Origin of the sequence: Kutzneria sp. CA-103260 (assembly GCF_018263855.1) — a bacterium.
Taxonomy (GTDB): domain Bacteria; phylum Actinomycetota; class Actinomycetes; order Mycobacteriales; family Pseudonocardiaceae; genus Kutzneria.
Genome location: NZ_CP073318.1, coordinates 6,991,047 through 7,452,419, shown reverse-complemented (window position 1 = coordinate 7,452,419; position 461,373 = coordinate 6,991,047). Strand labels below are relative to the sequence as shown.

At 70.2% G+C, this 461,373-nt stretch carries 389 protein-coding genes and 1 tRNA gene (2 of these 390 running past the window's edge); 214 read left to right on the top strand and 176 right to left on the bottom strand.

Annotation, left to right across the window (positions count from 1 at the left end):
* The 3 genes from JJ691_RS32615 to JJ691_RS32605 all read left to right on the top strand — a co-directional run.
* Positions 1–48: the 3' end of a hypothetical protein gene (locus tag JJ691_RS32615; protein WP_211763422.1), read on the top strand. It extends 222 nt beyond the left edge of the window; only the last 48 of its 270 coding nucleotides appear in the window; its start codon lies off the left edge, out of view; it ends in the stop codon at positions 46–48.
* Positions 45–296: a zinc finger protein gene (locus tag JJ691_RS32610; RefSeq protein WP_211763421.1), complete on the top strand. Its 252-nt coding sequence runs from the start codon at positions 45–47 to the stop codon at positions 294–296. Before JJ691_RS32615 ends, JJ691_RS32610 begins: the two co-directional genes overlap by 4 nt.
* Positions 297–854: 558 nt before the next feature.
* Positions 855–1,586 (top strand): Crp/Fnr family transcriptional regulator, encoded by a 732-nt coding sequence (locus JJ691_RS32605; RefSeq protein ID WP_211763420.1) that lies wholly within the window; start codon positions 855–857, stop codon positions 1,584–1,586.
* Between the two features lie 64 nt (positions 1,587–1,650).
* Here JJ691_RS32605 and JJ691_RS32600 read toward each other — a convergent pair whose 3' ends face one another.
* The 6 genes from JJ691_RS32600 to JJ691_RS32575 all read right to left on the bottom strand — a co-directional run bounded on the left by JJ691_RS32600 (position 1,651) and on the right by JJ691_RS32575 (position 12,073).
* Positions 1,651–2,412: a Crp/Fnr family transcriptional regulator gene (locus JJ691_RS32600; protein WP_211763419.1), complete on the bottom strand. Its 762-nt coding sequence runs from the start codon at positions 2,410–2,412 to the stop codon at positions 1,651–1,653.
* 398 nt (positions 2,413–2,810) lie between these two features.
* Positions 2,811–5,147 (bottom strand): ATP-binding protein, encoded by a 2,337-nt coding sequence (locus JJ691_RS32595; protein ID WP_211763418.1) that lies wholly within the window; start codon positions 5,145–5,147, stop codon positions 2,811–2,813.
* Positions 5,148–5,467: 320 nt separating this feature from the next.
* Complete coding sequence (locus tag JJ691_RS32590; protein WP_211763417.1) at positions 5,468–8,467, bottom strand: helix-turn-helix transcriptional regulator; 3,000 nt, start codon at positions 8,465–8,467, stop codon at positions 5,468–5,470.
* 178 nt (positions 8,468–8,645) lie between these two features.
* Positions 8,646–9,698 carry a PLP-dependent cysteine synthase family protein gene (locus JJ691_RS32585; RefSeq protein ID WP_211763416.1) on the bottom strand — a complete coding sequence of 351 codons (1,053 nt, stop codon included), beginning with the start codon at positions 9,696–9,698 and terminating at the stop codon, positions 8,646–8,648.
* A gap of 15 nt (positions 9,699–9,713) precedes the next feature.
* Positions 9,714–10,985 carry an MFS transporter gene (locus JJ691_RS32580; protein WP_211763415.1) on the bottom strand — a complete coding sequence of 424 codons (1,272 nt, stop codon included), beginning with the start codon at positions 10,983–10,985 and terminating at the stop codon, positions 9,714–9,716.
* Positions 10,979–12,073, bottom strand: coding sequence for a PLP-dependent cysteine synthase family protein (locus tag JJ691_RS32575; RefSeq protein WP_249227160.1), 1,095 nt, complete (start codon positions 12,071–12,073; stop codon positions 10,979–10,981). Before JJ691_RS32575 ends, JJ691_RS32580 begins: the two co-directional genes overlap by 7 nt.
* A 256-nt stretch (positions 12,074–12,329) precedes the next feature.
* Between JJ691_RS32575 and JJ691_RS32570 the strand changes: the two genes are divergently transcribed.
* The 11 genes from JJ691_RS32570 (at position 12,330) to JJ691_RS32525 (ending at position 32,494) form a co-directional block, all read left to right on the top strand.
* Positions 12,330–16,178, top strand: coding sequence for an nSTAND1 domain-containing NTPase (locus JJ691_RS32570; protein ID WP_211763413.1), 3,849 nt, complete (start codon positions 12,330–12,332; stop codon positions 16,176–16,178).
* Positions 16,179–16,335: 157 nt separating this feature from the next.
* Positions 16,336–18,876, top strand: a complete 2,541-nt coding sequence (locus JJ691_RS32565; RefSeq protein ID WP_249227159.1) for a Pls/PosA family non-ribosomal peptide synthetase — start codon at positions 16,336–16,338, stop codon at positions 18,874–18,876.
* Positions 18,877–18,910: 34 nt separating this feature from the next.
* Positions 18,911–21,376: a non-ribosomal peptide synthetase gene (locus JJ691_RS32560; protein ID WP_249227158.1), complete on the top strand. Its 2,466-nt coding sequence runs from the start codon at positions 18,911–18,913 to the stop codon at positions 21,374–21,376.
* A 189-nt stretch (positions 21,377–21,565) separates the two neighbouring features.
* Complete coding sequence (locus JJ691_RS32555) at positions 21,566–22,573, top strand: TauD/TfdA family dioxygenase (protein WP_211763411.1); 1,008 nt, start codon at positions 21,566–21,568, stop codon at positions 22,571–22,573.
* 35 nt (positions 22,574–22,608) lie between these two features.
* Positions 22,609–23,625, top strand: coding sequence for a 2,3-diaminopropionate biosynthesis protein SbnB (sbnB, locus tag JJ691_RS32550; protein WP_442912491.1), 1,017 nt, complete (start codon positions 22,609–22,611; stop codon positions 23,623–23,625).
* Between the two features lie 36 nt (positions 23,626–23,661).
* Entirely contained in the window at positions 23,662–24,648 is a 987-nt protein-coding gene (gene sbnA / locus JJ691_RS32545; protein ID WP_211763409.1) for a 2,3-diaminopropionate biosynthesis protein SbnA, read from the top strand.
* 120 nt (positions 24,649–24,768) lie between these two features.
* Positions 24,769–25,830, top strand: coding sequence for a threonine synthase (locus JJ691_RS32540; RefSeq protein ID WP_249227157.1), 1,062 nt, complete (start codon positions 24,769–24,771; stop codon positions 25,828–25,830).
* 1,159 nt (positions 25,831–26,989) lie between these two features.
* Complete coding sequence (locus tag JJ691_RS32535; protein ID WP_211763408.1) at positions 26,990–27,304, top strand: hypothetical protein; 315 nt, start codon at positions 26,990–26,992, stop codon at positions 27,302–27,304.
* Positions 27,305–27,330: 26 nt separating this feature from the next.
* Complete coding sequence (locus tag JJ691_RS32530) at positions 27,331–31,695, top strand: cation-translocating P-type ATPase (protein ID WP_211763407.1); 4,365 nt, start codon at positions 27,331–27,333, stop codon at positions 31,693–31,695.
* A gap of 106 nt (positions 31,696–31,801) precedes the next feature.
* Positions 31,802–31,927: a hypothetical protein gene (locus tag JJ691_RS52970; protein WP_256449311.1), complete on the top strand. Its 126-nt coding sequence runs from the start codon at positions 31,802–31,804 to the stop codon at positions 31,925–31,927.
* A gap of 120 nt (positions 31,928–32,047) precedes the next feature.
* Positions 32,048–32,494: a YkvA family protein gene (locus JJ691_RS32525; protein WP_211763406.1), complete on the top strand. Its 447-nt coding sequence runs from the start codon at positions 32,048–32,050 to the stop codon at positions 32,492–32,494.
* Positions 32,495–32,602: 108 nt separating this feature from the next.
* Here the strand turns inward: JJ691_RS32525 and JJ691_RS32520 are convergent, their stop codons facing one another.
* From JJ691_RS32520 to JJ691_RS32495, 6 genes are all read right to left on the bottom strand, one after another.
* Positions 32,603–33,565 (bottom strand): MEDS domain-containing protein, encoded by a 963-nt coding sequence (locus JJ691_RS32520; protein WP_211763405.1) that lies wholly within the window; start codon positions 33,563–33,565, stop codon positions 32,603–32,605.
* Positions 33,566–34,089: 524 nt separating this feature from the next.
* Positions 34,090–35,691, bottom strand: coding sequence for an FAD-dependent monooxygenase (locus JJ691_RS32515; RefSeq protein ID WP_211763404.1), 1,602 nt, complete (start codon positions 35,689–35,691; stop codon positions 34,090–34,092).
* Positions 35,692–35,793: 102 nt separating this feature from the next.
* Positions 35,794–36,810, bottom strand: coding sequence for an acetylserotonin O-methyltransferase (locus JJ691_RS32510; protein WP_249227156.1), 1,017 nt, complete (start codon positions 36,808–36,810; stop codon positions 35,794–35,796).
* Positions 36,803–38,032, bottom strand: a complete 1,230-nt coding sequence (locus JJ691_RS32505) for a cytochrome P450 (RefSeq protein WP_211763403.1) — start codon at positions 38,030–38,032, stop codon at positions 36,803–36,805. The genes JJ691_RS32510 and JJ691_RS32505 overlap by 8 nt, the downstream gene beginning before the upstream one ends.
* A gap of 5 nt (positions 38,033–38,037) precedes the next feature.
* The gene (locus JJ691_RS32500) at positions 38,038–41,301 is read right to left on the bottom strand and encodes a ferritin-like domain-containing protein (protein WP_211763402.1); all 3,264 of its coding nucleotides are present in this window, start codon (positions 41,299–41,301) and stop codon (positions 38,038–38,040) included.
* Positions 41,298–42,788, bottom strand: a complete 1,491-nt coding sequence (locus JJ691_RS32495) for a flavin monoamine oxidase family protein (RefSeq protein WP_249228299.1) — start codon at positions 42,786–42,788, stop codon at positions 41,298–41,300. The genes JJ691_RS32500 and JJ691_RS32495 overlap by 4 nt, the downstream gene beginning before the upstream one ends.
* A gap of 745 nt (positions 42,789–43,533) precedes the next feature.
* Between JJ691_RS32495 and JJ691_RS32490 the strand changes: the two genes are divergently transcribed.
* Positions 43,534–45,435 (top strand): multicopper oxidase family protein, encoded by a 1,902-nt coding sequence (locus tag JJ691_RS32490; protein WP_211763400.1) that lies wholly within the window; start codon positions 43,534–43,536, stop codon positions 45,433–45,435.
* A 43-nt stretch (positions 45,436–45,478) separates the two neighbouring features.
* Here JJ691_RS32490 and JJ691_RS32485 read toward each other — a convergent pair whose 3' ends face one another.
* Positions 45,479–48,370, bottom strand: coding sequence for an AfsR/SARP family transcriptional regulator (locus JJ691_RS32485; protein WP_211763399.1), 2,892 nt, complete (start codon positions 48,368–48,370; stop codon positions 45,479–45,481).
* A gap of 311 nt (positions 48,371–48,681) precedes the next feature.
* Here JJ691_RS32485 and JJ691_RS32480 point away from each other — a divergent pair, with 311 nt between their 5' ends.
* Together JJ691_RS32480 and sbnB (JJ691_RS32475) are read left to right on the top strand one after the other, a co-directional pair.
* Complete coding sequence (locus JJ691_RS32480; protein WP_211763398.1) at positions 48,682–51,147, top strand: non-ribosomal peptide synthetase; 2,466 nt, start codon at positions 48,682–48,684, stop codon at positions 51,145–51,147.
* Between the two features lie 126 nt (positions 51,148–51,273).
* Positions 51,274–52,347: a 2,3-diaminopropionate biosynthesis protein SbnB gene (gene sbnB / locus JJ691_RS32475; RefSeq protein WP_249227155.1), complete on the top strand. Its 1,074-nt coding sequence runs from the start codon at positions 51,274–51,276 to the stop codon at positions 52,345–52,347.
* A 69-nt stretch (positions 52,348–52,416) separates the two neighbouring features.
* On the opposite strand, the gene JJ691_RS32470 is transcribed toward sbnB (JJ691_RS32475), so the two are convergent.
* Positions 52,417–54,768, bottom strand: coding sequence for an ATP-binding protein (locus tag JJ691_RS32470; RefSeq protein ID WP_211763397.1), 2,352 nt, complete (start codon positions 54,766–54,768; stop codon positions 52,417–52,419).
* Between the two features lie 823 nt (positions 54,769–55,591).
* Between JJ691_RS32470 and JJ691_RS32465 the strand changes: the two genes are divergently transcribed.
* The gene (locus JJ691_RS32465) at positions 55,592–60,061 is read left to right on the top strand and encodes a type I polyketide synthase (protein ID WP_211763396.1); all 4,470 of its coding nucleotides are present in this window, start codon (positions 55,592–55,594) and stop codon (positions 60,059–60,061) included.
* Positions 60,062–60,205: 144 nt separating this feature from the next.
* Positions 60,206–62,443 carry an MMPL family transporter gene (locus tag JJ691_RS32460; protein ID WP_211763395.1) on the top strand — a complete coding sequence of 746 codons (2,238 nt, stop codon included), beginning with the start codon at positions 60,206–60,208 and terminating at the stop codon, positions 62,441–62,443.
* Between the two features lie 124 nt (positions 62,444–62,567).
* On the opposite strand, the gene JJ691_RS32455 is transcribed toward JJ691_RS32460, so the two are convergent.
* From JJ691_RS32455 to JJ691_RS32435, 5 genes are all read right to left on the bottom strand, one after another.
* Positions 62,568–63,182, bottom strand: a complete 615-nt coding sequence (locus JJ691_RS32455; protein ID WP_211763394.1) for a lamin tail domain-containing protein — start codon at positions 63,180–63,182, stop codon at positions 62,568–62,570.
* 224 nt (positions 63,183–63,406) lie between these two features.
* Entirely contained in the window at positions 63,407–63,805 is a 399-nt protein-coding gene (locus JJ691_RS32450) for a helix-turn-helix transcriptional regulator (protein ID WP_211763393.1), read from the bottom strand.
* Positions 63,806–64,192: 387 nt separating this feature from the next.
* A complete protein-coding gene (wecB, locus tag JJ691_RS32445; RefSeq protein ID WP_211763392.1) occupies positions 64,193–65,470 on the bottom strand; it encodes a non-hydrolyzing UDP-N-acetylglucosamine 2-epimerase in 1,278 nt (425 codons plus the stop codon).
* A gap of 60 nt (positions 65,471–65,530) precedes the next feature.
* Entirely contained in the window at positions 65,531–65,746 is a 216-nt protein-coding gene (locus JJ691_RS32440) for a hypothetical protein (protein ID WP_211763391.1), read from the bottom strand.
* A 23-nt stretch (positions 65,747–65,769) separates the two neighbouring features.
* A complete protein-coding gene (locus JJ691_RS32435; RefSeq protein ID WP_211763390.1) occupies positions 65,770–66,261 on the bottom strand; it encodes a hypothetical protein in 492 nt (163 codons plus the stop codon).
* A 720-nt stretch (positions 66,262–66,981) separates the two neighbouring features.
* Between JJ691_RS32435 and JJ691_RS32430 the strand changes: the two genes are divergently transcribed.
* The 7 genes from JJ691_RS32430 (at position 66,982) to JJ691_RS32400 (ending at position 75,194) form a co-directional block, all read left to right on the top strand.
* On the top strand, positions 66,982–67,836 hold the full coding sequence (locus JJ691_RS32430) for a helix-turn-helix domain-containing protein (RefSeq protein ID WP_211763389.1): 855 nt from the start codon (positions 66,982–66,984) through the stop codon (positions 67,834–67,836).
* Entirely contained in the window at positions 67,837–68,043 is a 207-nt protein-coding gene (locus JJ691_RS32425; protein ID WP_306291323.1) for a DUF397 domain-containing protein, read from the top strand.
* A gap of 126 nt (positions 68,044–68,169) precedes the next feature.
* Positions 68,170–68,946, top strand: a complete 777-nt coding sequence (locus JJ691_RS32420) for a phosphatase PAP2 family protein (RefSeq protein ID WP_211763388.1) — start codon at positions 68,170–68,172, stop codon at positions 68,944–68,946.
* A gap of 543 nt (positions 68,947–69,489) precedes the next feature.
* On the top strand, positions 69,490–71,307 hold the full coding sequence (locus JJ691_RS32415) for an asparagine synthase-related protein (protein WP_211763387.1): 1,818 nt from the start codon (positions 69,490–69,492) through the stop codon (positions 71,305–71,307).
* A 239-nt stretch (positions 71,308–71,546) separates the two neighbouring features.
* Positions 71,547–73,427, top strand: a complete 1,881-nt coding sequence (locus tag JJ691_RS32410) for an asparagine synthase-related protein (protein WP_211763386.1) — start codon at positions 71,547–71,549, stop codon at positions 73,425–73,427.
* A 7-nt stretch (positions 73,428–73,434) separates the two neighbouring features.
* On the top strand, positions 73,435–73,860 hold the full coding sequence (locus tag JJ691_RS32405; RefSeq protein WP_211763385.1) for a hypothetical protein: 426 nt from the start codon (positions 73,435–73,437) through the stop codon (positions 73,858–73,860).
* Between the two features lie 425 nt (positions 73,861–74,285).
* On the top strand, positions 74,286–75,194 hold the full coding sequence (locus JJ691_RS32400) for an NAD-dependent epimerase/dehydratase family protein (RefSeq protein ID WP_211763384.1): 909 nt from the start codon (positions 74,286–74,288) through the stop codon (positions 75,192–75,194).
* Between the two features lie 44 nt (positions 75,195–75,238).
* On the opposite strand, the gene JJ691_RS32395 is transcribed toward JJ691_RS32400, so the two are convergent.
* The 6 genes from JJ691_RS32395 to JJ691_RS32370 form a co-directional block, all read right to left on the bottom strand.
* Positions 75,239–75,715 (bottom strand): SRPBCC family protein, encoded by a 477-nt coding sequence (locus JJ691_RS32395; RefSeq protein ID WP_211763383.1) that lies wholly within the window; start codon positions 75,713–75,715, stop codon positions 75,239–75,241.
* Between the two features lie 3 nt (positions 75,716–75,718).
* Positions 75,719–75,982: an acyl carrier protein gene (locus JJ691_RS32390; RefSeq protein WP_211763382.1), complete on the bottom strand. Its 264-nt coding sequence runs from the start codon at positions 75,980–75,982 to the stop codon at positions 75,719–75,721.
* Between the two features lie 67 nt (positions 75,983–76,049).
* A complete protein-coding gene (locus JJ691_RS32385; protein WP_211763381.1) occupies positions 76,050–77,261 on the bottom strand; it encodes a beta-ketoacyl synthase N-terminal-like domain-containing protein in 1,212 nt (403 codons plus the stop codon).
* On the bottom strand, positions 77,258–78,541 hold the full coding sequence (locus JJ691_RS32380; RefSeq protein ID WP_211763380.1) for a beta-ketoacyl-[acyl-carrier-protein] synthase family protein: 1,284 nt from the start codon (positions 78,539–78,541) through the stop codon (positions 77,258–77,260). Before JJ691_RS32380 ends, JJ691_RS32385 begins: the two co-directional genes overlap by 4 nt.
* A 241-nt stretch (positions 78,542–78,782) precedes the next feature.
* Complete coding sequence (locus JJ691_RS32375) at positions 78,783–79,811, bottom strand: helix-turn-helix domain-containing protein (protein ID WP_211763379.1); 1,029 nt, start codon at positions 79,809–79,811, stop codon at positions 78,783–78,785.
* A 229-nt stretch (positions 79,812–80,040) separates the two neighbouring features.
* Entirely contained in the window at positions 80,041–80,904 is an 864-nt protein-coding gene (locus JJ691_RS32370) for an SDR family NAD(P)-dependent oxidoreductase (RefSeq protein ID WP_211763378.1), read from the bottom strand.
* An 814-nt stretch (positions 80,905–81,718) separates the two neighbouring features.
* Here JJ691_RS32370 and lanKC point away from each other — a divergent pair.
* A complete protein-coding gene (lanKC, locus tag JJ691_RS32365; RefSeq protein ID WP_211763377.1) occupies positions 81,719–84,310 on the top strand; it encodes a class III lanthionine synthetase LanKC in 2,592 nt (863 codons plus the stop codon).
* A 353-nt stretch (positions 84,311–84,663) separates the two neighbouring features.
* On the top strand, positions 84,664–85,374 hold the full coding sequence (locus JJ691_RS32360; protein ID WP_211763376.1) for a hypothetical protein: 711 nt from the start codon (positions 84,664–84,666) through the stop codon (positions 85,372–85,374).
* Here the strand turns inward: JJ691_RS32360 and JJ691_RS32355 are convergent.
* Positions 85,307–85,765: a sigma-70 family RNA polymerase sigma factor gene (locus JJ691_RS32355; RefSeq protein WP_211763375.1), complete on the bottom strand. Its 459-nt coding sequence runs from the start codon at positions 85,763–85,765 to the stop codon at positions 85,307–85,309. The genes JJ691_RS32360 and JJ691_RS32355 overlap by 68 nt on opposite strands.
* A 616-nt stretch (positions 85,766–86,381) precedes the next feature.
* Here JJ691_RS32355 and JJ691_RS32350 point away from each other — a divergent pair.
* Positions 86,382–86,753: an SSI family serine proteinase inhibitor gene (locus JJ691_RS32350; protein ID WP_211763374.1), complete on the top strand. Its 372-nt coding sequence runs from the start codon at positions 86,382–86,384 to the stop codon at positions 86,751–86,753.
* Positions 86,754–86,876: 123 nt separating this feature from the next.
* On the opposite strand, the gene JJ691_RS32345 is transcribed toward JJ691_RS32350, so the two are convergent.
* The 5 genes from JJ691_RS32345 to JJ691_RS32325 all read right to left on the bottom strand — a co-directional run bounded on the left by JJ691_RS32345 (position 86,877) and on the right by JJ691_RS32325 (position 99,568).
* Positions 86,877–90,965 carry a S8 family peptidase gene (locus JJ691_RS32345; protein ID WP_211763373.1) on the bottom strand — a complete coding sequence of 1,363 codons (4,089 nt, stop codon included), beginning with the start codon at positions 90,963–90,965 and terminating at the stop codon, positions 86,877–86,879.
* 352 nt (positions 90,966–91,317) lie between these two features.
* Complete coding sequence (locus JJ691_RS32340; protein WP_211763372.1) at positions 91,318–93,636, bottom strand: ATP-binding protein; 2,319 nt, start codon at positions 93,634–93,636, stop codon at positions 91,318–91,320.
* 72 nt (positions 93,637–93,708) lie between these two features.
* Positions 93,709–94,881 (bottom strand): rRNA adenine N-6-methyltransferase family protein, encoded by a 1,173-nt coding sequence (locus JJ691_RS32335; protein WP_211763371.1) that lies wholly within the window; start codon positions 94,879–94,881, stop codon positions 93,709–93,711.
* A gap of 1,104 nt (positions 94,882–95,985) precedes the next feature.
* Positions 95,986–96,702, bottom strand: a complete 717-nt coding sequence (locus JJ691_RS32330) for an ANTAR domain-containing protein (RefSeq protein WP_211763370.1) — start codon at positions 96,700–96,702, stop codon at positions 95,986–95,988.
* A gap of 583 nt (positions 96,703–97,285) precedes the next feature.
* Positions 97,286–99,568, bottom strand: a complete 2,283-nt coding sequence (locus tag JJ691_RS32325) for an ATP-binding protein (RefSeq protein ID WP_211763369.1) — start codon at positions 99,566–99,568, stop codon at positions 97,286–97,288.
* A gap of 508 nt (positions 99,569–100,076) precedes the next feature.
* Between JJ691_RS32325 and JJ691_RS32320 the strand changes: the two genes are divergently transcribed.
* On the top strand, positions 100,077–100,514 hold the full coding sequence (locus JJ691_RS32320) for a DUF7144 family membrane protein (RefSeq protein WP_211763368.1): 438 nt from the start codon (positions 100,077–100,079) through the stop codon (positions 100,512–100,514).
* A gap of 109 nt (positions 100,515–100,623) precedes the next feature.
* Here JJ691_RS32320 and JJ691_RS32315 read toward each other — a convergent pair whose 3' ends face one another.
* Both JJ691_RS32315 and JJ691_RS32310 read right to left on the bottom strand, forming a co-directional pair.
* On the bottom strand, positions 100,624–101,154 hold the full coding sequence (locus JJ691_RS32315) for an aegerolysin family protein (RefSeq protein WP_211763367.1): 531 nt from the start codon (positions 101,152–101,154) through the stop codon (positions 100,624–100,626).
* Positions 101,155–102,251: 1,097 nt separating this feature from the next.
* Entirely contained in the window at positions 102,252–102,632 is a 381-nt protein-coding gene (locus tag JJ691_RS32310; RefSeq protein ID WP_211763366.1) for a winged helix-turn-helix transcriptional regulator, read from the bottom strand.
* Positions 102,633–103,248: 616 nt separating this feature from the next.
* Between JJ691_RS32310 and JJ691_RS32305 the strand changes: the two genes are divergently transcribed.
* The 7 genes from JJ691_RS32305 to JJ691_RS32275 all read left to right on the top strand — a co-directional run bounded on the left by JJ691_RS32305 (position 103,249) and on the right by JJ691_RS32275 (position 113,776).
* Positions 103,249–103,506, top strand: coding sequence for a thiomuracin/GE37468 family thiazolyl RiPP peptide (locus JJ691_RS32305; RefSeq protein WP_211763365.1), 258 nt, complete (start codon positions 103,249–103,251; stop codon positions 103,504–103,506).
* Between the two features lie 121 nt (positions 103,507–103,627).
* Positions 103,628–106,315 (top strand): lantibiotic dehydratase, encoded by a 2,688-nt coding sequence (locus JJ691_RS32300; RefSeq protein WP_211763364.1) that lies wholly within the window; start codon positions 103,628–103,630, stop codon positions 106,313–106,315.
* Complete coding sequence (locus JJ691_RS32295; protein WP_211763363.1) at positions 106,316–107,296, top strand: lantibiotic dehydratase C-terminal domain-containing protein; 981 nt, start codon at positions 106,316–106,318, stop codon at positions 107,294–107,296. It abuts the gene before it with no gap.
* Positions 107,297–107,299: 3 nt separating this feature from the next.
* Entirely contained in the window at positions 107,300–108,397 is a 1,098-nt protein-coding gene (locus JJ691_RS32290; protein ID WP_211763362.1) for a thiopeptide maturation pyridine synthase, read from the top strand.
* Positions 108,394–109,779 (top strand): SagB/ThcOx family dehydrogenase, encoded by a 1,386-nt coding sequence (locus JJ691_RS32285; RefSeq protein ID WP_211763361.1) that lies wholly within the window; start codon positions 108,394–108,396, stop codon positions 109,777–109,779. The genes JJ691_RS32290 and JJ691_RS32285 overlap by 4 nt, the downstream gene beginning before the upstream one ends.
* Positions 109,779–111,794, top strand: coding sequence for a YcaO-like family protein (locus JJ691_RS32280; RefSeq protein ID WP_211763360.1), 2,016 nt, complete (start codon positions 109,779–109,781; stop codon positions 111,792–111,794). Before JJ691_RS32285 ends, JJ691_RS32280 begins: the two co-directional genes overlap by 1 nt.
* A complete protein-coding gene (locus tag JJ691_RS32275) occupies positions 111,791–113,776 on the top strand; it encodes a TOMM precursor leader peptide-binding protein (RefSeq protein WP_211763359.1) in 1,986 nt (661 codons plus the stop codon). Before JJ691_RS32280 ends, JJ691_RS32275 begins: the two co-directional genes overlap by 4 nt.
* A 61-nt stretch (positions 113,777–113,837) precedes the next feature.
* Here JJ691_RS32275 and asnB read toward each other — a convergent pair whose 3' ends face one another.
* Positions 113,838–115,670 carry an asparagine synthase (glutamine-hydrolyzing) gene (asnB, locus tag JJ691_RS32270; RefSeq protein WP_211763358.1) on the bottom strand — a complete coding sequence of 611 codons (1,833 nt, stop codon included), beginning with the start codon at positions 115,668–115,670 and terminating at the stop codon, positions 113,838–113,840.
* Positions 115,671–115,995: 325 nt separating this feature from the next.
* On the opposite strand from asnB, the gene JJ691_RS32265 reads away from it, so the two are divergent.
* The 7 genes from JJ691_RS32265 (at position 115,996) to JJ691_RS32235 (ending at position 124,024) form a co-directional block, all read left to right on the top strand.
* Complete coding sequence (locus JJ691_RS32265) at positions 115,996–116,457, top strand: phage tail protein (protein WP_211763357.1); 462 nt, start codon at positions 115,996–115,998, stop codon at positions 116,455–116,457.
* 92 nt (positions 116,458–116,549) lie between these two features.
* Complete coding sequence (locus tag JJ691_RS32260; RefSeq protein WP_249228297.1) at positions 116,550–117,332, top strand: class I SAM-dependent methyltransferase; 783 nt, start codon at positions 116,550–116,552, stop codon at positions 117,330–117,332.
* A complete protein-coding gene (locus JJ691_RS32255; protein WP_211763355.1) occupies positions 117,310–117,687 on the top strand; it encodes a hypothetical protein in 378 nt (125 codons plus the stop codon). Before JJ691_RS32260 ends, JJ691_RS32255 begins: the two co-directional genes overlap by 23 nt.
* 129 nt (positions 117,688–117,816) lie before the next feature.
* Positions 117,817–118,899 carry a Vgb family protein gene (locus tag JJ691_RS32250; RefSeq protein ID WP_249228296.1) on the top strand — a complete coding sequence of 361 codons (1,083 nt, stop codon included), beginning with the start codon at positions 117,817–117,819 and terminating at the stop codon, positions 118,897–118,899.
* Positions 118,900–119,019: 120 nt separating this feature from the next.
* Entirely contained in the window at positions 119,020–120,873 is a 1,854-nt protein-coding gene (locus JJ691_RS32245) for a glycoside hydrolase family 9 protein (protein WP_211763353.1), read from the top strand.
* Positions 120,874–121,035: 162 nt separating this feature from the next.
* Complete coding sequence (locus JJ691_RS32240; protein WP_211763352.1) at positions 121,036–122,535, top strand: PKD domain-containing protein; 1,500 nt, start codon at positions 121,036–121,038, stop codon at positions 122,533–122,535.
* Between the two features lie 13 nt (positions 122,536–122,548).
* Entirely contained in the window at positions 122,549–124,024 is a 1,476-nt protein-coding gene (locus JJ691_RS32235) for a PKD domain-containing protein (RefSeq protein ID WP_211763351.1), read from the top strand.
* A gap of 130 nt (positions 124,025–124,154) precedes the next feature.
* On the opposite strand, the gene JJ691_RS32230 is transcribed toward JJ691_RS32235, so the two are convergent.
* Positions 124,155–124,976: a helix-turn-helix transcriptional regulator gene (locus JJ691_RS32230; RefSeq protein ID WP_211763350.1), complete on the bottom strand. Its 822-nt coding sequence runs from the start codon at positions 124,974–124,976 to the stop codon at positions 124,155–124,157.
* Positions 124,977–125,064: 88 nt separating this feature from the next.
* On the opposite strand from JJ691_RS32230, the gene JJ691_RS32225 reads away from it, so the two are divergent.
* Positions 125,065–125,817, top strand: coding sequence for an SDR family oxidoreductase (locus JJ691_RS32225; RefSeq protein ID WP_211763349.1), 753 nt, complete (start codon positions 125,065–125,067; stop codon positions 125,815–125,817).
* 65 nt (positions 125,818–125,882) lie between these two features.
* On the opposite strand, the gene JJ691_RS32220 is transcribed toward JJ691_RS32225, so the two are convergent.
* Both JJ691_RS32220 and JJ691_RS32215 read right to left on the bottom strand, forming a co-directional pair.
* Positions 125,883–126,611, bottom strand: coding sequence for a MerR family transcriptional regulator (locus JJ691_RS32220; RefSeq protein WP_211763348.1), 729 nt, complete (start codon positions 126,609–126,611; stop codon positions 125,883–125,885).
* A 28-nt stretch (positions 126,612–126,639) separates the two neighbouring features.
* Positions 126,640–127,485 carry an alpha/beta fold hydrolase gene (locus JJ691_RS32215; protein WP_211763347.1) on the bottom strand — a complete coding sequence of 282 codons (846 nt, stop codon included), beginning with the start codon at positions 127,483–127,485 and terminating at the stop codon, positions 126,640–126,642.
* A gap of 305 nt (positions 127,486–127,790) precedes the next feature.
* Between JJ691_RS32215 and JJ691_RS32210 the strand changes: the two genes are divergently transcribed.
* The 6 genes from JJ691_RS32210 (at position 127,791) to JJ691_RS32185 (ending at position 130,084) form a co-directional block, all read left to right on the top strand.
* Complete coding sequence (locus JJ691_RS32210; protein ID WP_211763346.1) at positions 127,791–127,952, top strand: hypothetical protein; 162 nt, start codon at positions 127,791–127,793, stop codon at positions 127,950–127,952.
* A gap of 23 nt (positions 127,953–127,975) precedes the next feature.
* Positions 127,976–128,149, top strand: a complete 174-nt coding sequence (locus tag JJ691_RS32205; RefSeq protein ID WP_211763345.1) for a hypothetical protein — start codon at positions 127,976–127,978, stop codon at positions 128,147–128,149.
* Entirely contained in the window at positions 128,146–128,472 is a 327-nt protein-coding gene (locus JJ691_RS32200) for an Asp23/Gls24 family envelope stress response protein (protein WP_211763344.1), read from the top strand. Before JJ691_RS32205 ends, JJ691_RS32200 begins: the two co-directional genes overlap by 4 nt.
* On the top strand, positions 128,469–129,005 hold the full coding sequence (locus JJ691_RS32195) for a DUF6286 domain-containing protein (protein WP_211763343.1): 537 nt from the start codon (positions 128,469–128,471) through the stop codon (positions 129,003–129,005). Before JJ691_RS32200 ends, JJ691_RS32195 begins: the two co-directional genes overlap by 4 nt.
* Positions 129,002–129,556, top strand: a complete 555-nt coding sequence (locus JJ691_RS32190) for an alkaline shock response membrane anchor protein AmaP (protein WP_211763342.1) — start codon at positions 129,002–129,004, stop codon at positions 129,554–129,556. The genes JJ691_RS32195 and JJ691_RS32190 overlap by 4 nt, the downstream gene beginning before the upstream one ends.
* Before the next feature lie 93 nt (positions 129,557–129,649).
* Positions 129,650–130,084, top strand: coding sequence for an acyl-CoA thioesterase (locus JJ691_RS32185; protein ID WP_211763341.1), 435 nt, complete (start codon positions 129,650–129,652; stop codon positions 130,082–130,084).
* 67 nt (positions 130,085–130,151) lie between these two features.
* Here JJ691_RS32185 and JJ691_RS32180 read toward each other — a convergent pair whose 3' ends face one another.
* Positions 130,152–130,712 (bottom strand): TetR/AcrR family transcriptional regulator, encoded by a 561-nt coding sequence (locus JJ691_RS32180; protein ID WP_211763340.1) that lies wholly within the window; start codon positions 130,710–130,712, stop codon positions 130,152–130,154.
* A 90-nt stretch (positions 130,713–130,802) separates the two neighbouring features.
* Here JJ691_RS32180 and JJ691_RS32175 point away from each other — a divergent pair, with 90 nt between their 5' ends.
* On the top strand, positions 130,803–131,726 hold the full coding sequence (locus JJ691_RS32175) for an NADP-dependent oxidoreductase (RefSeq protein ID WP_211763339.1): 924 nt from the start codon (positions 130,803–130,805) through the stop codon (positions 131,724–131,726).
* A gap of 31 nt (positions 131,727–131,757) precedes the next feature.
* On the opposite strand, the gene JJ691_RS32170 is transcribed toward JJ691_RS32175, so the two are convergent.
* Positions 131,758–134,487 (bottom strand): ATP-binding protein, encoded by a 2,730-nt coding sequence (locus JJ691_RS32170; RefSeq protein WP_211763338.1) that lies wholly within the window; start codon positions 134,485–134,487, stop codon positions 131,758–131,760.
* A 123-nt stretch (positions 134,488–134,610) separates the two neighbouring features.
* Between JJ691_RS32170 and JJ691_RS32165 the strand changes: the two genes are divergently transcribed.
* Complete coding sequence (locus JJ691_RS32165; RefSeq protein ID WP_211763337.1) at positions 134,611–135,648, top strand: medium chain dehydrogenase/reductase family protein; 1,038 nt, start codon at positions 134,611–134,613, stop codon at positions 135,646–135,648.
* 51 nt (positions 135,649–135,699) lie between these two features.
* On the opposite strand, the gene JJ691_RS32160 is transcribed toward JJ691_RS32165, so the two are convergent.
* Complete coding sequence (locus JJ691_RS32160; protein ID WP_249227154.1) at positions 135,700–136,899, bottom strand: cytochrome P450; 1,200 nt, start codon at positions 136,897–136,899, stop codon at positions 135,700–135,702.
* A gap of 183 nt (positions 136,900–137,082) precedes the next feature.
* Here JJ691_RS32160 and JJ691_RS32155 point away from each other — a divergent pair, with 183 nt between their 5' ends.
* Positions 137,083–138,096 (top strand): LLM class flavin-dependent oxidoreductase, encoded by a 1,014-nt coding sequence (locus JJ691_RS32155; protein WP_249227153.1) that lies wholly within the window; start codon positions 137,083–137,085, stop codon positions 138,094–138,096.
* A 235-nt stretch (positions 138,097–138,331) separates the two neighbouring features.
* Positions 138,332–138,952 (top strand): AfsR/SARP family transcriptional regulator, encoded by a 621-nt coding sequence (locus JJ691_RS32150; RefSeq protein ID WP_249227152.1) that lies wholly within the window; start codon positions 138,332–138,334, stop codon positions 138,950–138,952.
* A 79-nt stretch (positions 138,953–139,031) separates the two neighbouring features.
* On the opposite strand, the gene JJ691_RS32145 is transcribed toward JJ691_RS32150, so the two are convergent.
* Positions 139,032–141,788: a helix-turn-helix transcriptional regulator gene (locus tag JJ691_RS32145; protein ID WP_211763334.1), complete on the bottom strand. Its 2,757-nt coding sequence runs from the start codon at positions 141,786–141,788 to the stop codon at positions 139,032–139,034.
* 165 nt (positions 141,789–141,953) lie between these two features.
* On the opposite strand from JJ691_RS32145, the gene JJ691_RS32140 reads away from it, so the two are divergent.
* Positions 141,954–142,355 carry a hypothetical protein gene (locus JJ691_RS32140; RefSeq protein WP_211763333.1) on the top strand — a complete coding sequence of 134 codons (402 nt, stop codon included), beginning with the start codon at positions 141,954–141,956 and terminating at the stop codon, positions 142,353–142,355.
* Between the two features lie 190 nt (positions 142,356–142,545).
* Positions 142,546–143,931, top strand: coding sequence for a lamin tail domain-containing protein (locus JJ691_RS53105; RefSeq protein ID WP_211763332.1), 1,386 nt, complete (start codon positions 142,546–142,548; stop codon positions 143,929–143,931).
* A 75-nt stretch (positions 143,932–144,006) separates the two neighbouring features.
* Here JJ691_RS53105 and JJ691_RS32130 read toward each other — a convergent pair whose 3' ends face one another.
* On the bottom strand, positions 144,007–148,968 hold the full coding sequence (locus tag JJ691_RS32130; protein WP_249227151.1) for a LamG-like jellyroll fold domain-containing protein: 4,962 nt from the start codon (positions 148,966–148,968) through the stop codon (positions 144,007–144,009).
* Between the two features lie 318 nt (positions 148,969–149,286).
* On the opposite strand from JJ691_RS32130, the gene JJ691_RS32125 reads away from it, so the two are divergent.
* From JJ691_RS32125 to JJ691_RS32115, 3 genes are all read left to right on the top strand, one after another.
* Complete coding sequence (locus JJ691_RS32125) at positions 149,287–156,069, top strand: RHS repeat-associated core domain-containing protein (RefSeq protein ID WP_211763331.1); 6,783 nt, start codon at positions 149,287–149,289, stop codon at positions 156,067–156,069.
* Positions 156,070–156,546: 477 nt separating this feature from the next.
* Positions 156,547–156,834 carry a hypothetical protein gene (locus JJ691_RS32120; protein ID WP_211763330.1) on the top strand — a complete coding sequence of 96 codons (288 nt, stop codon included), beginning with the start codon at positions 156,547–156,549 and terminating at the stop codon, positions 156,832–156,834.
* Between the two features lie 3 nt (positions 156,835–156,837).
* Positions 156,838–157,257 (top strand): hypothetical protein, encoded by a 420-nt coding sequence (locus JJ691_RS32115; protein WP_211763329.1) that lies wholly within the window; start codon positions 156,838–156,840, stop codon positions 157,255–157,257.
* Positions 157,258–157,313: 56 nt separating this feature from the next.
* Here JJ691_RS32115 and JJ691_RS32110 read toward each other — a convergent pair whose 3' ends face one another.
* From JJ691_RS32110 to JJ691_RS32085, 6 genes are all read right to left on the bottom strand, one after another.
* Positions 157,314–157,787: a carboxymuconolactone decarboxylase family protein gene (locus JJ691_RS32110; RefSeq protein WP_211763328.1), complete on the bottom strand. Its 474-nt coding sequence runs from the start codon at positions 157,785–157,787 to the stop codon at positions 157,314–157,316.
* Positions 157,788–157,858: 71 nt separating this feature from the next.
* Positions 157,859–158,230: a glyoxalase superfamily protein gene (locus JJ691_RS32105; protein WP_211763327.1), complete on the bottom strand. Its 372-nt coding sequence runs from the start codon at positions 158,228–158,230 to the stop codon at positions 157,859–157,861.
* Positions 158,231–158,275: 45 nt separating this feature from the next.
* Entirely contained in the window at positions 158,276–158,422 is a 147-nt protein-coding gene (locus tag JJ691_RS32100) for a hypothetical protein (RefSeq protein WP_211763326.1), read from the bottom strand.
* A gap of 80 nt (positions 158,423–158,502) precedes the next feature.
* A complete protein-coding gene (locus tag JJ691_RS32095; protein ID WP_211763325.1) occupies positions 158,503–159,246 on the bottom strand; it encodes an ABC transporter permease in 744 nt (247 codons plus the stop codon).
* A complete protein-coding gene (locus tag JJ691_RS32090) occupies positions 159,243–160,181 on the bottom strand; it encodes an ATP-binding cassette domain-containing protein (RefSeq protein ID WP_211763324.1) in 939 nt (312 codons plus the stop codon). The genes JJ691_RS32095 and JJ691_RS32090 overlap by 4 nt, the downstream gene beginning before the upstream one ends.
* A gap of 45 nt (positions 160,182–160,226) precedes the next feature.
* Positions 160,227–163,301 carry a BTAD domain-containing putative transcriptional regulator gene (locus tag JJ691_RS32085; protein ID WP_211763323.1) on the bottom strand — a complete coding sequence of 1,025 codons (3,075 nt, stop codon included), beginning with the start codon at positions 163,299–163,301 and terminating at the stop codon, positions 160,227–160,229.
* A 100-nt stretch (positions 163,302–163,401) separates the two neighbouring features.
* On the opposite strand from JJ691_RS32085, the gene JJ691_RS32080 reads away from it, so the two are divergent.
* Complete coding sequence (locus tag JJ691_RS32080; RefSeq protein ID WP_211763322.1) at positions 163,402–164,613, top strand: cytochrome P450; 1,212 nt, start codon at positions 163,402–163,404, stop codon at positions 164,611–164,613.
* 6 nt (positions 164,614–164,619) lie between these two features.
* Here the strand turns inward: JJ691_RS32080 and JJ691_RS32075 are convergent, their stop codons facing one another.
* Positions 164,620–166,101, bottom strand: a complete 1,482-nt coding sequence (locus tag JJ691_RS32075) for an AMP-binding protein (protein ID WP_211763321.1) — start codon at positions 166,099–166,101, stop codon at positions 164,620–164,622.
* Positions 166,102–166,184: 83 nt separating this feature from the next.
* On the opposite strand from JJ691_RS32075, the gene JJ691_RS32070 reads away from it, so the two are divergent.
* From JJ691_RS32070 to JJ691_RS32045, 6 genes are all read left to right on the top strand, one after another.
* On the top strand, positions 166,185–166,970 hold the full coding sequence (locus tag JJ691_RS32070) for a MerR family transcriptional regulator (RefSeq protein ID WP_211763320.1): 786 nt from the start codon (positions 166,185–166,187) through the stop codon (positions 166,968–166,970).
* A gap of 15 nt (positions 166,971–166,985) precedes the next feature.
* On the top strand, positions 166,986–167,333 hold the full coding sequence (locus JJ691_RS32065) for a VOC family protein (protein ID WP_211763319.1): 348 nt from the start codon (positions 166,986–166,988) through the stop codon (positions 167,331–167,333).
* A gap of 31 nt (positions 167,334–167,364) precedes the next feature.
* Positions 167,365–167,571 carry a helix-turn-helix domain-containing protein gene (locus JJ691_RS32060; protein WP_442912787.1) on the top strand — a complete coding sequence of 69 codons (207 nt, stop codon included), beginning with the start codon at positions 167,365–167,367 and terminating at the stop codon, positions 167,569–167,571.
* Positions 167,572–167,626: 55 nt separating this feature from the next.
* Complete coding sequence (locus JJ691_RS32055; protein ID WP_211763317.1) at positions 167,627–168,244, top strand: hypothetical protein; 618 nt, start codon at positions 167,627–167,629, stop codon at positions 168,242–168,244.
* A gap of 117 nt (positions 168,245–168,361) precedes the next feature.
* Entirely contained in the window at positions 168,362–169,006 is a 645-nt protein-coding gene (locus JJ691_RS32050) for an RNA polymerase sigma factor (RefSeq protein WP_442912490.1), read from the top strand.
* Positions 169,003–169,692, top strand: coding sequence for a hypothetical protein (locus JJ691_RS32045; RefSeq protein ID WP_211763315.1), 690 nt, complete (start codon positions 169,003–169,005; stop codon positions 169,690–169,692). The genes JJ691_RS32050 and JJ691_RS32045 overlap by 4 nt, the downstream gene beginning before the upstream one ends.
* Here the strand turns inward: JJ691_RS32045 and JJ691_RS32040 are convergent.
* Positions 169,689–170,969 carry a serine hydrolase domain-containing protein gene (locus tag JJ691_RS32040; protein ID WP_211763314.1) on the bottom strand — a complete coding sequence of 427 codons (1,281 nt, stop codon included), beginning with the start codon at positions 170,967–170,969 and terminating at the stop codon, positions 169,689–169,691. The genes JJ691_RS32045 and JJ691_RS32040 overlap by 4 nt on opposite strands.
* The gene (locus JJ691_RS32035; RefSeq protein ID WP_211763313.1) at positions 170,969–171,616 is read right to left on the bottom strand and encodes a winged helix-turn-helix transcriptional regulator; all 648 of its coding nucleotides are present in this window, start codon (positions 171,614–171,616) and stop codon (positions 170,969–170,971) included. The genes JJ691_RS32040 and JJ691_RS32035 overlap by 1 nt, the downstream gene beginning before the upstream one ends.
* 120 nt (positions 171,617–171,736) lie before the next feature.
* On the opposite strand from JJ691_RS32035, the gene JJ691_RS32030 reads away from it, so the two are divergent.
* Together JJ691_RS32030 and JJ691_RS32025 are read left to right on the top strand one after the other, a co-directional pair.
* On the top strand, positions 171,737–172,435 hold the full coding sequence (locus tag JJ691_RS32030; RefSeq protein ID WP_211763312.1) for an SDR family oxidoreductase: 699 nt from the start codon (positions 171,737–171,739) through the stop codon (positions 172,433–172,435).
* 199 nt (positions 172,436–172,634) lie between these two features.
* Positions 172,635–174,203, top strand: a complete 1,569-nt coding sequence (locus tag JJ691_RS32025) for a carboxylesterase/lipase family protein (RefSeq protein WP_211763311.1) — start codon at positions 172,635–172,637, stop codon at positions 174,201–174,203.
* Here JJ691_RS32025 and JJ691_RS32020 read toward each other — a convergent pair.
* On the bottom strand, positions 174,200–175,093 hold the full coding sequence (locus JJ691_RS32020) for a LysR substrate-binding domain-containing protein (RefSeq protein ID WP_211763310.1): 894 nt from the start codon (positions 175,091–175,093) through the stop codon (positions 174,200–174,202). The two genes, JJ691_RS32025 and JJ691_RS32020, sit on opposite strands and share 4 nt — an antisense overlap.
* 91 nt (positions 175,094–175,184) lie before the next feature.
* Here JJ691_RS32020 and JJ691_RS32015 point away from each other — a divergent pair, with 91 nt between their 5' ends.
* Genes JJ691_RS32015 through JJ691_RS32005 form a run of 3 tightly spaced genes read left to right on the top strand, consistent with a single transcriptional unit; the run spans position 175,185 to position 178,868 of the window.
* Positions 175,185–176,144 (top strand): MBL fold metallo-hydrolase, encoded by a 960-nt coding sequence (locus JJ691_RS32015; RefSeq protein WP_211763309.1) that lies wholly within the window; start codon positions 175,185–175,187, stop codon positions 176,142–176,144.
* The gene (locus tag JJ691_RS32010) at positions 176,141–177,643 is read left to right on the top strand and encodes an FAD-dependent monooxygenase (RefSeq protein ID WP_211763308.1); all 1,503 of its coding nucleotides are present in this window, start codon (positions 176,141–176,143) and stop codon (positions 177,641–177,643) included. Before JJ691_RS32015 ends, JJ691_RS32010 begins: the two co-directional genes overlap by 4 nt.
* Before the next feature lie 25 nt (positions 177,644–177,668).
* A complete protein-coding gene (locus JJ691_RS32005) occupies positions 177,669–178,868 on the top strand; it encodes a cytochrome P450 family protein (protein ID WP_211763307.1) in 1,200 nt (399 codons plus the stop codon).
* Here the strand turns inward: JJ691_RS32005 and JJ691_RS32000 are convergent.
* The 4 genes from JJ691_RS32000 to JJ691_RS31985 are packed head-to-tail and all read right to left on the bottom strand — an operon-like array spanning position 178,858 to position 183,075.
* Complete coding sequence (locus JJ691_RS32000; RefSeq protein WP_211763306.1) at positions 178,858–179,451, bottom strand: TOPRIM nucleotidyl transferase/hydrolase domain-containing protein; 594 nt, start codon at positions 179,449–179,451, stop codon at positions 178,858–178,860. The genes JJ691_RS32005 and JJ691_RS32000 overlap by 11 nt on opposite strands.
* 43 nt (positions 179,452–179,494) lie before the next feature.
* Complete coding sequence (locus tag JJ691_RS31995; RefSeq protein ID WP_211763305.1) at positions 179,495–180,940, bottom strand: flavin-containing monooxygenase; 1,446 nt, start codon at positions 180,938–180,940, stop codon at positions 179,495–179,497.
* Entirely contained in the window at positions 180,930–181,769 is an 840-nt protein-coding gene (locus tag JJ691_RS31990) for an SDR family NAD(P)-dependent oxidoreductase (RefSeq protein ID WP_211763304.1), read from the bottom strand. The genes JJ691_RS31995 and JJ691_RS31990 overlap by 11 nt, the downstream gene beginning before the upstream one ends.
* Positions 181,770–181,779: 10 nt before the next feature.
* On the bottom strand, positions 181,780–183,075 hold the full coding sequence (locus JJ691_RS31985; protein WP_211763303.1) for a cytochrome P450: 1,296 nt from the start codon (positions 183,073–183,075) through the stop codon (positions 181,780–181,782).
* Positions 183,076–183,169: 94 nt separating this feature from the next.
* On the opposite strand from JJ691_RS31985, the gene JJ691_RS31980 reads away from it, so the two are divergent.
* Positions 183,170–183,751, top strand: a complete 582-nt coding sequence (locus tag JJ691_RS31980) for a TetR/AcrR family transcriptional regulator (protein WP_249227150.1) — start codon at positions 183,170–183,172, stop codon at positions 183,749–183,751.
* A gap of 24 nt (positions 183,752–183,775) precedes the next feature.
* On the opposite strand, the gene JJ691_RS31975 is transcribed toward JJ691_RS31980, so the two are convergent.
* The gene (locus tag JJ691_RS31975; protein WP_249227149.1) at positions 183,776–184,468 is read right to left on the bottom strand and encodes a class I SAM-dependent methyltransferase; all 693 of its coding nucleotides are present in this window, start codon (positions 184,466–184,468) and stop codon (positions 183,776–183,778) included.
* Between the two features lie 89 nt (positions 184,469–184,557).
* Here JJ691_RS31975 and JJ691_RS31970 point away from each other — a divergent pair, with 89 nt between their 5' ends.
* Together JJ691_RS31970 and JJ691_RS31965 are read left to right on the top strand one after the other, a co-directional pair.
* Entirely contained in the window at positions 184,558–185,127 is a 570-nt protein-coding gene (locus tag JJ691_RS31970) for a TetR/AcrR family transcriptional regulator (protein ID WP_211763301.1), read from the top strand.
* A gap of 57 nt (positions 185,128–185,184) precedes the next feature.
* Positions 185,185–185,796 carry an FMN-binding negative transcriptional regulator gene (locus JJ691_RS31965; RefSeq protein WP_211763300.1) on the top strand — a complete coding sequence of 204 codons (612 nt, stop codon included), beginning with the start codon at positions 185,185–185,187 and terminating at the stop codon, positions 185,794–185,796.
* A gap of 6 nt (positions 185,797–185,802) precedes the next feature.
* Here the strand turns inward: JJ691_RS31965 and JJ691_RS31960 are convergent, their stop codons facing one another.
* On the bottom strand, positions 185,803–186,960 hold the full coding sequence (locus JJ691_RS31960) for an HNH endonuclease signature motif containing protein (protein WP_211763299.1): 1,158 nt from the start codon (positions 186,958–186,960) through the stop codon (positions 185,803–185,805).
* 537 nt (positions 186,961–187,497) lie between these two features.
* Between JJ691_RS31960 and JJ691_RS31955 the strand changes: the two genes are divergently transcribed.
* From JJ691_RS31955 to JJ691_RS31945, 3 genes are all read left to right on the top strand, one after another.
* Positions 187,498–189,717 (top strand): ATP-binding protein, encoded by a 2,220-nt coding sequence (locus JJ691_RS31955; RefSeq protein ID WP_211763298.1) that lies wholly within the window; start codon positions 187,498–187,500, stop codon positions 189,715–189,717.
* A gap of 129 nt (positions 189,718–189,846) precedes the next feature.
* Positions 189,847–191,304, top strand: coding sequence for a hypothetical protein (locus tag JJ691_RS31950; RefSeq protein ID WP_211763297.1), 1,458 nt, complete (start codon positions 189,847–189,849; stop codon positions 191,302–191,304).
* A gap of 81 nt (positions 191,305–191,385) precedes the next feature.
* Positions 191,386–192,231, top strand: coding sequence for a CPBP family intramembrane glutamic endopeptidase (locus JJ691_RS31945; RefSeq protein WP_211763296.1), 846 nt, complete (start codon positions 191,386–191,388; stop codon positions 192,229–192,231).
* On the opposite strand, the gene JJ691_RS31940 is transcribed toward JJ691_RS31945, so the two are convergent.
* Positions 192,228–193,466, bottom strand: a complete 1,239-nt coding sequence (locus JJ691_RS31940; RefSeq protein WP_211763295.1) for an aspartate aminotransferase family protein — start codon at positions 193,464–193,466, stop codon at positions 192,228–192,230. The two genes, JJ691_RS31945 and JJ691_RS31940, sit on opposite strands and share 4 nt — an antisense overlap.
* An 83-nt stretch (positions 193,467–193,549) precedes the next feature.
* Between JJ691_RS31940 and JJ691_RS31935 the strand changes: the two genes are divergently transcribed.
* Entirely contained in the window at positions 193,550–194,443 is an 894-nt protein-coding gene (locus JJ691_RS31935) for a LysR family transcriptional regulator (RefSeq protein WP_211763294.1), read from the top strand.
* A 22-nt stretch (positions 194,444–194,465) separates the two neighbouring features.
* Here JJ691_RS31935 and JJ691_RS31930 read toward each other — a convergent pair whose 3' ends face one another.
* Positions 194,466–195,797 (bottom strand): hypothetical protein, encoded by a 1,332-nt coding sequence (locus JJ691_RS31930; RefSeq protein WP_211763293.1) that lies wholly within the window; start codon positions 195,795–195,797, stop codon positions 194,466–194,468.
* Between the two features lie 180 nt (positions 195,798–195,977).
* On the opposite strand from JJ691_RS31930, the gene JJ691_RS31925 reads away from it, so the two are divergent.
* From JJ691_RS31925 to JJ691_RS31915, 3 genes are all read left to right on the top strand, one after another.
* On the top strand, positions 195,978–196,277 hold the full coding sequence (locus tag JJ691_RS31925) for a WXG100 family type VII secretion target (RefSeq protein WP_211763292.1): 300 nt from the start codon (positions 195,978–195,980) through the stop codon (positions 196,275–196,277).
* Positions 196,278–196,346: 69 nt separating this feature from the next.
* Positions 196,347–200,720 (top strand): FtsK/SpoIIIE domain-containing protein, encoded by a 4,374-nt coding sequence (locus JJ691_RS31920; protein ID WP_211763291.1) that lies wholly within the window; start codon positions 196,347–196,349, stop codon positions 200,718–200,720.
* A 10-nt stretch (positions 200,721–200,730) separates the two neighbouring features.
* A complete protein-coding gene (locus tag JJ691_RS31915) occupies positions 200,731–202,614 on the top strand; it encodes a hypothetical protein (protein WP_211763290.1) in 1,884 nt (627 codons plus the stop codon).
* 142 nt (positions 202,615–202,756) lie between these two features.
* Here the strand turns inward: JJ691_RS31915 and JJ691_RS31910 are convergent, their stop codons facing one another.
* From JJ691_RS31910 to JJ691_RS31890, 5 genes are all read right to left on the bottom strand, one after another.
* A complete protein-coding gene (locus JJ691_RS31910) occupies positions 202,757–203,365 on the bottom strand; it encodes a hypothetical protein (RefSeq protein WP_211763289.1) in 609 nt (202 codons plus the stop codon).
* 13 nt (positions 203,366–203,378) lie between these two features.
* Positions 203,379–203,669: a hypothetical protein gene (locus JJ691_RS31905; protein WP_211763288.1), complete on the bottom strand. Its 291-nt coding sequence runs from the start codon at positions 203,667–203,669 to the stop codon at positions 203,379–203,381.
* A gap of 15 nt (positions 203,670–203,684) precedes the next feature.
* Positions 203,685–204,635 carry a hypothetical protein gene (locus JJ691_RS31900; protein WP_249228294.1) on the bottom strand — a complete coding sequence of 317 codons (951 nt, stop codon included), beginning with the start codon at positions 204,633–204,635 and terminating at the stop codon, positions 203,685–203,687.
* A gap of 226 nt (positions 204,636–204,861) precedes the next feature.
* On the bottom strand, positions 204,862–205,320 hold the full coding sequence (locus JJ691_RS31895) for a hypothetical protein (RefSeq protein WP_211763286.1): 459 nt from the start codon (positions 205,318–205,320) through the stop codon (positions 204,862–204,864).
* Positions 205,321–205,433: 113 nt separating this feature from the next.
* Positions 205,434–205,895, bottom strand: a complete 462-nt coding sequence (locus JJ691_RS31890; protein WP_249227148.1) for a MarR family winged helix-turn-helix transcriptional regulator — start codon at positions 205,893–205,895, stop codon at positions 205,434–205,436.
* A gap of 160 nt (positions 205,896–206,055) precedes the next feature.
* On the opposite strand from JJ691_RS31890, the gene JJ691_RS31885 reads away from it, so the two are divergent.
* Positions 206,056–206,943: a phosphatase PAP2 family protein gene (locus JJ691_RS31885; RefSeq protein ID WP_211763285.1), complete on the top strand. Its 888-nt coding sequence runs from the start codon at positions 206,056–206,058 to the stop codon at positions 206,941–206,943.
* On the opposite strand, the gene JJ691_RS31880 is transcribed toward JJ691_RS31885, so the two are convergent.
* The 3 genes from JJ691_RS31880 to JJ691_RS31870 all read right to left on the bottom strand — a co-directional run bounded on the left by JJ691_RS31880 (position 206,909) and on the right by JJ691_RS31870 (position 210,414).
* Positions 206,909–208,030: a hypothetical protein gene (locus JJ691_RS31880; protein WP_211763284.1), complete on the bottom strand. Its 1,122-nt coding sequence runs from the start codon at positions 208,028–208,030 to the stop codon at positions 206,909–206,911. The genes JJ691_RS31885 and JJ691_RS31880 overlap by 35 nt on opposite strands.
* A 110-nt stretch (positions 208,031–208,140) precedes the next feature.
* The gene (gene glpK / locus JJ691_RS31875) at positions 208,141–209,655 is read right to left on the bottom strand and encodes a glycerol kinase GlpK (RefSeq protein ID WP_211763283.1); all 1,515 of its coding nucleotides are present in this window, start codon (positions 209,653–209,655) and stop codon (positions 208,141–208,143) included.
* A gap of 9 nt (positions 209,656–209,664) precedes the next feature.
* The gene (locus JJ691_RS31870) at positions 209,665–210,414 is read right to left on the bottom strand and encodes an IclR family transcriptional regulator (RefSeq protein ID WP_211763282.1); all 750 of its coding nucleotides are present in this window, start codon (positions 210,412–210,414) and stop codon (positions 209,665–209,667) included.
* 240 nt (positions 210,415–210,654) lie between these two features.
* Here JJ691_RS31870 and JJ691_RS31865 point away from each other — a divergent pair, with 240 nt between their 5' ends.
* From JJ691_RS31865 to JJ691_RS31845, 5 genes are all read left to right on the top strand, one after another.
* A complete protein-coding gene (locus JJ691_RS31865; protein ID WP_249227147.1) occupies positions 210,655–211,407 on the top strand; it encodes an MIP/aquaporin family protein in 753 nt (250 codons plus the stop codon).
* A gap of 15 nt (positions 211,408–211,422) precedes the next feature.
* Complete coding sequence (glpK, locus tag JJ691_RS31860; RefSeq protein ID WP_211763280.1) at positions 211,423–212,937, top strand: glycerol kinase GlpK; 1,515 nt, start codon at positions 211,423–211,425, stop codon at positions 212,935–212,937.
* Between the two features lie 24 nt (positions 212,938–212,961).
* Positions 212,962–214,554 (top strand): glycerol-3-phosphate dehydrogenase/oxidase, encoded by a 1,593-nt coding sequence (locus tag JJ691_RS31855; RefSeq protein WP_211763279.1) that lies wholly within the window; start codon positions 212,962–212,964, stop codon positions 214,552–214,554.
* Positions 214,551–215,684 (top strand): metal-dependent hydrolase family protein, encoded by a 1,134-nt coding sequence (locus JJ691_RS31850; RefSeq protein ID WP_211763278.1) that lies wholly within the window; start codon positions 214,551–214,553, stop codon positions 215,682–215,684. Before JJ691_RS31855 ends, JJ691_RS31850 begins: the two co-directional genes overlap by 4 nt.
* A gap of 89 nt (positions 215,685–215,773) precedes the next feature.
* Positions 215,774–217,621 (top strand): hypothetical protein, encoded by a 1,848-nt coding sequence (locus JJ691_RS31845; RefSeq protein WP_211763277.1) that lies wholly within the window; start codon positions 215,774–215,776, stop codon positions 217,619–217,621.
* Here JJ691_RS31845 and JJ691_RS31840 read toward each other — a convergent pair.
* The gene (locus JJ691_RS31840; protein ID WP_211763276.1) at positions 217,569–218,648 is read right to left on the bottom strand and encodes a winged helix DNA-binding domain-containing protein; all 1,080 of its coding nucleotides are present in this window, start codon (positions 218,646–218,648) and stop codon (positions 217,569–217,571) included. The two genes, JJ691_RS31845 and JJ691_RS31840, sit on opposite strands and share 53 nt — an antisense overlap.
* On the bottom strand, positions 218,648–219,187 hold the full coding sequence (locus JJ691_RS31835) for a DinB family protein (RefSeq protein ID WP_211763275.1): 540 nt from the start codon (positions 219,185–219,187) through the stop codon (positions 218,648–218,650). The genes JJ691_RS31840 and JJ691_RS31835 overlap by 1 nt, the downstream gene beginning before the upstream one ends.
* Positions 219,188–219,239: 52 nt before the next feature.
* Between JJ691_RS31835 and JJ691_RS31830 the strand changes: the two genes are divergently transcribed.
* Positions 219,240–220,163, top strand: a complete 924-nt coding sequence (locus tag JJ691_RS31830) for a helix-turn-helix transcriptional regulator (RefSeq protein WP_211763274.1) — start codon at positions 219,240–219,242, stop codon at positions 220,161–220,163.
* Here JJ691_RS31830 and JJ691_RS31825 read toward each other — a convergent pair.
* On the bottom strand, positions 220,152–221,024 hold the full coding sequence (locus JJ691_RS31825; RefSeq protein ID WP_211763273.1) for a trypsin-like serine peptidase: 873 nt from the start codon (positions 221,022–221,024) through the stop codon (positions 220,152–220,154). The two genes, JJ691_RS31830 and JJ691_RS31825, sit on opposite strands and share 12 nt — an antisense overlap.
* Before the next feature lie 494 nt (positions 221,025–221,518).
* Between JJ691_RS31825 and JJ691_RS31820 the strand changes: the two genes are divergently transcribed.
* From JJ691_RS31820 to JJ691_RS31800, 5 genes are all read left to right on the top strand, one after another.
* On the top strand, positions 221,519–221,665 hold the full coding sequence (locus tag JJ691_RS31820; protein ID WP_211763272.1) for a hypothetical protein: 147 nt from the start codon (positions 221,519–221,521) through the stop codon (positions 221,663–221,665).
* A gap of 222 nt (positions 221,666–221,887) precedes the next feature.
* Positions 221,888–222,484, top strand: coding sequence for a TIR domain-containing protein (locus tag JJ691_RS31815; RefSeq protein WP_211763271.1), 597 nt, complete (start codon positions 221,888–221,890; stop codon positions 222,482–222,484).
* Complete coding sequence (locus JJ691_RS31810; protein ID WP_211763270.1) at positions 222,481–224,082, top strand: tyrosine-protein kinase family protein; 1,602 nt, start codon at positions 222,481–222,483, stop codon at positions 224,080–224,082. Before JJ691_RS31815 ends, JJ691_RS31810 begins: the two co-directional genes overlap by 4 nt.
* 11 nt (positions 224,083–224,093) lie before the next feature.
* A complete protein-coding gene (locus tag JJ691_RS31805) occupies positions 224,094–224,702 on the top strand; it encodes a hypothetical protein (protein WP_211763269.1) in 609 nt (202 codons plus the stop codon).
* Positions 224,699–227,761: an ATP-binding protein gene (locus JJ691_RS31800; RefSeq protein WP_211763268.1), complete on the top strand. Its 3,063-nt coding sequence runs from the start codon at positions 224,699–224,701 to the stop codon at positions 227,759–227,761. Before JJ691_RS31805 ends, JJ691_RS31800 begins: the two co-directional genes overlap by 4 nt.
* 41 nt (positions 227,762–227,802) lie before the next feature.
* Here the strand turns inward: JJ691_RS31800 and JJ691_RS31795 are convergent, their stop codons facing one another.
* A complete protein-coding gene (locus JJ691_RS31795; RefSeq protein WP_249227146.1) occupies positions 227,803–228,666 on the bottom strand; it encodes a hypothetical protein in 864 nt (287 codons plus the stop codon).
* Positions 228,667–228,828: 162 nt separating this feature from the next.
* Between JJ691_RS31795 and JJ691_RS31790 the strand changes: the two genes are divergently transcribed.
* The 3 genes from JJ691_RS31790 to JJ691_RS31780 all read left to right on the top strand — a co-directional run bounded on the left by JJ691_RS31790 (position 228,829) and on the right by JJ691_RS31780 (position 230,824).
* A complete protein-coding gene (locus JJ691_RS31790) occupies positions 228,829–229,236 on the top strand; it encodes a hypothetical protein (RefSeq protein ID WP_211763266.1) in 408 nt (135 codons plus the stop codon).
* Between the two features lie 143 nt (positions 229,237–229,379).
* Entirely contained in the window at positions 229,380–229,556 is a 177-nt protein-coding gene (locus tag JJ691_RS31785) for a hypothetical protein (protein WP_211763265.1), read from the top strand.
* Positions 229,557–229,645: 89 nt separating this feature from the next.
* Positions 229,646–230,824, top strand: a complete 1,179-nt coding sequence (locus tag JJ691_RS31780) for a helix-turn-helix domain-containing protein (protein WP_211763264.1) — start codon at positions 229,646–229,648, stop codon at positions 230,822–230,824.
* Here JJ691_RS31780 and JJ691_RS31775 read toward each other — a convergent pair.
* Positions 230,821–233,670 (bottom strand): AfsR/SARP family transcriptional regulator, encoded by a 2,850-nt coding sequence (locus JJ691_RS31775; RefSeq protein ID WP_211763263.1) that lies wholly within the window; start codon positions 233,668–233,670, stop codon positions 230,821–230,823. The genes JJ691_RS31780 and JJ691_RS31775 overlap by 4 nt on opposite strands.
* Positions 233,671–233,802: 132 nt before the next feature.
* Here JJ691_RS31775 and JJ691_RS31770 point away from each other — a divergent pair, with 132 nt between their 5' ends.
* The 5 genes from JJ691_RS31770 to JJ691_RS31750 all read left to right on the top strand — a co-directional run bounded on the left by JJ691_RS31770 (position 233,803) and on the right by JJ691_RS31750 (position 238,018).
* Positions 233,803–234,417, top strand: coding sequence for a vWA domain-containing protein (locus tag JJ691_RS31770; RefSeq protein ID WP_211763262.1), 615 nt, complete (start codon positions 233,803–233,805; stop codon positions 234,415–234,417).
* Complete coding sequence (locus tag JJ691_RS31765) at positions 234,414–235,307, top strand: hypothetical protein (protein ID WP_211763261.1); 894 nt, start codon at positions 234,414–234,416, stop codon at positions 235,305–235,307. The genes JJ691_RS31770 and JJ691_RS31765 overlap by 4 nt, the downstream gene beginning before the upstream one ends.
* A gap of 111 nt (positions 235,308–235,418) precedes the next feature.
* Entirely contained in the window at positions 235,419–236,282 is an 864-nt protein-coding gene (locus tag JJ691_RS31760) for an exodeoxyribonuclease III (RefSeq protein WP_211763260.1), read from the top strand.
* An 87-nt stretch (positions 236,283–236,369) separates the two neighbouring features.
* The gene (locus tag JJ691_RS31755; protein ID WP_211763259.1) at positions 236,370–237,248 is read left to right on the top strand and encodes a serine/threonine-protein kinase; all 879 of its coding nucleotides are present in this window, start codon (positions 236,370–236,372) and stop codon (positions 237,246–237,248) included.
* A 263-nt stretch (positions 237,249–237,511) separates the two neighbouring features.
* Positions 237,512–238,018: a methylated-DNA--[protein]-cysteine S-methyltransferase gene (locus tag JJ691_RS31750; RefSeq protein WP_211763258.1), complete on the top strand. Its 507-nt coding sequence runs from the start codon at positions 237,512–237,514 to the stop codon at positions 238,016–238,018.
* 1 nt (position 238,019) lies between these two features.
* Here JJ691_RS31750 and JJ691_RS31745 read toward each other — a convergent pair whose 3' ends face one another.
* From JJ691_RS31745 to JJ691_RS31705, 9 genes are all read right to left on the bottom strand, one after another.
* On the bottom strand, positions 238,020–238,643 hold the full coding sequence (locus JJ691_RS31745; protein WP_211763257.1) for a maleylpyruvate isomerase family mycothiol-dependent enzyme: 624 nt from the start codon (positions 238,641–238,643) through the stop codon (positions 238,020–238,022).
* Positions 238,640–239,269, bottom strand: a complete 630-nt coding sequence (locus JJ691_RS31740; protein WP_211763256.1) for a response regulator — start codon at positions 239,267–239,269, stop codon at positions 238,640–238,642. Before JJ691_RS31740 ends, JJ691_RS31745 begins: the two co-directional genes overlap by 4 nt.
* A complete protein-coding gene (locus JJ691_RS31735) occupies positions 239,266–240,342 on the bottom strand; it encodes a sensor histidine kinase (protein WP_211763255.1) in 1,077 nt (358 codons plus the stop codon). Before JJ691_RS31735 ends, JJ691_RS31740 begins: the two co-directional genes overlap by 4 nt.
* Before the next feature lie 128 nt (positions 240,343–240,470).
* Positions 240,471–240,704 carry a hypothetical protein gene (locus JJ691_RS31730; protein ID WP_211763254.1) on the bottom strand — a complete coding sequence of 78 codons (234 nt, stop codon included), beginning with the start codon at positions 240,702–240,704 and terminating at the stop codon, positions 240,471–240,473.
* A gap of 78 nt (positions 240,705–240,782) precedes the next feature.
* Positions 240,783–241,838, bottom strand: coding sequence for a zinc-binding dehydrogenase (locus tag JJ691_RS31725; protein WP_249227145.1), 1,056 nt, complete (start codon positions 241,836–241,838; stop codon positions 240,783–240,785).
* A gap of 57 nt (positions 241,839–241,895) precedes the next feature.
* Positions 241,896–243,002, bottom strand: coding sequence for an FAD-dependent oxidoreductase (locus tag JJ691_RS31720; protein WP_211763253.1), 1,107 nt, complete (start codon positions 243,000–243,002; stop codon positions 241,896–241,898).
* A gap of 15 nt (positions 243,003–243,017) precedes the next feature.
* The gene (locus tag JJ691_RS31715) at positions 243,018–244,997 is read right to left on the bottom strand and encodes a M48 family metalloprotease (RefSeq protein ID WP_211763252.1); all 1,980 of its coding nucleotides are present in this window, start codon (positions 244,995–244,997) and stop codon (positions 243,018–243,020) included.
* On the bottom strand, positions 244,994–245,638 hold the full coding sequence (locus JJ691_RS31710; RefSeq protein ID WP_211763251.1) for an RNA polymerase sigma factor: 645 nt from the start codon (positions 245,636–245,638) through the stop codon (positions 244,994–244,996). The genes JJ691_RS31715 and JJ691_RS31710 overlap by 4 nt, the downstream gene beginning before the upstream one ends.
* Entirely contained in the window at positions 245,635–245,835 is a 201-nt protein-coding gene (locus JJ691_RS31705) for a hypothetical protein (RefSeq protein ID WP_211763250.1), read from the bottom strand. The genes JJ691_RS31710 and JJ691_RS31705 overlap by 4 nt, the downstream gene beginning before the upstream one ends.
* Positions 245,836–245,909: 74 nt before the next feature.
* Here JJ691_RS31705 and JJ691_RS31700 point away from each other — a divergent pair, with 74 nt between their 5' ends.
* Complete coding sequence (locus JJ691_RS31700) at positions 245,910–246,545, top strand: TetR/AcrR family transcriptional regulator (protein ID WP_211763249.1); 636 nt, start codon at positions 245,910–245,912, stop codon at positions 246,543–246,545.
* Between the two features lie 50 nt (positions 246,546–246,595).
* Complete coding sequence (locus JJ691_RS31695) at positions 246,596–247,270, top strand: nitroreductase family protein (RefSeq protein WP_211763248.1); 675 nt, start codon at positions 246,596–246,598, stop codon at positions 247,268–247,270.
* Positions 247,271–247,318: 48 nt separating this feature from the next.
* On the opposite strand, the gene JJ691_RS31690 is transcribed toward JJ691_RS31695, so the two are convergent.
* Together JJ691_RS31690 and JJ691_RS31685 are read right to left on the bottom strand one after the other, a co-directional pair.
* Complete coding sequence (locus tag JJ691_RS31690; RefSeq protein ID WP_211763247.1) at positions 247,319–249,073, bottom strand: IS1634 family transposase; 1,755 nt, start codon at positions 249,071–249,073, stop codon at positions 247,319–247,321.
* A gap of 207 nt (positions 249,074–249,280) precedes the next feature.
* Positions 249,281–250,216, bottom strand: coding sequence for an amidohydrolase family protein (locus tag JJ691_RS31685; RefSeq protein WP_211763246.1), 936 nt, complete (start codon positions 250,214–250,216; stop codon positions 249,281–249,283).
* Between the two features lie 86 nt (positions 250,217–250,302).
* Between JJ691_RS31685 and JJ691_RS31680 the strand changes: the two genes are divergently transcribed.
* On the top strand, positions 250,303–252,360 hold the full coding sequence (locus JJ691_RS31680) for a prolyl oligopeptidase family serine peptidase (protein ID WP_211763245.1): 2,058 nt from the start codon (positions 250,303–250,305) through the stop codon (positions 252,358–252,360).
* Here JJ691_RS31680 and JJ691_RS31675 read toward each other — a convergent pair.
* Entirely contained in the window at positions 252,355–253,197 is an 843-nt protein-coding gene (locus tag JJ691_RS31675; RefSeq protein ID WP_442912489.1) for an LLM class F420-dependent oxidoreductase, read from the bottom strand. The two genes, JJ691_RS31680 and JJ691_RS31675, sit on opposite strands and share 6 nt — an antisense overlap.
* Positions 253,194–253,541: a nuclear transport factor 2 family protein gene (locus JJ691_RS31670; protein WP_211763244.1), complete on the bottom strand. Its 348-nt coding sequence runs from the start codon at positions 253,539–253,541 to the stop codon at positions 253,194–253,196. Before JJ691_RS31670 ends, JJ691_RS31675 begins: the two co-directional genes overlap by 4 nt.
* 97 nt (positions 253,542–253,638) lie before the next feature.
* On the opposite strand from JJ691_RS31670, the gene JJ691_RS31665 reads away from it, so the two are divergent.
* Positions 253,639–254,451, top strand: coding sequence for a MerR family transcriptional regulator (locus JJ691_RS31665; protein ID WP_211763243.1), 813 nt, complete (start codon positions 253,639–253,641; stop codon positions 254,449–254,451).
* 53 nt (positions 254,452–254,504) lie between these two features.
* Here the strand turns inward: JJ691_RS31665 and JJ691_RS31660 are convergent, their stop codons facing one another.
* From JJ691_RS31660 to JJ691_RS31650, 3 genes are all read right to left on the bottom strand, one after another.
* Complete coding sequence (locus JJ691_RS31660; RefSeq protein WP_211763242.1) at positions 254,505–255,257, bottom strand: ANTAR domain-containing protein; 753 nt, start codon at positions 255,255–255,257, stop codon at positions 254,505–254,507.
* A gap of 1 nt (position 255,258) precedes the next feature.
* Positions 255,259–255,996 (bottom strand): GAF and ANTAR domain-containing protein, encoded by a 738-nt coding sequence (locus JJ691_RS31655; RefSeq protein ID WP_211763241.1) that lies wholly within the window; start codon positions 255,994–255,996, stop codon positions 255,259–255,261.
* A gap of 297 nt (positions 255,997–256,293) precedes the next feature.
* Complete coding sequence (locus JJ691_RS31650; protein WP_211763240.1) at positions 256,294–257,259, bottom strand: helix-turn-helix transcriptional regulator; 966 nt, start codon at positions 257,257–257,259, stop codon at positions 256,294–256,296.
* Positions 257,260–258,112: 853 nt separating this feature from the next.
* On the opposite strand from JJ691_RS31650, the gene JJ691_RS31645 reads away from it, so the two are divergent.
* The 6 genes from JJ691_RS31645 to JJ691_RS31620 all read left to right on the top strand — a co-directional run bounded on the left by JJ691_RS31645 (position 258,113) and on the right by JJ691_RS31620 (position 266,757).
* Positions 258,113–258,712, top strand: coding sequence for a mycothiol-dependent nitroreductase Rv2466c family protein (locus tag JJ691_RS31645; protein WP_211763239.1), 600 nt, complete (start codon positions 258,113–258,115; stop codon positions 258,710–258,712).
* Positions 258,713–258,831: 119 nt separating this feature from the next.
* The gene (locus tag JJ691_RS31640; protein WP_211763238.1) at positions 258,832–261,621 is read left to right on the top strand and encodes a PKD domain-containing protein; all 2,790 of its coding nucleotides are present in this window, start codon (positions 258,832–258,834) and stop codon (positions 261,619–261,621) included.
* A gap of 40 nt (positions 261,622–261,661) precedes the next feature.
* Positions 261,662–263,557: a Na+/H+ antiporter NhaA gene (nhaA, locus tag JJ691_RS31635; protein ID WP_211763237.1), complete on the top strand. Its 1,896-nt coding sequence runs from the start codon at positions 261,662–261,664 to the stop codon at positions 263,555–263,557.
* A gap of 10 nt (positions 263,558–263,567) precedes the next feature.
* On the top strand, positions 263,568–265,007 hold the full coding sequence (locus JJ691_RS31630) for a methionine--tRNA ligase (protein WP_211763236.1): 1,440 nt from the start codon (positions 263,568–263,570) through the stop codon (positions 265,005–265,007).
* Between the two features lie 10 nt (positions 265,008–265,017).
* On the top strand, positions 265,018–265,839 hold the full coding sequence (locus JJ691_RS31625; RefSeq protein ID WP_211763235.1) for a transglutaminase domain-containing protein: 822 nt from the start codon (positions 265,018–265,020) through the stop codon (positions 265,837–265,839).
* A 108-nt stretch (positions 265,840–265,947) separates the two neighbouring features.
* Positions 265,948–266,757, top strand: coding sequence for a hypothetical protein (locus JJ691_RS31620; protein ID WP_211763234.1), 810 nt, complete (start codon positions 265,948–265,950; stop codon positions 266,755–266,757).
* A gap of 369 nt (positions 266,758–267,126) precedes the next feature.
* Here the strand turns inward: JJ691_RS31620 and JJ691_RS31615 are convergent, their stop codons facing one another.
* Positions 267,127–267,717, bottom strand: coding sequence for a dihydrofolate reductase family protein (locus JJ691_RS31615; protein ID WP_211763233.1), 591 nt, complete (start codon positions 267,715–267,717; stop codon positions 267,127–267,129).
* 155 nt (positions 267,718–267,872) lie between these two features.
* Between JJ691_RS31615 and JJ691_RS53100 the strand changes: the two genes are divergently transcribed.
* Both JJ691_RS53100 and JJ691_RS31605 read left to right on the top strand, forming a co-directional pair.
* Entirely contained in the window at positions 267,873–270,788 is a 2,916-nt protein-coding gene (locus JJ691_RS53100; protein WP_211763232.1) for a helix-turn-helix transcriptional regulator, read from the top strand.
* 147 nt (positions 270,789–270,935) lie between these two features.
* Positions 270,936–271,559, top strand: coding sequence for a TMEM175 family protein (locus JJ691_RS31605; protein WP_211763231.1), 624 nt, complete (start codon positions 270,936–270,938; stop codon positions 271,557–271,559).
* A 3-nt stretch (positions 271,560–271,562) separates the two neighbouring features.
* On the opposite strand, the gene JJ691_RS31600 is transcribed toward JJ691_RS31605, so the two are convergent.
* Complete coding sequence (locus JJ691_RS31600; RefSeq protein WP_211763230.1) at positions 271,563–272,555, bottom strand: LacI family DNA-binding transcriptional regulator; 993 nt, start codon at positions 272,553–272,555, stop codon at positions 271,563–271,565.
* Between the two features lie 137 nt (positions 272,556–272,692).
* Here JJ691_RS31600 and paaK point away from each other — a divergent pair, with 137 nt between their 5' ends.
* Complete coding sequence (paaK, locus tag JJ691_RS31595) at positions 272,693–274,012, top strand: phenylacetate--CoA ligase PaaK (RefSeq protein WP_211763229.1); 1,320 nt, start codon at positions 272,693–272,695, stop codon at positions 274,010–274,012.
* 104 nt (positions 274,013–274,116) lie between these two features.
* Complete coding sequence (locus JJ691_RS31590; protein WP_211763228.1) at positions 274,117–274,830, top strand: GNAT family N-acetyltransferase; 714 nt, start codon at positions 274,117–274,119, stop codon at positions 274,828–274,830.
* Here the strand turns inward: JJ691_RS31590 and JJ691_RS31585 are convergent.
* The 8 genes from JJ691_RS31585 to JJ691_RS31550 are packed head-to-tail and all read right to left on the bottom strand — an operon-like array spanning position 274,817 to position 282,843.
* Positions 274,817–276,013, bottom strand: a complete 1,197-nt coding sequence (locus tag JJ691_RS31585) for a condensation domain-containing protein (protein ID WP_211763227.1) — start codon at positions 276,011–276,013, stop codon at positions 274,817–274,819. The two genes, JJ691_RS31590 and JJ691_RS31585, sit on opposite strands and share 14 nt — an antisense overlap.
* Positions 276,010–277,035, bottom strand: coding sequence for a hypothetical protein (locus tag JJ691_RS31580; RefSeq protein ID WP_211763226.1), 1,026 nt, complete (start codon positions 277,033–277,035; stop codon positions 276,010–276,012). The genes JJ691_RS31585 and JJ691_RS31580 overlap by 4 nt, the downstream gene beginning before the upstream one ends.
* Positions 277,032–278,000, bottom strand: a complete 969-nt coding sequence (locus tag JJ691_RS31575; protein WP_211763225.1) for a phosphotransferase family protein — start codon at positions 277,998–278,000, stop codon at positions 277,032–277,034. Before JJ691_RS31575 ends, JJ691_RS31580 begins: the two co-directional genes overlap by 4 nt.
* Complete coding sequence (locus tag JJ691_RS31570; protein ID WP_211763224.1) at positions 277,997–278,959, bottom strand: Gfo/Idh/MocA family protein; 963 nt, start codon at positions 278,957–278,959, stop codon at positions 277,997–277,999. The genes JJ691_RS31575 and JJ691_RS31570 overlap by 4 nt, the downstream gene beginning before the upstream one ends.
* Positions 278,949–280,157, bottom strand: coding sequence for a hypothetical protein (locus JJ691_RS31565; RefSeq protein WP_211763223.1), 1,209 nt, complete (start codon positions 280,155–280,157; stop codon positions 278,949–278,951). Before JJ691_RS31565 ends, JJ691_RS31570 begins: the two co-directional genes overlap by 11 nt.
* The gene (locus JJ691_RS31560; RefSeq protein ID WP_211763222.1) at positions 280,154–280,408 is read right to left on the bottom strand and encodes an acyl carrier protein; all 255 of its coding nucleotides are present in this window, start codon (positions 280,406–280,408) and stop codon (positions 280,154–280,156) included. The genes JJ691_RS31565 and JJ691_RS31560 overlap by 4 nt, the downstream gene beginning before the upstream one ends.
* A 1-nt stretch (position 280,409) precedes the next feature.
* Positions 280,410–281,585, bottom strand: coding sequence for a radical SAM protein (locus JJ691_RS31555; protein ID WP_211763221.1), 1,176 nt, complete (start codon positions 281,583–281,585; stop codon positions 280,410–280,412).
* A 13-nt stretch (positions 281,586–281,598) separates the two neighbouring features.
* Positions 281,599–282,843, bottom strand: coding sequence for an MFS transporter (locus JJ691_RS31550; RefSeq protein WP_211763220.1), 1,245 nt, complete (start codon positions 282,841–282,843; stop codon positions 281,599–281,601).
* Positions 282,844–283,314: 471 nt separating this feature from the next.
* Here JJ691_RS31550 and JJ691_RS31545 point away from each other — a divergent pair, with 471 nt between their 5' ends.
* The 3 genes from JJ691_RS31545 to JJ691_RS31535 all read left to right on the top strand — a co-directional run bounded on the left by JJ691_RS31545 (position 283,315) and on the right by JJ691_RS31535 (position 286,686).
* Complete coding sequence (locus JJ691_RS31545; RefSeq protein ID WP_249227144.1) at positions 283,315–283,764, top strand: MarR family winged helix-turn-helix transcriptional regulator; 450 nt, start codon at positions 283,315–283,317, stop codon at positions 283,762–283,764.
* Entirely contained in the window at positions 283,761–285,437 is a 1,677-nt protein-coding gene (locus JJ691_RS31540; RefSeq protein ID WP_442912488.1) for an MFS transporter, read from the top strand. Before JJ691_RS31545 ends, JJ691_RS31540 begins: the two co-directional genes overlap by 4 nt.
* 178 nt (positions 285,438–285,615) lie before the next feature.
* Positions 285,616–286,686 carry a glycoside hydrolase family 19 protein gene (locus JJ691_RS31535; protein ID WP_249227143.1) on the top strand — a complete coding sequence of 357 codons (1,071 nt, stop codon included), beginning with the start codon at positions 285,616–285,618 and terminating at the stop codon, positions 286,684–286,686.
* 134 nt (positions 286,687–286,820) lie between these two features.
* On the opposite strand, the gene JJ691_RS31530 is transcribed toward JJ691_RS31535, so the two are convergent.
* The gene (locus JJ691_RS31530) at positions 286,821–287,270 is read right to left on the bottom strand and encodes a DUF6542 domain-containing protein (RefSeq protein WP_211763218.1); all 450 of its coding nucleotides are present in this window, start codon (positions 287,268–287,270) and stop codon (positions 286,821–286,823) included.
* Positions 287,271–287,428: 158 nt separating this feature from the next.
* Between JJ691_RS31530 and JJ691_RS31525 the strand changes: the two genes are divergently transcribed.
* Positions 287,429–288,616, top strand: coding sequence for an LCP family protein (locus tag JJ691_RS31525; RefSeq protein WP_249227142.1), 1,188 nt, complete (start codon positions 287,429–287,431; stop codon positions 288,614–288,616).
* Here JJ691_RS31525 and JJ691_RS31520 read toward each other — a convergent pair.
* On the bottom strand, positions 288,585–290,519 hold the full coding sequence (locus JJ691_RS31520) for an acetoacetate--CoA ligase (protein ID WP_211763216.1): 1,935 nt from the start codon (positions 290,517–290,519) through the stop codon (positions 288,585–288,587). The genes JJ691_RS31525 and JJ691_RS31520 overlap by 32 nt on opposite strands.
* Before the next feature lie 36 nt (positions 290,520–290,555).
* Between JJ691_RS31520 and JJ691_RS31515 the strand changes: the two genes are divergently transcribed.
* From JJ691_RS31515 to JJ691_RS31495, 5 genes are all read left to right on the top strand, one after another.
* Complete coding sequence (locus JJ691_RS31515; RefSeq protein WP_211763215.1) at positions 290,556–291,494, top strand: pirin family protein; 939 nt, start codon at positions 290,556–290,558, stop codon at positions 291,492–291,494.
* A gap of 105 nt (positions 291,495–291,599) precedes the next feature.
* Positions 291,600–291,950, top strand: a complete 351-nt coding sequence (locus tag JJ691_RS31510; RefSeq protein WP_211763214.1) for a YciI family protein — start codon at positions 291,600–291,602, stop codon at positions 291,948–291,950.
* The gene (locus JJ691_RS31505; RefSeq protein ID WP_211763213.1) at positions 291,947–293,146 is read left to right on the top strand and encodes an RNA polymerase sigma factor; all 1,200 of its coding nucleotides are present in this window, start codon (positions 291,947–291,949) and stop codon (positions 293,144–293,146) included. Before JJ691_RS31510 ends, JJ691_RS31505 begins: the two co-directional genes overlap by 4 nt.
* A 137-nt stretch (positions 293,147–293,283) precedes the next feature.
* Positions 293,284–294,834 (top strand): ABC-F family ATP-binding cassette domain-containing protein, encoded by a 1,551-nt coding sequence (locus tag JJ691_RS31500; RefSeq protein WP_211763212.1) that lies wholly within the window; start codon positions 293,284–293,286, stop codon positions 294,832–294,834.
* A 38-nt stretch (positions 294,835–294,872) separates the two neighbouring features.
* Positions 294,873–296,444 carry an ABC-F family ATP-binding cassette domain-containing protein gene (locus JJ691_RS31495; RefSeq protein ID WP_249227141.1) on the top strand — a complete coding sequence of 524 codons (1,572 nt, stop codon included), beginning with the start codon at positions 294,873–294,875 and terminating at the stop codon, positions 296,442–296,444.
* On the opposite strand, the gene JJ691_RS31490 is transcribed toward JJ691_RS31495, so the two are convergent.
* Positions 296,423–297,466: a YncE family protein gene (locus JJ691_RS31490; protein ID WP_211763211.1), complete on the bottom strand. Its 1,044-nt coding sequence runs from the start codon at positions 297,464–297,466 to the stop codon at positions 296,423–296,425. The genes JJ691_RS31495 and JJ691_RS31490 overlap by 22 nt on opposite strands.
* Positions 297,467–297,481: 15 nt before the next feature.
* Entirely contained in the window at positions 297,482–298,357 is an 876-nt protein-coding gene (locus JJ691_RS31485; RefSeq protein WP_211763210.1) for an SDR family oxidoreductase, read from the bottom strand.
* 98 nt (positions 298,358–298,455) lie between these two features.
* Between JJ691_RS31485 and JJ691_RS31480 the strand changes: the two genes are divergently transcribed.
* Positions 298,456–299,343: a LysR family transcriptional regulator gene (locus JJ691_RS31480; RefSeq protein WP_211763209.1), complete on the top strand. Its 888-nt coding sequence runs from the start codon at positions 298,456–298,458 to the stop codon at positions 299,341–299,343.
* 102 nt (positions 299,344–299,445) lie between these two features.
* Here JJ691_RS31480 and JJ691_RS31475 read toward each other — a convergent pair whose 3' ends face one another.
* The gene (locus JJ691_RS31475) at positions 299,446–300,795 is read right to left on the bottom strand and encodes a glycosyl hydrolase family 79 C-terminal domain-containing protein (protein ID WP_211763208.1); all 1,350 of its coding nucleotides are present in this window, start codon (positions 300,793–300,795) and stop codon (positions 299,446–299,448) included.
* A gap of 112 nt (positions 300,796–300,907) precedes the next feature.
* On the opposite strand from JJ691_RS31475, the gene JJ691_RS31470 reads away from it, so the two are divergent.
* Entirely contained in the window at positions 300,908–301,540 is a 633-nt protein-coding gene (locus JJ691_RS31470) for a class I SAM-dependent methyltransferase (RefSeq protein WP_211763207.1), read from the top strand.
* Positions 301,541–301,546: 6 nt separating this feature from the next.
* On the opposite strand, the gene JJ691_RS31465 is transcribed toward JJ691_RS31470, so the two are convergent.
* Positions 301,547–302,293 (bottom strand): IclR family transcriptional regulator, encoded by a 747-nt coding sequence (locus JJ691_RS31465; RefSeq protein WP_249227140.1) that lies wholly within the window; start codon positions 302,291–302,293, stop codon positions 301,547–301,549.
* A 71-nt stretch (positions 302,294–302,364) separates the two neighbouring features.
* On the opposite strand from JJ691_RS31465, the gene JJ691_RS31460 reads away from it, so the two are divergent.
* Positions 302,365–302,946: a nuclear transport factor 2 family protein gene (locus JJ691_RS31460; protein WP_211763206.1), complete on the top strand. Its 582-nt coding sequence runs from the start codon at positions 302,365–302,367 to the stop codon at positions 302,944–302,946.
* Here the strand turns inward: JJ691_RS31460 and JJ691_RS31455 are convergent.
* Positions 302,929–304,158: a hypothetical protein gene (locus tag JJ691_RS31455; protein ID WP_211763205.1), complete on the bottom strand. Its 1,230-nt coding sequence runs from the start codon at positions 304,156–304,158 to the stop codon at positions 302,929–302,931. The genes JJ691_RS31460 and JJ691_RS31455 overlap by 18 nt on opposite strands.
* 123 nt (positions 304,159–304,281) lie before the next feature.
* Between JJ691_RS31455 and JJ691_RS31450 the strand changes: the two genes are divergently transcribed.
* The 4 genes from JJ691_RS31450 to JJ691_RS31435 are packed head-to-tail and all read left to right on the top strand — an operon-like array spanning position 304,282 to position 306,606.
* Entirely contained in the window at positions 304,282–304,881 is a 600-nt protein-coding gene (locus JJ691_RS31450; protein ID WP_211763204.1) for a hypothetical protein, read from the top strand.
* Positions 304,878–305,195, top strand: coding sequence for a transcriptional regulator (locus JJ691_RS31445; protein WP_211763203.1), 318 nt, complete (start codon positions 304,878–304,880; stop codon positions 305,193–305,195). Before JJ691_RS31450 ends, JJ691_RS31445 begins: the two co-directional genes overlap by 4 nt.
* Positions 305,192–305,890, top strand: coding sequence for an ABC transporter ATP-binding protein (locus tag JJ691_RS31440; RefSeq protein ID WP_211763202.1), 699 nt, complete (start codon positions 305,192–305,194; stop codon positions 305,888–305,890). Before JJ691_RS31445 ends, JJ691_RS31440 begins: the two co-directional genes overlap by 4 nt.
* The gene (locus JJ691_RS31435; protein WP_211763201.1) at positions 305,887–306,606 is read left to right on the top strand and encodes an ABC transporter permease; all 720 of its coding nucleotides are present in this window, start codon (positions 305,887–305,889) and stop codon (positions 306,604–306,606) included. The genes JJ691_RS31440 and JJ691_RS31435 overlap by 4 nt, the downstream gene beginning before the upstream one ends.
* 67 nt (positions 306,607–306,673) lie before the next feature.
* Here the strand turns inward: JJ691_RS31435 and JJ691_RS31430 are convergent, their stop codons facing one another.
* On the bottom strand, positions 306,674–307,603 hold the full coding sequence (locus JJ691_RS31430; RefSeq protein WP_211763200.1) for a catalase family peroxidase: 930 nt from the start codon (positions 307,601–307,603) through the stop codon (positions 306,674–306,676).
* A gap of 142 nt (positions 307,604–307,745) precedes the next feature.
* Between JJ691_RS31430 and JJ691_RS31425 the strand changes: the two genes are divergently transcribed.
* Both JJ691_RS31425 and JJ691_RS31420 read left to right on the top strand, forming a co-directional pair.
* Positions 307,746–308,678: an acyl-CoA desaturase gene (locus JJ691_RS31425; RefSeq protein WP_249227139.1), complete on the top strand. Its 933-nt coding sequence runs from the start codon at positions 307,746–307,748 to the stop codon at positions 308,676–308,678.
* A gap of 35 nt (positions 308,679–308,713) precedes the next feature.
* Complete coding sequence (locus JJ691_RS31420) at positions 308,714–309,976, top strand: sensor histidine kinase (RefSeq protein WP_211763198.1); 1,263 nt, start codon at positions 308,714–308,716, stop codon at positions 309,974–309,976.
* Here JJ691_RS31420 and JJ691_RS31415 read toward each other — a convergent pair.
* On the bottom strand, positions 309,920–310,456 hold the full coding sequence (locus JJ691_RS31415) for a DUF2165 domain-containing protein (RefSeq protein ID WP_211763197.1): 537 nt from the start codon (positions 310,454–310,456) through the stop codon (positions 309,920–309,922). The genes JJ691_RS31420 and JJ691_RS31415 overlap by 57 nt on opposite strands.
* 72 nt (positions 310,457–310,528) lie before the next feature.
* Between JJ691_RS31415 and JJ691_RS31410 the strand changes: the two genes are divergently transcribed.
* The 3 genes from JJ691_RS31410 to JJ691_RS31400 are packed head-to-tail and all read left to right on the top strand — an operon-like array spanning position 310,529 to position 312,799.
* Positions 310,529–311,281 (top strand): glycosyltransferase family 2 protein, encoded by a 753-nt coding sequence (locus JJ691_RS31410; RefSeq protein ID WP_211763196.1) that lies wholly within the window; start codon positions 310,529–310,531, stop codon positions 311,279–311,281.
* Between the two features lie 40 nt (positions 311,282–311,321).
* Entirely contained in the window at positions 311,322–312,053 is a 732-nt protein-coding gene (locus JJ691_RS31405) for a glycosyltransferase family 2 protein (protein WP_211763195.1), read from the top strand.
* Positions 312,053–312,799 (top strand): glycosyltransferase family 2 protein, encoded by a 747-nt coding sequence (locus tag JJ691_RS31400; protein WP_211763194.1) that lies wholly within the window; start codon positions 312,053–312,055, stop codon positions 312,797–312,799. The genes JJ691_RS31405 and JJ691_RS31400 overlap by 1 nt, the downstream gene beginning before the upstream one ends.
* Here the strand turns inward: JJ691_RS31400 and JJ691_RS31395 are convergent.
* From JJ691_RS31395 to JJ691_RS31385, 3 genes are all read right to left on the bottom strand, one after another.
* A complete protein-coding gene (locus tag JJ691_RS31395; protein ID WP_211763193.1) occupies positions 312,775–316,746 on the bottom strand; it encodes an nSTAND1 domain-containing NTPase in 3,972 nt (1,323 codons plus the stop codon). The two genes, JJ691_RS31400 and JJ691_RS31395, sit on opposite strands and share 25 nt — an antisense overlap.
* 441 nt (positions 316,747–317,187) lie before the next feature.
* Positions 317,188–319,926: a hypothetical protein gene (locus JJ691_RS31390; RefSeq protein ID WP_211763192.1), complete on the bottom strand. Its 2,739-nt coding sequence runs from the start codon at positions 319,924–319,926 to the stop codon at positions 317,188–317,190.
* Complete coding sequence (locus JJ691_RS31385; protein WP_211763191.1) at positions 319,923–321,692, bottom strand: HSP90 family protein; 1,770 nt, start codon at positions 321,690–321,692, stop codon at positions 319,923–319,925. Before JJ691_RS31385 ends, JJ691_RS31390 begins: the two co-directional genes overlap by 4 nt.
* 131 nt (positions 321,693–321,823) lie before the next feature.
* Between JJ691_RS31385 and JJ691_RS31380 the strand changes: the two genes are divergently transcribed.
* Complete coding sequence (locus JJ691_RS31380) at positions 321,824–322,435, top strand: pyridoxamine 5'-phosphate oxidase family protein (protein WP_249227138.1); 612 nt, start codon at positions 321,824–321,826, stop codon at positions 322,433–322,435.
* Here the strand turns inward: JJ691_RS31380 and JJ691_RS31375 are convergent.
* From JJ691_RS31375 to JJ691_RS53095, 5 genes are read right to left on the bottom strand one after another with little or no spacing between them, the layout of a single operon-like run.
* Positions 322,432–323,037 carry an HD domain-containing protein gene (locus tag JJ691_RS31375; protein ID WP_249227137.1) on the bottom strand — a complete coding sequence of 202 codons (606 nt, stop codon included), beginning with the start codon at positions 323,035–323,037 and terminating at the stop codon, positions 322,432–322,434. The two genes, JJ691_RS31380 and JJ691_RS31375, sit on opposite strands and share 4 nt — an antisense overlap.
* A complete protein-coding gene (locus JJ691_RS31370; RefSeq protein WP_211763189.1) occupies positions 323,030–323,629 on the bottom strand; it encodes a 4'-phosphopantetheinyl transferase family protein in 600 nt (199 codons plus the stop codon). The genes JJ691_RS31375 and JJ691_RS31370 overlap by 8 nt, the downstream gene beginning before the upstream one ends.
* Positions 323,626–324,453, bottom strand: coding sequence for a metallophosphoesterase family protein (locus JJ691_RS31365; RefSeq protein WP_249227136.1), 828 nt, complete (start codon positions 324,451–324,453; stop codon positions 323,626–323,628). The genes JJ691_RS31370 and JJ691_RS31365 overlap by 4 nt, the downstream gene beginning before the upstream one ends.
* A gap of 26 nt (positions 324,454–324,479) precedes the next feature.
* Complete coding sequence (locus JJ691_RS31360) at positions 324,480–325,136, bottom strand: response regulator transcription factor (protein WP_211763188.1); 657 nt, start codon at positions 325,134–325,136, stop codon at positions 324,480–324,482.
* Positions 325,088–326,809 carry a sensor histidine kinase gene (locus JJ691_RS53095; protein ID WP_211763187.1) on the bottom strand — a complete coding sequence of 574 codons (1,722 nt, stop codon included), beginning with the start codon at positions 326,807–326,809 and terminating at the stop codon, positions 325,088–325,090. Before JJ691_RS53095 ends, JJ691_RS31360 begins: the two co-directional genes overlap by 49 nt.
* 104 nt (positions 326,810–326,913) lie before the next feature.
* On the opposite strand from JJ691_RS53095, the gene JJ691_RS31350 reads away from it, so the two are divergent.
* Positions 326,914–327,390: an SMI1/KNR4 family protein gene (locus JJ691_RS31350; protein WP_211763186.1), complete on the top strand. Its 477-nt coding sequence runs from the start codon at positions 326,914–326,916 to the stop codon at positions 327,388–327,390.
* Here JJ691_RS31350 and JJ691_RS31345 read toward each other — a convergent pair.
* The 3 genes from JJ691_RS31345 to JJ691_RS31335 all read right to left on the bottom strand — a co-directional run bounded on the left by JJ691_RS31345 (position 327,377) and on the right by JJ691_RS31335 (position 330,704).
* Complete coding sequence (locus JJ691_RS31345) at positions 327,377–328,387, bottom strand: SMP-30/gluconolactonase/LRE family protein (RefSeq protein WP_306291322.1); 1,011 nt, start codon at positions 328,385–328,387, stop codon at positions 327,377–327,379. The two genes, JJ691_RS31350 and JJ691_RS31345, sit on opposite strands and share 14 nt — an antisense overlap.
* A 126-nt stretch (positions 328,388–328,513) precedes the next feature.
* Complete coding sequence (locus JJ691_RS31340) at positions 328,514–329,503, bottom strand: asparaginase (protein WP_249227135.1); 990 nt, start codon at positions 329,501–329,503, stop codon at positions 328,514–328,516.
* Between the two features lie 373 nt (positions 329,504–329,876).
* A complete protein-coding gene (locus JJ691_RS31335; protein ID WP_211763184.1) occupies positions 329,877–330,704 on the bottom strand; it encodes a phosphotransferase in 828 nt (275 codons plus the stop codon).
* Between the two features lie 326 nt (positions 330,705–331,030).
* Here JJ691_RS31335 and ctaD point away from each other — a divergent pair, with 326 nt between their 5' ends.
* The 4 genes from ctaD (at position 331,031) to JJ691_RS31315 (ending at position 335,191) form a co-directional block, all read left to right on the top strand.
* Positions 331,031–332,773, top strand: coding sequence for an aa3-type cytochrome oxidase subunit I (ctaD, locus tag JJ691_RS31330; RefSeq protein ID WP_211763183.1), 1,743 nt, complete (start codon positions 331,031–331,033; stop codon positions 332,771–332,773).
* Between the two features lie 83 nt (positions 332,774–332,856).
* The gene (serB, locus tag JJ691_RS31325; protein ID WP_442912487.1) at positions 332,857–334,083 is read left to right on the top strand and encodes a phosphoserine phosphatase SerB; all 1,227 of its coding nucleotides are present in this window, start codon (positions 332,857–332,859) and stop codon (positions 334,081–334,083) included.
* Complete coding sequence (locus JJ691_RS31320) at positions 334,080–334,838, top strand: peptidyl-tRNA hydrolase (protein ID WP_211763182.1); 759 nt, start codon at positions 334,080–334,082, stop codon at positions 334,836–334,838. Before serB ends, JJ691_RS31320 begins: the two co-directional genes overlap by 4 nt.
* Complete coding sequence (locus JJ691_RS31315; RefSeq protein WP_211763181.1) at positions 334,835–335,191, top strand: OsmC family protein; 357 nt, start codon at positions 334,835–334,837, stop codon at positions 335,189–335,191. Before JJ691_RS31320 ends, JJ691_RS31315 begins: the two co-directional genes overlap by 4 nt.
* Here the strand turns inward: JJ691_RS31315 and JJ691_RS31310 are convergent.
* Genes JJ691_RS31310 through JJ691_RS31290 form a run of 5 tightly spaced genes read right to left on the bottom strand, consistent with a single transcriptional unit; the run spans position 335,188 to position 339,595 of the window.
* Positions 335,188–337,221, bottom strand: a complete 2,034-nt coding sequence (locus tag JJ691_RS31310; protein ID WP_249227134.1) for an ATP-dependent DNA helicase — start codon at positions 337,219–337,221, stop codon at positions 335,188–335,190. The two genes, JJ691_RS31315 and JJ691_RS31310, sit on opposite strands and share 4 nt — an antisense overlap.
* 32 nt (positions 337,222–337,253) lie before the next feature.
* Positions 337,254–337,874: a lipoyl(octanoyl) transferase LipB gene (gene lipB, locus JJ691_RS31305; protein WP_211763180.1), complete on the bottom strand. Its 621-nt coding sequence runs from the start codon at positions 337,872–337,874 to the stop codon at positions 337,254–337,256.
* 2 nt (positions 337,875–337,876) lie between these two features.
* Positions 337,877–338,464, bottom strand: coding sequence for a biotin transporter BioY (locus JJ691_RS31300; protein ID WP_211763179.1), 588 nt, complete (start codon positions 338,462–338,464; stop codon positions 337,877–337,879).
* A 13-nt stretch (positions 338,465–338,477) separates the two neighbouring features.
* Positions 338,478–339,209, bottom strand: coding sequence for a glycosyltransferase (locus JJ691_RS31295; protein WP_211763178.1), 732 nt, complete (start codon positions 339,207–339,209; stop codon positions 338,478–338,480).
* A complete protein-coding gene (locus JJ691_RS31290) occupies positions 339,206–339,595 on the bottom strand; it encodes a hypothetical protein (RefSeq protein ID WP_211763177.1) in 390 nt (129 codons plus the stop codon). Before JJ691_RS31290 ends, JJ691_RS31295 begins: the two co-directional genes overlap by 4 nt.
* Before the next feature lie 297 nt (positions 339,596–339,892).
* On the opposite strand from JJ691_RS31290, the gene wecB (JJ691_RS31285) reads away from it, so the two are divergent.
* Both wecB (JJ691_RS31285) and JJ691_RS31280 read left to right on the top strand, forming a co-directional pair.
* Positions 339,893–341,056 (top strand): non-hydrolyzing UDP-N-acetylglucosamine 2-epimerase, encoded by a 1,164-nt coding sequence (gene wecB, locus JJ691_RS31285; protein WP_211763176.1) that lies wholly within the window; start codon positions 339,893–339,895, stop codon positions 341,054–341,056.
* Between the two features lie 101 nt (positions 341,057–341,157).
* On the top strand, positions 341,158–341,805 hold the full coding sequence (locus JJ691_RS31280; RefSeq protein ID WP_211763175.1) for a choice-of-anchor P family protein: 648 nt from the start codon (positions 341,158–341,160) through the stop codon (positions 341,803–341,805).
* 14 nt (positions 341,806–341,819) lie between these two features.
* Here the strand turns inward: JJ691_RS31280 and JJ691_RS31275 are convergent, their stop codons facing one another.
* Positions 341,820–342,389 (bottom strand): isochorismatase family protein, encoded by a 570-nt coding sequence (locus JJ691_RS31275; RefSeq protein ID WP_211763174.1) that lies wholly within the window; start codon positions 342,387–342,389, stop codon positions 341,820–341,822.
* 7 nt (positions 342,390–342,396) lie between these two features.
* Positions 342,397–343,680: a nicotinate phosphoribosyltransferase gene (locus JJ691_RS31270; protein WP_211763173.1), complete on the bottom strand. Its 1,284-nt coding sequence runs from the start codon at positions 343,678–343,680 to the stop codon at positions 342,397–342,399.
* Between the two features lie 43 nt (positions 343,681–343,723).
* On the opposite strand from JJ691_RS31270, the gene clpS reads away from it, so the two are divergent.
* The 9 genes from clpS to JJ691_RS31225 all read left to right on the top strand — a co-directional run bounded on the left by clpS (position 343,724) and on the right by JJ691_RS31225 (position 348,490).
* A complete protein-coding gene (gene clpS / locus JJ691_RS31265) occupies positions 343,724–344,011 on the top strand; it encodes an ATP-dependent Clp protease adapter ClpS (protein ID WP_211763172.1) in 288 nt (95 codons plus the stop codon).
* On the top strand, positions 344,008–344,565 hold the full coding sequence (locus JJ691_RS31260; RefSeq protein ID WP_211763171.1) for a DUF2017 domain-containing protein: 558 nt from the start codon (positions 344,008–344,010) through the stop codon (positions 344,563–344,565). Before clpS ends, JJ691_RS31260 begins: the two co-directional genes overlap by 4 nt.
* Positions 344,562–345,536: a P1 family peptidase gene (locus tag JJ691_RS31255; RefSeq protein WP_211763170.1), complete on the top strand. Its 975-nt coding sequence runs from the start codon at positions 344,562–344,564 to the stop codon at positions 345,534–345,536. The genes JJ691_RS31260 and JJ691_RS31255 overlap by 4 nt, the downstream gene beginning before the upstream one ends.
* Positions 345,533–345,772 (top strand): ATP-dependent Clp protease adaptor ClpS, encoded by a 240-nt coding sequence (locus tag JJ691_RS31250; protein ID WP_211763169.1) that lies wholly within the window; start codon positions 345,533–345,535, stop codon positions 345,770–345,772. The genes JJ691_RS31255 and JJ691_RS31250 overlap by 4 nt, the downstream gene beginning before the upstream one ends.
* Complete coding sequence (locus JJ691_RS31245; protein WP_211763168.1) at positions 345,769–346,287, top strand: DUF2017 family protein; 519 nt, start codon at positions 345,769–345,771, stop codon at positions 346,285–346,287. The genes JJ691_RS31250 and JJ691_RS31245 overlap by 4 nt, the downstream gene beginning before the upstream one ends.
* Before the next feature lie 37 nt (positions 346,288–346,324).
* Complete coding sequence (locus JJ691_RS31240) at positions 346,325–346,750, top strand: Mov34/MPN/PAD-1 family protein (protein ID WP_211763167.1); 426 nt, start codon at positions 346,325–346,327, stop codon at positions 346,748–346,750.
* A 60-nt stretch (positions 346,751–346,810) separates the two neighbouring features.
* Complete coding sequence (locus JJ691_RS31235) at positions 346,811–347,089, top strand: MoaD/ThiS family protein (protein WP_211763166.1); 279 nt, start codon at positions 346,811–346,813, stop codon at positions 347,087–347,089.
* Positions 347,090–347,096: 7 nt separating this feature from the next.
* On the top strand, positions 347,097–348,047 hold the full coding sequence (locus JJ691_RS31230) for a PLP-dependent cysteine synthase family protein (RefSeq protein WP_211763165.1): 951 nt from the start codon (positions 347,097–347,099) through the stop codon (positions 348,045–348,047).
* Positions 348,048–348,310: 263 nt separating this feature from the next.
* Complete coding sequence (locus JJ691_RS31225; protein ID WP_211763164.1) at positions 348,311–348,490, top strand: hypothetical protein; 180 nt, start codon at positions 348,311–348,313, stop codon at positions 348,488–348,490.
* Between the two features lie 45 nt (positions 348,491–348,535).
* Here JJ691_RS31225 and JJ691_RS31220 read toward each other — a convergent pair whose 3' ends face one another.
* The 3 genes from JJ691_RS31220 to JJ691_RS31210 are packed head-to-tail and all read right to left on the bottom strand — an operon-like array spanning position 348,536 to position 350,190.
* Positions 348,536–348,889, bottom strand: a complete 354-nt coding sequence (locus JJ691_RS31220) for a nuclear transport factor 2 family protein (RefSeq protein WP_211763163.1) — start codon at positions 348,887–348,889, stop codon at positions 348,536–348,538.
* Positions 348,886–349,254 carry a nuclear transport factor 2 family protein gene (locus JJ691_RS31215; protein WP_211763162.1) on the bottom strand — a complete coding sequence of 123 codons (369 nt, stop codon included), beginning with the start codon at positions 349,252–349,254 and terminating at the stop codon, positions 348,886–348,888. Before JJ691_RS31215 ends, JJ691_RS31220 begins: the two co-directional genes overlap by 4 nt.
* Before the next feature lie 24 nt (positions 349,255–349,278).
* Entirely contained in the window at positions 349,279–350,190 is a 912-nt protein-coding gene (locus JJ691_RS31210) for a LysR family transcriptional regulator (RefSeq protein ID WP_211763161.1), read from the bottom strand.
* 79 nt (positions 350,191–350,269) lie between these two features.
* Here JJ691_RS31210 and JJ691_RS31205 point away from each other — a divergent pair, with 79 nt between their 5' ends.
* Entirely contained in the window at positions 350,270–351,022 is a 753-nt protein-coding gene (locus tag JJ691_RS31205; protein ID WP_211763160.1) for a sulfite exporter TauE/SafE family protein, read from the top strand.
* Positions 351,023–351,085: 63 nt separating this feature from the next.
* Entirely contained in the window at positions 351,086–352,057 is a 972-nt protein-coding gene (locus JJ691_RS31200; protein WP_249227133.1) for an LLM class flavin-dependent oxidoreductase, read from the top strand.
* Here the strand turns inward: JJ691_RS31200 and JJ691_RS31195 are convergent.
* Entirely contained in the window at positions 352,054–352,920 is an 867-nt protein-coding gene (locus JJ691_RS31195; protein WP_211763159.1) for an SMP-30/gluconolactonase/LRE family protein, read from the bottom strand. The two genes, JJ691_RS31200 and JJ691_RS31195, sit on opposite strands and share 4 nt — an antisense overlap.
* Before the next feature lie 53 nt (positions 352,921–352,973).
* Between JJ691_RS31195 and JJ691_RS31190 the strand changes: the two genes are divergently transcribed.
* Genes JJ691_RS31190 through JJ691_RS31180 form a run of 3 tightly spaced genes read left to right on the top strand, consistent with a single transcriptional unit; the run spans position 352,974 to position 355,212 of the window.
* Positions 352,974–353,615 carry a rhomboid family intramembrane serine protease gene (locus tag JJ691_RS31190; protein ID WP_249227132.1) on the top strand — a complete coding sequence of 214 codons (642 nt, stop codon included), beginning with the start codon at positions 352,974–352,976 and terminating at the stop codon, positions 353,613–353,615.
* Entirely contained in the window at positions 353,612–354,445 is an 834-nt protein-coding gene (gene murI / locus JJ691_RS31185) for a glutamate racemase (protein WP_211763157.1), read from the top strand. The genes JJ691_RS31190 and murI overlap by 4 nt, the downstream gene beginning before the upstream one ends.
* Positions 354,442–355,212 (top strand): MBL fold metallo-hydrolase, encoded by a 771-nt coding sequence (locus tag JJ691_RS31180; protein ID WP_211763156.1) that lies wholly within the window; start codon positions 354,442–354,444, stop codon positions 355,210–355,212. The genes murI and JJ691_RS31180 overlap by 4 nt, the downstream gene beginning before the upstream one ends.
* Here JJ691_RS31180 and JJ691_RS31175 read toward each other — a convergent pair.
* Positions 355,209–355,835 (bottom strand): DUF2231 domain-containing protein, encoded by a 627-nt coding sequence (locus JJ691_RS31175; protein WP_211763155.1) that lies wholly within the window; start codon positions 355,833–355,835, stop codon positions 355,209–355,211. The genes JJ691_RS31180 and JJ691_RS31175 overlap by 4 nt on opposite strands.
* Positions 355,836–355,892: 57 nt before the next feature.
* Between JJ691_RS31175 and rph the strand changes: the two genes are divergently transcribed.
* Together rph and rdgB are read left to right on the top strand one after the other, a co-directional pair.
* Complete coding sequence (rph, locus tag JJ691_RS31170) at positions 355,893–356,666, top strand: ribonuclease PH (RefSeq protein ID WP_211763154.1); 774 nt, start codon at positions 355,893–355,895, stop codon at positions 356,664–356,666.
* On the top strand, positions 356,663–357,268 hold the full coding sequence (rdgB, locus tag JJ691_RS31165; RefSeq protein WP_211763153.1) for an RdgB/HAM1 family non-canonical purine NTP pyrophosphatase: 606 nt from the start codon (positions 356,663–356,665) through the stop codon (positions 357,266–357,268). The genes rph and rdgB overlap by 4 nt, the downstream gene beginning before the upstream one ends.
* A gap of 142 nt (positions 357,269–357,410) precedes the next feature.
* On the opposite strand, the gene JJ691_RS31160 is transcribed toward rdgB, so the two are convergent.
* Complete coding sequence (locus tag JJ691_RS31160) at positions 357,411–358,169, bottom strand: group II truncated hemoglobin (protein WP_211763152.1); 759 nt, start codon at positions 358,167–358,169, stop codon at positions 357,411–357,413.
* Between the two features lie 73 nt (positions 358,170–358,242).
* Here JJ691_RS31160 and JJ691_RS31155 point away from each other — a divergent pair, with 73 nt between their 5' ends.
* The gene (locus tag JJ691_RS31155; protein WP_211763151.1) at positions 358,243–358,578 is read left to right on the top strand and encodes a winged helix-turn-helix transcriptional regulator; all 336 of its coding nucleotides are present in this window, start codon (positions 358,243–358,245) and stop codon (positions 358,576–358,578) included.
* Here JJ691_RS31155 and JJ691_RS31150 read toward each other — a convergent pair.
* The 5 genes from JJ691_RS31150 to JJ691_RS31130 all read right to left on the bottom strand — a co-directional run bounded on the left by JJ691_RS31150 (position 358,569) and on the right by JJ691_RS31130 (position 364,040).
* Positions 358,569–361,754: an NACHT N-terminal Helical domain 1-containing protein gene (locus JJ691_RS31150; RefSeq protein ID WP_211763150.1), complete on the bottom strand. Its 3,186-nt coding sequence runs from the start codon at positions 361,752–361,754 to the stop codon at positions 358,569–358,571. The genes JJ691_RS31155 and JJ691_RS31150 overlap by 10 nt on opposite strands.
* Complete coding sequence (locus tag JJ691_RS31145) at positions 361,751–362,086, bottom strand: DMT family transporter (RefSeq protein ID WP_211763149.1); 336 nt, start codon at positions 362,084–362,086, stop codon at positions 361,751–361,753. Before JJ691_RS31145 ends, JJ691_RS31150 begins: the two co-directional genes overlap by 4 nt.
* Before the next feature lie 279 nt (positions 362,087–362,365).
* Positions 362,366–362,917, bottom strand: coding sequence for a hypothetical protein (locus JJ691_RS31140; RefSeq protein ID WP_211763148.1), 552 nt, complete (start codon positions 362,915–362,917; stop codon positions 362,366–362,368).
* An 86-nt stretch (positions 362,918–363,003) separates the two neighbouring features.
* Positions 363,004–363,477: a thioredoxin-dependent thiol peroxidase gene (gene bcp, locus JJ691_RS31135; protein WP_211763147.1), complete on the bottom strand. Its 474-nt coding sequence runs from the start codon at positions 363,475–363,477 to the stop codon at positions 363,004–363,006.
* Positions 363,478–363,512: 35 nt separating this feature from the next.
* Positions 363,513–364,040 carry a hypothetical protein gene (locus tag JJ691_RS31130; protein ID WP_211763146.1) on the bottom strand — a complete coding sequence of 176 codons (528 nt, stop codon included), beginning with the start codon at positions 364,038–364,040 and terminating at the stop codon, positions 363,513–363,515.
* 220 nt (positions 364,041–364,260) lie between these two features.
* Here JJ691_RS31130 and JJ691_RS31125 point away from each other — a divergent pair, with 220 nt between their 5' ends.
* Positions 364,261–364,863 (top strand): TetR/AcrR family transcriptional regulator, encoded by a 603-nt coding sequence (locus JJ691_RS31125; RefSeq protein WP_249227131.1) that lies wholly within the window; start codon positions 364,261–364,263, stop codon positions 364,861–364,863.
* Here JJ691_RS31125 and JJ691_RS31120 read toward each other — a convergent pair.
* Positions 364,835–365,452 (bottom strand): alpha-ketoglutarate-dependent dioxygenase AlkB family protein, encoded by a 618-nt coding sequence (locus JJ691_RS31120; protein WP_442912786.1) that lies wholly within the window; start codon positions 365,450–365,452, stop codon positions 364,835–364,837. The two genes, JJ691_RS31125 and JJ691_RS31120, sit on opposite strands and share 29 nt — an antisense overlap.
* 142 nt (positions 365,453–365,594) lie before the next feature.
* Positions 365,595–365,668 (bottom strand) — tRNA-Leu (locus JJ691_RS31115).
* A gap of 99 nt (positions 365,669–365,767) precedes the next feature.
* Here JJ691_RS31115 and JJ691_RS31110 point away from each other — a divergent pair.
* Positions 365,768–365,989 carry a DUF3618 domain-containing protein gene (locus JJ691_RS31110; protein WP_116179107.1) on the top strand — a complete coding sequence of 74 codons (222 nt, stop codon included), beginning with the start codon at positions 365,768–365,770 and terminating at the stop codon, positions 365,987–365,989.
* A gap of 48 nt (positions 365,990–366,037) precedes the next feature.
* On the opposite strand, the gene JJ691_RS31105 is transcribed toward JJ691_RS31110, so the two are convergent.
* The 4 genes from JJ691_RS31105 to JJ691_RS31090 all read right to left on the bottom strand — a co-directional run bounded on the left by JJ691_RS31105 (position 366,038) and on the right by JJ691_RS31090 (position 369,957).
* Positions 366,038–366,646, bottom strand: a complete 609-nt coding sequence (locus tag JJ691_RS31105) for a TetR/AcrR family transcriptional regulator (protein ID WP_211763144.1) — start codon at positions 366,644–366,646, stop codon at positions 366,038–366,040.
* Positions 366,647–366,718: 72 nt separating this feature from the next.
* Positions 366,719–367,087, bottom strand: coding sequence for a hypothetical protein (locus JJ691_RS31100; protein ID WP_211763143.1), 369 nt, complete (start codon positions 367,085–367,087; stop codon positions 366,719–366,721).
* Positions 367,088–367,206: 119 nt separating this feature from the next.
* Positions 367,207–369,240, bottom strand: coding sequence for an MDR family MFS transporter (locus JJ691_RS31095; RefSeq protein WP_211763142.1), 2,034 nt, complete (start codon positions 369,238–369,240; stop codon positions 367,207–367,209).
* A 114-nt stretch (positions 369,241–369,354) separates the two neighbouring features.
* On the bottom strand, positions 369,355–369,957 hold the full coding sequence (locus tag JJ691_RS31090) for a TetR/AcrR family transcriptional regulator (RefSeq protein ID WP_211763141.1): 603 nt from the start codon (positions 369,955–369,957) through the stop codon (positions 369,355–369,357).
* Positions 369,958–371,018: 1,061 nt separating this feature from the next.
* On the opposite strand from JJ691_RS31090, the gene JJ691_RS31085 reads away from it, so the two are divergent.
* Positions 371,019–372,200, top strand: a complete 1,182-nt coding sequence (locus JJ691_RS31085; protein WP_249227130.1) for a glycoside hydrolase family 27 protein — start codon at positions 371,019–371,021, stop codon at positions 372,198–372,200.
* 58 nt (positions 372,201–372,258) lie between these two features.
* On the opposite strand, the gene JJ691_RS31080 is transcribed toward JJ691_RS31085, so the two are convergent.
* Positions 372,259–372,858 carry a nucleotidyltransferase family protein gene (locus JJ691_RS31080; protein WP_249227129.1) on the bottom strand — a complete coding sequence of 200 codons (600 nt, stop codon included), beginning with the start codon at positions 372,856–372,858 and terminating at the stop codon, positions 372,259–372,261.
* Between the two features lie 123 nt (positions 372,859–372,981).
* On the opposite strand from JJ691_RS31080, the gene JJ691_RS31075 reads away from it, so the two are divergent.
* Together JJ691_RS31075 and JJ691_RS53205 are read left to right on the top strand one after the other, a co-directional pair.
* On the top strand, positions 372,982–373,980 hold the full coding sequence (locus tag JJ691_RS31075; RefSeq protein ID WP_249227128.1) for an alpha/beta hydrolase: 999 nt from the start codon (positions 372,982–372,984) through the stop codon (positions 373,978–373,980).
* 47 nt (positions 373,981–374,027) lie between these two features.
* Positions 374,028–375,122 carry an NADAR domain-containing protein gene (locus JJ691_RS53205; protein ID WP_306291321.1) on the top strand — a complete coding sequence of 365 codons (1,095 nt, stop codon included), beginning with the start codon at positions 374,028–374,030 and terminating at the stop codon, positions 375,120–375,122.
* Positions 375,123–375,162: 40 nt separating this feature from the next.
* Here JJ691_RS53205 and JJ691_RS31060 read toward each other — a convergent pair whose 3' ends face one another.
* Entirely contained in the window at positions 375,163–375,741 is a 579-nt protein-coding gene (locus JJ691_RS31060; RefSeq protein ID WP_211771821.1) for a TetR/AcrR family transcriptional regulator, read from the bottom strand.
* A 111-nt stretch (positions 375,742–375,852) separates the two neighbouring features.
* Between JJ691_RS31060 and JJ691_RS31055 the strand changes: the two genes are divergently transcribed.
* A complete protein-coding gene (locus JJ691_RS31055; RefSeq protein WP_211763140.1) occupies positions 375,853–377,346 on the top strand; it encodes a flavin-containing monooxygenase in 1,494 nt (497 codons plus the stop codon).
* A gap of 299 nt (positions 377,347–377,645) precedes the next feature.
* Here JJ691_RS31055 and JJ691_RS31050 read toward each other — a convergent pair whose 3' ends face one another.
* Entirely contained in the window at positions 377,646–378,119 is a 474-nt protein-coding gene (locus JJ691_RS31050; protein WP_211771820.1) for a helix-turn-helix domain-containing protein, read from the bottom strand.
* Positions 378,120–378,313: 194 nt separating this feature from the next.
* Here JJ691_RS31050 and tatA point away from each other — a divergent pair, with 194 nt between their 5' ends.
* Positions 378,314–378,577 carry a Sec-independent protein translocase subunit TatA gene (gene tatA, locus JJ691_RS31045; RefSeq protein WP_211763139.1) on the top strand — a complete coding sequence of 88 codons (264 nt, stop codon included), beginning with the start codon at positions 378,314–378,316 and terminating at the stop codon, positions 378,575–378,577.
* A gap of 22 nt (positions 378,578–378,599) precedes the next feature.
* On the opposite strand, the gene JJ691_RS31040 is transcribed toward tatA, so the two are convergent.
* Together JJ691_RS31040 and JJ691_RS31035 are read right to left on the bottom strand one after the other, a co-directional pair.
* On the bottom strand, positions 378,600–380,117 hold the full coding sequence (locus JJ691_RS31040; RefSeq protein WP_249227127.1) for an LCP family protein: 1,518 nt from the start codon (positions 380,115–380,117) through the stop codon (positions 378,600–378,602).
* A 158-nt stretch (positions 380,118–380,275) separates the two neighbouring features.
* A complete protein-coding gene (locus tag JJ691_RS31035; RefSeq protein ID WP_211763137.1) occupies positions 380,276–381,262 on the bottom strand; it encodes a hypothetical protein in 987 nt (328 codons plus the stop codon).
* A gap of 131 nt (positions 381,263–381,393) precedes the next feature.
* Here JJ691_RS31035 and JJ691_RS31030 point away from each other — a divergent pair, with 131 nt between their 5' ends.
* Positions 381,394–383,022 (top strand): S53 family peptidase, encoded by a 1,629-nt coding sequence (locus tag JJ691_RS31030; RefSeq protein WP_211763136.1) that lies wholly within the window; start codon positions 381,394–381,396, stop codon positions 383,020–383,022.
* A gap of 73 nt (positions 383,023–383,095) precedes the next feature.
* Here the strand turns inward: JJ691_RS31030 and JJ691_RS31025 are convergent, their stop codons facing one another.
* Positions 383,096–383,968, bottom strand: a complete 873-nt coding sequence (locus JJ691_RS31025) for an anti-sigma factor family protein (protein ID WP_211763135.1) — start codon at positions 383,966–383,968, stop codon at positions 383,096–383,098.
* Positions 383,965–384,510, bottom strand: a complete 546-nt coding sequence (locus JJ691_RS31020; protein WP_249227126.1) for a sigma-70 family RNA polymerase sigma factor — start codon at positions 384,508–384,510, stop codon at positions 383,965–383,967. The genes JJ691_RS31025 and JJ691_RS31020 overlap by 4 nt, the downstream gene beginning before the upstream one ends.
* A 178-nt stretch (positions 384,511–384,688) precedes the next feature.
* Here JJ691_RS31020 and JJ691_RS31015 point away from each other — a divergent pair, with 178 nt between their 5' ends.
* From JJ691_RS31015 to JJ691_RS30980, 8 genes are all read left to right on the top strand, one after another.
* A complete protein-coding gene (locus tag JJ691_RS31015; protein ID WP_249227125.1) occupies positions 384,689–385,216 on the top strand; it encodes a hypothetical protein in 528 nt (175 codons plus the stop codon).
* Entirely contained in the window at positions 385,213–385,995 is a 783-nt protein-coding gene (locus tag JJ691_RS31010; protein WP_211763133.1) for a DUF4142 domain-containing protein, read from the top strand. Before JJ691_RS31015 ends, JJ691_RS31010 begins: the two co-directional genes overlap by 4 nt.
* A 15-nt stretch (positions 385,996–386,010) precedes the next feature.
* The gene (locus JJ691_RS31005) at positions 386,011–387,498 is read left to right on the top strand and encodes a DUF1996 domain-containing protein (RefSeq protein WP_249227124.1); all 1,488 of its coding nucleotides are present in this window, start codon (positions 386,011–386,013) and stop codon (positions 387,496–387,498) included.
* Positions 387,499–388,026: 528 nt separating this feature from the next.
* Complete coding sequence (locus JJ691_RS31000) at positions 388,027–388,749, top strand: DUF998 domain-containing protein (RefSeq protein WP_211763132.1); 723 nt, start codon at positions 388,027–388,029, stop codon at positions 388,747–388,749.
* Positions 388,749–389,678 (top strand): DMT family transporter, encoded by a 930-nt coding sequence (locus tag JJ691_RS53090; RefSeq protein ID WP_211763131.1) that lies wholly within the window; start codon positions 388,749–388,751, stop codon positions 389,676–389,678. The genes JJ691_RS31000 and JJ691_RS53090 overlap by 1 nt, the downstream gene beginning before the upstream one ends.
* Positions 389,675–390,952 carry a glycosyltransferase gene (locus JJ691_RS30990; protein ID WP_211763130.1) on the top strand — a complete coding sequence of 426 codons (1,278 nt, stop codon included), beginning with the start codon at positions 389,675–389,677 and terminating at the stop codon, positions 390,950–390,952. The genes JJ691_RS53090 and JJ691_RS30990 overlap by 4 nt, the downstream gene beginning before the upstream one ends.
* 234 nt (positions 390,953–391,186) lie before the next feature.
* On the top strand, positions 391,187–393,529 hold the full coding sequence (secA2, locus tag JJ691_RS30985; protein ID WP_249227122.1) for an accessory Sec system translocase SecA2: 2,343 nt from the start codon (positions 391,187–391,189) through the stop codon (positions 393,527–393,529).
* Positions 393,530–393,539: 10 nt separating this feature from the next.
* Positions 393,540–394,217, top strand: coding sequence for a class I SAM-dependent methyltransferase (locus JJ691_RS30980; RefSeq protein ID WP_211763129.1), 678 nt, complete (start codon positions 393,540–393,542; stop codon positions 394,215–394,217).
* A 213-nt stretch (positions 394,218–394,430) separates the two neighbouring features.
* Here the strand turns inward: JJ691_RS30980 and JJ691_RS30975 are convergent, their stop codons facing one another.
* Together JJ691_RS30975 and JJ691_RS30970 are read right to left on the bottom strand one after the other, a co-directional pair.
* Complete coding sequence (locus tag JJ691_RS30975) at positions 394,431–396,653, bottom strand: helix-turn-helix domain-containing protein (RefSeq protein WP_211763128.1); 2,223 nt, start codon at positions 396,651–396,653, stop codon at positions 394,431–394,433.
* Complete coding sequence (locus JJ691_RS30970; protein ID WP_211763127.1) at positions 396,653–397,816, bottom strand: NAD(P)/FAD-dependent oxidoreductase; 1,164 nt, start codon at positions 397,814–397,816, stop codon at positions 396,653–396,655. Before JJ691_RS30970 ends, JJ691_RS30975 begins: the two co-directional genes overlap by 1 nt.
* Positions 397,817–397,834: 18 nt before the next feature.
* On the opposite strand from JJ691_RS30970, the gene JJ691_RS30965 reads away from it, so the two are divergent.
* Complete coding sequence (locus JJ691_RS30965; RefSeq protein WP_211763126.1) at positions 397,835–399,310, top strand: FGGY-family carbohydrate kinase; 1,476 nt, start codon at positions 397,835–397,837, stop codon at positions 399,308–399,310.
* Between the two features lie 15 nt (positions 399,311–399,325).
* Here JJ691_RS30965 and JJ691_RS30960 read toward each other — a convergent pair whose 3' ends face one another.
* Genes JJ691_RS30960 through JJ691_RS30950 form a run of 3 tightly spaced genes read right to left on the bottom strand, consistent with a single transcriptional unit; the run spans position 399,326 to position 402,782 of the window.
* Entirely contained in the window at positions 399,326–400,753 is a 1,428-nt protein-coding gene (locus JJ691_RS30960; RefSeq protein ID WP_211763125.1) for a benzaldehyde dehydrogenase, read from the bottom strand.
* On the bottom strand, positions 400,753–401,184 hold the full coding sequence (locus JJ691_RS30955) for a hypothetical protein (protein ID WP_211763124.1): 432 nt from the start codon (positions 401,182–401,184) through the stop codon (positions 400,753–400,755). Before JJ691_RS30955 ends, JJ691_RS30960 begins: the two co-directional genes overlap by 1 nt.
* Positions 401,181–402,782: a GMC family oxidoreductase gene (locus tag JJ691_RS30950; protein WP_249227121.1), complete on the bottom strand. Its 1,602-nt coding sequence runs from the start codon at positions 402,780–402,782 to the stop codon at positions 401,181–401,183. The genes JJ691_RS30955 and JJ691_RS30950 overlap by 4 nt, the downstream gene beginning before the upstream one ends.
* Positions 402,783–403,113: 331 nt before the next feature.
* Between JJ691_RS30950 and JJ691_RS30945 the strand changes: the two genes are divergently transcribed.
* The gene (locus JJ691_RS30945; RefSeq protein ID WP_249227120.1) at positions 403,114–404,601 is read left to right on the top strand and encodes a glycoside hydrolase family 28 protein; all 1,488 of its coding nucleotides are present in this window, start codon (positions 403,114–403,116) and stop codon (positions 404,599–404,601) included.
* A gap of 73 nt (positions 404,602–404,674) precedes the next feature.
* Here JJ691_RS30945 and JJ691_RS30940 read toward each other — a convergent pair whose 3' ends face one another.
* Entirely contained in the window at positions 404,675–405,106 is a 432-nt protein-coding gene (locus JJ691_RS30940) for a nitroreductase/quinone reductase family protein (protein ID WP_211771814.1), read from the bottom strand.
* 125 nt (positions 405,107–405,231) lie between these two features.
* Here JJ691_RS30940 and JJ691_RS30935 point away from each other — a divergent pair, with 125 nt between their 5' ends.
* From JJ691_RS30935 to JJ691_RS30885, 11 genes are all read left to right on the top strand, one after another.
* On the top strand, positions 405,232–405,933 hold the full coding sequence (locus JJ691_RS30935; RefSeq protein WP_211763123.1) for a TetR/AcrR family transcriptional regulator: 702 nt from the start codon (positions 405,232–405,234) through the stop codon (positions 405,931–405,933).
* Positions 405,930–406,325 carry a TIGR03668 family PPOX class F420-dependent oxidoreductase gene (locus tag JJ691_RS30930; protein WP_211763122.1) on the top strand — a complete coding sequence of 132 codons (396 nt, stop codon included), beginning with the start codon at positions 405,930–405,932 and terminating at the stop codon, positions 406,323–406,325. Before JJ691_RS30935 ends, JJ691_RS30930 begins: the two co-directional genes overlap by 4 nt.
* Positions 406,326–406,680: 355 nt before the next feature.
* Entirely contained in the window at positions 406,681–407,277 is a 597-nt protein-coding gene (locus JJ691_RS30925; protein WP_211763121.1) for a helix-turn-helix transcriptional regulator, read from the top strand.
* A gap of 303 nt (positions 407,278–407,580) precedes the next feature.
* Entirely contained in the window at positions 407,581–408,807 is a 1,227-nt protein-coding gene (locus JJ691_RS30920; RefSeq protein WP_211763120.1) for a class I SAM-dependent methyltransferase, read from the top strand.
* Positions 408,804–409,580, top strand: a complete 777-nt coding sequence (locus JJ691_RS30915; RefSeq protein ID WP_211763119.1) for a sugar phosphate nucleotidyltransferase — start codon at positions 408,804–408,806, stop codon at positions 409,578–409,580. Before JJ691_RS30920 ends, JJ691_RS30915 begins: the two co-directional genes overlap by 4 nt.
* Positions 409,577–410,227: a PIG-L deacetylase family protein gene (locus JJ691_RS30910; RefSeq protein WP_211763118.1), complete on the top strand. Its 651-nt coding sequence runs from the start codon at positions 409,577–409,579 to the stop codon at positions 410,225–410,227. The genes JJ691_RS30915 and JJ691_RS30910 overlap by 4 nt, the downstream gene beginning before the upstream one ends.
* 5 nt (positions 410,228–410,232) lie before the next feature.
* Positions 410,233–411,258, top strand: a complete 1,026-nt coding sequence (locus tag JJ691_RS30905; protein ID WP_211763117.1) for an NAD-dependent epimerase/dehydratase family protein — start codon at positions 410,233–410,235, stop codon at positions 411,256–411,258.
* Entirely contained in the window at positions 411,255–412,508 is a 1,254-nt protein-coding gene (locus JJ691_RS30900) for a DUF4910 domain-containing protein (RefSeq protein WP_249227119.1), read from the top strand. The genes JJ691_RS30905 and JJ691_RS30900 overlap by 4 nt, the downstream gene beginning before the upstream one ends.
* A gap of 8 nt (positions 412,509–412,516) precedes the next feature.
* Positions 412,517–413,509, top strand: a complete 993-nt coding sequence (locus JJ691_RS30895; protein ID WP_211763116.1) for a hypothetical protein — start codon at positions 412,517–412,519, stop codon at positions 413,507–413,509.
* Entirely contained in the window at positions 413,496–415,022 is a 1,527-nt protein-coding gene (locus JJ691_RS30890) for a lipopolysaccharide biosynthesis protein (protein WP_211763115.1), read from the top strand. Before JJ691_RS30895 ends, JJ691_RS30890 begins: the two co-directional genes overlap by 14 nt.
* 14 nt (positions 415,023–415,036) lie before the next feature.
* The gene (locus JJ691_RS30885) at positions 415,037–415,915 is read left to right on the top strand and encodes a glycosyltransferase family 2 protein (protein ID WP_211763114.1); all 879 of its coding nucleotides are present in this window, start codon (positions 415,037–415,039) and stop codon (positions 415,913–415,915) included.
* 119 nt (positions 415,916–416,034) lie between these two features.
* Here the strand turns inward: JJ691_RS30885 and JJ691_RS30880 are convergent, their stop codons facing one another.
* The gene (locus JJ691_RS30880; RefSeq protein WP_211763113.1) at positions 416,035–417,183 is read right to left on the bottom strand and encodes an acyltransferase family protein; all 1,149 of its coding nucleotides are present in this window, start codon (positions 417,181–417,183) and stop codon (positions 416,035–416,037) included.
* Between the two features lie 182 nt (positions 417,184–417,365).
* Between JJ691_RS30880 and JJ691_RS30875 the strand changes: the two genes are divergently transcribed.
* Genes JJ691_RS30875 through JJ691_RS30865 form a run of 3 tightly spaced genes read left to right on the top strand, consistent with a single transcriptional unit; the run spans position 417,366 to position 420,282 of the window.
* A complete protein-coding gene (locus JJ691_RS30875; protein ID WP_211763112.1) occupies positions 417,366–418,163 on the top strand; it encodes a hypothetical protein in 798 nt (265 codons plus the stop codon).
* Between the two features lie 6 nt (positions 418,164–418,169).
* A complete protein-coding gene (locus tag JJ691_RS30870) occupies positions 418,170–418,874 on the top strand; it encodes a hypothetical protein (RefSeq protein ID WP_211763111.1) in 705 nt (234 codons plus the stop codon).
* A 1-nt stretch (position 418,875) separates the two neighbouring features.
* Positions 418,876–420,282, top strand: a complete 1,407-nt coding sequence (locus JJ691_RS30865) for an O-antigen ligase family protein (RefSeq protein ID WP_211763110.1) — start codon at positions 418,876–418,878, stop codon at positions 420,280–420,282.
* Positions 420,283–420,553: 271 nt separating this feature from the next.
* On the opposite strand, the gene JJ691_RS30860 is transcribed toward JJ691_RS30865, so the two are convergent.
* From JJ691_RS30860 to JJ691_RS30810, 11 genes are all read right to left on the bottom strand, one after another.
* Positions 420,554–421,555: a hypothetical protein gene (locus JJ691_RS30860; RefSeq protein ID WP_211763109.1), complete on the bottom strand. Its 1,002-nt coding sequence runs from the start codon at positions 421,553–421,555 to the stop codon at positions 420,554–420,556.
* Positions 421,552–422,106, bottom strand: a complete 555-nt coding sequence (locus JJ691_RS30855; RefSeq protein ID WP_211763108.1) for a dTDP-4-dehydrorhamnose 3,5-epimerase family protein — start codon at positions 422,104–422,106, stop codon at positions 421,552–421,554. The genes JJ691_RS30860 and JJ691_RS30855 overlap by 4 nt, the downstream gene beginning before the upstream one ends.
* A 16-nt stretch (positions 422,107–422,122) precedes the next feature.
* A complete protein-coding gene (locus tag JJ691_RS30850) occupies positions 422,123–422,944 on the bottom strand; it encodes a glycosyltransferase (protein ID WP_211763107.1) in 822 nt (273 codons plus the stop codon).
* Positions 422,941–424,032, bottom strand: a complete 1,092-nt coding sequence (locus JJ691_RS30845; RefSeq protein ID WP_211763106.1) for an acyltransferase family protein — start codon at positions 424,030–424,032, stop codon at positions 422,941–422,943. The genes JJ691_RS30850 and JJ691_RS30845 overlap by 4 nt, the downstream gene beginning before the upstream one ends.
* Positions 424,029–425,207, bottom strand: coding sequence for a glycosyltransferase family 4 protein (locus tag JJ691_RS30840; RefSeq protein WP_211763105.1), 1,179 nt, complete (start codon positions 425,205–425,207; stop codon positions 424,029–424,031). Before JJ691_RS30840 ends, JJ691_RS30845 begins: the two co-directional genes overlap by 4 nt.
* Positions 425,197–426,513, bottom strand: a complete 1,317-nt coding sequence (locus tag JJ691_RS30835) for a nucleotide sugar dehydrogenase (RefSeq protein ID WP_211763104.1) — start codon at positions 426,511–426,513, stop codon at positions 425,197–425,199. The genes JJ691_RS30840 and JJ691_RS30835 overlap by 11 nt, the downstream gene beginning before the upstream one ends.
* A gap of 63 nt (positions 426,514–426,576) precedes the next feature.
* Positions 426,577–427,626 carry a GNAT family N-acetyltransferase gene (locus JJ691_RS30830; protein ID WP_211763103.1) on the bottom strand — a complete coding sequence of 350 codons (1,050 nt, stop codon included), beginning with the start codon at positions 427,624–427,626 and terminating at the stop codon, positions 426,577–426,579.
* A complete protein-coding gene (locus JJ691_RS30825) occupies positions 427,626–428,540 on the bottom strand; it encodes a glycosyltransferase family 2 protein (protein ID WP_211763102.1) in 915 nt (304 codons plus the stop codon). Before JJ691_RS30825 ends, JJ691_RS30830 begins: the two co-directional genes overlap by 1 nt.
* Before the next feature lie 81 nt (positions 428,541–428,621).
* Positions 428,622–429,290 (bottom strand): polysaccharide deacetylase family protein, encoded by a 669-nt coding sequence (locus JJ691_RS30820; RefSeq protein ID WP_211763101.1) that lies wholly within the window; start codon positions 429,288–429,290, stop codon positions 428,622–428,624.
* Positions 429,291–429,371: 81 nt separating this feature from the next.
* Positions 429,372–430,283, bottom strand: coding sequence for an NAD-dependent epimerase/dehydratase family protein (locus tag JJ691_RS30815; protein WP_211763100.1), 912 nt, complete (start codon positions 430,281–430,283; stop codon positions 429,372–429,374).
* Between the two features lies 1 nt (position 430,284).
* Positions 430,285–431,778: a sugar transferase gene (locus JJ691_RS30810; RefSeq protein ID WP_442912486.1), complete on the bottom strand. Its 1,494-nt coding sequence runs from the start codon at positions 431,776–431,778 to the stop codon at positions 430,285–430,287.
* A gap of 428 nt (positions 431,779–432,206) precedes the next feature.
* Here JJ691_RS30810 and JJ691_RS30805 point away from each other — a divergent pair, with 428 nt between their 5' ends.
* Positions 432,207–433,190, top strand: a complete 984-nt coding sequence (locus JJ691_RS30805) for a glycosyltransferase (protein WP_211763098.1) — start codon at positions 432,207–432,209, stop codon at positions 433,188–433,190.
* Here JJ691_RS30805 and paaI read toward each other — a convergent pair.
* From paaI to JJ691_RS30790, 3 genes are all read right to left on the bottom strand, one after another.
* Positions 433,181–433,564 carry a hydroxyphenylacetyl-CoA thioesterase PaaI gene (gene paaI, locus JJ691_RS30800; RefSeq protein WP_211763097.1) on the bottom strand — a complete coding sequence of 128 codons (384 nt, stop codon included), beginning with the start codon at positions 433,562–433,564 and terminating at the stop codon, positions 433,181–433,183. The two genes, JJ691_RS30805 and paaI, sit on opposite strands and share 10 nt — an antisense overlap.
* Positions 433,557–434,681, bottom strand: coding sequence for a helix-turn-helix domain-containing protein (locus JJ691_RS30795; protein ID WP_211763096.1), 1,125 nt, complete (start codon positions 434,679–434,681; stop codon positions 433,557–433,559). The genes paaI and JJ691_RS30795 overlap by 8 nt, the downstream gene beginning before the upstream one ends.
* Before the next feature lie 210 nt (positions 434,682–434,891).
* Positions 434,892–436,127, bottom strand: a complete 1,236-nt coding sequence (locus JJ691_RS30790) for a DUF6801 domain-containing protein (RefSeq protein ID WP_211763095.1) — start codon at positions 436,125–436,127, stop codon at positions 434,892–434,894.
* A 168-nt stretch (positions 436,128–436,295) separates the two neighbouring features.
* Here JJ691_RS30790 and JJ691_RS30785 point away from each other — a divergent pair, with 168 nt between their 5' ends.
* From JJ691_RS30785 to JJ691_RS30715, 15 genes are all read left to right on the top strand, one after another.
* Entirely contained in the window at positions 436,296–437,042 is a 747-nt protein-coding gene (locus tag JJ691_RS30785) for a DUF427 domain-containing protein (RefSeq protein WP_211763094.1), read from the top strand.
* A 50-nt stretch (positions 437,043–437,092) separates the two neighbouring features.
* Entirely contained in the window at positions 437,093–438,262 is a 1,170-nt protein-coding gene (locus JJ691_RS30780; RefSeq protein ID WP_211763093.1) for an outer membrane protein assembly factor BamB family protein, read from the top strand.
* Positions 438,263–438,346: 84 nt separating this feature from the next.
* Complete coding sequence (locus JJ691_RS30775; RefSeq protein ID WP_211763092.1) at positions 438,347–438,835, top strand: hypothetical protein; 489 nt, start codon at positions 438,347–438,349, stop codon at positions 438,833–438,835.
* Between the two features lie 272 nt (positions 438,836–439,107).
* Positions 439,108–439,797 (top strand): hypothetical protein, encoded by a 690-nt coding sequence (locus tag JJ691_RS30770; RefSeq protein WP_211763091.1) that lies wholly within the window; start codon positions 439,108–439,110, stop codon positions 439,795–439,797.
* The gene (locus JJ691_RS30765; protein WP_211763090.1) at positions 439,794–440,543 is read left to right on the top strand and encodes an MlaE family ABC transporter permease; all 750 of its coding nucleotides are present in this window, start codon (positions 439,794–439,796) and stop codon (positions 440,541–440,543) included. The genes JJ691_RS30770 and JJ691_RS30765 overlap by 4 nt, the downstream gene beginning before the upstream one ends.
* Positions 440,543–441,328, top strand: a complete 786-nt coding sequence (locus JJ691_RS30760) for an MlaE family ABC transporter permease (protein ID WP_211763089.1) — start codon at positions 440,543–440,545, stop codon at positions 441,326–441,328. Before JJ691_RS30765 ends, JJ691_RS30760 begins: the two co-directional genes overlap by 1 nt.
* The gene (locus JJ691_RS30755; RefSeq protein WP_211763088.1) at positions 441,325–442,470 is read left to right on the top strand and encodes an MCE family protein; all 1,146 of its coding nucleotides are present in this window, start codon (positions 441,325–441,327) and stop codon (positions 442,468–442,470) included. Before JJ691_RS30760 ends, JJ691_RS30755 begins: the two co-directional genes overlap by 4 nt.
* Positions 442,467–443,480 (top strand): MCE family protein, encoded by a 1,014-nt coding sequence (locus JJ691_RS30750; RefSeq protein WP_249227118.1) that lies wholly within the window; start codon positions 442,467–442,469, stop codon positions 443,478–443,480. Before JJ691_RS30755 ends, JJ691_RS30750 begins: the two co-directional genes overlap by 4 nt.
* Positions 443,477–444,463, top strand: coding sequence for an MCE family protein (locus JJ691_RS30745; RefSeq protein ID WP_211763087.1), 987 nt, complete (start codon positions 443,477–443,479; stop codon positions 444,461–444,463). Before JJ691_RS30750 ends, JJ691_RS30745 begins: the two co-directional genes overlap by 4 nt.
* A complete protein-coding gene (locus tag JJ691_RS30740; protein ID WP_211763086.1) occupies positions 444,463–445,434 on the top strand; it encodes an MCE family protein in 972 nt (323 codons plus the stop codon). The genes JJ691_RS30745 and JJ691_RS30740 overlap by 1 nt, the downstream gene beginning before the upstream one ends.
* The gene (locus JJ691_RS30735) at positions 445,434–446,357 is read left to right on the top strand and encodes an MCE family protein (RefSeq protein ID WP_211763085.1); all 924 of its coding nucleotides are present in this window, start codon (positions 445,434–445,436) and stop codon (positions 446,355–446,357) included. The genes JJ691_RS30740 and JJ691_RS30735 overlap by 1 nt, the downstream gene beginning before the upstream one ends.
* Positions 446,357–447,448 carry an MCE family protein gene (locus tag JJ691_RS30730; protein WP_211763084.1) on the top strand — a complete coding sequence of 364 codons (1,092 nt, stop codon included), beginning with the start codon at positions 446,357–446,359 and terminating at the stop codon, positions 447,446–447,448. Before JJ691_RS30735 ends, JJ691_RS30730 begins: the two co-directional genes overlap by 1 nt.
* Before the next feature lie 71 nt (positions 447,449–447,519).
* Positions 447,520–447,999, top strand: coding sequence for a hypothetical protein (locus JJ691_RS30725; RefSeq protein WP_211763083.1), 480 nt, complete (start codon positions 447,520–447,522; stop codon positions 447,997–447,999).
* Entirely contained in the window at positions 447,996–448,484 is a 489-nt protein-coding gene (locus JJ691_RS30720; protein ID WP_211763082.1) for a hypothetical protein, read from the top strand. Before JJ691_RS30725 ends, JJ691_RS30720 begins: the two co-directional genes overlap by 4 nt.
* A 43-nt stretch (positions 448,485–448,527) precedes the next feature.
* A complete protein-coding gene (locus tag JJ691_RS30715; protein ID WP_211763081.1) occupies positions 448,528–450,315 on the top strand; it encodes a long-chain-acyl-CoA synthetase in 1,788 nt (595 codons plus the stop codon).
* Here JJ691_RS30715 and JJ691_RS30710 read toward each other — a convergent pair.
* A complete protein-coding gene (locus JJ691_RS30710; protein WP_211763080.1) occupies positions 450,312–451,196 on the bottom strand; it encodes a DUF4436 family protein in 885 nt (294 codons plus the stop codon). The two genes, JJ691_RS30715 and JJ691_RS30710, sit on opposite strands and share 4 nt — an antisense overlap.
* A 268-nt stretch (positions 451,197–451,464) precedes the next feature.
* Here JJ691_RS30710 and JJ691_RS30705 point away from each other — a divergent pair, with 268 nt between their 5' ends.
* Together JJ691_RS30705 and JJ691_RS30700 are read left to right on the top strand one after the other, a co-directional pair.
* Complete coding sequence (locus JJ691_RS30705; RefSeq protein WP_211763079.1) at positions 451,465–451,728, top strand: hypothetical protein; 264 nt, start codon at positions 451,465–451,467, stop codon at positions 451,726–451,728.
* A 234-nt stretch (positions 451,729–451,962) separates the two neighbouring features.
* Positions 451,963–453,198 carry a hypothetical protein gene (locus JJ691_RS30700; protein WP_211763078.1) on the top strand — a complete coding sequence of 412 codons (1,236 nt, stop codon included), beginning with the start codon at positions 451,963–451,965 and terminating at the stop codon, positions 453,196–453,198.
* Between the two features lie 61 nt (positions 453,199–453,259).
* On the opposite strand, the gene JJ691_RS30695 is transcribed toward JJ691_RS30700, so the two are convergent.
* The 4 genes from JJ691_RS30695 to JJ691_RS30680 are packed head-to-tail and all read right to left on the bottom strand — an operon-like array spanning position 453,260 to position 459,210.
* Positions 453,260–456,067: a glycoside hydrolase family 2 TIM barrel-domain containing protein gene (locus JJ691_RS30695; RefSeq protein ID WP_211763077.1), complete on the bottom strand. Its 2,808-nt coding sequence runs from the start codon at positions 456,065–456,067 to the stop codon at positions 453,260–453,262.
* 4 nt (positions 456,068–456,071) lie between these two features.
* A complete protein-coding gene (locus JJ691_RS30690; RefSeq protein WP_211763076.1) occupies positions 456,072–456,923 on the bottom strand; it encodes a carbohydrate ABC transporter permease in 852 nt (283 codons plus the stop codon).
* Positions 456,920–457,873: a carbohydrate ABC transporter permease gene (locus JJ691_RS30685; protein WP_249227117.1), complete on the bottom strand. Its 954-nt coding sequence runs from the start codon at positions 457,871–457,873 to the stop codon at positions 456,920–456,922. The genes JJ691_RS30690 and JJ691_RS30685 overlap by 4 nt, the downstream gene beginning before the upstream one ends.
* Positions 457,870–459,210, bottom strand: a complete 1,341-nt coding sequence (locus tag JJ691_RS30680; RefSeq protein ID WP_211763075.1) for an extracellular solute-binding protein — start codon at positions 459,208–459,210, stop codon at positions 457,870–457,872. Before JJ691_RS30680 ends, JJ691_RS30685 begins: the two co-directional genes overlap by 4 nt.
* A gap of 103 nt (positions 459,211–459,313) precedes the next feature.
* On the opposite strand from JJ691_RS30680, the gene JJ691_RS30675 reads away from it, so the two are divergent.
* Together JJ691_RS30675 and JJ691_RS30670 are read left to right on the top strand one after the other, a co-directional pair.
* The gene (locus JJ691_RS30675; RefSeq protein ID WP_211763074.1) at positions 459,314–460,471 is read left to right on the top strand and encodes an FAD-dependent monooxygenase; all 1,158 of its coding nucleotides are present in this window, start codon (positions 459,314–459,316) and stop codon (positions 460,469–460,471) included.
* Between the two features lie 58 nt (positions 460,472–460,529).
* On the top strand, positions 460,530–461,373 hold the 5' portion of the coding sequence (locus JJ691_RS30670) for a purine-cytosine permease family protein (protein ID WP_211763073.1). 596 nt of this gene lie beyond the right edge of the window; only the first 844 of its 1,440 coding nucleotides appear in the window; the start codon lies at positions 460,530–460,532; its stop codon lies off the right edge, out of view.

Genomic DNA, 461,373 nt, shown 5'->3' with positions numbered 1-461,373 from the left:
GGTCCCGGCCCACTGTGCTCCTCCTGTCTGCAGCAGGTGCGGCTGTGAACCTGTGCGGACAACTGCTGCAGCCGCATTTCACCTGGCAGCCCGCCGCCCTGCGGAGGCACTGCTATCTCGCGGAACACCCGGCGGGGCCGGGCACCGAGCTGCCGGCGTTGTGCGGCGTGGTCATCGTCAGCCATCGGGCCCATCAGGACGAGTGGTACTGGCCGACGTGTTCGCACTGCTACGACGAGGCTCGGCGGATCCAGCTCCGCTGGGCGGGTGACGACCAGGCCTGGTCGCTGGAGTAACCGAGACGAAGCTCGGGATTCGTCTGAAGCACCTCGTACACCTCCTCGACGGCCACCCCCAACTGGCCGGTCAGCTCGCCGAGCCTGGACCGGGGCTCAGCTGCTGCGCCATCGTGCTCGGCCCGGCGGGGAATCCGGGCCGGGACACAGGCGAACGCGGAGGTCGACGCGGGCATCAGCGATCCTTGCGGGAGTGTGGAAAACGCGAGCGCCCGGCGAGTGTGGAAACTGCCGGGCGACGCCCAGGTTCGCCGGTCCGCGCGGCGAGATCAAGTCGCCGGACCGCTGCGGGTGAGCAGATCGTCCTCGGGACGACAGTGTCTGTTCCGACCGGGCGACTTCGCTGTGATCATGGGAATCCGGCACTCGTGCGCCAATTGTTGTTGCGCCGACAAAGTTCGCGCGCCGCGTTCGGTGTACCGAGCTGCCGCAGGGAAACACCGCGCGCGGACCTGGGGCCGGATCTTCTGGAGGACATCGGTGGACGAAGTGGTGGGGGACCGGCCGGCGAGGATGGCACCGGAGGTGCCCGGCGACCGGCGCGTTTCACCGAGAACTGTGCCGCTCACGTTTGCCAACGCGCGATTCGCCGTGCGCGCGCTCGGCGGCCGGCGACGTGAGGAGCGGGCCGTCCTGTCGACGCTCGCGGAACAGTTGTGCGCCCGGCAACTCCGCGTCGGCGAGGACCTGTGTTCGCCCGGACAGCGGCCGCCAGGTGTGTGGATCATCCAGGACGGCATCGCGGAGGTCGCCGTCGGCGTCGGCGCCGACCGGTGCGTGGTGCAGACGTTGTGCCGCGGGGAGGCGTTCGGCGTCGTGCCGCTGGTGTCGGGCCGCTGGACTCCGTGCCATGTGCAGGCCGCCACCCATGTCTCCGCGCTGTTGTGGCCGGTGCGCGAGTTTCTCGCTCAGCTGGAGCGGGATCCCGTGCTGGCGCGATTGTTGCTGGACGGTCTGGCCGACCGCGTTGTGGACAGCCGGGTTCGGCTGTCGGCCGTGCTGGCCAGCAGCTTGGAGGTGCGGGTGGCGCGCATGCTGTTGTTGGAGGAACGCGACGGCGTGGTGCCGGTCTCGCAGGCGACGTTGGCGTCGATGATCGGCGCGTCCCGGCCGGCGCTCAACCGTGTGCTCCGGGACTTCCAGCGCGACCACGCGATCGAGCTTCAGTACCGCCGGATCCAGCTGCTGGACCTGGACCGTCTCGACGACTTGGCCCAGTCCACGACGGAGCCCACACGGCACGAGCTGTCGCAGGGGCCACGGGTGCGCCAGCTGCACAGGTGCCGCTGACGCCGCGCCCGGCCGGCCGGCTCAGCCGGCCGGGCTCCTTCCTCGTGTGGGCGCGGAATGGCAGCTACCTCGGTTCCGCATGGCGAGGACTGCCGAGCGCGCTGATCGGTTCGTCCCCATAGGGCTGGGCGAGTCGGACCAGTGCGGCGCGGTCGAGGATTCGGATCGTCCGGTAGGACAGCTTGATGACGCCGACCGTCTGGAGTCCGCGCAGGATTCGGTTGAGCGCCTGCCGGGAGGCGCCGATCATCGACGCGACGACGTCCTGCGGCAACGCGACGACACCGTCCCGGGCCTCGATCAGCAGCATGCGCGCCGCACGGATCTCGAGACTGCTGACCGCCACCGAGGCGAGCCGGACCCAGCCGTTGGTCACGCGTCTGCTCAGCGTGGGCAGCAGCATCCGGGCCAGCGCGGGGCGCCGGTGCAGCGCGCCGAAGAACAGGCCGGCCGGCCATTCCAGGGCCGACACGGTGTCCACCGCCTGCGCCTGGCACGGCAGAACCTGTCCGCTGAGCAGCTGTACGATGCCGACGACCTCGCCGGCGCCGGCGGTCTGCACGACCCGGCGGCGCGCGCCCCGCCCGACGGCCACCTCGACCAGGCCGTGCTGGATGATCCAGACCGCCGACGGGAGTCGGTCCGCCTGCCACAGCTTCTCGCCGGGCCGTATCGACCGCGGCGACAACTGGGCGGCCAGCGTCGACAGCACGCCGAAGTCGACGTCGCTGGAGTTGTCGGGGGTCTCACCGCCGGACAGGCAACAAGCCGCGAATCTGGCCTTCTCCAGTCCGGCGCGGCGATGCTCGGGCCTGGCGTCGTCCATCTGTCGCTCCCTCCAGCTACTGCCGACGGGGACGGGACACCGGTCGACGAGCGCTACGACGCGATATGCAGGATGCAACTTGCCAGAAGGTACTGCGGGACAGTAGACAACGGCGGCGGACGCCACCCGATCGAGCTAGTCAGGTCTCCCCTGAACGGCGCAGCGGAGCTGATCCCTTCGTACCTGCGTGGGACGCCGCGTGCACGAGCATTTGCCACGACGGGCGGAAGGTCAACTCACGAGCCGTGCCGTCGGGGCGGGCGAGCGGCGCGGGGGTGCGTTCGTCGAACGGTGGCTCGGCGAGAACATCGCGCGCCCGGCGGGAGCAGCCTGCCCCTGGTTACCTGATTGCTTTGTCATACAACGAGATTTGATCCGCCGCTCGGGACCTGGCTGAGCTACTGATCGTCCGATGGCGGTGGGTGTTCGGTGATCCACGCGGCGAGTTGGGCGCGGTCGGTGAGGCCGAGTTTGATCAGGATGCGGTGCAGGTGCCCCTCGGCGGCGTAGGGGGCGATGAGCAGCGTGGCCGCGATGTCTTCGGTGGACAGTCCCCGGCTGCCGAGTTCGGCGACCTGCCGCTCCCGGCGCGTCAGGAGTGCCGCTCGGTGCTTGGGGGTCAGGGCGGGTGGAACCGTGCTTGCCGTTGCGGCGGGTTCGGCGAGGGCGTAGCTGACGGCATGGTCGATGCCGAACCGGGCGCCCTGCCGGAAGGCCACACCGAACTGCTTGTCCCCGAGCGCGACGCGCGCGTCCTGCTCGCACCGGTCATGCCAGGAGGTGAGGTACCTCGGGCCGGACGAAGGCGTCCCGGTCGACCGCCAGACCCCGTGGGTGGCGCCGAGCAGCCGGGCGGCACGGGTGTGCAGGCCGTCCGCTCCCGCGACCCAGGCCAGTGTCTCCAGACAGTGTGCGAGCGCCCACTCGTCGCCGAACTTCTGTGCGGCCTCGATGGTTTCCCGGATCAGCCGGCCGGCCCGGTGTCGGTCGCCGGAAAGCCACTCGCCGAGGCTGAGCCCCCACAGTGGATAGATCCGGGACGCGGACGCGCCACGGCTGTCGCACAGGGCCAACCGCTGGCGGCTGAAGCCGACCGAGAGATCCGGTTGTCCGAGGACCGCGGTGGCCAGGGCCAGGTAGCCCAGGGCGAGCCAGGCGCCGGCCGGGTGACCGAGCGCGTGGTGGTGGGCGAGTGCGTCCTCCAGGAGCGCGACCCCACGGTGCAGGTCGCGCTGGAAGAACGCCGCCGTGCCAAGACACAGCGTGGTGTAGGCGAGAGCGGACTCGTCGCCGAGTTGACGCGCCAGCACGTCGGCCTGCTTCAGCAGGGACAGCGCGGCGGTCATGTCGGCGTGTTGGAGGGTGAGCCAGCCGCTGACCCACAACGCCTTGGCCCGTTGCGGACTGGGCTGCCGGTCCAACTCCAGTGCCCGGCGCAGCCAACCGCGCCCCTCCTCCAGGCAACAGGATCGGACCCAGTAATGCAGCAGGGCAGTGGTGATCTCCAGCCCGGCCCGGGCCTGGCCGGGTTCGGTCAGGCAGAACTCCAACGCGGCCCGCAGGTTGGGGTGCTGATGCCGGAGCCAGGCGAACCACGCCACCTCGTCGGGACCCAGCCACGCCCGTTCCGCTCGGATGGCCAGGCGGTGGTAGTGGTCGCGGTGTCGGGCGCGCAGGACTGTCTGCTGGCTGGATGCGACCAACTGTTCCCTGCCGTGCTGCCGAATGGCCTCCAGCATCCGGTACCGCGCCGGGGCGCCGTAGTCGGGCCGGGTCAGGATGGACTTGTCGACCAGGGCGGCCACCAGTTCGAAGACGTCTTCCCGCACGATGGGAGCGCCGCTGCAGACCGCCTCGGCCGCCTCCAGATCGAACCCGTCGGCGAACACCGAGGCCCGAGCCCACAACTGCTGCTCCAGCGGCGAGCACAGCGCGTAGCTCCAGTCGATCGCGGCGCGCAGCGTCTGCTGGCGGGGCACCGCGACCCGGCTGCCCTCGGCCAGGAATTCCAGGTAGTCGTCCAGCCCGGTCAGGATCTGGCCGACCGGCAGCGCCCGGACCCGCAGCGCCGCCAACTCGATGGCCAGCGGGATCCCGTCCAGCCGGTGGCAGATCCGCGCGATGGTGTCCCGGTTGGTGGCATTGACGACGAAGCCGTCCCGGGCCGTCGCCGCCCGCTCGGCGAACAGCCGCACCGCCTCGTGACAGGCGATGGTGCGGGTGGTCAGCGGCTGCCCGGGATCGAGCTCGGGCACCGGCATCGGCGGCACCTCCAGCAGGTGCTCCCCAGTCACCCCCAGGGCTTGCCGGCTGGTGGTCAGGATCCGCAGGCCCCGCGCCGAGGCCAGCAGTCTGCTGGTCAGTGCCGCGCAGGAGTCCAGCAGATGCTCGCAGTTGTCCAGCACCAGCAGCAGTTGTTTGTCGGCCAGGTAGTCGGACAGCATGGCCGTGGCGCAGCAGTGGCGCTCCTGCGGGCCTCGCACGCCCAGAACGGTGGCGAGCGATTCGGCCAGCAGTGTGTCGTCGCTGACGGCGGCCAACTCGACCAGCCACACCCCGTCCGGGAAGGCATCGCGGAGTTGGCCGGCCACCCGAACCGCCAACCGGGTCTTACCGACCCCGGCCATCCCGGTCAGCGTCAGCAGCCGTGCGCGCCGCAACACCCGCTTGGCCGTGACGCTCTCGCGACGGCGGCCCACGAAGCTGGTCACCTCGCCCGGCAAGTTGCCCGCCACCCGACCCGATCCGACGCCCGCCATCACTGGCCCCGGCGTTGTCGTTGCAGTTCACAGAACTGGTGACCTCCGCGGGAAGATTGCCCCCATGCTGACGCGACCAGATGCCAGCCATCACAGGTTCTCGTCGATCTCATCCAGGCCGCGAGCCCCCCGTGTCCAGCGACGCCGATCGAGGCCACGACGCGTTCGCGGTGACCGTCCCGGGTGCACTGAGCTGGCCTCCGGACCGAACACAGCCCAGGGCAGCCGACAAATCCGACACCGAGAATGCGGCAGCGGCCCGGCATGATGGAAGGGCCGGAACTGACGCAGGCTCGTCACTGGCCACCAGACGCCGTCGGAAGCGCGAGCCTCTCCGCTGAGGTGCTCTCGGTGTGTTCGGCGGTGAGGAGCGCGGTGGCGATGCCGGCCCGGGTGGTGACGCCGACCTTGGCGCGAATGCTGGCGATGTGGTGTTCGACGGTGCGCGGACTGAGGTAGAGCTTGGTGGCGATCTGCCGGCTGGTGAGCCCCTGCATGACCCAGCGGGCTATCTCGGTTTCGCGGCGGGTGAGGGCGGCCGCGCCGAGAGCGTTGTGGGGATTGCGTTGCCCGCTAACACCTTTGGGGACCCGACGGCCGAGTTTGCGCATTTCGCGGGCGGCCCGGTGGCGCAGGCCGGTGGCGTGGCACTGGGCGAACAGGGCGTAGGCCTGTTCCAGTTCGCGCAGTGCTTCCGAACGGAGACCGGTGCGAGCCGTGGCGGTGCCGGCCAGCAGCCATGCGCAGCCCTCGTCGAAGGGATCACCGACCTGTCGGAAGGCGGCGGCGGCCGCGTGAGCGGTGTCGGCCGCGCCAACGGTGTCACCCGTGGCGTACTGGACTCGAGCACGGGCGAGTCGCGCGAAGGCGGTGCTGCCGGCCAGGCCGAGGTGGGCGGCAGTGGTTTCGGCGCGCGTGGCCCACTGTTCGGCTTCACGGCTGTCGCCGAGGGCCAGGGCGGCGGTGGTGAGGACGTCGAACCAGCCGGGGCGGGCTGGCTTGGGGATCATCGGGAGTTCCGCGCCACCACCGGCATCGACCAGGATCGAGACGCAGCCCTGGGGGTCGCCCGCCATCAGGCGGGCATGTGCGAAGAACGCCGACGCCAGCACCGACAGCCAGTCGTCGGCTGGTCCGGCCAGCTGGCACGCTTCTTCGCCCAAGCGCACGGCCTGGTCGGTGTCGCCGGTGAAAGTCGCGATGCGGCAACGCATCGCCAGCGTGGCGGCGCGCAGAGCGGGGCTGTGCACCAGTTTCCCCGATTCACGCGCTTCGGCGACGCTGTCGGCGGCCTCTCGTGACTGCCCCTGCCACCGCAGTGTGCTGCCGAGGCCGACGAGAAGATAGGTCACGAGGTGGTGTTGACCGGTGGCGCGGCACAGGGAAAGGCCGCGTTCGAGATGGCGCCGTGCCGCGTCGTAGCGTTCCAGGCACTGTTCAGCCCAGCCCAGCCAGACCACAGTGTCCAGTTGTCGGGCCAGTTCGCCGTCGGTGAGCCCGTCGACAAGCTCGGCCGCCCGGTCGCAGTGGCGCTGTGCGGCTGGAATGTCGGCCACGGCGTAGTCGGCCAGGGCCAGGACACTCGCCGCGGCAGTCGACATGAGACGGTCTCCGGTGCCGCCGACGGCACGACGGGCGGCGCTGGCCCAGGTGTGGGCCTGGGTGAAATCGCCGCACAGCAGGCTCGCGGTGGCGAGTTTCAGCTTCAGCGCGGTGACCCTGTCGTCCAGTTCGGCCCCGCCGTCGTAGTGGTGCTCGGGCAACTGGCGCAGTTCGGCGAGGAGCAAGCCGCCGGCTTCGGCGTGGCGGCCCAGGAGGTGTTCGATGGTGGCGCAGAACCCCACGGCGCGCACCCGCTGATCCACTGCGTCACGAGGCAGCAGCCGCACCACCTCGTGCAGGGCGACGCGAGCCTGCTCCAATTGGCCGCTCATGCCGAGAAAGGTCGCCATGTCGGCAAGCAACTCCAACCGCCGCTCATCGTCCTCGCCCTTGTCCGGCAACAAGTCCAGCGCGAGAGACAACCAGTGCGCGGCTTTCGCGGGTGCCCGCGCGGCGGTCATTCGCGCGGCGTCGACCAGCACGGCGATCGCTCGCTCGTCCCCGGTCCGAGCACACCGTTCCACGTGGTGCACCCGCAGGAACACCGAGGCCCCCCGCTCCTCCAACGCCGCCCAGGCCCGTGCGTGCGCCTGAATCAGCCAGCCACCGCCGCCGCTGGCGTACGCGGCCGCGCGCATCATCGGCAACCAGTAACCGAACCGGCCCCTCCCCTTCGGCCGGATGAGATCACGGGCCACCAACTCGTCCACTGCCCGGTCGGTGTCCTGTCGGTTCATCCCGGCGATCGCCGCGACCACATCGGGCTCGAACAGGTCTCCGGCCACCGCCGCCGCCTGCGCGACCACACGAACACCTGCCGTCAGGTCGGCCATCTCGGCCTGCACGCTCGCCCGGACGACAGCGGGGACATCCCGCACCGACACCACCGCGTCCCCCGACCGGGCGCCATCCGGCGGTGGGGTGGCCAGCAGTTCGGGCTGGAGCTGGTCCTCGGGAACCTGTGCCAGCGCCGCCAGGTAGAACGGGCAACCCCCACTGGCCTCGTGCAGGACCTGGCACCGTCGTGTGCTGACACCGGGACCGAGGAACTCGGCCACCGCCTCGGCATCCAGCGGACCGAGCTCGATGCGGTCCGTCCTGCCCTGTCGCGCCGCCTGCGCCAGCACCGCGGTCAACCGGCCGGGCGCCAGACTGGGACGGTACGCCACCGCGAGCACCAAGGGTCTTTCCGGCGGATGACAAACCAGATACCCCAGCAAGTCCAGCGAGGCTTCGTCCCCCCAGTGCAGATCGTCCAGCATCAGCACCAGCCCACGCCCGGGCGCCAGCTGCTCCAACAACGCGCGGACCCCGAGGCGCAGTCGCCACGGCTCAACCAGGTCGAGCGACGCGAAGTGATCACCCAGCACGTCCGCGAAGACACCGAACGGGCTGCCTCGATCCGATTCGGACGCATGGCCGGTCAGCACCGTCCACCCGTCACGGGCCGCTGCCGCACCGAACTCGCCCAACAACCGTGACTTGCCGATACCCGATTCGCCCACCACCGCCGCCACCTGAGTGGCATTCCCACGCGCGGCCGCCGCGCGGATCCTCTTCAGGCAACCCAGTTCTCGCTGCCTGCCAACCAGCGGACCAACGTCGCCGGCCACTCCTTCATTGACCTGAATGCCACCTCCTGAAGCCTCCTCATCGCGACAACTCCGCGTTCTGGTCACACAGGTCGTGGTCATGGCGGCGAGTTTTCGCCACCAGCACGACACATGGGAGGGGTTCTCCGTATTCCCGCGGGCGACGGGTCGGGATACAGGCCGCGAGCAGGGGAGACGACCACCATGAGGCACGGTCGCCCACCAGCGGCGTGGCCGGCCGTCAGGTGTTCGACGAGTGCTGACGGACCATTCCCGCCGATCACAGATCAGGGCTCGCGGGATAGTGGCGCCACGGCTTGAGTTGGTTGCCGGGGAATGGGGTGTAGTCCGCAAGCCGGTCACGAAGCTGGGCCGTGGTGGCGGCGAGAGTGAGGTCGTGATCTCGAATCCATGTGTCGTTGTAGATGGTGTCGAGGTAGCGATCGCCGCCGTCCGGCGCCACGGCTACGACGTTGTGGTGCGGACCCAGTCGTTGGGCGACCACCAGTGCGACGAAGACAGCGGCGCCGGACGAACCGCCGAGCAGCAGGCCTTCATTGCTCGCGAGCAGCCGGCAGGTGCTGAATGCCTCGGTGTCGCCGCACCAGTATGCCTCGTCGACGGTGGTGGGGTCGAAGTTGCCTGGGGTGAAAGCGGAACCGAGGCCGACCAGCAGATGCTGACCCATGGGGCCGCCGATCGCGGCCGAGCCCCGGCCGTCCACCGCCACCATCCGGCAGTCGGGGCTGGTCTGCCTGATCCATCGGCCTATTCCGGTGAGCTGGCCGCAGCTGCTGGTGGCGCACACGATGGCGTCGACGTCACCGTCGAGGTCGGCGACGATTTCCGAGGCGGTCTCGCGGTGCGCGGCCGGGTTGTCCGGGTTGTCCCACTGGTTGGGCACGTAGGCGCCCGCGACGGTTCGGCCGACCGCTTCGGCCGCCTGGATCCGCGGGATCTGGTACTTGCCGTGCTCGTCGGACTTCTCGACGAGGATCGGTGTGGCGCCATAGGCGGCGATGGTCCGCACGCTCGGCACGGGCGTGCGGGGGTCGACCATGATCTTGACCCGGATGCCGAGCGCGGAGCCGATCATCGCCAGCGCGATGCCCAGGTTTCCGGACGTGGCTTCGACGATGGTGCCGTCCTCGGTGAGCGCTCCCGAGCCCAACGCCGCACGGATCATGCCCAGGGCCGGCCGCGCCTTGACGCTCCCCCCTGGGGTGAGGCATTCGAGTTTGACCCACACCGCCGCGTCGGTCGGCTCGGTGAGCCGGTTGAGGCGCACCATCGGCGTGTTGCCGATGGCGTCGAGGATGGTGTCACAACGCATGAGCGTCCTTCCTTGTCACGAGCGGTTTCGAGACGGAAACGCCGTGCGGGCGCGCACTACGCCGATCAGGACCGTGCCGGCGAGCCCGTGACCGACGAGCAACAGCCAGGGCAGCCACGGCATGCCCAGCCGGACGCCCAGATCGGCGACCTGACCGACAGCGATGCTGCCGATCGCGGCGGCGATCCCGGCGGCCATGGTGTAGCCGCCGAGGTACGTGCCGGTCAGCGCGCTACGTCCGAATGCCGGAACGAGATCCAGGACGAACGGCTGCGCCACGACAACGCCGAGCGTCAGCACGATCGTCGCCACCACCACCGGGGAGATGGCCGGCAGGGACAGCAGCACAGCCGCCATCCCGCCGTCGTGCGGGCCGGCGGCGGTCGGCTGCACGGAGCCGGTGACCGCGAGCGGCGCGAAGGCCAGGCCGCACAACGCGAGTCCGACGCCGATGGCCGTTGTCGGCTCCCAGTGCCGCCGGCACCAGTTGGTGACCCGGACCTGGAGGCCAAGGGTGACGAGGGTGGAGGCGAGGAACAGCAGCGCGACCGTGCTGGCCACGCCGGACAGACGACTGGCCTCCAGCGGCAGTGTCAGGTAGAGCTGGCTGTACAGCACGAACATGCCGGATGTGGCGCAGATGAAGAGCAGGAAGCGCCGATCGGCGCACAGTTCCCGCCAATCCGCCAGCACCGACTGCACTGCCGGCCGCGGTGCGCGAGCGGGCAGCACGACAAGCTGAGCCATGGTCAGCAACGCGAAGACAGCCGCCGCCGTGATCGCCACGACGGGAAACGCCACGCCGAGCAGCACGCCGCCCAGCAGCGGGCCGAGCAGCGCTCCGGCCTCGCTGGCCACGTTGAGCAACGCGAAGGCCCGCAGCCGCTGGTCACCGGACTCGTGCGCCAGGTATGCCCGCGCGGCCGGGCTGAACATCGCGCCCGCGACACCGGTCAGGAGTGTCGCGGCGAACAGCCCGGGCAGGCTGTCCAGGAACGCGAACGCCGCGAATCCGACTGTTCGCAGCGCACACCCGACGATGATCACCGGTCGGCAGCCGAGGCGATCCGCCGCCGACCCACCGAACAGGGTGAGCCCCTGCTGGCTGAGACTGCGCGCGCCGAGAACCGCCCCGATGACGCCCGTCGACAGCTGCAGGTTCTCCCGTAGATGCGTGGCCAGATACGGAATCAGCAGATAGAAGCCGAGGTTGACACCGAACTGGTTGAGCAGCAACAACTGCGCGGTGCGGGACAGCGACCGGACGGATCGGATCGCGCTCAGCACCGTCTCACCTCGCCGTGCTCCGGCCGGGTGAGCGGATCCACCACACGTCGGCAGCGCGTCCAGGAGGTGACTTCGCGGGCCGACGGGTCGGGAATCTCGTCCGGCTGGGTGGCCGGCGGCGCGTCGAGCAGCCCGTGGCGCCGGCAGTAGTCGTCGTTGTAGACGGTGTCGAAGTAGCGCAGCGGGCCGTCCGGGAAGATCGCCACCACGCGCTGATCCGACGGCTGCGTACGGGCGATCCACCCCGCGACGAGGGCCACGGCGCCCACACTCCAGCCGCCACTGACGTACCGGGCCCTGGCCAACTGCCGGCACGACCACACCGCCTCGGCCGGCGCCACCCAATGGACCTCGTCGAAGCTGGCGTAGTCGACGTTGCGTGGATAGACACTCGACCCGAGACCGCGCATCAGGCGCTGCCAGGCGGGCTGACCGAAGATCGTGGATCCCACCGTGTCCACGCCGACCAGCCGCAGCTGCGGGAAGTACGTCCGAAGCACCCGAGTGACGCCGGCCGAGTGACCGCCCGTGCCGACCGAACACACCAGGACGTCGATCCAGCCGAGCTGTGCCACCAACTCCAACGCGAGGGGCGCGTAACCCGCGGCGTGGTCAGGATTGCCGTACTGGTCGGGATGGTACGCGCCCGGGCACGCAGCCAGCAGTTCCCGCACCCGGTCGCACCGAGCCTGCTGCCATCCCCCGACCGGACAGGGCTCGTGAACCATCTCCACCCGCACCCCCTGCGAACGGAGCATGCGCCGCACGATCGGCTCCATGCCGCGATCCGTCACGACAGTCACCGGGTGGCCGAAGGCGATTCCCGCCAATCCCAGGCCCAGACCGAAGGATCCGCTGCTCGACTCGACAATCATCGCGCCCGGGGCGAGTTCACCACGCTCACGCGCACGTGTGACCATGTGCAGGGCCGGTCGGTCCTTCATCCCACCGGGATTGGCCCCCTCCAGCTTCGCCCAGAATCCTCGACTCCCCGACGCGAACGGGGTGTCGATCCACAGCACCGGCGTGTTTCCCACTGTCGAAGCGAGATCCGCACACCTGCCCAAACGCCCCAGTAACCCGTTCAACGCCCGAAACCCGTGCTGGACAAGCACAAGCCCGCTTGTCCACCAGTGGACACTGTCATGAGCATGGCACACCCCTTCGGCATACGCACACGTAAGCTTCCCCGGCGGTGGATCTCCCTGGCGCCTGCCGCCGAGGTGGGATCACAACTGGATGCGCGTCAGCTTGTCTCGCACCAGCACGGAGTTTCCGTGAACGCGCCGACCGTGAGAAGAAGTTTCCCGTATCCCTGCCTGATGACTGTGGGGGATACAGGCCATGAACAGGGAAGACGGCTCAAGAAAGGCACAGGGCTTCGCGGCCGCGTTGCGGCGCCTGCGTCACGCGCAGGGACTCTCCCTGTCCCAGCTGTCCGGGCTCACCCATTACAGCCGGGGCTATCTGAGCAATGTGGAGAACGGCCACAAGCCGGCGACGCCGGACCTGGCCCGCCGGGTGGACGAGGTGCTGCAGGCCGACGGGGCACTGGCCGGTCTGGTGACGCCGGCCGAAGACGCCCCCGCGTGCCCGTATCCGGGGCTGGCGGCGTTCGGTCCCAAGGACGCCCGCTGGTTCTTCGGTCGGGCCCGCAGCACGGCGGCGTTGGTCAGCCGAGTCGCGGAGTGCGTCGACCGTGATCAGCCGCTGATCGTGTTCGGCGCGTCCGGGGTGGGCAAGTCCTCGCTGCTGTCCGCCGGACTGGTTCCCGCCCTGGCCGCCGGTTCCCTGCCGGCGGCGGGTTCGGCCGGCTGGCCGGTGCTGGTGATGACCCCGACCGCGCATCCGACGTACGCGCTGGCCGAGCACGCGGCCAAGCTGCTGGGGATCCCCGCCGAGAAGCTCCGTGACGAGATCCGCGCCGGGCGGTGGGGCGAGACGCTGCGGATGACGCTCGGGCCCGGCGGCGGCCGGCTCGTGCTGATCGTCGACCAGTTCGAGGAAGTCTTCACGCTCTGCGAGACGGACATCGAGCACCGGGCGTTCCTCGGCGCGCTGGCCGACGCGTCCCGTCCCGGTGACCTCGGTCAGGGCGCGGCCGCACTGGTGGTGCTCGGCGTCCGCGCCGACTTCTACAGCCATTGCCTGGCCCACCCCGAGTTGCTCGGCGCGGTCCAGAACAACCAGTTCGCCGTCACCGCGATGAGCCGAGGGGAACTCATCGAGGCGGTCACCGGCCCGGCCCGAGCCGCCAAGCTCGATCTCGAACCCGGGCTGGTCGAGATACTGCTGCGCGATCTCGGCATCGAGCACGGCGCCGACCAGGAACACGCCACCTACGAATCGCGTGTCCTGCCGTTGCTTTCCCATGCGCTGCTCGCCACCTGGCAGCAACGGGAGGGCACTCGCCTGACGGTGGCCGGCTACCAACTCACCGGTGGCATCCACGGCGCGGTCGCCACCACCGCCGAACGCGTCTACACCAGCCTGGACGTGACCGCCCGGCGGGAAGCCCGCCAGTTGCTGCTACGTCTGGTGCGCATCGGCGAGGACAGCGAGCACAGCGGCCGCCGCGTCGAACGTGACCGGCTGGTGGGCCAGTCGTCCAACCAGGCCGCGTCCGCCGTCGCCATGGAGGCGCTCGTCGCGGCCCGGCTGCTCACCCTGGACCGCGACTTCGTGGAGATCACCCATGAAGCCCTGTTGCGAGCCTGGCCGAGACTACGCGGCTGGATCGACAACGACCGCGCCTGGCTGCTCAGCCGGCAACGGCTCATCGACGCCGCCGAGGCCTGGGACCGCGAAGGCCGGCACCCGGCCACTCTCTACCGGGGCCCGCGCCTCGCCACCGTGCGCGAACAGGTGCAGGAGGCCGGCTCCGGCGGCGGTGTGACCCCACTGGCTCGCCAGTTCCTCGACGCCTCGATCCAGCTGGAACAGGACGAGCAGCAGTGCGCCCGCCACCACACCCGCCGCCTGCACCGACTCGTCGTCGGTCTCACCGTCCTGTCCGTTCTCGCGGCCGCGGCGACGATGTACGCGGTACGTGCCCGGGGAGACGCCATCGAGCAACGGAATCTGGCCATCTCCGGCAAGGTGGCCAGCGAGGCAACCGGCCTGCGGGCGGCCAATCCCGCTCTCGCGGGGCAGCTCAGCCTCGCCGCCTACCGCCTCACGCCCACGGTGGAGACCACGAGCAGCCTGCTGAGTTCCTGGGCCGCGCCACGGGCCACGGTCGTGACGAGCCGCGCGGATCTCACGGACGCGCTCGCGCTGAGCCCGGATGGCCGAACGCTCACCACGGCCACCCGAAGTGGCTTCAGCCTGTGGGATCTCAGTGATTCGCGGCAGCCGAGCCCGCTGGCCGCGACGACGATCGGGTCACGAGGGGCCGACGACCTCGTCGGCTCGGTGGCGTTCAGCCCGACCGGAAATGTCCTGGCCACCGGCAGCACGGACGGGACGGTTCGGCTGTGGGACGTGGCGAACCGGCACGAACCGCGCGACCTCAGCACCATTCCCGACCACACGGATGCCATGGGATCGCTGGCTTTCGCGCCGACCGGCGCCGTCCTGGCGACCGTGGGTGACGACGGCGAAGTCCAGCTGTGGGATCTCAGCGATCCGCAACAGCCCAGGCCCGCGGGCCGGACGAGCGGACATTCCGCGGCCCGAGCGCTCGTGTTCAGCCCACGGGGCGACACGATGGCGACCGTGGGCGACGACCGGACGGTGCGGCTGTGGGACGTGGCGGACCGGTCAGTCCCTCGGTTGCTCAACTCCCTGCCCGGGGGCGGAGACCTCGCCGCCCAGTTCAGTTCGGACGGACGCCTGCTGGTCACCGCCGGCGAGGACCGCACCGTCCGGCTCTGGGATGTGGCGGATCCCCATCGGGCGAGCATCGCCGCCACCCTGCCGGGATCCGATGGCTCGGTGGACGCCGTGGCGTTGAGCGGGGACGGGCACATGCTCGCCACCGCCGGCGACGATCGCACGATCCGGCTGTGGGATGTGACCAACCCTTACCAACCTGGTTCCGTCGCGGTGCTGACCGGCCACACCGGCGCGATCACGTCACTGGTGTTCAGCCATGACGGAAGCGCCCTGGTCTCGGCCAGCGCCGACAACACAGCCCGGCTGTGGGAAGTCACCGGCCCCTCCCTCGCCGACCACGCGGGCGCCGTCTACGCCGTCGCGTTCAGCCCGATCGGCCGGATGCTGGCCACCACCGGGGACGATCGCACGCTACGCCTGCGGGACGTCACGGATTCCCGTCGGCCGAGCCTGTTGTCCGCGACCCCGACCGGCCACACCGACACGGTTCGCTCGATGGCGTTCAGTCCCAACGGTCGGCTGCTGGCCACCGCGAGCTGGGACAAGACCGTCCGCCTGTGGAACGTGGCCGATCCACGCCGACCGACCTGGTCGGCGACCGTGTCCGGGCACGAAGGCAGGATCCGCTGGGTGGCGTTCAGCCCGGACGGCCAGACTCTGGCCACCGCGAGCGACGACCACACCGTCCAGCTCTGGGACGTCAGAAACCCGCACGCGCCCGCGCCGTTGAGCACCCTGAAAGGGCACACCGAAACCGTTCGCGTCGTGGCGTTCAGTCCCAACGGTCGGCTGCTGGCCACCGCGAGCTGGGACAAGACCGCTCGCCTGTGGGACGTCTCGAACCCCCGGAAACCGGTTCTCGTCGGCACGATCGGCGACGTCGACCAACCGGTGCGAACGATCGTGTTCGCACCGAGCGGTGACGTGGTCGCCACGGCCACCTGGGACGGCGTGATCCGGCTCTGGGACGTCACCGAGCCGCAGCGGCCCAGAGCCCTCTCGTCCTTGACCGGACACAGCGGCATGGTCTTCGGCGTGGCCTTCAGCCCGGACGGCGACACCCTCGCCTCGACCGGCGTCGACGGGACCGTCCGGCTGTGGGATGTCACCGACCCCGAGCAGCCCAGCGCGTCGGCGGTCCTGCTGCCCGAACACCTCGCGGCCGTTTTCGCCGTGGCGTTCAGTCCGGACGGCCACACGCTGGCCACAGTCGCCCACGACCACACGACCCGCCTGTGGGAAACCGATGCCGACCGGGTGGCCGCGCACGTCTGCGACGTCATCCGGAAGCCCATCTCGAAAGACGAGTGGGACCGCTACTTCGGCGACACCCCCTACAACCCGCCCTGCGGGTAGGTGGCACGGCCGGCCCCGTCCGTGCCGGCCACAACCTCGGAACCCGTACCGATGTAGGTAACTTCGAGGATGTTCCGCCAGGCGGCTCGGCGCACGCTTGTCTCGTTCCTTTCCGAGCATTGCGCGAATCTGCCGACTTCTGGTTCAGGGAGCTCACGTGGCGGGCAAGTCTGTCGAGACCGTGACGGCCGATCTGGCCGAACCTCCAACCACCCGGTGCGGGACCGAGGCGATCCTCGCTGAGGTGCTGGCCGACGTCGTGCGCGTCGAGCGGGTGCCGGTCGACGGCCACTTCTTCGACGACCTGGGCGCCGACTCGATGGTGATGGCCCATTTCTGCGCCCGGGTCAGGAAGCGGTCGGACCTGCCGTCGGTGTCGATGAAGGACGTCTACCAACACCCCACGATCGCCAGCCTGGCCGCGGCGCTCGTATCGCAGGGCGACCCGGCCGTCGAGCCGGCCCAGGCGTCCAACGAGGCGGCGCCGCCGGCGAGCACGCGGCAGTACGTCCTCTGCGGAACGCTGCAGGTTCTGCTTCTGCTCGGGTACGTCTATCTCGTCGCGCTCGCTTTCGAGCAAGCCGTCGAGTGGATTGCCGCGAGCGGGAACCTGCTCGACGGCTACCTGCGCACGGTGCTGGTCGGGGGCGTGACCTTCCTCAGCGCGTGCACCCTGCCGATCGCGCTGAAATGGGTGCTCATCGGTCGGTGGAAGCGCCAACGGATCCGCGTCTGGAGCCTGGCCTACGTCCGGTTCTGGCTGGTCAAGACGCTGGTCACGGTGAACCCGCTGGTCCTGTTCGCCGGTTCGCCGCTCTATGTGCTCTACCTGAGGGCACTGGGTGCGCGGATCGGTCGTGGCGTCGTGATCCTCTCCCGGCATGCGCCCGTGTGCACCGACCTGCTTTCCATCGGCGACGGCACGATCATCCGCAAGGACACCTACCTCACCGGCTACCGAGCCCGCGCCGGCTGGATCCAGACGGGCGCGGTCACCGTCGGGCGGGACGCGTTCGTCGGCGAGAAGGCGGTGCTCGACATCGAGACCTCGATCGGCGACGGGGCCCAGCTCGGTCATGTCTCCTCGCTCCACACGGGACAGAGCGTGCCCCACGGCGAACGCTGGCACGGCTCGCCCGCGCAGCCGACCGAGGCGGACTACCGAGGTGTCGAACCGGCCGCCTGCGGCATCGCCAGAAGGGCCGGCTACAGCGTCGTGCAGCTGGCGAGTGCGCTGTTGCTGTACCTGCCGTTGATGCTGGGCGCCACGGACTGGCTGTTCGACGCGGTCCCGGGGCTCACGGCACTGTCCGACTCCGATGAGCCGGCCTTCACGAGTTGGACGTTCGTCGGTGTCGCGCTGGTGGCTTCCCTGGTGCTGTTCTTCGGGTCCGTACTCCTCGGCCTCCTCGTCGTGACCACCCTGCCCCGCCTGCTCAACCTCCTTATCAAGCCGGACAAGGTCTATCGCCTGTACGGACTCCGCTACGCGGCCCACCGGGGGATCACGGGCCTGACCAACAGGAAGTTCTTCGTCGAGCTCCTCGGTGACAGCTCCTACATCGTCGGCTACCTGCGCTGCCTCGGGTATCGCCTCGCGCCCGTCGTGCAGACCGGAGCGAACTTCGGCAAGCAGGTGAAGCACGACACCCCCTACCTGGTCTCCGTCGGCAGTGGCACGGTGATCGCCGACGGGCTGTCGATCGCCAATGCCGACTACTCCAGCACTTCGTTCCGCGTGTCCGCGGCCTCGATCGGCCAGCACAACTTCCTCGGCAACGACATCGTCTATCCCGCGCGGGGACGGACGGGCGACAACTGCCTGCTCGCGACCAAGGTCCTGGTCCCGATCGACGGGGAGATCCGGGAGGATGTCGGGCTCCTGGGATCGCCCAGCTTCGAGATCCCGCGCACGGTCGAGCGAGACATCAGGTTCCACCACATGGCGAGCGGGGACGAGTTGCCCCGCCGGCTGGCGGCCAAGAACACGCACAACGCCATCACCATCGCGTGGTTCCTGCTGTCGCGGTGGGGCTATGCCTTCGTGGTCACCCTGATCGGTTTCTGGGCCTCGGGCCTGCGAGGCTCGTGGGGCGCTTCGGCGATCGCGTTGTTCGCCGTCCTCTCCCTGCTGTTCGGCGTGGTCTACTTCGCGCTGGTCGAACGCGCCGCCACGGGATTCCGGGGCACCCAGCCGTCGTACTGCTCGATCTACCAGCTCGACTGCTGGCGGCGGGAGCGTTTCCTCAAGATGAGCGGGCACGTGCACATGGCACTCAACGGAACCCCGCTCAAGAACGTGGCTTGGCGACTGCTGGGGGTCCGGCTCGGCAGAAGGCTCTTCGACGACGGCTGCACCATGGCGGAGAAGGACATGGTGACGATCGGCGACGACTGCATGCTCAACGCGGGAAGCTCGATCCAGTGCCACTCATTGGAGGACTTCGCCTTCAAGGCCGACCGCATCACGATTGGTTCCGGCTGCACCGTCGGGGTCGGCGCCCTGGTCCACTACGGCGTGACGATGGGCGACGGCGCGGTGCTCGCCCCCGACTCCTTCCTCATGAAGGGCGAGGAAGTCCCTCCGCACGCCCGGTGGGGCGGGAACCCGGCGCGCGAGATGCCCGACACCGCGGCAGATTCGCAGCTCCGCCGGGGTGACGACCACGGCGTCGCCGCTCTGATCGGCGACAAGTAGCACCGGGACGACCAAGGAGCGGAGGAGAATGCCGATGAACACGTCAGCGGAGTTCTGGCGTGGTGTGCTCAGTGCCGGCGGATTCACCGCGATCCCGCGGTGGACCCTAGACCCGGTGCCGGGCATTGCCGAGCACTGCTCGACAATCCCCGACCAACTCGTGACGGCGTTGTACGGGCTGGCGGACGGGTGGGCGGTGTCGCTGGGCTCGGTGCTGCTGGCGGCGCACGCCAAGGTGCTCGCCGCGCTGACCGGCGAGCGCGAGGTCGCGACCGGCTGGGTGCCCGCGGTGGGTGGACGGCCGCTGCCCTGCCGGCCGACGACCGAGCCCGACTCGTGGCGGGCCATGGTGCGGGACGCCCATCGCGTCACGTGGGAACTGCTGCCGCACAAGGACTTTCCGATCGACGAGCTCGGCCGCGAGTTGGGCCTGACCGGGCCGCCGTTCGAGGTGGTGTTCGATCCGGCCGGCATCGGCGGTGACCTCGCGCCGGACACCGTGCTGTGGGTGGGATTTTCGTGGCACAACGGTCAACTCGAACTGCGGCTGCGGTACCGGACCGACGTGCTCGACGCCGACTGTGCCGCCAGGATCGCCGGCTACCACCGCCGCGCGCTCGCGCTGATCGCCGCCGATCCGGACGCCGAGCACCGCCGGCAGAGCCTGCTTTCCGACGAAGAACTGCGCTGCCAGCTCGAAGGGCTTGCCGGATCTCGCCGAGAGCTGCCGGACCGCCGGGTGCACGAGCTGTTCGAGGAGCGGGTGCGGACGCACCCGGATGCGATCGCGGCCGTGCACGGCGACCGGCAGTGGACCTACCGGGAGCTCAACGCCCGTGCCAACCAACTGGGACGGGCACTGCTGGTGCGAGGCCTGCGCCGCGAGGGCGTCGTCGCGGTGGTGACCGAGCGCAACCTGGACTGGATGGCCGCCGTCCTCGGGATCTTCAAGGCCGGCGGCGTGTACCTGCCCATCGAGCCGCACTTCCCGGCCGGTCGCATCGCGACCGCACTCTCCCTTGCCGAGTGCGGTCTCGTGCTGACCGAACGCGGCAGCACCACCACGCTCGACGCCGCCCTCGACACCATGTCGGGCGTTCGGGTGCTCCGCGTCGACACGGCCTACGCGGAGTACCACGCCGACGAGGACCTCGGCGTGACCGTCGCGCCGGACCAACTCGCGTACGTCCTGTTCACCTCGGGTTCCACCGGTACGCCCAAGGGGGCGATGTGCGAGCACGCGGGCATGCTCAACCACATCTACGCCAAGATCGCCGACCTGGAGCTCGGCGAGGGGGAGGTGGTCCCGCAGACCGGACCGCAGTGCTTCGACATCTCGGTGTGGCAACTGGTCGCCGCGCTCCTGGTCGGCGGCCGGACCCTGCTGGTCGAGCAGGAGGCCATCCTGGACGTCGAACGGTTCGTCGACACGATCGTCGACGGCCAGGCCGCGGTGCTCCAGGTCGTGCCGTCCTACCTGGACGTCGTCCTGTCCTATTTGGAGCGGCACCCGCGCGAACTGCCGGACCTGCACACCGTGTCGCCCACCGGTGACTTCCTGAAGAAGGAGCTCGTGCACCGCTGGTTCGCGGCCCAGCCGAAGATCAAGCTGGTCAACACCTACGGACTGACCGAGACCTCCGACGACGCCGTGCACGAGGTCATGGACCAGGCGCCGGACCGGGAACGGGTCCCGCTCGGCCGCCCCATCGACAACGTCCACGTCTACGTCGTCGACGAACACCTGGCACCGGTGCCGCTGGGCGCGCCCGGCGTGATCGCCTTCTCCGGAGTCTGCGTCGGCCGCGGCTACGTCAACGACCCCGAGCGCACCCGCGCGGTCTTCATGGCGGATCCGCATCGCGCGGGCGAGCGGCTCTGCCGCAGCGGCGACTACGGCCGCTGGCAGCCGGAGGGCAAGCTGGAATTCCTCGGCCGCCGGGACAACCAGGTCAAGATCTCCGGCTTCCGGATCGAGATCGGCGAGATCGAGAACGCCCTGTCACGGGCGCCCGGTGTCCGCGACGGCGCGGTGGTGGTCGCCGAGCGGGCGGACCGGAGCAAGCGCCTGGTGGCCTTCTACTCCGGCCGGCGGCCGCTGGAAACCGACGTCCTGCGTGACCGGCTGGCGCAGTCGCTGCCGGGCTACATGGTCCCCGCGGCCTTCCACTGGCGGGAAAAGCTGCCGCTGACCGGCAACGGCAAGATCGACAGGAGCACGCTGACCGCACTCGCCGGAGAACTCGACGGCCGTGACGGCGCCGAGCAGACCCACCAGGCGCCGTGCACGCCGACCGAGCGGCGGCTGGCGGCCGCATGGGCGAAGGTGCTCGGCGTCCGCGCCGACCAGATCGGCCGGCGGGACCACTTCTTCGACCGCGGCGGCACGTCGCTGTCGGCGGTGCGGCTGGCGATCGCCCTGGACCGCGCGGTGTCTCCCGCCGACCTCACCCGGCACCCGATCCTGGCTGATCTGGCCGGGCTACTGGATTCCCGGTGAATACCACCCCCCCGATTCCGCGAGGCCCCGCCGGTGCCTGGACTGTCGCCGGATTTCGGCCGCCGCCACCCGACGCGCCCCACCACTTTGCTGATGCGGCGGGCTAAAACCGGCTAAGGAAGGCACCGGCCCCGAAGGGGCCGAGCCCCGCGCGGAACGCGCGGCAAGAAACACTGAAAGGAACCAGAGATGTCGTCCTCATCCCCGCCAGTGTCGCTCCTCGATGTGGACCTGCGACCCGGCAAACCGCCGATACTGCGGGCGGAGGCCACCGGCGACGCGACGAGCTGGGTGGCCGAGCACCGGGATGCGGTGCGCGCCATCGTCACCGAGCACGGCTCGGTCCTGGTCCGCGGCCTGACGCTGCGTGACGAGGCGGAGGCGAACGCCGTCTTTCGCCGCCTGGCCACCGGCCTGATGACCGAACGGGAGTCCTTCGCGCCGAGGCGGGCCTACTCCGACGGCGTGTACTCGGCCTCGAAGTGGCCGCCGAACCAGCAGATGTGCATGCATCACGAACTGAGCTACCTGCTGGAATTCCCCGGCCTGATGCTGTTCGCGTGCCTGCAGGCGCCCGCCACCGGCGGCGCGACCGTGACGGCCGACTCGCCGACCGTGCTCGACGCGCTGCCCACGGAGTTGGCCGAGCGGTTCAGATGGGAGGGCTGGCTGCTCACCCGCAACTACAACGACGAGATCGGGGCGTCCTTGGCTCAGGCGTTCGGCACCGACGACCGGGCGGCCGTCGAGAAGTACTGCCGCGCCAACGCGATTGACTTCGAGTGGCAACCCGACGGTGGACTGCGCACCCGACAGCACCGCAGCGCCATCGTGCATCATCCGGTCACCGGCAGGCGTTGCTGGTTCAACCAGATCGCGTTCCTCAGCGAGTGGACGCTGGCCCCCGAGGTGCGGGAGTACCTGGTCGACGTCTACGGCGCCGACGCGCTGCCGTTCAACACCAGCTTCGGCAACGGCGACCCCATCGGCGAAGACGTCATACAGCTGCTCAACGAGGTCTACCAGGACGACACCGTGCGCGAGCCGTGGCAGGCCGGCGACCTGATGGTCGTCGACAACATCCGCACCGCGCACGGCCGGGAGCCCTTCGAGGGACCACGGGAAGTGCTCGTCGCGATGGCCGACGCGGTGCGCCTGGCGGACTGCTCGCCGACCGTGGCGGTGACCGCCGGATGACCAGCAGTGGGGCCACAGCTGCGGGGTCCAGGGCCATGCCGTCGTTCGCGGTGATCTCCGGCGCCCAGGTCGGCAGCGCGCTGCGGGGACGCGAGAAGCAGATCGTGGAGTTGGTCGAGGACGCCTATCGGTTGCACAGCGCCGGTGATTCGGTGAACCCGCCGTCCTATTTCCTCCGCTTCCCCGACCGCCCGTCCTCCCGGATCATCGCGCTGCCCGCCTCGCTCGGCGGGCAGGCAGGGGTGGACGGCCTGAAGTGGATCTCCAGCTTTCCGGAGAACGTGCCGGCCGGCCTCCCGAGGGCCTCGGCCGTGCTGATTCTCAACGACCACGACACGGGCTACCCGTTCGCGTGCTTGGAAGGCTCGATCATCAGCGCCACCAGGACGGCCGCGTTGGCGGCGTCGGCGGCCGACTGGCTCAGCCGCGGCCGACGGCGTCCGACGCGCGTCGGGTTCTTCGGGACGGGTCTGATCGCCCGCTACATCCACACGTACCTGGCAGCCACCGGCTGGTCGTTCGACGAGATCGGCGTGCACGACCTGTCCGCCGACAGCGTGGCCGGCTTCCGCGGTCACCTGGAGCGGTCCGGCGCTGCCGGGCGGATCACCGTGCACGCCGGCGCCGAACAACTGCTCCGCGCCAGCGACCTGGTGGTCTTCGCCACCATCGCCGGTCAGCCGCATGTCGGCGACCCGTCGTGGTTCGAGCACAACCCGTTGGTGCTGCACGTGTCGCTGCGCGACCTCGCGCCGGAGATCGTGCTCGCCGCGACCAACATCGTCGACGACGTCGAACACTGCTTGAAGGCCAACACATCGCCGCACCTGGCCGAACAGCTCACCGGCAACCGGGACTTCCTGCACGGCACGTTGGGCGACGTGATGGCCGGCCGGGTGGCGGCACCGGCGGATCGGCCGCTGGTGTTCTCGCCCTTCGGTCTCGGCGTGCTCGACCTCGCGGTGGGCAGGCACGTCTACGACGAGGTGGCGCGCAGCGGCGAGTTGCACGTCGTCGACGACTTCTTCCACGAGCTGCGTCGGTATGGATGAGCGGCCGGACCACCGGCCGCGGACGAGGGGGCAAGAGTGTCGGTCATATCCGGGCCTGCGGACTTCAACGAGGAGAGCCTCTACGTCGACCTTCGGTCGATCGTCGGGCGCCCGCTGTATCTGAAGTGCGAGGGCTTCAATTTCGCCGGCTCGATCAAGTTGAAGCCGGCGATCGAGATGGTGGCGGCCGCGGAGCGGGACGGACTCCTGCGGCCCGGGTCGGTCCTGGTCGAGTCCTCGTCCGGGAACCTGGGCGTCGCGCTGAGCATGATCGCGGCGAGCAAGGGGTACGGGTTCCTGTGCGTGACCGACTCCCGGTGCAACCTGTCGACCAGACGCATGATGGAGGCACTGGGCAGCCAGGTGCACGTCATCGCCGAGCCGGATCCCGTCGGCGGTTTCCTCGGCGCGCGCATCGCCCATGTCCAGGCGCTGTGCGACTCCGACGACCGGTACGTGTGGCTCAACCAGTACGCCAATCCGGCCAACTGGCGGGCGCACTACCGCCGGACGGCGCCGGCGATCGCCCGCCAGTTCCCCGGGCTGGACGTGCTGTTCGTCGGCGCGGGCACCACGGGGACCCTGATGGGCTGCGCGCGCTACTTCCGGCAGTGGCGCCGACGGGTGCGGATCGTCGCGGTGGACAGCGTCGGCTCGGTGACCTTCGGCGGCGCGCCTCGCCGCAGAATGATTCCGGGCCTGGGCACGAGCGTCCGCCCGCCGCTGCTCGACGAGTCCTATGTGGATGATGTGGTGCACGTCGAGGAGGCGGACACCATCCGCGCCTGCCATCGCCTGGCCAGAAACGGATTCCTGTTCGGCGGTTCCACCGGCACGGTGGTCAGCGGCGCTGCGGAATGGCTGTCCCGTTACGACACGTGCGGACTCACCGCGGTGGCGGTCGCACCGGATCTCGGCGAGCGCTACCTCGACACCGTCTACCAGACCAATTGGCTGCAGGATCTCTACGGCGACGACGTGCTCGGTTCCGAGGAGCTGACCGCGGGTTCGCGCTCGGCATGACGTATGGAGGGCTGCCACATGGGTGGCGTGACTGGGTCGGTCGATCGAGCGGGTTGTGAGTGGCTGCAATATGACTACAGCTCAGCACTGATAGGGGGTCAACCCCCGCAGTCGTTCACGATGTGGCGTTACCGGAAGCTGCTGCCGATTCCCGACGGTCCGGTGCGGTACCCGATGCCGATCGGCGGCACGCCGCTGTTGTCCGTGCCGGCGCTCAGAAGGACATTGGGCACGCCGCGCCTGTGGATCAAGGACGAGACGCGGAACCCGAGTGCGTCCAACAAGGACCGTGCCACCGCCCTCGTGATCGAGGACGGGCTGCGGCGCGGGGTGGGCACGATCACGACCGCCTCCACCGGCAACGCGGCCGTGGCCACCGCCTTCGGCGCCGCGGCCGCCGGGATGCGGGCCGTCATCTTCGTGTCCACCGACTGCCAACCGGAGAAGCTCGCGCTCATGACGCAGGCCGGCGCGCGGGTCTTCCGGGTGCCCGAGGGTTACGCGGCCGCCGTCGACCTGTCTCGGGCCGCCGCGCGCGTATTCGGTTGGCTCGACCGCAACACCGGCGCCAACCCGTTCACCATCGAGGCGAAGAAGACAGTGGCGTTCGAGGTGTGGGAACAGCTCGGCCGCCGGCTCCCGGACGCGATGATCGTCCCGGTCGGCGACGGTCCCACGTTGGTGGCGCTCGACAAGGGCTTCGCCGAACTCGTCAGCTGTGGCCTCGCCACCCGGCGGCCGCGCCTGATCGGCATCCAGGCCGAGTGCTGCCAGCCGTTGGTGCGCGCCTGGTTCGGGGTGCCCGCGGGCCCGGCGGAGCTGAATCCCGCGGGAACGGTGGCCGACGGCATCGCGGTGGTGCGCCCAGCCATCGGTGACGCGGTGCTGGACGCGGTGCGCCGAAGCGGCGGTTCCATGGTGGCGGTCACCGAAAGCGCACTGCTGAACGCGGTGGCGACGTTGGCCGAGCGGGCGGGAGTAGGCGCCGAACCCGCTGGGGCGGCGGCGCTCGGCGGGCTGGCATGTGCCGTCGAACGCGGCCTGGTCGACCGCTCGGAAACCACGGTTCTGCTGGTCACCGGACGGGAGGTGAAGGCGGGCGGCGCGCCGCCCGGTGCGGGCCGAGTGGTGGTCGTCGCCGGGCTCGATGAGGTCGAACGGGCGCTGGCGGGTGACTGCTGATGGCGACGGCACGGTCCCTGACACCTGAGGGGGACATGTCAGGGACCGGCGGCCGCCGGTCCAACGGGCAGCCACACCGGTGTCGGACCACCTGCCGTGTTCGAGCACTACGCCCGGCAGTGGCGGTCTCCCGGTGAGTCGGTCATGACGTGACGGCAACGGGAGACCGCCTGCCGGTCAGACCTCCTCCTGCGCGTCCGCTGTCTACACTCGCACCGCCCGGCATCCACCGACTGCGCTGCGGGGCGGCAAACTCCAGCATGCGGCGTCCACATCGCCGACGCGAGGGGCCAAATCGCGGGATCCTCACAATATGACGTCAGTGTCGAAAACACGCCAGGCGTCGACTCGCGGCGTGCGCTCGACGCAGACCGCCAGCACGGCGTCGGCGACCTGCCGCGCCTGACAGTCCACAGTGAACAGCTGGACTGGCCTACTCGCTTCCGATCCACTGGACGTGCCAACCGTTGGCGCACGCCGTGGCAGAAGTGTCCACCTGCATCGTGATTCCATCGGTGGAGTACTGAGTCCACTGGCATGTCGCGGATCGGCCGGAGCTGATTCGAATGGTTCCCGCCGGACTCGCCACGGCGTGTGGGTTCGCGTCAGCCGGGCGGGCGACCGTGGTCTGTTCCGCGGCGGTGGCGATGGCGGTCCTGGAACCTGCCGCCGCTCCTCCGGCGGTCAGGCCGACCAGCAATCCGACGACAAGTGCCGACCATGTGCGCGCATTCACTCGTCGATTTTGCATGGGAGATACCTGCTTTCAGCGGCCGGTCTTGTCCTTGCCGTCTCCCTGGTCCTGTCGTCGGCGCCTCCGTTCTTGGACCGTAAGAGCGCGGTCGAGTTCCGTTAAGAGGCCACTTCCACGGCCCCTGACACCGCAACTCGCGGCGGTGGGAGGAGACCGTCCTGGGGTGCTGCCCCCGGGCGTGATCGCGTCAGTGGCGATGATGCGCCACAGATGGCCCCGTTGCCTTCCTGTCAACGCCTGTAGGTTTCGTATTTACCTGAAGTTTGGGAAATTCGAACGGGAGAGGCGATGTCGACAGTGGAAGCAAAGGGGGCGCGCTCTTCGAGCAAGGGGCGGGAAACCGGAGCCGCTGGTCAGGAAGTGGAAAAGCACGCGCCGGAGGGCGGGGGTCCGCGGACGGGGACCATGACCCTTCCGTTTGCCACGGTGCAGTGGCGGCAGCCTGATTTTCCCATGTCGATCGGCGGTCAGGAGATGCAGGCCACCGTGCGCAAGGTGCGCGAGGCCCTGCCACCGCCCACTCATTTGGCGTACTACGCCGGTCTCGGGGCGCTCGCTGTGTTCGCGATCGTCGAGTGGCCGGTGGTCATGATCGCGGCGGCCGGAATGATCGTGGTGCACCGGACCTTCCGGCGTAAGGACGAGCACGACAAAGAGTCGGACGCCCCGGTGCCGGAAAAGCCGGAAAAGCCGGCGAGGCCAGGAAAGTCAGCGGAATAGCCATGCCATTTCCTCAACTGTTCCGCTTGGCGTCGAAGATTGCCGGCGACACGGTCGCGACCGCTCGGGCATACCTGCCGACCGGCTTCGACCGTCGCGTCCGTGTCGTCCGCGACCGTGCCTATATCGAGATCCACGGCATTGACCGACCCGGCACGGAAGACGCGGCCCACGAACTCGTGAAGCGCCTGACCGAGTCGTACGGTGTGCGCACCGCCGAGGTCAACGCCGCGCTGGGGTGGGCGATGGTCACGTTCGACCACTACAAGGTCAAGGTCGACGACCTCGTGCGGATGATCCACGAGGTCGAGCAGACACACGCGATGCGTGCCGTCCCGCGTGCGGAACGCGAGCGGTTTCCCGGCGCCGCCGGTGGGCTGGTGACGGAGGCGGTCGCGCTCGGCGTCGATCTCGTCGGCCTGCCCTACGCGCTCGCGGGCCGACTGCTTCCGCTCCCCAGAACGCCCACGACTTTCTCCGCGCTCGTCGCCGTCGCCGACTTCTCGCCCCGCGTGCACGGCTACGTGGAAGGCGTGGTGGGCCGTCCGGCGGCCGACGCGCTGTTCGCGCTCACCGGGTCCGTGGCCAACGCCATGGCCCAGGTCCCGCTGCTATTGATCAACGACGCCTGCCATCGCGGTTCCCTGATCATGGAAGGGCTGGCCCGGCGACGCAGTTGGGAGCAGTGGCACCGAGCGCTGGCCGACCGTGAGGGCGCATACGACACCCCGCCGCTCGACCGCGCACCGCGTCCGGTGCCGCTACCGGCCGGCGCGGCCGACCGGGTCGCTGACGTCGTGACGTCGTTCGGCACGGCCGGTGCGGGCGTCACGTTCCTCGGCAACCGGCAGCGCGCGCTGGGCGTGCTGGTCGCCAGCGCACCGCGTGCGGCGCGCATGGGCAGGGAGGCGTTCGCCGGACAACTCGGTCGCGGCATAGCACGGCGACATGTCCTCGTGGTCGACCCGGATGCGCTGCGGCGGCTGGACCGCGTCGACACGGTGGTGCTCGACGCGGCGATCCTGGGGACCGGCGAGCAGATCATCGACGAGATCGTGCCGGTCGACACGAGCATCACACTGGACGAGTTGCACGCGCGTGCGCATGAAGTGGTCGACCTGTCGGCCCCGGACGTCCGTCGGGAGCGCGACGGGTGGTCAGTCGTGCCGGTCGCCGACGACGCGCTCGGCGCGGACGCCCAGGTGCGTGAATGGACGGCACGGGGCGCTCTCGCGCTGGCACTTCGGCGCGGCGCTGAGGTCGTGGCGCTGGTCAGCGTGGTCACCGAGCTCGATCCGTTGGCCGAGGCGCTGGTGTCGGCGGCGCAGGGCGCCGGCGCCGTCGTGGTCGCCGGCTCGAACGGCGCGCTGGAGAAGCGGCTCGATGTCGACGGGTGGGTGCCCGGTGACGTGGAATTGGCGTCCTCCGTGCGGACACTTCAGGCTGACGGCCACGTCGTGGCGGTCGTCTCGGCCGTCCGCCCGGACGGTCTGGCCGCCGCCGACGTGGGCATCGGGATCATCCGCGCGGACACGCCGCCGCCCTGGGGTTCCTCGGTGCTCTGCGGACCCAGTCTTGGCGAGGCGTGTCTGCTGATGCAGTCCGTGCCCTTCGCGCGAAAGGCCAGCCGACGCAGTGCCCAGATGGCCATCGCGGGCGCGACCGCCGGCGGCCTGCTCTCGATGTTGGGACCGCCGCGGAGCGCGGCCGTCCGTGCCCAGGTCGCGGTCCAGGTCGCGGCGCTGCTGGCGATGGCCGCCGGCACGTGGTGGGGCACCCGGCCGATGCGCATGCCCGCGCCTGTGCCGGTGACCCGCACCCCGTGGCACGCCATGCCGACGGACGTCGTGCTCGACCGGCTCGGGACGTCGCCCGACGGGCTGGACGCCGAGGAGGCCGCACGGCGTCGACAGGGCCGGCCGGACCAGGAGGCGGTGCAGCGGACCGGCGGTGTCGTCGAGACCTACCTGGAGGAGCTGGACAACCCGGTGACGCCGGTGCTGGCCGGCAGCGCGGCGCTGTCCTGGACCGTCGGGTCGATGATCGACACGATCCTGATCGTGGGAGTGCTGGGGGTGAACGCGCTCGTGGGCGGCACCCAGCGACTGGGAGCCGACCGCGCACTGCACCGGCTGACCGAAGCCGTGGCGATGCAGACCCGGCTGCGGCGGGGTGAACAGCGGGTGGAGCAGTCGCCGGACCAGCTCGTGGTGGGCGACGTGGTCGAGCTCGACGCGGGTGACGCCGTGCCCGCCGACTGCCGACTGCTGGTCGCGCAGGACCTGGAGGTCGACGAGTCGAGCCTGACCGGCGAGTCCCAGGTGGTCGGCAAGACCGTCGACGTCGCACCGGCCCGGGTGATCGCGGACCGGCACTGCATGCTCTACCAGGGAACGGTGGTCGCGGCCGGTTCGGCGGTCGCGGTTGTCACCGCCGTCGGCACCGACACCGAGATCGGCCGGACCACCCTGATGGGCGACGGGCCACGGTCCGGTGGCGTGCACACCAGGCTGAACTCGCTGGTGCGACTGGCACTGCCGATCTCCGTCGGCGCCGGCGCGACGCTGTTGGGCATCGACGTGCTGCGTGGCCGTCCCGTCGCCCAGGCGTTGGGACGGGCCGTGAGCCTGGCGGTGGCGGCAGTGCCGGAGGGACTGCCCTTCGTGGCCACCGTCGCGCAACTCGCCGCCGCCCGTCGGCTTTCGCGGCACGGCGCCCTCGTGCGCAATCCGTCCACAATGGAGGCTCTCGGCCGGGTCGACGTGCTGTGCTTCGACAAGACCGGGACGCTCACCGAGGGACGGATCCGGCTGCACCGCGTCAGCGACGGGTTCACCGACCGCCCGGCGGACGACCTCACGCCGGCGCTGCGCCGAGTGGTCCGCGCCGCCCTGCGGGCCAGTCCGGAGCCCGACGAGAACCGGCCGCTCGCGCATCCCACCGATCGCGCGGTCGTCGAAGGCGCGCTCGGCGCCGGGGTGAGCACGACCGAAGGAGCTGCCAGCTGGGAACTGGTCGAGTCGATGCCGTTCGAGCCGGCGCGGGGATTCCACGCCGTCCTGGGGCACGACGAGCAGGGACTGCTCGTCAGCGTCAAGGGCGCGCCGGAGATCGTGTTCGCGCGCTGCAGCCACTGGCGCCAACCCGAGGACGGCGACCGCATGCGGCCGTTCGACGACGAGGCCCATCAGCGGTTCAGCCAGGAAGTGACGCGGCTGGCCAGCAGCGGGTACCGGGTGCTCGCCGTTGCCGAGCACGCCGCGTCGGACGGCAACGGTCTCGACGACGACCGGGTGCGCGGCCTGTGCCTGACCGGTCTGCTCGCCCTGGCGGATCCGGTCCGACCGACCGCCCTGCACGCGGTCGAGCAGCTGCGGCAGGCGGGCGTGCGGGTGGTCATGATCACCGGCGACCATCCCGACACCGCGGAGGCCATCGGGACGGAACTCAACGTGGTCAACGGCGACCGGATCATGACCGGCTCGGAACTGGACGCCGTCGACGACGCCGAACTTGCCCGCCAGCTGCCGGACATCACCGTGTTCGCCCGGGTGAGCCCGGCCCAGAAGGCCCGCATCGTCCGGGTGCTGCGCACCGCGGGCCGGGTCGTCGCCGTCACCGGTGACGGGGCGAACGACGCACCGGCCATCCGATTGGCCGATGTCGGCATGGCACTGGGCCGGCACGCCACGCCGGCGGCGCGGCACGCCGCGGACGTCGTGATCACCGACGACCGGATGGAGACGATCACGGCCGCCATCGTCGAGGGCCGCGCGATGTGGGCGTCGGTCCGCGACGCGGTGGCCATTCCGCTCGGCGGCAACCTCAGCGAGATCGCCTTCACCGTCGGCACCGGCCTGATCAGCGCGGCGGAGACGCTCAACGCGCGCCAGCTGCTGTTGATCAACGTGTTGACGGACGTGTTGCCCGCCATGGCGATCGCGCTGCGACCGCCGCCCGGCGCCACCACCGAGGTGCTGCTCGCGGAGGGGCCGGACGCCTCGCTGGGACCGTCGCTCACCCGCGACATCTACCGCCGCGCCACCATCACCACGGCGGCGACCAGTGCCGCGTGGCTGCTGGGTCGATTCACCGGCACTCGCAACCAGGCCAACACGGCGGCGTTGGTCGCGCTGGTGGGAGCGCAGCTCGGACAGACGCTCGCGGCCGGCCGCCGGGACCGGCTCGTGCTCGCGGCCACCGTCCTGTCGTACGCCGTGCTGGCGGCGATCGTGCAGACACCAGGGGTCAGCCACTTCTTCGGCTCTCGTCCGCTGTGGCCGCACGGCTGGACCATCGCCGTCGGCACGTCGGTGGCGGCCGCTCTGGTCAGCCTGGCGCTGCGGTCGCCGCGCACGACGGACAGGCGTGCGATCGAGGCCGCCGGATAACCCTCTCTTAACCTGCTGGAAAGCTGTGACTCCACGGCAGTACAGCGGGGCACCCTATTCTTCGGACGTTTGACCTGGAGGATCGGGTGTAGGAGAGGAAAATCCGATGGCTGACTTCCTTGCGGTTGTCGTCGCGAAGGCGGCGATGATTCTCCTTGAGATCATCGCCGTCCGCGTGGCGCAGGTGATCTTTGCGAGGGTTTTCTCGTCGAAGGTCGCGACGGCTGGCTAGTTCCGCGCCTGCTGGCCATCACACGCCAATGGCCACAATATGCCCGACTTTGCGTGCCGAGCATTTCGTGGGCTGTTTCGGAAGATCCTGCGGAAAGTGGAAGCTCGGGGTCGGTGCGCCATGGTGGGATGGGTTCTCGGGACAGCTGTGACCGTGCTCGGGCTCGGCGTGTCCTGCCTGGTGCTCGCCCTGGTGGCGTGGTTGCTGCCACCGGGGCTGGCGAAGGAGGTCGCGCGCTTCGTGCCGTGCTGCGTGCGGGCCGTATTCGCATTGCGGCGGGACCCGCGAGTGCCCCGCCGGGCCCGATTCGTGCTGGCGTTCGCCGGCCTGTACACGCTCTCGGGGATCAACGTGATCCCGGACTTCGTGCCGGTGATCGGGTTGCTGGACAATGTCATCGTCCTTGTCGTCGCCCTGCGCTATGTCGGCCGCAGGGTCGCCCGCGAGGTTCTCTTCGCGGCGTGGTCCGGCAATCCGGCTGTGCTCGACCGGCTCCTCGGCCGTCCTCGCGGGCAGCGCGATCCGGACGGTCCCCGCTGGCGGCGGCGTCGAATTCGTGACCGCTGAGCGGAATCGGCAATGGTCATCTTCTGTTCATGCCGGAACTCGGTGGCCGTGCCCGCCGCGCGCCGCCGGGGTCATGGCTGTCCGGTGGCGCGCCGGGGCAGCCCGCCGTCAGTCGACGTGGTGCTCCTCGGCGTGGTGCGGGCCCGGCACGGCGAGTTCGATGGTGCACCCGGAGTCGTCCGAGCTGATGTCGAGCCACTCGCAGATCTGGTTGGTCAGCCACAGCCCCTCGCCGGTCTGCTCGCACAGCGCCGGAGTGCGGAAGCCGACGAACGGGGGGAGGTCGTCGAGCGGCTGCGCGCTGTGCACCGTGCACACCACCCGGCCGGCCGCCAGCCGCACCCACGCCGTCACCCACTCGATTCCCCGCTGGTGCAGGTACGCCATCGCCTCACCGACCGCGATGGAGAACATCGCCTCGCTGTCCTCTGCCTGCAGCAGTCGCGTGGCCTCGTCGAGAACGTGCCGGCGGGTCGCGGCGAGGTCGCCGTCGAACCGGACGACGTCGGCGTCGTCCCACGGGAGTCTCGGCGGCGGCGCCTGCCGCTTCGCGAACTCCGCGGGCGTGACGAACTGCGCGCTGGGCTCGGCCTGGCACCCGGCAACGCACTCGGGATGGGTGCGGAGGGCATCCTCGACGATCGCGGCGTCGACGACCCTGGTGTCGTACGGGCAGATCATCCAGATCGTGGTGTCGGCGAGCACCACGTTCAGGCCCGCCTCCATTCGCTTCCACGCGGCCACCTCGCGCCGGGACCGGCCGAACCAGATCGGCTCGGCGAGAATGCGCACGGCGCCGCGCGGCGCGGCCGGCCGGTGGCGCGTCCAGTAGCGCTGGAACGCGGTGGCTCGCTGCGGCGGCCGGCGGCCGAAGTACGCGGACTCGGCGTAGTCGACGTCGCTCGCCTGTGTGCCCAGCGCGCCCTGCAACAGGTCCAGGTTCGCCGCCGTCGTGGTGACCAGCACCGGTTCGTTCCGGCGCAGGCCGTCCTGCACGAACGGGACCGCCATCGACAGGAATTCCGCATCGCTGCCGTAGATGCAGCCCTGGTGCAGAAAGCCTGACTTCATCACACCTCCCTTGCGCCGCACAGCACCCACGTCCAGCCGGTGTCGGACGCGGTTCGTCGCCAGCCCCGGCCGGGCCGGTGAACCGGCAGCCATGTGACGGCTCCCGACGTGGCGGCTGACGGTCCCCGTATCCGGCAGGAACGCTGGATTCGTGGTGGGAAGGGAGACTACCTCCGGCCACGATGACGCGGAACCACTCCTGGAGTAGATCGTACTCCGTCGTCGGAGTTGGACAAGGACACCTTGCTGGCACTGGAAGTTGTGGGTTCGGCCCGAGTGGGCCGCGCTGTTGTGGAGGATCACTCGGGTTGGCTCGTCGGCCACTACTGTCCGGTGCGACGGGACGGAAGTGTCCGTCCTCGGCGTCCGACGCCGCGCCGGGGCGTGTCCCGGGGATGATGGCGGTGATCCACGGAACACGCCTCGGCTCTTACCCTCCTCCCGCGCCGCACGACGCGGAGGAGAACCACACCGGCGACGGGTTGGTCGCCTCCCGTGCCGGCGACGATGTCCCGGCGACGACGTCACTGCGCGGCGTGGTCCGGTCCGGGATCGCGTGGGACGAGGAACGCGGCCAGGTAGTCGCGGAGCGCGCCGACGTCGTCCAGCGGCGCGACCAGTCCGACGTGCCCGTCCGGCCGGACGAGCATGAGGTGCTGGACGCCGGCCAGGTGGCGTGCGGAGGACCGGTCCACTGAGGCGATCGGCACGATGTCGATCGCCGCCGGGTAGTCGGCGCACACCTGCTGGAGCCGCCGGACGACGGCCGGCTCCGCTCGGGCCACGGCCAGCAGCAACGTCCAGTGGTCGTACCCCAGCAGCCGATGCAGTCCCACGGGCTGCCCGCCGGCCTCGCGCGTGACGAAGACATCGGGGATTCGATCACCCGCACGGCACTGGCTCCCGATGCGCCGGCCTTTCTGCCGCGACAGCGGACTGTCGCGATGGCTCCGGCCGAAGTCGCTCATCAACCACTCCACCCGTCGCTGGAAGAGGGACCACGGCAGAGCGGCGCGCAGGACGGCGGTTCGCAGTCGGTGCAGGGGTTCCGGCAGCAGGACCTCCGTGATGTTGCGCCTCATGTCACGGATCACCGCACGGGCGAGGGCTCGCTGCTCGACGTCGTAGGAGTCGAGCAGGGCGTCGTTCGCCTGCCGGCGGTGCACCGCGGCGAGCTTCCAGGCCAGATTGTGCGCGCCGAGCATGCCGACGTTCATCCCGTGCCCGCCGACGGGCGCCCACGCGTGCGCCGCGTCGCCGGCGAGCAACACCCGGCCGCGACGGAACTCGGCGGCGACGCGGTCGGAGAAGCGCGCCCGGCTCAGCCAGCCGGACTCCGTCGGGTCGAGCCGCAGCCCTGGGATGCCGGCGGTGTCCGCGACCAGGTCGCGCAGTTCCCCCATCGTCGGCGGTTGCGTGCGGTCCGGTTCGGGGTCGTCCCGGATGCAGAAGACCCGATAACCCTGACCGGGGGTGGGAAAGGCGAGCACCGTGCACCTGGCGCCGAGGAAGATGTAGCCCTGGCCCGGCCGGTCGCGCAGCGGCCAGGCCGGCACCACGTTGCCCTGGACCACCTGCATGTTCGCGCGGCGCTTCCCGCCGAAGGGGATGCCCAGCCGGGTCCGGACGGTGCTGCCGCGGCCGTCGCAGGCGACCACCCACGGCGTCAGCGCCATCTCGGTGACGCCGGTGGGCAGTCGCAGCGTCGTGAGGGCGTGGTCGTCCCGTTGGCGCACATCGGTGACCTCGGTTCGCCATTCGACATCGACGCCGAGTCCGGTCAACTCCTCGGCGAGCAGCCGTTCGATGTCGTGCTGCTCGATCGTCATCGCGTACGGGTAGTCCGATTCGAACCGTCCGGCGGTGAAGCAGCCCAGATGTCGCCCGTCGCCGTAGAAGTTCACGCTCCGCATCTCGTAGGCGTGTCGCCGTATCGTCTCGCCGACGCCGAGCGTGCCGAGCGCCTCGCCGGCTCGGGGAAAGACCACGTCGGCCCGCGCCTCGCGATTGGGGCCCGCCGCCTGGTCCACGATCCGCACGCGCAGCAGCAAGCGCCGCAGGGCTATCGCCAGGGTCAGACCCACCGGTCCCGCGCCGATCACCAGCACGTCCACGTTCTCGTCCATGCGCCCTCCTGTGTTTTCGGCGTTGCGGCTAAGTCCCTCCAGCCCCGGAGAGCGCGAGGCGCCGGCCCCAGAGGGGCCGAGCCCCGCGCGGAACGCGCGGCATCAGCACGGCACGGCCTCAAGCACGTTCAACATCGAGGGCGGCCCGACGACACGGGCCAGCCGCAGGCCGGCCTCGGCGAGCAGCCAGGTGTGTTCGGCCTCGGTGCGTTCGCGCCCGCCGTAGACGAACAGCATCGTCAGGTCGAGGAACTTGCTGGGATGCGGCGCGTTCCCGGTGGGCACCACCCAGTCGACGAGCAGCAGCCGGCCGTGCGCGTCCATCGCCCGGCGGCAGTTGGTGAGGATGGCGCGGGCGTCGTCGTCGGACCAGTTGTGCAGAATTCCCTTCATCAGATACAGATCCGCGCCGGCCGGGACCGAGTCGAGGAAGTCGCCGGGCAGGAAGCCGCAGCGGTCGGCGAGCCCGGCGGCGGCCAACTGCCGCTCGACCTCGTCGGCGAGGTAGGGCTGGTCGTAGACCACGCCGGTCAGCTCCGGATTGGCCCGCAGGACCGCGCTGAGGAAGGCGCCGTTCCCACCGCCGACATCGACGATCTGGCGCGCCCGAGAGAAGTCGTAGTAGTGGGCGAGCGTCTCACTGATCACGTGGCTCTGCTCGGCCATCGCGGCATTGAACAGCGCGCGGTGTTCGGGGTGGCTGCGCAGGTGCTCGAACAACGGCTCGCCGAAGACTTTCGCGGTGGTGGCCGCGCCCGTCCGGATGCTGTCCGCGGCGTTCGCGTAGACGGTGTTGAGCAACCCCTGGAAGATCACCCAGGATCGCAGCGACTGCGGATGGTCCGCGCGCAGCCGCTCACCCACCGGGGTCAGTCCGAACCATCCGGGCTCGACCTCGACGAACACTCCGACGCTGGCGAGCGCGCGAAGCAGCCGGTACAGGGCGTCGGGATGGGCCGGGACCGCGGCGGCGAGATCCGCCGCCCCGCGGGGCTCGTCGGCGAGCAGGTCCGCGACCCCGAGCTCGGCGGCGAGCTGCACGGCCCGAGCCGCACCGAACCCCTCAGCCAGCTGGATGAGCCGGTAGGCGTGGTCCTCGCGCTGGTCGGTGTCATGCATCGGTACTCCCTCCACAGGTGCCGAGAACGAGGTGCTGTGGGCCGTGGAAGACCATGTCCTCGGCGTATTGAACCGGTTTGTCGGTCAGCGCAAGCCCGGGCAGGCACTCGAAGAGCACGGCGATCGCGATCTCGGCCTCCGCCAGTGCCAGCGCGGAACCCAGGCAGCGGTGGACACCGCCGCCGAATCCGCAGTGGCGACTCGAACGCCCGCGCGGCCGCAGCTCGTCGGGCTCCGGGAAGACCAGCGGATCACGGTTGGCCGAACCCAGCACCAGCACGACGGTGTCGCCCTCGTGGATGTCACGCCCGTGCAGCACATCGTCCCGGTACGCCCAGCGGGTCACCATCTGAACCGGGCTGTCGTAGCGGATGAGTTCGTCCACAGTGGACGGCAGGAGCGCCGGATCGGCGCGCAACTCGTCGAGCACGGCGGGGTTTCTGAGCAAGGCCAGCACCGCCTTGCCGATGAGGTTCGTCGTCGTCTCGTGTCCGGCGGTGAGCAGGTGCACGCACGTCGCGGTGATCTCGTCCTCCGTCACGGACCCGCACTCGCCGGCCTTGACCAGCGCCGTGATCAGGTCGTCATCGGGATCGTGCCGCCTGCGCCGTGCCTCCCAGCGGAAGAAGTCGCTGAGCTCGGTCGCCGCGTTCTCCGCCCGCCGGTAGTCGCGGGCCCGACCGGAACTGGCCTTCTGCAACGACACGGCCCGTTCCCGGAGCCACTCCCGGCTGCCCTGGCGGACCCCCAGCAGCTCCGAGATCACCAGGATCGGGAGCGGAGCGGCGAAGTCGTCTATCAGGTCGAGAGTGGACCGCTGCCCGATGTCCGCGATCAGTTCGCGCGCGATCTCCGCCACGCGGGGCCGCAGTCGGGCCACGACACGGGTCGAGAAGCTTCCGGCGAGAAGCGACCGCAGTTGGCCGTGTCGTGGCGGGTCCATGAAAACCAGCCAGTTGCCGACCAGCCGCCACAGGTTCTCGCACTCCGGCGGGATGCCGGTGAGCAACGGGGCGACGTGGTGTCCGTAGTGCGGGTGCGACAGCACCCGGGTGACGTCCTCGTAGCGGAAGACGTACCACCTCGTCCGCCCGTCGGGGCTCGACCGACCCCGGTGGACCGGGTCGATCTCCCGGTACCGGCGGTAGATCGGGTACGGGTCGGCGATGTCCTCGGGCGGCCAGTCCAGGGGATCGAAGGGGCGCGGAACTCGCTGTGTCATGGCACTCACTCGCCATTCGTGGTGTGTGGACCGAAGAAGTCGGCCAGGAAGTCCAGCGCCTCGGTCACGTCGACGGGGACGGCGGAACACGCGCGGGCGCGCGCCGCGAGGTGGCGGAAGCGCAGCGCGAGGCCGCGTCGCGCCACGTCCGGCCGGGACACGTACCCGGGCACGGACTCCAGTTCGAACGACGGCCCCGCGGTCCGGCCCCGGCGGCCGGACGGCATGGCGGTCAGCAGTTCGCCCAGCGGCCGCATGACGCAGGTCATGACGTCGATCGCCCGGTTCATCAACGCGGAACGGCGCAGGCTGGCGTCCGGGGACTCGCCGAAGTGCTGGACCATCAACTGGAGCGCCATGAAGTAGGCCCGGTCGAACAGCCGCATGACCTCCGCGGCGGCGGGATCGGTGACCAACTCCTTGGCCGCGTCGCCCGCGCGCAGTGTCGGGTTGCGCAGTGCGGGGTAGGCCGGGGTCCACGGCGCCGACCGCCCGGGCGGGCCCGACAGCTGCTCGGCCGTGAGGCACTCGTACATCCACCGGAAGGTGTCGAAGTGCGACTTCTCCCCGGCGCCGGGGCCGGTCGCGGGGAGCACGTTTCCCTCGCCCTGCTCGGTGACGACGTCGAGCGCGAACAGGGCGCTGGCGAGGTCGTCGACCTCGAGCTGGTAGTCGGGATGGACGTCGTTGACCGACCTGCGCAGGAAGAGGTGGTGTTCGCCGCCGCCCCGGCCCCGGCCCGTCAGGAACAGGTCCGGCACCCGGCGCAGGCCTTCCCGGATGTCGGCGTAGAGCTCGCTCGCCGAGCCGTAGCGTTCGTCCACATCGGACTCGGCCGACGCCGGTCCGCACCGGCCGACCTCCTCGACGAGTCGAGCCGGCTGCTCGATGGCGATGAACCTCGCGACACTGCCGACGCCCAGCGGCTCCAGCGACAGGTCCAGCGGGATCGGCAGCTGGTGGTTGATCGTGCCGAAGTCGATCAGCGGCACGTGGAACGGTTCCCCGATGGCCGTGAGGATGTTGTTGAGGGCGAGGAAGTGGATCATCTCCTCACGGGCCACGGTGAGCAGGCTGCCCCGCATGCCGCCGTCGCGGGTCTGGCCGCCGTCGCCGCAGGCGAGCGCCAGCTGCCGGGGTGACCACCGGCCGTGGCGCACGTGCTCCGTGCCGGCCGCGTGGGTGGGTATCGAGAACGCCGCGTAGAGGTACTGCGCCATCACGGCGAGTTCGAGCGTCACGGCGTCCCGCAGCGCGTGGACGAGCTCACCGCGGCTGGTGATCGCCTTGCGTGCCGGCCCGGTCGCCGCGACGAACGTGGGCACGCTCTCGACCGCGCGGCAGGCGCGGAGGAATCGCAGCAGCAGCCGCGCCTTGGGCGCGGACAGGTCCCGCGTCGGCGGCATGTGGTAGGTCTTCGTCCTGGTGCTGGGATCACACATCTGCCAGATCAGGTCGGCATACGTGCGCACCGCGAACCGGTCGGCGAGGCTGAACACCTCGGAGCGCATGAACGAGCCGGTCAGCTCGTAGAACGCGAACACCTCGCGATACACCAGGTCGTACGTCACGTCTTCCTGGGCGATGTCGTCGAGACGCCGATCGTCGGGGAGCACCCGCACGGCCAGCGAACCCGCACCGGCCCAGTAGCCGAGCAGATCGTCGTTGTCGTAGCAGGCGCTGGCGGATCCCGGCCGGGTGGTGTCGCACGGCGATTCCTCGGCGTGGGCGCGGAGCTGCACCCGGGCCGCCCCGGCCCGAGCACCTCGGATCGTCAGCCAGCCGCGGCCCTCGTCGTCGGTGCTGACGACGCAGCTGCCGGCGAAGTCTCCCGGCTCGTCCGCCCGGCCGGGACGCAGGCGCACGATCTCGATGTCCCCGGGCAGCGCGTCCGGCGACGTGGCGAGGGGATCCCGGGGGAGCGCCCGGGGATTGAAGAACTGCCGCACGTGGATCGCCTCGACCGCGTGCGGGCGGCCGCGGACCAGGGACCGGATCTGCACCTCGACATTGCCGCCGCCGTCCCCGAGGTGGTCGAGGATGAGGCCGGCGTCGTCGGCCTGCACGTTGGTCTCCCGTTCCACCAGCAGCACCGCGCGGGCGCCCGACGGATCCGTGCCCACCACGCACAGCGCCTGCTCGTCGGCCGGAGACGGCGCCTGCGCGGGAACCGTCAGCATGCCGCCGGTGAGCGCCCCGTCGGCGAGGTAGGCCGCGGCCGGCACGCGGGCGACGAGCTGATGGCCGTCGACGGTGCGCAACTCCCAGTCGCCCAGGTCGAGCAGTGGACCGCGCCGGTGGGCGGGACCGCCGTCGTCGGCGCGGCCGGTCGCCGGCACCGCATTGATCATGTTCAGCGTGACGTGGTCCGCCGTCACGTCGACGGTCATGTTGCCCAGCCCCGTCCGTCGCGGGACGAGCAGGCGTCCGGCCGGATACGTCCGTGGCTCCGGCTTCCGCCATGGCGCGATCGTTCCGCGCAGCGCCCAGTGGCCGGGCGAGTCCGGCGCCTGCGGCGCGGACATGTCGCTGACCGCGAACTGGACCACCAGGCCGTCGGCCGCGCCGGACACCACGGCGGCCCGCAGGAGGGTGACCACCGGCGAGGCCGACGCCTCGTCCAGCCACCTCAGCCCGTCGCCGGACTCGACCACGAACTGGTAGAGGGTGGACAGCTTGAGCTCCCGCGCCAGGCAGTGGTCGCTGATGTCGAGGATGTGGTCGAAGTTGTGCCATCGCGGCGGATGGATCCCGCTCACCTCGCCGGTGAGCATGTAGCCGACGTCGTGGGAACGCCCCGCGCGGCCGAAGCAGAACTGGCCGACCATCAGGCTGGTGGTCCAGTTCGAGGACGGGTCGACGTCGAATATCCGGGCTCGGTTGACGGTGGTGGCCAGATAGGGGTTGTAGTGGCCCCACATGTCGACGCTGCGTCCCACCACCGGGTCCGCGACGTCGACGTCGGCCGGCGCGACCTCGCAGCTGACGATCCGGGCGTCGATCGAGAAGTGGCCGTTCCCGCCGAAGTTCCACCCCTTCGCCGCGCTGAACACGCCGTCCTCGCGGAGGTGGCCGGCCGCGTCGAAGCGTGGTCCGAGGCGGTGCAGGTAGTCGTGGTACTCCTGGGCCGGGTGGTGCGCGGGAAACGGTCCGTCCTCCGTGAGCGCCTCGTTGGTGGCCAGGTCGACCAGGCCGTTGCGGATCCCGGTGAGCAGCCCCGCCGTCGCCGTGCCCGCGAAGTGCAGGCGCGGTGTGTCGAACACGCTCATTCGGTCACCACCTCCAGACGCGGAACGCCCACGGGCACAAGGCGTCGGGGCTGGTGGAAGTGGATCTCGTACACCGCCCGGACCGCCGATTCGATCGCCCCCTCGATCCACGCCGTGGTCGACGAGCAGTGCTCGCCGGCGAAGAACAGGCGGCGTTCGGGACGGGTGGCCCGTCTCCGTTCCCGCTCGCAGGCGTGGATGTCCTTGCCCCAGCGGACGCAGGCGGCTCCCTCGCTCCACCAGTACCGTCCCCAGGCCAGGCTCACGGCGTCCAGAACCATGCCCGGGCGCAGCAGCTCGGGGTGCATCTTGCTCAGCTCCTGGAGGACGACCGCGTGCCGGACGGCGGCGGGCAGCCGGCCGAGCGCGTCGGCGTCGGCACCGATCGTGTAGCTGGCCAGCAGCGCCGCGCCGCCCGCCGGATCCCCTTCCACGGGGCAGTAGTAGGTCTGTCTCAGGTTGCCGCCGCAGAACGACGCGCCGCCGGAGATCCCGTCGCTCTCCCAGAACGGCTCCCGGCAGTGAAAAGCGATCTTCGTGGCCGACCAGTACCTCACGTCGTGGATCACGGCCATCTTGTGCTCGCTGAGCCCGGTCAGCCGCAGCCTGGCCAACACCGAGAACGGGATGGTGCACAGCACGTAGTCGCAGCGCCGGCCGGTGATGTGGTTGCCGTCCCGAACGGCGACCGTGACGTGGTCCTCGCACGAGTCGAGGCCGACCACCTCCTGGCCGCAGCTGATGGGGCCACGGATCCGCGCCGCCAGCCGTCGGATGATCTGGTCCATCCCCCCGCTGAGGCGGACGAGGTCGGGGCCGGTCTCGCTGAGAATGTCGTCCAGGAAACGATTGAGTCGCCCGTTGTGGCTCATCCGGACCTCCGGGTGGACCGCGAAGAAGGCGTGCACGTCGACCTGGTCGTGGTCGCTGCCGCGCAGGAACGGGCTCAGATCGAACTGCTCGATCAGCTCCAACAGTTCGAGCCGGAGATCGCCGCGCAGGCTGTCGCGAAAGTCGGACGGTGCGATGGCGTCACCGATCGCCGTCAGCCACGCGCCGAAACGGATGGTGTCGTCGCTGAACCTCCCGTCGGGCAGACTCCGTGCGAAGTCCGCCGTCAGCGTTTTCGCGGCATCGCGGACACGCGTGTAACCGCCGCTGGTCGTGCAGTAGGAATCGGCGTCCGAGAACAGCGTGCTGAAGGTGCGTACCTTGTCGGCCAGACCGAGCTTGGTGACGTACTGCATCGTGCGCCGGTGCTTCACGGGAATCCGCATGGCACCGAGTTCGATGAGTGGCGCGTCCGGCCCCGAATGGAACCGGTGCGTGTAGATCCTGCCGCCGATCCGGTTGCTTCCCTCCAGGATCTCGACAAGATGCCCGCGTTTCTCCAGCTCGTACGCGGCCACCAGGCCGGCTACCCCGGCCCCGATGATGATCACTCTCTTTGTTGTCCCGTCGACGGCACCTGTCATGCCGTTCTGCATGTTCGACACCGCGACCTCCTCGCGGAAACCGGGCCGACAACCGACCAGCTGAATACCCGCCCGCCAGTACGTGAAATGGGGGCGTGTCGACTGCGGGAGTGGTGCGACTAGTAGTGCTCGGCGATTGACACTCGCCTGCGGTAAACGCCTTCGCGCATGTGCGCGATTGGCTGTGGTCACCCCCGTTCAAGCGTCACGTCGCTGAACTCTCTCAGTGTAAAACCCTGCCAGCTTCGCCACAATCTTCATGCTCGAATTGTTGCTTTTTGGCCACGGTTCGCCACTGTCGCAAATTGGCCGCGAGAAATGAATTCGAGGTTCGATTGGCCAGCGATTAGGCCGTTCGTGTCGCAAGAATGATCATGTGGAGGGCTGTCCCGCCATTCGGGTGACGGGCGATCCGCGTCGGCGGCGCCGCGGACGCGGGCCGGGTGGGTTGAGCCACACATGCGGCATGCCGGCGGCAAAACCGTCAGCAGGAAAAACGGGAATATTGGGTCACTTGGAAGGGTGAATTGTCTTCAGTGTGCGGGGCGGTGTCGCTAACCTCCGTGGAGGTTGATCATTGCTCCAACCCAGTACAAGGCTCGTTGTTCCACTGTGCTCGATCTCGTTCCACTCACGCTCGATCGTTGACCAGCCACGATCGAGCGTCGAACGGCGCGCGTCAGGAAGGCCAATGCCCGAAAATCGAATCGTCGCCAACGGACTAAGTCGGCGCTCATTACTGCGTACCGCGGTTTCCATGCCGCTGACCTCGCGCGTTCTCGCCGCTCAGGGCAGTTCCACCGTGGTTGCCGGCAGCACCCTGGATCCCCGGACGATCCCGAAGTACGTGACCCGACTGGCGGCGTTGCCCGCGATGCCGATGTGGTCGTCGTACGGCGGCGTCGACTACTACCTGATCGGTATTCGGCAGTTCTCCCAACAGGTTCTGCCGCTCAACCTGCCCAAAACCGTTGTCTGGGGCTACGGATCGCCGCGGAGTCCCGCCACGTTCCACAGCCCGGCGTGCACCATCGAGGCGCGGGTGGGTCGTCCCGTCCAGGTGATGTGGGCGAACCAACTCGTCGACGGCAGCGGCCGATTCCTGCCGCACCTGCTTCCGGTCGATCCGACCCTGCACTGGGCCAACCCGCCCGGTGGCCGGCAGGGACGGGACTCCCACCCGACGTTCGCCTCGACCCCCGGTCCCTACACCGGGCCGGTGCCCGTCGTGACCCACCTGCACGGCGCGCACGTCACCGAGGAGAGCGACGGCTATCCCGAGTCCTGGTACCTTCCGCCGGCCTGGGACATTCCCGGCGGATACGCGAGGGTGGGGTCCTCGCACGACCGCCACCGCGCCATGGCCGCCGACCAGTTCGGCGCCGAGTGGTCGCCGGGCACCGCCGTGTACCGGTACGCCAACGACCAGTCCGCGGGAACCCTGTGGTTCCACGACCACACGCTCGGCATGTCGCGGCTGAACGTCCACGCCGGCCTGGCGGGGTTCTACCTGCTCCGGGGCGGCGCGCGCGACCTGCCGCCGGGCGTGCTCCCCGGCCCCGCGCCGGGAGCCGACGACCGTCCCGGAATCCGATACCACGAGCTTTCCCTTGTGGTGCAGGACCGTTCCTTCAACCGGGACGGCTCGATCTTCTTCCCCGACGGCCGGGCGTTCAGCGGGGACGTCCCGCCGGCCGGCCCGTTCGTCCCGGCCAGTGACATCCCGCCGATCTGGAACCCGGACACGTTCGGCAACACGATGGTCGTCAACGGCCGCACCTGGCCGGTCCTGTCCGTCGAACCGCGGCGCTACCGGTTCCGGTTGCTCAACGCGTGCAACGCGCGCACCCTGCTGCTCAAGATCGTCGCCAACCCGCTGGCCCCGCGGCCCGCGCCGGCGGCGCTGCCGTGCTGGCAGATCGGCGCGGACGGCGGATTTCTGCCCCGTCCGGTGCAGACCGACCAACTGCTGTGCGCGCCGGCGGAACGCGTCGACGTCATCGTCGACTTCACCTCCCTGCCGGCCGGAACCGAACTCTTCCTCATCAACGAGGGGCCCGACGGAATGTTCATGGGCGGTTCCCCCGGCAAGGGCCTGACCCCGGCCGATCCGGCGACGACCGGGCAGGTGATGAAGTTCGTCGTCACGCAACAGTCCACACGCGACACCAGCGTGCCCCCGGCCCAGCTGTCCCTGCCGCGGCTGCCGTCGCTCGGCCAGTCCCGCCGCACGTGGCGGATCTCGCTGACCGAACGGCATTCCACCGCGAACCCGGCGGCTGCGGTGTCGTACCTGCTCGGCACGGTCGCCGCCGACGGGACGCCGAAACCGTTGACCTGGGCGGACGATGTCACGGAACGGCCGGCGCTGCGGACCACCGAGACCTGGGAGTTGGCCAACTTCACCGGGGAGGCGCATCCGATCCACCTGCACCAGGTGCAGTTCCGCGTCACCGGCCGCCAACCGCTCGCGGGCGGGGGGCCCGGCCGTGGCCCGGAGAGCGGGGAGACCGGGGTCAAGGACACAGTGATCGCTTACCCGAACGAGATCACCAGAATCGACGCGCGGTTCGACATCTCGGGCCGCTACGTCATGCACTGCCACATCCTGGATCACGAGGACAACGAGATGATGCGACCGATCCAGCCGGGCGGGTGATCGACCGACGAGTGGGCGGGGAGCCCTGGCAGGACCACCGGGGTCAGCCGCCGCACTCACGTGGCCGCGAGATCTCCGCCGCGCTGAGCGCGGCCTGCGTGTGGCGCAGGAGCGGGCATTCGCAGGGCGGCACGGGGACGCCCAGCGCCGCTCGGATCTCGGCGGCCGCGTTCAGCAGGGTGGCCGCGCGGGTCCACGCCGACCGGTCGCAGGCGAGCGCGGCCAGCGCCTCCAGCACGCTGGCCGTGCGCCACCGGTCGCCCAACTCCCGGTGCCCGGCGAGGCTGCGTTCGAGCAGCGGCTCGGCCTCGGTTGATCCGGTGGCGCGGTGGACGAGACCGAGCAGGTTGAGTGCCCAGGCGATGCCCTCCTGACACCCGATCCGCTCGGAGATCGCGCGGGCTTCGAGCAACAGCCGATACGCCAGAGTGTTGTCGCCGCGGTAGTGCGCCACGGCGGCCAGGTGTCTGAGCGCGCTTGACGTCGACTCGGCGTCGCCCAGCTTCCGGGAGCGTTGCAGGCTCTCGTAGGCCCACCGCTCAGCCGCGTCGAGATCGCCCTGCAGCCATGCCGTGAAGGCACTCAGCTGCAGGGCGTGCGCGATGCCGTGCTCGTCGTCGAGGTGCTGGAAGTTCCGCAGCGCCGACTGGTGGTAGTCGAGCGCGCGCGGGTAGTCGCCCTGTTCCCGACAGATCGAGCCGAGCAGCAAGCGGACGGAGGCGAGGCCCCGCTGGTCGCCATCGGACTCGTACAGGATCAGGCTCTGCTCGGCCAGCAATACGGCGGGGTCGTAGTCACACTGGAGAAGAGTGACGGCGGCCGCGCCGGCGAACGCCTTGGCGCGCAACGTCGCGGGCGCTTGTCCGCCGTGCTCCAGCGCGGCCGTCAGCCAGTCGCGGCAGTCCCGGTGGTGGCCGCGCAGCCGGCAGTAGCCGATCAGCGCGCTGGTCAGCCGCAGCGCCAGGGTCGGGTCGGGCTGGGCGAGGGTCCATGTCACCGCGGCCCGAAGGTTCTCGTGCTCGGCGGCGAGTCGCTCCAGCCACGGCGCCGTGCCCGCGCCGAACAGTTGCCGTTCCGCCTGCTCGGCCAGCTTCAGGTGGTACTCGGCATGCAGACGCCGGGCCTGCGCGCGTTCCTCGTGCGTGAGCTGCTCGGCCGCGAAGTGCCGGATGGTGTCCAGCAGCCGGTACCGCGCGGTGTCGATCTCCTTGGTGACCAACGACTTCTCGACCAGCCGGCCCAACAGGTCCACCGCGTTGTCGTGCGGCCACAGCGCCTCCACGGCGGGCAGCTCGAAACCTCGGGCGAACACCGCGAGATTCCGGAACAGGGCCTGCTCGTCGGGCGTGAGCAGGTCGTAGCTCCACTTGATGGTCGCATGCAGGGCTCGGTGCTGCGGGCGGGCGCCGTGGCCGCCGGAGCACAGCGCGAGGAACTGGTCGCGCAGGTGTTCGGCGATGCGGGACACCGGAAGCGCCGCCGTGCGGGCCGCCGCCAGTTCGATGGCCAGCGGCAGGCCGTCCAGACTCGCGCAGATCGTGGCCAGCGCTTGTGCCGTGGCGCGGTCCTTCTCGATGTGGGCGCCGGCCTCCTGGGCCCGGTCGACGAACAGTTGGACCGCGTCATAGGAGGCCAGGTCGTCGAAGGAATACGTGGCGTCGGGGTCGGGTGTGGGCAGCGGTCGCAGGGTGTAGACCGATTCGCCGGGCACGTGCAGCGGCTCGCGGCTGGTTGCCAGCACGCGCAGCCCCGGGCAGACGGACAGCAGAACGCGGACGAGTTGCGCGCAGGCTCTGACGAGGTGTTCGCAGTTGTCCAGGACCAGCAGCGTCGTCCGATCGCGGAAATGGTCGACCACGGTGTCGAGCACGCCGTTGCCCGCGTGCTCGGGCAGCCGGAAGGCATCGGCGACGGACCGCGGCACGAGGGTGGGATCGGTCAGCGACGTCAGATCGACGAAGCCGACCTCGTCCGTCTCGTATCCGGAGGCCACCGCGATGGCCAAGCGCGTCTTGCCGCACCCGCCCGGACCGGTCAGCGTGACCAGGCGCCGCTGGTCCAACAGCCACCGTGTCCTCGAGATGTCCGCCGCACGATCGACGAGCCGGGTCAGGGGCACCGGCACGCGGTGCTGGGAACGGCCGGCGACCGGCATGGTCGCCGCCGCCGACAGGTCAAGCGTGGGATCCGCGGCCAGCACGGCGACTTCCAACTGGCGCAGCTGCCGGCTCGGCTCGATGCCGAGCTCGTCGACCAGGGTGGCGCGCGCACGGTGGAAGGCGGCAAGCGCGTCGCCCTGCCGCCCGGATCGGTACAGGGCGAGGATCAGCAGTTCCCACAGGCGTTCCCGGAACGGGTGCTGGGTGACCAGCGATTCCAGTTCGCCGACGGCGGTGACGTGTTCGCCGAGCGCGAGCCGAGCACTGATCAGGTCCTCCGAGGCGGCGAGCCGGATCTCGCCGAGCCGGACGGCGACGGCGCGGGACCATTCGCCCGGCCGGCAGTCGGTCAGCGGCTCGCCGCGCCACAGCGTGAGCGCCGCGCGGAGCAGACCCGATGACAGCTCGTTCTTGCCCATGGCCAACGCGTTGCGCCCGGCCACGGCCAGGCTCTCGAACCGGATGGCGTCGATCTTGTCCGGCTTGGCCAGCAGCACGTAACCGGGATCCCGGGTCGCGATGGCATCGACGACACCGGCCTGCCGCAGTTGCTGGCGGAGCCGGGCCATGTGGCTGTGCAGGGTCTTGACCGCGGTCGGCGGTGGGGTCTGTGGCCACAGCGCCTTGACGAGCGCGTCCTGGGACATGGTGGTCCCGGGTTGCGTCGCGAGCCGGGCGATGAGGGTGCGCTGCCCCCTTCCGCGCAGGTCGACCCGACCGCCGGGCCCGGCCACCTCCACCGGTCCCAGGACGCCTATGTCTAGCCCCTCGGGCATCGTCCACCCCGTCTTGGCCGCCAAACGCATTGGCTCAAGTGGTGCAACTTACCCGTGCCAACCCAGGGGAAGACAGACCGTCGACACGACGAGACCACGACGATGGCGTACTTCGGCCAGCGGTGCGCCGCTTCGTGTCGGGTTGCGCCGTCCACAACCGCGATGCAACCCGATCACAAGTGGCGGGCGTTGTGGTCTGTGCTGTGACGGAGTCCGTTGGAAGCTGCCCGACCACTACCGCACTGTTGGCAACGGCACCTCGTTCAAGAACACCGTCTGGCGGCTGCTCGGCGTGACGGAAGGAAGAGGCGATGGCAACGCCAACGGAGTCCGGCCGGGAATTCTGGCGCGGCGTGCTGCTCGCCGGCGGCTCCACCACGATCCCACGCTGGACTCGCACGCCGGAGACGGGTGTCGCCGAGCATGACTCGACGATCCCCGAGGACGTCGCGACCGCGCTGGGCCGGCTGGCGGATCAGCTGGCGGTGCCGGCGAGTGCGGTGCATCTGGCGGCCCATGCCAAGGTGCTTGCCGCGCTGTGCGGGGAGCGGGAGATCGTGACCGGTTACGTGGCGGCGCCGGGCCGTCCGCCGTTGCCCTGTCGACTGGCGATCGAACGGGACACCTGGCGGGCGCTGCTGCGCGACGTCCGGCGTGTTGAGTCGGAGCTGTTGGCGCACAAGGACTTCGCGGTCGAGGAGTGGGCACGCGAGCTGGGCGTGGCCGAGCAGCCGTTCGAGGTCGTGTTCGATCCGACCGGCGACGGCGATCTCACCGGCCGGACGGCACTGCGGGTGGGCGTCGTGCGCGAGCGCGAGCAAGTCGTGCTGCGGCTGCGGTATCGGACCGATGTGCTCGACGCCGACTGCGCCGCCAGGATCGCCGGCTACCATCGCACCGCGCTCATGCTGCTCGCCGCCGATCCGGATGCCGAGCACGGGCCGCAGAGTCTGCTGTCCGCCGAGGAGCACCGCTTCCAACTGGAGGAACTCGCCGGTCCGCGCCGGACCCTGCCGAACCGCCGGTTCCATGAGCTGTTCGAGGGGCGGGTGCGGATGCACCCGGACGCCGTCGCCGTCGTGCACGGCGACCGGCGGCTGACCTATCGGGAGCTCAATGCCCGGGCCAACCGGCTGGCGCGAGCCCTGCTGGCGCGCGGGCTGCGCCGCGAGGGCGTCGTCGCGGTGGTGACCGAGCGCAACCTGGACTGGATGGCCGCCGTCATCGCGGTCTTCAAGGCCGGTGGCGTGTATCTGCCGATCGAGCCGCATCTGCCGGCCGACCGCGTCACGGCCATGCTCCGCCGCGCCGACTGCTGGTTCGTGCTGACCGAACTCGGCAGCACCTGTTCGCTCGACCACGACCTCGACACGCTGTCCCGAGTCGAACTGATCTTCATCGACGCCGCCTGCGGACAGCCGTACGCCGAGGGCGACCTCGGCGTGCATGTCGGCCCGGAGCAACTCGCCTACATCTACTTCACCGCCGGCTCCGGCGGCGAGCCCAAGGGCGCGATGTGCGAGCACGCGGGCATGCTCAACCACCTCTACGCCAAGGTCGACGATTTGCGGATCGCCGCGGGCCAGGTGGTCGCCCAGACCGCGCCCCAGTGCGTCGACATCTCGCTCTGGCAGCTGCTGTCCGCGCTACTGGTCGGCGGGCGGACCCTGCTGGTCGAGCAGGAGGCGGTCCTGGACGTCGAGCGGTTCGTGGACACCATCGTGCGCGGTCGGGTCGCCGTGCTCCAGGTCGTGCCGTTCTACCTCGACGTCGTGTTGACCTGGCTGGAGCACACCCCTCGCTCGCTGCCGGACCTGAGATTCGTGTCGGTCACCGGCGAGGAGTTGCGCACGGACCTCGCGCGGCGCTGGTTCGCCGCCCAACCCGGGATCAGTCTAGTCAACGCGTACGGGTCGACCGAGACCTCGGACGACACCCACCACGAGGTGATGACCGCGCCGCCGGCGGGGGACCGCGTCCCGCTCGGTCGGTGCGTCAACAACATTCGCACCTACGTGGTCGACGAGCACCTGTCGCCGGTGCCGCTCGGCGCCCCCGGCGCGATCGTGTTCTCCGGGGTCTGCGTCGGCCGGGGCTACGTCAACGATCCGGAGCGCACCCGGTCGGCGTTCCTGACCGATCCGCACCGGGAGGGCGAACGCCTCTACCGGGGCGGCGACTACGGCCGGTGGCTCCCCGAGGGCAAGCTGGAGTTCCTCGGTCGCCGTGACCATCAGGTCAAGATCCGTGGCTGCCGAGTCGAGATCGGCGAGATCGAGACGGTCCTGTCGCGGGCGCCCGGTGTCCGTGCGGGCGTGGTGGTCGTCGCCGGGCGCAACGACCTGAGCGACCATCTGATCGCCTACTACGACGGACCCGCGCCGGTGGATGCCGACGTGTTGCGGGGCCGGCTGGCGCAGTCGCTGCCCGAGCACATGGTTCCCGCAGCGTTCCACTGGTTGCGGAGTCTGCCGCTGACCGCCAACGGCACCATCGACCGAAGGACGTTGGCGACGCGCGCCGCGGAGCACGCCGCCGCCGAGCCGGATCGCGACTCGCCGAGCACGCCGACCGAGCGGCGGCTGGCGGTCGCGTGGGCGAAGGCGCTCGGCATGCGAGCGGACCAGATCGGCCGGCACGACCACTTCTTCGACCGGGGCGGCACGTCGCTGTCGGCGGTGCGGTTGGTGATCAGCCTCGACCGCGCGGTGTCCCTGGGTGACGTCACCCGCAACCCGGTGCTCGCCGACCTGGCCCAGCTGCTGGCTTCCCGATGAACACCAATCCCCGACCTCAGAAGGTGTGAGGCCCATGAGAACCGGTCCCCAGCCCCGCCTCGCCGCCGACACAGGAGAGCGCGGGGCCAAAGAGCACTATGGCGACCCGGTGCGGGTGAGTAACGGATGACCAGAATCCACCCCGCTGCCATGACCTGCCCGGTCTCCGCACCCGCCAGCACGCCGACGTTCGCCGTGATTTCCGGCGCACAGGTGCAGCGGGTGCTGACGGGGTGCGAGGACCAGGTCGTCGAGGTGATCGACGACGCTTATCGGCTGCACTGCTTCGGTAGCAGCACGGAGAATCCACGTTCCTGTTTCCTGCGCCTGCCCGACCGGCCGTCCTGCCGGATTACCGCGCTGCCCGCGTCGATCGGCGGCCAGGTGGGGGTGGACGGCGTGAAGTGGATCTCCAGTTTCCCCGGCAACGTGGCGGCCGGCCTCCCGCGCGCGTCGGCCGTGCTGATTCTCAACGACCACGACACCGGCTACCCGTTCGCCTGCATGGAAGGCTCGATCATCAGCGCCACCAGGACGGCGGCGTTGGCGGCACTGGCGGCCGAGTGGCTCAGCTGCGCCCGGCCGCGCCCAGCGCGCATCGGGTTCTTCGGGACGGGTCTGATCGCCCGCTACATCCACACCTACCTGGCGGCCACCGGCTGGTCGTTCGACGAGACCGGCGTGTACGACCCGGCGTCGGACAGCGTGGCCGGCTTCCGCGGCTACCTCGAGCGATCGGGCGCGGCCGGCCGGATAACCGAGCACCACAGCGCCGAGCGGCTGATCCGGACCAGCGACGTGGTGGTCTTCGCCACCGTGGCCACCAGGCCGCACGTCGGCGACCTGTCCTGGTTCGAGCACAACCCGTTGGTGCTGCACATGTCCCAGCGCGATCTCACGCCGGAGATCGTGCTCGCCTCGGTCAACATCGTCGACGACGTCGAGCACTGCCTGACGACCAACACCTCGATGGCGCTGGCCGAGCGCCGGGCGGGCAATCGGGATTTCCTGTGCGGCACGCTGGACGACGTGATGGACGGACGGGTGAGCCTGCCGGTGGACCGGCCGCTGGTGTTCTCGCCGTTCGGCCTCGGCGTGCTCGACGTGGTGCTGGGCAAGTACGTCTACGACGAGGTGGCGCGCAGCGGCGAGCTACGCGTCGTCGACGACTTCTTCCACGAGCTGAGCCGGTACACATGAGGCGATCGGTGCGCCACCCCGGATTCACCGCGCGGAACAGGAAGCTGTCGCCGCCGAGCTGACGGGCGCTCAGTGCGCGGGCCGGCACTCGTTGACCCAGGCGGCGACCTGCGCGCGGGAGGTGAAGCCCAGTTTGGTGAGGATGTGTGCGACGTGGCCCTCGGCGGTGCGCACGGCGATGAACAGGCGGCCGGCGATGTCCTTGTTGGACAGTCCGTCGGCGATGAGTCTGGCCACCTGGAACTCGCGTTTGGTCAGCGGTGTCGCCGGCGGCGCTACCGGTTGCTCGGCGTCGTCCTCGATGCTCTGCGTCGTGTCACCCAGCGCGTAGGCGACCGCCTCGTCCAGCGTGAGTTCGGTGCCCTGGCGGAAGCCAGCCTCGTACCCCGTGTCCCCGAGCGCGTTCCGGGCGAGCTCCTGGCAGGTGTCATGGCTGGCGTTGAAGTAGTTCGAGCCGAAAAGGGCAAGACCGACCGACGACCAGATGGTGCGGGCGGAGCCCTGCAACACCGCCGCTCGGTCCGCCGCACCCGTCAACGCCTCCAACAGCGCGAGCAGCTCGATGGGGAGCACGATGCCCACGAGGTCGCGGAAGATGTGGTTGATGCGGACGCACTCCCGTGCGTCACGGATCGCCTCGCTCAGGTCGCCCCTGGTGCACGCCGCGAAGGCCAACACGTACAGGGCGTAGGAGTAGGCCCACCGCTCGCCGTGCGCCAGGCAGACGCGCTGCGTCCGCAGACAGAGCTCGACCGCCCCGTCGAGGTCGCCGCGGAACGCGGAGACCATGGCCAGCTCGATCCAAGCCATGATCACATTGCTGTTCAGCTCACCGAGCGCGGCGTAGCGGCGGATCGCGTCCTCGAACAGCGCTTGGGCGCGCACGTGGTTGCCGGTCAACAGGGCGACGCAGCCGAACCGGTGCACCGCGTACGCCGCCGGCAGGTCGCTGCGAAGCACCTCCGACATGGCCAGGCACTCGCGCAGCATCGGCATCGCGGCGGCGAAGTCGCCCTGCAGGATGCACAGGTAGGCGTTGACCCACAGCGCCTTGGCCCGTGCTTGGCTCGGGCTGGTGTCCAGTGCCAGGGCCCGGTCCAGCCAGCGGCGCCCCTCGGCCAGGAAGCCGCAGCCAACCCAGTAGAAATACAGCGTGCCGGCCAGCCCCAGCCCGATCTGGGACTGGCCCCGTGCGGTGAGGCAGAACTCCAGCGCGGCCCGGAGGTTGTCCTTTTCCTCGTGCGTGCGGCGAAACGTCCGCTCCTGGTCCTGGCCGAACCAGTCCCGCTCGCAGGACCGCGCCACCTGGAGGAACCAGTCGCGGTGCCGGCGGCGCAACGTCAGTCGCTCCTCGTCCGCGGCCAGCCGGTCCGCGCCGAACTGCCGCAACGTCTCCAGCATCCGGTAGCGCCGGCCATCGGGTCCGCGCTGGCAGGTCAGCACCGACTTCTCGACCAGTCCCGCCGCCGCGTCGGAGACCTCGTCGGGGAAGATGCCGTCGCCGGAACAGATCATTTGCGCCGCCCGCAGGTCGAAGCTCCCGGCGAAGACGGATGCCCTGGCCCACAACAGTCGCTCCTGGCGGGTGCACAGGTCGTAGCTCCACTCGACGGTCGCGAGCAGCGCCCGGTGCCGGCCCGACGACCCGCCCCAGCGCCGCGTGATCAGCAACTGGTAGCGGTCCTGCATGCGGTCCAGGATCTGGCGAAGCCCCAGCACGCGTACCCGCACCGCCGCCAGCTCGATCGCCAACGGGATCCCGTCGAGTCGGTGGCACAGCAGCGCGACCTGAGCCCAGTTGGCCGAGGTGAGTTCGAAGTCCGGCGCCGCGGCTGCCGCCCGGGCCGCGAACAGTGTCATGGCCGGGTAACGGTTGTCCTGGTCCGGTCGCAACGGCCGTTCGGGGTTCGGGGTCGTCAGCGGTGGGATGGGCAGGACGTGTTCTCCGGGGGTCCGCAGCGGCTGCCGGCTGGTCACCAGCACGCGCAGTCCCGGCGCGGCCGCCAGCACTGCCTCGACGAGCCGGGCGCATGCGTCCACCAGGTGCTCGCAGCTGTCCAACACCAGCAACAGTCGGCGATCGCGCAGGTAGTCGGCGAGGACCGCGGACACCTCCCGTCCGGTGTTGTCGTATGCCTTCAGCGTCGCTGCCACCGTGTGCGCCACCAGGCCGCGATCGTGGAGCCCGGCGAGCTGGACGAGCCACACCCCATCGGTGAAGGACCGCCGCAGCTCGCGGGCGGCGCGCAGGGCGACCCTGGTCTTGCCGACGCCACCCACCCCGGTGAGCGTGACCAGCGGACGCTGCGACAACCACCGCTTGACGTCGGCGATCTCCCGCTGGCGGCCGACGAAGCTGGTGACCTCGGCCGGCATGTTGCCCGTCCGCCGCCGTGTCGACGAGTCTGCTGGTTTTGTCACGCTGCCCACCAAGGGATCCGCTGGATGAACGGCGGCGTCACCGGGGTCGACTTCCGCCATTGCCGGTTCAGCGGGTCGCCGACCGCGGCGCGCCGCCTGGTTGACTCCGGTGAATCACGGCCGAACGCTAGGGGGCAAATCCTGGCCCGTCAACGGGCGCACTTGGCCGATTCGCGTTTTCGGCGGCCGAATCACGTCATCGGCGCGGTAGCGCCGACGACGCTGATCGACACTCGGGTCCGGAGCGGTGCGCGGCTGTCTTTCCCGCACCATGGCGGAATGTGGCCACGATCGTCCCGCCGCGGCGGGGAAAGTCTTGCTACAGTCATTTGTCTTCTGGGGAAATTCGATGTTGCGTCAGGCGCGTCGGTCCGGCCGGCGCCGGCCGGCGTGTGGTCCTTTGTGGACGTTCGGTGCCATGGGGTGGCGGGCGCCGGGACGGTCGACGGCGACCGCGTCTCACCCTCGGCGGGTCCGGGGCGGCCGACGAGGTGGCCACCGGTATGGCCTCTTGGAGGGCACTGCCAACCAGTGGAACCTGGGAATCGTCGACAAGTGTGAGCAGTCGGGAGTGCGCACCCGGCGCCTCATACGAAAGGAGGTGTTCGGCTGACGGTGACACGAGGCGTCTCGGGGATACGGCCGAGAATGCGAGCACGGCTGTAGAATGAGTACGGGGCCAGATGTATGGCCCCCTTTTGCGGGCCGGTCACCGGCAACAGACTGTGGGCGTGGATCTTCATCGTGGCGAGGTCGCGCGCCGACTCGCGACTTCGGTTTGCCGGGCAGAGCAACGGATTCGGCGTCTGGGCAGGGTGGCCGCGTGAGCGACATCGCTGTCGTCGGTTTGGCGTGTAGGTTTCCGGGCGCGGCCGATGTGGGGCAGTACTGGCGGGTGATTCTCCAGGCGGAGCGGCAGTTCGACACGATTCCGCCGGACCGCTGGCGACACGAGACCTTCTACGATCCACACGATCGCCGTTCTCCGCACGCGGCCTACACCGATCAGGTCGCCTTCCTCGACGATGTCGAGCGGTTCGCGACCCTGCACTACAACATCCCGCCCCGGCGGGCCATCGCGATGGATCCTCAGCACAGGCTGTTCATCGATCTCGCGCGGGAGTCGTTGCAGGACGCCGGATGGGAGCGCCGCCCGTTCGACCGGGAGCACACCGGCGTGTTCGTCGGCCTGAACCAGTCCGACTACCAGGATCTCGCCTCGACCCGACTGCGCGCGATGCTGCTCGCCGACGGGTCGCTGCACCGCGGGCAGGACGACGAGGCATTGCTGGCCGCCGTCCAGGACGCGGCGCAGGGGGCGCTCGCGCCGATCCAGGCGTACTCGCTGCCCGGCACGATGCCGAACATGGCGGCATGCGCCGTCAGCTCGGTCTTCGACCTCGGCGGTCCCGCGTTCGCCGTTGACTCGGCGTGCTCGTCGGCGATGGTCGCGCTGCACGAGGCCGTGCACCATCTGCGGGCCGGCACCTGCACAGTCGCGTTGGTCGGTGGTGTCTTTCTCAACCTCACACCCGACGCCCTGGTCAGCTTGTGCCGCGTCGGCGCGGTGTCGGCGAACGGGGTGTGCCGTCCCTTCGACGAGCGCGCCGACGGATTCGTGCTCGGCGAGGGCGGCGCCGTCGTGGTGCTGCGGCCGTTGGCGGACGCGGTGCGCGACGGCGACCGGGTCTACGCGGTGATCAAGGGGGTCGGCACGTCGAACGACGGCGCGTCCGAGGGTCCCGTGACACCTCGGGTCGAGGGCCAGCTGACGGCGTTCCGCGCCGCCTACCGCGACGCCGGCGTCAGTGCGAACACGATCGAGTTCTTCGAGGCACACGGCACGGGCACCGTCGTGGGCGACCGGGTGGAGCTCAAGGCGCTGGGCGCGCTGCGGGCGGAGGAATCCGACCACGGCGCCGCGGAGTGCCGGGTGTCCTCGGTCAAGGCGTTGATCGGGCACACGATGGCGGCGGCCGGCATCGCCGGGCTGGTCAAGACCGTGCTGGCGCTGCACAACGCCACGATCCCGCCGCAGCCGGAGACGATTCCCGACGCCGCGCTGCTGGACGGCGCGAGGCTCACGATCGCCGAGCGGGCGCTGCCCTGGCGCAGCCGACCGCAACACCCGCGACGGGCCGGGGTCAGCGCGTTCGGCTTCGGCGGCACCAATGTCCATGTCGTGCTGGAGGAGGCGCCGGCGCGGTCCGCCGTACGCGCCGACCGGCCGGTGCCGTTCCTGCTCACCGCCGACTCGCTGGAGCTGCTCGCCGAGCATGTGACCGCGGTGCGCGAACAGATCGTGGCCGACCCCGGACTGACGCCGTCCTCCGTCGCGTACACCCTGGCGACTCGCGCACCGCTGCCGGCGCGCGTGGCCTTCGTCGCGACCGGCCGCAGCGAGCTGATCGATCTGCTCGGCGCCGCCGCGGCGGCGCTGCGCGCGGGCGAGGCCGGCGATCTCGGCCGGGGCATTCACGCCGCGGCGGCGCCGCTCGCCGAGCAGGAACGCCAGGTGGCGTTCCTCTACCCGGGGCAGGGCGTGCAGCGCGTCGGCATGCTCAGCGACCTCTACCACGGCTTCCGCAGCTTCCGCGGCGAGATCGAACGGTTGGACGACCGCGTCCACGCCTCGACCGGGACGTCGTTCGCGTCGCTGCTGTGGGGGTGGGAATCCGCCCCCGAGCTCGCGGAGACGGCTCTCACCGACACCCGCCGCTGCCAGCCGGCCCTCGGCGCGCTGGGCATCGCGACGACCGCGCTGCTCGCCGAGTTCGGCGTCCGCCCCGACATCACGATGGGCCACAGCGTCGGCGAATTCCCGGCCGCGGTCGCCGCCGGGCTGCTCGACCCGGTCGACGCCATCGACTTCCTGGTGCACCGGGGCGAGGCGATCGCCAACGGCGGCAGCCGGGGGGCGGGCGGGATGGTCGCCGTGCAGAGCACCGAGGAACGGTTCGACGAGCTCACCGCCGGGATCGAGGGCATGTGGCCCGGCTGCTTCAACCACCCGGAGCAGGTCGTCGGCAGCGGCTCGGCGGGCGCGGTGGCGATGCTCACCGAGCGCTGCGCCGAAGCGGGGGTGACGGCGGTGCCGCTGCGCGTCTCGCACGCGTTCCACTCGCCGCTGGTGGCCGACGCCGACGAGCTGGTCGCCGAGCGGATCGCCGAACTGCCGCTGCGCTCCGGCCGGGTGCTCGTCTCCACGGTCAGCGGCCGGCGCTGCACGGACCTGGACGAGTTGCGCGGCTGGTGGCAGCGATCCGTCTCGTCGCCGGTGCGGTTCGCGGCGGCCAGCCAGGCCGTGGCCGACAGCGGCGCCCGCGTCTTCGTCCAGGTCTTCGGCGGGAACGGACTGCTCGCCATGGCCCGGCGGTCGATCGCCGACGCCACTGGCTGCCACTTCGTCGCGCTGGAGTCGGAACCGGACGACGGCCGCGTCTTCCTGTCCGGGCTCGTCCGGCTGGCCGTGCTCGGGCTGCCGGTGGATCTGCTGCCGTTGTTCGGCGACGGCGAACGCGACCTGGCCACGCTGCCGTCCTCCCCGCTGGCCGCTCAGCCGTACTCGATCCGGACCGCGTCGCGTCATCGGCCGCCGCGCGGGCGCGTCCGGCCGGTCGCCTCCCCGGGCGACGTCCGTCCCACCATCGTCGACCCACCGGAGGACTATCCCGTGAACGACCTGGTCAACCTCCTCAACGAGGTGCTCACCGTGCTGCGCACCCTCACCAAGGTCGAGCACACGAACGCCTTGGCGCCCGCACGGGACGCACCACCCATCCGGGACCAGGTGCTCGCCGCGATCGCCGAGATCAGCGTGTACCCGCCGGAGCACCTGCGGGGCGAGCAGTCGCTCGGCCGTGATCTCGGGTTCGACTCGATCATGATCGCCGACCTCGGCACCGTCATCCGCAAGCTGTGGCCCGAACTGCCGATGGACGGCAAGCAGCTGTCGGCCGAGGTCACGGTGGACGATCTCGTGCGGCTGGTCGACGCGCAGCGCGACCGTCGTGAGCCAGAACTGCCGCAGGTCATCGACGTGCCGGCCGTGCGGACCGAGCCGGTCGAGGAGGCGCCGGAGCCGCCGCTGGAGAACATCGACCCGGCCGCGTTCCCCGAGATCGTCGAGTCCGCGCAGCGGGTCCAGCTCGTGGATCGCCTGGGCCTGCGCAACCCGTACTTCGTGACGCACGAGGGGATCAACGCCAGCCGCACCCGGGTCGGCGGCACCGACCTGATCTGCTTCTCCAGCTACAACTACGTGGGACTGTCCGGGCATCCGGCCGTCACCGCCGCGGCGAAGGACGCGCTCGACCGGTACGGAACGTCGGTCTCGGCGGCCCGGATGCTGTCCGGTGATCGCCCGCTGCACGCGGAGCTGGACGGCGCGATCGCCGACCTGCTGGGCACCGAGGCCGCGCTCACGCTGGTCAGCGGCCACGCCACGAACGTCACGGTGATCGGGCACCTGCTCGGGCCCGACGATCTCGTGGTGCACGACGCGCTGGCGCACGACAGCGTGCTGCAGGGCTGCCGGCTGTCGGGCGCCACCCGCCGACCCTTCCCGCACGGCGATCTGGCCGCACTGGACGAGCTGCTCGGCCGCGCGCGCCGGAAGTTCCGACGGGTGCTCATCGTCGTCGAGGGCATCTACAGCATGGACGGCGACATCGCCGACCTGCCGGAGCTCCTCCGGATCAAGAAGCGGCACGGCGCGATGCTGATGGTCGACGAGGCGCACAGCATCGGCGTGCTGGGCACCAGCGGCGGGGGGATCGGCGAACACTTCGGCGTGGACCGCGCCGGCGTCGACATCTGGATGGGCACGCTGTCCAAGGCGTTCGCGAGCTGCGGCGGATACGTGGCCGGCAGCCGCGCGCTCATCGACTACTTCCGTTACACCCTGCCGGGTTTCGTGTACAGCGTGGGCATGACACCGGCCAACGCGGCCGCCGCGCTCGCCGCGATGCGACAGCTGCGGGCCGAGCCGGACCGGCTGACCGTGCTGCGGCAGCGCTCGAAGTTGTTCGCCATGCTCGCGTCGGATGCCGGCATCAACATCGGAGCCAGCAGGGACACACCGGTGGTCCCCTGCATCGTCGGCTCCTCCATGCGCAGCTTCGTGCTGGCCAACGCGTTGTACGACCGCGGCGTCAGCGTGTGCCCGATCGTCCACCCGGCCGTCGAGGAGCAGCAGGCCCGGCTGCGGTTCTTCGTGACGGCGGAGCACACCTCCGAGGAGATCGCCTACACCGTCGGCGTGCTGGCCGACGAACTCGCACGACTTGGCTGAGCGAGCGGCCATCGCCTTGTCCCGACAACGTTCGTGCGCCCGCTGACGCACGGACGTTGTCCCATGTCGGGCTCGTTCGGCGCGCCGCCGCCGGCAGAACGAGCCCTGTTCCGGTCCTGTTCTTCCACACGACAGGTGAATGATGTGATCAACCGCACGAACAAGACCATCCCCCGGCCCGCGACGACGTCCGTGGGCGGGAACAGGCTGCTGCGCCTGATTCTCCACCAACCGAGGGCGGTCATCGCCGCTGCGGTCCTGTTTACCGTGATCGCCGGTGTGCTCGGCGTGAGCGCCGTCGAACACCTCAAGGTGGGCGGCTACGACGTCGAGCAGTCCGAGTCGATCCGCGGCCGGGAGCTGCTGGCCGAGAAGTTCCCCAACAGCAACCCGAACCTGGTCGTGCTGGTGGACAAGCCCGGCGGCCGCGTCGACGATCCCGACGTGTCGGCGGCCGGCCAGTCGCTGACCCGGCGGTTCGCGCTGGCCGCCGGGGTGGTGCTCGTCGGTTCCTACTGGGACACACCGGTGGCCGAGCTGCGCGGCGAGGACGGCCGAGCCGGGTTGATCCTGCTGCGGGTGATCGGGAACGACGACCAGATGGCCAAGCGGATCGAACAACTGCACGACACCCTGGGCGCCACCGGCGGCATCCGGGTGCGCTTCGGTGGCCTGCTGCAGGCGAACAACGACATGGACGCGCAGGCCAAGGCCGATCTCACCACGTCGGAGACCGTGGTGATCCCGCTGACGCTCGGCTTGCTGCTGCTCGTGTTCGGCACCGTCGTCGCGGCCGGTGTTCCGCTGCTGATCGGCGTCTTCGCCATCGTCGGCACACTGGCCGCGTTGCGCGTGTTGAGCTTGTTCACCGACGTCTCGGTGTTCTCCGTCAACCTGGCCACCGCGCTCGGGCTCGGCCTCGCGGTCGACTACAGCCTGCTGTTCGTCTCGCGCTACCGTGACGAACGCCGCCGGCGGCCCGACATCGCGGCCGCGCTCACCGCGACCATGCGCACCGCCGGCCGGACGATCCTGTTCAGCGCCGCGACGGTGGCCGTCGCGCTGTCCTGTCTGCTGGTGTTCGACCAGTACCTGTTGCGCTCGTTCGCCTACGCCGGCGTCGCCGTGGTCGGCGTGACGGTGCTCGGCGCCACTGTCGTCGTGCCGGCGCTGCTGGTGCTGCTCGGCGACCGCATCGACATGTGGCCGCTGCCCTGGCGTCGAATCCGCAGCGGTCACGCGGTGGGCCGGTGGGGCCGCCTGGCCGGGGTCGTGCTGCGCTATCCCATCTCGACCGCCATGCCGGTGATCATGTTCCTGCTGGTGCTCGGCGCGCCGCTGCTGCACGTCCAGTTCGGTCTCGCCGACGAGCGGGTGCTGCCGGCGCAGGCGGAGAGCAGGCAGGTCGCCGACCAGTTGCGCGAGCAGTTCCCGGCGACCAGCGACGGTTCGCTGTCGGTCGTGGCGCAGCAGTGGGGGTCGAGCCGGGAGGCGACCTACGAGCTGGCCGACTACGCGCAGCGGGTGTCCGGGGTGGCGGGGGTACGTCGGGTGGACAGCGCCGCCGGTTCTTTCGCCCACGGCGCGCAGATCGCGCCGATGGGCGCGGGCGGCACGCGGTTCCAGTACGCGGGCACGACGTGGTTGTCGGTGCTCACCGACGCCGAGCCGTACTCGGCCCGAGGCGCCGACCTCGTCCGCGCGGTCCGAGCACTGCCGGTGCCCGCCGGACGCGCGGTGCTGGTGACCGGGCAGTCCGCACAGCTCGTCGACGTCACGGCGGCGATCGCCGACCGAGCGCCCCTCGCGTTCGCGCTGATCGCGCTGTCCTCGCTGTTCCTGCTCTTCCTGCTCACCGGCAGCGTCGTGCTGCCCTTGCAGGCGCTGGTGCTGAACCTGCTGACACTCGTCTCCATGTTCGGCGCGATGGTGTGGGTGTTCCAGGACGGCCACCTGCAGACGCTGCTCGGGTTCACCCCGACCACGCAGTCCGTGGTGTTCCCGATCCTGGTCTTCTGCATCACCTTCGGACTCTCGATGGACTACGAGGTGTTCGTGCTGGCCAGGATCACCGAGCAGCACAACGCCGGGATGGCGCTGGGGCCCGCCGTGATCCAGGGGGTGTCGCACAGCGCGCGGGTGATCAGCGCGGCCGCGGCGGTGTTGTGCGTGTCGTTCCTCGGCCTGGTGATCTCGAGGGTGTCGTTCATCCAGTTCATGGGACTGGGCGCCGGCTTGGCCGTCCTGCTGGACGCGTACCTCGTGCGGCCGGTCCTGGTGCCGGCGTTCATCGGGCTGACGGGCAAATGGACCTGGTGGGCGCCCCCGCCGCTGCGCGCACTGCACCGCAGGTACGGCCTGAGCGAGAGCGGCCGGCCGTAGTAACACACTGGCGAAACGACAAGGGCCTACCGAGACATCAGTCTCGGTAGGCCCATTGTCATGACGGCGTGTCGGCTCGACCGGTGGGCCCGGCCGGGTCACCGCGCCGCGGTGGAGAAGGTTGTCAGATTCCGGTCGAGGAGAAGAGCGACACCGGGCTGGGCAGGCCCGGGGTCCGCGGCGCGATGTGGAAGTCGACCGCGTTGTTGTTGGTGTTGGTGAACCGCACGAGCGCCAGCGGCTGGTCGTTGGTCAGCGGGGAGGCCGGCGCACCCATCACGAACGGCGACGACGCGATGGTGGCCACCGAGTCGATCGTGACGTTGGACGGGGACAGCAGCGCGACGCCGACCCGGTCGGTGAGCGGGACGGTGCTGGTGAAGAACTGGTCGACCACGGGGCCGCTGTAGCCCTGCGGGTTGGCGATGACGTACACCCGGCCCGGCTGCAGGATGGTGCCCTGCGGGATCGTGGCCACCTCGAAGATCTGGGACGGGCTCGGCGCGACCGCGATCTTGAAGCCGCTCAGGTCCTGCGGGACCTGGCTGAGGTTCTTGACCTGGATGTACTGGTCGGCCGGGCCGTTGGGGCCGCGGGTGGCGAGCTGGTCGATCACGAAGGTGAAGGACTTCTGCGCGCTCGGCACCGTCTGCGGCGCCGCGGACGCGGTGGCGGCGCCGGTGACCAGCGAGAGCGCAGCGATACCCGCTGCGACGAGGGCCGAGAGAGAACGCCTCATGTTGTTTTGTCTCCTTCAAGCAAATAGTGGTGAAGCGCTTAGTTTTGTCAGGAGGGTTGCCCAATTTGGTGGGTCGCGGTGAACATCGCGAATTCCCCTCCCGGAGGATCTGCTGTTACTGGGTCTGCGGCTGCTTTCTGTGCGCTATGGCTTCGATGCGTCTGGAAGCCGGCGGACCCTGCCGCAAAGCTTGCCGGTGGTGGTGCGCCTCGGTAAGAGGCCAACTATTTGGCCCCCGGCGTGTGGAATGTGTCTCGGTCATGTTCGAGGTTTATCGTGACATCGTTCGAGGTCTGGCGCGGTATTGCGCCCGGTTCGGCGCTTCCGCCGACCATGGGAAGCACGTCCGCAACCGATTTCACCGTCCGAAATCTCCTCGAGAACGTCGCCGAGCATTCGAGACGCTCCAGCGGAACCTCGAGGACCACGGTGAGCCAGCGCAGCCAGTGCCGGGTGGGGATGCGCTTGCCGCGCTCCCACCTCGACACCTCGGAGCGGGTCACAGTGTCCTGGCCCGACACGTCGGCCAGGGACATGGCGAGGCCGGTCTGACTCAGGCCGCGCTCCGTCCTGGCGCGCTTGATCAGGTCGGAAATCAACTCAGGTATTGGCCGATCCTCCACTTCCGGTCTCCTGTCGCGATGATCCGATGATGTGCTCGCGGTGCGAGGCCGGGGATCGTGCTCGTGACTTCTGCCATGTGCCGTCGACACGCGGCAAGTGCGAAGTTCTGTATTCCGCACGAGGATGCGCCGTCCTGAGCATTCGTCATTCGCGGACAAACGGCCTCGGCGAACGCTGTGCCAGGGTAGCGTGCGGGATGCCGTTTTTCGCCTGCCGGCGGTGTGATGGGAGTAGCTAGCCCGGTTGCTCGTGATCCCTAGACTGATCGAGCGATCATGGGAATAGCGTCCACGGCCAGCGTGCGGGACGCCAGACTAGGCGCTGTGCGAACGATCGCCAAGAACCCGGCCGACCGGAGAAGCCCGCTTCGGAAATGGCCGCGGGCGTCAGGTCCTGGCCGCCGGCTGTCCCCAGACGCGCTCCGAGGGCGTGTACCGCACCGTCGAGGGAGCGGACGGCGGCAGCTGCTCCAGTCCGAGCAGCCAGGCGATGCCGTGCTCGACCCGCGGCGCGGCGTAGCCGTCCCCGAACGGGTTGGGGGCGCCGGCGCCGCGCTCGGCGGGCTCGTCGAGGATGCGCGCCGCCAGGTCCACGATCACCTGCGGATCGGAGCCCACCAGCCGGGAGTCGCCGGACTCCAGCGCTTCCAGCCGCTCGGTCAGGTCCCGCAGCACCAGCACCGGCACCCCGAACGTGGGCGCTTCCTCTTGCACGCCACCGGAATCCGACAGCACCAGGCGGGCGGTCGCGAGCAGCTGGCAGAACTCGTCATAGGGCAGCGGCGCGGTGAAGTGCACTCGGTCGACACCGAACAACCCGGTCATGAGTTGCTTGCGCGCGGCGTCGTTGGGGTGGATCGGCAACACGATCTCCACGTCCTGATAGCGCTCCAGCAGCGTGCGCAGCGCGTTCATGATCCGCGTCAGCGGCGCGCCCAGGGACTCGACGCGGTGCACGGTCACCAGCACCAGCCGGGTCTGACCGCTGCGTGCCCGCCATTCCACGGCCGCGAGACGGGGGTCGTGGTAGCTGACCGGCCGGCCGGCGACCCGCGTCAGCGCGTCGACGACGGTGTTGCCGACCACCAGCACGCCGGGACCGCTGATCCCCTCCGCGTGCAGGTTGGCGGCGGCGCCGGTGGTCGGGGCCAGGTGCAGCGAACTGACGCGGGCGACCAGGCGCCGGTTGGCCTCTTCCGGGAACGGCGCGCGCAGGTCATGGGTGCGCAGGCCGGCTTCCAGATGGACGACGCGAATCCCGCGCCAGAACGCCGCGAGCGCACCGGCCAGCGCGGTCGTGCTGTCGCCCTGGACCACGACCGCCGCCGGCCGGCGACGGGCGAAGTGCTCGTCCAGCAGCCGGATGAGCGAGCCGAGCAGTTCGGGCCGACCGCTGCGCGGTTCGACCGGCAGCCGGATGTCCGGCCGCATCGCGAACACCTCCAGCGCCTGGTCGAACACGAGCTCCTGCTCGCCGGTGGCCACCATCTGGCAGCCCATGCGGCCCCGGGCGCGGATCGCCTCGGCGACCGGCGCGAGCTTGATGGCCTCGGCCCGGGTGCCACCGATGAGGTGCACCTCGGGAAGGCAGAGACCACGGGGCAACAGCGCCGTGCTTGGCGCCCAGCCGTTGGCGGAGCCGTGGCTTCGGCTGGACTGATCCATGTACTGCCCCCACTGGGTGATCAACGTTGGTTTGAGCTGAGTCGGCTTGCCTGCGGACGACTACGGGTGATGGCGAACGCGCTTCATGCGCCGTCGGTGCACCGAACCGACGCCTTCGGGGTGGGCCAGGTCCAGCCGTCCGGCGGGTGCGCCCGGCGGGCGGCTCATGGTGCGAGCGCCTGCCGACCGGTTCGACCGCCCGGGCCAGTCCCGCACCGCCATCACGATGTCGGGCAACACGCCCACCACGGCGAGCACCAGCTCGACCGCGCACATGCAGTGAGCGCAACAGGCGCACGTCACGGTGCGCCGCCATTGGCGGCGCACCAGCGCATCGCCCCGATCACGCTGATCCACGGGGGCAGTGGACGCCCCAGGACGGGACTGGTGGACCAGCGGACCTCGCCGCCGGGCAGCCGCGACGGCGGCAGCGGGACGAACTCGTCGTGCGGCCAGAGCCGGACATCGGCGCGGCCGATGTCCGCCACCGTCTGCCGGGACAGGTTCTGCGCCGGACCGGTGAGGAACACCCAGTCCGGGAGCTGCTCCGGATCGTCCTTCGGCAGCAACAGCACGGGTCCCGCGAGCAGGCGGGCGCACAGCAGGCGCTGGGTCTGGATGCCGAGTTCGCCGCGGACCGCGATGGCGTCGACACCGGCGCGCACGGAGAGCACGAGTTCGCCCCGGTCCGGGGACACACACACCGGCCACTCGTAGAGCTGTTGGTATGCCTGCGCCCGTGCCGCCATCTGTTCGAGTGGGCGGTCCGCGGGCACGGCGACGTTGAGCATGATCGATCACCTGATTCGTTCTGCCACCGGAATCGCGGTGGATGGATGGAGGCGCGGTGGGGCCGGATGGGGAGGGGCGTACGGGTTCCGGCCCCACCGCGGTGAACCGTGCGGCGAGTAGGCGGCCTGCCAGCCACAAGGCGGGCCCTACGCCGCACGGCGTCTCGCGGGCGCCGGCCGGATCGGGCCGGCGCCGGTGGGGTGCGGTGAGGACGGGTACGGGGACAACCCGTCCCCACCGCAGCAGAGGGCCGGGTGGCGATGGGCGCCGCGGCGGAGAACTGCCGCACCGCCACCCGGCGGGGCTGGCACCGGGCGGGGGCGCGACAACGTGCTCCCAGTGCCAGTGACAGGAGCCGACAGCGCGGACGGCGCGGAGGGCGTGACCGGTGATCCGCGGCGTCGTCCGGTTGCTTCCTCGAGCATCCCGTCCCGCCGTCCGTCGGCTCCTGAAATGTTGCCCAGTGAATGAACACGGTTCACGTTCGGTCATCTCCTGGGCTGTACGTCTTGTGTGGCTAGAGCCTGCCGTGTACGTACAGAGCTGTACATCGGCCATCGAGGTTTTCCGGGCGTTACGCCGAACGGCCCCTCCACAAGAGAACACCTTCGGCGGACCCCCAAGAGTTCGATCCAGCTTGTGTACTGGCCCCGCTGCAGCCCCATACTCCTGATAAGCGGGAGACCGTGGGGGTCGTGTCGGCAATCTAAGGAGTGTCGATGGCCCTTGACTACAGTCCGACAGTCCGCCGCAGGCGCCTGGCGGCCGAGTTGCAGAGACTACGAGAGATTTCAGGCATGAAGCTCGAGGATGTCGCCGCGTACCTCGACTGCCGGCATCCGAAGATTTCTCGCATTGAGAAGGGACGGGGCGCGGTCAGCGTCGGTGACGTGCGACTCATGCTGGATTTGTATGGCGTCACCGGGGTCGAGGCCGCCCGCCTGATCCAGCTTGCGAGGGATTCCGGGAAGAAGGGGTGGTGGCACAGTTATAGTGATGTGATCCCCGACTGGTTGGCCACCTACGTCGGGTTGGAGGCCGAGGCGGCGGAATGCCGCACATACGAAGGCGAGGTGGTCAACGGACTGCTGCAAACACGCGACTACGCTACTGCTGTCACACTGGCCACAGTGGACGCGTCGTCCGTCGACGAGATCGACAGACGAGTGGAGCTTCGGCTGAAGCGGCAATGCCGGCTACACGACGAGCGGCCGCTTGAGCTGCACGTAGTGCACAGCGAGGCCGCTCTGCGGCGTCCAGTGGGCGGGCGGGCGGTGATGCGCGAGCAGCTGCGACATCTCGTCGAGCTCGCCGAGCTGCCGAACGTCACGGTGCGGGCGCTGCCGGTTTCCGCCGGAGCGCATCCGGCCATGTTTGGTCCCTTTGTCATGCTCCGGTTTCCGGAGCCGAGCGACCGGGACGTCATTTATCTCGAAACCCAGGTCGGCGGTCTCTACCTGGAGAAGTTCGATGAGATCACCGACTACTCGCGGGTGTTCGACCATCTGTGCCGCAAGGCGGTCGATCCCCGGGGAACGATCCAACTTATCCACCGAATCACTGAGGAGCTGTAGTTGCACAACCTTGATCTTGCGGACCTGGCCTGGCGCAAGAGCAGTCGGAGTGTCGGGCAGGGCGCGTGCGTTGAGCTGGCGGTACGTGTGGACCGTACCCTGGTACGCGACTCCAAGAATCCGAGCGGGCCGATCCTGGCGTTCCCTCAAGGATCGGTGGCGATGTTTCTTCGTGAGCTGAAGCAAGTCTGCCCCGAACGCGAGTGACGGTATGCGGCCACGTCGGTGGTCCGCCGCCAGCCGTATGGTCGACGTCCATCCGAGTGACGTGGCCCCGGTCACGTCCTTGTCGGCCTAGTGTGAATTGTGCTCGCTGAAAATATTCGTCGCGACATGGAGTTGTTGGTTCCGGCACGGCTGCGTTACCCCGCCACGATGCTCGTGCTGTTGTGCGTCGTCATCGTGGGTGGGCTCGGTGCGTCGTTCCATCAAAGAAGTTCGCCCGCCGGCGTGGACCGGTTCGTCGCCGACTGGGTGCACCGGCTCGCCGGACACCACGCCGGTCTGATGGAACAGGTGATCAGGATCGGCGATCCGCTGCCCGTCGCCGCCCTTGTCGTCGGCCTGGCACTGGGGAGCGCCGCGTTGGGCCGTTGGCGGACAGTGCTGTTCGCAGTCGTCGGCCCGACCGCGGCGGTGCTGCTGACCGAATTTCTGCTCAAGCCGACGGTCGGGCGGACCCGTTACGGGCAGCTGGCGTTCCCCAGCGGCCACACCACGGGCACGGCCGCCGTGGTCACGGTCGTCCTCGTGCTGTTTCTCGGCAGCGCGTGGCTGACCTCGACAGTGGTCAAGGCGATGCTGATCCTGCTCGGGCTCGGCGTGTCCGTGGCGGTCTCCGTCGCCCTCGTGGGGCGGAACTGGCACTACGCCACGGACACGCTGGGCGGGATCTGCGTCGCCGTGGCGTCGGTGCTCGTCGTCGCGCTCGTGATCGACGAACTCGGGGGCGGATCCGACGGTCCGCCGGTGCGTGGCGGTCGCGGGCTGTCCCCCGCGACGGCCGTCCGGCCGTCGCGGGGTCTCGTGCCGGCCGAGCGACACGACTCCGGCCGGCACGAGATCGCCCGCGCGGGGCGCCGGGACCGGTGGGAGCCACCTCGCCGGTGATCTGGTGACGCGCCCTCGGGCCGGCGCGTGGGCTGCGTGAATATTTCCGTGTCCGGAGCCGGATAATCGGCCGGACTGGTTCTCCATATTTTGGGTTCTCAGTTCCCAGGGCCAGTTGAATGGCCCCTTCCTGTGATGGTGACGTCGTTGTTACGGTGTTGACCGCGATCTCTTGACAGATACCGGCGCGGCGGTGTCAGGGTGCGCAGATTATGTCGATGGATTTTTTCTGCACGTGGTCGCGGAGATTCACGAGGAGTTGATTCCGTTCATGCTCATACTGCCGCGAACTCCACTCGTCGCCACCACCTCGCCGTTCCGGCGCGTCGGCGAGCGGGGCAGGAGGCCGCGTCGACCTGGGGGCGCAGGCGTGGACGACCCGCCGGAACGGGTGAACCGCGTGCGGTTGGCTGCGCGCGCCTGAGGACCACGGCGGTGGTTGCCGCTCGATTTCCGCGGTTGCGTTCTCCGCGGTTCGCGCGGCCGCCGCCGCTGTCGCGCCTCCCTACCACAAACGCAAGAATTATACGCTGCCGAGGGATAATGCGATTTCCCAACCTGACGCTCGGGACACCGTGGTTCGTCGTTCTGCCGGACGTGCCCACGCGAGCCGAGGCTGTTCTCGCACTGCTGCACCACGCGACCCGCTCGGTGGCCTATCCGTCGGGAAGACCGTGGCTGGTGGGCAGCTGGCCGGACGACCAGATCATGCTCCACGTGGCGGGCCGCTCGCGTGTCGCGCTGATCGGGCACACCGCGGTCTCGATGGACCACCTGGCCCGGCTGGTGGAACGGACGGGCGACGTGTCCGCGCTCGATACCGCGCTGGCGAGCATGCCGGGCAGCTGTCACGTGATCGCGGACCTGGGCGGCCGGCAGCGGATCCAGGGCACGGCATCGGGTGTTCGGCGGGTGTTCCACACGGAGCTGGACGGCCAGCTGATCGCGGCCGACCGCGCCGATGTGCTCGGCTGGCTCATCGGCGCCGAGCTGAACCAGCACGCGGTCGCGTTGTCGCTGCTCGATCCGATGTGCCCGCACCCACTGGACGACGTGCCGATGTGGCAGGGCGTGACGGCGCTGCCCGCCGACCGGTTCCTGCTCGTCGAGGCGAGCGGGCGCGCCAGCACGATCCGGTGGTGGCAGCCGCCGGACCCGGTGCTGCCATTGCGCGAGGGCGGCCGGCGGCTGGCGGCGGCGCTGTCGGACGCCGTGCGGTGCAGGCTGCCGGGAACGGAGACGGCCAGCTGCGATCTGTCCGGCGGGCTGGACTCCATGGCGGTGACGTTCTTGGCCGCACGAGGACAGAGCAAGCTCATCGCCTACACCGCGTGCACCCTCGACCCGGCGGATGACTACCTGTCCTGGGCCGACCGGGCGATCGTCGAACTGCCGGGCGTCGTGCACGACGTGTTGCCGCGCGACCAACTTCCCCTTCCCTACGACGGCATCGCCGGCGCCGACGACACGTTGGACGAGCCCTCCGTCGGCGTGATCGACCGGGCGAAGCTGCTGACCGGTTACCGGCGGATGGCCGCGCACGGATCGCAGGTGCACCTGACCGGTCACGGTGGCGACGAGGTGCTCGATGGCGCGCCCAGTCACCTGCACACAATGCTGCGCACCCACCCGCTGCGCGCGGTGGACATGTTCCGTGGATTCCGGGCCCGGACGCGCTGGCCCCTGCTGCCGAGCATGGTCACCGCGCTGCGCGCGCAGCCGTACTCGTCCTGGCTGAGCTCCTCGGGCGTCCAACTGGCCGGCGGCGGCTCCCGACTGCGCCTGACCGATCTGGAGTGGGACATCCCGCCGACGCTGCCGCCGTGGGTGACGCCGGATGCCCGCGCGCTGATCCGGGAGAGCTTCGCCGCCATCGCGGGCTCGGCCGCTCCGCTGGCGAGCACCCGCGGGCGACACGCCGACCTCTCGGCGATCCGGGGCCGCGCCCGGCTCGTCCGTTCGCTCAGCCAACTGGCCGCGCCCACCGGGACAGCCGTGGCCGCTCCGTTCCTCGACGACCGTGTGATCGAGGCGTGCCAGTCGGTGCGGCCGCACGAACGGGCCGCCCCCGGCCGGCGCAAGCCGCTGATCACGGAGGCGATGCGGGGCATCGTCCCGGCGCGGTTGCAGGCCAGGAACGGCAAGGTGGACCGTTCGGCCGACGAGGAGGCCGGGATCCGGGCCAACCGCGGCCACCTGCTCGTGCTGTGCGAGGGCTCGCGCCTGGCCGACCTCGGGTTCGTCGACACCGGCCAGCTGCGGGCGGCGTGCCGGTATCCGATCTCGCCGGACCGGTTGCACGAGCCGCTGCAGCAGACCGTCGCGTGCGAACTGTGGCTGCGGACGTCCACGGCGGGCTGACCTCGCCCGCCGCTCACCCGGGATCGACGTGCGTGGCGGGGGACCGGCCCGTTCGCGCGGCGTGGCCGATTCGCGTCGCCGACCGGAGGGCGTCTGGGCGATCGGCCCACCCAAGCCTTAAAGATGGCCTGAGGCGGCAGGCGCCGGGCATCGGTCGGGGATGCCCGGCGCCTGCCGGTGAGGGCGATGCGGATGGACCCCGAAGTCGTTGACGCCTTTCGATCGAAGTAGGGAAAGCGGTGTGCGCAACCAGGGACGTGCGACCGGACCGGCGCCTGCCGGCGGCGCAGCCCGGCGCGGCGTGGTTCGTCGTGCTGCCCGACACCGAACGCGCCACCGCGGCCGCGGCCGGGATTCCACCTTCGGCCACGCGGATCGACCACTGCTCGGGACGGCCGTGGCTGGTGGGTCGGTGGTCGGACGGCGAGTTCCTGCTCGCCGAGGTCGGCACGACGCGGCTGGCCGTCGTGGGGCACTGTCCGGTCGGCGCCGCCGCGCTCGCGCAGTGGGCCTCGCGGATCCGCGACGTCGCCGACGTCGACGCGGTCGCGGCCTCGCTGCCCGGGAGTTTTCACCTCATCGCGTCGGTGGACGGCCGATCGCGGGTCCAGGGCAGCGTTTCCGGACTGCGTCGGGTGTTCCACGCCCTGGTCGACGGCGTCACGGTGGCGGCGGACCGGGGCGACGTGCTGGCCCGGATGACCGGCGCCGTGGTGGCCCGGAGCCGTCTGGCCGCGCGGTTGCTCGTGCCGAACGCGCCGTACCCGTTGGCGGATGACACGCTGTGGCAAGGAGTTTTCGCGGTCGCGGGGGACAGCTATCTGTCCGTGTCGGACACCGGCGCCGGCCGGGTGGTGCGATGGTGGGAGCCACCGGAACCGAACCTCGGACTGAAACCGGGGGCGAGCGCGCTGCGGCTGGCCCTCGAGACCGCGGTGTGGGGCCGTGCCTACACGGAGCCGGCGCTCAGTTGCGATCTCGCCGGCGGCATCGAGTCGGTCGCGATCTGCTACCTGGCCGCTGGCAACGGCAGACAGCTCACCGTCCTGATCGCCGCCGGCGACGGTCGTTCGCCCGGCGTGGAGCTCGCGGCGCGGGGACTGCCGCATGTTCGGCGGTTGGCGGTGTCGCCCTGGGAGGTGTGGCCGCCGTACGCGGATGTGGCGGTGCCCGGACCTGCGGGGGACGAGCCGCTCACCGGTATCGAGAACCGGGCGAACGTGCTTGCCACGGCCCACCGACTGGCGGCGGCGGGCTGCCGGGTGCACCTGGCCGACAGCGGCGCTTCCGAGGTGCTGCAAGATGGTTCGGCCTACCTCTGCGACCTCGCGCTGACCCGACCGTTCCTCGCGTTGTCCCGTGCCCGCGGCTATCGGGAGGCGCAGCGCTGGTCGCGGAGGTCGGTGGCGCAGATCTGGACCGACCGACGCGACTACGGCAGCTGGCTGGTCGGCATGGGGCGTGCGCTCACGGCGGGCCTGTCGGCGGGCGACACCGCGCCGACCGGCTGGGGATCCCCCTTCCGGCTTCCCGCGTGGGCGACCGCTGACGCCGCGGACGCGGTGCGTGAGCTGATCGCGGATGTGGCGGCGGACGTGCGTCCACTGGCCCGGACCCGAGGCCGGCACGACGCGCTGTGGGCGGTCCGTCAGGTGGCCTACCGCATGCGCGGCCTCGCCGGCCTGGTCGCGTCGGCCGGCGTCGCGATCGCGGCTCCGTTCCTCGACGATCGAGTGGTGGAGGCGTGCCTGGCCGTCCGCCCGCACGAGCGCACGAGGCCCGGGCGCGACCGGGCGCTGCTCGTCGAGGCAGTGCGAGGCGTCGTCCCGCAGGCAACGGTGCGCCGCCCGCTCGAACCGGCGCTGGCGGTCCCGGAACCCGCCGCGCCCGACCGGCTCCGCGCCGACCTCCTCGCGCTGTGCGAGGACTCCGCGCTGGCGCGGTTGGGGCTCGTCGACAGCGGCCGGCTGCGGTCGGCGTGCGACCGGATGCCGGAGTCGGACCTGGAGCGCGTCGCGCTGTCTCGAACGTTGGGCTGCGAACGGTGGCTGCGCGATCTGGCCGAGGCGGATCTGGACAGCGTGGCGGATGCCATCGAACCATCGGAAGCGAAGGAATGACCACATCGTGTTGCATCTGAACCTGCTCGTTCCATCGGACCGGCACCGTGCCGACCACAGCGACGATGACGAGCGGGAACCGCAGCCAGAGCGCGAGCCGGACGACGCGGGCGCCCCGGCGCCCGCGGCGCGAACCGCCGACCTGGACGAATTCGACCTAATGATGCCGGCAAACGCCATGGGCAAGGTCGCGCGCGAGTGTGCGCTTCTTGTCCCGGCCCACCACATGGCCGCGGTCCGGTCCGTCGATCGCGTCGCGGTGCTTGACACCCGAAACAAGTTCGCCGATAGCCGGCGTGAGGATCTTGTGTGCGTGAATTCGCGCACGGCGGTGCTCACGATGGATCGGCTCCATTCCCGGGCTGAGCTGGGAGAAACGGACTCGGATCGTATGAGTGGTCACGAGCTCTGCTCACTTGACTACAGAGAGTGATAAACCCGGTTGGCCCTGTCCGTTGTGTCCGGTTCATCGCTTGCTGTTCGGCAAGGTTTGGCGAGCGACTACCTGTCGTCACGTTGAGATGTGCAACTTGCGACACTCGGGTGACGGTGGCTGCGCGACCGGTTGAACGGTGTCGGGTCGCTCGGCGCTACCGGCTGGCCGTGGTTATCGGATGGGTGAAGAATACCGTTCTTCGTAGGACGGATAACGAGTTGTGGCCATAATCGTCCAGCGGTAGTGAGCTTGATCGTCTTCGGTTACCCGATCTGGTCGCCGTCAACGGTTCCGGCTCGATGTCGTGCGGAGGCGGTATGACATCGAGGCCGTGCTCGTGTGCGTGGTGGTGGTTGTGGATCGCCCCTTTGCCGGCTTGTCCGGTGGTGCCGATCCGATTAGTGAAAGAGGTGCAGAACGGCATGCGACGTGTTCTGGTCCTTGGCGCCGCCGGATTCCTCGGCCGCCATGTCTTTCGGAGGCTCGCCCACGACCGGGACCTCACCGTGATCACCTTGGGCCGGTCGCCGCTGGCCGCCTCCCCCTGGCACATCTCGCTCGACCTCGGCGTGTGCGGTCCGGACGCGATCGGCTCGATGCTCCAGGCGGTGATGCCGGACGTCGTGGTCAACTGCGCCGGCGTCACCAACGGTGATCCGGCGGCGATGGTCACCGGCAACGTCACGGCCACGTCGTCCCTCGTGGAGGCGTTGCTGGACAGCGACCTGCCGATTCGCCTGGTGCACCTGGGCTGCTCGGCCGAGTACGGCATGGCCGACGTGGGAAGACCGATCAACGAGGACGCGCCGGTCCGCCCGGAAGGGGCCTACGGCGTCACCAAGCTCGCCGCCACCAGACTGGTCATGACGGCGCGGACCGCGGGGCTCGAGGCGACGGTGCTCCGGGTGTTCAGCGCCATCGGACCAGGGATGTCGGTGGACAGCGTCGTGGGACCCGTCGTGGCGGAGATCAGACGGGCGGCCGGGACGGACGGCGATGTCGTGCTCGGACCGCTGGACGTCGTTCGCGACTTCGTCGACGTCCGCGATGTCGCGGGCGCGGTCGAGGCGGCGGTCACGGCGGCCTCGCTGGAATGGCCGGTGGTGAACGTGGGCAGCGGGCGCGGCGTCCCACTGCGCACGCTCGCCGACACCATGACGCGCATAGTCGGACTTCGGGGCGAGATAAGGGAAAGCGATGCCCCGCCCGGGCCGGCTGCGGAGATTCCCTGGCAACAGGCGGATGTCACCATCGCGGAGCGGTCGTTGGGCTGGCGTCCCCGTATCGGGCTGGCGACCTCACTGGCCGATTTATGGTGCTCCACCATGTGATCCCGTCACGGGAGACCACCGCGGTCCCGCCGGCGACGCCGTCCTCACCCGCCGCCGGCCAGCCGTTCCGCGCGAGCTGCCGACTCGATCCTGCGGCGCAGCAGATCCAGCCGCGTGCTCGAACCGAAGTCGAGACGTGACATCATCGCCGAGTCGTCGATCGGGGTGTCCGGCCGCGTCGTGAAGTCCTGGATCCAGCGCAGGCGCGTCGCCATACCGCCGATCCCGGTGCAGCACCACCGGATCGACAGCTGCTCGAGCGGCCCCGGCCCGATTCTCCGGGCGTGCACCGTCCGGCGCGTGGGGTCGCTCAATTGCTCGAGAATCCACCTGAGCACCCGGCCGCGGGCGTCGGGCGGTGCGGTGAGCCGGAACCGGGACGCGGCGCCGTCGCGGTGCAGCAGGCGCACCGACGCGTACTCGCCGAACAGGTCGGGCCAGTGCCGGATGTCATTGGCGAGCCGCCAGGTGACGTCCACCGGCGCGCCGATGAGGACCTCGTTCTCGATATGCGACGTCACCGGTCACACCACGCCGCTCTGGGCCTCGCGCAGACGTGTCATGAGCTGGCGGGGGGTCGGGCAGTCCTGCGCCGCCTTCGCGCCCAGATCGACCCGCCGGCGGTGCTCCAGCTCGCGGACGACCGCGAGCATGCCGAGGGAGTCCACCCCGATGTCCGTGAACGTCGTCAGTCGGTGGCTCAACCGGTGGACGTTCACCGTGATGCCGACGTGTTTGAGGATGACCGACGCGAGTTCCTGGTAGGTCAGCTCGGGGATGGAGGACATGGTTCAACGCCTTAGCAGATGGTTGCGGGCACCGCGGGTGGACGCGACCGGTGGTCGCCAGCCGGCGTCAGCGATCCGGGCGGCGCAGGACGAGTGCGGAGTTCATGCCGCCGTACCCACGGGCGAGCACGAGCGCGGTGCGCAACTCGGCCTGGCGCGGGGCGCCGACGACGAAGTCGAGTTCGTCGATCGGCTCGGCGAGCGCCGGGATCGGCGGAATGATCCCGTGATCGAGGCTGAGCACGGCGGCCGCGGCGTCCAGCGCGGAGGCGCTGGCGTACGCCCGACCGAACCCGGCCTTGGGTGCGGTCACCGGGACCTTCGTGCCGAACAGCGACTTGATCACGGTGACCTCGGCGCGGTCGGCCGTGGGGATGGCGGTCGCGTCGGCGAAGACGACGTCGATGTCCTCCGGCTGGCAGCCGGCCGCCGCGAGGGCCTTGCGGCACGCCATCGCCAGCCCCTCGCCGGACGGGTCGAAGGCGGCGACCGCGCTGAAGGTCGCACCGTGCCCGGCGATCACGGCCCTGGGCCGACTGCCCCGCTCGGCGGCGTCGGCCGCCGACTCCACCACGAACATCGCGGCTCCCTCGGCCGGCGCGTATCCGCTTGCGCCGTGGGAGAACGGGAGATAGGCGGTGGCGGGATCGGCCGACTCGCTGAGCATTCGCGCGGAGTACTGCGGCGCCAGCGCGTAGGGGCACAGCGGCGCCTCCGCCGCGCCCGCGATCATGATCCGGGCGCCGCGTCGGATGGCGCGTCGGGCGTGCGCCAGCGCGTCGAGACCGCCGGCCTCGTCGGTGACGAGGACCCCGCACGGCCCCTTCATGCTGTCGCGGACCGACACCTGCCCGGTCGTCGCCGCGTGGAACGGCGCGATCGACTGGTAGGGGCTGACGTGGTGCGGGCCGCAGCGCCACAGGTTGCCGAGCCCACGCTGCCCGGACTCGGCGCCGCCGACACAGCTGGTGGTGATCACGCCGGCGGCGAAGGGATTGAGCGCGGGCGGCGAGAACATCGCGTCGGCCATGGCGAGGTCGGCGGCGGCGAGACCGAACTGGGTGGCCCGGTCGGTCTGCACCAGGTAGCGGTGCTCGATCAGCTCGTCGGCGTCGAAGCCGACCTCGCCGGCGACGGTGACCGGGTTGCCCTCGGGGTCGAACCGGGTGATCCGCGCCAACAGGTTGCGGCCCGCGGCGGTGGCCTGCCAGAACTCCGTGGCGCCGACGCCGCCCGGCGCGACCGGGCCGACCCCGGTGATCACGGCCGTGACAGTCACGGCCGACTCCTTTCCACGCGGCCAGAATCGGGGCGGCGCAAGGCCATCACGGACTGGAACCCGCCGAACCCGCTGGCCAGCGACAGCGCGACGCCGACGGGGTGCTCGCGGGCGGTGTCGGGAACGTAGTCCAGATCGCACTCGGGGTCCGCCACCGTCAGGTTGGCCGTCGGTGGCACCACGCCGCGTTCGATGGCCAGCGCGGCCGCGACCAGCTCGATCGCCCCGCTGGCGCCGAGCGCGTGCCCGACCATCGACTTGATCGAGCTCATGGGCACCGAGTACGCCCACTGTCCGAGCGCCAGCTTGACCGCGTTGGTCTCGTGCCGGTCGTTCTGGCGGGTTCCGGTGCCGTTCGCGCTGATGTAGTCGATCTCCGTGGGGCCCAGGCGCGCCTGGTTGAGCACCTGGGTGATGGCCACCGCGAGCACCCTGCCGTCGGTGGTCAGCCCGGTCATGTGGTGCGCGCTGCTCAGCGTGGCGTAGCCGGCGATCTCGCACAGCACGGTCGCGCCTCGCCGGACGGCGTGCCGGAGCTCCTCGAGAACCAGGACCGCGGCGCCCTCGCCGAGGACGAAGCCGTCGCGGTCCCGGTCGAACGGCCGGCAGGAGTGCTCGGGATCGTCGTTGCGCGACGACGTCACCCCGATCGCGTCGAAGCGCCCGACGGTCGCGGGTGATATCGGCGCCTCGGCGCCGCCGGTCACCACCACGTCGGCATCGCCGTCCAGGATGAGCTGGGCGGCGTAGCCGACCGCGTCGATCCCGGCCGTGCAGCCGCTCGACACCGTGTGCACCGGGCCGCGGGCGCCGCAGAGCCGGGCGATCTCCGCGCCGAGCATGCTGGGCGTCCACGCCAGGTGCAGATGCGGAGAGCCGTACTGGTGGTCCAGTTCCCACTTCGCGCCACCGTCGCTCATCACCACGTAGTTCTGCTCCAGCAAGGCCGCCGAACCCAGCGCGGTGCCCATCACCACGCCGACCCGCCACTCGTCCTCCTCGACCGCGTTGAGCCCCGAACCGCGCAGCGCCTCGGTGGTGGCGGTGGCGGCGAACTGGAGGTAGCGGTCCAGCCAGCGGGTGTCCCGGGTGTTCATGCCGTGCCCGGCCGGGTGCAGGTCGCACTCCGCCGCGATGCGTGACCGGAACCCGGTGGCGTCGAACAGAGTGATCGGCCGGGTCATCGGCCGCCCGGTGGTCAGCAGTTCCCAGAACGCGGGAATTCCGACGCCGCCGGGAGCGGTCACCCCCATGCCGGTGATCACCACTCGCCTTGTCACGCCGCATCACCTCGTGCGGCGTCCGTAGCGCGCAGGGTCAACTCGTCGTCCTGACTCATGTCGGCGTCCGGCTGAGCGTTCCAGTGCTGGGACCGGCCGGACGAGCTCTGCTGAAGAAGCGACCGCATCCCGGCCGTGGTGGATCAAGTTTGCAGCGGCGTGCCGGCCGCCACAGGTGGCCATCTGGGTGGCCCCCGGCCCCGCGGCCGATCATGAGCGATGCTCGCCACCACCGCCCTCGTCACTGCCCGGGCGAGTCGTGCGGCATCGGCTTCTGGTCGGCGTGCTCGTCCGGCGGCGGGACCAGGCCACGGAAGGACGCCTGCAGGCCGGCCTGGAAACGGGTGCGAACCCCCAATCGCTCCAGCAGGCCGCCGATCCGGCGCTGGAAGGTCCGGTAGGACAGTCCCAGCTGGCGGGCGATGATCCGATCCGGCAGGCCGGCGGTCAGCAGGGCGACCAGGCGGGCGTCCTCCTGCGGCAGCCCATGCTCCTCTTCGGCGCCCCGGCCGCCGACCGGGGGGAGCGGCAGGGCGGTGCGCCAGAGCGTCTCGAACAGCGCGTCCAGCGCCTCCAGCAGCGCGGACGGGTGCACGACCAGAACCGACTCGATCGAGTGCGGGTCGGATCGCAGCGGCAGCAGCGCGAGCCGCCGATCGGCCAGGATCAACTTGATGGGCGCCTCCGCCAGCACCCTCGCCTGCTCCCCCTGGGCGATCGCGGGTTCGATCTCGGTCTGGATGTCGCGAGTGGACAGTCCGACCGGATCGTAGAGACCGCGGTAGGGAACACCGCGGCGCAGCATCTCCGCCTCGACGGGAGCCAGCATCTCCGGGGCTATCACGTAGGGCTGCTTGTCGATGAAGCGGACCTCGGTGCTCGTGCTGCGCAGGATCTGCTCGACGCGTTGGGCGACCGCGTGCCGGCCGGAGATCACCTCGATCAGATCGGCGGGGTTGCGGCCAGCGGCCGCGCGGCGGTATCGGGCGGCCAGTTGCTCCATGTACAACCGGGTGCGCTTGATCCTCTCCTGTTGTTCCAGCAACAGCACCTCGAGCGCGACGTCGGGGGGAGTCGCGGTGACCACCTGCGAGCCCCCCTCGGTGCGCATGATCAGCCCATTGGCCTCCAACGTGTTCAACGCGTCATGGACGCATGTTCTGTCCAGAGTGGTAGCGCCGCTCACCTCTTCAACCGTCAGCGGTGGGTTGTCGACGAGTGCTTCGTACACCGCCTCGGCGGTGGCATCGAGGCCAACAATCTCGAGCATGCATTGATCCTCGGGGTACGTGTGGCCTGGCAGGGCGGTCATCGGAGGCGAAAAATCGCATCTGTCGTCCTTGCGCCACGGCACGCTATTCCCAACCGGTGGGTCATCCGACAAGGTGGGGCGTGCCGCACCCCGGTGGGACGGGTGGCAAGGACACCGTCCAGGCGGGAGTCGACCCGTCCTGTCGACTCCCGCTGGTGTGGCGGTTTCCGCCCAGGGGCTCGCCCGGTCAGCTCGCGGGTGTTTTCGCCAAGGGGCTGTAAACCATGTCGACCCAAGGCAGGTGGATGTTCAGCATGTTAGCCGTGATCCGATCGAGGTGCCGCTGCACATGCGGACTCGAGTGCTCGGTCGGAGGCTGGGTGCGCAGCTGTTGTTCGAAGTGTGAACCCTTGACGCCCGTCGACGCCGTGATGGCGTACAGCACGCAGTCCGCGGCCGCCGCGACGGGCCCGGCCGGCCAGCCGAAGGCCCGGCGGTGCAGCTTCGTGTCCGCGGTTCCGGGATCGACGGACACGGCGCTGCACGAGCTGTCGGCCAGGATGTCGGCCAGGCCGGCGGTGTGCATCGTGAGCGCCAGCTTGGACTGGGCGTAGGCCGTCACCGGGTGGTAGCGGTGTTCCATCGACATGTCGTGCCAGCGCAGCTTGACGTTGCGTTGCGGACTGCAGACCACGTTGACGATCCGGCTGTGCGCGGGGGTGGTGAGCAGGGGGAACAGTCCGGCGGTGAGCATCACCGGGGCGAGATAGTTCACCTGGAGCGCCATCTCGTGCCCGTCGGCGGACAGTGTTCTCGGGTAGATGCCGGCGGTGGCCGCGTTGTTGACGAGGATGTCGAGGCGGTCCAGGCTGCCACAGACCCGATTGATCATGTAGCGGACCTCGGTGAGGCTGGCGAGGTCGGCCTTGAGCGGGATGATCGTCGTCCCCGGGTTGGCGGGTGCGAGCGAGGCCGCCAACTCCATCAGGCTGGCCGGGTACCGACCGTGTATCAGGAGGGTGTCGACCAGGCCCGCCAGTCGGTGCGCCACGGCGCAGCCGATGCCGTCGGTGGCGCCCGTGACCAGGGCCGCCGCCCATTTCTTGTTCATGTGTGGATGCCACCTCGGCCTTCCTGCTGGCACCTCCTCGATGGCGATGTCGGGGATTGAATGGTGTGGGCTTCGAGTGTCTTTTTGCTCATGTGTTCACTTCGCCTGTCGTGTTTTCGCATGCACGGGGTTCGCCGCCGCTCGCTGTTCGGCGGGGAGCGGGCTCACCCCCGTTGTGATCGATAGAAAGACAAGACGGTGCGGCGCCGGTTGGCCTGTGGTCCTCGGCGTGGTGAATTCCGGCTGGAGGGTGATCCGGTGCCGGTGAACGCCAGGCCGTGCGGGTAGGGGGGCCAGATGGCGTCATTTGATTGCTCCGTCTGGTCGATCAAATCGAGCCCCGTTCATGTTGACGGTACTCAGGGTGTGCGGCAACGGCCGCGAGGGTGATTGGTCAACTGCTGTTCGGGTCAATGGGCGCGCAAAATCGGTCGGCTAATACGAAGATCCTTCATGTTATTCGTGAATAGTATTCATGTTGTTGCCGAATTGTGGCGGCCTGTGACGCATGTGCCGTGGTCTGGGCGTTTCCATTGATTCGTCGTCGGGTGGCGGTCGCGTCGGGGTTTACGGCGAGCGGGTGTCCCCCGTGTGGCCGCGAGCGCCGGTTCACCCGCATGGCAGGCGTGTGAAACGAATTTCATCTGCGAGAGTTGCACCCGTTGTGCTTCGTGGGGGAACGAAGGGCGCGGTTGGTCGCGGGGCATGTCCTCGCCTGCCGAGGTCGGTTGCGGCACGCGTTCTTGTGGAACTGCTCACGCGGTGGCGCCCGGGTCCTTGTCAGGGCATTCGCCGTTGAAGAGAAGGTTTTTGGATGGATATGCGCTACGAGGCTTTCTGCCTTGAGGATCCGCAGTTCTACGAAACCCCGGCGAACTGGGGGGGTGACCACGACTCGTTCGATGTGCCGGCGCGCTCGTGTCCGCCTGGATGGGAGCGTTCTCAATTCGGTGTCTGGTCCGTCCTGCGCCCCGCCGAGCACAGCGGGCCTGAGCAGGGCTGGAAGGTGCACGTCTCGGCCGTGCCGAAGAACGCGGCACGAGTGCTCGCGACGGTGGCGGACTACTGCCTGCCGCGTGGCGTGCCGTTCAAGTTCATCACCAGCGAGAAGGCTCTGGTGGCGCGGAACTCGAAGTACGCGCCGCGCGAGTCGAGCGGGAAGTTCGTCACCATCTACCCGGTCGACGAGCAGGAGCTGGCCCGGATCCTCGTCGATCTCTCGCTGGCGCTCGTCGGCGAACGCGGACCGTACATCCTGTCCGACCTGCGTTACGACGAGGGACCGTTGTACGTGCGCTACGGAGCCTTCGTCGAGATGTGGACGTCCGACGAGTGGGGTCGGCCGGTGCCGGCCCTGCGCCGGCCCGACGGCCGGCTGGTCCCCGACCGGCGAGAGCCGGTGTTCCGCCCCCCGGACTGGGTGTCGCTGCCCGCGATCCTGTTACCCCAGCTCGAAGTGCGCAAGGGAGCGGCGACGGTCGACTACCCCTACCGCGTGGACCGGGCGCTGCACTTCTCCAACGGCGGCGGGGTCTACCTGGCCCGGCCGACCGACGGCGGCGATCTGGTCGTGTTGAAGGAGGCGCGGCCACTGGCCGCCCTGGAGTGGGACGGCACGGACGCGGTGCACCGGCTCTACCACGAGGGTCGGATGCTCGATCGCCTCGCCGGCCTCGCCGGTGTGCCGGAACTGCGTGACTACCTGGCGATGTGGGAGCACGACTTCCTCGTGATGCAGCACATCCCCGGGCGGAGTTTGGCCCAGTGGCAGGCCGACGAGTACCCGTGCCACCAACGTGAGGCTTCGTCGCGCGAGCTGCACTCGTACACCCGTCGGGCGCTGCGCGTGCTGGCCGACGTCGAGAAGCTGCTGGCCGAAATCCACGACCGGGGCGTTGTCTTCGCCGATCTGCACCCGGGCAACATTCTGGTCGACGTCGACGACTCCGTCTCGCTGGTGGACTTCGAGCTCGCCTTCGACGTCGGCGCCCGGCGGCGCCGGCCGGCGTTCGGGGCGCCCGGGTTCGGCGCACCGGCCGACCGCATCGGGTTCGCGGTCGACGACTACGCGCTCGCGGCGTTGCGACTGTGGATGTTCCTGCCGATGACCACCTTGACCGCACTGGCTCCCACGAAGCTGCGAGCGCACGGTGACTTCGTCCGGCGACGGTTTCCGCTGCCCGCGGGCTACGTCGAGGACCTGCTCGCCGAACTCGACCCGCGCCAGGCCGCCCTGCTGCCCGCGGGACCGGTCGCGGACGCGTGCGGACCGGGCGAATCCGACTGCATGGTGGCCGATGTCGTGCACGGCGGCGGCGCGCTGCCCGAATTCTACTGGGTGGCACTGCGCGACTCCGTTGTCGAGGCGATCAGGGCGAGTGCGACGCCGGAGCGACAGGACCGGCTGTTCCCCGGCGACATCGAGCAGTTCTCGCTCGGCGGCACGTGCTTCGCGTATGGCGCGGCCGGCGTGCTGCACACGGTCGCGGTCAGCGGCGGCGGCCGTCATCCCCAGTACGAGCAGTGGTTGCTGGACGCGGTGCGCCGTGAACCGGTGCGGCGTCCGGGCTTCTACGACGGGGCGCACGGCATCGCCTACGTGCTGGACTTCCTCGGCCACCGGAAGGAGGCGGCGGCACTGGTGGAGGCGGCGGCGCCGCTGGTCCGCGCCAGCCGGGACCACCGGCTCGGCGGCGGCCTCGCCGGCATCGGCCTCAACCTTCTGCACCTGGGCCGGACCTGGCGGGACGCGGCGCTCACCGCGGACGCGATGGCCATCGGCGAGCGGCTGGCGGAGCGACTCGCCGAGACGAAGCCCCGCTCGAACGCCGCCGTCGGGCTGCTGCGCGGCTGGACCGGACCGGCGTTGTTCTTCCTACGCCTGTACGAGCACACGCTCGCTCGGCCCTGGCTGCGACTCGCGGAACAGGCGCTGTGCCGTGATCTCGGCAACTGCGGATACGGATCCGACGGATCGTCACCCGTGTCGGCGCGCCGGCGCACGTCGTCGAGCCTCGCCGCCGGCTCGGCCGGGTTCGCGCTCGTCGGCGACATGATCGTCGGATACCTGCCCGAGGCGGCATGCGCGCCGGACCTGCCGGTGCTGGAACGGTCGTGCCACGCCGAGTTCGTGTCCGAGGCCGGACTGTTCGCGGGACGTGCCGGCATGCTCGGCGCGTTGGCGGTTCTGCTGCGTCGTGGCGCGGACGCCGACACCGAGCGGGCCCTGCACCGTCATCGGTCTTTGCTGGTCTCCCTGCATGCCACCGACTATTTGGGCGCGCTGGCCTTTCCCGGCAGCCACTCGCTGCGCCTGTCGATGGATTTCGCGACGGGCAGCGCGGGAGTGCTGCGCGCGATGACCCTGGCCGGCGGTGGCGAAGGCACGCTGCTGCCATTCCTCTAGGCGCCCCAGTCGCTCGTCGTAGGGGCCCAACGGCTCGGCGCGGATCGCGCCGGCCCACTGACCTCCAGCGCGTGACGCTGGCGGATTTCCCATTCAAAGAAGGAGAAAACCACATGGAGAACGTGCTCGCGCTTCAGGGGATCGAGTCGGCCCCGGGTTGCTGCGGCGACCCCTGCGACCACGGGTGCGGCCATGGGTGCGACCACATCTGGGTCTCGGTGATCCTGGGCGGCGGGGTGTGCCTCTAGCAGACCACCTCACCCGAAAGCTGACGCAGTAGAGGTGGGAGCGGCGCGTACCGACCGCGCCGCTCCCACCCTGGTGATCACATGAACATTCCTTGGAGGACGACGATGTTCTGCCGACCGCTGCGCGGTCTGCTCGGTTCCTTGGCGCTGTCGGCCTGTGGCGCGCCGTTGATCGTCCGTGTCGGCGACGCGCTCCCGGCCATCGCCGCGGCGGTGTCGCCCGCGATGCTCGTCGGCGGCCTCGACGCCGCGCTCGTCGGCCGTGGCGCCGCGTTCGCGATCGTCTCGATGCTGGCCGCGGCCGTGGTGTCGCTCGCCGCCGACGCTGTTCGAGACTTCACCCGGCCACACCGCGACGGTGGCGGCCTGCCGGGGCGGGGCGGTCGCCCGTTTCGCGAGATGCTCGAACTGGGGGTCGCCGAGCAACGGCGGCTCATGCCGCCCGATCCAGGGACCTCGGCGACGATGGGGCAGACGGGCACCGCGCTGCTGCTGATCGAACTCCTGCTGGCCGTCGCCGCGTCGATGGGCGCCATGGTCAGGTTGGCGTCCCGCGGTTGGCATCTCGCCCTCATCCTGACCGTGAGCGCGCCGCTGTCGGCGTTGACCGCCACGACGTGCGTGTCCAGCCTGAGCGACCATGGAAATTCGGTGGTTGTGGCCGGAGAGCTGGCGTCGTGGTTGCTCGACGGCCTGCGCGAGCTGAGGGTTCGCCGCTCCGTCGAACCAGGCGTGGCGCCGGTGGCGCTCACCCATAACGCTCGACCATCTTCTTGCGGATTCGGTAGAGCGCGGAGTGCGTGCCCTGCGGCGTAGTGCCGAGTTCTTCGGCGATCTCCTTCCGGGTGAATCCGCTCGTCAACATCAGAACCAGTTTTCGGTCCTTCGGTGAAAATGCCTCCAGGCGGGCGGCGAGCCACTGGGCTTCCGCGTTGTCGCACACGACATCCACGAGATCGTCTGCGCTTTGCGGAATGAGTCGGGGGTGGCTGGCCATCTTCTTGACGATTGCATTGTGGCGGGCCTCGTCGACACATAGGCGGGTTACCAGTCTGGTGAGGAACTGGGGAACGCGGTCCATGTCCAGTCGATCGAACTCGGCGCCTCGGATGATCGCCTCCTGTACGATGTCTTCGGGCTCGGTGGGTGCGGTGCATCGTCGAGCCGCCACTCGGACCAGTTGTTGCCGTATCCGGATGCATTCCATCCAGTAAGCGGAGGATGGAACCTTCTGAGCGGGCGTGGTTGCATCCGCCGGCGGCCTGGGTGCTCCTGGCGCGTCCTCTCCGAGCGGTCGGCTGAGCGTTGGAGTCGTCACACAAATTAGGCTGCCCTGTTCGCGCTCCACTAACCAGGGGGCCGCCACGCGATTCGGCGTCGCGTTCGCGCGCTGAATCGATTCTACATGGGTAAATATCGGATAGTTGTGGTGGGATCGGGCATTTGTCACTGAAATGGTGTAGTGGTCGGTGTCGGCGCGTCACCGCGCTCACTTCGATTATTCATCCGTTCGGCGGCTGGTGGCCCGGGTGGTTTGCGGTGGTAGTTGTCGCGCTGTGATAGATGGCTGATGCATTCCTTGACATTTGACGCGGAAGCGCCATGCTGACCAGGTTTGGGTCGCTCGGTGGCCAGATTAGTGGACGATCGCGATCCCTGGCCGACCGTTCAGGTGAAGATGTGTGAGAGGTGCCACCCTCGGCCGAAGAGATGGTGCTCCGGTGCTCCTGGCGTGGATGCCGTAGTGACGGTGAACAGGTTTGGGGAGTTGTGGCATGGTGTGTCGAATATTGTTTGCGTCAATCGTGCTCGTGAGTGGAGTCATGGCGGAGCGGCCGGCAGTCGCGGTTCCGCACGCCGTCGGACCGGCCTATACCGAGTATGTGCAGCTGACAGCGGTCACGGGCGTCGGTGACAAGGAGCGGAGACAGACGCGCCTGCTCCGGTGCGATCCCGTCGGAGGGGATCATCCGCACGCCCAGGCGGCATGCCGCGACATCACCGCCGCGGCGGGTGACTTCGACCGACTTCCCGGCGATCCTGTGCGGGGGGTGTGCGGGGCCGGCTCCGCACTGTACGACCCGGTGACCGTCAGTGCCACCGGGACGTGGGACGGGGCGACCGTGGACTACCGGAAGACGTTCGTGAACCAGTGCAGGCTACGGCTGGCCACCGGTCTTGTCTTCGATCTGTAAACCCCTCGCGGATCGGGGACGGCAACCCCGGGCTGGTCACGGGGTGCGGACGGGTGGTGCCCGGCAGGGGTGGCACCACCCGTCACGCTCGTCGCTAGGCCCGCCATTCTCCTTCGAGACGTGTCATTCGACCGGCTTGTCGGTGAGCGCGTAGGCGCGCAGCACGGTCTGGTTCATCCGGTTGCCCGCCAGATCCGACGCCTCCAGCCGGAGCGACACGAACCCGGTCGTCCCGAGGGCGCCCAGGGCCGGATTGGTGACGTGAACGTGGTAGTGGCCCGCGCCGCCGCTCACCGCCGCCTGCTGCCAGCTGCCGCCGTCATTGGTCGAGTACCACAGTTGCAACTGGGTGACCTGGGCCGGTGGCCGAGCCTCCGAGTGGTAGCCGACGGTGACATCGAAGGTGTGCGGCCGGCCGGCCGGAGCCTGGTTGAGCAGGTCCAGGCCGAGGTCGTAGTTGACCTGGAGCAGCGGTTGGTAGGCACATGCCGACCAGTCCTGCAGGCAGCGGTAGCCCGGTGCCAGCGGGCCGGCCGGCTGTCGCGGCCGGAAGGTCCACGACGTGGTGGTCTGGGTGGCCGTGCGCTGGATCGCCGTGCTCGGCCACCCGAACGCCGGTGTCGACGGCGGGCTGTCCACGGTCTGGAGACGGTAGGTCGCGTTCCTGCTCGGCAGCGCGAACTCGGGCACGGCGATGGGCAGGCCGCCGATGGCCGGGATCTCCTTGTCGTCCTGGAACAGATGCACCGAAGGCAGGTACTGCCCGCTCTGCCAGGGGTCGACCGTGTGGCCCGGTGTCGAGTCCATCCATTGCAACGCCGGCACGAAACGCCCCGTGTCGCTGAGGCAGAGGGCGCACAGCACCGGCGCCGCGCCGTTGGCCGGCGACGCGCTCTGTTGCGCACCGCCGCCATGAATCGGCGCCTCGAACCAGTCCTCCACCGGCCGGAGGCCGGCGCCGCGGAACACGTCGTTCGAGTACAGGCTGAACATCGTCGACCGGTCCGGGTTCCCCGCGGCGTCGGGGGCGAACTCCGACACGGCCCGCTTCCAGTACACGTGGTCGTCCGCCGGCCCGATGTACTCGGTCAGCGAGGAGGGGCCACGCAGCAGCGTTCCGGTCAGTGCCATGCCGAACGGGTTGTCGGTGGGGAAGGCGAACCACTGCTTCTTGAACAGCAGGTCGGGCCGGTCGCCGTGGTACCGGGTCGGCACTTGGACCATGCTCGCGTGGTCGACCTTGCGAACCTGGTCCGCGGAGATGCCGTTGCGGTCGCGGAAGAACAGGTTGTCCATGTAGTCGGGCCGCGCCTTGGTGCGCAGTGACAGCGTGCTGCTTCCGCTCTTGGCGAGTTCGGCCAGCTGCCGTCCTTCCTTTCCGCTGAGCGACAGCACGGGGAGCGCGGCGCCGCTCAGACCGGTGATCGGCAACGCGTCCGCGGCGTCGACGTACGGCACGAGGGCGAGAGCACCCCGCTGGCTTGCCGCGCTCGCCGCCTGCTGCACCGCCTGCCACAGGTAGGTGCTCGGGTTCGCCGTGCCCGGTGGCACGGTGAGGCCCACCACGGCGAGCTTGTTCTTGACGGCGGCCGCGTCGAAGTCCGCCGCGTTCGGGGATCCGACCAACGCCGGCGAAGCGACCGCCTCCGTGGGGAGTTTGCCGGTGACACCGGCCGGGTCGTAGAGCGGATGCAGCGCCACCCGGCTCGGTGTGCGCACCTCCATGTCCACCACCGACTGGCTCAGTGTCAACCGATCCGCCGCAGAGATCGATCCGCGCCGCGTCGGGGCGGTTGGCGTCACATAGGTCTGCCATCCCATCGCGGGAGCGAGGAAGGCACTGGACGCGGGCAGCAGGTCGTTGGGCAGATCACGCTGCACCGAGACGAACTGCTCCTGCAGATCCGTCGGCTGCCCCGTCGAGGCGCCGACCGGCACGGCCTTGCGCGCGTCGAGCGAGATGGTCGTCGGTCCGTCCACAGTGGTCTCCGCGGCCACCAGGAGGTTCGCCCGCCGGATGGTCGTGTCCTGCTCCATCGTGACCGTCGATGTCGAGTACCTGCCCGCGGGCACCTGGATGGTGCCGGTGCCGTTCGTCAACGGCATCGCGAGCACCGGCGGGATGAACGGATCGTTGGCGTTGGGATGTGCCCAGTCGTAGTCGTCGCGCGTGATGGTCAGCTGTGCGCCGGACGGTGTCGTCGCAGCGCCGCGTGAGTCGGTCACGGTGGCTGTCAGCGGGAACGTGCGGGACTCGGAGTAGAAGCTGACGCCGCTGCGGATCGGCACGCCGTCGCGAGTGGTCGCGGTGATCGCGCCGCCGTAGGGACCGGTGGGGCCGGCCGCGGTGTCCACGGCCAGGTTGACAGTGGCCTGGCCGTTGGCCGGTATGGCGACGGATGTCTTGTCCAGTCGGGCGGAGCCGGCGGACGCGTGGTCGCCGTCCCATTCGTTCATGGACACGGCCACGGACAGCTCGACGGGCTTGTCGGTGAGATTGGTGTACGTCACCGCGCGCGTCGTCTTGCCGTCCTTGTTGGACAGTCGTCCCAGCGAGACCGCGGGCGGGCCGAGCGCCGCGCTGCCCATCGCGTTGGGCACGTCGACGCAGCCGGTGCCCTGCTGATACCACGGCGCGCCGGTGTCCTTCGCGCTGGAGGTGAGCAGCGCCTTCAGCTCGGCGGCGTGCCAGCTCGGATGGGACTGCGCGAACAACGCCGCCGTGCCGGCCACGTGCGGGGTGGCCATGGAGGTGCCGGACATCTTGGTGTACTTGTCATCGACAGGACTGCCCAGCGAGGTGTTGTGCGCGCGGGCGGCGATGATGCCGACGCCCGGCGCGGTCACCTCCGGCTTGACCGCCGCGTCCTGCAGGCGAGGTCCGGCGCTGGAGAAGCTCGCCATGTGGTAGGACGAGTCGACGGCGCCGACCGCCAGCGCCGAGGCCGCCGCCGCCGGCGTTTCCACCTGCATGGCCGCGCCGTCGTTGCCGGCGGCGACCACGAACAACACTCCGGTCTGTGCGGTGAGGTTGTCCAGCAACGTGCTGAGCGGGTCGGTGCCGTCCGTCACGCCGGCGCCGAGGCTCATGTTGACGATCCGCGCGCCGGCCTGGACCGCCCACTGCATGCCGGCCATCACACTGGATTCCGTGCCGTAGCCGTCATTGTCGAGCACCTTGCCGTTGAGCAGCTGCACACCGTCGGCCACACCACGGTACTGGCCGCCGGAGGCCGCCCCCGAGCCGGCGAGGATGGCGGCGACATGCGTGCCGTGGCCGAAACCGTCGCCGGTGTCGGGATCCGAGGTGAAGTTGGCGGCGTCGACGACCCGGCCGGCCAGGTCGGGATGGCTGGTGTCGATGCCGGTGTCCAGCACGGCGACCTTCACGCCGGCGCCGTCCAGTCCGGCCGCCCACGCCGCGGGCGCGCCGATCTGCTGGGTGCCTTGCTGCTGGGTGGCTTTCTGCTGGGTGGCTTGTTGCTGGGCGCCTGGCTGCTGTTGTTGGTCCGAGCTGGCTCGGACCCGGCGGTCCAGCGACACCTTGCTGATGTGGTCGGTGCTGATGTGGCTGGTCGGCGTGTGCGGGCTGAACCGCGAGTCCCCCTGCGCGCCGACGAGTGCCTGCCAGAAGCCGGTGAGACCGCCCCGGTCGACCCGGACCGCGGCCGCTTCCGCGCTGGGCAGCGGCAGCTCCTTGTCCGCCGAGGGCAGGGAATGCGCCCGGCGGGAAAGGGTGTCGCCGGACGGATGGTCCCCGTACCCGAGGATCAACGGCAGTGTCCTGACCGAGGAGTCGTCGAGTCCCTCGGCGACGAGTTCCTTGACATCGAACAGCTCGCGGTCGAGCAGCCCCGAGGCCACGTACGGGGACGCGTCGGACGGGATCACGTAGTAGCCGTTGGGTCCGGAGCCGATGGAGAACACCGGAGACGGTCCGGACCTGGGCGCCGGCTCGACCGTGGCCGAGGGCGCGGTGTCGGCGGGCGCGGTGTAGGTCACCACGTCGCCGGTCACCAGGGTGATCCGGTGGGACGGCGCCGGCCGGGCGCCGGGCACTTCGGCGCCGCTTGACGCGACGGGGGCGGCGGACGTGGTCGCCGGAACGACCGTGGTCAGCAGGGAGGCGGTCAGCACGCCGAGGGTGATCACCAGCGTGGCCCGCCAGCCGGACTGTGGCCGACTGTGGCCGCGGTGTTGTTCAGCCGTCATGATCCCTCGTCTCTACAGGATGAAACGGTGGTCTCATCGGTTGGTTGGATAGTGGTAAGCGAGATCGTGACGGGGACATGACCATCCTCGGAATGACGTTTGATGGCGGGATCGCGTCAGAGGCCATTACCCGCCAACGCTTCGCCGCCATGCCACCGACCTCGGCCAGACTGCTGTTGTCGAGTGTCAGTCGTCATGACCTCGTTCGCTGACTGCTGAATATCGAGTGAACCCGCATGCACGAGCGAGTGTGAGTGTGTCGTGCGTCGCCGGGGCGGGCTACGGGAGAACTACCTACTCGCTCGCCGGGCGTTGCCGCGCACGTGCGGCGGGGAAACGAGGGATTGTCGGATCATTCGGTTCCGGCGATCCACGCCGTGATCTCGGCCCTGGTGGTGAAGCCGAACTTGGTGAGGATGCTCTCGACGTGTGCCTCGGCCGTGCGTCGCGCGATGAGCAGGGTGGCCGCGATGTCCTTGTTCCGCATGCCCCGCGCGACCAGTTCGGCGACCTGTCGTTCCCGCTGGGTGAGCGAGCGTGCTCCGTGCGGGCGCGTCCACTCGGCGGGCGGCCGGTCGGCCGCCGGCATGCCCAGGCCGTAGCCGATCGCCTGATCGATGCCGAGTTGGGCGCCCTGGTGGTAGACGGTGGCGAACTGGTGGTCCCCCAGGCTCTGACGTGATCCGTTCTCACATCGGTGGTCGAACGCCGCGTAGTGCTGCGACTGCACCACCGCCAGTTCGGCCGGCAGCCAACGTGAGGAGCTGGCGCCGAGCAGCCGGGCCGCCTTCGTGTGCTGGTTCTGCCCGATCGCCGTCCATGCCAACAGCTTCAGCGTCAGCGCGACGGCCAGTCGATCGTTGCCCGGACGGAGCAGTCGCAGTGCGCTCTGGGCCAGGGCGGTGGCCCGCCGCAACTCGTCGCGCCGCCAGGCGGCGAACGCCGCGACCCACAGCGCGTGCGGCATGGCGCGGGCGGCCTGCCTCGTGATGCACAGCACGAGACCTTCCTCGGCCCGACCGACCGCGGTGGAGTCGCCCAGCAGCGCCGCGTCGACGGCCAGCTGCGAGAGGGCGGCGTGCGCCCCGGCGAGGTCGTCGGTGTCGCGGAATCCCGCGAGGGCCTTCTCGGCGAGGATCACGGCGCCGGCGAGGTCGCCCCGGTGGGTGGTCAGCATCGACAGACCCAGCTGCGTGTACGCCTGCGAACGCCGATCGTTCAGTCGCCGCGCCAGTTCCTCCGCCTCCGTGAGCGACGACCGGGCCTGGGGCGCGTCGCCCATCAGCGTCGTGAGTATGGCCCGTGCGGACAGGGCGTTGGCGCGCTCGGCGGTGGGGGAGGGGTCGGCCGCGATCGCCCGGTCGAGCCAGTACCGGCCCTCGTGCAGTTCGCCGGTGACAAGCCAGAAGTGCAGCAATGTCGAAGTGATCCGCAGCGCGGGCGCGGACTTGCCGCGTTCGGTCAGGCAGGAGGCGATCGCGGTCCGCAGATTGTCGCGTTCCTTGCGGAGTCGGTCGCTCCACAGCGCCTGGCGCGAACTGAACCAGTCCGTGCCGGCGACGGTCACCAGGCTCAGGTAGTGGTCGCGGTGACGGACCCTCGGATCCGGCCGCCGCGTGGGCCTGGACCGGTGCTCCAGGCCGTACTGGCGCATCGGGGCGAGCAGCTGGTAGCGGATCCCCTCGTCCGTGGTGCCGTCCTGACGGCGGTGCACGATTCCCTTGTCCAGCAGGCTCGTCACGATGCCGGCCACCTCGTCGACGCGGACGTCCTCGCCTCCGCAGACCGCCTCGGCGGCGGCGAGGTCGCAGCTGCCGGTGAAGACCGACAACCGCTTCCACACCTGGCGTTCCGCCGGCGAACACAGATCGAAGACCCAGTCGATCACCGGCTGCGGCCGCAACCGGTGCGGCGCAGCCAGTTCGACCGCCTTGGTGCGCTCGCGGAAGTGCGCGTCGAGCAGGTCGACCAACCGGCGCAACGGCATCGCGCGCAACTGCGCGGCCGCGAGCTCGACGGCCAGCGGAATTCCGTCCACCCGCCGGCAGATCCAGGCGACGTCGGCCCAGTTGCTCTCGTCGACGACGAATCCGGGCTGGGCCGCGGTCGCCCGTGCCGCGAAGAGGCGAACCGCTCCGTAGTGATTCAGCCCGGTGGCGGGCGGCAGCCGGTCCAGGTGCGGCACCGTCAAGGGCGGCACCGGGAAGACGCGCTCGCCGCCCAGCCGCAACGCGTTCCGGCTCGTGACGAGGACGTGCAGCCGCGGCGCGGCCGCGAGCAATGCTCGGATCAGCGTCGTGCACGCGGCCGGCAGCCCGTCACAGTGATCCAGCACCAGCAGAATCCTCTTGTCCGCGAGGAACGCGGACAACGTGTGCACGACGGGTGACCCGCCCCGGTGGTCCACGTCGAGATCGGCCGCGACGGTCTCGGCGAGCAGCTCGGCGTTGTCACATCCGGCCAGCTCGACCAGCCAGACGCCGTCGGGAAACGCCGGTCGCACATCCATCGCCAGGCGCAGCGCCAGCCGGGACTTGCCGATGCCCGAAACGCCCGTCATCGTGACCAGACGACTGGTCGACAGCAACTTGCGGGCGGCGGCGAGCTCTCGACGACGGCTCACGAAGTTCGTCGCGCTGCCGGGCAGCCGGCCCTGCCACTGCGGTGGCATCGGTTCCCTTCTCCAGGACGATGGTGGTGGTCGGCGGGCGAAGTCCGTGCCGCGTCACGCGTGCGGTCCCACTCAGGGCAACACCCACTGGTGATCGCTGCCGGGAGAATCCAGCCACAGCCACTGGAACTCGGTGGTGACCGTGAGCCCGAAGCGCTCGCGCGACGGCCGACCGAGGGCGCACCACTCGCGGTATATGCGTTCGACGTTGTCCCACAGGAGGCGGGGACCGTGCTGTTCGACGGTGTGGCTCCTGGTGTTGTGGCACGCCCATGAGCCGTCGGGGTGGAACAGCCAGGTCTGCGGCTCACGGGACAGCGGCCGAAGGTCCAACCGAGCCACCCCGGGCATCAGCAGTCCGGCGAGCATGACGAGGGACGCCGTCTGGTTGGGCAGCGCCAGCGCCAGTTCCGGCTCGGTCGGGCGGACCGTGCCGTGTTCGTGGATGGCGCGCCGGAAGCGCTGGCCCGGGTCGACCGGCCGGTACGACCGGGTCGGGGCGAAGCCACCCTGATACGGCAGGAAGAAGCCCCGCGCCGAGCGCTCGTCGTCGACGGTGAGGCGGACGAGCGCGTTGACGCCGAGTTCCCGGTAGATCTGCGCGAGAATCACGCCGGTGGGGCGGACCTGTCCGAGCCAGTCGGCCGGTATCGCGGGCACGCCGCAGGTGGCGATCAGACAGTCGTAGGGGTCGTTGCCCGGGTCGCTGCTGACCTGGTCGGAGATGCCGAGGGCCGGGTAGTAGCCACAGCTGTCCAGCTGGGCACGTGCCCGGTCGACCAGCGCCGGGTCGATGTCGATCGACGTCACCAGCGGAGAGCCGAGCCGGTGGCAGAGCACGGCCGTCGTGTAGCCGCTGCCGGTCCCGATCTCCAGCACGCGGTGCCCGCAGCGCAGCTCGAGCTGCTCGATCATCATCGCGGCCAGACTCGGCGATGTGCTTGTGCTGGTGGGTAAGCCCTTGATCGACCGACAGCCACGCGGAAGCTCCCACGCGCAGACGCGACCGTCGAGCTGGATGGGCCAGGCGCGGTCGCTGTACACCATGTCCAGCCATGCGGGATGCCGGAAGTCGACCGTGTCGTAGGACGTTCCGTCCAGCGCCGGCCGGAAGAAGTGGCGGAGAAAGGCTTCGCGCGGCACCTGGTCGAACGCCGCGTGCAGCTGCGGGTCCCGCAGCAGTCCTCGCTGGGTGAGGTCGTACGCGAACCGCTTGCGTGGTTCGGTCACGTTGGGGACGGTCATGTCACTGATGATCCTCGGCTGGATGAAATGCTTTGAGTAGTCGATTACCGGCGTCTCACGGTTGCCGCAGCGGATTCGCACTCCTGGCTCCACCATGATGTTTCATCGACCTGCGGTGCGACGTGGTGGTCGTCACCAGCTGAGGCCAGAATGGACCTGGCCGGAGAGGAAATGCAACTCCACGCCGTCGCCGTGCGGTCAGCATCACCCGCTCAGCCGCTTATCGCTTTCCGCTGAGCGGCCCAGCGATGGCGACACTCGTTCGGTGTAGCGGATGTGATTTACCTACGGGAAGCCGGCGGTTCGTTGCCGTGGGCGACGTTCACGCACTTCCAGCTGGACCGGGCGATCGGCGTGTGGCAAGGGGATTTCGTGGGGTGGGCCTGGACGGAGCTGGTCGAAACCATAACTCGCGCGGCCGTCTCGAGCATAGCGCCGATCGCGGCCATGAGAGCTTCGGTCATGATGAGAACCAGTAGCTTGTGACGCTTCGGCATGACATCTCCGTGTTGTCCGCTATGGTCCGGGCACACTGATATCCGCACTGATATCGGTTCGCGTTTCCCTGTCCTTGTACGCCATCGTCGGCCATGTGTGCATATGTCCATGCACTATTCACGCGCGATGTGCGATCCTGGGTCCTGGGGTCGCGACGTGGACGCGCAATCTGGTGAGGCCACCTCCTTTTCGGTACCGGTGCGACGCTAGCGGACCGGCAGCAGAAAAGAACCGAATCGGCAAGGCGTGTAGTGGTCCTTGCCGCATACTGGCCAAGGTGGATCACCGTTTCTGATAAGTCCTCATGTTCTCGACCGCCGTTGGCCGGTTCGAGCGGTGACACCCTCGAAGTCGTCGCAGCGCAAGCGATCGATGCTCGTTTGGCGGTCGTCGTCGCACGTGGGTCTTGTCCGGATGTTCCATGATCGGATGTCGGGACGGATGTGATGTTGGGACGGATGTGTTGTCGCGCAAGGCGAACTGGGTGCGGGCATGGTCTGCCCACGGGTAGATGTAGTCCACTTTGGATAGATCGTGCTCACTGAACGCGCGCTGCTCAGCCTGTCGCTGCTCGGTCAGCCTCGCCGGCGGCCACCGGCGCCACCGTCACGGGGTGAACCGCATGCGCTGCGTGAGCACGTCTTCCGCGATCTCCGACAGCGGCCGGTCGGCGGCGAAGGCGCGGGCACGCAGCCTGAGGAACGCCTCGGTCAGGCCGGATTCCAGCTGTATCGACACCACGCCGATGGCTCGGTGTATCTCTCCCCAGCGCGCGCCGACGCTGCACGCGAACTCCTCGACGTCGTCGGAGTCGGGCTCGACCAGGTCGGCCAACAACGACACCGCCACCTCGGCGAACAACAGCGCGTCGGTGATCTCGTCGCCGGACAGGTCGCCCTCGACCACGCGGTGGACCTCCAGGACGCCGACAGGGATCGCGTGCTGGACCAACGGGAACGCGAACATCGCGGACGCCCCGGCCTTGACCGCGGCCGGGGCGAACAGCGGCCAGCGGCGCTGGCTGGGAATTCCCGTCAGCTCGGGCGCCAGGACCGGACTGAGCCCGTCGAGGGCCTGGACTCCCGGTCCTTCGCCGACCGTGACCTGCATGTCCATGATCCGCTCACTGACCACGTCGGTGGCGTAGATCGGCTCGCCCGCCCACAGATCCCCGATCAGGTACAGCCCGACCCCGCCGGCGCGCACCATCGACGCGCACGCCTGGCAGACGTGTCGGACCGCGACCGGCCTGCCCTCGGCCCGGGCGAGCGCCCGGACGGCCGCCATCACCCGAGCGAGGCGGTCGTCGTCCCTCGCTGTCATCGTGTTCGGGTCCTTCATCGGACAGCCCATGCCTTCCGTCATTCCATGCCCGGCAGCCGTCGGGCCGCGCGGGTGTGGACACCTAGTGGAAGTGATGCCGCGGTGAACGCCCGGTGTGCGCCTGATCGCGTCACTGGGCGTGTCTGGTGAGCGTCGCGCGGAGTGGAGCGTGCCCGACATGACCGGGGCGACAACACGGGAGAACTACCTGTTGTCGCCGAACGGGCGGGTTCTACTACGGTGAGTGGTCGACACTGCCGATGATCCGGTGAGCGGTGGCCGACGTCGGACACGGGCGTCGCGCACTGCGCCAATCGGTCGGAGAAGGTCCAGGCCCGGCCGGAGCCGTCACGGGGGATGCCGGCGTGGACGCCACGATCGCTGCCGTGCGTCACCATGCCGCTGGTGCACGGAAAAAGGGGATCTGCCGGCCGAGTCGCCGGGGCCCATCGCTGAGCGTGTGCTGGCGGCCAGGGCCTGCACCTCGAAGGCCGATCGCGCCCACCCGCGCGGCCGCGGGATCAAGGTGACCATTCCGATGGCCGCGGTCAACGAGTGGCTCTGGCCGACTTCGACGCGGGCTCTAGTCCGGGAGGACGGGCGCCTGGTGTTCGAGGTACCAGGAAATGATCTGAATGCGCGAGGCGAACCCGAGTTTGGCCAGGATGTGCTCGACGTGGTCCTCGGCCGTGCGCTGGCTGATGATGAGCGCGCCCGCGATGTCCTCGTTGCTCGCCCCCCGGGCGATGAGCTTGGCCACCTGCCGCTCGCGCAGGGTCAGCGGTGTCGCGCCGGCGGCGGACGGCGCCGCGGTCGCGACTGGCTGCGTCTCAAGGGCACAGGCCACCATCTCGTCGAACGTGAGCCTGCCGCCCTCGCGGAAGGCGGCCTCATATTTCTTCCCGCCGAGCGCGCGACGGGCGTCCCGCTCACAGTCCAGGTGGTAGTCGAAGAAGGGCTTCAACGACGCCGCCGAGGTGCCCATCGACTGCCAGAGTGCCTCGGCGGCGCCGAGCAGCGTCGCAGCCCTGCTCTCCCGATGCTCCGCGGACGCGATGCAGGCCAGTGCTTCCAGGCAGAACGCCGTGCCCTGGACGTCGTTCAGCCCGCGCTTGAGCCGCAGGCTCTGGTGTTGCAGTTCGGTCGCCCGCCGCAGGTCGCCCTGCTGCCATGCGGACAGTCCGAACGCCCACCGCGCGTGTGACCGGTGGCGGCGTTCCCCGTTGGGCTCGGTGATCGCCATGACCTCCTGGTGGCAGGTCCGCGCGCGCCGCGCGTCGCCGGCGACGGCCACGGCCACCAGGAGCGACTGAAGGATGTCGACTCGCAGGTTCAGGTCCGGGGACCCGGCCGCCAGCGCCTTTTCGTAGGCCATGATCGCGGCCGGCACGTCGCCGCCCCACAGCGCGAGATGGCCGGTGGCGTAGCCGAGCCGGCCCAGGCTGTCGGCGTCGCCCAGCTGTTGTGCGAGCGCCTTGCCCTCGACCAGCAGCGACCGGCCGATGTCGAAGTCACCCTGAACGACGGCCAACTGGCTGTCCAGCAGCAGTGCCCGGGCGCGATACACACTCGGTTCCCTCGCCTGGGCCAGTGCCCGGTCGAGCCAGCGCCGGCCCTCGCTGAACCTGCCGGGGGACCACCAGTAGAAGCGCCAGGGACTCACCGCCATCCGCAACGCGGATTCCGCCTCACCCGGTTCGGTGAGGCAGAACCGCAGCGCGGACCGGATATTGGCGTGCACCAGGTCCAACTGGGCGAGCCAGTACTCCTGCAGCGGGCTGAGCCACTCCCGTTCGGCCTGCAGCAGCAGTTGCTCGTAGTAGTCGCGATGCCGCCGGCGCAGCCGAATCTCCTCGCCGCGGTCGCGCAGCTTCGTCAGCCCGAATTCCATGAGCGTGTCGAGCAGCCGGTAGCGCAGGTCCGACCCGTGTTTGTCGGTCACCAGGACCGACTTGTCGACCAGTCCGGTGACCAGGTCGAGCATGTCCTCCGTGCGCAGGCCCTCGCCGGCGCAGACCGCTTCCACCGCCTCCAGCTTGAAACTGCCCGCGAAGATCGACAGCCGGGCCCACAGCAGCTGCTCGTCCGACGAGCAGAGCTCGAAGCTCCATTCGATGCAGCTGCGCAACGTCTGGTGCCGTGACGCCCGGTCCCAGGTGGCGCCGGCCAGCAACGAGTAGCGGTCGGCCAGTCGGTCCAGGATCTGCTGCGGCGAGAGCACCCGCAGCCGCACCGCGGCCAGTTCTATCGCCAGCGGAATCCCGTCGAGCTGGCGGCAGATACCTGCCACCGAGAGGTAGTTGTCCTCGGTGAGACGGAACTCCGGGACCGTCGCGGCGGCGCGATCGATGAACAACGCCACGGCCTCGTATCGGCGCTCTCCCCGCTTCTCCTGCGGTTGTGTCAGGTCCGGCACGGACAGCGGCGGCACCGGCCAGACGGCCTCGCCGGAGATGCCCAGCGGTTCACGGCTGGTGGCCAGGACGCGTAGTTTCGGGCAGTCGCCGAGCAACGCGTACACCAGTTGCCCGCACGCGGCCAGCAGGTGATCGCAGTTGTCCAATAACAGCAGAAGGCGCCGATCGGCCAGACAGTCGGCCAAGGTGACCCGGAGCGGGCGCGGCGATTGGTCCCGCAAGCCGATGGCACTCGCCACCGTCTGCGGCAACAGCGCGGCGTCGCGCAGCTCGGCCAACTCGACCAGCCACACTCCGTCCGGGAAGGCACGCCGCACACCGGCGGCCGCCCGTAGGGCCAGCCGGGATTTGCCCACTCCGCCGACCCCGGTGAGCGTGACCAGTCGCGACGCCGACAACAACTGCTTGACCTGGGCAAGTTCGCGTCGGCGACCGACGAAGCCGGCCAAATCCGCGGGGATGTTCGTCGGGGACGCGCCTTCTTGGCATCGGGCCATAATGATACATACTGCCATAATTGGGCCGGTTCGGGCGAGGTATCGCGCACCACGCGAAACCCTGCTCTGGCAAGGACTTCCGATCGGTCCAACACGTTCGGCGGGGTGATGACGACGGCCTCGCTCGTTCGCCTGGTTGTGCGCGCGGTGTGCTCGTCGTTAGCGGGCTGGCGGCGTGCGGCGGGCTTCGGCGATCGCTGTGGTGATGGCGAACAACCCTCAGATTCGGATTTTGGGCACAAACCGTCGAACGTCTTGACGTTCAACGGTTCGCGAGCATCCCCGGCGCCTGGGGAATCCGTGTCGCTGGCGCGCATGCGCCAGATGGCAACGGTTTACGTGTCCTACGTTCGTTTCGGCGGCAGGCGCGGCCCGCGCCCGGACGACCGCGGGGCCGTGTCCGCACGACTGGCGCGTTCCGTGAAAACGGGCGCCTGGCGGGAAGGAAGGAGGGGTGGAGATGACCACCGAGGAGATCGGACCGGGTTGGGTCGTGTTCGCGAGTGTGCTGCTCATCGTGACCGGCGCGGTCAATGTCGTCGAAGGACTCGTGGCGCTGGGCCGGCGCGGCCGAGTGGTCGTCGTGGAGGACCGGCTCTACCTGGTCGACACCGTCATCACCTGGGGACTGGTGCTGCTGGTCTTCGGTGCGGTCCTGGTCGCCGTCGGAGTCGGCCTGCTCACGCTGTCGGAGTGGGCACGCCTGCTCGCGATCGTGATCGTGGGCCTGCACGCGATCTCGCAGGTCTTCTGGATCGGCGCGTATCCGGTCTGGGCGGTGCTGATGATCGCACTCGACACGGTGCTGTTGTTCGGGTTGACCGCGCGCTGGTCGCGGCCGAGCCGCGCGAAACGCTGGCGCGCCGCCGCCGAACCGACGCGTCCGGTCGACCCGTGACCGGATCCGGTTGACCGCGGCGGTGGCCTGGGGGTTCGATCCCGGCGAATCCCCGAGGCCACCGCGGAAGCAGTGCGGGGTCGACCTCTGCGCTACCGGGTCCGACCGACTAACTGGTGCGGGTGCTGGCGTAGTCGAGGGTGAAGATCACGCGATCGGTGTTGCTCCCCGACGCGAGCCACGACACCTGGAACTGGGGATCGGTGCCGGTCGCGTCGTAGTCGTTCTTGCCGAAGTACGGGTTCTTCCAGTGAACCTTGATCGGCTTGGCGTTGAGGGTCGGATCCGTGCAGCCCGCGGCGATGTAGCTGGCGGTCCCCTCGGTTCCCCGGAGGAACTGGTTCGACTCCGACCCCCATTCGCCGCGACTCCGCGGGTTGATGACCAGCGGCGGCTCAGTGGTCCACGTGCCGCTGTCCAGTCGCGCCTCGGTGCGCACCAGCGTGCAGTCCACGTTGCTGGTCAGGGCCACGGTGGTGGAGCGGGCCGCCGCCGGCCCGGCGGGCGGTTCCGGCGCCTGCGGCGCGGCCGATGCCTGGCCGGGCACCAGAGCCAGGCTTCCCATGGTGAGTGCCGCGACGAGCACGGACCACGTGGCGGTGGGAAGCTTGCGGCGGTGTGCCGGATGCGTTGAGTTCATGGTGGGGCTCCTCTGTGGGCGGCTTCGACGGCCGCCCTGCCATCGGCAGTTGTCGCTTGGTGTGAAACGGTGTGAAATGCGTTGTCGAGTCGCGTCGTGCGATCCAATCACCCGCACTGCCGGCCTCGTGCGCGGCGAATCGAACCGAATCGGGGAGTTGTGTGGTCGGCCACGCCGGATTCGAATGCCATTCATGGTGATTGTGATCTCACACTGTCGTCTCGCGTCGGTGATCGCAAGGGGCCGCGGGGTGATTTTCTGTCCACTCTCGGCCGATGACGCGGTCGGTTTTGTTTAGTTGTCGCGAACGATGGGTTTTTGGCCGCCGTTCGAGTCTGGCCCCTTTTGTTGGCGAGGATCGATCGCTAACCTGACTGGGAGAATGTGAGGCATTGGGTTGCGAACGCCTGTCGCCGCGGGCTGGTGCTCGTCGCAAACACGCCGGAGAATGCGTGGCGGCCTGGCGGTCATGGGGCCGAGGAGCTGGATTTGCTCGAGTCGGCGATGTCCGCCGGACGGCCGTCGTCGCGGACCGTGGCGCTCCCGTCGTGTGGGTGAACCGCGGCCGAACCGCGTGTGCTGATCGAGAAGAGATGGGAGTCGGTTCCGGACAGGGCGACCGCGTGTGCGGCCTTCCGGGGGATCTCCACGATTTCCGAGACGACGCCGTGTGTGAGAATTGCGAGACGGTCGCGGTCCGGACCCACCCGTGGGAGTCGGCGGAGAAGAGCGCCCACCGCCGCGCGGATGTGGTTCATTTCCTTTCGCCCGGCGTCGGGTGCCCCGCTTTTTGTCGTCGCACGGTGCTGAGTGTGATCGTCGCGTGAGACCGGTCGAGTCTGGTCGAACAACCTCGTGACTCCTTGTTGACAAATCACTGTCGGCGTATTTGCGATGATCAGTTTGCTGACAGGTTTTTGCCGACGGAAGGGGCCATCCGGCTGGCCCCCGGCGCACGGTGTCCGGCCAGGTGGCGCCGGGGGTGAGGGGCGGGGCGAGCTCGCGTCGACCTGCTGTTCGTCGGGGTGTGCCGCCGTGCGGTCGCGACGGGCGCGCGGCCAGTGGGCGTCGCCCCGCTGTGCCGGTGGGCATGACCGTCACCCGCGGGGGAGGCGCCAGGACTCCAGTTCGGCGAGGATCGCCATGAGGTTCTGCCCGGACGGGGTCAGGTGGTATCGGACCTGAATCGGCCTTCGTACCCCGTTCACCTCCCTGGCCACGATCTGCGCTTCCCGTAGGCGACGGAGAACCCTGCTCAGCTGCTTGTTGTCCATGTGCAGCGTGCGTGACAACTCGCTGTAGCGCACCGGCCCGTGACCCAGCGCCACCAGAACGGCCAGCGCCGACCTGAGAGCGACGATTCCGATCACCTCGGCGACTTCGGCCCAATTCACCAGGTATGTCGCCGGGACCGCGACCGTGCCCTCGTCCGGCCATTCCGAGTCCCAGTGCGCTTCGGTGGCGTTGGTCGATTTCACGGTGCTTCAGTCCTCTGCTGTCACTGTTGCGCGAGATGTCCAAGGATTGTCTTCGGCGATTTCTAGATCAACAAGAGGCCAGGCGCTTGGCCCTGCGAAGCCGGTCCATGTCGTGTCGACACGGGTTTGCGGCACCCGTGGTCACGCACCGCGGCGGTCGAGTCTGTTGTCGTGGTCGCATGGTTGCCAGCCTGCGCAATCGATGTCAGCGGCGCGTGGGATCGGTTCACGTCCGGTCGGGCCGGCGTCGGGTGGTGGTGGCCCACGCCCAGGGGCCAGCCAGTTGGCCTCTCTCTGGCCGTGCTCTTCCTCGTTACAGTCGAACCCGTTCGCTCAGTGGTCAAACGAAAGGTGTGACACGCCCTTGTCTTGACCGCTTCGCATTCCCCATCGGCATCGTGTCGCCTTGCATTCGCAAGAGATGGGATGGCCGGGTCGACAGCCGATCTGCGGTGTTGTCGGACGAGAGGGTGTACCCGGTAGGGCGCCTTGAGTTTTGATGGACTCATTCTGGGTGGACGTTGATTGTTCGTTCGCGTGTATCCGGCCCCGCGGATATTCGGGATGAACATTTGTGGTTGACCGTTGAATTTTTCACAGAGAGGAGTGGTTCTCAATGGTAACGGAAAAGGTTCAGTACGCCCTCGGTGACCTGTCGATGGACGTGTTCACGCTGACCGACCGTGGCCTGACCGTCGAGTCGCTGACGGCCGGTCACGGTATGGCCGAGAACGAGGCGTCCAGCTCGTCGCACTGTTCGGGTAGCTGCAGCTGCGGTGGCGGTAGCTGCAGCTGCGGCGGTTCCTGCAGCTGCGGGGACGGCGGCTGGGGCGGCGGCTGGGGCGGTGGCTGGGGCGGTCACGGCGGCCACTGAGGCCGGTGACTAGCACCAAGAACCGCTGATTGAACCCGCGGGTGCCGATGGGCGTGGCGCGTCGTCGGCACCCGCGGCCTTCCCGGGAATCGGGGCCACCAAGAGATGGAGGAACACAGCCGTGGTACTGGCGGCGGGACCGCTGAACGGAAAGGTCCAGGCACTAAGCCGATACCGGCTGGAGACTCCGCTTGTCGCCCGGGTCACGGGACTGCCGGCGTCAGTGCTCCAGGAACTGCGTCTCGAAGAGTCGTGGGAGCTGGTTGAGAAGATCATCGACCTCGATCGGGGGCTGGCCGCCGCGGCGGAAGTGCTCGAGCAGGCGCTGTTCGACGTCATCGGGACCCTGTCGGAGTCCCCCGTCAAGCCGCGGGTCGTGGCGTTGCGCCGGGCGATCCACCAGGTGCGGGCGCCGCGCAAGGGGGAATGGAACGAGCAGGTGACGCTGGCGCTGCCGGCTGAGCTCGTCATGGACGTCGAGCGCTGGTTGGCCCTGCTGGGGGATCGGGACCGGTGCCGCGCGAGGCTGCCGCAAGCACTTGCCGACGACGTCGAGCGCAAACAGGAGCCGCTGCGTCGCGCCTGCGCGCACCCGCTGTTCCAGAACGCGTTGCGCCGGGCCAGCCCGGCGTTGTTCGCCGAGATGCACAAGTGGCTCGCCGACGACAGTCGCAGGCTGCGGCGACGCACCCTCGTGGGGATGGCGCGCTATCTGTCCCGAGCGGCGGCCAAGACCAGTCCCTACAGCACGTTCACCACGAGCGTGCTCGGCGACTGGACCGACCGGGGGCCCGCCGTCGGCGTCGCCGGAGAGCTGACGGTGCGAGGGGTGCTCGAATTCGACCGCGCAGTGCTGGGACGACTGGTCCGTGAGTTGGTCGGCCGACCGGCCCTCGGGGGCGGCCTGCCCGTCCGCCTCAACCCGAGCGCGCTGGTCACCGACGACTCCGTGCGCTTCCTCGGGCCCCGCCCGGATGAGTCGATCATGAGGGTGCCGATGTCGCCCGCGCTCGCCGAGTGCCTGCGGATCGTCCGCCAGGAGGGCGACCGCCGGACGGCGTCCGAGCTGGTGGCGCTGCTGACCGCGCATACCGGCGCCGACCCGGCGCAACTGCGCCCGTTCCTTGACCGGCTGGTGGAAATCGGCCTGCTCGAACATCTGCTCCCGGTCCTCGACCAGTCCGAGCGGCCGCTGGCGGAACTGCTCGCCTGGCTGCGGTCGGCGGACGCCGACGACACTGTCGGCCCGGAGGTCGTCGAGCTGATGGATCAGCTGCGAGCCGAGCTGAACCGTCCGTTCGCGTTGGACGTTCAGCCGACCACCCGGGACGTGCCCGCGGAGCAGGTGAGCGCCCTCGCGACTCGCCTCGACCTGCCGGCGCCGGCGATCGAGCGGATGAGCAAAGCCCCCACCCACGAGACGTCGATGTTCCCGCACGCTCGGCTGAAGTGTGCCCTGCCGCAGTGGCGGCCGGCGTTGGACGACCTGGATGTCGTGCGGCGCTGGCTGGCGCTGCACGACTGGCTGCTGCCGACCCGGCTGTCCATCGCCAGCTATGTCGGCCACCGGTTCGGTCCGGGCGCCAGGGTGCCGTTCCTCGTTCTGCACCAGGCGATCCAGCAAGACCTTCGCCGCCCGGAGGGCGAGTGCGAGCCGTGGCTGGCCGAGCTGCGTCCCCTGATCCAGTTCGCCATACCGCTGCCGTCCTGGGTTCTGGCGCGGTCCTCGCTGCCCCGGATGGCGGAACTGCATCGGCTACGGGTCCGGTCCCTGGACTTCATCCTGTCGGCGACGGACGACTCGGGCGTGGCCCGGGTCGCTTCGCAGGGGCTGGCCCGGCTCGTCGACAGCTGGCCCTCGTGGGTGGGCACGCCGGACTCCGTCGCCTGCTACGTGCAGCCGTACCTGACCGGCGATGACCTGAGGCTCGCGCTCAACATGGTGGGCGGCGGCTACGGACGGGGCCGCAGCCGATGGTTGCGGCTGGCCGCCCAGGCGGGCGCGGCGCAGCCCGCCCCAAAACACCAGGCCTCGGCGCCGTCGCGGATGCGGGGCACGGATCCGGTGGTCGTCGAGATATCCGGCGTCTTCGACTACTCGGTGAACCTCCGGGTGCCGATGGCCCCCTACGAGATCGACTACCCGTTCACCACGAGCGACCGGCCCGACGGCGAACGGATCCCGTTGTCCGACCTGACCGTGGTGCACGACGCCGAGACCGACCTGATTCGGCTGCGCTCCACCCGGCTCGGCGTTCACGTGCTGCCGGCCCACCTGGGCATGCTCGGGGACACGTTGCTGCCCCCGGCCGCCCACCTGCTGTTGGCGGCGTTCGGACCGGCGCACCTGTTGCACGCCGCCTACTCACCCGTCTATCCGCTTGACGAGGCGGACGTTCCCCGCCACCTGCCCAGGGTCGAGGTCGGCCGAGTCACCCTCCAACGGGCCCGCTGGTTCGTTCCCGTCGCCGAGGTGCCGGCCCGAGCCGCCGGCGAGGACGACGCGGGTTACCTGCTCCGCATGGTCGCCTGGCTGCGCGCGTCCGGCATCCCCGAACGCTGCTATGTGCGCGTGATGGATCCCGACGGGGACCCGCGCAGCCAGTTCTTCTCCAAGGCCCGCAAGCCGATGTTCGTGGACTTCGCGAACTTCTTCCTCGGCGCGGCCTTCGAGCACATGCTGAAGGACCGCGGCGGGCTGGTGATCTTCGACGAGGCGTTGCCGCCACCCGAAGGTGGGTGCGGGCTCGATCCCGCCGACCCGCGCGTGACGGAATTCATCATTGAGTTGTCCGCGAGTGAGGTGTGAGTGAGCGGGCATGACTGGGTCAGCGCCCACGTGTTCTACCACGGAGATCTGGACGTTCTGGTCGGGGAGTTGATCTCCCCGCTCACCAGGGACCTGGTGCGGCGGAGACTGGCACGACAGTTCTTCTTCCTACGCTACTGGGACGGCGGCCCGCACATCCGCCTGCGGGTGCGCCCCGCGCGGGGCCGGTCCGGCGTGGAGGTGCGGGAGTTCGTCGAGCGACGCTGCGACGAGTACCTGCGACGGCGCCCGGCGCCGGACCGGCTCGACGAGAAGGAGTACGCCCGCTCCGCCGCCCAGATGGCGCAGCTGGAGGCGACGACGCCGTTGCCCCGCATGTACCCGAACAACTCGGTGGTGTTCATCCCGTACATGCGGGAGGGCCACAAGTTCGGCGACGGGAAGTCGATCCTGGCCATCGAAAGGCATTTCGGCGAGTCGAGTCAGATCGCGCTGGAGATGCTGGCCGCGCGGCCGTCACCCGATCAGCGAGCGACGCTCGCGTTCTGTCTGATCCTGCTGACGTGGTTCCTGTGCGTGCCGGGTTCGGCTGAGCTGCGGGCGTATCTGGGTCTGTCCTCCGCGGGGATGGCAATGCTGCCGCCGGGATGGGACAAGAAGACCGTGAGCGAGATGGAGGAGCGCTACCGCCGGCAGCACGAGCGGCTGCACGCGATCGCCGATCGGATGCGGGCCGCCACCGCGGCGCTGCACCTGTTGCCGCACAAGGGCACGAACACCCTCTGGGCACGGTCGGTGACGCGGGCCCGGGACGTGGTCGCGGACGAGATCGCGCTCGGCCGGTTCGTTCCCTGGCGGCCCAACCGCGGTGCGGCCGTCGACACCCAGGCCGCGGTGCTGCGGGTGCTCGACCAGTGCGCACACCTGATGTGCAACCGGATCGGCCTCTCGATCGGCGGCGAAAGCGCGCTGCGGTACCTGGCCGGCCGGACCGTTCACGACCTGACCAAGGAGAACTGAGCCGTGCGGTGGCACAGCGTGCACGTCTACTACTACGACGCCGACAAGACCGACCTGGTCCTGGACGCGGTGCGGCCCCTGTTCCAGAAGCTCCCGGCCGGCGTGCGGGCCTACTACGTGCCGCACTGGCTGAGGGGCCCGCATCTGCGGCTCAATTTCGAGGCCGACCAACGGATGTACGACGAGGGCGTGCTCCCGGCGGTGTCCGAGGTGGTGGGCGGGTTTCTCCGTGACCGACCGTCCACCGCGGTCGTCGACCCGCAGCAGTTGCACGCCCAGCACACGCGACTGGCCGAACTGGAACAGGAGCGTGGCGAACTGCTGCCGCTGCGGCCGGACAACTCCATGCACGAGGCGTACTACGACCAGCGGTTGCACGTGCTCGGCACCACGGCCACGGCCGACCTGCTCGCCGACTTCTACGTCGACACCACCCCGCTCGCCTTCGAGATGGCCGAGGCCGTGCGCAACGGCCGGCAACTGCTGCGACTGGGCTTCGACCTGATGGTGGCCACCGCGCACGCCCTGTCCGGAGTTGGCTTCGCGCGGGGGTTCGTGTCTTTCCGTTCGCACGCCGAGGCATTCCTGTCGTGGATGCCCGAGGGCGAGGGTCTGCGCCCCGCCTGGCAGCGGCACCACGAGCAGCATGCGGAGGCGCTGACCAGCAGGGTCCAGGCGGTGCTCGCCACTGTCGACGGCGCTGGACCGTGCGTGCCGTTCGTTCGGCCGTGGGTGGAGGTGATGAGGCCGTACTGGCGGCGCGGGGCGGAGCTCATCGAGTCCGACCTGCTCAGGCTGGCGCCCGCCCCGAGCCCGGACAGTGCGGAGCACGCCGAGCGAATGCGCCGCAGTCCGCTGCACCGGGCTCGCAAGGACGTGGTGGTGGACCAGGTCTGGTTCGCCAAATACCGACTGATGCTCAACTACACCTATCTGCACCTGACAAGGCTGGGACTGGCGCCGGCCGAGCGCTTCCTGCTGTGCCATCTCGCCGCCAACGCGGCGGAGGACCTCTACGGGCGGCCGGCCGCCGAAGTCGTCCTCCCGGCGCCAGGTGACGCGGCCGATCCGAGTGAGCTCGTTCTGCGTGGTACGACGTGATCGACGGCCCCACGCACATGGCGGTGTCCGAGACCGTGCGGCTGCCTCCCGGGGTGCACTGCGCGGTGGGTGACGGCGGCGAGGTGTTCCTCGTCGCCCGTCCGCGTAGCGAGTCGCTGGGACGGCTGACCGCGGAACAGCTCGCGACGCTGCGCCGGCTGGCAACCGCCTGCACCGTGGACGACCTGCTGGACGACGGGTTCACCATGCCGCTGCTGCAGCAGTTGCGGTCAGGGGGGTGGCTCACGACCACGGTCTGGGGCAACGACAACCAGCCGCTGTACACGGTGTGGCCACGCCGCCGCCGGAACAGCGCCGGGCAGGATCCGGTGCCGGACCGCGTCGCGTTGTCCCGCTTCGCCGTGCTGCGCCGCGACGGCGCGGACATGCTCGTGGAGTCGGCCGCGGCCACGTGCGACGTGCGCATCCACGATTCCCGGGTGCTGGCGTTCGTGGGTGGATCGTTGACGTCGATGTCCCGAACCGATGCCCCTGGCCAGCTTTCCGCGGAGGTCGGCCGAAGGCTGGTCGTGGACCTGTGGCGTGCGGGTTTCCTGACGCACCAGCCGGACGCCGAGACCGACGAGCTGCGACTGGCGCAGTGGAGCACGCACGAACTGTTGTTCCACCACCAGAGCAGCAAGATCGACGGCACCGGCGGCACCTACTGGGCGAAGGGCCGATTCGCCCCGCTGCCCGGACGCCACCGGCCCTTCGACGGGCCGGCCGTCCCCCTGCCGAAACCGGATCTGGCCCGGCTGCGCGCCGACGACTCCACGCTCACGACGGTGATCGAGGACCGCCGCTCGGTGCGGGAAGGCGACGAGGACAACCCGCTCACGCTCGACCAACTCGGCGAGTTCCTCTTTCGCTGCGCGCGGGTGCGCGGCGTCGGCGAGTACGGCGGCCAGGAGATCTCCGACCGGCCCTACCCGGCCGGCGGTGGCCTGCACGAACTCGAGATCTACCCGGTGGTGCGATCGGTGGCCGGGCTGCACGCCGGGCTCTACCACTACGACGCCCACGCCCACCGGCTCGTCCGCGGGTCGGCGCAGCCGGCCCCGCTGCGGGCGCTGCTGAAGTGGGCCGGCCTGCCACAGGTGCTGTTCGTGGTCAGCGCCCGGTTCGGCCGGCTGATGTGGAAGTACGAGGGCACGGGATACGCCCTCATGCTCAAGCACGTCGGTGTGCTGTACCAGAACATGTACCTCGTCGCGACCGCGATGGCGCTGGCTCCCTGCGCGATCGCGGTGGGCGGCGCCGAATTCTTCGCCGAGGCGACCGGCCTGGACCCGATGACCGAATCGAGTGTCGGCGCGTTCACGTTGGGCAGCCGGCGGCCACAGCGGTCCACCGGGGCCGACCGGGAGGGCAAGTCCTGATGAAACCCCAACTCGCGCGGGACGCGTATTTCGCGCCGGTCCCGGACGGGGTGTACTGGCTCACCAACAAGGGACCGGTCACGCTGACCGGCAAGACCATCGCCGCGTGGATCGACCGGCTGGCCCCGTTCCTCGACGGGCAGCGGTCCCTGGACGACCTCGTCGCGCACCTGCCGGCGGACCGAGGCGCCTTCGTCAGCGACGTCGTGCGCACCTTGCACGAGCGCGGGCTCGTGAAGGACGTCGCTACCCGCGGCCTGCCGCCGGACCAGGTGCTGGCGCCGCACGCGGCCGAGGTGCATTTCATCGACGACTTCGCCGACACCGCCGTCCTGCGGTTCGTCCGGTACCGCAACTGCCCGACGGTGGTGATCGGCGCCGGTCGGAGCCTGGTCGCCTGCGCGGCCGCCGGGCCGCGGTCAGGCATGGACAACGTCACGGTGATGGTGACGGACGACTGCGCGACCGATCTCGACGAGCTCAGGGGAGTGCTCGGGAGCTCTCGCTCTCGCCGCCGCGGGGTCGAACGACTGGTGGTCGGTGAGCCCGAGCCCGGCCGGTTCGAGCAGATGATCGCCGGCGCCACCGTGGTCGTGCACGTCTCGGACCGCGTCTCCCTGGCCAGGACCCGGGTGCTGACGCGAATCTGCCACCAGAGCGGGACCCGGCTGCTGCAGGTGGTCATGACCGGCGCGGAGGCGTGGATCGACCCGCTGCCGTCGATGGGCCGGGGCGATTGGGACGACGCGCGGTTGCGGCTTTCGCTGCCGGAGCAGGAGGACGACACCGAGCCGCCGACGCCGGACGCCGCCGCCGTGCTGGCCGACCATGTGGTCCACCGCGTGTTCCAGGAGGTGACCGGGCTCGCCGACACCGACGATGTCCGCCCCCGGCTGGCTCGATTCGACCTGCGGACCCTGCGCACGACGTACCACCGGGTGCTGCCGCATCCGTTCGCGGGTTCGGCCCGGCCGCAGACGGCTGACGAGTTCCGACACAACGTCAACCGGTTGAGCCGCGGACCCCGGCTGGACGAGGAGACTTTCTCGCGCCGGGCCGCCGAACTCGTCGACGACCGTCTCGGGCCGTTCCGTGCGATCGGCGAGCGGGACTTCGCCCAGCTTCCGCTGCACGTGTCCGAGGTGACCGTCGCCGACCCGGTCTGCCTGCCGGGCGAGCGGCGCGCGCTGATCCCGGTGATCGCCGCCGGCCCGGACTTCGCCGCCGCTCGCCACCGCGCGGCGGTGCGGGCTTTCGCCGTCCACGGGTCGCTGTTCGTCGATCCACGCCGACTGCTGGCCGCGGCCGGTTCCGAGGAGCCGAAAGGTGGGGGCGACCCCGCGGATCCTCTCGTCGCTCTCACCTCCGGCGCACTGCGGGGCCGGGTGTGGGGAACGCGATTGACCGACGGTGAACCGTGCGAGGTGCCCGTCGAAACCGTGTTTCCGGCGCTGCGCTCCGCCGGCGCCACCGCGGGGTACGACTGGGCCGAGGCCGTGACCGCCGGTGTCGCCGGTCGCTGTCTCGACCTGACCGTCGCCGAACTCGCCGGCGACCGGCCGCCATTGTCCGTTGTGGACATTCGATACGTGTTACTCGACGAGATCGGCCAGCGCTACCGGCAACTGCTGGCGGTGTTCGACACCCCGGTGGTGGTCTACGACGCCACCGGATCGCTCGGTGTGCCCACGTTCGCGTTCTGCCTCGGCGCCGAGACCGTGGCCTACGCCAGCGCACCCCGGGTGACTGACGCGCTGCGCGACGGCCTCGAGCAGGTCCTGCTGGCCTGCCAGGCCCGCATGCACTCCCAGCACGCCTACGCACCGCCGCCGGTGCCCCAGCTGCCGCCACGGCTACGCGGTGACGAGCCCGCTCGACAGCGGCCGGACACCGGACTGCGCAACATGGTCGAGGCGCTGTGCAGCAACGGCCGGATCCCGGTCGCGGTGCCACTCGACCACGATCCCGAGATGAGTCAGGTCATGCCCTACGCCGTACAGGTGGTGCTGCGATGAGCCCTAGGGCGCGCATCGGTCTCAGCGGTTCCGGCGCGTTGCGCACCGTGATCAGCAAACTCCTGGCCGACCAGGGCGGGCTCGTGCCGGTCACCGTGGAGGACCCGTCCGACGGACTCGACCGGTGCCGAGCACTCGTGCTGGCCAGCGACGCCTGGGACACCCGGACCCACACCGACGCGCAGACTGCCTGCGCCGCGGCGGGTATTCCCTGGCTGCCCGTCTTCACCAGGCTCGGGCACGCGGTGATCGGGCCCGTGACGCGTCCCGGCGTGGCGGGTTGCGCGAGCTGCGCCGACCTGCGTGGCACCAGGGCTCGACAGCGAGGGGCGGAAGTCGACGCGGTGTGGGAGCGCAACGCCGACGCCATCGTGAGCCGCCCGTCCTCCTGGCTCACCGCTCTCGGCTCCCATGCCGTCGCCGCGCTGGCGGTCGAGGAGGTGCGGCGGCTGGTTGACGGCTCCGCCCCACCCCGAACCGACAAGGCGGTGCTGCATCTGGACCTGGCCGACATCACCGTCACCACGCACGGGTTCCTGCCCGATCCACTGTGCCCGGCGTGCGGTTCCCTGCCCGAGGACACGGCGGAGCGAGCCGAGATCGCGCTGTCTCCGCGACTGAAGCCGGCGCCGGACTCCTACCGACTGCGGTCGGTCGCCGGCGAGCGTGACGAGCTGATCCGAACGTACGTCGACGCCGAGACGGGTCTGATCCGGACGGTGGACATGGGTGACGAGGCCGGGGTCGCGGTCGCGGTGGCCGCGATGGGCCTGCGCGGCCACCGCGGCCATGGCGTGGAGTGGAGTTGGGGGCGCAGTGACAGCTACCGGACCAGCGAGCTGACCGCCGTCCTCGAATCGCTCGAGCGCTGGGGCGGAATGCAGCCCGGGGGCAAGCGGACCACGGTGCGCGCCCGGTACTCGGAGATCCGCGCGGATGCCGTCGACCCGCGTTCGTTCGGGCTGTACCCGCCCGAGCGCTACGGGCCGTCGTTCCCGTTCGTCCGGTTCGACGACGATCTGGAGCTGGACTGGGTGTGGGGCTATTCCTTCGCCCAACGCCGTTCTGTGCTGGTGCCCGAGAGCTGCGCGTACTACGGACTGCACCAGACCAAGCCGCACGAGCCCAAGATCGCCTTCGAGACGTCCAACGGGTGCGCGCTGGGGGGTTGCCTGGAGGAGGCGATCCTGCACGGGATCCTGGAGATCGCCGAACGCGACGCCTTCCTGATGACCTGGTATGCCCGGATGGCGGTGCCCCACATCGATCTGGACTCGGCCCGTGACCGACGGATCCCGTTGCTGCGCCAGCGGATCGAGGACGAGACCGGGTGGCGGATCTTCGCCTTCGACACCACCGTCGAGCAGCGGATCCCGTCCGTGTGGCTGCTGGCGGTGAACTCGCCGGGTGGCGGCGACGTGGCCAAGACGGTGTCCACCGGTGGGGCGCACCTGGAGCCGGAACACGCGCTGCGCAATGCCCTGTTCGAGCTGGGGCCGGTCATGACCGGCCTCAACCGGACGTATCTCGACAACGTCGACCGCGTGCGGCGGATGGCCGAGGACTCGTCGCTGGTGCACCGGATGGCCGACCATTCGCTGCTGTACGCCAGCCCGGCGGTGTTCGACCGCTTCGACTTCCTGATCGCCTCGACGGGCCGGCGCACATTGGCGGAGATGGCCGCCGCCCGTCCGCCGGCCCGCAACGTCGACCTGACCAGCGACCTGATCGACATGGTGGGGCGCTACCTCGACACCGGGCTGGATGTCGTCGTCGTGGACCAGACGACGCCGGAACACCGGGTCAGTGGGTTCAGCTGCGTCAAGGTGATCATCCCCGGCACCCTGCCGATGACCTTCGGGCACGACTTCCGGCGGGTGCACGGCCTGCCCCGGCTGCACAATGTCCCGCGCGCCCTCGGCTACCGGGACACGCCGCTGCCGCCCGGGGAGGTCAACCCGTATCCGCACCCGTTCCCGTAGCGCCTGCGACAGCGTGCGAGGCGGGAGTCGTCGGTGACGGCTCCCGCCTCGGGGCGTGGGCTCAGGTGAGTTTGAGGGTGGGGTTGTGCAGGTCGAGCCAGGTGCTGACGTCGAGGAAGCGTTCCAGACCGGAGCGCTCGGCGTTGGTGATGGTGGCGACCGAGGCGGTGCAGGCGGCTAGGACGGCGTCGCGGTCGTAGAAGTCGAGGACGGCGTGGTTGGCTGACACGATGTCGCGGGCGTGGGACTGGATGGAGGCCAGATAGGCCGGGTCGTAGGAGCCTGGGTAGCCGCTCTTCTTGCGGTCGGCCACGGAGGCCGGGAGGACGTCGCGGGTGGCGCCGCGCAGGATGCTCTTCTCGCGGCCGTCGTAGGTCTTGAGGGACCACGGGGTGTTGAAGACGTACTGGACCAAACGGTGGTCGCAGAACGGCACGCGGACCTCCAGGCCGACGGCCATGGACATGCGGTCCTTGCGGTCCAGGAGGGTCTGCACCATGCGAGTGAGGTGCAGGTAGCAGACCTCGCGCATGCGGTGCTCCAGGCCGGATTCGCCGTCCTTGTGGGGGACTTCGGACAGCGCTGAGCGGTAGTGGTCGGCCCGGTACGTCTCGACGTCGAGCCGTCCGGTCAGCTCCGGGTTCATCAGCCCGCCCGGGCTGATGGGGGACTTCGTGTTGGCCAGCCAGGGGAATGTGTCGGCCTCGCGCTGCTCGTTGTGGAACCACGGGTAGCCGCCGAACACCTCGTCGGCGGACTCGCCGGACAGGGCGACGGTCGACTTCTGGCGGATCGCCTTGAAGAGCAGGTAGAGCGAGTTGTCGCGGTCGCCAAGGCCGACCGGGAAGTCGCGGGCGCCGACGGCGGCGGCGCGGACGGCCGGGTCGGCCATCGCGGAGCCGTCGAGCATGATGTCCTGGTGCTCGCAGACGATGTGCTCGGCGACCGCGTGCACGTACGGGGTGTCCTGGGTGGGGGCGACTTCCTCGGCGCGGAAGTTCTCCGCCTGGTTGGGGAAGTCCACCGCGAAACTGCGCACGACCTCACCGTTCTCCTGCAGCTGCGCGGCGGCGATGGCGGTCATCGCGGACGAGTCGAGGCCGCCGGACAGCAGTGTGCAGCGCGGGACGTCGGCGACGAGCTGGCGCCGGATGATGTCCTCCAGCAGCTCGCGCACGTGTGCGACGGTCTCCTGCCGGCTGTCGGTGTGCTCGCTGACCTCCAGCTGCCAGTAGCAGGTCTCGCGCAGGCCGGTCCGGTCGACGACGGCGAGGTGGCCGGGGCGCAGTTCGCGCATCCCGGACCAGATGGCGTGGCCGGGCGTCTTGGCGAACGCGTACAGCTCACGCAGCCCGTCCAGGGTCACGACGCGCTCGGCCAGACTGTTGGCCAGGATCGCCTTGGGCTCCGAGCCGAACAGCACGCCGTCGTCGGTTTCGGTGTAGTAGAACGGTTTGATGCCCATCCGGTCGCGGATCATCACCAGCTTCTCGGTGCGCGAGTCCCAGATGGCGAAGGCGTACATGCCGTTGAGCCGCTCGACGAGCGCCTCGCCCCACTCCAGGTAGCCGCGCAGCACGACCTCGGTGTCCGAGTCGGTGGTGAACCGCGCGCCGCGGGCCCGCAGTTCGTCCCGCAGCTCGGTGAAGTTGTAGGCCTCGCCGGAGTAGACCATCGAGACCGGGCCGTCCGGGGTGTCGACGGCCATCGGCTGCGCGCCGCCGGGCAGGTCGATGACGGCAAGCCGGCGATGCCCGAGCGCCGCGTGCGTGGCGGTCCAGGTGCCCGACGCGTCCGGCCCGCGACAGGCCATCGTCGCCGTCATCGCGTCCAGTTCCCGCCCCTCGAACGTCAGGTCACGGCGGAACGCGACCCAGCCGGTGATCCCACACATGATGTAATCACCTCGTTACGTAGAGATGTTGTATTTGAAAACTAACTATTAGGCGGTGCTCGACCCGGTGACCATCCGACAAACGAGTGGCGGTCGCCTCTGGTGCTCACTCAGCGTGGTCGCCGCAGGTCAGGTGGCATGGCGTCGACTCGCAAAGGACACGGCCGCGCCGTCCGTAAGGGGGAGCCGGCGAGGCCGGCTGACCGAGTTCCGGACCCGGGGGCTCTCAGGTCGCCCGTCTCCGCCACCGGTGCATACGCTGGGCCGACCCTCGGTGGAGGACGTCGGACTCCACCAGCCGGACGTACCCGCGGAGGAACGTGCCATGTCCTATGCCGTGGACTTCGACACCGTGTCGACCGTCGGCCTGGAGTCGTCGCCGGCCGCGGCCGCGCTGGCCGGGCTGCGGGCGAACGAGGCCCGGTACTTCAAGAACAAGTACAGCCACGTCTTCACGGTCGAGCCCGCGAGCGACGCCGGGGCGACCATCGACTGGGTGAGCCGGATCCTCGAGGAGGAACGCGGCATCGTCATCTCCTCGCGTCCGCTGGAGGCGACCGAGTTCCAGGTCGAGAACATTCGGATGGCCTACGTCTTCTACGAGAGCGGCCTGTCGATCAACGTGATGTACACCCTCGAGGACGCCGGCAAGCGGGCGGTCGGGTTCAAGCTCTCCGACGGGATGGAAGTGCCCGCGGAACTCGGCTCGTTCAAGTTCGCCCGGCAGAAGTCGAAGCTGGCCGGCACCATCCGCGGCTCGTACTTCGTCATCAAGAACGAGTACTGATCCTGATGTCGAGCTCCGACGAGATCAGAGACCTCCAGCGGACGGCGTGGGCGGGTCTGGCCGCGGGCTGGGAGAAGTGGGACTCGGTGATCATGGATCAACTGGGCCCGGTCGGCGCGGCGATCATCGACGGGCTCGACATCGCCGCGGACGACCGGCATCTCGACATCGCCTCGGGCACGGGCGAGCCGGGGTTGAGCATTGCGAAGCTGTTGCCGCAGGGGCACGTCGTGCTGACCGACCTTGTGGCGGAGATGCTCGACATCGCCACGCGACGAGCCGCGGCGCAGGGGATCGCCAACATCGAGACGATGGTGTGCAGCGCCGATGACCTGCCGTTCGACGACGCCACCTTCGACAGCGTCTCCGTGCGGTTCGGGTACATGTTCTTCCCGGACGTGGCCAGGGCGACGGCCGAGTTCGCGCGTGTGCTCAAGCCGGGCGGGCGCCTCTGCGCGTCGGTGTGGGTCAAGCCCGAGGAGAACCCGTGGACGGCGATCGCCATGCGGGCCATCGCGACCGAGGTGGCGGTGGCGCCGCCCGCTCAGGACGCGCCGACCATGTTCCGGTGCGCAGCCCCGGGCTATATCAGTGCCCTGTATGAGAATGCGGGGCTACGCGACGTCGCCGAGTGGGACGTCCCCGTCGAACTCGTGACGGAATCGCCCGCGCAGTACTGGCAGATGATCAGCGAACACGTCTCGCTGGCGGTTGCCGCGCTGCGGCAGGTCGACGAGCCGACGCGGGAGCGGATTCGGTCGCACGCCATGACAAACGTGAGCGCCTTCGAGCAGGACGGTAGGGTTCGGGTGCCAGGCCTGGCGCGGTGCGTCGTGGGCACGAAAGGATCCGATGACCGAGGACACTGCCCGTGATCGGTTCCTGCGATCGTTGGTCCTCGCCCGCCGCGACACCGACCAGATCGACACCCGCGACCGCGAGTTCGTGCGGGCTGTGCTGGACTTCGGCTCGGATACCGACGACAACACCGAGTGCGTCGAACGAGTCGGGCCGGCCCTGCTGCCGCAGCTCCACGGCAGTGGTCCGGCCGGCTTCACGTTGCGGCACAGTCGGATCCCGGTGGCGGACGTGCTCAACGCGGCTGAGGGCACGCCAGTGCCCGATCACGTCACAGCCGAGTTTCCCGAGGTGACGCAGGAGGATTGGAACGCCATCCTGCGGCTGGCCACGTTGGCCTTCGTCGCGTTCCAGACACCGCCGGACCGGTAGCGGGGCGGTGGAGACGAGATCGACCGGGGCTGGTGAGACATCGCTCGCGCGATACTGTTCGCCTCGACGTGAGTAGTCCTGAGCGAATTGGGAGCATTCATGGTTCGCCTTCAGAGGGTCGGTAGCGTGATGCTCACGGTGGCCGCGCTGCTCGCCACGGCCGTGCCGGCGGCCGCCGATGGTGTGATCACCGAGCACGGGCCGCTGCCGTCGATCCCGCTCAGCGGCGTCTGCGAGACCCACTTCGACAACAACGGCACACTGTGGGTGGAGCAGTACCTGAGCAGCCAGGTTGCCCGCTACGACACCGAAACCGGCGCGTTCACGGAGTTCGACACGCCCATGCCGCTGTCGGTCCCCGGCGGCATGGCGCTTGGTCCGGACGGCGGCATGTGGATGCCGGAGGTGACCGGGAACGCGTTGCTGCGCGTGGACACCAGTGACGGCGGCATGACCGAGTACAAGCTGCCGTGGCTCAACGCTTTCGACGCCGGGCCGCTGCACGTCGGGTTGGGGCTGTCCAACGACGTGGTGCCGGGCAGGGACGGCGCGATGTGGTTCACGCTCGGCGGCCTGAACGCGATCGGCCGCTTCGACCTGACCACCCACGAGTTCAGCCAGTACCCGGTGCCGGGGGAGATCCTGGGACAGGTGCAGTCGCTGCTGGGCATCATCAAATCCGGGCCGGGCAACACGCTCGTGATGGATGTGCCGCAGCAGAACCGGGTCGTCACCCTCGACGTCTACACCCACCGGTACGTCTCGTACCCGATGCCGACCCCGCTCTCGCTGCCGGTCGGCGTCTGGACCGACACCGACGGCACCATCTGGGTCACCGAGTCCGCCGCGATGAAGGTCGCCAGCATCAACCCGGCCACCGGTGCGATCCGGGAGTTCCCGCTGTTCGGCGTCGGCGGCCTGGTGCGCGACGTCGTGGACGACCTGCTGCACGGCTCGGTCGGCAGCCCGTTGCCGACACCCGGCCCGATCACCCAGGGCAGCGACGGCAACCTGTACTTCCTGCTGTCGTTCCCGCTGGCCACCGGCCTGGGCAACCGCATCGCCCGGATGAACCCCACCACCCACCAGGTGACGACCTGGACCACCCCGTCCTCGCTCTCGTCCCCGTGTGACCTCCAGGCCGACCGGCCGGGCTCCATCTGGTTCGGCGAACTGGTCCCGAACAAGATCGGTGAACTCCGGATCGGCTGACCTCGGGCAGTGCCGTGCCGCGCGGTGTTGACCGGCCCCTTGCCAGGCCGTAGCGTTTCCTAAATAATTAGTAAACTTTCCTAACCTATGGTCCGCCGCCAGCCCTGCACTGGAGGACCCATGCGTGTTGCGACAGTTGCGATCGCGGCGATGGCCGCGGTGGCGTCGGTGAGTTTCGCCGTGCCCGCGGCGGCGGCCACCGTCGCGCAGATCCGGGTGGACGAGGTCGGCTACGCGACCGGGGAGGCGAAGGCCGCGTACCTGATGGGCACGACGTCGAACGCCGGGGCCGCGTTCACCGTCACCGACTCGTCGGGCAAGTCGGTGCTGACCGGCAAGGTCGGCGCCAGCACCGGGAAGTGGAGCTCGGCCTATCCGGCCGTCTACCCGATCGACCTCTCCGCGCTCAGGACCGTTGGCACGTACCAGATCAAGGTGGGCGGCACGGTCTCCCCGTCCTTCCGGGTGGACAGCGCGAACGCCCTGTTCGCCCCGCTGGCCGACGACACGGTGCAGTTCTTCCAGATGCAGCGGGACGGCTCGGACGTGATCCCGGGCATCATGAACCGCAAGCCCAGCCACCTCACCGACCAGGCGGCCGCCGTCTACGACGTGCCGAAGTTCGACGGTGAGACGATCACCAGCAAGATGACGCGGACCGGGGTGACGGTCGACGCCTCGGGCGGCTGGTTCGACGCCGGCGACTTCCTCAAGTTCACCGCCACGGCCTCGTACTCGGTGGTCAACCTCCTGCTGTCGCAACGGGTTCACCCGAGCGCGGCGCTGAACGCCGAGGCGCGGTACGGCCTGGACTACCTGGGCAAGATGTGGGACGCCAAGAACGGCGTGCTCTACGCGCAGGTCGGCATCGGCATCGGCAGCACGAAGGACAACTTCGTCGGTGACCACGAGGTGTGGCGGCTGCCGGAGGCTGATGACGCGCTGAACGTGAAGCCCGGCGACAAGGACTACTACATCAAGTACCGCCCGGTGTTCGCGGCCAACAAGCCCGGCGACAAGATCAGCCCGAACCTGGCCGGGCGGATGGCGGCGGCGTTCGCGTTGGCGGCCCAGAACCTGGCTGCCACGGACCAGGCGAAGGCCATGCAGTACCTGGCTACGGCGTCGTCGATCTACGCGCTGGCCAACACCGCCGGCGGCAGCATCGTCTCCGTCTTCCCGCACGAGTACTACCCGGAGTCGTCCTATTTGGACGATCTGGAGCTGGGGGCCGCCGAGCTCGCCCTGGCCGGCCAGGCGCTCGGCGACAGCCGGGCCACCGGGTGGGCGACCGACGCCGGCAAGTACGCCAAGGCCTACATCGCCAGCAGCAACCACGATTCGCTCAACCTCTACGACACCAGCGCGCTCGGCCACGCCGACCTGGTCAAGCTGCTGCGCCGGCCTGACGCCCCCAAGCTGGCCGTCACCGAGGCCCAGCTGACCGGCGACCTGGCCCGCCAGCTGTCGACCGCCACCGCGCAGTCGGCCAAGAGCCCGTTCCACACCGGCTGGCCGCTCCAGGACGGCGACGGGGCCACTCACACCTTCGGTCTGATGACCACCGCCCTGCTGTACGGCCAGCTGACCGGCAAGCACGACTACGACGCCTTCGCCACCCAGCAACGCGACTACATCCTCGGCTCCAACGCGTGGGGCATCTCGATGTTGATCGGCGCTGGCAACTCCCCGAAGTGCGTGCACAACCAGGTGGCCAACCTCTCCGGCAGTCTCACCGGCGGCGCCAAGGTCGCCGTCGGCGGGGTGGCGAGCGGCCCGACCGACGCCCACCAGTTCGACACCATCGACCCGCTGCCCGACGGCTACCGCGAGTGCAGCGACCCCTCGTACAAGACCTACGACTCCAGCACGGTCCGGTACCTGGACAACATCCTGACCTGGGCCACCAACGAGCCGGCCGACGACTACACCTCGACCGGCACGCTCGCCCTCAGCCTGGCCGCGGCCGGCTGAGGTCGCACCCTGTCATCGGCCCTGCTGCGCTGGTGGCGGCGGGGCCGATGCGACATATGGCCCAATCCCTGCGGTATCGGTCACATCGGGCTTGGCGGAACCGATGTACTGGGCGGGGAGCCACCGCCGGAGGTGGCATGGACTTTGCGGGGGGATGACACGATGCTGCTGTCGCAGCGATTACTGACGCGTGCCCGAATCACCGCGGTCGCCGTGGTGGCGGCGGTACTGGGGGTGCTGGCGCCCGGCGTGGCCCACGCCGCGGCGGCGCCGTCCAACGACGACTTCGACCATCCGGCGCCCATCGCGGCGTTGCCGTTCAGCACGCAGGAAGACACCGGCGGGGCCACCAAGGCGACCGACGACCCGTTCGGCTGCCAGGGCTACGACCAGGGCGGCTCGGTCTGGTTCCAGTACACCGCCACCGAGGACGGGCTGCTGCGCGCGACCGCGGCCGGCAGCGACCACTCGACGATCCTGTCCGCCTACACCGGCCCGCGCGTCGAGCTGAGGAGCGTGGCCAACGCCTGCGGCATCGGGAAAGACGCCACGATGACGTTCCGGGTGACCGCCGGCACGACGTACTCCTTCATGGTCGCCGGCTACGACGTCCCCGGCGGGGCGCTGTCCTTCGCGGTGGACCGGATCGCCCCTGCCGCCAACGACAACTTCGCCAACGCCGAGCCGTTCTCCGCGCTGCCGCTGACCCGCCGGCCGGATCTGTCCATCGCCTCGATCGAGGCCGACGAGCCGCAGTCGAGCTGCGACGGCGACGCCCGGACCGCGCCGTCGGTCTGGTACGCCTACACCACACCCGGACCGGCGACCTCGGTCACCGCGAAGATCGACGGATACGGATCCACGGTCACGGTGTACGCCGGCAACTCGCTGCCGGAGCTGAAGCAGGTCGCCTGCACGTCGAACTACCGCGAGGCCACGGCATTCCGCGCGAACCCCGGCGCGACCTACTACGTCCGGGTCACCGGGCCGTACATGAGCACCCAGCCGATCACGCTGTCCCTGGCCGAGGCCCCGCCGCTGGACCCGCAGTTCAGCGTCTCGCCGTCCTCCCCGTCGGTCTACGACACCGTCTCCTTCGCGGCCTCGTCGTGGAACTCGATCGACCAGCCGATGACCGTCGCCTGGGACTTCGGCGACGGCACGTCGGCGCCGGCCACCACGGATTCCGTGCACCACAACTACACCGTCGACGGCGACTACCCGGTCACCATGCACGCCACGTCCCCGGACGGCCGCACTGTCACCAAGACCACCACGCTCACGGTGAACACCCATGACGTGGGGATCACCAAGTTCGACGTGCCCACCACGGCCCGTGAGGGCCAGCAGAAGTCGATCACTGTGCACGTCGCCAACACGCGGTACGCGGAGAAGCCGACGGTCGTGCTGTACCGCAGCGACGGCTCGTCCTGGACCCAGGTCGGCACGCTCACCCTGGACGTGCCCGCGCGGGCCAAGGGCACCGTGCAGTTCCCCTTCGCCTACACGTTCACCGCGCAGGACGCGTTGGTGGGCAAGGTGACCTTCCGCGCCGAGGTGCAGCTGCCCTATCCGGTGCAGGACGCCCGGCGGGCGGACAACGAGGTGATCGCGATCGCCACGACCGTGAAACCGCGGGCCACGACCCGGTTCGCCAGCTGAGGGGGATGACGAGATGACGCTGTCCATCAGGCGACGCCTGCGCTCGCCGATCATCGGCCTCGTGGCGGTCGCGACCGTGCTGCTGGCGCCCGGCGTCGCGAACGCCGCGCCGCCCTCCAACGACGACTTCGACACCGCGACCACCATCAGCGCCCTGCCCTTTACCTCCACAATGGACACAACGCAGGCCACCAAGGCGTCTGACGACCCGATTTCCTGCTATTACTCGGGTTCCGGAAGTGAGTGGTTCGACTACACCGCGCCCGCGGACGGAATCGTCATGGCGTCGGCGACCACCGCCGGGACCCGGCCGCTGATCTCGGCGTACACCGGCGCGCGCGGCGCGCTGACCCAGGTGCCGGGCAGCTGCACCAACGGCAACCGCAGCCCGTTGAGCACCTTCCACGTCACGGCGGGCACGACCTACCACATCATGCTGATCGACCCCTACTACGGCAGCCAGGTCACCTTCGGCCTCACCGCGGTCCCGGTGGAGCCCAATGACGCCTTCGCGACGGCGACGGTGGCCGCGTTTCCCTCGGAGCTGACCGGGGATCTGTCGCGGTCGTCGGCCGAGCCGGGCGAGACGACCCCGAGCTGTGACTCCACTGTGGACCATTCCGTCTGGTACCGGTACACACCCGAGCGCACCCGGTCGGTGAGCGTGGAGCGTGCTGCCTACAACCAGGCGCCCGCGATCAGCGTGTACCGGGGCACCCGGCTGGACGGGCTGACCGAGGTGGACTGCGTGCCCTCGCAGTCGTACCTGAACTCGGTGTTCACGGCCACCGCCGGGCAGACCTACTACATCCGGGTGGCGGCCGGCGTCGAGGACGCGGGCTGGTTCGACGTGCGAATCGGGAACGCGCCGGCGCTGAAGCCCTACGTCAGCTTCTACCCCCAACAGCCGTCGGTCTACGACACCATCACGTTCTCGCCCTGGGCCGGTGATCCGCTGGGCCGGCCGCTGGTCAGCGGTGAGGTGCGCTTCGGCGACGGCGCCGCCGCGCCCATCGACGGCAGCCCGATCCAGCATCAGTACACAAAGGACGGTCAGTATCAGGTCGAGGTGACCGGGGCGACCGGCGACGGGCGCGCCGGATCCACCGTCGACACGGTGCGGGTCGAGACCCACGACGTGGCCCTGTCCGACCTCCGCGTGCCGGCCTCGGCCCGCGTCGACCAGACGAAGTCGATCAAGGTGTCGGTCGGGAACACCCGCTACGACGAGGATGTCCGGGTCGAGCTGTTCCGGCTGTCCGAGGGCGGCTACTACACGAGCGTCGGCGTCCTCACCCAGCGGGTGGTGGCCGCTCCCGGCCACCAGGTCGATTTTCCCTTCGCCTACACCTACACCGCGGCCGACGCCGCGGCCGGCAAGGTGACGTTCAAGGTTGCGGCCACCCTGAGCAGCTGGTCCTCAGGCGATGATCACCCGCAGGACAACGAGCTGGTCGGCGTGACAACTTCGGTGCGTCCCAAGGCCTGACCCGAAGCCGCGGGGGCGGTGCCGCATCGCCCCCGCGGCTTCGGGCACGTCGACGAGTTCGCCGCGGTCGGGCTCGGCCGTCATCGCGACACGGACCACTGGCTGCCCGAACCGAGCTGACCACCGTCGGTCAGAGGTGTTCGGGGATGTTCGCGGCGAGACTGCCGAGCAGGGTCAGTTTCTCGGTGCTGGCGGCGCCTTCGGCCTGGTGCACCAGCAGCTGCTGTCCGGGCGTGCCGCGCACGTCGAAAGCCTGGTACGACAAGGTGAGCTCGCCGATCTTGGAGTGGCGCAGCGTCTTGGCGTCGCTGGTCTTGCCGCGCACCTGGTGTTGTCGCCACAGCGCGGTGAACTCGGGGCTGTGCTCGGTGAGTTCGGCGACGAGCTCCCGTAGCCGCGGGTCGCGCGGGTCGTGCCCGGCGGCCAGCCGCAGGTTCGCGACGCAGGCGTGCAGGGCCCGTTCCCAGTCCACGAAGAAGGTTCGCCCCACCGGATCGAGGATCACCATCCGGACGAGGTTGCCGGTGTCGGCGAAGTCCGAGTAGAGGGCTTCGGCCATCCGGTTGAGGGCAAGGAAGTCGTAGGTGCGGTTGAGGATGTACGCCGGCGTGTCCGGCCAGGCGTCCATCATGCGCAGCAGGTCCGGGGAGACCGACGTCGCCTCCGCCGGCGGACCGGGCAGGAGGCCGGCGAGGCGGTAGAGGTGGTCCCGGGCGTCACCGCGCAGCGCGAGGGCCCGGGTCAGGGCTTCGAGCACCTGCAACGAAGGATGCCGTTCGCGGCCCTGCTCCAGCCGTGTGTAGTAGTCGACGCTCACGTCGGCCAGTTGCGCGACTTCCTCACGTCTGAGGCCCGAAACCCGGCGGCGCAGGCCCGGGGCGAGTCCGACGTCCTCCGGGCGAACACGTGCGCGGCAGGCCTGGAGGTACGCGCTGAGTTCGGAGGCCGCCATGGGACTGATTCTAGGTTGTCCAGGGAGTGCCGCACCCAGGTTGACCGCTGCCTGGTTGCCCGTTCGACCGCTGGCCAGCATTGTGTTCATGAGCAACGACTACTCACTCAAGTCCAGGATTGCCGTCGTCACCGGGGCGTCCAGCGGCATCGGCGCGGCCACCGCGCTGCGGCTGGCCGAGGGCGGGGCGTCGGTCGCGCTGCTGGGCCGGCGAGCCGACCGGTTGACGGAGCTGGCCGAGAAGATCGGCGACCGGGCGCTGGCGGTGCCGGTGGACGTCACCGACACCGCGGCGGTGACCGAGGCGGTCCAGGTGGTGCGCCAGCGGCTGGGCCGGCCCGATCTGGTCGTGGCCAACGCGGGCGTCATGCTCGGCGCGCCCTTCGACACCGGCGAGGTGTCCGAGTGGGACACGATGCTGGACGTCAACATCGCCGGCCTGCTGGCCACCGCACGAGGTTTCGTGGACGACCTCACCTCGGCCGCCGCCGACGGCCGGGCCGACCTCGTCCTGGTCGGTTCCTCGGCCAGCAAGCTGGTCTTCCCCGGGTACGCGGTCTACAGCGCGACCAAGGCGGCGGTGAATCAGCTGGGCCGGATCCTGCGCGCCGAACTCGGTCCGCGCGGAGTCCGGGTGAGCACCATCGAACCGGGAATCACCGCCACCGAACTCGGCGCCGACATGGCCGACGCCACCACCCGCGCCGCGCTGGGCGAGATGCGCGCCGCGATCGAGATGATGCGGCCCGAGGACATCGCCGAAGCGATCGCCTTCGGCGCCTCCGCGCCGGCCCGCGTCAACCTCGCCGAGCTGCTGATCGTGCCCACCCAGATGGCCTGATCGCACATATGTTCGAGTTGCCCACAGTTGGGGACAACCCTGTGGACAACTAGCTGAAGCGCAGGTCAGCGGGCGGTTCGGCGCTGCTCGGCGCGGTGGGTCAGGACGGCGAGGACGCGCTGCCAGGCCGGGGAGGCCTCGGAGATCCGGGAGACGACCAGCTTCAGGTAGCCGGCCTGGCCGTCACCGGTCGAGTGCCTGGCCTCCCAGGCGTCCATGTCGTCGATGAGGCGGTCCAGGCGTGGATCACGGGGATCCCAGTCGACGGCCTGGTCACAGGCGAGCAGCAGGCGGGTGGTCTCCGGATCGTCGAGGCTGGCGGTTTTGTCCCGGATCCGCTGGGGCAGCAGGTGCGGGTCCACGGCCTGCATGAGGATCCACGAGTCACGCTCCAGCAGCACCCGCCGCTCGCTGACGCCGAGGCGGCGCATCCGGTCGAGGATGGCGACGACCTCGGACGGCAGCACGAGCCGTTCGCCGCTGGCCAGCTGGGCGATGCGGCCCCGGTAGTCGGCGAGCTGGTCGATCCGGCGCTGGAGGTCGGCGTCGATGTCGGTGATGGCGGCGGCGAACTCGGCCGGCCGGGCGTGCAGCAGGGCGTCGACGTGGGCCAGTGGAACGCCGGCGTCGGCGAGGGTCCTGATCCGGATGAGGTCCACCGCGGCCTGGGCGCTGTAGCGGCGGTAGCCGGAGGCGTCGCGGTCGGGCTCGGGCAGCAGGCCGACGTGGTGGTAGTGGCGGACAGTGCGCACGGTCACGCCGGCAGTCGCCGCGAGCTGGCCGATCGTGAGCACTGTCCTCCTCTGGTCCGCGGCGACGAGTCTAGGCCCGGTCGACGACGTCTCGGACGGCCTGGACCACGGCGTCGGGGCGGTCGAAGCAGAGCCGGTGGTGGACGGTGTCGGTGAGGATCCGCTGTTCCCCGTGCGAAACCGAGCCGATCAGGGCGGCGTCCATGCTCGTTCGGCCCGCCGAAGTCCGGTCGCCCGCCACGGTCAGGGCGATCACCGGGACGTCGGGGATGCCCGGCCCGGCCTGGAGCTCGCGGGCCAGTGCGACCAGGGCGGTGCGCTCGGCGATGCCGGCGCGGAGCCACTCGGCGCTCACCTTGGCGTCGATCAGCGCCCGACGAACCTGCTCCGGGTAGTCCGCGCGCAGTTCGGTGTGCGTCTCGATCAGGGTCGGGCGCATCCGTTCGAGCTGCTCCAGGTCGGGCGCCGTTCGCTCGGTCGCGGCCAGACTCAGGTCGGACGGCATGAACTCGTCCCAGTCGCGGTGGAGAGCGTCCAACCAGACCAGCCCGGCCACGTCGCGCGGGTACAACTGCGAGAACCGGTGCGCGTAGAAGCCGCCGAGGGAGTGCGCCGCCAGAACGTAGGGCGCGGCGATGTCCTGGGCCCGTAGCAGCTCACGCAGTTCCGTGGCGACCGCGGCGGCGGTGCGTGGCAGGCGGAGGGGGTCGCTGTAGCCGGTGCCGCCACGGTCATACACCACGGCGGTGGTGAACTGCGAAACCCCTTGCTGGACACCGAAATAGTCCAGCCCGACCGCGCCGGCGCCCGGCAGGAACACGACGGCCGGCCCGCCCCGCCCCGATCGGTGCACGAAAATCCGGCGGCCGTCGATCTCCTGGAACCCGCCGATCGGCGGGGCGCTGGTGGTGGTCATGCGCCCAGGCTGCAACCCTGACGCAGGGGCAAGGTCAACCGGAGCCGCCCGGCCGCCGGGGGCGATGGCCGCCGACACCGTGCCGGGCGTGCGGGCCGCGATGCCGTGTGACGCGTGTGGACGGTGGACCCGTCGATGTGTGCGTGGTGATGAGCCTGGCCGTCCGCTGTCCGGAGTTCACGGCGACGATGCTGCGCAAGATGATCGACGACGCCGCCTTCGAGTGAGACGTGGGACACAGTGCGGGTGTGCGCCCTGCCGGGTCTGAACCGATGACCGACGATGGTGAGACTTCAGGAGGCGTCATGACCAAGCCGGACACCGCTACCGACAACCGCGCCAACAACAACACCGCCGGCGAGATCGAGCGGACCAGCGTGGTCGAGGTCAACATCGCCGTGCACGACATTCACATCCCGAGCGACGACGACATCGACCGCGGCCCGGACACCACCCGCGTGCAGTGAGTCCGGCCCCGCCAGGAGGAAGCATGAACGCCACCCAACTCGGCCTGCTGACCGGCCTGACCCTGGGCCTCGCCGCCGCGTTCGGCGGCTTCGGGGCCTTCCTGGCCGTCCTGGTGCTCGGCGGGCTGGGGCTGTTCGTCGGCCGCGTCCTGGACGGCAAGATCGACGTCTCGCAGTACGTCGGTCGGGGCCGGTGACCGCGGTGCTGCCGGACGCCGAGCAGCGCGGTCGGACCACGGTGGACGATCGTGTGGTGTCCCGGCAGGCGGCGAAGGCGGTCACCGAGGTGGACGGCGTCGTCGACGGCGCGTCCGCGACCGCCGACGTCCGCGGCGCCGTGATCACGCTCGACGTGCGCCTGGCGATCGCCTATCCGGCGTCGCTCACGCAGACCACGCAGCGGGCCCGGGAGCATCTGATGGGCCGGGTCGAGGACTTCACCGGGTTGGAAGTGTCCCGTGTGGACATCACGGTGACGGCCATGCAGCCCGGTGTCACCGCCGCCCGGAGGTTGCGGTGAAGCGCCGATCCCGCCGCTCGCTCGCGGCCGCCCTGACCGCTATCGGACTGTTCGCCTTGTGCGCGTTCGCCGTGACGGTGTCGGTGCAGGTGCTGATGGACCCGCGCCGGTGGAGCGATGTCGACAACGCCATCGGCGTGCTGAATTCCGTTCGCTGGGGCGATCTCGTGGTGCTCGCGGCCGCTGTCGGGGTCGGCGTCGTAGGGCTGATCCTGTTGTTGGCCGCGCTGGTGCCGGGCCGGCTTGTTGTTGTGCCGCTTGCCTCCGACGACACCGGCATCACCGCCGGCGTCGGACGGCGCAGCCTCGGTTCGGCCCTGCGCCGCACGGCGCTCGCGGTGGACGGGGTGAGCACGGTCCGGATCAAACGCCGACGCCGCAAGGTTGTCGCCGCCGTCCGGACGACCCGCACCACCACCGACGGCTTGGCCGACGCCGAGCAGACGGCGGTCGATCGGGTGCTGGACGAGATCGACCTCCAGCGACGGCCAGTGGTGTCCGTGAAGGTCAAGTCGGTCAGGAGCTCGGCATGAACCGTCCTTCCCGACTGAACCGGACACTGCTCGCACTGCTCGGACTCGTGCTGCTGGCCGCGGGCGCTGTCGCCACCGTCGCCCACTTCGAGCGGATCGGGCCGCTCGAACCGGGTTCGCCGGTGCTGCCGGCCATCGGCCAGCCGCCGGCGTGGACGCCGACCGCGGTGGGGGCGGCCGGCGTGCTCCTCGGCCTGCTGGCGCTGCGCTGGCTGCTGGCCCAGTTCGACCGTGGCCTGAAGGCGCACACTTGGCAGCACACCGAGGATTCCGGCGCGACGCGGTACCGGCCGACCATCGCGATCACGCCCTTCGAGGACGAAGTCACCGCCCTGCCCGGTGTCCGGTCCGCCGCCGCCGATCTCGGCGGAACCCGTGACGCGCCAACGTTGTCGGTCGTGGTCACCGCCGAGCCGAACACCGACCTGCGGGAGATCCGGCAGTCCCTGGCCGCCGACGTGGTGCCCCGCCTTCGGCAGGCGCTCGACCTGGAGGTCATTGCCGCGACCGTGGAGTTCCGCTTCAGCACCACCACGGTCCGTGTGGTGTAAGAACTCCAGCTGCCCGGTGTGCACGATCCGAGCCCCGGCCGGTTCGCCACACCGGGTAACGTTTCGGTCACGGGTCGATCGAGGGGGAGACCGATGGACGGCGAGCAGCACCCACAGCCGCTGGTGCATGGAGTGCGCATCCGGCCCGGGGACACCGATATGCAGGGCATCGTGCACGCCTCGCGCTACGGCGTGTTCTTCGAGGCCGCGTTCATCGAGGCGTTCCGCACCGTCGCCGGCTCGTTCAGCTTCCTGGCCAGCACCGGCGTCGACCTGGTGATGGCCGAGATCACCATCAGCTACCGCTCCCCGGCCCGGTTCGACGACCTGTTGGAGATCACCGTCTCGCGGCGGCACATCGGCACCACCTCGCTGATCATCGGCTACCGAGGCTGCGTGGCCGGCCGTGAGGTGGTCGTCGCCTCGGCCCGGTACGTCGCCTTCACGCCCGGCGAGTTCAAGAAGACCGCCATCCCGGCCAAGCTCCGCGAGGTCTTCGAACGCATCCCGCCCGAGCCGGCTCAGTAGGACTCGACGTAACGGTGGGTCACGTCCCGGCCGGCGGGCAGCCCCTTCGGCCCGCCGGTGACCTGGATCAGCGGCGGTCGGTGGTGACGGCGACCAGGTCGGCGGCGCTGGCCGCGAGGACGTGGGCGAAGTCGGCGCGCTCGTCGGTCAGGCAGCGTTCGGCGGTCAGGCGGAGGACGGCGAGGGCGGCGTCGGTGGCCAGCCGGGCGGTCTGGGGGATGTGGCCACGGCGGACGAGGGCGGCGGTGAGGGCCTCGGACAGGGTGGCGAGCTTGATCAGCTCACGTTCCTGTAGGGGTGGGTTGGCGGCGATGACGGCGGCCCGCTCCAGGAGGAACTCGCGCGGGCGGAACACCTCGGGGGCGGTGGTGAAGGCGGCCAGCAGGGTGGGGAACGCGCCGGTGTCGGCGGGGACGGCGTCGATGGCGGCGAGCAGGTGCCGCTCCAGCTCGTCGTCGGCGAACAGCACCGCCCGCTTGTCGGCGAACCACCGGTAGAACGACCGCTCGGTGAGGTTGGCCCGCTGGGCGATCTGGGCCACGGTCGTGCCGTCGTAGCCCTGTTCCCGGAACAGGTCCAGCGCGGCTCGTTCGAGCCGGTGACGGGTGTTGCCTTCCCAGCGCGCCATGGCCCGAGCATAGCGACAGCAGATGCTGTCATCACTCTGCTACCGTCGTGAGTGACAGCAGATGCTGTCATCACTTCGGGAGGAGAGCTGATGCGCGCCCTTCGATTCCACCAGCACGGAGCCCCGCTCGACGTCCTGCGGCTCGAGGACGTCCAACCGCCGACCCCGGGACCGGGCCAGATTCGCATCGCGGTCCAGGCGTGCGGGCTGACCCCGGCGGACTGGGCCCTGTGCGAGGGACTTTTCCCCGGCGACCTGCCGCGGGGCATCGGGCTGGAGGTGTCCGGCACGGTCGACGCCATCGGCGACGGCGTGACCGGCGTCGACCTCGGCGACCCGGTGTTCGGCCCCGCGCCCTTCACCGGCCCGAGCGCCGGCGCCTCCGAGCAGGCCGTGCTCGATGTCTGGTTCCCACGCCGGCCAGGGCTCGACCCGGTCGACGCCGCCGCACTGCCGATGGCCGTGGAGACGGCATACCGAGGCTTGGACGCACTCGGTGTCGCCGCCGGCCAAACCGTGCTGGTCCACGCGGCTGGCACCACGGTGGGGTACGCCGCCGTGCAGATCGCCCTCCGGCGCGGGGCCCGCGTGATCGCCACCGCGGGCAAGACGTACGCCGAGGCCCTGCGGGATCTCGGGGCCGAGGTCACCGACTACGGCGACGGCATGGCGGATCGGGTGCGGGCCCTGGCCGGTGGCCCGGTCGACCTCGCGTTCGACACCGCGCCGCCCAGCAATGCGCTGCCCGAACTCGTCCGCGTGACCGACGATCCGAAACACGTGCTGACGGTGGTCGACTTCCCCGCGGCCAAGGAACTCGGCGTGCGTTTCAGCGGACCCGGCGGCGAAGGCGCGATCAGCACCCATGTCCTCGGCGACTACGGGCAATTGGCCGCCGAAGGCCGGTTCTCGATCCCGGTGGCTGGCAAGTTCCCGTTGGCGGACTGGCGGGCGGCCGTCGAGCTGAGCCGGTCGGGCCATGCCCGCGGCAAGCTGGTGCTGCTGATCGGCTAGCGCCGGGAGATGGCCAGGACCACGACCGCGCTCAGAGGGCGAGTTCCCGCAGCTGGCGGCGCGAGGAGATGCCCAGCTTGCGGTAGATGTTGCGGAGGTGGGCGTCGATCGTGCGGGGGCTGAGGAACAGGGCCACGGCGACTTCCTTGGACGTCGCGCCGCCGCTGACCCGACCGACGATCAGCCGCTCCTGGGCGGTGAGCAGTTCGAGCGGGTTGACGCCCTCGCGGCGTGGTCGCTGGCCGGTGGCGATGAGCTCCTGGGCGGCCCGGTTGGCGAAGGCGGTGGCGCCGATGGCGGTCAGACTCTCGTGCGCCGCCTGGAGTTCGGCCCGGGCCTCGGCGCGGCGGGCCTCGCGGCGCAGCCACTCGCCGTAGACCAGGCGGGCCCGCGCGTAGCAGGCCCGAACCTCGCTCTGGGCCAACAGATCAATGGCTTCCCGGTAGCGGGTGTCGGTGTTCTCCGCCGCCGGGTCGAGCAGGGCCTGCGCGAGCAGGAGCTTGGCCGTGGCCCAGTTGCTCCGGTCCGTGCGAGCCAGCGCCTCGATCCGGGCCACGGCCGTGGCGGCCTCCTCCGGCCGTCCGACCCGGGCGGCCGCTTCGACCAGCTCCGAGTCGATGCTCCAGGCCACGTAGGAGCCGTCCCGTTCCTGTTGCTGGGAGGCGAGTCCAAAGTCGAGCGCGGCCGGGTAGTCGGTGAGTCCGTTGCGCAGCACGGCAGTCGAGTACAGCTCGCCTACGGCCTCGTCGCGGCCGATGCGTTGGCGCATGGTGGATCGCAGCTCGCCGTGCCGGTCGGTGTCGCCGCGCCAGCCGGCGAGGATGAGCTCCGCGAACGACATGTTGACCGTGCCGGCGGCCTCGTCGATCGCCCGCGCCTCGGCCAGGCTGGCGTCCGCTTCCTCGTACCGGCCGAAGATGGTCCGGGTGATCGCGTGGATCCGCAGGGCCTGGGACAGCACGGCGAACGCGCCTTGCTCGCGGGCCAGCTGCACCTGACGGTCCGACAGCGTCGCCGCGGCTTCGTCCTCGCCCAGGTCGAGGGCCATCAGGACGGCCAGCTCCAGCCACCACGGGCTGGTGGCGGTGCGGAAGGCGTCCACCGCGCGCCGCATCGTGGGCGCGGCCTGCTCGACCGGCACCAGCATCTGGTCGAGCAGAGCCTCCAACAGCAGGTCGACCGGGCGGGGCTCGTCCTCCCACGGCGGGGCCTGCTCACGGATGCGTAGGCCGAGCTGGCGCAGCCGCCCCGGCAGCCGGTCGACGAACATCGACGAGGAGAAGGCCTCCAGATACGTCTCCCGGGCCCGCGCCGGCGGCAGGTCGGCGGCGGCGTCGACGAGCGCGGTGGTGGCCTCGGGGCTGCGGGCGACGTGGAATTCGATCAGGGCGCGCAGCAGCCGGGCCTCGGCCCGGTCCACCGGGGCCAGTGGCCGCCGTTCGGCCTGCGCGACCAGCTCACGGGCCGCCGCCGGGGCACCCGAATCCAGCTTGGCCCGGGCCGCGACGAGCAGCCGTGCGCCCTGGTCGGCGGCGTCCGGGGTCAGCAGCGCCGCGCGTTCGAGGAACGCCGCCGACGCGGCGATCCCACCCCGGCCCTGGGCCCGCCCGGCCGACCGGACCAGCTCGACGGCGACTTCCTCGTCGGTGTCGACCACGGCGTGGGCCCGGTGCCAGGCCCGGCGGTCGGGATCGGTTGACGCCTCGGTGGCTTCGGCCAACGCGCCGTGGACCTGCCGGCGCATGGCGGGCGTGGCGGAGCGGTAAGCGCCTGACCGCACGAGCGGGTGACGGAAGCGCAGCCGGGGCCCGAGGCTGAGCAGTCCCTCGTCCTCCGCGGCCGTCAGCTCCGCCGGGTTCAGCCCGAGCAGATGGGCCGCGCGGCGCACCAGGCCCAGGTCGCCGACCGGTTCCGCGGCGGCGAGCACCACCAGCGACCGGGCGTCCGACGGCAGCGCCTGCACCCGGCGGGCGAACTGCTCCTCCAGCGCGTCCACCAGATTGGCCCGCGGCCGGTCGTCCCCGGGCAGGCCCAGCGGCCCGGTCCGGTCGCTGAATTCCATGAGCGCCAAGGGATTCCCGCCGGCCTCGGCGATGATCCGCTCCAGCACCTCGTCGTCCAGGTCGGCGCGGGCGGTCGAGCTCAGCAGCGCCCGCGCGTCGGCGTCGCCGAGACCGGCCAGCAGCAGATGCGGCAGGTCGGTGAAGGCGGGATCGGCGGCCGGGCTCCGCTCGGCGATCACCACGGCGATCCGCTCGGCCGCCACCCGCCGGGCGACGAAACCCAGTACCTGCCGGGTGCCCTCGTCGATCCACTGGATGTCGTCCACCACACAGCACACCGGCTGCTCCTGGGCCAGTTCGAGCAGCAGCCCCAGCACAGCCATGCCGATGGTCAGCGGGTTCGGCGTGGTCTCGCCACCGAGGCCGAACACCGACTCCAGCGCCGACCGCTGGACTGGCGGCAGCCCGGCGCGGTGCTCGATCACCGACGTGCAGAGCTGGTGCAGCCCGGCGTAGGGCAGGTCGCGCTCGAACTCGGTGCCGCCGGCCCGCAGGACCTGCCAGCCGGCCAGCCCGCCGACCGCGGCGTCGACCAGCGCGGACTTGCCCATGCCGGCCTCGGCCGCCACGACCAGCGCGCCGCCGGTCCCGTCAGCGGCGGAGCGGAGCAGGTCCCCGAGCTCGCGCAGCTCCTCCCGCCGGGCGACGAACGACATGGCGCCGGTGTCCTTTTCGGTCGACTGATGCGGACTCGTCACTCTAACGGGGTAGTGCCCTCGGTCGCGTACCTACGCGATCTACGCAGTTCTTGCCGACGCGCCCGGGGCCGCCGCCACGGCATCGTTTGTCCCATCAGCGAACGAGAAGCCCAGGAGGCAATCATGATCGAGGCGGCAATGATCACCGAAGTCGAGCTGCCGGGAATCGTCGAGCCGAGCGGCCTGCGGCTGCGGACCCGCGAGGTCCCGACGCTCACCGCCGGGCAGGCCCTGGTGCGGATGGAGGCGACCGGGGTGTCGTTCGCCGAGCAGCAGATGCGCCGCGGCAAGTACTATGACCAGCCGCCGTTCCCGTTCGTGCCGGGCTACGACTTCGTCGGCGAGGTCGAGGCCGTCAGCGACCCGGACCGCGGGTTCGCGGTCGGCCAGCGGGTCGCCTCGCTGTCCAAGATCGGCGGCTGGGCCGACCGCGTGGTCGCGGATGTCGCCGACCTGGTCCCGGTGCCGGACGGCCTGGGCGCGGAGGAGGTCGAGGCCGTGATCGTCAACGGCGTGACGGCCCGCCGCATGCTGGACTTCGCCAAGGTCGGCAAGGGCGACACCGTGGTGGTGCTCGGCGCCAACGGCGGCGTCGGCTCGCTGCTGGTGCAGCTGGCCCGGCACCAGGGGGCCCGGGTCATCGGTGTCGTTTCCCGGCGGCACATGCCCTACGTGCGGGAACTCGGCGCGATCGCCGTCGACCGGGCCGGCGACGTCGCCGCCGAGGTCCGGGAGCTCGCCCCGAACGGCGTGGACGCGGTGTTCGACCACGTCGGCGGCTCCGGCATCAAGACCTCCTGGTCGATGCTCGGCCGTGGCGGCTCCCTGGTGTCGTACGGCACCGCCGCGACCCGTGACCAGAGCGGCAACGCCAAGCTGCCGGTGCTCGCGCTGATCGGCCGGCTGCTGCTCTGGAACGTGCTGCCCAACGGCCGGTCCACCACGTTCTTCAACATCTGGGCCGGCAGCAAGCGCAACGCCGTGAAGCACCGCGCCCAGCTGCGGGCCGATCTGGAGGCCGTGTTCGCCCAGCTCTCGGCCGGCGTGATCACCGCCCGCATCGCCCGTGTCTTCCCGCTGTCGGACATCTCCGACGCCGTTCGCTACGCCGAGTCCGGCACCGCCGCCGGCAAGGTCGTCGTCGTTCCCGACGCCGCCTGAACCTGATGTCGCTCACTCCTGACGAGGCCGAGCGAACGCGGGAATGCGGCGCTACCAGCACACCGGAAGGGCGGTCAGGCCGCGCGCCCGTGAGCCGTCCCGCCAGGTCAGCTCCTCGGGCGGCACTTCCAAGGCCAGCGTGGGAATCCTGGTGACCAGGGCCAGCAACGCGGCTCGCAGCTGCATCCGCGCCATCGAGGCGGCGACACAGAAGTGCGGTCCGTGGCCGAACGCCACGTGCGGATTCTCGGTCCGGTCGAAGTCGATGGCCTCCGGGTGGTCGAACACCGACTCGTCACGGTTGGCCGACGCCAGCGAGACCAGCACCGCCTCGCCCTCGCGGACCACCACCCCGCCCACTTCGACGTCCGCGAGGGCGATGCGCACGTAGCCGTCGCCCACGCCCAACGGAATGAACCGGAGCAGTTCCTCCACAGCGGCGGGCACCAGTCCGGGGTCATCGGCCAGCCGCCGGTACAGCTCCGGCCGGCTGAGCAGGACGTACGCGACGTCGCCGAGCTCGTTGACCATGGTCTCCTGACCGGCGATCAGCAGGCTGCGGACGAAGTTCACCAACTCGTCCTCGCTGAGCCGATTGGTGTTGTCCCGGACCGAGACCAGCGCGCTGACCAGGTCGTCGGCCGGCTCGGCCCGCCGCCGCGCCACCAGGCCGCGCAGGTAGGCGGTGAGCTGCCCGACCTGCTCGGCCACGTGGTCGGGGGACAACGCCGTGGTCGACATGACGGCGCCGACCCAGCCGCGGAACCGGCGGTGGTCCGCGAACGGCACGCCCAGCAGCTCGCAGATGATCGTGACCGGCAGCGGCACCGCGAGGCATTCGATCAGGTCGGCCGGCGGGCCGTCCGCGATCATCCGGTCCAGCAGCCCGTCGACCAGCAGCTCCACCCGTGGGCGCAGCCGTTCGACATGGCGGGGCGTGAACCCCTTGGTGATCAGCGTGCGCAGCCGGGTGTGGTCGGGCGGGTCCATCGTCATGATCGTCGGGCCGCGGCGCACCTCGTCGCGGGTCAGCCGGGGCACATCGGCCCCGAGCGTGGCGGCCCGACTGAACCGGGGATCGCCGAGCACCGCGCGGACGTCCACGTGGCGCGTGGCCAGCCAAGCCGCGCCGCCGTAGGGCAGCACGACCCGCGACATCGGCTCGTGCTCCCGTAGCCTCGCGTAGATCGGGTCCAGGTCCAGCCGGTCCGTGCGGAACGGAAAGACGCGCACCTCGGGGTCACTCGTCATGAGCATGTCTCCCTTCTGGCGACGCACCTGGTCCCCATGGTCGACCGGCGACCTGAAGTCCCGCCAAAGGCGCACGTTTCAGGCCGGCTTCAGCGGTGTCCGGCACCATGCGGGGCCCATCGGCGGGCGCCTGCGGCAGACGTTGCCGGCCGGACCCGATCGACGTCGGAAAGGATCTCTGCCGTGACCGAGTACTCGCGCGTCGCGTTGTCGGCGTTGGATGTGGCTCCGGTGTGGACCGGATCGTCCGCGACCCGGTCGCTGCGCGACACCATCGCGCTGGCCCAGCGACTGGAACAGCTGGACTACGCGCGGTTCTGGGTCGCTGAGCACCACGGCGTGCCCAGCCTGGCCACCTCGGCGACGGCGGTGCTGGTCGCCGCGGTGGCCGGGGCGACCACGACCATGCGGGTCGGCTCCGGCGGCGTGCTGCTGCCCAACCATCCGCCGCTGGTCGTGGCCGAGCAGTTCGGCACGCTGGCGGCGCTGCACCCGGACCGCATCGACCTCGGCGTGGGGCGGGCGCCGGGCAGCGCTGACCCGACGACCGCGCGGCTGCTGCGTCGGGGTGGCGAGTCCGACGCCGACTTCCTGGCCCAGATCGCCGAGCTGACCGGCTACTTCGCCGCCGGACCGGGCGAGCCGGCGCCGAGCCCGCAGTCCGGGGTGGCCGGGGAGCACCGGCCGCCGATGGTGATCCTGGGCTCCAGCCCGTCCAGCGCCCGGATGGCCGGCGCCCTCGGCCTGCCCTACGCCTACGCGCACCACATCAACGCCACGGCCACGGTCGAGTCGCTGGCCGCCTACCGCGAGTCGTTCCAGCCGTCGGCCCGGTTCCGCACCCCGTACGCCATCGTCGCCGCCCTGGTGTTCGCCGACGACACCGATGAGGCGGCCCGGGAGCTGGCCGCGCCGTTGCTGGTCGGCCAGGTGCGGATGCGCTCGGGTCGGATGGACTCGCTGTTCCCGACGCCCCGGCAGGCCGCGGACTTCTCCTTCACCGAGGCCCAGCGGGAGTGGGCGCGGGATCGGCTGGAGCGCCAGATCTGGGGTTCGCCGGAGCGGGTGCGGGAGCGCGTCACGGAGCTCGTCCGGGCCACCGGGGCCGACGAGCTGATGGCCTTGACCATGGTCTACGACCCCGAGCGCCGGATTCACTCCTACGAACTGCTGTCCGAGACCGTGGGCCGCGTCTAGGTAGGTAACTTCCCTGATTCCCTGGCGTGCCGGGATCGCGCCAGACTGAACGGGCGCAAGTCACGGTGAGAGCGAATCCGTTTCCGGGGGAGTCGTGGTCAGATATGAGATCATGGGGGCACCGCGTGTTTACGACAGAGGCGAGTATCGGACCGTCAGCGCCCATAAGATTGAGATTCTCCTGGTCGCCCTGATCGTTCGGGGTGAGCGTGGAGCCTCGGTCGAAGAATTGCTGGTGGAGATATGGGGCGGTTGTCCGCCGAGGAGCGCGCACGCGGCACTGCACGTGTACGTGTCCCAGTTGCGCAAGTTCCTCGGCCGGCGCGGCGTCCGCGGGCCGATCGTGACCAGGGCGCCCGGCTACGCGCTGGCCCTCGGCGGGGACACTCTGGACGTGCGCGCTTTCCAGGCGCTGATGGACCGGGGGCGCCGGCAGCTGCGGGCCGGGCAGCACGAGGTCGCGGCCGAGACGCTGCAGCGCGCGTTGGACCACTGGCGTGGCGGCGCGCTGTTCAGCCAGTGCGACGGGCCCATTCTGACCAGTTTCGGGGCCTGGCTGGAGGAGGCCCGGCTGGAATGCGTCGAGCTGCTGATCGAATCGAAAATGGCCATGGGTCGGTATCGGGAACTGGTCGGATTCCTCACCGGGCTCATCGACGAATACCCGCTTCGCGAGGGGTTCTACCGACTGCTGATGACCGTGCTGTGCCGGTGCGAACGGAGGGCCGACGCGGTGCGGGTCTTCCGGTCGGCCTGCCGGACGCTGAACGACGAACTCGGCCTGGAGCCGGGCCGGGCCCTGCGGGAGGCGCACCAGGTCGCGTTGGCGGCCGATGACCTCAGCACGGTGGACTGACCGGTCCGCACAGAAACACCGACTCGCGTCGACCAGGGGGCGGGGCGAGTCGGTTGCCCGCGGGGTTGGCTGACCTGGGTCAGCCAACCCCGGCGATCAGTCGGGCCAGATCGACCCGCGAGCGGACGTTGAGCTTGCGGTAGATGTTGGTCAGATGGGCGTCCACCGTGCGCGGGCTCAACGACAGCTTGGTGGCGATGCTCCGGGTGGTCAGGCCGGAGCCGGCGTTCACGGCGATCTCCCGCTCGCGGTTGGTCAGCACCGACAGCACGGTGTCGGTGGGGGCGCCGGGACCCGCCGCCGTCCACCTGCGCACCGGACCGGGCACGTCGTCGGGTCCGCCGCTCAGCCACGTCGCGCCGCACTGCCGGGCCAGGTCTCTGCTCAGCACCAGCAGCGGTTCGGCGTCGGCGGCGCGGCCGGCGGCCTCGGCGCAGCGGGCCGCGAACACCAGCGCAGTCGCCTGCGAGCCGATCGCGCCGAGGGCGGCGAAACCGTTGGCCGCGGCCAGATAGGCGTCGGCGGCGGCGTCCATGTGCTCGGCGTCGCGCAGCACGTGCGCTCGCGCCTGGGCGGCCCACGCGAGCTGGTAGGGCAGGCCCAGGGCGGTGGCGGCCTCGTCCGCCCGCCGAGCCCAGTCCGCGGCGCCGGCCGTGTCACCGGCCATCACCGCGGCGCCGGTCAGCAGCTCGTAGCACTTGGTGCGCAGGAGGACCGGCAGGGTCGGCAGGTCCGGGCCGCCGCCGGCGTCGGTGATCACCATGATGCAGCGGCGCGGGTCGCCGTCCATGCCGGCGGCCTGGGCCAGCGTCGTCGCGGCGGTCATCCCGAACCAGTGGGTCTTGTCGCCCTGCTGGCCGCCGTAGGTCTGCTCGGCGAGGACGAGCGCGTCCCGAGGGCCGTCCTGCTGGTTGAGCAACCCGCTGCTCAGCGACTCGACCGCGAGCGCCAGGTTGACGACGGGCGGGGCACCGAGCAGGGTCGCGGCGTCCCTGGCCTGCCGGGCCAGCGCGAGCGCCTCCGTGTACCGCCCCATGTGCCGGTACGAGCTGCTCAGGCCGACCAGCAGCATCGCATGGACGAACGGGGCGGCCCGCTCCCGGACCAGCGACAGGCCGCGGCGGAAGTGCCCCTCCCCGTTGGAGAACGACCCGAGCAGGGTTTCCGCCCAGGCCAACAGCAACAGGAACTCGGGGCGTGCGATCACGGCCGTGTCCGGCAACGGGTCCATCAGCGTGGCACTCTCCGCGAGCGCGTCCCTGGCCACGGTTGCGTGGCCGCGCGAGACCGCGCACAACCCCTGCACGGCCAGCGTGGCCGACAGACGCGCCGGGTCGCCGTGCTCGCGGGCCACTCGCAGCGCCTCGGCGATCTGGGCGTCATTGGGCAGCGTGCCGTCCATCAGCCCGATCATCGTCTTGACCGCGAGCAGGTCGGCGATCTCCGGCCGGTCGTGGGGATGCAGCGTGGCCAGCTCGACCCCGACCAGCGTGTTCGCGTCGGCGTAGCGGCCGAGGAAGGCATCGGCCAGCGCGGATCCAAGCACCGCCGGCAGCCGCTGCTCGCCCGGCTCCGGGACCAGCCGCAGCACCTCGGCCAGGGTGTCCCGGCCGGCGGCCAGCTGACCGCCGCGGATCAGCACCCGGGCCAGCTCCAGCAGCAGCCGCGGCCGGTCCCGACCGGTGGCCAGGGCGACCCGCAGCCAGTGCTCGGCGGTGGCCGGCGCGGAGTCGACGACCTCCTCAGCCGCGCGGACCAACACGTCCAAGTCCCCATCGGTCACGTGGACCAGTGAGTTCTCGATGTGCGGGGCCAACTCCACCGCCGGCGCGCCCCGTTCGGCGAGCACGGTGCGTGCCCGACGGTGGTCCTCGATCCGGCGCAGCGGGTCGTGGTGCTGGTAGAACAGCTGGCGTAGCACCGCGTGCCGGAAGGCGAAGGCGGCCGTGCCGTTGACCGGCCGCAGCACGTCGCGTCGGACCAACCGGGTCAGTGCCTCGCCGGTGACCGCCTCGGGCAGCTCACTGACCGCGATCACGGTGGCGAGGTCGAACCTGTCGCCCAGCAGCGCCGCCACGGTGGCCGTGTTCAGCTCGTCCTCGTCCAGCTCGGCGATCTCGCCGGCCAGCAGCGCGGCGAACTGGTGCGGAATCTCGCCGTGCCAGGGCTGTCCGTCTCGCGGCGGTCCGGTCTCGGCCAGCATCCTCAGGTACAGCGGATTGCCCTCGCCGGCGCGGTGCAGCCGGTCCAGGTCCGGGTCACCGGCCGACAGACCCAGCAGCTCGGCCGCCTGCTCGGGAGACAGCGGCCCCAGTTCGGTGCGCAGCACCGTGCCGGTCTCCACGCCGTAGGCCAGCGCGCTGCGCAGCCGCATCGACGCCTGGCGGGGCCGGTAGGCCAGCACGATCAGCGCCGGCGCCTCCAGCGGCCACCGGGCCAGCCGGTCGACCAGCTCCAGGGACGCGGTGTCGGCCCAGTGGAAGTCGTCCAGCGTGATCAGCACCCGCTGCGGCGCGTGGTCGGTGCACAGCGCGCGCAGCCGCTCGTCCAGCTCGTCCACGGTGGCCGCGCGGCGGAACTGTTGCAGCGGCAGCGATTGGTCGCGCTGCGACAGCCGACCGCCGAAGGTGACGAACCCACGGCGACGGGCCTCGCCGGCCAGCTCCGCGATCAGCCGGGTCTTGCCGCTGCCCGGGTCGCCGACCAGTTCGACGATCTGTCCGGCAGTGGCGTCGAGGGCGTGCAGCAGGCGGTGTGACTCGGCCCGGCGCACCACACCCGGACCCGGTGCGAACGAGTCCGGCACGCTGTTCCCGGTGCTCGTCCCAGTGGCCACCGACTCACCTTACTGGCCGGACAGCTGCCCAACGTGGTCGCGAGCACGCCGTTCGGTGACCGCGGCCCGTCCCTTGTGGACGATCCAGCGGGATTCAGCCGAAAGTCGTAACACGAGATCCCTTTGATCGATGCTCGCGGCGCCGTCGGCCGGGAAGCTGGCACCATGAGCGAAAACGAGACCCCGCAGGCCAAGGCCCCCTACATCGGGCAGACGGCCGACGTTCTGTCCCACAAGACCGGCGCCGACACGGGCGCTGCCATGATCAGCCAGAAGGCGCTGTTCCAGCGGCGCGGCGAGATCGCCCTTTACCAGGACAAGCTGGTCATCGGCGACTGGAACGACGACGGCGACCTGGTGCTCGGCCGCGACGACATCAAGGCGGTCCGGCTCGAGTTCACCGAGCTGTACGGCCGGTTCATCGGCGGCCTGCTCAACGCCGGGAAGCCGCTGATTCTGGAGACCACCCACGGCGAGCTCTACCTGCTGATCAACCGCAAGGAGCTCATGGAGTCCACCGACGACAAGCGCTGGGCCCAGCTGATCGAGAAGTGGATCGCCGGCTGAGCGATCGCCGCCCAGGCCTCGCTCTCGCCCACGCCGGTCGGCGTCCCCCTGGGGGTGGACGCCGACCGCGGCGAAATCGGCTGAACGGCGCAGTGCCAGTAATTCCGCGACTGTTCAACGAAAACCCACTCAACGGGATGATCATTCGGCCAGTCTCGCCAGGCCGTTTGCCTCATTCTGGGAGGGTTTCGTGAGTGAATCGCGCGCACGCCGTCGGGCCGTGGGCCTGGTCGCCATGTCGGCGCTCGCCGTCATGCTGACCGGTGGTCCGGCCCACGCCGCGGCGGGGGACACAGTGCGCATCAACGAGGTCGTGACCACCGGCGACGTCAACGACTCCATCGAGCTGTACAACACCGGCGCCGCCGCGGTGGACATCTCGGGCTGGATCCTCAAGGACAACCAGGACAGCTCCAAGTACACGATCGCCAGCGGGACCACCCTCGCCGCCGGCGGATTTCGGGCCTTCGACGTGCACAGCTCGTTCGGCTTAGGCTCCGCCGACTCGGCACGGCTCTACCACGGCAGCACCCTGGTCGACAGCTTCAGCTGGACCGAGCACTCCGACCCGTCCTGGTCCCGCTGCCCCGACGGCACCGGCGCTTTCGCCCAGGCTGCGGCCATCACCCTCGGCGGGCCGAACAGCTGCGGCGGCGCCGGCACCACGCCGGTCGCCTGGCCCGGCAGCGCCACCGTGACCACCGCCGACGGCTCCAACGTCTTCGGCGAAGACCTCAGCGGCCTGTACCAGGAGGGCAGCGTGCTGTGGGCCGCCCAGAACTCCGGCAAGCTGTGGCGGCTGGTCCGCAACGGCACCGGCTGGAAGCCCGACACCTCCTCCGGCTGGACGTCCGGCAAGACCCTGCGTTACCCCAACGGTTCCGGCACCCCCGACGACGAGGGCGTGACCCTCACCGGGGCCGGCTCCGCCGGCGGTGTGTTCGTCTCCACCGAGCGCAACGCCGACGCCTCCAACACCAGCCGCACCTCCGTGCTGCGCTATGACGTCAGCGGCACCGGCAGCACCCTCACCGCCACCAGGGAATGGAATCTCACCGCCGACCTGCCGCCGGTCGGGGCCAACCTGGGCTTCGAGGGCATCACCTGGATCCCCGACTCCGCGCTCACCGGTCTCGTCGACTCCGCCACCGGCTCCGCCTACGACCCGAGCCGCTACGGCTCCCACACCGGCGGCGTGTTCTTCGTCGGCGTCGAGGGCACCGGCATGATCTACGGCTACGTGCTCCAGGACTCCGGCGCCTTCACCCGGATCGCTTCCATCAGCAGCGGCATGGCGAGCGTCATGGAACTCCAGTGGGAGCCCCAGACCTCCCGGCTGTGGGTCGTGTGCGACGACACCTGCGACGGCCAGCACCGCACCATGCAGATCAACGCCTCCGGAGCTTTCGCCACCACCGCTGTCTACAACCGGCCCAGCGGCATGCCCAACTACAACAACGAGGGCTTCGCCATCGCCGGCGCCGACGAGTGCTCGGCCGGCTCCAAGCCCGTGTACTGGTCCGACGACAGCGACGACGGCGGCCACGCCCTGCGCCGCGGCACCATCACCTGCTGATCTGGTTGGCCCACAACACAGTCGTGGGGGCGTCCGAGGCCTCGGACGCCCCCACGGGTCGGGGTCAGGAACGGGTCACAACTGGGCCTGCGGCGGGAAGGCCTTCACCGCGTCGGCCAGCCGCTGGGCCAGTGCGTTGTAGTAGTCGTCGTTGAGGCCGCCATTGGTGAGGTACTGCGCCGCGACCTGGTTTCCGTTGCTGGTGTCGCGAACCGTGAGATCGAAGTCCACCAGGTAGTCCGCGCCGATGTCGCCGAGGGACCCGCGGATGTCGGAGTTGAGCAGTTGTCGTTGCTGCTCACGGGGATCGTCGGGGCCCAGGCCCAGCGGCGGGACGGTGGTCAGGATGACGAGCACCGGTCCGGAGCCGTCCGCCCGGTTGATCTGCTTGATGCCGTCGGCGTTGGTCGCCTTGATCAGCTTGGTCAGGTTGGCCTTGACCGTGGTGGCGCTGTCGCCGGCCAGGATGTCGTTGGCGCCGAGGCTGACGATGACCGTGCGGAGGTTGGGCTCGTCCGCGGCGGTCTGGTTGAGGGTGGTGCCGGCGTTGCGGGCGTTCGGTGCGCCGATGCCGCCCAGCGGTCCGGTCGGGGCGTCGCCGAGGTAGAGCTGACCGGCGTCGGCGGCGGTGAGCGCCTGTTGGTAGACCCGCACATCGGAGATGGACCCGTTGAAGAAGTCGCCGGACCCGCCCTGGGCGAGGGTGACCGCGCCGATGGACAGCTGCGAGGTCGCCTTCCACGGCGACGGGTTCAGCGCCGTGCCGGCCAGCGCGCCGTTGACGTACAGCTTCATCGTGCCGGACGACGCGTCGAAGACGCCGAGCAGATGCGTCCACCGGCTGAGGATCGGCGCGGTGGTGGCGTGCGCCGCGGGGTAGCTGTCCGGACTGGTCGCGTCCGAACTCGGGCTGACGAACGTCCAGGCGTGGAAGGTCGCGGAGTACTGGAGGTACGAGCTCGCCGCGTGCTGGCCGCCGTCGCCGACCGCGGTCATAAACGTGTCGGCGGTCTGGGGATTGACCCAGGCCGACACGCTGTAGCTGCCGGTCGTGTCCAGCACCGGCCCGGCCGTGGTGATCTTCCCGTCGAGCCCGTTGAAGACCGCCGAGCCGCCGTGGTCGGAGCTCCAGGTGACGCCGCCGCTGAGCGTGCCGGTGTTCGCGCCGACACTGTCCTTCGCGGTGGCGCCGGACCCCTCGTCGAGCTTCCACCGGGCCGTGGCCGGCACGCCGGCCTTGCTGTCGTTGACGATGCTGCCCGGCAGCTTGGAGCCCAGCTTGGCCGGCATCTTGTCGACCCACGTCCCGGCGCTGGCGCTCGCTGCCGACCGCTGGTCGCCCAACACCGCGACGGTGCCCCGAGAGGCGCCGACCGGCGAGATGTCGACCGCGGTGACGAAGGAAGCGGTGTTCTGCGTGGATGTGAACCCGGTGCCGTCAGTGTTGTCGCTGACATTGCCTGCAGCGGCGTAGGTCGGGGACGAACTGTCGGTGTGCACCGGGATCCAGGTGAGGGCCTGCGGCACGTGCACACTGACGGCCAGGTCACCGGTTCCCGCCGGCAGCGCGGTGGGATCGCTGTACACCTCACCGCCGGCCGGGATGGTGACCGTGCTGATGGCGCAGCCGGGATCCTTGCCCAGTGCGGCGCAGAAGGTCAGCAGCCCGGGATTCGCCGTCGCCGCACCGGTTCCGGCCTGGCGGGCCAGCACCACGTGGTCCAGCGTCGTCGGGGTCGGGACCCCGGAGTTGGACAGCCGGACTCGGGCGTTGACGCCGGTCACGGTCGGATGGACGACGATCCGCATGGTGGTGTTCACGTCCCCGCCGGCCGGGGCCGGCACGGCACGGTCGGCGGGTGCCGCCCAGGCCCCCAGCCAGTCGTTCTGGGCCGGGCGGATGCCGATGGCGAGGATGTGTAGCGCGTTGTCGCACACCCCGGAGCGGAAGCTGGTGCCGATGTTGGGCAGAGTGATCGAGGCCAGCTGCTTCGTCGGGTCGGTCGGCACGAAGATCGCGAACACCTTCGGCTTGGCCGCGCGGCCGCCGGACCAGTGGTCCAGCACGACGGCCGCGCCGTCGGCCGGACTGGCGATCCAGTCCGGCACCGACGGGAACCAGGGATTGCTGTAGGTGTGGGCGTCGTCCTTGTACGTCACCGCGCCCGGCGCCGCCGGGGTGTTGCCGCAGGTGCTCACCGCGAGCAGGCCGACCGCGCTGGCGTTGACCTGTTGCTCGGTCGGGAACGGGATGGTCTGGCCGGCGGCCACCACGTTGTCGTTGTTGGTGCTGGGGTTCGCGGCGGGCATGGTGAAGGTGACACCGCCGACGGTGGTCGACGCCCCGTGCGAGAGTCCGGCCGCGGCCAGCGACTGGCTCGAGAGCCCGGCGCCGTTGAAGTCCAGGTTCACCGCGTTGCCGTCCGGCGCGATGCCCTGGTTGTTCATCGCGTCGGTGAAGTTGTCCGAGATGACGTTGTTGAGCGGTGCGACCGTCAGGTAGTCGATGCCGACCTGGTACCGGTTGCCGGTGGTGGCGGCGTTGGTGCCGGTCAGGGTGAAGGTCAGGGTGTGCGAGCCCTTGGTGAGATGGGCGCCGTTGAGCGGCAGGTAGGCGCGGGCGACCGCCGGCGCGTAGCCGTCGAACGCCGTGGTGTCGGTGCCGGCCAGCGGTTTTCCGTCCAGCGCCACCTGGACCTGGCCGTAGTCCGGTGCCTTGGTCATCTCCGCGCCGAGCGCGTAGTCGGCCTCGACCGGGGCGTTGAAGGCCAGGTCGAAGGTCTGCTTCGCCGCATTGCCGGGGAAGAACAGCTGCCAGCCGTTGGAGTAGAACTCACCGCCCTGCTGGGTGGTCATGAGAACGTTCTGCCCGTTGGGCTGGCTGGGCGTCACGTCGGTGTTGAGCTCCGCCTCCAGCTTCGTCTTGGTGACGCCGACGTTGGGGGACACGTAGAAGGTGTACGTCGGCGACTCGGTCGACAACCGGTGCGCGTCGTCGAAGCTGCGCAGGTGCAGCGTGTGGTAGCCGACCGACAGTCCACTGGGGACGGTCAGGGTCGCGACGCCGCTCGTGGTGGCGATCCAGCCGCCGTGCGTGCCGAAGACCTTGTTGTAGTCGCAGTCCGTTGTGGACGGAATGGCCTCGGTGCCGGCGCCGTCGAAGGTGTAGGTGAAGCCGACCATGTTCGGCGCGCCGTTGGACTGTAGCCGGAACGTCGCCGGGGTGCCCTGGGGCACGCCCCAGTAGTCCTGCGGATAATCGAAACTGGTCGCGGTCGGCACCTGGTCGACCGGTCCGGTCCGGGCGATGAAGCTGAACCAGTCCGACCATCTGGACTGCAGCCAGTCGGCTCCGTCGGCCGGCTCGTTGGTGGCCTGCACCCGGTAGGCGTACTGGTTCTCGGGCAGCGCCTGCGAGGTGGTCCAGGAGCCCTCGGTGCCGTTGGCGATACCCACCAGGTTCTGGTTCGAGACGATCCACTGGGTCGCGTCCCGGTTCCAGACCTCGAACTGGAGTCCCAGCGGCAGCGGAGAGGCGTTGTTGTCCGTCGCGGAGGCGTACAGGGTCGGGTTCGCGTCCGGCGTGGTGGGCATTCCGTTGCAGTTGACCGCGTGCGCCACGTGCAGGCCGGTCGGCGAGTTCGGCGGGAAGTTGAACGTCACGTCGAGGTGCGCGCCGGTGGGGCTGAAAGTCTTCCACTGGTTGCCATCGGTCTCGTCCGGAGCCGTCAGCGCGAGAGCGATGCTGCCCCAGTCGTTAGTGGCCGCCTGGACCGCGGCGGGCCCGGCGGCGAACTGCACCGGCGCCGGCGGCGAGGTGGAACAGGTGTCGCTGGCGCTGGAGGACGAGCGACTGACGAACGCCCCGAGCGGTCCGGGAAATGTGGTGCCCTTCTGGAGCGTGGCGCCGGCCTCGTGCAGGTCGACCGGCTCCGAGACACAATGGACGTACTGGTGGTACTGGGTGGCGTAGAAGTACGCCGAGTGGATTGTCGCGGTCCACCCGTTGCGCTTGAGCAGGGGCGTGGTGTCCAGCTGGAAGTACGAGCGGGTCACGCCGATGCCGTTGCACTGCGAGGTGTCCCCGCAGTAGCCGACCTGCTGCGGGAAGTTCGACGTGTCGAAGATGCTCTCCCGGGGGCCGCTGCTGGAGACGACCAGCGTGTGCTGGGTCTGGCCGTTCATCTGCGGGTCGATGTAGAGCGGGTAGACGACACCGGGCCCGGCGAGCGCGGCGGGATCCGGGGTCAGCGTGAGATCCGAAGTGGACGGTGCTGAGGCAGGAGTCAGCGCGAGCGGGAGGTTGCTCACGTGTCCGCTGCCGGGTGAGGTCGCAGTGGGGAGCGGTCCGATGTCCGGCGCCTTGGTGGAATCCCACATGATCGGCGCCGAGCCGTGCAGCACCTCGGCGCCCCCGGCGTCGCGAGCGGACAGTCCATTATGGTCGGTGGAGAGGGTGAGGCCGCTCGTCGACGCCTTGAGCTTGATGGACTTTAGCGCCGGGTTGGCGGCGGCGGTCGCGTCGTGCACGACCAGCACTTCGCTGTAGTCATCGGCCCCGGCCGTGACCTGGAGGTCGACGCCGGGCAGGACGGACGGATACACGGCCGTCGAACCGGAGACCCGTGGTTTGGGCAGCGGCGAGGGCCAGGTGAACGACACCGACTTGCCCTGCGTGCTGATGGTCGCGAGCGGAGCGTTGCCGCCGTTGGAGAACTTCATGTCCTCGGTGCTGGCGGCCGGCGCGAGTAGACCTTCGGCGGTGGGCTTCAGCGAGGTGTCCACGGGTGTCCAGGCGTTGTCCCGCCGGACCCGGATGGGCTCGATGTGGCTGCTCATCGTGAAGGTGCCGTCGGGGTTGGCCACGACCGTGCGCGTCTCGCTGCCCTCGTCTGCGACCTCCACCGCGGCGCCGGTTCGGCGGGCCTGTGCGGCGGCGGAGGTCTCCGACGGAGTCTGGGTCGTGCTCGCGGGCGCGGCGGGCGGCGTCGACTCGGCGTGCGCGACGGGGGCCCACAGGCCTCCAGCCAGTGCCACCGCCACGACACCCATGGACCCAGTACGCTGCAGAAGCGATTTTCTTCGCAAATCGGACATCTGTCTTGACGTGCGCATGATTGTGCTGCCTCCCCCGTTGTCGCGGCCGAAGCCGTTTGAACAGCGGCTGCACCCTAACTGTGAACCCAGGTACCGGCAAGGGAATGTGCGGCCGCTGTGCCGAAAGGTCTAACGGCGCCCGGTGTGTGTCCTGTGTGTGAGATTTTTCTTCCCCGGCGAACATGTGCCGTGTAGCGTCCGCTAGCGGCGGTATAGGTATGCCGAGGGGGCAGTGTGCGCGGGTTCAATGGGTGTGTCTTGCGTGCGGTCAGACGGCCGCGCAGTGTCCTGGTCGCTTCGGCGGCGGCGGTCGCGCTGGTCGCGTCGCTGGTCAACGCGGGTGTTACGGCCCCACTGGCGCAGGCGGACGGGACCGGACAGGTGTCGGTCGAAAAACCGATCCCACACGCCGACCGGGCGCTGAAAGGCGCCGATAAAGCGGCCTTTGAATCGTCGACGCCACTGGTGAATGTGTCGTGGCCGGCGGCCGGCGACGCCGATGTGACCACGAACGGTGTTTCGCGGACCGCGAAAGCCGCGACGCCGGCGCGCGCCGGAACGCTGCCGATTTCGTTGTCGGCGGAAAACGAAAATCAGGCGACGGAAACACCGTCCTCGACATTTCATGTGCACCTCGCCGATCAGGCCGCGACGCGAAAAGCCGGCATCAGCGGCCTGCTCTTCACCGTGAAACCGGACAAGGCGCAGGACCAGCACGACACGGTCCAAGTCGACTATTCGTCCTTCCGCAACGCGGTCGGCGGCGACTTCGGGTCGCGCCTGCACCTGAGCCAGCTGCCGGCCTGCGCGTTGACCGACCCGGACCGCCCGGACTGCCGCCAGCAGACGCCGCTGGCCTCGTCCAGCAACGACGCGAAATCGGCGCGGGTCTCGGCGCAGGTGTCCTTTGCGGCGCAGAACGCCCAGACGCCAATGGTGTTGGCGGCGACAGCCGGCCCCAGCGGACCTAACGGGACATTCACCGCGTCCTCGCTCTCGCCGTCGGGAACATGGTCGGTCGGTGGCAGCACCGGCGCGTTCACCTGGTCTTATCCCATTGCCGTGCCGCCGTCCGCGGCTGCCTCCACAGTGGCCCCGACGGTCTCCCTTTCCTACAACTCCAGCGCGGTTGACGGGCAGACTTCGGGAACCAACAACCAGTCGTCGTGGATCGGCGAGGGATGGGACTACTCGCCGGGCTATATCGAGCGGTCCTATCGATCCTGCGACGAGGATCCCGCCGGCACCGCGCCGAAGGTGCACGACCTCTGCTGGGCCGGCCAGGTCGTGTCGATGGACCTGAACAACCAGTCGGTCTCCCTGGTCACCGGGGACAACGGGCAGACCTGGCACGCGTCGGCCGACACGGGGGACCGCATCGAGCTGGTCCACGGCGCGAACGGCGCGAACAACGGCGTGCACGACGGCGAGTACTGGCGGGTCACGACCCCGGACGGGACCCAGTACTTCTTCGGCCGCAACAGCGGCCCCGCCGGCGCGACCAACTCGGCGTGGACCGAGCCGGTCTACGGCGCCCACGCGGGCGACCCCTGCAACAACACGTCGGGCTTCGCCGCGTCCTCCTGCCCGCAGGCCTGGCGCTGGAACCTCGACTACGTCGAGGATCCGCACGGCAACGTCACCGCCTACTACTACACGCCGGAGACCAACTACTACGGGGCGAACGGCGGCAAGACCGGCGTCCTGTACACCCGCGACGGCTACCTGGCCCGGATCGACTACGGGCTTCGGGACGTCAACGGCACCGTGTCCAGCGGTCCGGCGCCGGACCAGATCGTGTTCACGACTGCGGAGCGCTGCCTGCCGACGGCCACGATGGACTGCGCGGCCGACAAGTTCACCAAGGACAACGCGGCGTTCTGGCCGGACACCCCGCAGGACCAGCAGTGCGTCAAGACCGACCAGAACAAGACGCCCACGTGTGACAACCCCAGCCCGTCACTGTGGACCACCAAGCGGCTGGTCAAGATCTCGACGCAGTACTACAACGGATCCGGGTACACCCCGGTCGACAGCTACGACCTCACGCACCAATTCTTCACGGCCAGCGACTCGGACCTCTGGCTGTCCTCGATCAAGCACACCGGATTCGGCGCGGACGGCGCCTCGCTCGCGATGCCGCCGGTGAGCTTCGTGGGGCAGACCTACGACAACCGTGTCCTGGGCTACAACACCCAGCCGGCCATGGCGCACCGGCGGATGACCGCCATCACCGCCGAGACCGGCCAGGTCACCAAGGTGACGTACACGCCGGCGGAGTGCACCGGCACAAACTATCCCCAGGACGTGTCCAACGACCAGATGATGTGCTTCCCGGTCTACTGGACGCCGGAGTTCAACTCGACGCCGATCCTGGACTTCTTCCACAAGTACGCCACCAAGGAGGTCGACGTCCAGGACACCAACGCCCTGTCGCCGACCAAGCGAACCACCTACGACTACCAGGGCAAGCCGGCCTGGCACTTCGACGACAACGAGCTGGTCAAGCCGGTGAACCGGACCTACGGCCAGTTCCGCGGGTTCGGCGAGGTCGACGTCCGCTCGGGCAACACCGACAACACCAGCAACGGCTCGGCCGATCGACAGACCCTGACCAAGACCACCTACTACCGCGGCATGGACGGCGACACCATGCCCAACGGCAAGACCCGGGACAACGTGAAGGTGCCCGACTCGCTCGGCGAACAGGTCAGTGACAGCAACCAGATCGCCGGCACGCCGCGAGAGGCGCAGACCTACAACGGTGACGGCGGCGGGCAGATCAGCACCGTCATCACCGACGCCTCGGTGATCGCGACGACCGGCTCGCGGGCCCGCACCGGCCTGCCCGCGCTCACCGCGGACGTGGTCGCCACGACGAAGTCCAGGACGCTGACGACGCTGGCGGCCGGCGGAGTCCGGACCGACATCGAGACCACGGCCTACGACGGCGCCGGCCGGGTCTCGCAGCAGACGTCCACAGTGGACGGATTGCCGGACCTGTGCACGACGACCAGCTACGCGGACAACACCGACAAGTGGATCCGAACCCGGGTCAAGGAAGTTGTCGTCTCGCAGCAGCAGTGCCCGGCCCCGGGGACGGCGCCCGCGCCGATCCTCAGTGACACCAGGAATTTCTACGACGGCCAGAGCGCAAACGGCGCGCTGCCCGGGCCGGGTGACGTGACGCGGACCGACAGCGCGACGACGAACACCAACGGCGCGCTCACCTTCGCCACCACGATGACCGCGACCTACGACGCCTCGGGTCGGGTCACCTCCACCACCGACGCCCGGCAGGGCGTCACGAAGACCGCCTACACGCCGCCGGACGGTGGCGTGCTCACGAAGCGTGTGGTCACCAATCCCTTGCAGCAGGCCACGACCTACACGTACGAGCCCGCGAACGGTGCGCCGACGGAGATCGTCGACGTCGCCGGCCACGTTACGGATGCGCAGTACGATCAGCTCGGCCGGCTGACCGGAGTGTGGCTGCCCGGGCACCACCGGGGCAGCGACCCGGCGTCGAGCACGTACGCCTACGCGCTCAACAGCACCGGCCCCTCGACGGTGACCACCAAAACCCTGATCGACTACGGCAGCGGCACGTTCTACACGACCAATGTCAGCCTGCTGGACAGCTTCGGGCAGGTGCTACAGACCCAGTCCAACGCCGAAGGCGGCGGGCGGATCGTGTCGGACAACTTCTACGACTCGCACGGCTGGGTCATCCGCAGCAACAACCGCTACTACACCGATGGCGATCCCGGCACGACACTCGTCTCGGTCGCCGACAAGGACGTCGAAGACCGCACGTTGAACTCCTATGACGGCTCCGGGCGCATCCTCGTCGCCGCCGACTACAACGGCGCGAATCCCAAGTGGTCCACGACCACCGTGTACGGCGGTGACCGCACGACCACGATCCCGCCGGCCGGCGGCGTGACGACGACCCAGCTGGTCGACGGCCGCGGCCGTACCAGCGAAGTACGCCAGTACACCGCGGCACCGGCGGTCAACGGCAGTGTCGTGTCCGGCGGCGCCTACCAGACGACCAGCTACCACTACACGCCGCTCGGGCTCCAGGACCAGATCACCGACGCCGACGGCGACAAGTGGTCCTACAGCTACGACCTGATGGGACGCAAGAAGTCCCAGACCGACGTCGACGCGGGCACCACCAGCTACAGCTACGACGACGCCGGACTGCTGACGTCCGAGACCGATGCGCGGGGCCAGACCCTCGCCTTCTCCTACGACCCGCTGGCCCGTAGGACCGGTGAGTTCCAGGGATCCCTGACCGGCCCGCAGCTGGCGTCCTGGACGTACGACACCGTTCAGACCGGCAAGCTCTCCTACTCGACGCGCTACACCGCCGACGGCGACTACCTGGTGGGCGTGACCGGATACGACGCCGGCGGCAACCCCACCGGCTCGATCCTGCGCGTCCCCGACGGTGAGGCCGGGCTGGCCGGGGACTACACCACGTCGATGTCCTACACCTCGACTGGGCTGCTGGACGTCACGACGCCGGCGCCCGGTGGCAAGCTGCCGGGCGAGCAGATCGTCACCGCGTACGACCAGCTGGGCAACGCGAAGAGCGTCTCGGGCTACAACACCTACGCCACCAACGCCGAGTACACCCCGTACGGCGAGCTGCACAAGTTCAGCACGGCCGGCGGCCAGGGCGCGCTGGCGGTCGAGCGGGACGCCCAGACCCGTCGCGTCACCGACGTCAAACTGACCGCGACCAAGGCGCCCGTGCAGATCGACGACACCAGCTACACCTACGACCCGGCGGGCAACCTCACGTCGAGCACGGATGTCGAAGGACCGGCCGGCTCGCCCGTGCAGCAGCAGTGCTTCACCTACGACGCGCTCGACCGCCTCGCCCAGGCGTGGACCGCCGCCAACTGCGGGGACCAGCCGTCGACGGCCGGCATCAGCGGCGCCAATCCGTACTGGACGAGCTGGGGCTTCGAACCGGCCGGGCTGCGCAAGACCCAGGTGCAGCACTCGCTCACCGCCGGCGTCAGCGACACCACCACGACGTACAACTATCCCGATCCGAGCGCCCCGCAGGCACACACCCTGTCCTCCAGCACGACTTCGGGGCCGGGCGGGAACAGCGCCGCGAGCTACACCTATGACGCGGTCGGCAACACCAAGACCAGGACACTGCCGTCCGGACAGCAGACGCTCACCTGGAACGAGGACGGCCGGCTGTCGACCGACCAGACGGATTCCGGCACGACGTCCTACGTCTACGACGCCGACGGCAACATCCTCATCCGGCGCGACCCGGGCAGCAGCACCCTCTATCTGCCCGGTGAGGAGCTGAAGTACAACACGTCGCTGAAGACCGTAGTCGGTACCCGCTATTACGCGATGACCGGCGGGACCGTCGCGATGCGTGTCGGCGGCGCCAATCCCACGGTGCTCACCAGCGACCAGCACGGCACCAGCAGCATCGCGTACCAGCCCGACACCGGAGCCGTCACCAGGCGCGCGTTCGACCCGTACGGCAACCAGTTCGGGACGCCCCAGGGCATCTGGCCCGACGATCACGGCTTTCTCAACAAGTCCGTCGACCAGTCCACCGGGCTCACCGACGTCGGCGCCCGTGAATACGATTCGACCACGGGTCGTTTCCTGTCCGTCGACCCGCAGCTCGATCCGTCCAGCCCTGGGCAGCTCAACGGCTACGCCTACAGCGCCGACAACCCGACCACATTCAGCGACCCGACCGGCACCCGAATCGCTGGCTGCGAGGAATACCACACGAACTGCATCGACGGCGGCCCGGTTGGCGAGCAGCACGGTGATGGCCCACCTTCACCGAGTCCTAATCCGTCGCCGATAGTTTTCAACTCGCCGCATGTCAAGGCGTCTTACGACTTCGCTACCGGTCATTACTATATCAACCATGTCTTGATGCCGACGGACATGAACTTCGATAGTGCGCTCAAGTTGCTCAAGGCGATGCTGGCCGACCCTGCCGAGAAAACGTGGTGGCCTCAGAGGAGTAGCTTCGAGGACCCGCTGGCTGGTGATGACGATGTGGTAATGATGTTGCAGCACGTCTGTCACATGGATGACTGCGGCAAGGGTGTCGGTAAAGAGCTGTTCACCATGCATATGGCGTTCTCTCTTCCGATTCTGGTGGCGTTCGGCGGCCTTAATGCTGGCTCTGCGGATCTGGCAGGAATGGAAGCGTCGAGAATCCTGCCCAATGGAAAGATGTACGAGCCGGGTAGTCTGGCCAGTAAATTCACGGAAATGCCGGACCGTGTTCGCAAGGCGTTGTCGTGTGCGACCGGCAACAGCTTCGCCGCCGGCACCCCTGTCCTGATGGCCGACGGCTCCGTCAAACCGATTGAGGACGTCAAGGTCGGCGACACAGTCGAGAACGCCGACGTCGACAGCGGTGTCCGTCAGCAGCACGTCGTCACCGCCGTGCACGTCACCGACACCGACACCGACTTCGTCGACCTCGCCATCGGTCCGCCCGGCAGGCAGAAGACCGTCACCGTGACCGCGCACCACCTGTTCTGGGACGCCACCACCCACCAGTGGGTCGACGCCGCCGACCTGCGCATCGGCGACCAGCTCGACACTCCCGGCGACGGCCACGTCGCGGTGGTGTCGTCGCACCGCTACACGAAGTCGATCCGCACCTACAACCTGACCGTCGACGTCGTCCACACGTACTATGTGCTCGCTGGCAACACGCCGATCCTTGTCCACAATGTCGGTGGAATGGACGGGTGTTCCGACCCGGCCTATCAAGGTGTTCTGCATATTACTGACGAAGTTGCCAAGGGAAACACGAGTCACGATCTGGGTATGAGTGAAGACGAGCTCGCGGACTATCTTGATGTGTATGCAAATAGCGGCACGGGGCAGGCGATCAAGGGTGGGGGTGTAGGATGGTACGACTCGAACCGTGGAGTTATGATTATTCAGCGCAACGAGTACTCGATGACCGCCTTTAAGACGTCGAAGGACAACTTCGAGTCCCGACTAGACCCGAACAGGTGATGTATGCAGCTCAAGCGTGATGAGGACAGCTTCATGCTCACCTTGACGGAGGTTGAGCTCGGTCGACTTCTCGTGTGCGTGGTCGAATCCGTGGAAGCGTTGTCTCGTAGTGAGTTCTTTATTCGCACCGGATGGGCTCGCGATGACGTGCGGTCAGCGATCTCTTCCTTTGGTAGGGTGTCAAATGGAGAGCTTGTCGAGATTTCGATCGATATCCCAGAACCGGAAGAAGCGGTTGAGAATCCGAGACGTCCCAGGGAGCGGCGGTAGAATACTGCGCTTTCTTGTCGGCGCTGCCGAACCCTGTGTCTGGTGTCAAGGTTGGCGACACCGTTGAGAATACCGATGTCCACAGCGGCAGCGTCACACCGTCATGGCGGTCCACGGGCACGGCGAAGTCGAGCGTCGTGCCGATCAACCCCACCTGGACTCCCTGAGAACGAGTGAGCTGTAGATCCCTCGCTGGCGCAGGAGAACATGGTCGTGCTGGAGGCGTTGCAGGCGTCCCAGGGGCTGATCTCCTCGGAAGTGAGAGGGGTGTCCGTCCAGATCGAGGCGGACAGAGTCGTTCTTCACTTCGCGCTGTGGCGGCTGACTGGGGAGGTCGAGGAGGACATCAGCGACATGGTTTTCGAACTCGATGCCCTGAGGGGCGGGCACACCGCGGTGGAGACCGTGATCCATGTCGGACCGACCGACGACAGTTGGCCGGGGCGGGGCGGGCGACTCATCTACCTGGCGAAAGATCCTGCTCCTGGCTGGTAGGCGATGACGATGGGGTTCGGTGAGGTGGACGGGCGGGATTCTCGGGCCGAGATTCTGGATCCGCGGGAACTCGTCGGCCTGAAGGCGAGTGTCGTCTCGACGATCGTGGACGACGAGGACGACGTCGCGGCACTGCAGATCGGTCTCGTCGTCGGCGCCTTCGCGGTGTTTACCGTGTGGACGGACTGGACGCTGCGGGTCGAGCGGAGAGCGGACGACGAAATCCCCGACTACCGCTGGCCGGCGGACGGCTACCGCAGGGTTCCGCTCCTGCCGGACATCCCCGAGCGTGGGGTGGAGATCGTTTCGGTCGAGGTCGAGACCGACGATTCGGGTGCACGGGTCGGGGTCAGGATCGAATTCCCCGAACAGTGGATATCAGTGAGATCATTTGGCGGGGAACTGGCGCTCGTGGTGGATTGACCTGGTGTGGTCCGGGCCCCGCGGCTCACCGGCCGCGGGGGCCTTCGCGTCGGTGCTCAGCCGAATTGGCCTACCTCGTAGCTGCCGGCCGGCTGCTGGTTGATGACGTTGACGCGGTTGTAGGTGTTGATCACCGCGATCAGGGAGACCAGCGCCGCAAGTTGGTCCTCGTCGTAGTGCTTGGCGGCGTTGGCCCAGGCGTCGTCGGTGACGCCGCCGGCGGCGTCGGCGATGCGGGTGCCCTGCTCGGTGAGCTCCAGGGCAGCCCGCTCGGCCTCGGTGAAGACGGTGGCCTCGCGCCAGGCGGCGACCAGGTTGAGGCGCACGGAGGTCTCGCCGGCGTGGGCGGCGTCCTTCGTGTGCATGTCGGTGCAGAAGCCGCAGCCGTTGATCTGGCTGGCGCGGATCTCCACCAGCCGCTGCACGGTGTGCGGCAGCGTGGAGTCGGCCAGCGCCTTGCTGGCCGCGTACAGGTGCTTGAGCACCTTGGACGAGACGGGGTTGCGGTACAGGTCCAGGCGCGGGTTCATGGGTTCCTCCCCAGCAGTGCTGACGGTCCGTACTAAAGACCGGACAGCCCGCCGGGTTGTGACACCAAGGGCTAGGACGGGCGGACGATCTGCTGGAGGGCCCAGTGGTTGCCGTCCGGGTCGTCGAACTCGGCGAAGCGGCCCCAGGCCAGGTCCTGGACCTCGCTGATCTCGACGCCCCGGCCGGCCAGCTCGGCCCGGACCTTGTCGGCGTCCTCGACCACGGCCTGCAGGCCCTTGACCGAGCCCGGGGCGGCGTCGGTCAGGCCCTTGCCGAAGGCGATCGAGCAGGCCGAGCCGGGCGGGGTCAGCTGCACGAAGCGGACCTCCTCGCTGACCGTGTGGTCGTGGTCGAGGTGGAAGCCGACCTGGTCGACGTAGAAGTCCCGAGCCCGGTCGACGTCGGTCACGGGCAGGATCACGAGCTCGATCTTGATGTCCATGAGCACCACCCTAGAAGGCATTGCGGACAGGTACGGTCCGCAATGTCACCGGCGTTTGCGCAGGCGCTGAAGCGCCTCGCGGGCCCGCTGCTGGTTGCGGGGATCGCTCGCGGCCCGCGTCACCTGCTCGGTCAGCCTGCGGCCCTGGGGACTGCGCAGGAAGTCGGTGATCCGCCGCCAGATGGACGCCATGACGCCGCTCCTCTCCGATGCTGTTCGCACCTTTTGTCCCCATTATCGCCCAGTCTGAAACCTGGCCGACGGCAGCGGCGTCAGGCCCGCTTGGCGAACTGGGCACGGGCCCAGAGGTAGCCGGCGACGGCGATGGCCAGCGACCAGGCGAGGGCGGCGATGGTCTGGCCGGGGGCGGGGACGCCGGTGAGGAAGCCGCGGACGGACTCGATGATCGCGGTGAACGGCTGGTACTGGGCGAACTCCCGGATGCCGGGGCCCATCTTGGCGGCCGGCACGATGGCGCTGCTGAAGAACGGCAGCATGATCAGGGGCACGGCGAAGAAGCCGGCGGCCTCGACCGACCGCGCGCCGAGGCCGAAGGCGACGGTGAGCCAGCTGACGGCGATGATCAACAGCAGCAGCACACCGGCGGCGGCCAGCCAGTCCACAAAGGACCCGTTGGGGTGGAAGCCGAACAGCAGGGCGATGCCGATGATCGCGGCGACGGCGAAGGCGGTTCGGGCCACGGTGGACACGACGTGCCCGGTCAGCACGGCTCCCCGGGAGACGTCCATCACCTTGAAACGGTTGATGATTCCCTTGGTCATGTCGGAGCTGACCGACACGGCGGTGGCGCTCAGGCCGTAGGTGATGGCCATCATGATCATGCCGGGGGTGGCGTAGTCGACGTAGTCACCGCCGACGTCGAACGCGCCGCCGAGGACGTACACGAACATCAGCATCATGATGATCGGCATGAAGATCGCGTTGAACAGCGTGACGGGGTTGCGCAGGGTGTGCTTCACGTTGCGGCGCAACATGATCAGGGCGTCGGTGCTCATGGCGCGGCCACCTCCGGGGCGCTGGCGTGGCCGGTCAGGGCCAGGAAGACGTCGTCGAGGTCGGGCAGGTGCACGGTGAACTCCTCGACGTCGATGGCGTACTCGTCGAGCCGGTCCAGCAGCGACCGCAGCGACTTGTTGCCGCCGTCGCTGGGCACCCGCAGCACCAGGCCGTCCTCGTCGGGAGTGGAGCCGGGCAGCACACGGGCGGCGGCGCTCAGCTGCGTGGCGCCGCCGAAGCGAAGCTGCACGTGGCCGCCGGGGATACGCCGCTTGAGCTGCTCGGGGGTGCCCTCGGCGACCAGCTTTCCCTGGTCCAGCACGGCGATCCGGTCGGCCAGCTGGTCGGCCTCCTCCAGGTACTGGGTGGTCAGGAAGATGGTCATGCCGTCGGCCACCAGCTCGCGCACGATGGTCCACATGGTGCGGCGGCTGCGCGGGTCGAGGCCGGTGGTCGGCTCGTCCAGGAAGATGATCCGCGGCCGGCCGACCAGGGTCATGGCCAGATCGAGCTTGCGCCGCATGCCGCCGGAGTACGCCACCGCGCGCATCTCGGCCGCCTCCAGCAAATCGAAGCGTCGCAACAGATCCTCGACGACCGAGCGGTCCTTGAGGTGGTGCAGGTCGGCCATCAGCCGCAGGTTCTCGCGGCCGGTCAGCAGCTCGTCCACGGCGGCGAACTGGCCGGTGACGCCGATGGCCGAACGGACCTTCCTGGTCTCGGTCACGACGTCGTGGCCGCCGACCCGCGCCGTGCCGCTGTCCATCGACAGCAACGTGGTCAGCACGTTCACGGCGGTGGTCTTGCCGGCCCCGTTCGGGCCGAGCAGCGCGAAGATCGAGCCGGTCGGCACGTCCAGGTCGATGCCGTCGAGCACGACCTTGCCGCCGTAGGACTTTCTCAGGCCTGAAGCCGTTATCGCTGAACTTGACATGCCGCCTAATCTGCGCGGCTGCCCTGACACAGCCCTGACACGGCCTCAGCCGAGCGTGACAGCGGCCAACTCGTGCCAGTCCGCCAACGCTCCCTGCTGGGTCGCGGCGGTGAACAGCGCGTCGCCGAGATGACGCCGCGCGGCCTGCTCGATCCGGGCGACGTCTGGGTGGCCGGGGGCCGGCAGGCCACGCACGCGAGCGCTGGCGGCGAGCAGGCGGACGGCCTGCTCGTGCTGTCCCTGGCGCAGGGCCAGATCCGCCACGCCGACCAGGAGCTGGGCGACCATGGGGGCGTTGCCGATCTCGTGCGCGGCCCGGAAAGCCTCGACTCGGTGCTCGCGGGCCTCGTTGACGTCGTCGGCGAGATAACCGAGCAAGTCGTGGGCCGACGTCCGGTAGTTGGCCCGCTCGGCGGCGCTGCCCAGGGTGGCCTTCGCAACGTCGAGCTGCCGCCGCGCCCGCGCCGCGTCGCCGTCCCAGCGTGCGAGCTCGGCCTCGGTCAGGGCCAACTCGGCCAGCGCGTTCGGCCACGCGACCCGGTCGGCGCACCGCCGAGCCTCGGCCACCGCCGCCGCGCTCGACTCCTTGTCGCCCATCAGCCAGTACAGTCGCGCCTGCCGCGACCGCATGCCCACGACGTCCTCGATCGCGCCGATCTCGGTCACGACGGTGACAGCCTGCTCGTAGTGCTCGCACGCCGCGGCGAGCTCGCCACGCATGGCGACCCGCTCGGCCAGCTCGATCAGGGCGAACGAGATCGCCCACCGCTCACCGACCGCGCGCAGCTCGGCCAGCGCTTTCTCCAGGTGCGCGTCGGCCTCCGGCCCGCCGTCGCCGAACAGGACGCGCTGCTTGCCCAGCTGGAGCCGGGCAATGCCACGCACCCACGGATTGTCGTCGGCCAGCAGCGGTTCGAACGCCGTCAGGGAACCTTCCGGCGAGCGCAACAGACGTTCCAGTGGGGCGGCGAACTTCACCGCTGGATGGAAGTGGTCGTCGACCCGTCGGCTGACGTCGTAGGCCGCGCGGATCCACTCGGCGGCGTCGTACTGGTCGCTGCGCCCGGAGACCACGAACTGCGCCACATAGACGTAGACCAGGGCCCGGATCTCGTCGGACACCTCGCCGGGCACGGCGGTGGCCGCCATGATCAGGTCATTGCCCTCGGCCTTGTGCCCGCCGAGCCACCAGTACCAGGTGGCGGCGGCTGCGAGGCGCATCGCGCCCTGCGCGTCCCCGGCGGTGATCGCACCGCGCATCGCGGCTGAGATGTTGTCGTGTTCGCGCGCCAGCATGGTCAGCCACTCCACCTGCTCGGTGCTGCGCAGCCGTGGCTCCGCGGTCTCGGCGAGCTCGGTGAAGTACGCGAGGTGCGCGCGGCGGGCCAGATCCGCCTCGCCGGCCTCGTCGAGGCGCTGCCGGGCGTACTCCTTGATGGTGCCGAGCATCCGGTAGCGGTCGCCCGTGGTCACCACCAACGACTTCTCGGTCAACGCCGTCAGCAGGTCCAGCGCATCCTCGGAGCAGATCCGTTCCGCCGCCTCCAGGCTCGCGCCGCCGGCGAACACCGAGAGCCGGCGCAGCACCACCCGCTCCTCCTCGGAGAGCAGGTCCCAACTCCAGTCGATCACCGCCCGCAGCGTCCGGTGCCGGGGCAGCGCGGTCCGGCTGCCGCCGGTCAGCAGCCGGAAGCGGTCGTCGAGCCGGGTGGCCAGCTGGTCCAGGGACATGGTGCGCAGCCGGGCGGCGGCCAGCTCGATGGCCAGCGGCATGCCGTCCAGCGCCCGGCAGACCCGGGCCAGCGTGGCGGCGTCGGTGGCGAGATCCGGGCGTACGGCGGCGGCTCGGTCCCGCAGCAGCTGGACGGCCGGGGCGGCCTCGATCTCCGCCGGCTCGGCGTCGTCCGCCGGCAGGACCAGCGGGGCGACGGCCCACAGCGCCTCGCCGGTGATGCCGAGGGGTTCCCGGCTGGTCGCGAGGATCCGCAGCCGCCGGCACTCGCCGAGCGCCCGGTGGGCGAACTCGGCCGCCGACTCGATCACGTGCTCGCAGTTGTCCAGGATCAGCAGCATCTCCCGGTCGCGGACGGCCGCCACGACCCGGTCGGTCGGCTCCGTGTCCGGGTCGTCGTCGAGCAGCGAATCCCGCTGGCCGAGGGCGGTCAGCGTCGCCTGGGCCACGTCGCCCTCGACGGGCGCGAGCTCCACCAGCCACGCCCCGTCCGGCAGGTCGCCGAGCAGGGTGCGCACGGTCTCGGTGGCCAGCCGGGTCTTGCCCGTGCCGCCCGGCCCGATCAGGGTGGTGAGCCGGTGCCCGGCGATGAGCTCCCGGACCGCGGCGACATCGGCGTCCTTGCCGACGTAGCTGGTCAGCTCGGCCCGCAGGTTGGTCTTGCGGGTCTCCGGCCGCCGGCCGAGTTCGCCCCGCAGCAACGCGACGTGCACGGCGGACAGCTCCGGCGAGGGGTCGACGCCCAGCGTGTCGGCCAGGGTTTCCCGGGTCCGCTGGAACACCTGCAGCGCTTCGGCGTCACGGCCGGTCGCGGCCAGCGCCCGGATCAGCGCGGCCACCAGCCGTTCCCGCATCGGATGCGCGGCCACCAGGTCGATCAGCTCCGTGACCTGCTCCGGGCCGGTTTCCGCGTCGAACCGGTCCTCCAACGCCGTCAGGCGCAGGGCTTCGAGCCGCGTGACCGCCGCGTCGAAGGCGGCGCTGTCCTGGAGGCCGATGTCCTGCATGGCCGCGCCGCGCCACAGGGTCAGGGCCTCACGCAGCCGTCGCGGATCCTCGTCGTCGCGGGCCCGGCCGACGAGGCGTTCGAACCGCACGGCGTCCACGGCGTCCGGGTCCACGGTCAGGCGGTAGCCGGTGGGCTGCCCGTCGACCAGGCCGTCCGGCAGCACCTTGCGCAGCCGGGAAACCAGGCGCTGCAAGGCATTCGCCGCGTCAGCCGGCGGGTTCTCGCCCCAGATCCAGTCGACCAGCGCCGCCTTCGGGACCACGTGCCCCGGTTCCAGCGCGAGGGCGGCCAGCAGTCCGCGCAGCCGGGCGCCCGGAACGTCGGCGAGAACGCCGTCATCCGTGCGAACCTCGAACGGTCCGAGCATCCCGATCTGCACGCGGCCGATTTTGCCACGGGCGGTGTCAGGGCCATGGCGGTTTCGTGTCAGCGCCAGCGGCCAGAGTTGTCGTTAGCACCCACCACGGAAGGAAAGTCCGATGACTCAAGCGGTTCCCGTCCCGCAGGGCCTGCCCATGAACCGCGACGCCGGCCCGTTCGACCCGCCCCGGGCGATCACCCGGCTGCGCTCGGCCCGCCCCGTCAGCCCGCTGGTGTTCCCCGACGGCCATGAGGGCTGGCTGGTCACCGGCTACGACGCCGTCCGCCAGGTGCTGGCCGACACCCGGTTCAGCTCCCGGCAGGACCTCGGGGTGCTGCACGTGCCGTGGGAGACCCCGGGCATGCCGCCCGCGACCGAGCCGTCCCCGCAGACGCCGGGCCTGTTCATCGCCATGGACGGGCTGGACCACTCCCGCCTGCGGCGCAAGCTCATCGGGGCCTTCACCGTCCGGCGGATGAAGGCCCTGGAGGAGCACATCGTCGAGGTCGTGGAGCGGCAGCTGGACCGGCTGGCCGCCATGACCGCGCCGGTCGACCTGGTCAAGGCGTTCGCGCTGCCGGTGCCGTCGCTGGTGATCTGCGAGATGCTCGGCGTGCCCTACGCGGACCGGGACACCTTCCAGGCCAACTCCGCCCAGTTCATGGTCAAGGACCAGTCGCTGGACGAGAAGATGGCCGCCTGGAACGCGCTGACCTCCTACCTGGCCCAGCTGATCGTCGGCAAGCGGACCGAGCCCGGCGAGGACCTGCTGTCCGACCTGGCCCGCGACGAGGAGTTGAGCGTCGAGGAGCTGATCGGCATCGCCTTCCTGCTGCTGCTCGCCGGCCACGAGACCACCGCCAACATGCTCGCCCTCGGCACCTTCGCCCTGCTGGAGCACCCCGATCAGCTGGCCGAGCTGCGCGCCAACCCCGAGCTGATGCCCGAGGCCGTCGAGGAGCTCATGCGCTACCTGGCCGTCGCCGACGCATTTCTGCGCTACGCCACGGAGGACATCGAGGTCGGCGGCGAGACCATCACCAAGGGCTCCACCGTCGTCGTCTCCCTGCTCGCCGCCGGGCACGACCCCCAGCGCTTCGACGACGCCGACACCCTCGACGTGCACCGCAAGGCCCGCGGCCACCTCTCCTTCGGCCACGGCCCGCACCAGTGCCTCGGCCAGCAGTTGGCCCGCATCGAGATGCGCGCCGGCTTCGACGGCCTGCTGCGTCGCTTCCCCACGTTGGCCCTCGCCATCCCGGCCGCGGAGGTGAAGCTGCGCACCGACATGAACATCTACGGCGTCCACGAGCTGCCGGTCACCTGGTGACGGGCCTCAGCCGCGCTCCGCGAGCAGCTGGCGGAGCGCGCGGCGGTCCGGCTTGTGGCTGCCGGTCTGCGGCAGCTCGTCCAGGAACGTCACCACTTCCGGCGCGTAGGCCGCGCCCCGTTCCCGCCCAACCCACCGGATCACCTCGTCCTCCGACAAGGTGCTGCCGGGAGCCGTGACCACGGCCGCGTGCACGTGCTCGTCACGGCTCCCGTCGGTGACCCCGAAGACGATCACGTCGGCGATGGCCGGGTGACGCAGCAGGACGTCCTCGATGGCCGACGGGTAGACGTGGCCGTTGGCCGCCAGGATCACGTCCTTGCTGCGCCCGACGATCGTCAGGTAGCCCTCGGCGTCCAGGTGGCCGAGGTCGCCGGTGTGGAACCAGCCGTCCCGAAGCACCTGCTCGGTGAGCTCCGGCCGGCGGTGGTAGCCGGTCATCACACCCGGGCCGCGAACCCAGATCTCCCCGGTGCCGTCGGTCGGATCGCCCGCGGCGTCGCGGATCGTCAGCTCGATGCCCGGCACCGGCCGGCCCACCGTGGAGATCAGCTCCGGCCGCTCGTGCTCCCGCGGGGTCAGCCAGGTGATCTGCGCCGCCTCGTTGGTCCCGTAGCCCTGGGCGACGATCGGGCCGAACCGCTCGATCGCCTCGGCGACCCGGTGCGGGGTGCTGGCCGAGCCGCCGAGCGCGATCGACCGCAAGCTGGCGGTGTCGGTCGTGGCCAGCGCCGGGTGGTCCAGCAGTTGGTGCAGCAGGCGGGGCGGCAGCCAGAGGAACGAGACCTGTTCCCGCTCGATGGCGGCCAGCACCTCGCCGGCGTCGAACCGCTCGTGCAGCACGACACGGCCGCCGGCGGCGAGCACGACCCCGGACAGGGTGCCACCGAGATGCCCGATCGGCGTGCACAGCAGTTGCACCGCGTCCGTCCAAGCGGCCAGGGCCGCCGGCGTGAGGTAGCCCGGCAGCTTGGCCTGACGGGGAATTCCCTTCGGGACTCCCGTGCTGCCGCCGGTGAACTGGATCGACGCCAGGTCCTCGGGCCGCGCCTGCACCGGAATCGGCTTCGCTGATTCGGCTTCGGTCGCTTCGTCCAATGAGAGTCCCGTGACGCCGGGAACTTCGGCGAGCACTTCTCGCGCTTCGCCGGTGTGGCGGTCGGCGTCGTACACCAGCGCGGCGGCCTCGGCGGTGCGCAGCATCTCCGCCAGCAGGGAGGGGGCGAGGTCGTCGTACAGCACCGTGACGCAGCAGCCGAGGGTGTTGGCCGCGTAGCGCAGGACGTAGGTCTCGGGCCGGTTCCCGGTGAGCAGCGCGACGACATCTCCCCGGCGGAGCCCGTTGGCTCGCAGCACCCGGGCCGTGCGGTAGATCCGGTCCCGAAGCTCGCCGTACGTCCACTCGCCGCCGGCGTGCCGGATGGCGACCCGGTCGCGGTGGTCGTCGAAGGCGGCGAGCAGCGCGGCGATCGTGGTGTCGTGGGCCATGACCGCCATGCTGCCCGATCGCCGGCCGGTCCGTGCGGGTTTCGAGTTGCACCTCCGGTAAGGGGAGGGGCCAGGATCGGGGCATGGCTGTGCTGCTGCCCATCGGCGACTTCTCGCGGATGACCTACCTGAGCGTCAAGGCGCTGCGTCACTACCACGACGTGGGGCTGCTGCTGCCGGCGGTGATCGACCCGGTCAGCGGGCACCGGCTGTACCGGCCGGAGCAGGCCCGGACGGCGCAGGTGATCCGGCGGTTCCGGGACCTGGGCATGCCGCTGGAGGAGGTGCGGGCGGTGCTGGCGGCCCCGGACGTGGCGGGGCGCAATGCGGTGATCGGGGCCCACCTGCGGCGGGTGGAGGAGCAGCTGGAACGCACGCAGGCGGCGGTGACCTCGTTGCGGCTGCTGCTGGAGCAGGGGCCACCGGCGATCGAGGTCGAGTACCGCTCGGTTCCGGCTATGACGGTGCTGGCCGTGCGGGATCGGATCGCCATGAGCGACTGCGAGCGGTGGTGGGGCGACGCCTTCGGCCGCCTGCACGCGGCGGTGGGGGATCACCGGGTCGGACCCGACGGCTGCCTCTACCACAGCGAGTTCTTCACTGACGACGCCGGAGACGTCCTCGCGTTCGTGCCGGTGGACGGCGAGCCGTCCGGGCGCGGTGACGTCGAGCCGTTCGAGATTCCGGCCGTGGAACTGGCGGTCACCCTGCACCAGGGGCCGTTCAGTGAGCTGGACCAGACCTATGGCGCGCTCGGCACGTACGTCGCTGAGCGCGCCATAGGTGCGGACGGCCCGATCCGCGAGCACTACCTGGCCAGCCCGACCGAGACCGAGGTGTGCTGGCCGGTCCGGCACACCACTGACTGACAACGGGAGCACCACATGGGAACCATCGTCTACGCGATCACTTTCGACTGCGCGAACGCGGCCGAGCTGGCCGAATTCTGGGCCAGGGCAACGGATCGCGCCGTCGACCCGGACGCCAGCGAGGTCTTCGCCTCCATCGACGGCAAGGACGACCGGCCGCGCATGATGTTCATCAAGGTGTCGGAAGGGAAGACGGCGAAAAACCGAGTGCACCTCGACCTGGTCTCGACCGACCTGGACGCGGAGGCGGCCCGTCTGGTGTCGCTCGGGGCTGCCCGGGGCGGCGAGTTCACCGAGGCCGGCGCGCACTGGATCACCCTCGCCGACCCGGAGGGCAACGAGTTCGACCTCATCGGGGCCTAGCCGGCGGTTACCTAAGATGACAGCCGTGGAGATCGACCGGCTGCTGACGCTCGCCAGGACCGCCGACGACGCGGATCCCATGGTCGGGCTGGCGGCGGCCGTCGAGGTGCGCCGCGAGATGGAGCACCAGGAAGCGGTCCTCGTGCGGCGGGCCCGGGACCAGGGCCGGACCTGGGCCGAGATCGCCGAGGTGCTGGGCGTCAGCAAACAGGCCGTGCACAAGAAGCACGGCAGGTGACGGGGGTCACTGCGCAAAACGCAACACTCTCGGGGCCGGTGGGAACACACCGGGCATGACGACGAAGAAGCTGACCTTGACCCTGTCCGTGGCCGCCGCGGCCGTCGCGATCGCCGCCGGCAGCGCGGTGGCGTTCGCCGCCATCCCCAGCTCGGCGCCGACCGTGAACGTGGCGGCCGGCGCCGCCGACGACCACGCCACCGGGGACGCGCTGATCGCCAAGGAGTGCGTGCGCAACACCCAGGGCATCCCCAACCCGGCCAGCTGGCGCGCGGGCGCCCGCTACGACCTGAGCGCCCAGCTGGGCTTCCTGGTGATCCGCAACGACAAGCAGGCGGCCGTCTGCGTGATCGAGAACGGCAAGGCCGGCAGCGTGATGGGCGGCGACGTGAGCACGCGCCACACCTACACCAACCTCACCTCGGCGCGGCCGTTCGACTACCTCAGCTCCTGGAACACCGACAACGAGTCCGTCCACTTCGGAATCGCCACCGACAACGTGGCCAAGGTGGCGCTGGTGGGTCCGGACGGCTCGCAGACCCCCACTGTCCTCAAGGACGGCACGTTCATCGCCAAGACCAAGTTCGCCGAGGACAGCAACCAGTCCACGAGCAACCACGTCCGAGCGACCCTCGACAACGGCCAGGTGGTGACCGGTCCGTTCCGCGGCTAGCATCCGAATCCGGCCGCGTCGCTGACCAGCGGCGCGGCCGGAGCTCGGCTGTCAGCCAGACGCAACACTGGCCAGGCGAGTGGGAACTCAATGGGTGTGACGACGGCTGGAGAATGGGTGCGGCGACCCGAGACGCGCGCCGGGCAGGACGGCGACGCGGACCCTCAGGCTCCTCCGCTGAGCGACGACCAGGCGCTCTGGGAGCAGGCCGCGCGCGGCGACCGCGGCGCGTTCGGCGAGCTGTACCGGCGGCATGCCGAGGCGGTGTGGAACTACGCCTACCGCCTGACCGGATCGTGGTCGGTGGCCGAGGACCTGACCTCCTCGACCTTCCTGGCCGCGTGGCACAAGTTGTCCGAGATGACGCTGGTCAACGCCAGCGCGCGGCCGTGGCTGTTCACCGTGGCCAGCAACCTGGCCCGGCACGAGTTCCGCCGCGCCGGCCGGTTCTCCCGGGTGCTGACCCGGATCCCGCTCAACGACACCACCCGCGACCACGCCGACGACGTGGTCGACCAGATGGACGCCGACCACCGGCTGCGGGAGGTGCTCGACGCCGTCGAACGGCTGCCCAAAGGGGAGCGGCGGGCGGTCGAGCTGTGCCTGCTCGGTGAGGTGTCCATCGCCGACGCCGCCGAGGTGCTGGGCATCGCCGAGGTGAGCGTGCGGGCCCGGATCTCGCGTGCCCGCAGTAAGCTTCGTGGCTTACTGCGCGACACCGGCCCGGGCATCGACTTGAGAGCCCTTGAGGAGGGGCCATGAACGAGACCGCCGACCTGCCGGAGCAGCGACCGATGCCCGAGGGCCTGCGGGATCGGTTGTGGGAGGAGATCGAGCCGCAGCTGGAGGTGCCGGGCAACCGGTTTCGCACCTGGCGTGCGCCGCTGACGGCCGCCGCCGCGGTGATCCTGCTGGCCGCCGGTGTGGTGTTCGCCCTGCCGCTGATTCGGGGCGGGGGCCCGGCAACCGCCGCCGCCGGCCCGGACATGCAGCTGGTCAACGACTGCATCCACACCCCCTACGCCGAGATCCCGTCGGGCAGCTGGCGGGCGGGCGCCAAGCTCGACTACGACTCGAAGCTCAGCTACGTGGTGATCCGCAGTGACGAGTACGCGGGTGTCTGCGTCCTGACCAACGGCAAGCCCACGGGCATCATGGGCGGCGTCAGCACCCGCCACACGTACGGCAATCTCACCGCCTCGCGACCGTGGGACTATCTCAGCTCCGACAACTTCGACACCGAGTCCATCCACTTCGGAATCACAGCCGGCAACGTGGCCCAGGTGGCGCTGGTGGGCCCGGACAAGGTGGCCGTTCCCACGACCCTGAAGGACGGCACGTTCATCGTGCGGACCAAGTTCGCCGAGGACAGCAACAGCTACACCAGCAACCGCGTCAAGGCCACTCTCGACACCGGGCAGGTGATCGAGGGCCCGTTCCGCTCCTAGCGGCGCTTCGCGGTCAGGACCAGATCCTGCTGGCGCAGCTCCAGAACCTGGTCCACCACAGTGAGCTCGCAGTCCAGCCCGACGGCCCGCAACCGGCCGTCGGGCTGGACCCGCAACGTGATCGGGGGCTGCCCGGGCGCGTGCAGGACAAGATCGTCGGTGATGGTGATCGAGTAGCCGTCGTGCACGTCGTACGTCCCCGCGACGCCGGTCGACGTGACCTGCGGGGTCTGTCCGTACTGGTGTTCGGCGGCGGCCAGCACCGCGCGCCGGACCTCGTCGGCCATCTCGTTGTTGGTCATCACGGCCATCGTCGTGCCGGTGGCCGGCCAGGTGAACAGCCAGCAGCCGTAGCCGGCGTTGCCGCCGGTGTGGCCGAACCTGTCGTCTCGCACGAAGGTCCCCAGGCCGATGCCGCCCGGCACCTGCGGCGTGATCATCTCGTTAGCCAGTTCCCGGGACAGCAGCTCGGATCGGCCGGCGATGGCCTGCGCCATCTCGACGCCCACCCGGGTCAGATCCGACGGCGTGGTCCACATACCGGCCCCGGCCAGCTCCGGCTGCACCCGCCAACCGCCGCGCAGCTGCGTGCCGTTCACGTGGTGGCCGGCGGCGACTTCGCCGTGGCGGTGCGGGAAATCCTGGTCGTAGCTGCTGTCGTCCATGCCCAGCGGTGCCAGCACCAGCGACTGCATCAGCTCGGCGAAGCCGGTTCTGGTGACGTCCTCCAGCAGCTGCTGCAACACGGCGTAGTGACTGCCGGAATAGCGGAAAGCACTGCCCGGCAACATGGTCGCCCGCACCGGCGGGCTCGTCGCCGGCAGCCGACCGGCCAACACGTCGACCATCTCCGGCACCGCCTCGCCCGGGCCGAATCCCCGGAACCAGTTGTAGGACAACCCGGCGGTGTGGGCCAGCAGCTGCCGGATCGTCACCACCGGCCGCCAGCCATCGGTCGCCGGCAGCCGCCACGACGTCAGGTATGCCTCGATGTTCTCGTCGAGATCCAGCACGCCGTGATCCACCAACCGGACCGTGCCGAACGCCGCCACGTGCTTGCTGATCGAGCAGGCCTGGAAGATCGAGCGGGGGCTCACCTGCTCCCCGTACGCCTGCGACCACGGCTCGGCGCCGTCCTGCCGCACCGCGAGACTCACCGCCGGCACGTCGTAGAGCCGCATCAGCTCCGGCAGTCCGACCTGGTCGGGCGAGGCCTGTAACCATTGCGACTGACGGTCCAGTCGCGTCAGCACGGACGGCCACTCCGCCGGCAGCATCAGGCCCCCTGAGCGGTGAACAGGTGGAGAAAGGTGTCCAGCAGTTCGCGCGGTCCGGCCAGCTGGACCAGGCCGCATTTCATGGCCTGCATGAGGTTCTCGTACGACGGCAGCTCGCCGGCCGGGTCGACGGTGACGACGAGGTCGGGGTCGCCCGGGGCGGGGCCGGGGCCGATGTCGGGCTTGCCGTCGGTGACGACGGCGTGCAGCACCAGGTCGGCGGCGCGGATCTCCCAGGAGGCGGTGAGGCCGGCGGCCGCCCCGTGGTTGAACGTCGCCCGCAGGGTCATGGTGACCGACTCGGGGGTGACGATGTCGCCCGGCCGGGGTTCGCCGAGCTGGGTGGCGCCCCAGCGGCCGAGGGCGAGGATGGCCGGTTCGAGCTCGTGGCCGGCGGCGGTCAGCGTGTAGACGACGCCCCGCTGCGGCGCGGGCGCGACCTGGCGCTCCACGATGCCGGCCTGTTCCAGCTCCTTGAGCCGGGTGGAGAGCACGTTGGTGGGAATGCCCGGCAGGCCTTCGAGCAGGTCGGTGTAGCGGCGCGGGCGCACCGTGAGATCCCGGACGACCAGCAGGGCCCAGCGCTCACCCACCAACTCCAGGGCCCGTGCCAGACCGCAGTGCTGGCCGAACTCGCGTCGCTTCACGCGTCTAACGTAGCAAACTTGCTCAAACGAAGCTTACTTGCAAAAACGAAGCTTGATGGTTAGCGTCGTTGCCACACCCCCGCGATGCCGAGTGGCCGCGGGCTACGGAAGGAACCGACGATGACAACCCTGAGCAACGCCACCGTGTTCGTGACCGGCGCCAACGGCGGGCTCGGCACGGCGTTGGTCGCCGGCGCGCTGGAGCGAGGCGCCCGCCGGGTCTACGCGGCGGCCCGCGCGCCCAGGGCCTGGGACGACGACCGCGTTGTGCCGGTGCGGCTGGACGTGACCGACCCGGCCTCCGTCGAGCAGGCCCTCGATCAGGCCGGCGACACCACGATCCTGGTCAACAACGCCGCCGTCTTCCCGCGGGGAGACCTGCTGACCGCCCCGTTCGACGACATCACGGACACCATCGAGACCAACCTGATCGGCGCGATCCGCCTCACCCGTGCGTTCGCGCCGGCGCTGCGGGAAGCCAAGGGCGCACTGGTCAACGTGGGCTCGGTGCTGAGCTGGTTCGCCGTCGGCAAGGCGCACAGCGTGTCCAAGGCGGGACTGTGGATGGCCACGAACGCCTTCCGGCTGGAGCTCGCGCCGGACGGGGTCCAGGTGCTCGGCGTCTACCCGGGTCCGACCGACACGCCGATGCAGGAGGGCAGCGACCGGTCCGGCATGAACAAGCCGGCCGACGTGGCCGCCGCCGTCTTCGACGCGTTGGCGGCGGGCGAGCACGAACTGCTCGTCGACGAGCTGAGCAAGAAGGTGCGCGCCGCGATCTCGCAGCCCGTCACCGCGCTGTACCCGGCCCTCGCCTGAACGGCGGCAAACACGAATAAAGCTCACCTGGATAACCACACCGCCGGCCTGGAGACAGTGGTCATGCCGGCGGTGCGGTCGAACCTGTCCGTTGGCGGCCGGGGTGGAACTTTAGTCGCATGGTGGTCCGCGAAGGTCGTCGCCGGTTCGCCACCATCGAGCGATACGGCCGACCGGCCGGTGGCCGTACCGTGAAACCATGCCCACAAAAGGTATTCGGTCCACCGCTGTCTCCCTGACCGCCGTGCTGGCCGCCACCCTGGGCTTTGTCGGGGTGTCGACCGCGTCGGGTCAGTCCACAAGGGACGTCGTGCCAACCGGAAGCGGATTTGTGCGAGGAACCCTCGATGGCCAGTCCAGAGTGTTCAGCGGGATTCCGTTCGCGGCCCCGCCGACCGGTGACCGGCGGTGGCGGCCGCCGCGGCCGGCGGCGTCCTGGTCGGGCGTGCGGGACGCGACGAAGCGGCCGGCGCCGTGCCCGCAGCTGGGCGAGGACGGGAACTCGCTGATGCCGGGCTCGTCGGAGGACTGCCTCTACCTGAACGTCACCACGCCACAGCGGGCCGACGCCAAGCCGAAGCCGGTCATGGTGTGGCTGCACGGCGGGGGCTTCTACTCCGGCGCGGCCACCTACTACGACGGCCGCCGGCTCTCCCGGGCCGGCGACGTCGTCGTGGTCACGGTCGCCTACCGGTTGGGAGCACTCGGGTTCTTCGGCTATCCGGGATTGCCCGACTCCGGCACGTTCGGCCTCGCCGACCAGCAGGCCGGGCTGCGCTGGGTGCACGACAACATCCGGGCCTTCGGCGGCGATCCCGACAACGTCACGGTGTTCGGCGAGTCGGCCGGCGGGCTGTCCACCTGCGCGCAGCTGGCCTCGCCGGGCACGACGGGCCTGATCGACCGGGCGATCGTGGAAAGTGGCGCCTGCGACACCAACTTTCCGGCCAACCTGAACTACCCGGATTCGACGGCGCAGCCGTTCTGGGTCCCGCAGGACACGATCGCGGCCCGGGGCCGGGAACTGGCCGGCCGGCTGGGCTGCGCCGACCTCGACTGCGTGCGCGAGGCCGACCTGCTGACGCTGGTCAAGGCCAACGGCGACTTCGAGCAGGTGGGCTACGGCACGCCGCTGCTGCCGCTGGATCCGCGGCTGGCGCTGCGGACGGGCGCGTTCAACCACGTCCCGGTGATGCAGGGAAACACCCGGGAGGAGCAGGGCTTCTTCGGTTGGCTGTACCAGGAGAACGGCAAGTTCGACGCGACGGCGTACCGGCACAACCTGGTCAAGAGCTTCGGCGACCAGGCCGACGTGGTGGCGCGGGAGTACCCGCTGTCGGTGCACGACTCGCCGATGCGGGCGTGGAACACCCTGGCCACGGACCGGGCCTGGATCTGCCCGGCGCTGACCGCGAACCGCCAGCTGGCGCGGCGGGTTCCGGTCTACAGCTTCTCCTTCGCCGACCGCGCCGCGCCCGACATCATCGGCTTTCCGGCCGGCTACGACCAGGGCGCCTACCACTCGTCGGAGGTGTCGTACCTGTTCGACCTGGGGGTCCGGTTCACCGAGCAGCAGGCCGAGCTGTCCCGGCAGATGGTGGGCTACTGGACCAACTTCGCCCGCACCGGCGACCCGAACGGAGCCGGCCTGCCCGCGTGGCCCCGCTTCGCTGACGGCGACACCACCCGGTCGCTGCAGCCGGTCGGCGCCACCCGGACCGACCTGAGCCGGGACCACCACTGCGACTTCTGGTCCCAGCTGTCCTAAGTGGATGATCCCAGACAGAACTCCACGAACGCCTCGGCCCGGCGGTTGAGCCGCATCGTCTTGGGCCACGCGACCAGCACGTGCGAGGGCTCGATGGGCTCGGTGATCTCCTTGACGACCACCGGGTTTCCCTCGTACGTGCGGTCGTTGACCGGCCGCTGCACGAGCAGGGCGTAGCCCATGCCCCGGCCGACCAGCGCCCGGGTGAGCTCGAAAGTGGTTGGCCGGTAACGAACATCAGGGCTCACACCGAAGCGTTCGAAGATGGACAGCGTGTTCTGCGAGCTGGGCGGCGCGTCCAGCAGCACCATGGGCTCGTCGGCCAAATCGACCAGTGACACGGCGGGCTGCCCGGCCAGGCGGTGGTCGGCCGGCAGCAGGATGTGCGGCCGGGCCGAGCCGATCACCACCCGGGTCATCTCCGGCCGCACCTGCATGTCGTACAGGATCGCCAGGTCGAGTTCGCCGACCAGCAGCCGCCGTTGCAGCACGTCCTGGGTGTCCTCGGTGAACTCGACGGTGAGATCGGGATGCAGCGCCGAGAACTCCTGCAGCAGCGGGGGAAGCACGGTCGGCGCGAGCGTCACGTAGCAGCCGAGGGACAGCACGCCGCTCAACGCCCCGCCGCCGGACGCGGCGCTCTCCAGGTCCTGGGCCCGGCGCAGCAGGTCGCGGGCGTGCCGCAGCACCTGGGCGCCGGACGGGGTGAGCGTGATGCCGTGGGCCTTGCGGCGCACCGCCAGCTGCACGCCCAGCGCCCGCTCCAGGTCGGTCAGCGACTGGGACAGGCCGGGCTGGGACACCCGCAGCCGCGCGGCCGCCTCGCTCAGGGTGCCGGCCTCGGCGACGGCCACGAAGTACTCCAGCTGGCGCAGCGAGAACCGACTCATAGGTTCCCCTTATGTGTCTCAGAATATTCCCGTCCTTTTCCAATATATGTCGCCGCTGTCACAGTGGGTGGACCCGATCGGAAGGACTGCCATGGCCAAGCCGTTCGCCTCCTCGGCCGACCTCGGCGACAAGACCGAGACCCTGGACGTCGTCGCCGACGGCGTCTATGCCCTGACCGCCGAGGGCGACCCCAACGTCGGCGCGATCGAGGGCGAGGACTTCCTGGTGGCGTTCGAGGCCCGCGCCACCCCGGTCGCCGCCCGCGGCTGGCTCGACCGGCTGCGCGAGCACACCGACAAACCGGTCCGCTACCTGGTGCTCTCGCACTACCACGCGGTCCGCGTGCTCGGCGCGTCCGCCTTCGACGCCGACGTCATCGTCACCCACGACAACACCCGCAAGCTGATCGCCGAGCGCGGCCAGCAGGACTGGGACAGCGAGTTCGCCCGGATGCCGCGCCTGTTCCGCGAACCCGCGTCGGTGCCCGGTCTCACCTGGCCGGACGTCACGTTCAGCGACTCGATGACCATCCAGCTCGGCGGCGACCGCGGCGAGCTGGTGCTCCAGTACTGCGGCCGCGGCCACACCGCCGGCGACATCGTGGCCTGGTTGCCTCGGCGGAAGGTGCTGTTCGCCGGCGACCTGGTCGAGGCGGAAGCCGCGCTGTACACCGGGGACGCCTTCCACACCGACTGGTCGACCGGAACTCTGGACCGGGTCAAGGAGTTCGGCGCGGAGGTGTTGATCGGCGGTCGCGGCGGCGTCACGCGCGGTCGTGACTCGGTGGACGCCGCCATCGAGCAGACGCGGTCGTTTCTCCTGGTCATGCGGGAGAAGGTCGGCGATGTGCACCGCCGCGGCGGCACCGTGAAGGAGGCCTTCGAGGCGACACATGCCGCGCTGGCCCCGAAGTTCGGGGCGTGGCCGATCTTCGAGCACTGCCTGCCCTTCGACGTGCAGCGCCTGTGGGACGAGTTCGACGGCGTCGACTGGCCGCGGATCTGGACCGCCGAGCGGGACCGTGAAGTCTGGGACGTGTTGCAGGGATGAGCGCGCCGGTCGCGGTCATCGGCAACGGCCCCGTCGGCCAGACCACCGCGCTGCTGCTGGCCCGCTGGGGGATTCCGGTGGTGCTGCTCGATTCCCGGCCGGCTCGCGACGAGGTCGGCTCCAAGGCGATCTGCCAGCAGCGCGACGTCCTGGACATCTGGTCGGCCGTCGGGGCCGGCCGGATCGCCGACGACGGTCTCATGTGGACGACCGCGCGCACGTTCTACCGGGACCGGGAGCTGTTCAGCCGGTCGTTCGTCGACCCCGGCTGCTCCCCGTTGCCGGCGTTCGTCAACGTCTCCCAGTCCCACACCGAACGGGTGCTGGACGAGCGGATCGCCGCCCAGCCACTGATCGATGTCCGTTGGGGCCACGAGGTTGTCGGCGTCGAGCAGTCGGCCGACGGGGTGACGTTGACCTGCCTTGGCGGCGCGGAGATTCAGGCGTCGTACGCGGTCGCCGCCGCCGGGGCCCGTGGCGACCGGGTGCGGCGGCTGCTCGGCGTCGGCTTCGACGGGCAGAGTTTCGACGACCGGTTCCTGATCTGCGACATCCGGGCCGAGCTGCCCGGCTGGGAAACCGAGCGCCGTTTCCATTTCGACCCGGCCTGGAATCCCGGCCGCCAGGTGCTGATCCATCCCTGCCCCGACTCCACCTTCCGGATCGACTGGCAGGTGCCGGCCGAGTTCGACCCGGACCCGGCGGCGCTGGACACCCGCATCCGGCAGATCATCGGCGACCGGCCGTACGAGCTGGTGTGGCAGTCGGTCTACCGCTTCCACAGCCGGTGCGTCGACCGGATGCGGGTCGGCCGGGTGCTGCTGGCCGGGGACTGCGCGCACCTGGTCGCGCCGTTCGGGGCCCGTGGCCTCAACTCCGGCGTCGCCGACGCCGAGAACGCCGCCTGGAAGCTGGCTTTTGTGCTGCACGGCTGGGCGCCCGACACCCTGCTCGACTCGTACGACACCGAACGGCTGGCCGCCGCCCGCGAGAATCTGGCGATCACCAGCGCCACCATGCGTTTTCTCGTGCCGCGGACCGAGGCCGAGCGGGCCGCACGCCGGCGCATCCTCGATGCGGCCGTCGAAACCGCCGACGCCCGGGCCCTGGTCGACAGCGGCCGGTTCGCGGAACCGTTCTGCTACGCCGATTCCCCGCTGACCACCCCGGTCGCCGACCGGCCCGTCGGCGTCCTCGTACCCGATATGCCGGTGGCCGTGCCCGGCCGCCCCGACGTGGTCCGGCTCCGTCAGTTGGTCCGTGACGGCCTGCTCGCCCTCACCACCGACGACATCGACACCGCTCCCTTCAAGGCCGCCACCACCGCCCCGACCAGGGTGCTCCGGGTCGCTGACGTCGATCCGGGCGGTGTCCTCAAGGCCCGACCAGGGGAAACCTGGCTGCTCCGCCCCGACGGCCACATCGCCGCCGTGGTGCACTCCGCCGCCGACCTCGCCGCCGCGGCCCGCCGCGCCCTGGCCGTTTCACCCACGCGATGACCGCCGGCCTGGCACTCTGGACTCCATGTCCGCGCCACTGCTGTTCGGCCCAGCGTTCGACGCCGACCCCTCGCCCGCCTACGACTGGCTGCGGGTCCATTCCCCGGTGCATCGGGTCGACTTCCCCGGTGGGGCGTGGGCTTGGCTGATCACCCGCTACGACCACGCCGTCGAGGCGCTGCGGCATCCGGCGCTGGCCAAGAACCCGGCGCTGGCCGACGAGCGGTGGCAGCGCTCGGAGATGGGTCTGCCGCTGGACCACCGCCCCAGCCTGGTCGCCAGCGTGATCAACCGGGACGGCGCGGACCACGCCCGGCTGCGCAAGTCCGTGACCGGCGCGTTCACCCCACGGCGGATCCGCCCGCTGCGCGAGCACGCCGAGCGGCTGACCGTCGAGTTCCTGGACCGGATCGCCGATCGGGGACACGGCGACCTGGTGACCGAGCTGGCCTACCCGCTGCCGATGGCCGTCATCTGCGACCTGCTCGGCGTGCCGGAATCCGACCGCGAGGAGCTGCACCGCTGGGCCCTGGTGATCGACAGCAGCGACGACACCGAAGGCGACAACGTCCGTGCGGCCACCGACGCCCTCGACGGCCTGGTCGCCGCCCTGGTCGAGCGCAAGCGGCGGGAGCCGGGGCCGGACCTGGTCAGCGACCTCATCGCCCAGCAGGAGCGGGGCGAGCTCACCGCCGACGAGGTCACCTCCACGGCGTTCCTGATCCTCATCGGCGGCCACGAGACGACCGTCGGTCTCATCGGCAGCGCAGCCCTGGCCCTGCTCACCCATCCCGAGCACGCCGATCGAGCCCGTACCGATCCGGCTGTGCTGGAGGAGGTCGTCGAGGAAACCCTCCGCCTACACAGCCCGCTGCAGAACGCCACCTGGCGTTTTCCCACCGAGCAGGTCGAGATCGGCGGCCAGCGGATCAACCCCGGCGACCCCGTTCTGGTCTCGGTGCTCGCCGCCAACCGCGATCCCGAACGGTTCGAGCACCCCACCCAGTTCCGGCTGGGCCGCGAGGAGCGCCACATCGCCTTCGGTGTCGGCCCGCACATCTGCCTGGGGGCCGCGCTGGCCCGGCTCCAGGGCGAGATCGCCATCGGGACCATGCTGCACCGCTGTCCCGGCCTGGAACTGGCCGAGGATCCGGCCACCCTGCGCTGGTGGCCCAGCCCGATCACCCGTGGCCTGTACAACCTTCCGGTGTGGATCAGTCCTTAGTGGACACCCGGTCGAGCAGGGCGGCCAGCGGCCGGGGCATGCGGTCGAGCGGGATGGCCTCGGTGAGCAGGCGGGCGTAGCGGAGCTTGCGCTGAGAGCCGGCGGCCAGGAAGCGGCGCAGCTGCGCGGGTTCGGGTTTGCCCCGCCAAGCGGGTTGGCGCTGGATGATGCGGAACGCGGCGAGATCACCGTGGGCGGCAAGGACTTCCTGGACGAGGTCAGTGCCGGCGGCGCGGATGAGCTCGTCCTCCAGGTCGTGGTCGCAGATGAAGACCCCGAGCTGGGCCAAGCCGTGCTCGACGAGGTGGGCCTCGCCGGCATCGCAGAGAACGGCCAGGCGCGCGGTGGGGAAGCGCCGGAGATAGCGGCCGATGCCGTGGGCGCCGCCGGTGGGCAGCACAGCGATGTCGGCGGCGGCCAGGTCGAGACCGAGGCGGGGAGCGAGGGTCTCGACGGCGATCTGGTCGCTGATTCCCTCGACCAGCACGACAATCCGGGCCTGCGAGGCCCGTGTCAGGGCGACGGCGGTCGCCTCGGTGGCAGCCGCCGGCCCGCGCACATAACCGGCGAGGGGATCCCGCATGGGGTCACTGTGGTCCAGGGCCCCATGCGGGCGCCAGCGGGTTTCAGCCGAACCGCAGGGTGCCGTCGTCGATCCGGCCGTGCCGCAGCAGCACCGCGTCATTGAGGTAGCTCATGCCCAGCTGCCACGGCTTTCGCGACCCGGCCCGGGGAAACTCGTGCACGGAGCGCTGGACGTAGCCGGCCTGGAAGTCCAGCAGCGGCCGCTCGGCGACCTTGGGGCCGTCGTTGACCGGCACCACCCGCCGGAAGCCGTTGGCGTCCATGTGCCGCAGCACGCGGACGGTGAACTCGCTGACCAGGTCGGCCTTGAGCGTCCAGGACGCGTTGGTGTAGCCGACGGTGAACACCAGGTTCGGCAGGCCGCTGAGCATCAGACCCCTGTAGGCCATGGTCTCCGGCAGCTTGATCTCCCGGTCGTCCACGGTCAGCCGGATGCCGCCGAAGGCCAGCAGCCGCAGCCCGGTGGCGGTGACGACGATGTCGGCCGGCAGCTCGTCGCCGGACCGCAGCCGGATGCCCGACTCGGTGAACTCGGCGATCTCGTCGGTGGCCACGGAGGCCTTGCCGTGCCGGATGGCCCGGAACAGGTCGCCGTCGGGCACCAGGCACAGCCGCTGGTCCCACGGGTTGTAGCGCGGCCGGAAGTGCTTGTCGACGTCGTAACCGGCCGGCAGCAGCTTGACCGTCGCGTCCCGGATGATCCGCCGCACCAGCCCCGGGCGGCGCTGGCTGAGCTGGTACAGCAGGGTGGCGACCGCGACGTTCTTCCATCTTGCCGCCGCGTACCCCATACGGTCGCCGAGCAGGCGTCGCAGCCGGTCGGCGACCTGGTCGACGCCGGGCCGGGAGATGATGTACGTGGGGGAGCGCTGCAGCATGGTCACGTGCTTGGCCTTGTCGGTCATGGCCGGCACGAGCGTGACCGCGGTGGCGCCGCTGCCGATGACTACCACGTTCTTGTCGGCGTAGTCCAGGTCCTCGGGCCACTGCTGCGGGTGGATCACCGTGCCGTCGAACCGGTCGATGCCGGGGAACGTCGGGGAGTAGCCGCCGTCGTAGTGGTAGTAGCCGGTGCACACGTACAGGAACTTCGCGGTCAGCCGCACCGGCTTGCCGTTGTGCTCGGCGTTGACCGTCCACAGCGAGTCCTCCGTGGACCAACTCGCGGCGACGACCCGGTGGCCGTAGCGGATGTTCCGGTCGATGCCGGCCTCGGCGGCGGTGTCCTTGATGTAGCGCAGGATCGACGGCCCGTCGGCCAGCGACTTGGCCTCCGTCCACGGCCGGAACCGGTAGCCGAGGGTCTGCATGTCCGAGTCCGAACGCACGCCCGGGTAGCGGAACAGGTCCCAGGTGCCGCCCATCGCCTCCCGGGCTTCCAGGATCGTGTACGTGCGGTGGGGGAAGGCGGACCGGATGTGGTGGGCGGCGCCGACGCCGGACAACCCGGCGCCGACGATCACCACGTCGAGATGGTCACTGGCCACGTTGGCTCCCGAGGCGGTCGGCGATGCGGCTGAGCACGTCGTAGTAGTGGGTGGGGGCGATGCGGACGAGGGCGTCGAACACGTACGCGTCCGGCCCGACGAGGATACGTGCCCTGCCGGCCTCGACGCCCTGGTGGATGATCCGCGCTGCCTTGTCCGGCGTGGTCATGGCGATGGCGTCGAAGGACTTCACCATCTCCTCCTCGCTGCGGCCCTCGGGATCCTGGCGCATCCGTCCATTGCGGACGATGTTCGTCTTGATGCCGCCGGGGTGCACCGCGACCGCGCTGACGCCGGTGCCGCGCAGCTCGTGGCGCAGCGAGTCGGTGAAGCCGCGCACCGCGAACTTGGTGGCGCAGTAGGCGCTCTGGTACGGGATGCCGGCCAGCCCGAACACGCTGGACGTGTTCACGATCACGCCCTGGTCCTGCTCGACCAGGATCGGCAGGAAAGCCTTGGTGCCGTTGACAACGCCGTGGAAGTTGATGTCGTGCAGCCACTGCTCGTCGCCGGGGTCGCCGTCCAGCACGGTGGCCGACAGCGCGACGCCGGCGTTGTTGAACACCGCGGCCAGCGGGCCGGGCAGCCAGTCCCGCACCTCGTCGGCGAACTTCCTCTGCTCGGCGGCATCCCGGACGTCGAGCACGCGGGTGAGCACCCGTCCGCGCAGGGCCGCGGCGGTCTGCTTGAGCCCGGTCTCGTCCACGTCGGCGATGGCCACCGGCGAGCCGAGCCGGTTGAGTCGCAGCGCGAGGCCACGGCCGATGCCGGACGCGGCGCCGGTGATCATCACTGGGCGGCCGGTCAGCTTGGGGAGCTTTCGAGGCATGGCTGTCCTTTCAGGCGCGTCGGTGGACGACGGCGAGGCCGCCCTTGGCCGGCGCGTTGGCGATGCCCCGGTTGTGCCAGGCCTCGTCCGGCTCGGCCGTGGGGGCCAGGTCGAAATCGCGCAGCAGGGTCCGCAGCACCACGTTCAGCTCCATGGTCGCGAACGCCGCGCCCACACAGCGCCTGGTCCCGCCGCCGAACGGGATCCACTGGTAGAGATCGGGTTTGGCGGTCACGAACCGCTGCGGGTCGAACCGCCGCGGATTCGGGAACAGTTTGCCGTCGTCGTGGATGAGGGCGATGCTGACCAGCACCACGATGCCCCGGGGCAGCGTCCACCGGCCGAGGCGGTAGCCGTCGGCCCGGATCTTCCGGCCGACCATGTCGATCACCGGCCGGACCCGCTGGACCTCCAGGATCGTGGCCTCCCGCAACGTCTTTCCGCCGTCACGGGCCTCCTCGGTCAAGGCCCGCAACACGTCCGGGTGGCGGCGCAGGCGTTCGACCGCCCAGGCCAGCGTGGTCGCCGTGGTCTCGTGGCCGGCGGTGAGCAGGGTGAGCAGCTGGTCGGCGATGTCGCTGTGGCTCATCCGCGTGCCGTCGTCGTAGCGGGCCTGGAGCATCAGCGCCAGGATGTCCTCCCGCTCGTCGAGGTCGCCGGCCCGCTCCGCCTTGGTGATCAGGCGCGCCACGATCTCGTTGTACTCGCGGCGCATCAGGTTGAACCGGCCCCACGGGCTCCAGCGGCCCCAGTCGGCCGTGGGCACCGGCAGCACCGCCAGCAGCGAGCCGAGCTTCACCCAGCGCGGCAACAGATCCCGCAGGTGGTCGAACTCCTCGCCGTCGGCCCCGAACACCGCCCGCAGGATGATGTTGATGGTGATCCGCATCATCGCCGGCATGGTGGCGAACTCCTGACCGTCCGGCCACGAGGCGAACTCGCGGACGGTCTCGTCCGTCATGATCCGCTCGTACGCCGCGAGGCGACGGCCGTGGAACGGCGGCACCAGCAGCTTGCGCTGCTTGCGGTGCTCGTCGCCGGACAGCGCGAACAGCGATCCCGGCCCGAGCACCCGGCCCAGGTTGGGCTCCAGGTTGTCGGCGACCTCGGCGCCCGCCTGGAACAGCTGCTTGATCTCGGCGGCGTCGCTGATCACCAGCGCCCGGCCGAAGACCGGGGAGTTGATGGTGAACGCGTCGCCGTAGCGGTCGCGGGCCTGGCGCATGCCGCGCTGCGGCCGGGTCAGCGCGGAGACCGCCTGCACCAGACGGGGAGTGGACGGGCCGGGCGGGAGCAGAGTCGTCACGGGACCGGGCCTCCAAAGTGGTACGCCTGCGTACCGCGCTCACGGTACGCTGGTGTACCACCGGAGTTCAAGGGAGGCGTATAGCGTGGCGACGGTGACGACCACCCAGGCGGAGGCCCCGGCGGACTTCCGGCAGCGCCTGCTGGACGGGCTCGCGGTGTCGATCGGGGCGCGCGGCTACCAGGACACCACGGTCGCCGACATCGTGCGTGGGGCCAAGACCTCCCGCCGCACCTTCTACGAGCACTTCGCCAGCAAGGAAACCTGCTTCGTGGCCCTGATCACCGAGGCCAACGACGAGATGATCCGGACCATCTCGGCCGCGGTGGACTCGACCGCGCCCTGGCCGACCCAGGTCCGGCAGGCCGTCGAGACCTGGCTGGCCTGCGCCGACGCCCAGCGGGCGGTCACCCGCAGCTGGATTCGTGACATCCCGTCCCTCGGCCTGGTCGGCTGGGACCTCCAGCGGGATCTGATGGAGCGGTTCGTGCGGATGGTGCGGGTCCTCACCGAACGCGCCGTCGGCATCGATCCGGCCGACCGCGAGCTGACGATCGTGCTGCTCGGCGGCCTGCGGGAGCTGATCGCCAGCACGGTCGAGGACGGCCGCCAGGTCACCGACATCACCGAGCCGGCCGTCCGGGCCGCCATCGCCCTGCTCGGCCCCACGGCCTGAGCGGGCGACGGCGGTCCGCGGACCTCAGGCGTTGACCGCGGTGATCTGCCAGATCGGCAGCAGCACGTGGCCGTTGTCGTCGAACTCGACGGCCGCGTCCGGAACCAGGGCCAGCCACCGGTCGCGGGTGAAGTTCGTGGTGTAGCGGCGAATCTCCATGCGCTCGACCCGCCAGTGCTCGCCGAGGTCGCGGCGCAGGCTGGCCTCGTCGGTGTCGGCGGCCAGCGGGAAGAAGGCGCCGACGGTCTCCGGGAAGCACAGGATGTGCAGGCGGGCGCCGGGCCGGCAGCGGTCGTGCAGCGCGGCCAGGTAAGCCCGCCGCTGGTCGCCGCTCAGGCAGTGCATCAGCGCGGAGTCCAGCGCGCTGGCGAAGCCGTCGCCCACGCCGTCCAGCACGGTCGCGTCGGCCACGGCGAAGGTGACGTCCGCCCCGCGCGCCGCGGCCTTGGCCTGGTTCCGCTCGATGGCCGTCGGCGACGCGTCGACCGCGGTGACCTTGAGGCCCTGCTCGGCCAGGAACAGGGCGTTGTCGCCGAGGCCGCAACCGATCTCCAGCACCGGGCCGGTGAACTCACCGGCCTTGGCCAGCTCGATGACCAGCGGCTGCGGGCCGTCCAGCTGCCACGGAACGCCCTCCAGCGTCGGGCCGTCCTCGCCCATACGCACGGACTTGCCCTGGTAGAGCGCGTCGAAGTCCAACAGCTCCTGCTCGGTCACCGAGACTCACCCCAGTTAGTAGACGTTGACGTTCACTATGACGGAGAGTAGTCCTGTGGTTAGTGGACGTCAACGTCTACTATCGGGTGGTGAGCCCTGGTCACGTCCGCTCCCGCCGTCGCGGCCCGGAACTGGAACACGCCCTCTACGAGGCGGCCCTGGCGGAACTGGTCGAGGTCGGCTACGGCCGGCTGACCATGGAGGGCGTCGCCGCCCGGGCCCGCACCGGCAAGGCCGCCGTGTACCGACGGTGGTCGAGCCGGCAAGCCTTGGTGCTCGACGCCGTGCGGCACTCGATGCCGCCGCTGCCGGGCTTCGACCCGGCGATGCCGCCTCGCGACAACCTGCGGGTGGTCTTCGGGAAGCTGTGCGGCGTCTTCGCCGGCGAGACGTCGTTCCCCGGCCTGGCTGTGATCACCGGGCTGCTCGGCGACTCGGCGCTGCGGGACACCTTCGTGGAGGCGATCGTCCGCCCCCGGCTCCAGGTGATCGAGTCCATCCTGGCCCACGCCGAGCAGACCGGCGATGTCGCGCCCGGGGCGCTGTCGCCGCTGGCCCCGCACATCGGCCCGGCGATGATCATGCACTCGTTCCTGCTGACCGGCGCGGCCCCGAGCGAGGCGGACATCACTCGGATCATCGACATCGTGCTGCCCTGATTCTGTGCAGCGCCCGGGCCAGACAATTTGGCCCACCTCTCGTGTGAGGATTGACCGATGTACGTGCCCGCCCACTTCGCCCCCGACGACGACGCGGTCCATGAGCTGCTGACCAATCACGGTGCCGCCGACCTGGTCACCGCCACCCCCGACGGCCTCGTCGCCACCGTGCTGCCGTTCGTCTACGACCGTGAGCGCGGCACCCTGCGTGGGCATCTGGCCCGCAACAACGACCATTGGCGCCAGGAGGTCCTCGGCGACGCCCTGGTGATCGCCCGTGGCCCCGACTCGTACATCACGCCTTCCTGGTACGCCTCCAAGTCCGAGCATGGCCGCGTCGTTCCCACCTGGAACTACGTCACTGCCCATGTCCACGCCACCCTCACCGTGCACGACGACCCGTCCTGGGTCGCCACCGTCGTCCGCGACCTCACCGACCATCACGAGCGCACCCGCCCCCACCCCTGGTCGGTCGACGACGCCCCTCCGACGTTCGTCGCCGGCCAGCTCCGCGCCATCGTCGGCGTCGAGCTCTCCATCAAGCGCATCGAGGCCAAGTTCAAGCTCAGCCAGAACCGCCCGCCCGCCGACATCGACGGCGTGATCACCGGCCTCCGCGACCAGGGCGACCAGGCGGCGGCGGACGCCGTGGCGCAGCATCGCCCGTGAGCACGGCTATTCAGTTGCCGGGTTTGCTTGGCCTGGGGCGGTGAACTGCGGCCGCCCCTCAACCACCTGCACGGTCCATCTGCTGTGGTGCATCAGCCTGTGATGCATTCCGCACACCAGAACCAGATTGTCCAGACTCGTCGGCCCACCCTGGGCCCAGTGCACCGCATGATGCGCGTGACATTGCCGGGGTCTCCTCAGACACCCCGGAAACGCGCACCCTTTGTCCCGGATGATCAGCGCCCGCCGTATCTGGTTCGGTATCGTCCGGCTCGCCCGGCCGATGTCCAGCGGCTCCGACTTCGCCCCCAGCACCACCCGCATCACCTTGCTGTCACAGCCGATCCTCCGTACCGAGGCCGCGTCCATCGGCCCCATGCCCTCGACGTCGCCGGTGCCGCGCTGCTCCTGAAAGTCCTTGAGGGACATGGTCAGCGCCAGATGCGGCCGTTCCCCACCCGCCGCCGGCAGGTCCTCGCTCGCTGAGGCCATCTCGATGATCTCCGCCAACGCGTCACCCTGCCGCTCCGCCGTGGTCCGGGTGTCGCCGGCCGAGGTCGGCTTGGCCAACGGGTCGATCAACGCCGCCCACGTGGCCCCCGTCTCCGGGTCGACCTTGCCGCGAAACACCACCGACCCGTCCTTCCGGCTGGCCAGGTGCAATTCCCGTTTCGGCTCCGCCAGCTCCCGGTCATCAGGCGCTTTCCCGTCCTGGTCAAGCAGTTGCAGGATCCGTTGCCCCATCGTCCGCAGCGTCGCCCCGTCAAACCCGGCGGCCTTCTCCACCAACTCGGCCTCGACCCGGTCCCGATCACCCTCGGGCGCTTCCGCCAGCGTCTTGTCGATCACGGTCAGGTGCTGTTTGCTCAGCACCCCCTCGTGCGCCGCCCGGCGAATCCCCGCACGCTGGAACAACTCCGCGTGCCGGACCAGATCCTTCGCCTCGCTCCGGGTCACCCGCCACTTCGCCATCAGACCAGCAACGATCGCCGACAGGTCATCCTTCGACCGGGCACTACGACCCCACAACTCGGCTACCACATCGACCAGTCGCACGTAATCCGCTCGACGACGAGCCTCGATCTGCTCCCCGGCCTCCCACAGCGCCCCCTCATCCAGCCGCCACCACTCGGCGTCGGCCGGCACATCGAGGATCGCTGTCATACCCCCATTCTACCGCCCACAGAAGATCGATTTCCCTTACCCTCCAACGAATACCCAAAAGCGTGACGCTTCAGCCTCCCTTTAGGAAAGCGCTTTCCAGCAACCCGTTACCCGCCAAGTCAAACCAAGCCCCATCCCCCTTCCTGTCCAAAGCCCTCTGTAAACGCGCCCACCCACTCAACCGACGCCGCGCCACCCACCCCAACCACCCACCTGAACCGCGCAACCGCGGCCCGCCACCCCTCACCTCTCCACGCTCACACCCGCATCCGCACCCCAACTTGCCGAAAGCGGCCGGGGGTGGTGCTCACCCGCGGCCGGCGCCGATCCGACGGTGGTGGTCACGCGACCCTGCCGAACGACAGGGCTGCCCTCTTCTCCATGCCGCTGCTCCTTTGACCAGAGTGTTCTCGCCGGCACAAGGCTTGCCCGAACGGGCCGGACGTGGTCGGCTCGACTCCTATCGTGGAGGCAGGCCCGCGGCCGGGCCAGGCAACGCGACCGGCAATGTGCTGCCGGTCGGAGCAGGGGGGATCCGTGTCGGAGGACAGGCGGGATTCGCCCATTCGGCGGTTCCGGTTGCGAGCGGGGCTCACCCAGGAAGAGGTGGCCGACCGGTCCGGGCTGTCGGTGCGGACGATCCGGGGACTGGAGAGCGGGAAGCAGCGCAATCCTCAGCTCGCGTCGTTGCGGCAGCTGGCCGCGGCGATGTCGCTGGACCCGGCTGAGTCCGACGAGCTGCTGGCCGAGCTGGGCGTCATCTCGCCAACACCGTCCGGGCCGGCTGTGCCGCGCCAGCTGCCGGCCGCGCCGGGCCTGTTCACGGGGCGTGATCTCGAACTGTCGGCCATCGACGGCTCGACCGCCGTGATCACGGCGATCGCCGGTCCGGGCGGGATCGGCAAGACCTGGCTGGCGCTGCGCTGGGCCCACCGCAATCTGGACCGGTTCCCCGACGGGCAGCTGTTCGTCGACCTCCGCGGCTACAGCCCCGACAGCGAACCGGCCGAACCACTGGCCGTCGTGCGGGGTTTCCTGGAAGCGCTCGGTGTCTACGCCGGCCGGGTCGGCGGCAGCCTCGACGACTACACCGCCCTGTACCGCAGCCAGCTCGCCGACAAGCGGATGCTGATCGTGCTGGACAACGCCGCGACCGCCGAACAGGTCGTGCCGCTGCTGCCCGGCTCCGCCACCTGCGCCGTGCTGGTGACCAGTCGTCGGATCCTCACTTCGTTGCTGCACCGGCATTCCGTCAACCATCTGTCGCTCAGCGTCTTCGGCGAGGACGAGACCCACGAGGCGCTGGCGGAACGTCTCGGGGACAAACGCCTGGCCGCCGAACCCGAGGCCGTGGCCGAGCTGGTCGAGCTGTGTGGGCGGTATCCGTTGGCGCTGGCCATTGTCGCCGGCCGCGCGCACGCCCGTCCCGACATTCCGCTGGCGGAGTTCGCCACCGAGCTGCGTGAGTCCGGTTTGGACGCATTCGACGACGGTGACGACGCCGCCAGCCTGCCGGCGGTGGTGTCCTGGTCGGTACGGGCGCTGAGCGTCGAGCAGCGCGTTGTGTTCGGGCGTCTGGGTGTCGCGCCGGGCGGCGACATCAGCCTGCCGGCCGCCGCCAGCCTGGTCGCGATGTCCCTGCCACAGACCCGAAAGGCGTTGCGGGAAATGGAAGACGCCTCGCTCATCCGGCGCCAGCCCGGCGACCGGTACGCGATGCACGACATCATCCGCCGCTACGCGGTCGACACCGTGCACAACCACATCGCCGAAGCCGATCGGGAAGCTTCGCTGCGCCGTGTCCTCGACTTCTACGTTCACACCGCCCATGCCGCCGACCGTTTGCTTGCGCCGCACCGACCCGTCGTCCCGCCCGGCCCGCCGTCACCCGGCACCCACACGATTGCGCTGGCCGACTACACGGCCGCGCTGGCCTGGTTCGACGCCGAACACGCCAACCTCCTGGCCGCGCAGGAAACCGCGGTCGCCCACGGCTGGGCCGAAACCACGTGGCAGGTGGCCTGGACCCTGGCCCCGTTCCACACCCGGCGGCCGTTCGAGCGTGAATCACTGGCGCTGTGGCTGGCCGCGCACCGCGCCGTTGATCAGCTGCCCGACCCCGAGATCCGGCTCCGCACCCTGCGGCGTCTCGGCGTCGCGCACAGCGTCATGGGCCAGCACGACGAGGCCATCGCCCGGCTGGACCAAGCTCTGGCGCAAGGGGGTGAAGCCGGCTTTACCCACTACGAGCTGTCGGCCGCGTGGGCCCGTCACGGCGACTACCGGCGGGCCCTGGAGCACGCCACCCTGGCCCTGGACCTGGTGCGCGGCACCGGGTTGGACGTCTGGGAAGCCAGCGGGCACGTGCAGGTCGGCTACTGCCTGGCCCGCCTCGGCGAGCTCGACGCCGCCCACCGGCACTACCAGGAGACGCTGCTGCTCGACTACCACGACAACCCCGTTGTCGCCTTGGACATCGAACTCGACCTCGGCTACATCGCCCACCACAACGGCCAGAACCGCCACGCCGTCCAGCACTATCGCCGGGCCCTCGCCCTGGTGCGCCCCATCGGCCACATCTACGCGTACGCCAAGACCCTGCACCGCCTCGGCCACGCCCAGGTCGCCCTCGGCCAGCACGACGCCGCCCGCGCCGCCTGGGAGGAGACCGTCATGCTGTGCCGGCAGCTCGGCCACACCGAGGACGCCGACCACGCCCGCCGCCACCTCGACGAGCTCGGCCTGCGTGACCGTTAGCCGCCAATGGGGACCGGTCCCAGCGGTGGGGCCCTAGCTTGGTCCGGACGGGCGACTCCCGGCCGAACGCCCGCGGCGCCGTCCCGGACACGGCTAACGTCGACCACGGCGACAAGTAGGGGGACCGCGATGGACTACCCGCCTTTCGAGCAGCAGTACACGGCCTACCCGCCGCCCGAGCCGGAGCCGACACCCACGCCGCGGTCCCACGATCCGGTGGCGGTCGCGGTGGGCAACGCGTCTCTGTTGAGCGTCGGCTACTTCATGCTGGGCCGGCCGCGGCTGGCGGTGGTCACCCTGGTGATCACGGTGGGTCTGCTCGCGCTGCTGGTGACGACGGTGCCGACACTGGCGTTCGAGATCCTGATCCTGTTGTGGTGGCTGGTCCTCATCGGGCACGGCTGGTTCCTGGCCGGCGGCCGGACCCGAGGGGTGGTGCTGTGGTGGCCGCAGCGCGCGGTGGCGCTGGTGGTGACGGTGTTGGTGCTGCTGGCTTTCGGCCTGCTGCGGTTCGACGACATCACGATCGGCCAGACTGTGGCGCAGGCCCGGCAGAGCGGCAACTGCGAGCAGGCGCTGACCGCGATGGATGGGGTGTGGCTGGGCAACCGGCTCGCCGACGCCCCGTCGACCGCCGACGGTGATCTGGCCGTGCAGGCGTGTCAGCGGCTGGATGTGGCCCGTAGCAAGCTCACGACCGGCCTGACCGGCGACAGCAACGCCCTCAAGGCCGGCTTCGACGGCCTCGGCGCGGTGCTGGCGGATCTGCCCGGCCACGAGAAGATGGTCGACGTGGCGCTGAGCGGCTTCCTGGCCGGCCTGCCCGGCAAGGACCCCTGTCACGCCGCCGCAGTCACCGACTGGCTCCGCCAGCGCAAGCCGACGCACAATGACCTGGACCGGTCGGCGGCGGTGGTGCCGAAGGTGGCCCCGGACGCGCTGGTCGGCTGCGGCGACAACCTGATGTCCAGCAATGACTGGGAAACGGCCCGCAAGCGCTACCAGCAACTGCTTGACCAGTACCCGGGCAACGCGCTCACGGCCAAGGCCCAGGACGGGGTCACCAAGGCCACACAGGCCATCGAGCTGGCCAACGTCCGCCGCCTGCTCGCGGACACCACCGACGGCCAGCCGGCCTACTGCAGCCAGCCGGCGCAGTACAGCGCCGCCCCGGCGTACGGGCACGGCGTCAACCCGTCGCTGATCTACGGCACCGACGAGTACGCCCAGGAGCTGCCGGGAGGTTGGCAGGTCAGCGATCCGGCGCAGGCCGTGGTGGTGATCTGCGCCGGCACCAAGGACTACGGCGACCCGGTGCAGACCTGCCCGTACACGGCCGAGAGCGGGGTCTTCAGCACCATCCCGACCGACGTGACCTTCCACAAGATCGCCGTGCCGGTGAAGGCGTACGAGCTGCGGACCGGGAAGCTGATCACCGACAAGGCGGTCCAGATCGGCGGCGCCAGTTGCCCGGACACGATCCACTGGTCCAGCGCCCTCGACGACTCGCCCCCGCCCAAGGACATGTACGTCACGTCCTCGCCGCCCGACGTGGTCGCGGCGTTCGGCACGGTGATCAATCCCTGACGCTGTCCCCCGTGGGAGCTACCGCCGATTGTCGGTTGCAGGGGGATGGGGCGGGCCGCGGAAATTCCTAACGTTTCCGGCATGACAAACGACGCGCTCCTCCCCGCCGCCGAGCTGTCGACCGCCCGCCGCCGGCTGCGCAGTTTCCGGGTGCCGGTGCTGATCGTCGCGATGGCGGCGGTGCTGGTGATCACCCGCCTGCTGAACATGGCCGTCGAGGACGTGCCGATCCTGGCCCTGCTGATGGGCCTGGGCACCGCCGCCGCGGCGATCGCCTGCTACGCCTGGCTTTCCCGGAAGGTCGAGGCCCGGACCAGCATCACCGAGCTGCCCCGGGCCGGCCGGTGGTCGTCGCTGGTGAAGGGCTTCGGGCTCGGCTTCGCCGCGTTCACGGTGGGGATCACGCTGATCGGGATCCTCGGCGGCTGGTCGGTCGGCTGGGGCTCGTTCGGCGCCCTGGTCGGCGGCTTCGGGGCCATGGCCAGCGTGGCGGTGAACGAGGAACTGCTGTTCCGGGGCGTCGTCTTCCGCATCCTCTCCGAGCGCGCCAACATCGTGGTGGCGTTCGTGCTGTCCTGCCTGATCTTCGGCTTCGCCCACGCGGTCAACGCCAACGCCAGCCTGCTCGGCCTGCTCTCCATCGCCATCCAGGGCGGTTCCCTGATGGCCTCGGCCTACCTGGCCTCCCGCTCGCTGTGGCTGCCCATCGCCATCCACTGCGCCTGGGACGTGGCCGAGGGCAACTTCTTCGGCGTGCAGAACTCCGGCACCGAGCAGACCGGCCTGCTGCACACCGTGCTGACCGGCCCGGACTGGCTGACCGGCGGCTCGTTCGGCCCGGAGGCCAGCCCGGTCACCTGGGTGGTCTGCCTGTCCCTGTCGGCCGTCCTGCTGCTGCGGGCCCGCCGCAACCGCGCGCAGGCCTAGGCGACATCGCCGATCGCCGAGTCCAGAATGGACAGACCGAGGTCGATCTCCTCCTCGGACGCGGTCAGCGGCGGCGCGATGCGGAACACCCCGCCCATGCCCGGCAGCTGCACGATGTTCATGTGCAGCCCGAGTTCCAGGCAGCGGCGGGTGACCCGCTGGCCGAGATCGTCGGAGACGAGTTCCAGACCAGCCAGCAGTCCCCGGCCCCGAACGTCGGCCACCACGTCGTGGTGGCCGGCGATTTCGTCCAGTCCCTTGCGCAGCAGGCCACCCAGGTAGTGGGACCGGTCGTCGAGGCCGTCGCGGACCAGCACGTCCAGCACCACATTGCCGACGGCGGCCGGCAGCGGGTCGGAGACGTGAGTGGTGAAGAACAGATAGCCCCGGTCGTGGGCCGCCTGCTCGATCTCGGCACTGGTCACGACCGCGGCCAGCGGCAGGCCGGCGCCGAGGGTCTTGGACAGGGTGAGGATGTCCGGCACGATGCCGTCGCGCTGGAAGGCGTACCAGGAACCGGTGCGGCACAAGCCGGTCTGCGCCTCGTCGAGGATCAGCAGCATGCCCCGCTCCCGGCACTTCTCCCGCAGGGCCAGGAAATAGCCGGCCGGCGGCTCGATCACCCCGCCGGAGCTGAGGATCGGCTCGACCAGGCAGGCGGCGAGGCTGCCGACCGACTGGGCGTCGATCATCTCGAAGCCGAAGTCCAGCTGCTGCCGCCAGTCCGGGCCGACCGGCGCCGGCAGCGCGAAGTTGCCCGGCGCGTTCGGGCCGTAGCCCTTGCGGCCGGCGCTGTAGGTGGCCCCGGCGGCGGCCTGGGTCATGCCGTGCCAGGACCGGGCGAACGACACCACCTCGTGCCCGCCGGTGACGAGCTTGGCCATCCGCAGCGCCGCCTCGTTGGACTCGGCCCCGGTGGTCAGCAGCAGGACCTTCTCCAGCGGCATCGGCAACGTCTCGGCCAGCCGCCGGGCCAGGTCGACCACCGGGCGGCTGAGCATGCCGCTGAACAGATGGTCCAGCTTCGCCGCCTGCTCCCGCACCGTGGCCACGATCTCCGGGTGCGAGTGGCCCAGGATGGCGCTCATCTGCCCGGAGGTGAAGTCCAGGATCTTCCGGCCGTCCTCGGTGAACACGAAGCTGCCCTCGGCGCGGTCGATGATCTCGCGGGTGAAGTCGGCCCGGCCGGCGTAGCGGATCAGGTGTCGGTCGGCGTCTGCCCAGAAATCAGCCATGGCTTGACGGTAGGAGCAGCGTGAGCGACACGTCCAGCTCACAAATCCGGTTTGGCTGTACGGTTCTGCCGAACAATAGGGCCATGCTGAACCCGTGGCGGCTGCGGCTGCTGAGCCGGCTGGACACGCTGGGCACGATCCGGGCGGTGGCCCAGGACGCCAACCTGAGCGCGTCGAGCGTGTCGCAGCAACTGGCGGTGCTGGAGACGGAGACCCGGACCCGGCTGCTGGAGCGCACCGGCCGTCGGGTGCGGCTGACGCCGGCCGGGCAGATGCTGGCGCGGCGGGCGCGGGCGATCCTCGATCACATGGACACGGTCGAGGCCGAGTTGCGGGGGCTGCGCGAGGAGCCGGCCGGCCTGGTGCGGCTCGGGGCGTTCCAGAGCGCGATCCGAACCCTGGCGCTGCCGGCGGTGACGCGGCTGGCGGCCGAGCACCCGCAGTTGGACGTCGAACTGCTGGAGTTGGAGCCGCACGCCAGCATCCCGACGCTGCGCGGCGGCGACGCCGACGTGATCATCACGACCACCGACTTCGTCGAGCTGCCGCTGGGCCCGGATCTGGAGATCGTGCCGCTGGCCACCGATCCGGTGGTGCTGGTGGCCTCGCCGGACCGCCCGATGCCGCGCGGCCCGGCCGAGCTGTCGGCCTACGCGGGGGAGCCGTGGGCGCTGGACATCCCCCACTCCTACATGGCCAATCTGACGCTGCGCCTGTGCCGGGAGTCGGGCTTCGAGCCGCGGGTGGCCTGCCGGTTCAGCAACTACCTGATGACGCTGCAACACGTCGAGGCCGGTCTGTCCGTCGCGCTGCTGCCGGAACTGGCCGTGGATCCGCGATATCGGGTCGTCACCAGGGAACTGGCGTCCCCGGTCAGCCGCACGATCACCGCTGTCGTGCGGCGGGGTTCACCGCGGCGGGCCGCGGTGAACCTGGTGCTCAACGCCTTGCGGGAGCAGCCGATCATCCATCCATAGTGGACGGATGATCGGCCGCCCGTCACGCCGTGGCCACGAGGGTGCGGTCCAGCCAGGGCAGGTCCATCGTGCCGTCGCGATGGACCTGGCAACGCCAGTGCGCGCCGGGAACGTCGCCGACGATCAGGGCCAGCCAGGTGCTGCCCCGCGTGCCACAAAGCCGTGCCACCTCGGCGCTTTCGGTCTGCGGCGCGGACGCCGGGACGGCGACGACGCCGGTGAGGCGGTGGCGTTGCGCGGCCGCCCGGACTGGGGTGTCGAAGACCGGCCGCTGCGGACCGATGACCGTGGCCAGCTCGCTGCTGTGCCGGAACTGCCCGACCCGCTCGGGCATGCCGGGCAGCGCGCCGAGCACCGCGACCCGCAGATCGGGGTGGTAGGTGGTGATCTGGTTGAGCAGCGCGCCCAGCACCTCGTCGGCGGTGGTGGGGTCGCCGCCGAACGCCACCACGCTGTCGCAGTAGCTGAGGTCGACGAAGGTCTGGCGGTCGACCGAGCCGCCGATCCGCACCGGGCGGAAGTCCACATCGGACGGATTGGCCGCGTAGTTCGTCCACCGTGGCCGGGACCAGCCGCGTTCGCCGTCGGCCTGCCACGGGGGCGGTGGCGGCACGTCCGGCGCCGGCAGCACGCGAACGGCGTCGGCGGTGAGGTCGGCCGCGACGGGGCCAGCGATGGCCGGCGACAACGCCCGGGTGGCCTCGGCCAGCGCGGCCCGGACCGCGCCCGGGCCGGCGGTGTCGCCCTGCCACTGCCGGGCCAGCTGCTGGCGCACCTTGCGTGCGCGACGGCGGCGGCCGGGGGCGGCCAGGCGTGCGCCGACGGCGCTCACCGACCGGCCGATCCGCCGCGCGGCCCGGCCGGCCTGCCGGCGCAGGAGAATGAGCAGGGTCAGCGCCAGCAGCAGCACGCCGCCAATTACGGCCAGGACCACGGGAATCTGGACACCCTCGTCCACGCCCGCCGACTGTGTACCGTTGTCCCTTCCGAATTGCACGAACGGACCGGACGCGTCGGCCGGCAGGCGCAATATCCAGCCCGGATTCAGCGGCTGGTTCTGTGTGGTAAGAGAGGCGCCGTCCGACTGCGTTCGCCCCTTGTTCAGGTCGAAGATCTCGGATGATCGCGCAGCGTTGCCGAGCGTGCGCTGTGCGATTTCCGGCAGGGTGTCGGCGACCCCGTTGTTGTCCGCGGCTGACTTCACCACGTACACCTTGATCAGGCCGTTGTCCTGGGCATTCGCCGCCCCGACGGCCGGGCCGGCGGTCAGGGCGAGCACGGCCAGCAGGGCGGCCAGGAGTCCACCGAGGATCCCTGGCGGACCGCCTGCCCGGCGCGCGGACGGACACGTCATCGGGGTCGCCTCCAATTCTCTGGGCCCCAAGCGGGAGCCGCGATCGTGACACGTAATATCGCGCCGACCGGTTCAGCGCATCTCTTCAAAGTCGATTGAACTACTTCGCGCATCCATCCGTGTCCATGGCGGAGCGCGACCGAGCGCCGTATCTGAAGAACCATCCAGTGAGGACGTGACATGCCCGACTTCGCAGTCAACAGCGACACCACCGCGCAGACCTCCAGCGCTCTGCTCAACGATTTCTCGCAGCTGACCGACAAGCTGACCGAGGTCCGGGGCAAGATCCAGAACCTGCTCAGCGACGGCTACAAGACCCCGGCCGCGCAGCAGAAGTTCCAGCCCTTCTTCGACGAGTTCGCCAAGGGCTTCGACCAGGTCAACCAGTCCCTGCAGGGCATCGGGCAGTACGTCAAGAGCGTGGGTGACGCGTTCGACAACACCGACAGCCAGCTGGGCTCGTCGCTGCCGTCGAACTGATCATCCCCTGTGGACGCACGGCGCCGCCCCTCGTGGCGCCGTGCGTCCCACCCGTTCCCGGAGGAAACCGTGCGTTTCACCATCAACCTTCTCGATCCGGGCTCGCCGGGTGCGACGCCGGTGACCATCGAGACGGAGCCCTCGCTCCCGGTTGCCGCGCTGGCCGGCGAGCTCGCCCGGGTGCGCGGCTTGCCGCCCAACGCCCCGCTCTTCCACGGCGCGGCGCCGCTGGATCCCCGCACCACCCTCACCGCCGCCGGTCTGCGTGACGGCGTCTCGCTCAGCATCGGCGCGCCCGGCCCGGACGGCGACGAACCCGCTGGCGTGGTGGAGATCCGCGTGGTCGGTGGCGCCGGCGCGGGCACGATCTACCGCCTGCTCGTCGGCGAGTACGACCTCGGCTCCTGGCCGGGGTGTCGCTTGTGGATTCCCGGCCCCGCGCCTGAAGTCGCGGCCCGGGTCCGGGTGACCGCGCAGGGCGAGATCCACGTCGAGGCCCGCACTTCCGGCGTGAAGCTCGGCGGCGACGAGCTCGAACCGGGCAAGGCCACGCCGTGGCTGCTGGGCAGCCAGGTGTCGGTCGGCGCGACGCTGATCGAGATCGCCCCGGTGACCCGGCCGCGCGCGTCCATCACGATCAGCGAGGACGGCGTCGGCCGCGAGTTCAACCGCCCGCCCCGCTTCGTGCCGCCCACCGCGCAGTCCCGGTTCCGTTACCCGGCCAAGCCCGGCGACCCGCCGCAGGCCCCGGTCTCGCTGATCACGGTGCTGCTGGTGCCGGTGATCGCCGCGATCGTCACGGTGGCCATCAGCGGCAACTGGAAGCTCATCTTCATCGGCCTGCTGTCGCCGCTGGGCGCGCTGCTGACCCGGTCCGGCAGCAAGCGCCGCTCGCAGCAGGACTACGACCGCCGCGTCAAGACGTACGACGAGACCATGGAGCGCATCGGCAGCGACATCGAGATGGCGTTGCTGACCGAGCAGCACGCGCGCCGGCTGGCCCATCCGGACCCGGCCGCGTTGCAGGCCACCGCCATCACGCCGTCGGACCGGCTGTGGGAACGCCGTTGGCGTGACATGGACTTCCTCGACCTGCGCATCGGCACCGGCGCGATTCCCTCGCAGGTGCAGGTGGAAGACCCGTCGCAGGACGAGAACCGCCGCACCAACGTGCCGCTGCTGACCGAGGTTCCGGCGACCGTGCCGATCCGCACGGCCGGTGTGGTCGGCCTGGTCGGCGACATCGGCCACGCCAAGTGGCTGGTGGCCGAGGCCGCCGTGCTGCACAGCCCGGTCGACCTGCGCATCATGATCCTCAGTGGTGCGCCGGCGGCGCAGAGCGAGGCGGTGTGGGGCTGGAGCCGCTGGCTGCCGCACACCCAGCCGCAGGGCGAGGACGCGTATGCGTTGATCGGCAACTCCACGGCGTCCATCGCCCGCCGGGTCGCCGAGCTGACCGCGCTGATCGCCGCCCGCACCGCGACCAAGGCCGCTTCCTCGGACGACACCGTTGGCGCGCCGGACATTCTGGTCGTGCTGGACGGCGCTCGTCGGCTGCGCGCCCTGCCCGGCGTGATCGGACTGCTGCGGGACGGCCCGTCGGTCGGCGTGTACAGCATCTGCGTCGACACCGACCCCCGGCTGCTGCCCGAGGAGTGCCGCGCGCTGATCCTCGCCGAGGGCCCGGCGCTGCGCCTACGCGTGCAGAACCGGCCCGACGTCGCCGGTCTGCGCCCCGATCTGCCCTCGCCCGCCTGGTACGACCACGTGGCCCGGGGCCTGGCCTCGCTGCGGGCCGGCGGCGACGACGAGGACTCCGCGCTGCCGAACTCCGCGCGGCTGCTGGACTTGCTCGACCTGGAGCCGCCCAACGCCGACGCCATCCGGGCCCGGTGGATCGCCCAGCCGCGTAGCACCCGGGCGTTGCTGGGGGCCGGGTTGGACGGCGAGTTCGCCGTGGACATCGTCCGGGACGGCCCGCACGCGCTGATCGCCGGCACCACCGGCTCCGGCAAGTCCGAGCTGCTGCAAACACTTGTGGCCACGCTGGCCGTGGTCAACCGGCCCGACGAGATGACGTTCGTGCTGGTCGACTACAAGGGCGGCAGCGCCTTCGCCGAGTGCGCCGACCTGCCGCACACCGTCGGCCTGGTCACCGACCTGGACACGCACCTGGTGGAGCGGGCCCTGGTCTCGCTCGGGGCCGAGCTGCGCCGCCGCGAGCAGCAGCTGGCCGCCGCCGGGGCCAAGGACATCATCGACTACACCGACCGTCGCCGGCGCGACCCGTCGCTGGCACCCATGCCACGCCTGATGATCGTGGTGGACGAGTTCGCGTCCATGATCCGCGAGCTGCCGGACTTCGTGCCCGGCCTGGTCAACATCGCGCAGCGGGGTCGGTCCCTGGGCATCCACATGGTGCTGGCCACGCAGCGGCCGTCCGGCGCGGTGACCGCCGACATCCGGGCCAACACCAACCTCCGGATCGCCTTGCGCACCACCGACACCGGCGAGAGCCGGGACATCATCGACGCCCCGGACTCCGGCGAGCTGTCGCCGCGCACCCCGGGCCGTGCCTACGCCCGGCTCAGCGCCGCCGCGCTGCTTCCCTTCCAGGCCGGGCGAATCGGCGGTCGCCGCCCCGGCACCGCGGCCGCCGCCTCCCGGCCGTCGACCGTGCAGCTCAGCGAGATCAGCTGGACCGAGATCGGCGAACCGGTGGTCCGGGTGAAGGCCGCCGGCGGTGGCCAGAGCGAGGGCGTGCTCACCGACATCGCGGTGCTGGTCAGCTCGATCTCCGAGGCCGCGCAGGCCGCCGGTATCCCGCGTCAGCCCAGCCCTTCGCTGCCGCCGCTGCCGGAAGTCCTGCCGCTGGACGAGGTTCCGGCTCCGCCGGTCAAGGAAACCGGGCTGCCGGTCGTGGCCTGGGGCGTCATCGACCTGCCGGCCGAGCAGGCCCAGGTGCCGCTGGTGCTGGACCTGGACCGCTCCGGGCACCTGCACATCGGCGGCGCCGGCCGTAGCGGCCGGTCCCAGGCGCTGCGCACCCTCGCCGTCGCGCTGGCCTCCGCGCACAGCTCGGCCGACCTGCACATGTACGCCATCGACTGCGGCAACGGTGCTTTGCGGGCACTGCAAGATTTGCCGCACTGCGGCGCGGTCGTCGACCACCGCAGCCCGGAGCGGCTGGGCCGGCTACTCGACCGTCTCGGCGAAGAACTCCGCACGCGCCAAGGACTTCTGGGCGCACGCGGCGTGGCCGACCTGGCCGAGCTCCGGGAGCGCAGCGCGCCCGCCGAGCGGCCGGCGCACATCGTCGTGCTGGTCGACCGGTTCGAGGTGTACGACCGCGACTTCGCCAGCTTCGACAACGGCAGCTACCTCGATCGGTTCCTGTCGCTGCTGCGGGACGGCGCCAGCGTCGGCATCCACATGGTGCTGACCGGCGACCGGGTGCTGGGATCGAGCCGGTACGCCTCCACCACCGAGGACAAGATCGTGCTGCGGGTCAACGACGCCGCCGACTGGTCGATGTTCGGCATCCGGGTCAAGGACGTGCCCGACGCCCTGCCGCCCGGCCGGGCCCTGCGCGCCTCCGACGGCGTCGAGGTGCAGATCGCCGTGCTGCCAACGGGTTCGACCCCGCCGGACATCTCCGGCTCCGGGCAGGCGACGGCCATCGCCGACGTCGCCGCGAAGCTGGCCGCCCGTGATGCGGACGTGCCGGCGCAGCTGCGCCCGTACCGGCTCATGGCGTTGCCGGACGAGATCGACTACGCCGGCGCGGTCGCCGCGTCCGGTCCGCGGCCGGGCCCGATGTGGGCGCTGGTCGGCGTCGGCGGCGACAGCGTCACCGGCATCGGCACCGACCTCAGCCAGACCTCGACGTTCATGATCGCCGGCTCGCCGCGCAGCGGCCGCAGCACCGCGCTGCTGACCATGGCGCGGTCGCTGATCGAGGCCGGCACCGGCGTGCTCGTGTTGGCCCCACGGCGTTCCCCGCTGCGGGAACTGGCCGGGCTGCCCAACGTCGCCGGCGTGCTCACCGATCCGGACGTGCCGCTGGCCGACTTCCGGCAGGCGCTGCGCGGCGTGACCCAGCCGACCGGCGTGGTCGTGCTGGACGACGCGGAACTGTTGCTGCAAGCCGAAGTCGCCTCCGATCTGGCCGCGTTGGCCCGAGGTGCGGCCGGCGAGGGCTGGGGCCTGATCGCGGCCGGCAACGCTGACGCGCTGTCCACCGCGATCGGCGGCTGGGCCGCGCAGATCCGGCGCAACCGCACCGGCCTGATCATCGCGCCGCAGGCCATCACCGAGGGCGAGGCCATCGGCGTGCGGCTGCCCCGTGGCGTCATCGGACAGCAGCCCCGGCCCGGGCGGGCCTACCTGCACCTGGGTGACAACCGGCTGATCGCGGTGCAGGTCCCCAACACCACACTCTGAGGAGGTTCTCGTGGCACGGCGCCATACCAGCGGTTTCGAGGTCCTCGGGTTCGGCTCCGACCCGACCCCCGGGGATCCCGACGTCATCCTGAACCAGATCGTCCCCACCTACACCTCGCTCGGCGACGACGCCCAGAGCGCGTTCGACGCCCTGCGGGGCAACGCCATGGCCAACGGCACCGGCAAGACCATGGACGCGCTGCGCACTGTCATCGGCAGCAAGTACCCGCCCAAGCTCCAGCAGACGGCGGACTCGTTCCACGGCGCGGCGCAGGTGTACCACACCTACGCCCAGTCGCTGTCGGACGCGCAGAGCCAGCTCGACCGGGCCATGGACCAGGCGCAGTCGGTGGCCGGCACTGCGGCCCAGACCGTCACCCCACCGCCGGCCGACGCCACGCCCGAGCAGCAGAGCGCGGCCAAGTCCCAGCAGCAGAGCATCGACCAGGCCAACGCCGACCTGACCGCGGCCAAGAGGCTGGCCCAGGACGCCAAGGACCTGCGCGACCAGGCCGGGCACACGTTCAACAAGCAGCTCGGTGACGTGTCCACCGTGCCCGAGCGCAGCTTCTTCCAGAAGTTCCTGGACTTCTTCGAGCACAACCCATTGATCAAGATCCTGATCGACGTGGCCATCGCCATCACCACGGTGTTCTTCCCGGTGGTGGGGCTGGCCCTGGGCGCGGCCGCGTTCATCGGGACAACCGTGCTGGACACCATATCCACCGGCCACTTCGACGTCGGGTCGTTCGTCGCTGGCCTCGCCGGATTCGCGCTTGGCGGGCTCGGCGTGGCCGCGAAGTTCCTGCCGGCGGTGGCCAAGGGGCTGAGCACGGTCAACTCGCTGGGCAAGAGCATTCCCGGCGTCGGCAAGCTCATCTTCGAGGCCAGCCCCAACCTCGCGACGAAGGGCCTGGCCGACGGGGCCAAGCAGGTGGCCAAGAACTTCGCCAAGGGCTTCGGCATCCAGGGCGGCATCAGCTTCGGCACCGGGCTCGCCTCGACCGGCATCAACGACGCCCTGTCCGGCAAGCAGTTCACGCTCAAGCAGTTCGAGCAGATCGGTCTCGGCGCGCTGGCCGCCGGGGGCATCGGCGGCGCGCTCAAGGTCGGCGACGGCGCGATCTTCAAGGACCCTGACGTGCCCGGCGTCAAGGTCAGCCCGGCCGAGGGCGACGCCCCGCCGATCACCACCGCCCCCAAGTCCGACGGCGGGCTCACCCCGCCCAAGGCCGACACCCGTCCCGACGGTGTGGCCGACTCGGCCGCGGTGAACTCGCCGCCGTCGATCCACGTGACGCCGCCGTCCGACGCCCCGGCCGTCAACACCGTGCCGCGGCCCACCGGCGACGGCCTGACCCCGCCGCGCGCCGACACCCGTCCGGACAGCGTCGCCGACCCGGGTGCCGCCGGGACTGCGCCGCCGACCGCTCCGCCCGCCGCTCCGCCTGCCCCGCCTGCCCAGCCGGCCGAGGGGCCGCAGATCACAGTGACCCCGCCCGAGGGCGGGCCGGGCGTCCGGGTCACTCCGCCCGACGGGCCGCCACAGAGCCGAGGCACGTCGCCGGCGGACGACACCCCGCTCGCCGCCAGCGACGGCAAGCCGTCCACCGTGGACCCGAATGGCCCGCCCGACGACCCGGGTTTCAGCCACGAGGGCTCCTTGGGGCGGAAGGGCTTCGATGCCGCCAACGGGGTCATCCAGAACGTCGGCAGCCAGTCGGCCCAGGTCGGTGTGGCCGTCGGTATCGGCAACGACGAGAAGGACGACAACGGCGACGTGGGCACCGCCATCGCCGACGGCGCCACCACCGCCCTGCCCGGCTCGGCCAGCGGCCCCACCGGAGCGCCGGTGATCCGCCACATCACCGGCGGCCCCGGCTTCCGCAAGTAACCCCGCGAGTCCCGCTCTCAGGCACCTGAAAAGCAGGTTCCGGCACTGTCCGGAACCTGCTTTTCGCTTGCTCCAGAGCGGGACTCGCGAGGGTAAGGGATAGGCCGGCACCGTGGTTCGGTGCCGGCCTTGGGGTTTGCGGTCAGGCGAAGCGGAAGGTGGCGGAGATGGCCTCGAACAGCTCGTACACCTCGTCGGCCAGCGGGAGGTTGGGGCTGCAGCAGGTGATGAGGAACTGGTCGGTGCCGCCGCCGGGGACCTTGACCAGGGTCTGCATGGTGAGCATGTCCACGGAGACGTCGGCGGTGACGGTGACCCGCTCGGTGCCGACGATGCGCACGGCCTCGCCCGCAGCGGGCAGCACGACCGGCTTGACCTCGCGCTCGACGGTGACGCCGTCGGCGGCGTCCCGGGAGAGCTGCTTGGTCAGGGTGGGCAGGCTCATGTCGGTGTCGGCCCCGGGGTCGATGCCGAAAACCATGACGTGGCCCAGGAACATGGCGTCCTGGTAGGCGGTGGCGGTGCCGGCGCCCCACAGCGCGCCCCGGCGGCGGGCGGCCTTGTTGATGGCCCGGGCCTGACGGAACAGGTCGTCGAGCTGGATGCGCTCGACGGGGTCGCGGACGGCCTTGAGGGCGGCGCTGCGGGCCCGCGAGAGCGGGGCGTCGTCGAGGTCGAACCGTGCCCAGTGGTCGGGCACGGTCAGGCTGAACCCGGTGGGACGGGCCAGGGTCGGCTCGGTGCTGGTCATCGTCGTCGTCCTCTCAGCTGCCCGCGGTGAGCTGGTCGCCGATCTTGTTGTCGGTGTCGGTGAAGGTGTCGATGACCTTGCTCAGCGCGTCGATGATGGCCTGGCCCTCGTCCTTGAGCTGGGTGTGGCCGTCCTTCCAGCGCTTGTCGAACTCGTGCGCCGCGTCGGTGACCAGCTTGTCGTTGCCCACCGCGGCGGCGATGTTGGCCTGGGAGGTGTTGGAGCTGTCGAACAGGTCCATGACCTGCCGCATGTTGTCCCGGGCCGACTCGATGTCGTCCCCGGGGATCTGGATGTCCGCCATGGGGTTGTGCGCCTTTCAGCCTTGGTGGTCGCCGTCGAGCGAGATGGTGAACCAGCCCTGCACCCCGCTGCCGGCGGTGTCGCCCGCCTTGGTGTCCTTCGGGTTGGTGTAGAGCGGGAAACCGACCAGGGTCATTTGCGTGCTGCCGTCGGGGCGCTTCACACTGCCCACATCGGACGGTGCGACGCCCTTGATCTGGATGTTGCCCGTGCCGGCCGGCACCGGCGTGAAGCCGTTGCTGCACGCGCCGGTGCACTTCACCGCGGACGGCGAGGACTGGTCGGTCGAGTTGACGTAGATGGTGTGGCCGCCGCCGTCGGAGACCACCAGGCCCTGGGCCGACTTCTGCGCGGTCAGGATCGTCTTGGGGCCGGCGTTGGCGTTCTGGTCGTCCTTGGTTGCGGTGGACGCCTTCTTGCCGTCGGGGGCGATCGCGAACCAGGTGCCGTTCACGCCCTGGCCCAAGGTGGCGCCGGCCGCGTGGTCGCCGGAGAACCGGTACAGCGGCCAGCCGCCGATGGTCAGCTGGGTCGAGCCGTCGGGACGCTTCACCGTGCCCACCACCGACTTGTCCACGCCGTCGGCGTACACCTTGCCACCCTGCTGGATGATCACCGGCGGCCAGGTCGTCTGGCAGCCGCCGGTGCATGTGGTGGTGGGCGGCTTGGGAGAGTCCTTGTCGAACCGGTACAGCGTCCGGCCGTCCTTGTCGGTCACGATCGTGCCCAGCGGCGAGCTCTTCGCCGTCAGCTGCACGGTCTGCGGGGCCGACAGGCTGCCCAGCGGGATCGAGGCCACCGGCGGCGCCGGCGTGCTCGACGTGGCCGGGGCCGGGCCGCCCACCAGCTGGATGTCCGCATTGGACGCGGGTGTGGTGCTCGCCGGCTGGCCACCGATGGTCAGGGTCTGACCGCATCCCGCAACCGTGGACAGCGCCACCGCGCCGATCGCCACGCGGACGAGCATCTTCCTCACGCTGAACACTCCTCTTGGCTTCTCACTTCACGGTCGCGCCACCGTCAACACGAGCGGATCGCGACCACGGTTCACACCGCCGTGACCGAAATGGACGATGCCGCCCGACGCGGTGCGCGCCAACGCTATCGTCACGCCAAGAGGGCAGGAATCGCTTACCTTTCGGCCAAGCGCCCTTGTGTGGACCGGATTTCCGGCCTATCGACCGGACTTCCGGTCAGCAGTTGAAGGCGCGGACCCAGACGTCGTCCGCGCTGTTGCCGGGCTCGGAGTTGTAGTTCCACGAACGGGCAAACCACTCGGCCCCGTTGTGCAGAACCAGGGCCCCGCCGTTGTACTGGGCGTCGCGCTGCCACTGGTCGGCCTGGCAGAGGCCGTTGACCGTGGTCGCCGGGGGAGCGGTGGTGGCCGGCGGGCGCGTGGTGGTCTTCGGCGGCGCGACCGGAGCCTTGACCGGCGGCCGAGACGTCGTGGTCGGCGGCTCCGTCGTGGTTGTCGTCGTGGTGGTCGTGGTGGCGGCCGTCGACGACGTCGGCGGGGCGGAGGTCGTCGGATGGGGCACCGGCTCCGCGACCGGATCGGGGGACCGGGTCAGCGCCCAGAACACCATGCCCAGGCAGAACAGCCCCAGCACCACGGCGGTGATGATCACGATGCGCGTCTGGCCGCGGGTCATGGCCGGCACCGCCCGGTGAGCCCGGTCGGGGGAACGCGGTAGCGCAAGTGGCTGATCTCCACGGCGGCACACCCTAGCGCCATCCGGACGGTGATGGTGAAAGGGGTTCACCTTCACTCGGGGGTGGCGGGTCTCTCCGGCTCGGGGGTGGCGTCGGCGAGGCGGTCCATCAGCGCCGCGGCCAGGCCGACGAGCTCGGCCTCGGCGTCGGTGAGGCCGGCCAGGGCGGCGGCGAGCCAGCGGTCGCGGGAGGAGAGGTCGGCGTCGAGGGCGTCGCGGCCGGCCGAGGTGAGCTGGAGCAGGGACTGGCGGCGGTCGACCGCGCTGCGGGTGCGGGTGAGGAGCCCGTCGGCCTCCAGTTCGGCCAACAGCCGGGTGAGGGACTGCGGCTGCTGGTGTTCACGGCCGGCGATGTCGCCGGGGGTGGCCGGCCCGAAGCGGGCGAGGTGCGCGAGCACGCCGATCTTGCCCGGGCTCAGCGGCGAGGGAGAGCGCTCGGCCCGCAGGCGACGGGCCAGGCGAGCAGCGCCCTGGCGTGTGACGCGGGCGATGTCCAGTCGACGCTCTGGCTCCACAGATATTACGCTATCACTTACTATTGGAAGAATAAATGCTGGAAAGCCGAGCGAGATAGTAAGAGGTGCCTAGGGCGGGGTCGACCATGGTGGCGGCGATGCGGGCGCGCTAGTCCACTCTGGATACCATGCGGCCGCCGCTCACGAGAGGTTTGCTCAGGTGTCCGACATTCCCGCTCGCCGGTGGCTCCACGTCGCTGTGCTCAGTGTTCTCGTCGCAGTCGCGATCTACGTCTTCGCGGTGTTGACGCCCGTCGGACAGGCGCTGGAGAACGGGGCCCTGCGCGGCGCCGACCAGCTCAGCGTCTCCGAGGTGAACGACGCCAACAAGAACCTGAACCAGATCACCGTCTACTCGCTGGCGGTGTCCGTGGTGGTGGTCGCGCTGATCGGCCTGCTGCGCCGCCGCTGGGAGCTCGCGGTGGCCGCGGTCGGCGTGATCGTCGCCGGCCAGGTGGTGACCCAGAGCCTCAAGCGCTTCGTGCTGCCGCGGCCGCCGCTGGTCCAGGTGTCCGGCCACTACGCGGCCAACAGCCTGCCCAGCGGGCACACCACGATCGCCATGACGGTGCTGTTCGCCGCGCTGATCGTGGTGCCCTACCGGTGGCGCGGGGTGGCGATGTTCTTCGCCATGTCCTGGGCGGTCGGCATCGGGGAGTACACGGTGGTGGCCAAGTGGCACCGTGTGTCCGACACGCTGGCGGCCGACGCGATCGCGCTGGCGCTGGGCTGTCTGGCGTCGTGGTGGCTGGCCCGGCGCGGGCTGGTGCGCCACCACGACGGCCGGAGTCGGACCCTGCGCGTCCTGTTCGTGCTGCTCACCGTCGCCTTCACCCTGCTGGTGCTGGGTCTGGGCGTGGTGTTCCTGTGGTCGACGCTGTCCCGCGAGGGCCTGGACGCGACCCTGCGGGACAACACCTGGCTGCTCTACCTGTCGGGGTCCCTGTTCGCGTCCGTCGGATCGGCGGTCGCGGCGCTGGTGTTCCTGGCCACCTGGCGGCGGCTGGAGATCCCTAGCTTCCGAAGTACCCGGCGAGATCGACGATGACGTCGACCCGGCCGAGGTGGTTGTACACCGAGAACACGCCGTTGGTGCCCGACGCCACCGCCATGTTCGGCACCGTCTCGCCGGGGCCGACGTTGAGCGTGGAGGCGTCGGGCCGCGGGTCCCGCTGCGGGTCCCAGATGGTCAGGAAGGTGTTGGCCGTCGCGTTGGTGGCGGTGATGTTCACCACCGCGTACCAGTAGTCGCCCAGGTTGACGTTCAGCACGCCACCGGCTTCCAGCGGGGCGCTGTCCCGGGTGTCGACCACGCGCTTCGGCGGCACGCTGTAGAACGAGTTGCCGCCGTCCTTGACGTAGATCCCGGACAGGTCGGCGATCAGGTTCACGCGGCCGGAGTGGTTGTACAGGTTGATCTTCCTGCTCGGCGGCAGCGGCACGATGACCATGTTCGCCCTGGTCTGCCCCGGACCCACGTTCATCGAGCTCACCGCCGGCCGGTCCGAGCCGTCCGGCCACGCCGTGACGTAGGTGTTGTCGGTGGTGTCGGTGGCGGTCAGGTTGAGCGCCACCGCGGTGACGAAGTCGGGCTCCTTGGTCAGGTCGAGCACGGTGGTCCCGTCCGGCCCGACCGGACCGCCCGCGGTGCGGGTGTCCAGCTGGCGGTGCGGGCTGAAGCTGAGGAAGCCGGAACCCCGGGTCGGGCTGTAGAAGCCGGCGACGTCCACGACCACGCCCAGGTCGCCGTGCACCCAGAGGTCGACCCGCTCGTCGGGCGCCGGCAGCCCGACCGTGGCCAGGTTGGCCGCGGTCTGCCCGCGCGAGACGTTCAGGTTGGAGGTGCCCGGCCGGGCCTGCCCGTGCGGCCACACCGTCACGAAGCTGTCCACGTTGGCGTCCGCGCCGGTGACGTTCAGCACCACGGCTGTCGAGCCGGGATCCACCACATGGCTCAGGTCCACCACCAGGTGGTCGCCCTCGACCTGGACGCCGGTGCCGTCACGGGTGTCCAGCACCCGTTGCGCCGCCGGGACGAACTTGCCGCCGATGGCCGCCGCAGACGCGGGCGCCACCACCGTCACCAGAGCCGACGCCGTCAGGGCGGCAGCCAGCACTACAGCACGTATCGACATGCTTTCCCCACCTGATCCGGGAGTGACGTCAGGGCGACGTCGGATTCCCCCCGAATCCCGTGCTGCCAACCCTATCCGGCCGAGCCTTCGTCGCAAGCGTGCGTTCGGCCTCACTGCCGGCGGCGCGGTTTGGCCCAGCCGAAGGTGAGCTCGACGGCCCGCTTCCAGTTGTCGTACTCGGCTTCCCGGTCCTCGGCGTTCCACTGTGGATTCCAGCGGGCCGCGAGATGCCAGTTCCGGCGCAGGCCTTCCAGGTCGGGCCAGTAGCCGACGGCCAGCCCGGCGGCGTAGGCCGCGCCGAGCGAGACGGTCTCGGCCACCATCGGCCGCAGCACCGGCACGTCCAGCACGTCGGCGATGGTCTGCATGAGCAGGTGGTCGGCGGTCATGCCGCCGTCGACCTTCAGCGCCTTGGACGGCACGCCGAGCTCGGCGGTCATGGCGTCCACCACCTCGCGGGTCTGCCAGGCGGTGGCCTCCAGCACCGCGCGGGCCAGATGTCCCTTGCCGATGTAGGAAGTCAGGCCGACGATCAGGCCGCGGGCCTCGCTGTGCCAGTGCGGCGCGAACAGCCCGGAGAACGCCGGCACGATGTAGCAGCCGCCGTTGTCGCTGACCGTGCGGGCCAGCGTCTCGATCTCGGGGGCGCTCTGGATCAGGCCCAGCTTGTCCCGGAACCACTGCACCAGCGAGCCGGTGACGGCGATGGAGCCCTCCAGGGCGTAGGTCGCCGGCTCGCCGCCGAGCTGGTAGCCGATGGTGCTGAGCAGGCCGTGCTCGGACTTCACCGGCGTGTGGCCGGTGTTCATCAGCAGGAAGCCGCCGGTGCCGTAGGTGCACTTGGTCTCGCCGCGGGCGAAACACGTCTGCCCGAACAGCGCCGCGTGCTGGTCGCCGAGCGCGGCGGCGATCGTCACGCCGGGCACGACCCGGCTGGTGACGCCGCGGATCTCGGTGGAGGGCCGGATCTCCGGCAGCATCCGGGTCGGAATGTCGAAAAAGGACAGCAGCTCGGCGTCCCAGGCCTGGGAGGTCAGGTTCATCAGCATGGTGCGGCTGGCGTTGGTGACGTCGGTGACGTGCAGGCCGCCGCTGGCCCCGCCGGTCAGGTTCCAGATCAGCCAGGTGTCCATGGTGCCGAACAGCACGTCGCCGCGCTCGGCCCGATCCCGCAGCCCCGGCGTGTTGTCCAGCAGCCAGCGCAGTTTCGGCGCGGAGAAGTACGTCGCCAGCGGCAGGCCGCAGCGCTCGCGGATACCCGAGCTCTCCGGACGCGCGGCCAGTTCCGCCACCAGCTCCTCGGTGCGGATGTCCTCCCAGACGATGGCCCGCCCCACCGGAACCCCGGTGTGCCGGTCCCACACCACGGCGGTCTCGCGCTGGTTGGTGATGCCCAGCGCCACCACCTGCTCGGCCGAGATGCCGGCGTCGCGCAGGGCCTGCGGCACGATCCGGTCCACGTTGCGCCAGATCTCCACCGCGTCCTGCTCCACCCAGCCCGGCCGCGGGTGGTGCTGGCGGTGTTCCCGCTGCGCCACCGAGACCAGCCGGGCGCTCTGGTCGAACAGGATGCACCGGGTCGAGGTGGTGCCCTGGTCGATGGCCATCACATACCGTTGCGCCATGATCCCCGCTCAGTCGCTCAACGCCCGGGAGACGGCCTCGGCCGCGCTGCGCACGTGACCGACCAGTGCCGGCTTGGGCCGGTTGGCCGAGTCGCAGATCCGTTCCACCGCGCCGGAAACGCCGATCGCCCCGACCACCAGGCCGCCGGGGGCGCGGATCGGCGCGGCGATGCCGGCCTCGCCCGGCATGCACTCCTCGGCCTCGCTGGCCCAGCCGTCGGACCGCACCTGGGCCAACACCCGCTCCAGGGCCGGCGGCGAGACGATGGTGCGCCGGGTCAGCGAGGTGAGCTCGCGGTCCCGGGCCAGGGTGGCGTCGAAGGCCAGCAGCACCTTGCCGAACGCGGTGGCGTGCAACGGAAGCATCGCGCCGACGCCCAGCGTCTGCATCGTGTCGTCGGGCCGGAACACGTGGTGCACCACCAGCACCGCCCCGTCGTGGGGCACGCCGATGCGCACCTCCTGGCCGCTGCGGGCGGCCAGCGTGTCGGCCCAGTTGATCGACCGCGAGCGCAGCTCGTTGGCGTCTAGGTAGCTGGAGCCCAGGTGCAGCAGCGCAGCGCCCAGCCGGTAGCGGCCGGATTCCTGGTCCTGTTCGACGAATTCGACCCGTTGCAGGGTGCGCAGGATGCCGTGCGCGGTGCCCTTGGGCAGGCCGAGGGAGGCGGCGATCTCGGCCAGCCCGTACTGCCCGGAGCCGCGCGCCAGCAGCCGCAGCATGGCGGCGGCGCGCTCGATGGACTGGATGGGGCCGGGCACGGCGTCAGCTAATCAAACGAGCTCGTTGTCGGCAATGTCGAACGCCCGGTGGTGGGACGGCCCCGGCCACGGGGCGTCCGAGAGGCGGACCAGCCGGACAGTAACCGGTCGGACACGCTGTGGCCCAGGTCACCGTTCGACATTGTCGACCGACGCCCGTTGAGCGGCCCGTTTCCGCTGCTTACGTTCCCCTCACTCACTGGGGGTGAGTCGGCCGTTCAATGACGAATGGAGGAGTGGGTGTCACTCGGAGCGGTGTTCCTCAGCGAGGTGCTCGGCACCGGACTGCTGATCTTGCTCGGCGCCGGTGTGGTGGCCAACGTGCTGCTGGTGAAGTCCAAGGGCTTCGACGGCGGCTGGCTTCTGATCAACTTCGGGTGGGGGCTGGCCGTGATGGCCGGCGTCTACGTGGCCTACAAGTCGGGCGCGCATCTCAACCCGGCGGTCACCATCGGCATCCTGAGCAGCGGGGCCAGCACGTACGCCCCGGGCGTGGCGGTCAGCTTCGGCTCGACCCTGGTCTACCTGGCCGGTGAGATGGTCGGCGCGTTCCTCGGCGCCTGCCTGTGCTTCCTGGCCTACAAGAAGCACTTCGACGAGGACCCGGACGAGGCCAAGAAGCTGGCCGTGTTCTCCACCGGGCCGGCGATCCGCAGCTACGGCTGGAACTTCCTGACCGAGGTGCTGGGCACGTTCGTGCTGGTCTTCGTGATCCTGTCGTTCGGCAAGACGCCCTCGGGCCTGGGCCCGCTGGCCGTGTCCATGCTGGTGGTCGGCATCGGCGCCTCCCTGGGCGGCCCCACCGGCTACGCCATCAACCCGGCCCGCGACCTCGGGCCGCGCATCGCCCACGCCATCCTTCCCTTGCGCTACAAGGGTGAGCCGCAGTCCACGGAGCCGAAGAACTCCGACTGGAGCTACGCCTGGGTGCCGGTGGCCGGCCCCCTGGTCGGCGGCGTCATCGCCGGTGTGCTCTCCCACCTCGCGTTCTGATCGGAAGGAAACCCCATGGCTCAGCACATTCTCGCCATCGACCAGGGCACGACCAGCACCCGGGCGATCGTGTTCGACCACGCCGGATCCATCGTCTCGGTGGGGCAGAAGGAACACGAGCAGATCCTCCCGAAGGCCGGCTGGGTCGAGCACGACCCGGCCGAGATCACCGCGAACACCCGCTACGTCATCGGCCAGGCGCTGGCCAAGGCCGACCTTAACATCGGCGACCTGGCCGCCGTCGGCATCACCAACCAGCGCGAGACCGCCGTGGTCTGGGACCGCAGGACCGGCGAGCCGGTGTACAACGCCATCGTCTGGCAGGACACCCGCACCCAGTCCATTGTGGACGGGCTCGGCGCGCTGGGCGGCGGGGCCGACCGCTACAAGGCCAAGGTCGGCCTGCCGCTGGCCACCTACTTCTCCGGCCCCAAGGTCCGCTGGATCCTGGACAACGTGCCCGGTGCCCGCCAGCGGGCCGAGAACGGCGACCTGCTGTTCGGCAACACCGACACCTGGACGCTGTGGAACCTCACCGGCGGCCCGAACGGCGGCGTGCACGTCACCGACGTGACCAACGCGTCCCGGACCATGCTGATGGACCTGGACACGCTGTCCTGGGACGCCGAGATCGCCGCCGAGATGGGCATTCCGCTGTCCATGCTGCCGGAGATCCGCTCCTCCTCGGAGAACTACGGGTCCGGCGCCGGCGGTGTGCTCGGCGGCGTGCCGATCACCGGCATCCTCGGCGACCAGCAGGCCGCCACCTTCGGTCAGGCCTGCTTCGAGCCCGGCACGGCCAAGAACACCTACGGCACCGGCAACTTCATGCTGCTCAACACCGGCCTGGAGAAGGTGGCCAGCCACAACGGCCTGCTCACCACGGTCTGCTACAAGATCGGCTCGCAGGCCCCGGTGTACGCGCTGGAGGGCTCCATCGCCGTCACCGGCTCGCTGGTCCAGTGGCTGCGCGACAATCTCGGCCTGATCGGCTCCGCGTCGGAGATCGAGGGCCTGGCCCGCGGCGTCGAGGACAACGGCGGCGCGTACTTCGTGCCCGCCTTCTCGGGGCTGTTCGCGCCGTACTGGCGGGCCGACGCCCGCGGAGCGCTGGTCGGCCTGACCCGCTTCGTCAGCAAGGGACACCTGGCCCGGGCCGTGCTGGAGGCCACCGCCTTCCAGACCCGCGAGGTGCTCGACGCCATGAACGCCGACTCGGGCGTGGCGCTGACCGAGCTGAAGGTGGACGGCGGCATGGTCGGCAACGAGCTGCTGATGCAGTTCCAGGCCGACATCCTCGACGTGCCGGTGGTGCGGCCCAAGGTCGCCGAGACCACGGCCCTGGGCGCGGCCTACGCGGCCGGGCTGGCCGTGGGCTACTGGGGCGGCGAGGACGAGTTGCGGGCCAACTGGGCCGAGGACAAGCGGTGGACGCCGGAACTGGCCGCCGACGAGCGGGAACGCGTCTACCGCAACTGGAAGAAGGCCGTCACCAAGTCGTTCGACTGGGTCGACGACGACGTGCGCTGAGTGATCGACTAGAAGGAGTTCCCGATGTCCGCAAGGCTGGACGCCGGCTACCGCGAGGCCGCGCTGCGCTCGCTGGCCGAGACCGAGTTCGACGTGCTGGTGATAGGCGGCGGCGTGGTCGGCGTCGGCGCGGCGCTGGACGCCGCCTCGCGTGGCCTGTCCGTGGCGCTGGTCGAGGCGCGGGACTGGGCATCGGGAACCTCCAGCCGGTCGAGCAAGCTCGTGCACGGCGGGCTGCGCTACCTGGAGCAGCTGGAGTTCTCGCTGGTACGTGAGGCGCTGCGGGAGCGCGGGCTGCTGCTCAAGCGGCTCGCCCCGCACCTCGTGCGGCCGGTCCCGTTCCTGTACCCCTTGACCCACAAGGGATGGGAGCGGCCGTACGTGGGCGCCGGCCTGATGCTGTACGACACCATCGGCGGCGCGACCTCGGTGCCGATGCACAAGCACCTGTCCCGCACCAAGGCCCTGGCCATGTCGCCGAGCCTGCGGGACGACGCGCTGACCGGCGCGGTGCGGTACTACGACGCGCAGGTCGACGACGCCCGGTTCACCATGATGGTGGCGCGGACCGCCGCCCAGCACGGGGCCACCGTGGTCAACCGGGCCGAGGTCACCGAGCTGCTGCGCGAGGGCGGCCAGGTCGCCGGCGCGGTCGTGCGGGATGCCTTGTCCGGCAACGAGATCCGGGTCCGGGCCCGGCGCGTGATCGGCGCGACCGGGGTGTGGACGCCGGAGAACCCGGCCTTCAAGATCCAGATGTCCAAGGGAGTGCACCTGGTCGTGTCGCGGGACAAGCTGGACCTGGAGACCGGGCTGATCATGCGCACCGAGAAGAGCGTGCTTTTTGTCATCCCGTGGGGCCAGCACTGGATCATCGGCACCACCGACACGCCCTACTCCGACGCCCCCGACCGGCCGACCGTCACCGACGAGGACGTCGACTACCTGCTCCAGCACGTGAACTCGGTGCTGAAGCAGCCGCTGACCCGGGACGACGTCGTCGGCACCTACGCCGGTCTGCGGCCACTGCTGGCCGGAAAGGGCGGCGAGACGGCCAAGTTGTCCCGCGAGCACGCCGTCGCCTCGCCCGAGCCGGGGTACTTCGTCGTGGCCGGTGGCAAGTACACGACCTACCGGGTGATGGCCGCCGACGTGGTCAACGTGGCGGTCAAGGGCCTGGGCGGCGTGGCCCCGTCGCTCACCGCCAGGCTGCCGATCCACGGCGCGGTCGGCTTCCGTGAGCTGTGGGACGACCGGATCGGACTGGCCTCGAGGCACGGCCTCTCAGTGTCCACTGTGGAGCGACTGCTGCGCCGGCACGGCTCGGCCGTCACCGAGCTGTTCGAGCTGATCGGGTCGGACCCGGGTCTGGCCGCGCACGTGACCGACGGCTACCTGGCGGCCGAGATCGTGCACGCCGTCACCCACGAGGGCGCGCTCGATCTCGACGACGTGCTGAGCCGGCGGACCCGCATCGCCTTCGAGGCCCCCGAGCGCGGCCGGGCCGTAGTCGAGCAGGTCGCGGATCTGGTCGGCGACCGGCTGGCCTGGGACGCCGCCGCCCGGCGCGAGGCCGTCGACACCTACCTGGCGGACGGTGTCATGCTGGCTTCGTGATCGGTCTCCGCTGCGCGCGACTGTTCGACGGCGACACGCTGCACCACGGCCCGGCGACCGTGGTGGTCGACGGCGGTCGCATCGTCGAGCCGTCCGATGACGTGCCGGTGATCGACCTGGGTGATGTCACGCTGCTGCCGGGCTTGGTGGACGCGCACGTGCACCTGGCCTTCGAGCCCGGCAGCGACATCCCCCGGGACATGGCCGAAGCGCCGCGCGAGGTCGTGCTCGAGCGGATGCGCGTGCACGCGATGCGGGCATTGCGAGCCGGCATCACGACCGTTCGCGATCTCGGTGACCGAGGTTACCTCGTGATCGAGGCCCGGGACGGGCTCCCGCTGGGGCCGGAGATCCTGGCCGCCGGCCCGCCGATCACCAGCCCCGGCGGGCACTGCTGGTTCCTCGGCGGTGAAGTGCCGGCGGACCGGTCGGCGCTGGTCGACGCGGTGACCGAACGGGTCGAGCGCGGCGTGGACGTCATCAAGATCATGGCCACCGGCGGCGGCATCACCCCCGGCAGCGCCGCCCACGAGTCCCAGTACGACCTGGACCAGCTGCGGGCCGTCGTCGAGACCGCCCACGCCGCCGGCCTGCCGGTCACCGCCCACGCCCATGGCGGCGCGGGCATCAGGGACGCCGTCCGGGCCGGTGTGGACGGCATCGAGCACGGCACCTTCCTCACCGCCGACGGCGCCGAGCCCGACTGGGCCACCATCGACGAGATCATCGCCGCCGGTGTCCACATCGGCGTCACCGCCGGCCGCATGCCGAACGGGAACCCGCTGTCGCCGAAGGTCATCGCCGCGCGTTCCTTCCTGGCCGACGTGCGACGGAAGGGCGCGCGGCTGGTCTGTTCCTCCGACGCCGGAGTCATTTCCGACAAACCGCACGACTGTCTGCCGCACGGCGTGCCGGAATTCCAGGTCTTCACCCAGGATTCGACGGTCTCGGTGTTGACGTCCGTCACCCGATTGGCCGCCGAATCCTGTGGCGTAGGCCACCGCAAGGGCCGCATCGCCCCCGGCTTCGACGCGGATCTCCTTGCCGTGCGCGGTGATCCGACCGTGGACCTGGCCGCGCTGACCGACGTGGCGGCGGTGTTCCGGGCCGGAACACGCGTCGACAACTAGGGGAACACCGGCGCGGTGACGCAATGCACCAGGTGGGGGTCGGCCGTCGTGGCTACGATGCCCATCGGCCGTGCGCGGAAGGGGAATGGATGCCCTACCTGGTGTGGATCGATCTGTCGGGACCCGACACCCAGGCGGAGGACGAGCTGGCGAGCGCCCAGGTGCCCGAACTGGTTCTCGAACTCGTGCAGGCCGGCTGGGAAGTGACCGCTCCCGTGCTCGACGACGAGGAGGACGAGGACGACGAGGGTCCCGAGCTGCTCGACGTCCGCGTGCTCGGCTACCCGGCGGGCGTGTTCGTCGGGCTGGCCGTGGACACCGACTCGATCGACGTGGCGACGGCCCTGGGGGCGAGCCTGGGGCGGCACCTGCGGGACGCGGCCCCGGCCCTGATGGGCTGGACCGTGGACTCGCTGCGGGTGGACAAGGCCACCGGCCCGGACGCCGAGGGCGGCTGGTTCCCGCTGCTCAGGGACGAGCCCCGGCCCCGGTTCCCGGTCGCCGAGCATCTGGCCTGGGATCTGCAGCGACTGTGCGCGCAGTACCTGATCGGCGGGGCCGTCCGGCACCTGATCGATCCCACGCTGCGCGCGCCCCGAGCCATCGACGCCGCCGATGTCGTGGCCGGCGCGAGCACCGAGCACCCCTGGGACCGGGAGCTGGCCGGCGCCCTGGGCGGCCTGCTGATCTCCGCCGGCCGGGTCGAGCACGAACTGGGCATCCGTGGCTCGATCGTCGGCCGTGGCGAGGGTGATCCGGCGCTGGCCCAGGCCCTGGTCGACGCGGTCCGGCGGGAGATCGACACGCCGTCGACCGAGCACGACGAGGACGACGTGGACGAGCGCGGGCACGCCGTGCTCGACCGGTTCATGACCGAACACCAGCTGACCTGGCAGGACACCGCCGACGGCGAACGCCGCAGCCGCCAGCAGTTCCGGGCCCTGCTGTGGGCCGGGCTGCGGGCGCTGGCCACCATGACCCACTCCATCCAGGGCGAGGCGCGTTCGCCCTGGATGTGGCTGGCGACGCTGGACGAGAGCCCGGTGGTGGGCTGGCTGGCCGACCAGGACGACGAGGAGCTGGAGCTCAGCGACGAGGACGAGCACAGCCAGATCGCCGCTGCCGCGCGGGCGCATCTGCTGGTGCGGGTGGCTTTGCTGCACCCCGCGCTGCTGGATCCCGGCGTGCCCGAGCACGGTCGCATCGGGATGGACGACATCGACTCGGACCCGCTGCACCATCTCTACGCCGACGCCGTGCTGGATCTCGGCGTGAGCGCGGTGGAGGCGGCGCTGCCGGCCGCGGTCGGGGACGCGCTCCTGCCGGCGCTGCGGGCCGTCGAGGCCGAGGACGACGACGCCATCGACGACCTCTACCACGTGCTGGAAGGTCTGCTGACCGACGACAACGTGCTGCCGGCGCTGGGTTTCCTGGCCGACGTGGCCCGCGCCGCCGGGCCGGCCAAGGTGGCCCAGACGACCCGGCTGCTGCTCAACCGCCCGGCCGAGCTGGCCTGCGTCATGGTCGACCGGGACGACCAGGACGTCGACGCCGTGCTCCGACGTTTCCTGGTGGCCCTGTCCTGCGCCGTCTCGGTGGAGTTCGCCGCCGAGCTGGCGGCCGAACTCCCCGAGCTGACCAGCGCCGATCCCCGGGACGAGCCGGCTTTGCGGCACGAGGCCATCACCTGGCTGGGCCGGATCATCGAGGCCGACTCGGATCCGGAGTTCCACGCCACCGTGCGCAAGGCGGTCGACTCCTGCCCGCCGCCGGGATCGGACCTGCTCGGGACGCTCGGCCACGACAGTCCCGATCCCATGGCCATGTCGGCGCCGCTGTCCACATCGGAGCTCACCGTCGGCGTCGTGCAGGCCCTGTCCGCGCTCAGCCTGACGGCCCGGGCCCCGTGGCTGCCGCTGGAGTTTCTGGTCGAGTGAGGAAGTCGGACAGCCTGTCGGCTTCCTCGTGGACGGTGGTCTTTTCCTTGCGGCTGAAGGGACGTAGCGGCGTGACCGCAACGGTGCCCTTGGCGACGGTCCAGGTGGCGGCGACCCGACCGTCGACCAGGACCACGCGTTCGCCGGCGACGGACAGGTTCCGGTGCTCGTCGTCGACGATGCGGGTGCGGTCGTCGTAGCCGAGCAGGGCGTTGTCGAAGGACGGCAGGAAACGGATCGGGGCCGGCGTGTCGGGGTCCGGCCGCGGGGCGTCCGGGAGGTCGAGCAGTTCGCGGCCGCGCTCGTCCCGGAACGTTTTCAGTTGCGGCTTGAGGGCTTTCACCGCCGCGGGCAGGCCGGCGATGCCCGACCAGGCGCGGATGTCGGCCGTGGCCGCCGGGCCGAACGCCGCGAGATAGCGCAGGACCAGCTCCTCGCCGTCGGTCGGCGGCTCCAGCTCACGGCCGAGCCAGTGCGTGAGCAGCACGTTGCGAACGCCGCCTTTGCCGCGCCAGAGGCCACGTGGGGGCGTCTGGACCACCGGCACCAGGGCGGCGATCAGCAGCTCGCCCAACGCCCTGGCCGGCACATCCGGCAAGTTCATCGCCCGCACCAGCTCGGCCGCCGTGCGGGGCTGGCCGTCGGACATCACCGCGCTGGCGGCGGCAGCCGTTTTCTCCAGGTCCACGCCGTCCAGCTCAAGGCGGTAGGTGCCGAGAACCCGTTGGCGCAGCATGGAATCGTGCCGGGACCGCCAGGCGATCACGTCGTCCGCGGTGAGCAGGTGGACCGTGCGGCGCATCAGATGCGTGCGCACGACCCGGCGTTGGGTCAGCAGGTTGGACAGGTCCGTGGGGTCGAAGGCCTCGACTCGTGACCACAGTCCGACGAAGGGCTCCTGCGGCTCCTGGGCTTGCAGGCCGCAGAGGTGCCCGACCGCGTCGAGAACCGGCAGATCGGCGCGGTCGAGCAGCAACTGGCGGGCGAGGGTGGCCCGGTTCAGGGCCCTCGCGGACAGGACGGTCATCAGCTGGACTTCTGCCCGTCCAGGCTCTCGCGCAGGATGTCGGCCTGGCCGGCGTGCTGCGACGTCTCGGCGATCACGTGCACCAGGATCCGGCGGGCGCTGCGCACCCCGCCCGGCTCCAGCCACGGGGCCGCCGGCAGCGGCTGGGTCGCGTCCAGGTCGGCGTCGGTGACGATCTCGGTGGTGCGGGCCGCGACCTGCTCGTAGCGGGCCAGCACATCGGCCAGGGTGTCATCCGGCAGCATCTGGAAGTCGTTGCGGTGGTCGATCATCCACTGCGGCGGCTGGGCCTTGCCGGCGAAGATGTCGGGCCAGGTCACGCCCTCGGGCAGGTCGTAGGGCATGGCTGACGGGCCCTCGACGACGAACCGCAGCCACTGCTCCTCGATGGCCGCGACGTGCTTGATCACCCCGCCCAGGCACAGCTCGCTGACGGTCGTGCGCTTGCCCGCCTGCTCGTCGGTCAGCCCGTCCACGGTCCGGATCAGGGCGTTTCGGGCCTTGGCAAGCTCGGCGAGCATGTCGGTGTTCTCGGTCATGGCAGCCACTCTGCCAGGGGTAGCGGACAGGTTGTGGCCGCTACTGTGCGGCATGCCGAAAACCTCGGGCCGGCTGCTGTCGCTGCTCTCCCTGTTGCAGACCCGCCGGGACTGGCCCGCCTCGCTGCTGGCCGAACGCCTCGACGTGAGCACCCGGACCGTGCGGCGCGACGTCGACCGGCTGCGGGAGCTCGGCTATCCGATCCAGACTTTGAAGGGACCGGACGGCGGTTATCGGCTCGGGGCCGGGGCCGAGCTGCCGCCGCTGCTGTTCGACGACGAGCAGGCCGTGGCCATCGCCGTCGCCCTCCAGACCGCGATCACCACCAGCGGCGGCGTCGGGGAGGCCGCCGCGCGGGCCTTGACCACCCTGCGCCAGGTGATGCCCGCGCGGCTGCGGCACCGGATCGACTTGCAGGTCACCGCCGTGCCCGGTGATTCTGGTGTGGTCGACGTCCGGGTGATCATGGAACTCGAGGCGGCCGTGCGGGCCTGCCACGTGCTGCGCTTCGACTACGTCGGCGAACGTCGGCGGGCCGAGCCGCATCACCTCGTGACCCGGGGCGGGCGGTGGTATCTCGTCGCCTGGGACCTCGACCGCGACGACTGGCGGATCTTCCGGGTCGACCGGATCGAGCCCCGCACCCCCACCGGGCCCCGGTTCACGCCTCGTGACCTGCCCGACGTCGCCGCCTTTGTCGCCGGCCGGTTCAAGGGCTCCGACGGCGCCGGCGACTGGCCGTGCCGAGGCGAGGTCATCCTCCACCTGCCCGCCTCCGTCGCCGCCCGCTACGCCGGCGACGGCGTCGTCGAAGAGCTCGGACCCGACCGTTGTCGCCTCACACTCGGCGCCTGGTCGTGGGTCGCTCTCGCCGCCAGCATCGGCCGTTTCGACGCCGACATCGAGGTCGTCGGCCCTCCCGAGCTCTTTGAGGCCTTCGCTCTCCTGGCGCGCCGCTACGCCTCACATGGCTGAGGCCCGCTGGTACACCTCGTTGGCCGCGTCACCCAAGGTCGGGCCCTCCAGACTGAGGGTGTGCAGGTCCACGTCCATCGCACCCCGGCTGACCACGGAGAAGACAGTGCCGGTGTGGCCGTCGAAATCCGTCAGGAAGGGTCCGCCGCTGGAGCCGCCGGCCATGTCGCAAGGGGAGTCCCAAGTGTCGCCGATGCTGCTGGGCCGGAACGTCACCGGGACGTCGCAGCGCAGCAGGAACTCCCCGCGCACCGGGATCGAACCGGGGTAGCCGAACATGCTGGCGTTGCCGGTCGGGCGGGTGTCGAAGGCGATCCGCTGCGCGCCGGCCACATCCGAGATGTGCCGGCCGTTGTGGGTTGCCAACACCACCATGGCCACGTCGCGCGGGGCCAGGCTGAAGTCGTCCGGCACGACGTAGCCCCGGGCCGCGAACACTCCGCGCGGCGCGTGGCCGTGGTCGTAGCCGGGGACGAACACCACGTTCGTCACCTTGATCTCCGTGTCGTCCCGGGTGAATCCCGGGTGCACGCAGTGCGCCGCCGTGATCAGCGTGTCCCGGTTCTTGCTCGTCACCGCCGTCGCCGTGCACCAGTGGTCCACGCCCGGCACCTCCGTGAAGAAGAACCGGCCCACTCCCGCCGGCGCCGGCCCGGTCCACGGCTGCGCCGTCCGCTCACCCGGCTCCGTCGGATCCGCGCTCACCTGCTGCATCCGCTCCGGCGTCCAGTGCGCCAGCGCCGCCGCCTGATCAGCCGCCGACACCGTGTCCACTCGATCGGCCGTCGCCGCCACCGCGGCCGGGGCCGTCAGCAACGCCACGGCCCCGAAGACGAGTAAAGCTCGTGCGAAGGTCCCCATGTCTTCATGACGTGCGGCTCGTCGCGGCGTTGCGCCGATCAAGTTCTGCAATTTGCGACAAGCAATCGGCGTCTTCTCCGCGTTGTCCGGAAGCGGTTCGGAAACCCTCCGGAACGGGTGTGCGGGACGGTGCGTGACTGCTAGCCTCCGGTGCAGATGCACGTGCATCTGCACGAGGAGGGAGTAACTGACCGCTGTTTTCCCTGGTGGTGGAGGTTTGCCGCCTCCCGCTGCCAGATGGGGACGGGGCCTCCTGCGCGAACAGGAGGCCGCCAGCGTCCCATTCCAAGAGCACCCGCTGCTAGGAGTTGGACATGTCGAGAATACGCCCGCGATCACGAGGCCGGCATCGTCGCCTCGTCGGTCAGCGGCCGCGTCGCGCGCCGCGTTTCGGTGCACCTCCGGGCCGCCGCGCCCACACCTCCGCGCCGCACGTCCTGCCGCGGCCGGGATCCTGCGACTGTTGCTGGATCCGCCTTGCCCGTGATGTCCTCATGAACCGGCGGCCCACGCTGCACGCCGCGTTGCTGATCGCGGTCGCTCTGGTCGGACTGACCGTCGCCGCGATCGCCTTCGGGCCCGCGGGCCTGCCGCTCGCGCTGTGCGGCGGCGTCCTGCTGCGGTCTCGCCGCAGACGATAGCTGACGCATACTCGGCTTCGCCGCTGTGGGCGGGGGTTTCGCCCCGTCCGCAGCGGCCCGGCGATTGCCGGCTCGCGATCCCGACCACGTTGAGCGTCATAGACCTGGGCCCCGCCATTCCACGATAATGCCCATTTTTTGTCAACTTCCCGCCCGGTAACCGAAATTCTGACCACTTTTCTGCCTTTTTTCGACGCCCAATCCGTGCTTATCATGGGTCGCGTGTCCGGCTATGAGTACGACATATTCATCAGCTACAGCCGTTACGGCAGCGCGCAGAAATGGCTGCTGAACCACTTCTATTCGAAGCTGAAGGACTGCCTCGCCGACGAGATAGCGCCCGCGCCGCGGGTGTACGTCGACCGCGAGATGGCGCGCGGCGAGCACTGGCCGTCCAGCCTGCAGCGGGCCCTGCTGCGCAGCAAGATCATGCTGCAGGTGCTGCATCCGCCGTACTTCGAGTCGAAGTGGTGCATGGCCGAGTGGCTGAGCATGCGCGAGCGGCAGAACCGGCTCGGGCTGGCCAGCGTCGAAGCCCCGCAGGGATTGATCTATTCCGTGCTGTACGGCGACTCGGACAATTTTCCGATCGAGGCCCGTGAGGTCTCGTGGGTCGACTTCAAGGATTTCGCCAACCCGGACATGGCGTTCCAGCAGACCGAGAAATTCGCGTCCTTCCACTGGAAGGTTCGAGATTTGGCCCGTGACCTGGTCGAACTGCTCAAACAGGTGCCGGAATGGCAGCCGGACTGGCCCATCGTCGAGAAGCCGGATCCGGTCCTCATGCCGCCGCCGAAGCTGCCGAGGTTCCGGCGATGACCGGCACCGTCGTCACCTTCTACTCGTACAAGGGCGGTGTCGGCCGCAGCTCCACGCTGGCCAACGTCGCGGTGCTGCTCGCGCGGTGGGGCTACCGCGTGCTGGCGGTCGACTGGGACCTCGAAGCCCCCGGCCTGCACTACTACTTCAAGGACGCCCTGCCCGAGGAGCCGACGGGCGGCGTCATCGACCTGGCCCACGACTTCCTCAACGACACTCCGCCGCGCTCGTACGAGGTTCGGCTCGACGTCGCGGAGGGCACCCTCGCGCTGCTGGCCGCGGGCCGGTTCGCCCCCGACTACGCGGAACGTGTCCAGTCCATCAACTGGGAGGACCTGTACCGGCGGGGATTCGCGGCCTACTTGGAGCAGCTTCGAGCCGAGTGGACCGCGAACTACGACTTCGTGCTGATCGACAGCCGCACCGGCATCGCCGACACCGCCGGCATCTGCACCGCGCACCTGCCCGACCGGCTGGTCGTCGTGTTCACCGCCAACGACCAGAACCTCAGTGACGTGGTCGACATCGCCAAGCGGGCTGACCGGGCCCGGGACGCCATGCCGTACGACCGCCCCAAGCACATGGTGCTGCCGGTGCTGTCCCGCCTCGACAACCGGGTCGAGTACGAGCGGGCCGAGGCGTGGCAGCACAAGTGCGCTGAGGCCGTGCAGCCGCTGTTCGACGACTGGCTGGCCAAGGCCGTTTCGCCGGAGGCGATGGTGCGGCACCTGACGTTGCCCTACGTCTCCTACTGGAGCTTCGGCGAGCAGTTGCCGGTGCTGGAGGAGCAGACCCCGTCGGCCGACCAGCTCTCCTACGCCCTGGAGACCGTCGCGGCGGTGATCGCGCAGCACTTCGACCGCACGGACCTGCTCGCCGACAACCGGGACGCCTACGTCGCCGAGGCCCGCACCCGCGACGAGGTCTACGACCTGGATCTGCTGGTGTCCAGCCCCAGATCGGCGGCCAACCTGTCCGCCGAGCTGATCGACAAGCTGATCCGCCTCGGCGTCCGCGCCGACCAGTCGCTGTCCGGCATTCCCGAGTTCCTCGACCGTTCTCCCTTGCTGGCCAAGCATTTGTGCCTGGTCGTGGACGGTGAGGTGTCGCGGTGGCAGGTCAACGAGGCCGAGTACTTCCTCCGCCAGACGCTCGCCCCCGGCGGCGGGCAACGGCAGCTGTTCTGCGTGCTCACCCGGGGCGGCAACCGTGAGAGCCTGCCCGGCTTCCTGCGCAACCTGCGGCCCCTGAAGTTCGGGCCCGGCGTCGCCCGGGAGCTGTACGACCTCATGGCCGGCGGCTCGCTGCCCATGGCCAGCCCCGACCGGGAATCCTTGCGGGACGCCGCTTCCGCGCTGCGCAACCTACCCGCCCAGGTGCCCTACCCCGGCCGGCTGACCCTCCTCCGGGAGACCGTCCGCGGCATGACCAACGCCCTGGACGCCGGCGACCTCACCCTGCTGCCCGACCTGTCCGTCGACCTCGAACTGCTCAGCAAAACCCACGGCGCCGGCCTCGACCTGCCCGACGACCTCGCCGCCGAGGTCCGCGGGCTGCTCGACCGGATCGACCGCCGAATCACCGCGTTCACCGTCTGAAAGGTGTTGTGATGCCGGAGAAGTACGGAAGCCACGAGCAGGCCGCCCTGTTCGCGCTGATGCTGGCCCGGACGGAGGTGGGCAACCCGGACCTGAAGAACGACTACGGGATCGAACTGCGGGCCGACAAGCGGGCCAGGCTGAACAAGGACGGCCTGATCAAGTCCTGGCAGGTCAAGCGGCGGTATGTGCACCAGATCACCGACGACGGCATCGCCTGGTGCATCAGGGAGTTGAGCGTCGTCGAGGCTCCGGACCGGTCCGGGCCGTTGCCCCGCCTGGTGTTCGAGGTCATGCACCGCCTTCCCCAGTACTTGCGCTGGCGCGACATCGACATTGTCGACGTGATTGACAGGGGCACTCTCGAAGGGCTGATCCGGAAGGCCTACCAGGAACTGTCGGCCACGTCCGGGGATTGGGTTCGGCTGGCCAGGCTCCGGCCCATGATCGATGACGTCGACCGGGACAAGGTTGACAACCTGTTCCCGAAAATGATCAAGACAGGCCTGGTTCACTTCGCTCCCGACTCCAACACCAAGGCGCTCACCGATGTCGACCATGCGGCGGCGATCCGAGTCGGTGGTGAGGACAAGCACCTTCTGGCGATCGAGGAACAATGACCGAGAAGCAGCGCAGGGCGCTGGCCGCGGTTCGATTCAACACAGTCGAGAACATGGATGACGTGTGGCACACGTCGCGCTCCCACGTGGAGGGGCTGCATGTCCGGGCCGAGCACCGCATTCGTGCGAGCGTCGCGGACGCCAAGGCCAGCAGCGGCGGCAGCCCTGTCGGGCTGGTGCTACAGGGCGAGAAGGGGATCGGCAAGACCCACCTGCTCGGCTCGGCCCGCCGCGTCGTGCAACGTGAGGGAGGGTACTTCTTCCTGGTCGAGCTGACCACGGGTAAGGCGTTCTGGGACGACCTCGCCGAAGCGATGCGAAGCGAACTCCACCGCCGGAACGAAGACGGTGAGCTTCAGATCACTGTGTTGCTGAGGCAGCTGTGTGCCGCAGCGGAAGTACCGGACACAGTGGCGAGATCGCTCCTGAACAAGACCGCGTTGACCGCGGACAACATGCGTGAGCTCGTCCGCCACCTGCGCAAGGTAGATGATCGGATCGCGGTTGAGTGCTCGGATACCATTCGGGCACTGGTGTTGTACGCATCCGACCATTCCGACATCGGATTGCAGTATCTGAGGGGACAGGCGGAGGAGCGCGACGAACGCCGGTGGGGAATACGACCCATGCGGTATGACCCGCGCGCGTTGGTCCGAGACATCTCCCGTGTCCTTGCGCTCACCGGCCCATGTGTCATAGCTATCGACCAGTTGGACACCTTGGTGAACAAGGGGCGGGACCGTGCCGGCGAGCAGGTGACGAGCCCGGAGCTTGCGGGGGAGGTGGCTCACCTCTCGGACGCCATGATGCAACTTCGTCAGACGACGAGGCGAACGGTTTCCATTGTGGCCTGCCTTCCCGGCACATGGAGGCTGTTGGAATCGATCGCCAGTGACACCGTTCGTGACCGCTTCACGAAGACGCCGATCCTAGCATCGATCAGCGATCCACTGGTCGGTAAGGCCTTGGTGGAAAAGTGGCTTGCGGTGATCTATGAGCAGGCGGACTTCACGCCGCCGCACCCGACTTGGCCCGTGGCGTCGAGTGCGTTCGACGGGGCGTGGACCGCCTTCACGCCGCGGCAGCTACTCAAGCGTATTCATGCACATGCCGAGGCCTGCATGTTCGGCGATATTCGTGAGCTAAGCTCATTTGACGAGAAGCCCGTCGAGCCGACGGTTCGTCCGAGCCCTCCGCCTGACTATCTCCAGGAGTACGACAAGGGATTTGGTCAGCTGCGGGAGAAAGCCACCATCACGATCGCAGACCTCAAGCAGCACAACGAGGACGAGGTGATGCCGGCACTGCTGATGGCTGGGCTGAAGTCTTGGGTCAACGAAGTCGGTAACGACGCGATGGAGTGGGAGGTCGAAGCAACGGACGTTGGCGCGTTGCACGCGGGTCTGCGACGTACGGTCCATGAGAAGCTGGATGTCAAGGAATTCTGGAGTTTTCGGTTCATTGCGAGCAGTCACGGCAACAGAGTGTTGCGGCGCATGCGAACGGCGCGCGACGCGGCGCAAGTTCATCCTGGTGTAAGCAACCGACACTTGGTTCTGCTCCAGAATGGATCGGATGGCTGGGGTGGGAACCAGACCAAGGTCGAAGTCGCGGAGTTCGAGGCGGCGGGTGGCCGTCGCATCCGAATCTCCGATGACGACCTGCGGACTCTCAGCGCGCTCAAAGTCATGCTGGCCGATCACACGCCGCAGTTGCTGGCGTGGATGGTGGCCCGCAAGCCGGTGAGCACGACGACGTTTCTGCGGGAGATCCTGCCGGAGCCGAAGGTGGGGCAGGCGGTGGCGAGGCAGCAGGAGACGCGGCCGCCGCCGGTGGGGGAGACGGTGCTACAGCCGGAGTTCACGCTGGACGAGGTCCGCATCGAGCTGGAGTCGTTGCGCAAGCACGTGATGATCTTCGCGGGGTCCGGGAGCGGGAAGACGGTGCTGCTGCGAAGGATCGTGGAGGAGTGTGCGCTGCGCGGGGTGTCGGCGATCGTGCTGGACCCGAACAACGACCTGGCGAGGCTGGGGGACGCCTGGCCGGAATCGCCGGAAGGGTGGGGGCCGGGGGACGCGGACAGTGCGCGGGAGTACCTGGCCAACACGGAAGTGGTGGTGTGGACGCCGGGAAGGAACGGTGGCCGACCGCTGAGTTTCCAGCCCCTGCCGGACTTCGACGGAGTGGGTGAGGACCCGGACGAGTTCACGGCGTCGGTGGAGGCGGCGGTGGCGAGGCTGGTGCCGCACGCGGGACTGACCGGCACGTCGAAGGGAGCCAGGCGCGGCCAGGCGGTGTTGCGGGAGGCGGTGAGGTACTACGCCCGCAAGGGAAAGCGGGATCTGGCTGGCTTCGTGGACGTCCTGGCGGAGCTGCCGGACGGCGTGAGCAAGCTGAGCACGGCCCCGGGAATGGCGGCGGACCTGGCGGAGACGCTGCGCGCGGCGATGGTGAACGACCCGCTGCTGGGCGGGGCGGGCACGCCGACGGATCCGGCCTTGTTGCTGACGCCGTCGCCAGGCAAGAGGGCCCGGGTGTCGGTGATCAGCTTCGTCGGGCTGCCGGCCGACGAACAGCGGCAGGGCTTCGTGAGCCAGTTGCAGCTGGAAGTGTTTGCCTGGATCAAGCGAAACCCGGCGGCGGACCGGCCGCTGGGCGGCCTGATCGTGATGGACGAGGCCCAGACCATCGCCCCGTCGGGCAAGCTGACGGCCAGCACGCAGAGCACGATCCTGCTGGCGTCGCAGGCCCGGAAGTACGGCCTGGGCCTGATTCTGGCCACACAGGCGCCGAAAGGCGTGCACAACCAGGTGGTGGGCAACGCGACCACGCAGTTCTACGGCCGGCTCAACACCGCGGCCCAGATCAGCGCGGCGATGGAATTGGCCCGAGCCAAGGGAAGCGCGGTGGCGGACATCGCGAAGCTGGAGCGCGGGCAGTTCTACGCGACGACCGAGTCCGGCGGCTTCCGCCGGATGCGGGCGCCGCTGTGCCTGAGCTACCACCCGCCGAGCCCGCTACGGGTGGAGGAAGTGCTGGACCGGGCCCGCCCGGAATAGCGGAAATGGGCTCCCCCCGAGGGAGCCCATTTCCGACTGTTTCAGCCCACTGTCGCGGCGAGTACGGTGTTGATTCGCTGCCACAGCGCGGCGAACAGCGCTTCGCGGCTGTACGAACAGGGTTCGGTGCCACGCCCCAGCACCGAGAGGTCGTGCAGCTCCAGCACAGCGGCTCCAGCGTCCAGGTCGTAGACCGGGCGGGCCCAGCCGTTGCTGCACGCGCTGCCGGCGTCGTGCCGGCCGACCACGAAGTTCACGGTCTCGTCGCCGCCGATGCCGCCGCGCTGGATGTCCAAGGCGTACACGGTGTCGCCGGCCCGTTCGATCCGCACGGCGATCCGTGCGTCGCCGACGTGCACGGTGCCGGCGAACCCGCGCCGCTCCAGCCCCGGCAGCGCCGCCGCGAACTGCTCGCCCAGGTACCGCATCGCCACGTCCTGCTCGGCGTAACGGCTGAAGGTGGCCGGCACGGCGGCCGCCACCGGCACGAACTCCATGGCCTTGCGGACGATTTCCGCCACCGGAGCCGACAGCGAAGCCCCTTCGACCCGGGCGGCCAGCGCCTCGGTGAGCTCCTCGGCTCGATCCCACAGGTACGCCACGTGCGGGTGCAGCAGCTCGGCCGGCACCGCGATGTCGCCCACCAGCACCGGCAACACGTGCTCGTCCCCGGCCTTCACCGCGCGCAGCATGGCCGCCGTGAAGTCGTCCACGGACGACACGAACGGCAGGAAGAACCGGACGCGGGCGTCCGGCAGGTCGCCGCTTTCCTTGTGGGACCACCATTCGTGCGTCTGGTCGGGCCCGTGCAGCACGGTCAGCCCGCGCTGCCGCCACTCCTCGACCACCTCCCCGACGGCGGTCCGCTGCTCCTCGGCGAACGACACGGCGACGTCGTAGTCCACTACCAACCTCCCGATTTCGGCCAACTGTGCGGCGCAGTATCCGGGCCGGATGTCGACAGGAAGTGGACGAGCCGTGGATCCGCGGACCGTGACCGTGCGGCAACCCTCTGCGGCCGGAGGGCGTCATGCACGGTGATCGACTCCAACCTGGGAGGACCCCGAATGACGATCGCCAGAATCGCCGCCGGACTGGGCCTGGTGGCCGCGACGCTGCTGGGCGGCGCGACCACCGCGACAGCCGCGCCCGGTCCGACAGTGCCGAATTCGGCTGGGCCGCACGACTTCGTGGACAACGTGAAGGTCTGGGCCTGGCACGACGTCAACGTGCGCCAGCGCTGCGCGGCCACCACGTGCCCGATCGACCCGGTCGACACCCTGAAGGCCGGCGATTTCGCCTACGGCCACTGCTGGAAGCACGGCGAGACGGTCACGGCCTACGGCATCACCAACGACATCTGGGTGGTGATCAGCCTGGAGGACGGCATGCCCCGGTTCGTCAGCGCCGTGTTCCTCAAGGGGAACAAGTACGCGGACCTGCCGGCCACCGCCGAGTGCCCGCCGTACGTCTGAGCCGTTGAATGACCGTTTCCCGTTTCCCGCTGGGACGGGAAACGGTCACCTCATTGTTGTCGTTTTCTGGTCGATGAATCCTTGGTGTGGGCGCCGGAAATCCCGGCGGAAATGCCCGGTCACATCATTCGAGGGGATTCATCATGTCCACTTCTCTGGCACGTCTGCTCGCGGTCGCCGGCGCGGCCGTGGTCGCGCTGTGCATCGTCTTCGGCTCGCCGGCCAGCGGCTCGGTCCGGCACCTGGCCGGCGACGACCCGACCCCGCCGCCCACCACGACCAGCGCCACCACCGACGGCGGCAACCCCTGGCACGGCTGACCACGGAAATCGCCCGGCCGGCCGGGAAATGGTCGCGGCCGGCCGGGCGATCGTGGTGTAATCGGCGGCAGTCGTCAGGGGAGGCGCCGATGACCGAATCATTTGGTGCGCTGCTGCGTGAATGCCGCGAACTGGCTGGTCTCTCGATGGGCGAGCTGGCCCGGCGGGTCAACTACAGCAAGGGTTATCTCAGCAAGATCGAGAACGGGCTGAAGCCGCCCAACTCGACCATGGCCAAGCTCTGCGACCACGCGCTGGACGCGGGCGGCCGGCTGATCGAGGCGGCCCGCTCGGTCCGCACCCTGGACCGGCGGCAGGTGCTGGCCGCCGGCACGATGGTCGGCCTGGCGCTGGCCGGCGGGCCGCGGCCGGCGCTGGACGAGTCGGTGCTGGCCGGCATGCGGGCCGCGTTCGAGAACCTGCAGGCCCTGGGCATGCGGACCAGCCCGGTGGTGGTGCTGGAATCGTTGCGGGCCCAGGTGAACACGGTGGTGGCGCTGGCCCGCGAGAACCCCGAGCCGATCCGGCCGCGACTGCTGCTGCTCGGCGCACGGATCGCCGAGTACATCGGCTGGATGAGTCAGGAGGCCGGCGACGAGCCGGGGGCGCTGGCCTGGACCCGGCAAGCCTCGGAGCTGGCGCTGGCCGGCGGAGATCGCGAGATCGAGAGCTACGCGTTCGTGCGCGAGGCCGGTCTTGCCCTGTACCGACAGGACCCGAAGAGCACGATCGACCTTGCCCAGCAGGCACAACGAGTCGGCCGGCCGACCGCGCGCACCCTGGGACTGGCGCTTCGCCGTGAGGCGCAAGGACATGCGATCGCCGGTGACCGTGACGCCTGTGAGCGGGCCATGGACCGAGCGGTCGAACTGTTCGACCAGTCCAGATCAGACGGTGCGAAGTATCCCGTTCTCGGCTCCACCGCGCCGGATCCGATCGGGCTGGCTCGCGGATGGGCGCTGTGCGACCTGGGCCGGGCGGTCGAGGCGGCTGAGCTCCTCGACCTCGAACTGACCCGATTGCCGGACGGATCCCGCCGGTCCCGGGCCCGGTTCGGCACTCGCCGCTCGCTGGCCTACGCCCTGGCCGGCGAGATCGACCAGAGCTGCCTGACCCTGGCGGAGACGTTGGACGACGCGGCACACGTCGACTCGGCGACCGTGCGGATGGACCTCCGGGACCTGGCGCGAACCCTGCACCGCTGGCGCGGTCACCGCACCGTGCGGGAGATTTCCCCGTCGCTGAACCGAGTTCTGCATCGGCGCTAGCGGCGGTCACACTCCAGACCGGCCCGTTCGGCGCGAACGGCTTCGGCCTCCGGCTGATCCAACTCGGTGAACTGGGCCTCGGCCACGTCCCAGTGCGCCCCGGCGTCCGCGTGTTTTCCCAGCGCATGGAGGGTTTGCGCCACGCCATGGTGGGCATGGGCCTGGTAGAGACGGTTTCCCGTGCCGATGGCCAGATCCAGCGCCGCCTCGAACATCCGGAGGGCATCGGCCAGCTTGCGGCCGGCCAGCGCGGTGGCGCCGCGATCGTGATACAGCTGTGTGCGCAGGTCGACGTCGTTCACCTCGGCGGCCGTGACCTTCGCGCGCGTCTGAAAGTGCTCCGCCTCGGCCAGTTGCCCCTGCGCGCGGTAGACGTTGCCGATGTTGTTCAACGCATAGGCTGCCGCGCAGCGATCGTCCACCTCGTCCGCGTGCTCATACGCCTCCGTGTGGCTGGCCATGGCCTCGGCGAGCAGCCCGAGGTCCAGCTGGACGGCACCGAGATTGTTCAGGGCGTGGGCCAAACCCGGGTGGTTGATCTCACGGAGCATGGGCGCCGCGGCCAGGTGGTGGCGCAGCGCCACCTGCGGCCTGCCGCGGATTCCGTTGAGATAGCCCAACATGCCCAGCGCATGGGCCTGTCCGCGCACATCGTCGCACTGTTCGTACTTCTCCAGCGCTGCCTCGAACTGCGTGATGGCGAACTCGTGCTCGCCGAGCTCCATGGCGGGGATGGCGATGGCGCACAGCGTGGCGGCCTCACCCCGTGCGTCGCCCAGTCGAGTCCACTTCGGCAACGCCTGCTCGGCCAGCGCCCGCGCCTCGGTCAGCCGGCCGAGCCGGTCATGCGCGGTGGCCAGCCGGAGCAACACGTGAGCCTGCCCGTGGTCGTTGTCCCGCACGATCTCCCGGGCCTGCTCCAACGTGTCGACCCAGTCCTCCAAGCGGTTGGTCGTGTTGAAGTACCGCCACATCAACACGGCCAGCCGCCACGCGTGCTCGGGCTCGCCATTGGTCGCGGCGTAACGGATCGCCGCGACCAGGTTGGCTCGTTCGGCGGCAATCCAGGCCACCGCGGCATCCGGATCGTCGAAGGTCGGTGCGGCCGGCGCCCGTAAGTCCACAGTGGGCAGTTGGTCGAATGGGTAGCCGACAGCCGCCGCGCCGGCCAGCGTCACGAGGTAGAAGTCCAGTAGCCGCAGCAAAGCGTCCGAGGTGTGCTGCGGCAACGCCGCAGCGAACTCCTTGAGCGGATCCAGCATCTGATACCGGTCCGGGGCGATCTCCTCCAGCAGGCACACTTCGTGCAGCGTGTCGAGCACGGCGCGAGCCCAGGCGACGTCGCTGTCGACCAGCGCCGCCGCGCCGGTCACATGGAGATCCGCCCCCGGGACGTGCCCGAACAAGCGGAAAGTGTTCTGCTGCACCAGGTCCAGCTGCTGATAGGAGGCCTGTAAGGCGGCCGGCCCGGACAGGTCGTCCAGCTGTCCCAGCAGGTGTTCCAGCGACCACTGGTCGTGCCGGCGGAACAGCGCGGCCGCCACCTGGATCTGCACCGGCAGACACCCGCACCGTCGGACCACCTCGGCCACCTCGGCCGACTTGCCGCGAACCCGGTGTGGGCCGGTCAGCACCCGGAACAGCGCGGCGGCATCATCGGCCGGCAGCGGGGAAAGCCGGACCGGCTCGCCGGTGTCCGGATCGCCCATCCGCCGGCTGGTGACGATGGCCAGGCAGCCCTCCGCCGCCGGCAGCAACGCCCGGACCTGCTCCGGCGAGAAAGCGTTGTCCAACACCACCAAGGTCCTGGTGCCGTACAGCTTCGTCTGGTACAGCGCGGCTTTGCGGCTCTCCGTGGTCGGGATCTGCTCGGGCGGCACACCGAGTTCGAGCAGTAGCCGGGTGAGCGCCTCGGACCCGGCCATTGGCACCACGTTCGGGGTGAAGCCGTTGAGCCGGACCAGGAACTGGCCGTCGGGAAAGCGGTCCCGCAGCCGGTACGCAGCCTCGATCGCCAGCCCGGTCTTGCCCGAGCCCGGCGCGCCACTCACCCATACCGCCCGTCCGTCGAGGCCGGTGATCACGTCGAGTTCCTTGACCCGCCCGGTGAACATCCCCGGGCGCGACGGGAGCGAGCTGGCGGGCTCGCCACGTTCGGCCCGCGCGGCCAGATTGCGCAGCGCGGTGCCCGGCTCCATGTTGTACTCGGCCAGCGCGTCGCTTGTCTCCCGGAAAATGCGGACAGCCTCCACATTGTCACCGCCCGCGAGCAGTGCCCGCATGAGCAGCTCGGCGTACTTCTGTCGGGCCGGATCCTGCCGTACCGCCCGGCGAAGCCGGTCCCGCGCGGAGCGGTGATCGCCCACGGCCAGCTCCAGCTCGGCCAGATCACCGACCGCGTCGGAGTACGCCGCCTCCGGCGACACCACCTCGGCCCCACCAACCCGGTCGATGTCGATGTCCTCAAGGAACGGTCCACGCCGGAGATCGACGGCTTCGCGCAGCAACTCGATCTGACGGCGTTTGTCGCTGGTGCGCAGCGATTCCTCGCGCAGCCGGTCGAATCGCGCGACGTCCAGCTGGTCCTCGTCGACGCGCAGCACGTAACCGGTGGGAGTGGTCTCGATCGCGGCGTCCGCGTCGCGGAAGGCTATGCGCAGCTTGTTGATGTATCCCCGAACAAGGGATCGGCGCTCCGGCTGGTCGGGCCACACGACCTCGGTCAGCCGCTCCGGCGAGATCGGCCGATTGACGTGCAGCAGCAACACAACCAGGATGAACCGCTGCTGTTGGTCACCGAGCGGCACCGGCGCGCCGCCGTGCCATGCCTCCAGTGGCCCCAGCATCCGAAACTCCACGCGGCCTCCCGGCGTCCGAGCTTGATATCCGTGCGGCGGTGGCGCAAGCGCCCGTCCGGGTACCCGCGCTTTCATCGTTCGATCCACGATCTGTCGACGCCCGCCGGGCACGCTGCCGCCGTGGAGCCTGTGCTGCCCTGCTACGTGGTGTGTGACTTTTCCCCGTCCATGACCGACTACATCGGCGATCTGCGCGCCGGGTTACGGGAATTCCGCGGCGCGTTGCACGCGGATCCGGTTGCCGCCGCACGGATCCGCGTGTGCGTGATCGTCGTCGGGCCGACGCCCCGGGTGCAGCAGCCGCTGCGGCCGGCGGCCGAACTCGTCGACCTGGCCGAGCGAATTCCCTGCGCCGGCACGAATTTCGGGCCTGTGTTCGAGTTGCTGCGCGTCACCATCGAGCGGGACGTGAACGTTCTCAACGGACATCGGCGGCCGATCGTGTTCTTCGCCTCCGACGGCCGGCCGACCGACCCGCTGGCCTGGCCGGCGGCGCTGGCCGCGCTCACCGACCCGGCCTGGCCGGGCAACCCCGAGATGATCGCCTTCGGGGTGGGCGCGGCCGACCGGGACACCCTCACCCGGATTGGGACGGGCCGGGTGTTCCTCGGCGGCGTGCGGATGGGCGCGGCGCTGAGCGCCAGTGTGCTCATCCACGCCGTGTCCACTTCTGGTCCACTCGCGCGCCCGACCCTGTCCGGGAACGGGGACGTCTTAGGGGAGGCGGATCGATGAACGGGCACCTGGAGCTCGTGCGCGAGCTGAAGCGACTGCGCAAGGGGAGGGGCGTGCTGGCCGGCGGAATCCAGCAGCGGGTCGGTCCGGCGGTGCGCGCGGCGTGCGACATCGACGCGGGCGACGGGCCGGTCGCGGTGCGGCGCAAGCTGACCGTCCGCCTGATCGAGCTGGCCGAGCAGCTGCCTGAGGACCTGCGGCTGGTCACGCTGGTCGCGTTCGCCATCGAACGCGACGCCAAGCAGGCGCTCTACCAGGAGCGGGTGCGCTGGGCGGCGATCCAGCTGGAACGGGACGAGCGGACGGTCCGCCGGCGGGTGGACGAGGCGATCAACCAGGTCGCCGAGTTGGCCGCCGGGGACGGTAACTGGTTCGGCGGCTGGCGCACTGCTGAGCTCAGCGTGGCCGTGGCGCTGGACCAGGACCGGCCGGAGGTGTTGGAACAGCGACGGATCGTGGCCGAACAGGACGACCTGCGTGAGGTGGAGCTGGTCGCGCCGATCCCGCTGGGGCAGTCCGACGTGCAGGTGCTCTACGGCGGGACCCTGATCGCCGACGATCCGGCCGGCTTCACGCTGGCCCTGCCGACACCGGTGGCCAAGGAGGAGCGGCACGACCTCGCGGTGCGGTTCCGGCTCCCGCCCCGGCAGGCGATGCAGCAGTACCTGCTGTGTGTGCCGAAGCGGCCGTGCGAACGGTTCGACCTGCGGCTGCGGTTCCGCCGCGACGGCCGGCCGCCGACAGTGTTCGCGCTGCACGGGACGCCGGGGGAGAACCCGCCGCGCGACGGCCGCGAGCAGGCGGTGGACCGGGCCGGGGAGGTGCATGTGCGGTTCCACCAGCTGACTCCCGGTCTGGCCTACGGCGCCCGCTGGGAATGGCCCGTCTAACCCCCGGCGGGTTTCGCCACATGCGCGCTCTTCGCTTGCGCCCAGGTGCCACATGGGAAGCGCACGTGGCGAATCACGGCGGCTGTCGGGGGTGGTGGTTACGGTGGTGGGGTGCGAGTGGCGACGTGGAACGTGAACTCGGTGAAGCAGCGGCTGCCGAGGCTGCTGCCGTGGTTGGACGAGCGGCGGCCGGACGTGGTGTGTCTCCAGGAGACCAAGCTGTCGGAGGAGGCGTTCACGGCGCTGCTCGGCGAGGAGTTGGGGCAGCGCGGGTACGAGGCGGCCGTGGTGGGGGAGCCGCGGTGGAACGGGGTGGCGGTGCTGTCCCGGGTCGGCCTCGACGACGTGACGGTGGGGTTGGCTGGCGCGCCGGGCTTCCCGCACCAGGAGGCCCGTGCGGTCGCGGCCACCTGCGGTGGCGTCCGGGTGCACTCGCTCTACGTGCCCAACGGCCGTGAGCCGGACTCCGACCACTACCGGTACAAGCTGGCCTGGCTGGCGGCGCTACGCGAGGTGGCGGCGTCCGGGCCGGCCGACGCGGTGCTGTGCGGCGACGTCAACATCGCGCCAACCGACGCTGACGTGTTCGACCCGGCGGCGTTCGTGGGCCACACGCACGTGACCGAGCCGGAGCGGGCCGCCCTCGATTCGCTGCTGGAACTGGGCCTGCACGATGTGGTCCGCGAGCGCTGGCCGACCGAGCGGGTGTTCTCCTACTGGGACTACCGGGCCGGCATGTTCCACCAGGATCTGGGCATGCGTATCGACCTGGTGCTGGCCTCGGCCCCGGTGGCCGGGCGGGTGCGGGCGGCCTGGGTGGACCGGCAGGCCCGCAAGGGGACCGGGCCCAGCGACCACGCGCCGGTGATCGTGGACCTCGACGAGGCCCCGGACGGGGACATCGGGCCGATGGTGCCGCCGCCCTCGGCCCGCGGCGGGGGCCGGAAGGCGAGGCTGCCGCAGGCCAAGAACTGATCCACATCTCACAACGGCAGTCAACCGGCCATCCGGCACCGTATCGTTATCTGAAGCTGCCAACTGGGGGTACGCGGAGGTGAGTGGATGCGGCGGCGACGGTACGTGGACTACGAGCCGCCGAGCCAGCCGCTGCCGACCCGGTTCCAGGTCGAGGGCCTGGTCGGGCGGGGCACCGGCACGGAGGTCTACGAGGCCTACGACGAGCTGCTGGACCGCCCGGTCGCGGTCAAACTGTTCCCGGGCGACCTCGACGACATCGCCTGCCGGCGGATCGCCGACGAGGCCCGCGCGCTGGACCGGCTCGACCACCGGCGCCTGGTGTCGGTGTACGACGGCGGCATCCACCTGGGCCGCCCGTACCTGGTGATGCAGCTGATCCGCGGCACCAGCCTGAGCCGGCGGCTGCGCGAGGGCCCGCTGCTGATGGCCGAGGCGGTGGTGCTGGTCGCGCTGCTGGCCGACGGGCTGTCACACGTGCACGCCCAGGGCGTGGTGCACCGGGACGTGAAGCCGTCCAACATCCTGCTCGACGAGGACGGCTTCCCGCACCTGAGCGACTTCGGCATCGCGCTGCTGGCCGGGCAGTCCCGGGTGACCGCCGTCGACGAGGTCATCGGCACGCCCGCCTACCTGGCCCCGGAACAGATCCTCGGCGGCGCGCTCGGGCCCGCGGTCGACGTCTACGCCCTCGGCCTGGTGCTGCTGGAGTGCATCACCGGCCGCCGCGAGTACGACGGTCCGAACAAGATGGAGGCCGCGCTGGCCCGGCTCAACCGCGACCCGCGGATCCCGGCCGAGCTGCCGGGGCCGCTGGCCGGGCTGCTGCGGGCGATGACCGCCCGCGACCCGGTCCGCCGGCCCACCGCCCAGCACTGCCTCAACACGCTGTCCGCGCTGGTCGCCGACGCCGCCGGCGGCGAGTTGGAGACCGAGAACCTGTCTATGCCCTGGCGATCAGCTTGATCTCCAGCAGCTGCTGCGGGAAGGCGAGCCGGCTGCACTCGACGATCGTGCTCGCCACCTGCGGTACGTCCACGCCGTAGGCCGCCTTGCGCACCGGGCCGGCGACCGCATCGCCGGGGCCACCGGCACGGGCACCGCCGCCAACTTCCGGCTGATCTTCCGCCGGGAGACCGGCTCCCTCCCCAGCGACTACCGCCGGGCCCACCGGCGATGATGGCCGATTCCCGCCAGCTCGGCCGTGGTCCGCGGGCCATGCTGGTCGTATGAACGTGAAGACCATTGTGGACAGCCCGGTCGGCCAGCTCACCCTGGTCGGTGAGGACGGCGAGCTCACCGGCCTCTACATGGAGAACCAACGGCACCGGCCGGCCGAGGAGACCTTCGGCCTCGTCGACGCCGCGCCGTTCGGGGCGGTGATCGAGCAGCTGACGGCGTACTTCGCCGGCGAGCTCGACCGCTTCGACCTGCCGTTGGCCCTGAGCGGCACTCCGTTCCAGCGGACCGTGTGGGCCGCCCTGCGCGAGATCCCTTACGGGGAAACCATTTCCTATGGCGAACTGGCTCAGCAGATCGGCCGGCCCAGCGCCTCACGGGCCGTCGGTCTGGCCAACGGCAAGAACCCCGTCGGCATCATCGTGCCCTGCCACCGGGTCGTCGGCAGCGGCGGCGACCTCACCGGCTACGGCGGCGGGCTGGAGCGCAAGCAGTACCTGCTGGACTTCGAACGGGCCGGCGCGAAGGGAGAAGTCGGACTTCAACTGGCCTGGTGAGTCAGCGCTCGATCCGGGCCGTGAGGGTGGCCACGCCCGGACCGGACAGCTCGCCCACCACGCCCCGGCGACCGGTGATGGCCATCAGCAGCGGCTCGGCCGGGCCCGCGACCTCCGGCCCGAAGCCGAACGACCAGCCCAGATCGGTGGCGGTCACCCGCAGCCCCCGGATCCGCCACGGCCCGCCGACGATCGGGTTCAGCACGGCGGTGCGCAGGCAGGGCCGGAGCCGGTCGGCGGGGACTTGCCGGGGCCGGCCGAGGGCGCGGCGGATGTCCTGGTGGTGGATCAGGCAGTCCTCCAGCCCGACCAGACCACCGAACCACGAGGTCAGGCCCTGCGGCGTGAGGTGCCGGCGCAGCATCGCCAGTAGTTCGTCGGGGGAGAGCCGGCCCAGGTCCTCGACGCCGATGGCGTTGGAGCGGTGGACCCCGAACGCGCCCCGGACGAGCCGGTCGAACAGGGCCCGGGTGTCCAGCTCGTCGTAGCTGATCATGTGGGCCACCACGTCCCGCACCCGCCAGCCGGCGCACAGGCTCGGCGCGTCCCACTCGTCGGGGCTCAGGGTCGCCAGGAACTCGGCGAGATCGGTCCGCTCCTGCCGGGCCAGCTCCAGCAGCGTCATGGGGTCACTATTCCATGGCGGTAGGCGTAGCGGATGGCCTCGGGACGGGTGCGCACGCCGATCTTGGCGAACAGGTTGTTGATGTGGGTCTTGACGGTGGTCTCGCCGATGAACAGCGTGCCGGCGATCTCGGCGTTGCCGAGGCCTTTGGCGATGAGGGCGAGCACCTCGGCTTCCCGGGCGGTCAGGCCGGCGGCGGGACGGCCGGGAGCGGCCAGGGCGGCGACGATGCGTTGGGAGACGGCGGCGTCGAAAGTGGACTGCCCGGCGGCGACGGCCCGCAGCGCGGCGGTGATCTCGGCGCGGCCGGCGTCCTTGGTGAGGTAGCCGCGGGCCCCGGCGTGCAGGGCGGTGGTGATCGACTCGTCGTCGGCGTAGGTGGTGAGCACCACCACGGCGACGCCCGGGAACGAGGCGGCGATGCGGCGAGTGGCCTCGACGCCGTCCATCACGGGCATGCGGAGGTCCATCAGCACGACGTCGACCGCCCGGGATTCCAGCAGCGCCAACGCGTCGGCCCCGGTGCCGGCGTCGCCGACGACCTCGACGTCGGCGACGAGATCGAGCAGGGCCACCAGACCCTCGCGCATGACGAGCTGGTCGTCGACGACGACAACCCTGATCATTCCGGCACCTCGGCGGTCACCAGCCAGCCCTCTCCCGATCGTCCCGCGGTCAGCGTGCCACCGGTCAGCGCGATCCGCTCGCGCATGCCGATGAGACCGTGCCCGGGGTCGGCTTCCGTGGTCGAAGCCGGGTTGTACACCCTCAGGGAAACGGTAGTGCCGTAGTCCAGGACCACCGACACGGACGCGCCGGGGGCGTGCTTGGCGGCGTTGGTCAGCGCCTCCCGAGCTATCCTCAGCAGCGACACGGACGTGCCGGCGGACAGCGGCCTTTCGGCTCCGGTGACCGAGAATTCCACCTCCAGGCCCCGATCCCGCCGACCGTCGGCCACGAGCTGGGCCAACGCCTCGGGCAGCGGTGGCACGTCGGCCCGCAGGGCGGCGACGGCCCGGCGGGCCTCGTCGAGCCCTTCGTTGGCCAACCGGCGAGCCCGTTGTACGCGGAGCAGGCCGCCGGCCAGGTCCCCACGCTCGGCCAGCAGCCCCTCGGCGACCTCAAGCTGCACGCCCAGCGCGCCAAGGGAATGAGCCAGCACGTCATGCAGCTCCCGGGCGATGCGGGCCCGCTCGTCCAACGCGGCGTACTCGGCGTGCAGGCGGGCCTGCAACTGGTGCTGCCGCCAGCTCAGGCCGGTCAAAGCCATGATCAACAGCGCGGCCGGATCGCCGAGCAGGGAGGCGGTGTCCTGTCCCCACGCCAGGGCGCCGACCTCGGCCAGCGCGAACGTGCCGACGAGCAGGCCGGCCAGCGCCCGCGACGACAACCGGGGCTGCGAGCAGACGACCGCCAGCGCGACGCAGGTGAGCAGCACCGGCGTGCCGTCAGGAGCCGGCCCGATCAACGCCACCGACACCAGCAGACAGGCCAGCAACGACCCGACGGCGACCCGTGGCGCGCGGCGTTCCAGCGCAGCGAAGCCGAGCCAGCAGGCCAGGGCCAGGCCGTACAGCGACCACAGCCAGACCGGCGTCGGCCGCTGCACGGTGGCCAGCGTGATGACGAAAACGCAGGTCCCGAGCAGGCTGATGACCAGCCACGCGGGCGCCATCCGATCGAGCAGTCGCACGGACATCAGGCTGCCATGTCAGCGGCCCGTCCGCCGCCAGATCAGGGCCAGCACGAACAGCAGGATCACCAGCGCGAGCACCCCACCCCCGATCATCAGGAACCGGAGGAACAGGTACTGCATCACCGCGCCCATCAGCGGCGCTCCTTGGTCACGCGCTCGACGAGCATGTTCGTGAGCCCGCCTCGGCGCCGGGCCTGCTCGCGCAGCACCGGCTCGACCAGGTCCCGCGCCCGGTTCAGCTTGCCCATGCGCCGCAACACCAGCGCTACCGCGAACAGGCCGAGCACCACCAGCACCACCGCGCCGCCGATGAAGGCGAAGCGGATCGCCATGTACCCGGCGATATCCATCAGGGTTTTGTCCATGCCCCGGACGCTACGGAGAAACCCCGGTGGACCAGGACCTCCCGCCGGTGGAGATCGGGGTGGACCGGGTCTCCACCGTCAGGGCCGCAGCAGCACCCGGATCGGATAGCCGTCGTGCTCACGCAGCCGGCGGATGCCCTCCGCGAACTCCTCCAGCGGCAGCACCGCGCTGACCGAGGCGGTCAGGTCGAGCCGTCCCCGTGACACCAGCTCCACCAGTTCGGCCAGGTGCTTCATCTTGTAGCCGAGGTGCCCGGTCACGGTGTGCCGGCGCCCCAGGAACGTGCCCTCGCGGCCCAGTTCGATCGGCTCGCCGCTGATGCCGACCAGCAGCACCCGGCCGCGGGCCCCGATCGCCGCGTTGGCCTGCGCCACCGTGGACGTCCGGCCGACGCAGTCGAACGCCGCCCGCAGGCCGCGGCCGCCAGTGATCTCCATGATCCGGTCGTGGGTGTCCTCGGCCAACGGGTCCAGCGCGAAGTCCGCGCCCAGCTTCAGGGCCCGCTCGCGCACCCCGGCCACCGGGTCCAGGCCGATGATCGGCGACGCGCCGGCCACCCGGGCCAACTGCACCAGGTGCGTGCCGATGCCACCCAGCCCCCACACGCCCACCGACTCGGCCATCTTCAGATTGGCCGTCTCCAGCGCGCCGTACGGCGTGGAGACCGCGTCGGCCAGCACCGCCGCCTGCTCCATCGGCACGCCGTCCGGCACCGGGATCAGCGACACCGCCGGCGTCACCACGTATTCGGCCCACGCCCCGTCATAGGAGAAGGCCATGATCTCCAGGGCCTCGCAGTCGTCGATGCTGCCCCCGAGCCGGCACGACTGGCAGTTGCCGCAGGCCCGCCCGGCCGCGACCACCACCCGGTCGCCCACGTTCCAGTGCCGCACCGCCTCGCCCACCGCCGCCACCGTGCCCGACGCCTCGTGCCCCGGCGTGATCGCCGGGAACCGGGCCGGGATGTGCCCGTCGAACTGGCTCAGGTCGGAGTGGCAGATGCCGCACGCCGCCACCTTGACCACCACCTCGCCCGGCCCGGGCCGCGGCACCGGCACCGTCTCCAGGCTCAGCGACCGGTCCTCGGCGTGGAACCGGACCGCGCGCATGGCCTCCGGCAGTTCGATCGTCAACGGGGATTCCCTTCCAGCGGAACGAGTGCTGCCACCGACGCTAGGGGACCTGTGCGCTCATGCCAACGTGATGGTCTTTTCCCAGTCGATTTCGTGCTCGTACAGCCACGACCTGACTTCCGGCTTGGCGTTGTCCGCGGCCTCTTCCTGGGTGCGCACCGGTTTCGCCACCATCTCCGCCAGCCGCTGCACCCGTGGCGCCCGGATCTGTTGGTACCGGGCGAAGGCCGGCCCCAGATCCGGGATGTCCCGCACGCACATGGCCAGGATCACGCTGTCCTCCAGCGCGATCGACGCGCCCTGGGCCGCTGACGTCGCACTCAGGTGGGCCGCGTCGCCGACCAGCACCATGTGGGAGTTGTGCCAGCGTGGCAGTGAATCGGGCAGGCGGTGGATGGCTGTGGCCAGGACTTCGTCCTGCTGGGCCAGGACCACCCGTCGCGGGGCATCGGCGGTGAACTGCGCCGCCAGCCTGTCGGGCTTCGGCGCGCCGTCCAGTTGCCCGGGAACCCCCACCGCCCAGTAGGTCTCGTTCGCCGGCGACGTCACGTAGACCAGACCTCCGGTGACCAGCCGACAGGTGTCCGGCACGGTCGGGATCGAGGCGTCGCGGCTGTAGCCGTAAACCAGCGTGAGACCGGTGAACTGCGGCTTCGGCGCGTCCGGGTCGATCAGGCCTCGGGTGGTGGACCAGACCCCGTCCGCGCCGACCAGGAAGTCGCCCTCGGCCGTGCTGCCGTCGGCGAACGTCGCCACCACCCGGTCGGTGGTCTCGACGCCCACCAACCGCTTGCCGTGCTCGATCTTTCCACCGCGTCGCGACAGTTCCCCTTGCAGCGCCAGGTAAAGATCCGCCCGTCGCATCGTGCGCGGACCGTCCGGGTCGGGATGGCTCGCCCCCATCGGGCCGCTGGCATAGATGTTCCCGTCGGCATCGAGGTATTCGACGTCACGAGTGCGGAACGACGCCTCGATCACCGGCCCGGCCGCGTCGATCGCCCGCAACGCGTCCATCCCGTTGTGCATCACCATGAGGAACGCCCCGACGTCGTCACCGCCGCTGGGATACGCCTCGTACACGGTCGAACTCACGCCCGCCTTGCCCAGCGCCAGAGCCGTTGCCGTGCCGGCGATGCCGCCGCCGATCACCAGTGCGTGTGTCATCCGGATTCCGTTCTGTCAGCGGCAGGCCAGGATGGCGTTGGGCACCAACAGGGTCTGGCCCACCTTGAGGTCGGTGGCGTCGCCGAGGCCGTTGAGCCGCTGGAGTTCGGCGACGGTGGTGAGGTAACAGCGGGCCAGTTGGGAGAGGGTGTCGCCGGGGCGCACGGTGACGGGGAGCGGGGCGAGGAGGTCGAAGGACGGCGTGAGGGAGCGGAGGTAGCTGGGCTGGTAGGTGGGCAGGTAGCTGGGTAACAGCTCGCCGGTGGGGTAGCGGAAGGTGGTGGGCGGCGGCACGGCGATGGTGGGCTGCACGGTGTTCAGGCTGCGGGGCAAGGGTTTGGGGGTGATCTCGGCGAACACGAAGATGCCGACGAGCAGGGCCAGGGAGACGCCGCCGAACACGAGGACCCGCCGCACGCGGTCCCGTTCACGGCGGGTGGGCGCGGAGTCGACGGCGACGAGGGTGGTGGACTCGGCGACGGAGGCGTAGGGGCGCTGGGGATCCACCCGTAGGGAAGCCAGGTGCAGGCGCAGCCGCTCGACGCCGGAGCGGTGGTCGACGGCGTCGAAGACGAGGGTGTTGAGCTCGGCGAACGGAAGCACATGCACGCCGTCGGAACGAAGTTCGCTGACGACGAGGTCGCTGGGCCCGGTCCACGACAGCCGCCAGTGGGCGCTGCCGGCTTCGACGAGGTAGTGCCCGACGAGCCCGTGCAGGGCCTCGCACAGGCGAGCCATGGCCCGGTGCGGATCCTCGGCGTCGAAACGGGCGGCGAGCTCCGCGGCCTCGCCGGCCTCCAGGCGGTGGAGCACGGTTTCGAGGGTGGCGTCCGCGCCGGTGGCGGCGAGCAGCAGCCGGGCGGAAGCGGTCGGCGCGGTCAGGCGGGCGGCCTTGTCCAGCCACTGCGCGGCCGGCAGTGCCTTGATCTTGTGGTCGGGGAGCAAGTGCCTCAGCAGCGCCGGTTTGGGATAGCTCCAGGTCGACGGGTCGGGCTCATGCAGCCGGGCCGGCACCTCCGAGCGTATGTCGGCCAGCCGGGCCAGCCGGTCGGCCATGCTGGGGTGGCTGGCGTACGGATTGTGTTTCTCCGCCTCGGGATCGGCCGCCTTGAGCCGATCGAGTGCGGGCCGACGGGCGGCCAGCATCGCGACGAACATCGCCTGCGGATCATCGGGCGCGTAGCCGGTGACCGCGGTCCGCACGAGGTAGTTCCGCACGAAGTCCTGCCAGTGGGCGTCGATGGCAGCCAGGGACCGCAGCACCCGGACAGTGGCCTCCGGCCCGGCGACGCGGGCGGCGACGGCGTCGGCCTCGAACTCCTGCCGCCGCCGCACGGCGAACGAAACCCGTGCGTACAGGTAGATGTAGCCGCGCATGAGCAGCTTGAAATACCCCACCGGGCTGAACGGGTGCAGGGATACCTCGTCGAGGTTGTGCTGGATGCGGTCCAGCGCCAGATAACCCCGGTACACCACCGAGCCGACACGAGTGTGCCAGCCGAGGTAGTGCCCGAACTCGTGGCCCAGCAACGCCCGGAGCTCGTTCGCGGACAGCTCGGCCAGCAGCGGCAGCCCCAGATGCAGGCGACGCCGCCCGGGCAGCAGGCCAAGCAGCCGCGAGTCCTCGCTGACGGAAGCGTTGACCTCGTTGGTGAGCCGCAGCTCGGCCGGCGGCGGGACACCGGCCTCGGCCGCCACCTCCCGGACGAACGCCCACAGCTCCGGCGCGTCCGACTCGGAGACCGGAACTCCGTTGGTGTCCGCTGCCTGGTTGACCGTGAAGACCGCGCTGATCAGGGCGGCCATCACGGTGATCGAGCCGAGCAGGGTGCCCACGACGGTGCCGCTCAAGGTGGAGACCTCGCCCTGGACGTAACCCTGCACGTCCTCGGCGGTGAGCAGCAGCAACGCGCCGGCGAGGGCCACGCCGACCAGGGCGGTCAGGTAGACCCCGAACAGCAGCAGGATCGCCAGCACCGCGCGCAGTGTGATCATCCGCGCCCCCACCAGCTCCGCGACGAAGGCACCTGGTCCACCGCGCCGCGCACCCGAACCCGGGTCCGCTCGTCCGCGGCGAAGCCGTCGGCCAGCCACCGCTCGGCGGCCAGCAACGACTCCACGATCCGGTCCCGCCGCGCCGTCGCGACCAACTCGTCGTCCGGCGTCCGGGCTCCCAGCCCCAGCTTGGCCGCCAGCGCCTCGCGGGCCTTGAACAGATGTGCCGCGACCGTCCCGCGCTTGATGTGCAGCAGCTTTGCCACCTCGGCCTGCTTCAGGCCGTCGAGGCAGCAGTGCACGAGCACAGCCCGCTGCATCGGCGGCAGCCCGGCGACCGCCGCCAGCACCTCCTTGGCCTCGAACGCCTCGTGCGGCGTCGCGTACGGGGAAACCGGGAGCTCCAAGGCCGCCATCTCCTCCAGCCGGCGCCGCTTGAACAGCCGGAACACCTTGCGGGTCATGGTCACGTGCAGATACGCCTCGGGCGCTTCGTAACCGCTGGCGGTGTCCCACTTGCGGGCCACCTCGGCGAAGGCCTGGGCCACCGCGTCCTCGGCGTCGGCCCGGTTGCCGCACAGCACCACGGCCCGGGCCATCAGGCGGGGGTAGGACTCCCGGAAGAACTCCTCGAAGCTCATTCGCCCTCCCCGCGGACGATCACCAGCCAGCCCGATCCGTCCCGGCGCGCCACCGTCGACCCCGGTCCGGCGGCCCGCGACAGCCGAGCCAGCGCGCGCAGCCGCGCCCGCTCGGCGTACAACATCATCCCCCAGCATGCCAGCCGCACCGCGCCCATGACCGCCGTGAGAAGCAAGGGATCCTGCATCGTCGTCATGTCAGGGGAGAGGCCGCGGCGCGCGGAAGTGTTTACCCGGGTTTCTGAACTGAACTGACTGGTACAGTACGGGGATGGGCGACTCGGGACGGGCGGCGCCGTCGGGGGCGCGGGCCGACGGCAAGCGCAGGGCGATCGTGCAGGCGGCGCTGCAGGCGTTCCTGGACGAGGGCTTCGACGTCAGCATGGACCGGATCGCCGCGGCCGCCGGCGTCTCCAAGGTCACGGTGTACAACCACTTCGACAGCAAGGAGAACCTGTTCCGGGCGGTGGTCTCCGGCCAGCTGCACGCCGCGCTGGAGGTGGTCGAGCAGCTGGTGGCGGCCCGGCTCGGCGACTCCGAGGACGTCCGGGCCGAGCTGGTCAAGGCCTGCCGGGCCTGGGTGGCGGCGCTGGCCACGCCGGGGCTGCTGGCCCTGCGGTCCCTGGTCGCCAGTGAGTCGAAGCGCTTTCCGGAGCTGGGCGAGACCTGGCTGGAGCACGGCCCGAACCGGCTGCACGCGGTGTTCGCGGCGGCGCTGACCCGGCTGTGCGAGCGGGGTCTGCTGGACATCGCCGACGTGGAGCTGGCGGTCCTCCAGCTCTCCGGTCTGGTGCTCTCGCCCAACCTGGTCTACGGCGTGTACGGCCGCAGCCCGGGCAAGAAGCTGTCGGACCGCCTGATCGTCTCCGGCGTGGACATGTTCCTCAGCTACTACACGCGCAAGTGAGCCGAACGGTCGTCCACACGGGACTGAAGGTCGTTGCCTAGGCTGCTCCCATGGAGCTCTACGAAGCGATGCGCACCACGCCGGCCACCCGGGAGTTCACCGACGAGCCGGTCCCCGACGAGGTGCTGCGGCGGATGCTCGACAACGCCCGGTTCGCGCCCAATGGCGGCAATCGGCAGGGCTGGCGGGTGCTGGTGCTCAAGGACCCGGCCGTGCGTGTCCGCATCCGCGAGCTCTACCAGCTGGGCTGGCGCGAGTACGTGGCGCATCTCCGGGAGGGCCTGGTTCCGTTCGCGGCCAGGGACAACGGCCGCTGGACCGGGCCGGCCGTCGACCTGGCCGCCGCCCGGGAGACCCCAGCGCCCGACGCGTTCGGGGACAACCTGGAGCACGTGCCGGCGCTGCTGCTGGTGCTGGCCGAGTTCGGCGCGCTGGCCACCGTGGACAACGGCCTGGACCGGCAGTCGATCATCGGCGGCGGGTCGATCTACCCGTTCTGCCACAACCTGTTGCTGGCGGCCCGCAACGAGGGGTTGGGCGGGGTGCTGACCAGCGTGCTGATGCGCCAGGATCCGGCGGTCAAGGAGCTGCTGGGCATTCCCGACGGGTTCGGGGTGGCCGCGCTGATCGCGATCGGCCGCCCGCGCAAGGTGATCACCAAGCTGCGCCGGGCCGCGGTCGAGGACTTCACCACCGTCGACCGCTTCGACGGCCCGGCGTTCTAGACGCGTTTTCCGCATCGTTGGACGGCTACCTCTGTCGGGCATGACGGGCTAGTTGGCGTTTTCGGGCCAGGGCAGGGGGATGTCGAGGTGGGCGAGGATGGTGCGTTGGACACGGGTCAGCCGGTCCAGGTGCGGACCGGTCGGGGTGTAGGTCAGCTGGAGGCCGTGGAAGGCGGCGAGGACGGCTCGGCTGGTGGGGATCGCGGCTCGGTGTTCGGGCAGCAGGCCGGGTAGCGGGGTGTCAGGGCCAAGGCAGTGGCGGAGTTCGGCTTCGATGAGTCCGTAGATGAGCAGCGCGATCCCGATGATCGCGATGAGGGCTTCGATCCGGTCGTCGTTGTGCAGGAACAGCGGGCGGACTTTGAGTGTTTGCTTGAGGTCGCGGTGGCGTTGCTCGACGATCCACTGGTCTTTGTAGACGGTGAGCACGTCGAGCGTGGCCAGTTCACGGCCGGGTGGATCGGGCAGGTTGGTGGCCAGGGCGTAGAGCCCGTCCAACTCGGCCGCGGCCGCGATGGCGTCGGGGTTGCGCTGCCAGCCGATGCTGGGTTTGCCGTGGCGGGCGGGTCCGGTGGTGACGGTGATCAGGTCGGCGATGTGGGGTCCGATGATCTTCGCGACGCGGGTGTCGACCTGGTGTTTGGTCTTGTAGTGGCGGCCGCCGAGTCCGTTGCGGATTTTGGTCAGCGCGGTTTCGGCCTGGGTCAGGGCGCGTTCGCGGGCCGCAGCGATGGAGGCGGCTTCTTCGCTGGAGTGGATGTAGGCCACGCGTAGCTGGTGGTGGCCGGTGTCGGGGTCGGTGACCTGGAATGGCCGCAGTAGCCCCCGGTAGACGGTTCGGCGGTCAGCGGGCAGGTGTTGTTCGCGCCGGGAGTGGTGATCGAGGTGGGTCAGGGCGTCCAGGGTGCCCACATCGGCGCGGAAGCGCCCGGCCCAGCCGGTGTCGGCGCGCAACGGGACCACGAACCGGGTTGCGGCGGCGTCGAGCGCGCAGAGGGTGCTCAGGTAGCCCAGGCCGGAATCGGCGATCGCGACGAGTCCGGCGGGGAGTTGGGCGCGCAGCGCGTCCAGGGCCGCGGTGAACGCGGGGAGCTCGCCTGCTGAGCCCTTGTGCGGCCGGAAGTACAGCGGCACCCCGGTTGTCGTGGTGGCTTGCAGGGTTTTGACCTGCCGGCCGAAGCTGCGATCGGCGGCCCATCCCTTGGCCACCAGCGTGGAGTCGGTGTGCCGGCCGGCGAATCGGACCGCGGTCAGGTCCAGGTGCAGTCGGGAGGCGTCGGCCACGGCGAAGGTCTCGACCGTGCGGACCAGCAGCCGGCTGCGGACCCGTTCGGCTTCTGGCGCCAGCGCTTCCAGCGCCCGGCCCAGCCGGTCGTCGTTGAGCAGCAGGGCCGGCACGCCGATCAGTTCGGCCACCGCTGCGGAGGAGGCCCACCCGGCCACGTCGTAGAGCGGGGCCGGCCCGCAGAGCCGGTTGGCCACCAGCGCGGTGATGATCTCGCCGTGGGTGGCCGAGGCTCGTCCCCGCATCGGCGCGGCGTCGTCAACGATCTTGGCCAGTCCCAGCCGGTCCAGGTAGTGCGTGACCAGTAGCAGCGGGCCGACGTCGCGGCGGGTGCCGATCGGGGGTGAGTCCAGTCGCGCCAGGCCTGCGACCAGGTGCTCCAGCCGGCCCGAGGCGGTCAGCTCGTCCAGTCGGCCGAGTTTTGCCACAACACGTTGCCGTACCTGGCCGTCGACCCGGTGGCCCTCCACCAGTTCCAGGTACTCGTACACGCGGCCGCCGCGACGGACTCGCTTCACCTTCGGGTACATGTTGTCACAACGTTAGCGTCGTGATCGCTGGGTGTGGGTGTGCGACACGCCGTAATGGGCCGTCCTCATGTGCCGAGTTTGTCACAACATCTTGCCACTCGCACCGAGACTGCCCGGGGCCTGGAACCGCACGCCAGAGCCATCTCGGCAGTCATGCGGTTTCCTGGCTACCAGGTCGCGATGCGGAAAACGCGTCTAGAGCCCGAAGATCGCGGCCGCGTTGGTGTCCAGGATGGCGGTCGCCTGCTCGGCGCTGACGGTCCGGCCGATGTAGTCGATCGCTGCCTGGTACTCGGCCTTGGCCTGGTAGGGGAAGTCGGTGCCGAGCACCAGCCGGTCCGGGCCGAGGGTGTCGACGGCGGCCCGCAGCGCCGGGGCGTGGTCGTGCCCGACGGTGTCGAACCACATCCGGCGGGCGGCCACGCTGGGCAGCTCGGGCGTGCCGGGGGACTCCCACGGGACCTGGTGGTCGGTGCGGTTGAGCACCATCGGCAGCGCGCCGCCCAGATGCGAGGCGATGATCTTCATGTCGGGGTGGCGACTGGGGATGCCGGCCAGGATCAGGTGCATGACCGCCACCGTGTCCTCGATGGGGGCGCCGATCGACCAGGTCAGGTTGTGGCCGGCGATCAGGTCCGAGCCGGCCCCGGCGCCGGCCGGGTGCACGTACAGCACGCTGCCGCGCCGGTTCAGCTCCTCGTACACCGGCTCGAAGGCCGGGTCGTCGAGGCCGCGGCCGAGCACGGACGTGGTGACCGCCGCGCCGACCATGCCCAGGTCGTCCAGGGCGCGGGTGAGCTCCTTGACCGAAGCGTCGACGTGCGGCAGCGGCAGCGCGGCGAAGGCGCGGAACCGGTCCGGGTGCTCGGCGACGGCGGCGGCGTACTCGTCGTTGCCGGTCCGGGCGGCGTGGACGGCGGCCGCCTCGTCGGGCACATGGGGCGAGACCGGCGTGACCGACAGGATCTGGAGGTCGACCCCGGCCGCGTCCATCTGGGCGAACCGGGCGGCCAGTTCCTCGTCGGTCGCGCCGGCGCCCATACCCCGTTGGCCGAGCGTCGGCACGCCGATCCCGTCCAGCTGCTCCAGGTACTGCTCGCTCCACAGGTGAGCGTGCACGTCGATGCGCATAGCGTCCTCCTGAACTGGTCCGTACAGTTCACTTTAGCCCAAGGCGGTACGCTCGCCAACGGCGCTGTCCAGTGTGGGGTGGGGGCATGACAAACGCTCGGGTGGAGACCGTTGTCGACACGGTGTTCGGCCACCAGTTGGCCGACCCGTACCGGTGGATGGAGCGCAACGGCCCGGAGCTGCGGGACTGGCTGCTGGACCAGGGCAAGGCCGCTGAACAGCACTTCGCGGGGTTGCCGCGGCGGGACGAGCTGCTGGCCCGGCTGGATGAGCTGACCAAGGACAGCGTCGACCTGCGCGGCTTCTCGATGGCCGGCGACCGCGTGTTCTTCCTGCGGCAGACCGGGGACGTGCCGGCGCTGGTCGTCCGCGAGGGCGGCGAGGAGCGGGTGCTGCTCGACCCGGCCACGTTCGAGGGCGACGAGCACAGCAACATCGACTGGTACTCGCCGAGCCCCGACGGCGCCCTGGTCGCCTGCGGCATCTCGCTCGGCGGCTCCGAGCAGAGCCAGGTCTCCGTGCTGGATGTGGCCACCGGCGAGCTCACCCCGACCACCCTGCGCAACGCGATGCAGGGCAACCCGGCCTGGCTGCCGGACGGCTCCGGCTTCGTCTGCCACTGCTACCCGGTGCCCGACCCAGCGCTGCCGCCGGCCCGTCGACGTGACAACAGCGTCACCTGGTTCCAGCCGATCGGGTCGGGCGAGCCCACCGTCGTGGCCCGACGCGGGCACAACCCGTCGCTGCCGATGGCCCCGATCGACCGGGCGTTCGTGCTGCTGCCGGCCACCTCCGAGCTGATGTTCGCGGTGGTCTCGCACGCGGCCGTCGGCGACTCGATCACCGAGCAGATGTCCGCCTTCACCCTCTACGCCGCACCGAGGTCGGGCCTTGGCAGCACGGCCACCTGTCAGTGGCGCAAGATCGCCGACCCGTCCGACGACGTCACCGGCTACGCCGTCCACGGCGACACCCTCTACGTCATCACGCACAAGGACGCCCCTCGGGCCGAGATCCAGGCCTGGTCGCTGACCGACGGCGCCCGCCGCACCGTGGTGCCCGGCGGCGACCGCGCCGTGCTGGGCGTCGAAGTCGTCGGCGAGCACCTGCTGGTGCGGGACGTCGACGCCGGCACCGCCCGGCTGCGCCGGATTCCCCTGGCCGGCGGCGAGATTGAGGACGTCCCGCTGCCCGCCGGCGGCACCATCCAGCAGTGGACCGCGCACGCCGACGGCCGGTCCGCGCTGATCGTGTTCAGCTCGTGGACGCAGTCCCCGACCGCCTACCGCTACGACGGCCGGCTGCACGACACCGGCTGGATCCCGCCGTCGCCGGTCGACTTCGGCGGCATCGAGGTCACCCAGCTGTCGGCGCCGGCCCGTGACGGCGCGCTGATCCCGCTGACCGTGTTGCACCGCAAGGGAATTGTGCTCGACGGCGGCAACCCGACCCTGCTCACCGGCTACGGCTCGTACGGCTACGTGGTGCCGCGCTCGTTCAACCCTCGCCTGCTGCCGTGGCTGGAGCGCGGCGGCGTGTACGCGCTGGCCGGCCTGCGCGGCGGCGGCGACCACGGCGACGAGTGGCACCTGGCCGGGCGGCTGCTGAACAAGGAGAACACCATCACCGACCTCGTCGACTGCGCCGAGCACCTGGTCGCCGCCGGCTATACCCGGCCCGAGCGGCTGGCCGGCTCCGGCGGCAGCGCGGGCGGCATCCCCACCGGCGGCGCGATCGTGCGCCGGCCCGACCTGTGGGCCGCGATGGTGATGGAGGTGGCCGTCAGCAACACGACCCGGATGGAGTTCACCGACAACGGCCCGATCAACACGCCCGAGTTCGGCTCCGTGGCCACCGAGGAGGGCCTGGCCGCGCTGCTCATCGCCGACGGCTACCTGCGCGTCGAGGACGGCGTCGAGTACCCGGCGGTGCTGCTCACCGTGGGCCTGAACGACCCTCGCGTGCCGGCCTGGCAGCCGGCCAAGATGGCCGCTCGCCTCCAGGCCGCCACCGCCTCCGACCGGCCGGTGCTGCTGCGGGTGGAGGTCCACGGCGGCCACGGCTTCGGGGCCACCCGCGCCCAGCGCAACGCCGAGACCGCCGACATCTACGCCTTCGTGGCATCCCGCACCGGGCTCTCATAGCTGGCTGGCGAGGGCTCGTAGTCCGGGCATCGGCCCCTCGCCCGGCCGGGGCAGGACCTGGACGGCGACGTGGTCGGCGCCGGCGTCGAGATGACCGGCCAGCGCGGCGGCGACCGTCTCGGGTGTGCCGTGCGGGACCAGGCCGTCGATCAGCCGGTCGCTCCCGCCACCGGCTACGTCGGACTCGTCGTAGCCGTGGCGGAGCAGGTTGTTGACGTAGTTCGAGCGTCGTAGGTAGGGATCGCTGACGAATTCGCGGCCACGTCGACGGGCCTCGGCCGGGTCGGTGTCGACGACCACCGTCTGCTCAGGCGCGAGCAGGGGGCTCGGGCCGAGCAGGCGGCGGGCCGCCAGGGTGTGGGCGGGCACGGTCAGATAGGGGTGGCTGCCCACGGAGCGGTCGACGGCCAGCCGCAGTGTCCGCGGCCCGAGGGCTGCGAGGATGCGCCGGTCACCGGGAAGTCCCTCGGCGTCAAGGGTGTCGAGGAACGACTCCATGCGCTGGTGCGGCGAGCGGTAGCCGGCGATCGATTCCGGGTGGCCGAGTCCGATGCCCAGCAGGAAACGGTCGGGATGGCGGGCCTGGACCCGGTGGTACGACGAGGCCAGCGCGGCCGGGTCGTTGGTCCACATGTTGACGATCGCTGTTGCCACGACAACATGTCCGGTCGCGTCCAGGACCTGCTCGACCAGCCGCAGGCCGCTCTCGTCACGCTGGCCGAGGCCGAGCCACACGGTGCCGTACCCCAGCGCCTCGGCCTCGACTGCGTGGTCGATTCGGCTCGGATCGTCGTACACGGGGTTGAGCCAGGCTCCGTACCGGCCGAGCGAGATCACGGCTCGATGACGAGCTCGGCGATGAGGCCATCGCGCAGGGTGAACTGGAAGCGCAGGTCGACGACACCGCCGGGGAAATCCCCCTCGAGGTGGTGCACGGCCACGTAGTGCTCGTCGTCGACGCGCTGGGCCGCGACGAGCTCGATGGTGTACGTGTACTCGCTGGCCGAGCGGGCCAGCCAGTCGCGGATCGCACGCTTGCCGCGGTAGGTGTTGCCCTCGTCGACGACGACGGCGTCCTCGGTGTAGCCGGCGATGGCCGGGTCCAGGTCGCGGGCCTGGTGGGCGGCCAGGTAGTCGGTGATCACCTGGGGCAGCTCGCGGGTGTCGATCGGTGTGCTCATGTCGGGGCCTCTCCGTTCCGGCGTGGTGCTTTCACGCTGGGGTCTCCCGCGGGGAGAGGGTCAAGCGCGTGGCGTGGGGAGGGTGCAGAGTGGGGGCATGGCCCGTGGTCTGACGATCGGCGAGTTCGCACAGTTGACCCACCTGAGCGTGCGGACGCTCCGCCGCTACCACGAGTCCGGGCTGATCGAGCCCGCGGCGGTTGACCCGTTCAGCGGTTACCGCTACTACACCGCCGACCAGATCCCCACCGCGCAGGTCGTCCACCGGCTGCGTCAGCTGGAGGTGCCGCTGTCCGACGTGGCGAAGATTCTCGCCACCGAGGACACGTCGGAACGCGCCGGCCTGGTCGGCGAGCACCTGCGGCGTCTGGAGGCCGAGCTGGACCGCACGCGCGCCGCCGTGGTCTCGCTGCGCCACCTGCTCCGCTCCGACGAGGGCCTGCCGAACGTCGAACTGCGCTCGGTGCCAGCCACCACGGTCGCCGCGGTTGAGGGGGTCGTCGACCACGACGAGGTGCTGTCCTGGTACGCGGAGGCCATGGCCGAACTCGACGCCGCAGTCGCCGGCCGGCCGTCGCTCGGGCCGCCGGGTGGGCGCTACGCCAACGACCTGTTCACCGGCGGCCGCGGAGCGGTGCTGGTCCACCGCCCTGTCGCCGACCCACCGACCCGTGGGCGGGTGACGCCCGTTGTCCTTCCGCCGGCCGAACTCGCCGTCACCGTCCACTTCGGACCGCACGACGACATCGACGTCACGTACGGCCGCCTCGGCGCCTGGGTCGTCGACCACGCCCTCGCCGTGGACGGCCCCGTCCACGAGACCTATCTCGTCGGACCTCGCGACGACCCGGATCCCGGGTCCTGGCGGACCGAGGTCGGCTGGCCCGTGTTCCGCCTGGCCGCCGACTAGGGCCACGGGGATATGCGACCACCAGTCGCTGAACCGCATGACCATGCCGTAGCTCATTGTCGGATGAGCGCGTCGGGCGGCAGACGGTGTGTGAGCAGGGCATGGGCGAGGTCGGTCAGGGATTGGTCCTGGGCGGCGGCGTGGGCCCGCAGCCGCAGCAGGGCTTCGTCCAGGGGAATGCCGAGGCTTGTGGCGAGAAAGCCGGTGGCCTGATGGATCTCGGCGCGGTGCAGGAACAGGTCGGTCGGCGGTCCGGTCGCGTCGGCCGGCCCGGTGCCCGTGCTGTCCACCAGCAGCAGGAGCAGGAGGACTCGGCCCAGGCGGCGGATATCGCGCCGTTGAGCGGTGGTCGAGTCCCTGGGGCTGGTGCGGTAGCCGGTCAGCACGCCGACTGTGATGATGCCGAGCTGGAGCGGGTCGGCGATGACGGCGCGGGCGGGGGTCTGGGCGGCGGCCGGCAGGAAGGCGGGCCAACGGACGGGATCGGTTGCGGCCAGGTCGGGCTCGATCACGGCGTGGCCCTGGCGACCGGCCTCAAGGGTGGGGCCTTCGCCGAGGGTGTACTGCAGTTCCTCCAGCGCGGGGCCCAGGCCCTCCGCCGGATCGCACCACACGAGTTCCGGCAAGCCGCCGTGGACCACGCTCACAGTGAGGGCGTCCATGCCGAACAGGCGTGTGGTGTCGGTGGGCACCGCACACAGGCCGCGCCCGGCTCGGACGGCGCGGCCCAGATCGGCCAGGAATTCCTCCACGCGGTCGGGGGTTGGCAGGGCGCTGCCTGCGGTGTCTTCGCCGTTGGCCGACATGTCAGGACGTCGCGGTGAGTTCGTTCGGGATTTCTCCCCGCGTGATTCGGGCGGCGAGCGTGCCGAGCTCCTGCCGCCCGGCGCGGGCGTGGGCGCGCAGCAGCCGGAATGCCTCTCCCACATCGACCCCCAGACGGGCCGCCAGCACGCCCTTGGCCTGTTCGATCATGATGGCGGTGTTCCGGGCCGCATGCAGTTGATCGAGGATCTCGTCCTTGCTGCGCAGCACCCGCTGCCGCAACAGCCAAGCCCCGGCGGCGTCGGCCAGCACCTGCGCCAGGCAGACGTCTTGCTCAGTCGGCACCGAGGGGCTGGTGCTCATCAGGTTGACGGCGCCGAGCGTGTGTTCGCCGGCCCGCAGCGGCACAGCGGCGACGCAGGTGACGCCGACACTCAGGGCCCGAAGGGTGAAACGGGGCCAGCGCTCCAGGCCCGAGCCTGAAGCGCGCAGCGAGATCGGAGGCAGGACGGCGCCGCTGCGAGTGCTGTCCACGCACGGCCCCTCCCCCAGCCTGAACTGGTCCTCCTCCAGCCGTCGGCACACCTCGTCGGAAGCGGTGAGATAGTCCACCTGTCCGATCTCGTTCAGGATCGTCGTCCCGGCGGCCCGCAGGCTCAGCAGCGTGACCATGGAGGTCGTGAGATCGTGCAGGAGGTCCAGGACACCTGATTCGTACGTGCGGGTGGCCAGGTCGAGCACAGCCTCAGCGACCAGCGTCTCACGTTCCGAGGTCGGCATGGGTCCTCCCGGGCGTGCAGGGCCCGCGCGTGCCGGCTGAGGTCACGCTGCCGCCATAGTTGCCCCGGTGGCGCTCGGCGGACGGGCTCCGGTTGTTCACGGCCACGCGGCGGTGCAGTAACGGTGTCCGCGGCTGCCTGCCGCATACCGTTCAGTGAAGTCCGCTCCGCACGGCCATGCCATGCCGATAACGCGGCAGGCGGCGTCGGGCATGCAGAAAACGCAAGGTCTCGGATCCGACAGGCCGGACGGACCCGGCCCTTTGCCCCACGACCGTCCCGTTACCTCCAGACAAACTCAGGGGCCGCGGTGGACGAGGGTCTGATGCGGGGTGCAGCCATAGGCGGCACGGTAGGCGGCGGCGAACCGGCCGAGCTGGAAGAAGCCCCACCGGGCGGCGATGGCGGTGACCGTGATGTCGGTCGTGGGGTCGGCGGCCACCAGTTCGGCATGGGCATGAGTGAGGCGGACCCGGCGCAGATAGCCCATGGGAGTGGTGCCCAGGTGACGCCGGAAGGCCAACTGCACCGTGCGGACGCTGACGTGGATGGCCGCGGCGATGTCGGCCACGGCGAGGTCCGCCTGGGCGTGGTCGTCGATGAAGGCGACGGCGCGGCGCACGGTGTCCGGGTGGGCGTCGTGGCGGTCCTCGATGGTGGGGTCGGTGAGCGCGGTGTTGGGGAAGGCGTTCAGCACGCTGGCGGCCAGGCACTGGGAAGCGGTGGACACGAGCAGCGGCTGTTCGCTCAAGGCAGGGTCGGCGCAGACGCCTTTGCGCAGGTAGGCGATGGTGTGCCGCAAGTGCCGGGCGGCCCCTGGCGAGACCGGCCGGTCGCCGGTCAACCGCACCGGTTCGGGTCTGCGGCCGGGAACGGTGGCGGCCACCTGGGTCAGCAGCTGAGGCTCGATCAAGATGAGGTTGTAGCGGGACCTGCGGATGACACCCGCGTAGGGATGGTTGTCCGGGGTGTACACGAACACGTCGCCGGGACCGAAGCAGCCTTCCGCTCCGTCGGGGAAATACTGTCGGACGATGGTGCCGGAGTGCACACTGCCCAGGCAGATCTTGTCCAGGACGTTGGCGTCGTGACGCATGTCGTAGTCGAATTCCAACTGGTCCACGCTGACCGGTCCCACGACGTTGCGTGAGACCTGGGCGTGGGTGTCCGCGGCATCGCCGCCGATCCGCATCCTGGTGTAGGCCTTGCTGAGGAATTCCTCGGTGAGTTCCAGGTCATCGCTGTCGAAGTTGAGCGTTTCCATCGTGGCTCCCGTCAGTCCGCCACGGGCGCAGGCGCGTGGGGCGGACGCCCGCAGACCCGCCGGACGGCGGCCTGCGATGGACCCGGATGGTCGTTCCGTGTCCGCCAACCGCGCAGAACCTCACCCGCATACCGAAATACTTTCCGCGGGGAACAGATTCGATTCCTCGGACACAGCGCCGGTCTTCGACGCGTGAGACAGGGAACCGGGGTCGATGTCGAACTCGTCGACCGGTAGCAGCGCACTGGGTGTGGACATGACCAGCTCCTCCGCCGGCTTGCCACCGGACCACGCCTGCTGCCCTCAGCGCCTCATCGACGGGTGCCAGACCGATCATCCTGTCGTCCACGGAGACGCTCGCGCCGGCCTGTGTCCACCCCTGATCGGGCCGCAGGAGAGTTGCCGACGTCGTCGGCAGACCGCTCTCCACCGCGCCGCCACCCCCTGGCCTGGTCAGTGGGTGCACCTCCATGTCCTTACAGTCCCACTCACCCAGACTCAGCCGACAGGGCACATTGGCCGCATTGTCACAGTTCAACCGACCTCTCATCGGCATAGCGAGCATTGGGGCGAGTCCACGTCGTCGTATCGGTTCAGTGAGACAGGCCAACCTCGATGAGACGCCCACGCCGTGTTTCAGAGCTGCGTCGCCCCCAAGATCAAGGGACCCTCCCTGACGTTCAACGTCAGGCCCTTTCCTGACGTTGAACGTGCCACGTTCGATGAGAACGGACAACAGTGTCGCCACCTGCGCTTCGCACTTGCGCCCACGTGCCACCTGGGAGGCTCATGTGGCGAAAACGGGGCTGATGTGCCTAGGGTGCGCGAAAGCCGTCCCAAAGGGGGGAACACCGTGACCCGCGTCGACTTCTACTTCGACCCCGCCTGCCCGTTCGCCTGGATCACGTCCAGATGGATCCTGGAGGTCGAGCAGCACCGGGACATCGACCTGCACTTCCAGGTGATGAGCCTGTCGGTGCTGAACGAGCACCGCGAGATCGAGCCGTGGTACCGCGAGTTCTGCGACCGTGCCTGGGGCCCGGTGCGGGTCTGCATCGCGGCCGCCCAGCTGCGCGGCGACGACGTGCTGCGCGAGCTGTACACGGCGCTGGGCACCCGGATCCACAACGGCGGCAACAAGGACTACGACGTCGTGATCGCCGAGGCGCTGGCCGAGGTCGGGCTGCCGGCCGAGCTGGCCGCCGCCGCGGGCAGCACCGACTACGACGAGGAGCTGCGCAAGAGCCACCACCGCGGCATGGACCCGGTCGGCGACGAGGTCGGCACGCCGACCATCCACATCGACGACGTCGCCTACTTCGGCCCGGTGCTGGCCTCCATCCCGCGCGGCGAGCGCGCCGCCGAGCTGTTCGACGCGGCCAAGGTGCTGGCCGGTTTCCCGCACTTCTTCGAGCTCAAGCGCAGCCGCAACGCCGACCTCGACTTCAGCTGAGGGCGTTTTGCCGGTATCGCCGAAGAGCGGCTGATCGGGCGCTGTCGGTCCGCGCTCCCCGCGTGTTAGAACCTGCGCAGGTTCGAGGTGGGCCATGCCGGCCCAAGGGGGAGCACACCATGCGCACGCGCGCCGTTCTTGCGTCGCTTGCCGCCGTTCTGGGCCTGACGACGCTGACCACCGGGGTCGCCCACGCCGACGGCGGTGCCGATCTGTGGGTGATCCCGCTGGGCAACTGCTGGGACCAGGGGCCGGGCACGGTGGCGCAGCCGTTCTGCACGGTTCAGGGCGCGGCCGCGGTGGCCCAGCCCGGCGACACCGTGCACATCACCGGCGGCAGCTGGGGCGAGCTGGACATCACCAGGTCGGGTCGGCCGGGCGCGCCCATCACGTTCCTGGCCGACCGGAACAACGGCTTCCTGCAGCAGATCAGCCTGGGAGCCGACAGTCACGGGAACCAGCAACCGCACGGCGTCACGATGCACGGCGTGCACGACATCGTCGTCCGCGGCAACTTCGTGGTGGGTGGCACCGCGGGCCCGGTCGTGATCGACGACTCCACCGACGTCACCGTTGACGGCGTGCAAGCCTCCGGACCGCAGCCCGGGACCGCCCCCGTCGTCGACATCGCCGGGGCGAGCAGCCGGATCACCCTCAGCCGCAACCATTTCACGCATGCCAGCGGCCCCGGGGTCGCCGTCGAGTCCGGCGTCACCGGGGCTGTCGTCACCACCAACGTGATCAGGGGCAACCTCGGGCCGGGCATCCAGGTCAGCGATTCGGCCGGCGCGGTGCTCACCTCGAACACCGTGCTGAACAACTGCCTGGCCGGCATCTCGCTGGCCGGTGCGTCGGCCGGGGCCTCGATCGAGAACAACGTGCTGGTCGGGAACACCGGCCTGGCCACGGCGGGGTGCACCACGCGCGGGGCCGGCGAGATCGCGGTCGCCGCGTCGGCCACCGCTGGCACCACCTCGGCCTACAACCTGTTCAAGGCGGCCAACAACGACCTCTACGGCTGGGCCGGCACCGTCTACAGCAGTCTGGACGCGTTCACCGCCGCGACCGGGCAGGGCGCGCACGATCTGGTCACCGACCCGAAGTTCGCCACCATCACCCCCGACCCGACGCCGCAGGACAGCTCGCCGCTGATCGACTCGGCCGACGACCACGCGCCCGGCGAACTGGCCACCGACCTCACCGGCTCGCCGCGGGTCGACGATCCGTTGATCACCGGCCTCGGCACGCACGACCGCGGCGCGATCGAGTTCCGCGACCCCTTCAAGATCACCAGCTACCAGGTGACGCCGGACCAGGGCCCCTACCCGCTGCCGGTGACCGCGACGGTGCAGGCCAGCAATCCCTGGTCCACGCCGATGACCTACATGTTCGACTTCGGCGACGGCAGTGCCCCGGTCGTCACCACCACCCCGTCGGCCAGCCACGTCTACCAGAAGCCCAACGCGAACGGGTCCCCGTACTTCGGCGGTGTGACCGTCACGGCGCCTTCCGGCGTGACCTACCACGATCCCGCCAACGTGCAGGTGAACGAGCCGGGACCCGAGGTCGCCCGGCTGACCGCCTATCAGAGTGATCGGCTGGAGGTCGGGATCGACGCCGGCGCGTCGACGGACCCGTGGAAGATCACCGACTACGCGGTCGACTACGGGGACGGCAGCGCGCCGGTCCATTCGACCTACACCGGCGGCGGCCACACCTATGCCGTGCCCGGGACCTACCCCGTCACACTGACGATCACGGATTCGACCGGCGCCACGGCGGCCACCACACAGAAGGTGCGGGTCGGCGGACTGTACACACAGGACGGTCCGAGCCGCGTGCTCGACACCCGCGGCGGCGGCACGCTCGGCGCGGGCGGACAGCTGAGCCTGAAGGTCACCGGTGCGAACGGCGTCCCCGCCACGGGCGTCACCGCGGTCGTCCTGAACGTGACCGCCACCAACCCGACCACCGACAGCTACCTCACCGTCTTCCCGGACGGACAGCCGAAACCCGGCACCTCCAACCTGAACTTCGCCGCCGGCCAGACCGTGCCGAACCTGGTGACGGTGCCGGTCGGCGCGGACGGCACGATCGACATCGTCAACCATCTCGGCTCGGTCGACGTGATCGCCGACCTCGAGGGCTACTACGCCGACTCGCCGGCCACCACCGGCCACGCCCTGGTCACCAAGCAGCCGACGCGGGTGCTCGACACGCGCGACAGCGGCGGTCCCGTCGGCCCCAACGGCACCCGGACGCTCGACCTGTCCGGACAGCTCGACGAGTCCCCGGGCTTCATCACCGCGGTGCTGCTCAACGTGACAGTGACCAACCCGACCGCGAGCAGCTATCTCACCGCCTTCCCGGACGGCCAGCCGCTGCCCGGTTCCTCGAACCTGAACTTCGTGCCCGGCCAGACCACGTCCAACCTGGTCGTCGTCGGTGTGAGCCTGGACGGCAAGGTCGACTTCTACAACCACGCCGGCAGCGCCGATGTGGTCGTCGACTACGTCGGCGCCTACTCACTGGTCGACCCGCCGACGCTGGTCGGCGCGCCGTTCACGCCGCTGGCGCCGAGCCGGCTGCTCGACACCAGGGAGGGCAGTGGCAGCGTCGGCTCGGGCGAGAGCCGGGCGCTGCGCGTCGCCGGGGTCGGCGGCGTGCCGGCCGACGCGACGGCGGTGGTGCTGAACGTCACCGTCGCCGACGGCACGGCCGACAGCTACCTCACGGTCTTCCCCGGCGGCACAGCCCGGCCCGCGGTGTCCAACCTGAGCTTCGGGGCCGGCGGGATCGTCCAGAACCAGGTGATCGTGCCGGTCGGCGCGGACGGCACGATCGACTTCTTCAACCACCTCGGCACTGTGGACGTGATAGCCGACGTGTTCGGCTACTTCGCCCGCTGACCAGCCGGAATTCCGCTCCCGCTGGGTAAACTCCCCGTTCGTGAGCGAGCCCACCCGGCAGCGGACGCTGTGGCAGCGCGGCATCGCCGCCCCGGTCCGGGCGTTCCTGCGGACCGAGTCGGCCAGTGCGGGCGTGCTGGGGGCGGCGATCGTCGTCGCGCTGCTGTGGTCCAACCTGGACACCGGCTCGTACGAGACGCTGTGGCGGACCGAGCTGTCGGTGCGGCTGGGCGGTTTCGAAGTGGCCGCGGACCTGCGGGAATGGGTCAACAGCGGGCTGATGACGCTGTTCTTCCTGGTCGTCGGCCTGGAGGCGCGGCGGGAGTTCGACCTGGGCGACTTCCGGGACCGGCGGCGCTTCCTGCTGCCGTTCACGGCGGGCCTGGTCGGGCTGGTGCTGCCGGCGCTGATCTACACCGTGGTCAACCTCGGCGGGCCCGGCGCGCACGGCTGGGGCGTGGCCATGTCCAGCGACACGGCGCTGGCGCTGGGCCTGCTCACGCTGCTCGGCCGGGGCGTGCCGGACCGGGTGCGGGTCTTCCTGCTCACGGTTTTTGTCGTCGACGACCTGGTGTCGCTGTTGGTGATCGCCATCGCCTACAGCTCGCAGATCCGGGTCCTCCCGCTGATCATGGCCGTAGTGGTGTTCGCCGTGCTGGTGGTGCTGCGGGTGGTCGGCGTGCGCAGCGGCGTCGTGCTGGCGGTGCTGGGCTTCGTGTCATGGCTGGCCCTGCTGGAGAGTGGCGTGGACCCGGTGGTCGTCGGGCTCGGCGTCGGCCTGGCCACCTCCGCCTACACGCCGGCCCGGGACGACCTGGAGCGGGCCACCGGCCTGTTCCGGCTGTTCCGCGAGCAGCCGACGGCCGAGCTGGCCCGGGAGGCGACGGTCGGGCTGAACCGCAGCCTGTCGCCGAACTCCCGGCTGCAGAACATGTTCCACCCGTGGACCAGCTACGTGATCGTGCCGCTGTTCGGCCTGGCCAACGCCGGCGTGGCCATCGACGGCGGCTTCCTGGCCCGGGCCTACACCTCGCCGGTGACGCTGGGCATCGTGCTGGGCTACGTCGTGGGCAAGCCGGTGGCGGTGTTCGGCTCCACGTGGCTGATCACCCGGCTCAGCCGCGGCCGGATCCGGCCGCCGGTCGGCTGGCTGGCCGTCGCCGGCAGCGGCACCATCGCCGGCATCGGCTTCACGGTGTCGCTGCTGATCGCCACCCTGGCCTTCGACGGCCCGGAGTTGGACCAGGCCAAGGTCGGCGTGCTGACCGCCGTGCTGCTGTCGGCCGCGGTGACCTGGGCCGTGTACCGGACGACGCGGTTCATGTCGCCGAAGAAGAAGGCCCTGGCCCTGCTCGGGACGTCCGAGCAGCTGATCGACCTCGTCGACGAGGTCGACCCCGAGCGCGACCACATCCGCGGGCCGGCCAACGCCTCGGTCACCGTCGTCGAGTACGGCGACTTCCAGTGCCCCTACTGCGGTCTGGCCGAACCTGTGGTGCGGGATCTGTTGACCGACACCGATCTCCGTTACGTGTGGCGGCATCTGCCGCTGACCGACGTGCACCCGCAGGCCCAGATCGCCGCCGAGGCGGCCGAGGCCGCGGCCGCGCAGGGGGCGTTCTGGCCCATGCACGATCTGCTGATGCAGCGCCAGGAAAACCTCCGCATCGTCGAGCTGCTGTCCTACGCCGAGGAGCTCGGGCTGGACCGCGAGCGCTTCCACGACGACCTCAAGCGGCACCAGTTCGAGGCCCGCATCGCCCAGGACGTCCAGTCGGCCGACCTGTCCGGCGTCTCCGGCACGCCCACGTTCTTCATCAACGGGCAGCGCCACTACGGCTCGTTCGACATCGACACCCTGTCCGCGGCGGTGAAAACCGCCCGGGCGCGGGCCGTCATCGACCGACACCGTAAACCGGTTGTGGGGCCTACCTAGCCTAAAGTGCATGGGCCGGACCTTGGTGACGACGTCGATCCCGTACGTGAACGGGTCGCCGCACATCGGCCATGCGCTGGAGCTGGTGCAGGCGGATGTCCTTGCGCGGCACCGGAGACAGCGTGGCGACGACGTGCGGGCGCAGACCGGCACGGACGACAACGCGCTCAAGAACGTGCGCAGTGCCGAGGCCGAAGGCATTGCGGTCGCGGACTACGTCGCCCGCATGGCGGACCGCTTCGTCGCACTGTCCGACGCCCTGGACCTGTCCTTCGACGACTTCGTGCGCACCAGTGTCGATCCCCGACACCGGCCGACGGTCGAGCGGCTGTGGCGGGCCTGCGAGCGCAGTGGCGACCTGTACCGGAAGTCCTACACGGGCCTGTACTGCGTCGGCTGTGAGGCCTTCGTCGATGGCGACTGCCCCGAGCACGAGGAGAAACCCGAGCTCGTCGCCGAGGACAACTGGTTCTTCCGGCTGAGCCGCTACCAGGACCGGCTGGCGCGGCTGATCGCCGACGACGTCATCGAGATCGAGCCCGCGACCCGAAAGCGAGAGGTGCTGGCCTTCGTCGCCGCCGGCCTGGACGACTTCAGTGTCAGCAGAAGCGTTTCCCGGGCCCGCGGCTGGGGAATCCCGGTGCCGGACGATCCGGACCAGGTGATCTACGTCTGGTTCGACGCCCTCGTCAACTACGTCACCGGCGCCGGCGACTGGTGGCAGGACAGCGAACGCGTCCATGTGATCGGCAAGGGCATCATCCGCTTCCACGCCGTCTACTGGCCGGCGATGCTCCTCTCGGCCGGTCTTGACCTGCCGTCCCGGGTGCTGGTGCACGAGTACCTCACCGCGAACGGCCGCAAGATCGGGAAGTCGTTGGGCAACACCGCCGATCCCGTAGTGACAGCAACACAATTCGGGATCGACGCGCTGCGCTGGTGGCTGCTGGCCGAGGTGGCCCGCACCGGCGACACCGACTACTCGGACGCCCGGCTGACGGCGCGGTTCGACGAGGACCTGGCCAACAACATCGGCAACCTGGTCAATCGCACGGTGTCCATGGTGGCGAAGTACCGCGACGGCGTGGTTCCCGTTGGCGCACAGGAAGATCCGGCCGCGGCGGCGCTGCGGGCGGCCCGGGTCGCGGCGCCTGAGACCATCGACACCGCGTTGCGGAACTTCGACTTCCGGCGCGCGGTCGAGGCCGTGGTGCGCATCGGCGACGAGGCCAACCGGTACGTGCAGGCGGTGAAACCCTGGCAGCTGGACCGGAATTCGGCCGAGCTGGACGCCGTGCTGGCCGAGCTGGTGGCGGCGTGCCGGGACATCGCCGAGCACCTGACGCCGTTCCTGCCGGCCGCGGCCGGGCGCATTCTCGACCAGTGCGGCGAGGACGTCCTGTCGACGCCAAGCCCGGTGTTTCCGAGGACTGTCAGACCCCGTCCCTAGTATCGGCGGCATGGGCATCGACTACGCCATGCCGGGTGTGTTCACCACCGTGTCCCCGGAGCAGGTCCCGCTGACCACGGGCCTGCCCGAGGACCCGGTCGGCATCTGCTCGGCGGTGACGCACCTGTTCATCCAGCCCACTGACGCTCCGGCGGCCGGCGTGCCGGAGCAACGGCTGGGCGAACGGAACATTCGCCCAGCCAGCGGTCTGATCGATGCCCTGATCGCGCTTGACCCGGCGCCCTTACACGTGCTGAGGCCGCCGGACCGACGGGTGGTCGGCACCTGTCGGCACTGGGCGACGCTGGCCACGGCCCTGCTCCGGCAACGGGGAATCGCGGCCCGGGCCCGATGCGGCTTCGGCACCTATTTCGTCGAGGGCAAGAACCTCGACCACTGGATCACCGAGTACCGGGACGGCGACCGGTGGCGACGGGTCGATGTCGAGCACCTGGGCCACACGTTCGTGCCGCGGCCGGACGACCTCGCCCCTGGTGAGTTCCTGACCGGTGGTGAGGCCTGGCAGTGGTATCGGACCGGGGAGGTCGACGGCGGCCTGTTCGGTGTCCACGGCGTCGACTTCGCTTGGGGCACCGGGGAAATCCGCGGCAACCTGATCCGGGACCTGGCCTCCGTGCTCAAGGTGGAGACCCTTCCCTGGGACGAATGGGGGCGCATGGACGAGTCGTACAAGGGGCGTACCGGCGACGACTTCGACCTGCTCATGGACCGGATCGCCGACGCCTGCGGGCGCGACGACCCGGCCGCCGTTCGGGCGGTCTACGCCGCCGAGGACCTGGCCGTCCCGGAAGCGGTGATGCGAAACCCTTAGGGGACAAGTCAACCCGTGGGTCGCTGAAGGGGGTGCACAGTTTGCCGTACCGGCGTGAGCACGTGACGATCTCGCCGACATTGATGTGAATGGGCTACGGTCGCGCATATGGATCGCCTGTCCGAGATCACCTTCGTACTGCCTGTGACGCCGGAATCACACGCCTTCCTCGGCGAGCTGCGTACTCTGCTCTCGGATGTGTCGTATGCCAAGTCCGCCGACTCCGCGGGCGTGCGGGGCGGGGCAGTAGACCGCCTGGCCCTCACCCCGCCGCAGCCCTGCGAAGCCCGTCCCGTGACAGCGTTCGTACTGGCCGAGGTACCTGCACCCGAGATCGTCCTCGATACGGGTCAGTCCATCGTGACCTGCGCGGGCACGTCCGGTCGGCAGGCGCTCACGGCGAGGGTCGAGATGCCAGACCTGACCCGCCGTCTCGCCGGACACGTCCGACGGGTCGACCACACTGGCGTGAACGTGCCTGGTAGCTCCACGTCACCCGAGCAGTGGCGCAACCTTGTGCAGGCGATCGCTTCGGCGTCCACCATGTACCGCTATCCCACCGGCGAGGAGTGGCCGTTCGTCCTCCCATCGACGTCGGCCGAACTGCGTGACGATATCCGGGACTTCGTCGTTGGCCGCGAGCCTCGGTTCGAGCTGGTCTACGACCAGTGGCGGACGCAGACTGAGTGGCAGTTTGCGCTCTGGACCGACCTGACCCGCGCCGGACTGGAGCTGATGTTTCCCGAACCCGAAGGGACCACGTTCTCCGGCCTTGAGGAGATCTTCCGCGTCGTCTCGGTACATCACCCCTGGCCGGGCCTGGATATCCGATTCGACCTGTGCTATCGCATCGAGGACGGCCCGTCCGACTGGGAGACCGGCGAGTGGCTGGTGACCGAAGGTGGCCGGATACGCTGACACCCCGCTACCGACCGCTGCTCGAGAACGGTGGATCGTGAAGGATCGCCCATGTCGTCAGGCGGGTTGGGTTTCGGGTGGCCGCCCCAGCGTTGGCGGCGTTCGCTGCGGACGCGGACGCGTTCGCGGCGTTGGGCGGCGATGACGTCGGGGGGCGGTTGTCGGCGTTGCGCCAGCGCAGGCACGCGTGCAGCGCGCGAGCCAGGGCGGCGCGGTTGGAGTAGTTCGAGTTGGCCATGGTGAACATGCGCAGGGGCCCGAACTGGGCCTCGATCGGATCGGCCCACGACGCATTGGTCGTCCTGTCGCAAACCGGCAGTCCTTCAAGGTCAACGCACTGGCCATCCTGACAGTCGCCGACGCGGCGGATCAGCGGCGGACGCGGTAGGTGAGGTGGGTGACGCCCTCGCCCTCCACCACCGTCGGACCGTCCAGCTGCACCGGGCCGGTGGCCAGCTCGCCGAAGAACGGGATGCCCTTGCCCAGCAGCACCGGCACCAGGTCGACCTGCACGGCGTCGAGCAGCCCGGCGTCGAGGCACTGGCGGACGATGGTCGGGCTGGCCACCGCCACGTTCTTGCCGCCGGCCGCCGCCTTCGCCTTGGCCACCGCGCTCTCGATGCCGTCGGTGACGAAGGTGAACGGGGCCTCGGGGTGCGCCCAGTCGGTGGGCACGGTGTGGGTCACGATGACCACCGGCACGCCCATCGGGTGCGTCCCGTTCCAGCCGCTGGTCAGGTCGAACAGCCGCCGGCCGCCGAGCAGCGCGCCGATGGTGGCCTGCCCGTGCCGCAGCACCCCGGCGCTGGCCTCCGACGTGCGGAAGGTCGCCCACTCCACCGCCGTCGGCACCGCCACGTCGCCGCTGCCGTACCAGCCGAAGACCTGCTCGATGCCGTCGTCGGTGTCGGCGACGAAGCCGTCGAGCGACATGGACATGTTGGCGATGACCTCGGACATCTCGTGCTCCTTGAGTTCGGGTTGGCGTTGCTGGTCAAAGCCTCGCCGCCGCGGGTGGCCGATATATCTGCCAGGTGGCCGAGATGGCCGGGCGAGGTGGCCGATGTCCTCGGGTGGGGTGGCCGATGCCGCCCGGCCTGGCAGGATGACCAGGCATGTCCGTGACGCACCTGGCCGCCGGTCTCGACCCGCTGGGCGCGGCCGGGCCGAACGACCCCGCGCGGGAGTCGCGGCGGCGGCTGGCGCTGCTGCTGGACGCCACGAAATCCGCCTTCGCTTCGGTCGAGGAGGCGGTCGCCGCGGCCGACGACCTTCGGCAGGGCTTCGCGGACGACCCGAACGCCAAACGTTTGCGGATCGCCCTGCACACCGGCGACGACAGCGAGCCGACCGTCCGCCGGGCGCGGCGCCTGTGCCAGATCGCCAACGGCGGCCAGACGTTGCTGTCGGCGACCACCGCCGCCGAGCTGCCACTGCGGCCCTATGACCTGGGCGTGCACCGACTGCGTGACCTCATGTCACCGATCCGCCTGTACGCCATCGGCGACGACCGGCCGCCGCGGTCGCTGGACCAGGTGCCGAACAACCTGCCGCTGCAGTTCACCACCTTCGTCGGCCGGCACGCCGAGCTGGCCGCACTGCGCACCCTGCTGCTCGGCGAACGGCTCGTCACCCTCGCCGGTCCCGGCGGCAGCGGCAAAACCCGCCTGGCCGCCCAGCTCGCCGCCGACCACTCCGAGTACTGGCCGCAGGGCGCTTGGTGGGTGGACCTGGCCGAGATCACCGAGCCCGCGCTGGTCGCCGACGCCGTGACGGAGGCGATCGGGGCACTGGTCGGGTCGGGCCAGTTGGCGCCGCAGTTGCGGGGGAGCCGGCTGCTGCTGGGCCTGGACAACTGCGAGCAGGTACTGGACGGGGTCGCGGACCTGGCCGCCGAATTGCTTCGCACCTGCCCGGAAGTGACGGTGCTGGCGACCAGCCGGGAGCCGCTGGGGATTCCCGGCGAGGCGGTCTGGCGAGTGCCGCCGATCGCCACCGGCGAGGCGCTGGCGCTGTTCGTGGAGCGAGCCCGGCAGGTGGTGCCGGGGTTCGAACTGGACGACGCCGGTCGTGCGGCGGTGGCGTCGATGTGCGAGCGGCTGGACGGCATGCCGCTGGCCCTGGAGCTGGCGGCGGCCTGGCTGCGCACCCTCACCCCGCAGCAGATCGAAGCCGGCCTCGACGACCGGTTTTCCCTGCTCACACGGGGTCCACGCGGCGTCGCCACCCGACAGCAAACGCTTGCGGCCTCGGTGCAGTGGAGCCATGACCTGCTCGACGACACCGAGCGGACCGCCTTTCGTCGCCTCGCGGTCTTCCACGGCGGCTTCACCCTCGACGCCGCCCGCGCCGTCTGCGACCGGGATGTGCGGGGAACGCTGGCCGGCCTGGTCGACAAGTCGCTGGTCGTCGCCGAGGACGGCCGCTACCGCCTGCTGGAGACCATCCGCGAGTACGCCGCCGCCCGTCTCCAGCAGGCCGGCGAGGAAGAGGCGACGAGGGACCGCCACCTCGACCACTTCCTGGCCTGTACGGAGGGCGGGGACTCGCAGGACAAAGACGTGTGGCGGATTCGGATGCAGGCGGAGCACGGGAACCTGCGGGCGGCGCTCGACCACGGCCTGGCGGCGGGGGACCCGGAGAAGGGGCGGCGGCTGGCGGCGGGGCTGGCCTGGCTGTGGCATCTGAGCGGCCCGGGACACGAGGGAATCGACTTCCTGCGGCGGGCGATCGAGCGGGCGCCGGAGGACAGTTCGCCGTTGCAGTCCAGGCTCTTCACCGGGATGGCGCTCGTGGCGGATGTTGCGGGGCCGGTTGGGCTCGGCGTGGAGGCGTTGGATCAGGCGCTGAAGCTGGCGGCGGACGAGCGGGACCGGGGGCTGCCGTTGGTGCTCCAGGCGGTGGGCCGGCTGTTCGCGGATCTGGATGGGGCCTGGCAGCAGGGGCTGACGGCGCTCCGGTCGGCCGAGGTCTCGGGGGACGAGTTCGTACGCGATGCTTCCCTTGCGCTGCAAGGGATCGTGCTGCACCTGCGGGACGAACACGAGCAGGCGGTGCCGTTGCTGGCCAGCGCGTCGGCGGAGCTGCTGCGGCGGGGCGACCGGGGTGTCGCGGCCACGGCGCTCGGCTTCCGGGCAGCCAGCGCCCGGGTCACCGGGGATCTTGACCTCGCGAGGGATCTGGCCGAGGAAGCGGTCAAGATCGCGGCGCCGCTCGGCGACTACAACCGGGTCGGCAGCACGCGCGGCGTCCTGGCCACCGTGCACGCCACTGCCGGCGACACCGAGGCCGGATTGCGGCTGATGGAGCCGGTGCTCAATCTCGTGCGCAACGCCGAGGTGCCGGTTGTGGTGCCGGGCATGGCATCCGCGCTGGGCAGCCTCTACCTGGCCCGCGGCGAGTTCGACGAGGCCGAGCGTTGGCTGCGCGAAGCGGCCGCGCCGACCGAGCGGGTCACCTGCATCGCCGTGCAGTCATTGCCATCCCTCGCCGCCGCCCTCATCGGCCTCGACCGCCACGAGGAGGCTGCCGCGCTCCTTGACCGCGCCGTCACCATGGCCGGCGAGCTGCGCATGCCCCGCGTCCTGGCCGACGCCTATGAGCAGCAAGGCCACCTTCGTAGCGACCTCGACCTGCACCACCGCGCCCTCGCCATCCGCGTCGACCACGGACTGCGCCTCGGCTGCGTGGACAGCGTCGAGGCCATCGCCACCCTCACCGGTGATGACCAGGTCCTCGCCGCGGCCCGTGCCCGGAGCGACGCCATGATGTCCCTGGACGAAGCCATCGAGTACGTCCGCCGCACGCGTGGCCCCCGTTCCCGCCCGTCGGCCGGCTGGCCCAGCCTCACGCCCACCGAACTCAGCGTCGCCAAGCTGGCGGCCGCCGGTCTCAACAACCCCGAGATCGCCGCCAAGCTGTTCATGAGCCGGGGCACGGTGAAGACCCATCTCTCGCACATCTTCGCCAAGCTGGGCATAGGCAATCGCACCGAGTTGGCCACGATGGCGGCCGCCCGGCTCGGGGACTGAGGGGAGCCCCGGCTTCCCCCACGGTGACGTCCTCGTATCCCGAATGGACACAGTGCGCCGGTGATCGCGCGGTACAGTCCGGCCGCCGGTTAGGCTGGCCCGCCCGGCCGCGCGCCATGACTTGTCCCGATCTGCCCGAGGGAACCGATGACCGAGAAGTCGCCCGAACGCCTGGTGTTCTTCACCGACGCCGTCGTCGCGATCGCACTGACCCTGCTGGTGCTGCCGCTCACCGAGATCGTGCCGGAGGTGGTGGCCGCGCACGGCGAGCCGCTGGAGGCGGTCACCGGTCACCAGCAGCAGATATGGAGCTTCCTGCTCAGCTTCGTGGTGATCAGCCGGCAGTGGATCGCCCACCACCGGCTGTTCGAGCACATCCGGGCCTACAACCAGATGCTGTTCATGGTGAACCTGCTGTGGCTGCTGACGGTCGTGGTGCTGCCGTTCGCCACCCAGATGGTCGGCGCGTTCGGCACCGACAAGTTCACCTGCCTGCTCTACATCGGCACCATGGTGGTCAACAGCACCTGCCACGCGGTGATGAGCTGGACCGTGCGGGCCCACCCGGAGTTGGCCGTCGAGGGCGACGGCATCACGGTCCGCTGGCTGTTCAACGCCATCGGCAGCGCCATCGCGATGGCGGTCGCCTTCCTGCTGGCCGCCGTCTTCCACGACATCAACTACTTCGGCATCCTCCTGCTGCTGGTGCCGCCGGTGGTGGCGCGCCTGGTGTATCCGAGCGTGCCCAAGCCGGCTCGACTGTCCGAATAGGACTCAGTCACGGGCGCGGCCGGTGGTGGCACGGGCCAGCAGCGTCGCCTCCAGGGTCACCGGGGCCGGGTCGGTGTCGGGCTCGTCGTTCTGGGCCAACAGGAGTTCGGCGACGGCGGCCGAGCCGAGGTCGGCCAGCGGCGCGGCGATGGTGGTGAGGGCCGGGGTGGAGTACGCGGCCATCTTGGTCCCGCCCCAGCCGGTGACGCTGGTCTGCCCGGGGATCCGGACGCCGAGTTGCAGCAGCCGGGCGACCACGCCCATGGCCATCTGGTCGTTGAAGCACAGCACAGCGGTCGGTAACGGCCGCCGTACGAGGGCGTCGGCGGCGTCGCTGCCGGTTTCGAAGGTGGCCGGGCCCATGGGGGCGACGGTGAGCTCGACGCCGGCGGCGGACGAGGCCTTGCGCAGGGCGGCGAGGCGGTCGTGGGCGACCCACGAGTTGTCGGGCCCGGGGTAGTAGGTGGCGGCGGTGTGTCCGAGATTGGCCAGGTACTGGGTCAGCAGCGACATGGCGTGCGGGGCGTCGACGAGCACGCTGCGGTGGCCGGGCACGTGCCGGTTGACGAAGACGAGCGGCCGCAGCGGGCCGACCGAGGCGATCTGCTCCTGGGACAGCAGCGAGGAGAACAGGATTAGCCCGTCCACGTCCTTGGCCAGGGCGTGCACCAGTTTCTCCTCGTCAGCGGCACTGTCGTCGCTGTCGGCCAGCAGCGCGGCCAGGCCGTGCTCGCGAGCGCCGTGCTGGGCGGCCTTGATCATCTCCGGGAACAGCGGGTTGGCCAGGTTGGGCACCACCAGCCCGATGTTGGCGGTGCGGCCCGTGGTCAGCGAGGCGGCGTTGCGGTTGGGGGAGTAGTTCAGCTGCTCGGCGGCGGCGTGCACCTTCAGCCGCGTCTCGTCGCGGAACAGCTCCGGCCGGGTGAACACCCTGGACACCGTGGAGACCGACACGCCCGCCGCCCGCGCGACATCGCGAATCGTTGCTCGCGGCATTGCTTCCTCTCGCCCTGTGGTCACCCCCTCACACCCAGTTTAGGACAGCGGGCGACACCGTGCCCGCATCCTTGACAAGGCCGCGACCAGGGCACATTCTTAACCGTCCGTTCGGTCAGTTAACACTGGAGTCGACGATGACCGCAGGATGGGATGCGGCGCCGGCCGCCGAGGAGCTGACCGCCGTCGAGCGGCTGTCCGTCGACGAGCTGCGGGCGCTCCAGCTGATCCGTCTACAGTGGACACTCCAGCACGCGTACGAGAACGTGCCCTTCTACCGCAAGAAGTTCGACGAGGCCGGGGTGCGGCCGCAGGACTGCCGCGAGCTGGCCGATCTGGCGAACTTCCCGGTCACCACCAAGCACGACCTGCGCGACAACTACCCGTTCGGCATGTTCGCCGTGCCCCAGGAGCGGGTCCGGCGCATCCACGCCTCCAGCGGCACCACCGGCAAGCCGACGGTGGTGGGCTACACGGCCGAGGACATCGACACCTGGGCCACCGTGATGGCCCGCTCCATCTTCGCCGCCGGCGGCCGGCCCGGCCACAAGGTGCACGTGGCCTACGGCTACGGCCTGTTCACCGGCGGCCTGGGCGCGCACTACGGCGTGGAGAAGCTGGGCTGCACGGTGATCCCGGCCTCCGGCGGCATGACCGCGCGCCAGGTGCAGATCATCACCGACTTCCGGCCCGAGATCATCATGGTCACGCCGACGTACATGCTGACCCTGCTCGACGAGTTCGAGCGGCAGGGCATCGACCCGGCCGGCAGCTCGCTGCGGGTCGGCATCTTCGGCGCCGAGCCGTGGACCGAGAAGATGCGGGCCGAGATCGAGCAGCGGGCCGGCCTGCACGCCGTCGACATCTACGGACTGTCCGAGGTGATGGGGCCCGGGGTGGCCCAGGAGTGCGTGGAGACCAAGGACGGCCTGCACGTCTGGGAGGACCACTTCCTGCCCGAGGTGATCGACCCGGTCTTCGGCAACGTGCTGCCGGACGGCGAGACCGGCGAGCTGCTGTTCACCTCGCTGACCAAGCAGGCCCTGCCGATCATCCGCTACCGCACCCGGGACCTGACCGCGCTGCGCCCCGGCACCGCCCGGCCGGCGTTCCGGCGGATGGACAAGGTCACCGGCCGCAGCGACGACATGATCATCCTGCGCGGGGTGAACGTGTTCCCCACCCAGATCGAGGAGATCGTGCTCGGCACCGCCGGCCTGTCCCCGCACTTCCAGCTGCGGCTGAGCCGCCGCGAGCGGATGGACCACCTGACCGTGGTGGTCGAGGCCCGCCCGGACGCCGCCGCCGAACTCCGGGTCGCCGCGGCCACCGAGATCGTCGGCCGGGTCAAGGACGGCGTCGGCGTGACGGTCGCGGTCGAGGTCGTGGACCCGGAGACGCTGGAGCGGTCGGTCGGCAAGCTGAAGCGGGTCATCGACGACCGCCCGAAGGACTAGGCCCGCCGCCCGCACGTTCAACGTGAGGATGGGGCCCTTCATGACGAAGGGCTCGCCGGTGAAATGCGGAGGCTTCAGATCGGCCGGGGCGGCATACTGCGGCGGTGGACCGAGACTTCGTGCTGCGGGAATTCGACCGTCAGATCCGCCGGGCCGGCGGGGACGTGCTGATCGAGGACGACTGGGCCGGGGTGGTCAGCACCGACCTGGACGAGCGGACCGCGGACGCGGCGATCGCCAAGCACGTCAGGACTTTCACCGAGCTGGGGCTGCCCTGGGAGTGGAAGCACTACTCCTACGACCAGCCGGCGGATCTCGCGGATCGGTTGCGGAAAGCGGGATTCACGGCAGAGCCGGCCGAGGCGCTGCTGGTGGCGGTGATCGACGAGTTGCCGACCGAGGCGCCGCTGCCGTCGGGGGCGGAGATCGTGCCGGTGACCGACGTGGCCACCGCCGAGCAGTTCGTCCAGGTGCACAACGAGGTGTTCGGCGGCGACTACGCGAAGGTGGCGTGGCGGCTGCTGGCCGACCCGGACAACCAGCTCGGCTTTGTGGTGCTGGCCGGCGGGGAGGCGGTGTCGGCGGCGCGGGTGGAGTTCCACCGCGGCACGGAGTTCGCCAGCCTGTGGGGCGGTGGCACGCTGCCGTCGTGGCGGGGCCGCGGCCTGTTCAAGGCCCTGGTGGCGCACCGGGCCCGGCTGGCGGCGGCTCGGGGATTCCGCTACCTCCAGGTGGACGCCTCCGACGACAGCAGCCCGATCCTGCAACGGCTCGGCTTCGTGCAGCTGGCCACGACCACGCCGTTCATTCACTCCTGACCATGCCGGCAACATCCCGCCACAGCTGGCGGACCGTCGACTCCTGCCAGCCGCCGGGGCCGCCGCTGACGTGACCGACCACCGAACCGTCCTCGGTGTTGCGGGCCCGCACGCTCATTCGGGTCGTGATGCGCATCAGCGGGCCGGCGGCCTCCGCCACGCGGCCGGTCGCCGGCCCGAAGACGAGGCCGATCGGGCGTTCGGCCGGGATGAGCTCGAAGAAGGTGCGCAGCGTCGTGGACTCGGCCATGTCGGGGCTGAGGCCACGCAGCTCGATGAGGTCGAAACGGTTGTGCCGCTGGGACTTCAGCAGCACGTCGCGAACGACCCGGGAGTAGTCGGCGGTCAGCTCGGCGGGCGGCGCGGGGATGGCCACGAAGGTGGGGGCGAAGCAGGGACCCAGCATCCGCTGCCACTGTGGACGGTCGCGCTTGCGGAACACGGTGGAGAAGATGAGATCCCCGCCATCCATCCGCGGGCCCATGGCACAGGCCAGGGCGGCGAACATGGTCGTGAAGGCGGTGCCGCGGTGGGTCCGGGCCAGCCGCTCCAGGGCGGCGTAGTCGTTGGCGGACAGGACTTCGCCCCGGTACTCGAAACCCTCGGCGCCGGCGTCCGGACGCACGCGGGCGAACCGCTTGCCGCCCAGGGAACTCTGCCACCAGGCCCGCGCCGCGTCGAGGCCGACGCGCTCCTGTTCCAGCTCGTGCACCACATACTCGCCGAACTGAGCCGACGGTGGCGGCACGGCCGGGCCGCCGAGTTCGGCGGTGTAGAGGGCGGCGAGCTCAGTGAGGGCGGCCCACACCGTCGGCGGATCGCAGGCCAGGTGTTGCAGGTGCAGGGAAAGTTTGTTGCCGGACACGGTGAGCACGAGCGGCGTCGGGCTGTCGGCCGGCACCGGGAAGTGCAGGGCGACCTCGTCGACCTGCTCGATGACCCCGGCGACCTGGGGAGCGACCACCTGGGCGTCCTCGGCGAACCGGGTGCGCAGCAGCTCGTGCCGCCGCAGCAGTTCGTCCAGGGCCCGTTGCAGCACGACGAGATTCAACGGCTGGTCCAGATCGACGACGGCGTTGATGGTGAAGTAGGGGTCGGTGAACACGCCCGGCCGCGTCTGCTCGTCGGTCATGCACTGGCGCTGCCAGATGGACAGCGGCCAGGAGGTCTCCACGGTCGTCATCGGCGGGCCAACTCCTCGGCATAGTCGGGAATATCGGCCTTCAGCAGCGCCTCGTGCAAGGGCCGCAACAACTCCGGGTCGAAGCCGGACTCCCGCCAGGTGTCGAACGGGATGCCGAAGCCCAGGGCGCACCACAGGTCGGCGTTGCGCTGCTCGTGCGCGCCGAACGGCTCCAGCAGCACGGCCGGCGTGGCCGACCACAGCGAGTCCAGCAGCGTGCCGCCGCCCGGCTTGCTCACGGTGGCCATCGCCGCCCGGGTCAGGTCGAACGAGCCGTGGTGGCCCTGGCTGCGCGCGAACTGGGTGGAGCCGTCGGCGAGGACCTGGCCGAACGGCGGATATCCGTTGTCCAGCCAGGGATGCCACTCCGGGTCGACCATGAAGTAGCGCACGCCCTCGGCCGTGACGTCCCGGCCCTCGTAGGCGATGACGTCCAGCCGCAGCCCGTGTTCCAGCAGCTCGCCGACCCGCTCGCGGTAGGTGCCCATGCCCCAGCCGCCGCCGTGCAGGAACACCCGCTGCTCGCGTTCCGCCCACGGCACCGGCGGCTCGGTGCTGACCGGGATGCTGCACGGGATCGTGCCGGCCTCGGCGTCAGCCAGCCGCACATGGCGAACGTCAAGATCCGTGACTGTCTTGGTGAATGACGGCGACTCCACGGAATCCACGTGGCACACGTCGATCTCGCAGTCGTAGCCGGCGAGGAGGGGCAGCCAGAAGCCGGAGAACACCACCACCCGGTCCACACCCCGGGCCCGCCAGTCGGCGAACAACGCTGCCACCGCCACCGGATCGACCGAGTCGGCCGGCGAGCCCGCCACCTTCTGGCCGGCCAGCGCGACCCGGAAGTTCCGGTGGAAGGCGAACTTCATGGTCGCGGTGGTGGCCAGCTTGCTCTCGGGGAGCAGGCGTTCCAGCACGCTGACGCCGACCGGCACGCCCCGCTCCCGTAGCCGGTCGGCCAGCAGCAGGCCGGGCACGTGCACGCCGAGGGCGACACCGGAGGTGAGGATCTCGATCATTGGAGTTCCCCCAACGCCTTGCGCAGGCACATCGAGGTCAGTTTGACCAGGGCCGCCCGGTCCGGCCCCGAGTAGCCGCGCGGGTCGCCCTCGATGAGCATGATCAGGTACAGGTAGGTCCGGTACAGCGCGAGCCGCCGCCGCGCCGAGTCGGTGAACTCGATGCCGCCGTAGCCGTCCAGGAACGCGGCGTCGTCGGCGATGTCGCCGAACAGGGCCAGCGACACCATCTCGGCCAGCGGGTCGCCCCAGAACGCCCGCTCGCCATCGACGACGCCGGTGATCTCCTTGTCCTGCACCAGGATGTTGCCCGGCCACAGGTCGAAGTGCACCAGCGCCGGCGTGGTCACGTCGTCGAGCACGTAGGCGTTGGCGCCGATCAGCTGGCGGATCTGGGTCACCGAGCGCGGCAGCGGCGTCTCCCAGCGCAGGGCGTCGGCCAGCAGCGCGTCCAGCATGCCCAGGAACGCCGTGCGCCAGCTCGGCGAGGTTTCCCCTTGCGGGTAGCCGAAAGTCTCACCGGTGATCCGGTGCAGGCCGGCGACCAGCCGGCCGAGGTCCCGCCGCAGTCGCTCCCGGTCGGCGTCGCCGATCTCCTCGCGCAGGCCGTACCAGTTCCCGCCGGGCAACTCGGTCATGAGCAGGAAGTCGGTGTCCAACACCGATCGGGAGAAGTCGGCGTGCACCACCTGGGGCACCGGCAGCGCGGTTGCCGTGCGGTAGAACAGGGTCTCGGTCCGCATCAGGTCGCGCTCGTAGGACAGGCCCGGCATCGACGGGTCCGGAGCGATCTTCAGCACCAGCCCCGAGCCGTCGGTGAGCCGCAGCCGGTAGGCGGTGTTGTAGCTGGCCTCGCCCAGCTCCTCCCGCCCGGCCAACCGGTTCGGCTCCACCCCCGACGCCGCGAGCACGCCGGCCAACTGCTCGTCGTCGACATGCCGCTGGTAGCTGTTGATGCTTGTCATGACGCCTCCCTGGCCTGCCGATGGATGGCGGCCATCAGCGTGATGCGGTCGATGGCGGCGGCGAGTTCACCACTGCCACCGGCCACGATGTCACGGGCGCGGGCCAGCTGGAGGTCGTAGTAGCCGACCGGTGGGAACGCTTCCACGGTTTTGGTCCCGTTGGCCCGCCGGATGACCAGGTTCAGCGGCAGCGTGCCGGCCGCCGGCAGCAGGAAGTTCCGGATCCGCACCGACGCCTCGGCGAAGATGAACTCGTGGTTGGCGAGGTGCTTGTCGCCGACCTCGCAGTGCAGCTCGGCGGTGCAGTCGGGCCAGGTCAGGGTCGCGTCGAAGGAGCGGTCGACGCCGCCTGCCCCGTCGAAGGCCGACCGGCCGGACCCGACCGCGCCGTCGAGTCCGACCGTGGCCTGCACGGCTTGCAGCCAGTAGCTGGCGCTGTCCAGGAAGATGCCGCCCCCCAGCTCCGGCCGCTCCCGGTAGCTGCCCGCCACCGGGACGCCGAAGCGGATCTCGGTGCGGATCCCGGTCAGCGGCCCGTACCTACCGTCGGTGATCATCTCCCGGACCGCCGCCGCCCACGGATGGCCGATCGTCGGCACGGCCTCGATCACCTGCACGCCGGCCGCGGCGGCGGCGATCTCCGCGCATTCCGCCGCTGACAGGCACAGCGGCTTCTCCACGATCACGTGCTTGCCTGCCTCAGCGGCGGCGACCACCCACTCCCGGTGCGCGGAGTTGTGCAGCGACACGTAAACCGTGTTGACACCGGGATCGGCGACCAGCTCCGCGTACGAGCCGTGCACGCGGTCGATGCCGTTGCGGCGGGCGAACTCCTTGGCCCGCACCGGATCACTGGCCGCCACGGCCCGCACGGTCACGTCGTCGAAGGCGGCGCTGGGGCGCAGCACTGCCTTCTCCGCGATCCCGGTCGCGCCGATCAGCCCGATGTCAAGCGGCATCCACGACTCCCCTCGGGGTCAGCCCGGCGGCGGCCAGTGCGGCCACCACCGCGTCCTGCAGGCGGCCGACCTCGGCGGACGGGCATACCAACCCCAAGTACACCCGTCCGCCCGGCGCGGCCAGCCCGCTGCCGCTCAACACCACCACATCCAGGCCTTGCACCGCGCCAATCACGTCCTCGACGCCCTGGCCCTCAGCCACCCGCAGATCCAGCTGCCACAGCCGGAATCCGGGCATGCGCCGCTCCAGCCGCAGCGCCAGCAGGCCCAGCGACCGGCGGGCGTTGACCTCCAGGATCGGCACGACGGTCCCGTTGGCCAGCACCATCGAGTCCACGCCCACCGGACCCCAGTAGCCGGCCGCCGACACGGCCTTGGCCACCGAGCCCAGCACGTCGACGTAGCCGCTGCGCTCGACCAGGGCCAGCAGCTCGTCGGAGGCCGGCGCGGAGCCGATGTGGCGGAAGCCCCGGTTGTTCATGCCCTGCACGCCCAGGAACTCCCAGCGGCCGTCCCGAAACACCTCCAGATGCCCGGAGAAGTCCAGCCGCTTGTCGAACTTCGGCTGCACCAGCAACTCGATCCGCCGGTCCTGGCGGGCCAGCGTCCGGGTCACGGCCCGCAGCACACCGGGCGTGCCGACCTCCAGCATCGCCCGCCCGGACACCCCGTACGGGTCCTTGACCACCACGGTTCCGTCTACCGCGGCGGTCAGCTCCTCGACCGACCGGACCACGGTGCCGGTGCCCGGCAGGCCGAGTTCCACGGCCAGCTCGTTGGACCACGTCTTGGAGTTCACCTCCGCGACTACGTCGCCGTCCGGCAGCCCGTCCGTCCAATCGAGACGGACAGTGTCCGGCAGCACCGCGTACGGGCGGAGCTCGCCGTAGGCCCGCAGCAGTTCCCGGGTCGAAGGGTCAGCGAGGACAGCGCTTTCCACGGTTCCGTCAGCGTCGACGGAATGCCCCGTGAACGTGATCCCGCACGCCGCCAACCCCTCGACCACCGCCGGCGCCACCGGTCGCCGGGTGACCAGCAGATCCCCCGGCGCGCAGAAGCCGGCCAGCAGCTCGTCCATCGACTCGGCGACACCCTCGGCCGAGCCGGCCGCCGGCAGCGTCGCCAGGTCTTCCGGCCGCCACCAGCGCTCCGCGTCGAAGGTGCCCAGGACTACCCCAGAGCCACGTCGGACGGTCACGCCGCCGGCGCCAGCTGTCGCACGTAGGACGCGAACTGCGCCACCGACCGCAGGTCGTCCAGCTCCAGGTTCTCGTAGTCCAGCTCCAGGTCGAAGGTGTCCTCGATGCCCAGCAGGAAGGAGATCATCTGGAGCGAGTCCAGGCCGTACTCCTCGACCAGGTCCACGTCCCGGCCGACCTCGTCCGGGGTCATCCCGTTGGACAGCACGCCGACCAGGACCTCGCGCACCTTGTCCTCAACCGTGTCCATGTCACACCCCGTTCAGGTAAAGAAGAATGCACTTCGAGCAGACCGGCATCATGCCGTTGGTCGACAGGATGGAGCGGACCTGGCGGAACGCCTCGCTCTGCCACAGCTCGGTCATCTCGGTGTCGTAGAGGTTGCCGACCACGAACTCGGGGAAGAACTTGCAGGAGCTGACGTTGCCGTCGGCGTGGACTTCCATCCGGTTGGACACGGCCAGGCACTTGGAGCGGTTCTGCGCGGGGCGGGAGGTGCCGCGGATGAAGTCCTCGACCTCGTCGGCCTCCAGTTGTGGCTGGTAGCGCACGCGCACGCCCCAGGGCCGGGAGGCGAGGCGGGCCATGGACTCCCGCAAGACCGGGAGTTGGTCTTCGGGTAGTTGGTAGGTGTAGGAGTGCCAGGTGGGTTGTTTGGTGCCGGTGTCGGGTTTGAGCCAGGCGAAGGACTGCTCGTAGACCTGGTCCATCTGGCCGGCGACTTCGGGGCTGATGTACCAGGGGAACTGGAAGTAGACGGTGTTGACGCCGAGTTCTTCGGCCCACTCCATGAACTCGTACATCTTGCCGACGGTGACGTGGGAGACCATGCACGACAGGGAGAGCTCGCCTCGGAAGCGGCCGTCGCGTTTGAGGTCGAGCATCATCTGGATGTTGTCCATGGTGCGTTTGAAGGTGCCCTTGCCGCGTAGGGCTTCGTGGTCCTCGCCGAGGCCGTCGAGGCTGACCAGGAGGTTGAGGTTCTCGCCGATGCGGAGCATGTCGTCGAGCTTGCGTTTGAACAGCAGGCCGTTGGTGCACATGTTGACCGTGCGCGGATACCGCTCCAGGAGTTCGGCCACTTGGCCGAACTTGGTGTGCATCAGGGGTTCGCCGCCCCAGAGGAAGAGCTTGGAGCGGGTGGCCGCGGTGGTGCGCAGCACGTTCTCGACGATGTCGATGTCGAGTTCGGTCTTCTGGCGCTGGGGGCTGAAGTCGCGGAAGAAGCCCTGCTCGTTCCACTGGTAGCAGTGGGTGCAGCGCAGGTTGCAGCGGTAGGTGAGCTGGAGACTGACCTCCTGCGGCACCGGCGCGGCGTAGCCGGGGTCGGCCAGCAGACCGTGCCGGGCCCGCGAGCGGATGGCCACGGTGTGCTTGATGTCGGCGAATTCTTTGGCGTTGATCCTTCGTGTTGTCAACGGGTGCATCGGTTTTCCCCAATCAGGCCGGGACCAGGTCGGGCTGGACAAGACTTTGGCTGGCGCGGCGAACCGCCAGCACGCTGCAACTGGCGAGCAGGCCGCCCGCCGTGAGCACGAGCACCAGCCCGTGCGTGACGCCGAGCCAGCTGGTGGCCAGCCCGGCGGCGAACCCGCCGACCAGCGAGCCGGCCGGTGTCGCCGACGAGACCAGCGTGCGGGCGGTGGCGTGCACGGTGCTCTCGTGCCCGGCCGGGGCCAGCGACTGGCGCAGGCCCGTGGTGAGCACGGCCCACACCGGCAGCCACACCGAGGAGAACACGCGGATCACCACCAGCACCGCGACCGGCGCGAACAACAGGCTCAACGGCAACGCCACCCAGGAGGCCCCCTCCAAGCCGGACAGCAGCATCATCCGCCGCACGCCGAACCGGGCGGCCAGCCGCGCGGCCAGGAAGGCGCCGGTCAGGCCGCCCAGCGAGCCCGCGGCCAGCAGCAGGCCACCGCCCACACTGGACAGTCCCAGCGCGCGGTAGGCGAACAGCAGCAACACGGTATCCACGATGCCGATGCCGAAACTGCGGATGGCCGAACCCTGCACGATCTGACGCAGCATCGGCGTCCGTCTGACCTGCGTGAGCCCGTCTCGGATCCGCACCAGCACCGGATCGCGGTGGGCCGGCACTGGCACCGGTTCCAGGGTGCGAACCCGGGACTGGCCGAAGGCCGACAGCGCGAACGGCAGGCCGTTGACGGCCAGCGCGGCCAGCGGGCCGACGACGCCGATCACCGCGCCGGCCAGCGCCGGCCCGATCAGCTTGGACAGGCTGTCGGAGCTCTGCAGCCGGGAGTTGGCGGCGAACAGCGAGCGGGGCTCGACCAGGGTCGGCAGGTAGGTCTGGCTGGCCACGTCGCCGAACACGGTGGCCACACCGGCGACGGCGACCGCGACGATCAGGCCGGCCACGCTGATGTGGCCCAGCATCGCCAGCACGCCGACGGTGACGAACGCGACCAGTCGGGTGAGCTCGCCGGCCACCAGCACCGGGCGCTTGCGGACGTGGGCCAGCAGCCCGCCGGCCAGCATGCCGAAGGCCGGGTAGGCCAGCCAGCCGGTAGCGGACAGCACGCCGACCTCGGCGCTGGAGGCGTGCAGCACCAGGATGGCGATGCTGGGTGCGGTGAAGCCGGTGAGACGATCCCCCACGAAGCTGGCGGTCTGGCTGAACCAGTACCAGCGGAAGCAGGTCGGCAGCCTGCCGCTCATGCGGTCCCCGTACGCATGCGTCCACCAATCCGCCGCAGCACCGGCGAAAATGCCGCGACAACGTTGTCAGTGTTCGCGAAACTTTATTGACGGTAAGCGACGGCGCTGATTCTTCAGCCTCGCTCTGCCTCTTCGGGCAGCGATGAGTTCATCTTCGGCCCCCAGGTTTCCGCCGGTTTTAGGCGCTGTTCGGAAGCTAGCTCGGCCCCCGCACGGGTTCAAGAGCGTTTCAGTGATGCACACGAACGGAGCAGTAATGCTACTCACAGTGAGCGTGGGGGTGGTGTCGACCGATTCGCGACGCGAATGCGAGCGAGGTGGGGCGGGATGCGTCAAGAATTGTCAACGCTATTTTTTTCTCGGCTATTCGGCCTACTGAATCTTGAACTATTTCTGGATACTCAGAGTGACCGATCGGTTACTCGAGCGAGAGCTTGTCATTCCAGACTGATAAATCTACTGTTACTAGTCGTGGCGGAGCTGAAGGAGTTGTCCCCGGACGTGGTCCGGGCCGGCGCCGACCTGCGGGTCGCCGTCGGCCGGATCGCACGCCGGCTGCGACAGGCCCACGCGGTGGGCGACATGACCCTGTCCGAGGTGTCGGTGCTGGCCCGGCTGGACCGGGACGGGCCCAACACCTCGGGCGCGCTGGCCGAGCTGGAGCGGATCCGGCCGCAGGCGATGGGAGTGACCCTGTCCGAACTGGAGAGTCGCGGCCTGGTGTCGCGCGCGGCCGACCCGGTGGACGGCCGCAAGATGCTGATCTCGATCACGCCGGCCGGCCGGAACATGTTGTCGCAGCGGCGATCGGAGAGCGCCGAGCGCATCACCCGGGCGCTGGCCGAGGAGTTCACCGCGGTGGAGCGACGGCGGCTGCTGGCCGTGCTGCCGCTGCTGGACCGGTTGGCGGAGAAGCTGTGACGGCGGTGCGGGAAGCCCCCGCGATCGGCGGGCGCTACAAGTGGATCGCGTTGTCCAACACCACGCTCGGCGTGTTCATCGCCACTGTGGACGGCTCGATCGTGATCATCTCACTGCCGGCCATCTTCCGCGGCATCGGGCTGGATCCATTGGCCCCAGGCAACATCAGCTACCTGCTCTGGATGATCATGGGCTACCTGCTGGTGTCCGCGGTGCTGGTGGTGGCGCTGGGCCGGCTCGGCGACATGTTCGGCCGGGTCCGGATGTACAACGTGGGCTTCGCGATCTTCGCCGCGGCGTCCATCGCCCTGTCGCTGGATCCGTTCCTGGGCGGGGCCGGCGCGCTGTGGCTGATCGGCTGGCGGGTCGTGCAGGCGTTCGGCGGGGCGATGCTGACCGGCAACTCGGCGGCGATCATCACCGACGCGTTCCCGGCCGAGCAGCGCGGCATGGCCCTGGGCATCAACCAGATCACCGCACTGGCCGGGCAGTTCATCGGCCTGTTGGCCGGCGGGCTGCTGGCCGTGATCGACTGGCACGCGGTGTTCTGGGTGAGCGTGCCGATCGGCGTGGTCGGCGCGATCTGGTCCTACCGCAGCCTCCGGGAGATCAGCACGCCCAAGCGGGCCCGCATCGACTGGATCGGCACGATCACCTTCACCGCCGGCACCGGGGCGCTGCTGGCCGCGATCACGTACGGAATCCAGCCCTACGGCGGGCATTCCACCGGCTGGACCAGTCCCACTGTCCTGAGTGGACTTGGGCTGGGGTTGCTGCTGCTCGTGGTGTTCTGCATCGCCGAGACACGGATCGCCCAGCCGATGTTCCGCCTGGGACTGTTCAAGATCCGGGCCTTCGCCGCCGGCAACATCGCCGCGCTGCTGACCGCCATCGCCCGCGGCGGCATGCAGTTCATGCTGATCATCTGGCTGCAGGGCATCTGGCTTCCGCTGCACGGCTACAACTTCGAGGACACACCGCTGTGGGCCGGCATCTACATGCTGCCGCTCACGATCGGCTTCCTGGCCGCCGGGCCGGTTTCCGGCTTCCTGTCCGACCGGTTCGGCGCGCGGCTGTTCGCCACCGGCGGCCTGGTGCTGGTGGTGATCGCCTTCCTCGGCCTGCTGGCGCTGCCGGTGAACTTCTCCTACCCGGTGTTCGCGCTGCTGCTGTTCCTCAGCGGCGCCGGGCAGGGCATGTTCTCCGCCCCCAACACCTCGGCGATCATGGGCTCGGTGCCGGCGGCCGACCGGGGCGTCGCCTCGGGCATGCGGTCCACGTTCCAGAACTCGGGCACGTCGCTGTCCATCGGCGTGTTCTTCTCGCTGATGATCGTCGGCCTGGCCAGCTCGCTGCCGACCACGCTCACCGCCGGCCTGACCGCCCAGGGCGTGCCGCTGGCGACCGCGCGGTCGGTGGCCTCGCTGCCGCCGGTGAGCACCCTGTTCGCGGCATTCCTGGGGGATAGTCCGATCGCGCACCTGCTGGCGCCCAGTGGCGTGCTCAAAACCCTGCCCCCGGATCACGTCGCGGCGTTGACCGGCAATACGTTCTTCCCGGAGCTGGTGTCCGGTCCGTTCCACGACGGACTGATCACCGTGTTCGGCGCGGCCGCCGTGATGGCCGCCGTCGCCGCGCTGGCGTCGCTGCTGCGGGGCCGGACGGCGCGCTAGACGGCGCAACCCGCGCCACCGGACGGCGTAATCGCGTATTCACACTCTTGACTGGTATAGACCAATCCGGTCTAGTGGTGGCTGCCCGTTGGAGAAGAGCGTCGGTGCAGCCGCCACTCCCGCCGTGCTTGCTGGTTCCTCGGGCCTACGCACCCCTGCGCGTCGAGGAGTGATCGCCTTGTCGTTACGACGTTTCCTGGCGGGGCTGGCGACCTTCGCCGTGGCCGCCACCGTCGCGGTCGTGGCCCCGGCCACCGCGAGCGCGGCCACCTGCGCCGCCGCCTACAGCGCCACACAGGTCTACACCGGCGGCATGACCGCCTCGTACAACAGCCACAACTGGCAGGCCAAGTGGTGGACCCAGGGTGAGACGCCGAGCACCGGCGGCTCCGGCGTCTGGGCCGACCAGGGTTCCTGCACCGGCGGCTCCGGGGGAGGCGGTGGCGGCGGAACCACCTGCAGCTACCCCGACTGGGTCGCCGGCACCAACTACAGCACCGGCGCGATCGTGCGCTACCCGGCCAACGGCCAGTACTACCAGGCCACGCACGACAACCCGGGCTACGACCCGACCATCAGCACCTGGTACTGGTCGCCCTACTCCTGCACCGGCGGGGGCGGCGGTGGCGGCAACACCGGCTTCGTGGTGAGCGAGGCCCAGTTCAACCAGATGTTCCCCAGCCGGAACTCGTTCTACACCTACGCCGGCCTGACCGCGGCGATCGCCAAGTTCCCGGGCTTCGCCACCACCGGCAGCGACACCGTGCAGAAGCAGGAGGCCGCGGCCTTCCTGGCCAACGTCTCGCACGAGACCGGCGGCCTGGTTTACATCACCGAGATCGACAAGTCGGGCAACTACTGCGACACCTCGCAGTCCTACGGCTGCCCGGCCGGCACCTACGCCTACTACGGCCGCGGCCCGCTCCAGCTGAGCTGGAACTTCAACTACTACGCCGCCGGCAACTACCTGGGCCTCAACCTGCTGAGCAACCCTTACCTGGTCGAGCAGGACGCCTCCGTGGCCTGGCAGACCGGCCTCTGGTACTGGTTCACCGGCACTGGCAACGGCGGCACCACCTCGCACAACGCCATGGTCAACGGCCAGGGCTTCGGCGCGACCATCCGGGCCATCAACGGCGGCCTGGAGTGCAACGGCAACAACACCGCTGAGATGCAGGACCGCGTGAACCTGTACCAGCAGTACGCCTCGATGCTGGGCGTCTCCCCGGGCGGCAACCTCACCTGCTGACCGAGTTCGTGGGTCTCCAAGACCCGCAAACCCAGGGCTGGGAGGTCCTCAACCGCCCCAAACCCCGCGCGGGGTTTGGGGCGGTTGGCGACGTTGTGGGGAGGGGTTTGGGGGTCTTGGAGACACTCAAACCGTCAGGCGGCGACCGGCTCCGCTTCCGGCTCCGGGGCGGTGGGGCGGCGACGGCGGGTGAGGATCAGGCGGATCAGGCCCAGCACGATCGTGGCAATCGTCACACCGACCTGCGTCATGAAGTTGTCCACCAGCGGGGTGCCGACCACCAGGGCCTGGCTGGCCAGGCTGGAGCCGAGGGTGGTTCCGTTCGCCACCAGCACCGCCGGCACGGCGGCGAACAGCAGGATCAGCGGCGGCTGCACCATGGGGCCGAACAGGTTGCGGCGCCGGACAAAAAGCACGGAAAGCACACATCCGCCCGCGTAGGCCGCCTGGAAGGGCACACCGAGCCTGTGATCGAAGGTCATGTCCGCGTAGGCGCCGGCCGCGGTGGTCACCAGGGGCAGCAGGATGGCGGCCCACCAGGGCAGTCCCCACGGGCGGCGGGCGGTCGTCGTCTCGGTTTCCATGCTCCCTCTTCACGTCGTCCCGTTCAGGGTAGTGACGCCCCATGCCCGCGCCGGGTTGCGTCACAGAACACAGGCAACCGGAACGGGCGGTTCGGCGTCTGCCGGGTGGGGGTTGTCGGAGAAGTCGGGGAGGAACCGTGAGCGCAGGCAGATCCGCGTTGATCACAGGCAGAACCGTGGTCGCGCTGGCCTCGGTCGCGGTCATCGGCCTGTCCGGCTACGGCTGGACCCTGCTGCAGCAGGCCCAGACCCACCTGACCACCGACAACGTGATCGAGCACCACACGCCGCCGGCCGCCCCCGCGACGGTGCCGCACCAGGACGGCCAGGACACCAACTTCCTGCTGGTCGGCATCGACAGCCGCACCGACGTGCACGGCAACCCGCTGCCGCCGGACGTGCTGGCCTCGCTGCACGCCGGCCCGGACGACGGCTTCCTCAACACCGACACGCTGATCGTGGTGCACGTGCCCGGCGACGGCGGCAAGGCCTCGGCCATCTCCATCCCGCGCGACTCGTACGTGGACATCGCCGACGGCGACGGCCGGGACTACGGCAAGCACAAGATCAACTCGGCCTACTCGATCGGCATGAACAACCACAACGGCTCGCAGACCGAGGGCCGCAAGACGCTGATCAACACCGTGGAGAAGTTCACCGGCGTCACCATCGACCACTACGCCGAGATCAACCTGTACGGCTTCGACCTGATCAGCCAGGCCCTCGGCGGCGTGCCGGTGTGCCTCAACCACGCGGTCGACGACCGGGAGTACTCCGGCGCGGTCTTCCCGGCCGGCCAGCAGACCCTGTCCGGCGTGCAGGCGCTGCAGTTCGTGCGGCAGCGGCACGGCCTGGACAACGGCGACATCGACCGCGAGCGCCGGCAGCAGGCCTTCCTGGCCTCGGCCGTGCACCAGCTGCTCTCGGTCGGCACGCTGACCAGCCCCAGCAAGCTGAACGCGATCATCACCGCCGTGCAGAACTCCATCGTGCTGGACCAGGACTGGAACCTGTTGCAGTTCGCCCAGCAGGTGCAGGGCATCTCCGGCGGCAACATCACCTTCGACACCATCCCGATCGTGAACATCACCTACTGGACGCCGGCCGACGGCGACGCCGTGCAGGTGGATCCGGCTCAGGTCAAGGCGTTCGTGCAGGCCAAGTTCGGCGACGCCCCGACCCCGCCGGCCGGCGCCACCACGACCACGCCGACCTCGCCGACCGGCAAGGCCGCCGGCACCAGCACCGACCGGTCGCCGGTCATCCCCAGTCAGACCACCGGCGGCGCCGACACGTCCAGCACCGGGCAGTCGATCACGGCGACCGGCGTGACCTGCGTGAACTGAGGTCAGCGAACACGTCGAGCAGGCTGGCGTCGTCCACCGACTGCGGGTCGACCACGTCGGCCACCTCGGCGCCCTGCAGAAGCCGCTTCACCGGCACCTCCAGCTTCTTGCCGGTGCGGGTGTGCGGGATGCCCCGCACGGCGATGATGTCGTCCGGGACGTGCCGCGGCGAGGCGTCCCGGCGGATCGCCGCCTTGATCTTCTCGACCAGCTCGTCGGTGAGCTCGATCCCGTTGGCCGGCACCACGAACAGCGGCATCCAGTAGCCGCCGTCCGGCTGCTCGGCCCCGATCACCAGCGACTCGGCGATCTCCGGCAGCTTCTCCACCACGGCGTAGATGTCGGCGCTGCCCATACGGACCCCGTTGCGGTTCAATGTGGAGTCGGAACGCCCGTGCACGGCCACGGTGCCCCGGCCGGTGATGGTGATCCAGTCCCCGTGCCGCCACACGCCGGGGTAGTGGGCGAAGTAGGCGTCGTGGTAGCGGTGGCCGCCGGGATCGTCCCAGAAGGACAGTGGCATGGACGGCATCGGTTGGGTGACAACAAGTTCGCCGACCTCGTCGACGACGCTGCGGCCCTGGGCGTCCCAGGCCTCCAGGGCGACGCCCAGGCAGGGCACGGAGATCTCGCCGGCCCAGATCGGGGCCGTCGGGACCGCGCCGGCGAAGGCGGTGACCACGTCGGTGCCGCCGCTGGTGGACGCCAGCGCCACCTCGGAGCCCAGTTCCGTTGCCACCCAACGGTATGCGGTCGGCGGCACCACGGATCCGGTGGCCCCCAACGTACGCAGCTTGGGCAGCGACGGGTGCACGCCGGCCTTCTCCGACGCCTGGAGATAAGCCGGGCTGGTGCCGAGAATCGTGACTTCCAGGCGCTGGGCCAGATCCCACAACGCGCCCGGGGTCGGAAAGCCGGGATTGCCGTCGTGGCAGACGATCGTGGCCCCGACGAGCAGCCCCGCCACCTGGAAGTTCCACATCATCCAGCTCGGCGACGTGTACCAGAGGAAGGTGTCCTCCGCACGCAGGTCCAGGTGCAGCGACACCTGCTTGACGTGCTCCAGCACCACGCCGCCGTGGCCGTGCACGATGCCCTTGGGCTTGCCGGTGGTGCCGGACGAGAACAGCACCCACAGCGGGTGGTCGAACGGCACCGGCTCGACGGTCAGCGGATGGTCGCCGTCCACCGACCACGGCGTCACCCCGGGCAGGTCCAAGCCCAGGCGGGACACCATGATCGTGGCCGTGAGCGACGGGATCTCGTTACGCAGCAAGGTGATCGCCTCGCGGCGATCCTGGGCCTTGCCGTTGTAGCGGTAGCCGTCGGCGGTGATCAGCACCTTGGGCGTCAGCTGCCCGAGCCGGGACACCGCGGCCGGGGCCGAGTAGTCCTGGCCGCACGAGGACCAGATCGCCCCGAGGCTCGCCGTGGCCAGGAACGCCACCACCGCCTCGGCGATGTTCGGCAGGTAGCCGACCACCCGGTCACCGCGCTCAACGCCCAGCCCTCGCAGCGTGTTCGCCACCGCCGCCACCTGACGCCGCAGCTCGCTCCAGCTGAGCCGCCGACCCGCCCCACCCGGCTCCGGCTCGTCGATCACCGCCGTACCTTCGCGCACGTGCCGGAACACCTGGTCGACGTAGTTCAGGGCGCTCCCGGTGAACCACCGCGCGCCGGGCATCTCGGCCGAGGCCAGCACCTCGTCGTACGGGGTGGCCAGGATGTCGAAGTACTCCCAGAGGGAACCCCAGAACCGCGCCGGCTCCGCCACCGACCACGCGTGCAACGCCGCGTAGTCGGGGAGGTCCGGCCCTTCGTGCACGCTCAGCCAGCGCCGGTAGCGCTCGACGTTCGAACCGTCGACGGCAGCCTGGCTCGGGATCCAAACAGGCCCTGTCATAGTGGGCATCAGCGTAACTGCGACAGGGGCCCGGTCATGAGCAATCTCTGCACGAATCCTTCCCTGGGCGAGGACGGCGCGGCCGCCGGCGACGTCCAGCTGCTGGCCGCCCGGGCCGTGCCGCTGGGCGGTGTGCGGGCGATCAAGGTGGACCGGCTGCTGCCGCACCGGACGCTGCCGACGGTCGGGGCGTGGTGCTTCCTCGACCGGTTCGGGCCGCAGCACGACGACATGACCGTGCTGCCGCACCCGCACACCGGGTTGCAGACCGTCACCTGGCCGCTGGCCGGCGAGATCCGGCACCGGGACAGCCTGGGCAGCGATGTGGTGATCAAGCCCGGCCAGCTCAACCTGATGACCGCCGGCCACGGCATCTCGCACTCCGAGTTCTCCCTCGGCGACCGGCCGCTGCTCGACGGGCTCCAGCTCTGGCTGGCGCTGCCGGCCATCTCCGACAGCGTCGCCCCGAGCTTCGAGCAGCACACCGACCTGCCGATATTCGAGGATCACGGCCTGCGGGCCACGGTGTTCATCGGCGCCATCGGCGACGTGGTCTCCCCGGCCACCACCTACAGCCCCCTGGTCGGGGCCGACTTCTCCCTCGCGCCCGGGGAAGCCGCCACCGTGCCGCTGCGCCGCGACTTCGAGCACGCGCTGGTGGTCGTCGAGGGGACGCTGTCGGCTCTCGGCCACGACCTGCCGTCCGGGCCGATGCTGTACCTGGGCACGAACCGCGACCACATCACCGTGACGAGTGATCGCGGCGCGCGGGCGGTGCTGATCGGCGGCACGCCGTACGAGGACGACCTGGTGATGTGGTGGAACTTCGTCGGCCGCAGCCACGAGGAGATCGCCCAGGCCCGCCAGGAGTGGGCAGAGGGAGACAGGTTCGGGCTGGTCGACGGGCATGACGGGGCTCGGATCCCGGCCCCGCCGCTGCCCGGGGCGCGGCTGCGTCCACGGCGACGGGCCTGACTCCGAAAAAATCTTCGGCCCAGGTGTCCAGGGGCGGTCCCGGCCGTTCGTCCCTAGGGTGACGGTCGGCGAAACGGAGCCGACCCGCAGCACTCGGGAGCAGCCATGACGACCTACCTCGCCCTCATCTACAACACCGACCAGGCCTGGCACGACGACGTGCCGGTGGCGCCGAGCGAGGAGTACAACGAGTTCGGCCGGGCAGCGGCCGCGGTCCTGCGCGGCGGCAACGCCCTGCACTCGACCGCCACCGCGACCACCGTGCGGGTGAGCGGCGGCAAGGGCGGCGACATCCTCACCACCGACGGCCCGTACGCGGAGACCAAGGAGGTGCTCACCGGCTACTACCTGCTGGAGTGCGCCGACCTGGAGGAGGCCGTGAAGACCGCGGCGATGATCCCGGCGGCCTGGAACGGCGGGGCCATCGAGGTCCGCCCGGTGGTCAACTTCGGATGACTGCCACCGGTGACGCGGTCGCGCGGCTGGTACGCGAGGAGTACGGGCGCGTGCTGGCCACGCTGATCCGCGTCACCGGCAGCGTCACCCTGGCCGAGGACGCCGCCCAGGACGCGATGGTGCGCGCCCTGGAGACGTGGCCGCGCGACGGCGTCCCGGACAACCCGCGGGCGTGGCTGCTGGTCACGGCCAAACGCCAGGCCATCGACCACATCCGGCGCGAGGGCCGGCGGGCGGACAAGGAGGCGGCGGCGATGGACCTGGTCGATCCCGCCGACGAGCCGGCCGAGGTCGTCCGCGACGACCTGCTGCGGCTGGTGTTCACCTGCTGCCACCCGTTCCTGTCGCTGGAGGCGCAGGTGGCGCTGGCCCTGCGCACGCTGGGCGGGCTGTCGACGACCGAGGTGGCCCGCGCGCTGCTGGTGCCCGAGGCGACCATGGCCAAGCGGCTGACCCGGGCCAAGCAGAAGATCGCCCAGGCCGGCATCCCCTACCGGGTGCCGGCGGCCGAGGAGCTGCCGGACCGGCTGGACGGCGTGGCCACGACCGTCTACCTGATCTTCAACGAGGGCTACGAGGGCCGGGCGGAACTGGCGGGGGAGGCCATCCGGCTGGGTCGGGTGCTGGCCGCGCTGATGCCCGACGAGCCGACCGTGCTGGGCCTGCTGTCGTTGATGCTGTTGCAGGAGTCACGGCGGGCCACCCGGTTGGCCGCCGACGGGACGCCGGTGCTGCTCGCCGACCAGGACCGGCTGCGGTGGGACGCCCAGGCCATCAAGGAGGGGGTGGAGCTGGTCGGCGTCGCGCTCCGGCGCAGCGCCGACCAGCCCAACCGGTATGCCGTGCAGGCCGCGATCGCCGCCTGCCACGCGCTTTCGCCGTCCTACGCCGAGACCAACTGGGATGCCGTCATCTCCTGGTACGACGTGTTGTCGACCATCCACGACACGCCGGTGGTCCGGCTGAACCGGGCCGTCGCGGTGGGGGAGCGCGACGGCCCCGCCGCCGGTTTGGCGCTGGTGGAGGGAATCGCCGGCCTGGACGGCTACCCGTGGTGGCACGCCAGCCGTGCTGAGCTGCTGAATCGCCTGGGGGACAAGGACTCCGCGCGCGTCGCCTACGAGCAGGCGCTGAGCCTCGGCAGCAACGACCCGACGGCCGAACACCTCCGCCGTCGGATGGACGATCTGGGGTAACCAGTTGACGGCGGCTCCGGGCCGTGTCATTCTCGTCCCATCATGCTGATGATCTGACACCACTTCAGAGCCCGCGACCGAGGCGCTTACCGCCCGGCGGGCACTCCCGCACTGCTCCTTCTCGCGGTAGGTGTCTCATGTCAAACATTCCCTTTCTGCATGCCCGCGACCTGGTCAAGAACTACGACGGCCGGCGGGTGCTGGACAGCGTCACGCTGATCGCCTCGCCCGGGCAGCGCATCGGCCTGGTCGGCGACAACGGCGTCGGCAAGTCCACGCTGCTGCGCCTGCTGGCCGGCCGCGAGGAGCCGGACGACGGCGTGGTCACCAGACCCGACGACTGTGGATTCCTGTTGCAGGAGCTGCCTTTCAGCACCGTCCGCGAGGTGATCGAGGACGCGCTGGCCGAGTGCCGGCGGGTGGAGCGGCTGCTTGTGGAGCTGGACCCGGAGTCCGCGGAGTTCGGCGACGCGCTGGAATGGGCCGAGCAGCACGACATCTGGGACGCCGACCGCCGGGCCGAGCTGGTGCTCGACGGGCTGAAGGTGTCCGATGTGGACGGATCGCTGGACCGGATCTCCGGCGGTCAGCGGTCCCGGCTGGCCCTGGCCGCGCTGCTGATCCGTCGGCCGCGGGCGATGCTGCTGGACGAGCCGACCAACCATCTCGACGACGACGCGACGACCTTCCTGGAGCAGCAACTCGTTGCTCAGCAAGGGGCTGTCGTGATCGCGTCCCACGACCGTGTTTTCCTGGACCAGGTCTGCACCGACATCGTCGACCTGGACCCGACGCGTACGGGGGTGACCCGCTTCGGTGGAGCCTATTCGGACTATCTGCACGCCAAGCGCGCCGAGCGGCAGCGCTGGGAGCAGCGTTATGCCGACCAGCAGCAGGAGCTGGCCGCGTTGCGGGAGTCGGTCGATCTGACCGCGCCGTCCATCGGGCCCAACCGGGCCATGAAGGACCGCAACAAGATGGCCTACGGCATGCGCACCAACCGGGTGCAGAAGCAGATCTCCCGGCGGGTGCGCAACGCCCAGCACCGGCTGGACGAGCTGACCGCCACCCAGGTGGCCAAGCCGCCGGAGCCCCTGCGCTTCAACGCCGAGCTCACCGGCAGAGCGCCGACTGATGGAAACGCCCTGTCGTTGCGGGACATCGAGGTCCCGGGCCGGCTGCGGCTGGCCGAGCTGGACATCGCCGCCGACACGCGGCTGATGGTCCGCGGCGACAACGGCGCCGGCAAGTCGACGCTGCTGTCGGTGCTGGCCGGCCGGCTCCAGCCGGCGGCCGGGGCGGTCGAGACCGCTGAGGGCGTGCGCATCGGCCTGCTGGAACAGGATGTGGTGTTCCACCATCCACATCGGACACCCCGCCGGCTGTACCGGGGTGCGGTTCCTTTGACGGAGCTCGGCCTGCTGGCTGAGCGCGATCTGGATCGGCCCGTCGGCACGCTGTCCGTGGGGCAGCGGCGGCGGCTGGCGCTGGCCATGCTGGTCGCCGAGCCGCCGGACGTGCTGCTGCTGGACGAACCCACCAACCACTTGTCTCTGAGTTTGGCCGAGGAACTGGAATCCGCGCTGCGGAGCGCGCCCGGCGCGGTGGTCGTGGCGACCCACGACCGCTGGCTGCGGCGCGGCTGGCGGGGCGCGGAACTGGTGCTGGCCGACGGACGCATCGCTTAGGGGGAAACACCTTGTCAGCTCAACTCACCATTCGCGCAGTGAGCAAACGGTTCGCGCACCGGCGGGTGCTCGACGCCGTGTCGGCCACGGTCCGGCCCGGTGAACGGGTCGGCGTGGTCGGCGAGAACGGCTCCGGCAAGTCCACGCTGCTGCGGCTGATCTCCGGGCAGGAGACGGTCGACGACGGCGAGATCATCGTGCAGGCGCAGGGGATCGGGCATCTCGGGCAGGTTCTCGACCTGCCCGAGACCGCCACCGTGCAGGACGCGATCGACGCCGCGCTGGCCGACATCCGCGCCCTGGAGCAGGCCATCGCCGAGGTCGGCGAGGACGTCGACGCCTTCGCGGAGCTGCTGGCCGAGTTGGAGCTTCGCGACGGCTACCGGGCCGACGCGAAGGTCGAGGCCGCAATGTCCGTGCTGCGTATCGGACATCTGCCCCGGGAGCGGCCGCTGGGCCGGCTGTCGGGCGGGCAGCGGGCCCGGCTGGCCCTGGCCTGCGTGCTGTCGGCCGAGCCGGAGCTGCTGTTGCTCGACGAGCCCACCAACCACCTCGACGCGCAGGCGCTGGCCTGGCTGGAGGAGCGGCTGCTGGCCCACCGGGGCACGCTGGTGGTCGTCACCCACGACCGGCTGCTGCTGGAGCGGGTGGCCACCGCCATCATCGAGGTCGACGGAGACCGGCGGGCGATCACTCGCTACGGCAACGGATACGCCGGTTTCCTGGCCGAGAAGTGGGCGGCCCGGCAGCGCTGGGAGCAGCGCTACCTGGACTGGGTCGCCGAGATCGAGCACTGGACCCGGTTCGGCGCGACCACGGCGTACGACGTCGCCCCGGGACGGCCGATGAAGGACCACAACAAGTGCAAGTACTACGGGGACGGGCAGCGGGTGCAGGCCAGCATCACCACGCGGGTGCGCTCGGCCGCCGAGCGGATCGACCGGCTGTGGGCCGATCCGGTGCCCCGGCCGCCCGATCCGCTCCGGCTGCACGCCCCCATCGCCGGCGGCGCGGTCGACGGCGTAGTGCTTGCGGCAGAGAATATTTCCGTGAGGGGAAGGCTTTCCGTCGATGAACTGAGCATTCAGGCCGGCTCCCGGCTGCTGGTCTCCGGACCCAACGGGGCGGGCAAGTCCACCCTGCTGGCCGTGCTGTCGGGCCAGCTGCGGCCAGACACCGGCACCACTGTCCGCAATGGACGGATCGGGTTCCTGGCCCAGGAGTCGGTGGTCCGGATGCCGGAGCGGACCGTGTTGGCGACCTTTGCCCGCGGCCGGGCCGGCACCTTCGACGAGCACACCGAGCGGCTGCTGTCGCTGGGCCTGTTCGCCGAGTCGGACCTGAAGACCCCGGTGGGCTCCCTTTCCGTTGGGCAGCAACGGCGGTTGTCGCTGGCCCGGCTGCTGGTGTCCGAAGTGGACGTCCTGCTGCTGGACGAGCCGACCAACCACCTGTCGCTGACCCTGGTGGAGGAGCTGGAGGTCGCCCTGGAGAACTATGCCGGTGCGGTGGTCGTGGTCTCCCACGACCGGCTGTTCCGCCGTCGGTGGACCGGGGCCGAACTAGAGCTGCGCAACGGAAAACCGGTTCACGCCGTGGCCGGAATGTAGGCGAGCCCGTGCGCGCCGGCCTGCTTGGCGCGCGGGATGGTCAGCGTCTCCAACACGGTGGGCGTGGTCGGCACAGTCAGGTCGACCACGCTCACCGTGGAGCTGAAGATGCCTGCCAGATAGGCCCGCTCGCCGTCCGGTGCGGACGCACAGGTGATCGGGCACGAGCCCACCGACACCGAGCCGACCGGTTCGACGCTGGCCGGCGACGGCCCGGCCCACACCACCAGCCGGCCATCGGGCTGGTCGGACTGCTCGAATACCACGCCGTTGGGCCCGAGCTCGCCGGCCAGCAGCAAACCGGTGGACGTCCAGTGCACCGGGATCACGGCCCGCTCGGTCGGCAGGGTCCGAACGATCGTGCCGGTGCGGGTGTCGATCAGCCGCACTCCCGGCTCCTTGCCGGGTTCGCCGGCGTGGGCGGCCTTCGGCGCGGCCACGGCCACCATCGAGCCGTCCGGGCTCACCGAGATGCCCTCGCCGCCCGGCACGGCGATCTTGTCGACCAGCACGCCGGTGGCCAGCTCGACCACGGTGATGTACGGGGCCTCCTTGTTGCTGGCGTAACCGAGGACGCCGTCCGGGCCGATGGCGAACCAGTGCGGGCCCGGGGCCAGCGTGTCGATCCGGCGCACCACGCGGCGGGTCTCCGTGTCCACCACGACAACCCCGCCCGGGCCGGCCGGCCCGGCCTCGACACTGACGTAGAGCAGCCGGCGGGCCGGGTCGAGCGCCAGCCCGTGTGGGCCGTGCTCGGGGGACAGGTCCAGCACCTCGACGATCCGCCCGGCGTCCGGGTCGATCACCGTCAGCAGGTGGTTGCGGCCGTCGTTGGCGTCGTAGTAGCCGGCGTGATAAGTGCTGGTGCAGAACAACATTCGGTGCTCGGCGTCGAACAGCAGCTCGTGCGGCTCGGCCGGCAGCGTCAGCACCGTCCGCACGCCGTGGTCGACGGCGTCGAACAGGGTCACGGTGGGGCCGCTCTGGCTGACCACCGCCAGTTGGTCACCGGTGCGAGGCATGGCGAGAACTCCTTGTCAGAAATAGGAGACGAGGTCGTCGAACAGGCCGGGGCCGGTCGGCGTCCAGTCCAGCAGCGTGCGGGTGGCGTGGTTGGACGCCGACATCTCGGTGCCGAAGAACGAGCCCACCCAGCCGAAGTGCTCCTCGGGGGCCGACTCGACCGGCAGACCGAGCCCACGGCCGACGGCCTCGGCGATGTCCCGGGTCGGGATCTCGGTCTCGGCCACGGCGTGCAGGATCGTGCCGGCCGGAACCGGCTTCTCCACGGCCAGCCGCACGGCCCGGCCGGCGTCCGCGACGTGCACCGCCGACCAGCGGTTGGCGCCCTCGGCGACGTACGCCGAGACGCCCTTGTCCCGGGCGATGGACACCAGCGCGGCGAGGAACCAGCGGTCGCCCGCGCCGTGCACGGTCGGAGCGAATCGGGTGATGACCGTGTCGACACCCTGGTCCACGAACTCCAGGGCCAGGTTCTCGCTGCCGCCGCGCATCGAGCCGACGCCGTGGAACGGAGACTTGTCCAGCTCGGTGGCGACCCGGCCGGGCGCGATGAAGGCCAGGCCGGAGGCGACGACGAACCGCCGGTGCGAGCCGGCCAGGGCGTCGCCGAGGGCCTGCACGGCGGCCCGCTCGGCGGCGTTGGTCGCCGCGTGGTCGGAGAAGTCGTGCTTGTTGGCCAGGTGGATCACTGCCTCGGCGGCGTCCGCACCGGCCCGCAGGCTGTCCAGGTCGTCGAGGTCGCCCCGCTGGACCTTCGCGCCCTTGCCGGTCAACACCGCGGCGGAGGAGTCGGAGCGGGCCAGGCCGGTGACCTCGTGGCCGGCTTCGAGCAGCTGGTCCACGACCGCCGTGCCGATCCAGCCGGTCGCTCCCGTAATGAACACATGCATCGTGTTTGCTCCCTCGTTGATGTGACACCAACGCTAGGGATGCTCGGGACGATCGTGCCACGCAAGTTCGGCAAGGCAGAGTTGCGTACAATGCAACTATGGAGCAGCTGGACCTGAACCTGTTGCGGGTGTTCGACGCCCTGCTCCAGGACGGCAGCGTCACGGCCGCGGCCGAGCGCCTTCACCTGTCGATTCCGGCCACCAGCCGGGCGCTCGGTCGGCTGCGACGGGCCATGAACGACCCGATCCTGGTGCGGGCCGGCCGCGGCATGGCCCCCACGCCGTTCGCGCTGCGCACCGCGCCCCGGGTGCGGTCGCTGCTCGACGAGGCGTCCGCCCTGATCAGCGCCGACCGCGAACTCTCCCCGGCCGATCTCCAGCGCACCTTCACCATTCGCATCAACGACGGCGTCGCCGTCACCCTGGTCACGGTGGTCGTCGAGGCCGTCGCCGCCGTCGCGCCCGGGGTGGTGCTGCGCTTCGTCGCCGAGGGCACCGAGAGCCCCGAGGCCCTGCGCAACGGCACAATCGACCTGGACATCGGCGCCGTCGACGACCTCGGTCCTGACCTGCGCAGCGCCCCGCTGTACCGGGAGCGCCTGATCGGCGTTGTCCGCGCCGACGTCCCGCTGGCCCGGCGGCCGACGCTGGCCCAGCTCTGCCGGCATCCCCACGTCTCCGCCTCGCGCCGGGGCCGGGCCCGCGGTCCGCTCGACGACGTGCTGGAATCCGCTGGCCTGCAACGACATGTGGCTGCCGTCGTGCCCACCTCGGTCATCGCCATGCACCTGGTGGCGTCCAGCCACTACATCGGCCTGGTGCCGGAGCGGTTGGTCGACCTGTACGGCGAGACCCTGGGCGTGCGGGCGGTGCCCATCCCCGGCGGGCTGCCGGAGGTCGAGGTCAGCATGTGCTGGCACGCCCGCCTCGACGCCGACCCCGCCCAACGCTGGCTCCGCGACACCATCCGCGAGGCCCTTGCCTAAACCCCCTCTTTTCCGGCTCATGTGCGCCACATGTGGCTAATGAGCCCACATGTGCGCCACACGTGGCTTCTGGGCCCACATGTGGCGCACATGTGGCATCAATCAGTGCGTCTTCAGGAGGGCGGCGCTGCCGGCCGGTACGGTGATGGTGGCCTGCTTGCCGTGCACCCGTACCAGTTTCGGCGCCGGGTGGAACGTGCCGTGCCCGTCCACGCCCGAGCCGGCGAGGGTGATCGCCGTGGAGTCGAGCGAGGGCGCGGTCAGCACGTACTCGCTGCCCATGAGCGCCGCCGAGCTCAAGGTGACCGTGAAGGTCTGGGCCGACGTGCCCTTGTTGTCGATGATGACGTTGTTGCCGATGCCCCACGCCGTCACGTCGGTGGCGCCGGTGACGGTCGCCGGGTGCAGCGCGCCGGTGCCGGCCAGGGACCACAGCAGCTCGCCGTAGAACACGCCTTGCACGCCAACGGGAGTCAGGCCGTTGTAGGCGATCGGCGAGTAGTTCAGCGGGAACTGGGTGGAGGTGCCGCCGTGGAAGTTCACGCCGTCACCGTTGTGCGCGGCGATGCCGTACATGAACTCCAGTGACCACAGGGAAGCCGCCTGCACGTTGCTCACCCCGGCGGTGCCGCCGTGGTAGTAGGAGTTGGCCTCGCTCATCCGCCACTGCGGGAGTTGGCTGGCCGCCTTGGCGTTCTGCAGCGCCGTCTCGTCCTTGTCCTCGTAGCCCTTGCCGTTGGAGGCCAGCATGCCGGCGATGGTGCCGGTGGTCTGGTCGCCGATGTAGCTGTGCATGGTGACGATGTTCAGGCCGTTGGCCTTCTCCTTGGCCGAGAACGGGGCCAGCCACGCGTTCTGCCCGTTGGTCACGCCCGGGCCGTCGAACACGGCCTTGGGCAACTGGGCCCGGATGGCCGACACGAACTGCTCGTACGAGGCCTCGTAGGTGGCTTCGGTGCGGTAGAAGTTCGGCTCGTTGCCGATCTCGAACGCCTCCAGGCTGCTGCCCAGCGCCTTGGTCGCGAAGGCCGCCTCGTTGGCCGCGTTGGCCGCCGTGTTGGTCTTCAGGTTGATCCCGTAGATCACCTTCCAGCCGGTGGCCTTGACGAAGGCGGCCAGTTTGGTCACGTCGGCCGGGGCCACCTCGGTGGCCGAGCCGCCGGCCCCGTTCGGGTTCCAGGGCGTCATGTCGACCAGGTTGCCGCCGATGCGCAGCGAACTCGGGCCGAGCAGCCGGAACAGCCGCACCAGGTCGGTGTCCTTGGCGTCGAACATGCCCGCGCCGACGCGGTCCTTCTCGTAGCTGAAGCCGGCGAACTCCTGGCCGACGTGGCCGCCCGCGGCCGGGCCGACCGTCACCGCCGGCCCGGCCGCCGCCTGGGCCGCGGGCGCGGTCGCCAGGCAGGTCACGGCCAGTGCCACCGAGCCCAGCAGCGCTGGGAACCGGATCATGGGTACACCTCCGGAAGCGTCACTCTGGCGGAGGCAGGCGTCATCCTCGCAATCTCACCGCCCGTGGTCAATGCCACGCGGCCGGTCACGTTCAGCGGGCTAAGGTGGGATCATGGGGGATTTCCGGGAGACCACCCGCGACTCGTACGACGCCCTGGCGCCGGGCTACGAGGACATGTTCCCGGACTGGGAGCTCAACCCGATCGACGGCGCCGGCTACGCGGCCTTCGCCGACCTGGTCCGGGCCGGCGGCGGTGGACCGGTGGCCGACGTGGGCTGCGCCTTCGGCTGGCTGACCGAGCTGCTGCACGGCCTGGGCCTGGACGCCTACGGCATCGACCTGTCGCCGGGCATGGTCCGGCAGGCCCAGCAGCGCTACCCGTACCTGGGCTTCGAGGTGGGGGACATGCTGGCCCTGGACGTGCCGGACGGCGGCCTCGGCGGCCTGATGGCCAGCTACTCGATCATCCACATCCCCTGGGACCTGCGGCCGCAACTGTTCGCCGAGTTCCACCGGGCCCTGAAGCCGGGCGGCACGCTGATGCTGGGCTTCCAGATCGGCGACGAGCACATCCACCGAGACGTGGTCGGGGAACGGCAGGTCGACCTCGACTGGTATCGCCAGCGGCCCGACGATGTCGAGAAACTGCTGACCGAGGCCGGATTCACGGTGAAGGCGACGATCGTCCGTCAGCCCGAAGGCCGGGAGAAGACGCCGCAGGGGCACGTGCTCGCCCAGAAGTAGCAGGAGCTACAGCAGCTTGGTCTGGCGGGAGATGCCGCTGGCGGCCGTGCGCACCGCGAAGGCCAGCCGGTCGATGTCCACCGACGAGTGGGCGACGATCGACACGGCGGCCACCACCGCGCCGGCGTCGGTGGTCACGGGCGAGGCGACCGAGCAGGCCCCGAGCGTCATCTCCTCGCGGGAGAAGGCGACCTGCTCGTCCCGCACGGTGTCCAGGGTCCGGGACAGCCGCCCGGGTTCGATGATGGTGTACCGGGTGAAGCGGCGAAGTCCCTTCTCCGACAACGTGGTGAGCAGGTCCACGCCGGCCGCGGCCAGCAGCACCTTGCCGACCCCGGTGGCGTGCAGCGGAAGCCGGCCGCCGATGCGGGTCCTGGTCGGCACCGACCGGACGCTGTTGATGTTCTCCACGCACAGCGCGGTGCCGCCGTCGAGCACGGCCAGCTGGATGTTCTCCCGGGTCGCGGTGTGCAGGTCCTGCATGTACGGCAGGGCCAGCTCGCGCAGGTTGCGGTAGCTCGGCGCGAGCGTGCCCAGCTTCCACAGCCGCAGCCCCACCCGGTACCGCCCGTCGGGCAGCCGCTCCAGCCAGCCGCCGGTGGTCAGCTCGGCCAGGAACCGGTGCGCGGTGGGCAGCGGCAGGTCGGTGCGGGCGGCGATCTCGGTCAGCGACTGGGTCGGCGTGGCGGCGTCGAAGGTGGCCAGGACGCTGAGCAGCCTGCGCACCACGCTGCGCCGGGGCTCCTCGGCCATTGTCGACGTTCCTTTCACGGGGTGGAAGTCCGATGTCGACCGTACTCGGCGGCCGCTCCTAGCGTCGAGGCATGGACGAGCAGCGGATCGCCGCGGTGGTACAGCGCTGGGCCCTCTACCGCGACGCCGGCGACTGGGACCGGTTCGCCGAACTCTGGCATCCCGACGGCTGGATGAGCGCCACCTGGTTCCAGGGCCCGTACGAGGAGTTCATCCGGGCCAGCCGCAAGGCTTTCGCCGACGGCGTGCGGATTCTGCACTTCCTCGGCGGCACCGCGGCCGACGTGGCCGGGAGCCGGGCGGTCGCCCAGACCAAGATGACCATCACCCAGCGCGGCGTCGTGCACGACACCGAGGTGGATGTGGTCTGCACGGGCCGGTTCTACGACTTCTTCGCGCTCCATGAGGGCGACTGGCGCATCACGCATCGCCAGCCGATCTATGAGACAGACCGGATGGATCCGGTCGACCCGTCGGCCGTGCTGAGCCTGGACCCGGGGCGGCTCAACCGCTTTCCGGTCGGCTACCGTCATCTGGCCTATCTCCAGGAGGCCAACGGCCAGCAGGTGCGGCCGGGGCTGCCGGGCCTGGCCGACGAGGCCACGACCCGGCTCTACCGCGAGGGTCGGGCCTGGCTACTGAACGCGGTATAGCGCCGCGCCGCCGGCCGGCAGCATCACCGAGACCGAGGTGTTGCTGCGCACCGGCCGGTAGGTCTGCGTGCCCGGGTCGAACTGGGTCACCGCCGACACCGCCGGCCCGAACGTCAGCGTGGTCAGGCTGGTGGAGGAGAAGGACCGGTTGGTCACCAGCAGCCAGCGTCCCGGTGCGCCGCTGGTGAACTGTCCCAGGATCACCGGGTCGCCGTTGATGTCGGCGACGTAGGCGTCCGGACTGAACGGGATCACCTTCGCCGGGTCGGCCGGGTCGTTGTAGTGCACGGTCCGCTCCGACACCAGCGGCTTGAGCTCCCGGCCGACCTGCTTCAGCCAGGTGGTGTTGATCATCTTCGCGCCCTGGTACAGCGCCGTCTGCTGGCCGGCCAGGTTCATCATCGCCGGCTGGAAGCCCTCGCCGCGGGCCGGATCCGGCTGCCAGTAGGTGAAGTACTGGATCCCCTTGCAGCCGTAGGCCAGGCTGACGTTGATCAGCCACAGCATCTCGGCCGTGGTCGGCACGCGGTACCAGCTGGTGCCCACCGACTGGATGTAGGTCCAGGTCGGCAGGTTGTGTCTCAGCCCGGCGTCGCGGATGTCCACCCAGTTGCCGAAGTAGTCGGTGTCGAACGAGCCGGCGTCGGGCAGCAGCGGGTACCGGTCGAAGGACAGCAGCGCCGGCTGCACGGTCTGGCAGAACTGCTCCACGTAGTTGGGGTAGTCGCCGGCCGGGCGGCCCAGGTCGGGCAGCAGGTTGGCGTAGGGCAGCCGGCTCGGGGCCTGCTGTCGGACCAGCTGGAAGGCCTTGCCCACCGTCGCGAACTTCCCGTAGTCCGGCTCGTCGTAGAGGCTGTAGCCGGCCAGCGAGCCGTGCACCCCGTACACGGTCTCGGCCCGGCGGATCAGCTCCGCGCCGTCGGCCATGGTGATCGACATCGGCACCGAGCGGTCGTCGCTGATGTCGAACCAGCGGGTGAGGTTGAGCAGTTGCGTGTCCTCGAAGACGATCACCTTCAGGCCGGCCGCGTCGGCCTGCTTGAGCGACCAGCCGATGATGTCGCCGTCGTCCAGGTAGTTGCCGGTGATCAGGAAGTTGACACCGGCGGCGGCGATCTCCTGGTAGCGCTGCGCGGTGGTCTCCTCCGGCGGCGGGGGCCAGTAGATGCCGATCGGGAAATCGGGACCGGAAACCAGCGGCAAGTCCGGCATGTGCTCTCCCCTCGCACGGGTGACCCTCCGTGATCACAGGGTAGCCCACCGACCCGTATCTTTGCGGGGCGAGGTACTTTGTGTTACAAAGTTCAAGGGCGGTCGCCAGAGGGGGGAAGTCGGATGGAGCGCGAGCTGTCGCCGGCCGAGTCGCTGGCCCTGATCGAGGGGCAGCGGGCCGAGATGCGCCGGCGCCGGGGGGTTCGGCCGGAGCTGATCGCGTTCGGCTGGGGTTTGGCCTACCTGCTGGGTTTCGGCGGCTGGTACCTGGCTCTTCAGGGCGTCGTGCCGGCCGCGGTGGCCGGCGTGGTGCTCGGGGTGTTCGCGGCGATCGCCCTGGTGTTGCCGATCGTGTTGGGGGTGCGGGCCTCGAGGGGGGTGCGGGGCCCGTCCCGCACGATCGGCGCCATGTACGGCACGGCCTGGGGGCTGGCCTTCGCGGCCAACTCCGTCGTGCAGTCCGCGTTGCAGCAGCAGATGAAGGTGTCGCCGGAGGTCAGCAGCCTGATGTGGGCGTCCAGCTCGCTGCTGGTCGTCGGGCTGATGTACCTGGCCGGCGCGATGCTGTGGCGGGACGTCTCGCAGTACGTGCTCGGCGCGTGGATGCTGGCCTCCGCGGCCGGCAGCGTGCTGGCCGGTGTGCCCGGCAACTTCCTGGTGCTGGCCTTCGCCGGCGGGGGCGGCATGCTCGCCCTGTCCGCGTACTACGTGATCCGCCGATGACCGAGTCGTGGCCGGAGCTCGATCCGGTCATCCACGCCCAGGCCCGGTTGCGGGTGATGGTGTCCCTGTCCACCCTCGCTCCCGGCGACAAGCTGACTTTCCCGCGCCTGCAACAACTGTTGGACATGACCGCCGGCAATCTCTCCACGCATCTGCGCAAGCTGGAGGACGCCGGCTACGTGGAGATCAGCAAGACCCACGAACGGCGCACGCCGGTCACCTATGTCGCCCTGACGCCGTCGGGGCGGCGCGCCTTCGAGGCGTACACCGAAAGTCTCCGGTCCCTGCTCGGACCGGCCAAGGGGGAGCCATGATCATCGAAATCGAAGACCTGCGAAAACGTTACGGGGCAAGGCAAGCCGTCGACGGAGTGACGCTCTCCGTCGACGAGGGGGAGTTCTTCGGGCTGCTCGGCCCGAACGGGGCGGGCAAGTCGACCCTGGTGGAGATCGTGGAAGGCCTGCGCCGTGCGGATTCCGGCCGGGTGAGCGTTTTTGGCAAGTCGCCGTGGCCGCGGGATCTGGACCTGTTGGCCCGGCTGGGAATCCAGACCCAGTCGTCGTCCTTCTTCGTTCGGCACACGGCCCGGGAGCACCTGCGCCGGGTGGCCACGCTGCATCGGGTGTCGCGTGACCGGGCCGACGAGGTCCTGAAGCTGGTCGGGTTGGAGGACAGCGCCGACACCCGGGTGGAGAAGCTGTCCGGCGGCCAGCGACAGCGGCTGGCCATCGCCTCCGCGCTGACTCACGATCCAGAGCTACTGTTTCTGGACGAGCCGACGGCCGCGCTGGATCCCTTGGCCCGCAAGCAACTCTGGGGACTGCTCAAGTCACTGCCCGGCACCGTCGTCTACACCACGCACCACCTGGACGAGGCCGAGGCGCTGTGCGACCGGGTGGCGATCATCCAAAATGGACGGATAGTGGCCGTGGACACGCCGGCCGGGCTGCGTGAGCGGACCGGAGCGGCCAGTCTGGAAGATGCCTACCTGAGGCTGGTGGCGGCGTGACCGCGGCGGCCGGCGCGTACCTGCTTGCCATGGTGCGCAACAAGATTGCCTTATTCTTCACGTTCGCGTTCCCGATGGTGTTCATCGTCCTGTTCGGACTGATGTTCGGCGGCCCGGGACAGATGAACCGGCTCGCTGCCGGTGTGGTCGACTGGGGCGTCGGCAACGCGGCGATGTTCGGCGTGGCCTACTCGATCGTGCAGTGGCGGCGGGACGACCTGCTGCGCCTGGTCCGCACCACGCCGACACCCGTGACCTCGCTGCTGTCCGGCTGGTACGCGGTGACCGTCGGCTTCGCCGTCGCCCAGGCCGTGCTGTTGCTCGGGGTGTCGATGCTGCCGGTGTTCGGCCTCACCGTGTCGGCCCCGGGAATTGTGCTGCTGCCGGTGGTTCTGCTGTTCGGCAGCCTGACCTTCTTCGCCATCGGCGTGGTGGTCGGCCGTTTCGCGCCCAACCTGGACGCCGTCGCCGCCATCGCCAACTGCGTGATGGTGCCGATGGCCTTCCTGTCCGGCTCCTTCTACCCGCTGGAGCTGGCCCCGCACTGGATGGACGTCGTGTCAAGGTTCCTGCCGCTGAGGTATCTCAACGACGCCATGCGGGAAGTGCTGTCCGGCGGCTACGACCTGGTGGTGCCGTTGTCGGCCCTGCTCGGGTTCGCCGTCCTTTTCGGAGTGATCGGCCTGCGAACCTTCAAGTGGGCCGACAACAGCTAGAACTTCGTGTCATGAAGGGCCCCATCCTCACGTTCAACGTGAGGATGGGGCCCTTCATGACACAAAATCACTCGCCTTGGCTGCGGCGGTCGTAGGAGACCGAGTAGGCCGAGTGCCGCAGGCGCGGGAGCGGGTCGTCGGACAGCTCGATGCCGGCGGTGAGGTTGGTCGGGTCGAAGATCTGGGCGGCCCAGTGGTCCTGGTCCTCGACCTCGCCGGTGAGGGTCAGGGTGCCGACCTCGATCTCCGGGCGGTCGTCGGGCCACACCTTGGTGGCGTCGTTGGTCGGGTCGCTGGGGTCGGCCAGGGTGGCGTGCAGCGTGAACGACACCGGGCCCTCGGCCAGGCGGGACACGAACTCGCCGACCAGGAACTGCTGGTCCTCGTTGACGGCCTGGTCCGCGGTCAGATTCTGTTCGCCGAGGACGGGCGCCCAGCGGTAGCGCACGGCCTGCTGGTCGCCGTCGGCGTTCACCCACACGAACGCGTGCAGCGCCCGGTAGGCCGTGGTGCCGAAGCTGGCCGGAATGCCCATCAGGCCGAGGGCCTGGAACGCGGGCACGGAGTCGGGGTGCGCGGCCAGAAACCCTTGCAGGTGCGCCTGGTCGCCCTTGCCTGCGGCCTTGTCCGCGGCCAGCGCCCGCACCAGGTCGAGGAACTGCTCGGGGGTGGCGACCAAGAAGCGAGGAAGGTTCACACCGATCACGTCGGTGACCGAGCCGTCGGCGAGGTGGAACCGGGTGGCCATGCCGCGGCCGCCGGGCTGGGTGTCCGGCACGGCCGGGTTGCCGCTGCCGTTGGAGTAGCGGACGGTGACCGGGACCGGCCCGCCGGTCAGGTGAGCGGCGGTCGTGTACTTCGCGGCCTCGCCGGTGGGCGTGAACGTGCCGGTGAAGCAGGCGCCGCGGGCGTGAGCCCGGCGGTAGCCGGGGTGGCGGCCGTCGATCTGCTCCATGGTGTCCACGACCTGGACGGGCAAGGGGAGTTCAGCGGTCATCAGCGCGGGGTCCTATCACCGTGGTGGTTCGGGATTCGACAGTAGGTCTAAGCCCACCACGCTTTCGGTGTCCAGGCATCCTGACCTGGGCTTCCCCACCCGGCAGTGTTTGTCTCACGTTCGGTCCCCTACGGAGGTGCTCGTGACCACGACACTGGCCAAGCCCGATATCGACCCCGAGCCGAAGGGCACGCTGGAACAGGTCCTGCTGGGCGTGTTCGTCGTGGTTCCGTTCCTGGCCCTGCTGGCCGCGGTGCCGCTGGCCTGGGGCTGGGGGCTCGGCTGGCACGACGTGGTGATCACGGTCTTCTTCTACTTCCTGTCCGGTTTCGGGGTCACGGTCGGCTTCCACCGGCTGTTCACGCACGGCTCGTTCAAGGCCAAGCCGGCGCTGCGGGTGGCGCTGGCCATCGCCGGCAGCCTCTCGCTGGAGATGGGCGTGCTGGACTGGGTGGCCACGCACCGCCGCCACCACAAGTACTCGGACCGGGCCGGCGACCCGCACTCGCCGTGGCGGTTCGGCTCGGACTGGAAGGCCCTGGCCAAGGGCCTGGCCTACGCCCACGTCGGCTGGCTGTTCGACAAGGAGCGGACCTCGGTCGAGAAGTTCTGCCCCGACCTGCAGGCCGACCCGGCGATCAGGGCCGTGCACAAGCGCTTCGAGCTGCTGATGGCCGTCTCCCTGTTCACCCCGGCGCTGATCGGCGGCCTGTGGAGCATGTCCTGGCACGGCGCGCTGACCGCGTTCTTCTGGGGCTCGCTGGTCCGCATCGCGCTGCTGCACCACGTGACCTGGTCGATCAACTCGATCTGCCACACCTTCGGCGACGAGGCCTTCGAGGTGCGCGACAAGTCCCGCAACGTGTGGTGGCTGGCCATCCTGAGCATGGGCGAGTCCTGGCACAACCTGCACCACAGCGACCCGACCTGTGCCCGGCACGGCGCGCTGAAGGGGCAGGTCGACCCCAGCGCCCGGGTCATCTGGATCTTCGAGAAGCTCGGCTGGGTGCACGACGTGCGCTGGCCGGATCCGGCGCGACTTGCCGCAAAGCGGCTGTCGACACCCCGGGCGTGAGGAGAATGGCTCTTGTGGCACCTCGGATCACGAACGTGGGCTCCAGCATGATGACCCGGCTGCGCATCGTGCCGCTGGCGCTCGGCCTGGCCCTGGCCAGCCAGCTCGGCTACCTCCCGCTCGTCCTGGTGGTGGTGTCGGCCTCGCTGATCCCGCTGGGGATCGGCGTGCCGGCGGTGATCGGCTCGGTGGCGATGTGCCGCTGGTTCGCCGACCTGCACCGCGGCGTGGCCGGCAGCCTGCTCGGCCGCGACGTGCCGCGCCCGTACCGGCCGATCCAGCGGGAGGACAAGTGGCTCGCCCGGTTCCGCATCGCCGGCGGCGACCCGGCCACCTGGCGGGACCTGTGCTGGCTGGTGGCCAACACGGTGGTCGGCCTGGTCACCAACCTGCTGGTGGTGGTCCTGCTGCTCGGCGGCCTGTTCTACGTGACCATGCCGGTGTGGTGGCCGTCGCTGCCGCCCGGCTCGGACGTCGGCAACATCGGCCTGTTCCGGGTGCGCACCGAGGGCGACACGCTGTGGATGGTCCTGCTCGGCGTCGGGGTGTGGATCTTCTGGCTGTGGATCACGCCCCGGCTGATGTGGCTCAACGCCATGGTGACGGCCAGCCTGCTCGGGCCGACCGAGACCGAGGTGGTCAACGCCAAGCTGACCACCCGGGTGACCCAGCTGTCGGAGTCGCGGGCGGTGTCGGTGGACACCCACGCCGCCGAGCTGCGGCGCATCGAGCGGGACCTGCACGACGGGGCCCAGGCCCGGCTGGTGGCCCTGGGCATGAGCCTGGGCATGGCTGAGGAGACGGTGGACGACAACCCGGAGGCGGCCAAGCAGTTGCTGTCCGAGGCCCGGGAGGCCACCACCAGTGCGCTGGCCGAGCTGCGCAGCCTGGTGCGGGGCATCCACCCGCCGGTGCTGGCCGACCGGGGCCTGGAGGGCGCGCTGCAGGCGCTGGCGCTGGCCAGCCCGGCCAATGTGAAGGTGGCCATCGACGTGCCGGGGCGGCCGCCGGAGCCGGTGGAGTCGGCGGTGTACTTCGCGATCGCCGAGGCCCTGACCAACACGGCCAAGTACAGCGGCGCCGAGAACGTCTGGCTGCGGCTGTCCTATTCGGACGGAAAGCTGGTGGCGGTGGTCGGCGACGACGGGCGTGGCGGCGCCAGCGTCGAGCCGGGTGGCGGCCTGCACGGGCTGGAGCGCCGGCTGGCCGCGTTCGACGGGACCCTGCTGGTGACCAGTCCGCTAGGCGGCCCCACCGTCGTCTTCCTGGAGGTCCCCTGCACGCTCACCCCGGCCTGAGGTGAGCAGGTGGGTCAGGATCAGGCCCACCGACGCGATGATCACGTTCTGCAGGGCCGCGGTCAGGCCGTTCCACTTGGACGACTGCCACATCTGGAAGTACTCGCCGCCGATGGCGATGAAGCCGCCGCCGAACAACATCGCCTCCATCAGCCAGCCCAGCGAGGACAGCCGCCGGGCCAGCTCGCTGCCCCGGATCCAGGCCACCAGCGCGGCGATCAGCGCGATCGCCGCCAGCCCCTCCCAGATGATGATCAGCACGTAGGCGGTGGTCACCAGGCCGGGGCTGGTGATGGCCCGCCACATCAGGTTCGGCGACTTGAACGTGGTGTCCATCGCGAACACGTGCTGCACGAAGGCGTAGTTGGTGTCGTAGTCGGTGATGTTGCCGATGGTGATCAACGCGAGCTGCAGCGCGCTGATCGCGGTGAGCACCGCCACCACGACCGGGAGGCCGCCGAGTCTGTTGAGAAGACGCATGTCGCGGACTCTACGTGGGCTGTTGGTCACTCTGGGCAGGTTTGGGCGGGACCGTCCAGTACGTTCACGGGCATGCCCCTGGTGTCCGTGCTGACCGCCGCGCACGCCGACCGCGCACCGCTGCTGCCGGCCACCGGCGACAGCCTCGCCGCGCAGGCCCTGCCGGCCGGCTGGGAGCTGGAGTGGATCATCGAGGAGGACGGTCCGGAGCCGGTCCTCGCCCCGCTCGCGGCCGCTTTCCCGCAGGCCTCGCACCGAGCCCTGGGCGTCCGGATGGGCGTGGCCGGCACCCGTAATCTGGCGCTGGCCCGCGCCCGCGGCGACCTCGTGCACGTGCTCGACTCGGACGACCTGCTGGTTCCCGGCGGGCTGGCCACCGTGATCGACGCCTTCGAGCGGCACCCCGACATCGGCTGGGTCGCCGGCCAGGCCGACAACCTGATGCCCGACGGCAGCCGGGTCTCCTTCGAGCCGATCTCACCGACCGGCCGGGTCGAGGCCGGCGCGGTCAACGACTACGTGCTCGAACACGGCCGCGGCCCGTTCCATCCGGCCGGCCTCACCGTGCGCACCGACCTGGCCCGCGCCGTCGGCGGCTGGGCCGCGCTGCCCCGGGCCGAGGACATGGCCCTGGTCGTGGCCGTCGCCGAGCTCGCCGCCGGCTACCACACGCCCGAGGTCACCTGGCTGTACCGGCAGCACCCCGGCCAGATGACCAGGGCCGACGACTGGCCGGACCTGGATCCGGCCTGCTGGCAGGCGATCCGGCAGCGGATCGAGTCGACGCGCCGGTGGGGCCGTGACATGGGGGAAGGGGAAGTCTGATGCGGCTGCTGTCCACTGTGGACTGCTTCGGGGGGTTCTGATGCCGCTGCTGTCCATCATCACCGCCGCCCACGCCGGCCGCGCCGACTTCCTGCCGTCCACCGGCGAATCCGTTGCCGCCCAAGAGCTTCCGCCCGGCTGGGAGCTGGAGTGGCTGGTGCAGGAGGACGGGGCCGAGCCGCACCTGGCCGAGATCGTCGAGGCCGTGCCGCAGGCCCGGTACCACGCCAACGGCCAGCAGCGCGGCATCGCGGACACCCGCAACCTGGCGTTGTCCCGGGCTCGCGGCGACCTGGTCCGGACGCTGGACTCCGACGACCTGCTGCTGCCCGGCGCGCTGGCCGGCCCGATCGAGCGCTTCGCCGAGCACCCCGAGCTGCACTGGGTGGCGGCACGCCCCAAGTACCTGGACCGTGACGGCACGTGGTTCACGTACTTCCTTTTGCTGCCAACCGGAATCGTGCGTCCGCGGGCGGTCGGCGACTACCTCGTGCACCACCGGATGTGCCCGCTGCACTGCGCCGGCCTGACCATGCGCACCACGAGCGTGCGGGCGCTCGGCGGCTGGGCGGCCAACCCGCGCACCGAGGACATCGAGCTGCTGGCCGCGCTGTCCGAGCTCACACCAGGCTACCTGGAGGCCGAGGAGAGCTGGATCTACCGGATGCACGACGGGCAGACCGTGCACGACCCGGCGTGGGGCTCGAATCTCGTCGGCGCCTCGTATCTCATGGTGCACAACCGAATCCTCGCGATCAGGGAGCGAGTCTGATGCCGCTGCTGTCGGTGCTCACGGCGGCCCACGCCGGCCGGGCCGAGCTGCTGGCCGAAGCCGGGAACAGCGTCGCCGCGCAGGCGCTGCCGGCCGGCTGGGAGCTGGAGTGGGTGGTGCAGGAGGACGGCGTCGCGCCGGAGCTGGAACGGGTGGTCAAGCAGTTCCCGTTCGCCCGGCACGCCGCCAACCAGGAACAGCTCGGCATCGCCATGACCCGCAACGTCGCGCTGTCCCGCATCGACGGCTCGCTGGTGCACGTCCTCGACTCGGACGACCTGTTGCTGCCCGGCGCGCTGAAAGTGGCCATCGCCGCCTTCGAGCAGCACCCCGAGGTGCACTGGGTCGCCGCCCAGGCCGACGACCTGCTGCCCGACGGCACGCGCCGGTCCTTCGCCCTGGAATGGCCGGCGGGTCTCGTGGCCCCCGGAGCGTTCGGCCCGTACGTCGAGGAACGCGGCGAACTGCCGGTGCACTGCGCCGGACTGACGCTGCGGCCGGGCATCGTGCGGGCCGTCGGCGGCTGGACGGCCAACCCGCGGTCCGAGGACACCGCGATGATGGTCGCGGTCGCCGAGCTGACCCCCGGCTACATCACGCCGGAGGTCACCTGGCTGCACCGCTGGCACGACACCCAGACCACCGGCGACGGCGCGTGGCGGTCGCTGCTGGCCGAGTCCGCGCTGATGGTCCGCCAGCGTTCGGCCGCCCTCAAGGAGTTTCAGTCCTCGCAGGGCGGCGAGTAGGGCAGCTGCGGCAGGTGCAGGTTCCAGACCGCCGGCGTCAGGATGTTGCGGGTCTCGGCGCAGATCCGCTGGACCGAGTGCTCGACGTCCAGGTCCAGGGTGCGGACCACGTTGTCCCACGACGAGTCGTAGGTCAGGAAGTTCGTGCCCGGGATGAAGGCCACGCCGTAGCCGTACTGGTTGGTCGGCACCAGGGAACCGCCCAGCGGCAGGGGTGAGGTCGGGTCGCTCACGTCCCACAGCCGGATGCCCTGGTCGGAGTTGCCGGTGACCAGCGTCTTGCCGTCCGGGCTGAACTGCATGGAGCCGATGCTCTTGGTGTAGCCGGTCAGCGAGGCGATCCGCTTGGGCGCGGCCGGATCGCTGATGTCCCACAGCAGCACGAAGTCGTCGTCGCCGGCGGTGGCGATGGTCTTGCCGTCCGGGGACATCGCCAGCCGGATCACCGCGTCGTTGTGCCCGGTCAGCGGCTGGCCCAGCGGCCGCGGGTGCCGCGGGTCGCTGACGTCCCACAGCCGCACGGTCCGCACCGCGCTGACGGTGATCAGCGTCTTGCCGTCCTTGGTGAACACGCCGTCGTAGACGTAGTCGCTCTGCTTGGGGCCGTGCGTGATCACCGGCTCGCTCAGCCGCTTGGGGTCGGCCGGGTCGCTGATGTCCCACAGCACGGCGCTGTGGTCGTCGTAGTCGGTGACCAGCGTCCGGCCGTCGGGGCTGAGCACCAGCATCGACGAGTACCGGGTGCCGAGCGGGATCGGGTGGCCCAGCCGTCGCGGGTGCGCCGGGTCGGCCATGTCGAACAGGTCGACCTCCTTGTTGCCGTACACCACGGCCAGCGTCCGGCCGTCCGGGGTGAACCGGCTCTGGCTGACGCCGGCCGGCCCGGTCAGCGGCGGGCCGAGCGGCTTGGGCAGCCCGGGATCGGCCAGCTCCCACACCTGGACCGCCCCGTTGCTCGCGCCGGTGACCATCACCTTGCCGTCTGACCGGACGGTGGGCGTGCCGACGCCGGCGGAGTGCGCGATGCCCGTGGTCGGCGGCAGCGACCACAGCCGGACGTCGGTGTCGTTGCCGCCGGTGGCCAGCGTCCGGCCGTCCGGGCTGAAGCCCAGCGCGCTCAGGCCGTTGCTGCCGGTCAGCGGCTGGCCGATGAGCAGCGGCAGGGTCGGGTTGGTCATGTTCCACAGCCGCAGCGAGCCGTCCGAGCTGGCCGCGGCGAACACCTTGCCGTCCGGGGAGAACGACACCGACCAGATCGCGCCCAGACCGGTCAGCGGCAGCCCGATCGCCGGCATGGCCCCGGTCGGGTCGCTGGTGTCCCACAGCCGCACCGAGCCGTCGTCGCTGCCGGTGCCCAGCATCCGGCCGTCCGGGCTGAACGCCACCGAGTGCACCGTGCCCTTGTAGCCGGTCAGCGGCTCGCCGACCCGGTCCTTGGTGGCCATGGAGTAGAGCAGCACGCTGTCGTCGTCGCCACCGGCGGCCAGGTAGCGCCCGTCCGGGCTGAACGTGACTGACCGCACCGGCCCGGTGTGCCCGGTCAGCGCCGGCCCCGGGGTCGGGTGCGTGACGTCGTGCACGTCCCACAGCTGCACCTTCGAGCGCTCGCAGGCGGCGGCCAGGGTCTTGCCGTCGGGGCTGAACGCCACCAGGTAGATGGTGCCGGTGCCGGCGTCCAGCGGCTGGCCGATCGGCTTGGGGTGGGCCGGGTCGCTGACGTCGAACAGCCGCACCAGGTGGTCGTCGCCGGCCGCGGCCAGGGTCCTGCCGTCCGGGCTGAACACCGCCGAGCTGACCCAGCTGCCGAAGCCGGTGATCGGCTGGCCCAGCGGCTTCGGCCGGTGCGGGTCCCGCACGTCCCACAGCCGCACCGTGTTGTCGTAGCTGGCGCTGGCCAGCAGCTGGCCGTTCGGGCTGAACGTGGTCAGATAGACCGCGCCGGTGTGCCCGGTCAGCACCGTGGACAGCGGCCCCGACGCCGACGCCAGCACCCGGGAGTTGGCGTCCGGGCTGTCCGGCCGCATCTGGTGCGCCACCAGGGCCAGCTGCGCCCCCAGCGCCGGGTCGTTGGTCATGGCGTTGTCGGTCTCGGCCAGCACGCTCGCGAACACCGCGTCGTCCCGCTGGTTGACGGCCATCGACGCGGCCACCACGGCGATCACCGCCAGCACGACCACCACCGCCACGCCGGAGCGGCGCAGCCACGCGGCCCGGCGGCGGTGCCGGATCGAGTTGTCCAGGAACGCGGTGGCCACCGTGGTCAGCACGCCCGGCTCCGCCGAGTGCGCCCACTGCTGGGCCGCCTCCAGCCGGCCGCCCCGGTACAGCAGCGAAGCGTCCCGGTTCTCGGTCTCCCAGCTCTCGGCGTCCTCCTCCAGCCGCTGCCGCAGCAGGTTGCCGGCGCGGTCTCGGTCGATCCAGCCGCGCAGCCGTGGCCAGGCCTGCAACAGCGCCTCGTGGGTGATCTCCACGATGCCGGCGTCCACCGTGACCAGGCGGGCCCGGGTCAGCACCTCCAGCGCCTCGGTGGCGGCCGTCGGGTTCACCGCCAGCTCCAGCAGCTCCTGCCGGCTGGACCGGCGGCGCGTGTCCTGCGTGTCCTCGCCCACCCGGACCAGCCGCAGCAGCACCGGCCGGGCCGCGCCCTGCCCGGCGGTGTCCAGATCGGCCCAGGCCCGCTCGGCCGTCGCCGCCACCGCGCCCCGGATGCCGCCCGCCGCCCGGTAGCCGGCCACGGTCATCCGGCCCGCCTGCCGCCGCTGCCAGGTGGCCAGCAGCGCGTGCGACAACAGCGGCAGCGCGCCGGCGTCGTAGCTGTTCTGGCCGTTGCGCGAGGTGTTCACGCCCAGGTCCGACAGCATCAGGTCGACCAGGCCCGACTCCAGCTGGAGCCCGACCGCGCGGGCCGGCCGCGCCACCGCGTCCCGCAGCTCGGCCACCGTCATCGCGCCCAGCACCATCTGCCGGTCCTGCAACGCCTCGGCCAGCTCCCGGTAGTCCAGGCAGCGACCGTAGAAGTCGGCCCGTACACCCAGCACCACCAGGGCCTGGCCCTCGCCCGTGCACGCCGCGTGCAGCGCCGCCACGAACAGCCCGCGCCGCGCCTCGTCGTCGGCGAGGGTGAAGGCCTCCTCGAACTGGTCGACCATCAGTACGGGTCGCGCGCCCGGGCCCGCGACCCGCGTGCCGTAGGCCGCGACCGCCTCCCGCACGCGGGCCGTGAACGTGGCCTCGTCGTAGTCGACCAGGCCGTCGTCGACCGCCTCGGCCAGCTCCGGCACCAGCCGGGTCAGCTCCTTGAGCGGGTCCACGGTCGGCGTCAGCACCAGCGTCGGCCACGAGCCCGGACCGAGCGCGCCCTCCTGCACCGCCGGCCCCACCCCGGCCCGCATCAGCGACGACTTGCCCGCGCCGGACGCGCCGACCAGCATCACGATGCCGCCGGTCCGGACCGCCGACGCCAGCCGCGACACCAGCGCCGCCGTGCTGCGCTCCCGGCCGTAGAACCAGCCCGAGTCCTCCTGCCGGAACACCGCCAGCCCCCGGTACGGGCAGGCGCCGGCCTCCTCGGCCGGCTGCTGCTCCTCCGGCTCGGCCTCCGGCGTCACCGGGCTGGCCAACGCCTGCTCCCACAGCCGGTGCCAGGCCGCGATGTCGTACAGGCCCTCCACCACCGGCGTCGGTCGCAGCTTGCGGGCCTCACCGACCAACACGTCCAGCACCGCCGCCAGCGCCGCGAACCGCGCCGGCACGTTCCGGCCGCGCCGCCAGTCGCTGACCCGCTGCGCCGGCACCCGCACCGGGCGACCCTTCTCGTCCACCTTGCGGGCGCGCGCCACCGACTCCGTCACCCGCTTCAGCGGCGGCTCGCCCGCCTCGGCGTAGAGCAGCGCGAACCGCTCCGCGAACTGCCCCCTTGGCCCCAGCACCGGTGCCGAACTGCTCATCTGTCGCGGCCTGCCCGTAGTCGTCTCTGCCGGTCGTCACGTCCGGACCGGAAAACCGTCGTGCCTGTCTGAGCAGGCATTTTACGGACCGGACGCGTGCACGAGGCCACACCCCCGGCCACCGGCTGACAAGCTCTGCGAGGTGCGTTTCCGGACCGGGTCCATGGGGATGGGGTCGGGTTCGGGGATCTGAGGTTTCCAGCGGTGAGGACTTCGCGGGTCACTGAGGAGCAGAGGGGTCTGCTCAGTGACGGGGTCCATGCCGAGGCGCCCGCACCTTGGGGGGAACGGCGACCCACCGGCGCTGTCGCCGGCCGGTGGGTCTGGAGGGCTCCGGTCGGCTCGCGCCGACACACCTGCGGCGCGGCGGGTGGGCCCGGTCGACGGCGGCTCTCGCTGACTTGCCACGGGTCCTTTCCCCCTGACAGGACCCGTGGCTGCTCAGCTTCTGATCCGCTCCAGCAGTGTCGCCAGCTGCCGCCGCGGCCCCTCCAGCTCCTCCGGCAGGGCGGCCAGGGCCTCGGTCAGCACCTGCTCGGCCTCGGGCAGCCGGTCCAGGTCGACCAGCAGCCGGCCGCGCAGCGCCTCGGCCATCGCGGCCTCGGTGTAGGCCTCCAGCCGCCGGAACCGCTCCGCGACCGGGGCCACCCGCACCAGGGCCTCCCCGAACCGCTCGGTGTTGGCCAGCACCCGCGCCCCGTCGTAGCCGAGCATGGCCTGCTCCCAGATCAGCGCCGGCTCGGTCTCACCCAGCTGGCCACCGAGGCTCTGGGCAGCCAAGACGTCGGCAGCGCCCAACGCCTCCACGGCCAACTCGTGCTCGCCGCCCCACAGCCACGACGTGGCGCACCGCCGTCGGCACGACAGCTCCTCCACCGGCAGTTCGGCCTCGCGATAGGCGTCGGCGGCCTCGACGAACCGCTGCGCGGCCTCGGCGTCCCGGTCCAACGAATCCAGGATCTCGGCCGAGGCCGACAGCATCTGCGCCAAGCCGGCCGGATTGCCGCCGGCCCGGCAGTGCTCGGCCACCTGGTCCAGCAGCTCCAGGGCCGGCACGCCGCGACCCAGCGTCCGATAGGCCTTGGCCAGCAGGAACCGGGCCCGCGCGGCCTCGTCGGCGTCGCCGATCCGGACCAGCACCGGCAGCGCGTCCTCCACACAGTCGGCCAGCTCGTCGGGGCGGTCCAGCCCCAGGCAGGCGGCGGCCAGGTCGAGCTGGGCGTAGGCGATTCCCACCGGCGCGTCGGCCGCGGTCAGGGCGGCGATGGCGTCCACCAGCGACTCGTAGGCGTCCTGCGCCCGGTTGAGGTCCAGCGCCAGCCGGCCCCGCTGGTGCGCGGCCCAACCCCGGACACCCGGGTCGGTCGCCCGCACGGCCTCGCCCAGCAGGTCGTGTGCCCCGGCCAGGTCACCGCCGGCGGCGCGAGCGTTGGCGGCGAGCACCACGGCCCGGTACAGCGCGTTGCACGGCCCGACCGCCCGCCACAGCTCGACCGCCCGATCGGCGTCCTCAACGGCGCCGCTGCGCTGGGCGTGTTCGAACGCGACCTGGGCGACCCGCTCCGGCTTGCCGGACTCGGCCGCCAGCTCGTCCAGCCCGGCCAACACCGCCGCGGCCTCGTCGTGGCGATGCATCGCCTCCAGCCCGGCCAGCAGGCGCATCCGCGCCGCGAGCCGGCGTTCGGCGTCGCCGGTCCGGTCGACTTCCGCACACATCTCGACCAGCAGCGGATGGCCCTGGTCGCCCCGGTCGGTCATGCAGTACAGCACCGCGAGCCGGCCCAGCGCCGAGTGCCGGCGCTGCTCGTCGCCGATCTCGGTGCTCAGGTCGACCGCCCGCTGCCAGGTCTGCTCGGCCAGTTCCGGGTGCTGGCTGGCCTGCGTGGCCCCGAGCGCGTTCAGCCGGCGGACCAGCAGCTCGCCCGCCGGCTCCGGGCACAGCTCGTCGAACCGCTGCCACGTGGCGGACGACTCGTCGATGTCCGCCCGCGACCACTGCGCCTCGGCCAGCTCGGCCAACTCCTCGGGGGAGTCCGGCAGCTCTGCCTTCGGCGGTTCCGGCGCCGACCGGGCCGCGGCCTTGCGGGCCGGACCGGACAGCGGCAGGTGCTCCACCAGCGGCTCGGCGGCCAGGTCCACGGCGACCAGCCGGCCGACCTCGTCGGTGCCGTTGCGGGCGTCGAACTTGGCCGCCAGCACCAGAGCCCGCTCGGTCAGCTCGTCCCGCAGCTCGGCCACGCCGATCTCATCAGCTCCTCGGCGTACCGTCAGATTCGAGTGGCCCGCGTCGGCGACCCGGCCCAGCGCCCCGGCGGCGATGGCGCTGAACCGCATGTCCGAGTGCGGCGTCGGCGGCCCGGCCAGCCAGCCCACGTGCCGCTCGACCAGCTCCAGCGCCCGCGCGTGATTGCCGGTGCGGGTGCAGAAAGCCAGGTGGTCGGCCACCGCGTTCAGCTCGGCCCGGTCGCTCTGGATCGTCCGGTACGCCGCGCGATGCGCCTCGGCGGCCTCGGTCAGCCGACCCGTGCGCAGGTACGGCTCCAGCAGCTCGGTGAGGATGGCCTGCGGCTGTTCGCTACAGCCGGCCCGGCCGTCCAGCGCCGGCATCGCCTGCGCGACCGCGTCCTCGTAACGGCCGTGCCAGCTCAGGTAGGACGCCTTCGCGGTCGGCACGCAGCCGACGCAGTCCGCCATCGAGCCGCGCGGCGCGGCGCACAACAGCCGGTACTGCTCGGCCGCGGTCTCCCGGTCCCCGATGTGCTGCGCGACGAGCAGGCGGTACTGGTGCACCGGGTGCATGGTGTGCCCGGCCAGCCGGTAGCGGCGCTCCATGTCGTCCAGCACGCCGTAGGTCCGGTCCAGCGGCACCTCCGGGAAACTGGTCAGCGCGCCGACCATCCACTTGAAGTACCAGAACAGGCTGTGGTTGTGCAGCGGATCGCTCTCGCCCCGGTCGTACGCGGCCACGCACCAGGAGAAGGTCACGAATCCCTTCGCCGGCTCGCCGCCGTACTTGTACGCCTTGGTGGCCAGCAGCCGGGTGGCGTACTTCAGCCGGTCGCTGCCGGTCGCGTCCACGTGCCGCAGCAGTTCCTCGACCGCCGCGACCTGCCCGCGCCCGTACGGCATGAGACTGACCTGGCTGAGCCGGTCGGCCAGATCCTGTTCGGAGAAGGTCACGGGTTCCCCTCCGTCGGCACAGCCTGGTCCAGCAGACCCAGGAAGGAACGGTTGAGCAGGGCCGCGTCGGCCGGCCGGATCGGGTGATAGCCCAGCAGCAACGCCTGTCCGTACAGCGCCTCCACCGACAGGCCGACCAGGTCCGGGTCGGACAGTCCGCACACCCGGCGCACCAACGGGTTGCGGTGGTTGAGCACCAGCTGCGGCCGGTCGTCGGCCGGCTTGTCGAACGCCGACAGGACGCCCGCCCACAGCTCGTCCACCCGCTGCTTGGTGGCCCGTAGCTCGGCCTGGAACGCCGCCGACCGGTCGACCAGGAACAGCACCGGCAGCGACGCCGGCTCGTAGGAGCGCAGCACCACCTCGCAGCCCAGCCGGTCCATCGCCCGCTGGGCCGCGGTCAGGAACGGCCGCAGCGCCAGCTCGGTGTCCGGCGGCACGCCGTCGAAGCGGGTGGCCAGGTCGGTCGGGTCCAGCCGGGACACGGTCAGCCCCGGCTCGATCGCCGGCAGCCGCTCGACGATCTCCGTGTCGTAGGTGTAGCCGCCGTTGACCAGCGCGATGTCCTGGGCCGCGGCCACGCCGGCCAGCTGTCGGAAGTCGTCGGTGGTGGCGCAGTAGCGGATTTCGCCGTGCTGGGCCCGGAAGTCGGCCAGCGTCATCCGGCCGACGTTGGTCTCCATCGGCCACCACTGCTCGACCAGCCGCAGCATGTCGTCGTCGTGCAGGGCCAGCGCCTTCACGCCCAGGTGGTGCACGCCGAGGAACTTGTGCAGGCGGGCCTCGTCGGTGCGGGCCAGTCCGACCAGCCAGCCGCGCAGTTGGTCGCCGAGGGCCTGCCGGGTGGCCTCCAGCAGGTTGTCCTCGTACAGCGCCTCGCGGCTGGCCGTCGGCCGCAGCTCGCCGGCGTCGACCACGCAGCGGGCGAAGAAGGCCCAGTCCGGCAGCAGGCCCGGCGCGCTCTCCGTGAGCAGCATGCCCTTGAGGTAGACGCGGTGGCCGGCGTGCTCGGCCGGGTTCGCCGGGAACGGCAGCACGTAGGCCACGCCGGTCAGGCCCGCCTCCGGCACCGCCAGCTCGATCACGTCGAACGGGGTGAAGCCCAGCGTCTCCTGCGCGTAGCCGACCAGATCGGCGCGCCGCAACCCTGGCGTGCGGTCGTCGTCGCGCCACGGCGTGCCCGCGCCGCTGACCGCCGTGCTGTCCACGGTGACCGGCACCGGCAGCATCGAGCCGTACAGGCGGGCCAGCTCGACCACCGTCGGCGGTTCGAACCACTGCTCCGTGCCGGGGCGGGCGGCCAGCTCCACCGTGGTGCCGACCTCGTCCCTGTCCGCCGGGGAGATGTCGTACGTGCCGTCGGCCCGGCCGATCCACCGCACCGCCGGCGCGCCCTCGGCCCGCGTCGTCACCCGGACCTCGTCGGCCACCAGGAACGCCGACAGCAGGCCGATGCCGAACTGGCCGAGGAACTCGTGCCGGGCGAAGCCCAGCTCGTCCCGCTTGGAGCTGCGGCCGATGGTCGCCAACAGCTCGTGCACCTGGGCCTCGGTCAGCCCGATCCCGGTGTCCGTCACCGTCACCGCCCCCGGCCCGGTGGCGATCCCGATCCGCGCCGGTGCGTCCGGGTCTGCCGCGCTCCGGGCTGTGACCGCGTCCACCGCGTTCTGCATGAGCTCGCGCAGGTACACCCGCGGGCTGGCGTACAGGTGATGGCTGAGCAGGTCCACAACACCGCGCAGGTCTACCTGGAACGTGCGGTTCACGCGCAGCAGGGTAGATGGTTTCGGTCGAGCGCGCGGCCAACTTTCACAGAGGGGCTTTCTGTCGACGGGCCGGTCAGCGCCCAGGGCGCGTAGGGTCGGTCACGGACTGTTCGTCGTCGAGGGGGGACACCTTGCGCGAGATCACATCCGTTGACGAGCTGACCGAACTGGTCGGCGAGCCACTGCCGCGGGTCGCCGACAAGGCCCGGCCCGCGCTGCACGAACTGGACCGGCAGTGGCTGGCCGCCTCGCCGTTCTGCCTGATCGCCACCAGCGCCGCCGACGGCACCTGCGACGTCTCACCCAAGGGCGACCCGCCCGGCTTCACCCTCGTGCTCGACGACCGCACCATCGCCGTGCCCGACCGTCCCGGCAACCGCCGCGTCGACGGCTGGCACAACGTGCTGTCCAACCCGCACGTCGGCCTGCTCTACATGATTCCCGGCCGTGGCGACACCCTGCGCATCAACGGCCGCGCCCGCCTGCTCTCCGACGCCCCGTTCTTCGACCGCCTCGTCGTCAAGGGCAACCGCCCCAAGATCGTCATGCTGGTCGAGATCGAGGAGATTTTCCACCACTGTGCCAAGGCCTTCCTCCGCTCGGCCCTGTGGAACCCCGAGACCTGGGCCCCGGACGCCGTAGCCTCCCGGCCGGCCATCGCCAAGGCCCTCGAACGCCCCGAGGACCCGCTGTCCGAACTGGAGCGCTACTACGGCTCCGCCTACGCCAACGGCCTCTACTAGCGCAACGATTCCAGCTCGCGAGCGAGGTTGCGGCGGGCGGCGGCCTCCCACCGGTCGCGGCCATTGCCGGTGAGGTAGAGCCAGTCCCGGTCCAACAAGGAGGACAGGACACTGGACCGGCCGCTGCGCCACGCCTCGTCGGTGACGGCCGAGTACTCCTGGCGCACGGCTGCGGCATAGGCGTCGTAGTCGGCGGCGGAGGAGCCGAGAATGGCGAGGTCGGCGTCCAACAGCGCGCAGGCGACGGCGTCGGAGGGGGCGGCGGTGTGCTTGATGGTGGCCAGCACGAGATCCGAGACGCGGTCGGCGATCGCTTCCAGGTTGGACTTCGCCAGCCAGGAACGGGCCCAGTCGGCGCTGCGTTGTTCGTCGGTGCCGGGCACGGCGTCGTAGATCACGTCGTGGGCGCAGGCGGCCAGGATGAGCTCGGCCTTTTCCTGCTCGGTCAAGGAAACCAGCGTGACGGCATCCCGCGCCACGGCCCGGACGTGCACCAGGTTGTGGTAGCGGCGGTGGGGTTCGCCGTAGCGCGCGACGATGTCCGTGTCGACGGGAGTGCCGCCGAGAGCGGAAATCGCCGCGCGCCAAGCGATGTCAGGCAACGGTGACCACGATCGCGGTCACCACGAACCCGTCCTTGATCAGCCAGCGGCCCTCGAATCCCCTGACCGGCCCGGGAACGAGGATGCGGGCGGAGAAGGTGCCGTCGCCGAAGCTCAGCTCGGCCTCGGAGAAGTCGAGGAACTTGCGGGCCAGCGGGAACCAGGCCTTGTAGACGCTTTCCTTGGCGCTGAAAAGAAGCCGCCCGTGCACCGACAGCTCGGACGGCAGCGCGATGGCCTCGTGCACGCCCTCGGGCAGGGGTTCGTCGGGCTCGGCGTCGATGCCGATGGTGACGATGTCCCTGTCCCAGGCCAGCGCCGCGGCCCGGTAGCCGGCGCAGTGCGTCATGCTGCCGACCACGCCGTCGGGCCACTGCGGGGCGCCGCGTTCGCCGGGCAGGATGGGGGATTCGGGCAGCCCCAAGGCCTTCATCGCCTGGCGGGCGCAGTAGCGGACGGTGCTGAACTCCCGGCGCCGCTTGTCCACGGCCCGGACGATGACCTTCTCCTCCTCGGGGAACAGCTCCACCGCGGAGTGGTCGTCGAACGCCTCGGCGAAGGCCACCTTCTCCGGCAGCAGCTCCTCGATCACGGCTTCACCGGCAGGATCTGGCGCAGCCACGGGCTGGAGCGCTTGAACTTCTTCCACTCCCGCGGGTAGCCCACGGAGACCTCCTCGAACCGGACGTCGTCGTAGTGCGTGGTGCGCGGGATGTGCAGGTGACCGTAGACCGAGCAGGCCGAGCGGAACCGCAGGTGCCAGTCGGCGGTGAGCACCGTGCCGCACCACTGCGCGAACTCCGGGTAGTACATGATCCGCGTGGGCTCCCGGACCATCGGCCAGTGGTTGATCAGCACGGTGGGCAGCTCCGGCGGCAGGGCCGACAGGCGCTTCTCGGTCAGCTCCACCCGCGCCTCGCACCACGCCTCGCGGCTGGGGTACGGATCCGGGTGCAGGAAGTACTCGTCGGTGCAGACCACGCCGGCCTCGTGGGCCTTGGCCAGGGCCTCTTCCTTGTTGTTGGTGCCCTCCGGCCGGAACGTGTAGTCGTAGAGCAGGAACAGCGGCGCGATCACCGCCGGGCCGCCCTCGCCGGTCCAGATCGGGTAGTCGTCCTCGGGCGTGAGCACGTCCAGCCGCCGGCACATCTCCACCAGGTGCTCGTAGCGGGCCACGCCGCGCAGCTGCACCGGGTCGTCCTTCGGCGTCCACAGCTCGTGGTTGCCGGGCACCCAGATCACCTTGGCGAACCGCTCCCGTAGCAGGCCCAGGGCCCACTCGATGTCGGTCGACATCTCGCCCACGTCGCCGGCGACGATCAGCCAGTCGTCGTCCGACTCGGGCCGCAGGCCCTCGGTGATCGTCCGGTTCTCCTCGTACGCGACGTGCAGGTCGCTGACCGCCAACAACTTCACCGTTCGATCGTAGGCAATCCGAACGGTCAGGGTCGGCTGTCCGACGAATTCCCGGCGATATGTGCCAGAACTGCTAGTACTCGCCGGTTGTCGTCGTCGGAGGCGGCCAGCCCGAGCTTGCCGAAGATCGAGGCGATGTGCTTGCTCACGGCGCTGTCGGACAGGAACAGCCGCTGCCCGATGGCCGCGTTGGACCGCCCCTCGGCCATCAGCTCCAGCACCTCCCGCTCCCGCGGGCTCAGCTTGGCCAGCGGCGGCGTGCCGCTGATCAGCTTGGCCACCACGTCCGGGTCCATCGCCGTGCCGCCGGCCGCCACCCGCCGCAGCGCGTCCACGAACTGCTCGTCGTTGAACACCCGGTCCTTGAGCAGGTAGCCCACGCCGGCGCCGCCGTCGGCCAGCAGCTCGCGGGCATAGAGCTGCTGGACGTGCTGGGACAGCACCACCACCGGCAGGCCCGGATGGGTGCGGCGGGCCTCGATCGCCGCGCGCAGGCCCTCGTCGGCGAAGGTCGGCGGCAGCCGCACGTCCACCACCGCCACGTCCGGGCGGTGCTCGATCAGCGCCGCCAGCAGCTCCGGCCCCGACTCCACCGCGGCCACCACCTCGAAGTCGTACGCCTCCAGCATCCGGGTCAGTCCGGCCCGGAGGAGGTAGACGTCCTCCGCGATGACAACACGCACGGGATCTCCATCGTCAGTGTGGTCGGCCCGCCGACGGGGCTGCGCACGTCCAGGACTCCGTCGAAGGTACCGAGCCGCCGCCGCACCCCCAACAGCCCAGTCCCGCCGGCCAGATGCGCGCCGCCGTGGCCGTCGTCGTACACCACGATCCGCAGCAGGCCGCCGGCATGACTGACGTCGACCCGCACCTTGTCAGCGCCCGAGTGCTTGGCGGCGTTGGTCAGCAGCTCCCGCACCGCGAAGTAGGCGGCCGACTCGACCGGTGGATCGAGCCGTCCGGGCAGGTCGGCCGCCACCGCCACGTCCAGTGGGCTGTCCAGCGCCACCACCCGGATCGCGTCCGCCAGGCCACGCTCGGCCAGCACCGGCGGGTGGATGCCGTGCACCAGCTCCCGGATCTCGGTCAGCGCGGTCGCCGTGTTCTCCCGCACCTCCACGATCAGCTTGCGGGCCAGCTCCGGATCCGCGTCCAGCAGCCTTTCCACCGTTCGCAGCGCCATACCCATCGCCACCAGCCGCCCCTGCGCCCCGTCGTGCAGATCCCGCTCGATCCGCCGCAGCTCCGCGGCCTGCGTGTCCACGGCGTCGGCACGGGTCTCCGTCAGCCGCTCCACCCGCTTGGCCAGCCTCGCCGCCTCGGTCGGCGCCAGCAGCACCCGCGTCCAGCGGTCGTGCCACCTCCGCAGCGTCGGCGCCACCATCAGGACCACCGCTGTCGCCAACGCCCCGGCCGGCACCTGCCACCCCGGCTGCGTGTGGTGCCACAGATAGGTGACTGTGGTCGTCACCTGCGCGAATCCCAACAGCAGCGCCGCGCACGGCAGCGCCAGCAGGGTCACCGTGACCAGTGGATTCAGCACCATCCACAGCAGGTCCCGGCCGGACGCCGGATCCCTGGCCAGCCAGCTCAGCCGGGCCAGCCGCGTGGGAACCGCCGGCGACCGGTACACGCGCCGCCGCACCCGATACCGCCCGTCTGCCTCGGGCCGTGGCGGGGCCGGGACCGGCCGGTACGGCTCGTCGATGCCCCCGATCCTCCGCCGGTAGTAGTTGACGAAGGTCCTGGAGTTCTCCACCAGCACGATCAACGGCGACGAAACCCCCGCCAGCGCCAGCACTCCCGCCGCCAGCTGCACCACCACCAACAGCAACCCCGCCACGGCCACCGCTGCCAGCTGCGCCCCGTCCAGCACCAGCAGCGTTCGGTCCCGCACCCAGTTCGGCCAGGGCCTTCGCGCCCCCAGCAGCGCCCGGGTCCACCGCCCGTGCCACCTCAGGCCGGGCTTTCCGGCCACCGCCGCCACCAGCCCCAACACCGTGCCGCCCAACGGATTCACCACCAGCCACAACAGATCCAGCCAGGTCGCCCCGTCCGCCGCCAGCCAGTGCACCTGCTGCCAGAACACCGGCACGTAAGGCCGGCGATACAGCCGCCGCCGCACCTCGTACAGGCCGTCCGGCCTCGGCCGGGGTGGCCCCGGCATCGGGTCGTACGGCTCCGCGATCGGCACCTCGCACCACTCGCCCGCCAACCGGCGCGCCAGCACCGGCAGCCGCCGTATCCCCAGCACCACCGGCGACACCCCGAAGATCAGCGCCGCCAGGTCCAGCACCGCCAGCGGCAGGCCGAGCAACGCCAGCACGACCAGGCCCAACCCCCTCAGCCGTGCCATGGCTCCACCCCCTGCCGCGCCGTGGTTCGAGTCTGGCCGATCCACCGGCGTGCCGGGAGTGCAGCCACCTGCACTCTTGCGGGTCACGGGCCTAGGCTGCCGGCGTGGCGGACTTCGACGAGATCAAGGCCGTGTTCTGGGGCGGCGGCACCTACGCCGTGCAGCCGCCGCTCACCGACGAGGCGGTTCTCCAGGCCCAGGACCTGCTCGGCGTCACCCTGCCGGCGGCGCTGCTCGATCTCCTCCGCGTCCAGAACGGCGGCATCGTGGCCTGCGGCCGCCGCCGCTTCCCGACCTCGGCGCCCACCTCGTGGGCCGACGACCACGTGCCCGTCACCGATCTGATGGGCATCGGCCACACCCCGGGCGTGGCGTCACTGCTCGACGTCCCCGACCTGATCGACGAGTGGGGCCTGCCGGACGGCGTGGTGCCGGTCTCCGGCGACGGCCACTGCTGGATCGCCCTGGACTACCGGCGCTCCGCCGAGCCCGCCGTGACGTGGATCGACACCGACCGGCAGACGGAACTGGCCCTCGCGCCGGACTTCCGGTCGTTCGTCGAGGGCCTCACAGGTCGATGACCGCGATGCCCTGTTCCCGGAGGCTGCCGAGGTAGAGCTTCCCGTCGTGCTGCCGCACGCCGGTGACCATGTGATAGCCGGGCGCGGAGGTCTGGAGGTCCCGCACGATGGCGCCGGTGCCGTCGATGGCGACCACCCACGTGGTGCGCACCTCGAGCTTGGTCAACAAGGCCGGCGGCATCGCCCAGGTCGCCTTGCGCAGCAAGGGATGCCGGGGCGCGGTCCAATCCAGCACGGGGTTGCGGGGCGAGGCCAGGGCGACCCAGAGCAGGCCGTCCTCGCCGGTGCTCATGTTGTCCGGAATGCCCGGCAGGTTGTCGGCCAGCACCTCGCTGCGACCGGTGTCGGAGCCGGTCAGCCACACCCGCCGGATCCGGTAGGCGCCGGTCTCGGCGACCGCCACGTACGACTCGTCCGCGGACAGGGCCACCCCGTTGGCGAACTGGAGGCCGTCCAGCAGCTCGGTGACCTCGCCCGACACGTCCCGCCGCAGCAGCCGGCCGGTGCCGCCGTGTTCGAGTAGGTCGGCCACGTAGTGCTCAAGGCCGAACCGCTGCGTGGAGTCGGTGAAGAACACCGTGCCGTCCCGGGCCACCGCGGAGTTGTTGCACAGCCACAACGGCCGCCCCGCCGCCATCGCCCGCCCGGCGACCAGCGGCTCCACCGATCCGCCCTCGGGATCGACGGCCAGCAGCCCACGTTCGGCGTCGCAGACCAGCAATCGGCCGTCACCGAGCAGTTCGACTCCCAGCGGGCGGCCACCGGTCTCGGCCACCTGGTCGATCCGCCGGCCCTCGTCCGACAGCCGCAGGATCCGGCCATCGGCCACGCCGGTGACCAGGCGCCCCTGCTCATCCACGACAACGTCCTCGGGCCCGACACCATTGACCGCGAGCACCCGCGGAGCCGGCATCGGCGGCGCGCTGTCCGCCTGCCGGGACCGCTCGGGCGCGGCCGGCGGCTGCCAGACGACCGGCTGGATGGTCGGACGGGCCATCTGCTTCTCCTCGCGCTCCACCTCCGCCCGGCGGCGGCCACGGCTCAGGCTGCCACCGTTCGGAGGCCACCCCAACTCGGGCGGTCGCCATTCCCGGGGAAGCGGACTACCCCCGCCGGGGCCGGCTCACTCCTCGCCGGTGAAGGCCTTCCTGACGTCGTCCGTGCCGGCGCGGGCGGCCAGCAGCTGGCGCAGCAGGATGCGGGCCTTGACCGGGCTGAGGAAGCCGGCGCCGATCAGGCCCCGGCGCAGCAGGTCCTGCTCCGAGCCTGGGAAGCCGTAGGTCTCGGTCAGCACGGGCCCGGCGCCGGTTCGCGACGCGAGGATCACGGGCATGCGCTCAGCCAGCGACGTCAGCGGCTCGACCAGGGCGGTCGGCACGTGACCGGCGCCGAAGGCCGCCACCACCAGGCCGTCCACGGCGTCGCCGATCGCCTTGACCAGGGTGCCGTTGTCGCCGAGCGTCACCGTGACCAGGCCGATCGTCGGCTCCGGCGCGCCCTGCGGCACGTACACCTTGAGCACGTCGGCGGGCCGGTTCAGCAGCCGCAGCGAGCCCTCGACGACGTAGCCGATCGGGCCGGTGTTCGGTGACACGAAGGCGGCGATGCTCGCGCTGTGCGCCTTGGTGACGTACCTCGCGGCGTGCACCTCGTCGGCGAACACCACCACGCAGCCCAGCCCGTCGGCCTGCTCGCTGGCCGCCACCTGCACGGCGGCGAGCAGATTGGCCGGGCCGTCCGCACCGGCCAGCGACGGGTTGCGCATCGCGCCCGTCACCACCACCGGCGCGCCGTCCAGCACGCTCGTGTCGAGGAAGAACGCCGTCTCCTCGATCGTGTCGGTGCCCTGCGTGACCACCACGCCCCGGGCCCCGGCGTCGATCTCGGCCGTGATCAGCTCGGCCAGCGCAGTCAGGTCGTCGAACCCGACCGAGGCCCCCGGCAGCGACCGGAACGCGATCGTCCGCAGTTCGATGTCGACCTTGGCCAGCCCCGGCACCGAGGCCAGCAGCTCGTCCACATCGAGCGCCGGCACGGCCCCGGTGCTGCCGTCGGCCGGCCTGGCCATGGCGATGGTTCCACCGAGCGCGATCACCGTCACGAAGTCGGTCACCTGCACTGGCGTACCACATGTGCCGTGCTGTGTCATTGCCCCGCCTTCGGCGGGGCGGCTCGGCCCCCGGGTAGCCGATGCCTCGCCCTTGCCGGATTTCGCCCGCCGCATTGGCCGGGTGGTGGGGTGCGTCGGGTGGCGGCGGGCGAAATCCGCCAACCAGGCGAAGCACCGGCGGGGCCTCGCACTTTCTTGGCTTGACGGCCGCTGATCGGCGGGTGGCTTCCGCCGACGCCGTCCAACACCACGCTGAAGCCGCCCGCCAGCCCAGTTCCCATGCCGATATGACATGCAGCCGCTGACGCAAGAGAGTGCGAGGCCGGTCACGAGCGGCCTCGCCCCGCGCGGAACGCGCGGCATAAGCACAGCCTTCTCACCTGCGATGATGGGCGATCCACCTTGTCAACTCGGCATCGACTTCGATCTTGCGGGCCGGGTTGCGGCGCACGCTGGCCTGCATCCAGACCTGCACCTGCAGCCAGCGGATCTCCCGGCACAGCTCGACCAGGTCGGCGTCGAACGGATCGGGGTAGGCGGCCAGTGCCGCCTCTCCGTCCAACAGCCTGGTGCGGGCCAGGACGGCCAGGTCCCACTCGATCGGCCCGCGCCAGGTGTCCTCGAAGTCGTTCCAGACGAGGCCGGCCGGCGTCGCCAGCACGTTGCCGGGGTGCGCGTCGCCGTGCAGGGCCTGCCCGCCGGTGGGCAGCAGAGCCGACAGCCGCTCGTGTTCGGCTCGCAGCACCGGAGCATGTTCCCCGACCAAAGGCAGTCCGAGCAGGATGTCGTCCAGCGGGCCGGAAGTGGGCAGCGGGCCGGAGTAGTCGGCCAGCGCGCGGTGCAACGAGGCCAGCGACAGCGCGAAGTCGACGGGCTTGATCGATACGGCTGGGTCGTGCGGCACGAACGTCCAGAAAGACATGGTCAGACCGTCGTGCACGACCGGGCCGCGGGGCAGTTCGGGCGTGGGGGAGACGACCGGCGAACCGTGGCCGAGCAGGTGGTCCACCAGGGACACCTCGCGGGCGAACCAGTTCGCGACCGGGTGTCGGACCAGGCCCGTGGTGCCGGCCACCCGGGCCACCACCGGCGCCGGTCGCAGGTGCACCAGCACGTTGCTGCCGTCCTTGAGCACGGCGGGCTCGGCCGACCGGATTCCGTGGGCCGCGGCGTAGGCCACCGCCGCCCGAATCGCCTGTTCCATGCCCGAACATGCTGTCACGGGCAGTGATAACGGTCACTCGAATTAGTCAGTGCCAATCTGACGGCAACAGGCCCATCAGCCCAGGAGAGCGCGAGGCCCCGCCGATGCTTCGCCCGGTTGGCGGATTTCGCCCGCCGCCACCCGACGCGCCCCACCAGATAGCCGGACGCGGCGGGCTAAATCCGGCAAGGGCGAGGCATCGGCTACCCGGGGGCCGAGCCGCGACGCCGAAGGCGGCGCCAAAAACGCGGCCCAGGCGAGCTGACCTGATCTCGCCGGTCTACCATCCAACTGGTTTCCCGAGATGACACTGGCTGGAGGGCATCGTGACGGCCGTAGCACCGCAGCCGATCGCTACGCGTCCCTATCCGACGCGAACGACGGTCAAGGGATCCGCACTGCTGCGGTTGTTCCACACGACCGACCACAAGCAGATCGGGATCATGTACCTGGTCACGTCGTTCGCCTTCTTCATGGTCGGCGGCGCGATGGCCCTGCTCATGCGCACCGAGCTGGCCCAGCCGGGCCTGCAGTTCCTCTCGCAGGAGCAGTTCAACCAGCTGTTCACGATGCACGGCACGATCATGCTGCTGCTGTACGCGACCCCGATCGTGTTCGGCTTCGCCAACTTCGTGCTGCCGCTGCAGATCGGCTCGCCGGACGTGGCCTTCCCGCGGCTCAACGCGTTCGCCTACTGGGCCTACCTGTTCGGCGGCACGATCGTGGTCGCCGGCTTCCTGACCCCGGGCGGCGCGGCCGACTTCGGCTGGTTCGCCTACACCCCGCTGTCCGACATGGTGCACTCCCCCGGCGTCGGCGCGGACCTGTGGATCGTCGGCCTGATCCTGTCCGGCCTGGGCACCATCCTCGGCGGCGTCAACATGATCACCACGGTGGTCTGCCTGCGCGCCCCCGGCATGACCATGTTCCGGATGCCGATCTTCACCTGGAACATCCTGGTCACCTCGATCCTCGTGCTGCTGGCCTTCCCGATCCTGACCGCGGCCCTGTTCGGCCTGCTGGCCGACCGGCATCTGGGCGCGCACGTGTTCGATCCCCAGAACGGCGGCGTCATCCTCTGGCAGCACCTGTTCTGGTTCTTCGGCCATCCCGAGGTCTACATCGTCGCGCTGCCGTTCTTCGGCATCGTGTCCGAGATCTTCCCGGTGTTCAGCCGCAAGCCGCTGTTCGGCTACAAGGGCCTGATCTACGCCACGCTGGGCATCGCGGCCCTGTCGGTGACGGTGTGGGCGCACCACATGTACGCCACCGGCGCCGTGCTGCTGCCGTTCTTCTCGTTCATGACCTTCCTGATCGCGGTTCCGACCGGGGTGAAGTTCTTCAACTGGATCGGCACCATGTGGAAGGGGCAGCTGACCTTTGAGACGCCGATGCTGTTCAGCGTCGGCTTCCTGATCACCTTCCTGTTCGGCGGTCTGACCGGCGTGCTGCTGGCCGCGCCGGCCATCGACTTCCACGTGTCCGACTCGTACTTCGTGGTGGCGCACTTCCACTACGTGCTGTTCGGCACCATCGTGTTCGCCACCTACGCGGGCATCTACTTCTGGTTCCCGAAGATCACCGGCCGGATGATGGACGAGGGCCTGGGCAAGCTGCACTTCTGGACCACGTTCATCGGCTTCCACACCACCTTCCTGGTGCAGCACTGGCTGGGCGCGGAGGGCATGCCCCGCCGGTACGCCGACTACCTGGCCAGCGACGGCTTCACCACGCTGAACACGATCTCCACCATCGGCGCGTACATCCTGGGCGCGTCCACGCTGCCGTTCATCTGGAACGTGTTCCGCAGCTACCGTTACGGCGAGGTCGTCGAGGTGGACGACCCGTGGGGCTACTGCAACTCGCTGGAGTGGGCGACCTCCTGCCCGCCGCCGCGGCACAACTTCACTTCGCTGCCCCGGATCCGCTCCGAGCGGCCGGCCTTCGAGCTGCACTACCCGCACATGGTGGAGCGGCTGCGCCTGGAGGCCGAGGTCGGCCACAAGCCGGCGCCGTCCGAGGCGCTCACCGCGGCCGTCACGGGTAGCGACGACCCGACGGAGAAGTGACCGTCAACTGAACATCTGACCAAGCGGGCCCCGGTGATCACTGACACACCGGGGCCCGCTTGCTTTTCCGGCAAACTGGGCGGGTGATTAGCCCCCAAGCCAGCACGGTCCTGATCACCGTCACCGGACCGGACAAGCCCGGCGTGTCGTCGGTGCTGTTCGCGGTGCTGACCCGGCACGGCGTCGAAGTGCTCGACGTGGAGCAGGTGGTCATCCGGGGCAAGCTGGTGCTCGGCGTGCTGGTCAAGGACGAGCGCGACCCGGAGGGCCTGCAGGAGACAGTTGAGCAGGCCATGGCCAGCGTCGCGATGAACGTGGACGTGGAGATCGGGGCCGACCCGCGCAGCTCCTCCCAGCACGGCTCCAGCCACGTGCTCGTGGTGCTCGGCCGGCCGGTCACCGCCCGGGCGTTCACCGAGGTGGCCCGCAAGCTGGCCGCGCTCGGCGTGAACATCGACGCCATCCACCGCGTCGCCGACTACCCCGTGACCGGCCTTGAGCTGCGGGTCTCCGTGCCGGACGACACCGCGGAGCAGGACGCCCTGCTGCGCAGCGCCGTCGCCGAGGTGTCCTCGCGGGTCAACCTGGACGTGGCGGTGGAGCGGGCCGGGCTGACCCGGCGGGCCAAGCGGCTGGTCGTGTTCGACGTGGACTCCACGCTCGTGCAGGGCGAGGTCATCGAGATGCTGGCCGCCCGCGCCGGCTGCGAGGACCAGGTCCGGCAGATCACCGAGGCCGCCATGCGCGGCGAGCTGGACTTCGCCCAGTCCCTGGAGCGGCGGGTCGCGCTGCTGGCCGGGCTGCCCGCCGAAGTGCTCGACGAGGTCGCCGGCGAGCTGGAGCTGACCCCCGGCGCTCGCACCACCATTCGTACGCTCAAGCGCCTCGGCTTCCGCTGCGGCGTGGTCTCCGGCGGCTTCACCCGGGTCATCCAGGGCCTCGCCGACGAGCTGGGGCTGGACTTCTGCATGGCCAACGAGCTGGAGGTCGTCGACGGGCGGCTGACCGGGCGCACCACCGGCCGGGTCGTCGACCGGGCCGGCAAGGCCGAGGCGCTGCGCGAGTTCGCCGACTCCTTCCACATCCCGCTGGCCCAGTGCGTCGCCGTCGGCGACGGGGCCAACGACATCGACATGCTCTCCGCCGCCGGCATGGGCGTGGCCTTCAACGCCAAGCCCGCGCTGCGTGAGGTCGCCGACGCCGCCCTGTCGCACCCCTTCCTGGACGCCGTGCTGTTCGTGCTCGGCGTCACCCGTGCCGAGGTCGAGGCAGCGGACGCCGCCGACGGTCTGGAACCCTTGCGACTGTGAACGTGCTTCAACCGCTTGCCGACCGCTACGCCTGGTGGCTGCGCCGCCCCGCGCCGCAGGACACCTCCGACGAGGACCCGGCCGAGGTCCGGGCCATGCCGATAGTGCTGCGCATCGAGAAGGCCACGCCACCGGCCCGGACGCCGCTGCTGGAGGCTGCCGCCGCGGCGGCGATCGCCGTCTGCCTGGACCCACGGGCCGCTGACCCCGCGGGGGAGTGGCACGGCGAGGTCACCGCGTGGATCGACGGCCGGATCCGCAAGGTCTCCCGGCGGGCCCGTGGCGCGCACTGGGAGGCCGTGCAGGCGCTGCCGGGCGTGACCGTGCGGGTCGGCGACGCGGAGGCCCGGGCGCTGCTGCCGTGGAAGGTCGCCGAGACGCCGCACGAGGTGCGCCGGCTCCAGATCACCGGCAGCGAACTGCCGTTCGACCAGCCTGGTGCCGCCCCGGCTGGGGCGCCGGTGCTGTGGATCAATCCGGACGTGCCGATGACCGCCGGCAAGGCCGCCGCCCAGGTCGGCCACGCCACCATGCTGCTCGCCGCGCTACTGCCGGCAGACGAGCTGGCCGCCTGGCAGGCCGCCGGATTCCCCTGCGCGGTAAGGACTCCCGAGCCCGCCGACTGGAAGCTTCTCGTCCCCGGCGACGATCCTGCCGGGGCCTGGCAGTCCCGTGGCGTCGTCGCCGTGCGAGACGCCGGGTTTACCGAGGTCGCCCCCGGCACCGTCACCGTCGTCGCCCAGCGGGCATCGTGAGCGTCACGGTGCAGCGGATCGGCGAGGGCCGGTTCGTCGCCACCACCGCGGACGGTGCCACCGTCGAGATCGGCGGCGACGGCTTCTCCGCGGTCCAACTGCTGGAAGCCGCCCTCGCTGCCTGCGCCGCCATGACCGCCGAGCAGCTCATCACCCGCCGTGGCGGCGATTCCTTCACGGTCACCGCCTCCGGGGAGCAGGCCGCGCACGAGCTCCGTAGCGTCGACATCGCGTTCGACCTCCCCGCCGACGAGCCGCTGGCCACCATCGTTCCCCGGGCCGTGGCCCGCGAGTGCAAGGTCAGCCGCACCGTCGAGCACGGCGCCCCGGTGACCGTCCGGCTGAACGGCTAGGCCGACGCGGCGGCGTCCAGGCGTTTGAGGGCGGCGCGGACGACCTCCGGGTCGTGGGTGGTCCAGAACGGGGGCAGGGAGGCGCGCAGGAAGCCGCCGTAGCGGGCGGTGGCCAGGCGGGGGTCGAGGATGGCCACGACGCCCTTGTCGTTGGTGGAACGCAGCAGGCGGCCGGCGCCCTGAGCGAGCAGGAGGGCGGCGTGGGTGGCGGCGACGGTGAGGAAACCGTTGCCGCCACGGGCTTCCACGGCTCGCTGCCGGGCGGAGGCGAGGGGGTCGTCGGGTCGGGGGAAGGGAATCCGGTCCACGACGACGAGTTGCAGGGAGTCGCCGGGGACGTCGACGCCCTGCCACAGGGACAGGGTGCCGAACAGGCAGCAGCGCACGTCCTCGGCGAACTTCTTGACGAGCTGGGCGGTGGAGTCCTCGCCCTGGCACAGCACGGGGTACTCGATCCGCGAGCGGATGGCCTCGGTGGCCTGCTTGGCGGCCCGCATGGAGGAGAACAGCCCGAGCGTCCGGCCGCCGGCGGCGTTGACGAGGTCGACGAGCTCGTCGAGGTAGGCGGGCGGCAGGCCGTCCCGGCCGGGGGTGGGCAGATGCCGGGCCAGGTAGAGGATTCCGCTGCGCCCATGCTCGAACGGGGAGCCCACGTCCATGCCGCTCCACCGAGGCACGCTCAGGTCGGACGGAGCCTCCTTCTCGGTGGCGGTGGCGTCGACCACCGGAACCTGGCTGGAGGCGGGCAGACCCCACTGCCGGGCGAGGGCGTCGAAGGTGCCGCCGAGGGTGAGCGTGGCCGAAGTGAGGACGGTGGTCCGAGGCGCGAAAAGCCGTTCCCGCAGCAGCCCGCCGACTCCCAGCGGCGCGACCTTCACGGTGGGCGGCTTGCTGTCGTCACGGAAGTCGCCGGCCAGCCACACGACGTCCCGCCGGTGGGCCTCGTCCTCGTCGAACGCCTCCAGCAGCCGCACGGAGGTGTCGTGGACCTCGTCGAGCAGCGCGAGCGCGAGCTTGCGGCCGACGGCGCCCTCGGGATCCTCCTTGCGTTCCGGACCGAGCGCGGTGATGCAGCGGTGCGCGGAGTCCCGCACGGCGGCCAGGGCGCCGGACAGCGCCCGGGGCATCGAGTCCAGGCGACCGACGGGCATCTCCGACAGCACGATCTCCAGGCCCTCGCCAGCCTCGGACAGCTGGTCGGCGACGTCCTCCTCGATCTGCCGCCCGCACCGCCGCACGGCGATCGCCAGCGAGGCGGTGGAAAGCTCGGCGGTGGCGACCGAGGTCACCCGGTCCACCAGGTCGTGCGCCTCGTCCACGATCACCAGATCGTGCTCGGGCAACACCTTGTAGCCCTCGAGGGCGTCGATGGCCAGCAGCGCGTGGTTGGTGACGACCACATCGGCCCGGCCGGCCTCGGCCCGGGCCCGCTCGGCGAAGCAGTCGACGCCGATCGGGCACTTGGACACGCCCAGGCATTCCTTGGCGCTGACCGAAAGCTGCCGCCACGCCTGGTCGCTGACCCCGGGCACCAACTCGTCCCGGTCGCCGGTCTCGGTGTCCGACGACCACTCGTGCAGCCGCTTCACGTCCCGCCCCAGCCGGGAGATCGCGAACGGGTCGAACAGGCCCTCGTCCTCGGGCTCGTCCGGCGCGCCGGAATGCACCCTGTGCATACACAGGTAGTTGCGGCGGCCCTTGAGGATGGCGAACGTGGGCTCACGGCCCAGCGTCTTCTTCAGCGCCTGCGCCAGCCGCGGCAGGTCCCGGTCCACCAGCTGCCGTTGCAACGCGATCGTTGCGGTGGACACGACCACCGTGGCGTCCTCGGCGACCGCGTGCCGCACCGCGGGCACGAGGTAGCCCAGCGACTTCCCAGTGCCAGTGCCGGCCTGCACGGCCAGGTGCTCCCCGGTCCGGATGGCCCGCTCCACCGCCAGCGCCATCTCCACCTGCCCGGGCCGCTGCTTGCCACCGAGGGCTTCCACGGCTTCGGCGAGCAGGTCTTCGACTGAGGGCAGTTCCGGCACGGCGAAGACGTTACCCGCCCACCCTGACAGGCTTACGCAGCGCCGAGGGCCGTGGCGACCGCGTCCCGGACCGCCGCCTCCGACGGCGTGGAAACTCCCTGCTCCGAAGCCAGTTCGGCCAGTGAGCACATCGTCACGCCGGGCAGTGCACAAGCGGTGAAGTCGCGGTACACCGACATGTCAGGGTCGACGTTGATGGCGAATCCGTGGCTCGTGACACCACGCCGGATCCGCATGCCGATCGACACCAGCTTGCGGTGATCCGGCGTCCACACCCCGACCAGGCTGCTCTCGCCGGGCGGAGTCTCCCGCCGGACGGTTGCGAACCCCAGTGCCGCCAACGCCTCGATGAGCCCGTTCTCCACCCACCGCACGATGTCCACCGGCCCGCGCTGCCGCACGTTGACCACCAGGTACCCGATCAGCTGCCCAGGCCCGTGATACGTCGCGTAGCCGCCGCGGTCCACCTCGACGATCTGCATGCCGGTGGGCAGATCCGCCGGGTCGGTGCGTGGGCTGTAGGTGACCACGGGCGGGTGGCTGAGCAGGAAGAGCCGGTCCTCGGCCCGGTCCTCCTGGCGCTCGGCCACCCACCCGCGCATGTCCGCGGCGGCCTGCTCGTAGTCGACGACGCCGAGATCGATCCGCCGCATGGTCAGGACTGCTGGAAGCGGCGGACCAGGGCCCAGGTGCCGGGCAGCAGGCCCGCAGCGAGGGCGACCTTGATTGCGTCACCGAGGAGGAAGGGCACGACTCCCGCCAGCAGTGCGGCCCGCAGATCCATGCCGGTGGCGGCCATCAGCCAGGGCACGCCGACGGCGTAGATGACGAGGTTGCCGAGCACCATGGTGCCGACGGTGCGTAGCGGCGTGCGGTCGCCGCCGACGCGGGCCAGAGCACCGACGAGGGCGCTGGCGGCGATGAAGCCGACCAGGTAGCCGCCGGTGACCGAGGCCCAGCCGGCGGCCCCGTCGGTGAACCACGGCACGCCGGCGAGCCCGGCGACGAAGTACAGCGCCAGCGACAGCCCGCCGCGCTTCCAGCCGATGCCGGCGCCGACCAGCAGGGCGGCGAAGGTCTGGCCGGTGACCGGAACCGGGCTGCCCGGGATGTGCACGGCGATCTGCGCGGCCAACCCGGTCAGCGCGGCGCCGGACAGCACCAGGGCGGCATCCTTGGCCAGGGCACCGGGAATCGCGTCGGCCAGCACGGCCCGGCGATCGGTCACAGCGAGCACGGACATCAGGGTCCCCTCCTCACAACGAGTTACTCGTTGTGACCCTAATCGGGGACGGGTAGCGGACAGCTGGGACTTTTCTCACCCCGGCGGCGATCTCGGGCACCGGCAGCCGGCTGGGCGTCGACGGCTGGTAGATGAAGGTGTCCCGGGCGTACCCGATGGTCAGCGGGCGCATGCCCCGCCACGGCTTGCCCTCGGGCCCGGCGATCGAGTCCAGGGCGGAGAGCCGGACGAACCGGCCGTTGCCGCTCAACGGGTTCGCGTCGGCCGGCCGGGCCAGGTAGGCGTTGGTGAGCCGCTTGAACCAGCTCCGGCCCTCGCCGTTGGTCCGCACGTCGATCTGCACGGCCCCGGTCCGCGGGTCCTCGAACTGCGCGGCGGTGATGCCCAGGCAGTTCCAGGCCGGCCGGCTGCCGGCGTCGAGCACGGTGATGATGGCCCGCTCGGGCGTGGCGTGCCGGCCCTGCCACACCTTGAGCGCCCGGTACGCGGCGTCGAGGGCGTCGTCCTTGCCGGTCCGAGCCTGTGGCCGGTAGCGCTGCACGAGGTGGATGTACCGCCCCTCGATGCGGCGCAGACTCCGCACCACGGCGGCGGTCCGGTCGTCGGAGTCGTCGTCGATGACCCAGACGTGCGCCGCCTTGAAGGTCTGCCGCAGATACGTGATGGTGCCGCCGATGACGGCCTGCTCGTCACGGCACGGCACGAAGAAGTGCCACTCCAGTCTGGTCGGATCACCCAGGTTCATAACTTCTCCCGCCGCACGGCCAACCACCCGAACAACACCAGCGAGGCCATCCCGCCGAGCACACCGGCCAGGGACCCCAGCAACACCGCCAACACGTCCACCGCGGCCAGTGCCGCCGTGGTGAAACCCAGCGCCACCAACGCCTTCCGGACGGTCCGGGGCCACAGTGCGACTACCACCGAGACCGTCAGGAGCAGTGGCACGAGCAGGTAGGCCGACCGGCCCGCCTGTCCGGTGTGGACGGACGGGGTCGCCAGTCCGGCCAGGGCGATCTCCACGTCGCGGTAGAGCCGGCGCGCGAGCACCAGCCCGGCGGCGACCGCGACCAGCAGCACCACGACGGCCCGGTCCGACACCGGGGCGCGATGGGTTGTCACAACTGTCACGCGTGGTCCTTTCACGTTCGCGTCCAGCGAGGTATCGGAGTCGCGCTCCGTTGCCTGAACGGCCGGAACGGGTGGCTAGGTGACGCTGAACTGGCTGAGATCGGCACCCTGCGTAGTGGCGGCTGGGCGAAACGGTGGAACGGTGTCCCTCATGTGGGTCGCCGAGCTTTGCCTAGTTCGGGTGAAGGTCAATAGTCCAAAGCTCGCCCTTCTCCCACCTGCCAGGAGGACCCCCGCATGCGCGAAACACATCCCGCCCGCCGGTCGTCGACCCGGGACATGTGAGGAGCGAGCCCCTTGAGCACCGAAGTGCTGCTGCTGGCCGGCACCCGGCCGGAGGCACTCAAGGCCGCGCCGGTGGCGCTCGCGCTGTCCGGCCACCCCCTGCTGCGTCCGATGATCGTGCACAGCGGACAGCACGTGGGCATGGTCGAGCAGGCGCTGTCCGCCTTCGACCTGCGGCCGGACGCCTTTGTGCCGCTACGCCGCGAGATCGGCAGCCAGGCCGAACTGGTCGCCGGCATGCTGCGACGGCTGGACGAGCTGATCGTGCGCCGCCACCCGGCCGTCGTGATGGTTCAGGGCGACACGTCGACCGCGCTGGCCGGCGCGATGACCGCCTACTGGCGCGGCGTGCCCGTGGTGCACCTGGGTGCCGGGCTACGGACCGGAGACCTGGCCTCGCCCTTCCCTGAGGAGGGCACCCGGCAGATGATCTCCCGGATCGCCGCCCTGCACCTCGCGCCGACCGAGGCCGCCGCGCGCCAGCTGCGCGCGGAGTCCGTGCCCAGCCAACGAATCACTGTCACCGGCAACACTGTTGTGGACGCTCTGCAACACGTCGTCGCCGCGAATCTGCCGCCACGCAGCAAGGCCTTGCTGGAGCTGGAGGCGCGAGTCAACGCCGACCAGGGCCGCATCGTGCTGGTGACCGTGCACCGCCGTGAGTCGTGGGGCGCGCCCCTGGACCGGGTGCTGGCCGCCGTGCGGGCCATGGTGGATCGTCACCCCGACGTGCACGTGTTGCTGCCGATGCACCCCAATCCCTCGGTGCAGGCCCAGGTGTCGGGTGCCTTGCAGGGACACGACCGGGTGTGGCTCTGCGAGCCGCTGGACTACCCGGACCTGCTCCGCGCGTTGCGGCAGGCGGCGCTGGTGGTCACCGATTCCGGTGGCTTGCAAGAGGAAGCGCCGAGTTTCGGGGTGCCGACGCTGGTGGTCCGGGACCACACCGAACGCACCGAGGCGGTCGACGCCGGCTACGCCTGGGTGGTCGGCACCAACGACACCCGCATCGTCGCTGAGGCCGACTGGCTGCTGGGCTCGCACCTGCGCCTGCCGTCCGGACAGAATCCGTTCGGTGACGGCCAGGCCGGCCAACGGGTGGTGGCGGCGCTCGACCGGCTGCTGGGCACCGGCGGAGTGAGCGCGCACACCCCGGAATTGGTGTCAATCCGCTGATGTGTCACTCGTATGGGTGGCTAACGCCCCGTCGGGTTACATGACGGCGACCGGGCGCAGATGATCGGACGCGAACGACCCTCACCGGAGAAAGGATCCGAATGCTCAGCAGGAGCGCGCGGCGCGTCGGAGCCGGGGCGGCCGCGGTTGCCGCGGCGATGACGCTCACGGCGGTTCCGGCCGGGGCGACGCCGCTTGGCCAGACCTCGCTGGGATCGGTCGACGTGACCCGCACCGGCCGTCCCGTCACGGTGCCGCCGATCGCACCGTGCGACGTCACGGCCGACCAGCAGAACACCAGCAACGGCACGACCGCGCGTGGCGTGGCCAGCTTCGGCGCCGGCAACACCACGTGCACCAAGGACGCCGGCGCGAAGACGGCCAAGATGCAGGCCACCGGCGGCAGCTTCGACCTCACCGCGTTGACGCCCTACGGCGGCCCGGAGATCAAGCTGGCCAGCTATGCCGCGAGCTGCGCGGCCACGACCACCAGCACCACGGTCGCCTTCCAGTTCAGCGGCCTGCAGGGCGTGAACGCGCCGAAGCCGATCCCGGCCAACTACACCGCCACCGTCGGCCCGGCCGACCACCCGCAGGCCAAGATCGTCTTCAACGAGGTCATCCAGGCCGACCCCAACGACGGCAGCGTGACCATCAACATGCTGCACATCGAGCTGTTCCCCAACGGCGACGGCCCGATGAGCGGCGACGTGATCGTCGGCCACGCCGCCTGCTCACCCACCTCGTGAGGTGACCCCGGGGCTCAGCCGAGCCTCGGGGTTCCCACCAGCGTGACGCCGGCCGAGCGCAGCTCATCCAGCGCCCGGTCGGTGGTCTCGGTCGCCACGCCCGCGGTCAGATCCAGCAGGACCGTGGTGGCGAATCCCGCCCTGCTCGCGTCCAACGCCGTCGCGCGCACGCAGTGGTCGGTCGCGATGCCGACCACGTCAACGCGGTCGACCCCGTTGTCCCGCAACCAATCCGTGAGTGACCTGCCCGCTGGGCCGTCGCCCTCGAAACCCGAGTACGCCGCCGCGTAGGCGCCCTTGGAGAACACCGCCCGCACCGGGACGACGTCCAGCTCCGGGTGGAACGAGGCGCCCGCCGTGCCGGCCACGCAGTGCACCGGCCAGCTGTCCACGAAGTCCGGTGTCTCGCTGAAGTGGGCGCCGGGATCGATGTGGTAGTCCCGGGTCGCCACGACATGGTCGTACGCGCTGGACGCGATGTGCCGGGACACATCGGCCGCCACGGCCGCGCCGCCGGCCACCGCCAGCGAGCCGCCCTCGCAGAAGTCGTTCTGCACGTCCACCACGATCAGTGCGGTAGCCATCGCAGCCTCACAGGAAGGTCGTCGGGATCGCCGGTTCGCCGTGCGAGAGCTTCAGGCCCTCCCACGGCACGCTGACCAGGGCCTGCCGCAGTCGTTCCCGGCTCTGCTCGATGGTCGGCAGGTCCGCCACCGGCTGTCCAGCCCGCAGCAGGGGGATCTGCAGCTCGCGGTCGTGCTCGCCCGGCTCGGGGCGATTGTCCATGGTGTAGACGACCTCTTCGGTCGCGGTGCCCGTCTCGCGGAAGCGGCGCAGCGCGCCCTTGCGGCCGCCGCGCGACTCCTTGTGCGAGCTGCGCTTGGCCACCGGCCGGCCGGCCACCTCCACCAGCTTGTAGACCATGCCGGCGGTCGGCGCGCCGGACCCGGTCACCAGCGAGGTGCCCACGCCGTAGGCGTCCACCGGCTCCGCGCGCAGCGCCGCGATGGCGTACTCGTCCAGGTCGCCGGAGACGACGATCTTCGTGTTGCGGGCCCCGAGCGAGTCCAGCTGCTCGCGCGCCTGCCGGGCCAGCGGTCCCACGTCGCCCGAGTCGATGCGGATCGCGCCCAGCTCCGGGCCCGCGACCTCCACCGCCGTCTGGATGCCCTTGGTGATGTCGTACGTGTCGACCAGCAGCGTTGTACTGGCGCCCAGCTGCTCCACCTGGGCCCGGAACGCCGCCGCCTCGCTGTCGTGCAGCAGCGTGAAGGCGTGCGCCGAGGTGCCGGCGGTCGGGATGCCGTAGCGGCGGCCCGCCTCCAGGTTCGAGGTCGCCGTGAAGCCGGCCAGGTAGGCCACCCGGGCCGAGGCCACCGCCGCCTCCTCGTGGGTGCGCCGCGAGCCCATCTCGATCATGCGACGGCCGTTGGCCGCGGTCACCATGCGGGCCGCCGCCGAGGCGATCGCGCTGTCGTGGTTGAGGATCGACAGCGCCAGTGTCTCCAGCACCACACCGGTCGCGAACGGGGCCCGCACGGTCAGGATCGGCGAGCCCGGGAAGTACAGCTCGCCCTCGGGGTAGCCGTCCACGTCGCCGGTGAACTCGTAGTCCGCCAGCCATGCCAGCGTCCGGTCGTCCACCACCTCGGCCGCGGCCAGCTGGTCCAGCTCGGCCCGGTCGAACCGGAACCGGGTGATGGCGTCCAGCAGCCGGGCGGTGCCGCCGACCACGCCGTAGCGGCGGCCGTCGGGCAGGCGGCGGGCGAACACCTCGAACACGCAGGGGCGGTCGGCGGTGTCGTCCCGCAGCGCGCTGGACAGCATCGTCAGCTCGTAGTGGTCGGTGAGCAGCGCGGTGCTCGAACTGGTCATAGCTGATCAGCCTAACGGGGAACGGCATGACACCATTGGCGGTATGACCACGCCCGTCGAGCATGAGCGGCCGGAGGTAAGCGAGGTCGGCAGCGAGGACAATCCGTGGCTGACCGTCGTCTGGAACGACCCGGTCAACCTGATGTCCTACGTCACCTACGTGCTCCAGAAGATCTTCGGCTACAGCCGAGAGAAGGCCACCAAGCTGATGCTCGACGTGCACCACAAGGGCCGGGCGATCGTCTCGTCCGGGAGCAAGGAGAAGGTGGAGTCGGACGTGGCGAAACTGCACGCCGCCGGCCTGTGGGCGACCATGCAGCAGAAGTCGTGAGAGGTTGGCAACGGCAGGGCGAGCAGCTCGTCGCCGAGGTGGACCGGCAGGAGGCGGCGATCCTGCGCGGGCTGGTGGGCCAGGTGCTGGACATGCTGGCCGCCCGTGAGCAGGACGCGCCCGAGGACGAGCTGGCCGAGCTGACCGGGATCAGGGTGGGCCCGTCCACGGCGCCCGACGACCCGATCCTGTCCCGGCTGCTGCCCGACTTCCACCGGCTGGACGACGACCAGCCGTCCAAGGAGGACCTGGACTCGGCGGCGGCCATGCGCAGCCTGCACGAGCCGGAGCTGCTGGCCGCGAAGACGGGCGTGGCCCAGGTGGTGATGGACACGTGCCCGCCGGACGGCGGCCGGATCGTGCTGTCGACGGAGCAGGCCGACGCCTGGCTGTCGGCGATCAACGACGTGCGGCTGGCCCTGGGCACGGCCCTGGACGTCACCGAGGACATGCCGGACGAGCTGCCGGAGGACGATCCCCGCTCGTCCCACCTCGGCGTCTACCACTGGCTGACCTGGGTGCAGGAGAGCCTGGTCACCGCGGTGTCGTCGTGATCACCGACGTGCCCGGTGTGCTGGTCGGCCAGCACCAGCGGCTCGGCGACGGCTGGGCCACCGGCACGACCGTGGTTCTCGTGCCCGACGGCGCGACCGCCGGCGTGGACCAGCGCGGTGGCGCGCCGGGCACGCGGGAGACGGACGTGCTGGAGCCGTCCCGGCTGGTGCAGGAGATCCACGGCGTGTGCCTGACCGGCGGCAGCGCCTACGGGCTCGCGGCTGCCGACGGCGTGATGCGGTGGCTGGCGGAGCACAACCACGGCGTGAGCGTGGGGGAGTTGCCGCACGAGGTGGTGCCGGTGGTGCCGTCGGCGGTGCTGTTCGACCTGAAGCTTTCCGACTGGGGCAACCGTCCGGGCGCCGCCTTCGGTTACGCGGCCTGCCAAGCCGCCACCGACGGCCCGGTCGAGCAGGGCTGTGTCGGCGCCGGAACCGGTGCGCGGTGCGGGTCTTTGAAGGGCGGCATCGGTACGGCTTCCATGGTCGTCGACGGGCTGACCGTCGGTGCCATCGTCGCCGTGAATGCCATGGGGGAGGCCGTGAATCCCGCCGGTGTCCCGTGGGCCGTGGACCACGAGGTCGACGGCGAGTTCGGCCTGTCGGACCCGGGTGCCGCGGCCGTGGAGCTCAAGCCCAAGCGGTCGGCACTGAACACCACCATCGGCGTCGTCGCGGTCGACGCCGTGCTGTCCAAGGCCGAGTGCCAGCGCGTGGCCGCCGTCGCCCACGACGGCCTCGCCCGGGCCATCCGCCCCGCGCACGCCATGTACGACGGCGACACGATCTTCGCCCTCGCGACCGGCCGGCAGGAGCTGTCCGGCGTTCGGGGCATGGCTCTGGACCGGGTGTGCGAAGCCGGCGCGCAGGTGTTCGCCCGGGCCATCGTGCACGGCATCCTCGCCGCCACCACCGTCGCCGGCGTGCCGGCGTACCGTGACGCATGGCCGGACGCTTTGGGGGGATTGTGACTGTTTTCCGGGTGGTCGCCTACAACGACCTGCGCAGCGAGGACACGGTCGTCGCCGACGTGCTGAACCGGGTGTGCGGGCTGCCGCTGGCCGACGCCGTGACGCTGACCAGGCAGATCGGGGCCGAGGGCAAGGCCACTGTCGGCCTGGCGGAGACCCGGGGCGACGCCGAGGTGATCGCCGCCCGGATGCTGGGCTTCGGGCTGCGGCCGGTGATCGAGAGGAACACGCCATGAGCTGGTCCCACGGCTTCGACGTGGTCGTCGGCGAGAACCAGGTGCTGCTCAACCTCACCGAGCACACGGTGTCCGCGCTGCGGGAGGGCATCGGCACGCTGGCCCGGCTGCTGGACGACGCGCCGCCGCAGGGCGGGTTCCGGGACCGCTGGCGGTTCGACCGGGAGCGGCTGGCCCTGCTGGACCGGGTGCTGCCGCCGGTCTCCGAGTACGGCCCGTCGGCGCAGGAGTTCCTGGCCCGCTTCGGCGTGGGCCTGCGGGAGGAGCTGCGGGACGCGGCCCGGCGGGTGCTGGCGTCGATCCCGGACTCCGGGCCGGCTAGCTACCCGCTGTCCGGCGTGGACGACTGGATCAAGGTCCTGGGCCAGGCCCGGCTGGTGTGGGTGCCGCGGGGCGTCCAGGGCGACACCCGATCGAGTGACGTCGGCGTGCGGCAGGCCGGGCTGTTCGCTGACCTGCAGGGACAGCTGGTCACGGCGCTGCGTCCGGAGCTGGCCGCCCAGCTGACCGGCTGATTCCCATACCTCGGGACAACACCGGCCACCTACTAGGATGGGTACCGTGCTGGTGATCCGCCGTGACCTGGTCGAGGCCATCGTCGAACACGCCCGCCGGGACCATCCCGACGAGGCGTGCGGAGTGATCGCGGGTCCGTCGCCGGCCCGGCCCGAGCGCTTCGTGCCGATGCTCAACGCCGCCCGGTCGCCCACGTTCTACGAGTTCGAGTCCGGCGACCTGCTGCGGCTGTACCGGGAGATGGACGCCAACGACGAGGTGCCGGCGGTGGTCTACCACTCGCACACCGCGACCGAGGCGTATCCGTCCCGCACCGACGTGTCCTACGCCGGCGAGCCGGAGGCGCACTACGTGCTGGTGTCCACCCGGGAGCCGGACACCCACGAGTTCCGGTCCTACCGGATCGTCGACGGCCAGGTCGCCGAGGAGCCGGTGGAGATCGTCGAGTCCTACGGGGAATAACCGGCCGGTGCCGGGCGTCCCAGCCAACAGTCAAGGCCGATAGCGGAGGTTAGACAGCACATGGCCATCAGCGTCTCGATTCCGACGATCCTGCGCACCCACACCGGCGGCGAGAAGTCCGTCGAGGCCAGCGGCGCCACGCTCGCCGAGGTCATCGACAGCCTGGAGTCCAACCACGGCGGCCTGAAGGCCCGCCTGGTCAAGGACGGCGTGCTGCACCGCTTCGTCAACATCTACGTCAACGACGAGGACGTGCGCTTCGCCGGCGGCCTGGAGGCCAAGGTCGCCGACGGCGACAACGTGACCATCCTGCCGGCCGTGGCCGGCGGCAGCCGCTGACCTCGCCGTGGCCCGGTACGACTCGCTGCTCGACGCCCTCGGTGACACGCCCCTGATCGGGCTGCCCCGGCTGTCGCCGTCGGAGACGGTGCGGCTGTGGGCGAAGCTGGAGGACCGCAACCCGACCGGCTCGATCAAGGACCGGCCCGCGCTGGCCATGATCGAGGCGGCCGAGCGGGACGGCACGCTGTGGCCGGGCTGCACCATTCTCGAGCCGACCTCCGGCAACACCGGCATCTCGCTGGCCATGGCGGCCAAGCTCAAGGGCTACGGCCTGGTCTGCGTGATGCCCGAGAACACCTCCACCGAGCGCAAGCAGCTGCTGCAGGCCTACGGCGCCCGGATCGTGTTCTCGCCGGCGGCCGGCGGCTCCAACCAGGCCGTGGCCATGGCCAAGGAGCTGGCCAAGCAGAACGCCGACTGGGTGATGCTCTACCAGTACGGCAACCCGGCCAACGCGCAGGCGCACTACAACGGCACCGGTCCCGAGATCCTTCGGGACCTGCCGTCGGTCACCCACTTCGTGGCCGGCCTGGGCACCACCGGCACCCTCGTCGGCGCCGGCCGGTTCCTGCGGGAGCACAAGCCCGACATCCAGATCATCGCCGCCGAGCCCCGCTACGGCGAGCTGGTCTACGGCCTACGCAACCTCGACGAGGGCTTCGTGCCCGAGCTCTACGACCCCGAGGTGCTGACCGGCCGTTACTCCGTCGGCTCCTACGACGCGCTGCGCCGCACCCGGCAGCTGCTGGAGACCGAGGGCATCTTCGCCGGCATCTCCACCGGGGCCATTCTGCACGCGGCGCTGGCCGCCGCCGAGAAGTCCGCCGCCGCCGGCAAGCCCGCCGACGTCGTCTTCGTCGTCGCCGACGCCGGCTGGAAGTACCTGTCCACCGGCGCCTACTCCGGCACCCTCGACGAGGCCGCCCAGCGCATGGACGGCCACCTCTGGGCCTAGCTCTTTCCGCTACGTGAGTGGCTCACTTGACTCGTTGGAGTCAAGTGAGCCACTCACATGCGTTTGCTCAGCTCAATGCCCGAAGGTCGCACACGGAACGACCCCGTGGAAGAGCATCTCGCGAAAGCTGTGAACAACTTCCGAGTTGTCCGCAACTTGTGCATTTTTTGTGAGTCGAGCCGCCTGGTCACTGGTTGGCTCGCTGCCATGCGATCAACACCATCAGTCAAGGCGGATCCAGCTGGCGAGCGAGGTGACGAACGGTGACCACGCGCAGGGACACGCGAACCGGGCAGGAGCCGGAAAGGCTGCCGTTGCGCTGGGCTTTCATCCTGTTGACAGGCGCGCTCGCCGGCGTGGGCTCCGGCCTGGTGGCGGGGCCGGCGGTCGCCATCGGCACCGGGCTCGCAGTCGTGGGACTCGGGCACCGCGTCATCAGCTGAACCGACGTGTGGGCTACCGATACGCCTCGGTGGCCCACACGTCCATCACCCGTTGCCGTAGTCGCGGGACTCCACGATCAGGCCGTCGCGGATGCGCATCACGAAGATCCGTGGCGCGTCGATGTCCCGGCCGTCTCGGCGGCCGCGGTACACGAACTCTCCGATCACGAGCTCGGGGTCGGTGGTCTCGTGCACCACGACGTCCTCGGCCCGGAGGTCGACACCGCGGGTCGCCGCGGCGGCGAAGTGCTCGCGGATCTGCGAGCGACCGCTCAGTCGAGCGCCGGTGAACGGGTACACGACCACCGCGTCCTCGGCGTAGAGCAGCGGCAGCTCGTCCCACTTCCGGCCGGTGACGCCGTCCAGCAGCCGGTGGAAGACTTCGGCCGGCGTGGTCATCGGTTGCCGGCGTAGTCCCGGGACTCGACGATCAGGCCGTCGCGGACCCGGACCACGAGGATCATCGGCATGGCGACGTCCTGGCCGCCCAGGCTGCCGCGGTAGGTGTACTCGCCGACGACGACCTCGGGGTCGGTGGTCTGGTGCACGACCAGGTCCTCGGCCCGGAACTCGACGGCCATCTCGGCGGCGCGGGCGAAGTGCTCGCGGATCTGGGTCCGGCCCTCCAGGCGGGCGACGGCCGGATCGGTGCTGAACGGGTGCACGACGACGGCGTCCTCGGCGTACAACAGGGGCAGCTGGTCCCACTGGTGGCCGACGACGCCGTCGACCAGTTGCCGGAACACCTCTGCGGGTGCGGTCATCTCGAAACCCCCTAAACGGAACCATCACTCCGTATCCAACGCTAGCGTGAACGGGCGCCACATGCCAGGGGGTTTCGCCTCGGCCAGGGCGAACGAGCGGAAGGCGTCGGCGGCGGCGGGCATGAAGCGGTCGCACCAGGCCAGGCCGATGGTGCGGAAGCAGGCCGGCGCGGACACCGCCAGCTCGACGATGCCGGGCACCGGCGCGGGTCCCGGTCCGAGCAGCCCGACCCCGCAGCCCGCGCCGATGAGCCCCCGCAGGGTGGCGCCGTCCTCGCCCTCGCACTCGATACGCGGCGTGAACCCGGCCTCCTGGCACAGCCGCTCGGTGGTCGGCCGCAGCCCGAAGCCCCGGGCGAACATCACGAACGGCTCGTCGCGCACCTCGGCCAGCCGAACCGACGACCGTCCGGCCAACCGGTGCGACGAAGGCACGACCAGCACCAGCGGCTCGGTCAGCAATGGCTGCCAGATGATCTCCGGTCTGGTCGGTGTGGAGATCAGCAGCATGTCCACGACACCGTCGAGCAGGTACTGCTGGATCCGCTCGGTCCCGCCCTGTCGCAGCCGGAACTGCACCTGGGGCCGCCGCGGCCGGTAGGCGCTCATCAGGTGCGGCACGACCAAGGGCCCCATGGTGTTCAGGAACGCCAGGTTGACGGTGCCCCGGTCCGGATCGGCCAGCTCGCCGATGGTCCGCCGGGCGCCGTCGACCGCCGACACCGCCCGCCGGGCCGCCTCCAACAGCGCGGAACCGTTGGCGTTGAGCCGCAGCACCCGCCCGATCCGGTCGAACAGCGGCGCGCCGAGTTCCCGTTCCAGCCGCCCCAGTCCCCGGGACAGCGCGGGCTGGGACACGTGCAGCGTCTCGGCCGCCTCGGTCACGGTCCGGCTCTCCGCGACCCTGATGAACCAGCGCAGTTCGTCCACGTCCACGAATCGATGTGTAGCACGCATCGATTCCATGGGGAATGTTCATTGGACGCATCAATACCGCCGGGACGACCCTCAAGAGGTGACTCCACTGGCCCTCGGTCTCGTCGCCGCGACCGGACTGGTCGTCGGCATGCTCAACGCCGTCGCCGGCGCGGGCGCCATCCTGACCTTCCCGCTGATGGTCGGCCTCGGGCTGAGCCCGCTGGCCGCCAACGTGACCAACTGCGTCGGCGTGGTGCCCGGCTCGATCGCCGCGACCATCCGCCTCCGCGGGGACTTGCGCGGGCAGGGCCGGACCCTGCGCAAGGTCGTGCCGCCGGCGGCGATCGGCTCGGTCCTCGGCGTGATCCTGCTGTTCACCTTGCCCAGCAAGGTTTTCGACTACGCGGCCCCGGGTCTGCTGGCGCTCGGCGCGGTGCTGGTGCTCACGCAACCGTTGCTGGCCAAGAAGTTGCGGGCCGTCGCCCCGCACCGCAACAAGCCGGCGCTGACCGCCAGCATGCTCGCCAACGGCGCGTACGGCGGCTACTTCGGCGCGGGCGTCGGCATCATCTTCGCGGCACTGCTGGGACTTCTGGTCACCGACGACGCCCATCGCATGAACGCGCTCAAGAACGTGTTGCAGACGGTGGCCAACGGCGTGGCCGGGCTGATCTTCTGCTTCACTGCCCCGGTGAACTGGCCGGCGGCGATCGTGCTGGCCGCGACCACGGCGATCGGCGGACCCCTCGGGGCCCGCCTGGCCCGGCACCTCCCGGCCACCGCGCTGCGCTCGGTGATCGGCGTCCTCGGTCTGATCACCGCGTCCACGCTGATGCTGCGCGCCTTCTAGTCGATCCCGCTACCATCGGGATCGACCAAGGGGGAAGTCATTTCTGACGGGATCAAGCTGTCGGTGCTGGACGTCGCGCCGGTCTGGCGCGGTGGCACCGCGAGCAGTGCACTGCGAGCATCCCTGAGCCTCGCCGCGGCGGTCGAGCGGCTCGGCTATCGCCGGCACTGGGCGGCCGAACACCACAACACGCCATGCCTCGCCGCCACGGCACCGGCCGTCATGGCCGGACAGTTGGCCAACGCGACGTCCACGCTCCGGATCGGATCTGGCGGCGTGCTGCTGCCCAACCACGCGCCGCTGGTGGTGGCCGAGCAGTTCGGCATGCTGTCCGCGTTCCATCCGGGACGAATCGACCTCGGTGTCGGCCGTGCGCCCGGTGGCGACGCACGCACCGCGCAGGCGTTGCGGAGGGCGGGAAACCCGGGCGACGAGGAGTTCGCCGAGCAGCTTGCCGCGCTGGCCGGGTACTTCACGCCTCGTCGTGACGGTGCGATCGACGCCGGCGCGGCCGGCGAGCAACGCCCGCCGATCTGGCTGCTCGGCTCGAGTCCGGCCAGCGCGAGAACCGCGGCCCGACTGGGACTTCGATACGCCTACGCGCACCAGATCAACCCGGCGGCCAGCGAGGAGGCGCTGCACGCCTACCGCGACGGTTTCCAGCCGTCCGAGGACCTCGCCGAGCCGTACGCGCTGGTGTGCGCGACCGCCATCGTGGCGGAATCGGACGCGGCGGCCGACCGGCTCGCCCGCCCCTACCTGCTTTCCAGGATCTGGATGCGGGCCGGGACCCGGTTCGACGCGTTCCCCGACCAGGCGGCGGCGGACGCGTACTCCTTCTCGGCGCAGGAGCATGACCACGTCCGGAACTTCGCGGACCGGCAGCTCGTCGGCGGCCGCGACACGGTGCGGCACAAGGCGTCCGAGCTGATCGCCGGGACCGGCGCCGACGAGCTGATGGCGCTCACCCTGATGCCCGGCCACGACGATCGGGTCAACTCGTACCGCCTGCTGGCCGAGGCGGTGCGCGACTAGCCGGCGAACAGCGTGGACGGCACGCCGACGCCGAAATCGGGCAGCACCAACAGGGATCCGGCCAGTTCCTGCTCGGCCAACTGCTCCGGGGCGAGCCCTTCACGAGCAGTCGTCACGTACAGGTCCGTGAAGTTCGGGCCGCCGAAAGCACATGCCGTCGCCCGCGCCACCGGCATCGGCACCTGACGGTCCAGCTTGCCCTCGGGCGTGTAGCGACGGATGGCGTGCCCGTCCCACAGCGCCACCCACACGCACCCGTCGGCGTCCACACACAGGCCGTCGGGGGAGCCCGGGGTCCCCTCGACCGTGCACAGTGGACGGCGGTTGACGGCCGTCCCGGTGGCCAGGTCGTAGTCGAACACGTCGACCCGCTGGGTCGGTGTGTCGATGTAGTACATCAGCGTGTTGTCCGGGCTCCAGCCCAGACCGTTGCTGATCGTCACGTCGTCGAGCAGCACCTTGGCCGCCCCGTCCGGCTCCACCCGGGCCAGCCAGCCGCCGCCCTCGGCGGCGTCGTAGCGCATGGTGCCGGCCCACAGCCGGCCCGCGCCGTCGACCGCCGCGTCGTTGCCGCGCACGCCCTCGCGTTCCCAGTACACCAGCCAACGCCGGGTGCCGTCGGCGTCGAGCAGCGCCACGCCGTCCCGCAGGTTGGCGATCAGCCCGCCGGCGGCGCGAGGCTTGGCCGCGCCCACGTGCTGCGGCGTCGGCAGCACGGCGTCACGGCCGCTGCCCGGGTCGTACCGGTGCACCGCGCTACCCAGGATGTCCACCCACAGCAGCGTGGACGTCGACGTGTCCCACGTGGGGCCTTCACCGAGCGTCGCGTCGCCGCGCACCGCCACTTCAACCACTAGCTTCACCTTAGGTGTTGTACCTGATGCCCTGGACCGGTAACCGGCTTACTCTCGGTTATGTGGCTACCCTTCCCGTACCGTCGGCGCCTGGCAAGCCCGTCAACCGGGTGCTCCCGCCGCAACCGCTGCAAGCCGCCATCGTCATCGGCGCCTTCACCGCGTTGCTGTACCTGCTCGAGTTCGTCAACATGGCGTTCTTCCGCGGCAGGCTCAGCGACTACGGCATCGTGTCGCACGAGGTGAGCGGCCTGCCCGGCATCATCTGGGCGCCGCTGCTGCACGTGAGCTGGCAGCACCTGGCCTCCAACACGCTGCCGGTGCTGCTGTTCGGCTGGCTGGCCATGGCGATCGGGGTGCGGCGGTGGGTGGCCGTCACGGCGACGATCTGGCTGATCAGCGGCCTGGGCGTGTGGCTGACCGAGGACACCGACGTGTCCACCGTCGGAGCCTCCGGCATCGCCTTCGGCTGGCTGACGTTCCTGTTGGTGCGCGGCGTGTTCAACCGCAGCATCAAGCAGCTCGCGGTGGCCGCGGTGCTGTTGTTCTACTGGGGCAGCGCGCTGTGGGGCCTGCTGCCCAACGTGAATCCGGAGATCTCGTGGCAGGCGCACGCGTTCGGCGCGCTGGGCGGTCTGTTGTCGGCCTGGCTGGTGGCGATGGCCAACCGGCCCACCCGCCCCGCCGGTAGTCTCGCGGCGTGAGAACCGCCGCCGACGCGCCGATCGGGATCTTCGACTCCGGGGTGGGCGGCCTGACCGTCGCCCGCGCGATCATGGACCAGCTGCCCGGCGAACGCGTCCGCTATCTCGGCGACACCGCGAACTGCCCGTACGGGCCGCTGCCCATCGCCGAGGCCCGGCGGCACGCGCTCGCGGCGTTCGACCAGCTGGTGGCCAGCGGTGTGAAGATGCTGGTGATCGCCTGCAACACCGCGTCGGCGGCCTGCCTGCGGGACGCCCGCGAGCGCTACGACATCCCGGTCGTCGAGGTCGTGCAGCCAGCGGTGCGCCGGGCCGTGGCCACCAGCCGCTCCGGCCGCATCGGCCTGATCGGCACCCAGGGCACCGTGCAGTCCCGCGCCTACGACGACGCCTTCGCGGCCGCCCCGCACGTGACGCTGACCAGCGCCGCCTGCCCGCGGTTCGTGGACTTCGTGGAGCGTGGCATCACCTCGGGCCGGCAGGTGCTGGGGCTGAGCGAGATGTACCTGGAGCCGCTGCACCGCGCCGACGTGGACACGCTCATCCTCGGCTGCACGCACTATCCGCTGCTCACCGGCGTGATCCAGATCGTGATGGGGGACCAGGTCACGCTGGTGTCCAGCGCCGAGGAGACCGCCAAGGACGTGGTCCGGGTGCTCACCCAGCACGACCTGTTGCGCGAAGCCCCCCTTGATCAATTGGAGGGAGAGTTCGCGGAACACGAGTTCCTCGCCACCGGACCGGCCGAGCTCTTCCTGCGACTGGCCCGCCGGTTCCTCGGTCCGCAGGTGGGAACGGTCGGCCACGCCGTGTCACCCTCTACGCCGTGAAGCTGACCATCATCGGGTGCTCGGGCAGCGTGCCCGGGCCGGCCGCGCCCGCCCCGTGCTACCTGGTCGAGGCGGACGGCTTCCGGCTGGTGCTGGACCTGGGCAACGGCGCCCTGGCCGCGTTGCAGGCCCGGATCAACGCGTTCGACATCGACGCGATCGCCTTCTCGCACCTGCATCCCGACCACTGCGCCGACTTCAGCGCGCTGGCGGTGCTGCGCCAGTACCACCCGAAGCCGCCGTATCCGCCGGGGCAGCGCCGGCTGCCGGTGCACGGCCCGTCCGACGCCGCCCGTCGGTTCGCCGCCCAGTACGCGCCCAACGACGCCGAGCGGGTGACCACCGACTTCTCCACGGTCTTCGACTTCCACCCGCTGACCGACGAGACCGTGCAGATCGGCCCGCTGAAGGTGACCTCCGCACGGGTCACGCACCCGTGCGAGGCGTACGGCTTCCGCATCGAGCACGACGGCCAGTCCCTGGTCTACTCCGGCGACACCGCCCCCTGCCCCGCGCTGGACACCCTGTCCGCGGGCGTCGACCTGCTACTGGCCGAGGCGACCTGGACCGACCTGCCGACCCGGCCCTCGGACATGCACATGTCCGGCCGGCAGGCGGGTCAGACCGCGGGCCGGGCCGGCGTGGGCCGGCTCATGCTCACCCACATCGCGCCGTGGACCGACCCGCAGGTCGTGCTGGCCGAGGCGCGCGGTGAGTTCGACGGCGAGGTGCTGGTCGCCGAGCAGGGCCGAACGTACGAGGTCTAGCCGCCGACGCCCTTCCAGACGGCCGTGGCCCCGCTGTCGCCGATGAGATAGATCTCGTAGGTCACGGCGACGGCGCTGGCGATCACCGCGAGCGAGACCAGGATCGTGATCAGACCCCAGAACCGGCCCGCGGACTGGCGGCCGTCCTGGATCGTGTCCGGCGCGGGCGCGACAGTGGTCTCCTCGTCCAGCTCCTCGATGCTGTGCACGCCCGGCGCGACCGGCTGCTGCCGTGGCGACGCGACGGCCGCCCGGACCCCGCCGCCGGCCCGCTCACGGTCGGCGAGCCGGCCCACGATCACCAGCAGCAGCACCATCACGCCGAACGTGATCGCGTACGGCAGCAGCGCGTGGCCCAGGTCCGCGTGGTGGTTGAGCTCCGGGTTGTTGACCTTCAGGTTGTCGTACAGCTCCTCGCCCGCCTGCTGGGTGATCGGCACCGCTCCGATGCCCAGCACGGCCAGCACCAGCACCGGCAGCCAGTAGCGGCGGCGCCATTTGGGGACGACGGCGATGACGATGCTGCCGACCGCGGCGAGGGGTAGCAGCACCACGACGGCATGCACCAGCAGCGGGTGCAGCGGCAGCCCGTTGAAGGTGTACGTGTTCGCGGCAAGGTTCATGACAACCTCACGTTGGGATCGCGTCAGCGGTTCAATCGGTGCCCGTAGGCTAGCCGGGTGGTTAGAGCAGATGGCCGAGGCGACGAGTCGCTCCGCGAGATCAAGATCACCCGTGGCTACCAGCAGTGGCCGGCGGGATCCGTGCTGGTCGAGTTCGGCAACACCCGCGTGCTGTGCGCGGCCAGCGTCACCGAGGGCGTGCCGCGCTGGCGGGCCGGGTCCGGCCTGGGCTGGGTCACCGCCGAGTACGCCATGCTGCCCTCGGCCACCCACACCCGGGGCGACCGGGAGTCGGTCAAGGGCCGGATCGGCGGCCGCACGCACGAGATCAGCCGGCTGATCGGGCGGTCCCTGCGGGCCTGCATCGACCTGGCCGCGCTGGGCGAGAACACCATCGTCATCGACTGCGACGTCATCCAGGCCGACGGCGGCACCCGCACCGCCGCCATCACCGGCGCCTACGTGGCCCTGGCCGACGCCATCACCTGGCTGGACGCCGCCGGCCGGCTGGCCGACCCCAAGCCGCTGTCGTGCTCGGTGTCCGCGGTCAGCGTCGGCGTGATCGACGGCCGGGTCCGGCTGGACCTGCCGTACGAGGAGGACTCCCGGGCCGAGGTCGACATGAACGTGGTCGCCACCGACGCCGGCACGCTGGTCGAGGTGCAGGGCACCGGTGAGGGCGCCACGTTCGCCCGCTCCACCCTGGACCAGATGCTGGACCTGGCCCTGGCCGGCTGCGCCGAGCTGTCCCGCCTGCAGAACGAGGCGCTGGCGCTGCCCTACCCGGGCCAGCTGCCGGAGCCGTCGGCCAAGGGCAGGCGCCGGTCGTGACCAAGCTGCTGCTGGCCACCCGCAACGCCAAGAAGCTGGTTGAGCTGGACCGGATCCTCGTCGCCGAGCACGTGTCCGGCATCGAGGTCATCGGCCTCGACGCCGTCCCCGACTTCCCGGAGGCGCCGGAGACCGATCCGACGTTCGAGGGCAATGCCCTGGCCAAGGCCCGGGACGCCGTCGCCGCCACCGGGCTGCCGGCCGTGGCCGACGACTCCGGCCTGGCCCTGGACGCGTTGAACGGCATGCCCGGTGTGCTGTCCGCGCGCTGGTCCGGCCGCCACGGCGACGACGCTGCCAACCTCAACCTCGTGCTCGGGCAGATGGGCGACGTGCCCGACGACCGGCGCGGCGCCGCCTTCGTCTGCGCCGCCGCCCTGGTGCTGCCCGGCGGTGCCGAGGTTGTCGTCCGCGGCGAATGGCGGGGGACCCTGATCCGCGAGGCTCGGGGCGCGAACGGCTTCGGGTACGACCCGATCTTCGTGCCCGAGGGGGAGACCCGAACCTCCGCCGAGCTCGACCCGGCCGAGAAGGACACCCTGTCCCACCGCGGCCGGGCCCTGCGGATGCTGCTCCCGCACATCACCGCCACCCTCGTGTAACCCCGCGAGTCACGCTCTCCGGCACACCGAATGTCGGTTTCCGGCACCCGGCCTGATGCTGGGAAGGGGGCTTTCCCCGCATTGAACGCACGGAAAGCCCCCTTCCCAGCATGGGGAACGCCGGCGCTCCCCTCTTTTCGCGCTACTGCGCCGGCGTGAAGGGCGGAGCCACCCCCCATCCCCAGCGCGGGACGGGAGCCTGCTTGACCGGCCGGGCGTCCGGCTGCGAGTTGGCCAGCGCGATCCGCGTGCCCCACTCCAGATAGCCGGTGAACGCCGCCCGGAACTCCGGGTCCGCCGGCAGGCCGACGTCGTCCGCCGCGTCCTGGAGCAGGCTCACCCACCGCCGCCGCTGCCGCTCGGTGATCGCCTTGCCCAGGTGCATGCCGAGCATCGTCGAATAGCCGCCGCGCTCCTCGGTGTACGCCTTCGGACCGCCGAACACCTCGCCCAGCCAGTGCGCCACCCGGCGCGGGTGGTCCGGCGACATGCCCCGGAACAGCGGCTCCAGCAGGTCGTCCTGCAACACGTGGCGGTAGAACTCCTCGGTCAGCGCCGTCAGCGCCTGCTCCCCGCCGGCCCAGTCGTACAGCGTCGGCGGTCCCTCACCCGCGGCCAGCTCCTCGTAGTGCCGCATCTCCTCGATGTCGCCCACGTACGGCCGCACCTCGGCGAAGAACCTCGGGAAGTGCGGCCCCTTCCGGAAGCCCTCCAGGTGTCCCTCGGCCGAGGTCCACCTGATCCGCACCACGTGGCAGGCCGGCTCGTCCACACTTCGGGCCACGTCCCAGCCCACACACTGCGGCGACTCTGACAGCACTGTTCCGGCCCGTCGATACGCCTGCTCGAACTGGCTACCCTGGCCCTCGGGAACCCGGTAGCGGAGGTACTCGGTGATCACCCGCCCGACGCAACCACCGCCGCCGGAGACCGACAAGTACGCACTTTCCGGTACGCACCCAGGGGGCGCAACGTTGCGGAGCTACCACTGCCCGGTCGAGCTCACCCTCGACGTCGTCGGCGGCCGCTGGCGCGTCCTCATCCTGGCCCGCCTCAAGCAGGGCCCGCTCCGCTACGGCCAGCTCAAGCGCCTCATCCCCGACATCAGCGAGAAGATGCTCACCCAACGCCTGCGTGAGCTCGAAGCCGACGGCCTGGTCCGCCGCGATCTGGCCACCGAACCGGAGCTCCGCACCGACTACCGGCTCAGCCCCGAAGGCGAGACCTTGGCCCCAGTCCTGCAATCCCTCTACGACTGGGGCCAGGCCCGCGCCGACCGCACGGGTGCGGTCATCGGGCCTCAGCCGTAGCGGATCTCCACTCCCGGGCCGAGTCGGTCGACACCACAGACCTTCTGGCCTTCGGTGATGTACGCCCTCAAGGCAGGATGGTTCGCTAACGGCGAGAGATCGATTTCTTTCTGGCAGCCGTCTAGGTAGAGAATGTGCAGGGTAGGTGCGTCGGCGAGTGTACTGATATCCTCGATCGGGCATTCGGTGAGGCTGAGGCATCGGAGGGGGAGGTGGCGGACTGCGCTGATATCGCGCATTCCTCCGCCATCTAGCATCACGGTGGCAAGGTTTGGGAAGTATTCGTTCAGAAGACCGTTTTTGCCGCCGATTTCGTCGATAGCGGTCAATCCTGTGGACTCAAATAAGATCAGTTTGGTGAGGTTGTGCAACTGACTCAACGGTGTGTAGTCGGTCACGTTTTCGAGGTTGTACAAGGATAGTTCCTTGATATGTTCAAGCTTTGCAAAGGGAGATAATTCTCTCCATTTCCCACATCTCATTAGGGTGAGTTCGTCCAGGCTCGCCGCTCGTGACAGGCTGGCGATGTTGGTTACCTTTCGCGCGTCCCATACTTCTAGCTGCTTGAGGTTCGGATAATCGGCGAATTGGCTAACGTTGACGTTTTTGCCATTTGTAATGGTGAGGGACCTTAAAGGGGCTGGGTTGGCAAACCTTGCTAACTCGCCGACTTCGCTGCCGTTGATAAACAGGGTCAGATCGGTCAACTTGCTCACTTTGTCGAGATGGCGGACCGCTCCGCCAAAGCTGATCCACATCGAGCCGTTCGGCAAATTGGCCTCGGCGAGTACCTCGCTCGCGTAGCGCTCGAAGTTAAAGCGCTGCCAACCTGACGCAAGTTCTTCCTGTACTCGTTGGCGGCCGTCGCGAGCATATTCGGCTAGTAGCGGAAGGGCCTCTGGGTCGGCGGTGAGCACTGCGGCCTTGACTGTCGCCGCGGCTGCCGGCTCCGTTAACTCCTCCAAACTTGATGGTAGATAGCGGAGCAGTCGATGGCCGATCGAGTTCAGTGACCTGGTCTCCCGCACGCTGCGCGGCGGCACCAACTTGGTTCGGATCATCTCGTCGATCCGGCCCAGTACGTCAGGATCGGCATCCGACACGGTTTCCAGGCAGGCGGCGGCGAGCAGCCGCAACCGGCGGGCGCGCGTGGGCTCGGCGTCTGCGCGGTCGAGAATGGCGGTCAGCAACTCCTTCAGCTGTGGCCGTTTGGCGTGGCCGCAGGCCATCACGATCGTTTCTCGCCACTGGTCGAGGTGGGCATTGGCCACCAGAGTGTCGATGTGCTCAGTCTCAGTGGCCTCGCTGGCAGCCAGATACTCCTGGAAAGTCCGGTGTACGAAGTCCACGCGCCCGGGTGTTGGTTCACGCACGACGCCGCTGCGTTCCAGCAGGTGATCGACGAGCTTCGCCGGGTCCTCGTCCACGTTGGGCATTGAGGGGAGCTTCTGGGTGACAAACGTGAGGACCTTGTCCCGAGGGAGCTCGGTGCGGTTGGCCTGGGTGAGACGCCACGCGAGATCACGCAGCAGCACCGTCTGGTCAGTCACATCGAGCAGGCCGGGAATGTTGCGCTCGCTGTCGCGCAAGTTCAGTAACATGCCGAGGGCTAGATGGTAGAGCTCCATCCGCTTGCTTGGCAGCTCGGAAACCCGATCCAGGTTGAGCGCGCACAACATGGCGCACAGCAAGGGGTTGGTGGCCAACGCACGCAGATGCGCGCGGTCGTCGAGTTGGGTGAGCAAACGCTGTTCGGCCGCTGGGAGATCGCCGGGCTCACACGGCAGCGACTTGGCCTGCGCGGCGGCTTCGTGCCAGCGCTGCAAGAAGATCCGCACGTCGTTCGGGCTCATCTGGTCGAGGTCGACCGACCCGAAACCCTCTTCGGCAAGCCAATTGCGCTCGGCCGCAGCCGGCCGGCTGGTGACCACGCACTTGATCCCGCGAAATGTGGTCACGAGCTCGTGAAGCCACAATCGCGCGGCTCGCCGCTTGGCCGGCGGCACCTCGTCGACGCCGTCGATGAGCACCAGCGCCCGCTGGCTCGAAAGTTGCCGCTCAACCCAGAGGTGGGGCATCAAACCGGCCAGCATCGGAGCGACGTGCTCCAGGAACTGAGCGGGCTTGGGTAGGTCGGTGTCGACGCAGCGTCGTAGTCGGATCACGAACGGCGTGAGACCGTTCCACTCGGTGAGCTGATCGGTGAAGCTGGCGCGCGAGGCGCCGACCGCGAGCCAGTCCAACAAAGTGGTCTTGCCGGAACCGGCTTCGCCGCGCACCAGAGTGCGGTCCGAACCGGCGAGAGCGGCCTCGATCCGAAGGGTGTCGACGTGTGCGCGACGCTTCTGAGACCAACGATCGATCGTCTTATGGGCCTTGCCGCGGATGCGTTCCTCGGCCGATGCGGTCAGGCTGAGGTAGGCCAGGCTCAAATCGAGCCGAGGCCGCTGGCGCATGGACAAACCGAGCAGTTCCAGCTTGTCCAACGTCTTCGCCAGGTGGTCGAGGTATCGGGTCCGAAACGCCTCATCGTGATTGGTTCCCTGAGGCGCCTCAAGGCTTGCCCTGGGCGTACGGCTCAGCAGCTCGGCGAGTTGGCCACTCAACGACGTGAGGCGGCCGAGGACTTCGGACAGTGCGCGAGGTTGGAAGGCGGGCAGCTGCTGGATCACCTGAACCAGGTAGCGGCAGCTCTGGTCCAGAACGATCCCGTACAGGCGGGTCGCGACGTCGGAAAGGCCGACGGGCTCGCGGACCGACTGCCGGATGCGGCGGGCCAGGACTTCGCCGTCGACGTCGGCGGCAAACAACGCGTCGTCGGACAGGTCGGCTGCGGTGACGGCGTCGCCGCCAGCGTTCAGTGCAGCGCAGACCTCGTTCTCTGGGGCACCGCGGAGCAGGGACTGGAGCTGCTCGGCGACCTCGTTGCCGATGCCCTCGATCGCGTGCAGCAGTTTGTTCTGCTGCAGCGGCGAAGAGAGCTCCATCGCGGCCAGCTCTACAAGCGTCGAGGCACGCTCCTTGGCGGAGCGGCGGCGAGCCAGCCACGCGGTGGCCGCGCGCTGAGCGATGGTCTGGCCCACCTTGAGCACGGCGGTTTCGATGCCAGTGATGACTGCCCCCTCGGATCCGTGTGCCGTCGAATGCTGGTCCCGACGGCACACGGAGGCAATCACGCGGCCGAGTGACTCACCGACAGCTGCACCACGAGCACGCCGGCCAGGATCAGGGCCATGCCGCCGATGGTCAGTGCCGACACGGGTTCCGAGAACAGGACCCGGTTGGCGACAACAACGAGGGCGATGCCGCCGCCGGCCCACACGGCGTAGGTGACGGGCATCGGCATGCCGAGCTGAATCACTTGTGACTCAAGGAAGAACGCCAGCGCGTAGCCGGCGATCAGGCCGAGCACGGGCAGCGGCTGGGTCAGGCCGTTGGACAGTTTCAACATGATCGTCGCGAACACCTCGGCGACGATGGCGAGGACGAGCAGAATCCACATCAGCATTGCTGGGTCCAGGTTTCGGGCGCGCGCCAACAGCCGACACCACGGCAGGTGGGTCGGGGTGCGCGAAAGGGACCGCCAAAAAATTGGCGGTTAGCGGGGGATGGGGCCTATCGGCCCGTACTCAACCGCCTCTGGTCGGGAAGTGGACCCGCAGGACGAACTTGGAGGGACGCTCAGGACCGCTTGGTGTGGAGGAACCACACACGGCGTATCACCCTCTGCGTGAACTGGGGCGGCCATTCGCCAGCCCTCAGCGTCAGCTTACCCCAATCGGGGGCCTCACAGGTCGGACGACAGGGCGCTGACCTCGTCATCCACCGCCGAGGCGGCCATCGCCCAGTCGGTGCCGACGGGGAAGGACGCCAGCACGACCGCCACAAAACGCCAGCCGGGCCCGACCAGGCCGCTGGTGTGCAGCACCACATCCCGCGGGCTGGCCGACCAGCCCTGTTTCACCGCCCACGGCCGGGGCAGCCGGCCCGGGATGCCGAAGTGCTGGTCGAAGCCGTCGGCGCCGTACCGGGGTGCGGCGGCCAGCGCGCCCAGGATCAGCTCTCGCCACTGCGATCCCAGAATGTGCTGGTACGTCGCGACGACGTCCCCGATGCCCAGCATCGTGTCGCCCCAGCGGCCGGCGATCTCCGGCGGGCGCGCCGCCGGCAGCGCCAGCCGCCGGGCCGTCCGCTCGACGATCTCCGGGCCGCCGTCGGCGTCCCACAGCTCGTTGGCCACGTCGTCGTCGCTGGCCGACAGCATCAGCCGCAGCGCGTCGCACAGCTGCGGCGAGGCCGGCCGCCGCTCCAGCACGTCCAACGCGATCAGCAGCTTCACCAGCGACGCCGAGCGGAAGATCAGCTCCGCCCCGCGCCACCGGACCGCCTGCCGGCGGGTCCGGTCGAAAACCGCCGTCGCCGCGATCAGATGCCGAGGTCCTTGCGGAGCTTGGCCACGTGCCCGGTGGCCCGCACGTTGTACGACGCCTTGGCGATCTTGCCGTCGGCGTCCACGATGAAGGTGGACCGGATCACGCCCATCACCGTGCGGCCGTAGTTCTGCTTCTCGCCGAACACGGCCCAGCGCTGCATCACCGCCTTGTCGGCGTCCGAGAGCAGCGGGAAGGTCAGCCCCTCCGCGTCCCGGAACTTGGCCAGCTTCTCCACCTTGTCCGGGGAGACGCCCAGCACCGCGAAGCCGGCGTCGTTGAACTCGGCCAGGTTGTCCCGGAAGTCGCAGGCCTGCTTGGTGCAGCCCGGCGTCATCGCGGCCGGGTAGAAGTACACGACGACCTGCCGCCCGCGGTAGTCGGACAGCGAGACCTTGTTGCCCTCGCTGTCCAGGAGCGTGAAGTCCGGCGCCGTGTCGCCGACGGCCAGCCGCGTCTGCTCTGTCATACCGGCGAACGTAGCGTGCCGGACCGACAATCCGGCTAGGCGGTCCCCGCGAAGGCCACCGCCGGCACCGCGTCCACCACGTCCGGCAGCACCAGGACGCGCAGACCGGCGGGCTGTTCCGGCATCGCGAAGGCCACGGTCAACTGCACCGACTTGCCCGGCGCGAGATCCTCCTGCGCGGCCACGTAACCGCCGAGGCCCTGCGCCGGGTCGACCACCTCCTGCGCGGGCTGGCCGTCGAGAGTGGCCTTCAAGGCCAGCTGCGAGGGCCGGTACGTCGAGGTGGTGCCGTTCTCCACGGTCAGCTCGAACACCGCCGCCCGGGCCGCCTGCGGGTAGGCCGTGCTGCTCGGCTTGGTCGACCGGGGCTGCGACAGGGTGATGGCCAGGCCGTTCGGCCAGGTCCGGCGGTCCCCGAAGGCCGCGTCCAGGGTGCGCGCCATCTGGCCGACGGTCGGGTTCGCGTCGCTCGTCACCACCGACAGCTGGGGCTGCGCGGTCGCCCCGCACCCGGCCAGCAGCGTGGCGAGGCACGCCGCCCCGACCAGCCTGACGATCCGCACTTCCGCTCCCCTCGACCAAACCTCTCCACCTTGGCCGCCGGTCGGGTGTCAGGGTCAACCGGTTACGCCGGTCGAGGCACAGCTGGTGCACGGATGTGGCCAACCCGTAACCGACCGACGACGGAGTGTGGGCGTGACCACAGAAATCTGTGGCATGTCCGGTTGGTCCACAGTGGTGACGAGGGCGACCGCGGGGCGGGCCGCGTCCTAGAGTCGGGGGGTGACTCCAGCCGACTCCCCGACCGTCGCCGGCAGGCCGCTGCGCGCCGACGCCCGGCGCAACCGCGCCCGGGTGCTCGAGGTGGCCCAGCAGGTGTTCGCCGAGGAGGGCCTGGCCGTCCCGATCGACGAGATCGCCCGCCGGGCCGGGGTCGGCGTCGGCACCGTCTACCGGCACTTCCCGACCAAGGACGCGCTGTTCCAGGCGATCATCGTGGAGCGGCTGAGCGGGATCGGCGAGACCGCCCGCGAGCTGGCCCAGGGGCCGGACGCGGGCAAGGGCTTCTTCGCGTTCTTCGAGCACATGGTGCGCGACGCCAGCCTGAACAAGGCCCTGTTCGACGCCATGGCGGCCAGCGGCAGCTTCAACCAGGAGCTGACCGCCCAGGCCCGGTCGGTGATGATGACCGGCCTCGGTGAGTTGCTGGCCAAGGCCCAGGCCGCCGGCGAGGTGCGGCCCGAGCTGACCGCGGCCGACGTGAAAACGTTCATGGTGGGCTGCCTGGTCATGGCCCGGCAGGGCACCGCCGCGCCGGAGCTGATCGTCGGCGTGGTCTGCGACGGCATGCGGCCGGTCAGTCCAGGCCGGACACCCGAAGCGTGATGTTGATGCGCCCGGCCGCCAGGCCGGTCGCCGGATCGCCGGTGCCGGGCAGGGTCTTGGTCACGCCGTGATACGCGAACCGCGACGGCCCGCCGAACACGAACAGATCCCCGGACCGCAGCTCCACGTCGGTCCATGGCCGGTTGCGATGCTCGGTGTTGCCGAACCGGAACACGCAGCTGTCCCCGATGCTCAGTGACACCACGGGCGCGTCGCTGCGCTCGTCCTTGTCCTGGTGCATCCCCATTTTCGCGGCCTGGTCGTAGAAGTTGACCAACGCGACGTCCGGCCGGTAGCCGGGATCGCCCACGGCCCGGGACCCCAGCTCCGTGAGCCAGTCCGGCATCGGCTTCACCGGGGAGCCGTCCTCGGTGACACGGCTGTAGCGGTACGGGATCCAGTGCCAGCCCAGGCACACCGTCTGCACCGACATCACGCCGCCGCTGGGCAGCCGCGTGTGCCGCATGCCCGCCGGCTGCGCCGCCCATTCCCGGCACGCCACCACCAGCCGCCGCTGCTCGTCCAGGTTCAGCCAGTCGGGCGTGTGGACAGCTCCCGGCGCGATCTCCGCCGGTTCGCGCTCGAACATCGAATCCACGGGCCCCTCCTGCACAGGCGGCCAACGCCCGCGGGGCGCAGCCCCGCCTCGGGGGTCTGGGGGTCGCCCCCCAGAAACAACACCGGAGCGATCCGGCGAGCGCCTCCCCGCGAGCAGGGAAAACGCCATCGCGTAGGGCCGGTCGGACTCGAACCGACACTGGCACGGACCTAAACCGTGTGCCTCTGCCAATTGGGCTACGGCCCCCTCTCCGGCAAGCCTAGCGGGCTCCCTCCGGCGGGCCCCAGGAGCGGGTCTCAACGTGGTCAACTACGGTGGTTCAGGCACGCACGGCGAGGAGGACAAGTGGCTCGCGATCCCGACACCATCCAGCGCGAGATCGAGCAGGCGCGGGACGCGCTGGCCGCCACCCTGGACGAGTTGGCCGTGAAGGCCAATCCGAAGCAGTACGTGGACCAGGGCAAGGACGCGGTCCGGGCCCGGCTGTCCGATCCGCGGGTGAAGTACGCGTTGATCGGCGTCGGTGTGCTGGTCGGCGTCCTGGTGGTGCGCAAGCTGTTCCGCTGACTCGACAACCCCCGCTCTGCCGCTGGCGGAGGCGGGGGTTTCGTGTGTTCAGGGTCGCAACAGCGGCAGCAGGACCTGGTCGACGAGCCGGTCGACGAAGGTGTCGTCGAGCGGGTCGCCGGTGAGCATCAGCCGGTAGGTCAACGCGGCGCCGGCGAGTTCGACGGCCATGCCGCGCGGGGCGTCGAGGCGGACTTCGCCGCGAGCCGTGCCGCGGTCGATGATGCCGCGCAGCACGTCCCGCTGGGCCACCAGGAACGTCTCCCGGAACGCGGTCGCCAGTTCGGGCTCGTGCGGCAGCTCGCCGACGAGGGCTTGGGCGGCCTTGCCGGTGGGGCCGGACAGGAACGCGGCGAAGGCGCTGAGGAATTCCCGCAGGTCGCCGAGGAGGGAACCGGTGTCGGGCTCGGGGATGTTCTGGTGCACGAGCTGGTTGACGGTGTCGATGACCAGGTCGAGCTTGGATTCCCAGCGCCGGTAGATGGTGGCCTTGCCGGCGCGGGCCTTGGCCGCGACGGCGTCCATCGTCAACGCGCGGTAGCCGACCTCGGCCATCACTTCCAGGGCCGCGCGGCGCAGCGCCTCGTCGCGGGTGGCGTCTCTCGGCCGGCCGCGGGCGGCCGCGTTTGCCTGCTCCGCGTACGACGTTGTGGCCAAGACCAGCCTCCCGATACGGCTTCAGGTCGCCTATCGGGGATCATCCTAAGTGCAATCAGCCGGTCGGGTGGCTCAGTTGTCGGTCTCGGCCTTGTCGTCGGCCAGTTCGGACAGGTCCATCTCCTGGGTGTTCTCGCCGACGGTGGGCGGCTCGGCGACGGGCGTGTCGACGGCCGGGGGCTTGGGCTGGGTGCTCAGGCCGTGCCGGGCGTGCAGGTAGGCCGTGGTGAACGCGAACGCGTCGCCCTCGAGCAGGTGCACGACGGTCGGCTTGCGGTCGTTGTCCGCGCCGGTGAGCTGTTCGACCATCTGGTCGGCGCGGTCGCGGGCGGCGATCAGGCCGGGGGCCTGTTCGGTCAGCACCGTGCCGTCGGACTCGACGTTGACCGTCCAGTCCTCGCCCTGCGGCTGGTAGTTCACCAGAATCGGTGTCGCGCCCATCCTTGATCACCCTCCCCGTAGCGTCGCGGCCTCCCCTGGCCGAACGGGGCCGCTCAGGTGAGACGCGGCCCCGTCGGACGCATGACGACGTTACACCGATCGGGTGACCGCCATCTGCGTTACACCAAAGCGTGCCGCCCTTGTCGCTGCTCATCTCCTGCCTGTTCGATCATTCGCAGGGCCACCCGGTCGATCGCCGCGTCCAGATCGGCCCGGCTGTCCTGCCGCCAGTCCGACAGCCGCTCGACCAGCCAGTCCCGCCAGGCGTGGGCGAGCCGGTCGAACTCGGTCCGGCCGCGCTCGGTCAGCGCCAGCTCCTCGCCGTCCTGCTCCAGGTAGCCGGCGTACTCCAGGGCGACGAACGCCGGCTCGATCACCTTGGCCGGCAGCCGGTGCTTCTCGGCGATCGCCTCGATCGTCGCCGGCCGCTGCAGCTTGTGCTGGAACTTGACGCGCAGCAGGCACCAGACGCCGCCTTCGTCCAGGCTGCTGCCCGCGCGGCCGAGGATCGCCGGCGCGGCCTTGTGGCGCTCCCGGAACATCAGCGTGGCGATCTGCCGCTCCAGCTCCTGGTCGGAGTCCCGGGAGTCGGGCATCGCGAAGCCCTCGCCGAGCTCCGGCGCGCTGGCCCGGGAGGTGTCCCGCAGCGGCATCTCCTTGAGGAAGAACGACACCACCAGCGCCAGCAGGCCGAACGGCACCGCGTACAGGAACACCGTGTGCAGCGAGTCGGAGTAGGCCTGCACGATCGGCCGCGATATCGCGTCGGGCAGGGCGTGCAGCAGCGACGGCACCGCCGTCACGTGCGGGTCGACGCCCGCGGGCAGCGGGTTGCGGGCCAGCGTGGTCCCCAGGTTGGTGGTCAGCTGGCTGGAGTAGATGGAGCCGAAGATGGCGGCGCCGAACGAGCTGCCGATGGAGCGCAGGAACGTCACGCCGGAGGTGGCCACGCCGAGGTCGGCGTAGTCGACGGTGTTCTGCACGGCGATGGTCAGCACCTGCATGGCCAGGCCGATGCCGACGCCGAGCACCAGCATGTACAGCGAGGACAGCACGATCCCGGTGTCCGGGTTGAGCAGCGACAGCAGGTACAGGCCGGCGCTGATGCCGATGCTGCCCAGGATCGGGAAGACCTTGTACCGGCCGGTCTTGCTGACGATGTTGCCGGACAGGATCGACGAGACCAGCAGGCCGATCACCATCGGCAGCAGCCGGATGCCGGACGTGGTGGCGTCGGTGCCCTGCACGTACTGCATGTACGTGGGCAGGAACGACAGCGCGCCGAGCATGGCGAAGCCGACGATGAAGCTGAGGATGCCCGACACCGTGAACACCGGGTTGCGGAACAGCCGCATCGGCAGCATCGGTTCCTTGGCCCGCAGTTCGACCGCCACGAACAGGCCCAGCAGCACCAGCGAGCCGACCGACATCCAGATGATCTCCGGCGAGTTCCACGCGTAGGTGGAGCCGCCCCAGCTGGTGACCAGGGTCAGCCCGGTCACGGCCAGGCCGATCAGCAGGATGCCGAGGTAGTCGACGACCGGCTTGAGCGCGGACTTCACCGAGGGCATGGCCGCCGCGGCGACGATCAGCACCACCACGACCAGCGGGATGTTGACGTAGAAGGCCCAGCGCCAGGACAGGTGGTCGACGAACAGGCCGCCGAGCATCGGGCCGGCCACCGTCACCACGCCGAACACCGAGCCGAGGATGCCCTGGTACTTGCCGCGTTCGCGGAGCGGGATGAAGTCGGCGATCAGGGCCGTGGCGGTGACCATCAGGCCGCCGCCGCCGATGCCCTGCACCGCGCGCCAGATGATCAGCCAGGTCATGGAGTCGGCGAAGCCGGAGAAGAACGAGCCGACGCCGAAGATCACCACCGACAGCTGGAACATGCGCTTGCGGCCGAACAGGTCGCCGAACTTGCCGACGATCACCGTCATGATCGTCTCGGCCAGCAGGTAGGCGGTGACCACCCAGGACAGGTGGCCGGCCCCGCCCAGGTCGCCGACGATCGTGGGCAGCGCCGTGCCCACGATGGTCTGGTCCAGTGCTGCCAGCAGCACGCCGAGCAGCACCACACCGAAGATCGCGTTCGTCCGGCCGCGGCTGACGTTCGCGGTGTCCGGCTCGACAGCGGTGGTGGCAGCCATGCACGCCCCCTCGTCCCGAGTTGGTTCCGACTTCACCGCACCGGGCGGTCCGCCGCAGCGGACGTCACCCGGAGAGGTGAGATCCCGGGTGTAAGCGTACAGAACAGTTCTGTTCTATCGACTGTGATCCCGCTGACCCAGCAGCGGCGCGAGCAGGCCGTCGACGATCCGGTCGATCAGCTGCTCGGTCAGCGGCGCGTCCCGGAACAGCAGGCCGCTGATGGCCACCGCCAGCGGCAGCTCGGCCATCAGCTCCAGATCCAATCCGGGCGGAAGCTCGCCGCGGGCGTCGGCGGCGGCCAGCACCTCGGCCATCGGGTTGGTGCCGCCCTGGCCCATCTGCTCGGTCATCAGCCGCGACAGCTCCAGGTCCCGGCGGCTGCCCTCCAACAGCGCCAGCAGCAGCCCCCGCCGGTCGCCCGGCACCTCGGCCCGCAGCCACCGCTTGCACAGCTCGCGCACGTCCCCGAGATACGAGCCGGTGTCCGGGGCCACGACCTCGACCCGGTTCGCGTTCAGCGCGGCCACGATCAGGTGAGCCTTCGACGGCCAGCGCTGGTAGAGGCTGCCCTTGCTGACGTGCGCCTTCTGGGCGACGAGGTCCATGTTGAACCGCTCGTAGCCGACCTCCGCGACCACGTCGAGGGCTGCGGTCAGCACCTCCGCGAGGCGTTCCGGGGTGTCGAGGGGGACGCGTCTGCGCGACGGGGACGACATTCCGGGGACCCTACTTCGACGCCGCCGGTCCACGCCGGGCGCGGGGCGCTCCGTTCGGCGTAGCGCGGACGTCACCCGAACAGTTTAATTGGCGTGTTGGCGCGAGAACCCGCACGTAGGACGCCCTCATTCGTCGAGCCGCACCCTTCGGCAATTATCGACAAATTTATTTCCGCTCCCGATGATAATGGCCTCAACTGGAGTCGACTATCGCCGGATTTCGGCCGTCAGTGCAGGAGAGTGCGAGGCATTGGCCCTCAAGGGGCCGAGCCCCGCGCGGAATGCGCGGCATAGGCACAGACTTCCGGTGGAGAGGGCCACCGTGGCCCTGGGGCCCTCTCCACCGGAAGCCGGGACGCGCGGTGAGCTGCCGGCGCCGGCTCAGCGGTCGGGAAAAACCGCTGCCCGGCGTGCGGTGGAACGCACCTGTCTGAGACCGCCGTCGCGGTCGTGAGTCGGTGGTTCCGTCAGCCGCGGGTCCGGGACTTCTGTCATAGCACCTCCTGTGTGGTCGGTTCCCGGCCGGCACGGCAGGGCTGATGCGCAGGTTGCCCTGCGTCGCGAAGATGACACATTCGTCACCCGAGAAGAGGAAGGGTGCGGAAACCCGAAAGGCGCGCGGCCGTCCCGATCGGGAGATCGACGTGGTCGATGTCCGGTTGACCAGGTCGCATGGCAGGCGTCACCCTTTCGAGTTCGTACGGACCCGGAGACGGATCCGTGTCGGACTCATTGAGCCACCAGATGGCAGCGTCCTCAATACTCCATTTCGTTAAGGGAGTACTAACTCAAAGGTGTAGTAGCGTCGGGTTTGGCCACGATGTGAGCACAGAGTGTCACCGTGCGCGTTCACGGCTTCACCCGTTCGGTCGGTTCGTTCGGACCCGTGATAACTACCGGGCAGTAGGCCGACCGGACCAACCGGAGCTCCGATGTGTGCCGGCGAAAGGAGGCATATGGCCTTTAGGTCCTTGTGCTCGCGGTCTGGACCTCCTACGTTTTGACCCGCTCGCCGTCGCCGCCGCGCACGTGTCCGAAGCCGACAAGCTGGAGGAACGAACGTGCGCAGGACTGTGCTGACCGCGTTGGCCGCGGTCGCGGCGCTGGTCGGGTCGGGGGTGCTCGGGGCGACTGCCGCCACCCCGGCGCTGGCCCTGGACAACGGACTGGCCCTGACCCCGCAGATGGGCTTCAACAACTGGAACCTCACGCAGTGCGGGTCCCAGTTCAACGAGGCCTTCGTCAAGGGCATCGCCGACACCTTGGTGTCCACCGGCCTCAAGGACGCCGGCTACCAGTACGTGAACCTGGACGACTGCTGGGCGCAGTCGAGCCGGGACGCCAGCGGCAACCTGGTGCCGGACAAGACGCGTTTCCCGCACGGCATCAAGGCCGTCGCCGACTACGTGCACTCGAAGGGCCTGAAGTTCGGGCTGTATTCCAGCGCCGGCACCAAGACGTGCAACAAGGCCGGTTTCCCCGGCGGCCTCGGGCACGAGAAGCAGGACGCCGCGCTGTGGGCGTCGTGGGGCGTGGACTACCTCAAGTACGACAACTGCAACAACCAGGGGCAGGACGCCAAGAAGCGGTACACCGCGATGCGCGACGCGCTGGCCGCCACCGGCCGGCCGATCCTGTACTCGATCTGCGAGTGGGGCCAGAACCAGCCGTGGACCTGGGCCGCGTCGGTCGGAAACTCCTGGCGCACCACCGGGGACATCAACGACTCGTACTCGAAGATGCTGTCCATCTACAAGGCCAACATCAAGCTGGGCAAGTACGCCGGGCCCGGGCACTGGAACGACCCCGACATGCTCGAGGTCGGCAACGGCAAGATGTCCGACACCGAGTACCGCAGCCACTTCACCCTGTGGGCCATGATGTCCGCGCCGCTGCTGATCGGCTCGGACATCCGCAAGGCCTCCTCGGCCACCCTGACCATCCTGCGCAACGCTGACGTGATCGCTCTCGACCAGGACGCGAAAGGCGTGCAGGGCAACGAGATCTCGGCCGCCAACGGCCTGCACGTGATCCGCAAGCCGCTGGCTGACGGCGACACCGCCGTCGCCCTGTTCAACGAGACCGGCAGCACCGCCAAGATCTCCACCACGCTGTCGGCGATCGGCGTCTCCGCGGGCACGCACTCGCTGACCGACCTGTGGTCCAAGGCGAAGTCCACCACCACCGGGCCGATCAGCGCCTCAGTCCCGGCCCACGGCACGGTTGTCTACCGGGTCCACTGACCATTCCGATGGGTGTGTTCCCGGGCGCGAAACCCCCGGGAACACGCCCTTCTGGTGATCAGGCTGTCGGCCAGGGCAGGACGGTCAACTCGGGCCACTGGCGGAGCCATCGGCCGGCCTTGGCCTCGTAGACAGCACGGGGTGCCAGCACCGGATTCGGGCGGACGACGAGGTTGAACACGTCGGAGAAGCCGTGTGGGGCGTAGACGCGCCAGCGGCCGCCTGGTTCGAGGCGGACCCCCAGGCAGCTCGTGGTCGCGGCGAAGGAGTCAATCGCGTCCTCGGTGCACGTGTGGGCCGGGCACGGCGTCCCGAACTTCTCCTCGTACCAGAGGTGGACCCGTGCCTCGTTGCGGATCTCCACCTCGGCGGGTACGTCGGCGAAGACCTGCTTCGCCGACTGGATCACCGTGTCCTCCGCCGCCCAGGACAGGTCGGTGGCGTCGAAGTAGAACAGGTCGTAGTCCTTGATGCCCGCGTCGGCGGTCCGGTTGGTGACCGCGTTCCAGACGGTCTGGAACAGGCAGCCCGCCGTCAGGTACCAGCCGGGCAGTCCCATCGACGCCGACCGGGTCAGCACCTCCGTCAGCACTTCGTTGCGCGACAGCACTTCGCGGAAGGCGTCGAGTTGTTCGTCGACCGGCAGTTGGCTGATCACCGCCCATGCCTACCACTCGCGGCGGGGCCGGTCGCCGGCTTTCACTCCGCCAACCCGGTGTCGTTCTGTCCCGCTCGGGACAGGATCGGTTTGACTGCCAGGTTCGTGTGCCACTGTGTGCCCATGCGGACACGTGCGGTGATCCGGCGCCTCCTGGTCGGGGTGGCGCTGGTGGTGGCCGGCCTGGTGGCCGGCTCGGTCGCCTCGATCGCGGGGGCGGCGCAAGCGGTGCGGGCCGACGACGGAGCCACCGTCGTGAGCCAGAACCTGGTCGCCCCAAGGACTCTCGATCTGACCATCCAGTCGCCGGCGCTCGGCCGCACCGCGATGACCCGGCTGCTGCTGCCGCCGGACTGGGATTCCAAGCCCAGTGCCCGCTGGCCGGTGCTCTATCTGCTGCACGGCTGCTGCGACGACTACACGTCGTGGACCCGCCAGACCGATGTCGCCGCGCTCACCGCCGGCACCGATGTGCTGGTGGCGATGCCGGAGGCCGGGCCCGACGGCTACTACTCGAACTGGCTGAGTGGTCCGGCCTGGGAGACGTTCCACACCGTCGAGCTGCGGCAGCTGCTGGAGCGCGGCTACCGGGCCGGGACGCGGCGGGCGATCGCCGGCCTGTCCATGGGCGGGCTCGGGGCGTTCGACTACTCGGCCCGGCACCCGGGCATGTTCCAGGCCGCCGCCTCCTACAGCGGGGCGTTGGACACCACGCTGAACCAGGACACCATCAACAACGTCATCTCGATCGTCACGAGCAATGGTCATGATCCGAACGCGCTCTGGGGCGATCCGACCAAGCAGCCACTCGTGTGGGCCGCACACAACCCGGTGGATCTGGCCTTCTTGTTGCGTGGCACCAAGTTGTTCGTCGCCTGCGGCAACGGCGAGCCAGGTCCGCTGGACCCGCCGGGCACCGGGTTCAACCAGAGCGAGGCGCTGCACGGCGCGGAGACGTCCGCGCTGGTCGACCGGCTGCGAGCACTGCACATCCCGGCCACGGTCGACCTGTACGGGCCGGGCACCCACAGCTGGCCCTACTGGCAGCGTGAACTCCATGCGTCCTTCCCGATGCTGATGACCGCCGTCGGGGCCGGGAAGGGAGGCGCCGTCCAACCGTAAACACCGCGTCCGGTCCGCCGTTTCCTGGTAGGACAGCACGTGTGGTGATGCGCAGCGTCGAGGACCTGGTCCGCGCCGAGGCCGCGGGCCGGCGGCTGAAGTACGTCTACTTCTGGGGACACGAGCCGCGCCGCGACGGTCGCATCGGCCCCTCGTGCCTGAGCCAGTGGTGGCCGGCCGAGTTCACCGCCGACGGGCTCGTCTTCCCCACCGCCGAGCATTTCATGATGCACCGCAAGGCGTTGCTGTTCGGTGACGAGGAGGCCGCCGCGCGCATCCTGCGTGCCCGGCACCCCAACGAGGCCAAGACCCTCGGCCGCGAGGTGCGGGGCTACGACGACGATGTGTGGGCCGCCAACCGGTTCGACGCCGTTGTCGCCGGCAACCTGGCCAAGTTCGGGCAGCATGCCCTGCTGGGCCGGTATCTGCTCGGCACCAGCGACCGGGTGCTGGTCGAGGCCTCGCCGCTGGACCGGGTCTGGGGCATCGGCCTGTCCGCCGACGACGAGCGGGCCGAGTCGCCGGCCACCTGGCTGGGCGCCAACCTGCTGGGCTTCGTGCTCATGGCTGTCCGGGAGCAGCTGGTCGGCGCCAGCCTCATCGGTGGCCGGGAGCAGCGCGCCATCACCATCGTCGACCACGACCCCGCCTGGTCCGCCCGCTTTCGGGCCGAGCGGGACCGCATCCGCAAAGCCTTGGGCGACAACGCGATCCGTATCGACCACGTCGGCTCCACCGCCGTGCCCGGCCTCGCCGCCAAGCCCATCGTCGACGTCCAGGTCAGCGTGGCCGACGCCGACAAGGAGGACACCTACCTGCCTCAGCTCGAAGCCGCCGGCTACCACCTCCGGGTGCGCCAGCCCGACCACCGCATGGTCCGCACCGCGGCGCTAGACGTGCACGTGCACATCTGTCCCGCCGGCGGCAAGTGGGAACGCGACCATCTGCTGTTCGTCGACTGGCTCCGGGCCACCCCCGCCGACCGCGACGCCTACGAGCGGCTCAAGCGGGAGCTCGCCACCCGGGAGTGGTTCGACATGAACCAGTACGCCGAGGCCAAGGGCGACCTCATCGACCAGATCCTCGGCCGGGCCCGGGAATGGGCCGACCGCACCGGTTGGACCGTCGAACGCCCACGCTGACCGCCCCGGCACACCGCGGTGCCGGACGGCGGGGCGGAGGTCAGTCGCCGGCGCGGGAGGACAGGCCGGTCCACACCGCCGTCATCAGCAGGTCGGTGGCGCGCTCCGGGGTGATCTCGGGGCGGCGTTCGCACCACTGGGCCAGCCGCTCGCAGGAGCCGACCAGGATCTCGGCGGCGGCCTCCAGCTCGACGGGATCGACGCCGGGCAGGGACAGGGCCATCCAGCCGATCATCAGGTCGGTCTGCTGGCGCCGGATCGCCTCGATCTCCTCGACGGCGGAGGGCACGGTGACGGCGGCCTCGTGGCGCAGCAGCCCGTAGGACTGCCGGCGCTCGGCGATGAACCGGAAGAAGGCCAGCAGGCCCAGCCGGAGCATGCCCTCGGCGCTGTCGGCGCCGATGACGGCCTGCTCGGTGGCCTCCCGCAGCTCGGTGCGGGCCTTGTCGATGCAGCCGACGAGCAGTCCCTCCTTGGAGCCGAAGTACTCGTACAGCATGGGCTTGGACACACCGACCCGCTCGGCGATCTCGTCCATGGAGGCGGCCAGGTAGCCCCGTTCGGCGAAGACCTCCTCGGCCACCGCCAGCATCTGGGCCTTGCGGGCCGCCCTGGGCATCCGCCTGCGTCGGCCGGTGTCGGCTGCGCTCGTCACGAGAGTGAGTCTACCCAAGGTAACCTACTCGTAGTAACCTACTTGCCGGTAAAGGTCGACGGAAGGATTCGGGACATGGGCGGGCAGGACACCAGCGTCGTCATCATCGGCACCGGGTTCTCCGGGCTCGGCATGGCCATCCAGCTCAAGCAGGCCGGCCGGCGCGACTTCGTCATCCTGGAGAAGGCCGAGGACGTCGGCGGCACCTGGCGGGACAACACCTACCCGGGCTGTGCCTGCGACATCCCCTCCCACCTGTACTCCTTCTCGTACGAGCAGAACCCGGAGTGGAGCCGGCTCTACGCGGGCCAGCGGGAGATCTGGGACTACCTGCGGATCGTCGCCGACAAGCACGGGCTGCGCGAGCACATCCGGTTCGGCGTGAAGGTCGTCGGCGCGGTCTTCGACGACGACACCAAGCTCTGGACGGTGCGGACCGAGTCGGGCGACACCTACACCGCCGGCGCCGTGGTGGCCGGCATCGGGGCGCTGCACATCCCGTCCATTCCCGACCTGCCCGGCATCGAGCGGTTCCAGGGCGAGACCTTCCACTCCGCGCAGTGGAACCACGACTACGACCTGACCGGCAAGCGGGTCGCCGTGATCGGCACCGGGGCCAGCGCTATCCAGTTCGTGCCGGAGATCGCCAAGCAGGTCGAGCACCTCACGGTGTTCCAGCGCACGCCGGCGTGGGTGATGCCGAAGGGCGACCGACCGGTCAGCAAGATCGAGAAGACCCTCTTCCGCAACCTGCCCCTCACCCAGTGGCTGCGGCGGACCGCCCTGTTCTGGGCCCTGGACGCGCGGGCGCTGGCGTTCACGTTCAACCCGAAGCTGATGGCCTTCGCCTCCCAGCCCGTGCGCAAGCAGATCAACGAGCAGGTGCACGACCCGGAGCTGCGCCGCAAGCTCACGCCCGACTACACCATGGGCTGCAAGCGGGTGCTGATCTCCAACGACTACTACGCCACCTTCAACCGTCCCAACGTCGAGCTGGTCACCGACGGCATCACCGAGGTCCGCGAGCACTCCGTCGTCACCGCCGACGGTGTCGAGCACGAGGTCGACGCCATCATCTACGGCACCGGCTTCCACGTCACCGACGCCTTCGACTACCTGGACATCAAGGGCCGCAACGGCGTCGACCTGACCAGCCAGTGGCGGGAGAAGGGCCTGGAGACCTATCTCGGCATCGGCGTCTCCGGCTTCCCGAACCTGTTCTTCCTGCTCGGCCCCAACACCGGTCTCGGCCACAACTCCGTGGTGCTGATGATCGAGGCCCAGAGCCGCTACGTGCTGGAGTGCCTGCGGCTGCTCGACTCCCACCGCGCCGCCGCCATGGACGTGCGGCCCGTCCCGCAGCGCAAGTTCAACCTGGAGATCCAGCGCAAGCTGCGCAAGGGCGTGTGGAGCGTCGGCGGCTGCAAGAGCTGGTACCTCGACTCCGCCGGCGTCAACCGCACCGTCTGGCCCGGCTTCGTCTGGCAGTACAAGGTGCGAACCCGCAAGGTCGAGCTCGCCGACTACGAGCTGCTGGCCGCGACCCGCACCCCGACCGCGGTCGGCTGACGGGGGCGACGGGCAGGCGCGAGCGGGCCTGGCGAGGAGCCGGGAGGCGGACTTCGGGGTGTCGGTCTCCCACGAAGCCGGCCGCGGTGGGGTCCGCGGCCGGCTTCTCGCGTGGTGGGACACGCGGGTCCTGGCCGGCGAAGGGCACCGGGCAGGGCGTCCGGACGGCCATGCGCGTCGTGCTTGCCTCTCCACGCCACGTGCGGACCGCAGGTGACGAACGGGGGCGGCGGGGAGGGCGCGCTGGGCCAGGGGTGGTGCAGGGTGGGGACCGGTCGCCGGGGAGAGGGCGACCGGGGTCAGTGGGTCATGAGCTGCCGGAGCCTCGACATCAAATCCACGGTGTCGACGCCGCAGAGCTCGGCGAGCTGCCGCAGGGCGGGCAGGTCGAGCTGCACCTCGGAGGTGCGGGCGCCGGCGACGCGGAGGCGGTCGCGGGCCCAGCGGCGCAGGGGCAGCAGCTCGGGCTGGCCGTCCTCGACGACGCGGGACAGCTCGAGACGGATGTGGTCGCCGCCGGGGGTGTCGGTGAAGATCCGGCCGTGCACCCGGGCCAGCAGGTCGTGGGGCGTGGCGTCGAGGGCAAGGCAGATCTCGGCCAGCCGGACCACCGAGCACTGTCTGGTGCCCAGTTCGTAGGTGGCCAGCGTCTGCAGCGAGACCTCGGTCTGCAACTTCCCCTGCAGCACCTTCCTGGTCCAGCCGCGTTGCTTGCGCAGCTTGCGTAGCTCGTCGCCGAGCACGCGCTGGTATGTCATCGGGTCGATCCGCACGTTGATGAGAGCGCGCACGGAGCGGTTCATTACGCGGGTTTCGCGAGAACTTTTCGGACGAGGGTCTCACCCGAACGGGGCAGGGGAGGCCGGGTGGGGGCCACCGGGGCCGGAAGTGGCCGGTCGGCTACCAGTGGGTGTCCGGCCGGTTGGCGGGCTTGTCCCCGGCGGTGCGTGGGTTACGCTGGACGGCGATGCCATTCAACTTTTTCACCCCAACGCACCTGGTCATCATCCTGTTGGTGATCGTGGTGCTGTTCGGCGCGAAGAAACTGCCGTCCGCCGCTCGCGGCATCGGCCAGTCGTTGCGGATCTTCAAGGCTGAGATGGGGGCCAAGGACGGCCAGGCCGAGGAAACTCCGGCCCAGCCCGCCCCGCCCCAGCAGCTGACCCAGACCCCGCAGCAGCCCAGCGCCACGCAGCACACCACGCACCAGCAGGGCAACGTCCAGTCCTGAGCCTGCCCCGACTAGCCCGAAGCTAGTTGACGCAGGTGACGCCGTCCGCCGTGATCGGCGCGTCGGAATTGGTGGTCGGAGCGGCCTTCAAGGCCGCCCCGTTGAGCGAGAGGCCACCACCAGCGGCCCAGCCCTGGGCCCCGGGTCCGCGGTAGTCGCTGCCCAGGTAGACCTCGACATGGCCGTCGGCCAGGCTGGGCTCCTGGGACACGGTGACGCCGTCGCCCAGGTCGTGCGCGACCTTCTGCGCGTCGGCCTGCGCGTGCGGGCCGGAGCCGTAGGTGACCAGGGTGGAGGTCCGCGCCATGGTGTTGCTGGTCTCGCCCTGCCCGTAGCCCTTGGACACCAGCTGGCTCATGGTCCGCGCGGCCAGGCCGACGGTGCTGGTCCCGTTGAACACGTCCACGGTGATCGCCGGCGGCGCCGGGGTGGTGGTGGTCGGGGCGGTCAGGCTCCGCACGAAGTCCTGGACCCGGAACGGGTCGACCTGCACGGCGTCGCCGTCCTCGGGCGTCTGATACGAGATGTTCTTGATCGGGATGGTGCTGAACTGGGTGCTGCCGCCGGTCAGCCCGCGCAGCTGCTGGGCGAAGCTGACCAGGTTCCAGCCCTGGTCCAGCACCACCGACTTCTTGATCGCGTCGGCCAGCGCGGCCAGCTTGTCCGGATCGGCCAGGGTGCCGGCGGACAGCACCTTCTGCGCCATGCCGGCCATGAACGCCTGCTGCCGGCGGATCCGGTCCAGGTCGCCCTCGGGCAGCCCGTGCCGCTGCCGCACGAACGACAGCGCGGCGGCCCCGGACACGCTCTGCTCCCCGGCCTGGAAGTGCGCGCCGGAGAAGGTGTCGTCGACGGCGTTCTTCAGGCACACCTGCACGCCGCCGATGGCCTGGGTGATGTCGTAGAACCCGGCCAGGTTGATCTGCGCGTAGTGGTCGATGGTGACGCCGGTCAGGTCCTGCACGGTTCGGATGGCGGTCTTGGCGCCCTCCTGGTTGGACTGCACGTCCAGCTGCGCGCCGGACAGGCCCTGCTGCCGCAGGCTCGGCAGCACGGCGTTCTTGCCCCAGGCGAACGCCGAGTTGATCTTGTGGGTGCCGTGGCCGCCGGCGATGTCCACGTACGAGTCGCGCGGGATGGAGATCGCGGTCGCCCGGTTCCCGCCGTTGGGGATGTGCACCAGGATCATCGTGTCGGTGTTGGACTCGCCGTCGTCGCCGCCGGCGTGCAGCTGGGCCAGCAGGTCGGGGGACAGGGGGTTGCCCTGCGCGTCGGTCCGGCTGTCCATGCCGACCAGCAGGATGTCCTCGGAGCCGTCGGCCGGCGACTCGGTGCTGGTGCCCGACTCGATGACGTCGGCCGTGGTCAGCCCGCTGTTGATCTGCTGCAGCTGGGTCCAGCCGAACCAGGTCAGCACCAGCGTGAGCGTCGAGGCCAGGGCCACCGCGATCTTGGCGTTGCGCAGGCCGTTGCTCGGCCGGTACGGCCGCCGATACGGCCGGCGGTAGGAGCTCCCGTGGCGATACCGGTTGTCCAACACCTGCCCCTTCCCGCATGACGGGGCCGCACGGCGTTCCCCGTCACCAGGACGTGACATGCCGGGAGCAGGTTGCCGATCGGCCCGCACCGGTTTCTATACCCGGTCACGGCGATCGGCTACCGCTGACACCCGGTGCGCAGCGTTAACACCCGATGTAGCTACTCCCATTCCCATCGTAGGCCGTACAGACCAGCGGGGATGTCGACCAGGGCCACGTGCACGCTGCCGTTGGGCTCGATGCGCTGCTCGGACTCCTCGCGGCGGTTGCGCCGGCCGGCGGCCTGCTGCTTGGCCTGCGGCTGCCACACGGGGTAGCAGCGCGCCGGCACGGCGTTGGGGTGGAACACGACCTGGAGCACGCACTCCCGGGTCGGCTGGCGGAAGCCCAGGGTCAGCTCGGTGGTGCGCACCTTCGGGTTGACGCCGCTGATCTCGTACTCGGCCAGGTACGTCTCGCCGATGGTGAGCTTGCGGTGGAACAGCAGCTCGGCGGCGGTGACGTCCTCCTCGGCGTCGTACACGGTGCGGCCGAGCACGCAGTTGACGCCGGCGGTGAACACCGGGCTGCCGGCCTCGGGGTCGTCGCCGACGTTCATCACCAGCATCCGGTCGGCCCCGTCGGCCCGGGCCCGCAGCACCCGGCGCACGGCCATCCGGTAGCCGCGGCCGTCCTCGTCCAGGTAGAGGTCCTGGTGGTGGCTGAGGGTCTCCAGCCGCTGGTTGGTCTCCGGGTCGAGGGTGTCGGAGAGGATCTCGACGGTCCGCTCGCTGTGCCCGAGCTCGGTGTACGGCACGGAGCCGGGCACGTGGTTGGCCCAGCGGCCCCGCGGCCGGGCCGGCCCGAGCAGGCTGATCAGCGAGCCGGACGGCAGCCCGAGCACGGTGTCCAGGCTGCGCACGGTCTCCAGCGAGCTGGCCCGCTCGGGCCGGCTGCGGCCCCGCTGCCAGTAGCTCAGGCTGGCCACGCTGACCTCGTGGCCGCGGGCCTGCAACCGGCGCTGCACGGTCTCCAGGCTCAGCCCGCTGGCCGCGATGGCGGCCTGCAACGCCAGGTGGAACGGCCCTCTGCGCAGTACCTCGCCCAGCTCCTCCTCGTGCTCCGGTCCGGCTCCGAGGTCAAGGGCTGCGGCGAAGGTGCGGGTCACGCGGGTACCTCCAAGCTGCGACGGTCCGTGCGCGGACGTGGCGGGTCATTCCCCCCGTTGGTTCATCTGCCAACGTCGGACTGGTCTATTTTAGGGGCGCTGAGTGATCGATACCACTCGAAGGAGTGCAAGTGGCCCTGTCCCGCCGCACCATGGTCGCGATCCTCACCGTAGGTCCGTTGTCGCTGGTCAGCGTGGGCGCACCCGCGCTCGCGCAGCCGACGCCGGCGTTCTCGCCGCTGGTGGCGAGCGTCGTGCCCGGACTCGACCGCGCGGTGAGAACCGGCCAGTTACCCGGCGCCGAGCGGCTGTCCGTGGCGGTCAGCCTCAAGCTGCGTAATCAGTCCGAACTGGACGGACTGCTCGCCGACCAGGCCGCCGGCCGCGCCAAGCACGTTACGCCGCAACAGTTTCGGGATCGTTTCGGACCGACCCAGGCCGATGTGAACCGGGTCACCGACTACCTGCGGTCGCGGGGCCTGACGGTCACCGGGGTGAGCGCGAACCGGCTGGCGGTGGACGCCACCGGCACGGCCGACCAGCTCGGCGCCGCCTTCAACACCTCGCTGGCCCGCTGGCACGACGCGGGCCTGGGTCGGGACTTCACCGCCGCCGACGCCACGCCCAAGGTGCCGACCTCGCTGGCCTCGCTGGTCAGCGGCGTGACCGGGCTGGACGAGCACTACCTGCCCCAGCGGCGGGACGCCGAGGTGGCCGGCCCCAAGGTCGGCAGCGGCCCCGGCGGCGGCTACACGCCGACCGAGCTGCGGTCGGCGTACGGGCTGAACTCCTTCGACACCGGCGCCGGCCAGACCCTGGCGCTGTTCGAGTACGGCAAGTTCGACCAGGCCAACATCGACACCTACGACCACCAGTACAACCTGCCGACCACGCCGCCGACGGTGAAGAACATCGACGGCGGCAACACCGACGCCGGCTCGGCGCAGGCCGAGGTGGAGCTGGACATCGAGGTGGCGCACGCGATCGCGCCCAAGGCCAACCTGGTCGTCTACACCGCGCCCAACACCACCTCGGCCGAGGTGGACATGTGGAACGCGATGGTCGCCGACAACGTGCCGGTGGCGTCGTCGAGCTGGGGCCTGTGCGAGTACGACCGCAGCCTCGCCTCGATGCAGGCGGTGGACGCGGTGGCCAAGCAGGCGGCCGCCCAGGGCATGACGTTCTTCGCGCCGGCCGGCGACGCGGGGGCCTACGACTGCGAGCGGGACGCCAACACCCAGCACGCGGCCGACCTGGCCGTGGACTTCCCCGGCTCGGACCCGAACGTGACCAGCGTCGGCGGCACCACGCTGACCCTGAACGCGGACGGCACCCGCGCCTCGGAGACGACGTGGAACCAGGGCGGCGGCTGGGCCGGCGGCGGCGGGCAGTCGACGGTGTTCGACAAGCCGTCCTGGCAGGGCACGGGCGGCAAGCGGCAGGTGCCGGACGTGTCGGCGGCGGCGGCCGGCGGCGAGTACTCCGTCTACATCCAGGGCGCGTGGGGCCGCAACGGCGGCACCAGCGCGGCGGCTCCGCTGTGGGCGTCCTACCTGACGCTGATCAACCAGCGGGCCGGCGTCCTGGGCAAGCTGGTGGTCGGCCAGCTGAACCCGAAGCTGTACGCACTGGGCGGTGCGGATGTCAACGACGTGACAGTCGGGGACAACCGCTTCTATAAGGCGGCTGCGGGCTACGACATGGCCAGCGGCTGGGGCACCCCCAACGGCATCACGCTGGGTGACGCGCTGCTGGGCTGAGCGACCCTCATCGTTATCTGTCTGTGGCGCACGGCGGAGGCCGTGCGCCACAGACGTTCACGGGGCGACAAGATCAGACGTCGACGTCGAGGATGTCGGGCCCGTCCTCGCGGGCGAACTCCAGCTTGCCCAGGTCCTGCCGGGCGATCGAGGTGTTGCCGTCGATGTGCAGCGCCGCGGAGTTCTCGGCCGTGCCGTAGCCCTTGGCGTCCACCGTCCAGCTGCTGACGGAGCGCTTGGTCTTGCCGTCCTTGGACACCGCGTACAGGGTGCAGTCCAGCGGGCCCTTGACGCCGGTCAGGTCGAACGACACCCCGGTGCCGTGGTCGTCGCCGGTCAGGCCGATCTTGGCGCTCACCGGGCCGTTGCTGGCCTGGATGGTCTCGGCCGGGCCGCTGCTGAAGGCGCCGGTCAGGCCGAGCGTGAGCAGCGGGCCGCCGACGATCAGCACGGCCGCCGCAGCCGCGGCCAGCAGGCCGGTGCGCTTGCGGCGCCGCCGGGCGTCGGCGATGTTCACCATCACGCCCTGCAGCACGTTGTCCTCGGGCCGCGGTGGCGCGGGCAGCTGCGGCGCCGGGCGGAAGTCGGACAGGTCGGGCAGGCCGCTCATCGGCGGCCGGGGGCCGTGCCGGGGGCCGCTCGGCGGGGCGGGCGGGCCGCTGGGGAACGGGCCGGCGTTGCCCAGCATCGGTGGGGGAGTGCTCAGGCCCTGGCCCGGGTTGAGGCTGCCGTGGGTGGGCCCGGTCAGGTCGTCGCCGAGCAGGTCGGCCAGCAGGCCGCTGCCGCGGACCTGGTCCAGCAGCGAGGGCAGGCCGGACAGCTCGTTCAGCTCGGCCTGGCAGCGCGGGCACGTGGCCAGGTGGCGCTCGAAGGCCGCGTTCTCCGACTCGTCCAGCGCACCCAGCACGTAGGCCGCGACGTCCACGTGGTCGGTCGGCGATGTCATGTGGTCATCCCCCGATCCTGCAGGGCTCGCCGCAGGGCCCGCAGTGCGTAGTACACCCGGCTCTTCACCGTGCCCGGTGGCACCCCCAGGACCTCGGCGGCCTCGTTCACCGTCCGGTCCTTGAGGTATGTCTGGAGGATAGCCTCGCGGTGCTCGGGGGACAGGCTGCGCAGCGCCTCGGCCACCACCATGGCCGACAGGGCCTTGTCGGTGCCGTCGGGCACGGCCACCAGTTCCAGCGGCCCGGCCTCGGTCTCCGGCGGCCGCGCGCCCTTGCTGCGCCGGCCGTCGATCACGATCCGGCGGGCGACGGTGAACAGCCACGCCCGTAACAGCCCGGGGGCGTCGTCGAGCTTGTCCGCGTTGCGCCAGGCCCGGAACAGCGTCTCCTGGACGACGTCCTCGGCCCACTGCTGGTCGCCACCGGTCAGCCGGAGCACGTGGCCGAACAGCGCGCCGCGGTGTTCCTGGTAGAGCGCGGTGACCAGCGTCGAGTCCCCGCCGGCGGCGTTGGCCGCCACGGGCTGGTCGCGTCTGGTCATCCGGTACCGCACCACGGGAGACATCTTGATGCCACGAACGTGTTTGCGGAAGTGCACTCTACGTAGCAATTGGTCACGGTCAACTGTGAATGTGAGCGGTTGCACCCACAAGTGAGCCGAATCCGAGCGCGCTGAGTACTTAGTGGCGACCCCGCATCCCGCTCGAAAGGACGACACCGTGCACCTGCGCCACAGGCGTCGTGGTCGGCTGACGGCCGTCGCCGCGCTGGGCCTGCTGCCGCTCGCGTTCACATCCGCGTGCGGGACCGGCTCGCAGGCGGCCACCGCGGCCGAGGCCGTCGCCACCCCGGTGTACACCTCCGACGCCGACGCACCGGCCAACAACGCCGCGCTCAGCGTGGCCAACTCGGCCCTCGGCCGGATCGTCGTGGACGACCAGGGGTTCACGCTCTACGTGTACGCGCACGACTCGGCGTCGCCGTCCAAGGCGACCTGCGACGGGGAGTGCGCGCTGACCTGGGAGCCGGTGTCGGCCAAGGACGGCGCGGTCGCCGTCGAGGGCGTCGGCCAGGGCCTGGTCGGCGAGGTCACGCGGACGGACGGCACCAAGCAGATGACGCTGGGCGGCTGGCCGCTCTACCGGTACGACCCTGACCAGAAGCCCGGTGACACCACCGGGCAGGGCCAGGGCGGGTTGTGGTTCGCCATCGGACCCGACGGCAAGAAGGTGGCGGCCACGTCATGATCACCAGGGTCCTCGCGCTGCTCGCGGCCACCGTGCTCGCCATGATGTCCCCGATCATGGCGGCGGTGGCGCATGCGGCGGCGCCGGGCGACCAGGGTGCGCAGAGCGTCAGCCAGAGCGACCAGGACGTGCTGACGACGGTCATGCAGTCGGGGATGTGGGAGATCGCCGCCGGCGGCATGGCCCGCAACCAGGCGTCGGCGGCCGCGGTCCGCACCGTGGCCGCCACCCTGGTGACCGACGACACGGCCCTCAACCAGCAGGCGGCCCAGGCCGCCGAGCAGCTGGGCGTGCAGCTGCCGGGCCAGCCCGACAACGACCAGCAGGGCTGGCTGGCCCAGCTGCACGACGAGGCGGGCGCGACGTTCGACCACGACTACGTGAACCTGGTGCGCCAGGCGAGCGGAAAGGTGTTCACGGCAGTCGCCGCGGCGCGTGCGGGGACGAAGAACGATCTGATCAAGCAGTTCGCTCAGGGCGCGGTCAACACGGTCATGAAGCACATGACCGTGTTGGAGGGCACCAAGTTGGTGGACTCCTCCGCGCTGTCCGATCCGGCCCTTCCTCAGACGACCGATCAGAACCCGGCCGGCTCCCAGGCCGCCCAGGGCGCTGGCGCCACCCCGACGACGGCGCCCACGGTCCAGCAGTCCACGACCACGACAACCGTCGTCGACGACCGGCCCTCCCCGGCCGTCGTGCTCGTCGGCGTGCTGCTCATCGGCGCGTTGGCCTGGGGCACCGTGATGATCATCCGCAGGGTCGTCAACTCCGCATGACGAGGTGAGAATTCAGTGCTAGGAAAACTCAGGACGCCCTGGTCGCGCGGTACGCGGCTGACCGCGGTGATCGGCGGCCTCGTGTTGGCCGCCGGATCGGCCGTGGGCATCGGTGTCGCCGCGGGCATGGGCGACTCGTTCGCCGCCACCGGCGGTGACTCGCCCGAGATGGCCAGCGTCCAGGCCCTGCTGGCGAAGGCGCCCAAGCCCGGCTCGAACAAGATCGGCCCGTTCGCCAACGACTTCATCGACATCAAGAAGGTCCAGCCCAACCGCAACGCCAACGCCGGCGGCGCGAGCGGCACCTTCACCGAGGACTGCGGCACCAACCAGAACAACCACCACAACTCCGACAACTTCATCGTCACGCCCGGCGTCGACCACGGCGCCCTGCACGTGCACGACTACGTCGGCAACCGGACCACCACGGCCCGCTCCAACGACCGCAGCCTGGCCGCCGGCGGCACGACCTGCGCCAACGGCGACAAGTCGGCGTTCTTCTGGCCGGTCATCCGGATCAAGCAGGAGCCCAACGGCAAGACCAACAACCAGCCGGGGCCGGACGCGGGCAACATCGGCCGGCTGGTCGAGCCCAACCAGGTGACGATCAAGTTCACCAGCGGCGGCGCCAACAAGGTGACCCCGACGCCGCAGTTCCTGCGGGCCATCATGGGTGACGCCAAGGAGGTCACCAACGGCCCGACCAACGCCAAGGCCACCTGGACCTGCACCGGCTTCGAGAACCGGATCACCAACAAGTACCCGGTGTGCCCCGGCAACAGCGCCGTCGAGCGGATCATGCAGTTCCCGAACTGCTGGGACGGCAAGAACACCGACTCGGCCAACCACCGCACGCACATCGTGTTCGCCAAGGGCAACGGGCAGTGCCCGAGGGGCACCAAGGCGGTGCCGCAGCTGGAGTACGACCTGGTCTACAACTCGGTGCCCAACGGCTCGGTGTTCGCGGTGGACGGCTTCGACGGCCAGCTGCACAGTCCGGCCACCGACCACGCCGACTGGGAGAACGTGATGAGCGCCCAGCAGGAGAACGGCGTGGTCAGCTGCATCAACAACGGCCAGCAGTGCGTCAACCAGCCCCAGGGCGGCGGCAACAACGGCGGTGGCGGCAACAACGGTGGCGGTGGCAACAACGGTGGCGGTGGCAAGAACGGGGGCGGCAACAACGGCCAGCCCGCGTCCAACCAGAGTGTGACCTGCCCCGACGTGCGGTCCCAGATGCCGGCCATCCCGGCCTCGGTGCAGTCGTCGGTCAACCAGGACCTGGACCAGATGGACAACTTCCTCAACGACGCCAACAACCGGATGCAGGCGGCCGGCAGCCAGGCGACGCAGGACTTCGTCAACAACTCCATCCTGGCCCCGCTGCAGAACAACCGGCAGTTCCTGATCAACCAGATCCTCAACCTGTTCAACCAGGCCCGGGCCCCGCAGCCGCAGGGCAACCTGGTGTCGATGGCGCCCTGCTCGATGACCGGCAGCTGATCGCCGCGAGCTGATCGCCGCGAACTGATCATCTCTGCGGGCGCCGCGCCCGACATGCGGCCAGCGGCCCGGCGCCCACCCTGCGAACGCCCCACCCGACAGCCAGTCGGGTGGGGCGTTCGCTGTTTTACGTCTATTTCTGCCAGGAGTGAACGTCGAGTAAACCGGTGGGCAACTTCCGCAAGGCTTCCGGTGAACGCGACAGGAAAGTGATAAGGGATTACCTGAGAGAACCCTCAGATACGCCAAGATCAACTTTCATTTCGAAACCTGATCGTGACCTCAATTCGATGTGATCCGCATCACACTCGATAGTGTGGCGCGCCACGCTGTCGATCCTGTCGGTGGGCTGTCGGTCGGGCAGTACGGTGCCGCTGACCGGGGATTCGCTCGCGCGCTCCCTGGCCGAGGGGGCCGCCACCTGCGGGGGGTGGTGTTCGGCTCCGGCGGTCCGGGGGTTTTCCCCACCCCTAAACCAGGGGTGTCCCCCATGGACCCGTGTGTGCGGATGAGGTGAGAATCGACGCCGTGAGCGACCAGGCGGCTGGGGGCCGAACCAGGGACAGGCGTCGGACGTGGGCGCTGCTCGCGATCGTCAGCTTTGTCGCCGCGCTGCTGCCGATGGTGTACCTGCACCTGGAGTCGAGCGGACAGCTCAATCCGATCAGGCACACGATCAGCGACTATGTATTCGCCAAACAGGGGTCCAGGTATTTCGACACAAGTCTGGTCGCGTTGGCGGTGGGGTCCGTCGCGCTGATGGTCGGACTGGCCGGGGTAGGAATTGTTCGGGGAATCGTGCTGACCGTGCTGGTGTCCGTGTGGTGTGTGGGGCTCGTGGTCGCGCTGGTCTTTCCGACCGACCCGACGCCGGCGGTGTCCTCCATTTCCGGCACGGTGCACCGCTGGGCCGCGATCTTCTTCTTCCCGTGCCTGTCCGCGGCGGGATTCCTGCTGGCCAGGCGGTGTCAGCTGACCGTGGGGTGGGAGCGGTTCGCGCCGATCGTGTTGCGCCTGTCGATGGCCAGCACAATCGTGCTGGCCACATTCGCCGGTATTCAGCTGGCCATCAATGAGCCGGACATGCTGCCCTTTCTTGGCTTTATGAAGAATTACCTCGGCCTGGCCGAGCGTATACTCTTCGGTATCGACATGGCGCTGCTGTTCGTATTGGGCATGGCGTTGTGGCGGGGCGCGAGGCCGGCGGTGGAGCGCCACCAGGAGGCCGGCCTGGTCGAGGGTGGTGCCTGATGATCCCGCTCGCGATCGCACTGGCGGTGCTCGGGGCCTGCTGCAACGCCGTCTCGGCGAGGCTGCAGCACGGCGGCCTCAGCGAGAGCACCGACGAACGCGGCCTGCGGCTGGCCACCATGCTGCGGCTGGCCCGCCAGCCGCTGTGGCTGGCCGGCATCGCCATCGCCGCCGCCGGGGCCGGGCTGCACGCCACCGCCCTCGGGCTGGCCCCGTTGTCCGTGGTCCAGCCGATCGGCATCCTGGCGTTCGCGCTGACCACGGTGATGTCGGTGCGCATCGAGAAGCTCCACCTGGACCGGGTGGCCATCGGCGCGGTCGTGGCCAGCACCATCGGCACCATCGCGTTCGTGCTGCTCGCCGCCACCCAGGCCAAGGCCACCGTGGTCGCGCCGGACACCGAGATGCGGGCCACCGTGCTGGTGGTGGGCGTGGTCGGCGGCCTGGCCGCCATCGCCGCGCTGAACACCGGCGCGGTCCGCTGCCTGGGCTTCGCCACGGCGTCCGGCGTCAGCTTCGGCTACGTGTCCCTGCTGATGCGGGGCACGCTCCAACAACTCACCGAGGGCGGCCATCCCTTCCCGCTGCCCGAGGTCCTTGGCATCGCGGTCGGCATCGTGGTCGGCGGCTGGCTGGTCCAGCACGCCTACGCCAGCGGTCCGCCCGAGGTCGTCATCGGCTGCCTGACCGTGATCGACCCGTTGGTCGCCGTCGGGCTGGGCGTGGTGTTGCTCGGTGAAGCCACCGACACCTCCGTGCCAGTGGTCGCCGGAGCCCTGACCTGCGCTGTGGTCGCCGCCACCGGCGTGGTCGTGCTCACGCTGCGTCGACCGAAGTCAACACCGCCAGCTAATACAGTCGTCGACGGCGACCGGCAGCTTGTCGCGCCCGGGATGACGACCCAGCACTACGACGGGAGTACGAAATGACCTGGTCCCAGGTGCCCGATCGGCACGAGGCGGCCTCCGGACTGCGCATCGTGATCGGCGCCGAGACCTTCCCGCCGGACGTCAACGGGGCGGCTCGGTTCACGCACCGGCTCGCGGTCGGCCTCGCCTCCCGGGGCCACCAGGTGCACGTGATGTGCCCGGCCCCGAGCGGCCGGCCCTCTGTTGACGAGGTCGACGGAATCACGATTCACCGGCTGTCGGCGTTCCGCACGCCGTTCCACCCGTCGTTCCGGGTCGCCTGGCCGTGGAAGGCGCAGAAGGCGATGGCCCCGCTGCTGGCCGAGATCAAGCCGGACATCATCCACGTCCAGTCGCACTTCCTGCTCACCCGCGCGCTGATCTGGCAGGCCGAGCTGCTGCGGATCCCGCTGGTGGCGACCAACCACTTCATGCCCGAGAACATCCTCGGCCACATGCGGATGCCGATGCTGCTGCGCTCGCTGGCGTCCAAGGCGGCCTGGTGGGACCTCACCCGCAACTTCGGCAACGCCGGCGTGGTCACCGCGCCCACGCCGCGGGCCGTGCAGCTGCTCATGGACAACGGCCTGCCCCAGCAGGCGCGGGCCATCTCGTGCGGCATCGACCTGGACCGCTACCTGGACCGGCCGGTCTCGCCCGACGCCGAGCACCGCACCGTGCTGTTCGTCGGCCGCCTCGACGAGGAGAAGCGGGTCCACGAGCTGATCCGGGCCCTGCCGCTCATCCCGGCCGAGCTCAAGGTCCGGGCCGAGATCGTCGGCGACGGCAGCAAGCGGGAGGCCCTGGAGCAGCTCGCCGGCCAGCTCGGCATCGCCGACCGGGTCACGTTCCGCGGCTTCATCTCCGACGAGGAGCTGCTCGACGCCTACGCCTCGTGCGACGCCTTCTGCATGCCCGGCATCGCCGAGCTGCAGAGCCTGGCCACCATGGAGGCGATGGCCGCCGGCAAGCCCGTCGTCGCCGCCGACGCCATGGCCCTGCCCCACCTGGCCCGGCCCGGCCGCAACGGCTGGCTCTACCCGCCCGGCAACGTCCCCACCCTGGCCGCCCGCCTCACCCAGCTGTTCTCCGACGACGCCGAGCGCGAGCGCATGGGCAAGGAGAGCCTGGAGATCATCGGCACCCACGGCGTGAACACCACGCTGGCCACCTTCGAGGACGTCTACAAGGAGGCGATGGCCGAGTCCCGCCGGCTCACCCGTATCGCCGACCACCCCCGGGTGCCGGAGCAGGCCGGCGACTCCCCCCGGGAGCGCGCCGAGCGCACCGCCTGATCGGCGCGCCGACACACGCTTGGAAGGGGCTTTTCCTCTCGTTGAACGCGAGGAAGGGCCCCTTCACCACGTCGGGCCGACTACCCGAGGACCGTGCTGATTCGGACCTGGGCGCTGGCGGACACGGCGTAACCGGCGCAAAAGGGGCGTAACGCCGGAGTCGTGGCGATCTTGCGGGTGGTTGGGGTCGGTCGACCGGCGCGGCGCGGGGTGTCGGGATGGTAAACAGGTGCTGTGGCGGGGGAGCGCAAGAAGCGCCTGACGACCGGGTTCTGGCGGCTGCTGCAGGGCCGTGCGGTTGCTCGTGAGACGAGCAAGCTGCACGCCGTAGTGGCCGCTGCTGGCGCGCGCGAGGACGAGCTGCGGGAGCTGACCGACGAGCAGCTGACGCAGGCGGCGGAGAAGCTGCGCAAGGACGACCGCAGCGACTACGACGACAAGGACCTCGCGCAGCTGCTGGCCCTCGGCCGGGAGGCGGCCCGCCGCACGCTCAGGGAGCGGCCGTTCGACGTGCAGCTGACGACCACGGGCTGGATGCTCAAGGGCCGAGTGGTGGAGCTGCCCACGGGTGAGGGCAAGACCCTGGCCGGCGCGATCACGGCGGCGGGGTACGCGCTGCACGGCTGGCCGGTGCACGTGGTGTCGGTGAACGACTACCTGGCCCGCCGCGACGCGGAGTGGATGGGCCCGCTGTACGGGCTGCTGGGCGTCACGGTGAACTGGATCAGCGGCGCCTGCGACCCGGACCGCCGCCGCGAGGCCTACGCGGCCGACGTGACCTACGCGTCGGTGAGTGAGATCGGCTTCGACGAGCTGCGCGACCACACGGCGACGAAGGTCGAGGACCTGGTGTCGCCGGAGCCGGGCGTGGCCCTGGTCGACGAGGCGGACTCGGTGCTGGTGGACGAGGCCCGGGTGCCGCTGGTGCTGGCCGGCGCGGCGGCGGCCGGCGAGCCGGACCGGGAGCTGCCGGACGTGGTGCGCCTGCTGCGCGCGGGCATGCACTACGAGATCGACGACGAGCAGCGCAACGTCTACCTGACCGGCGCGGGCGCGGAAGCGGTGGAGCGCGCGCTGGGCGGCATCGACCTGTACTCGGCGGAGCACGTGGGCACGACGCTGCCGCGAGTGAACGTGGCGCTGCACGCGGAGGTGCTGCTGCGCCGCGACGTCGACTACATCGTGCGCGACGGCAAGGTCCAGCTGATCAACCCCTCCCGCGGCCGGGTGGCCCGGTTGCAGCGCTGGCCCGACGGCCTGCAGGCGGCGGTCGAGGCCAAGGAGGCGCTGGCGGCCAGCGAGACCGGCGAGGTGCTGGACACGATCACGGTCCAGGCCCTGCTCAAGCGCTACCCGAAGGTCTGCGGCATGACCGGCACCGCGCTGGCGGCGGCCGACCAGCTGCGCACCTTCTACGACCTCCAGGTGGCCGAGGTGCCGCCGAACGTGCCGTGCGTCCGCGTGGACGAGCCGGACCGCATCTACGACACGGTCATCGACAAGAACGCGGCGATCGTCGACGAGATCGTCAAGGCGCACGAGACCGGCCGCCCGGTGCTGATCGGCACCCAGGACGTGGCCGAGTCGGAGGCGTTCGCGGCCCGGCTGGCCGAGATGGACGTGCCCTGCGTGGTGCTCAACGCCAAGAACGACGCCGAGGAGGCGGCGATCGTCGCCGAGGCCGGCCAGTACGGCACGGTGACGGTCTCCACCCAGATGGCCGGCCGCGGCACGGACATCCGGCTCGGCGGCGCGGACGGCGCCGACCACGAGCGGGTGGCCGAGCTGGGCGGCCTGTACGTGATCGGCACCGGCCGGCACCACAGCTCGCGCCTCGACGACCAGCTGCGCGGGCGGGCCGGCCGGCAGGGCGACCCGGGCCGGTCGGTGTTCTTCGCCAGCTTCGGCGACGACATCGTCACCCAGTTCGCGGCCGAGGAGCCGGGCCCGGGCAAGATCGAGGACGGCGGCCGGGTCACCGACAAGCTGGCCCCGCACACCATCGCCCACGCCCAGCGGGTGGCCGAGGCTGAGAACCTCGAGGTGCACGCCAACACCTGGCGCTACAACCAGCTCTCCGCGCAGCACCGCAAGATCCTCGGCGAGCGCCGCGACCAGCTGCTGCGCACCGACCTGGCGGCGCGGGAGCTGAAGAAGTCCGCGCCGGACCGGTACCAGGAGGTGTTGGACAAGGTCGGCGAGGACGTCCTGGTCGACGCGGCCCGCCAGATCGCGCTGCTGCACCTGGACCGCGGCTGGGCCGAGCACCTGGCCATGCTGGCCGACCTGCGCGAGGGCATCCACCTGTGGGCGCTGTCCCGCGAGAGCCCGATCGCCGAGTACCACCGGGCGGCGATCCCGGCGTTCAACGCGCTGTTCCGGGTGGCCGGCGAGAAGACGGTCGAGACCTTCGAGACGGCCAAGATCACCGAGGACGGCGTGGACCTGTCCGGCGAGGGCCTGTCCCGGCCCACCGCGACCTGGACGTATCTGGTGCACGAGAACCCGTTCGGTTCGGACCTGGAGCGCAGCGTGCGGGGTGTGGGCCGGCTGCTGGGCGGCGGTTCGAGGCGGTAGCGTGCGCGCGGTGGACCTGACCACCGCCATCGAGCTCTACCGCAAGTACGCCGACGACCTGGCCGCCGTGCGCGAGCAGCAGCGTCGGCGGCTGCCCGGAATCCGAGCCCAGCTCGACGACATCGAGGCCGAGCTGACGTATCTGCGGCTGCGCGAGCTGCGGCCGGCGACCGTGGTGGAGATCGGGACCTTTCACGGCTGGTCCACCACCTGGCTGCTGAGTGCGTTGCGGGACAACGCCAAAGGGATTCAACACAGTGGACGCTTGCTGTCCTACGACGTGGTCGACCACGTGCTGAGGTCGGTGCCGGCCGACGAGCGCTGGACCTTCACCCAGGGTGACGTGAGGAAGGCTCAGCTGCCGGCGGAGATCGACTACCTGTTCCTGGACGCGGCCCACAGCGCGAGCTTTGCCCGGTGGTACATCGCCGAATTGTTCAGCCGGCTGAACAACACGCCGGTGAGTGTGCACGACGTGTTCCACGGCCGGCGGCCGATGCCGTTCAGTGAGGGCGCCGTATTGGTTCGTTGGCTGAACGAACGAAAAATCGACTTCTTCACGCCCTCGGCCAAACGGGCGCCGGAAACCTTTGCCGAGTTGCTTGCCGTGAAACGGGAACTGGGCCTCGACCAGCCGCTGCGGCCGAGTCGGGACAACCCGATGGTCTTCTTCGACCTGCCCCGATGAGACTGGGCCGATAAGACTGGGCCGGAAATAGCCGTCGGCGGGCGGGCCACCCCCAGTGGACCCGCCCGCCGACGACGGCACCGCGCCACTCAACTATGACGAACACGGCAGTGCGGCAACAGTGTTGACGAGTTGAGCAAAAGTGGAAACACCCGATCGTCGGGTGGCTGGTGTCGGCTGCGTCACCCGCGATTCGGACGAGTCACCCTCGGGTTAGCCGAGGGCGTCCAGCTCGGCCTGGACATCGAGGGCCTGCCGGTCGTCGACCTCCTCGTACAGGGCGAGGGCGGCGCTCAGCGACTCCCGCGCCTCGTCGGCCCGGTCCAGTTCCCGCAGCACGATGCCGCGCCGGAACAACGCGCTGGCCTCGATCATGCGGTTGCGCACGTCCCGGGTCGCGACCAGCGCCTGGTCCAGGCTGTCCAGCGCGCGGCCGGCCTGCCCGTCGGCCAGGTAGACGGAGGCGATCTTCAGCAGCGTCTCGGCCTGGTCGGAGGCGTCGTCGCTGTCCTGCGCGACCCAGAGCGCTTCGTGCAACGTGACCAGTGCGCCGTGATGGTCGCCGCGCAGTTGGCGGACCTCGCCGAGGGTAGCCATGGTGGTCACCTCGCCGTGCCGGTCGCCGAGGTCGCGGAACAAGGCCAGCGCCTGGTCGGCCGTCGACTGCGCGGCGTCGGGATCACGCTGGTCGACGGCCAGCAGCCCCAGCCCGGCCAGCGTCCACGCCTCGCCGTGCCGGTCGCCGATCTCCCGCCGCGTGGCCAGCGCCTGCTCGTACAGCCGGGTCGCCGCCTCGAAGTCGTGCAGCCGGTGCTTGGCCACGGCCAGGTTGGTCTGCACCCACGCCTCGGCGAACCGGTTGCCCTCGGCCCGCGCCGCCCGCGTGGCCAACTCGTGCGTGGCGAGCCAGACGCTGAGCGGCGTGCGTAGCCGGAAGTAGTCCCACGAGGCGATGCACAGTCGCCACGCGGTGCCGGCCAGACCGTAGGCCAGGGCGGTCTCCATCACCGGCAGCAGGTTGGCGACTTCCCCGTCGCACCAACGCAAAGCTTCTACAGGCGTGTCGAAGTCGAGCGGTGTGACGGTCGGGCCGGCGGCCGGCACCTCCAGCATGTGCACGCGGAACGGCGCCAACGCCTCGTTCGCGCGCTCGGCGGTGCGCAGGTACCAGTCGGTCAGGCGGACCGCGGCCTCCCGCCGGGACTCCTCGGTCTCCTCGGACTGCACCAGCTCGGCGGCGTAGACGTGCAGCAGGTCGTGCATCCGGTAGCGGTCGCGCTCGATGCCCTCGACCAGGTGCACGCTGGCCAGCCGCTCCAGCAGCCGCCGTCCCTGCACTGTGGACACACCGGCCAGCGCGGCGGCCGCGGGCGTGCTGATCTGGCCGCGCCGGAACACGCCCAGCAGTCGGAACATGCGGGCCGACTCGGCCGACAGGTCCCGGTACGACCAGGAGAACACCGACCGCACGGCCAGCGAGTCGTCGGTGGCCAGGCCGTCCAGCCGCTGCTCGTCGGAGTCCAGCTCCTCCAGCAGCTCATCCACCGGGTGGTGCGGGTGGGTGGCCACCCGCTCGGCGGCGATCCGCAGCGCCAGGGGCAGGTGCGCGCAGTGCTTGGCCAGCGCGGTGATCGCGGCCGGCTCGGCGTCCACCCGGTCGTCGCCGATCACGTTGCGCAGCAGCAGCCGCGACTCCTCGCCGGTCATCGGGCCCAGCGTGACCTGGCGGGCGTTGGTGCGCATGGCCATGCCGGACAGCCGCCGCCGGCTGGTGACGATCACCGCGCAGTAGCCCGAGCCCGGCAGCAGCGGCTCGACCTGCACCGAGTCGGCCGCGTTGTCCAGCACGATCAGCAGCCGGCGCTGGTTGACCAGGGATCGGAAGAGCTTGGCCCGCTGCTCCTGGTCGGCCGGCATGGAATCGGTGGCCACCCCCAACGCGGCCAGGAAGTCGCCGAGCACATCGGCCGGCCGCGCCGGGCCGCCGTCGGGGGAGTAGCCGCGCAGGTCCACGTACAGCTGGCCGTCGACGAACTCGGCGGCCACGTCATGGGCCAGCTTCAGCGCCAGCGCGGTCTTGCCGACGCCGGGCGAGCCGTCGACCGCCACCACCGCCGGCGTGCCGAGCTGGCGGTCGTCCATCAGGGCCTCGTGCAGCTGGCCCAGCTCCCGCTCGCGGCCGACGAACCGGGCGGCGGCGGCCGGCAGCTGGGCCGGCCGGGCCGGCACCGCCTCGGTGGCCAGCGCCATCAGTCGGCCGCCGGCGTCCAGCACCTGGTCGCAGCGGCGGGCCAGCTCGGCCGACGGCGGCGTGCCGTTCTTGACCTTGCTCAGCCAGCTCGGCGTGTAGCCGACCCGGTCGGCCAGCACCCGCCAGGACATGCCCCGGCGGGTGAGCAGCCGCTCCAGTTCGTCTCCGAAGGCCGAGCTCGGCATCACGGCATGGGGGAGCGGTCGACGACGGCCTGCCGCAGCTTGCGGATCTCGCGTGGCAGGTTCCAGCCGACCCCGCCGGTGACGACGCCGTCGCGGCCGTAGAGGGCGGCGAACTTGCGCTCGCCCGGGTCGCCGGCCACCACCGCGTACTCCAGGCCCTCGCCGACCAGGCCGTAGGCCTGCACCTTGGCGTCGTACTGGTCGGTCCAGAAGTACGGGACCGGGGCGAACTCCTGGTCCGCGCCGAGCAGGTTGCGGGCCACCGCCATGCCCTGCTCGGTGGCGTTCATCCGGTGCTCCAGCCGCATCCGGCCGTAGCGCGGGTGCTCCCAGTTGGCCACGTCGCCGGCCGCGTAGACGTTCGGCGCGGCCTGGCATCGGCTGTCGCAGACGACGCCGTTGTCGATGGTCAGGCCGGAGCCGGCGAGCCAGTCGGTGACCGGCGTCGCGCCGATCGCCACCAGCACACAGCCGGCGTCGAGCACGTTGCCGTCGGTCAGCCGGACACCGGTGACATGACCATCTGTACCGAGCAGTTCAGTGACGCCGGTGTCCATCAGCACCCGCGCGCCGTTGTCCCGGTGCAGCTCCTCCAGCAGCTTGCCCACGGTCTCGCCCAACTGGCGGGCCATCGGCACCGGCAGCGGGTCGACCAGCGTGACGTCCAGGCCCAGGGTGCGGGCGGTGGCCGCGACCTCGGCCCCGAGGAAGCCGGCCCCGATGACCACGGTCTTGGGCTGCCTGAGCATTTCGGCCCGCAGTTCGGTGGCGTGCTCCAGGGTGCGCAGCAGATGCACGCCGGCCAGGTCGTGGCCGAACGGCAGCCGCCGCGGCGCGACGCCGGTGGCGACGACCAGGCCGTCGTAGCCGACCCGGGTGCCGTCGGCCAGCACCACCTCGCGGGCGTCCAGGTCCAGGCCGGCCGCCGGCGCGCCCAGCCGGAACTCGGCGTTCAGGTCGGCGATCTGCTCGTCCTTGCGCAGCCGGGTCTTCTCCGGCTCCCACTGGCCGGCCAGCACCTGCTTGGACAGCGGCGGGCGGTCGTAGGGCGGGTGCGCCTCGTCGCCGATGAGCGTGATGCGGCCCGGGTAGCCCTCACGGCGCAGCGTCTCGGCCGCCGTCAGGCCGGCCGCCGAAGCGCCGACGATCGCGATCTGATCCATGTCGACGAGGATAGGTGGATGTTCATCGGGATCGACATCGGAACGTCGGCATCCAAGGGAGTTCTGGTCGCCGAGGACGGCACGGTTCGGCGCCGGGTGAGCCGTCCGCACGCCGTGTCGACGCCCAGGCCCGGGTGGTTCGAGCACGACGCCGAGGACGTGTGGTGGCGGGACTTCGTCGCCATCGCCCGGGAATTGGTCCAGACAGCCGAGGGTGAGCGCCTGAACGGGCTGGCGGTGAGCGGCATCGGGCCGTGCCTGCTGCCGGCCGACGCCGACGGCACGCCGCTGCGGCCGGCCGTCCTCTACGGCGTCGACACCCGGGCAACCGTGGAAATCTCGGAACTGACGGACCTGCTCGGCGGTGAGGAGATTCTGCGCCGGGGTGGTTCGCCGCTGACAAGTCAGGCGGTGGGGCCGAAGCTGCGGTGGCTGGCCGTGAACGAGCCTCAGGTCTGGGGGCGGACCCGGATGCTGCTGATGGCCTCGTCCTTCCTGGTGCACCGGCTGACCGGGCGGTACGTGCTGGACCACCAGTCGGCCAGCCAGTGCTCGCCGCTGTACGACCTGGGCCGGCGGGAGTGGGCCGCGGACTGGGCCGCCGTGGTCGCGCCGGGGCTGCCGTTGCCGGAGCTGGTGTGGCCAACCGAGGTCGTCGGGCGTGTGAGCAAGGCGGCCTTCCATGCCACCGGGCTACCCGAGGGGCTGCCGGTCACTGCCGGCACCATCGACGCCTGGGCCGAGGCCACCAGCGTCGGCGTGCGGTCGCCCGGGGACGCCATGGTCATGTACGGCACCACGATGTTCCTGGTCCAGGTGGTCGCCCAGCCGCGGCCGCATCCGGGGCTGTGGACCACTTCCGGCGTGTTCCCGGGCACCAGCACCCTGGCCGCCGGGATGGCGACCTCCGGGGCCGTGACCGACTGGCTGCGCGGTCTGGTCGGCGGCACCTTCGAGGATCTTGTTGCCCGGGCGGCGGATGTGCCCGCCGGCAGTCGGGGATTGCTTGTGCTGCCGTACTTCGCGGGCGAGCGGACCCCGCTGTTCGATCCGTCCGCGCGGGGCGTGATCGCCGGCCTGACGCTGTCCCATGGGCCTGGTGAACTGTACCGTGCAGTACTGGAGGGCATCGCCTACGGCGTGCGCCACAACCTGGAGGCCATGACCGAGGCCGGCGGGGCCACCCGGCGGCTGGTCGCCGTGGGCGGCGGCACCCAGGGCGGGCTGTGGACCCAGATCGTCTCCGACGTCACCGGTCTGCCCCAGCAGCTCACCCGCGAGAGCATCGGCGCCAGCCTCGGCGACGCCATGCTCGCCGCATCCGCCCACGGCGTCGACGTCACCGACTGGAACCCCGTCGTGCACACCGTAGAGCCCGGTCCTTCGGGTCCGTACGACGAGTTCTACGCCCGCTACCGGTCGCTGTACCCGGCGACGGCGGACATCTCCCACTTCCTCGCCGCGCAGCAACACCTATCTGCCCGCCCCGAATAGCCGCATTCGCAGGGGTCAGAAGGGGTAGGCGGGTGGGGTGTCGCGGACGGTCACCCACTGCCACTGGGTGAACTCCTCCCAGTTGGCCTGCCCGCCGTAGCGGCCGCCGTTGCCGGAGGCGCCGACGCCGCCGAAGGGCGCGGTGGGGTCGTCGTTGACGGTGGTGTCGTTGACGTGCACCATGCCGGCCCGCAGGCGCTCGGCCAGCTTCCAGCCGCGGAAGGGTTCGGCGGTGATGACCGAGGCGGTCAGGCCGTAGGCGGTGGCGTTGGCCAGCGCGACGGCCTCGTCCTCGGAGTCGAAGACGGTGACCGGGGCGACGGGACCGAAGATCTCGTCGGTGAAGGCGGGCATCTCCGGAGTGACGCCGGCCAGGACGGTGGGCGCGTAGAACAGGTCCTCGTAGGTGCCGCCGGCCCGGATGGCGGCGCCGGCCGCGGCCGAGGACTGGACGATGCGGTCGACACCGGCCAGCTGGGTGGCGTTGATGATCGGGCCGATCTGGGTGTCGGCCTCGGCCGGGTCGCCGACCTTCAGCTTGGCGGCGCGGGCGGCGAGTCGGTCCAGGTACTCGTCGGCGACCTTGCGGTGCACCAGATGCCGGCCGGTGGTCAGGCAGATCTGGCCCTGGTGCAGGAAAGAGCCCCACGCGCCGACCGAGCTGGCGGCGTCCAGGTCGGCGTCGGCCAGCACGATGACGGCGTTGTTGCCGCCCAGTTCCAGCGACACCTTCTTGACGTGCTCGGCGGCGGTGGCGGCGACGATCTTGCCGGCCCGGGTGGAGCCGGTGAACGAGATCATCGGCACCCGCGGGTCGGCGACCAGCGCCTGGCCGGCGTCGGCCTTGCCGGGCAACACTTCCAGCAGCCCGGCCGGCAGCCCGGCCTCCTCGAACAGCCGGGCGATCAGCGCGCCGCCGTAGACCGGGGTCTGGTGATCGGGCTTGAGCAGCACGGAGTTGCCGAGCGCGAGCGCCGGCGCGACGGCCCGCATGGACAGCACCAGCGGGAAGTTCCACGGCGCGATCACGCCCACCGCGCCGAACGGGATCCGGCGGCCGTAGCTCATCCGGCCGGCCGACGGCAGCAACTGGCCGTACGGCTCGGCGGCCAGCGCGGCGGCGGCGATCAGCTCGCCCCGGCTGGAATGCACCTCGTGCGCGGTCTTGCCGGCGATGGCCCCGCACTCGCGGATGCCCCACCGGACGAACTCGTCCTCGTGGTCGTGGATCAACTGGGCCGCGCGGAGCAGGATCTCGGCCCGCTCGGCCGGCGCCGTGTCGGCCCACTCCGGTTGCGCGGCAACGCTTCTGGTCACCGCGGCGGCGACGTCCTCGGCGCTGGCCAACCGGGTCCGGCCGAGCGTCTTGCCGGTCGCCGGCTCGATGATGTCGACCTGGTCCCCGGTCAGCCCGGCGAACACCGTCTGGTCGGACACGAGCATCACTGCCTCCGTGACAGGGAGTCGGGGTCTCGGTGCACCGGTCCACGATCCACCACGCGGTCAAGCAGACCCTCGGCCAGGTAGGCCGGATAGTCCTCCGGACGGACCGGAACCGGCTGTTGGCCGGTGTAGCCCAGCAGTCGTTTGACCAGGTCGCTGGTGTAGTACGCGCCGGCGACGATCTCCAGCACGGCCTGGTGGGCCCGCGGGTCGAGATCGGTCAGCAGCCGCAGGGCCGGCCCCGGCCGGTGCTCGCCGGCCAGCGCCCAGGCCCGGTTCAGCGCGCGGGCCAGGTCCGGCCGCACGGCGAGCACCAGGTCCAGTTGGCTGCCGGTGACACCGACCTCGGTGGCCGCGGGCATGCCGTCGGCCGCCGGGATCAACTCGTCGGCGATCGCGCCGAGCCAGCCGCGCACCTTGTCCTCGGTCATCGGGGAGTCCTTTGCTCGCGCCGGTTTTCGATGAGGTGCTCGACGTTGCGCAGCGCCAGCGACACGATCGTGCTGGTCGGGTTGACCGCCCCCGAGGTGACGAACACGCTGCCGTCGGCGACGTAGAGGTTGGGCACGTCGTGGGCGCGGCCCCAGCCGTCGACCACCGAGGTCGCCGGATCGCCGCCCATGCGCGCCGTGCCCAGCAGGTGCCAGCCGGAGAAGCGCATCAGCGACTCCACCGCCGTGCGGTGCGCGCCGGCCTCGGCGAACGAGTGCTGGGCCCGCTCGATGTTGAAGTCCAGCAGCCGCCGGGAGTTCTCGCCGACCCGGTAGCTGACCTTGGGCGCGGGGATGCCGGAGGAGTCGGTCAGGCTGTCGTCGATCTCCACCCGGTTGTCCTCGTCGGGCAGGTCCTCGCCGAAGATGCACCAGCTCAGCGAGTGCCCGAGGTGGTGGCGCACGTGGGCGTGATGTCCCTTGCCCCACACCGAGTTCCCGGCCCGCGAGGGCAGCGCCGCGTTCAGCGGGCCGCCGGTCGGGGCCAGGCTCCACTTGGCGCCGCGCACGAAGTCCCGGTCCGGGTCGGTCTCGTAGAACTCGTAGCTGACGATCTTGGCCCCGACGTGGCCGCCCGCGTCCACCGGCTCGTCGAAGTAGCCGGTGACGTTGGCGAACGGGTGCACCATCAGCCGGCGGCCCACTAATCCGCTGGAATTGGCCAGCCCGTTGGGAAAACGCGGCGAGGCCGAGTTGAGCAGGATGCGCGCGGTGCCGACCGAGTTGGCCGCCAGGATCACCACGTCGGCCTTGACGATGTCCCACTTTCCTTGCTGGTCAACGTATTCCGCGCCGATGGCCAGGCCCTGGCGGTCGGTGAGGATGCGGGACACGCGGGCACCGGTGAGCAGCCGCGCGCCGGCATTGACGGCGGCGGGCCAGTGGGTCACGTCGGTGGACGCCTTGGCCCCCTCCGGGCAGCCCTGCATGCAGGAACCGTAGTGGGCACAGGCGTTTCGGCCCTGATAGGGACGTGACAGCACCGCGTTGGGGGCGGGCCACCAGTGCCACTTGAGGCGGTCGTGGGCGCGGGCCATGCGCAGCGCGCCGTCGCCGATCGGCAGTGGCGGCAGGGGAAACTCGCCGCCCGGCGGCAGCGAGGTGTCGCCGGCCAGGCCGGACACGCCGAAGGCCCGGTCGGTGCGCTCGTAGAACGGTTGCAGCTCGCGGTAGGTCAGCGGCCAGTCGTCGCCGACGGCGTCCAGCGTGCGGGTGCGGAAGTCCGAGGGCAGCAGGCGGGGCCAGTCCGCGGCGTACAGCACCATGCTGCCGCCGACGCCGTTGTACATCAGGGTCGCGATGTCGGAACCGGTTTCGTTGACCGGGTAGTCCTCAGGTCTGCCCCTCAGTGTCGGATTGCCGCCCCAGCCGCCGCGCGCCTCCAGCTCGTAGGTCGGGCGCAGTGCCGGGAAGTCGGTGCGGTCCGGCCAGTGACCCTGTTCCAGGCAGACCACGTCGAAGCCCGCCTCGGCCAGCGCGCCGGTGACCACGCCACCGGACGCCCCGGCGCCCACCACGAGCACATCCGCGTGTTCCACGGTCCTCCCCGTCGTTGGGAAAGCGCTTTCCCTCGAACCTATCCCGCCGCCCGATCGGCGGCAAGGCGAGAAGGCTATCGCCGGCCCGGCCACCCGGGCCGCCGGTGATCCGGATACTGGCCGATCGGGCGGCGATCCGAGTACACCCCGCGAGTCACGCTCTCCGGCACACCGAATGCCGGTTTCGGGCACAGATGCGAAACCCGCATTTCGGTGTGTCCCAGAGCGGGACTCGCGGGGGTGGGCCTTGACTCGGTGTGTCCGACGCTCCTAGTCTGGCCGAGCCGCCGCGCTGAAAACGTTTACATTTCCTCGTCCCTGGGAGGATAGCGTGCGCTACGCAGCGTTGCGGAGATCGGCCCTGCTGCCGGCCATCGCGGTGGCCGGGATCGTCGTGTTCTGCGCCGGAGGCGCCGCGGCGGCCACGGTCCAGCCGCACGCGACCACCTACAAGGTCACCGACTACGGCGCGAAGGCCGACGGCAAGACCAATGTCGCCGCGTCCTTCGACAAGGCCATCGACGCGGCCAACAAGGCCGGCGGCGGCACGGTCGAGGTGCCGTCGGGCAGCTACCTGTCGTCGGGCACCGTCCACCTGAAGAGCAACGTCACCATCCAACTGGACGCCGGCTCCACCATCACCGGCGCCTCCTCGGGTTACGACCAGGCCGAGTCCAACCCGTACGACAAGTACCAGGACTACGGCCACAGCCACTTCCACGACGCCATGTTCTACGGCGACGGGCTGACCAACATCGGCTTCACCGGCGCGGGCACCATCGACGGCGGCGGCCACCTGATCACCGGCAACCCGAAGTTGGGCCAGGCGGACAAGATCATCTCGCTGACCCGGTGCACCAACCTGACGCTGTCCGGCATCACCCTCAAGCGCGGCGGCCACTTCGGCGCGCTGATCAACGGGTGCGACCACGTGGTGTCCGACCACCTGACGATCTCCACCGCCAGCGACCGGGACGGCTGGAACATCATCAGCACCACCAACGTCACCATCACGAACATCACCGACGCCGCCAACGACGACGCCCTGGTGTTCAAGAGCGACTGGGCGCTGGGCAAGACGCTGCCCAGCGGGCACGTCACCGTCACCAACGCGCAGCTGTCGGCCGGCTGCTGCAACGCCCTGATGTTCGGGTCCGAGACCTGCGGCGACTTCACCGACTACCAGTTCTCGCACATCACCATCACCGGCGCCGGCAAGTCCGGACTGGGCCTGGTGTCCATGGACGGCGCGCACATCAGCAACGTGCACTACGACGACGTCACCATGTCCAACACGCAGTCGCCGATCATGCAGAAGATCGGCACCCGCAAGCGCTGCGGCGGCAGTCCCGGCATCGGCAGCATCAGCGACATCCACTACAGCAACATCACCGGCACCAAGGCCGGCAAGTTCAGCCCGACCATGTGGGGCCAGTCCGGGCACGCGATCAGCGACGTCACCTTCGACAACGTGCACCTGGACCTGCCCGGCGGCAGCGGCGCGGTGGGCGCCGGCGTGCCCAGCGACAACGGGGACTACAACCCGAACAGCATCGGCACCCGGCCGGCGTACGGGTTCTACCTGCACAACGTCTCCGGCGTCACGTTCACCAACAGCGGCTTCACGTTCGACAAGTCCGACGCGCGGCCGGCGATCATCGCCAACGCCGCCACCGGTCTGACCCTGGACAACGTGACCGCGCAGGCCGGCAAGGCCAGTTACGACCTGGGTCTGCAGCAGGTCAACGGCTACTGCCTGACCGGCGGCACCAAGCTGCGCGTCAACAACTCCGGCTCCACGGAGAAGTGCGCCAGCTGATCTGACCAGATGAATGCAAGGCGGTGTTGCTCGCCCCCCGATGCGAGTGACACCGCCTTGTCCACGTCTGTGGTCAGACCCGGAAGACCGGGTAGCCGGGGGCGATCTCCAGCAGCTGCTCGTCGGTGGCGGTGTGGTCGATGCCGTCGAAGAAGACGCCGACCTCGAACTTCCAGCGCTTGAGGTAGGCCCGCAGGATGGCCGGCTTGTCGGCGTCGGCGAGCTCGGTGGGGGTGAAGGTCTCGACCCGGCGGCCCAGGCGCAGCTCGCCGGAGCCGGCGACGCGGATGTTGCGCACCCACTGGGTTTCGCCGCGTGGCGCGACGAGGTAGCGAACGCCGTCGATGGTGAGCAGGTTGACCGGGGTGGTGCGCCAGTCGCCGCTCTTGCGGCCGCGGACGGCGAGCACCCGGCTGCCCCACACGCTCACGCCCAGTCGCGTCAGGCCGGCGACCAGCTGGTTGAACACGTTCGTCGCGCGCTTGGGCTCGATGTAGCGGGTCATGGTGGTCATCTGCCTTCTCCGATTCGAGAGCGGTGCTCTGTCTTGAGAACAGTGAACACGAATCGGCGCGCACAGTCAAGAGCAGTGCTCTCGGAAGTGGTCGCCGCTCTGATAGGCTGCGGACCGTGAACGCAGGACGGACAGCACGTGATCGCGCCCGGGCCGAGCTGACCGCGGAGATCAAGGACGAGGCTCGGCGGCAACTGGTGGTGTCGGGCGCGGACGGCCTGTCGCTGCGGGCGGTGGCCCGCGCGCTGGGCATGGTCAGCTCGGCCATCTACCGCTACTACCCGAGCAAGGACGAGCTGCTCACAGCCTTGATCATCGATGCCTACCGGGCACTGGGGGCGGCGGCGATCGCGGCCGACCAACGCCTGCCGGAGCGGGATCTGCGCGGCCGCTGGCAGGCGGTCTGCCACTCGGTGCGCGACTGGGCCCGAGCCAATCGGCACGAGTACGCCCTCATCTACGGCTCGCCGGTGCCGGGCTACCGCGCCCCGGAGGCGACCATCGCCGAGGCCCAGAAGGTGCCGCTGGTCATGGTCAACGTGCTGCGCGTGGCCTGGGCCGAGGGCACGCTGCGCCCGGCCCGCGACGCCGGCGTGCTCTCCGAGGGCTTGGCCGAGCAGTGTCGCGCGGTGGCCGAGGTGATCGCGCCGGAACTGCCGCCGGAGGTGCTGGCCAGGGCGATCGTGGCCTGGACGCAGCTGTTCGGCATGGTCAGCTTCGAGCTGTTCGGCCAGCTGGTGGGCAGCGTGGACCCGTCGGACGAGTTCTTCGCCTACGCCGTCGAGGTGCTGGCCGACCTGGTCGGCATGCCGTCGTGAGCCTGGACCGGTTCGCGGGGGCGAGGGTTGCTCGGCTTGCCACCACGGGCGTGGACGGCCGGCCGCATCTGGTGCCGGTGACCTTCGCCGTGCACGGCCAGGTGGTGGTGATCGCCGTCGACCACAAGCCGAAGACCACCACCAATCTGCGTCGGCTGCGCAACATCCGGGAGAACGACCAGGTCAGCCTGCTTGTCGATCACTACGAGGAAGACTGGCGGCGGCTGTGGTGGGTGCGGGTCGACGGCACGGCGCGGGTGCTGACCGAGGAGGCGGAGCGGGCCGAACCGGTCGCCTGGCTGTGCGCGAAGTACGAGCAGTACCGCGAGCGGCCGCCGACCGGTCCGGTGATTCGGATCGACGTGGTCACGGTTGTGAACTGGAGCGGCTAGAACGCATTCCCATGATTGGAGTGACCAAGGCCACTGTGGTCGTGGATATCGGCCGAAGGGTGGCCAAACACCCCTGTCGCGCATGGTGAAACGTGTTGCGCGGTCAACGAACGGCGTTCGACAGCCTGGGCGGCATAGCTCCCACCAGCGCTCATGATCCGTTGAAGATCAGAAACCGGGGCCGCGAATATCGGTGGAACCCGCGCCGGGAAGGCTGATTCGGCTCTTCCAATCACTGCCCGTCGAGACCGGTTCCAGCCGGGCCGCGGCCCCTATAGATGCCCCTATGGACAACTTCTGGAGACGGGGGGAGTTACCTCCTTCATACCGTGAAGCAAGTCGGTCGGGAGGACCCATGGCGCGGGTGAGGGTGTTCGTACAGGCGGGAGATCCGATCTCCGCGGTCGGGCTGGCCAGTTACATCAGAGCGCAGCCGGGCATGCTGGTGGTGCCGAGCCGGCTGCCGGCCGACGCCGACGTGGCGCTCACGGTCACCGACCGGGTCAACGCCGACTTCATCGGCGCGCTCACCAAGGCGGCGCAGGCCGCCCCGCTGCCCACCGTGGTGGCCACCGACCACGTCGACCCCGAGCAGGCGCCGTCGCTGCACCGGTGTCGCGTCGTCTCGCTGCTGCCGCGCTCCGCGGCCACCAGCAGCCGGCTGGCCGGCGCGGTGATGGAGGCCGCCGGCGGGACCGCCGTGCCGAGCCTGGCCGAGCAGGCCGAGAACCTGCGCCGGGAGATCGCCGGCCCGGACGGCGCGATGCTCGCCCCGCGTGAGCTGACCGTGCTGCAGCTGATGGCCGACGGGCACGACACGCCCGAGATCGCCGACATCATGGCCTGCTCCGACCGGATGGTGAAGAGCATCATCCTGAGCGCGACCAAACGCTTCAACGTGCACAACCGCGTGCACGCGGTGGCCTGCGCGCTGCGTGCCGGCCTGATCTGAGCATCTGGAGCCCAATCATGTGAGCCCGGCTCACCCCGCGCGGACGTCGCGTGTGGTCCCCACTCGGTTCCGCCACACCGAGTGGGGACCCCGCGTGACGTCCGTTTCGCGTATCCGGCTCCGGCGCGTGCTCGTTGGTTCCAACGAAGGTGTCGAAGGGCTACGCCGAACGGGCTAGTGGTTGGCGTGGCGGGCCGTTCCCCGCTTTCGTGCCCCGGTAACACCCGGTGTGCAGGGAGCGAATCAGGGTACGGCGACGCCGTCGGGCGTCGCGCAAGCGAATTCTCGCGGGGAGCGTGGCGGATGTCGGTCTGTCGGCTGTGTGGCTCGACGAGCCTGCAGGGTGTGGTGGACCTCGGCGCGACGCCGCCGTGCGAACGGTTCCTCACCGCCGAACAGCTGGCGGAGCCCGAGGTCACCTACCCGCTGCACCTGCGGGTGTGCACGAAGTGCTGGCTGGCGCAGATCCCGCCGCTGATCACTCCCGAGGACACCTTCACCGAGTACGCGTACTTCTCCTCGTACTCGACGTCCTGGGTCGAGCACGCCCGGCGTTTCGTGGACGGCGCGGTCGAACGGCTCGGCCTGGGCGCCGACTCGTTCGTGGTCGAGGTCGCCAGCAACGACGGATACCTGCTGCAGCACATGGTGGCGCGGTGGATCCGCTGCCTGGGCGTGGAACCCTCGGTCAATGTGGGCGAGGCGGCCCGCGAGAAGGGCGTGCCGACGCTGACCGCGTTCCTCACCCCGGAGAGCGGGGCGCAGGTGCGGGCCGAGCACGGGCCGGCGAACCTGGTGGTGGCCAACAACGTCTACGCGCACATCCCCGACGTGATCGGATTCACCAAGGGGCTGCGTTATCTGGTCGCCGACGACGGCTGGGTGTCCATCGAGGTGCAGCACCTGCTGACCCTGATGGAGCTCAACCAGTACGACACCATCTACCACGAGCACTTCCAGTACTACACGGTCGCTTCCGCGCAGCGGGCGCTGGCCAGCGGCGGACTGTCCGTTGTGGACGTCGAGCTGCTGCCCACGCACGGCGGGTCGATCCGCCTGTGGGCGCGGCCGACCGAGGCGGCCGGCGAGCCGAGCGACCGAGTGCACGACGTGTTGGCCCGGGAGAAGTCGGCCGGTCTGCACGAACTGTCCGGCTACACCGAATTCGCGGCCCGGGTGGCCAAGGTCCGCCGGGACCTGCTGGCCTTCCTGACCACGGCCGCGGCCGAGGGCAAGACCGTGGTCGGCTACGGCGCCCCCGGCAAGGGCAACACGCTGCTCAACCACTGCGGCATCCGGCCGGACCTGCTGGCGTACACGGTGGACCGCAACCCCTACAAGCACGGGCGGTTCACGCCCGGCACCCGGATCCCGATCCTGCCGCCCGAGCGGATCGCCGAGGACCGCCCCGACTACGTGCTGGTGCTGCCCTGGAACCTGCGCGACGAGCTGGTCGAGCAGCTGGCTTATGTCCGCGAGTGGGGCGGCAGCCTGGTCTTCCCCATCCCCGAACTTGAGGTGAAGTCGTGAAGGTCGTCCTGTTCTGCGGCGGGCACGGGATGCGGATGCGCACCGGCACCTCCGCGGACGTGCCCAAGCCGATGCAGCTGGTCGGGCCCAGACCCCTGATCTGGCACGTGATGCGCTACTACGCCCACTTCGGGCACACCGAGTTCATCCTCTGCCTGGGCTACGGCGCCCACCACATCAAGGACTTCTTCCTGAACTACCAGGAGACCACGTCCAACGACTTCGTGCTCTCCCGCGGCCAGGTGGAGATGCTGTCCACCGACATCTCGGACTGGAAGATCTCGTTCGTGCAGACCGGGATCGAGTCGGCCATCGGCGAACGGCTGCGCCGGGTGCGCCCCTTCCTCGACGGTGACGAGATGTTCCTGGCCAACTACGCCGACGTGCTCACCGACGCGCCGCTGCCGGAGATCATCGGCCGGTTCGAGCAGTCCGACGCGGGCGCGGCCATGATGGTCGTGCCGCCGCCGGGCAGCTTCCACTGCGTGGAGCTCGGCGGGGGTGGCATGGTCTCGGGCATCACCCCGGTCAACGAGATGCCGCTGTGGTCCAACGGCGGGTATTTCGTGCTGCGCCAGGACGTTTTCGACCACATCCCGGAGGGCGGCGACCTGGTCGCCGACGGCTGTGTGGAGCTGGCCAAGCAGGGGCGGCTGATGGCGTATCCGCACCGCGGCTACTGGAAGCCGACCGACACCGTGAAGGAACGGGTCGCGTTGGACGAGGCCTACTCGCGCGGCGAGCGGCCCTGGGCCTTGTGGGAAAGGGAATGATCGGATTCTCGGCCGGACGCCCGCGCCGGATCGCCCTGCTCGCCGCGCACTGCGACGACATCGCGATCGGCGCGGGCGGCAGTCTGCTCACGTTGTGCCAGGCCAATCCCGGCCTCAAGGTGGACGCGCTCGTGCTGACTGGCGGCGGAACTCCCCGCGAGGACGAGGAACACGCCGCCCTGGCGGCCTTCTGCCCCGGCGCGCAGCTGAGCGTGACGGTGGGCAAGCTGCCCGACGGTCGGCTGCCCGCGCACTGGGACGAGGCCAAGGCGGCGGTGGAGGAGCTGCGGTCGCGCACCGCCCCGGAGCTGATCTTCGCGCCGAACACCCTTGACGCGCACCAGGATCACCGCGGCCTGGCCGAGCTGGTGCCGCAGGTGTTCCGCGACCACCTGGCCCTGGGCTACGAGATCGTCAAGTGGGACGGGGACCTCGGCCGCCCGGCGGTGTACCAGCCGCTGGCCGACGAGATCGCCGAGGCGAAGGTGCGGCTGCTGCACGAGCACTACCCGTCGCAGCGCGACCGCCCCTGGTACGACCGCGAGGCCTTCCTCGGCCTGGCCCGGATCCGCGGCATCGAGTGCAAGGCCCGGTACGCGGAAGCGTTCCACGTCAACAAGTTGGTTCTCGACCTGGCTGGAGGATGACCCGGATGCGCGTGCTGCTGACCGGACACCAGGGCTACCTGGGCACTGTGATGGCCCCGGTGCTGGCCGAGGCCGGGCACGAGGTGGTGGGCCTCGACTCCGGCCTGTTCGCGGACTGCGTGCTCGGCGACCGGCCGGCCGACCCGGCCGGCATCGACGTCGACCTCCGTGACGTCACCGCCGAGCATCTGTCCGATGTGGACGCCGTGGTGCACCTGGCCGCGCTGTCCAACGACCCGTTGGGCTCGCTGGCCCCGCAGCTGACCTACGACATCAACCACCACGCCTCGGTGACGCTGGCCCGGCTGGCCAAGGAGGCCGGCGTCGAGCGCTACCTGTACGCCTCGACGTGCTCGGTCTACGGCGCGTCCGGCGGTGGCGGTCTGGTCGACGAGGACGCCCCGCTGCGCCCGGTGACGCCGTACGCGGAGTCCAAGGTGCGGGTCGAGGACGACGTGGCCGAGCTGGCCGACGACGACTTCACGCCGGTGTATATGCGCAACGCCACCGCTTTCGGCTTCTCGCCGCGGCTGCGCGCGGACATCGTGCTGAACAACCTGGTCGGGCACGCGCACCTGACCGGCCAGGTGCGCGTGCTGTCCGACGGCACCCCGTGGCGGCCACTGGTGCACGCCAAGGACATTGCCGCCGCGTTCGCCTGCGCGTTGGTCGCACCCAAGGAATCGGTGCACAACAGGGCGTTCAACGTCGGCACCGAGCTGAACAACCTGACCGTGGCCGAGATCGCCGGCGAGGTGATCGAGGCGGTGCCCGGCTCCAAGCTGGTGATCACCGGTGAGGCCGGCGCGGACCCGCGCTCCTACCGGGTCGACTTTAGCCGGATCCGGGCGGCCATGCCGGACTACCACGCCGCGTGGTCGGTCAAGGACGGCGCGGTCGAGCTCTACGAGGCGTACCAGCGCTTCGGGCTCACCGAGCAGGACTTCAAGCACCGCTTCACCCGGCTGGCCCGGCTCTCGGACCGCACCGACGCGGGCACCCTCGGCCCGGACATGCGGCCCGTTCGGTGAAGGAGCTGGTGGAGCGGCTGTTCCCGGTGTGCCGCAGCATCACCGGGAACGGCCTGCGCCGGACGTTGGAGATCATCGGCGAGCAGGTCGAGCTGGCGGTCTCCGAGGTGCCGACCGGGACCGAGGTGCTGGACTGGACGGTGCCGCGGGAGTGGAACATCCGGGACGCCTGGGTGAAGGATGCCAGCGGCCGCAAGGTGATCGACTTCGCCGAGCACAACCTGCACGTCGTCGGCTACAGCACGCCCATGCACGCGGTGATGCCGCTGGCCGAGCTGCGCGAGCACCTGCACACACTGCCGGAACAGCCGGCGCTGATCCCGTACCGGACCAGCTACTACGCCGAGCGGTGGGGCTTCTGCCTACGGCACGACGTGCTGGAGTCGTTGCCGGACGGCGATTACGAGGTGTTCATCGACTCCACCCTGGCGGACGGGCACCTCAGCTACGGCGAGCACGTGGTCCCCGGTGAGCTGACCGACGAGATCATCGTCTCGTGTCACATCTGCCATCCCTCGCTGGCCAACGACAACATGGCCGGCGTCGCGGTGGCAGTGGAGCTGGCCAAGCGCCTGGCGGCGCGGAAACCGCGCTACACCTACCGGTTCATCTTCGCGCCCGGCACGATCGGCGCGATCACCTGGCTGGCCCGCAACTTCGAGCGGGTGGACCGGATCCTCGGCGGCGTCACCATCGCCTGCGCCGGCGACCGCGGCTCGGTGACGTACAAGCGAAGCCGCCGCGGTGACGCGCCGATGGACCGGGCCATGGAGCACGTGCTGCGGGAATTGGGGCGGGAGCACACGGTGCTCGACTTCTCCCCGTACGGCTACGACGAGCGACAGTACTGCTCACCGGGCTTCAACCTCGGCGTCGGCAGCCTCACCCGGACGCCCTATGCCGGCTATCCGGAATACCACACCTCCGGGGACGATCCCGACTTCGTCACCGAGGAGTCGATGGCCGACACCCTGGAGACCCTGTGGGCGGCGGTGACCGTGCTGGAGCGCGACCGCCGCTACGTGAACCTGAGTCCGTACGGCGAGCCGCAGTTGGGCCGGCGCGGGCTGTACGACTCGCTCGGCGGGCGCAGTGACACGAAACAGGCCCAGCTGGCGATGTTGTGGGTGCTGAACCTGTCCGACGGCGAGCACAGCCTGCTGGACGTAGCGCAACGATCCGGATTGCCGTTCGCCACGGTCGCGGACGCGGCCGACGCCCTGCGCGGCGCCGGCCTGGTGAAGGAGTGACACCGAAGATGACCCAGTCCGTGACCACCGCGCCCACGCTCGGCTTACGGGTCGGCGACCTGGTCGAGGTGCGCAGCATCGAGGAGATCCTGGCCACCCTGGACGACCGGGGCGAGCTGGAGAACCTGCCGTTCATGCCGGAGATGGTCCGGTTCTGCGGGCAGCGGATGACCGTGCACAAGGTGGCGCACAAGCTCTGCGACACCATCAGCCGCAGCGGCATCCGCAAGATGGAGAACTCCGTGCACCTCGCCGGGGCCCGCTGCGACGGCTCCGCGCACGGCGGCTGCCAGACCGCGTGCTCCATGTACTGGAAGGAAGCCTGGCTCAAGCGTGTCGAGCCGGGATCTCTGGTCCCGGAGGCGAAGCCGACCGGCCGGATCGACCTGCCGCTGCTGGTGACCAACACGCACAAGGAGCCCGGACCGGACGGCGGGGAGCGGTTCTCCTGCCAGGCCACCGAGTTGCTCCGGGCCGCGCCGACCTGCCTACCGTTCCGCGACCTCGGCCAGTACGTCGAGGACGTCAAGACCGGCAACGTCACCGCGTGGGAGTCGTTCAAGGCCTTCCTGGTCGGCCTGTTCAACCGGCTCCAGGACGTGAGCCGGAGCAAGCTGCCGCGCCGGCTGTGGTTCAAGGAAGGCCTGCGCTGGGGCTTCATCAAGGGCGGCGTGGTCGGCAAGACGCCGACCGCGCACCTGGACCTCCAGCCGGGCGAGCTGGTCCGGGTGAAGAGCAAGGAAGCGATCCTGGCCACCCTCAACGAGGACATGCTCAACCGGGGCATGGGCTTCGAGATCGAGATGGCCCGCTACTGCGGCCAGACCGCGCGGGTGCAGGCCCGGGTCACCAAGTGCCTGGACGAGAAGACCGGCGAGCTGCTGACCATGAAGAGCCCGTGCATCATCCTGGAGGACATCGTCTGCGCCGGGGTGTACAACGCCAGCTGCCCGCGCGAGTTCGTGCCGTTCTGGCGGGAGATCTGGCTTGAGCGGGTCTGAGTTACCGGAGGAGCCGGCGGCGGAGGTCGGCACGATCGGCCCCGACTCGCCGGCAGCCGAGCAGACGGCCGCCCAGGTCGGGACGATCGGTCGCAAGGCCGGGCGCGGCCTGCGCTGGAGCCTGGTCGGCAACCTGGGCACCAAGGTCGGCTCCTTCACCATCGGGCTGATCCTGGCCCGGCTGCTGGTGCCGGCCGACTTCGGTGTGTTCGCGGTGGCCATGGCCGCCACCGCCTTCGTCATGCACGTCAACGACATCGGCGTGATCGCGGCCGGCGTGCAGTGGCGCGGCAAGCTGGAGGACATGGCGCCGACCGGCACCACGATCGCCATCGCGTTCAGCACGCTGGTGTACGCGGTGTTCTTCGTCGGCGCGCCCGCTTTCGCCACCCTGGCCGGCACACCGGACGCGGCGCCGGTGGTGCGGCTGCTGACGGTGATCATCATCGTCGACGGCATCACTTCCTGTCGCAGCGCGGCGCTGATGCGGCGGTTCGAGCAGGACCGGCTGACCAAGGCGACGATGGTCGGCATGGCGGCCAACTTCGTGGTCGCGGTGCCGCTGGCCTTCGCCGGGGCCGGGGCCTACAGCTTCGCCGGTGGACAGGTGGCCGGCTCCGTGGTCACCGGGATCCTGGTCTGGCGCATGGGAAACCTCCCGTTCAAACTGGCCTTCGACCGGGAGATCGCCCGCAAGCTGCTGAAGTTCGGCATCCCGCTGGCGGCCAGCCTGGGCGTGGAGTCGGTGCTGCTCAACGCCGACTACGTGATCGTCGGCAACGTGCTCGGCGCGACCGCCCTGGGCTACTACCTGTTGGCGTTCAACGTCTCCAACTGGGTGCCGGGCCTGGTCGGCACGGCCGTCCGCTACGTCTCGATCCCGAGTTTCTCCCGGCTCGCCGAACAGGAACCGGAGGCGCTGGCCGCCGGAGTGCGGCGGTCGGTGCCGGTGCTGGTGTCGGCGATCCTGCCGGTGGCGGTGCTGATGGCCGTGCTGGCGCCGTACATGATCGTGTTCCTGTACGGAGATCAGTGGGGCCCGTCGGCCGCTGTGCTGCGGTTCCTGACCGTGCTGATGGTCGTGCGCATGCTGACCTCGCTGGCCTTCGACATCCTGACCTCGTTGGGCGCGACCCGGTCGACGGTGGTGCTGAACGCCGGCTGGGCCATCGCGCTGATTCCGGCGCTGTGGTTCGGCACGCACCTGGACTACATCCGTGGCGCGGCGATCGCCCACGGCATCGTCGCGCTGCTGGTGGCCCTGCCGCTGGCCGTGGCCGCGCTGCACCGGGCCGGCGTGTCGCTGCTTCCGGTGCTGCCGGCCCTGATCCGGCCGGCGATCGGGGCCGTGCTGTGCGCCGCCGCGACGATGGTCGTTGTGCGACTGGTCGACGGCGGCGTGTTCCTGCACCTGTTCGTGCCCGGTTTGGCCGGGCTGCTGGCTTTCGTGCTGACTGTGGTGCCCGTAGAGCAGTTCCGGCAGTTGCGCACGCGGCTGGCCCGCGCCCGCTGAGTTAGGGAGTTGTCATGCCGCTGGTGTCCGTGGGTCTGCCGGTCTACAACGGGGTCGAACGGATCGAGGCCGTCGTGCGCTCGGTGCTCGCCCAGGACCACGCCGACCTGGAATTGGTGATCAGCGACAACGCCTCCACCGACGGCACCGAGCAGCTGTGCCGCTCGCTGGCCGCCGAGGACTCGCGGATCGTCTACCACCGCAACCCGGTGAACGTGGGGCTGCTCAACAACTTCGTCGGCGCGCTGCGGCTGGGCCGCGGCGAGTTCTTCCGCTGGGTCGGCGACGACGACTGGCTGGCGCCCAACTGCGTGTCCCGCGGCCTCGACGTGTTCGCCGAGGATCCGCGGCTGATCCTGGTCACCAGCCAGGTCGACTACACCGGTCCGGACGGCGTCACCGCGACCGAGCCGTACCGTGGAACCGCGTTGCGGTCGGACGATCCGGTGGTCCGCCTCACCGAGATGCTCCGGCTGCTCAACGAGAGCCACCTGATCATCGACCCGCTGTACGGCATGGTGCGCCGGGAGCCCGTGGTGCGCATCGAGCGGCGCAACATGCTGCGTGAGGACGAGGTGTACGCCACCAAGCTGGCGCTGGCCGGGCCGTGGGGCCATGTGCCGGAGGTGCTGGCCAAGCGGAACTGGAAGCACGAGGTCCCGTCGACCCTGGCCCGGCGGCTGGATGTGCCGGCCTGGCAGGCGCATTTCGCGACCACCCTGCAGTGCCGGGCGATGCTGGACTACGTGCGGCACATCGACGCGCTGACCGACGACCAGCGCCGCCGCGCGATGGTCGAGGTCGGCCGGATGTACGCCCGCCGCCAGCGCATCGTCGCCACCCGCCGAGCCCGCAAACTCGCCAAGATAGCCCGAGACCTGGTTCCCCGCTAGCCAAGCTCGCTTGGAAGGGGGCATTCCTGGCGTTGAACGTCAGGAATTGAGCCTTGATCTTGGTCGGTCGGCGGGATCCCGCTCGGTCGACGGGGCCCTGGGCCGGTCGACGGGATCCCTCAGTCGGTGGCCGGGAGCGGTTCCGCTGCCTCGGCCTTGGCGGTGCGGGCGGTCAGCGCCGCCTTGAGGGCGGGCCAGCTGCGGTGCTTGACGAACGGGATCTCGAACAGCGCGGCGAAGCCTCGGGCGAACGCGACCGTCACCGGCACACAGATCAGCAGCATCAGGCCGAACGCGGCCATGCCGGTGCCGAGCAGCGGACCGACCACGAACGTGTAGACCACGACGACGATCGGCGCGTGCGTGAGGTACAGGCTGTAGGAGAACGAGCCGAGACTGCGCACCGGACGGGTGTCGAGCAGGCGCACCAACGGTTTCGGCTGCCGGGTGGCCACGGCCACCAGCAGCAGCGCGATGGCCGGGCCGGCGGCCAGGTCCACCCAGAGGAAGTTGCCCGTCGTCCAGACGGGGCCCATCACGACGATCAGCGCCACGACCGGCACTGCGGCGGCGAAGGCCCACCACTGCCAGCGCACGTGCTGCCACTTCTCGCCCGCCCGAACGATTCCGGCCGCCACCACGCCGGCCGCGAACAAGGCGGCGAACTGCGGCGTGAACCGCAGCAGAGCGTCCACAGCGGACACATGCGGGGCCAGCGCGCCGATCAGCACCACGATTCCCGTTGCCGCACCGAGCATCACCGCCGCGCCGAACCGCCGCAGCGTCAGCAGGAGGAGCGGGAACACGAAGTACAGCTGCGCCTCCACGGCGATGGACCAGAACGCGCCGTTGGGACTGGGCGAGCCGAACACGTCCTGCACCAGCAGTCCGTAGACGACAACGGTCTTCCCCGTCGGCACGCCCTCGCCGGGCTGGGGCACCAGTGTCCACGCGATCAGCAGGCTGAACAGCAGCGCCGGCCAGTACGGCGGCAGGATCCGCCAGGCCCGCCGGCGGGCGAACTTCGCCTTGCTGTCCAGCCGCCAGCCGTTGCGCGCGGGCGAGACGGCCAGCGAGAAGCCGGACAGCACGATGAACACGACCACCGCGAAATGCCCGTACAGCAGGAAACCTGTCCAGGCCGGCGCGTGGGTGACGGGAAAACCGGGGAACGCCATCAGGTAGCTGTGGTGCAGCACCACGAACAGCGCCGCCAGTCCCCGGAGGCCGTCCAACCCGACGAGCCGCGGGCGGGCAGGTGAGTCCATGCCCCTCACATCGCGCGCGCCCTCGCCCACGTAACCCACACCCTCGTCGGAGCAATCCGCACTGGTCCGTTCAGCTCAGTCTTGTAACAGGAATTCGCAGGTCGGCGATTCCCCGGATGCCGGCGGTCGCCGTGACCGGCGCTCACGAGACGGGGCATGGGCCTATGGAATTCTGGAAATCCATGTGGGGTCTCCTCCGCCGCCGTTACGTGGGACCGCCGGTCGTGCTGCTGGCCGTGATCGCCGCGGCCGTCACCTTCCTGCTCGTGCCGACGCACTACGTGTCGCGGGCCTTCATGGTGCTGGCCACCCCGGCCGGCGGCGGCACGCTCTCGCTGGACCCGAACAAGCCGACCGGCCTGACCAACCCGCTGCTGAACTTCAACGACGGCCTCAAGACCACCTCCGGCATCCTGATCCAGGCCGTGACGACGCCCACCGCACTGGCCGATCTGGGCGTGGGGCCGAACAGCCCGACGACCGTCGTCATCAACGACGGGTCGACCAGCCCGGACCTGCTCAGCAGCAGCCAGACCGGCCCCTTCGTGTACATCGAGGGTGAGAGCACCACCCCGCAGGCCGCCAGCGCGGTTGTGAAGAAGGCTCAGGACAAGCTCCGCGAGGAGCTGGTCAACCGGCAGAAGGCGCTGAACGCGCCACCGATCACCTACCTGTCCATCGTCGACGTGATCGCGCCGACCGCCCCGGTCTCCAAGATGACGACGAAGCTCCAGCTGACCGGCGCGGCTCTGGTGCTGGTGCTGGTGCTCGGACTCGGCGGCGCGTACGCCCTGGACCGGATGCGCGAGTCCCGCAAGCTGCGCGCCCCCGACACGGTGGCCGAGCTAACCAGCTCTCCCGGTGACCTCGACCCACCGACCCTGCGGATGGCGCGGGCCAAGGACAAGGCGATTCTCACCGTCCGCGGCGACGCCTTCTCCGGCACGCTCAACGACGACAACCCGCACGAGACGGTGTAGCCCGACATGGACTTCTGGCAGACCGTGCTCGTGCTCGGCCGTCGCTGGTACGTGGCGGTGCCGGCCTTCCTGCTGGCCGTCGCGGCCGCGGCCGGCATCTATATGACCGTTCCGGTCACCTACACCTCCACCGCCGTGCTGGTGCTGGACCAGCCGCTGGCCGGCGGCAGCCTGCCGGCGCTGCCCACCGACAAGGGCACCATCACCAACCCCTTGCTGAACTTCGACCAGGGGTTGAACAACGCGGCGGCGATCGTCATCCAGGCGCTCAACACGCCGGAGGTGGCGGCCGCCCTCGGCTCGTCGCCGACCGGCGACCCCACGTACAAGGTGACCAACGGCAGCACCAACCAGCAGGAGCAGATCGTCGCCGGGCCGTTCGTGTTCGTGGAGGGTGACAGCCGGATCCCGCAGGCCGCTCAGGACATCGCCAGGCGGTGCGTGGAACGGGTCAAGCAGGAGCTGGCCGGCCGGCAGAAGGCGCTCGACGCGCCGCCGTCCACGTACATCACGGTCGACGTCGCCGTGCAGGCGACCACGCCGGTGGCCCAGCGCGGCAACAAGACCCGGGCCGCCGCGGTCGCGGTGGTGATGGGCATGGTGGCCGCGCTGTGCGCCGCCTACGCGTTCGAGAGCTACTACCAGGCGCGGCGGCGCAAGGCCGGGTCCGCCAACGAGAAGGCGCTCGTGCCGGCCTCGAGCGGCGCCTGACATGTCGACGGACTTCCTGCCCGGGAAGACCCGGTCGCTCGCCGACGGCGCCACGCTGGTCTGCATCTTCGTCGCGGTGCTGATGCTGGTGCCGGCACGCCTGGTGTTCAAGGGAATTCCGCTGTCGCTCACGCCCGGCAACGTGGCCGCGCTGTTCGCGGGCATCTGCTGGGTGTGCGCCCAGCTCACGTTGACACTCGGCATGGCCAAGGGCCGGACCCCGGTCCGCACCGGCCTGTTCGTCTACATGATCGCCGTGGTGATGTCCTACGGTTACGCCAACTACGGGCCGCTGCCGGCCGACGAGGTGAAGCTGTCCGACCACGCCATCGTGCTGGTCGCCGGCAACTGCGCCGTCGCGCTGATGATGAACGACGGCGTGCGCGGCCTGATCCGGCTGGACAAGGTGCTCAAGACCGGCGTCGTGTGCGGGGCCGGCGTCGCGCTGGTCGGCTGCTGTCAGTTCCTGCTCAAGCTCGACCTCACCAAGTACATGGTGCTGCCCGGCCTGCGCGCCACCTCCGACGACAGCGCCGTCCAGACCCGGGACGCGTTGGCCCGCGTCGCCGGAACCACCGGCCACCCCATCGAGTTCGGCGTGCTGTGCGCCATGTTGCTGCCGCTGGCCGCGCATTTCGCCTTCCAGGCCAAGCAACGCGGCGAGCCGGCGCTGCGCTGGTGGATCTGCTGCGGCATCATCGCCGCCGGCATGATGTTCTCGGTCTCGCGGTCGGCGGTGCTCAGCATCCTCGGCGCCGCGGTTGTGCTCTTCCTTGGCTGGCCGGCGAAACGGCGCTGGTACACGCTGTTGGTCGGGGCGGTGTTTCTCGGGGTCATCAAGGTGGCGGTGCCCAGCTTGCTCGGTGCGCTGGTCGATCTGTTCGCGAACATCGGCAACGACAGCAGCATCTCGCACCGCACGTATGCGTCTGCCGTGGCGGCCAAGCAGATCAGCCTGCATCCGCTGTTCGGGCACGGGCCGGGTACCTGGTACGCCGGCAAGCATGAGGTGTTCGACAACCAGTACATTCTGTCCACAGTGGAGACCGGGTTCGTTGGTGTTGCGGCGTTCGCGAGCATCTTCCTGTGTGCCTTCTACTCTGCGTTGAGAGCTCGTTACCTGAGCAAGGATCCGGGTGCGCGTGACCTGGCCCTGACCATCTGCGCCTGCCTTGTTGCGCCGTTGATCGGCTCCGCGACGTTCGATCTGCTCGGCTTCGCCACGGTTACCGGCTTCACGTTCGTGCTGGTGGGGGCGGCAGGGTCGTTGTTGCGGACCGCCAAGCAGTTGGCACCGCATGAGGACCAGTTCGGGGTGTTGTACTGGGTTCGGTACCGGTGGGCGTGGTTGCGGGGGCTGGTGTTGCGGAGGCGTCGGGCTGAGGCGATGCCGGAGCCGGTGGGGTGAACCCGCGAGTCCCGCTCTCAGGCAACTGAAGTACCGGTTCCGTGTACCTGGGTCCTGTCGTGGTGGGATGGTTGCCGATAGCGCGAGTCCCGCTCTCGGCTTACAGCGAGTCCCGCCCTCGGGCCATTTCCGGGGTGGTTGCGTGAAGTGGTAGGGCCCGAGGATGGGACTCGCCTGCCGAGAGCGGGACTCGCGTTTCTGACTTGTGCCCGCGGATCTGGGTTCTTGTGCCGGCGGGGCTGGGCTCTTGTGTGGTCGGACCTCGTGGAGGTCAGCTGGCGCAGGGGAGGGGGGCTACGGTGGAGGTGATGGCGTAGTTGGCGTCGATGGTCACGATGGTGTTGTCGGACCAGCGGATCTGGGAGCAGGTGGACTCCACGGGGGCGTACTCCCAGGACTTGTCGACCATGCGGTTGCCGGTGACCACGGCGGTGCCGCCGAACTTCTTGACCTGGATGGAATAGGTGCCGCCGGCCAGCAGGTTGTTGGTGACGGTGACGTTGTTCTGCTGGTCGGTGAGGAAGACCGGCGCGGTGATGTCCTTGACGCCGCGCTCGTCCAGGGTGTTGTGGTCGAGCACGATGTTGTTGCCGGCGCCGTAGCTCTGGATGCCGTCGGAGTGGTCCCCGGGGTTCGAGCAGATGCGCGCGTACGAGTCGTGCACGTTGACGTCGCTGCCGCCGGCCTGGAAACCGTGGCTGTGGTTCTGCACGAGCACGCCGCGCGCGGTGAACGAGCCCTGGCCGACGCCGGGCAGCGAGTCGCAGCCGGTCGGCTTGCCGACGGTGGAGTCGAGGATCGTGAACGAGTAGTAGCCGTTCCCGTACTGGTCGTCGACCCAGCCGTCGATCTGGCTGTTGCGGACGGTCACGTTGTACGCGGTGATCAGCAGGTTGCCGGCGATGTGCACGCTGTCGAGCACGGCCCCGTTGTCGGTGACGCGGTAGCCGTCGCCGTCGGGCACATTGGGGGCGAGGTCCTTGAGCTTGGTGCCGGGCGGGACACCGGTGCAGGACGGGTTCGGATAGGCGGGGCAGCGCCCGGCGCCGGAGCGGCCGGCCGGCGGCGTCGAGGGCGAGCCGGCGGGCGTGGAGCTGGTTGTCGCCGTGGACGACGGCGGAGACGTGGTGGTGCTGGAGGCAGCCGTGGTGCTGCCGGCGGTCGTGGTGCTCGGGGTGGTGCGCACCGGATCGGCCACGGGTGTCGATCCGGTGCACGCTGTCAGCAGCATCGCCGCCGCCCCGACAACCACGACGGTTCTGGCATGTCTCATGGTGATCTCTCCAAAGTGGACTTCAGTTCGGCCCAGGAGCCGGCGCCGGCGTCGCGCGGGCTGACCACGGTGACCGGTTGCGGCCAGGCGATGGCCAGGTCGGCGTCGTCGTAGCGGACGGCCAGGTCCTCGGCGGGGTCGTGCTCGCGGTCGATCCGGTAGCAGACGTCGGCCTGCTCGGTCAGGGCCTGGAAGCCGTGCAGCAGACCCGGTGGCACGTAGAGCGTCGCGAACGTCTCATCGTCCAGAAGGAACGATTCGACCCGCCCGAAGGTGGGCGAGCCCGGGCGGGCATCCACCAGCACGTCGTGCACGGCGCCGCGGGCGCACCGCACCAGCTTGGCCTCGCCCCGCCCGCCGCGGCCGTGCATGCCGCGGATGGTGCCCTGTCGGGAGCGGGACTGGCTGTCCTGAAGGAAGTTCGCGCCGTCCACGCCGTGCTTCTCCCCGATGGCCAGGTCGAAGGTCCGGGTGAACAGCCCCCGGTCGTCCCGGTGCGGGGTGGGCAGGAAGAGCAGCACGCCGTCGATGCCGGCTGGTTCCACACGCATCAGTGACTGGTTCCCGTCAACGGGTGCTCGCGTCGGCCGACCACTGCACGTCGGCGTTGCCCTTGGCGCGCGTGAGGATTCGGTCGAGCACGAGCACGGTCAGATAACAAGCGGCGTCCACAGGGGACACCGAGCGCCTGGTGATCAGCGAGCCCAGCGCGCTCAGTCGGAGTTGGCCCTCGGGGGCGGGCCGGCCCATCGCGGCCAGTTGCCGGTTGCCCTGGCGCAGCCGGACCCGGCGGCGCAGATGGGCCCGCACGGTCCGCGCCGGCCGCACCACCGACTCCGCCGACGGCACGACAGTCCGCTCCAGCGGGGTGAACGACCGGTGCACCCAGCCGTCGTCGGAGATGATGTCGGGCAGCGGAAACGCCCTGGCGTGCCCGTCCTTGGACAGCACGTACACGCCGACGCCGGACAGCACCCGACTCGGGGCGATCAGCCGATCGTGTACCCGGTGCACCCGCTTGGCGATCCAACTGGCACCGGCCAGGTCCCACCGCGGCACCGGCGCGCAGGCCAGGATGCCGGGCCGGTCCAGCGCGGCCACCAGCTCGCGCACCGACCGGGTGCTCAGCTCGATGTCCGCGTCCAGATACACCCGGGGAAAGTCCCGGCAGGCGTCGTCGCCCAGGCGCAGCGCGTGCGCCTTGCCGCCGTGCGGGGTGTCGATCACCCGCACGCCGTGCTGCCGCGCCACCGCGGCGGTGTTGTCGGTGCACGCGTTCGGCACGACGACGACGTCGAACTCGTCCTCGTCGGCATCCGCGAGCAGCGTGCTCAGGCAGCGCCCGAGCACGGCCTCCTCGTTGTGGGCGGGTATGACGATGCTGGTCATCGCCGACCCCGCAGCAGTCGCATCATGGGCAGTTCCACCGTGTTGTACAGCAGCCAGGCCGCCACCACGGTGACGACCAGCAGCCCCGCAGTCAAGCCCAACGACCCGACCGTGGACAGCGAGCCGAGGTGGAAGGCCTTGCCGACGAGGCGGATGACGATCTGGTGCAGCAGATAGAACGCGAACGAGATGTCGCCGAGCCAGACCAGCACCGGGTGCCGCCACGGCGACCACCTGCCCTCGGTGTCGGCGACGGCGGCCGCGGCGACCAACAGTGCGATCGGGATGACCGTGCCGGCGACGTTGCCGAACATGCCGGGCAGATAGGCGCACAGCCAGTAGGCGAGCACGCACAGCAGCATCGATGGCAGCAGCCCGACGCGAATCCACCGACCGCTGGCCACGATCCGGGCCAGCACCATGCCGAGCGCGAATTCCAGGGCCCGGGTGACCGGGAAGACATAGGACAGCCAGTACGCCGTCGAGGTCGGCAACGGCAGCACCAGAACCGGCACCAGCAGCACCATGGCGACCAGGGCGATGGCCACCGGCCACAAATGCCGTTCGGACAGCCGGCGAATCCAGAAATACAGCAGCGGGAACGCGAAGTAGAACGCCGCTTCGCAGGACAGCGACCACGCCGGCGTGTTCCCGCCGAAGTACACGCCCTGCACCGGAACCCAGGCCTGGAGCAGGAAAAGACCGACGACCGACGACGCCACGTTGAAACCGCGCGGGCTGGCGTAGATGATGCCGGCCAGCGCGATCAGCCAGGTCACGACGTGATTGGGCACGATCTTCGCCGCGCGCCGCCGCCACACCGTGCGGGCCGGCATGCCCGGCTTTCCCGACCAGAACAGCACGAAGCCGGAGAGCAGGAAGAAGAAACCGACGCCGACCGCGCCCTGGCCGAAGACCAGGGCCAGCAGCCACCGCGCGGTCGGGTCGGGCACGATGTTCTCCGCGTGCACGTGGAACCCGAACACCAGCAGCGCCGCCGCGAACCGCAGGCCGGTCAGGGACGGCAGGCGCGTGAAGACGGCGGCCGGGCCCCGCTCGGGGGCGCCGACCGCCGTCCGTTCGCTCACGCCAGGGCCGCGGTGTAGGCGGACAGCAGCGCCTTGCGGGAGTTCGCCCACGACAGCGGTCCGGCCACGCGGGCCCGGCCCAGCTCGCCCATGCGCTTGCGCTCGGCCGGGTCGTCGAGCAGCTTGACCACCAGCTTGGCGAACTCGGACTCGTCGTTGGCCGCGGCGTAGACCGCCGCCTCGTCCGCCGAGACCCGCGCCTCGACCAGGTCGAAGGACACGATCGGCTTGGACATGGCCATGTATTCCATGATCTTGTTCATGGTGGAGACGTCGTTGAGCGGGTTGAGCGGGTCGGGCGCCAGGCAGACATCGGCGGTCGACAGGTAGCGCAGCAGGTCGGCGTCGCTGACCCGGCCGGTGAACTCGACGCAGTCGTCCAGCCCCAGCTCGTGGGACAGCGCCACCATCTGCTCGAAGGTGTCGCCGGAGCCCATGAAGACCGCGTGCCAGTCGGTGCGCCCGAGTTCGTCCCGGATCCGGGCCAGCGAGCGTAAGGCGTAGTCCACGCCGTCCTGCGGGCCCATCACACCGAGGTAGCACAGCAGGTGCGGCTTGCCCTTCTTGAGCTCCTCCTCCGGCGGCACCTCGTGGAAACGCTCCACCACCGGCGCGCTGCGGACCACGAAAACCTTGTCCGGGGCCATGCCACCGCGCTTGAGGGCCACCTGCCGGTAGCTCTCGTTGGTGGAGATCACCACGTCGGCGGTGCGGAAGGTGGACTGCTCCAGCCGGCAGACCGCGCGGTACAGAAAGTCCTCGCCGCGGTTGAACCGCGACAGGTACAGCTCCGGCACCAGGTCGTGCTGGTCGAAGACGAACTTGGCGCCGCCCCGCTTGAGCCAGCGGGCCACCAGGAAGAGCAGGTCCGGTGGATTGCAGGCGTGCACCACGTCCACCGGCCCGATCCTGCGGGCCAGCCGGAAGGTGTGCCACACCGCGGCGGAGTACTCGAACAGGTAGCCACGGGGTCCGCCGGTGGCCGCCTTGAGCGGATACCGGTGGATCTTCACCCCGTCGATCTCGGCGTACGGTTCCCGGTCCTGTTTCGTCCCCTGTGGACAGATCACGTGCACGTCCCAGCCGGCCTCGCGCAGCGCCTTGCTCTCCTGCCACACGCGGCGGTCGAACGGGACGGACAGGTTCTCCACCAGGATGAGTGCTTTACCAGCCAAGGCCCACGTATCCAGGTCGTTCCCGGCGCAGCTCGGCGTCGGGGAGGCGGACGAGGTCGACAATCACGCGCTCACCAGGGTCGGCGAGCGCCGCCAGGACGGCGTCGTCCCGGCATCCGATGACACAGACGTCGGCATGCGCCATGACATCGGAGACTGAGGTGGACAGCAGCTCGCCCAGGTGCGGCAGCCGGCCCTCGATGTACTCGCGGTTGGCCCCCATCAGCCGGGACAGGGTCACGTTCGCGTCGTAGATGCGCAGGTCGTAACCCTTGCCCAGGAGGCGTTCGGCCAGCTCCACCAGCGGGCTCTCGCGCAGGTCGTCGGTGCCCGGCTTGAATGACAGGCCGAACAGGCCCACCCGCCTGCGGCCGGTGGCGGCGATGAACTCGAACGCCCGCCTGAGGTGTTCCTCGTTGGACGGCAGCACGTGCGAGAGCAGCGGCACCGACACGTCAGCCCGCCGGGCCGCATACACCAGGCCGCGCAGGTCCTTGGGCAGGCACGAACCGCCGAAGGCGAAGCCGGGCCGCAGGTACGCCGGGCTCACGTTGAGCTTGCGGTCGGCCAGGAACACGTCCATCACCCGGTGCGAGTCCAGGTGCAGCGCCCGGGACACCGCGCCCAGCTCGTTGGCGAAGGCGATCTTGAGGCCGTGGAAGGCGTTGTCAGCGTACTTGGTCATCTCGGCCACCGGCACCGGCACCCGGAACACCTCGCCCGGCAGGCCCTCGTACAGTGCGGCCACCACGTCCCCGCTGGCGGTGTCGAACTCGCCGATCACCGTCTTGGGCGGGTCGAAGAAGTCGCGGACGCTGGTGCCCTCCCGCAGGAACTCCGGGTTCACCGCGACGCCGAAGTCCACGCCGGCGGTCAGGCCCGAGGCCTTTTCCAGGATCGGCAGCAGCAGGTCCAGGCAGGTGCCCGGCAGCATGGTGCTGCGGAACACCACGGTGTGCCGGCCGCCCTTGGCCGCCAGTGCCGCGCCGATCTCCTCCGAGACCCGCTCCAGGTACTCCGTGGACAGGCTGCCGTTGGGGGCCGAGGGAGTGCCGACGCAGATGAGCGACACGTCGGTCTCGGCGATCGCGTCGGCCACGTCGGTGGTGGCCCGCAACGCCCCGCTGGCAACAACTTCCGCGGTCAGCTCGCCGATGCGCTCCTCGACCACCGGGGCCTTGCCCGCGGCGATCAGGTCCACCTTGATCTGGTTCACGTCCACGCCGACCACGCGGTGGCCCTGTGCGGCAAGACAAGCCGCCGAGACACACCCCACGTAGCCGAGCCCGAACACGCTGATCTTCATCTGCGATGCCTCCATGGCGCTCGACGTGCGCGCACCCATTGATCGGGGAAGGCAACGGCCTCGTTACCTCTTCAGGTTCCGCAACCCTCGGGCCACTCGGCGCAATCCCGGTGCCAGCGGGGAGGATTTGGCCGCGGCGACCACGCCGTCACCCAGTCGGCGCAGGGCCAGCCGGCTCGAACTGCGGGTCACGATCCCTTGGCAGACCTGGGTTTCGCCGGTCTTGGCCCGGCGCTTGTACTCGTCGTCGCCGCGGCCCAGATCGATCCGCTCGATGCCCAGCGCGGGCGCCGCGATGACTAGTTCACGCAACAACATCCAGCCCGGCGCGAGCCGGCCGTGCTCGGGCGCGTACACCGGAAACCACCAGTGCAGCACGGAATCCGAGCGGATGCCGAAGTGAGCAGCGATCAAGTTCGGGCCGGCGTGCAGTGTGGACAGCAGTCCGCCGAAGCTCGCGTCCCGGGTGCGCAGCAAGCGGTGCAGGAGCTTGCGCCGATCGGGCTCGGCGAAGAAGTCCCTTGCGCCGGTTGCCCGATACTGGCCACGCTTGAGTTCCACCAGTTGGTCCAACAGCTCCCCGTCGACCACGTCGACCTGGAACTTCACCGGCCCCAGCTCGCGCTCGGCCTTGGCCGTGCGCCGCCGGGCCTGGGATATGTTGTCCCGCCCCGACTTCGAGGCCCGGCCGAGATAGCCGTCCAGGCCGCCGCGCACGTCCACGTACGGCGACACCCGGCGGGACCGGATCCACGGCTCGAATGCCGCGACGCCCTCCACCAGATGATCGAACTCGAACGACCGGACGCCTGCGGAGAGCAATGCCAAGGGGGAGAACGACTCCGAAGGGCGCACGAGCGGACCCTGGAAGTCGGCGCCCGGCCACCCGACCGGCCGTAGCATCGATCCCTCACGGTGACCGGGCAGCAACGCGCGGATGGCGCCGGCCTGGTCGCCGTCCACCGCGACGTGCACGGTCCGTCCGCTTTCGTGCACGGCGGCGGCGAATCCCGGGTGGAAGTAGGGACTGTCCAGCGCCGGGTTGTCCGCGCGGATGGCGTGCCAGGCGTCGAGCTCGCGGGGGCCGAGCTCGTCGAACCGCAGCCAGCGCATCAGCCGGCCAACGTCTGGATTCGGCGGGATGGCCGCAGCAGCGCGGCCACCGAGGCCCGCGAGGTCTGTCGGCCGGCCATCGCCCGCGCCGATTCGCCCAACACCACAGCGATGTAGTAGGCAAGTGCGGGCATGAAGCCGCGCCGGCGCCGGAACAGGCGCACCTTGTTCACCGCCAACAGCGCGGCCAGCATGGGATTGGTGTCCGAGTCGCCGCCGATGTGCTCGACCACCGCCGCCGGTTCGTACCACAGCGACCAGCCGAGGTCGGCCGCGCGCAGCGCGAACTCGGTCTCCTCGCTGTAGAGCAGGAAGGACTCGTCCCACGGCCCGGTCTGCAGCAGCGCGTCGACCGAGATGAGCATCGCCGCCCCGGTCGCCCAGGCCGCCGGCGCAGCCCGCTCGTACTCGCGCGGATCTGTTACCAGTTCACCGAGTTTGCCGATTCGTCCAGCTCGGGTGCCGCCGATCACCGCTTCCACCAATGCTCTACGCACAGTGGGTGTGCGGCGCAGCGACGGCTGCAGCGAGCCATCCGGATTGACCAGTCGTGGCACGGCGATGCCGCGGCCAGGCACTGTCAGTACGTCCGCCAGCGTGGCCAGCCCGCCGGGGGCCAGCCGGCAGTCGGGGTTGATCACCAGCACCGAGTCCAGCGTGGCCAGGTCCAGTTGGTTGACCCCGGCGTTGATGCCGGCGGCGTAGCCGGCGTTGCGGCCCATGTGGACCGTCCTCATCGGAAGGTCGGTGAACGTCTCGGCCAGGTCGAGCGTGCCGTCGCGGGAGGCGTTGTCGACCACGACGACGTCGGTCAGCTCGACGCCCTCGGCGCCGCGCGCCAGGGAACGCAGGCAGTCGCCCAGCACCGGCGCGCTGTTGTACGTGACGACCACGATCGCGGTCCGTGCCCTCATGTGCACGTCATCGTGCGCCGGGCGGCGCTCGTTACCACCGCGCATATTCCCTAATGGTGTTGCGGGGCAACGGCCTTGGCGTCAGCCGCGCAACCGCTTCACCGCGCGTGCGGCCGTTCGGCGGGCACGCAGGGGCAAGGACGGCTGCCCGGTCAGCACCTCGTGCGCCCACTTGGGTCCGATGTCGTGGTGCAGACTGTTGCGGGGTTGCAGCCAGGAGTCGGCAGTGGCCCGGCCGCCGTCGCTGGTGTAGACCCGCCGCACACCCGCACGGCGTAGTCGGCGCAGCACATGCCGGTCGTAGGAGCCGAAGGGAATGGCCACCTCGGTGACCGGCTCGCCGGTCAGCTCGGCCAGGACCTTGTTGGCCTGCCCGATCTCCTCGCGCGCCTGCTCGTCGGTCAGCCGCCGCCAGTCCCGGTGGGCCCAGCCGTGCGAGCCGATCCGCATGCCGGCCCGCATCAGCTCGTGCAGTCCGGGCAGGTCGAGCCGGCCGGGCTGTCCCAACAGCCCGGCCAGCACGAAGAAGTCAGCCTTCAGACCTCGTTCCACCAGACGCGGCAACGCGATCCGCACATCGGAGGCGTTGCCGTCGTCGAAGGTGATCCGCACATCCGATCGCCCCACCGCCGCGTCCAGCACCTGTTCGAACTGTTCGACGGTGACCCAGGTGCGGTCCTCGTCGGGTTCCAGTGGGCGCTCGGTCGGTCCGATCCCGTGCACCGTCAGGTTCACGACCGACACCGACATGAGCGTCCCACCTCCAGCGAACCCTGACCGATCGCTTGGGATATCGGACGTTCCGGTCGAATCCGTTACAGGGTAGGAGAGTTACCTAGCCCATGTCGTGGAATACCACGCTGCCGTCCGGCGCAGCCCGGTCTCCAGGCTAGTACGTGGACGCCAGCCGAGCAGTTCACCGGCCGGCCCGATGTCGGCCACCTGGGCCCGGTCCAGCGGCCGGTCGGCGACGGCCCCGAAGCGCGGTTGCTGGTGCGCCCCGATGATTTTCGCCAACAGCTCCACGGTGTCCCGGATCGACAGCTGGCTGCCCGACGCGATGTCGAACACCTGCCCCGGCGCCCGTTCCGAGCCGGCCGCGGCCAGGAACGCGTCGACCACGTCGTCGACGTATATCCAGTCCACCAACCGGGTTCCGCTGGTCAGCGCCGGGGACTCACCGCGTAGCAACGCCGTTGTCACGTACGGGATGAGCTTGCGCAGATCCTGTTGCCCCGGGCCGTACACCATGCCGATGCGCAGCGTGGTGACCGGCACGTCCCAGAGTTGGTGGAACATCCGCGCGTAGCCCGACACAGCCCACTTGGCCACCGCGTACGGGGAACACGCCACCGTGTCGCCGTCCTCGGGTCGCGGCTCCTCCACCGAGCCGGCCAGCACCAGCCGGCCGGTCGGCACGGCGTCGGCGACCGCCGTGAGCAGGTTGACCGCGCTGTCCAGATTGCTCTCCAGGGTGGGCCGGACCAGCCGGACCTCCCGCGCGCCGGTGACCTCGCTGGCGAGGTGGAACACCACTTCCGGATCCGCCGCACGCACCACGTCGCTGACCTGGTCGGCGTCGCAGAGGTCGGCGACGTGCCACGTCACCGCGTCCTCCGCGCGCACCCGCCGGCTCACCGCGTGCACGACGGCGCCGAGCCTGGTCAGCCTCTTCACCAAGTGGGAACCGATGAACCCGGTCGCGCCGGTCACCAGTGCCCGCACCCCCAGCCAGCCGGCCATGTCAGTACGCACCCTGTCCGCTGAAGACCGCGCGCACGGTCTTCCACAGGATCACCGCGTCCAACGCCAGCGACCAGTCCTCCACGTACCGCAGATCCAGCCGCAGCGCTTCCTCCCACGGCAGGTCGCTGCGTCCGCTGATCTGCCACAGCCCGGTCAGCCCCGGCTTGACCAGCAGCCGCCGCCCGGCGTCCGAGCCGTACTGCTCGACCTCGTGCGGCAGTGGCGGCCTCGGCCCCACCAGGGACATCCCGCCGGTGAGCACGTTGACCAGCTGCGGCAGCTCGTCCAGCGAGTACCGCCGCAGCAGCCGGCCCGGCCCGGTGATCCGCGGGTCCTGGCGCATCTTGAACAGCGGGCCCGCGCCCTGGTTGCTGGCCCGCAGCTGGTCGAGCAGCGCGTCGGCGTTGACCACCATGGTGCGGAACTTCCACATGGTGAACGGCTTGCCGCCGCGGCCGATCCGCTTCTGGCGGAACAGCACCGGACCGCGGTCGTCGGCCTTGACGATCACCGCGATGGCCAGCAGCACCGGCGTCAGCAGCGTCAGTAGCACCAGCGCGCCGACCCGGTCGACGATGTTCTTGATCACCCGCTTGGCCCGGCCGAACGTGGGCGCCTGCACCCGCAGCAGCGGCAGGCCGACCACACCGGACACGTGCAGCCGCGGCCCGGCCAGCTCCATCAGCACCGGCGCGACCACCAGCTCCGACTCGGTGTCCTCCAGCTCCCAGGCCAGTCGCTGCAGCTGCATGGGGGTCCAATAGGGATCCGACGCCACCGCGACCACCCGGTAGCCGCCGGGCTGAGCCCGCTCGGTCAGGTCGCCGAGCCCGCCGACCACCGGCACGCCGGCGACCTCCTGCGTGCCGTCCTGGCCGAAGCCGTCCGGCGTGCACACGGCCTCGACCCGCCAGCCGTTGTGCGGCTCCTTGCGGGTGCGGGTGATCAGGTCGGCCGCCCACTCCACGCTGCCCGCGGCCATCACCGGCAGCAGGCACTCACCCTTGCCGCGGCGGCTGTGCAGCAGCCGGCGCAGCAGATAGCGGCCGGGGAACGCGATGACCCCGACCGCCGGCACGACGAAGAACACCCACAACCGCAGGTGCGTCAGCTCGAAGGCGACGCCGGCCACCGACAGTGTCACGGCGGTGGCGATCAGCGCCTTGCCCAGTCTTCGGAACTCCTCGGCGCCCTGACCCAGGACCTTGGGGTCCCAGGCGCGGTTGGCCGGCAGCGCGGCGACCACGATGAGCAGCGCGGCCACGCTGACCAGCCGGGGCAGCTGGCCGAGGTAGTCGGGCAGCTCGCGTCCGATCAGGACGGTCGCGAGCAGGGTGGCGATCGCGGTGGCCAGCACATCGGACATGATCACCGCGGTGCGGTACCGGCTCTCCCACACGGTCAGCGGCGACCGGTGGTGCCGGTGCCGGCCGCGGAATCGGGTGGACGTGACGGCCAACAGGTGCGAGTGCTCGTGCGGCAGCAGTGCCATCCTCGGGGTCCCCCTCGGTTGCCCTCTCATACGCATTCCCTTGTGCAGGACCGACTGCGACGACCTCAACGGTGTTGGATCAAGGAGAACGAGGTGGACGTCCACGATCCTTCTCGGGTTTCGCACACGGCGCGTTACAGCGTCACTTTCGCTTTGCTGGCAACAAAACCCGCGATGACCACCCGGTCGAGGGACGACGTGCTGCACTCGGCTCAGCGGCGTTGCTGCGTTTGCCGCAGTCACCCTCATGTCGGCTACCGACGGTGACAACAGCCCCGCCGGCGTGGTCGCGGATTGGGCTGAACGGCCGCATAACCCCGGCGGGGGTGGCGCAGTTGAACCGGTTGCGGCCCCACGGGGTCGTAACGTCGGGGCCCCGGGCTCGATGTGCGGGGCATCTGACGTCTCTAGTGGAGTGGAGTGCCGGTATGCGTGTCACCTTCGTGTGTCCGACACCGGTTGTCGGTGCGCAGGTGATCCAGGGATATGCCGACGAGTTGGCGGCCCGTGGCCACGAGATCAGCGTGGTCCGGCTGCGTGCGCGGGCCGGGCTGCGAGTGCCCGGCTGGTCGCGCAGGGGCCGCGGCCTGTCCTCGGTGCGGGTCGTGACGACCGCACGGTTGACCCCGGACTGCGTGCCGGACGGGGATGTCGTGCTGGCGACCGACGCCAGCACGTCGAAGCTGCTGCCCGCGTTGTCCGACCGCCACGGTCGGGCAGGGCAGCTGGTTCAGTCCCGTGAGCAGTGGGGGGCGGACCCTGAGTTGCGGCTGGCCGTGCCCAAGATCGCCACGTCGGAGCGCCTCGCCGGCGTCCTGAATGGACTCGGTGTGCCCAGCTCCGCCGTGACAGTCGTGTCGCAGGGGCTCAACCTCGCGGTCTTCCGGCCGCCACATCCGGCGCTACCGCGCGGGCACCGGGTGAGCGTGCTGGTCGGACCGGACTCCGGGGCGGCGACCGCGTTGGAGGCGTTGGAACGGACCCGGGCCCTGTTGCCCACCATGGAGGTCACCGCCTTCGGCGAAGGTCGCCGCCCGGAGCAGCTCCCCAGCTGGATCCGCTACCTGAGGTCGCTGCCCACCTACGAGCTGGTGCGCCAGGTGTACCAGCGTGACGCCGTCCACCTCGGCAGCGCGGCGAGCGCGGCCCGGGCGATGGCGTGCGGCTCGGCGGTGGTCGGCGTCCGCGGCAGCGCCGTGTCCGAGTTCGCCGAGCACGACCGGGACAGCCTGCTGGTCGAGCCGGGCGACGCGCACGCCATGGCCGAGTCGCTGGTCCGGCTGATGCTGGACCGCGAGCTGCGCCTGCGGCTGGTCGGCGGCGGTCTGCGCACCGCGGCGGCCATGGACGGCGCCGCGTCGGCGGTGGCCCTGGAGAAGGTGCTGCACACCTGGACCCGCGTTCAGGTCTGAGTCTGACGACTCTGCCCCCGGAACTCGGCGATCACCGCGCCGTCCGCCCGCGTCACCGTCACGTCGTAGATGCCGTTGCGCCCGAAGCGGTCGCGCTCGGTCGCCCTTGCGACGAGCTCGTCGCCCAGCGCCGCCGGCCGCAGGAAGGTCACCTGGCCCGACTGGGCGACAGTCACCGGGCCGTAGCTGTTGCACGCGTAGGCGAACGCGGTGTCGGCGAGCAGGAACACGTAGCCGCCGTGGGCGATGCCGTGCCCGTTGAGCATCGGCTCGGTGACGGTCATCGTGGCGGTGGCCTGGCCGGGCTCGTCCTGCTCGATGACGATGCCCAGCGACTTGCTGGCGTGGTCGCGGTCGTACACGGCGTCAACCATGCCGCAGCGCGATCTCCAGTTCCAGCCGGCGGACCGGGTCGTGGATGAGGTGGCCGGCGAGCCGGTCGATCTGGTGCATGCGGTAGCGCACGGTCTGCGGGTGCACGTCGAGGCGGGCGGCGATCTCGTTGACCCCGCCGCGGGTGTCGAGCCAGGCCAGCAGCGTGGCCGACAGCCGCTCGCGCTGCTTCGGGGTGAGGCCGGCGAACGGGGCCAGGCAGCGGCGGCTCAGCTCGTCGAGCAGGAAGTCGTCGGCGTGCAGCAGCAGGGTGAGCAGATGGTCGTCGCAGCGCACGACCGGGCCGGCGATGACGCCGCGCTGGGCCAGGACAACCGCGCGGCGGGCCAGGATCAGCGACTGCCGGGCCTGGGCCAGCGGCACGGTCGGGCCGACGGCGAGCAGCGCCGCGGTGCGGTGGACCACCTGGTCGGGGTGGGCGGTGAGGATGCAGCTGCCGTCGGTCAGGCCGTCGGCCGGCGCCGGGGTGTCGGCGGTGAGGGCGATCACCGCGACGCTCGGCGGCAGTGGCCAGTCGGCGGCAAGCGCTTGCGCCTCAATCGATTCCGTGGGCGTCGGCGGGTCGGCCAGGATCAGCCGCAGCAGCTGCGTCCGCTGGCGTTCGTCGCCGGCGGTGGCCTGGCGCCGCGCCTCGGCGTAGCCCTCGACGGCGACCCGGCACAGCTCGTCGACGTAGGCGAAGATCGCCTCGGCGGTGAGCAGCAGCACGTCCGGCGGGATGCCGAGCTCGCGGCCGGCGCTGGACAGGTTGCGCCACGCGACGCGGGCCCCGACCCGGACCGCGGTCTGCAACGACTCGGTGCCGCGGCCCTCGCTGAACTCGACCCGGCCGACGTATCTGAACCAGGCAGTCCACTCCGTGCTCTCGGCCCGCGGGTTGCCGACGCTGTCGAAGCAGTGCACGATCGCCCGCTCCACACCGCCGACCAGAACCTGGCCGAACTTGCCGCGCAGCGGGCGGGCGTAGGCCGGGACCGCGTGCTGGATCTCGCGGACCACGTCCCGGGCCAGCCGGCCGGCATACGGGCGGAAGCGGGCCCCGAGGTGACTGGGCACGCGGGCCCACAGCTGGCTCGCGTCGGTGCGGACAGCCGTCATCGCTCGCCACCTCGTTGTGACACCGGAATTCTGCTGCTGCGACCTTACTGTCCGCTGTCAAAGGCGAGCCGGTTCTTGTCAGTCCTTTCACAGCTTTTCCGACCGCGGCTTGTCAGCCGGTGACAAACCCCCGCGAGTCCCGCTCTCAGGCACACCGAATGCAGGTTTCGTGCACAAGGCCGCCCTGCCACAGGCAAGGCGGCCTTGTCGTCACGCGGTCGGTTTCGCGGCCAGGGTCAGGTCGATGGTGTTGCCGGGGCCGCTGGCCAACGCGCTGATGAATCCGGTGAACGGACCGCAGCCGGTGAGCGGGGCGATCGCGTAGCCACCGCTGAGCTTGCCGCCCTTGAGCACGTCGAAGCCGGGGCCGGAGGTCATCCTGACCACCGACGGCTTACTGGTGCCGCAGGAGTTGGACCGGCTGATGGGCAGCCCGAACACACTGATCTGCGGCATCTTGATGGTCAGCTTGGAGGTCGCGTCCAGTGCGCCGTTGGTGACGGCGCCGGTGGTCTTGCCCTCGGGCCGGAAGGCGATCCTGGTGGTGACCGGCAGGAAGCCGAACATGCTGAACCTGGCGGTGGTCGGGTCGAGGGCCAGGTCGGCGGTGTACTTGCCGGTGCTCAGGTCGAGCTTAGCGGTGATGCCGCCGTTGATCGGCACCGTGCCGTGCAGGCTCTTGAGCACCGAGCGGCCCTTGATGCCGTAGCTGTAGGTGATACCGCCGGGGGCCGTTGTCGTGGTCGGCGGTGCGGTTGTTGTCGTGGTTGTTGTTGTGGGCGGCGGAGTTGTCGTAGTGGTGGTGGTCGTTGGGGGCGGGGTGGTCGTGGTGGTGGTCGGCGGCGGGCCGTCGGACACCTGGAAGCTGATCAGCTGCGCGTCCTGGCCCGGGTTCAGGGTGCAGTCGGAGGTGAAGGTGCCCAGGCCGGTCGGCGTGCCGTCGGCCTTCTTCGGCGTCAGCGTGGTGGAGAAGCCGCCGACGCTCACGGTGGTGGTGCCGGCCTTGGTGATCGTCGCGGTCGGCACCGGGCCGGAGGCCACCGTGTCGAACGAACCCGAGGCCGGCACCGGCGTGGACGGGATGGTCAGGCCGGGAATGGTGATGTCCAACGGGGTTCCGGCCTCGTTCAGCGTCACGCCGGCCTGCGCGGTGCCCTCGATGGTGGTCGCGCCGACCAGCTGTAGGCCCTGCGTGGCGGTGGGCGGAACCGTTGCCGTGGCTGAGAAGTCGGTCGTCACCAGATCGCCGCCGACAGTGTCCGGAGTGGACATGGTGGCCTTGATCCGCACCGCCAGCGTCTGGTTGCCGATCAGCGGGAAGGGACAGGTGAACGTCAGCGTCTTGTCCACCGCGGTGGATGCCGCCGCCGACACGCCGGCCCCGACGGCCAGGCCGGTCAGCACCAGCGCGGCCGCGGTGGCCGCCCCCAATGTTCGATGATTCACAGCCGTCCTTCTTTCGTGTTGTCAGCCCCGAGAAGAGAACGTGTCTGCCGGCCGAAGTTAATGAGGGCCTTACCGGCCGGCAAGAAGGGGCGGGAAAGTTGCGGTTCCCTGACAGATTTGGTGTTGTGGGAATTGCTCACCCCGTGACAAGAACCTAGGCTCGAACTCGTGACGCGCGACTATCCCGAAGCGCCCGTGCCGGCCGGCCACAGCGAGCCGGCGCCCCGCCGCGTGCGGGGAGTGCTGGGCGGCCGGACCGTCTTCGACACGACCGACGCCCGCTACGTCTGGGAATGGCCCTTCTATCCGCAGTACTACATCCCCGTCGCCGACATCGATCCGGACGTGCTGGTCGACGAGGACCATGTGCAGCAGCTGCGCCACGGGCCCGCCCGCCGGCACGGGCTGCGCGTCGACTCGGCCAGCTTGCCCGGCACGGTCCGGGTGTTCGAGGACGGCCTGGTCAAGTTCGACTGGGACGCCTTGGATTCCTGGTTCGAGGAGGACGAGGAGATCTTCGTCCACCCGCGCAACCCGTACACGCGGGTGGACGCGCTGCGCTCGACCCGGACGGTCCGGGTGGAGCTGGACGGGCTGGCGCTGGCCGAGTCCTCCTCGCCGGTGCTGGTGTTCGAGACCGGGCTGCCGACCCGCTACTACCTCAACCGCACCGAGGTCGACTTCTCCCACCTGGTGCCGTCGTCGACCGAGACGGCGTGCCCGTACAAGGGGCGGACCACCGGGTACTGGTCGGTGCGTTCCGGCGACACCGTGCACGCGGATCTGGCCTGGTGCTACGACTTCCCGACCCGGCAGCTGCTGCCGATCGCCGGGATGATCGCCTTCTACAACGAGAAGGTGGACGTGTTCGTGGACGGGGTCGAGCTGGCGCGGCCGCAGACGCACTTCTCGTAGTCAGACTTCCGTAAGGATCTTCACGGCCCACTCGTGGTTAGGGTGGAGTCGTGCGGAAGTTACTGCTGGCCATGGCTTTGCTGCTCGTCGGTGGCTGCGCCGCACCGGTGGCCGCTCCGGTGGCGACTGTCTCGTCCTCGACCGCCTTGCCGTCTTCGGGGCCGGGCGTCTTGACGTGGTCGGCGTGGCCGGCCGCGCTGCACGACGCCCGGCACAGCGGATCGTCCACATCGGATGGTCCGGTGTCGGGCACCGTGCGGTGGCGGCGGAACCTGGAAGGCGCGGTGACGCCCGGCCCGGTCATCGGCTTGGATGGCACCATCTACGCCTCGTCGTCGGCCGGCGTGCTGCACGCCATCGATCCGGCGACCGGCGAGGACCGGTGGACCTACGACTCGGGGTACACCGGCGGCGGTGATCTTTCGGTGTCCTCACTGGTATTGCCCAGTGGGGACATCGTGTTCGCTACGCCCGGTCCGCGGCTGTTGGTGCTGTCCCCGGCTGGCCAGCTGCTCTGGTCGGTGGTGCTGCCGGGAACGCCGACCTCGCCGGCCACCGTGGACGGCAAGGTCGTCTACGTCGGAGACCTCGCCGGGCACGTCAGCGCCATCGACGTCGGCAGCCGCCGTCTACTGTGGACCGTCTCGGTGGGGCAGACGTCATACGGGTCCGTGGTCACCGACGGGTCGCGGATCTACACCACCGCCGACGCTGGCGTCACCGCCGTCGACGCCAGCGGCGCGGTCCGGTGGCACCGCGACCCGCACGACGACATCACCGAGGTGTCGGCCGGATTAGGGCCGGACGGCACGGTTCTGTTGGGCACCAACGGCTCCCGTGAGTGGGCCTACCACCCGGATGGGTCGCAGGCGTGGAGCGTGCCGCGCTTCATCACCTACTCGTCGCCGGCCGTCACCGCCAGCGGGCTGGCCTACGTCGGTGATCACGGCGGCACCGTCACCGCGTTCGACGTGACGACCGGCAAGGTCGCCCGGTCGTACAAGGTCGATGGTCAGGAGATCTGGAGCTCCACCGTGCTGGATCGTTCCTACCGGCTGTACTACGCCAACCAGGCCGGCCATGTCTTCGGTCTTTCCCCCGACGGCCACGTGCTGTTCGACGTCAACGTCGGCGCCCCGGTCGACTCCTATCCGGCTCTCTCGGCCGACGGTCACCTGATCGTCGGCTCCCGCAACGGCGTTCTCACGTCCATCGGTTAGGGATTTCGGGCGGGGATTGTGCGTCCGTGACAAATTCTGTCGGCCGTCTTGTCGGCTTCGCTCGGGCAGGTCGACCCTGCCCGCATGATTCGCCCCGCATCTGCTGCCCTGCTCCTGGGCCCTCTGCTGCTCACTGCCTGCGGCGCGCCACCACCCGCCCCTGACCCGGACGCCCCGGCCATCGCCTGGGCCGCAAGCGTTTGCCGCGCCACGCCCTCGATCACCGCCGCCCCGCAACAGACCCCTGCCGACCTGGCCTCCTTCCTCGACACCCTCGCCGCAGGCCTGGCCAAGGAGGCCGCCGCCATCCGTGCCGCCGGCCCGCCGCCCGTGCCGGATGGCTCCTCGGCCGTGGCCAAGGCCCTGGCCACCATCGACTCCGCCCAGGAGTCCTTGCACCAGGCCAGATCCCGTCTCGCTCAGGTGGCCCCCGGCGACGATGCCGGGTTGTCCCAGGCCGTCGCCGACGTGAACACGGGGATGGCCGCCCTGAGCGATGCCGGCGACCCCAAGACCACCCTCCGGCAGAACGCCGCGCTCGACCGCGCCTTCACCAAGGCCGAGGGCTGCTAAGAGTGTGAGTGTCTCCAAGACCTACAAACCCCGCCGTGGAGATCGCCAACCGCCACAAACCCGGGAGGTTTGGGGTGGTTGGAGACCTGGCCCGGCATGGTTTGGGTGTCTTGGAGACACTCAAACCCTGAGTTTGTCGGGGCTGCGCAATGGTTGGGTCGTGGAATTTATCCGCCTCTGACAAGTTTCCGGCCGGCGTCCACTTTTCCTTGTGAGGCCGGCTACTCGTGGGTAGCGTCCGCCGGCAGGCAATTCTCGGCGATGGGGAATTCATGGCCAAGCGGTGGTGGGCGCTCGCCGTCCTGATCGGCTGCGCGATCGGCGCCGGGACGTCGGCGAACGCGGCCCCGACACCGGCGGCCGACAACGTGCCGGCGAGCGCGCAGCCGGCCGACAACCCGCCAACGCCGGTGCACTATCGGGTGGACACCACGACCCGGGTCGCCAAGCTGGGCTCCGATCTGGTCATCGGGCCGGGCCGGCTGGACGGCCAGTTCGTGATCGTGCCGGGCAGCAACCCGTTGCGGGTGGAGATCACCGGCGCGCTCACGCTGCCGCCGGCCGACAGCTACTTCGTCACCTTCGGCTTCATGCCGGCCACCGCGACGATCACCGTGGTCTCCACCGCGCCGGTGCAGTCGGTGCTGCTGAACGGAACCCTCACCGCGACCATCCACGCGACATTCGGCCTGACCAGCGCCAAGGTGCACGGGGTGCCGCTGAACATGGGCCCCAACTGTCGCAGCGACGAGGCGGTGATCGTGCAGAGCGGCCCGTTCCTCAGCCCGCTGTCCACCGGCACCATCTCCGGCACGTTCACCATCCCGCCGTTCCACCACTGCGGCGTCACCGAGAACCTCGACCCGCTGTTCACCGGCCTGGTTTCCGGCCCGGGCAACACGTTGCGCACGGTGCTGACGTTCCTCTGTGGCGGCACGGCGACCTGCGAGGCGGCCCGATGACCGCCGTAGGCCAGATGTTCGCACTGGGGCTGGAAGTTCTCCGCCAGCTGTTGCGGCGGCCGTTCCAGTACCGGGAGCTGGTCGAGCAGTTCTGGTTCGTGGCCGGCGTGTCCATCCTCCCCTCGATGCTGGTCTCGATCCCGTTCGGCGCGGTGATCGGCCTGGAGCTGGGCTCGCTGACCGCCCAGATCGGGGCCGAGTCGTTCGACGGGGCGGCGAGTGTGCTGGCGATCATCCAGCAGGCCAGCCCGATCGTGACGACGCTGATCATCGCGGGCGCCGGCGGCTCGGCGATCTGCGCCGACCTGGGGTCGCGGACGATCCGCGAGGAGATCGACGCGATGGCGGTGCTGGGGGTCTCGCCGATCCACCGGCTGGTGGTGCCGAGGGTGCTGGCCGCGACCTCGGTGGCGGTGCTGCTGAACGGTTTGGTAAGCGTGGTCGGCGTGGCCGGTGGCTACTTCTTCAATGTGATCATGCAGGGTGGCACGCCCGGCGCGTACGTGGCCAGCTTCGCGGCCCTGGCCCAGCTGCCGGACCTGTGGGTGAGCGAGCTCAAGGCGATGATCTTCGGCTTCCTGGCCGGCGTGGTGGCGTCCTACCGCGGCCTGCACCCCAAGGGTGGGCCGAAGGGCGTGGGTGACGCGGTCAACCAGTCGGTGGTGATCACGTTCCTGCTGCTGTTCCTGGTCAACGCCGTGATCACCGCGGTGTACCTGCGGATCGTGCCGTCGAAGGGGATGTGATGGAGGCGCTCGGCGACCAGCTGCTGTTCTTCCTGCGCGCCCTGGCGGCGATCCCGTTCGCGATCCGACGCTATTTCAAGGAAGTCATCCGCCTGTTGGCCGAGGTCGGCTTCGGTTCGGGCGCGCTGGCGGTGATCGGCGGCACCGTGGGCGTGATGGTCGGCATGACCGTGTTCACCGGTGTTGTCGTTGGTCTGCAAGGGTATTCGGCGCTCAACCAGATCGGTGTGGCGGCGTTCTCGGGCTTCATGTCGGCCTACTTCAACACCCGGGAGATCGCCCCGCTGGTCGCGGGCCTGGCCCTGTCGGCGACGGTGGGTTCCGGCTTCACCGCCCAGCTGGGGGCGATGCGGATCGCCGAGGAGGTCGACGCGCTGGAGGTCATCGCCGTGCGCAGCCTGCCGTATCTGGTCAGCACCAGGGTCGTGGCCGGCTTCGTCGCCGTGGTTCCGTTGTACGCCATCGGGTTGCTCTGCTCGTACCTCGCGTCGAGGGAGATCACCGTGGTGTTCTACGGCCAGTCGGCCGGCACCTACGACCACTACTTCGGCTTGTTCCTGCCGCCCGACGACGTGCTGTACTCGTTCGGCAAGGTGCTGGTGTTCAGCGTCGTCGTGATGCTGGTGCACTGCTACTTCGGCTACCGCGCGACCGGCGGCCCGGCCGGCGTCGGCATCGCAGTCGGCAAAGCGGTGCGGACCACCATCGTCGCGGTCAGCATGCTGGACTTCTTCCTCAGCCTGGCCATCTGGGGCGCCACCACCACGGTCAAGGTGGCCGGATGAAGCGGCTGTTCGGCCTGGTCTACCTGGCGATCATGGCGTTGGTCGTGGCGCTGGCGGTGGCCGTGTACCGCAAGGACTTCACGTCGGTCGCGCTGGTGACGCTGCGGACCGACCACGTCGGCAACCAGCTGCACCCCGACGCGGAGGTGAAGCTGCGGGGCGTGGTCGTCGGCGAGGTCCGGGCCGTCCGCACCGACGGTGCTGGGGCCGAACTCGATCTCGCCCTGCGGCCGGACCTGGTCAACCAGATCCCGGCCGACGTCACCGCGCGCATGCTACCCAAGACCCTGTTCGGCGAGCGCTACGTGGATCTCATTGCCCCGCAGGGCAAAGTCGGCCGCCACCTGGCCGCCGGGGATGTGATCGGACAGGACCGCTCAGCGGCGGCGGTCGAGGTGGAGCAGGTGGTCGGCGAGCTGATGCCGATGCTCCAGTCCGTGCAGCCGCAGAAGCTCTCCGCCATCCTGAGCACTCTGGCCGGAGCGCTGGCCGGGCGCGGCGCGGCGCTCGGCCAGACCCTTACCTGGCTGGGCAGCGACGTCGACCAGTTCACCCCGCACCTCGACGAGTTCACCGCCGGCCTGCGGGAACTGGCGCAGGTGACCGACAACTACAGCCGCATCGCCCCGGATGTCGTGCAGGCGCTGTCCGATCTCACCACCACCAGCCGCACCATTGCCGACCAGCGGGCCAACCTGGTGAGCCTGTTCCAGAACCTCACCACCGGCTCCCAGGACCTCGCGACCTTCCTGCAACGCAACGGCGACAACATCATCCGACTGTCCAACGCTAGCGTGCCGACCCTGAGCCTGCTGGCCAAGTACTCGCCCGAGTACCCGTGCATGTTGCGAGCCCTCACCGCTTTCGCGCCGGAGATGGACAAGGTGCTGGGCAAGGGAACCAACGAACCCGGCCTGCACGTCACGGTGAACGTCCAGCCGGCAAGGGGAAAGTACGTGCCCGGCAAGGACACGCCCGGCTACGACGACCAGGGAAACCCCACCTGCTACCCAGTGACCGCTGCGCCCAATTCCGTGCAGGAGAACACCTTCATCGGCGCGCTGCTGGGCCAGGACGTCCCCACCTGGGCCAGCGTGTTGGTCGGGCCGCTCTATCGTGGGACGGAGGTGACTGTCCGGTGACCATCAAGGTCCCGCTGATCAAGGGCCTGGTCTTCGTTCTGGTCACCGGTGTAGCGACCGCGGCGCTGGCCGTGGCTATCGCCAGTCCCGGCAATGGGGACACCGTCGACTACACCGCCCGGTTCAGCAACGCGATCGGACTGGCCGTGGGCGACGACGTTCGGATCGCCGGCGTGAAGGTCGGGCAGGTGCAGCGGATCACCGTAGCCGAGCAGCGGGTGGCCGAGGTCGAGTTCTCGGTGGAACGGGATCATCCGCTGCCCGCCTCGACCACCGCGGCGATCAAATACCGGAATCTGGTCGGGCAGCGCTACATCGCTCTCGGCGAGGGCGCCGGCGATCCCAACCAACTGCTGTCCCCGGGCGGGCAGATCCCGCTCGCCCGCACCTCCCCGGCCCTGGACCTGACCGCGCTGCTCAACGGGTTCAAGCCCCTGCTGCGGGCCTTGTCGCCCGGTGACGTCAACCAGATGGCCGGCGAGATCGTGCAGGTGTTGCAGGGCGAGGGCGGCACTGTCGACGACCTGCTCGCCCACACCGCCTCCCTGACGTCCACGCTGGCCCAACGGGACCAAGTGATCGGCCAGGTCGTCGACCACTTGAACTCCGTGCTGGCCCAGGTGAATTCCCACGACGACCAGCTATCGGCGCTGGTGTCCACGACCCAGCAGCTGGTCACCGGCCTCGCCGCCGACCGCACGTCGATCGGCGACGCTGTCAGCGGGCTGTCCGGTCTGGCCGACGCCACCACAAGCCTGCTCCAGCAGGGTCGCCAGCCGCTCAAGGACGACATCGCCCAACTGGGCGGGGTGGCCGCCAACCTGGCCGCCAACGAGGGCCTGGTCAACCAGTTCCTGGCCACTCTGCCGACCAAGCTCGACGCCATCGGCCGCACGGCGTCCTACGGCTCCTGGCTGAACTTCTACCTGTGTGGGGCCACCACGGACGCGCCCGCACCCCCGGGCGGCGCGACACCGGGGATTCCGGTGACGGCAGGGAGGTGCCGATGAAACGCAGCTTCCTGGAACTCAACCCCGTGCTGGTCGCGGTGGTCGGCGTGACGGTGACTGCGCTCGTCACCGCGGCCGTGTTCTTCGCCGACGAGCTGCCGTTCGGGACCACCGGCTATGCCGCCTACTTCACCGAGGCGGCGGGGCTGAAGCCGGCCGACGAGGTGGCGGTGGCGGGGGTGAAGGTGGGCGAGGTGACGGCGGTGGCGTTGGCCGGTAACCAGGTGCGGGTGGCGTTCCGGGTCCGGGACGCTTGGATCGGCGACCGCACCACGGCATCCATCGAGATCAAGACGCTGCTGGGCCAGAAGTACCTGGAGCTGGACCCGAAGGGCAGCGGCCCGCAGGATCCGGGCCAGCCCATTCCCCGGGACCGCACAGCCGCGCCGTACGACGTGGTGGCGGCGTTCGATGACCTGGCCGGCACCGTGACCCAGATCGACACCGGCCAGCTGGCCAAGAGCTTCCAGGTCCTCAGCGACACGTTCCGCAACGCACCGGCCGACATCCGGGCCACCGTCGACGGCCTGTCCGGCCTGGCCAAGTCGATCTCGGACCGCGACACCCAGCTCAAGCAGCTGCTGGCCGGCACCCAGCAGATCACCAAGACGCTGGCCGACCGGGACGACCAGTTCCAGCAGCTGATCGGGGACGGCGCGCTGCTGCTGCAAGAGGTCCAGCAGCGACGGGCGGCGATTTCCGGCCTGCTGCGGGGAAGCCAGGCACTGGCCCAGCAGCTGGCCGGGCTGGTCAGCGACAACACCGCGCAGCTGGGGCCGACCCTGGAGCAGCTGGACCGGGTGACGGATGTGCTGCACCGCAACCAGGACAACCTGGACAGAGGACTGTCCCTGCTAGGGCCCTACTACCGGCTGCTGGACAACGCATTGGGCAACGGCCGGTGGATCGACACGTATCTGTGCGGACTGGTGCCGTCGACGCCGGGCCGGGACTGTGCGGCTCCGGGCTCGGGAGGCAACTGATGAACCAGCTCCTGAGCGTGCTCCTGGTGATGGCCAGTACGGTGTTCGGCCCGTTGAATGTCGTGCCATCGCTGCACATCACGGCCTACTTCACCGAAGCGGTGGGCGTCTACGCCGGGTCGGACGTGCGGGTGCTGGGGGTCAAGGTCGGCACGGTGGACGAGGTCCGGCCGGCTGGCACGCAGGTGCGGGTCAGGCTGACCGTGGAGCCGGGAATCAAGGTGCCGCGCGAGGCAAAGGCGGTGATCATGGCACCGAGCCTGGTGTCCGATCGGTTCGTCCAGCTGGCGCCGGCGTACTCGACCGGACCCGAGCTCGGGCCGGACGCGACGGTCCGGGAGGACGACACGGCGACGCCGGTCGAGCTGGACCAGTTGTACGGCAGCCTCAACCAGCTGGCCACCGCCCTCGGTCCGGACGGCGCGAACGGCGACGGGGCGCTGTCCGACCTGGTGAAGACCGGGGCGGAAGTGCTCGAAGGCAACGGGCAGAAGCTGAACACGATGATCAAGCAGTTGGGTCAGGCGGCGGGCACGCTGGCCGGGAGCAAGGACGACTTCACCGGCACGGTCGACAACCTGCAGAAGTTCACCGCCACGCTGGCCGCGAGCGACGACCAGGTCCGGGATGTGACCGACCGGCTGGCCCAGGTTTCTGACTTCCTGGCGGCCGACCGGAACGATCTGGGTGCGGCGCTGTCCCAGCTGGCCACGGCGCTGCAAGCGGTGAAGCAGTTCATCCAGGACAACCGGAGCCGATTCAAGTCCAATGTGGACAAGCTGTCGGCCGTCAGCCAGGTGTTGACCAAGGAGCGGGCGTCGCTGGACGAGGCTCTGAAGGTCGCGCCGCTGGCCCTGGGCAATGTGCTCAACGCCTACGACCCGACGGCGAAGTCCTTGTCCGGACGGGTCAACATCAGGGAGTTCGCGCCCGGTGAGCAGCCGGTCCTGCCGTTGCCGGCGGTGGGCTGATGCGCAGACTCCTCGCCCTGGCAACGCTTCTCCTCGTCACGGCCTGTGCGCTGCCGGGCGGGGCGGATGTCGGCAGCCGGCCGTACCGGGTCACGGCCCAGTTCGCCGACGTGCTGGACCTGGTGCCGCAGGCGGCGGTGCGGGTGAACGACGTGCCGGTCGGACGGGTCGACACGGTACGGCTCGCCCCGGACGGCTGGAGCGCGCTGGTGACCATGACGGTCAACGGCGAGGTGCGCCTGCCGGTCGACGCTCACGCCTACCTCCGACAGTCCAGCCTGCTCGGCGAGAAGTTCATCGAGCTGACGGCCAATGGCAGCAGGCCGGCGCTGACCGACGGGGCGATGATCCCGCTCGCCCGAACCAACCGAAACCCGCAGGTGGAAGAGGTGCTGGGGGCGCTGTCGATGGTGCTCAACGGTGGCGGCGTGGCCCAACTCCAGACCATTACCCAGCAGGTGAATGCGGCCCTGGACGGGAACGAGGAGAACGTCCGCGACCTACTGTCCAAAATAGACTTGCTAGTGGCCGGTCTGGACGGGCGCCGCGACGACATCACTAAAGCCTTGGACGGCATGGCGAAACTGGCCCAGACTCTGGACGACCGCAAGAGTCAGATCGTCGGGGCCATCGACGGGCTGACGCTGGGCATTACTGTGTTGGCGCAGCAGCGGGACAACCTGACGAAGATGGTCGACGCCCTCAACCGCTTGAGCGCGGTCGCCACCGACACCCTCAACCGCAGCAAGGATGATCTCGTCGCCGACCTGAAGGCCCTGCAGCCGACGCTCCAGCAGTTGGCGGCGGCGGGGGAGAACCTGCCGAAGGCGTTGCAGGTGCTGGTGACCTTCCCGTTCACCGACGCGGTGCTCGACGACATCAAGGGCGACTACCTCAACGTCTACCTGAAGGACGGCCACTGATGCTGACGTTCGGGGTGCGCATCAAGGTCGTCGCGTTCCTGCTGGTCGGCCTGACCGCGGTCGCCTACGTCGCGGCCCGCTACGTCGGTCTGTTCGGCACCGGCGGCTACACCGTCACCATGAAGCTGGCCGACGCCGGCGGCATCTTCACCAACGCCGAGGTGACCTACCGGGGCGTGCCGGCCGGCCGGGTCGGGCCGATCACCCTCACCGACGACGGCGTGGACGTGACGCTCAACCTTGTCCAGCAGGGCATCCCGGCCGATGTCGACGCGGTGGTGGCCAACCGGTCGGCGGTGGGGGAGCAGTACGTGGATCTCAAGCCCCGCAAGCCCGACGGTCCCACCCTCCAGCAAGGCTCGGTCATTCCCCAGACCGACACCAAGATCCCGCTGCCCGCGCAGACTCTGCTCACCAACATCGACAGTCTGGTCGAATCGGTGCCGCCCGACTCCCTGCACACCCTGGTCGACGAGCTCGACACGGCCACCCACGGCACGACCACCGATCTGCAAACCCTGTTGGACAGCACGCATTCCTTCGTCGACGCGGCCACGCAGCACATGCCGCAGCTGACCCAGCTCGTCACCGACTCGACCACCGTGCTCAAAACCCAGAACGACGAAGCCCAAGCGCTGAGCCAGTTCGGTGCGAACGCCAAGCTCATCGCCGAGCAGCTGCAGAGCTCCGACGGCGACCTGCGCCGCTTCATCGGCGCCGTGCCGCAGCTGTCGATCCAGGTCAGCCAGCTGATCCGGGACACCGACCCCAGCCTCGGCGTGCTGATCGCCAACCTGTTGACCACCTCCACCGTCGCGCTGGGCCGCCACAACGCCATCCAGGAACTGTTGGTCGATGCCCCGCAGGCGATTGCCGCCGGCTCGACCTCGATCGCCAACGGCACCGCCGACTTCGGCCTGTCGCTGACGTTCTTCGACCCGCTCGGCTGCACCGCCGGCTACGACGGCACGAACCGCAAGCCAGGACTGGATGTCACGCCCGGCCAGCCGTTGAACACCCAGGCCCGCTGCACGCTGCCGGCCGACTCCGGCACCGGCGTCCGCGGCGCCCAGAACGCCCCGAACGGATGAGTCATGAAGGGCCCCATCCTGACGTTCAACGTGCGGATGGGGCCCTTCATGACAAAAAGAGAGGAGTCGAGATGAAGATCGTGGTGATGCTGGCGGCGGTGTTCGCCGCGTGGGGCGGCTGGTCGTGGTGGAGCGCCGCGCACGACGACTCCCGCCTGTTCGCCCTCGACCGGCAGGCCGTCACCCAGGCCGCGGAAAGGGGCATCGCCACCTTGAACACGTTGGACTACCGCAAGGTCGACGACGGATTGAAGGCCTGGCTGGCCGCCTCCACCGGCACCTTGCACGACCAGCTGGCGCAAACCGGCCAGGACAGCCGGAAACAGTTGGAACAGGCCAAAACCGTCACCACGGCCCAGGTTGTCGACGCCGCCGTGACGGCGCTCGACCAGCGGGCCGGCACCGCCAAGCTGATCGCCGCCGTGCAGCTGGACGTCACCCCGGACGGCGGCGCGAAGACCGCGAAGCGCACGCGGTTCGAGGCCGACCTCACCCGTACTGACCAAGGCTGGCAGGTCAGCGCCCTCGCGCCGGTGCAGGTGCAGTCGTGAAGTGGCTCATCGCCGCGGCGATCGCCCTGGTGGCCCTGGGAAGCTGGTTCCGCATCGAGTCCGCCGGCCTGTGGGACGACCCCGCGACCGCCAATCGGGCCCTGGTCGACCCGGCCGCGACCAGCAAGGTCATCGGGGACATGAACACCGCGCTGGGCCAGGTGTTCTCCTATCGCTACGACAACACCGCCGCCACCGAGCAGGCCGCGACCCGGACCCTCACCGGCAACGCCCGCAACCAGTACAACGATCTGTTCTCCCAGGTCAAAAGCCAGGCGCCGGCGCAGAAGCTGATGCTGACGACCAAAGTGGTGGACAGCGGCGTGACCTTGCTGCAGGGCGAGCACGCGCAGCTGCTGGTCTTCCTGGACCAGCAGGCCACCCGCGGCGACAACAACCAGAGCAGCCTGGCCGCGGCCGAACTGACCGTGACCGCCCAGCGTCAAGGCGACCACTGGGTGATCACTGACCTGCGAACGAAGTAGCGAACCGTTGTCCGAGTACCTACCGGTCGGTAGCATGCCGGAAATGAACGCGACGGAGCGGATCGGCCTGGTCGACGTCGTCAAGGCGCTGCCAGGAATGGCGATGGACGCGCCCAGCCTGCTGCACGGCGCGATCGGGCTGGTCACCGTCGGCCCGACCAGCCGTGACTCGGTCGGCCACGTGTTCCAGCGGGCCGCGCACCGCCACCCCGACCGCCCGTTCCTGCGCTTCGAGGACACCGAGCTGTCCTACGGCCAGGCCAACCTGTGGGTGAACCGCTACGCCGCCGTGCTCAACGCCCACGGCGTGCGCCCCGGCCGCACCGTCGGCATTCTGGCCGAGAACCGCCCGGAGACGCTGCTCGCCGTGCTCGCGGTGGTCAAGCTCGGGGCCACCGCCGGCATGCTCAACACCCACCAACGCGGCGAAGTCCTGAACCACAGCCAGAAACTGCTCGACAGCACGGTGCTGATCGTCGGCAGCGAGTGCCGGGAGGCGCTGGAATCCCTGCCGGCCAAGGAAATCCACGGCGAGGTGCTGTGCCTGCCGAACGGCGACGACGTGCTGGCCGGCTGTCCCGACCTGGACGAGGCCGCGGTCACCGCCGACGACCACGACCCCGTGCAGACGCCGCTGATCCACGCCCGCGACAAGGCGTTCTACGTCTTCACCTCCGGCACCACCGGCTTGCCCAAGGCCAGCCCGATGAGCCATTTCCGCTGGCTCAAGGCGATGACCGGCCTCGGCCACCTGGGCGTGCGGCTCACCTCGGCCGACACCCTGTACTGCTGTCTTCCCCTGTACCACAACAACGCCCTGACAGTGTCGCTGTCCTCGGTGCTCGGCGCCGGCGCGACTCTGGCGCTGGGCCGCAACTTCTCGGCCTCGCGGTTCTGGGACGACATCCAGCGCACCCGGGCCACCGCGTTCTGCTACATCGGCGAACTGTGCCGGTATCTGCTCAACCAGCCGGTGCGGCCCAACGAGCGCACGCACCGGGTGCGCGTGGTGGTGGGCAACGGGCTGCGGCCGGAGATCTGGGACGAGTTCACCGAGCGCTTCGGCATCGGCCGGGTCGCCGAGTTCTACGGGGCCAGCGAGTGCAACGTGGCCTTCATCAACGCCCTCAACATCGGCGGCACGGCCGGCGTGTGCCCGCTGCCGTTCGCGGTGGTCGCCTTTGACGCCGACACTGGGCAGCCGGCCCGCGGCGCCGACGGGCACCTGCGCAAGGTGACCACCGGCGAGGTCGGCCTGCTGATCACCAAGATCACCGACCGGGCCCCGTTCGACGGCTACACCGACCACGACGCCACCGAGAAGAAGCTGGTGCGCAACGGTTTCCGCCGCGGCGACTGCTGGTTCAACACCGGCGACCTGGTACGCGACCAGGGCTGGGCGCACGTGGCCTTCGTGGACCGGCTGGGCGACACGTTCCGGTGGAAGGGCGAGAACGTGGCCACCACCGAGGTCGAGGCCGCGCTGGACGAGTGGCCGGCGATCGAGCAGGCCGTGGTCTACGGCGTCGAGGTGCCAGGGGTGGAGGGTCGCGCCGGCATGGCGGCGATCAAGCTGCGCGGCGAGCTCGACGGCCGGGGATTGGCCGCACACCTGGTGAAACGCCTGCCCGGCTACGCGATTCCCTTGTTCCTCAGGGTGATCGACGAAGTCGAGCAGACGTCCACGTTCAAGAGCCGCAAGGTCGAGCTGCGCGACCAGGGCTACACCGGTGGCGGCCCGGTCCACGTGCTCGCCGACCGTGAGACCGGCTACGTGCCGGCCTACGACGGCTACGCCGCCGAGGTCGCCGCCGGCCGCATCCGCGTCTAGGCCGCGGCCGCTTCCTTTTCCTTCTTCTTGGCCAGTTCCACCCGGTAGCCGATGACCACCGTGCAGATCAGCGACAGCGAGATCAACGCCTCGGCGATGAAAAACGCGCCGAAGTCGATGACCGAGCCGATCGGCGGGCCGCCGGGCACGGCGTTGCGCAGCGGCACGAGGGCGAACAGCAGTGCGCCCATGAAGCTCATGGACGGCCAGAGCAGGCCGTGTCGGCCGGCGATGGCGAAGGTCGCGGCGATCACCGCGGCGATGCTCAGGCACCACATGAACAGCATGATGAACAGGGCGAACGCGAACATGCCGACGGTGCGGCCGGCGTCGGCGGAGAAGGTGAAGACGCCGTCGCTGGTCTTGCTGTCCCGCGGGCTGAGGCCGAAGAAGGTGTCACCGCTGGCGAAGGTGACGTCCACCGGCGCGGCTTCGTTGTTGCTCTCCGCGAAGAACGCGAAGTCCGCCTTGTAGCTGTCGAACGGGTAGTCGGTGATGACGCCGTCGGACAGCAGCACCTGCACGTCGTTGATGCCGGGGTTCTTGCCGGCCTTGAAGGTGATCGTGTCGCCCTTGCTGGCCGCCTGGTGCAGCACGATGTCCTTGGCCGGGAAGCCGTCGGAGTCGGCGAAGCGGCCCTTGGGGTCGATGCTCACCTGCGCGGACAGCGTCTGGCTGACCGGATCCAGCTTCTGCACGTAGAACAGCACGTCCACGCGGTCGGCGGGGCTGGCGTCGCCGAGGACCGTCTGGGTCTGGCTCTGCGCGCGCTGCGAGAAGTACACGCTCAGGCTGCCCGCGGTGACGACGATGGCCAGCACCACCGGCACCGCCCACAGCCAGCGCCGCCGCTGGGGCGTGGCCGCAGATTCTTCGCTCATGTCTGCCTTCCGTGATGAGACCGCGCGGCACCGTGGGAAAAAGACCGAAACAATTTCGGATTTGCCGCGAAGTTGGTGTGCATCGTGGACAGACGTGTCCGGAAAGTCAAGGCGGCTTGGGGGCGTGGGCAAGTCGCTTTGCCCGTCCATTCCGGACGGTCGAGATACGTGACACGGCTCACTCGACGGATGCGTGCAAGCGGCACGCATGGGGGCTACGGTGGTGATGCGTGCAGACAGCACGCAAAGTGAAAACGAGGAGAGTGTCATGAACAAGCCCGTGAAGCCGCAGGACGTGTTGGCCGACGGTCAGGAGTACGCCGAGTTCGACGGTGTGTCGGTGCGCAAGGGATCGGTCGCCGCGTTCATCGGCAACGTGCACGCGCTGGCCGAGGTTGAGGCGGACGGCCCGCAGTGGGTGGAGATCGTGGCGCAGTTGCGGGAGTTGAAGCCGGCGCTGATCCGCATCGGCGTGCTGGACGTCTTCGAGATCCGCGACCCGAAGCTGCGGGAACTGGTCGACAGTCTGTGATCCCGATCACGAAGCCGTGAGTTCGTGTCACCTTCCACGGACGACCGGTCGACGGCGTGATCATGGGTGGAATGAAATGCCTAGAGTCGGTGTTCGGGGGGAAACCAAGGCGAATCGAGGCATTTCATGAATTGCTCGGCTGCCCGACGTAAAATGGGTGCGAGTGGCACGGTGTTCACCTTCTATTCACCTGCGGTGCGGTTCGCTGCCCGTGGTGCGGCTCGGTGAGCCGTAGTGAGCCAGTGTGCGTGGACACTGGGCGGGCTGACCGCCGCGGAAGCCGTCCACTACCGCTCCGAGATCGAGAACTCCCCGTCTGAGCAGGGTTTCTACCGCCTGCGGCAGGCTCGGGTGGTGCTGGCCGGCGACGGACCGGTGCTGGGTGCGGTGCTGCGCGCCGGCATCGATACCGGCTGGCGGAACACTCTGCTGTTTACCGACGATGCCGTGCCCGAATACCGGCTGCGCGATGAATTCCAGCATGTCGTGACCGGTTCCGCCGACGGAATCGGCGGCCATCTCGCCGACGCCGATCTGGTCGTGCACGTCTCGTCCGATATCGGCGAGTTGATCGAGATGTGCCGGCGCTGCCGCGCCGCGAATGTGTCGGTGACCCAGGTGTTCGTGCGGGGCCGCGACGCCTGGCTGACCCCGGTGCACACCGCCGGCGGCCGACCGGTCGAGGCTGCGTGGCGGCGGCTCGTGCCGGCGGCGGAACCGGCCGGGCCGCTCGGTGGCCCCGCGTCCGCCCTGATCGGGGCCCAGGTCGCGCTGACCTGCTTCCGCTACCTGACCGGCGCGTCCGCGGCGTCGGAACCGGTGCTGCTGCGGCTGGATCTCGCGAGCCTGGAGCTCACCGAACACCGCTACCAGTGGGGCGGGCCGGTCGCCGAGGCCCCGGCCGCCGACCCGCTGGCGCCGGCGGAATTGCTTGACCGGCTTCCGTCGTTCGTCGACCCGCACGTTGGCCTGCTCTCCGCCGTCGAGCAGGCCGGTGTCGTCAGCTGGGCGACCGTCGAGGACCCGCGTCGGCGCTGGCCCGCGCAGCAGGTGCTGGGCTGGGCCGGCGATCCGGAGACCGCCCGGGTGCGGGCCGTGCTTGCGGCGATGGCGAGCTACGGCGCGCTGGCCGCCGGGCCGGGCTGGGTGTGGGGCACCGACCTGGTCACCGGCGACCGCCGCCAGGTGTGGCTCGACCAGCCCGGGCCGGCGGCAGACGTGGGTGTGGCCGCCGGGCTGTGCTGGCGGGACGCCGTGGCCGCCGGGTTGCAGGCCCATTGCGAGGCTCGCAGCGATCCGATGGCCGCGACCCGGCGCTGGGCCGACGAGACCACACCGTCCGATGTGGACACCCTGGCCAAGGCCTTGGCCGTGCAGACCGGCTTCACCCCGGTCGCCGTGCCGCTCAACGCCGACCCCGCCGCCGCCCGCCTACTACCCTTCGTGACCAAAGTCGTCCTGCTCCCCTGACCAGGATGCTGTGAATGCTCCTTTCCTGACGTTGAACGTGAGGAAAGGAGCATTCCAAGCATTAGGCGAGGTTGCGGAACGTGAGGGTGAACGAGTGGGCGGCGGGCCAGAGGGCGTGCTGGGGGAGGACGTCGGGGCCGCAGGCGGCGGAGCCGAGGCCGTGCTGGGCGTTGTCCAGGAACAGATAGACGCGGTCGCTGGGCGGCAGCTCGTGGGGATGGGCGGCCGCGGCGACCTGTTGCGGGGTGTGCCGGGACAGGCTGAAGCCGGGGCGGTGACCGCCGATGTCCCGCACCGTGCCGACCCGCAGCCGGTTGTCCAGGATGAGTTCCCGCAACGCCGGCCGGTGCCCGGTCTCCTGCGGCTTGGCGTAGACCACGTTCAGGTCGTCGACGGGGACGGTCCAACGCCCGACCCGAGCGGCGGTCGCACTGTCCGAATAGGACTCCAGCGGCCCGGTGCCGAACCACTGCACCTCGTCCACCGACGGCAGCTCGAACCGCACGCCGATGCGTGGCCAGGTGCAGTCCCAACCCTGGCTGGGCACGGCGTCGACCCGCAACGCGACACCGTCGGCAACACCGAACCAGTGGTACGTCACATCGACGCAGCGGGCGGCGGTGGCGGCGGCGACCCGCACGTCCACGATCACCTCGTCGTCGCCGATCCGCACGTCCCGGACGCGGTGTTCCAGGCGGTCCAGCCCACGCTCCCGCCACAGCCACTCGCCGGCCCGGGCGTCGTTGTCGGTGGGGGCCCGCCACAGCTCCAGCCGCGGACCGGCGATCTCCACGGAACCGATGCGCAGCAACGAACCCGTGCGCGGATCGAAGACAGCGCCGCCAAGACCCTTGGTCGGAACAGCGGAGACCCGCCGTGGGGTCGACAGCCGGTACTGGCGCGAGCCGACGAGGTGCCCGGACACGGCCTCCAGAGTCAGCCAGGTCTCGCCCTCGACGGCGAGGTCCAGGGCCTGCTCGGGCAGTTCGAAGGCCCCCGATTCGCCCGGCGGCACCGGAAGCACCTCCAGCACGCCGCTCTCGACCTCCCGGCCGTCCACCGTCCGGGTCCAGATGAACTCGACCGCCGAGGTGTCGATGCTGTGGTACCGGCTGCGGAACGTGCCCGGCTCGTCGCCGAACACGATCGGCGCGATCACCGCGGCGTACTCGACCAGCGACGGCGACGGGGTGCCGTCGGACAGCACCATGCCGTCCATCACGAAGTTGCCGTCGTGCACGACCTCGCCGAAGTCGCCGCCATAGGCGTAGAACGGCGTGCCGTCGGCGGTCTTGGTGAGAATGCCGTGGTCGCGCCACTCCCAGATGAAACCGCCGTGCAGCCGCGGATAGCGCTCGTACACCGCCTGGTAGTCGGCCAGGCTGCCGGCCCCGTTGCCCATGGCGTGCCCGAACTCGCAGTGCACGAACGGCCGGTTCTGCTGGCGCACGATCTCTTCCGGCCGGATGCCGCCGTGCCCGCAGCCGGTGGTGCCGATCTGCGCCAGTTCCTCCAGGGTGGCGTACATCCGCGAGTGCATGTCGGTGTACGCGCTGGCGAGGTCCCGCTCGAAGTGCACCGGGCGGGAGGAGTCCCGCTCGTGCGTCCACTGCGCCATCGCGGCCAGGTTGCGGCCGTTGGCGCACTCGTTGCCCAGCGACCAGATCACGATCGACGGGTGGTTCTTGTCCCGCTCCACGGTGCGCCGCATCCGGTCCAGGAACTGCTCGGCCCAGCGCGGGTCGTCCGACGGATTGTCCACAATGGACTCGTCGTGCTCGAAGCCGTGCGTCTCCAGGTCGCACTCCAGCATCACCCAGAGGCCGAGCTCGTCGCACAGCTCCAGCACCCGCGGATCCGGCGGGTAGTGGCTGGTCCGGATGGCGTTGATGTTGTGCCGCTTCATCAGCAGCAGGTTCTCGCGGACGTAGTCGGAGTCGAAGACCCGGCCCAGCACCGGATGCGTCTCGTGCCGGTTCACGCCGTAGAACATCACCTTGCGCCCGTTGACCAGGAACTGGTCGCCGTCGATGCGCACGGTGCGGAAACCCAGTCGCAAGTGGACGGTCTCGCCGGCGGCCGCCACCGTGCAGTCGTACAGGCGCGGCGACTCCGCGCTCCACGGCTCCACCGTGCCGACCTCGAACGCCGCGACATCGGCCGCCGACTGCCAGGTCACCGAAACGTCGAGTTCCGGCACGGCCAGGGTGATCGGGAACGAGCCGGTCACCTCGGGCGTGAGGAACCCCTGACCGTCAACGAAATCGGCCCGCACCCACACGTCGTCGACCCGCGCCGACGGCCGGCCGATCAGCGTGACGTCCCGGAAGATGCCGGGCAGCCACCACTGGTCCTGGTCCTCCAGGTAGGTCGCCGACGACCACTGGTGCACCCGCACCAGAATCGAGTTCTCGCCCGGCACGACCAGATCCGTGACGTCGAACTCGGTCGGCAGCCGGCTGCCCTTGCCCACACCCACTTCGGCGCCGTTGACCCACACCTTGTACGTCGATTCGACGCCGTCGAACCGCAGCACGATCCGGTCCACGTCCCACTCCGGCAGCGTGAACGTGCGGAAGTGGTCGCCGGTCGGGTTCTCGTCCGGCACATACGGCGGATCGACCGGGAACGGGTACTTCACGTTGGTGTAGATGGGCCGGCCGTACTTGCCGTCGCCGTGCAGCACCCAGTGCGACGGCACCGGCAGCGTGTCCCAGTCGGCCGGGTCTTCCAGCGGGGCGTCGGCGTGCGGCCACAGCTTGAACTTCCAGTCGCCGTCGAGCGACAAAGTCGGCGCGGTGGACCGCACCCACGAGCGCGGGGCCAGCCGGTTCGCGGAGCCGGGGGAGAAGTCCTCGTAGTACGTCACGCTCTTAACCCTTCACCGAACCATCGGTGAGCCCGCCGCGCCAGTACCGCTGGAGGAAAACCATGGCGATGGCCAGTGGGATGACCGACACCAGCAGGCCGCCGATGGTCAGCGGGTAGAACTCGGGGGACCGGTCCACCTGGCTGCGCCAGGCGTTGAGCCCCAGCGTGATCGGGTACAGCTTGTCGTCGGCCAGCATGATCAGCGGCAGCAGGAAGTTGTTCCAGATGCCCACCAGCTGGAACAGGAACACGGTGACCAGGGCCGGGGCCATGCTGCGCAGCACCAGCGAGTGGAAGATGCGCAGCTCGCCGGCGCCGTCCAGCCGGCCCGACTCCAGCACCGAGTCGTCGACCGTGGCGGTGGCGTAGATCCGGCACAGGTACAGGCCGAACGGCGACACCATGGCCGGCAGCAGCACACCCCAGTAGGTGTTGGTCAGGCCCAGCTTGCTGAACAGCAGGAACAGCGGCAGCGCGGTCGCGGTGCTGGGCACCAGCACACCGCCGAGCACGGTGGCGAACACCAGGTTGCGGCCGCGGAACTCGTACTTGGCGATGGCGTAGCCGCCGGCCGCGGCCAGATAGGTCGCCACCAGCGCGCCCACGCCGGCGTAGATCACGCTGTTGAGCAGCCAGCGCAGGTAGATGTGGTCGGACGCGGTGAACACCTGCACCACGTTGTTCCACAGCTCCATGGTGCGCCCGAACCAGAAGCCGGGCGTGGTGAACAGGTCGCCGGAGGACTTGGTCGCCGCGACGATCACCCAGTAGACCGGGACCAGGAAGTAGATCGCGACGATGGCGAGCACGGCGGTGACCACGATGGTCCAGCCGCGGCTGCGGGTGGTGGTCATGACCGCCCCTTCCGGTTGGTCCAGGCGAGGAAGCCGAACGACAGCACGAACGCGGCCACCGCGATGATCACGGCCTCGGCCGAGGCGATGCCGTAGTCGTTGTAGGCGAAGGCATTGGTGTACGCGCTCAGGTTGGGCGTGTACTCGGTGACGATCGCCGGGGCCACCGTGCGCAGCACCATCGGCTCGACGAACAGTTGCAGCGTGCCGATGATGCTGAACACCACGCTGAGGATCAGGGCCGGCCGGATCAGCGGCAGCTGGATGGACGCCGCGATGCGCAGCGGGGAGGCCCCGTCCACCCTGGCCGCCTCGTAGATCTCGGACGGGATCGACTTCAGCTGGGCGATGATGACCAGCATGTTGTAGCCGGTGTAGGTCCAGGTGACGATGTTGGCGATGGACCACAGCACCGTGTTCGGGCCGAGGAAGTCGATGTCCAGGCCGACCAGCTTGCCCACGTCGACGATCGGGCTCAGGCCGGGCACGTACAGGAACGACCACAGGATGGTGGCGATCACGCCGGGAATGCCGTACGGCAGGAAGTAGGCGGCGCGGAAGAACGCCGGCCAGCGGGCCGAGGCCGATTCCAGCAGCAGGGCCAGCACGGTGGCGAACACCGTCATCACCGGCACCTGCACGACGCCGAACAGCAGCACCCGGCCGATGGCCTGGATGAAGTTGCTGTTGGACAGGGCCTGGACGTAGTTGTCGAATCCGGCGAACCCGCTGGTCACCCCCTTCTCGCCGAACAGGCCGGCCCGGTTGATGCGGGTGAAGCTCTGCACCACGGCCAGGATCACCGGGCCCAGGACCGTGAGCAGGAACAGGGCGAGGAACGGGGCGAGCAGGATCCACGGCGCGGCCAGGAAAGCCCGGCGGCGACGGGCCGGGGCCGACGGCGCGGCCGCCGCGGCGGGCGCGGACACGGAGGTCTCGGTGGTGCTCACTTCGCCTCCTGCACGGTCAGGCCGATCTGCCGCATGGTGTCCACAGTGGTCTTCTGGGCGAGGTGCAGACTGTCCACGAAGGACTGCCCGGCGGTCAGCTTGCGCCGGAACTGGTCGGACAGCGCGTAGATCGTGCGCTGGGTGATCGGCCACCAGCGCCAGTCGGTCGGCTGCTGCTTGGCCGCCGGCACGAAGACGTCGGTGTTGTAGTTCTGGCCGCTGAAGTACTCGCTGGGCTGCTGCCGCTGCGCGCCGATGTAGTCGCGGGCCGGGGACCAGCCGATGCCACAGTACTTGATCATGGCGTCGACCCCCTCCTTGCTTGTGGTCATCCACACCGCGAAGTCCATGGCTTCCTTGGGGTGCTTGCTGTTGGCCAGCACCGCCGCGCTCGACCCGCCCAGCGCGGTCGACCCGAAACCGCTGGGCCACTTGGCCATCGGCGCGACCTTCCATTTGCCGGAGCCGGTGCCGATGGTCTCCACCAGCGCGTCCGACCAGGACGCACCGGTCACCGCGGCGATCTGGCCGTTGCCGGCGGCGGCCGTCCAACCGGGACTGTAGGCGTCGAAACCGGTCTGCACCCAGCCGTTGTCCACGGCCTTGTCGAAGAACCGGGCCACCATCAGGGAAGCGTCGTCGGTGAGGTTGACCAGCCAGCCGTTGTCGGTCGGCGTGAACCACTTGGCCCCGGCCTGCGCGGCGTAGGAGATGAACGGCGAGGCGTCGGCGACGGAGAAGGATTCCAGGTACACGCTGGGATCCTTCTTGTGCAGCGCCTCGGCCAGCTGGGCCCATTCGTCCCAAGTGGCCGGTGGCTGCCCGCCGACCTTGGCCAGCACCTCCGGCTGGTAGTACCAGGCCATCGGGCCGGTGTCCTGGGGGATGGCGTACACGCCGCCGTTGAAGTTCACCTGGCCCCAGGCCGCCTCGTCGTAGCGCGAGGCGTACTGCTTGGCGCCGTAGCGGGACAGGTCGACCAGGCCGCCGACGAGCATGAACTCGGGCACGCTGCGCAGTTCGACCTGGGCCAGGTCGGGCCCGCCGCCGGCGGCCAGCGCGGAGTACATCTTCTGGTAGCCGCCGCTGGCCCCGCCGAGGCTGAACACCGCCTCGACCTGCACGTTCGGGTTCTTGGCATTCCAGATGTCGCAGACCTTCTGCAGGTCCTTGAGCCAGGCCCAGTAGGTCAGGGTGATCTTCTCGCCGGGCGCGGCGGCCGGCACGGTCGGCTGCGAGTTCACCGGGTTCGCGCCCGGCGGCGCGCAGCCGGCCAGCGCGGCGGCGCCCAGTGCACCGAGGCCGAGTCCCAACAGGCGCCTTCGACCGATGGTCACTCTCCAGGCCCCTTTCGTTCACGCGGCGGCGGCGAATTTGTTCACACAATCATAGATTTGGGCTGCGGACCAGCACGGAGAGCGCCGGTACGCTCACTGTTCCATGACCCGGGTGCTGATCATCGGAGGCGGTGTCGCCGGACCGGCGACCGCCCTCGCGCTGCACAAGGCCGGCATCGAGACCGGCGTGTTCGAGGCCTATCCGGTCGGCGGCGACGACGTCGGCGCCTTCCTGACGATCATGAACAACGGCATGGACGCGCTGGCCGCGGTCGACGCCGCCGAGGTCGTCGAGGCCGTGTCCTTCCCGGCCACCACCGTGGAATTCCTCAACGGCGCCGGCCAGGTGCTGGGCCGACAACACATCGCCGGCCAAGTCGAGACCCGCCACGACCCGCGGACCATGCGCCGCGCCGACCTCTACCGGGCGCTGACCGAAGAGGCACGCCGCCGGGGAATTCCGGTCAGCCACGGCAAACGCCTCGTCGACGCGGTGCCGGAGGGCGACCGGGTGGCGGCCGTGTTCGAGGACGGCTCGAGGGAGGTCGGCGACGTGCTGATCGGGGCCGACGGCATCCACTCCCGGGTCCGCGCGCTCATCGACCCGGCCGCGCCGCAACCCCGCTACACCGGCCTGAACGTGCTGTACGGCTACACCGACGACCCGACGCTGCCGCTGTCCCCGGACGCGTACCGGATGATCCAGGGCAAGCGGGCCTTCTTCGGCTACACCACCTCGCCGCAGGGCGAGACCTACTGGTTCGCCCGGCTGCCCGGCCCGGAACTGTCCCGGGAGCAGATCGCCGCCACCATGACCGACGGCTGGCGGCGCAAGGCGGCCGAGTTCTTCATCGCCGACACCGCGCCGTCGCGCCGGATCATCGAGGCCACCTGGGAGGAGATCATCGGCGGCAACGCCTACGACGTGCCGTCCACGCCGTGCTGGCACCACGGCCCGATGGTGCTGGTCGGCGACGCCGCCCACGCCGCCTCCCCGGCGGCCGGCCAGGGCGCGTCGATGGCGTTGGAGGACGCGGTGGTGCTGGCCAAGTGCCTGCGCGACCGGCCCCGCCACGCCGCTTTCCTGGCCTACGAGCGGATCCGCCGGGAGCGGGTGGAGCGGCTGGTGGCGACCAGCGCCAACGACGGCCAGACCCAGGACAGCGGCGACGAGGTGCTGGCCGAGCAGCTCAACGACCGGCAGCAGTCGCGGGCCTGGCTGTACGCCCACCACATCGACTGGGCCGAACCGGTCGCCTGACGTCCCACTTTCGACCAAGGTCGTGATCAGGACCGGGTTCCCCCGCTACGGTGAGCCGGTGAACCGGGAAACACGGACGGTGACGGCCGAACGGGGCATCGAGCAGCGGGGCATCGAGCACGTTCCCGACGACGAGCGCTACGGCCGGCCGAGCCGGCAGTTCTGGGTGTGGTCGGCGGCCAACCTGAGCATGCTGCCGGTCGGCTACGGCCTGTTCGTGGTGGCCGTCGGCCTGAACTGGTGGCAGGCGATGCTGGCCGTGGTCATCGGGCTCGTCCTGTCCTATCCGTTGGTCGGCGCGGTCGCGATCGCCGGCAAGCGGGGCGGCGCGCCGGCGATGATGCTGAGCCGGGCCTCGTTCGGCGTGCTGGGCAGCCGGTTGCCGACGGTGATCACCTACATCACGGTGGTCGGCTGGGAGACCGTCAGCGTGGCGCTCGGCGCGCTGGCCACCCGGACCGTGTTGGAACGCCTGTCGCCCGGACTCGGCAACACCGGCATGGTGGCGCTGGCCTTCGCGGTGATCGCGCTGGGCACGATCGTGCTCGGTGTGTACGGCTATCACGTGATCCAGCGGGTGCAGCGCTGGCTGACCCTGATCACCGCCGTGGTCACCGTGGTCTACCTGATCGTGGTGCTGCCGCACCTGCACTTCGACCTGAGCGCCGGCAAGGCCGGCTCCGGCGTGGTCTTCCTCGGCGGCATCGTGCTGACCATGGCCGGCACCGGCCTGGGCTGGCTGGCCGCCGGCGCCGACTACTCCCGCTACCTGCCCCGCGACACCCCCGGGCGAGCGGTGCTGGGCTGGACCGCGGCCGGCGGTGGCGTCACGCAGGGCCTGCTGGTGCTGCTGGGCGTGCTGCTGTCGACCAGCGACCCGGCCCTGGCCGGCGCGGTGGCCA

What these genes read in the sequence shown, in the direction of transcription:
- JJ691_RS32375 (WP_211763379.1), bottom strand. Translation starts at nt 79,811, where the DNA reads ATGCTCGAGATTGTTGGCCTCGATGCCACCGCCGAGGCGGTGTACGAA.
- JJ691_RS32115 (WP_211763329.1), top strand. Translation starts at nt 156,838, where the DNA reads ATGACGATGGGGTTCGGTGAGGTGGACGGGCGGGATTCTCGGGCCGAG.
- JJ691_RS32305 (WP_211763365.1), top strand. Translation starts at nt 103,249, where the DNA reads ATGGTAACGGAAAAGGTTCAGTACGCCCTCGGTGACCTGTCGATGGAC.
- tatA (WP_211763139.1), top strand. Translation starts at nt 378,314, where the DNA reads ATGCCATTCAACTTTTTCACCCCAACGCACCTGGTCATCATCCTGTTG.
- JJ691_RS30715 (WP_211763081.1), top strand. Translation starts at nt 448,528, where the DNA reads ATGAACGCGACGGAGCGGATCGGCCTGGTCGACGTCGTCAAGGCGCTG.
- JJ691_RS32055 (WP_211763317.1), top strand. Translation starts at nt 167,627, where the DNA reads ATGACGACGAAGAAGCTGACCTTGACCCTGTCCGTGGCCGCCGCGGCC.
- JJ691_RS31615 (WP_211763233.1), bottom strand. Translation starts at nt 267,717, where the DNA reads ATGTCCGAGGTCATCGCCAACATGTCCATGTCGCTCGACGGCTTCGTC.
- JJ691_RS31765 (WP_211763261.1), top strand. Translation starts at nt 234,414, where the DNA reads ATGAACGGGCACCTGGAGCTCGTGCGCGAGCTGAAGCGACTGCGCAAG.
- JJ691_RS31845 (WP_211763277.1), top strand. Translation starts at nt 215,774, where the DNA reads ATGCCCTACCTGGTGTGGATCGATCTGTCGGGACCCGACACCCAGGCG.
- JJ691_RS30870 (WP_211763111.1), top strand. Translation starts at nt 418,170, where the DNA reads ATGGACTTCTGGCAGACCGTGCTCGTGCTCGGCCGTCGCTGGTACGTG.
- JJ691_RS31395 (WP_211763193.1), bottom strand. Translation starts at nt 316,746, where the DNA reads ATGAGCAGTTCGGCACCGGTGCTGGGGCCAAGGGGGCAGTTCGCGGAG.
- JJ691_RS30925 (WP_211763121.1), top strand. Translation starts at nt 406,681, where the DNA reads ATGGCGCGGGTGAGGGTGTTCGTACAGGCGGGAGATCCGATCTCCGCG.
- JJ691_RS30745 (WP_211763087.1), top strand. Translation starts at nt 443,477, where the DNA reads ATGAAACGCAGCTTCCTGGAACTCAACCCCGTGCTGGTCGCGGTGGTC.
- JJ691_RS30815 (WP_211763100.1), bottom strand. Translation starts at nt 430,283, where the DNA reads ATGGCCGGCTGGCTGGGGGTGCGGGCACTGGTGACCGGCGCGACCGGG.
- JJ691_RS31400 (WP_211763194.1), top strand. Translation starts at nt 312,053, where the DNA reads ATGCCGCTGCTGTCGGTGCTCACGGCGGCCCACGCCGGCCGGGCCGAG.
- JJ691_RS31950 (WP_211763297.1), top strand. Translation starts at nt 189,847, where the DNA reads ATGGACTACCCGCCTTTCGAGCAGCAGTACACGGCCTACCCGCCGCCC.
- JJ691_RS32160 (WP_249227154.1), bottom strand. Translation starts at nt 136,899, where the DNA reads ATGACGAGTGACCCCGAGGTGCGCGTCTTTCCGTTCCGCACGGACCGG.
- JJ691_RS32260 (WP_249228297.1), top strand. Translation starts at nt 116,550, where the DNA reads ATGGATCAACTGGGCCCGGTCGGCGCGGCGATCATCGACGGGCTCGAC.
- JJ691_RS31575 (WP_211763225.1), bottom strand. Translation starts at nt 278,000, where the DNA reads ATGACAAGCATCAACAGCTACCAGCGGCATGTCGACGACGAGCAGTTG.
- JJ691_RS32225 (WP_211763349.1), top strand. Translation starts at nt 125,065, where the DNA reads ATGAGCAACGACTACTCACTCAAGTCCAGGATTGCCGTCGTCACCGGG.
- JJ691_RS32000 (WP_211763306.1), bottom strand. Translation starts at nt 179,451, where the DNA reads ATGCGGGATCCCCTCGCCGGTTATGTGCGCGGGCCGGCGGCTGCCACC.
- JJ691_RS31720 (WP_211763253.1), bottom strand. Translation starts at nt 243,002, where the DNA reads ATGACACACGCACTGGTGATCGGCGGCGGCATCGCCGGCACGGCAACG.
- JJ691_RS30895 (WP_211763116.1), top strand. Translation starts at nt 412,517, where the DNA reads ATGACCCAGTCCGTGACCACCGCGCCCACGCTCGGCTTACGGGTCGGC.
- JJ691_RS31990 (WP_211763304.1), bottom strand. Translation starts at nt 181,769, where the DNA reads ATGCCTCGAAAGCTCCCCAAGCTGACCGGCCGCCCAGTGATGATCACC.
- wecB (WP_211763392.1), bottom strand. Translation starts at nt 65,470, where the DNA reads ATGGATCAGTCCAGCCGAAGCCACGGCTCCGCCAACGGCTGGGCGCCA.
- JJ691_RS31840 (WP_211763276.1), bottom strand. Translation starts at nt 218,648, where the DNA reads ATGACCGTCCTGTCCGCGAGGGCCCTGAACCGGGCCACCCTCGCCCGC.
- JJ691_RS30740 (WP_211763086.1), top strand. Translation starts at nt 444,463, where the DNA reads ATGAACCAGCTCCTGAGCGTGCTCCTGGTGATGGCCAGTACGGTGTTC.
- JJ691_RS31900 (WP_249228294.1), bottom strand. Translation starts at nt 204,635, where the DNA reads ATGCTCGTCCGCGTGGCGATCGGCGCGGTGGCGCTGTCCACGGTTGCG.
- JJ691_RS31655 (WP_211763241.1), bottom strand. Translation starts at nt 255,996, where the DNA reads ATGCCGACCTCGGAACGTGAGACGCTGGTCGCTGAGGCTGTGCTCGAC.
- JJ691_RS32100 (WP_211763326.1), bottom strand. Translation starts at nt 158,422, where the DNA reads ATGGCGTCCATCTGGCGGCGGATCACCGACTTCCTGCGCAGTCCCCAG.
- bcp (WP_211763147.1), bottom strand. Translation starts at nt 363,477, where the DNA reads ATGACAGAGCAGACGCGGCTGGCCGTCGGCGACACGGCGCCGGACTTC.
- JJ691_RS31490 (WP_211763211.1), bottom strand. Translation starts at nt 297,466, where the DNA reads ATGCCTCGCACCGGTGACCAACTGGCGGTGGTCAGCCAGAGCGGCCCC.
- JJ691_RS32485 (WP_211763399.1), bottom strand. Translation starts at nt 48,370, where the DNA reads ATGCCCGAGGGGCTAGACATAGGCGTCCTGGGACCGGTGGAGGTGGCC.
- JJ691_RS32515 (WP_211763404.1), bottom strand. Translation starts at nt 35,691, where the DNA reads ATGGACGAGAACGTGGACGTGCTGGTGATCGGCGCGGGACCGGTGGGT.
- JJ691_RS31215 (WP_211763162.1), bottom strand. Translation starts at nt 349,254, where the DNA reads ATGACCGCACCCGCAGAGGTGTTCCGGCAACTGGTCGACGGCGTCGTC.
- JJ691_RS31515 (WP_211763215.1), top strand. Translation starts at nt 290,556, where the DNA reads ATGAGCAATCTCTGCACGAATCCTTCCCTGGGCGAGGACGGCGCGGCC.
- JJ691_RS30880 (WP_211763113.1), bottom strand. Translation starts at nt 417,183, where the DNA reads ATGGACTCACCTGCCCGCCCGCGGCTCGTCGGGTTGGACGGCCTCCGG.
- JJ691_RS31090 (WP_211763141.1), bottom strand. Translation starts at nt 369,957, where the DNA reads ATGTCGTCCCCGTCGCGCAGACGCGTCCCCCTCGACACCCCGGAACGC.
- JJ691_RS31910 (WP_211763289.1), bottom strand. Translation starts at nt 203,365, where the DNA reads ATGACCAGCACCGAGCCGACCCTGGCCCGTCCCACCGGGTTCAGCCTG.
- JJ691_RS31925 (WP_211763292.1), top strand. Translation starts at nt 195,978, where the DNA reads ATGCCCGACTTCGCAGTCAACAGCGACACCACCGCGCAGACCTCCAGC.
- JJ691_RS32105 (WP_211763327.1), bottom strand. Translation starts at nt 158,230, where the DNA reads ATGGACATCAAGATCGAGCTCGTGATCCTGCCCGTGACCGACGTCGAC.
- JJ691_RS32585 (WP_211763416.1), bottom strand. Translation starts at nt 9,698, where the DNA reads ATGCGTTGTGACACCATCCTCGACGCCATCGGCAACACGCCGATGGTG.
- JJ691_RS32505 (WP_211763403.1), bottom strand. Translation starts at nt 38,032, where the DNA reads ATGACACAGCGAGTTCCGCGCCCCTTCGATCCCCTGGACTGGCCGCCC.
- JJ691_RS31780 (WP_211763264.1), top strand. Translation starts at nt 229,646, where the DNA reads ATGACCGAATCATTTGGTGCGCTGCTGCGTGAATGCCGCGAACTGGCT.
- JJ691_RS31700 (WP_211763249.1), top strand. Translation starts at nt 245,910, where the DNA reads ATGGGCGACTCGGGACGGGCGGCGCCGTCGGGGGCGCGGGCCGACGGC.
- JJ691_RS31605 (WP_211763231.1), top strand. Translation starts at nt 270,936, where the DNA reads ATGACCGAGAAGTCGCCCGAACGCCTGGTGTTCTTCACCGACGCCGTC.
- JJ691_RS31505 (WP_211763213.1), top strand. Translation starts at nt 291,947, where the DNA reads ATGACTGCCACCGGTGACGCGGTCGCGCGGCTGGTACGCGAGGAGTAC.
- JJ691_RS31660 (WP_211763242.1), bottom strand. Translation starts at nt 255,257, where the DNA reads ATGTCGGCCAACGGCGAAGACACCGCAGGCAGCGCCCTGCCAACCCCC.
- JJ691_RS30860 (WP_211763109.1), bottom strand. Translation starts at nt 421,555, where the DNA reads ATGAGACATGCCAGAACCGTCGTGGTTGTCGGGGCGGCGGCGATGCTG.
- JJ691_RS31530 (WP_211763218.1), bottom strand. Translation starts at nt 287,270, where the DNA reads ATGGAAACCGAGACGACGACCGCCCGCCGCCCGTGGGGACTGCCCTGG.
- JJ691_RS32245 (WP_211763353.1), top strand. Translation starts at nt 119,020, where the DNA reads ATGCGTGTTGCGACAGTTGCGATCGCGGCGATGGCCGCGGTGGCGTCG.
- JJ691_RS30990 (WP_211763130.1), top strand. Translation starts at nt 389,675, where the DNA reads ATGACCTGGTCCCAGGTGCCCGATCGGCACGAGGCGGCCTCCGGACTG.
- JJ691_RS31485 (WP_211763210.1), bottom strand. Translation starts at nt 298,357, where the DNA reads ATGCATGTGTTCATTACGGGAGCGACCGGCTGGATCGGCACGGCGGTC.
- JJ691_RS30970 (WP_211763127.1), bottom strand. Translation starts at nt 397,816, where the DNA reads ATGGATCAGATCGCGATCGTCGGCGCTTCGGCGGCCGGCCTGACGGCG.
- JJ691_RS30805 (WP_211763098.1), top strand. Translation starts at nt 432,207, where the DNA reads ATGCGTGTCACCTTCGTGTGTCCGACACCGGTTGTCGGTGCGCAGGTG.
- JJ691_RS31730 (WP_211763254.1), bottom strand. Translation starts at nt 240,704, where the DNA reads ATGGACAAAACCCTGATGGATATCGCCGGGTACATGGCGATCCGCTTC.
- JJ691_RS32390 (WP_211763382.1), bottom strand. Translation starts at nt 75,982, where the DNA reads ATGTCCTCCATCCCCGAGCTGACCTACCAGGAACTCGCGTCGGTCATC.
- JJ691_RS30885 (WP_211763114.1), top strand. Translation starts at nt 415,037, where the DNA reads ATGCCGCTGGTGTCCGTGGGTCTGCCGGTCTACAACGGGGTCGAACGG.
- JJ691_RS32075 (WP_211763321.1), bottom strand. Translation starts at nt 166,101, where the DNA reads ATGGCCCACGACACCACGATCGCCGCGCTGCTCGCCGCCTTCGACGAC.
- JJ691_RS52970 (WP_256449311.1), top strand. Translation starts at nt 31,802, where the DNA reads ATGGCTGACTTCCTTGCGGTTGTCGTCGCGAAGGCGGCGATGATTCTC.
- JJ691_RS31580 (WP_211763226.1), bottom strand. Translation starts at nt 277,035, where the DNA reads ATGATCGAGATCCTCACCTCCGGTGTCGCCCTCGGCGTGCACGTGCCC.
- JJ691_RS31555 (WP_211763221.1), bottom strand. Translation starts at nt 281,585, where the DNA reads ATGCACCCGTTGACAACACGAAGGATCAACGCCAAAGAATTCGCCGAC.
- paaI (WP_211763097.1), bottom strand. Translation starts at nt 433,564, where the DNA reads ATGGTTGACGCCGTGTACGACCGCGACCACGCCAGCAAGTCGCTGGGC.
- JJ691_RS31965 (WP_211763300.1), top strand. Translation starts at nt 185,185, where the DNA reads ATGTACGTGCCCGCCCACTTCGCCCCCGACGACGACGCGGTCCATGAG.
- JJ691_RS31680 (WP_211763245.1), top strand. Translation starts at nt 250,303, where the DNA reads ATGACAAACGCTCGGGTGGAGACCGTTGTCGACACGGTGTTCGGCCAC.
- JJ691_RS31650 (WP_211763240.1), bottom strand. Translation starts at nt 257,259, where the DNA reads ATGGAAACGCTCAACTTCGACAGCGATGACCTGGAACTCACCGAGGAA.
- JJ691_RS32180 (WP_211763340.1), bottom strand. Translation starts at nt 130,712, where the DNA reads ATGGCGCGCTGGGAAGGCAACACCCGTCACCGGCTCGAACGAGCCGCG.
- JJ691_RS32185 (WP_211763341.1), top strand. Translation starts at nt 129,650, where the DNA reads ATGGACGGCGAGCAGCACCCACAGCCGCTGGTGCATGGAGTGCGCATC.
- JJ691_RS32090 (WP_211763324.1), bottom strand. Translation starts at nt 160,181, where the DNA reads ATGTCAAGTTCAGCGATAACGGCTTCAGGCCTGAGAAAGTCCTACGGC.
- JJ691_RS31695 (WP_211763248.1), top strand. Translation starts at nt 246,596, where the DNA reads ATGGAGCTCTACGAAGCGATGCGCACCACGCCGGCCACCCGGGAGTTC.
- JJ691_RS32175 (WP_211763339.1), top strand. Translation starts at nt 130,803, where the DNA reads ATGCGCGCCCTTCGATTCCACCAGCACGGAGCCCCGCTCGACGTCCTG.
- JJ691_RS31465 (WP_249227140.1), bottom strand. Translation starts at nt 302,293, where the DNA reads ATGGCCGAGGAGCCCCGGCGCAGCGTGGTGCGCAGGCTGCTCAGCGTC.
- JJ691_RS31810 (WP_211763270.1), top strand. Translation starts at nt 222,481, where the DNA reads ATGACCGGCACCGTCGTCACCTTCTACTCGTACAAGGGCGGTGTCGGC.
- JJ691_RS32490 (WP_211763400.1), top strand. Translation starts at nt 43,534, where the DNA reads ATGCCGCTGACCTCGCGCGTTCTCGCCGCTCAGGGCAGTTCCACCGTG.
- JJ691_RS31520 (WP_211763216.1), bottom strand. Translation starts at nt 290,519, where the DNA reads ATGACAGGGCCTGTTTGGATCCCGAGCCAGGCTGCCGTCGACGGTTCG.
- JJ691_RS31670 (WP_211763244.1), bottom strand. Translation starts at nt 253,541, where the DNA reads ATGAGCACACCGATCGACACCCGCGAGCTGCCCCAGGTGATCACCGAC.
- JJ691_RS32255 (WP_211763355.1), top strand. Translation starts at nt 117,310, where the DNA reads ATGACCGAGGACACTGCCCGTGATCGGTTCCTGCGATCGTTGGTCCTC.
- JJ691_RS30960 (WP_211763125.1), bottom strand. Translation starts at nt 400,753, where the DNA reads ATGCTCGTGTCCGACCAGACGGTGTTCGCCGGGCTGACCGGGGACCAG.
- JJ691_RS31665 (WP_211763243.1), top strand. Translation starts at nt 253,639, where the DNA reads ATGGCCCGTGGTCTGACGATCGGCGAGTTCGCACAGTTGACCCACCTG.
- JJ691_RS32315 (WP_211763367.1), bottom strand. Translation starts at nt 101,154, where the DNA reads ATGAACTCAACGCATCCGGCACACCGCCGCAAGCTTCCCACCGCCACG.
- JJ691_RS32510 (WP_249227156.1), bottom strand. Translation starts at nt 36,810, where the DNA reads ATGCATGACACCGACCAGCGCGAGGACCACGCCTACCGGCTCATCCAG.
- JJ691_RS31460 (WP_211763206.1), top strand. Translation starts at nt 302,365, where the DNA reads ATGGACGAGCAGCGGATCGCCGCGGTGGTACAGCGCTGGGCCCTCTAC.
- JJ691_RS32420 (WP_211763388.1), top strand. Translation starts at nt 68,170, where the DNA reads ATGGAGTTGTTGGTTCCGGCACGGCTGCGTTACCCCGCCACGATGCTC.
- JJ691_RS31055 (WP_211763140.1), top strand. Translation starts at nt 375,853, where the DNA reads ATGGGCGGGCAGGACACCAGCGTCGTCATCATCGGCACCGGGTTCTCC.
- JJ691_RS31905 (WP_211763288.1), bottom strand. Translation starts at nt 203,669, where the DNA reads ATGGCGGACATCCAGATCCCCGGGGACGACATCGAGTCGGCCCGGGAC.
- JJ691_RS32045 (WP_211763315.1), top strand. Translation starts at nt 169,003, where the DNA reads ATGAACGAGACCGCCGACCTGCCGGAGCAGCGACCGATGCCCGAGGGC.
- JJ691_RS30775 (WP_211763092.1), top strand. Translation starts at nt 438,347, where the DNA reads ATGATTCGCCCCGCATCTGCTGCCCTGCTCCTGGGCCCTCTGCTGCTC.
- JJ691_RS32190 (WP_211763342.1), top strand. Translation starts at nt 129,002, where the DNA reads ATGAACCGTCCTTCCCGACTGAACCGGACACTGCTCGCACTGCTCGGA.
- JJ691_RS31240 (WP_211763167.1), top strand. Translation starts at nt 346,325, where the DNA reads ATGGGTACCGTGCTGGTGATCCGCCGTGACCTGGTCGAGGCCATCGTC.
- JJ691_RS31755 (WP_211763259.1), top strand. Translation starts at nt 236,370, where the DNA reads ATGCGGCGGCGACGGTACGTGGACTACGAGCCGCCGAGCCAGCCGCTG.
- JJ691_RS32500 (WP_211763402.1), bottom strand. Translation starts at nt 41,301, where the DNA reads ATGAGCGTGTTCGACACACCGCGCCTGCACTTCGCGGGCACGGCGACG.
- JJ691_RS30965 (WP_211763126.1), top strand. Translation starts at nt 397,835, where the DNA reads ATGTTCATCGGGATCGACATCGGAACGTCGGCATCCAAGGGAGTTCTG.
- JJ691_RS31560 (WP_211763222.1), bottom strand. Translation starts at nt 280,408, where the DNA reads ATGGACACGGTTGAGGACAAGGTGCGCGAGGTCCTGGTCGGCGTGCTG.
- JJ691_RS31075 (WP_249227128.1), top strand. Translation starts at nt 372,982, where the DNA reads ATGCGGACACGTGCGGTGATCCGGCGCCTCCTGGTCGGGGTGGCGCTG.
- JJ691_RS31790 (WP_211763266.1), top strand. Translation starts at nt 228,829, where the DNA reads ATGACGATCGCCAGAATCGCCGCCGGACTGGGCCTGGTGGCCGCGACG.
- JJ691_RS31280 (WP_211763175.1), top strand. Translation starts at nt 341,158, where the DNA reads ATGCTCAGCAGGAGCGCGCGGCGCGTCGGAGCCGGGGCGGCCGCGGTT.
- JJ691_RS31405 (WP_211763195.1), top strand. Translation starts at nt 311,322, where the DNA reads ATGCCGCTGCTGTCCATCATCACCGCCGCCCACGCCGGCCGCGCCGAC.
- JJ691_RS31300 (WP_211763179.1), bottom strand. Translation starts at nt 338,464, where the DNA reads ATGTCCGTGCTCGCTGTGACCGATCGCCGGGCCGTGCTGGCCGACGCG.
- JJ691_RS30755 (WP_211763088.1), top strand. Translation starts at nt 441,325, where the DNA reads ATGAAGCGGCTGTTCGGCCTGGTCTACCTGGCGATCATGGCGTTGGTC.
- JJ691_RS32360 (WP_211763376.1), top strand. Translation starts at nt 84,664, where the DNA reads ATGTTCTGCCGACCGCTGCGCGGTCTGCTCGGTTCCTTGGCGCTGTCG.
- JJ691_RS31930 (WP_211763293.1), bottom strand. Translation starts at nt 195,797, where the DNA reads ATGACGTGTCCGTCCGCGCGCCGGGCAGGCGGTCCGCCAGGGATCCTC.
- JJ691_RS32250 (WP_249228296.1), top strand. Translation starts at nt 117,817, where the DNA reads ATGCTCACGGTGGCCGCGCTGCTCGCCACGGCCGTGCCGGCGGCCGCC.
- JJ691_RS32480 (WP_211763398.1), top strand. Translation starts at nt 48,682, where the DNA reads ATGGCAACGCCAACGGAGTCCGGCCGGGAATTCTGGCGCGGCGTGCTG.
- JJ691_RS31735 (WP_211763255.1), bottom strand. Translation starts at nt 240,342, where the DNA reads ATGTCCGTGCGACTGCTCGATCGGATGGCGCCCGCGTGGCTGGTCATC.
- JJ691_RS31620 (WP_211763234.1), top strand. Translation starts at nt 265,948, where the DNA reads ATGGATCGCCTGTCCGAGATCACCTTCGTACTGCCTGTGACGCCGGAA.
- JJ691_RS31745 (WP_211763257.1), bottom strand. Translation starts at nt 238,643, where the DNA reads ATGACGCTGCTGGAGCTGGCCCGGCAGGAGCGGACCGATCTCGCCGAG.
- JJ691_RS32265 (WP_211763357.1), top strand. Translation starts at nt 115,996, where the DNA reads ATGTCCTATGCCGTGGACTTCGACACCGTGTCGACCGTCGGCCTGGAG.
- JJ691_RS30675 (WP_211763074.1), top strand. Translation starts at nt 459,314, where the DNA reads ATGACCCGGGTGCTGATCATCGGAGGCGGTGTCGCCGGACCGGCGACC.
- JJ691_RS31945 (WP_211763296.1), top strand. Translation starts at nt 191,386, where the DNA reads ATGACAAACGACGCGCTCCTCCCCGCCGCCGAGCTGTCGACCGCCCGC.
- JJ691_RS30855 (WP_211763108.1), bottom strand. Translation starts at nt 422,106, where the DNA reads ATGCGTGTGGAACCAGCCGGCATCGACGGCGTGCTGCTCTTCCTGCCC.
- JJ691_RS32345 (WP_211763373.1), bottom strand. Translation starts at nt 90,965, where the DNA reads ATGACGGCTGAACAACACCGCGGCCACAGTCGGCCACAGTCCGGCTGG.
- JJ691_RS31740 (WP_211763256.1), bottom strand. Translation starts at nt 239,269, where the DNA reads ATGATCAGGGTTGTCGTCGTCGACGACCAGCTCGTCATGCGCGAGGGT.
- JJ691_RS30725 (WP_211763083.1), top strand. Translation starts at nt 447,520, where the DNA reads ATGAAGATCGTGGTGATGCTGGCGGCGGTGTTCGCCGCGTGGGGCGGC.
- JJ691_RS30820 (WP_211763101.1), bottom strand. Translation starts at nt 429,290, where the DNA reads ATGTCGGTGTCGGTCGTGAACCTGACGGTGCACGGGATCGGACCGACC.
- JJ691_RS31430 (WP_211763200.1), bottom strand. Translation starts at nt 307,603, where the DNA reads ATGACCGCTGAACTCCCCTTGCCCGTCCAGGTCGTGGACACCATGGAG.
- JJ691_RS31585 (WP_211763227.1), bottom strand. Translation starts at nt 276,013, where the DNA reads ATGACGACCGTGGAGACCTCCTGGCCGCTGTCCATCTGGCAGCGCCAG.
- JJ691_RS32330 (WP_211763370.1), bottom strand. Translation starts at nt 96,702, where the DNA reads ATGACAGCGAGGGACGACGACCGCCTCGCTCGGGTGATGGCGGCCGTC.
- JJ691_RS31625 (WP_211763235.1), top strand. Translation starts at nt 265,018, where the DNA reads ATGGGCATCGACTACGCCATGCCGGGTGTGTTCACCACCGTGTCCCCG.
- JJ691_RS30730 (WP_211763084.1), top strand. Translation starts at nt 446,357, where the DNA reads ATGCTGACGTTCGGGGTGCGCATCAAGGTCGTCGCGTTCCTGCTGGTC.
- JJ691_RS31440 (WP_211763202.1), top strand. Translation starts at nt 305,192, where the DNA reads ATGATCATCGAAATCGAAGACCTGCGAAAACGTTACGGGGCAAGGCAA.
- JJ691_RS32600 (WP_211763419.1), bottom strand. Translation starts at nt 2,412, where the DNA reads ATGGACGACGCCAGGCCCGAGCATCGCCGCGCCGGACTGGAGAAGGCC.
- JJ691_RS32070 (WP_211763320.1), top strand. Translation starts at nt 166,185, where the DNA reads ATGGCTGTGCTGCTGCCCATCGGCGACTTCTCGCGGATGACCTACCTG.
- JJ691_RS31710 (WP_211763251.1), bottom strand. Translation starts at nt 245,638, where the DNA reads ATGAGCTTCGAGGAGTTCTTCCGGGAGTCCTACCCCCGCCTGATGGCC.
- JJ691_RS30770 (WP_211763091.1), top strand. Translation starts at nt 439,108, where the DNA reads ATGGCCAAGCGGTGGTGGGCGCTCGCCGTCCTGATCGGCTGCGCGATC.
- JJ691_RS31060 (WP_211771821.1), bottom strand. Translation starts at nt 375,741, where the DNA reads ATGCCCAGGGCGGCCCGCAAGGCCCAGATGCTGGCGGTGGCCGAGGAG.
- JJ691_RS31480 (WP_211763209.1), top strand. Translation starts at nt 298,456, where the DNA reads ATGGAGCAGCTGGACCTGAACCTGTTGCGGGTGTTCGACGCCCTGCTC.
- JJ691_RS30905 (WP_211763117.1), top strand. Translation starts at nt 410,233, where the DNA reads ATGCGCGTGCTGCTGACCGGACACCAGGGCTACCTGGGCACTGTGATG.
- JJ691_RS31550 (WP_211763220.1), bottom strand. Translation starts at nt 282,843, where the DNA reads ATGAGCGGCAGGCTGCCGACCTGCTTCCGCTGGTACTGGTTCAGCCAG.
- JJ691_RS31835 (WP_211763275.1), bottom strand. Translation starts at nt 219,187, where the DNA reads ATGACCGAGAACACCGACATGCTCGCCGAGCTTGCCAAGGCCCGAAAC.
- JJ691_RS32005 (WP_211763307.1), top strand. Translation starts at nt 177,669, where the DNA reads ATGTCCGCGCCACTGCTGTTCGGCCCAGCGTTCGACGCCGACCCCTCG.
- JJ691_RS31335 (WP_211763184.1), bottom strand. Translation starts at nt 330,704, where the DNA reads ATGGAACAGGCGATTCGGGCGGCGGTGGCCTACGCCGCGGCCCACGGA.
- JJ691_RS31820 (WP_211763272.1), top strand. Translation starts at nt 221,519, where the DNA reads ATGAACCGGCGGCCCACGCTGCACGCCGCGTTGCTGATCGCGGTCGCT.
- JJ691_RS32010 (WP_211763308.1), top strand. Translation starts at nt 176,141, where the DNA reads ATGAGCGCGCCGGTCGCGGTCATCGGCAACGGCCCCGTCGGCCAGACC.
- JJ691_RS31020 (WP_249227126.1), bottom strand. Translation starts at nt 384,510, where the DNA reads ATGACCAGACGCGACCAGCCCGTGGCGGCCAACGCCGCCGGCGGGGAC.
- JJ691_RS31470 (WP_211763207.1), top strand. Translation starts at nt 300,908, where the DNA reads ATGGGGGATTTCCGGGAGACCACCCGCGACTCGTACGACGCCCTGGCG.
- paaK (WP_211763229.1), top strand. Translation starts at nt 272,693, where the DNA reads ATGACCGCAGGATGGGATGCGGCGCCGGCCGCCGAGGAGCTGACCGCC.
- JJ691_RS31220 (WP_211763163.1), bottom strand. Translation starts at nt 348,889, where the DNA reads ATGACCACGCCGGCCGAAGTCTTCCACCGGCTGCTGGACGGCGTCACC.
- JJ691_RS30760 (WP_211763089.1), top strand. Translation starts at nt 440,543, where the DNA reads ATGGAGGCGCTCGGCGACCAGCTGCTGTTCTTCCTGCGCGCCCTGGCG.
- JJ691_RS31640 (WP_211763238.1), top strand. Translation starts at nt 258,832, where the DNA reads ATGCGCACGCGCGCCGTTCTTGCGTCGCTTGCCGCCGTTCTGGGCCTG.
- JJ691_RS32400 (WP_211763384.1), top strand. Translation starts at nt 74,286, where the DNA reads ATGCGACGTGTTCTGGTCCTTGGCGCCGCCGGATTCCTCGGCCGCCAT.
- JJ691_RS31275 (WP_211763174.1), bottom strand. Translation starts at nt 342,389, where the DNA reads ATGGCTACCGCACTGATCGTGGTGGACGTGCAGAACGACTTCTGCGAG.
- JJ691_RS32120 (WP_211763330.1), top strand. Translation starts at nt 156,547, where the DNA reads ATGGTCGTGCTGGAGGCGTTGCAGGCGTCCCAGGGGCTGATCTCCTCG.
- JJ691_RS30690 (WP_211763076.1), bottom strand. Translation starts at nt 456,923, where the DNA reads ATGACCACCACCCGCAGCCGCGGCTGGACCATCGTGGTCACCGCCGTG.
- JJ691_RS31010 (WP_211763133.1), top strand. Translation starts at nt 385,213, where the DNA reads ATGATCACCAGGGTCCTCGCGCTGCTCGCGGCCACCGTGCTCGCCATG.
- JJ691_RS30705 (WP_211763079.1), top strand. Translation starts at nt 451,465, where the DNA reads ATGAACAAGCCCGTGAAGCCGCAGGACGTGTTGGCCGACGGTCAGGAG.
- asnB (WP_211763358.1), bottom strand. Translation starts at nt 115,670, where the DNA reads ATGTGTGGGATCACCGGCTGGGTCGCGTTCCGCCGTGACCTGACGTTC.
- JJ691_RS53100 (WP_211763232.1), top strand. Translation starts at nt 267,873, where the DNA reads ATGTCCGTGACGCACCTGGCCGCCGGTCTCGACCCGCTGGGCGCGGCC.
- JJ691_RS30735 (WP_211763085.1), top strand. Translation starts at nt 445,434, where the DNA reads ATGCGCAGACTCCTCGCCCTGGCAACGCTTCTCCTCGTCACGGCCTGT.
- JJ691_RS32240 (WP_211763352.1), top strand. Translation starts at nt 121,036, where the DNA reads ATGCTGCTGTCGCAGCGATTACTGACGCGTGCCCGAATCACCGCGGTC.
- JJ691_RS31500 (WP_211763212.1), top strand. Translation starts at nt 293,284, where the DNA reads ATGTCAAACATTCCCTTTCTGCATGCCCGCGACCTGGTCAAGAACTAC.
- JJ691_RS32095 (WP_211763325.1), bottom strand. Translation starts at nt 159,246, where the DNA reads ATGAGCACCGACGCCCTGATCATGTTGCGCCGCAACGTGAAGCACACC.
- JJ691_RS31455 (WP_211763205.1), bottom strand. Translation starts at nt 304,158, where the DNA reads ATGCCGGACTTGCCGCTGGTTTCCGGTCCCGATTTCCCGATCGGCATC.
- JJ691_RS32215 (WP_211763347.1), bottom strand. Translation starts at nt 127,485, where the DNA reads ATGACCACCACCAGCGCCCCGCCGATCGGCGGGTTCCAGGAGATCGAC.
- JJ691_RS31855 (WP_211763279.1), top strand. Translation starts at nt 212,962, where the DNA reads ATGTCCGCAAGGCTGGACGCCGGCTACCGCGAGGCCGCGCTGCGCTCG.
- glpK (WP_211763280.1), top strand. Translation starts at nt 211,423, where the DNA reads ATGGCTCAGCACATTCTCGCCATCGACCAGGGCACGACCAGCACCCGG.
- JJ691_RS32520 (WP_211763405.1), bottom strand. Translation starts at nt 33,565, where the DNA reads ATGAAGTCAGGCTTTCTGCACCAGGGCTGCATCTACGGCAGCGATGCG.
- JJ691_RS31270 (WP_211763173.1), bottom strand. Translation starts at nt 343,680, where the DNA reads ATGACCAGTTCGAGCACCGCGCTGCTCACCGACCACTACGAGCTGACG.
- JJ691_RS30825 (WP_211763102.1), bottom strand. Translation starts at nt 428,540, where the DNA reads ATGAGGGCACGGACCGCGATCGTGGTCGTCACGTACAACAGCGCGCCG.
- lanKC (WP_211763377.1), top strand. Translation starts at nt 81,719, where the DNA reads ATGGATATGCGCTACGAGGCTTTCTGCCTTGAGGATCCGCAGTTCTAC.
- JJ691_RS32440 (WP_211763391.1), bottom strand. Translation starts at nt 65,746, where the DNA reads ATGTGCGCGGTCGAGCTGGTGCTCGCCGTGGTGGGCGTGTTGCCCGAC.
- JJ691_RS31510 (WP_211763214.1), top strand. Translation starts at nt 291,600, where the DNA reads ATGACGACCTACCTCGCCCTCATCTACAACACCGACCAGGCCTGGCAC.
- JJ691_RS32535 (WP_211763408.1), top strand. Translation starts at nt 26,990, where the DNA reads ATGACCCTTCCGTTTGCCACGGTGCAGTGGCGGCAGCCTGATTTTCCC.
- JJ691_RS32235 (WP_211763351.1), top strand. Translation starts at nt 122,549, where the DNA reads ATGACGCTGTCCATCAGGCGACGCCTGCGCTCGCCGATCATCGGCCTC.
- JJ691_RS31475 (WP_211763208.1), bottom strand. Translation starts at nt 300,795, where the DNA reads ATGATCCGGTTCCCAGCGCTGCTGGGCTCGGTGGCACTGGCCGTGACC.
- JJ691_RS30795 (WP_211763096.1), bottom strand. Translation starts at nt 434,681, where the DNA reads ATGACGGCTGTCCGCACCGACGCGAGCCAGCTGTGGGCCCGCGTGCCC.
- JJ691_RS31145 (WP_211763149.1), bottom strand. Translation starts at nt 362,086, where the DNA reads ATGCTGATGTGGATTCTGCTCGTCCTCGCCATCGTCGCCGAGGTGTTC.
- JJ691_RS31715 (WP_211763252.1), bottom strand. Translation starts at nt 244,997, where the DNA reads ATGATCACACTGCGCGCGGTGCTGGCGATCCTGCTGCTGTTCGGGGTC.
- JJ691_RS31935 (WP_211763294.1), top strand. Translation starts at nt 193,550, where the DNA reads ATGCTGAACCCGTGGCGGCTGCGGCTGCTGAGCCGGCTGGACACGCTG.
- JJ691_RS32335 (WP_211763371.1), bottom strand. Translation starts at nt 94,881, where the DNA reads ATGACCGTCCCCAACGTGACCGAACCACGCAAGCGGTTCGCGTACGAC.
- JJ691_RS31245 (WP_211763168.1), top strand. Translation starts at nt 345,769, where the DNA reads ATGAGCTGGTCCCACGGCTTCGACGTGGTCGTCGGCGAGAACCAGGTG.
- lipB (WP_211763180.1), bottom strand. Translation starts at nt 337,874, where the DNA reads ATGCGGCGGATCGATCTCGGCGTCGTCGACTACGAGCAGGCCGCCGCG.
- JJ691_RS30940 (WP_211771814.1), bottom strand. Translation starts at nt 405,106, where the DNA reads ATGACCCGCTACATCGAGCCCAAGCGCGCGACGAACGTGTTCAACCAG.
- JJ691_RS31450 (WP_211763204.1), top strand. Translation starts at nt 304,282, where the DNA reads ATGGAGCGCGAGCTGTCGCCGGCCGAGTCGCTGGCCCTGATCGAGGGG.
- JJ691_RS30850 (WP_211763107.1), bottom strand. Translation starts at nt 422,944, where the DNA reads ATGACCAGCATCGTCATACCCGCCCACAACGAGGAGGCCGTGCTCGGG.
- JJ691_RS31800 (WP_211763268.1), top strand. Translation starts at nt 224,699, where the DNA reads ATGACCGAGAAGCAGCGCAGGGCGCTGGCCGCGGTTCGATTCAACACA.
- JJ691_RS31175 (WP_211763155.1), bottom strand. Translation starts at nt 355,835, where the DNA reads ATGAACCTTGCCGCGAACACGTACACCTTCAACGGGCTGCCGCTGCAC.
- JJ691_RS32275 (WP_211763359.1), top strand. Translation starts at nt 111,791, where the DNA reads ATGAGCCCTAGGGCGCGCATCGGTCTCAGCGGTTCCGGCGCGTTGCGC.
- JJ691_RS30830 (WP_211763103.1), bottom strand. Translation starts at nt 427,626, where the DNA reads ATGCGCTGGCTGCGGTTCGACGAGCTCGGCCCCCGCGAGCTCGACGCC.
- JJ691_RS32590 (WP_211763417.1), bottom strand. Translation starts at nt 8,467, where the DNA reads ATGACCACGACCTGTGTGACCAGAACGCGGAGTTGTCGCGATGAGGAG.
- JJ691_RS32370 (WP_211763378.1), bottom strand. Translation starts at nt 80,904, where the DNA reads ATGAACAAGAAATGGGCGGCGGCCCTGGTCACGGGCGCCACCGACGGC.
- JJ691_RS30975 (WP_211763128.1), bottom strand. Translation starts at nt 396,653, where the DNA reads ATGCCGAGCTCGGCCTTCGGAGACGAACTGGAGCGGCTGCTCACCCGC.
- JJ691_RS32080 (WP_211763322.1), top strand. Translation starts at nt 163,402, where the DNA reads ATGACTCAAGCGGTTCCCGTCCCGCAGGGCCTGCCCATGAACCGCGAC.
- JJ691_RS31685 (WP_211763246.1), bottom strand. Translation starts at nt 250,216, where the DNA reads ATGCGCATCGACGTGCACGCTCACCTGTGGAGCGAGCAGTACCTGGAG.
- JJ691_RS30955 (WP_211763124.1), bottom strand. Translation starts at nt 401,184, where the DNA reads ATGACCGAGGACAAGGTGCGCGGCTGGCTCGGCGCGATCGCCGACGAG.
- JJ691_RS32455 (WP_211763394.1), bottom strand. Translation starts at nt 63,182, where the DNA reads ATGAGGCGTTCTCTCTCGGCCCTCGTCGCAGCGGGTATCGCTGCGCTC.
- JJ691_RS32040 (WP_211763314.1), bottom strand. Translation starts at nt 170,969, where the DNA reads ATGCTGCCGGCGGAGTGGCCGTCCGTGCTGACGCGACTGGACCGTCAG.
- JJ691_RS31095 (WP_211763142.1), bottom strand. Translation starts at nt 369,240, where the DNA reads ATGGCTGCCACCACCGCTGTCGAGCCGGACACCGCGAACGTCAGCCGC.
- JJ691_RS30875 (WP_211763112.1), top strand. Translation starts at nt 417,366, where the DNA reads ATGTGGGGTCTCCTCCGCCGCCGTTACGTGGGACCGCCGGTCGTGCTG.
- JJ691_RS30710 (WP_211763080.1), bottom strand. Translation starts at nt 451,196, where the DNA reads ATGAGCGAAGAATCTGCGGCCACGCCCCAGCGGCGGCGCTGGCTGTGG.
- JJ691_RS31025 (WP_211763135.1), bottom strand. Translation starts at nt 383,968, where the DNA reads ATGACATCGCCGACCGACCACGTGGACGTCGCGGCCTACGTGCTGGGT.
- JJ691_RS32210 (WP_211763346.1), top strand. Translation starts at nt 127,791, where the DNA reads ATGACCAAGCCGGACACCGCTACCGACAACCGCGCCAACAACAACACC.
- JJ691_RS32020 (WP_211763310.1), bottom strand. Translation starts at nt 175,093, where the DNA reads ATGAGTCGGTTCTCGCTGCGCCAGCTGGAGTACTTCGTGGCCGTCGCC.
- JJ691_RS32140 (WP_211763333.1), top strand. Translation starts at nt 141,954, where the DNA reads ATGAGCGAAAACGAGACCCCGCAGGCCAAGGCCCCCTACATCGGGCAG.
- JJ691_RS32025 (WP_211763311.1), top strand. Translation starts at nt 172,635, where the DNA reads ATGCCCACAAAAGGTATTCGGTCCACCGCTGTCTCCCTGACCGCCGTG.
- JJ691_RS31235 (WP_211763166.1), top strand. Translation starts at nt 346,811, where the DNA reads ATGGCCATCAGCGTCTCGATTCCGACGATCCTGCGCACCCACACCGGC.
- JJ691_RS31415 (WP_211763197.1), bottom strand. Translation starts at nt 310,456, where the DNA reads ATGCGTCTTCTCAACAGACTCGGCGGCCTCCCGGTCGTGGTGGCGGTG.
- JJ691_RS31895 (WP_211763286.1), bottom strand. Translation starts at nt 205,320, where the DNA reads ATGACCCGCGGCCAGACGCGCATCGTGATCATCACCGCCGTGGTGCTG.
- JJ691_RS30765 (WP_211763090.1), top strand. Translation starts at nt 439,794, where the DNA reads ATGACCGCCGTAGGCCAGATGTTCGCACTGGGGCTGGAAGTTCTCCGC.
- JJ691_RS32555 (WP_211763411.1), top strand. Translation starts at nt 21,566, where the DNA reads ATGTCGTCCTCATCCCCGCCAGTGTCGCTCCTCGATGTGGACCTGCGA.
- JJ691_RS30865 (WP_211763110.1), top strand. Translation starts at nt 418,876, where the DNA reads ATGTCGACGGACTTCCTGCCCGGGAAGACCCGGTCGCTCGCCGACGGC.
- JJ691_RS32320 (WP_211763368.1), top strand. Translation starts at nt 100,077, where the DNA reads ATGACCACCGAGGAGATCGGACCGGGTTGGGTCGTGTTCGCGAGTGTG.
- JJ691_RS31775 (WP_211763263.1), bottom strand. Translation starts at nt 233,670, where the DNA reads ATGCTGGGGCCACTGGAGGCATGGCACGGCGGCGCGCCGGTGCCGCTC.
- JJ691_RS30910 (WP_211763118.1), top strand. Translation starts at nt 409,577, where the DNA reads ATGATCGGATTCTCGGCCGGACGCCCGCGCCGGATCGCCCTGCTCGCC.
- JJ691_RS31570 (WP_211763224.1), bottom strand. Translation starts at nt 278,959, where the DNA reads ATGCCGCTTGACATCGGGCTGATCGGCGCGACCGGGATCGCGGAGAAG.
- JJ691_RS32355 (WP_211763375.1), bottom strand. Translation starts at nt 85,765, where the DNA reads ATGGAATGCATCCGGATACGGCAACAACTGGTCCGAGTGGCGGCTCGA.
- clpS (WP_211763172.1), top strand. Translation starts at nt 343,724, where the DNA reads ATGACCACGCCCGTCGAGCATGAGCGGCCGGAGGTAAGCGAGGTCGGC.
- JJ691_RS32280 (WP_211763360.1), top strand. Translation starts at nt 109,779, where the DNA reads ATGAAACCCCAACTCGCGCGGGACGCGTATTTCGCGCCGGTCCCGGAC.
- JJ691_RS53095 (WP_211763187.1), bottom strand. Translation starts at nt 326,809, where the DNA reads ATGGCACGGCTGAGGGGGTTGGGCCTGGTCGTGCTGGCGTTGCTCGGC.
- JJ691_RS32525 (WP_211763406.1), top strand. Translation starts at nt 32,048, where the DNA reads ATGGTGGGATGGGTTCTCGGGACAGCTGTGACCGTGCTCGGGCTCGGC.
- JJ691_RS31830 (WP_211763274.1), top strand. Translation starts at nt 219,240, where the DNA reads ATGCCGAAAACCTCGGGCCGGCTGCTGTCGCTGCTCTCCCTGTTGCAG.
- glpK (WP_211763283.1), bottom strand. Translation starts at nt 209,655, where the DNA reads ATGGCGCAACGGTATGTGATGGCCATCGACCAGGGCACCACCTCGACC.
- JJ691_RS30920 (WP_211763120.1), top strand. Translation starts at nt 407,581, where the DNA reads ATGTCGGTCTGTCGGCTGTGTGGCTCGACGAGCCTGCAGGGTGTGGTG.
- JJ691_RS31445 (WP_211763203.1), top strand. Translation starts at nt 304,878, where the DNA reads ATGACCGAGTCGTGGCCGGAGCTCGATCCGGTCATCCACGCCCAGGCC.
- JJ691_RS31880 (WP_211763284.1), bottom strand. Translation starts at nt 208,030, where the DNA reads ATGTCGATACGTGCTGTAGTGCTGGCTGCCGCCCTGACGGCGTCGGCT.
- sbnB (WP_249227155.1), top strand. Translation starts at nt 51,274, where the DNA reads ATGACCAGAATCCACCCCGCTGCCATGACCTGCCCGGTCTCCGCACCC.
- JJ691_RS31600 (WP_211763230.1), bottom strand. Translation starts at nt 272,555, where the DNA reads ATGCCGCGAGCAACGATTCGCGATGTCGCGCGGGCGGCGGGCGTGTCG.
- JJ691_RS32350 (WP_211763374.1), top strand. Translation starts at nt 86,382, where the DNA reads ATGGCGGAGCGGCCGGCAGTCGCGGTTCCGCACGCCGTCGGACCGGCC.
- JJ691_RS32165 (WP_211763337.1), top strand. Translation starts at nt 134,611, where the DNA reads ATGATCGAGGCGGCAATGATCACCGAAGTCGAGCTGCCGGGAATCGTC.
- JJ691_RS31120 (WP_442912786.1), bottom strand. Translation starts at nt 365,452, where the DNA reads ATGTTCGAGCGCGAACCGGCGGAGATCGCGCCGGGAGCTGTCCACACG.
- JJ691_RS30835 (WP_211763104.1), bottom strand. Translation starts at nt 426,513, where the DNA reads ATGAAGATCAGCGTGTTCGGGCTCGGCTACGTGGGGTGTGTCTCGGCG.
- JJ691_RS32495 (WP_249228299.1), bottom strand. Translation starts at nt 42,788, where the DNA reads ATGCAGAACGGCATGACAGGTGCCGTCGACGGGACAACAAAGAGAGTG.
- JJ691_RS32030 (WP_211763312.1), top strand. Translation starts at nt 171,737, where the DNA reads ATGACAACCCTGAGCAACGCCACCGTGTTCGTGACCGGCGCCAACGGC.
- JJ691_RS31960 (WP_211763299.1), bottom strand. Translation starts at nt 186,960, where the DNA reads ATGACAGCGATCCTCGATGTGCCGGCCGACGCCGAGTGGTGGCGGCTG.
- JJ691_RS31805 (WP_211763269.1), top strand. Translation starts at nt 224,094, where the DNA reads ATGCCGGAGAAGTACGGAAGCCACGAGCAGGCCGCCCTGTTCGCGCTG.
- JJ691_RS53205 (WP_306291321.1), top strand. Translation starts at nt 374,028, where the DNA reads ATGCGCAGCGTCGAGGACCTGGTCCGCGCCGAGGCCGCGGGCCGGCGG.
- JJ691_RS31940 (WP_211763295.1), bottom strand. Translation starts at nt 193,466, where the DNA reads ATGGCTGATTTCTGGGCAGACGCCGACCGACACCTGATCCGCTACGCC.
- JJ691_RS32415 (WP_211763387.1), top strand. Translation starts at nt 69,490, where the DNA reads ATGCGATTTCCCAACCTGACGCTCGGGACACCGTGGTTCGTCGTTCTG.
- JJ691_RS31410 (WP_211763196.1), top strand. Translation starts at nt 310,529, where the DNA reads ATGCCCCTGGTGTCCGTGCTGACCGCCGCGCACGCCGACCGCGCACCG.
- JJ691_RS32435 (WP_211763390.1), bottom strand. Translation starts at nt 66,261, where the DNA reads ATGCTCAACGTCGCCGTGCCCGCGGACCGCCCACTCGAACAGATGGCG.
- JJ691_RS32205 (WP_211763345.1), top strand. Translation starts at nt 127,976, where the DNA reads ATGAACGCCACCCAACTCGGCCTGCTGACCGGCCTGACCCTGGGCCTC.
- JJ691_RS32065 (WP_211763319.1), top strand. Translation starts at nt 166,986, where the DNA reads ATGGGAACCATCGTCTACGCGATCACTTTCGACTGCGCGAACGCGGCC.
- JJ691_RS31345 (WP_306291322.1), bottom strand. Translation starts at nt 328,387, where the DNA reads ATGGCCCGTCCGACCATCCAGCCGGTCGTCTGGCAGCCGCCGGCCGCG.
- JJ691_RS32430 (WP_211763389.1), top strand. Translation starts at nt 66,982, where the DNA reads ATGGCCCTTGACTACAGTCCGACAGTCCGCCGCAGGCGCCTGGCGGCC.
- JJ691_RS31100 (WP_211763143.1), bottom strand. Translation starts at nt 367,087, where the DNA reads ATGGGCGCGACACCGATTCTGGTGAACTACCAGCCGCAGGGCGAGGAC.
- JJ691_RS31705 (WP_211763250.1), bottom strand. Translation starts at nt 245,835, where the DNA reads ATGACGACGATGCAGGATCCCTTGCTTCTCACGGCGGTCATGGGCGCG.
- JJ691_RS31295 (WP_211763178.1), bottom strand. Translation starts at nt 339,209, where the DNA reads ATGAACCTGGGTGATCCGACCAGACTGGAGTGGCACTTCTTCGTGCCG.
- JJ691_RS31825 (WP_211763273.1), bottom strand. Translation starts at nt 221,024, where the DNA reads ATGGGGACCTTCGCACGAGCTTTACTCGTCTTCGGGGCCGTGGCGTTG.
- JJ691_RS32015 (WP_211763309.1), top strand. Translation starts at nt 175,185, where the DNA reads ATGGCCAAGCCGTTCGCCTCCTCGGCCGACCTCGGCGACAAGACCGAG.
- JJ691_RS32340 (WP_211763372.1), bottom strand. Translation starts at nt 93,636, where the DNA reads ATGCCACCGCAGTGGCAGGGCCGGCTGCCCGGCAGCGCGACGAACTTC.
- JJ691_RS32110 (WP_211763328.1), bottom strand. Translation starts at nt 157,787, where the DNA reads ATGAACCCGCGCCTGGACCTGTACCGCAACCCCGTCTCGTCCAAGGTG.
- JJ691_RS32560 (WP_249227158.1), top strand. Translation starts at nt 18,911, where the DNA reads ATGAACACGTCAGCGGAGTTCTGGCGTGGTGTGCTCAGTGCCGGCGGA.
- JJ691_RS30810 (WP_442912486.1), bottom strand. Translation starts at nt 431,778, where the DNA reads ATGGCACTGCTGCCGCACGAGCACTCGCACCTGTTGGCCGTCACGTCC.
- JJ691_RS31785 (WP_211763265.1), top strand. Translation starts at nt 229,380, where the DNA reads ATGTCCACTTCTCTGGCACGTCTGCTCGCGGTCGCCGGCGCGGCCGTG.
- JJ691_RS31630 (WP_211763236.1), top strand. Translation starts at nt 263,568, where the DNA reads ATGGGCCGGACCTTGGTGACGACGTCGATCCCGTACGTGAACGGGTCG.
- JJ691_RS32570 (WP_211763413.1), top strand. Translation starts at nt 12,330, where the DNA reads ATGAACAGGGAAGACGGCTCAAGAAAGGCACAGGGCTTCGCGGCCGCG.
- JJ691_RS32540 (WP_249227157.1), top strand. Translation starts at nt 24,769, where the DNA reads ATGTGGCGTTACCGGAAGCTGCTGCCGATTCCCGACGGTCCGGTGCGG.
- JJ691_RS31750 (WP_211763258.1), top strand. Translation starts at nt 237,512, where the DNA reads ATGAACGTGAAGACCATTGTGGACAGCCCGGTCGGCCAGCTCACCCTG.
- JJ691_RS53090 (WP_211763131.1), top strand. Translation starts at nt 388,749, where the DNA reads ATGATCCCGCTCGCGATCGCACTGGCGGTGCTCGGGGCCTGCTGCAAC.
- JJ691_RS32230 (WP_211763350.1), bottom strand. Translation starts at nt 124,976, where the DNA reads ATGGCGGCCTCCGAACTCAGCGCGTACCTCCAGGCCTGCCGCGCACGT.
- sbnB (WP_442912491.1), top strand. Translation starts at nt 22,609, where the DNA reads ATGCCGTCGTTCGCGGTGATCTCCGGCGCCCAGGTCGGCAGCGCGCTG.